At 69.1% G+C, this 461,373-nt stretch carries 396 protein-coding genes, 2 tRNA genes, 10 pseudogenes and 1 riboswitch (2 of these 409 only partly in view); of the genes and pseudogenes, 186 read left to right on the top strand and 222 right to left on the bottom strand.

What is annotated here, in order from left to right; translation table 11 throughout:
- Together MRBLWS13_RS18485 and MRBLWS13_RS18480 are read left to right on the top strand one after the other, a co-directional pair.
- On the top strand, window positions 1-857 hold the 3' portion of the coding sequence (locus MRBLWS13_RS18485) for a DUF2142 domain-containing protein (RefSeq protein ID WP_349426776.1). Its footprint begins 793 nt before the window's first position; the window shows 857 of its 1,650 coding nt (coding positions 794-1,650); its start codon lies off the left edge, out of view; its stop codon occupies window positions 855-857.
- Between the two features lie 11 nt (window positions 858-868).
- Entirely contained in the window at window positions 869-2,263 is a 1,395-nt protein-coding gene (locus tag MRBLWS13_RS18480) for a glycosyltransferase family 4 protein (protein WP_349426775.1), read from the top strand.
- 10 nt (window positions 2,264-2,273) lie between these two features.
- Here MRBLWS13_RS18480 and MRBLWS13_RS18475 read toward each other — a convergent pair whose 3' ends face one another.
- From MRBLWS13_RS18475 to rfbA, 7 genes are all read right to left on the bottom strand, one after another.
- Window positions 2,274-3,035 carry a class I SAM-dependent methyltransferase gene (locus tag MRBLWS13_RS18475; protein WP_349426774.1) on the bottom strand — a complete coding sequence of 254 codons (762 nt, stop codon included), beginning with the start codon at window positions 3,033-3,035 and terminating at the stop codon, window positions 2,274-2,276.
- A 228-nt stretch (window positions 3,036-3,263) separates the two neighbouring features.
- The gene (locus MRBLWS13_RS18470; RefSeq protein ID WP_349426773.1) at window positions 3,264-5,102 is read right to left on the bottom strand and encodes a glycosyltransferase; all 1,839 of its coding nucleotides are present in this window, start codon (window positions 5,100-5,102) and stop codon (window positions 3,264-3,266) included.
- A gap of 7 nt (window positions 5,103-5,109) precedes the next feature.
- Window positions 5,110-6,324 (bottom strand): ABC transporter ATP-binding protein, encoded by a 1,215-nt coding sequence (locus MRBLWS13_RS18465; RefSeq protein ID WP_349426772.1) that lies wholly within the window; start codon window positions 6,322-6,324, stop codon window positions 5,110-5,112.
- 2 nt (window positions 6,325-6,326) lie between these two features.
- Entirely contained in the window at window positions 6,327-7,241 is a 915-nt protein-coding gene (locus tag MRBLWS13_RS18460) for an ABC transporter permease (RefSeq protein WP_349426770.1), read from the bottom strand.
- A 38-nt stretch (window positions 7,242-7,279) separates the two neighbouring features.
- A complete protein-coding gene (locus tag MRBLWS13_RS18455) occupies window positions 7,280-9,220 on the bottom strand; it encodes a rhamnan synthesis F family protein (RefSeq protein ID WP_349426769.1) in 1,941 nt (646 codons plus the stop codon).
- Window positions 9,217-11,163, bottom strand: coding sequence for a rhamnan synthesis F family protein (locus tag MRBLWS13_RS18450; RefSeq protein WP_349426768.1), 1,947 nt, complete (start codon window positions 11,161-11,163; stop codon window positions 9,217-9,219). Before MRBLWS13_RS18450 ends, MRBLWS13_RS18455 begins: the two co-directional genes overlap by 4 nt.
- A 17-nt stretch (window positions 11,164-11,180) precedes the next feature.
- Entirely contained in the window at window positions 11,181-12,053 is an 873-nt protein-coding gene (gene rfbA / locus MRBLWS13_RS18445; protein ID WP_331906460.1) for a glucose-1-phosphate thymidylyltransferase RfbA, read from the bottom strand.
- Window positions 12,054-12,124: 71 nt separating this feature from the next.
- Between rfbA and rfbB the strand changes: the two genes are divergently transcribed.
- Window positions 12,125-13,123, top strand: a complete 999-nt coding sequence (gene rfbB / locus MRBLWS13_RS18440) for a dTDP-glucose 4,6-dehydratase (RefSeq protein ID WP_349426767.1) — start codon at window positions 12,125-12,127, stop codon at window positions 13,121-13,123.
- On the top strand, window positions 13,123-14,532 hold the full coding sequence (locus tag MRBLWS13_RS18435) for a bifunctional dTDP-4-dehydrorhamnose 3,5-epimerase family protein/NAD(P)-dependent oxidoreductase (protein ID WP_349426766.1): 1,410 nt from the start codon (window positions 13,123-13,125) through the stop codon (window positions 14,530-14,532). Before rfbB ends, MRBLWS13_RS18435 begins: the two co-directional genes overlap by 1 nt.
- Before the next feature lie 109 nt (window positions 14,533-14,641).
- Here MRBLWS13_RS18435 and MRBLWS13_RS18430 read toward each other — a convergent pair whose 3' ends face one another.
- The 7 genes from MRBLWS13_RS18430 to MRBLWS13_RS18400 form a co-directional block, all read right to left on the bottom strand.
- Window positions 14,642-16,993 (bottom strand): hypothetical protein, encoded by a 2,352-nt coding sequence (locus MRBLWS13_RS18430; protein WP_349426765.1) that lies wholly within the window; start codon window positions 16,991-16,993, stop codon window positions 14,642-14,644.
- Between the two features lie 261 nt (window positions 16,994-17,254).
- On the bottom strand, window positions 17,255-18,382 hold the full coding sequence (locus MRBLWS13_RS18425) for a glycosyltransferase (RefSeq protein ID WP_349426764.1): 1,128 nt from the start codon (window positions 18,380-18,382) through the stop codon (window positions 17,255-17,257).
- A gap of 3 nt (window positions 18,383-18,385) precedes the next feature.
- Complete coding sequence (locus MRBLWS13_RS18420; RefSeq protein ID WP_349429104.1) at window positions 18,386-19,846, bottom strand: LCP family protein; 1,461 nt, start codon at window positions 19,844-19,846, stop codon at window positions 18,386-18,388.
- Window positions 19,847-19,851: 5 nt separating this feature from the next.
- On the bottom strand, window positions 19,852-20,319 hold the full coding sequence (gene purE, locus MRBLWS13_RS18415; RefSeq protein ID WP_349429103.1) for a 5-(carboxyamino)imidazole ribonucleotide mutase: 468 nt from the start codon (window positions 20,317-20,319) through the stop codon (window positions 19,852-19,854).
- Between the two features lie 216 nt (window positions 20,320-20,535).
- Window positions 20,536-21,678: a 5-(carboxyamino)imidazole ribonucleotide synthase gene (locus MRBLWS13_RS18410; protein ID WP_349426763.1), complete on the bottom strand. Its 1,143-nt coding sequence runs from the start codon at window positions 21,676-21,678 to the stop codon at window positions 20,536-20,538.
- 64 nt (window positions 21,679-21,742) lie between these two features.
- Window positions 21,743-22,327, bottom strand: a complete 585-nt coding sequence (locus MRBLWS13_RS18405; protein WP_349426762.1) for a PH domain-containing protein — start codon at window positions 22,325-22,327, stop codon at window positions 21,743-21,745.
- A 265-nt stretch (window positions 22,328-22,592) separates the two neighbouring features.
- The gene (locus MRBLWS13_RS18400) at window positions 22,593-23,405 is read right to left on the bottom strand and encodes a biotin--[acetyl-CoA-carboxylase] ligase (RefSeq protein WP_349429102.1); all 813 of its coding nucleotides are present in this window, start codon (window positions 23,403-23,405) and stop codon (window positions 22,593-22,595) included.
- Window positions 23,406-23,534: 129 nt separating this feature from the next.
- On the opposite strand from MRBLWS13_RS18400, the gene MRBLWS13_RS18395 reads away from it, so the two are divergent.
- Window positions 23,535-25,133 (top strand): acyl-CoA carboxylase subunit beta, encoded by a 1,599-nt coding sequence (locus MRBLWS13_RS18395; protein WP_308868292.1) that lies wholly within the window; start codon window positions 23,535-23,537, stop codon window positions 25,131-25,133.
- On the top strand, window positions 25,130-25,393 hold the full coding sequence (locus tag MRBLWS13_RS18390; protein ID WP_349426761.1) for an acyl-CoA carboxylase subunit epsilon: 264 nt from the start codon (window positions 25,130-25,132) through the stop codon (window positions 25,391-25,393). Before MRBLWS13_RS18395 ends, MRBLWS13_RS18390 begins: the two co-directional genes overlap by 4 nt.
- A gap of 464 nt (window positions 25,394-25,857) precedes the next feature.
- On the opposite strand, the gene MRBLWS13_RS18385 is transcribed toward MRBLWS13_RS18390, so the two are convergent.
- The 4 genes from MRBLWS13_RS18385 to MRBLWS13_RS18370 are packed head-to-tail and all read right to left on the bottom strand — an operon-like array spanning window position 25,858 to window position 30,256.
- Window positions 25,858-26,955 (bottom strand): hypothetical protein, encoded by a 1,098-nt coding sequence (locus MRBLWS13_RS18385; RefSeq protein ID WP_349426760.1) that lies wholly within the window; start codon window positions 26,953-26,955, stop codon window positions 25,858-25,860.
- Window positions 26,952-28,202 carry an ATP-binding protein gene (locus tag MRBLWS13_RS18380; protein WP_349426759.1) on the bottom strand — a complete coding sequence of 417 codons (1,251 nt, stop codon included), beginning with the start codon at window positions 28,200-28,202 and terminating at the stop codon, window positions 26,952-26,954. Before MRBLWS13_RS18380 ends, MRBLWS13_RS18385 begins: the two co-directional genes overlap by 4 nt.
- Window positions 28,192-28,869 (bottom strand): response regulator transcription factor, encoded by a 678-nt coding sequence (locus tag MRBLWS13_RS18375; protein WP_349426758.1) that lies wholly within the window; start codon window positions 28,867-28,869, stop codon window positions 28,192-28,194. Before MRBLWS13_RS18375 ends, MRBLWS13_RS18380 begins: the two co-directional genes overlap by 11 nt.
- A gap of 22 nt (window positions 28,870-28,891) precedes the next feature.
- On the bottom strand, window positions 28,892-30,256 hold the full coding sequence (locus MRBLWS13_RS18370; protein ID WP_349426757.1) for a TRAM domain-containing protein: 1,365 nt from the start codon (window positions 30,254-30,256) through the stop codon (window positions 28,892-28,894).
- A 138-nt stretch (window positions 30,257-30,394) separates the two neighbouring features.
- Here MRBLWS13_RS18370 and MRBLWS13_RS18365 point away from each other — a divergent pair, with 138 nt between their 5' ends.
- From MRBLWS13_RS18365 to MRBLWS13_RS18355, 3 genes are all read left to right on the top strand, one after another.
- On the top strand, window positions 30,395-31,084 hold the full coding sequence (locus MRBLWS13_RS18365) for a nucleoside triphosphate pyrophosphatase (RefSeq protein ID WP_349429101.1): 690 nt from the start codon (window positions 30,395-30,397) through the stop codon (window positions 31,082-31,084).
- 110 nt (window positions 31,085-31,194) lie between these two features.
- On the top strand, window positions 31,195-32,961 hold the full coding sequence (locus tag MRBLWS13_RS18360; RefSeq protein ID WP_349426756.1) for a biotin carboxylase N-terminal domain-containing protein: 1,767 nt from the start codon (window positions 31,195-31,197) through the stop codon (window positions 32,959-32,961).
- Between the two features lie 472 nt (window positions 32,962-33,433).
- Complete coding sequence (locus MRBLWS13_RS18355) at window positions 33,434-33,733, top strand: hypothetical protein (protein WP_349426754.1); 300 nt, start codon at window positions 33,434-33,436, stop codon at window positions 33,731-33,733.
- Between the two features lie 354 nt (window positions 33,734-34,087).
- On the opposite strand, the gene MRBLWS13_RS18350 is transcribed toward MRBLWS13_RS18355, so the two are convergent.
- Window positions 34,088-35,545, bottom strand: a complete 1,458-nt coding sequence (locus MRBLWS13_RS18350) for an NAD(P)H-quinone dehydrogenase (RefSeq protein WP_349426753.1) — start codon at window positions 35,543-35,545, stop codon at window positions 34,088-34,090.
- A gap of 106 nt (window positions 35,546-35,651) precedes the next feature.
- Here MRBLWS13_RS18350 and MRBLWS13_RS18345 point away from each other — a divergent pair, with 106 nt between their 5' ends.
- Both MRBLWS13_RS18345 and MRBLWS13_RS18340 read left to right on the top strand, forming a co-directional pair.
- Window positions 35,652-36,485 (top strand): purine-nucleoside phosphorylase, encoded by an 834-nt coding sequence (locus tag MRBLWS13_RS18345; RefSeq protein ID WP_308868280.1) that lies wholly within the window; start codon window positions 35,652-35,654, stop codon window positions 36,483-36,485.
- Window positions 36,486-36,571: 86 nt separating this feature from the next.
- Complete coding sequence (locus tag MRBLWS13_RS18340; RefSeq protein WP_349429100.1) at window positions 36,572-38,590, top strand: phospho-sugar mutase; 2,019 nt, start codon at window positions 36,572-36,574, stop codon at window positions 38,588-38,590.
- A 282-nt stretch (window positions 38,591-38,872) separates the two neighbouring features.
- Here the strand turns inward: MRBLWS13_RS18340 and MRBLWS13_RS18335 are convergent, their stop codons facing one another.
- From MRBLWS13_RS18335 to MRBLWS13_RS18315, 5 genes are all read right to left on the bottom strand, one after another.
- Window positions 38,873-39,781, bottom strand: a complete 909-nt coding sequence (locus tag MRBLWS13_RS18335) for an ATP-binding cassette domain-containing protein (RefSeq protein ID WP_349426752.1) — start codon at window positions 39,779-39,781, stop codon at window positions 38,873-38,875.
- Window positions 39,778-40,605, bottom strand: coding sequence for an ABC transporter ATP-binding protein (locus MRBLWS13_RS18330; protein WP_349426751.1), 828 nt, complete (start codon window positions 40,603-40,605; stop codon window positions 39,778-39,780). Before MRBLWS13_RS18330 ends, MRBLWS13_RS18335 begins: the two co-directional genes overlap by 4 nt.
- Window positions 40,602-41,474 carry an ABC transporter permease gene (locus MRBLWS13_RS18325; RefSeq protein WP_349426750.1) on the bottom strand — a complete coding sequence of 291 codons (873 nt, stop codon included), beginning with the start codon at window positions 41,472-41,474 and terminating at the stop codon, window positions 40,602-40,604. The genes MRBLWS13_RS18330 and MRBLWS13_RS18325 overlap by 4 nt, the downstream gene beginning before the upstream one ends.
- Window positions 41,471-42,430 carry an ABC transporter permease gene (locus tag MRBLWS13_RS18320; RefSeq protein ID WP_349426749.1) on the bottom strand — a complete coding sequence of 320 codons (960 nt, stop codon included), beginning with the start codon at window positions 42,428-42,430 and terminating at the stop codon, window positions 41,471-41,473. The genes MRBLWS13_RS18325 and MRBLWS13_RS18320 overlap by 4 nt, the downstream gene beginning before the upstream one ends.
- Window positions 42,431-42,553: 123 nt before the next feature.
- Window positions 42,554-44,101: an ABC transporter substrate-binding protein gene (locus MRBLWS13_RS18315; RefSeq protein ID WP_349426748.1), complete on the bottom strand. Its 1,548-nt coding sequence runs from the start codon at window positions 44,099-44,101 to the stop codon at window positions 42,554-42,556.
- Between the two features lie 185 nt (window positions 44,102-44,286).
- On the opposite strand from MRBLWS13_RS18315, the gene MRBLWS13_RS18310 reads away from it, so the two are divergent.
- Complete coding sequence (locus MRBLWS13_RS18310) at window positions 44,287-44,871, top strand: GNAT family protein (protein WP_349426747.1); 585 nt, start codon at window positions 44,287-44,289, stop codon at window positions 44,869-44,871.
- Window positions 44,872-45,333: 462 nt separating this feature from the next.
- On the top strand, window positions 45,334-46,284 hold the full coding sequence (locus tag MRBLWS13_RS18305; RefSeq protein WP_349426746.1) for a hypothetical protein: 951 nt from the start codon (window positions 45,334-45,336) through the stop codon (window positions 46,282-46,284).
- A 311-nt stretch (window positions 46,285-46,595) separates the two neighbouring features.
- Here the strand turns inward: MRBLWS13_RS18305 and MRBLWS13_RS18300 are convergent, their stop codons facing one another.
- Window positions 46,596-48,536 carry a PRD domain-containing protein gene (locus MRBLWS13_RS18300; protein ID WP_349426745.1) on the bottom strand — a complete coding sequence of 647 codons (1,941 nt, stop codon included), beginning with the start codon at window positions 48,534-48,536 and terminating at the stop codon, window positions 46,596-46,598.
- Window positions 48,537-48,889: 353 nt separating this feature from the next.
- Between MRBLWS13_RS18300 and MRBLWS13_RS18295 the strand changes: the two genes are divergently transcribed.
- The 9 genes from MRBLWS13_RS18295 (at window position 48,890) to MRBLWS13_RS18255 (ending at window position 58,295) form a co-directional block, all read left to right on the top strand.
- Complete coding sequence (locus MRBLWS13_RS18295) at window positions 48,890-49,246, top strand: PTS sugar transporter (RefSeq protein WP_349426744.1); 357 nt, start codon at window positions 48,890-48,892, stop codon at window positions 49,244-49,246.
- An 89-nt stretch (window positions 49,247-49,335) separates the two neighbouring features.
- A complete protein-coding gene (locus MRBLWS13_RS18290) occupies window positions 49,336-49,614 on the top strand; it encodes an HPr family phosphocarrier protein (protein WP_308868269.1) in 279 nt (92 codons plus the stop codon).
- Window position 49,615: 1 nt separating this feature from the next.
- Window positions 49,616-51,307: a phosphoenolpyruvate--protein phosphotransferase gene (gene ptsP / locus MRBLWS13_RS18285; RefSeq protein ID WP_349426743.1), complete on the top strand. Its 1,692-nt coding sequence runs from the start codon at window positions 49,616-49,618 to the stop codon at window positions 51,305-51,307.
- Between the two features lie 43 nt (window positions 51,308-51,350).
- Window positions 51,351-52,907 (top strand): PTS mannitol transporter subunit IICB, encoded by a 1,557-nt coding sequence (locus MRBLWS13_RS18280; RefSeq protein ID WP_349426742.1) that lies wholly within the window; start codon window positions 51,351-51,353, stop codon window positions 52,905-52,907.
- Window positions 52,908-53,071: 164 nt separating this feature from the next.
- A complete protein-coding gene (locus MRBLWS13_RS18275) occupies window positions 53,072-53,509 on the top strand; it encodes a PTS sugar transporter subunit IIA (RefSeq protein WP_349426741.1) in 438 nt (145 codons plus the stop codon).
- On the top strand, window positions 53,509-54,663 hold the full coding sequence (locus MRBLWS13_RS18270; RefSeq protein ID WP_349426740.1) for a mannitol-1-phosphate 5-dehydrogenase: 1,155 nt from the start codon (window positions 53,509-53,511) through the stop codon (window positions 54,661-54,663). Before MRBLWS13_RS18275 ends, MRBLWS13_RS18270 begins: the two co-directional genes overlap by 1 nt.
- A gap of 145 nt (window positions 54,664-54,808) precedes the next feature.
- The gene (locus MRBLWS13_RS18265; RefSeq protein WP_349426739.1) at window positions 54,809-56,239 is read left to right on the top strand and encodes an NAD(P)/FAD-dependent oxidoreductase; all 1,431 of its coding nucleotides are present in this window, start codon (window positions 54,809-54,811) and stop codon (window positions 56,237-56,239) included.
- Window positions 56,236-57,234 carry a bile acid:sodium symporter family protein gene (locus tag MRBLWS13_RS18260; protein ID WP_349426738.1) on the top strand — a complete coding sequence of 333 codons (999 nt, stop codon included), beginning with the start codon at window positions 56,236-56,238 and terminating at the stop codon, window positions 57,232-57,234. The genes MRBLWS13_RS18265 and MRBLWS13_RS18260 overlap by 4 nt, the downstream gene beginning before the upstream one ends.
- Complete coding sequence (locus tag MRBLWS13_RS18255) at window positions 57,231-58,295, top strand: SDR family oxidoreductase (RefSeq protein WP_349426737.1); 1,065 nt, start codon at window positions 57,231-57,233, stop codon at window positions 58,293-58,295. The genes MRBLWS13_RS18260 and MRBLWS13_RS18255 overlap by 4 nt, the downstream gene beginning before the upstream one ends.
- A gap of 232 nt (window positions 58,296-58,527) precedes the next feature.
- On the opposite strand, the gene MRBLWS13_RS18250 is transcribed toward MRBLWS13_RS18255, so the two are convergent.
- The 10 genes from MRBLWS13_RS18250 to MRBLWS13_RS18205 form a co-directional block, all read right to left on the bottom strand.
- Window positions 58,528-59,235: a hypothetical protein gene (locus MRBLWS13_RS18250; protein WP_349426736.1), complete on the bottom strand. Its 708-nt coding sequence runs from the start codon at window positions 59,233-59,235 to the stop codon at window positions 58,528-58,530.
- A 770-nt stretch (window positions 59,236-60,005) separates the two neighbouring features.
- Window positions 60,006-61,121: an adenosine deaminase gene (locus tag MRBLWS13_RS18245; protein WP_349426735.1), complete on the bottom strand. Its 1,116-nt coding sequence runs from the start codon at window positions 61,119-61,121 to the stop codon at window positions 60,006-60,008.
- A 93-nt stretch (window positions 61,122-61,214) separates the two neighbouring features.
- A complete protein-coding gene (locus MRBLWS13_RS18240) occupies window positions 61,215-62,513 on the bottom strand; it encodes a thymidine phosphorylase (RefSeq protein WP_349426734.1) in 1,299 nt (432 codons plus the stop codon).
- Window positions 62,510-62,911, bottom strand: a complete 402-nt coding sequence (locus MRBLWS13_RS18235) for a cytidine deaminase (protein WP_163620590.1) — start codon at window positions 62,909-62,911, stop codon at window positions 62,510-62,512. The genes MRBLWS13_RS18240 and MRBLWS13_RS18235 overlap by 4 nt, the downstream gene beginning before the upstream one ends.
- A 168-nt stretch (window positions 62,912-63,079) precedes the next feature.
- Entirely contained in the window at window positions 63,080-64,366 is a 1,287-nt protein-coding gene (locus MRBLWS13_RS18230) for an ABC transporter permease (protein ID WP_349426733.1), read from the bottom strand.
- Window positions 64,363-65,730, bottom strand: a complete 1,368-nt coding sequence (locus MRBLWS13_RS18225) for an ABC transporter permease (protein WP_349426732.1) — start codon at window positions 65,728-65,730, stop codon at window positions 64,363-64,365. Before MRBLWS13_RS18225 ends, MRBLWS13_RS18230 begins: the two co-directional genes overlap by 4 nt.
- Window positions 65,727-67,244, bottom strand: a complete 1,518-nt coding sequence (locus MRBLWS13_RS18220; protein ID WP_349426731.1) for an ABC transporter ATP-binding protein — start codon at window positions 67,242-67,244, stop codon at window positions 65,727-65,729. Before MRBLWS13_RS18220 ends, MRBLWS13_RS18225 begins: the two co-directional genes overlap by 4 nt.
- A 120-nt stretch (window positions 67,245-67,364) precedes the next feature.
- The gene (locus MRBLWS13_RS18215; protein ID WP_349426730.1) at window positions 67,365-68,510 is read right to left on the bottom strand and encodes a BMP family ABC transporter substrate-binding protein; all 1,146 of its coding nucleotides are present in this window, start codon (window positions 68,508-68,510) and stop codon (window positions 67,365-67,367) included.
- Window positions 68,511-68,728: 218 nt separating this feature from the next.
- Complete coding sequence (locus tag MRBLWS13_RS18210) at window positions 68,729-69,844, bottom strand: mannose-1-phosphate guanylyltransferase (RefSeq protein ID WP_349426729.1); 1,116 nt, start codon at window positions 69,842-69,844, stop codon at window positions 68,729-68,731.
- Between the two features lie 73 nt (window positions 69,845-69,917).
- Complete coding sequence (locus MRBLWS13_RS18205; RefSeq protein WP_349426728.1) at window positions 69,918-71,054, bottom strand: endo-1,4-beta-xylanase; 1,137 nt, start codon at window positions 71,052-71,054, stop codon at window positions 69,918-69,920.
- A gap of 352 nt (window positions 71,055-71,406) precedes the next feature.
- Here MRBLWS13_RS18205 and sdhC point away from each other — a divergent pair, with 352 nt between their 5' ends.
- From sdhC to MRBLWS13_RS18175, 6 genes are all read left to right on the top strand, one after another.
- Window positions 71,407-71,838 carry a succinate dehydrogenase, cytochrome b556 subunit gene (gene sdhC / locus MRBLWS13_RS18200; protein ID WP_349426727.1) on the top strand — a complete coding sequence of 144 codons (432 nt, stop codon included), beginning with the start codon at window positions 71,407-71,409 and terminating at the stop codon, window positions 71,836-71,838.
- Complete coding sequence (locus MRBLWS13_RS18195; protein ID WP_349426726.1) at window positions 71,838-72,287, top strand: succinate dehydrogenase hydrophobic membrane anchor subunit; 450 nt, start codon at window positions 71,838-71,840, stop codon at window positions 72,285-72,287. Before sdhC ends, MRBLWS13_RS18195 begins: the two co-directional genes overlap by 1 nt.
- 43 nt (window positions 72,288-72,330) lie before the next feature.
- Entirely contained in the window at window positions 72,331-74,172 is a 1,842-nt protein-coding gene (gene sdhA / locus MRBLWS13_RS18190; protein WP_349426725.1) for a succinate dehydrogenase flavoprotein subunit, read from the top strand.
- Window positions 74,172-74,972 (top strand): succinate dehydrogenase iron-sulfur subunit, encoded by an 801-nt coding sequence (locus MRBLWS13_RS18185; RefSeq protein WP_349426724.1) that lies wholly within the window; start codon window positions 74,172-74,174, stop codon window positions 74,970-74,972. Before sdhA ends, MRBLWS13_RS18185 begins: the two co-directional genes overlap by 1 nt.
- A gap of 76 nt (window positions 74,973-75,048) precedes the next feature.
- Window positions 75,049-76,317 (top strand): YihY/virulence factor BrkB family protein, encoded by a 1,269-nt coding sequence (locus MRBLWS13_RS18180; RefSeq protein WP_349426723.1) that lies wholly within the window; start codon window positions 75,049-75,051, stop codon window positions 76,315-76,317.
- A gap of 30 nt (window positions 76,318-76,347) precedes the next feature.
- Entirely contained in the window at window positions 76,348-77,214 is an 867-nt protein-coding gene (locus MRBLWS13_RS18175; RefSeq protein WP_349426722.1) for an exodeoxyribonuclease III, read from the top strand.
- A gap of 52 nt (window positions 77,215-77,266) precedes the next feature.
- On the opposite strand, the gene MRBLWS13_RS18170 is transcribed toward MRBLWS13_RS18175, so the two are convergent.
- Window positions 77,267-77,566 (bottom strand): zinc-binding dehydrogenase, encoded by a 300-nt coding sequence (locus MRBLWS13_RS18170; protein WP_349426721.1) that lies wholly within the window; start codon window positions 77,564-77,566, stop codon window positions 77,267-77,269.
- Between MRBLWS13_RS18170 and MRBLWS13_RS18165 the strand changes: the two genes are divergently transcribed.
- Together MRBLWS13_RS18165 and trpS are read left to right on the top strand one after the other, a co-directional pair.
- Window positions 77,552-77,941: a TetR/AcrR family transcriptional regulator C-terminal domain-containing protein gene (locus MRBLWS13_RS18165; protein ID WP_349426720.1), complete on the top strand. Its 390-nt coding sequence runs from the start codon at window positions 77,552-77,554 to the stop codon at window positions 77,939-77,941. The genes MRBLWS13_RS18170 and MRBLWS13_RS18165 overlap by 15 nt on opposite strands.
- A 152-nt stretch (window positions 77,942-78,093) precedes the next feature.
- Window positions 78,094-79,101, top strand: coding sequence for a tryptophan--tRNA ligase (trpS, locus tag MRBLWS13_RS18160; protein WP_349426719.1), 1,008 nt, complete (start codon window positions 78,094-78,096; stop codon window positions 79,099-79,101).
- Between the two features lie 396 nt (window positions 79,102-79,497).
- Here trpS and MRBLWS13_RS18155 read toward each other — a convergent pair whose 3' ends face one another.
- Entirely contained in the window at window positions 79,498-80,343 is an 846-nt protein-coding gene (locus tag MRBLWS13_RS18155; protein ID WP_349426718.1) for a DUF559 domain-containing protein, read from the bottom strand.
- Window positions 80,344-80,665: 322 nt separating this feature from the next.
- On the opposite strand from MRBLWS13_RS18155, the gene MRBLWS13_RS18150 reads away from it, so the two are divergent.
- Complete coding sequence (locus tag MRBLWS13_RS18150; protein WP_349426717.1) at window positions 80,666-81,526, top strand: DNA-formamidopyrimidine glycosylase family protein; 861 nt, start codon at window positions 80,666-80,668, stop codon at window positions 81,524-81,526.
- A gap of 125 nt (window positions 81,527-81,651) precedes the next feature.
- On the opposite strand, the gene glpK is transcribed toward MRBLWS13_RS18150, so the two are convergent.
- Window positions 81,652-83,193, bottom strand: a complete 1,542-nt coding sequence (gene glpK, locus MRBLWS13_RS18145; RefSeq protein WP_349426716.1) for a glycerol kinase GlpK — start codon at window positions 83,191-83,193, stop codon at window positions 81,652-81,654.
- Between the two features lie 64 nt (window positions 83,194-83,257).
- Window positions 83,258-84,985, bottom strand: a complete 1,728-nt coding sequence (locus tag MRBLWS13_RS18140) for a glycerol-3-phosphate dehydrogenase/oxidase (protein ID WP_349429099.1) — start codon at window positions 84,983-84,985, stop codon at window positions 83,258-83,260.
- A gap of 379 nt (window positions 84,986-85,364) precedes the next feature.
- Between MRBLWS13_RS18140 and ribD the strand changes: the two genes are divergently transcribed.
- The 6 genes from ribD to MRBLWS13_RS18110 all read left to right on the top strand — a co-directional run bounded on the left by ribD (window position 85,365) and on the right by MRBLWS13_RS18110 (window position 91,096).
- Window positions 85,365-86,456, top strand: coding sequence for a bifunctional diaminohydroxyphosphoribosylaminopyrimidine deaminase/5-amino-6-(5-phosphoribosylamino)uracil reductase RibD (ribD, locus tag MRBLWS13_RS18135; RefSeq protein WP_349426715.1), 1,092 nt, complete (start codon window positions 85,365-85,367; stop codon window positions 86,454-86,456).
- Complete coding sequence (locus tag MRBLWS13_RS18130; RefSeq protein WP_349426714.1) at window positions 86,456-87,160, top strand: riboflavin synthase; 705 nt, start codon at window positions 86,456-86,458, stop codon at window positions 87,158-87,160. The genes ribD and MRBLWS13_RS18130 overlap by 1 nt, the downstream gene beginning before the upstream one ends.
- Window positions 87,157-88,431: a GTP cyclohydrolase II gene (gene ribA, locus MRBLWS13_RS18125; RefSeq protein ID WP_349426713.1), complete on the top strand. Its 1,275-nt coding sequence runs from the start codon at window positions 87,157-87,159 to the stop codon at window positions 88,429-88,431. Before MRBLWS13_RS18130 ends, ribA begins: the two co-directional genes overlap by 4 nt.
- On the top strand, window positions 88,428-88,904 hold the full coding sequence (gene ribH / locus MRBLWS13_RS18120; RefSeq protein WP_349426712.1) for a 6,7-dimethyl-8-ribityllumazine synthase: 477 nt from the start codon (window positions 88,428-88,430) through the stop codon (window positions 88,902-88,904). The genes ribA and ribH overlap by 4 nt, the downstream gene beginning before the upstream one ends.
- A gap of 124 nt (window positions 88,905-89,028) precedes the next feature.
- On the top strand, window positions 89,029-89,382 hold the full coding sequence (locus MRBLWS13_RS18115) for a Fe-S protein (RefSeq protein WP_349426711.1): 354 nt from the start codon (window positions 89,029-89,031) through the stop codon (window positions 89,380-89,382).
- Window positions 89,383-89,617: 235 nt separating this feature from the next.
- Window positions 89,618-91,096 (top strand): MFS transporter, encoded by a 1,479-nt coding sequence (locus tag MRBLWS13_RS18110; protein ID WP_349426710.1) that lies wholly within the window; start codon window positions 89,618-89,620, stop codon window positions 91,094-91,096.
- Between the two features lie 70 nt (window positions 91,097-91,166).
- Here MRBLWS13_RS18110 and MRBLWS13_RS18105 read toward each other — a convergent pair whose 3' ends face one another.
- The 3 genes from MRBLWS13_RS18105 to MRBLWS13_RS18095 are packed head-to-tail and all read right to left on the bottom strand — an operon-like array spanning window position 91,167 to window position 93,858.
- Entirely contained in the window at window positions 91,167-91,994 is an 828-nt protein-coding gene (locus MRBLWS13_RS18105; RefSeq protein WP_349426709.1) for an ABC transporter permease, read from the bottom strand.
- Window positions 91,991-92,866: an ABC transporter permease gene (locus tag MRBLWS13_RS18100; protein WP_349429098.1), complete on the bottom strand. Its 876-nt coding sequence runs from the start codon at window positions 92,864-92,866 to the stop codon at window positions 91,991-91,993. The genes MRBLWS13_RS18105 and MRBLWS13_RS18100 overlap by 4 nt, the downstream gene beginning before the upstream one ends.
- A 50-nt stretch (window positions 92,867-92,916) precedes the next feature.
- Complete coding sequence (locus tag MRBLWS13_RS18095; RefSeq protein ID WP_349426708.1) at window positions 92,917-93,858, bottom strand: ABC transporter ATP-binding protein; 942 nt, start codon at window positions 93,856-93,858, stop codon at window positions 92,917-92,919.
- Between the two features lie 254 nt (window positions 93,859-94,112).
- Between MRBLWS13_RS18095 and MRBLWS13_RS18090 the strand changes: the two genes are divergently transcribed.
- Entirely contained in the window at window positions 94,113-94,328 is a 216-nt protein-coding gene (locus MRBLWS13_RS18090; RefSeq protein ID WP_349426707.1) for an AsnC family protein, read from the top strand.
- A 26-nt stretch (window positions 94,329-94,354) separates the two neighbouring features.
- On the top strand, window positions 94,355-96,358 hold the full coding sequence (locus MRBLWS13_RS18085; RefSeq protein ID WP_349426706.1) for an ABC transporter ATP-binding protein: 2,004 nt from the start codon (window positions 94,355-94,357) through the stop codon (window positions 96,356-96,358).
- A 144-nt stretch (window positions 96,359-96,502) separates the two neighbouring features.
- Here the strand turns inward: MRBLWS13_RS18085 and MRBLWS13_RS18080 are convergent, their stop codons facing one another.
- The gene (locus MRBLWS13_RS18080; RefSeq protein ID WP_349426704.1) at window positions 96,503-98,401 is read right to left on the bottom strand and encodes a phosphoenolpyruvate carboxykinase (GTP); all 1,899 of its coding nucleotides are present in this window, start codon (window positions 98,399-98,401) and stop codon (window positions 96,503-96,505) included.
- A gap of 140 nt (window positions 98,402-98,541) precedes the next feature.
- Between MRBLWS13_RS18080 and MRBLWS13_RS18075 the strand changes: the two genes are divergently transcribed.
- Window positions 98,542-99,978: a helix-turn-helix domain-containing protein gene (locus MRBLWS13_RS18075; protein WP_349426703.1), complete on the top strand. Its 1,437-nt coding sequence runs from the start codon at window positions 98,542-98,544 to the stop codon at window positions 99,976-99,978.
- A gap of 33 nt (window positions 99,979-100,011) precedes the next feature.
- On the opposite strand, the gene MRBLWS13_RS18070 is transcribed toward MRBLWS13_RS18075, so the two are convergent.
- Window positions 100,012-101,094 carry a winged helix DNA-binding domain-containing protein gene (locus tag MRBLWS13_RS18070; RefSeq protein WP_349426702.1) on the bottom strand — a complete coding sequence of 361 codons (1,083 nt, stop codon included), beginning with the start codon at window positions 101,092-101,094 and terminating at the stop codon, window positions 100,012-100,014.
- A gap of 50 nt (window positions 101,095-101,144) precedes the next feature.
- Window positions 101,145-101,354 carry a helix-turn-helix domain-containing protein gene (locus MRBLWS13_RS18065; RefSeq protein WP_349426701.1) on the bottom strand — a complete coding sequence of 70 codons (210 nt, stop codon included), beginning with the start codon at window positions 101,352-101,354 and terminating at the stop codon, window positions 101,145-101,147.
- An 80-nt stretch (window positions 101,355-101,434) separates the two neighbouring features.
- Between MRBLWS13_RS18065 and MRBLWS13_RS18060 the strand changes: the two are divergent.
- A pseudogene (locus tag MRBLWS13_RS18060) lies at window positions 101,435-101,647 on the top strand (DoxX family protein); the annotation flags it as partial.
- A 154-nt stretch (window positions 101,648-101,801) separates the two neighbouring features.
- On the opposite strand, the gene MRBLWS13_RS18055 reads toward MRBLWS13_RS18060, so the two are convergent.
- From MRBLWS13_RS18055 to MRBLWS13_RS18045, 3 genes are all read right to left on the bottom strand, one after another.
- A complete protein-coding gene (locus tag MRBLWS13_RS18055; protein ID WP_349426700.1) occupies window positions 101,802-102,473 on the bottom strand; it encodes a VOC family protein in 672 nt (223 codons plus the stop codon).
- A gap of 48 nt (window positions 102,474-102,521) precedes the next feature.
- Window positions 102,522-103,991, bottom strand: a complete 1,470-nt coding sequence (locus MRBLWS13_RS18050; protein ID WP_349429097.1) for an NAD-dependent succinate-semialdehyde dehydrogenase — start codon at window positions 103,989-103,991, stop codon at window positions 102,522-102,524.
- Between the two features lie 158 nt (window positions 103,992-104,149).
- Entirely contained in the window at window positions 104,150-106,084 is a 1,935-nt protein-coding gene (locus MRBLWS13_RS18045; protein ID WP_349426699.1) for an FAD-dependent monooxygenase, read from the bottom strand.
- Window positions 106,085-106,246: 162 nt separating this feature from the next.
- Between MRBLWS13_RS18045 and MRBLWS13_RS18040 the strand changes: the two genes are divergently transcribed.
- A complete protein-coding gene (locus MRBLWS13_RS18040) occupies window positions 106,247-106,957 on the top strand; it encodes an IclR family transcriptional regulator (protein WP_349426698.1) in 711 nt (236 codons plus the stop codon).
- Between the two features lie 172 nt (window positions 106,958-107,129).
- Here the strand turns inward: MRBLWS13_RS18040 and MRBLWS13_RS18035 are convergent, their stop codons facing one another.
- Window positions 107,130-107,438: a hypothetical protein gene (locus MRBLWS13_RS18035; protein ID WP_349426697.1), complete on the bottom strand. Its 309-nt coding sequence runs from the start codon at window positions 107,436-107,438 to the stop codon at window positions 107,130-107,132.
- 158 nt (window positions 107,439-107,596) lie between these two features.
- Between MRBLWS13_RS18035 and MRBLWS13_RS18030 the strand changes: the two genes are divergently transcribed.
- Complete coding sequence (locus tag MRBLWS13_RS18030; protein WP_349429096.1) at window positions 107,597-109,249, top strand: thiamine pyrophosphate-binding protein; 1,653 nt, start codon at window positions 107,597-107,599, stop codon at window positions 109,247-109,249.
- 175 nt (window positions 109,250-109,424) lie between these two features.
- Window positions 109,425-109,745, top strand: coding sequence for a hypothetical protein (locus tag MRBLWS13_RS18025; RefSeq protein ID WP_349426696.1), 321 nt, complete (start codon window positions 109,425-109,427; stop codon window positions 109,743-109,745).
- A gap of 91 nt (window positions 109,746-109,836) precedes the next feature.
- Here the strand turns inward: MRBLWS13_RS18025 and MRBLWS13_RS18020 are convergent, their stop codons facing one another.
- The 10 genes from MRBLWS13_RS18020 to MRBLWS13_RS17975 form a co-directional block, all read right to left on the bottom strand.
- Window positions 109,837-110,598: an enoyl-CoA hydratase-related protein gene (locus MRBLWS13_RS18020; RefSeq protein ID WP_349426695.1), complete on the bottom strand. Its 762-nt coding sequence runs from the start codon at window positions 110,596-110,598 to the stop codon at window positions 109,837-109,839.
- Between the two features lie 9 nt (window positions 110,599-110,607).
- A complete protein-coding gene (paaE, locus tag MRBLWS13_RS18015; protein ID WP_349426694.1) occupies window positions 110,608-111,822 on the bottom strand; it encodes a 1,2-phenylacetyl-CoA epoxidase subunit PaaE in 1,215 nt (404 codons plus the stop codon).
- On the bottom strand, window positions 111,822-112,337 hold the full coding sequence (gene paaD, locus MRBLWS13_RS18010; protein ID WP_349429095.1) for a 1,2-phenylacetyl-CoA epoxidase subunit PaaD: 516 nt from the start codon (window positions 112,335-112,337) through the stop codon (window positions 111,822-111,824). The genes paaE and paaD overlap by 1 nt, the downstream gene beginning before the upstream one ends.
- Window positions 112,338-112,465: 128 nt before the next feature.
- On the bottom strand, window positions 112,466-113,248 hold the full coding sequence (gene paaC / locus MRBLWS13_RS18005) for a 1,2-phenylacetyl-CoA epoxidase subunit PaaC (protein WP_349429094.1): 783 nt from the start codon (window positions 113,246-113,248) through the stop codon (window positions 112,466-112,468).
- Window positions 113,249-113,415: 167 nt separating this feature from the next.
- On the bottom strand, window positions 113,416-113,721 hold the full coding sequence (gene paaB / locus MRBLWS13_RS18000; RefSeq protein WP_349426693.1) for a 1,2-phenylacetyl-CoA epoxidase subunit PaaB: 306 nt from the start codon (window positions 113,719-113,721) through the stop codon (window positions 113,416-113,418).
- Entirely contained in the window at window positions 113,718-114,710 is a 993-nt protein-coding gene (gene paaA / locus MRBLWS13_RS17995; RefSeq protein WP_349426692.1) for a 1,2-phenylacetyl-CoA epoxidase subunit PaaA, read from the bottom strand. The genes paaB and paaA overlap by 4 nt, the downstream gene beginning before the upstream one ends.
- 112 nt (window positions 114,711-114,822) lie before the next feature.
- The gene (locus MRBLWS13_RS17990) at window positions 114,823-115,287 is read right to left on the bottom strand and encodes a hotdog fold thioesterase (protein WP_349426691.1); all 465 of its coding nucleotides are present in this window, start codon (window positions 115,285-115,287) and stop codon (window positions 114,823-114,825) included.
- Window positions 115,284-117,440, bottom strand: coding sequence for a phenylacetic acid degradation bifunctional protein PaaZ (paaZ, locus tag MRBLWS13_RS17985; protein WP_349426690.1), 2,157 nt, complete (start codon window positions 117,438-117,440; stop codon window positions 115,284-115,286). The genes MRBLWS13_RS17990 and paaZ overlap by 4 nt, the downstream gene beginning before the upstream one ends.
- On the bottom strand, window positions 117,437-118,294 hold the full coding sequence (locus tag MRBLWS13_RS17980) for a 3-hydroxyacyl-CoA dehydrogenase family protein (protein ID WP_349426689.1): 858 nt from the start codon (window positions 118,292-118,294) through the stop codon (window positions 117,437-117,439). The genes paaZ and MRBLWS13_RS17980 overlap by 4 nt, the downstream gene beginning before the upstream one ends.
- On the bottom strand, window positions 118,291-119,046 hold the full coding sequence (locus MRBLWS13_RS17975) for an enoyl-CoA hydratase/isomerase family protein (RefSeq protein ID WP_349426688.1): 756 nt from the start codon (window positions 119,044-119,046) through the stop codon (window positions 118,291-118,293). The genes MRBLWS13_RS17980 and MRBLWS13_RS17975 overlap by 4 nt, the downstream gene beginning before the upstream one ends.
- 106 nt (window positions 119,047-119,152) lie before the next feature.
- Here MRBLWS13_RS17975 and MRBLWS13_RS17970 point away from each other — a divergent pair, with 106 nt between their 5' ends.
- Complete coding sequence (locus MRBLWS13_RS17970) at window positions 119,153-119,761, top strand: TetR/AcrR family transcriptional regulator (RefSeq protein WP_349426687.1); 609 nt, start codon at window positions 119,153-119,155, stop codon at window positions 119,759-119,761.
- Between the two features lie 88 nt (window positions 119,762-119,849).
- Here the strand turns inward: MRBLWS13_RS17970 and MRBLWS13_RS17965 are convergent, their stop codons facing one another.
- Entirely contained in the window at window positions 119,850-121,232 is a 1,383-nt protein-coding gene (locus tag MRBLWS13_RS17965; RefSeq protein ID WP_349426686.1) for an MFS transporter, read from the bottom strand.
- A gap of 117 nt (window positions 121,233-121,349) precedes the next feature.
- On the opposite strand from MRBLWS13_RS17965, the gene MRBLWS13_RS17960 reads away from it, so the two are divergent.
- From MRBLWS13_RS17960 to MRBLWS13_RS17910, 11 genes are all read left to right on the top strand, one after another.
- Entirely contained in the window at window positions 121,350-123,104 is a 1,755-nt protein-coding gene (locus MRBLWS13_RS17960) for a fumarylacetoacetate hydrolase family protein (RefSeq protein WP_349426685.1), read from the top strand.
- Window positions 123,101-123,790, top strand: coding sequence for a GntR family transcriptional regulator (locus tag MRBLWS13_RS17955; protein ID WP_349426684.1), 690 nt, complete (start codon window positions 123,101-123,103; stop codon window positions 123,788-123,790). The genes MRBLWS13_RS17960 and MRBLWS13_RS17955 overlap by 4 nt, the downstream gene beginning before the upstream one ends.
- A 60-nt stretch (window positions 123,791-123,850) precedes the next feature.
- Window positions 123,851-125,398, top strand: a complete 1,548-nt coding sequence (hpaE, locus tag MRBLWS13_RS17950; protein ID WP_349426683.1) for a 5-carboxymethyl-2-hydroxymuconate semialdehyde dehydrogenase — start codon at window positions 123,851-123,853, stop codon at window positions 125,396-125,398.
- Between the two features lie 44 nt (window positions 125,399-125,442).
- Window positions 125,443-126,609, top strand: a complete 1,167-nt coding sequence (hpaD, locus tag MRBLWS13_RS17945; protein WP_349426682.1) for a 3,4-dihydroxyphenylacetate 2,3-dioxygenase — start codon at window positions 125,443-125,445, stop codon at window positions 126,607-126,609.
- A gap of 128 nt (window positions 126,610-126,737) precedes the next feature.
- Window positions 126,738-127,523, top strand: coding sequence for a fumarylacetoacetate hydrolase family protein (locus tag MRBLWS13_RS17940; protein WP_349426681.1), 786 nt, complete (start codon window positions 126,738-126,740; stop codon window positions 127,521-127,523).
- Window positions 127,508-128,311, top strand: a complete 804-nt coding sequence (locus tag MRBLWS13_RS17935) for an aldolase/citrate lyase family protein (RefSeq protein ID WP_349426680.1) — start codon at window positions 127,508-127,510, stop codon at window positions 128,309-128,311. The genes MRBLWS13_RS17940 and MRBLWS13_RS17935 overlap by 16 nt, the downstream gene beginning before the upstream one ends.
- Before the next feature lie 60 nt (window positions 128,312-128,371).
- Entirely contained in the window at window positions 128,372-128,971 is a 600-nt protein-coding gene (locus tag MRBLWS13_RS17930) for a hypothetical protein (protein WP_349426679.1), read from the top strand.
- Window positions 128,972-129,045: 74 nt separating this feature from the next.
- On the top strand, window positions 129,046-129,426 hold the full coding sequence (locus MRBLWS13_RS17925; RefSeq protein ID WP_349426678.1) for a YciI family protein: 381 nt from the start codon (window positions 129,046-129,048) through the stop codon (window positions 129,424-129,426).
- A gap of 62 nt (window positions 129,427-129,488) precedes the next feature.
- Window positions 129,489-130,556 (top strand): DUF6596 domain-containing protein, encoded by a 1,068-nt coding sequence (locus MRBLWS13_RS17920; protein WP_349426677.1) that lies wholly within the window; start codon window positions 129,489-129,491, stop codon window positions 130,554-130,556.
- A 67-nt stretch (window positions 130,557-130,623) separates the two neighbouring features.
- On the top strand, window positions 130,624-131,103 hold the full coding sequence (locus MRBLWS13_RS17915) for a MarR family transcriptional regulator (RefSeq protein ID WP_349426676.1): 480 nt from the start codon (window positions 130,624-130,626) through the stop codon (window positions 131,101-131,103).
- Window positions 131,100-131,747 (top strand): NAD(P)H-dependent oxidoreductase, encoded by a 648-nt coding sequence (locus MRBLWS13_RS17910; protein ID WP_349426675.1) that lies wholly within the window; start codon window positions 131,100-131,102, stop codon window positions 131,745-131,747. The genes MRBLWS13_RS17915 and MRBLWS13_RS17910 overlap by 4 nt, the downstream gene beginning before the upstream one ends.
- A 90-nt stretch (window positions 131,748-131,837) precedes the next feature.
- On the opposite strand, the gene MRBLWS13_RS17905 is transcribed toward MRBLWS13_RS17910, so the two are convergent.
- Window positions 131,838-132,719 (bottom strand): bifunctional methylenetetrahydrofolate dehydrogenase/methenyltetrahydrofolate cyclohydrolase, encoded by an 882-nt coding sequence (locus tag MRBLWS13_RS17905; RefSeq protein WP_349426674.1) that lies wholly within the window; start codon window positions 132,717-132,719, stop codon window positions 131,838-131,840.
- Entirely contained in the window at window positions 132,716-133,990 is a 1,275-nt protein-coding gene (gene glyA / locus MRBLWS13_RS17900) for a serine hydroxymethyltransferase (RefSeq protein WP_349426672.1), read from the bottom strand. The genes MRBLWS13_RS17905 and glyA overlap by 4 nt, the downstream gene beginning before the upstream one ends.
- 45 nt (window positions 133,991-134,035) lie before the next feature.
- Window positions 134,036-134,120: riboswitch (ZMP/ZTP riboswitch) on the bottom strand.
- 78 nt (window positions 134,121-134,198) lie between these two features.
- Here glyA and MRBLWS13_RS17895 point away from each other — a divergent pair.
- The 5 genes from MRBLWS13_RS17895 (at window position 134,199) to MRBLWS13_RS17875 (ending at window position 141,190) form a co-directional block, all read left to right on the top strand.
- The gene (locus tag MRBLWS13_RS17895; RefSeq protein ID WP_349426671.1) at window positions 134,199-135,812 is read left to right on the top strand and encodes a beta-N-acetylhexosaminidase; all 1,614 of its coding nucleotides are present in this window, start codon (window positions 134,199-134,201) and stop codon (window positions 135,810-135,812) included.
- Between the two features lie 41 nt (window positions 135,813-135,853).
- Window positions 135,854-136,990: an N-acetylglucosamine-6-phosphate deacetylase gene (nagA, locus tag MRBLWS13_RS17890; protein ID WP_349426670.1), complete on the top strand. Its 1,137-nt coding sequence runs from the start codon at window positions 135,854-135,856 to the stop codon at window positions 136,988-136,990.
- A gap of 452 nt (window positions 136,991-137,442) precedes the next feature.
- Window positions 137,443-139,323 (top strand): sigma-70 family RNA polymerase sigma factor, encoded by a 1,881-nt coding sequence (locus MRBLWS13_RS17885; protein WP_349426669.1) that lies wholly within the window; start codon window positions 137,443-137,445, stop codon window positions 139,321-139,323.
- 86 nt (window positions 139,324-139,409) lie between these two features.
- Window positions 139,410-139,802, top strand: a complete 393-nt coding sequence (locus MRBLWS13_RS17880; RefSeq protein WP_308868181.1) for a YrdB family protein — start codon at window positions 139,410-139,412, stop codon at window positions 139,800-139,802.
- Complete coding sequence (locus tag MRBLWS13_RS17875) at window positions 139,799-141,190, top strand: FAD-linked oxidase C-terminal domain-containing protein (RefSeq protein WP_349426668.1); 1,392 nt, start codon at window positions 139,799-139,801, stop codon at window positions 141,188-141,190. The genes MRBLWS13_RS17880 and MRBLWS13_RS17875 overlap by 4 nt, the downstream gene beginning before the upstream one ends.
- A 172-nt stretch (window positions 141,191-141,362) precedes the next feature.
- Here MRBLWS13_RS17875 and MRBLWS13_RS17870 read toward each other — a convergent pair whose 3' ends face one another.
- From MRBLWS13_RS17870 to MRBLWS13_RS17840, 7 genes are all read right to left on the bottom strand, one after another.
- Entirely contained in the window at window positions 141,363-142,115 is a 753-nt protein-coding gene (locus MRBLWS13_RS17870) for a hypothetical protein (RefSeq protein WP_349426667.1), read from the bottom strand.
- A gap of 16 nt (window positions 142,116-142,131) precedes the next feature.
- Window positions 142,132-142,911 carry a glucosamine-6-phosphate deaminase gene (locus MRBLWS13_RS17865; protein WP_349426665.1) on the bottom strand — a complete coding sequence of 260 codons (780 nt, stop codon included), beginning with the start codon at window positions 142,909-142,911 and terminating at the stop codon, window positions 142,132-142,134.
- Window positions 142,904-143,878, bottom strand: coding sequence for an ROK family protein (locus tag MRBLWS13_RS17860; protein ID WP_349426664.1), 975 nt, complete (start codon window positions 143,876-143,878; stop codon window positions 142,904-142,906). Before MRBLWS13_RS17860 ends, MRBLWS13_RS17865 begins: the two co-directional genes overlap by 8 nt.
- 43 nt (window positions 143,879-143,921) lie before the next feature.
- A complete protein-coding gene (locus MRBLWS13_RS17855) occupies window positions 143,922-144,839 on the bottom strand; it encodes a carbohydrate ABC transporter permease (RefSeq protein WP_349426663.1) in 918 nt (305 codons plus the stop codon).
- Window positions 144,839-145,819 carry a sugar ABC transporter permease gene (locus tag MRBLWS13_RS17850; RefSeq protein WP_349426662.1) on the bottom strand — a complete coding sequence of 327 codons (981 nt, stop codon included), beginning with the start codon at window positions 145,817-145,819 and terminating at the stop codon, window positions 144,839-144,841. The genes MRBLWS13_RS17855 and MRBLWS13_RS17850 overlap by 1 nt, the downstream gene beginning before the upstream one ends.
- Before the next feature lie 75 nt (window positions 145,820-145,894).
- The gene (locus tag MRBLWS13_RS17845) at window positions 145,895-147,229 is read right to left on the bottom strand and encodes an extracellular solute-binding protein (protein ID WP_349426661.1); all 1,335 of its coding nucleotides are present in this window, start codon (window positions 147,227-147,229) and stop codon (window positions 145,895-145,897) included.
- Between the two features lie 135 nt (window positions 147,230-147,364).
- Complete coding sequence (locus MRBLWS13_RS17840) at window positions 147,365-148,561, bottom strand: ROK family transcriptional regulator (protein WP_349426660.1); 1,197 nt, start codon at window positions 148,559-148,561, stop codon at window positions 147,365-147,367.
- A gap of 220 nt (window positions 148,562-148,781) precedes the next feature.
- Here MRBLWS13_RS17840 and MRBLWS13_RS17835 point away from each other — a divergent pair, with 220 nt between their 5' ends.
- Complete coding sequence (locus tag MRBLWS13_RS17835; RefSeq protein ID WP_349426659.1) at window positions 148,782-150,797, top strand: L,D-transpeptidase family protein; 2,016 nt, start codon at window positions 148,782-148,784, stop codon at window positions 150,795-150,797.
- Window positions 150,798-150,868: 71 nt separating this feature from the next.
- Here MRBLWS13_RS17835 and MRBLWS13_RS17830 read toward each other — a convergent pair whose 3' ends face one another.
- Window positions 150,869-153,082, bottom strand: a complete 2,214-nt coding sequence (locus MRBLWS13_RS17830; protein WP_349426658.1) for an NADP-dependent isocitrate dehydrogenase — start codon at window positions 153,080-153,082, stop codon at window positions 150,869-150,871.
- A gap of 212 nt (window positions 153,083-153,294) precedes the next feature.
- Here MRBLWS13_RS17830 and MRBLWS13_RS17825 point away from each other — a divergent pair, with 212 nt between their 5' ends.
- From MRBLWS13_RS17825 to MRBLWS13_RS17800, 6 genes and pseudogenes are all read left to right on the top strand, one after another.
- A complete protein-coding gene (locus tag MRBLWS13_RS17825; RefSeq protein ID WP_349426657.1) occupies window positions 153,295-153,747 on the top strand; it encodes a GNAT family N-acetyltransferase in 453 nt (150 codons plus the stop codon).
- Between the two features lie 162 nt (window positions 153,748-153,909).
- Window positions 153,910-154,878 (top strand): acetylxylan esterase, encoded by a 969-nt coding sequence (locus tag MRBLWS13_RS17820; RefSeq protein WP_349426656.1) that lies wholly within the window; start codon window positions 153,910-153,912, stop codon window positions 154,876-154,878.
- Between the two features lie 82 nt (window positions 154,879-154,960).
- Window positions 154,961-155,320: pseudogene (locus tag MRBLWS13_RS17815) on the top strand (ABC transporter permease subunit); the annotation flags it as partial.
- Complete coding sequence (locus MRBLWS13_RS17810) at window positions 155,317-157,821, top strand: glycoside hydrolase family 2 protein (RefSeq protein ID WP_349426655.1); 2,505 nt, start codon at window positions 155,317-155,319, stop codon at window positions 157,819-157,821. The pseudogene MRBLWS13_RS17815 and the gene MRBLWS13_RS17810, both read left to right, overlap by 4 nt.
- 41 nt (window positions 157,822-157,862) lie before the next feature.
- Window positions 157,863-158,801 (top strand): 1,4-beta-xylanase, encoded by a 939-nt coding sequence (locus MRBLWS13_RS17805; protein WP_349429093.1) that lies wholly within the window; start codon window positions 157,863-157,865, stop codon window positions 158,799-158,801.
- Window positions 158,798-159,727, top strand: coding sequence for a BadF/BadG/BcrA/BcrD ATPase family protein (locus MRBLWS13_RS17800; RefSeq protein ID WP_349426654.1), 930 nt, complete (start codon window positions 158,798-158,800; stop codon window positions 159,725-159,727). Before MRBLWS13_RS17805 ends, MRBLWS13_RS17800 begins: the two co-directional genes overlap by 4 nt.
- A gap of 198 nt (window positions 159,728-159,925) precedes the next feature.
- Here the strand turns inward: MRBLWS13_RS17800 and MRBLWS13_RS17795 are convergent, their stop codons facing one another.
- From MRBLWS13_RS17795 to MRBLWS13_RS17700, 20 genes are all read right to left on the bottom strand, one after another.
- Window positions 159,926-161,740, bottom strand: coding sequence for an ABC transporter ATP-binding protein (locus tag MRBLWS13_RS17795; RefSeq protein WP_349426653.1), 1,815 nt, complete (start codon window positions 161,738-161,740; stop codon window positions 159,926-159,928).
- Window positions 161,737-163,575 (bottom strand): ABC transporter ATP-binding protein, encoded by a 1,839-nt coding sequence (locus MRBLWS13_RS17790; protein ID WP_349426652.1) that lies wholly within the window; start codon window positions 163,573-163,575, stop codon window positions 161,737-161,739. The genes MRBLWS13_RS17795 and MRBLWS13_RS17790 overlap by 4 nt, the downstream gene beginning before the upstream one ends.
- 465 nt (window positions 163,576-164,040) lie before the next feature.
- Window positions 164,041-164,553, bottom strand: coding sequence for a methylated-DNA--[protein]-cysteine S-methyltransferase (locus MRBLWS13_RS17785; RefSeq protein ID WP_349426650.1), 513 nt, complete (start codon window positions 164,551-164,553; stop codon window positions 164,041-164,043).
- A complete protein-coding gene (locus MRBLWS13_RS17780) occupies window positions 164,550-166,244 on the bottom strand; it encodes an Ada metal-binding domain-containing protein (protein WP_349426649.1) in 1,695 nt (564 codons plus the stop codon). The genes MRBLWS13_RS17785 and MRBLWS13_RS17780 overlap by 4 nt, the downstream gene beginning before the upstream one ends.
- Window positions 166,245-166,326: 82 nt before the next feature.
- Window positions 166,327-166,995: a hypothetical protein gene (locus MRBLWS13_RS17775; protein WP_349426648.1), complete on the bottom strand. Its 669-nt coding sequence runs from the start codon at window positions 166,993-166,995 to the stop codon at window positions 166,327-166,329.
- A gap of 10 nt (window positions 166,996-167,005) precedes the next feature.
- Window positions 167,006-167,632 (bottom strand): hypothetical protein, encoded by a 627-nt coding sequence (locus tag MRBLWS13_RS17770; RefSeq protein ID WP_349426647.1) that lies wholly within the window; start codon window positions 167,630-167,632, stop codon window positions 167,006-167,008.
- 4 nt (window positions 167,633-167,636) lie between these two features.
- On the bottom strand, window positions 167,637-168,764 hold the full coding sequence (locus MRBLWS13_RS17765; protein WP_349426646.1) for a hypothetical protein: 1,128 nt from the start codon (window positions 168,762-168,764) through the stop codon (window positions 167,637-167,639).
- Entirely contained in the window at window positions 168,761-169,063 is a 303-nt protein-coding gene (locus MRBLWS13_RS17760; RefSeq protein ID WP_347978301.1) for a hypothetical protein, read from the bottom strand. The genes MRBLWS13_RS17765 and MRBLWS13_RS17760 overlap by 4 nt, the downstream gene beginning before the upstream one ends.
- Before the next feature lie 85 nt (window positions 169,064-169,148).
- Window positions 169,149-169,436 (bottom strand): WXG100 family type VII secretion target, encoded by a 288-nt coding sequence (locus MRBLWS13_RS17755; RefSeq protein ID WP_308868145.1) that lies wholly within the window; start codon window positions 169,434-169,436, stop codon window positions 169,149-169,151.
- Window positions 169,437-169,539: 103 nt separating this feature from the next.
- The gene (locus MRBLWS13_RS17750; protein ID WP_349426645.1) at window positions 169,540-170,316 is read right to left on the bottom strand and encodes a hypothetical protein; all 777 of its coding nucleotides are present in this window, start codon (window positions 170,314-170,316) and stop codon (window positions 169,540-169,542) included.
- Entirely contained in the window at window positions 170,313-170,930 is a 618-nt protein-coding gene (locus MRBLWS13_RS17745) for a hypothetical protein (protein ID WP_349426644.1), read from the bottom strand. The genes MRBLWS13_RS17750 and MRBLWS13_RS17745 overlap by 4 nt, the downstream gene beginning before the upstream one ends.
- Window position 170,931: 1 nt before the next feature.
- Window positions 170,932-171,549, bottom strand: coding sequence for a hypothetical protein (locus MRBLWS13_RS17740; RefSeq protein ID WP_349426643.1), 618 nt, complete (start codon window positions 171,547-171,549; stop codon window positions 170,932-170,934).
- Window positions 171,550-171,609: 60 nt separating this feature from the next.
- Window positions 171,610-172,818 (bottom strand): hypothetical protein, encoded by a 1,209-nt coding sequence (locus MRBLWS13_RS17735; protein WP_349426641.1) that lies wholly within the window; start codon window positions 172,816-172,818, stop codon window positions 171,610-171,612.
- Between the two features lie 4 nt (window positions 172,819-172,822).
- Window positions 172,823-173,116 carry a hypothetical protein gene (locus MRBLWS13_RS17730; protein WP_349426640.1) on the bottom strand — a complete coding sequence of 98 codons (294 nt, stop codon included), beginning with the start codon at window positions 173,114-173,116 and terminating at the stop codon, window positions 172,823-172,825.
- 94 nt (window positions 173,117-173,210) lie between these two features.
- Window positions 173,211-173,498 (bottom strand): WXG100 family type VII secretion target, encoded by a 288-nt coding sequence (locus MRBLWS13_RS17725; RefSeq protein WP_308868145.1) that lies wholly within the window; start codon window positions 173,496-173,498, stop codon window positions 173,211-173,213.
- Between the two features lie 109 nt (window positions 173,499-173,607).
- On the bottom strand, window positions 173,608-178,137 hold the full coding sequence (locus MRBLWS13_RS17720) for an FtsK/SpoIIIE domain-containing protein (RefSeq protein ID WP_349426639.1): 4,530 nt from the start codon (window positions 178,135-178,137) through the stop codon (window positions 173,608-173,610).
- A 21-nt stretch (window positions 178,138-178,158) separates the two neighbouring features.
- On the bottom strand, window positions 178,159-179,556 hold the full coding sequence (locus MRBLWS13_RS17715; RefSeq protein WP_349426638.1) for an RDD family protein: 1,398 nt from the start codon (window positions 179,554-179,556) through the stop codon (window positions 178,159-178,161).
- 135 nt (window positions 179,557-179,691) lie between these two features.
- Entirely contained in the window at window positions 179,692-181,296 is a 1,605-nt protein-coding gene (purH, locus tag MRBLWS13_RS17710; RefSeq protein ID WP_349426637.1) for a bifunctional phosphoribosylaminoimidazolecarboxamide formyltransferase/IMP cyclohydrolase, read from the bottom strand.
- A 27-nt stretch (window positions 181,297-181,323) separates the two neighbouring features.
- Entirely contained in the window at window positions 181,324-181,926 is a 603-nt protein-coding gene (purN, locus tag MRBLWS13_RS17705; RefSeq protein WP_349426636.1) for a phosphoribosylglycinamide formyltransferase, read from the bottom strand.
- A 9-nt stretch (window positions 181,927-181,935) separates the two neighbouring features.
- Complete coding sequence (locus tag MRBLWS13_RS17700; protein ID WP_349426635.1) at window positions 181,936-183,246, bottom strand: DUF6350 family protein; 1,311 nt, start codon at window positions 183,244-183,246, stop codon at window positions 181,936-181,938.
- Window positions 183,247-183,371: 125 nt separating this feature from the next.
- On the opposite strand from MRBLWS13_RS17700, the gene MRBLWS13_RS17695 reads away from it, so the two are divergent.
- A complete protein-coding gene (locus MRBLWS13_RS17695) occupies window positions 183,372-184,856 on the top strand; it encodes an NCS2 family permease (RefSeq protein WP_349426634.1) in 1,485 nt (494 codons plus the stop codon).
- A gap of 340 nt (window positions 184,857-185,196) precedes the next feature.
- Here the strand turns inward: MRBLWS13_RS17695 and MRBLWS13_RS17690 are convergent, their stop codons facing one another.
- Together MRBLWS13_RS17690 and MRBLWS13_RS17685 are read right to left on the bottom strand one after the other, a co-directional pair.
- The gene (locus tag MRBLWS13_RS17690) at window positions 185,197-185,940 is read right to left on the bottom strand and encodes an SUMF1/EgtB/PvdO family nonheme iron enzyme (RefSeq protein WP_349426633.1); all 744 of its coding nucleotides are present in this window, start codon (window positions 185,938-185,940) and stop codon (window positions 185,197-185,199) included.
- A complete protein-coding gene (locus MRBLWS13_RS17685) occupies window positions 185,937-186,377 on the bottom strand; it encodes a nitroreductase family deazaflavin-dependent oxidoreductase (RefSeq protein ID WP_349426632.1) in 441 nt (146 codons plus the stop codon). The genes MRBLWS13_RS17690 and MRBLWS13_RS17685 overlap by 4 nt, the downstream gene beginning before the upstream one ends.
- Before the next feature lie 59 nt (window positions 186,378-186,436).
- Here MRBLWS13_RS17685 and MRBLWS13_RS17680 point away from each other — a divergent pair, with 59 nt between their 5' ends.
- Window positions 186,437-186,673 (top strand): tautomerase family protein, encoded by a 237-nt coding sequence (locus MRBLWS13_RS17680; RefSeq protein ID WP_349426631.1) that lies wholly within the window; start codon window positions 186,437-186,439, stop codon window positions 186,671-186,673.
- A 62-nt stretch (window positions 186,674-186,735) separates the two neighbouring features.
- Here the strand turns inward: MRBLWS13_RS17680 and sucD are convergent, their stop codons facing one another.
- The 3 genes from sucD to MRBLWS13_RS17665 form a co-directional block, all read right to left on the bottom strand.
- Window positions 186,736-187,638: a succinate--CoA ligase subunit alpha gene (sucD, locus tag MRBLWS13_RS17675; RefSeq protein ID WP_349426630.1), complete on the bottom strand. Its 903-nt coding sequence runs from the start codon at window positions 187,636-187,638 to the stop codon at window positions 186,736-186,738.
- A gap of 23 nt (window positions 187,639-187,661) precedes the next feature.
- Window positions 187,662-188,825, bottom strand: a complete 1,164-nt coding sequence (gene sucC / locus MRBLWS13_RS17670) for an ADP-forming succinate--CoA ligase subunit beta (protein ID WP_349426628.1) — start codon at window positions 188,823-188,825, stop codon at window positions 187,662-187,664.
- Window positions 188,826-188,996: 171 nt separating this feature from the next.
- Window positions 188,997-190,631: an FAD-dependent oxidoreductase gene (locus MRBLWS13_RS17665; RefSeq protein WP_349426627.1), complete on the bottom strand. Its 1,635-nt coding sequence runs from the start codon at window positions 190,629-190,631 to the stop codon at window positions 188,997-188,999.
- Between the two features lie 77 nt (window positions 190,632-190,708).
- Here MRBLWS13_RS17665 and MRBLWS13_RS17660 point away from each other — a divergent pair, with 77 nt between their 5' ends.
- The 5 genes and pseudogenes from MRBLWS13_RS17660 to MRBLWS13_RS17640 all read left to right on the top strand — a co-directional run bounded on the left by MRBLWS13_RS17660 (window position 190,709) and on the right by MRBLWS13_RS17640 (window position 195,190).
- Complete coding sequence (locus MRBLWS13_RS17660; protein ID WP_349426626.1) at window positions 190,709-191,416, top strand: TetR family transcriptional regulator; 708 nt, start codon at window positions 190,709-190,711, stop codon at window positions 191,414-191,416.
- 63 nt (window positions 191,417-191,479) lie between these two features.
- Complete coding sequence (locus MRBLWS13_RS17655; protein WP_349426624.1) at window positions 191,480-194,200, top strand: cation-translocating P-type ATPase; 2,721 nt, start codon at window positions 191,480-191,482, stop codon at window positions 194,198-194,200.
- Between the two features lie 105 nt (window positions 194,201-194,305).
- Window positions 194,306-194,620, top strand: a pseudogene (locus MRBLWS13_RS17650) (alcohol dehydrogenase); the annotation flags it as partial.
- Window positions 194,617-194,754, top strand: a pseudogene (locus MRBLWS13_RS17645) (SDR family NAD(P)-dependent oxidoreductase); the annotation flags it as partial. The pseudogenes MRBLWS13_RS17650 and MRBLWS13_RS17645, both read left to right, overlap by 4 nt.
- A 37-nt stretch (window positions 194,755-194,791) precedes the next feature.
- Window positions 194,792-195,190 (top strand): MaoC family dehydratase, encoded by a 399-nt coding sequence (locus MRBLWS13_RS17640; RefSeq protein ID WP_349429092.1) that lies wholly within the window; start codon window positions 194,792-194,794, stop codon window positions 195,188-195,190.
- A gap of 25 nt (window positions 195,191-195,215) precedes the next feature.
- On the opposite strand, the gene MRBLWS13_RS17635 is transcribed toward MRBLWS13_RS17640, so the two are convergent.
- From MRBLWS13_RS17635 to MRBLWS13_RS17625, 3 genes are all read right to left on the bottom strand, one after another.
- A complete protein-coding gene (locus MRBLWS13_RS17635; protein ID WP_349426623.1) occupies window positions 195,216-195,836 on the bottom strand; it encodes a VanZ family protein in 621 nt (206 codons plus the stop codon).
- 159 nt (window positions 195,837-195,995) lie between these two features.
- Window positions 195,996-197,036, bottom strand: a complete 1,041-nt coding sequence (locus tag MRBLWS13_RS17630; protein ID WP_349426622.1) for a serine hydrolase domain-containing protein — start codon at window positions 197,034-197,036, stop codon at window positions 195,996-195,998.
- 318 nt (window positions 197,037-197,354) lie between these two features.
- A complete protein-coding gene (locus MRBLWS13_RS17625) occupies window positions 197,355-197,747 on the bottom strand; it encodes an MmcQ/YjbR family DNA-binding protein (RefSeq protein WP_349426621.1) in 393 nt (130 codons plus the stop codon).
- A 127-nt stretch (window positions 197,748-197,874) separates the two neighbouring features.
- Here MRBLWS13_RS17625 and MRBLWS13_RS17620 point away from each other — a divergent pair, with 127 nt between their 5' ends.
- Window positions 197,875-198,084: a hypothetical protein gene (locus MRBLWS13_RS17620; protein ID WP_349426620.1), complete on the top strand. Its 210-nt coding sequence runs from the start codon at window positions 197,875-197,877 to the stop codon at window positions 198,082-198,084.
- A 30-nt stretch (window positions 198,085-198,114) separates the two neighbouring features.
- Here MRBLWS13_RS17620 and MRBLWS13_RS17615 read toward each other — a convergent pair.
- A pseudogene (locus MRBLWS13_RS17615) lies at window positions 198,115-198,591 on the bottom strand (acetyl-CoA C-acyltransferase); the annotation flags it as partial.
- On the opposite strand from MRBLWS13_RS17615, the gene MRBLWS13_RS17610 reads away from it, so the two are divergent.
- Window positions 198,545-199,291: an AMP-binding protein gene (locus MRBLWS13_RS17610; RefSeq protein WP_349426619.1), complete on the top strand. Its 747-nt coding sequence runs from the start codon at window positions 198,545-198,547 to the stop codon at window positions 199,289-199,291. The pseudogene MRBLWS13_RS17615 and the gene MRBLWS13_RS17610 sit on opposite strands and share 47 nt — an antisense overlap.
- A gap of 91 nt (window positions 199,292-199,382) precedes the next feature.
- Here the strand turns inward: MRBLWS13_RS17610 and MRBLWS13_RS17605 are convergent, their stop codons facing one another.
- Together MRBLWS13_RS17605 and MRBLWS13_RS17600 are read right to left on the bottom strand one after the other, a co-directional pair.
- Window positions 199,383-199,973 carry a TetR/AcrR family transcriptional regulator gene (locus tag MRBLWS13_RS17605; RefSeq protein ID WP_349426618.1) on the bottom strand — a complete coding sequence of 197 codons (591 nt, stop codon included), beginning with the start codon at window positions 199,971-199,973 and terminating at the stop codon, window positions 199,383-199,385.
- Between the two features lie 36 nt (window positions 199,974-200,009).
- Window positions 200,010-200,765 carry an SDR family oxidoreductase gene (locus tag MRBLWS13_RS17600; protein ID WP_349426617.1) on the bottom strand — a complete coding sequence of 252 codons (756 nt, stop codon included), beginning with the start codon at window positions 200,763-200,765 and terminating at the stop codon, window positions 200,010-200,012.
- A gap of 203 nt (window positions 200,766-200,968) precedes the next feature.
- Between MRBLWS13_RS17600 and MRBLWS13_RS17595 the strand changes: the two genes are divergently transcribed.
- The 5 genes from MRBLWS13_RS17595 (at window position 200,969) to MRBLWS13_RS17575 (ending at window position 207,906) form a co-directional block, all read left to right on the top strand.
- Entirely contained in the window at window positions 200,969-202,201 is a 1,233-nt protein-coding gene (locus tag MRBLWS13_RS17595; protein WP_349426616.1) for an acyl-CoA dehydrogenase family protein, read from the top strand.
- A gap of 62 nt (window positions 202,202-202,263) precedes the next feature.
- On the top strand, window positions 202,264-203,418 hold the full coding sequence (locus tag MRBLWS13_RS17590) for an AI-2E family transporter (RefSeq protein ID WP_349426615.1): 1,155 nt from the start codon (window positions 202,264-202,266) through the stop codon (window positions 203,416-203,418).
- A gap of 202 nt (window positions 203,419-203,620) precedes the next feature.
- Window positions 203,621-203,809, top strand: coding sequence for a hypothetical protein (locus tag MRBLWS13_RS17585; protein ID WP_349426613.1), 189 nt, complete (start codon window positions 203,621-203,623; stop codon window positions 203,807-203,809).
- A gap of 42 nt (window positions 203,810-203,851) precedes the next feature.
- On the top strand, window positions 203,852-206,779 hold the full coding sequence (locus MRBLWS13_RS17580; RefSeq protein WP_349426612.1) for an AAA family ATPase: 2,928 nt from the start codon (window positions 203,852-203,854) through the stop codon (window positions 206,777-206,779).
- Between the two features lie 80 nt (window positions 206,780-206,859).
- The gene (locus MRBLWS13_RS17575) at window positions 206,860-207,906 is read left to right on the top strand and encodes an ATP-dependent DNA ligase (protein WP_349426611.1); all 1,047 of its coding nucleotides are present in this window, start codon (window positions 206,860-206,862) and stop codon (window positions 207,904-207,906) included.
- Between the two features lie 27 nt (window positions 207,907-207,933).
- Here the strand turns inward: MRBLWS13_RS17575 and MRBLWS13_RS17570 are convergent, their stop codons facing one another.
- The 7 genes from MRBLWS13_RS17570 to MRBLWS13_RS17540 all read right to left on the bottom strand — a co-directional run bounded on the left by MRBLWS13_RS17570 (window position 207,934) and on the right by MRBLWS13_RS17540 (window position 213,213).
- The gene (locus tag MRBLWS13_RS17570; protein ID WP_349426610.1) at window positions 207,934-208,983 is read right to left on the bottom strand and encodes a GNAT family N-acetyltransferase; all 1,050 of its coding nucleotides are present in this window, start codon (window positions 208,981-208,983) and stop codon (window positions 207,934-207,936) included.
- A gap of 19 nt (window positions 208,984-209,002) precedes the next feature.
- On the bottom strand, window positions 209,003-210,043 hold the full coding sequence (gene ligD / locus MRBLWS13_RS17565; protein ID WP_349426609.1) for a non-homologous end-joining DNA ligase: 1,041 nt from the start codon (window positions 210,041-210,043) through the stop codon (window positions 209,003-209,005).
- A 33-nt stretch (window positions 210,044-210,076) separates the two neighbouring features.
- Entirely contained in the window at window positions 210,077-210,688 is a 612-nt protein-coding gene (locus tag MRBLWS13_RS17560) for a dihydrofolate reductase family protein (protein ID WP_349426608.1), read from the bottom strand.
- A gap of 3 nt (window positions 210,689-210,691) precedes the next feature.
- A complete protein-coding gene (locus MRBLWS13_RS17555; protein ID WP_349426607.1) occupies window positions 210,692-211,168 on the bottom strand; it encodes an SRPBCC family protein in 477 nt (158 codons plus the stop codon).
- Window positions 211,165-211,551: a metalloregulator ArsR/SmtB family transcription factor gene (locus tag MRBLWS13_RS17550; RefSeq protein ID WP_349426606.1), complete on the bottom strand. Its 387-nt coding sequence runs from the start codon at window positions 211,549-211,551 to the stop codon at window positions 211,165-211,167. The genes MRBLWS13_RS17555 and MRBLWS13_RS17550 overlap by 4 nt, the downstream gene beginning before the upstream one ends.
- Before the next feature lie 106 nt (window positions 211,552-211,657).
- Window positions 211,658-212,743 carry an SseB family protein gene (locus tag MRBLWS13_RS17545; RefSeq protein WP_349426605.1) on the bottom strand — a complete coding sequence of 362 codons (1,086 nt, stop codon included), beginning with the start codon at window positions 212,741-212,743 and terminating at the stop codon, window positions 211,658-211,660.
- 53 nt (window positions 212,744-212,796) lie between these two features.
- Window positions 212,797-213,213 carry a hypothetical protein gene (locus MRBLWS13_RS17540; protein ID WP_349426604.1) on the bottom strand — a complete coding sequence of 139 codons (417 nt, stop codon included), beginning with the start codon at window positions 213,211-213,213 and terminating at the stop codon, window positions 212,797-212,799.
- Window positions 213,214-213,290: 77 nt separating this feature from the next.
- Between MRBLWS13_RS17540 and MRBLWS13_RS17535 the strand changes: the two genes are divergently transcribed.
- Entirely contained in the window at window positions 213,291-213,911 is a 621-nt protein-coding gene (locus MRBLWS13_RS17535; RefSeq protein WP_349426603.1) for a MerR family transcriptional regulator, read from the top strand.
- A 244-nt stretch (window positions 213,912-214,155) separates the two neighbouring features.
- Here the strand turns inward: MRBLWS13_RS17535 and MRBLWS13_RS17530 are convergent, their stop codons facing one another.
- The 4 genes from MRBLWS13_RS17530 to MRBLWS13_RS17515 all read right to left on the bottom strand — a co-directional run bounded on the left by MRBLWS13_RS17530 (window position 214,156) and on the right by MRBLWS13_RS17515 (window position 219,717).
- Complete coding sequence (locus MRBLWS13_RS17530) at window positions 214,156-216,627, bottom strand: UvrD-helicase domain-containing protein (protein ID WP_349426602.1); 2,472 nt, start codon at window positions 216,625-216,627, stop codon at window positions 214,156-214,158.
- Window positions 216,628-216,710: 83 nt separating this feature from the next.
- Complete coding sequence (locus tag MRBLWS13_RS17525) at window positions 216,711-217,592, bottom strand: CHAD domain-containing protein (RefSeq protein WP_349426601.1); 882 nt, start codon at window positions 217,590-217,592, stop codon at window positions 216,711-216,713.
- 84 nt (window positions 217,593-217,676) lie between these two features.
- Window positions 217,677-218,360 (bottom strand): response regulator transcription factor, encoded by a 684-nt coding sequence (locus MRBLWS13_RS17520; RefSeq protein WP_349426600.1) that lies wholly within the window; start codon window positions 218,358-218,360, stop codon window positions 217,677-217,679.
- Complete coding sequence (locus tag MRBLWS13_RS17515; RefSeq protein WP_349426599.1) at window positions 218,353-219,717, bottom strand: PspC domain-containing protein; 1,365 nt, start codon at window positions 219,715-219,717, stop codon at window positions 218,353-218,355. The genes MRBLWS13_RS17520 and MRBLWS13_RS17515 overlap by 8 nt, the downstream gene beginning before the upstream one ends.
- A gap of 114 nt (window positions 219,718-219,831) precedes the next feature.
- On the opposite strand from MRBLWS13_RS17515, the gene MRBLWS13_RS17510 reads away from it, so the two are divergent.
- Both MRBLWS13_RS17510 and MRBLWS13_RS17505 read left to right on the top strand, forming a co-directional pair.
- Window positions 219,832-221,376 (top strand): PspC domain-containing protein, encoded by a 1,545-nt coding sequence (locus MRBLWS13_RS17510; RefSeq protein ID WP_349426598.1) that lies wholly within the window; start codon window positions 219,832-219,834, stop codon window positions 221,374-221,376.
- 8 nt (window positions 221,377-221,384) lie between these two features.
- A complete protein-coding gene (locus tag MRBLWS13_RS17505; protein WP_349426597.1) occupies window positions 221,385-221,870 on the top strand; it encodes a hypothetical protein in 486 nt (161 codons plus the stop codon).
- A 92-nt stretch (window positions 221,871-221,962) separates the two neighbouring features.
- Here MRBLWS13_RS17505 and MRBLWS13_RS17500 read toward each other — a convergent pair whose 3' ends face one another.
- The 6 genes from MRBLWS13_RS17500 to MRBLWS13_RS17475 all read right to left on the bottom strand — a co-directional run bounded on the left by MRBLWS13_RS17500 (window position 221,963) and on the right by MRBLWS13_RS17475 (window position 228,990).
- Window positions 221,963-222,451 (bottom strand): glutathione peroxidase, encoded by a 489-nt coding sequence (locus tag MRBLWS13_RS17500; RefSeq protein ID WP_349426596.1) that lies wholly within the window; start codon window positions 222,449-222,451, stop codon window positions 221,963-221,965.
- 19 nt (window positions 222,452-222,470) lie between these two features.
- Window positions 222,471-222,932 (bottom strand): MarR family transcriptional regulator, encoded by a 462-nt coding sequence (locus MRBLWS13_RS17495; RefSeq protein WP_349426595.1) that lies wholly within the window; start codon window positions 222,930-222,932, stop codon window positions 222,471-222,473.
- A gap of 162 nt (window positions 222,933-223,094) precedes the next feature.
- The gene (locus MRBLWS13_RS17490) at window positions 223,095-223,613 is read right to left on the bottom strand and encodes a hypothetical protein (protein ID WP_349426594.1); all 519 of its coding nucleotides are present in this window, start codon (window positions 223,611-223,613) and stop codon (window positions 223,095-223,097) included.
- A 91-nt stretch (window positions 223,614-223,704) separates the two neighbouring features.
- Window positions 223,705-226,773: a hypothetical protein gene (locus MRBLWS13_RS17485; RefSeq protein WP_349426593.1), complete on the bottom strand. Its 3,069-nt coding sequence runs from the start codon at window positions 226,771-226,773 to the stop codon at window positions 223,705-223,707.
- A gap of 307 nt (window positions 226,774-227,080) precedes the next feature.
- Window positions 227,081-227,875, bottom strand: a complete 795-nt coding sequence (locus MRBLWS13_RS17480) for an ABC transporter permease (RefSeq protein ID WP_349426592.1) — start codon at window positions 227,873-227,875, stop codon at window positions 227,081-227,083.
- The gene (locus tag MRBLWS13_RS17475; protein WP_349426591.1) at window positions 227,872-228,990 is read right to left on the bottom strand and encodes an ATP-binding cassette domain-containing protein; all 1,119 of its coding nucleotides are present in this window, start codon (window positions 228,988-228,990) and stop codon (window positions 227,872-227,874) included. The genes MRBLWS13_RS17480 and MRBLWS13_RS17475 overlap by 4 nt, the downstream gene beginning before the upstream one ends.
- Before the next feature lie 61 nt (window positions 228,991-229,051).
- Here MRBLWS13_RS17475 and MRBLWS13_RS17470 point away from each other — a divergent pair, with 61 nt between their 5' ends.
- Window positions 229,052-230,074 carry a YafY family protein gene (locus MRBLWS13_RS17470; protein WP_349426590.1) on the top strand — a complete coding sequence of 341 codons (1,023 nt, stop codon included), beginning with the start codon at window positions 229,052-229,054 and terminating at the stop codon, window positions 230,072-230,074.
- A 363-nt stretch (window positions 230,075-230,437) separates the two neighbouring features.
- On the opposite strand, the gene MRBLWS13_RS17465 is transcribed toward MRBLWS13_RS17470, so the two are convergent.
- Both MRBLWS13_RS17465 and MRBLWS13_RS17460 read right to left on the bottom strand, forming a co-directional pair.
- On the bottom strand, window positions 230,438-231,259 hold the full coding sequence (locus MRBLWS13_RS17465) for a DUF222 domain-containing protein (protein WP_349426589.1): 822 nt from the start codon (window positions 231,257-231,259) through the stop codon (window positions 230,438-230,440).
- Window positions 231,243-231,851 (bottom strand): DUF222 domain-containing protein, encoded by a 609-nt coding sequence (locus tag MRBLWS13_RS17460; protein ID WP_349426588.1) that lies wholly within the window; start codon window positions 231,849-231,851, stop codon window positions 231,243-231,245. Before MRBLWS13_RS17460 ends, MRBLWS13_RS17465 begins: the two co-directional genes overlap by 17 nt.
- A 339-nt stretch (window positions 231,852-232,190) precedes the next feature.
- Between MRBLWS13_RS17460 and MRBLWS13_RS17455 the strand changes: the two genes are divergently transcribed.
- Both MRBLWS13_RS17455 and MRBLWS13_RS17450 read left to right on the top strand, forming a co-directional pair.
- Complete coding sequence (locus tag MRBLWS13_RS17455; RefSeq protein ID WP_349426587.1) at window positions 232,191-232,682, top strand: heme-degrading domain-containing protein; 492 nt, start codon at window positions 232,191-232,193, stop codon at window positions 232,680-232,682.
- 123 nt (window positions 232,683-232,805) lie between these two features.
- Window positions 232,806-234,431 (top strand): hypothetical protein, encoded by a 1,626-nt coding sequence (locus MRBLWS13_RS17450; RefSeq protein ID WP_349426586.1) that lies wholly within the window; start codon window positions 232,806-232,808, stop codon window positions 234,429-234,431.
- Between the two features lie 47 nt (window positions 234,432-234,478).
- On the opposite strand, the pseudogene MRBLWS13_RS17445 reads toward MRBLWS13_RS17450, so the two are convergent.
- The 4 genes and pseudogenes from MRBLWS13_RS17445 to MRBLWS13_RS17430 form a co-directional block, all read right to left on the bottom strand.
- A pseudogene (locus MRBLWS13_RS17445) lies at window positions 234,479-234,925 on the bottom strand (aldo/keto reductase); the annotation flags it as partial.
- Between the two features lie 22 nt (window positions 234,926-234,947).
- On the bottom strand, window positions 234,948-235,136 hold the full coding sequence (locus MRBLWS13_RS17440) for a hypothetical protein (RefSeq protein WP_349426585.1): 189 nt from the start codon (window positions 235,134-235,136) through the stop codon (window positions 234,948-234,950).
- Between the two features lie 12 nt (window positions 235,137-235,148).
- Complete coding sequence (locus MRBLWS13_RS17435) at window positions 235,149-235,937, bottom strand: alcohol dehydrogenase catalytic domain-containing protein (protein ID WP_349426584.1); 789 nt, start codon at window positions 235,935-235,937, stop codon at window positions 235,149-235,151.
- A gap of 199 nt (window positions 235,938-236,136) precedes the next feature.
- Window positions 236,137-236,580 carry an EAL domain-containing protein gene (locus tag MRBLWS13_RS17430; RefSeq protein WP_349429091.1) on the bottom strand — a complete coding sequence of 148 codons (444 nt, stop codon included), beginning with the start codon at window positions 236,578-236,580 and terminating at the stop codon, window positions 236,137-236,139.
- A 251-nt stretch (window positions 236,581-236,831) separates the two neighbouring features.
- Between MRBLWS13_RS17430 and MRBLWS13_RS17425 the strand changes: the two genes are divergently transcribed.
- Together MRBLWS13_RS17425 and MRBLWS13_RS17420 are read left to right on the top strand one after the other, a co-directional pair.
- A complete protein-coding gene (locus MRBLWS13_RS17425) occupies window positions 236,832-237,239 on the top strand; it encodes a DUF4383 domain-containing protein (protein WP_349426583.1) in 408 nt (135 codons plus the stop codon).
- Window positions 237,236-237,769, top strand: a complete 534-nt coding sequence (locus MRBLWS13_RS17420) for a hypothetical protein (RefSeq protein ID WP_349426582.1) — start codon at window positions 237,236-237,238, stop codon at window positions 237,767-237,769. The genes MRBLWS13_RS17425 and MRBLWS13_RS17420 overlap by 4 nt, the downstream gene beginning before the upstream one ends.
- On the opposite strand, the gene MRBLWS13_RS17415 is transcribed toward MRBLWS13_RS17420, so the two are convergent.
- The 5 genes from MRBLWS13_RS17415 to MRBLWS13_RS17395 form a co-directional block, all read right to left on the bottom strand.
- Window positions 237,750-238,112 (bottom strand): hypothetical protein, encoded by a 363-nt coding sequence (locus tag MRBLWS13_RS17415; protein WP_349426580.1) that lies wholly within the window; start codon window positions 238,110-238,112, stop codon window positions 237,750-237,752. The genes MRBLWS13_RS17420 and MRBLWS13_RS17415 overlap by 20 nt on opposite strands.
- A 156-nt stretch (window positions 238,113-238,268) precedes the next feature.
- Window positions 238,269-239,045, bottom strand: coding sequence for an anti-sigma factor (locus MRBLWS13_RS17410; protein WP_349426579.1), 777 nt, complete (start codon window positions 239,043-239,045; stop codon window positions 238,269-238,271).
- Window positions 239,032-239,583 (bottom strand): sigma-70 family RNA polymerase sigma factor, encoded by a 552-nt coding sequence (locus MRBLWS13_RS17405; protein WP_349426578.1) that lies wholly within the window; start codon window positions 239,581-239,583, stop codon window positions 239,032-239,034. Before MRBLWS13_RS17405 ends, MRBLWS13_RS17410 begins: the two co-directional genes overlap by 14 nt.
- Window positions 239,584-239,620: 37 nt before the next feature.
- On the bottom strand, window positions 239,621-240,256 hold the full coding sequence (locus MRBLWS13_RS17400) for a class F sortase (RefSeq protein WP_349426577.1): 636 nt from the start codon (window positions 240,254-240,256) through the stop codon (window positions 239,621-239,623).
- Window positions 240,257-240,267: 11 nt separating this feature from the next.
- Entirely contained in the window at window positions 240,268-241,092 is an 825-nt protein-coding gene (locus tag MRBLWS13_RS17395) for a DUF4397 domain-containing protein (RefSeq protein ID WP_349426576.1), read from the bottom strand.
- Between the two features lie 188 nt (window positions 241,093-241,280).
- On the opposite strand from MRBLWS13_RS17395, the gene MRBLWS13_RS17390 reads away from it, so the two are divergent.
- Window positions 241,281-241,356, top strand: a tRNA-Met gene (locus tag MRBLWS13_RS17390).
- Between the two features lie 52 nt (window positions 241,357-241,408).
- Here the strand turns inward: MRBLWS13_RS17390 and MRBLWS13_RS17385 are convergent.
- Window positions 241,409-242,584, bottom strand: coding sequence for a tyrosine-type recombinase/integrase (locus MRBLWS13_RS17385; RefSeq protein ID WP_349426575.1), 1,176 nt, complete (start codon window positions 242,582-242,584; stop codon window positions 241,409-241,411).
- Window positions 242,585-243,006: 422 nt separating this feature from the next.
- On the opposite strand from MRBLWS13_RS17385, the gene MRBLWS13_RS17380 reads away from it, so the two are divergent.
- A complete protein-coding gene (locus tag MRBLWS13_RS17380; protein ID WP_349426574.1) occupies window positions 243,007-243,468 on the top strand; it encodes a hypothetical protein in 462 nt (153 codons plus the stop codon).
- Window positions 243,469-243,705: 237 nt separating this feature from the next.
- Here the strand turns inward: MRBLWS13_RS17380 and MRBLWS13_RS17375 are convergent, their stop codons facing one another.
- Both MRBLWS13_RS17375 and MRBLWS13_RS17370 read right to left on the bottom strand, forming a co-directional pair.
- The gene (locus MRBLWS13_RS17375; protein ID WP_349426573.1) at window positions 243,706-244,395 is read right to left on the bottom strand and encodes an MAE_28990/MAE_18760 family HEPN-like nuclease; all 690 of its coding nucleotides are present in this window, start codon (window positions 244,393-244,395) and stop codon (window positions 243,706-243,708) included.
- The gene (locus MRBLWS13_RS17370; protein ID WP_349426572.1) at window positions 244,385-245,518 is read right to left on the bottom strand and encodes a DUF262 domain-containing protein; all 1,134 of its coding nucleotides are present in this window, start codon (window positions 245,516-245,518) and stop codon (window positions 244,385-244,387) included. The genes MRBLWS13_RS17375 and MRBLWS13_RS17370 overlap by 11 nt, the downstream gene beginning before the upstream one ends.
- Before the next feature lie 968 nt (window positions 245,519-246,486).
- Between MRBLWS13_RS17370 and MRBLWS13_RS17365 the strand changes: the two genes are divergently transcribed.
- From MRBLWS13_RS17365 to MRBLWS13_RS17350, 4 genes are all read left to right on the top strand, one after another.
- Window positions 246,487-247,116 (top strand): hypothetical protein, encoded by a 630-nt coding sequence (locus MRBLWS13_RS17365; protein ID WP_349426571.1) that lies wholly within the window; start codon window positions 246,487-246,489, stop codon window positions 247,114-247,116.
- A 36-nt stretch (window positions 247,117-247,152) separates the two neighbouring features.
- The gene (locus MRBLWS13_RS17360) at window positions 247,153-247,716 is read left to right on the top strand and encodes a hypothetical protein (protein ID WP_349426570.1); all 564 of its coding nucleotides are present in this window, start codon (window positions 247,153-247,155) and stop codon (window positions 247,714-247,716) included.
- On the top strand, window positions 247,706-248,653 hold the full coding sequence (locus MRBLWS13_RS17355) for a hypothetical protein (protein WP_349426569.1): 948 nt from the start codon (window positions 247,706-247,708) through the stop codon (window positions 248,651-248,653). The genes MRBLWS13_RS17360 and MRBLWS13_RS17355 overlap by 11 nt, the downstream gene beginning before the upstream one ends.
- Window positions 248,654-248,719: 66 nt before the next feature.
- Complete coding sequence (locus MRBLWS13_RS17350) at window positions 248,720-248,965, top strand: hypothetical protein (protein WP_349426568.1); 246 nt, start codon at window positions 248,720-248,722, stop codon at window positions 248,963-248,965.
- 124 nt (window positions 248,966-249,089) lie between these two features.
- On the opposite strand, the gene MRBLWS13_RS17345 is transcribed toward MRBLWS13_RS17350, so the two are convergent.
- Window positions 249,090-249,368, bottom strand: coding sequence for a hypothetical protein (locus tag MRBLWS13_RS17345; protein ID WP_349426567.1), 279 nt, complete (start codon window positions 249,366-249,368; stop codon window positions 249,090-249,092).
- On the opposite strand from MRBLWS13_RS17345, the gene MRBLWS13_RS17340 reads away from it, so the two are divergent.
- The 5 genes from MRBLWS13_RS17340 to MRBLWS13_RS17320 all read left to right on the top strand — a co-directional run bounded on the left by MRBLWS13_RS17340 (window position 249,360) and on the right by MRBLWS13_RS17320 (window position 253,134).
- Window positions 249,360-249,701, top strand: a complete 342-nt coding sequence (locus MRBLWS13_RS17340; protein ID WP_349426566.1) for a hypothetical protein — start codon at window positions 249,360-249,362, stop codon at window positions 249,699-249,701. The genes MRBLWS13_RS17345 and MRBLWS13_RS17340 overlap by 9 nt on opposite strands.
- 151 nt (window positions 249,702-249,852) lie before the next feature.
- Window positions 249,853-250,764: a hypothetical protein gene (locus tag MRBLWS13_RS17335; RefSeq protein WP_349426565.1), complete on the top strand. Its 912-nt coding sequence runs from the start codon at window positions 249,853-249,855 to the stop codon at window positions 250,762-250,764.
- Window positions 250,765-250,797: 33 nt separating this feature from the next.
- A complete protein-coding gene (locus tag MRBLWS13_RS17330) occupies window positions 250,798-252,066 on the top strand; it encodes a hypothetical protein (protein ID WP_349426564.1) in 1,269 nt (422 codons plus the stop codon).
- 602 nt (window positions 252,067-252,668) lie between these two features.
- The gene (locus MRBLWS13_RS17325) at window positions 252,669-253,049 is read left to right on the top strand and encodes a helix-turn-helix domain-containing protein (RefSeq protein WP_349426563.1); all 381 of its coding nucleotides are present in this window, start codon (window positions 252,669-252,671) and stop codon (window positions 253,047-253,049) included.
- A 13-nt stretch (window positions 253,050-253,062) separates the two neighbouring features.
- Window positions 253,063-253,134 (top strand) — tRNA-Arg (locus MRBLWS13_RS17320).
- A 47-nt stretch (window positions 253,135-253,181) separates the two neighbouring features.
- Here MRBLWS13_RS17320 and MRBLWS13_RS17315 read toward each other — a convergent pair.
- Window positions 253,182-253,682 (bottom strand): hypothetical protein, encoded by a 501-nt coding sequence (locus MRBLWS13_RS17315; protein WP_349426562.1) that lies wholly within the window; start codon window positions 253,680-253,682, stop codon window positions 253,182-253,184.
- A gap of 49 nt (window positions 253,683-253,731) precedes the next feature.
- A complete protein-coding gene (locus tag MRBLWS13_RS17310; RefSeq protein WP_349426561.1) occupies window positions 253,732-254,055 on the bottom strand; it encodes a helix-turn-helix transcriptional regulator in 324 nt (107 codons plus the stop codon).
- Window positions 254,056-254,444: 389 nt separating this feature from the next.
- Between MRBLWS13_RS17310 and MRBLWS13_RS17305 the strand changes: the two genes are divergently transcribed.
- The 11 genes from MRBLWS13_RS17305 (at window position 254,445) to MRBLWS13_RS17255 (ending at window position 265,138) form a co-directional block, all read left to right on the top strand.
- A complete protein-coding gene (locus MRBLWS13_RS17305; RefSeq protein ID WP_349426560.1) occupies window positions 254,445-255,173 on the top strand; it encodes a hypothetical protein in 729 nt (242 codons plus the stop codon).
- A gap of 13 nt (window positions 255,174-255,186) precedes the next feature.
- On the top strand, window positions 255,187-255,783 hold the full coding sequence (locus tag MRBLWS13_RS17300) for a M23 family metallopeptidase (RefSeq protein ID WP_349426559.1): 597 nt from the start codon (window positions 255,187-255,189) through the stop codon (window positions 255,781-255,783).
- A gap of 21 nt (window positions 255,784-255,804) precedes the next feature.
- Complete coding sequence (locus tag MRBLWS13_RS17295) at window positions 255,805-256,101, top strand: hypothetical protein (protein ID WP_349426558.1); 297 nt, start codon at window positions 255,805-255,807, stop codon at window positions 256,099-256,101.
- Window positions 256,101-257,555, top strand: a complete 1,455-nt coding sequence (locus MRBLWS13_RS17290) for a hypothetical protein (RefSeq protein WP_349426557.1) — start codon at window positions 256,101-256,103, stop codon at window positions 257,553-257,555. Before MRBLWS13_RS17295 ends, MRBLWS13_RS17290 begins: the two co-directional genes overlap by 1 nt.
- Window positions 257,555-259,048: an SCO6880 family protein gene (locus tag MRBLWS13_RS17285; RefSeq protein ID WP_349426556.1), complete on the top strand. Its 1,494-nt coding sequence runs from the start codon at window positions 257,555-257,557 to the stop codon at window positions 259,046-259,048. The genes MRBLWS13_RS17290 and MRBLWS13_RS17285 overlap by 1 nt, the downstream gene beginning before the upstream one ends.
- Before the next feature lie 107 nt (window positions 259,049-259,155).
- A complete protein-coding gene (locus tag MRBLWS13_RS17280) occupies window positions 259,156-260,655 on the top strand; it encodes a hypothetical protein (protein WP_349426555.1) in 1,500 nt (499 codons plus the stop codon).
- Between the two features lie 3 nt (window positions 260,656-260,658).
- Window positions 260,659-261,948 carry an AAA family ATPase gene (locus tag MRBLWS13_RS17275; protein WP_349426554.1) on the top strand — a complete coding sequence of 430 codons (1,290 nt, stop codon included), beginning with the start codon at window positions 260,659-260,661 and terminating at the stop codon, window positions 261,946-261,948.
- Between the two features lie 5 nt (window positions 261,949-261,953).
- Window positions 261,954-263,777: a TraM recognition domain-containing protein gene (locus MRBLWS13_RS17270; protein ID WP_349429090.1), complete on the top strand. Its 1,824-nt coding sequence runs from the start codon at window positions 261,954-261,956 to the stop codon at window positions 263,775-263,777.
- Window positions 263,774-264,172 carry a hypothetical protein gene (locus MRBLWS13_RS17265; RefSeq protein WP_349426553.1) on the top strand — a complete coding sequence of 133 codons (399 nt, stop codon included), beginning with the start codon at window positions 263,774-263,776 and terminating at the stop codon, window positions 264,170-264,172. Before MRBLWS13_RS17270 ends, MRBLWS13_RS17265 begins: the two co-directional genes overlap by 4 nt.
- Window positions 264,169-264,651 (top strand): hypothetical protein, encoded by a 483-nt coding sequence (locus MRBLWS13_RS17260; protein WP_349426552.1) that lies wholly within the window; start codon window positions 264,169-264,171, stop codon window positions 264,649-264,651. The genes MRBLWS13_RS17265 and MRBLWS13_RS17260 overlap by 4 nt, the downstream gene beginning before the upstream one ends.
- Before the next feature lie 34 nt (window positions 264,652-264,685).
- Window positions 264,686-265,138 (top strand): single-stranded DNA-binding protein, encoded by a 453-nt coding sequence (locus tag MRBLWS13_RS17255; RefSeq protein WP_163618037.1) that lies wholly within the window; start codon window positions 264,686-264,688, stop codon window positions 265,136-265,138.
- 184 nt (window positions 265,139-265,322) lie between these two features.
- Here the strand turns inward: MRBLWS13_RS17255 and MRBLWS13_RS17250 are convergent, their stop codons facing one another.
- The 9 genes from MRBLWS13_RS17250 to pglW form a co-directional block, all read right to left on the bottom strand.
- The gene (locus tag MRBLWS13_RS17250) at window positions 265,323-266,423 is read right to left on the bottom strand and encodes a hypothetical protein (RefSeq protein ID WP_349426551.1); all 1,101 of its coding nucleotides are present in this window, start codon (window positions 266,421-266,423) and stop codon (window positions 265,323-265,325) included.
- Between the two features lie 84 nt (window positions 266,424-266,507).
- Complete coding sequence (locus MRBLWS13_RS17245; protein ID WP_349426550.1) at window positions 266,508-267,059, bottom strand: uracil-DNA glycosylase family protein; 552 nt, start codon at window positions 267,057-267,059, stop codon at window positions 266,508-266,510.
- Between the two features lie 61 nt (window positions 267,060-267,120).
- Window positions 267,121-270,027: an AAA family ATPase gene (locus MRBLWS13_RS17240; RefSeq protein WP_349426549.1), complete on the bottom strand. Its 2,907-nt coding sequence runs from the start codon at window positions 270,025-270,027 to the stop codon at window positions 267,121-267,123.
- A gap of 210 nt (window positions 270,028-270,237) precedes the next feature.
- The gene (locus MRBLWS13_RS17235) at window positions 270,238-272,331 is read right to left on the bottom strand and encodes a DEAD/DEAH box helicase (RefSeq protein ID WP_349426548.1); all 2,094 of its coding nucleotides are present in this window, start codon (window positions 272,329-272,331) and stop codon (window positions 270,238-270,240) included.
- The gene (brxD, locus tag MRBLWS13_RS17230) at window positions 272,328-273,605 is read right to left on the bottom strand and encodes a BREX system ATP-binding protein BrxD (RefSeq protein ID WP_349426547.1); all 1,278 of its coding nucleotides are present in this window, start codon (window positions 273,603-273,605) and stop codon (window positions 272,328-272,330) included. Before brxD ends, MRBLWS13_RS17235 begins: the two co-directional genes overlap by 4 nt.
- Window positions 273,602-276,277, bottom strand: a complete 2,676-nt coding sequence (gene pglZ / locus MRBLWS13_RS17225) for a BREX-2 system phosphatase PglZ (RefSeq protein ID WP_349426546.1) — start codon at window positions 276,275-276,277, stop codon at window positions 273,602-273,604. Before pglZ ends, brxD begins: the two co-directional genes overlap by 4 nt.
- A gap of 80 nt (window positions 276,278-276,357) precedes the next feature.
- Window positions 276,358-280,137, bottom strand: a complete 3,780-nt coding sequence (locus tag MRBLWS13_RS17220) for a hypothetical protein (RefSeq protein ID WP_349426545.1) — start codon at window positions 280,135-280,137, stop codon at window positions 276,358-276,360.
- Window positions 280,092-283,637 (bottom strand): BREX-2 system adenine-specific DNA-methyltransferase PglX, encoded by a 3,546-nt coding sequence (pglX, locus tag MRBLWS13_RS17215; RefSeq protein WP_349426544.1) that lies wholly within the window; start codon window positions 283,635-283,637, stop codon window positions 280,092-280,094. Before pglX ends, MRBLWS13_RS17220 begins: the two co-directional genes overlap by 46 nt.
- The gene (gene pglW / locus MRBLWS13_RS17210; RefSeq protein ID WP_349426543.1) at window positions 283,634-287,791 is read right to left on the bottom strand and encodes a BREX system serine/threonine kinase PglW; all 4,158 of its coding nucleotides are present in this window, start codon (window positions 287,789-287,791) and stop codon (window positions 283,634-283,636) included. The genes pglX and pglW overlap by 4 nt, the downstream gene beginning before the upstream one ends.
- A 119-nt stretch (window positions 287,792-287,910) precedes the next feature.
- On the opposite strand from pglW, the gene MRBLWS13_RS17205 reads away from it, so the two are divergent.
- From MRBLWS13_RS17205 to MRBLWS13_RS17195, 3 genes are all read left to right on the top strand, one after another.
- The gene (locus MRBLWS13_RS17205; RefSeq protein ID WP_349426542.1) at window positions 287,911-288,231 is read left to right on the top strand and encodes a hypothetical protein; all 321 of its coding nucleotides are present in this window, start codon (window positions 287,911-287,913) and stop codon (window positions 288,229-288,231) included.
- 473 nt (window positions 288,232-288,704) lie between these two features.
- Complete coding sequence (locus MRBLWS13_RS17200; RefSeq protein WP_349426541.1) at window positions 288,705-289,721, top strand: zeta toxin family protein; 1,017 nt, start codon at window positions 288,705-288,707, stop codon at window positions 289,719-289,721.
- Between the two features lie 8 nt (window positions 289,722-289,729).
- On the top strand, window positions 289,730-290,281 hold the full coding sequence (locus MRBLWS13_RS17195; RefSeq protein WP_349426540.1) for a recombinase family protein: 552 nt from the start codon (window positions 289,730-289,732) through the stop codon (window positions 290,279-290,281).
- Window positions 290,282-290,449: 168 nt separating this feature from the next.
- Here MRBLWS13_RS17195 and MRBLWS13_RS17190 read toward each other — a convergent pair whose 3' ends face one another.
- Genes MRBLWS13_RS17190 through MRBLWS13_RS17170 form a run of 5 tightly spaced genes read right to left on the bottom strand, consistent with a single transcriptional unit; the run spans window position 290,450 to window position 292,592 of the window.
- Window positions 290,450-290,710 (bottom strand): hypothetical protein, encoded by a 261-nt coding sequence (locus MRBLWS13_RS17190; RefSeq protein WP_349426538.1) that lies wholly within the window; start codon window positions 290,708-290,710, stop codon window positions 290,450-290,452.
- A gap of 2 nt (window positions 290,711-290,712) precedes the next feature.
- Window positions 290,713-291,555, bottom strand: a complete 843-nt coding sequence (locus MRBLWS13_RS17185; RefSeq protein ID WP_349426537.1) for a hypothetical protein — start codon at window positions 291,553-291,555, stop codon at window positions 290,713-290,715.
- A gap of 56 nt (window positions 291,556-291,611) precedes the next feature.
- Window positions 291,612-292,061 carry a hypothetical protein gene (locus tag MRBLWS13_RS17180; protein ID WP_349426536.1) on the bottom strand — a complete coding sequence of 150 codons (450 nt, stop codon included), beginning with the start codon at window positions 292,059-292,061 and terminating at the stop codon, window positions 291,612-291,614.
- An 8-nt stretch (window positions 292,062-292,069) separates the two neighbouring features.
- Window positions 292,070-292,327 (bottom strand): glutaredoxin-like protein NrdH, encoded by a 258-nt coding sequence (gene nrdH / locus MRBLWS13_RS17175; protein ID WP_349426535.1) that lies wholly within the window; start codon window positions 292,325-292,327, stop codon window positions 292,070-292,072.
- Between the two features lie 46 nt (window positions 292,328-292,373).
- Complete coding sequence (locus tag MRBLWS13_RS17170) at window positions 292,374-292,592, bottom strand: helix-turn-helix domain-containing protein (RefSeq protein WP_349426534.1); 219 nt, start codon at window positions 292,590-292,592, stop codon at window positions 292,374-292,376.
- 140 nt (window positions 292,593-292,732) lie between these two features.
- Here MRBLWS13_RS17170 and MRBLWS13_RS17165 point away from each other — a divergent pair, with 140 nt between their 5' ends.
- From MRBLWS13_RS17165 to mcrC, 4 genes are all read left to right on the top strand, one after another.
- Window positions 292,733-293,311 carry a hypothetical protein gene (locus tag MRBLWS13_RS17165; protein WP_349426533.1) on the top strand — a complete coding sequence of 193 codons (579 nt, stop codon included), beginning with the start codon at window positions 292,733-292,735 and terminating at the stop codon, window positions 293,309-293,311.
- A 206-nt stretch (window positions 293,312-293,517) separates the two neighbouring features.
- Window positions 293,518-294,921: a PD-(D/E)XK nuclease family protein gene (locus MRBLWS13_RS17160; protein ID WP_349426532.1), complete on the top strand. Its 1,404-nt coding sequence runs from the start codon at window positions 293,518-293,520 to the stop codon at window positions 294,919-294,921.
- Between the two features lie 138 nt (window positions 294,922-295,059).
- Window positions 295,060-297,294, top strand: coding sequence for an AAA family ATPase (locus tag MRBLWS13_RS17155; RefSeq protein ID WP_349426531.1), 2,235 nt, complete (start codon window positions 295,060-295,062; stop codon window positions 297,292-297,294).
- Window positions 297,291-298,349, top strand: coding sequence for a 5-methylcytosine-specific restriction endonuclease system specificity protein McrC (gene mcrC / locus MRBLWS13_RS17150; protein ID WP_349426530.1), 1,059 nt, complete (start codon window positions 297,291-297,293; stop codon window positions 298,347-298,349). The genes MRBLWS13_RS17155 and mcrC overlap by 4 nt, the downstream gene beginning before the upstream one ends.
- Window positions 298,350-298,573: 224 nt before the next feature.
- On the opposite strand, the pseudogene MRBLWS13_RS17145 reads toward mcrC, so the two are convergent.
- The 3 pseudogenes from MRBLWS13_RS17145 to MRBLWS13_RS17135 form a co-directional block, all read right to left on the bottom strand.
- A pseudogene (locus tag MRBLWS13_RS17145) lies at window positions 298,574-298,663 on the bottom strand (hypothetical protein); the annotation flags it as partial.
- Window positions 298,664-298,828: 165 nt separating this feature from the next.
- Window positions 298,829-298,978: pseudogene (locus MRBLWS13_RS17140) on the bottom strand (translation initiation factor IF-2 N-terminal domain-containing protein); the annotation flags it as partial.
- Window positions 298,979-299,176: 198 nt separating this feature from the next.
- Window positions 299,177-299,587 (bottom strand): annotated as a pseudogene (locus tag MRBLWS13_RS17135) (hypothetical protein); the annotation flags it as partial.
- Between the two features lie 139 nt (window positions 299,588-299,726).
- Between MRBLWS13_RS17135 and MRBLWS13_RS17130 the strand changes: the two are divergent.
- The 3 genes from MRBLWS13_RS17130 (at window position 299,727) to MRBLWS13_RS17120 (ending at window position 306,681) form a co-directional block, all read left to right on the top strand.
- Window positions 299,727-303,089 carry a helicase-related protein gene (locus MRBLWS13_RS17130; protein WP_349426529.1) on the top strand — a complete coding sequence of 1,121 codons (3,363 nt, stop codon included), beginning with the start codon at window positions 299,727-299,729 and terminating at the stop codon, window positions 303,087-303,089.
- Complete coding sequence (locus MRBLWS13_RS17125) at window positions 303,086-305,044, top strand: AAA family ATPase (RefSeq protein WP_349426528.1); 1,959 nt, start codon at window positions 303,086-303,088, stop codon at window positions 305,042-305,044. The genes MRBLWS13_RS17130 and MRBLWS13_RS17125 overlap by 4 nt, the downstream gene beginning before the upstream one ends.
- Window positions 305,045-306,393: 1,349 nt before the next feature.
- Window positions 306,394-306,681: a hypothetical protein gene (locus tag MRBLWS13_RS17120; protein ID WP_349426527.1), complete on the top strand. Its 288-nt coding sequence runs from the start codon at window positions 306,394-306,396 to the stop codon at window positions 306,679-306,681.
- Between the two features lie 36 nt (window positions 306,682-306,717).
- Here the strand turns inward: MRBLWS13_RS17120 and MRBLWS13_RS17115 are convergent, their stop codons facing one another.
- The 4 genes from MRBLWS13_RS17115 to MRBLWS13_RS17100 form a co-directional block, all read right to left on the bottom strand.
- Complete coding sequence (locus tag MRBLWS13_RS17115; protein ID WP_349426525.1) at window positions 306,718-306,858, bottom strand: hypothetical protein; 141 nt, start codon at window positions 306,856-306,858, stop codon at window positions 306,718-306,720.
- A gap of 332 nt (window positions 306,859-307,190) precedes the next feature.
- Window positions 307,191-309,020: a glycosyl hydrolase family 28-related protein gene (locus MRBLWS13_RS17110; RefSeq protein ID WP_349426524.1), complete on the bottom strand. Its 1,830-nt coding sequence runs from the start codon at window positions 309,018-309,020 to the stop codon at window positions 307,191-307,193.
- A gap of 24 nt (window positions 309,021-309,044) precedes the next feature.
- Window positions 309,045-310,427, bottom strand: a complete 1,383-nt coding sequence (locus MRBLWS13_RS17105) for a sulfatase (protein ID WP_349426523.1) — start codon at window positions 310,425-310,427, stop codon at window positions 309,045-309,047.
- Window positions 310,424-312,382, bottom strand: coding sequence for a fumarylacetoacetate hydrolase family protein (locus tag MRBLWS13_RS17100; RefSeq protein ID WP_349426522.1), 1,959 nt, complete (start codon window positions 312,380-312,382; stop codon window positions 310,424-310,426). The genes MRBLWS13_RS17105 and MRBLWS13_RS17100 overlap by 4 nt, the downstream gene beginning before the upstream one ends.
- Window positions 312,383-312,428: 46 nt before the next feature.
- Between MRBLWS13_RS17100 and MRBLWS13_RS17095 the strand changes: the two genes are divergently transcribed.
- Genes MRBLWS13_RS17095 through MRBLWS13_RS17050 form a run of 10 tightly spaced genes read left to right on the top strand, consistent with a single transcriptional unit; the run spans window position 312,429 to window position 323,436 of the window.
- Entirely contained in the window at window positions 312,429-313,496 is a 1,068-nt protein-coding gene (locus MRBLWS13_RS17095; protein ID WP_349426521.1) for a LacI family DNA-binding transcriptional regulator, read from the top strand.
- A complete protein-coding gene (locus MRBLWS13_RS17090) occupies window positions 313,493-314,416 on the top strand; it encodes an ABC transporter permease (protein ID WP_349426520.1) in 924 nt (307 codons plus the stop codon). Before MRBLWS13_RS17095 ends, MRBLWS13_RS17090 begins: the two co-directional genes overlap by 4 nt.
- Entirely contained in the window at window positions 314,413-315,285 is an 873-nt protein-coding gene (locus MRBLWS13_RS17085) for an ABC transporter permease (RefSeq protein WP_349426519.1), read from the top strand. Before MRBLWS13_RS17090 ends, MRBLWS13_RS17085 begins: the two co-directional genes overlap by 4 nt.
- A 35-nt stretch (window positions 315,286-315,320) precedes the next feature.
- Window positions 315,321-316,847 carry an ABC transporter substrate-binding protein gene (locus MRBLWS13_RS17080; RefSeq protein WP_349426518.1) on the top strand — a complete coding sequence of 509 codons (1,527 nt, stop codon included), beginning with the start codon at window positions 315,321-315,323 and terminating at the stop codon, window positions 316,845-316,847.
- Between the two features lie 15 nt (window positions 316,848-316,862).
- Window positions 316,863-317,852, top strand: coding sequence for an ABC transporter ATP-binding protein (locus MRBLWS13_RS17075; RefSeq protein ID WP_349426517.1), 990 nt, complete (start codon window positions 316,863-316,865; stop codon window positions 317,850-317,852).
- Window positions 317,849-318,670, top strand: a complete 822-nt coding sequence (locus MRBLWS13_RS17070) for an ATP-binding cassette domain-containing protein (protein ID WP_349426516.1) — start codon at window positions 317,849-317,851, stop codon at window positions 318,668-318,670. The genes MRBLWS13_RS17075 and MRBLWS13_RS17070 overlap by 4 nt, the downstream gene beginning before the upstream one ends.
- A 20-nt stretch (window positions 318,671-318,690) precedes the next feature.
- A complete protein-coding gene (locus MRBLWS13_RS17065) occupies window positions 318,691-320,310 on the top strand; it encodes an FAD-dependent oxidoreductase (RefSeq protein WP_349426515.1) in 1,620 nt (539 codons plus the stop codon).
- Window positions 320,310-321,236: a dihydrodipicolinate synthase family protein gene (locus MRBLWS13_RS17060; RefSeq protein WP_349426514.1), complete on the top strand. Its 927-nt coding sequence runs from the start codon at window positions 320,310-320,312 to the stop codon at window positions 321,234-321,236. Before MRBLWS13_RS17065 ends, MRBLWS13_RS17060 begins: the two co-directional genes overlap by 1 nt.
- Entirely contained in the window at window positions 321,233-322,786 is a 1,554-nt protein-coding gene (locus tag MRBLWS13_RS17055) for an arylsulfatase (RefSeq protein ID WP_349426513.1), read from the top strand. Before MRBLWS13_RS17060 ends, MRBLWS13_RS17055 begins: the two co-directional genes overlap by 4 nt.
- Window positions 322,783-323,436, top strand: a complete 654-nt coding sequence (locus tag MRBLWS13_RS17050; RefSeq protein ID WP_349426512.1) for a prolyl oligopeptidase family serine peptidase — start codon at window positions 322,783-322,785, stop codon at window positions 323,434-323,436. The genes MRBLWS13_RS17055 and MRBLWS13_RS17050 overlap by 4 nt, the downstream gene beginning before the upstream one ends.
- Window positions 323,437-323,488: 52 nt before the next feature.
- On the opposite strand, the gene MRBLWS13_RS17045 is transcribed toward MRBLWS13_RS17050, so the two are convergent.
- The 5 genes from MRBLWS13_RS17045 to MRBLWS13_RS17025 form a co-directional block, all read right to left on the bottom strand.
- On the bottom strand, window positions 323,489-323,803 hold the full coding sequence (locus MRBLWS13_RS17045) for a TraR/DksA C4-type zinc finger protein (protein ID WP_349426511.1): 315 nt from the start codon (window positions 323,801-323,803) through the stop codon (window positions 323,489-323,491).
- 79 nt (window positions 323,804-323,882) lie between these two features.
- On the bottom strand, window positions 323,883-324,047 hold the full coding sequence (locus MRBLWS13_RS17040; RefSeq protein ID WP_349426510.1) for a hypothetical protein: 165 nt from the start codon (window positions 324,045-324,047) through the stop codon (window positions 323,883-323,885).
- A 427-nt stretch (window positions 324,048-324,474) separates the two neighbouring features.
- The gene (locus MRBLWS13_RS17035) at window positions 324,475-325,188 is read right to left on the bottom strand and encodes a head GIN domain-containing protein (RefSeq protein ID WP_349426509.1); all 714 of its coding nucleotides are present in this window, start codon (window positions 325,186-325,188) and stop codon (window positions 324,475-324,477) included.
- A 173-nt stretch (window positions 325,189-325,361) separates the two neighbouring features.
- Entirely contained in the window at window positions 325,362-327,404 is a 2,043-nt protein-coding gene (locus MRBLWS13_RS17030) for a VWA domain-containing protein (RefSeq protein ID WP_349426508.1), read from the bottom strand.
- 343 nt (window positions 327,405-327,747) lie between these two features.
- The gene (locus MRBLWS13_RS17025; RefSeq protein WP_349426507.1) at window positions 327,748-329,139 is read right to left on the bottom strand and encodes an AAA family ATPase; all 1,392 of its coding nucleotides are present in this window, start codon (window positions 329,137-329,139) and stop codon (window positions 327,748-327,750) included.
- Window positions 329,140-329,683: 544 nt separating this feature from the next.
- Between MRBLWS13_RS17025 and MRBLWS13_RS17020 the strand changes: the two genes are divergently transcribed.
- On the top strand, window positions 329,684-330,160 hold the full coding sequence (locus tag MRBLWS13_RS17020) for an SRPBCC family protein (RefSeq protein ID WP_349426506.1): 477 nt from the start codon (window positions 329,684-329,686) through the stop codon (window positions 330,158-330,160).
- Window positions 330,161-330,213: 53 nt separating this feature from the next.
- Here MRBLWS13_RS17020 and MRBLWS13_RS17015 read toward each other — a convergent pair whose 3' ends face one another.
- The 3 genes from MRBLWS13_RS17015 to MRBLWS13_RS17005 form a co-directional block, all read right to left on the bottom strand.
- Entirely contained in the window at window positions 330,214-330,912 is a 699-nt protein-coding gene (locus MRBLWS13_RS17015; RefSeq protein ID WP_349426505.1) for a TrkA family potassium uptake protein, read from the bottom strand.
- Entirely contained in the window at window positions 330,905-332,281 is a 1,377-nt protein-coding gene (locus tag MRBLWS13_RS17010) for a potassium transporter TrkG (RefSeq protein ID WP_349426504.1), read from the bottom strand. Before MRBLWS13_RS17010 ends, MRBLWS13_RS17015 begins: the two co-directional genes overlap by 8 nt.
- A 195-nt stretch (window positions 332,282-332,476) precedes the next feature.
- The gene (locus MRBLWS13_RS17005; RefSeq protein ID WP_349426503.1) at window positions 332,477-333,082 is read right to left on the bottom strand and encodes a GntR family transcriptional regulator; all 606 of its coding nucleotides are present in this window, start codon (window positions 333,080-333,082) and stop codon (window positions 332,477-332,479) included.
- Between the two features lie 229 nt (window positions 333,083-333,311).
- On the opposite strand from MRBLWS13_RS17005, the gene MRBLWS13_RS17000 reads away from it, so the two are divergent.
- Window positions 333,312-334,088 (top strand): alpha/beta hydrolase, encoded by a 777-nt coding sequence (locus tag MRBLWS13_RS17000; protein ID WP_349426502.1) that lies wholly within the window; start codon window positions 333,312-333,314, stop codon window positions 334,086-334,088.
- Between the two features lie 6 nt (window positions 334,089-334,094).
- Here MRBLWS13_RS17000 and MRBLWS13_RS16995 read toward each other — a convergent pair whose 3' ends face one another.
- On the bottom strand, window positions 334,095-334,418 hold the full coding sequence (locus MRBLWS13_RS16995; protein ID WP_349426501.1) for a metalloregulator ArsR/SmtB family transcription factor: 324 nt from the start codon (window positions 334,416-334,418) through the stop codon (window positions 334,095-334,097).
- 16 nt (window positions 334,419-334,434) lie between these two features.
- On the opposite strand from MRBLWS13_RS16995, the gene MRBLWS13_RS16990 reads away from it, so the two are divergent.
- Window positions 334,435-334,899: an SRPBCC domain-containing protein gene (locus tag MRBLWS13_RS16990; RefSeq protein WP_349426500.1), complete on the top strand. Its 465-nt coding sequence runs from the start codon at window positions 334,435-334,437 to the stop codon at window positions 334,897-334,899.
- A 24-nt stretch (window positions 334,900-334,923) separates the two neighbouring features.
- On the opposite strand, the gene MRBLWS13_RS16985 is transcribed toward MRBLWS13_RS16990, so the two are convergent.
- The 3 genes from MRBLWS13_RS16985 to MRBLWS13_RS16975 all read right to left on the bottom strand — a co-directional run bounded on the left by MRBLWS13_RS16985 (window position 334,924) and on the right by MRBLWS13_RS16975 (window position 338,387).
- Entirely contained in the window at window positions 334,924-336,021 is a 1,098-nt protein-coding gene (locus tag MRBLWS13_RS16985; RefSeq protein ID WP_349426499.1) for an ABC transporter permease, read from the bottom strand.
- Window positions 336,018-337,148, bottom strand: coding sequence for an ABC transporter ATP-binding protein (locus MRBLWS13_RS16980; RefSeq protein ID WP_349426498.1), 1,131 nt, complete (start codon window positions 337,146-337,148; stop codon window positions 336,018-336,020). Before MRBLWS13_RS16980 ends, MRBLWS13_RS16985 begins: the two co-directional genes overlap by 4 nt.
- Before the next feature lie 213 nt (window positions 337,149-337,361).
- Window positions 337,362-338,387, bottom strand: coding sequence for a glycerophosphodiester phosphodiesterase family protein (locus MRBLWS13_RS16975; protein ID WP_349426497.1), 1,026 nt, complete (start codon window positions 338,385-338,387; stop codon window positions 337,362-337,364).
- Between the two features lie 277 nt (window positions 338,388-338,664).
- Between MRBLWS13_RS16975 and MRBLWS13_RS16970 the strand changes: the two genes are divergently transcribed.
- Both MRBLWS13_RS16970 and MRBLWS13_RS16965 read left to right on the top strand, forming a co-directional pair.
- Window positions 338,665-339,585, top strand: a complete 921-nt coding sequence (locus MRBLWS13_RS16970) for a Bax inhibitor-1/YccA family protein (protein ID WP_349426496.1) — start codon at window positions 338,665-338,667, stop codon at window positions 339,583-339,585.
- Window positions 339,586-339,812: 227 nt separating this feature from the next.
- On the top strand, window positions 339,813-340,175 hold the full coding sequence (locus tag MRBLWS13_RS16965) for a hypothetical protein (protein ID WP_349426495.1): 363 nt from the start codon (window positions 339,813-339,815) through the stop codon (window positions 340,173-340,175).
- Window positions 340,176-340,308: 133 nt separating this feature from the next.
- Here MRBLWS13_RS16965 and MRBLWS13_RS16960 read toward each other — a convergent pair whose 3' ends face one another.
- Window positions 340,309-343,425, bottom strand: coding sequence for a S8 family serine peptidase (locus MRBLWS13_RS16960; RefSeq protein WP_349426494.1), 3,117 nt, complete (start codon window positions 343,423-343,425; stop codon window positions 340,309-340,311).
- A 261-nt stretch (window positions 343,426-343,686) separates the two neighbouring features.
- Between MRBLWS13_RS16960 and MRBLWS13_RS16955 the strand changes: the two genes are divergently transcribed.
- Entirely contained in the window at window positions 343,687-344,022 is a 336-nt protein-coding gene (locus tag MRBLWS13_RS16955; RefSeq protein ID WP_349426493.1) for a helix-turn-helix transcriptional regulator, read from the top strand.
- A gap of 52 nt (window positions 344,023-344,074) precedes the next feature.
- Complete coding sequence (gene ligD, locus MRBLWS13_RS16950) at window positions 344,075-345,313, top strand: non-homologous end-joining DNA ligase (protein ID WP_349426492.1); 1,239 nt, start codon at window positions 344,075-344,077, stop codon at window positions 345,311-345,313.
- A gap of 228 nt (window positions 345,314-345,541) precedes the next feature.
- Here ligD (MRBLWS13_RS16950) and MRBLWS13_RS16945 read toward each other — a convergent pair whose 3' ends face one another.
- The 11 genes from MRBLWS13_RS16945 to MRBLWS13_RS16895 all read right to left on the bottom strand — a co-directional run bounded on the left by MRBLWS13_RS16945 (window position 345,542) and on the right by MRBLWS13_RS16895 (window position 357,377).
- Window positions 345,542-346,138, bottom strand: coding sequence for an ATP-dependent Clp protease proteolytic subunit (locus MRBLWS13_RS16945; protein ID WP_349426491.1), 597 nt, complete (start codon window positions 346,136-346,138; stop codon window positions 345,542-345,544).
- Complete coding sequence (locus MRBLWS13_RS16940) at window positions 346,135-346,779, bottom strand: ATP-dependent Clp protease proteolytic subunit (protein ID WP_349426490.1); 645 nt, start codon at window positions 346,777-346,779, stop codon at window positions 346,135-346,137. Before MRBLWS13_RS16940 ends, MRBLWS13_RS16945 begins: the two co-directional genes overlap by 4 nt.
- 129 nt (window positions 346,780-346,908) lie before the next feature.
- Entirely contained in the window at window positions 346,909-347,490 is a 582-nt protein-coding gene (locus MRBLWS13_RS16935; protein WP_349426489.1) for a GNAT family N-acetyltransferase, read from the bottom strand.
- Between the two features lie 52 nt (window positions 347,491-347,542).
- Window positions 347,543-348,949 carry a glycosyltransferase gene (locus MRBLWS13_RS16930; RefSeq protein ID WP_349426488.1) on the bottom strand — a complete coding sequence of 469 codons (1,407 nt, stop codon included), beginning with the start codon at window positions 348,947-348,949 and terminating at the stop codon, window positions 347,543-347,545.
- Window positions 348,950-349,046: 97 nt separating this feature from the next.
- Window positions 349,047-350,645, bottom strand: a complete 1,599-nt coding sequence (gene guaA, locus MRBLWS13_RS16925; protein ID WP_349426487.1) for a glutamine-hydrolyzing GMP synthase — start codon at window positions 350,643-350,645, stop codon at window positions 349,047-349,049.
- On the bottom strand, window positions 350,642-351,142 hold the full coding sequence (locus tag MRBLWS13_RS16920) for a DUF3817 domain-containing protein (RefSeq protein WP_349426486.1): 501 nt from the start codon (window positions 351,140-351,142) through the stop codon (window positions 350,642-350,644). The genes guaA and MRBLWS13_RS16920 overlap by 4 nt, the downstream gene beginning before the upstream one ends.
- Before the next feature lie 83 nt (window positions 351,143-351,225).
- Entirely contained in the window at window positions 351,226-352,032 is an 807-nt protein-coding gene (locus MRBLWS13_RS16915) for an SURF1 family cytochrome oxidase biogenesis protein (protein ID WP_349429089.1), read from the bottom strand.
- 197 nt (window positions 352,033-352,229) lie between these two features.
- On the bottom strand, window positions 352,230-353,348 hold the full coding sequence (locus MRBLWS13_RS16910; RefSeq protein WP_331912089.1) for a GuaB3 family IMP dehydrogenase-related protein: 1,119 nt from the start codon (window positions 353,346-353,348) through the stop codon (window positions 352,230-352,232).
- 435 nt (window positions 353,349-353,783) lie between these two features.
- Window positions 353,784-355,472 carry an ATP-binding cassette domain-containing protein gene (locus MRBLWS13_RS16905; protein ID WP_349426485.1) on the bottom strand — a complete coding sequence of 563 codons (1,689 nt, stop codon included), beginning with the start codon at window positions 355,470-355,472 and terminating at the stop codon, window positions 353,784-353,786.
- An 801-nt stretch (window positions 355,473-356,273) separates the two neighbouring features.
- Window positions 356,274-356,558 carry a DUF2277 domain-containing protein gene (locus tag MRBLWS13_RS16900; protein ID WP_349426483.1) on the bottom strand — a complete coding sequence of 95 codons (285 nt, stop codon included), beginning with the start codon at window positions 356,556-356,558 and terminating at the stop codon, window positions 356,274-356,276.
- Between the two features lie 165 nt (window positions 356,559-356,723).
- Window positions 356,724-357,377, bottom strand: a complete 654-nt coding sequence (locus MRBLWS13_RS16895) for a TetR/AcrR family transcriptional regulator (protein WP_349426482.1) — start codon at window positions 357,375-357,377, stop codon at window positions 356,724-356,726.
- 87 nt (window positions 357,378-357,464) lie between these two features.
- Between MRBLWS13_RS16895 and MRBLWS13_RS16890 the strand changes: the two genes are divergently transcribed.
- The gene (locus tag MRBLWS13_RS16890; protein ID WP_349426481.1) at window positions 357,465-358,964 is read left to right on the top strand and encodes an MFS transporter; all 1,500 of its coding nucleotides are present in this window, start codon (window positions 357,465-357,467) and stop codon (window positions 358,962-358,964) included.
- Window positions 358,965-359,093: 129 nt separating this feature from the next.
- Here MRBLWS13_RS16890 and MRBLWS13_RS16885 read toward each other — a convergent pair whose 3' ends face one another.
- Window positions 359,094-359,717, bottom strand: coding sequence for a TMEM175 family protein (locus tag MRBLWS13_RS16885; RefSeq protein WP_349426480.1), 624 nt, complete (start codon window positions 359,715-359,717; stop codon window positions 359,094-359,096).
- Window positions 359,718-359,897: 180 nt separating this feature from the next.
- On the opposite strand from MRBLWS13_RS16885, the gene MRBLWS13_RS16880 reads away from it, so the two are divergent.
- Window positions 359,898-360,992, top strand: coding sequence for an FAD-dependent oxidoreductase (locus tag MRBLWS13_RS16880; RefSeq protein ID WP_349426479.1), 1,095 nt, complete (start codon window positions 359,898-359,900; stop codon window positions 360,990-360,992).
- 40 nt (window positions 360,993-361,032) lie between these two features.
- Here the strand turns inward: MRBLWS13_RS16880 and guaB are convergent, their stop codons facing one another.
- A complete protein-coding gene (guaB, locus tag MRBLWS13_RS16875) occupies window positions 361,033-362,535 on the bottom strand; it encodes an IMP dehydrogenase (protein ID WP_349426478.1) in 1,503 nt (500 codons plus the stop codon).
- A 365-nt stretch (window positions 362,536-362,900) separates the two neighbouring features.
- On the opposite strand from guaB, the gene MRBLWS13_RS16870 reads away from it, so the two are divergent.
- Genes MRBLWS13_RS16870 through MRBLWS13_RS16855 form a run of 4 tightly spaced genes read left to right on the top strand, consistent with a single transcriptional unit; the run spans window position 362,901 to window position 366,870 of the window.
- Window positions 362,901-364,142: a branched-chain amino acid ABC transporter permease gene (locus MRBLWS13_RS16870; protein WP_349429088.1), complete on the top strand. Its 1,242-nt coding sequence runs from the start codon at window positions 362,901-362,903 to the stop codon at window positions 364,140-364,142.
- Between the two features lie 10 nt (window positions 364,143-364,152).
- The gene (locus MRBLWS13_RS16865) at window positions 364,153-365,133 is read left to right on the top strand and encodes a branched-chain amino acid ABC transporter permease (RefSeq protein ID WP_349426477.1); all 981 of its coding nucleotides are present in this window, start codon (window positions 364,153-364,155) and stop codon (window positions 365,131-365,133) included.
- Entirely contained in the window at window positions 365,123-366,133 is a 1,011-nt protein-coding gene (locus MRBLWS13_RS16860) for an ABC transporter ATP-binding protein (RefSeq protein WP_349426476.1), read from the top strand. Before MRBLWS13_RS16865 ends, MRBLWS13_RS16860 begins: the two co-directional genes overlap by 11 nt.
- Window positions 366,130-366,870 (top strand): ABC transporter ATP-binding protein, encoded by a 741-nt coding sequence (locus tag MRBLWS13_RS16855; protein WP_331912077.1) that lies wholly within the window; start codon window positions 366,130-366,132, stop codon window positions 366,868-366,870. The genes MRBLWS13_RS16860 and MRBLWS13_RS16855 overlap by 4 nt, the downstream gene beginning before the upstream one ends.
- Window positions 366,871-367,115: 245 nt before the next feature.
- Here the strand turns inward: MRBLWS13_RS16855 and MRBLWS13_RS16850 are convergent, their stop codons facing one another.
- Window positions 367,116-368,393 (bottom strand): ABC transporter substrate-binding protein, encoded by a 1,278-nt coding sequence (locus MRBLWS13_RS16850; protein ID WP_349426475.1) that lies wholly within the window; start codon window positions 368,391-368,393, stop codon window positions 367,116-367,118.
- 314 nt (window positions 368,394-368,707) lie between these two features.
- On the opposite strand from MRBLWS13_RS16850, the gene MRBLWS13_RS16845 reads away from it, so the two are divergent.
- The 3 genes from MRBLWS13_RS16845 to MRBLWS13_RS16835 all read left to right on the top strand — a co-directional run bounded on the left by MRBLWS13_RS16845 (window position 368,708) and on the right by MRBLWS13_RS16835 (window position 371,662).
- The gene (locus MRBLWS13_RS16845) at window positions 368,708-368,917 is read left to right on the top strand and encodes a heavy-metal-associated domain-containing protein (protein ID WP_349426474.1); all 210 of its coding nucleotides are present in this window, start codon (window positions 368,708-368,710) and stop codon (window positions 368,915-368,917) included.
- Window positions 368,917-371,244, top strand: a complete 2,328-nt coding sequence (locus MRBLWS13_RS16840; protein ID WP_349426473.1) for a heavy metal translocating P-type ATPase — start codon at window positions 368,917-368,919, stop codon at window positions 371,242-371,244. Before MRBLWS13_RS16845 ends, MRBLWS13_RS16840 begins: the two co-directional genes overlap by 1 nt.
- 73 nt (window positions 371,245-371,317) lie before the next feature.
- Window positions 371,318-371,662: a metal-sensitive transcriptional regulator gene (locus tag MRBLWS13_RS16835; protein WP_349426472.1), complete on the top strand. Its 345-nt coding sequence runs from the start codon at window positions 371,318-371,320 to the stop codon at window positions 371,660-371,662.
- A 2-nt stretch (window positions 371,663-371,664) separates the two neighbouring features.
- On the opposite strand, the gene rarD is transcribed toward MRBLWS13_RS16835, so the two are convergent.
- On the bottom strand, window positions 371,665-372,582 hold the full coding sequence (gene rarD / locus MRBLWS13_RS16830) for an EamA family transporter RarD (protein WP_349429087.1): 918 nt from the start codon (window positions 372,580-372,582) through the stop codon (window positions 371,665-371,667).
- 278 nt (window positions 372,583-372,860) lie between these two features.
- On the bottom strand, window positions 372,861-373,157 hold the full coding sequence (groES, locus tag MRBLWS13_RS16825) for a co-chaperone GroES (RefSeq protein WP_308867967.1): 297 nt from the start codon (window positions 373,155-373,157) through the stop codon (window positions 372,861-372,863).
- Between the two features lie 278 nt (window positions 373,158-373,435).
- Between groES and MRBLWS13_RS16820 the strand changes: the two genes are divergently transcribed.
- The 4 genes from MRBLWS13_RS16820 to MRBLWS13_RS16805 all read left to right on the top strand — a co-directional run bounded on the left by MRBLWS13_RS16820 (window position 373,436) and on the right by MRBLWS13_RS16805 (window position 379,567).
- Complete coding sequence (locus MRBLWS13_RS16820; protein WP_349426471.1) at window positions 373,436-375,331, top strand: Hsp70 family protein; 1,896 nt, start codon at window positions 373,436-373,438, stop codon at window positions 375,329-375,331.
- Between the two features lie 24 nt (window positions 375,332-375,355).
- Window positions 375,356-377,905, top strand: a complete 2,550-nt coding sequence (locus MRBLWS13_RS16815; protein WP_349426470.1) for a LuxR C-terminal-related transcriptional regulator — start codon at window positions 375,356-375,358, stop codon at window positions 377,903-377,905.
- Between the two features lie 124 nt (window positions 377,906-378,029).
- Complete coding sequence (locus MRBLWS13_RS16810) at window positions 378,030-378,773, top strand: IniB N-terminal domain-containing protein (RefSeq protein ID WP_349426469.1); 744 nt, start codon at window positions 378,030-378,032, stop codon at window positions 378,771-378,773.
- Window positions 378,774-379,087: 314 nt separating this feature from the next.
- Window positions 379,088-379,567 carry a hypothetical protein gene (locus MRBLWS13_RS16805; RefSeq protein ID WP_349426468.1) on the top strand — a complete coding sequence of 160 codons (480 nt, stop codon included), beginning with the start codon at window positions 379,088-379,090 and terminating at the stop codon, window positions 379,565-379,567.
- Here MRBLWS13_RS16805 and MRBLWS13_RS16800 read toward each other — a convergent pair.
- From MRBLWS13_RS16800 to MRBLWS13_RS16790, 3 genes are all read right to left on the bottom strand, one after another.
- A complete protein-coding gene (locus MRBLWS13_RS16800) occupies window positions 379,463-381,019 on the bottom strand; it encodes a dynamin family protein (protein WP_349426466.1) in 1,557 nt (518 codons plus the stop codon). The two genes, MRBLWS13_RS16805 and MRBLWS13_RS16800, sit on opposite strands and share 105 nt — an antisense overlap.
- Window positions 381,016-382,911, bottom strand: coding sequence for a dynamin family protein (locus MRBLWS13_RS16795; RefSeq protein WP_349426465.1), 1,896 nt, complete (start codon window positions 382,909-382,911; stop codon window positions 381,016-381,018). The genes MRBLWS13_RS16800 and MRBLWS13_RS16795 overlap by 4 nt, the downstream gene beginning before the upstream one ends.
- Before the next feature lie 146 nt (window positions 382,912-383,057).
- Window positions 383,058-384,203: a hypothetical protein gene (locus MRBLWS13_RS16790; RefSeq protein ID WP_349426464.1), complete on the bottom strand. Its 1,146-nt coding sequence runs from the start codon at window positions 384,201-384,203 to the stop codon at window positions 383,058-383,060.
- 163 nt (window positions 384,204-384,366) lie between these two features.
- Between MRBLWS13_RS16790 and MRBLWS13_RS16785 the strand changes: the two genes are divergently transcribed.
- Entirely contained in the window at window positions 384,367-385,554 is a 1,188-nt protein-coding gene (locus tag MRBLWS13_RS16785) for a class I SAM-dependent methyltransferase (protein ID WP_349426463.1), read from the top strand.
- 163 nt (window positions 385,555-385,717) lie between these two features.
- Here MRBLWS13_RS16785 and MRBLWS13_RS16780 read toward each other — a convergent pair whose 3' ends face one another.
- The 9 genes and pseudogenes from MRBLWS13_RS16780 to coaA form a co-directional block, all read right to left on the bottom strand.
- Window positions 385,718-386,431, bottom strand: a complete 714-nt coding sequence (locus MRBLWS13_RS16780) for a hypothetical protein (protein WP_349426462.1) — start codon at window positions 386,429-386,431, stop codon at window positions 385,718-385,720.
- Window positions 386,428-387,495 carry a tRNA (adenosine(37)-N6)-threonylcarbamoyltransferase complex transferase subunit TsaD gene (gene tsaD, locus MRBLWS13_RS16775; RefSeq protein ID WP_349426461.1) on the bottom strand — a complete coding sequence of 356 codons (1,068 nt, stop codon included), beginning with the start codon at window positions 387,493-387,495 and terminating at the stop codon, window positions 386,428-386,430. Before tsaD ends, MRBLWS13_RS16780 begins: the two co-directional genes overlap by 4 nt.
- A complete protein-coding gene (gene rimI / locus MRBLWS13_RS16770) occupies window positions 387,492-388,085 on the bottom strand; it encodes a ribosomal protein S18-alanine N-acetyltransferase (RefSeq protein ID WP_349426460.1) in 594 nt (197 codons plus the stop codon). The genes tsaD and rimI overlap by 4 nt, the downstream gene beginning before the upstream one ends.
- The gene (tsaB, locus tag MRBLWS13_RS16765) at window positions 388,082-388,819 is read right to left on the bottom strand and encodes a tRNA (adenosine(37)-N6)-threonylcarbamoyltransferase complex dimerization subunit type 1 TsaB (protein WP_349426459.1); all 738 of its coding nucleotides are present in this window, start codon (window positions 388,817-388,819) and stop codon (window positions 388,082-388,084) included. Before tsaB ends, rimI begins: the two co-directional genes overlap by 4 nt.
- Window positions 388,816-389,340, bottom strand: a complete 525-nt coding sequence (gene tsaE / locus MRBLWS13_RS16760; protein WP_349426458.1) for a tRNA (adenosine(37)-N6)-threonylcarbamoyltransferase complex ATPase subunit type 1 TsaE — start codon at window positions 389,338-389,340, stop codon at window positions 388,816-388,818. The genes tsaB and tsaE overlap by 4 nt, the downstream gene beginning before the upstream one ends.
- Window positions 389,341-389,461: 121 nt before the next feature.
- Window positions 389,462-390,586: an alanine racemase gene (gene alr, locus MRBLWS13_RS16755; protein ID WP_349426457.1), complete on the bottom strand. Its 1,125-nt coding sequence runs from the start codon at window positions 390,584-390,586 to the stop codon at window positions 389,462-389,464.
- A 125-nt stretch (window positions 390,587-390,711) separates the two neighbouring features.
- Window positions 390,712-391,062: pseudogene (locus tag MRBLWS13_RS16750) on the bottom strand (holo-ACP synthase); the annotation flags it as partial.
- A 329-nt stretch (window positions 391,063-391,391) separates the two neighbouring features.
- The gene (gene glmS, locus MRBLWS13_RS16745) at window positions 391,392-393,242 is read right to left on the bottom strand and encodes a glutamine--fructose-6-phosphate transaminase (isomerizing) (RefSeq protein ID WP_349426456.1); all 1,851 of its coding nucleotides are present in this window, start codon (window positions 393,240-393,242) and stop codon (window positions 391,392-391,394) included.
- 148 nt (window positions 393,243-393,390) lie between these two features.
- Window positions 393,391-394,359, bottom strand: a complete 969-nt coding sequence (gene coaA / locus MRBLWS13_RS16740; RefSeq protein WP_349426455.1) for a type I pantothenate kinase — start codon at window positions 394,357-394,359, stop codon at window positions 393,391-393,393.
- Between the two features lie 41 nt (window positions 394,360-394,400).
- Between coaA and MRBLWS13_RS16735 the strand changes: the two genes are divergently transcribed.
- The gene (locus tag MRBLWS13_RS16735; RefSeq protein WP_349426454.1) at window positions 394,401-395,345 is read left to right on the top strand and encodes a Ppx/GppA phosphatase family protein; all 945 of its coding nucleotides are present in this window, start codon (window positions 394,401-394,403) and stop codon (window positions 395,343-395,345) included.
- A 61-nt stretch (window positions 395,346-395,406) separates the two neighbouring features.
- On the opposite strand, the gene MRBLWS13_RS16730 is transcribed toward MRBLWS13_RS16735, so the two are convergent.
- The 8 genes from MRBLWS13_RS16730 to MRBLWS13_RS16695 all read right to left on the bottom strand — a co-directional run bounded on the left by MRBLWS13_RS16730 (window position 395,407) and on the right by MRBLWS13_RS16695 (window position 404,871).
- On the bottom strand, window positions 395,407-396,168 hold the full coding sequence (locus MRBLWS13_RS16730; RefSeq protein WP_349426452.1) for a hypothetical protein: 762 nt from the start codon (window positions 396,166-396,168) through the stop codon (window positions 395,407-395,409).
- 205 nt (window positions 396,169-396,373) lie between these two features.
- Entirely contained in the window at window positions 396,374-398,404 is a 2,031-nt protein-coding gene (locus MRBLWS13_RS16725; RefSeq protein WP_349426451.1) for a GH32 C-terminal domain-containing protein, read from the bottom strand.
- Between the two features lie 80 nt (window positions 398,405-398,484).
- Window positions 398,485-399,453 (bottom strand): glycosyl hydrolase family 32, encoded by a 969-nt coding sequence (locus tag MRBLWS13_RS16720; RefSeq protein WP_349426450.1) that lies wholly within the window; start codon window positions 399,451-399,453, stop codon window positions 398,485-398,487.
- A 103-nt stretch (window positions 399,454-399,556) separates the two neighbouring features.
- Entirely contained in the window at window positions 399,557-400,501 is a 945-nt protein-coding gene (locus tag MRBLWS13_RS16715) for a carbohydrate kinase (protein ID WP_349426449.1), read from the bottom strand.
- Window positions 400,498-401,451, bottom strand: a complete 954-nt coding sequence (locus tag MRBLWS13_RS16710; RefSeq protein ID WP_349426448.1) for a carbohydrate ABC transporter permease — start codon at window positions 401,449-401,451, stop codon at window positions 400,498-400,500. Before MRBLWS13_RS16710 ends, MRBLWS13_RS16715 begins: the two co-directional genes overlap by 4 nt.
- A gap of 3 nt (window positions 401,452-401,454) precedes the next feature.
- Window positions 401,455-402,396: a sugar ABC transporter permease gene (locus MRBLWS13_RS16705; RefSeq protein ID WP_349426447.1), complete on the bottom strand. Its 942-nt coding sequence runs from the start codon at window positions 402,394-402,396 to the stop codon at window positions 401,455-401,457.
- Between the two features lie 58 nt (window positions 402,397-402,454).
- Window positions 402,455-403,744 (bottom strand): extracellular solute-binding protein, encoded by a 1,290-nt coding sequence (locus MRBLWS13_RS16700; RefSeq protein WP_349426445.1) that lies wholly within the window; start codon window positions 403,742-403,744, stop codon window positions 402,455-402,457.
- A gap of 41 nt (window positions 403,745-403,785) precedes the next feature.
- Complete coding sequence (locus tag MRBLWS13_RS16695) at window positions 403,786-404,871, bottom strand: LacI family DNA-binding transcriptional regulator (protein WP_349426444.1); 1,086 nt, start codon at window positions 404,869-404,871, stop codon at window positions 403,786-403,788.
- Between the two features lie 195 nt (window positions 404,872-405,066).
- Here MRBLWS13_RS16695 and MRBLWS13_RS16690 point away from each other — a divergent pair, with 195 nt between their 5' ends.
- Window positions 405,067-406,683 carry a glycoside hydrolase family 68 protein gene (locus tag MRBLWS13_RS16690; RefSeq protein WP_349426443.1) on the top strand — a complete coding sequence of 539 codons (1,617 nt, stop codon included), beginning with the start codon at window positions 405,067-405,069 and terminating at the stop codon, window positions 406,681-406,683.
- 117 nt (window positions 406,684-406,800) lie between these two features.
- On the top strand, window positions 406,801-408,462 hold the full coding sequence (locus MRBLWS13_RS16685) for a glycoside hydrolase family 32 protein (protein ID WP_349426442.1): 1,662 nt from the start codon (window positions 406,801-406,803) through the stop codon (window positions 408,460-408,462).
- A gap of 72 nt (window positions 408,463-408,534) precedes the next feature.
- On the opposite strand, the gene MRBLWS13_RS16680 is transcribed toward MRBLWS13_RS16685, so the two are convergent.
- The 6 genes from MRBLWS13_RS16680 to rplM form a co-directional block, all read right to left on the bottom strand.
- Window positions 408,535-409,584 carry a LacI family DNA-binding transcriptional regulator gene (locus MRBLWS13_RS16680; protein ID WP_349426441.1) on the bottom strand — a complete coding sequence of 350 codons (1,050 nt, stop codon included), beginning with the start codon at window positions 409,582-409,584 and terminating at the stop codon, window positions 408,535-408,537.
- 125 nt (window positions 409,585-409,709) lie between these two features.
- A complete protein-coding gene (locus tag MRBLWS13_RS16675; RefSeq protein WP_349426440.1) occupies window positions 409,710-410,549 on the bottom strand; it encodes a universal stress protein in 840 nt (279 codons plus the stop codon).
- Window positions 410,550-410,647: 98 nt separating this feature from the next.
- The gene (locus tag MRBLWS13_RS16670; protein ID WP_349426439.1) at window positions 410,648-412,609 is read right to left on the bottom strand and encodes a hypothetical protein; all 1,962 of its coding nucleotides are present in this window, start codon (window positions 412,607-412,609) and stop codon (window positions 410,648-410,650) included.
- A 179-nt stretch (window positions 412,610-412,788) separates the two neighbouring features.
- Entirely contained in the window at window positions 412,789-414,147 is a 1,359-nt protein-coding gene (gene glmM, locus MRBLWS13_RS16665; protein WP_349426438.1) for a phosphoglucosamine mutase, read from the bottom strand.
- Between the two features lie 16 nt (window positions 414,148-414,163).
- Window positions 414,164-414,640: a 30S ribosomal protein S9 gene (rpsI, locus tag MRBLWS13_RS16660; protein ID WP_349426437.1), complete on the bottom strand. Its 477-nt coding sequence runs from the start codon at window positions 414,638-414,640 to the stop codon at window positions 414,164-414,166.
- 25 nt (window positions 414,641-414,665) lie between these two features.
- Window positions 414,666-415,112, bottom strand: coding sequence for a 50S ribosomal protein L13 (gene rplM / locus MRBLWS13_RS16655; protein WP_308867931.1), 447 nt, complete (start codon window positions 415,110-415,112; stop codon window positions 414,666-414,668).
- Between the two features lie 304 nt (window positions 415,113-415,416).
- Here rplM and galU point away from each other — a divergent pair, with 304 nt between their 5' ends.
- Window positions 415,417-416,310: a UTP--glucose-1-phosphate uridylyltransferase GalU gene (galU, locus tag MRBLWS13_RS16650; RefSeq protein ID WP_349426436.1), complete on the top strand. Its 894-nt coding sequence runs from the start codon at window positions 415,417-415,419 to the stop codon at window positions 416,308-416,310.
- 55 nt (window positions 416,311-416,365) lie between these two features.
- Here galU and MRBLWS13_RS16645 read toward each other — a convergent pair whose 3' ends face one another.
- The 4 genes from MRBLWS13_RS16645 to MRBLWS13_RS16630 form a co-directional block, all read right to left on the bottom strand.
- Window positions 416,366-418,264 carry a DUF222 domain-containing protein gene (locus MRBLWS13_RS16645; protein WP_349426435.1) on the bottom strand — a complete coding sequence of 633 codons (1,899 nt, stop codon included), beginning with the start codon at window positions 418,262-418,264 and terminating at the stop codon, window positions 416,366-416,368.
- Between the two features lie 110 nt (window positions 418,265-418,374).
- Window positions 418,375-419,115: a CPBP family intramembrane glutamic endopeptidase gene (locus tag MRBLWS13_RS16640; protein WP_349426434.1), complete on the bottom strand. Its 741-nt coding sequence runs from the start codon at window positions 419,113-419,115 to the stop codon at window positions 418,375-418,377.
- Window positions 419,116-419,185: 70 nt separating this feature from the next.
- Window positions 419,186-419,710, bottom strand: a complete 525-nt coding sequence (locus MRBLWS13_RS16635) for an LPXTG cell wall anchor domain-containing protein (RefSeq protein ID WP_349426433.1) — start codon at window positions 419,708-419,710, stop codon at window positions 419,186-419,188.
- 317 nt (window positions 419,711-420,027) lie between these two features.
- On the bottom strand, window positions 420,028-420,882 hold the full coding sequence (locus MRBLWS13_RS16630) for a type II CAAX endopeptidase family protein (protein WP_349426432.1): 855 nt from the start codon (window positions 420,880-420,882) through the stop codon (window positions 420,028-420,030).
- Between the two features lie 34 nt (window positions 420,883-420,916).
- On the opposite strand from MRBLWS13_RS16630, the gene MRBLWS13_RS16625 reads away from it, so the two are divergent.
- From MRBLWS13_RS16625 to MRBLWS13_RS16535, 19 genes are all read left to right on the top strand, one after another.
- Window positions 420,917-421,507, top strand: coding sequence for a low molecular weight phosphatase family protein (locus MRBLWS13_RS16625; protein WP_349426431.1), 591 nt, complete (start codon window positions 420,917-420,919; stop codon window positions 421,505-421,507).
- Window positions 421,508-421,578: 71 nt separating this feature from the next.
- Complete coding sequence (locus MRBLWS13_RS16620) at window positions 421,579-423,270, top strand: polysaccharide biosynthesis tyrosine autokinase (protein ID WP_349426430.1); 1,692 nt, start codon at window positions 421,579-421,581, stop codon at window positions 423,268-423,270.
- Window positions 423,271-423,282: 12 nt separating this feature from the next.
- The gene (locus MRBLWS13_RS16615; protein WP_349426429.1) at window positions 423,283-424,164 is read left to right on the top strand and encodes a hypothetical protein; all 882 of its coding nucleotides are present in this window, start codon (window positions 423,283-423,285) and stop codon (window positions 424,162-424,164) included.
- Window positions 424,165-424,515: 351 nt separating this feature from the next.
- Window positions 424,516-427,416, top strand: a complete 2,901-nt coding sequence (locus tag MRBLWS13_RS16610) for a VWA domain-containing protein (RefSeq protein WP_349426428.1) — start codon at window positions 424,516-424,518, stop codon at window positions 427,414-427,416.
- Between the two features lie 79 nt (window positions 427,417-427,495).
- On the top strand, window positions 427,496-428,968 hold the full coding sequence (locus MRBLWS13_RS16605; RefSeq protein ID WP_349426427.1) for a SpaH/EbpB family LPXTG-anchored major pilin: 1,473 nt from the start codon (window positions 427,496-427,498) through the stop codon (window positions 428,966-428,968).
- Window positions 428,969-429,066: 98 nt separating this feature from the next.
- The gene (locus MRBLWS13_RS16600) at window positions 429,067-429,981 is read left to right on the top strand and encodes a class C sortase (protein ID WP_349426426.1); all 915 of its coding nucleotides are present in this window, start codon (window positions 429,067-429,069) and stop codon (window positions 429,979-429,981) included.
- 741 nt (window positions 429,982-430,722) lie between these two features.
- Entirely contained in the window at window positions 430,723-432,234 is a 1,512-nt protein-coding gene (locus tag MRBLWS13_RS16595; RefSeq protein WP_349429086.1) for a sugar transferase, read from the top strand.
- Window positions 432,235-432,485: 251 nt separating this feature from the next.
- Window positions 432,486-433,211, top strand: a complete 726-nt coding sequence (locus tag MRBLWS13_RS16590; RefSeq protein ID WP_349426425.1) for a WecB/TagA/CpsF family glycosyltransferase — start codon at window positions 432,486-432,488, stop codon at window positions 433,209-433,211.
- Window positions 433,208-434,116 carry a glycosyltransferase gene (locus MRBLWS13_RS16585; RefSeq protein ID WP_349426423.1) on the top strand — a complete coding sequence of 303 codons (909 nt, stop codon included), beginning with the start codon at window positions 433,208-433,210 and terminating at the stop codon, window positions 434,114-434,116. Before MRBLWS13_RS16590 ends, MRBLWS13_RS16585 begins: the two co-directional genes overlap by 4 nt.
- A 37-nt stretch (window positions 434,117-434,153) precedes the next feature.
- Window positions 434,154-435,488: a flippase gene (locus MRBLWS13_RS16580; RefSeq protein ID WP_349426422.1), complete on the top strand. Its 1,335-nt coding sequence runs from the start codon at window positions 434,154-434,156 to the stop codon at window positions 435,486-435,488.
- Between the two features lie 176 nt (window positions 435,489-435,664).
- Complete coding sequence (locus tag MRBLWS13_RS16575) at window positions 435,665-436,492, top strand: nitroreductase family protein (RefSeq protein ID WP_349426421.1); 828 nt, start codon at window positions 435,665-435,667, stop codon at window positions 436,490-436,492.
- Window positions 436,489-437,628 (top strand): polysaccharide pyruvyl transferase family protein, encoded by a 1,140-nt coding sequence (locus MRBLWS13_RS16570; protein ID WP_349426420.1) that lies wholly within the window; start codon window positions 436,489-436,491, stop codon window positions 437,626-437,628. The genes MRBLWS13_RS16575 and MRBLWS13_RS16570 overlap by 4 nt, the downstream gene beginning before the upstream one ends.
- Before the next feature lie 131 nt (window positions 437,629-437,759).
- On the top strand, window positions 437,760-438,077 hold the full coding sequence (locus MRBLWS13_RS16565) for a DapH/DapD/GlmU-related protein (RefSeq protein ID WP_349426419.1): 318 nt from the start codon (window positions 437,760-437,762) through the stop codon (window positions 438,075-438,077).
- Window positions 438,078-438,079: 2 nt separating this feature from the next.
- Window positions 438,080-438,916: a glycosyltransferase family 2 protein gene (locus MRBLWS13_RS16560; RefSeq protein WP_349426418.1), complete on the top strand. Its 837-nt coding sequence runs from the start codon at window positions 438,080-438,082 to the stop codon at window positions 438,914-438,916.
- Window positions 438,913-440,046 carry a glycosyltransferase gene (locus MRBLWS13_RS16555; RefSeq protein WP_349426417.1) on the top strand — a complete coding sequence of 378 codons (1,134 nt, stop codon included), beginning with the start codon at window positions 438,913-438,915 and terminating at the stop codon, window positions 440,044-440,046. The genes MRBLWS13_RS16560 and MRBLWS13_RS16555 overlap by 4 nt, the downstream gene beginning before the upstream one ends.
- Window positions 440,046-441,317 carry an O-antigen ligase family protein gene (locus tag MRBLWS13_RS16550; RefSeq protein ID WP_349426416.1) on the top strand — a complete coding sequence of 424 codons (1,272 nt, stop codon included), beginning with the start codon at window positions 440,046-440,048 and terminating at the stop codon, window positions 441,315-441,317. Before MRBLWS13_RS16555 ends, MRBLWS13_RS16550 begins: the two co-directional genes overlap by 1 nt.
- Window positions 441,310-442,356 (top strand): GDP-mannose 4,6-dehydratase, encoded by a 1,047-nt coding sequence (gmd, locus tag MRBLWS13_RS16545; protein WP_349426415.1) that lies wholly within the window; start codon window positions 441,310-441,312, stop codon window positions 442,354-442,356. Before MRBLWS13_RS16550 ends, gmd begins: the two co-directional genes overlap by 8 nt.
- Entirely contained in the window at window positions 442,353-443,336 is a 984-nt protein-coding gene (locus MRBLWS13_RS16540; RefSeq protein WP_349426414.1) for a GDP-L-fucose synthase, read from the top strand. Before gmd ends, MRBLWS13_RS16540 begins: the two co-directional genes overlap by 4 nt.
- A 3-nt stretch (window positions 443,337-443,339) precedes the next feature.
- On the top strand, window positions 443,340-443,636 hold the full coding sequence (locus MRBLWS13_RS16535; RefSeq protein WP_349426413.1) for a Dabb family protein: 297 nt from the start codon (window positions 443,340-443,342) through the stop codon (window positions 443,634-443,636).
- Here MRBLWS13_RS16535 and MRBLWS13_RS16530 read toward each other — a convergent pair.
- Window positions 443,617-444,213 (bottom strand): DUF4916 domain-containing protein, encoded by a 597-nt coding sequence (locus tag MRBLWS13_RS16530; RefSeq protein ID WP_349426412.1) that lies wholly within the window; start codon window positions 444,211-444,213, stop codon window positions 443,617-443,619. The two genes, MRBLWS13_RS16535 and MRBLWS13_RS16530, sit on opposite strands and share 20 nt — an antisense overlap.
- A 109-nt stretch (window positions 444,214-444,322) precedes the next feature.
- Between MRBLWS13_RS16530 and MRBLWS13_RS16525 the strand changes: the two genes are divergently transcribed.
- The 5 genes from MRBLWS13_RS16525 to MRBLWS13_RS16505 all read left to right on the top strand — a co-directional run bounded on the left by MRBLWS13_RS16525 (window position 444,323) and on the right by MRBLWS13_RS16505 (window position 449,260).
- Window positions 444,323-444,481, top strand: a complete 159-nt coding sequence (locus MRBLWS13_RS16525) for a hypothetical protein (protein ID WP_349426411.1) — start codon at window positions 444,323-444,325, stop codon at window positions 444,479-444,481.
- Window positions 444,482-444,635: 154 nt separating this feature from the next.
- Complete coding sequence (locus MRBLWS13_RS16520) at window positions 444,636-445,340, top strand: hypothetical protein (protein WP_349426410.1); 705 nt, start codon at window positions 444,636-444,638, stop codon at window positions 445,338-445,340.
- Between the two features lie 22 nt (window positions 445,341-445,362).
- Entirely contained in the window at window positions 445,363-446,412 is a 1,050-nt protein-coding gene (locus MRBLWS13_RS16515) for an acyltransferase (protein ID WP_349426409.1), read from the top strand.
- Complete coding sequence (locus MRBLWS13_RS16510; protein WP_349426408.1) at window positions 446,409-447,689, top strand: hypothetical protein; 1,281 nt, start codon at window positions 446,409-446,411, stop codon at window positions 447,687-447,689. The genes MRBLWS13_RS16515 and MRBLWS13_RS16510 overlap by 4 nt, the downstream gene beginning before the upstream one ends.
- Window positions 447,686-449,260 carry a lipopolysaccharide biosynthesis protein gene (locus MRBLWS13_RS16505; protein ID WP_349426407.1) on the top strand — a complete coding sequence of 525 codons (1,575 nt, stop codon included), beginning with the start codon at window positions 447,686-447,688 and terminating at the stop codon, window positions 449,258-449,260. The genes MRBLWS13_RS16510 and MRBLWS13_RS16505 overlap by 4 nt, the downstream gene beginning before the upstream one ends.
- 301 nt (window positions 449,261-449,561) lie before the next feature.
- On the opposite strand, the gene MRBLWS13_RS16500 is transcribed toward MRBLWS13_RS16505, so the two are convergent.
- The 6 genes from MRBLWS13_RS16500 to MRBLWS13_RS16475 form a co-directional block, all read right to left on the bottom strand.
- The gene (locus MRBLWS13_RS16500) at window positions 449,562-449,867 is read right to left on the bottom strand and encodes a GIY-YIG nuclease family protein (protein ID WP_349426405.1); all 306 of its coding nucleotides are present in this window, start codon (window positions 449,865-449,867) and stop codon (window positions 449,562-449,564) included.
- A 337-nt stretch (window positions 449,868-450,204) separates the two neighbouring features.
- Window positions 450,205-451,899 carry a S8 family serine peptidase gene (locus MRBLWS13_RS16495; RefSeq protein WP_349426404.1) on the bottom strand — a complete coding sequence of 565 codons (1,695 nt, stop codon included), beginning with the start codon at window positions 451,897-451,899 and terminating at the stop codon, window positions 450,205-450,207.
- 43 nt (window positions 451,900-451,942) lie between these two features.
- Window positions 451,943-452,506, bottom strand: coding sequence for an acyltransferase (locus tag MRBLWS13_RS16490; protein WP_349426403.1), 564 nt, complete (start codon window positions 452,504-452,506; stop codon window positions 451,943-451,945).
- Entirely contained in the window at window positions 452,503-453,891 is a 1,389-nt protein-coding gene (locus MRBLWS13_RS16485) for a wax ester/triacylglycerol synthase domain-containing protein (protein WP_349426402.1), read from the bottom strand. Before MRBLWS13_RS16485 ends, MRBLWS13_RS16490 begins: the two co-directional genes overlap by 4 nt.
- Complete coding sequence (locus tag MRBLWS13_RS16480) at window positions 453,891-454,820, bottom strand: glycosyltransferase (protein ID WP_349426401.1); 930 nt, start codon at window positions 454,818-454,820, stop codon at window positions 453,891-453,893. The genes MRBLWS13_RS16485 and MRBLWS13_RS16480 overlap by 1 nt, the downstream gene beginning before the upstream one ends.
- Window positions 454,807-456,030 carry a glycosyltransferase family 4 protein gene (locus MRBLWS13_RS16475; protein ID WP_349426400.1) on the bottom strand — a complete coding sequence of 408 codons (1,224 nt, stop codon included), beginning with the start codon at window positions 456,028-456,030 and terminating at the stop codon, window positions 454,807-454,809. The genes MRBLWS13_RS16480 and MRBLWS13_RS16475 overlap by 14 nt, the downstream gene beginning before the upstream one ends.
- Before the next feature lie 247 nt (window positions 456,031-456,277).
- Here MRBLWS13_RS16475 and MRBLWS13_RS16470 point away from each other — a divergent pair, with 247 nt between their 5' ends.
- The 5 genes in view from MRBLWS13_RS16470 to MRBLWS13_RS16450 are tightly spaced (at most 31 nt apart) and all read left to right on the top strand, a layout consistent with a single transcriptional unit that may run on beyond the window.
- The gene (locus MRBLWS13_RS16470; protein ID WP_349426399.1) at window positions 456,278-457,171 is read left to right on the top strand and encodes a hypothetical protein; all 894 of its coding nucleotides are present in this window, start codon (window positions 456,278-456,280) and stop codon (window positions 457,169-457,171) included.
- A 31-nt stretch (window positions 457,172-457,202) separates the two neighbouring features.
- Window positions 457,203-458,777, top strand: coding sequence for an O-antigen ligase family protein (locus tag MRBLWS13_RS16465; RefSeq protein WP_349426398.1), 1,575 nt, complete (start codon window positions 457,203-457,205; stop codon window positions 458,775-458,777).
- On the top strand, window positions 458,774-459,631 hold the full coding sequence (locus tag MRBLWS13_RS16460) for a glycosyltransferase (RefSeq protein WP_349426397.1): 858 nt from the start codon (window positions 458,774-458,776) through the stop codon (window positions 459,629-459,631). The genes MRBLWS13_RS16465 and MRBLWS13_RS16460 overlap by 4 nt, the downstream gene beginning before the upstream one ends.
- Window positions 459,628-460,491 carry a GDSL-type esterase/lipase family protein gene (locus MRBLWS13_RS16455; protein WP_349426396.1) on the top strand — a complete coding sequence of 288 codons (864 nt, stop codon included), beginning with the start codon at window positions 459,628-459,630 and terminating at the stop codon, window positions 460,489-460,491. Before MRBLWS13_RS16460 ends, MRBLWS13_RS16455 begins: the two co-directional genes overlap by 4 nt.
- Window positions 460,488-461,373: the 5' portion of a glycosyltransferase gene (locus tag MRBLWS13_RS16450; RefSeq protein WP_349426395.1), read on the top strand. Its footprint extends 59 nt past the window's final position; only the first 886 of its 945 coding nucleotides appear in the window; it begins with the start codon at window positions 460,488-460,490; its stop codon lies beyond the right edge, outside the window. The genes MRBLWS13_RS16455 and MRBLWS13_RS16450 overlap by 4 nt, the downstream gene beginning before the upstream one ends.

The following is a 461,373-nucleotide window of genomic DNA, read 5'->3' as shown; positions in this document are numbered from 1 at the left end:
GCGTCGCGTTCTATCTGAGCGCCTGGCAGGGTGCATCGATCGTCGGGGGCCTCGACAGCGAACGCCCGCCGCTCTCGGGGCCACTGCACGTGTCGAACCTTCTGTCGGCACCCAGCCTCTGGATGGGCGCCCTGGGCGGCTGGGGACTCGGCTGGCTCGACACCCCGATGCCCGCAGCAGTTTCCGTCCTGGCCGGTGCCGTCTTCTGGGGCTCCTTCTTCATCGGAGGCGGCCGTGCATCCGTGCGGCGCGGAATCGCCATCGGGCTCGGCGTGGCGGCGATGTGGCTCGTGCCGGTGGTTCTGCTGGCGCAGTCGCGGATGCTGGTGGGCGAGCTCATCCAGCCGCGCTACCTCATGCCGCTGATGATCATCACCATCGGTGTCGCGTCCGCGCGTCTCGATATCGCGCGCGCATGGCGGGGCTTCCGCTCGATAGCAGCCGTTGCGGCGCTGGCCGTCGCGAACATCGTCGCTCTGCACACCAATATCCAGCGCTACACGACGGGCCTCGACCAGTTCAGCGCAGACCCCGGCGCGAACGCCGAGTGGTGGTGGGCATGGGCGCCGAGTCCCGTCGTAGTGTGGCTGGGCGGCGGCCTTGCCTTCGCCGCCGTCCTCACACTCCTGGTGCTGCTGCTCCCCGCCGGCGAAGTGGTCGCCGATCACGAGCAGCGGTCATTCGCGACTGTAGGCGGAGAGCCATCCGAATCGGCATCAGCGCCCGCCGTGGCGGACTCGCGGCCTGACGAGACCGTCGCGAAGTCCCGCGCAGGCGGTGGCGGGAGCGCTCTTGCCGGGCACGAAGACGGGGTCCGCGGCGACCACGTGGTCGCCACCGAAGGCACCACGCAATGATGTCGCCAGCAATGACCGGCCGTACGCGCGTGCTCATCATCACAGGCGACCTGATCGGCGAGCGGATGGCCGGACCGGCGATCCGCGTATGGAACATGGCTGAAGCGCTGTCCGCGGCCTGTGACGTGCGGATCGTCTCGTGGAACCGGATCGAGCGCACCTCAGACCTCTTCGACACCGTTCATGTGCGAGAAGCCGACGACCGGCAGATGCGCGACCATGAGGCGTGGGCCGACGTCATCATCGTCCAGGGCACATCGTTCCGTGTCTTCCCTAGCATCGCCCAGACTCAGAAGATCGTCGTCGCCGACCTCTACGATCCCTTCCAGTTGGAGCAGCTGGAGATGAACAAATACGCTCCCCCTGCGGAGTGGGCGGACGAGGTCACCAAGGCGGTTTCGCTCCTCAACGAGCAGCTGGCCAGGGCGGACTGCTTCTTGTGCGCCTCGGAACCTCAGCGCAACCTCTGGCTCGGCGGCCTGTCGTCGATGGGTCGCCTGAACCCGACGACCTATTCCGACGACCCGACTTTCGAATCCCTGCTGCGGCTCGTTCCCTTCGGGGTGCCCGGCGAACCACCGGTCCAGCGACGACACGGCATCAAGGGAACCGTGCCAGGTATCGCCACCGACGACAAGGTGCTGATCTGGGGCGGCGGGATCTACAACTGGTTCGACCCGGTCACCCTGGTCGAGGCAATGGGACTTCTGGCCGACGAGCACCCCGAGATAAAGCTCTTCTTCCTCAGCGCGCGACACTTCAATCCCGACATACCCGAGATGCAGGCACTCACCGACACGGTCGAATCCGCTGAGCGCCTCGGGCTCCTCGATCGCACCGTGTTCTTCAACGACGCGTGGGTCGATTATGAACGCCGGGCGGACTATCTGCTGGACGCCGACATCGGCGTGAGCACGCACCTCATCCATGCTGAGACGCGCTTTGCTTTCCGCACACGCATCCTTGACTACCTGTGGGCGGAGTTGCCGATCGTCGCGACCGACGGCGACAGCTTCGCCACACTGATCCGGGATCGCGGCATCGGGCGCGTCGTGCCCGCCCAGGACGCGCCCGCCCTGGCAGCAGCGATCGTCGAGATGGTGTGGGACGAGGATGCCCGGCGCGTGGCGGCGGACAACCTCAAGGCCGTCCGCGAGGAGTTCATGTGGTCGCGCGCGCTCGCGCCCCTCGTCGCTTTCTGCACCGACCCCAAGCCCGCCCCCGACCGCGACCTCGTGCTGCGTCGCGTCTCAGCGGTGGGAGGCACGACGTTCGAGAGGATCCTCGCGATGCCGCGGGGACCCCGTCGCGACTTTGCGCTCGTGCGCCATTACTGGAAGCAGGGCGGACCCGCACTGGTACGCAGGAAGATGCTCACCCGGCGCGAGCGCTTGCAGCGCGACTAGTCGTCGCGCTTCAGCCACGCCGTCGACGCAGTCGGCCGAGGCTGCGCAGAGGCGCGGTCAGTCGCCAGCTGGTGCTGTCCTTCAGCGCGTCGATCTGCGACTGCAGCTCGTCTTCGTGCACGGCTCGCAGCCGCACTTCCGCCCAGGCGCGTTCCGCGTCTTCCACGACGCTCTCGAGCCACGCCTGTCGGGCCACAACCTGCCCGAGGCGCTCGGCGTCCGCGCGGACCAGAGCAGCTGTCGCCTCGTCGGCGTCGAACAGTGCCCGCAGCGGCTCGTGCTCCACTTCCCCGACCGCCAACACGCCCAGTCCGTGACCGTGCTCGAAAGCGAAGGAGCGCGTCGGATCGGCGACTTCGTCCCAGAGCCGCCATACCCCGAAGCCGTTCTCGCGTTCGGCGATGTCGTGGAAGAGGATCACTCCACCGTCCCGGACTGCGCTGCGCCACTCGGTGTAGTCGGCGCGAGCATCCTCGTATCCGTGGCGCCCGTCGACGTGCAGAACATCCACCGAGGCATCCTGGAACAGGTGCCGTGATTGCGCGAACCAGCCTGGAATCAGCCTGACGGTGTCGGGGTAATCCCGCTGCGCGACGCCGCTGACGTAGTCGTACACCTCGTGCCCATAGTGGCCGGCGTGATCATCGCCCTCCCAGCTGTCGAGTGCGCTGATCGTGGTGTTCAGGCCGAGCCGTTTCACTGCCTCCGCGAACGCGAAGCAGGAGTAGCCGTAGTGCGTACCGAGCTCCACGATGTCGCGTGGTCGCAGCACGTCTACCAGCCAAGCTGCGAACGGGGCGTGTGTGATCCACGCGGAGTCGGGGTAATGAACCGGAAGCCAATACGACGCTGGGCGGAGCCAGAAAGGCGGAGTCTCGTGATCCAGCTCGGCTCCCTTCATCTCGAGGGACACTTCCATAGGCCGTTGCTCCGTTGCTCGGGTTGCCTGAAGCATAGGCGCCCGTGACGACTGTCGCGAATCGGCGCCGCCGGACTCCGGCTACGGGGTGCGACCCCCGCGACCGTCCACGGGCCCATCGAACAGATCGTGCCACGCCGCGGGCGAGGCGAGTTCGGCAACGGCCGCGCGGTACGTTCGCGCCAAACGCGGCCACCGTACCCATAGACGCGCACGGAGACCGACCGCATCCCACAGCAGACGCGATGCGACGCGACGGTCACGACGGGCGACGAAAGCACCCGTTCCCGTCGCGCTGGCCACGGTGGCGCTGTCGAGGAGACCCAGCACCCACCACTTGCCCTCCGCGCGCGGGAGTGCAGCATCGACCAGCGACACGTTCGCTGCGCGCGACCGCCTGAACTGATGGACGGCCACGCGGAGGAGTCGCCGGACCGCTTCGACACGTCCGGCCGGGGCTGCCGGGACCGGTCCGCCACGTTCAGCCGGAAGCTGGGCTTCGGGCACCACGGACTGTCCCGCGCGAGCCATGAGAACGCGCATGTCAGTCGTGCGCCTTTGGATCGTCCGAGGAAGGTGGGCGGGGCCGTCGAGGACATCTCGCAGCGCCACGCGACGCGCCGCCGCCGAGCCGTACTGCATGCACAGCAGATGGTTCACGTCTTGCGCGAATGACGCAGACAGTACGCCGCCGCCCCTCGCCGAGGCGGAATGCACTAGCGCGACGACGAGGCGGTTGCGCAGCTGGAAATACGCTTGCCAGTCGAGCCCGTCGTCCTTCCCGGTCCATGGCATGTGCCAGAGCGCGGCACCGGGAAGAGTCACGGTCGGCGCGCCGGCCGCCGCAGCCCTCAGCCCGAACTCGGCGTCGTCCCACTTTATGAAGAGCGGCAGCGAAGCTCCGACCCGGCGGACGAGGCCGAGGGGCACCAGGCACATCCACCAGCCGTTGAAGTCGACGTGGTGCAGACGACGCAGCCCCGGTGTGGATTCGATCGTCGCGACGGCGAGATCGACCGGCGCCAGGGCGGGCTCCACGGAGGTCCACCAGAAGCCGCGCCGATCAACACGCTCACCGACGGAATGGAGAACCGTTCGCTCGAGCAGGCTGAGCATGTGGGCACCCACGATGGTCTCGCGCGTCGTGCGAGCGGCGAACGCCAGCATGCGTAGGACAGAGTCCGGCTCGAGCAGCACATCGTCGTCGAGGAGCAATGCGTGGTCAGCCCGCTCTTGGAGCGATTCGACCATTCCACGGCTGAATCCGCCGGAACCGCCGAGGTTACGTTGCTCGATCAGCTTCAATCGTCCCTCGAGCGCCGCCGCGGCCCGGTCGAAACCCGGGACTTCGCGCACAGGACGATCTCCCTGATCCACCACGATGACGCGCACCAGCTGTTCGCGCACCAGGCCGTCAGCGGCGAGGCGCTCGAGGACGCCTACGCAATCGATTCCGCGATTGTGGGTGGTGATGCAGACCGTCGCCGTCGCGGTCTTCGCATCGGGCGCAAGCCACGCACCATCGCGGAACGTGGTGCCTTCACTGCCGGCCTCCACCTCGAGCCAGAACCACGCGCCGTCGCCGATGCGGATGTCCCACGAGAACGCACCGTCCGCGGGAACCGTCGCCAGCACACGCCGCCCGTCTTCCTCGTCAGCCGCGCATACCCTGACGATCGCGGCGCCGTCGAACTCGCCGACGACAGTGATCCGCTCGATGTCGGTATGGGCGTTCCAGTACCCTGCGGGAAACGCGCCGAAGTACGTCGCGAGGGATGCCGTCGCTCCCGGCGCGACGGTGAGGCTGAAGCGGTCCCATGACACCGCGTCCGACTCTGCGCGGACGTAGAGCTCGTGGGCCGCCTCATCGCCTGGTTGCGGGAACAGAAGGCGCTGAACGCTCCGCGAGCCCTGTGGCATCCGGCGGCTACTTCTCGTCGATACGGATCGCCGCCGCAACCGGACCGATCGTCGTCGGAAGGCCTTCGACGGTGAACTCGGCGCCTTGCATGAGCGAGTGAGAGGCGTCGACGCTGATGCCCGAGACGTTGGCGTTGACCACGTACCGACCAGGGCTGAGCTGCGCACCCTCCACCGCGATCTCGACCGACGTCTCGCCGTCGAGCGGCGCCAGGCGCAGCTGCAGGAGATCTGTGTTGGAGGCAAGGGCCATCTGTCCCATGGCGGTGTCGATGCTGAACCCGATCGCCCACTGATCGATGGGCAGATAGGACTTGACACGCACACGCATGGCGAAGGATTCACCGACAGCGAGGGTATCGCAGTCCACCCCGTCGGCTCCGACGATGTCGATGCCCTGGATCGCCATCGCAGTGCTGATCTCATCGGGGCGGGCTTGACCGACGGCGTTGTTCGCCAGCAGTTCGCGGAAGCGCTCGATCGCCGTGACCGGGATGCCGTCGAACACCATCTGGCCGCGATTCATGACGATGACCCGGTCGCAGAGAGCGGCGATCTGGTCCAGAGCGTGGCTGACGATGATGATCGTGCGCCCCTCGGACTGGAACTCGCTGATCTTGTCGAGACACTTGCGCTGGAACTGCTCGTCACCGACGGCGAGGACCTCGTCGACGAGCAGGATGTCGGGGTCGGTGTGGACGGCGATCGCGAACGCAAGTCGCACGTACATGCCCGATGAATAGAACTTGATCTGCGTGTCGATGAATTCGCCGACGCCTGAGAACTCCAAGATGGCATCGAACTGCGCGGCCGTCTCCTCGGAGCTCAACCCGAGCACTGAGGCGTTGAGGAAGACATTCTCTCGGCCTGTGAGGTCAGGGTGGAACCCGGCCCCGAGTTCGAGCAGCGCGGCGATCCGCCCTCGTTGCTCGACACTGCCCGACGTCGGCTGGATGATGCCGCCGATCACCTTGAGCAGCGTGCTCTTGCCGGACCCGTTGTGACCGATCAGACCGATCGTGTTGCCCGCTCGGATATCGAGGCTGACATCGCTGAGAGCCCAGAAGTCCTGCTTGTGCGCGCGGCCGGCTCGGCCCAGCGTGATGATCCGCTCCTTGAGCGAGGAGTCCTTGCGTACGGTGAAACGCTTGGAGACGTTGGAGATGCGAACGACCTCGGGGCGCGCGGCCGATGACGAGGATGTTGCGGGATCGGGGGACATGCTCACAGCTCCTGGGCGAAGTCGCCCTGCAGACGCAGGAAGACGCGGTGGCTGACAAGCAGAAGACCCAGTCCGATGACGAGCGCGATGACCAGGCGGAGAAGCAGGTTGGCCGGCTGCTCCAGATCGTCGCCCGCGACCCAGAAGGCGCGTTGGAATCCCAGCACTGCCAGTGTCAGCGGATTGTTCGTATAGATGTCGAGCAGAATCGGGTTCGTGATGATCGATGCGACCATCTGCCAGGAATAGACGACTGGAGACATCCAGAAGAGGAGCAGCGTCGCCACTTCGACGAGGTACTGAATGTCCCGAAGGTAGACGTTGAACGCCGAGAAGATCAGGGCGAACGCCAGACCATAGACCAGAAGGACGCCGAGCGACGGGAGAGCGTAGAAGAAATCGAGCGTGAACGGAGGCTTGCCCACCAGCAGAGTTGCGAGGAAGAGCACGACCAGCTGTACGCCGAAGTTGAACAACGCGGAGCCGGCGCTTGCGAGCGGGAAGACCTCCCGCGGCATGTAGACCTTCTTGACGAGCCCCGCGTTGGCGATGATGGAACCGGTGCCACCGACGGCGATCTCTTGGAAGAGGCCCATCGCTGTGAGGCCGGCGAAGACATAGACAGCGAAGTCCGGGATGCCCCGCGCGGCGCCCAGGAAATGACCGAGGACGACGTAATAGATCGCCAGCTGTACAAGCGGTCGGGCGAGGGCCCACAAGAATCCGAGGGCGGAGTCCTTATACCGGGCCTTCAGATCACGTCTGACCAGCAGACCCAGCATCTCCCGGTGAGCGAAGATCTCGCGCACCGGGCGGACGAAACCGTCCAGTCCCGAGCCGAGCGCACCGACGCTTCGCATGGGCAGTCCGCCCAGGCGCGTGAAGCGCTCTTCGGCTACAGGGGTGAAATCGGGCATAACTGGTCAATCCTAACGGTGCGCCGGCGGAGCGCTGTTCAGCGGCGAGGCAGGCGCCGCACGACGGCGGAACGGGCGCGACCGATCAGGCTCCGGACGCGCAGGATCCGGTGAGCGGCCGCCACCAGACTCGACTCCGAACCCGGCCGATGCAGCCGAGCGTACATACGCGCGAAATCCGTCAGGGTTCCGTACTCGACCGGCCCGGCAGCCTTCAGCAACTGGATCTGCTCCATCGTGCTGTCTCGCAGCGTGCTCGAGAATTGATCGAGGTTGTAGTCGAGTGCTGCGTAGCTCGAGGCGATGTACGCAGTGTTGGCGACGGTGCGGCTGTGGAAACCGAGCTCCCCGGCCGCATAGACCGGCATCCGCTCCAGCACGTGCGCCAGCCCCCCGTCCTGGTATGCCTCCGCTCCTCCGAACTGGTCGTACGTCCACTCGTGTTCGACGAGGAGGCGCAGAGCGGCGGGGCGAGCGAAGAACATCGACCCGAACGGCGCAAGGGGTGAGACCTCATCGACCGGAACGCGGATGTCGAGTTCACCGGCGAGGGCCTCGAACGCGGGTTTGTTCGCCCACCAGCCGTGGCCGAGGCTCGGATAGCCGAGGTGGATGGTCGGCGGGAACACCAGCCCGAGGCCTTGCTCGCGCTGGAACAGTCCCACGAGGTTCGCGGCGTATCCGGGGCTATTCAGCAGATTGGTGAACTGTTGCCGTTTGAAGTGCGTGCCGACGTTGTGGGCATCCTGCGGTGTCTTCTTGGAGTGCAGTTTCACCACGAGGTCATAGCCGTCGCCCAGTAGCAGGTCGCGGCATCCGATCAGGAAGGCGGACTGATCCCGTCCGTTGTTCGATGCCACGACACGCACCTCGGCGGAACCGCGTGGCGTTCGAGTCGCGATCGTCTCGCGGATCCGTACCGCCCTCCCCTCATCCGGAGTCGTGACGACGAGGTCGTATGAGCCAGGCAAGAAGTCGACGCGGTCGAGAATCTCATCCGTCATCTCGGGGTAGAACACGTGAACGACGACAAGGGTCCGAAGGGGGATGGTCGGATCGTACTCGAGCTCGACGTCGGGCAGCACCTCGAGCATCGCGGCATCGGCGTTGAGAGTGCGCGGCTCGACATTGCGCGCGAGGTCGGAGTAGATCAGCTCGACGGGGTAGCCGAGCTCCCTGACCGCCTCAAGCGTCCAACGACCGATGACCGCAAGGTGGTCGAGGTACGGTGGCCATTGGAAGAAGGGGCGTCGCTTCAGTGTCGGGCACCCTGCGCGGATGAGCTGCTCGGCGTAGAGCACCGCATGGTTCTCAACCTTGTCGGTGAGTGTCGGGAAGGCCACCTCGCCGACGTAACCCAGGTCGGTGAAATGCTCGGTGAAGATGCCTTCGTGCTTGACGACCGCGTCAGCATAGGTGTCCATCTGCGGAAGGTCGCGCCAATACGCGATCCAGTCCTCCGACAGGAACATGTCGCGCCGCACCGCCAGCCAGTACGACTGCAGGTGGTACGGCAGATACCCCGTCTGTGTGAACGGGTTCGGTTCGACGCGTACATGATCGGTCATTCCCCAGAAATGGAGGGGGCTGCGATCCATTCGATCGAACAAGGGTCCGAAGGGGCGCACCGGACCGAACCAGGTGTCGTTCGCCAGGAGGACCTCGTCGTATTCCGCGATGGCATCGCCTGCGGCATCCAGCCCTGCCTTGTATCCCCAGATGTCGTAGCCACGGTTCTCGCGGACGATGATCTCGTCCGCAAGCGGTGCGAGCCGAGATCTCCCGGTCTCGGTCAACGCGCCGTTGACGACGACCATGATCCGCGCGCAGTGCTCACGCAGCCGTGTGAGCGCGTAGGGGATGTACTCCTCCACATCGCCGCGCACGTCGTACACGACGTAGATGAGCAGCCGGCGACCGTCAGGAGGGAACTCGTTCGCGTCCTTGGTCGGAAAGGTGATCAGTTCTGCGGTCTTCATCGCCGACTCTCCGGTGCGCGGCCTCTCATGACCGAGGTGAGGATGCCCACGCCTCGACGCATGTACTTCAGGATGACCACTGTCCGCAGCGCCGCTTCGAACAACGGCATCGTGAGACGCGAGAGCCGACGGTGGTTCACACGGATGTACATGCGTGCGAGCGCGACCGTCCCCATGTGTCCGGCATCCCCGGCACGCTGCATGAGGGCGATCTGCTCGACGGGCCAGCCGCGGGTGGTGGAGAACAGATTGTCGATCTTCGACTCGAGGATCGTATGACTGATGGAGGCGTGCTCCCTCGTGAGCACCGTCCGCGCGTGATAACCCAGTTCTGCTCCCGCATACGCGACAAGTCGTTCCTGCACGCGGGCGAGATCGCGGTACGTCTGACCGGTGCGCTTGCCGTAGTCACGGAACATCCACCGCTTGCCCATCAGCGGAAGCAGCGCTTCCGGCCGGCCGATCCACATCCCGCCGAATGGCGCGAGTGGAGAGACCGCGTCGAACGGGACGGTGATCCCCAGGCTGCGCCCGAGATCCTCTGCCGGCTCACGGAGGCCACCCCACGCGTGCCCCATCATCGAGTAGCCGATGTGCATCATCGGCGGGAACACCACGCCTAGTCCAGGCTCCTTCTGGAACAGCGCGAGCAGATTCGCGACGTAACCCGGGCTGTGCAGGAGATTGTCGTACTGATAGCGGCGGAAGTATCGGCGGACGTTCACCGTCTTGTCGCGAGTGCGACGAGCGTGCACCTTGACGATCAGGTCGAAGTTCCCGCTGAGCAGGACGTCGCGGCATCCGACGAAGAGGTCGCTCATGTCGCGACCACGGTTGGCAGGCGTCACGCGGACGTCGAACGAAGCCAGCTGCGGGTCGTCACGGCGCTCCAGCATGCGCTGGAGCTTCTCTGCCCGCTTTCCGTCGGTGGTCGTGACGTACAGGTGATAGGGGGACGGGATGTAGCCGAGGCGCGAGAAGAGGTCCTGGACCGAATCCAGGTCGCTGACGTGGACGATGGCGGCAATGCGGAACGGTGACGCGCGGTCGTATGCCACATCTGTGTCGGGCAGCACTTCGAGCATTCCGGCGATCGCGTACAGCGCCTTCGGCTGAACCGTCCGCGCGAGGTTCTGCCACACGAGGGCGAGCGGGAAGCCCAGTTCGTCGACGTGCTGCAAGAGCTCACGACCGATGACCGCGAACCGGTCGAGGTAGGGAGGGTACTGCAGGAACACCGTGCGCAAGACGAATGGGCATCCGTCGTCCAGCAGCAGGCTCGGTGTGAAGAGCGCCGGGTTCGTGCTGGGATATTGATCCGCCGGAAACGCGAACGACACGCTCGCGTCGCCCGGCGCGAAGTGACGCAGGAAGGCTGTCTCCTCCGCGGCGCCGGCGCCGCGTCCGCGCCCGTCCCAATAACGTCGCCATGCACCGGAGGCGAAGGCGTCCCGCCGCAGCGCGGTCCAGGCCCAGGGCAGCGACGACGGAGTGACTCCGGCGTCGGGGAATGTCTCGGGGCCACTCCCCGAGTTCTCGACCATCGCCCACACCGTCGTCGCTTCGCCGGCCATCCGTTCGAGCACAGGGCCGAAGTCGGAAACGGGTCCGAACCAGGCGTCTCCAGTGAGAACCACCTCGTCATAGCGTTCGATATCAGCCTCGGCGTCCACCGCGAGCGCGTAGCCGGCCGGGTCGAATCCGCTTGCGGGGACCGAGAAGACGTCGTCGACGAGGCTGCGCAGACGCTCGATCTCGATCTCGGGAGTGCCGGCCGGGACGATCACCACCACGCGTTCGCCATGCGGGCGCAACGCTGCCAGCGCGTGCATCACGAAGTCGTCGATTCGGCGGTCCGTCCGGGACACGGCGTAGACGATGAGTCGGCGATCGTTTGTTGCCGCGTCGGCGTCTTGTCCGGCGCGCACGTCGACGTCGCTCATGAGTCGCCCGGAGCCGCTCAGTTCAGGCCCTGCTGCAGCGCTTTGAGGAGGTAGGCGCCGTACCCGCTCTTCACCAACGGCTCAGCACGCTCGCGAAGGTCTTCGTCGGTCAGGAAGCCCATGCGCCACGCGACCTCTTCCGGGCATCCGATCGAAAGCCCCTGGCGCTTCTCCACCGTGCGGATGAAGTCGGTGGCCTCGCTGAGAGAGTCGAACGTGCCGGTGTCGAGCCACGCCGTCCCCCGCGGAAGGAGTTCGACCTTCAGGTCACCTCGCTCCAGGTAGGCCTTGTTGACATCGGTGATCTCGAGCTCCCCACGCGGCGAAGGGGTCAGATTCTTCGCAATCTCGACGACGTCGTTGTCGTAGAAGTAGAGGCCGGGGACGGCGTAGTTGCTCTTCGGATCGATCGGCTTCTCCTCGAGCGAGACCACGCTCCCAGCGGCGTCGAACTCGACCACTCCATAGGCGGTGGGATCGTCGACCCAGTAGCCGAACACCACGCCGCCCGACAGGTCAGTGTACTGCCGAAGGCGCGTGCCCATTCCCTGCCCGTAGAAGATGTTGTCGCCGAGCACCAGGGCGGCCGAATCGCCCCCGATGTGCTCCTCGCCCAGGATGAACGCCTGCGCGAGCCCGTCGGGTGAGGGCTGCGTCTTGTAGGTGATCGAGACGCCGAAGCGGGCGCCGTCACCGAGCAGCCGCTGGAATTGATCCGAGTCCTGCGGTGTGGTGATGATGAGGATGTCGCGGATGCCCGCCAGGATCAGCGTCGACAGCGGGTAGTAGATCATCGGCTTGTCGTACACGGGCACGAGCTGCTTCGAGATTCCGAGGGTGATCGGGTGCAACCGCGAGCCCGTGCCGCCTGCCAGGATGATGCCACGCATGCCTCTAGTCTCCGGCATGCGCCGAGGAGCACCAAACCTGGGCGCGTGGCGCTGCCCGGTATCCTGGACCGATGCGCAGACTCCTGGTCACTGGCGGTGCCGGTTTCATCGGCTCGAACTTCGTCCACCACGTCCTCGAGCACACCGATGACCACGTCACCGTCCTCGACAAGCTGACGTATGCCGGCAACCTCGCGTCTCTCGACGGACTTCCAGCCGACCGTTTCACGTTCGTCCAGGGCGACATCGCCGACGCGGCGCTCGTCGATGATCTCTTCTCGGGTGTGGACGCCGTGGTGCACTACGCGGCCGAGTCGCACAACGACAATTCACTGCACGAGCCGCGCCCATTCCTCGACACGAACATCATCGGCACCTACACGCTGCTGGAGGCCGCACGCAAGCACGACCGCCGCTTCCACCACATCTCGACAGACGAGGTCTACGGCGACCTGGAACTCGATGACCCGGCGCGCTTCACCGAGCAGACCCCCTACAACCCCTCCTCGCCGTACTCGTCGACCAAGGCCGGCAGTGACCTGCTCGTGCGGGCCTGGGTGCGATCGTTCGGAGTCCGGGCGACGATCTCGAACTGCTCCAACAACTACGGCCCGTACCAGCACGTGGAGAAGTTCATCCCGCGCCAGATCACGAACGTGATCCGCGGCATCCGTCCGAAGCTCTACGGTGCCGGCGAGAACGTCCGCGATTGGATCCACGCCGACGACCATTCGTCCGCAGTGCTGACCATTCTCGAACACGGTCGACTCGGCGAGACATACCTCATCGGTGCGGACGGTGAGAAGAACAACAAGGACGTCGTCGAGCTCATCCTCGAACAGATGGGGCAGCCCAGGGACGCGTACGACCATGTCACCGACCGTGCCGGCCACGACCTCAGGTACGCCATCGACTCGGGCAAGCTGCGGACGGAGCTCGGCTGGCGCCCGGCCTACGGCGATTTCGAGGCGGGGCTCGCAGCGACCATCGCGTGGTACCGCGACAACGAGGACTGGTGGGCGTCGGCGAAAGACGGCGTCGAAGCGTTCTACGCGTCGAAGGGCCAGTGATGACCGAATTCGGTAAGGGCCTCGTGCGCACGGAGACGAACATCCCGGGCCTGGTCGTGTTCGATCTTCCGGTGCACGGGGACTCGCGCGGGTGGTTCAAGGAGAACTGGCAGCGTGAGAAGATGACCGCTCTTGGGCTCCCCGACTTCGGACCGGTGCAGAACAACATCTCTTTCAACGACGCCGCGGGGACCACGCGCGGAATCCATGCAGAACCCTGGGACAAGTGGGTGTCGGTCGCCACAGGCCGCATCTTCGGCGCCTGGGTAGACCTGCGTGAGGGCGCCACCTTCGGGGCTGTCTTCACCGCCGAGCTCGATCCGTCACGAGCGATCTTCGTCCCTCGTGGTGTCGGCAACTCGTACCAGACGCTCGAGGCCGACACAGCGTACACATACCTGGTGAACGACCACTGGTCGCCCGACGCCGAGTACGCCTTCCTCAACCTCGCCGATGAGACGGCCGCGATCGACTGGCCCATCCCCCTGTCGGAGGTCGAGATCTCGGCGAAGGACCGCGCACACCCGCGCCTCGCCGTCGTCACGCCCATCCCGCCGCGGAAGATCCTCGTGGTGGGCGCCGCCGGACAACTCGGACGCGCCCTGCGCGCGGAGTACGCAGGCGCGGATCACGTGGAATACGCGACGCGAGCCGACCTGGATCTCACGGCGCCAGATCTCGAGTCGGCTCGGCGTTGGCGCGACTACGGCGTCATCATCAACGCCGCGGCGTACACGGCGGTCGATGTCGCCGAGACTCCGGCCGGGCGTCGCGACGCGTGGGCGGCCAACGCCACCGCCGTCGGCGCGCTCGCACGGATCGCGGCTGCGAACGGGATCACGCTCGTCCACCTTTCGAGTGACTACGTCTTCGATGGGACGAAGGATGCACCGTACAACGAAGCCGAGCCGGTGGCTCCGCTCGGTGTCTACGGGCAGACCAAGGCCGCCGGTGACGCGGCGGCTGCGACCGCGCCGCGCCATTACATCGTCCGTACGAGCTGGGTGATCGGCGAGGGCAAGAACTTCGTCGGCACGATGGCGTCACTCGCGGAACGGGGTGTCGACCCGAGTGTCGTCGACGATCAACGCGGACGGCTGACGTTCACCTCTGAGATCGCGCGCGGGATCGCGCACCTGATCGACTCGGAAGCAGCTTTCGGCACCTACAACCTCACGGGTGGCGGACAGCCGCTGACGTGGGCTGAGATCGCCAGAGAAGTCTTCACGCTCACCGGGCACGATGCATCGCGGGTGACCGGCGTGAGCACCGATGACTACTTCGCCGCCGCCACGGCGCCGGTCGCCCCGCGCCCACGTAACAGCGTGCTCGACCTCCAGAAGATCCGCGCGACGGGGTTCGAGCCCGCAGACGCACTGGACACGCTGAGACGCGAACTGATCCGCTGACCGCCCGTCTGCCGGGAGGCCGACCGCTGCGCGGGGGCGTCCTGGCAGGCACCCGGCGCCGGATCAGCGAATCCCCCGGGAATCAGGAACCTGCGCCGGCGGATCGAACCTAGGGCACGGTCACGTCGCGACAGCCGAGAGCCGGGTTGGACCCGCCCGCGGTGTCGATGGCGTAGACGCACACCCTGTGGGAGCCGGCGGAAGCCGGGATCGAGGCCACGAATCCATGCGCGCTGCCCGAGGCCGGATACACGCTCGCGACATCGGGACGTGCGAGATTGGCGATGAACTCCCGGCCGACGCCGTCGACATATACGTGGACGGCGACGGGGTTCGTCGTATCGGGATCGATCGCCCATCCTGACGCGGTGAGCGCGCCCGCCGAAGTCGAGACCCATTCGAAGTTGCCGAACGGCGCCTTGTTGACCGCGGGGGTCGGTGCGGTCACCGTAACCGTACGGCAACCCAGCGTCGGATTGGAGCCGCCCGCGTCATCGATCGCGTACACGCACACGTAGTGCGAGCCGGGAGAGGCCGACGTCTGGACGACGAACCCGTGCCGGTCGCCGTATCCGGGATACGCCGCTCCGACATCCGGACGCGACACGTCCGCTGTGTAACCCTTGCCCACCCCGTCCACGTAGACGTGCACCTGGATCGGTCCCGTGACATTCGGGTCGATCGCCCAACCAGCGATCGTCAGGTTCGCCGACGACACACCCACCGACTCGAAGTTGCCGAACGGAGCCTTGTTGACCGCGGGGGTCGGTGCGGCCACCGTCACCGTACGGCAACCCAGCGTCGGATTGGAGCCGCCCGCGTCATCGATCGCGTACACGCACACGTAATGCGAGCCGGGAGAGGCCGACGTCTGGACGACGAACCCGTGCCGGTCGCCGTATCCGGGATACGCCGCTCCGACATCCGGACGCGACACGTCCGCTGTGTAACCCTTGCCCACCCCGTCCACGTAGACGTGCACCTGGATCGGTCCAGTGACATTCGGGTCGATCGCCCAACCAGCGATCGTCAGGTTCCCCGATGACACACCCACCGACTCGAAGTTGCCGAACGGCGCCTTGTTGACCGCAGGGGTCGGCGCAGCCACCGTCACAGTACGACAGCCGATGTCGGTGTTGCCGCCGATGACGGCCGTGTTCACGGCGACCGCACACATCGTCGAGGTGCCGGTCGGCAACGAGACTTGTGCTGAGAACCCGTGGTTGGAGCCGGCGGAAGGATATGAAGCTCCCACGTCGGGTCGGGTGCGATCAGCGGTCACCTCGGTGGTGGAGCCACCGACCGTGAGTCGTACCTTGATTGGCGAAGCGGTATCGGGGTCGATGGCCCAGCCGGAGGCAGTAGCCGTTGTGCCCGACACGGTCAGCGATTCCAGGTAACCGATCGGGGCGCTGCCTCCGTCGATGGGGCCGGTCACGGAGACGGTGCCGCACGACAGCAGCTTATTCGTTCCCGCGCCCGCGTTGATGGCGTAGGCACACACCGTGTGCGTGCCGGCAGCGGGTACCTTGACCCGGACGTTGAAACCATGCTTGGAGCCCACGGCCGGATAGGCGGCCCCTACGTCTGGACGTTCGTCGGCGGCCACGAACGCGGTACCGACCGACCCGACGTAGATGTGCACCTCGATAGGGCTGGTGGTATCGGGGTCCGCGGCCCAACCCGTCACGCGGATGGAGCCGGAGTCGCCCATCATGGACTCGACATTGCCGAACGGATTACCGCCGCCCGTCGTCGAGCCGAACCAGTCCGTGAAGTACTGGAAGAAGTTCCGGTTGCCGTAGCTCGAGCACGCGTCGCCCTCGCCGTAGCCCGCACGCAGCGCTGCGGCGTTGGGCTGATAGGGCGTGTAGTAGTAGAGGTTCGCCGTGGCCTGGTTCTGAATGTAGACGGGGGACGAACCACACGCGGCATCGGGGTTCCAGCGCACGTTCCATGTCTTGCCCGGCGCGTACCACGTGAAGTACTGACTAGTCCCTGGCGGGTTGGCGTACCGCTTCAGCTGCCACGCTGCGCCGTACACCTGGTTGAAGAAGCCGTAGTACCTGGTGTCGCACGCTGCGGTGTCAGGGCAGCCCTGCCCCATCGCGATCGTGTAGCGCCAATCGGACGGCCAAGTGTGCGTGACCAGCCCCTGTTCCTTCTGCAGCATCACGAGGATCGCCTGCGGGTTGATGCCGCATGCCTGCGCAACCTTGTAGATGATCGTCGAGGCGCGCTCACGCATTCCGCCCGGGTAGGCACCGCACATGGCGTCGGCGCTAGTCGCGCGCGACGTGTCGTACCAGTCCTTCAGGCACACATGACCGGATTGACAGCTCGGAACCTTCGACTGGAGGAACTGCTGGATCTGCGCCTCGCCCATCGTCGAACGATCGAAGAACTTCGCATCGCTGATGATGTACCCGGCCTGGAACTGTGAGAGGTCCGCCGTCTTCACAACCCCGCTGGGGACCCCGCCTGCAGCAACCGCGGGCGGACTCTCTATCGCCACCTGACTTGCCGACGCCACCCCCGGCGCAAAGAGCAGGGCCGCGATCAGGCTCAACACCGTCGCGGCGACACCGACTCGGCGTCGCGCAGGCGCGCGACGTTCCCCCCTGTAACCTGCAGCCACGTGAACAGTGTGACGCATGGGACACATGCTAACGCGGCGCCTCGCCGAAGGAATAGCCCGATCTGCGCGGTTATCGAGCCGCCGTCACAGCTCGGCGTGCAGCATCCACACCTTGTCGGCGGCCTCGCGCCACGAGAACGCCCGCCCGCGATCCCCCGCGAGCACACCGAGCCGCTCCGCCGCCGCGGTGGAGCCGAGTCCCGAAGCCAGAGCCGCACCGAGCCCTTCCGAGAGCTCCGCCACACTCGACGAAGGCACCAGCACTCCCCCGTCGAACACGACCTCGTCGTGCACCGTCGACGCCGCCGCTACCACCGGCACGCCGAGCGTCAGGGCGTCGACGACACGCCACGGGAACGCCGCGCGACGCGATGGAGCGACGAAGGCGACGGCCGCGCCGAACACCGCGGCACGATCGATCGCTGACAGCACGCCGCGCACGTGCAGCACGCGTTCCGGGATTCCGGCAGCTGACGCGAGATCGGCCACCGCGGGCTCGTGGCCCTCTTCGACGTCGATCACCACGATGGGGAGGTCGACACCGGATGCCGCGACCGCGGCGAGTCCGGCATCCAGCCCCTCTGAGCCGAGCGGCCCGCCCGCCAAAAGGATGAACCCCTCGGGCAGCCCCAGCTCGCGGCGACGGCCCACTTCATCCACCGGCACCGAGAACGTCAGCGGCGACGCGCCGGCGATGACCCGCACGCGGTCGCCCAGTGGCGCGATCTCGAGCAGCCGCGCCGCCAGCGAGTGAGTCGGCACCACCACAGCGTCGGCGTGCTTGACCGCGCGCTTCAGCATCGCCTTGTGCCAGGCCACGACGGCGCGGGGCAGCTCGGTGGGCGACTCCCAAGGGCGGAGGTCCCACACGGTCACCGCGGTCTGGTCGTGGTCGTGCACCCGATCATGGCGCACGAGCGGCGCGAAGAGCGACGGCGAGTGGATCATGCCCCCGCCGATCCCCGTGCCGACGCCCAGCTGCAGTGCGGCCGCGAGCTCGCGCCGGGGCAGCGCCGTGCGACGCACGCCGACCAGACCCGGCACCGCGTCCAGAGCCCCGTCCGGCCCACCAGCGGGGGCGATCGCCTCGACCTCGCACCCGGAGGGCGCACCGAGCACGAGCGCCCGGGCGAGTTCGCGCGACGCCTCGGCGATCTCGGGCTCGGTGGGTGCGACGAGTTGGTCGAGCACGACACGCAGGGTGGCGACCACGGCTCAGCCCTCGGGCGTCGGGGTCGGCGGGTGGAGCGTCGTCTGCACGAGGTCGGCGATATAGGCGTAGTCCGGGTTGAACTCGTCGATCCCCTCGGCGGGGGTGAGCTCGATCGTCTGCACCGGCTGCTCCTTGGCCTTCAGCGCGAGGTCGACGAGCGTCGGGATGAGCGACTGCGGCAGATCCGTCTGAATGAGGTCCGAGCCCGCGGTGGCGACCTCCTGGAAGCGCGTCAGGACGACCTGCGGTGTGAACTGCGCGAGGATCGCCGCCTGCAGCTCACGCTGACGCTTCATGCGCGAGAAGTCATCGGTCGTGTACCGCGAGCGGGCATACCACTGCGCGGTGTCGCCGTCCATGTGCTGCGCACCGGGCTCGATCCAGCCGATGGCCCAGTCCTCAGCGGGCTCACCCGGATACGACGGCCCGCCGCCCTTCGGAAGGCGCTCGGTGACCGTGATGTCGACCCCGCCGAGCGCATCGACGAGAGAGGCGAACCCGTGCATGTCGACGAAGACGTAGTACGGGATCTCGATGCCGAGGATCCCCTCGGCCGCGTCCTTCGTCGCCTCGATGCCCGGCTCGGAGCCGTTCGCCTCGGCATCCGGGTAGAGCGTTGTGCCGTCCTGGCAGACCTCGACCTCGGTGCGCAGCTGGTTGATGCCGCTCCCCCACCCGCAGGTCGGGTCGGCGTGACCCTCGTGCCCGTTCGGGTAGGTGTCCTGCATGGGACCCTCCGCGAACGGGAAGTGGGGCATGTCGCGCGGGATGCCGGTGATCGTGGTCGCACCGGTGTCGGCGTTGACCGACACGACCGAGATGCTGTCGAACCTCATCGAGTCGCGGCCCTCGCCGCTGTCGGCGCCCAGCAGCAGGATGTTGTAGTAGCCGTCCGACGGCGGGACGGTCGGGCCGCTCGCGCCGAAGATCGTGCTGATGGTGCTGCGCGCGGCGCCGACGGCGGTCGATGCATAGGCGGCGGTGCCGCTGGCGACGACCATGAGTCCGACGGCCACGACGGCGATCGCGAAGCGCGCGCCGCGCCCGGTCTTGACCAGGCGCACGAGCCGCAGCGTGTCGACGGTCAGCACGATCCACAGCACGGCGTAGCCGATCAGCAACCCCTGCGCGATGAGCAGCGGCAGCGGACGAAGCAGCCCGAGCCAGTCGGGCAGCCACGCACTCGTCACGATGCTGAGTCCCGCAGTGGGGGCGAGCAGCGCGAACAGCAGCGCGATCACGAGGAGCACCCACATCACGAGCGTCGCGCCGATTCCGAATCGACCGAGCCTCCGGTTGCCCGCGAGGACCTGCGCGGACCCTGGAATGAGGAAGTTCAGCCCGACCAGCCACCAACCGCGGCGCGTCATGACGGCGCGGGACGAGGCATCCGGGTGGCGCATCGGGCGCTCTTCGACCACGCCCGGTCGGACCGGACGTACCTTGGCGCTCGGTGGGCTCATCACGCTCACAGCGACTCCTTGAGCCGCCGGTTCTTCTGCTCGACCTGCGCTTCGAGATCGCGGGCGTAAGCCTCGACGCGGTCCGCGACGGCATCGTCCGAGGCACCGAGGATCCGGGCTGCGAGGAGTCCCGCGTTCTTCGCGCCGTTGATCGAGACGGTCGCGACGGGGATGCCGGCGGGCATCTGCACGATGCTCAGCAGCGAGTCCATGCCGTCGAGCGTCGCGAGCTGCACCGGCACGCCGATGACCGGGAGCGCGGTGACCGAGGCGAGCATGCCAGGAAGGTGCGCGGCTCCGCCGGCGCCGGCGATGATGACCCGGAGGCCGCGTGCGCGAGCCTCACGCCCGTAGCGGATGAGCTTGTCGACCGTGCGGTGCGCCGAGACGACCTCGACCTCGTGCGGGATGCCGAAGTCCGTGAGCGCCTGCGAGGCGTCGCTCATGACCCGCCAGTCGGAGTCGGAGCCCATGACGACGCCGACGAGCGGCGCCTCGGAGGAATGAAGGGGCGCAGTCACTCGTCAAGGCTAGGGGCGAAGGCTGGAAGATCCCCGCAACGGCGCGGCAGGTCCGGTCGTTGCGCGAGGAACGGGACGAGTGTGCCCGCGCCACGGACCACGTCGGCTCAGCGCGTTTCGTCTGCGTTTCGACTCGCAAGCTCGCTCACGACCGCGTTCCTCGCTCACTCAACGAGCGTCGAGGAAGAAGGATGCCGCGGCTCGCGCCCGGTAGGCCACGTCGTCGAGGTCGTCGCCGACGACGTTGACGTGCCCGACCTTGCGCCCCGGACGCGGTGCCTTGCCGTAGGTGTGGACCTTCGCCTGCGGGTGCTCGTCCATGGCGGCCGCGAAGCGCGCGTCCAGCGGGTCGTCCGCCGGCCCGCCGAGGATGTTGACCATCACGGCCCACCCCGCGACCGGATCGGTGTCGCCGAGCGGAAGGTCGAGCACGGCGCGCAGGTGCTGTTCGAACTGGCTGGTCACCGCACCGTCCTGGCTCCAGTGACCGCTGTTGTGCGGGCGCATGGCCAGCTCGTTCACGAGCAGCCGCTCGTCGGTGGTCTCGAACAGCTCGACCGCCAGCATCCCGGTCACGCCCAGTCCTTCGGCGATGGCGACGCCGATGTCGGTCGCCACCCGCTGCAGTCGCTCGTTCGAGTGCGGGGCCGGTGCGATCACCTCGGCGCATACACCGTCGCGCTGGACCGTCTCGACGACCGGGTACGCCTTCATTGCGCCCGACGGACGACGGGCGACCTGCTGGGCGAGCTCTCGCGTGAAGTCGACGAGCTCCTCGACAAGGAGTGCGCCGCCACGGGCGTCCTCGGCGAGCGTCGCGAACCAGTCCTCGGCCTCGGTGCCCGCCGAGACCACGCGGACGCCCTTGCCGTCGTATCCCCCGCGGGGAGTCTTCACGACCGCGCGCCCGCCGTGGTCGTCGATGAAGGCCTGCAGCTCCTCGGTGTCGGTGACCGCCGCCCAGTCCGGCTGCGGCATCCCGAGCTCCTGAAGGCGCGCCCGCATGACGAGCTTGTCCTGCGCGACCTTGAGCGCATCGGGGCCGGGATGAACGGCGATGCCTTCGCCGACGAGCGCGGCCAGGACGTCCTGCGGCACATGCTCGTGGTCGAAAGTCACGACATCGACATCGCGCGCGAACGCGAGCACGGTGGCGGCGTCGCGGTAGTCGCCGACGGCCGTGGCGGCGAGGGATGCCGACATCCCCTCGTCTTCGGCGAGCACGCGCAGCTCGACTCCGAGTTCGACCGCCGGTGCGATCATCATGCGGGCCAGCTGGCCACCTCCGACGACTCCGACTCGCAGCGCCATGCCACTCCCTCTCGACTCAAGACTCCTTCCATCATCCCGCACACCGGAATGGCGGACGAGCCGGTCAGGACGGCGGCAGGGGCGGCCGAGGCGGAACAGCAGGCGGCGGGCCGGGCGGCAGCGGCTGGGCGTCGCGGTGCGCGAGGATCTGATTCACCTCGACCTGATCGACCAGCGCCTCGTGCACCAGCTCAGCGCTGGGGATGTTGACGAGCCGCAGCGGTTCGTCGACCCCATTGGCGAGGGTGATCGTGCCCGCACCCCACATGCGCTGCAGCAGGCCGCGATGGACCTTCAGCGTGTAGCCACGGACATGTGCCAGCTCCCTGCGCTTCGCCGAGAACACTCCGCGACGCTCCATCACCCGCCGCGTCGTGATCGTGTACACGTGCCCCAGCCACGCGAGGTAGGGCAGGACCACGATCAGGAGCACCACGGCGGCGGCCGCGGCGAGCAGCATCCAGTTCTCGAACGGCGCCGGCAGGTTGCCGTAGAAGTACCCGCAGGCACCGGCGACGGCGATGAGCACGAGGGCCGACCACGTAAGCCGGCGCGCATGGGGGCGGAAGCGCGCGACGAGCAGCTCCGGGGTGGGCGCGCCGGGGGCCGGCGTCAGCGGCCTGCCACCGTAGCTCGTCGGCTGCGTCATGTCCCCATTGTGCGGCGAGCCGCCGACAGTCCGGGGTGAACCCGCCGTTTTACGTCATCCGCGCGCGTTTCGTCTCGCTCGTTCCTCGCTCGCTCAACGACCGGAGCTCGGACGCCTCGGGGCCGGCGTGTGCGCCGGGTGCAGCGTTTCGTCTCGCTCGTACCTCGCTCGCTCAACGACCGGAGCTCGGACGCCTCGGGGCCGGCGTGTGCGCCGGGTGCAGCGTTTCGTCTCGCTCGTACCTCGCTCGCTCAACGACCGGGACTCAGGAGCGGCGACGGGCTCGCACGTGCACGACGTCGCCGGCCGACACGACGCTCTCGTACTCGCCGTCCTGCACGACGACGAGGCGCCCGTCGGGGTCGACGCGCTGGGCCCGGCCCCACAGCGTCTGGCCGTCGGGCAGCGACACCGCGACGTCGCTTCCCAGAGTGCTGCAGAGCGCCTCGACCTCTGCGAGCACGCCCGAGGCGGCGGCATCCCCGCCGGCGGCGGCCAGCGCGGTGAGCTGTTCGTCGAGGGCGGCGACGTAGTCCACCAGCAGGCGATCCTCGTCGCACGTCAGACCCACGACCGCGAACGAGGTCGCGGTGTCGACGGGGAGGTCGGCGCGCGGCATCCGTGTGTTCACGCCCGATCCGACGACGACGACATCGGGGTGGCCGGGCACGACCTCGGCGAGGATGCCGCAGACCTTCCCGCCGTCGATCAGCACGTCGTTCGGCCACTTGAGCGTCGCGGTATGCGCAGAGCCTGCGAGCTGCGCACCGATCGCACGCGTCATCGCGGCGCCTGCCATCAGCGGGATCCAGCCCCTGGCCGCTGCGGGGATCGCCGCGGCATCGATGACGACCGAAACGGCGAGGGCGGATCCGGGCGGCGTGACCCACGTGCGGTCCAGGCGGCCGCGACCCGCGCGCTGGTCTCTTGTCAGCAGCAGCGACAGATGGGGCCATTCGTGCGGGGCGTCGACGACGTGACGCACGACGTCGGCGTTGGTCGAGTCAGTGGTCTCCACGACCTGGACGCGCGGGCTCACGGCGGCCGCAAGCGGGAACCCCTCGGACGAGTACGACATGATGCTCACCGTACGCGCCTCGCCCCGTCGGCGCCGCTCGAGCGGCCACCCGTCCCGCCGGGGTCCCACAGCGGATGCCGCGACCCCTTGTGTGAACCCTCCAACAGATCCCTCGAGCCCGCCGATAGGGTGGAATCCGTGACCGATCAGCCCGACCTCTCGACGACCGCCGGCAAGATCGCCGACCTCCGCGCACGCTTCCAGGAGGCCGTCCTCGATCCCGAGGAGGTCGCGAAGGAGAAGCAGCACGCGAAGGGCAAGGGCACCGCCCGCGAGCGCATCGACATGCTCCTCGACACCGGCAGCTTCGTCGAGCTCGACGAGTACGTGCGCCACCGCACCACGGCGTTCGGCATGGACCGCTCCCGCCCCTACGGCGACTCCGTCGTCAGCGGCGTCGGCACGATCCACGGCCGCACGGTGGCGGTCTACTCGCAGGACTTCTCGACCTTCGGCGGATCGCTCGGCGAGGTCGCCGGCGAGAAGATCATCAAGGTCATGGAGTTCGCCCTCCGCTCCGGCATCCCGATCGTGGGAATCCTGGACTCCGGCGGCGCCCGCATCCAGGAAGGCGTCGTCGCCCTCGGCAAGTACGGCGAGATCTTCCGCCTCAACACCCGAGCATCAGGCGTCATCCCGCAGATCTCGATCATCATGGGCCCGGCTGCCGGTGGTGCCGTGTACTCCCCCGCCCTCACCGACTTCGTCGTCATGGTCGACAAGACCAGCCAGATGTTCGTCACCGGTCCCGACGTGATCAAGACCGTGACCGGCGAGGACGTCGGCATGGAGGAGCTCGGCGGCGCGTACACGCACAACACCCGCTCGGGCGTCGCCCACTACCTCGCCGAGGACGAGGACGACGCGATCGACTACGTCCGCTCGATGCTCGGCTTCCTCCCTGACAACAACATGGCGGAGCTGCCCGTCTACGAGAGCGGTTTCGAATTCGAGACGACGGATGCCGACCGCGCGCTGAACGCGATCATCCCCGACTCGCCGAACCAGCCGTACGACATCCACCAGGTGATCCGCGGGATCGTCGACGCCGAGGACTTCCTCGAGGTGCAGCCGCTGTTCGCACCGAACATCGTCATCGGCTTCGGCCGCATCGAGGGCCGCTCTGTCGGCATCATCGCCAACCAGCCCTCGCAGATGGCGGGCACGCTGAACATCGAGGCCGGCGAGAAGGCGAGCCGCTTCGTGCGCTTCTGCGACGCCTTCTCGATTCCGATCGTCACCCTCGTGGACGTTCCCGGCTACCTGCCGGGCACCGACCAGGAGTGGACCGGCGTCATCCGCCGCGGCGCGAAGCTGCTCTACGCGTACGCCGAGGCGACCGTCCCGCTGGTGACCGTGATCCTTCGCAAGGCCTACGGCGGCGCCTACATCGTCATGGGCTCCAAGCAGCTGGGCGCCGATGTGAACCTGGCGTGGCCGACGGCCGAGATCGCCGTCATGGGCGGCCAGGGCGCCGTGAACATCCTCTACCGCGGCGAGATCAAGCGTGCAGAAGAGGCGGGCGAGGACGTCGCCGCCGTGCGGACACGCCTCGCCAACGAGTACACGTACAACGTCGCCTCACCCTTCCTCGCCGCCGAGCGCGGCGAGCTCGACGGCATCATCGAGCCGGCGCAGACGCGGGTCTCCATCGCGAAGGCCCTACGGGCGCTCCGCGGCAAGCGCGCCAGCCTGCCCCCCAAGAAGCACGGGAACATCCCGCTGTGAGCCTCGCGGACGACCAGGCGGTCCCTGCCGAGGCCGGCGGGGATTCCGCCGCGCCCGACAGCGTCACGATCGACATGCGTCGCGGCACGCCCACGGAGGAGGAGCTCGCAGCGCTCATCGCCGTCGTGAGCGAGGCCTACACCGGCGAGGCGGCAGAGGCCGTCGCCGAGGACCGCGTGCGCCGCACGGGCTGGGAGCTCTCGCAGCGCGCCCTGCGGCAGCCGCTCGACCGCGACCTGGGCTGGGGTCGCTTCGGCTGATCACGCGGCCCTCGTCAGAGGCCTCCAAAGCGCTTGCGCCGGGCTCGTGGGTCTTGTCCCCCGAAATACCTACAGACACAGCCCTTGATACCTGGAGATACTTGATCCGCTGGAACGCTTCTGCGTTCGGTCGGTCCGACCCCGCACTGCGGTATCCCCGGATCTGGCCATGCGGACGGTTTTCGGGTAACCGTCCGCGCAGGCGAGGGGCGGGCGGCTTCGCCGCCCCTCGCCTCCTTCCTCTCCGTTCCCCGCCTGGTTCCTCCCCCTCCTGGCGGGGAGCGAGTACGCCATCCGTGCTCGTGTCCCCGCGCGGCGGCTACTGCGCTGCGCTGCGCTGCGCTGACCGAACGCATCCGACTCGTTCGCATGATGCGACGGCATCCCGACTGGCTCAGCGGTCACCGATCAGCGCCATGCGAGCCCCGAGCCGCGAGCACCATCGGAAGCGCCCGCCAGAGCGGTCAGGCCCGGCCGGGGTGCGGGATCTCGAGCCAGAGGTCGACGGAGTCCTCGTCGCTGGGCCCGGCGACGGACGGCGAGCGTCCCACGACCGTGACCGCCACCCGCTCGTCAGGCGAGGTGCGGATGTAGAGCCGGTCGGATGTGGCAGACCGCAGCGCGTCGGCCAGCTGCGCGCGGATGACGCCCAGCTGCTCGTCGTCGACGTCGTCGAGCCCGCCCTCGTCGAGGACCGTGACGTTCGCGCCACGACGCCGCGCACGTTCGAGCTCGGCGCGCACCTCGTCATCGAGCAGGCGGGGTCCGCGCATCTCATCGCGCAACTTGCCCTCAGCGATCCGCGCCTCCAGACGGTCGGGATCGCTGAGCACCCCGGCGTGAGCGACGGTGCGCGTGAGCACGGGCCCCGCCACTGCGAGCGCCTTCTGCACCTGCACCCGGCGTTCCCGCTGGCGCACGATCTGCGAGGTCTGCCATCCCGTCGCCGCGCGCTGCAGCCGCGTGAGGCGGGACGTGTCGCGGGCGGCCCGGTCCATCGAGAACACCAGCAGCTGCGCGCACGTCACCCAGACGATGGAGCCGACGAGCCCGAGCGCGAGCGCATTCACCGGTCCCATCCAGAGCATCGACGCGACGGTGAGCGCGACGATGCCCGTCCATGCCGTCCATGGGCGACGGCGCACCATGACGATGGTCATGAGCGCGCCGATCCCGCCCAGGTACCAGGTCGCGAACGGTGCCGTGCGCGCGTCGGCCCCCACCGAGACCGAGATCGCGCTCGGCACGATGACCGCACACGCGAGCGCCAGGACCTGCGCGATCGGCGGGAGCCGGACAGGACCGCGGATGCCGTCCACCGCCGTCTTCGCGTCGTCCTCGGCGCGTGAGCCCGTCGCGGGCGACGGGGCAGGAGGCGGCGTGGATCGCGTCGATGCGGGTTCCCAGAAGATGCAGAGCCAGGTGGTCGCGAGATAGAACGCGAGAGTGACCACGACGACGAGGGGCTGCGTGATGGGTCCGGTCCACGAGAGGCCTCGCGCGGCAAGGTACGCCGTGAAGGCGACGGCGAGCACGACCAGGACGTTCTTGACGCTGATCATGCGGCGGACTCCTGCCAGGTGAGCCGCACGACGGTGCCGTGCGGACCGGTCTCGAGATCCGCATGCCCGCCCACGGCGGCGACACGGGCCATGATCGACGCGCGGATGCCCAGCCGGTCGTCCGGGACGGCATCCAGGTCGAAGCCCTCGCCGGCGTCGTGCACCTCGACACGCACGCGCCCGTGGGTCTCCATCACCGCGACGCCGAGGCCGGCGCCACCGGCGTGCTGGAGGGCGTTCGCGACCGCCTGCGTCGCGGCGAGCGCGAGCGCCCGCGCCACGCGCCCCGGAATGAGCGACCCGGCGTCGTCGAACTCGCACTGCACGTCGACGTCGACGCCCAGCTCGGCGGCGGCCGCATCGATCTCGGCGGCGAGGGCCGCGACATCCCACGGCTCGTCGGTGCCCTCGTGCGCATCCTGCTCGGTGTTGGCGAGCCGCGTGAGCGCCTCGCGCGCCATCGACGCCGCGAGCGTGCGCTCGCGCGGCGTGCTCGCCCGCTCCGCGGCGATGAGCGCTGCCAGAACGCTGTCGTGCATGAGGGCTGCGACGGCCACGCGCTCCTGCTCCGCGGCATCCGCCGCCGCAGCCTGCGCGTAGGAGGCGACCGCCCGGGCACGCGTCTCGTCGACGTTGACGGCGATCGAGCGGAACAGCCAGCCCAGTGTGAGGATCACGCCGCCGAGGATGAGGGCGAACGACACGTCCAGTCCGACGGTCATCCAGTAGTCGCTGTCGAAGTCGACCTGCATCATCCGCACCAGCCCGAAGAGGACCGGGGCGAGGATCGTCCAGCCGATCTGCAGCGGGAAGGGGAAGGCCAGCACCGCGGCGAGGGTCGCGAGGTTGACCAAGTACCAGATCCACGGCTCTTCGATGCCCGCAGGCGTCACTCCCGCAGTGGCGATCGGCCAGGCGACCAGCGCGAGCACGTAGACGAGAGCGAAGACACCCGCAGCCACCCGGACGCCGCGCCCGATGACGCACGCGAGGATCATCACCGCGAGAGTGCCGAACACCGAGATCATCAGGGCTTCGTGCCACCCGGGCCGCTCGTCGGTCGAGCCCAGCGCCGCAAGGAACGCCTGGACGCCGAGGATCAGCGATCCGAAGGCGCCGCCGACGAGCGAGATGATCCGCTCCACGCGTGAACGCGTGAACGACCCGACGCCCGCAGTCGCCTGCGGCGAGTGGGGAATCTGACCCCACGCCGTGTCGAGCACGCCGGTCTGCGCGTCAACGGCCACGCGCACTGTCTCCTGGGTCGGCTGATGGCTCGACGAGGATGCCGTCTTCGACGGCGCGGTGCAGCAGGTCGATCTTGGTGGGAGCGGGGCGCCCGACCTCGACGTACTTGACGCGGATGCGCGTGATGTTCTCCTTCGCCGTCGAGTACGCGACCCCGAGGCGGTCGGCGACGACCTTCAGCGGAAGGCCGGCGGCGTAGAGTCGCAGCACGTCGCGTTCCCGGGCCGACAGCTGCGCGTCGGCGAATGCGCGGTCGCCCTCGACGGCGCTGGCCCACTCGACGTTGTTGAGCGGCTCGCCGCGCGCCACCGTGCGCACCGCTGCGATCACGTCGCCGATGGGCGAGGACTTGCTGACGACACCGGCAGCGCCGGCGGCCAGGGCTTCGCGCACCGCTGCCGGGCGGTCGGCGACACTATGGATGATGACACTCGACCCGTCGAGCACCAGGCGCCGCACGTTCTCGGTGACCGTTGTGCCATCGCCGAGCGTCAGATCGAGCACCACGACGTCAGCCGGCGGCTGGCGCGATCGTGCCCGCCACTCCACATATTCGGTCACGGTGCTGCCCGAGAAGGCGACGTTCATCGCCTCCGCACGGACGCAGGCCGCCTCCAGCCCGAGCCGTACCGATTCGTGGTCGTCGATGAAGGCCACGCGCGTCATTCCGCCAGCCTAGCCACGTGCGTCACCCGCGGGTGAGAACCGCCACGGCTTCGACGTGATGCGAGTTCGGGAAAAGATCCAGGGCGTCCACGCTCGCCAGGTCGTAGCCGCCGGCGCGGAAGGTGGCGATGTCGCGGGAGAGCGCCACGGGATCGCAGGCGACGTAGACGACCGTCTTCGGCGAGAGCGCCGTGATGTGCTCGACGACATCGCGTCCTGCTCCCGAGCGCGGCGGGTCGAGGAGGACGACTCCCCGGGACAGGCGCTCTCGTTCGGAGACGGATGCCTCGGCGGCGAGCCGCGCCAGCCAGCGGTCGACCCGGGCAGTCTCGGCCCGGGCGCCGACCCAGTCGACGAGATTCTCGCCCGCGTGCTCGGTGGCGCGCGCGTCGGATTCGACGCTTGTCACGCGCGTCGACGGCCCGCCGAGCGCACCCAGGGTCGCCGCGAACAATCCCACGCCGCCGTAGAGGTCCAGATGCCACGCCTCGGGGTCGACGGCAGGAGCATCTCCGGGGAGGATGCTCACCGCGGCCGACACGGCCGTGGTGAGCGTGTGCGCCGCAAGCCTGTGGACCTGCCAGAAGCCGCCGGCGTCGACGCGGAACTCCCGGCCGCCGACGCGTTCGACCACGACCTCGGGCGCGGGCGTCTTGCCGGAACGCCGCCCGGGTGCGGGGCGGCTACCGCGCCCACGCCGGGTGGCGGCATCCCGATGCGTCTGTGGCCGGGGCAGCACCCGCACGCGACCGTCCGCGGGCTGTACGAGATCGATGCGGCCGGGCTCGCCGCCGCGCAGCTCGAGCGCGGTGCGCTCGACTTCCGCGGTCGCGAGCGGCAGGTCCTCGAGCGGCACCACGCGATGGCTGCGCGCCGCGTACTGCCCGACGTTGCCGTCGTCGTCGACATGCAGGCTCACCCGCGTGCGCCACCCGGTGCCGTCGACGGTCTCGCCGTCGGCGTCCTGGGCGCCGCCCTCGGCGCCGTCCGGCGTCGGCGGAGCAGAGACGGCGCTCATCGTCGCCGTGGGCGCGTCGATGCGGCCGAAGCGCTGAAGGGCGTCGAGCAGGACCTCGAGCTTGAGGCTGCGCTGATGCGCGAGCTCGATATGGCCGAAGTCGGCGCCGCCGGGACGCTGCTCGGGCGGCACGTCGACGTCGGCCTGCCGCCAGACGTGGAGCTGGCGATGCGGCGACGCCTCGAGAACCTCGAGCGTCTCGGCACGCCAGAACGACGACTTGGCCGTGTCGGTGAGGCGCACGCGGACACGCTCCCCCGGAATCGTGTCGGGCACGAACACGACGCGTCCCTCGTGCCGGGCGACGAAGACGCCGCCGTGGGCGACGCCCGTGATGTCGAGGTCGAGGAGGTCGCCGGTTCCGCTCATCCGTCGAGCCTACGCCGCGCCCGTTCGTCCGACGTCGCTCGTGGGGCTCGTGCGTTTCGACTCGCAAGCTCGCTCAACGACCGTGCAGTGATGCTCATCGAGCGATCGACGTTCGCTCCCGCCGCGTACCGTGGGAGCATGCGCGTCTGCCTCGCCTCGACCTCGCCCGCCCGGCTCATGCTGCTGGGACAGTTCGGCATCCGTCCGCTCACGATCGCCCCCGACGTCGACGAGGAGGCTTTGATCGCCGCGGTCGAGGCGGCCGAGCAGCGCGCGCTGGCTCCCGACGAGCACGTGCTCTTACTCGCTCGGCGCAAGGCGGCCGACGTGGCCGCGAGGCTGCGCGACGACATCCCGGGATTCGACGGCATCGTCATCGGCGGCGACTCGATGTTCGAGCTCGACGGCGAGGTGCTCGGCAAGCCGTACACGCCCGAGAGCGCCGCGGCCCGCTGGCGGGCGATGCGCGGGCGCAGCGGCGTGCTGCACTCGGGGCACGCCGTCGTTCGCATCGAGCCGGGCGAGGCGCCGCGCGAGGTGCATGCGACGGCAGCGGCATCCGTCTCCTTCGTGGACGACGTGACGGATGCCGAGATCGACGCGTACGTCGCGAGCGGCGAGCCGCTGCACGTGGCCGGTGCGTTCACCGTCGACAGCCTCGGCGGGGCCTTCATCGAACGCGTCGAGGGCGACCCCTCGACCGTCGTCGGCATGTCGGTATCGACGCTGCGCCGGCTCGTCCGGGAGGTGGGCGTGGAGTGGACCGCGTTGTGGCACACGTCCGATCCGTCGCTCGGTCGGTCCGAGACCGATCCGGTCACGCTGTAGGAGGCACCTCCGACGGGCGACCGGCGTTGTAGTAGGAATCCCACGTTTCTCGTCGGTTCTTGTATGAACCGGTCAAAAGCCCCGGTGGTGCCGTCGGTAGGCTGGCATCCATGCCCCAGATCGCCAAGGTTCTCATTGCCAACCGCGGCGAGATCGCCGTTCGCGTCATCCGCGCCGCCCGCGATGCGGGCAAGGCGTCTGTCGCCGTCTATGCCGACCAGGACCGCGACGCCATGCACGCCCGCCTCGCCGACGAGGCATACGCGCTCGAAGGCTCGACCAGCGCCGAGACGTACCTGTCGATCGACAAGATCCTGTCGGTCGCCCGCCGCTCCGGCGCTGACGCCGTGCACCCCGGGTACGGATTCCTCGCTGAGAACGCCGACTTCGCCCGCGCCGTGATCGGCGCCGGGCTGGTGTGGATCGGCCCGTCACCCGAGGCGATCGAGGCCCTCGGCGACAAGGTGACCGCCCGCGCGGTCGCCGAGAAGGTCGGAGCTCCCCTCGCACCGGGCACCCCCGGCCCCGTCGCAGGCGCCGACGAGGTCGTCGCTTTCGCCGAAGAAGTCGGTCTGCCCATCGCCATCAAGGCGGCGTACGGCGGCGGCGGGCGAGGCCTCAAGGTCGCCCGCACGATCGACGAAGTGCCAGAGATGTTCGAGTCGGCCACGCGCGAGGCGATCACCGCGTTCGGTCGCGGCGAGTGCTTCGTCGAGAAGTACCTCGACAAGCCGCGCCACGTCGAGACGCAGTGCCTCGCGGATGCCGCCGGCAATGTCGTCGTGATCTCGACGCGCGACTGCTCGCTGCAGCGGCGTCACCAGAAGCTCGTCGAGGAGGCGCCCGCGCCGTTCCTCTCGGACGAGCAGAACGCCATCCTCTACGACGCGTCGAAGGCCATCCTCAAGGAGGTCGGCTACGTCGGTGCGGGCACCTGCGAGTTCCTCATCGGCGCCGACGGCACGATCTCCTTCCTCGAGGTCAACACGCGCCTTCAGGTCGAGCACCCCGTGTCGGAGGAGGTCACCGGCATCGACCTCGTGCGCGAGCAGTTCCGCCTCGCCGAGGGCGAGGAGCTCGGCTACGACGACCCGATCGCCGACGGCCACTCGATCGAGTTCCGCATCAACGGCGAAGACCCGGGGCGCGGATTCCTCCCCCAGCCAGGGCCTATCCACGTCTTCAAGACCTTCGGCGGCCCCGGCATCCGTCTGGACTCCGGCGTCACCGCCGGCGACAGCGTGTCGGGAGCCTTCGACTCGCTGCTCGCGAAGATCATCGTCACCGGCCGCGACCGCGCCGAGGCGCTCGAGCGCTCGCGTCGCGCCCTCGACGAGTTCGAGGTGTCCGGGCTTCCCACCGTTCTGCCGTTCCACCGGGCGGTGGTCCGCGACCCCGCGTTCGTCGCGGCAGACGGCCGGTTCGGCGTCTACACGCGCTGGATCGAGACCGAGTTCGTGAACGACATCCCGCCGTGGGACGGCGAGCTCGACGCGCCGGCGCCCGCCGAGGCACGGCACACCGTGGTCGTCGAGGTCGCGGGCAAGCGCCTCGAGGTAAGCTTGCCCGACCGCGTGGTCACCGCACCCGGTGTCGCCGGTCGCCCTGCCGCCGTGCCGCCGTCGCGGCGCTCCCACGCCCCCACCGTGGTGGCGGGCGCATCGGGCGACGCGGTGAAGTCGCCCATGCAGGCGACCATCGTCAAGGTCGCCGTCGAGGAGGGCCAGCAGGTCGTCAAGGGCGACCTGGTCGTTGTGCTCGAGGCGATGAAGATGGAGCAGCCCATCCAGGCGCACAAGGACGGCGTCATCGGTGCGATCAACGCGAACCCCGGCACCACGGTGTCGGCCGGTCACCAGCTGCTGACGATCAGCTGATCCGGCGGATTCGCTCGGCGCCTGCGCGTGCTGCCAGGGTGTGACCCATCCCTTTTCGGCCGATGAACTTCCGGCTCACACACCTCGTGCGAGGCACGTCGCTCCACCTGCCAGGAGTGTGAGCAGCATGTTCAGCGACAGCAGTCACCCACGCCGTGTGAGCAGCGGCACGCCCACGCGCGCCGTGTGAGCCGGAAGTTCATCGGCACGACCCCCACACCCGTGTGAGCAGGAAGTTCATCGGAGCACACACACCGGCCCGCACGCACGCACGCACGCACGCACCGCACCGCACCGCACCGCACCGCACCGCACCGCACGGCAGTGTGAGCCGGAAGTTCATCGCCACGACACCCCACACCGTGTGAGCAGGAAGTTCAGCGAAGCAGACACACCGCACCGGAAGTGTGCGCCGGAAGCTCATCGACCCCACAGAGGGTGTCTGCGGGCGCGGCGGTGGCAGGATGGCCGAATGGATGCCTCGACAGCGGCAGCGCCGGAGGTGTCGGCCCTCGCCATCAACCTCGTGATCCCGCCCGAGCTGCGCTGGCACGACACTCGCCGCGGCGAGGAGTTCGAGCTGCAGACCCTGACCGTGCGGCTGTTGCCCGACGGCAGCCTGGCGGTGAAGGCCTACGGCCGCCCGGTCGCCGGCGGACGCGGGGCATACGTCTCGTTCGCGATGCCCGACCATCCCGAGCTGCGCGCCGTCGTCGACGCCGGCGCGAACCGGGCCGCGGAACTGTGGCGCGCGAACAGCGGACTCGGCTGACGGCGCGATGACGGATGCAGGCTGCCCACGGCATCCGTCAGTCCATCGCGCGTCAATCCACCGGTCGTCGCCCCCCGATCCTCACCCGCGGATGAGTGCGCTGATGCGCTCGCCTTCAACAGGTCAACCGCGCCTCTACAGGAGACCCGGCTCGCACAAGTCCTGTGGAGCCGCGGTTGACCTGTGGAAGGTGCGACGAGGCGACATTTCCGATGATGCCAACCGCGCCGCGAGCCGGGCGGATGCTGTGCCGGGCGGCCACGGACGCGGCGCGCAGCATCGCCGGCGAAGCGGCGATGACGGGTGCCGCCGGCGGGACGGATGCCGCGCGCCCGCGGCATCCGTCAGCCCGGGTTAGCCGCCGTAGACGTTGTGGTCGACGACGTGCATCGCGCGGGCGGCGTCGGTGATACTGCCCGACAGCGACGGGTAGACCGCGAAGACGCGAGAGACCTGGTCGACGGTGAGACGGCGCTCGACCGCGATCGCGATCGGGTAGATGAGCTCCGAGGCGCGGGGGGCGACGATCACGCCGCCGATGACGGTGCCGCTGCCCTCGCGGGCGATGAGCTTGACGAAGCCGTCCTTGACGCCCATCATCTTCGCGCGCGGGTTGGCGGCCAGCGGCAGCTTGTGCACGACGCCGTTGATGTGGCCGTCCTCGATGTCCTTCTCCTGCCAACCGATCGTCGCGATCTCGGGGGCGGTGAAGATGTTGGAGGTGATGCGGCGGCGCTCGAGCGGGATGACGACATCGCCGAGCGCGTGGAAGATCGCGGTGCGGCCCTGCATCGAGGCGACGGACGCAAGCGGCACGAAGGTGGTGCAGTCGCCGGCGGCGTAGATGTTCGGCACCGACGTGCGCGCGACGCGGTTGACCTGGATGTTGCCGGACTCGGTCATCTGGACGCCGGCCTCTTCGAGGCCGATGCCCGTGGTGTTGGGGATCGAGCCGACGGCCATCAGGCAGTGGCTGCCCTCGACGGTGCGGCCGTCCGACAGCGTCACGACGACGCCCTCACCGGTGTTCTCGACCTTCTCGGCCCGCGACTTCGACAGCAGCTTCATGCCGCCGCGCTTGAAGACGCGCTCGAGGACGGCAGCGGCATCCTTGTCCTCCCCCGGGAGCACCTGGTCACGGCTGGAGACCAGCGTCACCTTCGCGCCCAGGTTCATGTACGCGCCGGCGAACTCGGCGCCGGTCACGCCCGATCCGACCACGATGAGGTGCTCGGGCAGCGCGCTCATGTTGTACAGCTGCGTCCACGTGAGGATGCGGTCGCCGTCCGGCTTGGCGCTGGCGAGCTCGCGCGGCGACGAGCCTGTCGAGACGACGAGCGTGTCCGCCTCGATCCGGTCGAAGTCGGTGCCGCCGGGGCCGGTCGACACCACGACGGCATGGTCGCCCTCGAGTCGCCCGTGACCGGAGATGATGCGGACGCCCGCCTCGACCAGCGACGCGCGCATGTCGTCGGACTGCTGCCGGGCGAGCGTGAGCAGGCGCTTGTTCACGGCGCTCAGGTTGATCGCGATCTCGGGCTTGAGGGGCTTGCCGTCCTTGCCCTTCGCGAACAGCTGCACGCCGAGGTCACCGGCTCCGGCGATCGCGACGGCCGCGTCGGCGGTAGCGATGAGCGACTTGGACGGGACGACGTCCGTGATGACGGCCGAGCCGCCGATGCCGGCCCGTTCGACCACCGTCACCTCGGCTCCGAGCTGGGCGGCGGCCAGCGCCGCGTCGTAGCCTCCGGGTCCGCCGCCGAGGATGGCGACGCTCTGGGTGGTCTCGAAGCTGATCGACATGGATTCCATTCTCCCCTGCCGGATGCCGCGGCGACGACACATACGGCGACACTCCCGAAGACCCGGCGCAGCGCACTCGCTGGCCCTTGTGCCCGCCGGTTCCTAAAGTGGTGGCATGTCAGACACCACCGGCAATCCTCTCGACGACCCCACGGCCGACCCTTTCGAGGTCGCCGCCGCCGCCGCGGAGGACATCGCCCGCATCACCCGCGTCGAGCGTCACGACATCGCGTTGACCCTCGGAAGCGGCTGGGGCAAGGCCGCGGAGCTCCTCGGCGAGACGACCGCGACGTTCCCAGCGACACAGGTGACCGGCTTCAGCGCTCCCGCGCTCAGCGGTCACGTCGGGACGCTGCGGAGCATCGTCACACCGAAGGGCCGCCGGGTGCTGGTGATCGGCGCCCGCACCCACTACTACGAGGGCTACGGCGTGCGACGGGTGGTGCACAGTGTGCGCACGGCCGCCGCGGCCGGAGCCCGCACGATGGTGCTCACCAACGGCGCCGGGGGCATCAAGCACACCTGGACGCCGGGTCGGCCGGTGCTCATCAGCGACCACATCAACCTCACCGGCGACTCGCCGCTCGAGGGTGCCACGTTCATCGACCTCACCGACCTCTACTCGCTCCGCCTGCGCGACCTGGCGCGATCGATCGATCCGAGCCTCGACGAAGGCGTGTACTGCCAGTTCCGCGGACCCCAGTACGAGACTCCGGCCGAGGTGCAGATGGCGAAGGCGATCGGCGGGCACATCGTCGGCATGTCGACGGCGCTCGAGGCCATCGCCGCACGCCAGGCCGGCATGGAGATCCTCGGCTTCTCGCTGATCACCAACATGGCCGCCGGCATCCAGAAGACGCCGCTCAGCCATCAGGAGGTGCTCGACGCCGGCCGCGAGGCCGAGCCCGTCATCTCGTCGCTCCTCGCCCGTGTGATCGGCGCGCTGTGAGCGGCGCGGAGGTTCCGGCCGCGAGCCCGGACGTGCAGGAGCCGGCACCCGAGAAGGTTCCGGCGGGGTCGGATGCCGCCACCGGCGTGCTGGAGCGCGCGCACGCGTGGCTCGCGCAGGACCCCGACGGCGAGACGCGCACCGAACTGCGAGCGCTGATCGAGGCCGCGGAGTCCGGCGATCCGGCGGCCGCGGACGAGCTCGTGGACCGCTTCTCGACGCGCCTGGCGTTCGGCACTGCGGGCCTGCGGGGCGCGCTCGGCGCCGGCAGCAACCGCATGAACCGCGTGCTCGTCGCCCAGGCGGCCGCGGGTCTCGCCGCGTATGTGCGCGAGCAGACCGGGCTTGGGCCCTTGGCGTCCGCCGCGACGGACGCCGCCGGCACGGAGGCTGATGCCGACGGCGACGTTGCGGCGCAGGACGCGTCGGTGGACCCGGAGCACGCTGACGCGGCTGTCGCCGAAGGCACAGCGGATGCCGCCGCCGAGCGCGTAGCGGATGCCAGCGCCGAGGGCGCAGCGGATGCCGCCGGGGGCGCTGCGGAGGCACCGGACGCCGCCGCGGAGGTCGAGGCGGGGACCGAGACACCGGATGCCGCCGCCGCAGCGATGCCCGACGCACCGGAGCTCACCGAGCCGCCGTCCACCGATGCGCTCGAGGCGGAGGGGCCGGAGGTTCCCGGCATCCTCGACGAGGCCCCGATCGTGGTGATCGGCTACGACGGTCGTCGCAACTCCGACGTGTTCGCGCGCGACTCCGCCGAGATCTTCGCCGGCGCGGGCCTGCGAGCCATCCTGCTCCCCCGCCTGCTCCCGACCCCCGTGCTCGCGTTCGCGGTGCGGCACTTCGGCGCCGCGGCCGGCGTGATGGTGACCGCGAGCCACAACCCGCCCGACGACAACGGCTACAAGGTGTACCTGGGCGGCGCCGACGACGGCTCGCAGATCGTCTCACCCGCCGACGCCGAGATCGCCGCGCACATCGCACGGGTGGCCGAGGCCGGCGACATCAGCACGCTCCCCCGCTCGCTCGCCTTCGAGGTGGCCGCCGAGAGCGTCGTCGACGACTACATCGCGGCGACCGCCGCCGTCGCCCCGGCGCCGGCCGGAGCGGACGGTCTCACCTGGGTCTACACCGCGATGCACGGCGTCGGTTGGGAGACGCTGTCGCGCATCGTCGAGGCCGCCGGCTACCCGGCGCCGGTGCCGGTGTCGGCGCAGCTCGAGCCCGACGGCGCCTTCCCGACGGTCGCGTTCCCGAACCCCGAGGAACCGGGCGCGATGGATCTCGCCTTCGACGCCGCCCGCGAGACCGGCGCCGAGCTCGTGATCGCCAACGACCCCGACGCCGACCGGCTCGCCGTCGCCCTGCCCGACGACTCCGCCGAAGGCGGCTGGCGACGGCTGACCGGCAACGAGATCGGCCTGCTGCTGGGGTGGCGCGCCGCGCAGCTCGCGACGGCCGACGGCCCGGCCCCCGACGGCGCATCGCTCGCCTGCTCGCTGGTCTCCTCCCCCGGCCTGCAGGCCGTCGCCGAGCACTACGGCCTCGACTTCCACGCCACGCTGACCGGGTTCAAGTGGATCTCCCGCGCCCCCGGCATCGTGTTCGGATTCGAGGAGGCGCTCGGCTATCTCGTGAACCCGGGCACCGTGCGCGATAAGGACGGCATCTCGGCCGCCGTGGCGATGCTCGGCATGGTGACGGAGGCGCGCGGTCGTGGCGCGACGCTCGGCGATCTCCTCGCCGAGTTCGAGGAGCAGTTCGACGCCTTCGCGAGCGACCAGGTGTCGATCCGCGTCGACGACGTGTCGCAGATCTCGAGCATCATGGCGGCGCTGCGGGCGCGGCATCCTGAATCCATCGGGGATGTCGCGGTCGACCGCATCGACGATCTGCAGGACGGGTTCGACGACCTCCCGCCGGGCGACGTCCTGCGGCTCTGGCTGGCGGACGGCTCGCGCGTGATCGTGCGGCCGAGCGGCACCGAGCCCAAGCTCAAGCTCTACCTCGACGTGCGCGGCGAGTCCCGCGACGACGCCGCCGCGCGGGTCGCCGCGCTCGCGGACGGCGCCCGGGCGCTGCTCGTCGAGTACGGCGGCTGACGCGCCGCCTCCGGTCGTTGAGCGAGCGAGACGAAACGCGCCGGACGATCGCAGAGACTTCGCCGCGTTTCGTCTCGGCCGCTGCCGCTCCCTCGCTCAACGACCGCAACCTCGCCGCCCCCGGTCGTTGAGCGAGCGAGGAACGAGCGAGACGAAACGCGCCGGACGATCGCAGAGACTTCGCCGCGTTTCGTCTCGGCCGCTGCCGCCCCCGGTCGTTGAGCGAGCGAGGAACGAGCGAGACGAAACGCGCCGGACGACCGCGAAGACTTCAGCCCCTCGTCAGCGCAGCACGAAGTGGCCGGGCGTGATCTCGGCGAGCGCGGCGCCGTCGGGCTCGAGGCCGACCGGCTCCGGTCGCGTCGAGATGCGCTCCAGACGGCGTCGCGCCTGCACGGGTTCCGTCGACAGCGCGGCGTCGAGGAGATGGCGCGTGTAGGGGTGCTGCGGCGACGCGAACACCTCGGCGGTCGGGCCGAGCTCGACGATGCGGCCGCGGTTCATCACGGCGGTGCGCGTCGCGATCTCTCGCACCACGGAGAGGTCGTGCGAGATGAACAGGTACGTCAGCGCGAGCTCGCGCTGCAGGCGCAGCAGCAGTTCGGTGACCTGCGCCTGGATCGACATGTCGAGCGCCGAGAGCGGCTCGTCGCACACCACGAATCCCGGACGCATGGCGATGGCCCGCGCGATCACGATGCGCTGTCGCTGACCGCCCGAGAACGCGCGCGGACGACGGTGGACGGCGTCGCCGTCGATCCCGACGGCGGCGAGCGCCTCGATCGCCTGCGCGCGCGGATCCGCGTCGGGGGCGAGCACCGTGAGCGGCTCCAAGACGTTCTGAAGCGCCGTGCGGTGCGGGTTCAACGACGAGAACGGATCCTGGAAGATGACCTGCATCGACCGGTGGTAGGGCGCGCGCCGGGCACGGGCGAGCGTCGTGAGCTCGACCCCGTCGTACGTGACGGTGCCGCTGGTCGGCTCGTCCATCTGCAGGATGCAGCGCCCCAGGGTCGACTTGCCGCTCCCCGACTCCCCCACCAGGGCGAGCGTCTCACCGCGGCGGATGGTGAGGTCGACGCCGTCGACGGCGCGCACCGTGCCGGTCGTGCGTCCCCAGGCGTTGCGCAGCGGGAAGGTCTTCACGAGTCCCTCGACCCGGACGAGATCGTCCGTCGGCTGCCCGGTCATGCGTCCCCCTCCCCTGCCGATGGCGCGTCGGGCGCGGCATCCAGCAACTCCCTCGTGTACGGATGCTGCGGCTCGCGGAAGACGCGCTCGACGTCGCCGGACTCTACGATGCGACCGTCCTTCATCACGAGCACCTCGTCGCAGACGGCCGCCACGACGGCGAGATCGTGCGTCACGATGAGCACCGTCAGCGAGCGCTCGGCCTGCAGGGCGCGCAGCAGCGCCAGGATCTGCGCCTGGATCGTGGCGTCGAGCGCCGTCGTCGGCTCGTCGGCGAGCAGCAGCTCCGGCCTCGCGAGGAGGGCCATCGCGATCATCGCGCGCTGGCGCATCCCGCCCGACAGCTCGTGCGGGTACCGCGACAGCACACGGTCGGGCTCGGGGATGCGTACCGCGACGAGCGCTTCGCGTGCGAGCGCCGTCGCCTGCCGCCGCCCGACGCGCTGGAACCGCTGCGCGACCTCGGTGAGGTGCGCGCCGATGCGCACGAGCGGGTTGAACGAGGTCATGGGGTCCTGGAAGACCATCGCCGCCGGCAGCCGCTCCCGCGACATCGCCGCGGTGACCTCGCGGCCGTCGAGGAGAACGTGGCGCCACTCGCGCGTGGCGCCCTCGGGAAGGATGCCCATCAGCGCGCGCAGCAGCATCGTCTTGCCCGACCCGGACTCGCCGACGATGCCGACGACGCGGCCCCGCGGCACCTCGAACGACACGTCGTCGAGCACGCGCACGCGACCGCCGGTGCGGCCGGCGAGGTCGACGTCGAGGCCTTCGACGCTCAGCAGCACGTCACCGCCGGGGGAAGTCGTCGCGGGGACCGTCATGACGCACCCCCTTCACTGACCGACTGCCGCAGCGCATCGCCGAGCACATTGAACGACAGCACCGTGAGCAGGATCAGGATGCCGGGGATCAGCGCCAGGTACGGCGCCGTCTGCAGACTTCCCTGCGCCGACTCGAGGAGGCTTCCCCACGACGCCATCGGCGGCTGGATGCCGAGGCCGAGGAAGCTCAGCGCCGACTCGGTGAGGATCGCGGTCGAGATGCTCGCCGTCGCGGCGACGATGATGGTCGGCGCGGCGTCGGGCACCACGTGCCGCCACATCACGAGCTCGCGCCGCACGCCGATGTAGCGCGCGTAGCGCACGAACGTGCGCTCGCGGAGCGTCAGCGTCTCGGCGCGCACCAGGCGGGCGGTCGCCATCCACGAGAACGCGCCGATCACGAAGATGATGGTCCAGAGCCCCGGCTTGAGGAACACGCTGGCGACGATCACGAGCACCATCCACGGGATCGACGACAGGAAGTCGACGAACCGCATCAGCAGGTCGTCGATCCGGCCGCCGGCGTACCCCGCGACGAGGCCCACGACGACGCCGATCGCGGTGGCCGCGATCATCGCCAGGATGCCGACGGTCAGCGAGATGCGTCCGCCGTAGACGACACGCGAGAAGTAGTCGCGCCCGAGCTCGTCGGTGCCGAACCAGTGCGCGGCGCTCGGCGGCTGCCAGCGGATCGCGAGGTCGGTCGAGGTCGGATCCAGCGGCAGCAGCGGGGCGAGCAGCGACACCGCACCGACGACGACGAGGAACGCGATGGCCAGCAGGGCCGCCACCGAGCGGAACGACCGCGCGCGATGCACGAGGGTGTTCGCATCGATGGCGGCGGCGACGTTGGGAGTGGTGGCGGTCATGAGCCCGCTCCGATCCGGATACGCGGGTCGACGACGACGTAGAGGATGTCGGCGATGAGGTTTCCGACGATGACGAGCACCGCGGACAGCAGCAGCACCGCGAGCACAACCGGGTAGTCGAGGCTTCGCGTCGCCGTGAGGAAGTAGGGGCCGATGCCGGGCCAGCCGAAGATCGACTCGGTCACGATGGCGCCGGTGACGAGGATCGGAAGTGCGAGACCCAGCTGCGTGATGATCGGCAGCATCACGTTGCGGCCGACGTGGCGGGTCAGCACCTGACGGCGCGAGGCGCCGAAGCCGCGCTGCACCAGCACGTAGTCCTGCGAGAGCTGGCTGATGGTCGCGGAGCGCACGTACCGGGCCAACTCGGGGAAGAACGCGACGACGAGCACCAGGAACGGCATCACGAAGTGCATCAGGAAGTCGACCGGATCGCCCTGCTTGCCCACGGAGTGCATGCCGATGATCGGGAACCAGCGCAGCTGGTAGCCGAAGACGTAGATGACCAGGAGCGCGAACCAGAACGACGGCGTCGCGATGCCGATGCCGGCGAGCCCGTCGATCGTCTTGTCGACGATCGTGCCCCGACGCGAGCCGGCGATCAGGCCGAGCACCACGGCGATGACGAGGGCGGCGAGGTAGGCCGGCGCCACCAGCATGATCGTGTTCGGGATGCGGGCGGCGAGCTCTTCGGCGATCGAGTGCCGGCTCACGAGCGAGTACCCCAGGTCGCCTTGCAGCACGTTGACGAGCCAGAGCCCGTACTGCACGACGATCGGCTGGTCGAGGCCGTAGCGGGCGCGCATCGCCGCCTCGGTCTCCTCCGACATCTGCGGCGTGGTGATCGCGTCGACGACGTCGTAGGGCGCCGCGTGCAGCAGCAGGAAGACCACGAATGTCACCAGGAGCAGCATCGGGATGACCTGCAGCAGGCGGCGCAGGATGTAGACCGCCATCGTTCTCCTTTCCCCACGAGGGCGACGGATGCTCGGACTCGGCGCAGCCGGGTCGCCGGGAGCGACCTGCCGAACATGACGACGTCACGGGCACCCGTGGCGGGTGCCCGTGACGTCCGTCGCTCACTGCTCGGTGAGAAGCCCGAAGTTCTCGAAGGTGTAGATCGGGACGAGCTTGGCGTCCTCGACGCCGCCGATCCGCGGGTTCACAGCGAGGATCTTGAGGTTGTCGGCGAGCGGGAACACCACCGCGTCCTCGGCGATCTGCGCCTGCAGATCGGCGTAGATCGACGCACGCGCGTCGGGATCGAGCTCGACGGCGCCCTGGTCGAACAGCGCGTCCGTCGCCGGGTTCGAGTACGAGAAGTAGTTCGCCGAGGCGCCCGTGCGGTAGAGCAGGCTGTACGCGTCGGGGTCCTGGCCCATGATGTAGCCACCGAGGAACGCGTCGTACTGCGAGTCGGCGCCCTTCTGGATCTCCTCGAAGACCGCGGCCGGCTCGATGCCCGCGAGCTCCACGGTGATGCCGGCATCCTGCAGCTGCTGCTGGATCAGCGTCGCCTCGGTCGTCTGCGCGGGATCGGAGTTCGCGTACGCCAGCGTGAGCGTGAGGTCGGACACGCCGGCCTCCTCGAGGAGGGCGGCCGAGGCATCCGCGTCCTGCTGGTACTGCTCGACGTCCTCCGTCGCGTAGGCGTTGCTCGGCGGAAGGATCGTGTAGGCGTTCTCGTAGTAGTCCTCGCTGAGGAACGCGCCGGTGTTGATCTCGTCGCGGTCGAGGGCGAAGAAGATCGCCTGGCGCACCTTCGGGTCGGTCAGCTTCGCGGCGTTGAGACCGAGGTAGGCGACGCGGCCCTCGGCGTACGGGTTCACGTTCAGCGCGGCACCCTCGAGCTCGGCGACCTGGTCGGGGGTCGCGAACGAGGCGTCCACCTCACCGGTCTGCAGCGCCGTCTTGACCGTGTCGGCGTCCGACACGATGCGCAGCGTCACCTCGGGGATCTTCGGCGCCTCGCCGTAGTAGTTCTCGTTCGCCTCGAACGTGAGGTACTGGCCGCGCTCGTACTCGGCGAGCTTGTACGGGCCGGAGCCGACCGCGATCGGGTCGAGCTCCGAGACCGAGAAGTCGGTGACGTCGCCGTACACGTGCTCGGGGATGATGTACGTCTCGGTGGCGATATTGCTGAGCGCCGCCGCGCTGACGCTGGGCAGGTGGAAGACCACGGTGCGCTCGTCGGTGGCCTCGGCGGTGATGGGCTGGTCGCCGATCCACAGCAGGTCGGCGTTGCCGTTCTCGCGGACCGCCTTGTTCGTGTAGGTGAAGACGACGTCGTCGGCCGTGAGCGGCTCGCCGTCGGACCAGGTCAGGCCGTCCTTCAGGGTGACGGTGACCGACAGGCCGTCGTCGGCGGGCTCGATGGACTCGGCCAGCTCGTTGACGACCGTGCCGTCGCCCTCGACGCGCGCGAGCGGCGAGTACACGAGGTTCGTGACCGTCAGGCCCCAGCGGTCGCCGACGTTGATCGGGTTGAGCGATGTCGGGTCGCTCGCGATCGCGTAGGTGAACTGTCCGGTCGCCTCGGCGCTGCTCGTCTCGGGTGTCGCTTCGCCCTGCGCGCAGGCCGCCAGTCCGATGGTCGCCGCCAGTGCCAGTGCGATGGGGGCGATCACTCGCCGTCTCGTCTTTACGAGCTCTTGGGTCTTCATCGTGGTTGGAGTCCTCTTCGCTGTGCATGCGCCCGAATGAACGCACCGTTCGAGCCTAGGTCGGCCCCCGAGCGGGAGGCTCCGATCGGCCGAACAATTGCGAAGTATGTCGACGCGGCGACAAGCACATCGAGCCCTAGGCTCGGAGGATGCTGCTCACCCTGCCCATCGCGCTGGAGAACGCGTACGTGCGCCTCGAACCGCTCGCCCCCGAGCACGAGGCCGACCTCGCCGCGGCCGCGGTCGGCCTGGAGCACACCTGGTACACGTCGGTGCCGCGTCCCGACGGGGTCGCCGCCGACATCGCGCAGCGGCTGGCGTGGCGCGACGAGGGCCACATGAACCCGTGGGCGGTCCGCCGCCTGGACACCGGACGCGTGGTGGGCACGACGACCTTCTGCAACATCGACCAGCCGAATCGCCACGTCGAGATCGGGCACACCTGGCTCGGCCGGGAGGCGCAGCGCACCGCGGTCAACACGGCGTCGAAGCTGCTGCTGCTGGGCCACGCGTTCGAGGCGTGCGACGCGATCGCAGTCGAATTCCGCACGCACTGGCACAACCTGCAGTCCCGCGCCGCGATCGCCCGGCTCGGCGCCCGGCAGGACGGCGTGCTGCGCAACCACCGGCTCGGTCCGGACGGCACGCTCCGCGACACCGTCGTGTTCTCGATCCTCCCCCACGAATGGCCCGCGGTGCGCCTCGGCCTCACCGAGCGCCTCGCCCGCGGCTGACCCGGCCGCTGCGGCGTCTGCTGACCCCGATGCTGCCGCGTCGGTTCGCCGTGGTCCGCGGCATCCGTCGTTCCTCCCCTCCCCGCCCGGACGTTCCGGACGTTCCGGGTTTGGGGCGCACGGCGCGCGCTCCGAACGTTCGCCGTGGTCCGCGGCACCCGTCGTTCATCCCCCTCCCCCCGGACGTTCCGGGTATGGGGCGCACGGCGCACGCCCCGAACGTTCGCCGTGGTCCGCGGCATCGTCGTTCCTCCCCCTCCCCGCCCGGGCGTTCCGGGTTTGGGGCGCACCGCGCACGTTCGGGGCGCACGGCGCACGCCCCGAACGTTCGCCGCGCGCCCCAACTGCCGGATGTGCGGGACGGATGCCGCAGCCCCGGCGCCCTTCCTCCCCAGGCGGGTAGTTGTCCACAGGCCGCCATTCCGGCCCACACTGAGGCTGCGTTCGTCCGAGACTCGCGGTGTGGCTCACCTCGTCCTTCTCCGACGCGACGAACTTCTGGCGACGATGACGGCCCGGCAGCTCGACTCGGCCGTCCGAGCAGGCGAATTCATGCGCCTTCGCCTCGCGATCTACGTCCGCGCTGCGGACTGGAAAGCCGCCAAGCCCGAGATCCGCGTCGTAGCTCGCGCTCGTGCCCTCGCGCTCACCGCCGCGGCGCCGCCGGTTGCGTCGCACGAAACGGCGGCCGCCGCACATGGACTGCCTCTCTATCGGGCAGATCCCCGTCGCGTGCACGTCATCGCACCCGACGCACGACCAGGCGCCGCCGGCGGCGTGATCCGCCACCGCGGTGAACTCACGGACGGTGACGTCGTCGAGATCGACGGATTGACGGTGACCTCGCTCGCACGCACCGTGTCCGATATCGCGCGCACGGCCTCGTTCGAGCAGGCGGTCACTGTGGCTGACGCCGCGCTCCGCCAGCAATTCGTGAGTGGTCCGGGCGAGTACGACTTCGATGGCGCAGAACGATTCCGGCAGGCGTCGCTCGTGATCGCTCAGCGATCGGCCCACGGTCTCACGCGGGCTCGCCGTGTCCTCGACTTCGCCGATGGGCATGCGCAGCTGCCAGGCGAGAGCATCAGCCGGGTCCGGCTCCGCGAGATCGGCTTCCGCGTGATCGAGCTGCAAGTTCCGGTGCCGGGGCGAGGCATCCATCCGTACTTCGTCGATTTCGGTCTGGAGGACGCCCACGCCTTCGGCGAGTTCGACGGGGCGATCAAGTACGTCGACGGGAAGATCCTCGACGGCCGAACGTCGTCACAGGTGTTCGACGAGGAGAAGCAGCGCGAAGACTGGATCCGCGGGACCACGCAGCGCCCGTACGCGCGGTGGGGGTGGCCCCACCTCACGACGGCCGCGGACTTGAGAACGCGGCTCGAGGCTTTCCGCATCCGGCCTCCGCACTGACGCCCTACCCGGGTTTGGGGCGCACCGCGCGCAGTTGGGGCGCACGCCGCACGCCCCGAACGTCCGCCGTGCGCCCCAAACCCGAAGCCCCGACGCCCCTCCGCCGTGCGCCCCAAACCCGAAGGCCGCACCGCGCCGTGCCGTGCCGTCACTCGACACCGGGTCGCCGCATCCGTCCACTGCCGCGTTTGGGGCGCACCGCGCGCAGTTGGGGCGCACGCCGCACGCCCCGAACGTCAGCCGTGCGCCCCAAACCCGAAGCCCCCACCGCCGTGCGCCCCGAACCCGAGAAGAATGCCGGATGCCGCGGGTCAGCCGTCGATGACGGCGACGAGCTCGTCGAGGAAGGCGTTGAAGTCGGTGCCGCGGCGCACGATCCGCTGCACGCTGTCGCGCTCGCTGAACACCTCGACGAACTGCTCGAACACGGTCTGGAACGCCTCGCGATCGGTCTCCGAGAACGCGACGAGCGCGACGACCTGCACCCGCCCGTCGCCCCACGCGATCGAGGGGTCGGCGATCCCGATCGCGATGGCCGTGCGGGATGCCGTCATCTCGAGGGCATGCGGCACCGCCAGGGCGTCGGTGAACGCGGTGGACGAGAGTCGTTCGCGCTCGATCGTGCGCTCGACGTACGCGGCGTCGATCACCCCGCGCTCGAGGAGAAGCGCCCCGAGCGCACGGATCACCCCCTCCTCGCCGGAGGCCGCGGCATCGTCGAGCCCACGCACGAAGGCGGAGGGCTCGAAGTAGCGCTCGAGCTCGGCGCGCAGCCTCGCGAGCCGCCGCGAGCGACGGATGCGGCCTGCCGCGGCCTGGACGCGCTCGACGTCCGCGTCGGTGAGGAACGGCTGGATGCGCACGATCCGCTCCTTGGTCACGGGCGGGTCGATGGTGGTGAGCACGAGGTCGGTGTCGATCGACGCCCAGGCGGGATCGACGCGCGTCTCGACGCCGACGACCTCGATGGCCTGCCCGAGCGAACGATCGACACTGGAGCGCAGCAGCTCGTGCAGGTCGTAGTACCCCGGGCACACGATGGTCGCGGTCAGCAGCTGGTCGGCACGCCGGCTGCGCTCGAGGCGCCCGCCGACGTGCATCGCGATGTAGGCGATCTCGTCGTCGGGCAGCGGAATGCCGAGGCGCTGCTGCAGGCGGCTCGCGATGAACACGGCCACCTCGAAGATCATCGGATACGTCGACTTGAGCGAGCGCGTGAGCGGGTTGCGCGACCACGCCTGCTCCCGCGCGCGGTGCAGCAGGTTCTGGACGTGGAGCGCCAGGCGGACCACGAAGTCGTCGTGGGCGATGTCGACGAGGAACTCGTCGGCGGCGGCGGTCACGACGTCGCGCACCGCGGCCTCCACCTCGGGGTCGAGGGTCGAGGGCGCGGTGGCGGATGCCGTTCCCGCAAGTCCGTCGGGAGCGACGACGCGGGTGAGCACGAGGGTCGCCAAGTGCTGCAGGTCGGCGCTGCCGAGCCGCACGCCGAGATGCCGCTCCGAGAGCTCCTCGATGATGGCCGCCACCTGCGTCTGCGTGGGGCGCTCGCCGGCGTCCGAGCCGATCGCGTCGAGGGGCCGGTTGCGCGCGGTGCGGTCGGCGGCGATCGCGATGTGCATGACGACGTCGGCGATGCCGATCTCGTTGACGAACCACCCGAGCTCGCCCAGGCGCGCCACCAGCTCGGTCTTGAACGGGCCGAAGGCCTCGGCCCCGACCGACCCCTCGCCCAGCGTCCGCCGGAGGGCGGCGAGGTCGAAGGATCCGGCATCCATCTCGTCGTGGGCGAGCTTGCTGAGAAGCCGCCGCTGGGCACCCTCGGTGCCGCGCAGGCGGGCGCGCGACGCCGAACGCTCGAGGGTGAGCTCGGTCCCGCCGAGCAGCCCGCGCACCCGCGCGAGGTCGGCGTCGAGCGTCGCGGGTGAGACGTGCAGCGCGTCGGCGGTCTCGAACACGTCGATGCCGTCGGGGGCGTCGAGGAGTGCCCGGACAACGGTGTGGAGCCGGTCGCGCGGCGTGCCGGCGTCGCCGCCCGCTCGCACGGCGGCAGCGGCCTCGGCCCCTGCCCGATAGCCCTGCGGCCCCGATTCGACCGCCGTGCCCGGCGCCACGCGCGCGTTGGCGGCGGTCACGTAGGAGCGGATGCTGCGCGGAGTCACACCGAGGGCGTCGGCAAGGGCGGATGCCGTGACCCAGTCGCCGTCGCGCAGGAGCAGTCCGAGCACGCGATCTTGCCGGGCCCGGGTCACCTCCCCAGTCAACCACGCGCACGCCGACGCAGGCCCAAGGCGTTTCGTCTCGCTTCGCTCGCTCAACGACCGGAACCGGCGCCGGGAGCCCCAGCCCCAGTCGCTTCGCTCGCTCAACGACCGGAACCTGTCGTTGGGCAAAGCGCACGCGGCGAACCCGCGCACGCCGGACTCATGCCCGAGGCGTTTCGTCTCGCTCGTTCCTCGCTCGCTCAACGACCGGAACCCGTCGTTGGGCAAGGGGAACGCCCCGAACCCGCCGCACGACGCAGCGCGTTTCCGCCCCTGCGGAAGAAGGAGTGGTTGTCCCCTCTCAGCGTTCTCACAAGAATGGCCAGTGAGGAGGCGGGTCGATGAGGATCCTTGTGGTCTGCGGAGCGGGTGCCTCGAGCACCTTCGTCGCTCAGCGCGTGCGTCACGCGGCACATGCCGAGGGGCTCGACTACTCCGCCTTCGCCGGCACCGAGCAGTCCCTGCCCATCGATCTCGATGCCGCGGACGTCGTCCTGGTCGGGCCGCATCTCGCTCACGCGCTGGAGCGCATCGAGCGGGATGCCGCCGCACGGGGCACGACCGTGGTGCTGCTGCCATCCGACATCTTCGGAGATCGCGACGGAACCCGCACCCTCGCGCTGGTCCGCGCCGCGACCGGAAGCCCCGGGGGGCCGCATCCGGCCGCGGAGGCGGGCGCGCACGACGCCCCCGACTGACCGTCCCCGGACCACGAGCTCACGACAGCGCAGTCCTGAACGAGATCCAGCAGAACTCCTGAACCAGATCCAAGAAAAGGGGTCACGACATGCCTCCCATCTCCCGCACCGTCCGGATCGGATCGGCCCACGGGCTGCACGCGCGCCCCGCGAAGCTCTTCGCGCAGGCGGCGAAGGATGCCGGCATCCCGATCACGATCGCGAAGGATGCCGGCGGCCCGGTCAACGCGGCCAGCATCCTGGGCGTCATCGCGCTGGGCGTGGAGCAGGGCGACTACGTGACCCTCACGGCGGACGGCGACAACGCGGACGCCACGCTCGACACCCTCGCCGAGCTGCTCACCACCGACCACGACGCGGAGGCCTGAGATGACCGAGCTGCGTGGTGTCGGAATCGGCCTGGGCGTCGCCCAGGGACCTGTCGCGCGGATGGCGGAGCCTGCACCGGCGCCGTCCGACGCGCCCAGCACGCTGAGCGTCGACGCAGAGAAGGCGCGGGTGACGGATGCCGTGGCCGCCGTCGCCCGTGAGCTCGAAGCCCGCGGGGCGCAGGCGGGCGGCGCCGCGCAGGAGGTGCTCGAGGCGCAGGCGATGATGGCCGAGGACCCGACCCTCGCCGACGAGGTCGGCACCCGGCTGGCCCAGGGCCGCACGGGCGAGTTCGCCGTGTTCGACGCGTTCGCGTCGTTCCGCGACCAGCTCACCGCGCTCGGCGGCTACCTCGGCGAGCGCGCGGCGGACCTCGACGACGTCGCCCAGCGCGTCATCGCGCGGCTGCGCGGCGAGCCGGCTCCCGGCGTGCCCGACCCCGGGCATCCGTTCGTCCTCGTCGCGAAGGATCTCGCGCCGGCCGACACCGCCCTCCTCGACCTGGACAAGGTGCTGGCGCTCGTGACCACCGAGGGCGGCCCCACGTCGCACACGGCGATCCTCGCCCGCGAGAAGTCGATCGTCGCCATCGTCGGCGCGGTCGACGCCAAGAACCTGCGCGACGGCGAGACGGTGATCGTGGATGCCGCCGCCGGCGTCGTCACGACGGCGCCGACGCCCGACGAGCTCGAGCGGGCGGAGCGCCGCGCCGAGGACCGGGCATCCGCGTCGTCCGCGCCGATCACCGACGGCGCCCTCGCCGACGGCACGCCGGTGCCGCTGCTCGCGAACCTCGGCAAGCCCGAAGGCGCGATCGACGCGGTGGCGCTCGGCGCCGAGGGGGTCGGGCTCTTCCGCACGGAGTTCCTCTTCCTGAGCTCGGCGCAGGCACCCACCGTCGAGCAGCAGCGCGAGGCGTACACGAAGCTGCTCTCGGCGTTCCCCGGCAAGAAGGTGGTCGTCCGCGTGCTCGACGCCGGTGCCGACAAGCCGCTGGCGTTCCTCAACGACGCCCACGAGGAGAACCCGGCGCTCGGGCTCCGCGGCATCCGGGCGCTGCGGGCGAGCGAAGACATCCTGCGCGAGCAGCTCACCGCGCTGGCCGAGGCGGATGCCGCCACCGACGCGGACCTCTGGGTGATGGCGCCGATGGTCGCCACCGTCGAGGAGTCGGAGTACTTCACCGACATCGCCCGCGACTACGGCATCAAGACCGCCGGGGTCATGGTCGAGGTGCCCTCCTCCGCGCTGCTGGCCGACCGGATCCTGTCGTACACCGACTTCGCGTCGATCGGCACCAACGACCTCACGCAGTACACGATGGCCGCCGACCGGCTGCTCGGCTCGGTCGCGTCGCTCCAGGACCCGTGGCACCCCGCAGTGTTGCGGCTCATCCGGGAGGTCGGCGACGCCGGCCGGGCGCACGGCAAGCCCGTCGGCATCTGCGGCGAGGCGGCAGCCGATCCGCTCCTGGCCGTGGTGCTCGTCGGCCTCGGCGCCACGAGCCTGTCGATGGCGCCCACGGCGCTCGCCGACGTGCGCGCCACCCTGCTGCAGCACACCGTCGACCAGGCGCGCCACATCGCCGCAGCCGCCCTCGCCGCGTCCGACGCGGGATCCGCTAGGACCGCGGCGCAGCAGGCCGCGGCCGGCAGCGCACGCACAACCGCCCAGACGGCGGCCACCCGATAGGCCGCCCGCAGCTGCGGCACAACCAGAAGAAGGAGACAGCAAAATGACAACGGCGTCTGTGCCCGCATCGGGCACCAGCAAGGCACGGGTCGGAGTCCAGCGCTTCGGCACGTTCCTGTCCGGCATGATCATGCCGAACATCCCGGCTCTGATCGCGTGGGGCATCTTCACGGCGTTCTTCATCGGGGTCGGGTGGACACCCAACGCGGACCTGGCGACCATCGTCCTCCCGTTCATCCACTACCTGCTCCCGCTGCTGATCGCCTACACGGGCGGCAGCATCATCTACGGCATCCGCGGTGGCGTCGTGGCGTCGATCGCGACGATGGGCGCGATCGCCGGCTCCGACCTGCTGATCGCGCAGATCAACGCGGACCTCCCCGCCGACAACCAGCTCGGCCAGGTGCACATGTTCATCGGCGCGATGATCATGGCCCCGATCGCCGCCTACTCGATGAAGTGGCTCGACAGCCTCTGGGAGGGCAAGATCAAGGCGGGCTTCGAGATGCTCGTCAACATGTTCTCGGCCGGCATCTGGGGCTTCGTGATGGCCATCGTCGGGTTCTACCCGATCGCCTGGCTCGTCAACGGCATCATGCAGGTCCTCAGCAACGCCGTGAACTGGCTGGTCGACTACAACCTGCTGCCGCTCACCAGCATCATCATCGAGCCCGCGAAGGTGTTCTTCCTCAACAACGCCATCAACCACGGCGTGCTGACGCCGCTCGGCGTCTCGGAGGCCGCTGACACCGGCTCCTCGATCCTGTTCCTGCTCGAGGCCAACCCCGGCCCCGGTGTCGGGCTGCTGCTCGCGTTCACGTTCTTCGGGCTCGGCGCGGCACGCGCCTCGGCCCCGGGCGCGGCCGTGATCCAGTTCTTCGGCGGCATCCACGAGGTGTACTTCCCGTACGCGCTGATGAAGCCGATCCTGATCCTCGCCCTCATCGGCGGAGGCATGACCGGCGTCACGACGAACATGCTGCTGGGCGGTGCGCTCCGCGCTCCGGCGGCACCGGGCAGCATCATCGCGGTGCTCGCACAGACGGCGCAGGGGGCGTACTTCGCAGTGATCCTGTCCGTCATCCTGTCGGCCGCCGTCACCTTCCTGATCGCCGCACTCATCCTCCGGGCCTCGCGCAAGCGCGACCTCGCGGCGATGGCGGCGACCGACGACGCCTTCGGCGCGGCGATCACGCAGACCGAGGCCGCCAAGGGCAAGTCCTCGGACGCGCTCTCGGGGCTGCGGGGCGGCGCCGCCACCGGAGCCGAGGGCGGCATCGAGCCGGCGACCATGACCGAGCGCGAGATCAAGAGCATCGTGTTCGCGTGCGACGCGGGCATGGGCTCGTCGGCGATGGGCGCGAGCGTGCTGCGCAACAAGATCAAGAAGGCGGGCATCGAGGACGTCACGGTCGTCAACAAGGCGATCGCGAACCTGGATGCCTCGGCCGACCTGGTCATCACGCAGAACCAGCTCACCGACCGGGCGCGGCAGAAGACGCCCACCGCGGTGCACGTGTCGGTGGACAACTTCATGAACTCGCCGCGATACGACGAGGTCGTGGACCTGGTGCGGTCGCAGCACAAGGATGGTGCGTAGCTGAGACCGCGGTGGGGCCGGGCGGGCGCTTCATGCCCCCGGCCCCATCGCCCTCGCTCCGGTCGTGCGCACGCCGCGGCCGGCGGGAACGCCGGGGGCGGCATCCGTCCCCCGGGCAGGACGAGTGACGACGACAGAACGAGACAACGGCGAAAGGCGAAGACATGGCACGCGAGGTTCTGAGCATCGGCCAGGTGCGCATCCACTCGGGGAGCGCGACGCGCGACGAGGCGATGAAGGAGGCCGCCGACATCCTGCAGGCCGCCGGCGCGGTCACCGGCGCGTACTACGACGCCATGCTGCAGCGCGAGCAGACCGTGTCGACCTACATGGGCAACGAGCTGGCGATCCCGCACGGGACGAACGAGACGAAGGGCGAGATCCTCGAGTCCGCGCTGTCGGTCGTCCGCTACGACCGCGGCGTCGACTGGGACGGCAACCCCGTGACGTTCGTGGTCGGCATCGCCGGCAAGGGCGACGAGCACCTCGAGATCCTGTCCCAGATCGCCATCCTCTTCTCCGACGAGGACGACGTCGCCCGCCTCAAGCAGGCGCAGACGCCCGAGGAGCTGTTCGGCCTGGTGTCTGCGTCGGGCGTCTGATGAAGGCCGTCCACTTCGGTGCGGGCAACATCGGCCGCGGCTTCGTCGGGCTGCTCCTGCACGAGGGCGGGTACGAGCTCGTGTTCTCGGATGTCGCCGCACCGCTCGTCGACGCGATCAACCACGCGTCCCGCTACACGGTGCACGAGGTGGGCGACGGCGGCCGCGACACGGTCGTCACCGGCTTCCGGGCGATCAACAGCGCCGAGCATCCGGAGCTCGTCGTGGAGGAGATCGCGGGCGCCAACGTCGTCACGACCGCCGTCGGACCGACGATCCTGAAGTTCGTGGCGCCGCATATCGTCGGTGGGCTCGCCCTCCGCGATCCGTCCAGCCCTCCGCTGCAGATCATGGCGTGCGAGAACGCCATCAACGCCACCGATCTGCTCCGCGACGAGATCAAGGCGCTCGCGGGCGATGCCTGGGACGCACTCGCCTCACGCGCCGTGTTCGCGAACACCGCGGTCGACCGCATCGTGCCCGGCCAGCCCGAGGGCGGCGGCGTGGACGTCACCGTCGAGCCGTTCTTCGAGTGGGCGATCGAGCGGCCGCCGTTCGGCGACGACCCTCCCCGCATCCCCGGCGCCCACTTCGTCGACGACCTCGAGCCGTACATCGAGCGCAAGCTCTTCACGGTCAACACCGGGCACGCCGCGACGGCGTACTTCGGTGCCCAGGCGGGCGTCGAGGGGATCGCGCAGGCTCTCTCCGACCCGGCGCTGGCGGCGCGGGTGGAGGCGGCGCTCGAAGAGACCTCGGCGCTGCTCGAGGCCAAGCACGGACTCGATGCCGAGTCGCTGGCGGCGTACCGTGCCACGATCCTGAGCCGCTTCCGCAACACCGCCCTCCCCGACACGGTGTGGCGCGTGGGCCGCCAGCCGCTGCGCAAGCTGTCGCGGCACGAGCGGTTCGTCGGCCCCGCCGCCGAAGCCGCCGAGCGCGGTCTCGGCGTCGACGCACTGGTCGCCGCGATGGGTGCGGCGCTCGCGTTCGACGACACGGAGGACGCCCAGTCGGTGGACCTGCAGCGGATGCTGCGGGAGCAGGATGCTGCCGGCTTCACGGCATCCGTCACGGGCCTCGAGCCGCAGCATCCACTGTTCCCGAAGGTCGAGGCGGTCGTCGCTGCACGGCAGGCCGAGCTCGCGGGCTGAGCGTGTTCGCAGGTTGAGCCGCACGGTCGGGCTACGCTCATCCGCCGCGCACCGATTTCGGTTAATGCCGCTTCACGCTTAGTGTTCTGTCGGCGGAATCGTCACGCCGGCACGAGGACGTGCGCATCGACGAACGTGAGGATCAATGAGCGACCACCGCTACGCCATCATCGGCGCCGGGCCATCGGGGCTGTCGGCAGCCCGCGCCCTGCAGAAGGCCGGGATCGACTTCGACGGGTTCGAGGCGTCACGCGGCGTCGGCGGCCTCTGGGACATCGAGAACCCGCGCTCGACGATGTACGACTCCGCGCACCTCATCTCGTCGCGGACCACGACGGAGTTCTCCGAGTTCCCCATGCGCACCACGGCGGACTACCCGAGCCACCGTGAGCTGATCACATACTTCCGCGACTTCGCCGACCACTTCGGGCTGACCGAGCACTTCCGCTTCGACACGAGGGTCACGTCGCTCGACCGCACGGAAGACGGCGGCTGGATGCTGCGGGCCACCGGCACCGGCGGTGACGCCGGCGGCACGGGCGAGGCGACGCAGCAGCGCTACGACGGGGTGATCCTCGCGAACGGCACGCTCGCGGAGCCGAACGTCCCGGCGTTCCGCGGCGAGTTCAGCGGCGAGCTCCTGCACACCAGCGCCTACAAGTCCGCGACCCAGCTGACCGGCAAGCGCGTCCTCATCATCGGCGCCGGCAACTCCGGCTGCGACATCGCCGTCGACGCCGTGCATCACGCGGCATCCGTCGACATGAGCGCGCGTCGCGGCTACTACTTCGTGCCACGGTATCTCTTCGGCAAGCCGTCCGACACGCTCAACCAGGGGCGGCCGCTGCCCGCGCGACTGAAGCAGTTCGTCGACACGCGGGTGCTGCGCGCCTTCACCGGCGACCCGGTGCGGTTCGGCTTCCCCAGGCCCGACTACAAGATCTACGAGTCGCACCCGATCGTCAACACGCTCATCCTCAACCACCTCGGCCAGGGCGACCTGCGCATCGTGCCCGACATCGACCGCTTCGACGGCCGCACCGTCCGCTTCCGCGACAGCTCGTCGGGCGAGTACGACACCGTGCTCCTCGCCACCGGCTACAAGCTCGACTACCCATTCGTCGATCGCAGCGCGCTCGCCTGGAGCGGCATGGCACCGCGCCTCTTCCTCAACGCGTTCACCCCGTCGTTCAACGGGCTCTACGTGATGGGCATGATCGAGGCATCCGGAATCGGCTGGCAGGGGCGCTACGAGCAGGCCGAGCTCATCGCGGCCTACCTCGCGGCGCTCGAGCGCCACCCCGACCGCGCCGCGGCCTTCCGCACGAGGGTCATCAGCGAACCCTGGCCGGACCTGACAGGCGGGTACCACTACCTCGGCCTCGAACGCATGTCGTACTACGTCAACAAGGACGCCTACCGCCGCGCCGTCCGCGCTGCCACGCAGGCATTGAGGACGGATGCCGCCACCCGGCCGTCGCGGCGGAGCCGCCTGGTCCGCAAGAGCGTCGGCGTGCAGGGCGCAGGCGTGCAAGGCGGCGGTTCACACGCCGCTGAGAAGAAGGTGACGGCATGAACCCGGACGACGTCCTGCTCAACTTCAATCCCGGGACGCTCGTCATCCTCAACGTGGTGCTCGGGCTCATCATGTTCGGCATCGCGCTGGACACCACCATCGACGACTTCAAGGTCGTCGCCCGCAAGCCCAAGCCCTTCGTCATCGCGATCCTGGCTCAGCTCGTCGTGCTGCCGGCGGTGACCTTCGGGCTCACCCTGATCCTGCCCGTGACACCGTCCATGGCGCTCGGCATGATCCTCGTCGCCTGCTGCCCGCCCGGCAATATCTCGCAGGTGCTCACGCACCGCTCCGGGGGCAACGTCGCGCTGTCGGTGTCGATGACGGCGGTGTCGAACCTCCTCTACATCTTCGTGCTGCCGCTCTCCGTCGCGTTCTGGGGGTCGCTCCACCCCACGGCGCGAGACCTGCTCGTCGCGGTCGAGCTCAACCCGTGGTCGATGCTCGGCGACATCCTGCTCATCATCGGCGTGCCGTTCGCCCTCGGCCTGTTCATCCGCAACCGGTTCCCGGTCTTCGCGGGAAGAGTCCAGCCGTGGGTGAAGTGGTTCTCGCTGATCGCGCTGGTCGGGTTCATCGTTGCCGCGCTCGCGGGCAACTGGGCCTACTTCGTGGCGTTCCTCGGCATCATCGTCCTCGTCGTCACCATCCACGACGCCGTGGCGCTGGGCATCGGCTACACGACCGCCGTCGTCGGCGGCCTCGGCACCCGGGAGCGCAAGGCGATGACGTTCGAGGTCGGCATCCGCAATGCGGGTCTCGGTCTCGGCCTCGTCTTCGCGTTCTTCGGCGGCCTCGGCGGCATGGCCATCGTGGCCGGCTGGTGGGGCATCTGGGACATCATCGCCGGTCTCGCCGTCGCCGGCCTCTGGGCCCGCCACACCAGGCGGCGCACCGGGTCGGCGAAGGGCGACGCCTCGCGCCACGCGGTGCGCAGCGGGAACCCCCGGTCCGGCGCCGCGGAACCCGGCGCCTCGGCGGGAGCACCGGAATGAGCCGCGCCGGGCACACCGGCGCGGCGCGCGCTGCCGCCGCGCTGAGCAGCCTCTCGACGCAGCCGATCACCGTGACCGATCCCGCTGCGCACCGCGTCCGCCACGAGCGCGTGCGGGTGCTGGTCACGGGCGGCGCCGGCTTCCTCGGGTCGCACGTGGCCGCAGCGCTCGTCGCGCACCCGGACGTGGACCTGGTCGTTGCGGGCGACGTGCGGCGGCCCGAGCATCCCATCGAGGGAGTCGTGTACGACGACTGCGACGTGACGCGCGCCGCCGGACTGGTGCCGCTGCTCGAGCGTCACCGCATCGACGTCGTCGTGCACCTCGCCGCGATCGTCCATCCCGGCCGCGACCACGACCTCGAGTACCGCGTCGACGTCGACGGTTCGCGCCACGTGCTCGAGGCCTGTGTCGAGGCCGGTGTGCGGCGCGTCGTGGTGTCGTCGTCAGGAGCCGCGTACGGCTACCACGCCGACAATCCCGAGTGGCTGCGCGAGTCCGACCCCGTGCGCGGCAACGACGAGTTCCCATACTCCAAGCACAAGCGCCTCGTCGAGCAGCTGCTCGCCGGCTACCGCACCGCGCACCCCGAGCTCGAGCAGGTGGTGTTCCGCATCGGCACGATCCTCGGTCCCACGGTGCAGAACCAGATCACCGCGCTCTGGGACGGCCGGGCGCTGCTCAAGGTGCGCGGCTCGGAGTCGCCGTTCGTCTTCGTGTGGGTCGACGACGTCGCCGCCGCGATGGCGCGCGCGGCCACCGACGGACCCCCCGGGGTCTACAACGTCGCCGGCGACGGCCGCGTCACCGTGCCGGAGATCGCGCAGCGCCTGGGCAAGCCGGTCGTGACCGTGCCCGCCGGCGTCCTCGGCTTCGGCCTCCGTGTGGGGCGGATGCTGCGCCTCACCGTCCACGGCCCCGAGCAGGTCGGCTTCCTGCGCCATCGTCCGGTGCTCGCCAACCGCGCCCTCAAGCAGGACTTCGGCTACACGCCCAGCAAGACCTCGGCCGAGGCGTTCGAGGCGTACCTGGCCACGCATCCCGGCGTCGCACGCCGCTGAGCAGCGGATGCCCCGAGCCGAGGCATCCGCCGTTCTCAGCCGCTCGGTCCAGGAATCTCCTGTTTCCGGGACCCAGAACCTGCACAACCCGGACCGCACTCAACTCGGTAGCGCGATTGCACACCCAGCGGTCCAGGAATCTCAGGTTTCCGGGACCCAGAACCTGCACAACCCGGACCGCACTCAACTCGGTCGCGCCTGCGTATCCGGGCCACATCCGATGTCGCGACAGCTAAGGACGCCATCCCGCGCGCGCCAATGCCCGGCGGACGAGGTCGATGGCGACGCTCGGGTCGGGCGTCACGTGGTGATGGAGGATTCTGACCAGCTGCCAATCGAGCTCGGCGATGTCTCGCCACCGGTCGGCATCGCGCGCGAACTGGTAGACATCTTCGGCGTGCTGTCGACCGTCGTACTCGACGGCGACACGGTACGCCGGGTACGCCAGGTCGAGGCGCGCGGCGAGGCCGCCATCGGGCCGGATCAACTCCAGCGCCAACTCCGGCTCAGGCAGTCCCGCATCGGTCAGCTCCAAGCGGAGCTTCGTCTCCCGAGGCGACTCCGAACCCTCGCGTACCCGGTCGAGCAGCGGCTGCAGTCGGGCGCATCGCGCCCTCGACGCCTCCGCGCGCAGCTGATCGATCGTGGCCAGCCGCCGGCGGCGCGCGACGAGGAAGTCGGCTGCAACGATGAGCTCCACATCGCAGAGATGAGCCGATGCCTGCACCCAGGCCCGATCCGGCGCTTCGAGGCGCAGTCCCGCCACCCGCTGCGAGGCGGGCTCTCGCGTCGCCAGCCGGTGCGATACGACGGTCTTCGTACGGGCGGGATTCCGCGGTCTGATCGCGGAGACGTGAATCACCTCGTCCCACGCGTCGGGCGTCGGTGCCCCGTGGAGGATCAGCGCGGTGGAGTGACTGAAGAAGTCGCTCTCGTGCATGCGCGTAGCGAACTGCCTGCAGCGCCTTCGGAAAGCGCGCAACCGAAGCTCGCTCCGCGAGAGCTGCGCCGGAGGGCGCGCGTCGAGTTCGTCGACATGCCGCCACTCGCGGACTCCGTGGAAAGGTCGCTCGAAGAGCGGTCCGTCGAGCGCTCCGCGCCCGACCCCGCGGGCAATGGCGTCGCCGACCCGGAACGGCTCGCTGCCGAACGGGGATTCCCTTGTCGTCACACACCCGAGTCCAGCGCAGCGGCCGCGCGGTCTGGTCCCAGCTGACCTGATCTGTGCGCATCGCCACAGTTCACCTCGCTGTGGAGGAGGCGCTATCCGACGGCGTCGCCGGCGCGCGTGCGCTCGGCGGTCCGGCTCGCACCTGGGTCCGGTCCAGGAATCCCAGGGACCCGGCCTCCGGAACCTGCGAAACCTGGACCGCATACCTCGGCACACCTGCTCGCACCTGGGTCCGGTCCAGGAATCCCAGGCTCCTCGCGCCCAGAACCCGCGGATCCTGGACCGCGCCTGCGCAAGAGACCCGCGAATCCTGGACCGCGCCTGCGCAAGAGACCCGCGGATCCTGGACCGCGCCTGCGCAAGAGACCCGCGGATCCTGGACCGCGCCTGCGCAAGAGACCCGCGGATCCTGGACCGCGCCTGCGCAAGAGACCCGCGGATCCTGGACCGCGCCTGCGCAAGAGACCCGCGGCTGCACGGCGCCGCACGAACGAGCGGATGCCTCGAGCCGAGGCATCCGCTCTCCGATTGCGAAACGACTACGCGTCGAAGCCCTCGGCGATGAGGTCGATGAGCTCCTCGCGCTCCTCCACGGGGAGGAAGGCGCCGGCCGCGGCGTTGAGCTGGAACGCCTCGAGGTCGTCGAGCCCGTACTCGAAGGTCTCGACGAGCAGCGCGAGCTCGCGTGTCAGCGACGTGCGGCTCATGGTGCGGTTGTCGACATTCACGGTCACCGAGAAGCCGAGCTGGTACAGCAGGTCGAAGGGGTGGTCCTCCATCGTCGTGCCCCAGCGCTCGATCGCGCCCGTCTGCAGGTTGGACGACGGCGACAGCTCGAGGGGGATCTCGCGGTCCCGCACCCAGCGGGCGAGGTCGCCGAACTGCACCAGCACCTCTTCGCCGGCGCGGGAGACGACCTCGAGGTCCTCGGCGATGCGCACGCCGTGGCCGAGCCGCAGCGCACGGCCGTCGATGAGCGCCGAGCGGATCGACTCGAGCCCGGCCGCCTCACCGGCGTGGACGGTCGCGGGGAAGAACTCCGACGCGAGGTAGTCGAACGCAGCGCGGTGGTTCGAGGCGGGGAACCCGTCCTCGGGGCCGGCGATGTCGAAGCCGACCGCGCCGCGGTTGCGCCACTCGACGGCAAGGCGAGCGATCTCCAGCGACCGGTCGGTGTGACGCATCGCGGTGATCAGCTGACCGACGCGGATGTCGTTGCCCCGACGTTCAGCGGCATCCTCACCCTCCTCGATGCCCTCCTGGACGGCGGCGACGACCTCGTCCAGCGACAGCCCGCGCGCGAGGTGCTGCTCGGGCGCCCACCGCACCTCGCCGTAGATCACGCCGTCGGCGGCGAGGTCCTCGACGAACTCCCGCGCGACGCGCGTGAGGCCCTCGCGGGTCTGCATCACGGCGGTCGTGAGGTCGAACGTCTTCAGGTACTCCACGAGGGAACCCGAATCGCTCTTCTCGGCGAACCAGTCCGCCAGGTCGTCCGGCTCGGACTCCGGGACATCGAGCCCGATCGCATCGGCCAGCTCGATGATCGTCGCCGGCCGCACGCCGCCGTCGAGGTGATCGTGCAGCGACACCTTGGGCAGGCTCCTGAGCGACAGACCGTCGAGAATGGCGTCGCCGTGCTGGTCGATGGGCATGGATTTCTCCTCGATTGCGATCGCGAGTGGGGGTGGAGGACGGATGCCGCGACCCGGCGCCGCGCCGGATCCCCGGCGCGGGACTGACCCAGCCTAGGCGGTGATGCGTTCCAGGACGAGAGGAGCGGCAGCCGGCGCCTCGGCGCCGATCTGCCACGCGCCGTCGACGGCGTCGAGGGCGCGTTCGAAGCGCGAGTCATCCTCGCCGAGCAGGGTGAACAGCGGCTGGCCGGCAGCCACCTGATCGCCTGGCTTGACATGGAGGTCGATGCCCGCGGCATGCAGCACCGGGTCCTGCGCCCGCGCGCGACCGGCACCGAGGCGCCACGCGGCGATGCCGAACGGCAGTGCCTCCATGCCGGTGACGTATCCGGCCTGGGAGGCCGTGACCGTGTGGGTCTCGTTCGGGGCGGGCAGCGCGGCATCCGGTTCGCCGTCCTGCGCGCTGATCATGGCGCGCCAGGCGTCCATCGCGCGGCCGTTCTGCAGTGCCGCCTCGACGTCCGCGTCCGGTTGTCCCGCGAGCGCGAGCATCTCGCGGGCGAGCGCGACGGTCAGCTCCACGACATCGGCGGGGCCGCCGCCGGCGAGCACCTCGACGGATTCGCGCACCTCGTTCGCGTTGCCGATGGCGAGCCCGAGCGGCGTGTTCATGTCGGTAAGGAGCGCGGTCGTCGCGACGCCCGAGTCGGTGCCGAGCGCCACCATGGTGCGGGCCAGCTCGCGCGCGCGGTCGACGTCGCGCATGAACGCCCCCGAGCCGAACTTCACGTCGAGCACGAGCGCGTCGGTGCCCTCGGCGATCTTCTTCGACATGATGCTCGACGCGATGAGCGGGATCGCCTCGACGGTGCCGGTGACGTCGCGCAGCGCGTACAGCTTCTTGTCGGCGGGCGCGAGCCCGGAGCCGGCGGCGCAGATGACCGCGCCGACGTCGCGCAGCTGCGCGAACATCTCGTCGTTCGACAGCGCCGCGCGCCATCCCGGAATCGACTCGAGCTTGTCGAGCGTGCCGCCGGTGTGACCGAGCCCTCGGCCCGAGAGCTGTGGGACCGCCACGCCGAACGAGGCGACCAGCGGGGCGAGCGGCAGCGTGATCTTGTCGCCGACGCCGCCGGTCGAATGCTTGTCGACGGTGGGCTTGCCGAGTCCCGCGAAGCTCATGCGCTCCCCCGACGCGATCATCGCGTCGGTCATGACGCGGATCTCGTCGCGCGTCATCCCGTTGAGGAGCACCGCCATCGCGAACGCCGCCATCTGCGAGTCGGCGACGTAGCCGCGGGTGTACGCGTCGACCATCCAGCGGAGGGCCGGCTCCGCCACGGCGCCGCCGTCGCGCTTGCCGCGGATGACGTCGACCGCGTCGAACGGTTCGACAGCGTCACCGGTCATCGCGCCGCCTCCTCGAGATCCCGCGGGCCGAACGCGTCGGGCAGCACCTCGTCGATCGTGCGGATGCCCGAGACGGTCTCGAGCAGCATGCCCGGGATGGCGAACTCGTTGAGCAGCTGCCGGCAGCGTCCGCAGGGCATGATCGTGTCGCCGTGGCCGTTCACGCACACGAAGGCCACGAGGCCTCCTCCGCCCGACATCTGCAGCTCGCTGACGAGGCCGCACTCCGCGCACAGCCCCACGCCGTACGACGCATTCTCGACGTTGCAGCCCGTGACGATGCGCCCGTCAGTCACGAGCGCGGCGGCTCCCACCTTGTAGCGGGAGTACGGTGCATACGCGCGCTGCATGGCATCGGTCGCGGCGGCGCGCAGCTCGTCCCAGTCGATATCGGTCACTTCAGGACTCCGTTCACGGTGAGGGAAAGCGTCACAGGGGTCCCCTGCCGTTGCGTCGAGCCCACCGGACCGTCCGTCCGACTGTCCGGGTATCCGGAGGGTCGGCGGCGGCGGGTCCGGATGCCGCGGCTCGGCATCCGTCGCTCGTCACGGTCGCGGCGGGCACGGTCACCCCTTTATGTAGGGCTTGCCCGCGGCGGCGGGGCCGCGGATCTGCCCGGCGAAGCCGGCGACGGCGATGATGGTCACCAAGTACGGCAGCATCAGCATGAACTCGCTGGGAATCGGGGTCCGCAGCACGGTCAGGAGATTCTGCAGGTTCGTCGCGAAGCCGAAGAGCAATGCCGCGAGCGTCGCACGCACGGGGTCCCACCGGCCGAAGATCACGGCGGCCAGAGCGATGAAGCCAAGACCTGCGGTCATCTCCTTGGTGAACTGTCCGACCGACACCAGCGTGAAGTAGGCACCGCCGATCCCGGCGATCGCCCCGGCGAGCGAGACGTTCCAGAAGCGGCTCATGTTCACCTTGATACCTACGGTGTCCGCAGCCTGCGGGTGCTCGCCCACTGCCCGCAGACGCAGACCCCAGCGAGTGCGGTAGAGACCCCACGCGACCACGGCCACGGTGATGTACATGAGGTAGACGATGAACGTCTGGTTGAAGAGCACCGGCCCGATAATGGGGATCTCGCTGAGGACAGGGATCTCCCAGCGCGCGAAGCGCACCGGCCGATTCAGCTCCGCCTCGTTCGGAACGAGCAGCGCACCGTAGAGGAACCCGGTGAGACCCGTGACGAGGACGTTGAGCACGACACCGACGATCACCTGGTCGACGAGGTACTTGATGGAGAACGCCGCCAGGACGAATGCGACCAGGACGCCGCCGATCATCGCTCCGACAAGCCCGACGAAGGGGTTGTGCGTGATGCTCGCCAGCAGCGCGGCACTGAACGCGCCGAAGAGGAACTGCCCCTCGATCGCCACGTTGACGACACCGACGCGCTCGCCGATGACACCTCCGAGCGCACCGAAGATGAGGGGCACCGAGAGCGACAGGGACCCGAACAGCAGTCCGGTGACCGGCACCAGACCGCCTGCCGAGGCCCAGACCAGGAACGCGAAGATGGCGAGGAAGCCGAAAACGATCGGCAGCCAGATCCCGGTCCGGCGGTACGAGACGGCGTCCCAGAACGCCCACAACGTGAGCAGCACCAGCAGCGCGACCACGATCCAGCAGGTCAGCGCGGTCGGAACGCTCACGTTGGGCAGTGCGATCGACGATCCGGGGTCGCCCAGCCGGAACGTCGAGACGCCGTTGCGCGGGACGAACAGGAAGAGCAATGCGAGCAGCACCGTGGCGATCGCGAGGGTCACGGGCAGCTTGAGGTGGCGCACCTTCACCGTGGAGAGCTGGATCGTGCTGTCAGGCACGGGAGCCGAAGCAAGCGCGGTCATGCGGACACCGCCTTCTTCGCAGCCTTGGCTCTCGCCTTCGCGGCCTTCTCTGCGTCGGTCTTCGGCAGGAAGAAGATCGTGCGGACGAGCGGCGGCGCCGCGATGAACAGCACGATCAGCGATTGCACGACGAGCACGATGTCGACGGGGATCCCCTGCGAGGCCTGCATGGTGAACGATCCTGCCTTCAGCGCCCCGAACAGGATGCCAGCGGCGAACACCCCCCACGCCCGGCTGCGGCCGAGCAGCGCGACGGTGATCGCGTCGAAGCCGATGCCGGCATCGATCAGCCCGTCGAACCCGGCGGTGACCGAGCCCTGGATCTGGTTCATGCCGGCGAGGCCCGCGAGGCCGCCGGCGAAGAGCATCGCGTAGATGTACATGCGCTGCACCGAGATTCCGGATGCCCGTGCGGCATGCGGGTTCTCGCCGACCGCGCGCAGGCGGAAGCCGAGGCTCGAGCGCTCGACGAGCCACCACACGAACACGGTGGCCGCGATGACGATGATGAAGCCCCAGTCCAGGAGCGGGAAGCGGGGTCCGAGGAGGTCCGGGAACTGCGCGTTCGCGGGCGTCGCCGCCGAGATCGGCTGGTCGCCCGCGGGGCGCTGCAGGATGCCGGGGGTTCGCACCATCCACGTCACGAGATAGAACGCGACGTAGTTGAGCATGATCGTGAGGATCACCTCATGCGCACCCGTGCGGGCCTTGAGCACACCGACGATGCCACCCCAGATCGCGCCGCCGGCGATGCCCGCGGCGAGCGTCAGCGGGAGCTGGAGGAACATCGGAAGGCCGAGGTTGTACGTCAGCAGCGCCGCCGTCGCGCACGCGATGAGTATCTGGCCGCGGCCGCCGATGTTGAACAGGCCCACGCGGAACGCCAGCGCCACGCCGAGACCGGCGGCGATGAGTGGGGCGGCGAAGCCGAGGGTGTTGGTCAGCGGACGGATCTGCGTCGCGAAGTCGTTGGCGCGGGGGTTGAACACGGCGCCGCGGAACATCGCCTCGTAGCCGCCGTAGACCGCACTCCAGATCGCTGCGAACGTGTCGCCCGGCCGGGCGAAGAAATAGCCGGCGGACTCCTGGACGTCTTCGTCGGTGAGCGCCATCAGGATGCCGCCCACGATCATGGCGACGACGATCGCGAGGACCGTCGTGACCCAGTTGCTGCGCAGCAGGTCCTTGATGAAGACGTTCTGCCGCGGCGGGGGCGGCACCTCGCCATCGACGGCGCCGGGCGCCTCGGTGGTCGGTGCCGGGATGTCGGGCGATCCGGTGAGGGGGCCGGAGACGGGCGGGAGCTGTTCGGGAGGCAGGCCCTTCAGCGGGTCGCCGCTCGCGGCGGGGATCTGACCGCTCACAGGGCCGCCTCCTCTGGCTTCTCGCCGGCCATCATGAGACCGAGAACGTCACGGGGGGTGTCACCGGGCACGATGCCCACGATCGCGCCGCGGTACATCACCGCGATGCGGTCGGCGAGCGCCGCGACCTCGTCGAGCTCGGTCGAGACCACGACGACGGGGATGCCGGCATCCCGCGTCTCGACGATGCGCTTGTGGATGAACTCGATCGAGCCGACGTCGACGCCGCGGGTGGGCTGCGCCGCGACCAGGATCTTGAGATCACGACTCATCTCGCGAGCGATCACGACCTTCTGCTGGTTGCCGCCCGAGAGGGTTCCGGCGGGGACGTCGGCTCCCTGGGTCCGGATGTCGTACTCGGCGATGCGCGCTTTCGCGAAGTCGTCGAGCACTCCGCGGCGGATGGTGCCGCCCGACACGAAGGCCTTGTCGCCCGACCGGTCGAGGATCAGGTTCTCCGCGACGGAGAAGCTGCCGACCAGTCCGTCCTCGGTGCGGTCCTCGGGAACGAAACCGACGCCCTCGTCGAGGATGGCGCGCACGCTCCTGCCCACGAGCTCGACCCCGCTGAGCTCGATCGATCCGCTCACGCGGTCGGCGAGACCCACCATCGCCTCGATCAGCTCGGTCTGTCCGTTGCCCTGGACGCCTGCAACGGCCAGGATCTCCCCCGGGCGCACGTCGAAGCTGATGTCGTCGACGACGACGGTGCCGTCGGCGGTGACGACGCGGAGGTCGCGCACCTCGAGGCCGCCCGCGTCGGAGATCTTGGGCGCGTCCTTGTGCACGGTGAGCTCGACCGCGCGGCCGACCATGAGCGACGCCAGTTCGGCGTTGGACGCCGTCGGCGACGCCTCGCCGACGACCTTGCCCAGCCGGATGACGGTGATGCGGTCGGCGACCGCCCGGACCTCGCGCAGCTTGTGGGTGATGAAGACGATCGAGGTGCCCTCGTCGCGCAGCTGCCGCATGATCGCCATCAGTTCGTCGGTCTCCTGCGGAGTGAGGACCGCTGTGGGCTCGTCGAAGACGAGCACCTTCGCGTCGCGCGAGAGAGCCTTGATGATCTCGACGCGCTGCTGCACGCCCACGGGCAGGTCGCCCACGATCGCGTCGGGATCCACTTCGAACCCGAATCGCTCTGCGACCGCGCGGACGTGCTGACGGGCCTTGCCCAGGTCGAGCGCTCCGAGCGCCTTCGTGTCCTCGTGGCCGAGCATGACGTTCTCGGCGACGGTGAAGACGGGAATGAGCATGAAGTGCTGGTGCACCATCCCGATGCCGGCGTTCATCGCGTCGCCGGGGCCCCGGAAGTGCTGGACGACGTCGTCCAGGAGGATCTCCCCCTCGTCGGCCTGGTAGAGGCCGTAGAGCACGTTCATGAGCGTGGACTTGCCGGCGCCGTTCTCGCCGAGGAGAGCGTGGATCTCACCGGGCTGGACCACGAGATCGATGTGGTCGTTGGCGACGAGGGACCCGAACCGCTTCGTGATCCCACGGAGCTCGAGCTTCATATCTGCACCCTATATATCCAGTCGGCCATGGCGCCATCAGGTGTGCGCGCCGGTGGGCTCGGAAGAACGCGGCCGGGTGGAGTCTCGTCCACCCGGCCGCGTGCTGTGTCTCCTGCTGCCTTACGGCGAGCTGGGCGAGGTCACCTCGAGCTCACCCGAGATGATCTGCTCCTGCAGCGTGGCGAGCTCGTCGGCCAGACCCTCAGGAAGCTGCGACTCGAACGAGCCGAAGCCCGACAGGCCAACGCCCTCGTTCTCGAGCGTGCCGACGTACGGGGTCACGTCGAACTCGCCGGTGGAGGCCTCCAGGGTCGCCTGGTAGACGGCCTCGTCGATGCGCTTCATGATCGACACCAGCACCATGTCGGCGACCGACGGGTCGGCGACCGCGAGGTCGGAGTCGACGCCCAGCATGACCGTGCCCGTGCCACCGTCGGTGATGGCGTCGCGCGCGCTCTGGTAGATCGGGCCACCGACCGGGAGGATCACGTCGACGCCCTGGTCGAGGATGCCCTGCGCGGTCTGCTTGGCGGTGTCGTTGGCGGCGAAGCCACCGGTCATCGAGCCCTGCTGGGCCTCGACGTCCCAGCCGTAGGTCTCGACCGCGGCGCCCTTGTCTTCGTTGTACTTCTCGACGCCGTCGACGAAGCCGTCCATGAAGATCGTGACCGGCGGGATCGGGATGCCGCCGAACGTGCCGACCTTGTTGACGCCGGCGTTCGCGGACCACGCGGCCGCGGCGTAGCCGCCGAGGTACGCGGCCTGGACCGTGTCGAACATGAGCGGCTTGATGTTGGGGGCGTCGGTGGTGCCGTCGCCGATGTCCTTGCCGTCGTCGTCGGTGGCGCCGGTGTTGTCGGCCCAGTCGTCGATGATCGCGTAGCTGACCTCGGGGTTCGCGTTCGCCGAGGCGATCGTGTCGGCGGACAGCTTGAAGCCGACCGACACGATGAACGTGCAGCCCTCGGCGATCAGGTTCTCGAGGTTCGGGGCGTAGTCGTTGGCCGAGCTCGACTCGACCTCGATGGCCTCGACGCCCAGCTCGTCGGCGGCGCGCTCCATGCCCTCGAGCGCGGACTGGTTGAACGACTTGTCGTTGAACCCGCCGTCGTCCGAGACGAGGCAGGGGGTGAAGCCCTCGACGACGTTGCCGGCGTCGCCCGTGGGGTCCGTCTCCTCAGGGGCGGAGCCGCAGCCCGCGAGGGCGATCAGCAGGCCCGCGGCGGCTGTGACGCCGACGAGCTTCTTGGTGCGTGAGATGGTCAACTCAGCCTCCACTACGTTCCCCCGCGTCCTTCACGGGGACTGCACAAAGTTACCCACTGTGACGGCGCGTTTGCGTACTCCAGAGGCCCCTGTTCGCGAAAGGTTACAAAGACGCAATCTGGGGGCGATGAGGAGAGCGGATGCCGCCGCCCCCGCCTGCCGTGCACGCCGGTGTCCGCGCGCATGCCGACGGCTGGTGCGCGCGAATGCGCGGCCGGTCAGAGGACTTCGCCGCGCCCGCTCAGCTTGAGCGCGTCGACGACGCCCTTCACGCGCTGCGCGTGCTCGCTCGTGGTGACCAGGAGCGCGTCCTCCGTGTCGACGACGACGATGTCGCGCACGCCGATCAGGCTGATGACGCGTCGCGTCTGGCTGACCACGATGCCGCTGGCGGCGTCGGACAGGATGCGCGCGTTCTCGCCGAGGATCGCGAGATCGTTCTTGCGGCCGTGCGAGTTGAGCTTGGCGAGGCTCGCGAAGTCTCCGACGTCGTCCCAGTCGAAGTGGCCGGGGATGACGGCGAGGCGACCCTTCGCGGCTGCCGGCTCGGCGACCGTGTAGTCGATCGCGATCTTCTTGAGCGTCGGCCACACCCGGTCGACGACCGGTCCGCGCTCCTCGCGATCGTCCCACGCCTCGGCGAGGTCGATCAGCCCCGCATACAGCTGCGGCTCGTTCTCGGCGATCTCGCCGAGGAGCACGTCGGCGCGCGAGATGAACATGCCCGCATTCCAGAGGTAGTTGCGGTCGGCGAAGTACTCCTTCGCGGTGTCGAGATCGGGTTTCTCCACGAAGCTCTCCACCAGCGCGGCCTCGGGCGCGCCGTCGATCGACAGCGCGTCGCCCTTCTTGATATAGCCGAAACCCACCGACGCCTCGGACGGCTGGATGCCGATGGTGCAGATGTACCCCTCACGCGCGGTGGCCACCGCCTGGTTCACCGCCCACTCGAACAGTTGCGGCACGCGGATGACGTGGTCCGCGGCGAAGGAGCCGATGATGACGTCCGGCTCACGGCGCGAGAGGATCGCGGCGGCGAGGCCGATCGCGGCCGTGGAGTCACGGGGCTCGGATTCCAGAAAGACGTTCTTGTCGGCGATGCCGGGGAGTTCCCGCTCCACAGCCGCGCGGTGCGCGCGCCCGGTGACCACAGCGATGCGGTCGTCGCCGGCGAGGGGTGCCAGGCGGTCCCAGGTGTCGCGGAGCAGTGTCTGTCCGGACCCGGTGAGGTCGTGGAGGAACTTCGGCGCGTCGGCACGCGACAGCGGCCACAGCCGGCTGCCGATGCCGCCTGCGGGAATCACGGCGTAGAAGTCGTCGATGGGTCCTGGCATGCCTCTGAGGCTACCGCCGAACCCGCGCGCGCGAGGGCGGTCGACCTCGCGGCCGGCCGCCGTCGCACCCGATTCAGCCGCGCCGCGGAGAAGTGCCCGGGGTCGCTTGGCGAAGCGACTCGAGCATCGCGTCGAAAGCGGGCTTCGGCGAGTAGTCGTCCTCGAGGATCGTCGCCCAGCCCTCACCAGGGAACACGTCGGGAACCCACGAGTTGGCGTCCGGGAATCCCCACACCGTGAACGACGAGCAGGCGGTCACGTTCAGGCACGCCGTGAGCATGGCGTCGTAGCGCTCGGCCTGCACGGCGACCTGCTCGGGCGTCGGGCCGGTCTCACCCTCCTGCAGCGGGATGCGCACGTCCGCCTCGGTCACCGCCACCTTCAGTCCCAGCGCGGCGAAGCGCTCGAAGTTCGCCTGGATCGAGGTGTCGAAGCCGTAGAGCAGGCTGAGGTGGCCCTGGGCGCCGAAACCGCCGAGCGGCACGCCGTCGGCGAGCATCCGCTGTGCGAGGGCGTAGTACGCGTCGGTCTTCTCGTTGATGCCCTCCGCGTTGTAGTCGTTCAGGAACAGCACAGCCTCGGGGTCGGCTTCGTGCGCCCAGCGGAACGCGTCCTCGAGGAGCGCGATCGGGTCGGCGGTACAGGCCTTGAGGAACGGGTTCGCCTCGGTACGCAGCCGCACCCCGCCGTTGTCCCAGGTGTCCTGGAAGATCTCGTTCACGACATCCCACTCGTAGATCTCGCCCTTGAAGTGGCCCACCACGGTGCGGATGTGGTCCTCGAGCACCGCACGTGCCTGGTCGCACGTCCACGTCTGGCTCGCCGCGGTCACCCACGCCGGGTTCTGGCTGTGCCACAGCAACGTGTGCCCGCGCACCTGCTGGTGGTTGGCCTGGGCGAAGGCGACCAGCGCGTCGGCGGACGTGAAGTCGTATACGTCCGGAGCCGGGTGGACGGCATCCCACTTCATGTCGTTCTCCGGCGTGAGGGACGAGAACTGGGCACTGAGGACCTGCTGGTACTCGGTGGGGGCGCTGCGGTCGTAGTCGACGAGGTCCCGCTGGCCCCAGACGGCGCTGCCGATGGCGAGATCGCGCGGCGCCTGGTTGCGCAGGGTGTCCTTGTCGGCGTGGCTGTACCCGGGCGGCTCGGCATTCGCTGCCGTCGCGCCCAGGAGAGGCAGGACGAGGGCAGCGGCAGCCGTGGCCACCAGAAGTGATCGTACAGATCGGCGCATGGGGAACTCCTGACATCGTTGTCGGTCATACGCATCGCCGGAGCGGCACATATGTTCTTGCGTGCAACAAACGCTAGGCGGCGCTTTGGGGCAGGGCAAAAGGTTTCGGTGCGTTTTCCACGGGACCGTCGACTCGCTCCGAGATCTCTCGACGTCGAGAGAAGTTAGGACCACCTAATCTCCCACTGCGGCGCGACGGGAATAGGATGGTCGCAGCGCCCGCGTGACGCCGACGGCCCGAAGCGCAATGTTGCGGGCCGTCTTCGGGGGCCGTCCTCGCAGTCAGAGGTCAGCCCCACCGTGTTTCGATCCAAGGAGGACGGCCGTGTCTGCACCAGCACGCGTCACACCGTCGGTATCCGAGACCACCTCCCGAGTTCCCCGCGGCACGCTGTATCGCGGGAACGAAGGCATGTGGTCGTGGGTGCTGCACCGCATCACCGGCGTCGCGATCTTCTTCTTCCTGCTCGTCCATGTCCTCGACACGGCCCTCATCCGGGTCTCGCCCGAGGCGTACGACGCGGTCATCGGCACCTACAAGAACTGGGTGATGGCCCTCGGCGAGGTCGCACTCGTCGGCGCCATCGCGTACCACGCCTACAACGGACTGCGCATCATCCTGGTCGACTTCTGGTCGTGGGCCACCCGCCACCAGCGCCAGCTGTGGTGGGGCGTCCTCGGGCTGTGGGTCGTGACGATGCTCGGCTTCACGCCGCGCCATCTCATGCTCGCCTTCGCTCCGGGAGGAGGTCACTGATGACCACGATCGCCGACCCCCGCGCCCCGTACTCCCCGGTCCGGCGCAAAGGCCCCAACCTCGAGAAGTGGGGCTGGATCTACATGCGAGCCTCGGGCGTGCTGCTCGTGGTCCTCATCTTCGGCCACCTGTTCGTCAACCTCATGCTCGGCGAGGGCATCCACGGCATCGACTTCGCCTTCGTCGCGGGCAAGTACGCCTCGCCGTTCTGGCAGTGGTGGGACGTGCTGATGCTGTGGCTCGCGCTCATCCACGGCGCCAACGGCATGCGCACGATCGTGAACGACTACGTGACGCACCCGACGACGCGTCGCGTGCTGGTGTGGGTGCTGTGGCTCGCCGCGGCGTTCCTCATCGTGCTGGGCACGCTGGTCGTGTTCACCTTCGACCCGTGCATCGGCTTCGACTCCGAGACCGCCTCCGACCTCATCATCGGAATCTGCGCATAGCGTTCGGGCGCCCCCCGAGCATCGACCACCGAAAGCATCCAGCGTGAGCACTGAGACCCCTACCGGCACCGAGAGCACTGCAAGCTACGTCAAGGACGGCGTCCACTACCACCAGTTCGACATCGTCATCGTGGGAGCCGGCGGGGCCGGCATGCGCGCGGCCATCGAGGCCGGGCCGGGTGCGAGGACGGCGGTCATCTCGAAGCTGTACCCGACGCGTTCGCACACCGGTGCGGCGCAGGGAGGCATGGCGGCGGCGCTGGCCAATGTCGAAGAGGACTCGTGGGAGTGGCACACCTTCGACACCGTCAAGGGCGGTGACTACCTCGTCGACCAGGATGCGGCCGAGATCCTCGCCAAAGAAGCCATCGACGCGGTCATCGACCTCGAGAACATGGGCCTGCCGTTCAACCGGACGCCCGAGGGCAAGATCGACCAGCGGCGCTTCGGCGGCCACACCGCCGACCACGGCAAGACCCCGGTCCGCCGCGCCTGCTACGCCGCCGACCGCACGGGTCACATGATCCTGCAGACGCTGTTCCAGAACTGCGTGAAGCTCGGCATCAACTTCTTCAACGAGTTCTACGTGCTCGACCTCATCACGGTCGGCGAGGGCACGGACAAGCAGATCGCGGGCGTCGTGGCCTATGAGCTGGCCACCGGCGAGCTGCACGTCTTCCAGTCGAAGGCCGTGATCTTCGCGACCGGCGGCTTCGGCAAGATCTTCAAGACGACCTCGAACGCGCACACCCTCACCGGCGACGGCGTGGGCATCATCTGGCGCAAGGGCCTCCCACTGGAGGACATGGAGTTCTTCCAGTTCCACCCGACCGGCCTCGCCGGGCTCGGCATCCTGCTCACCGAAGGAGCCCGCGGCGAGGGCGCGATCCTGCGCAACGTCTCGGGCGAGCGCTTCATGGAGCGCTACGCGCCCACCATCAAGGACCTCGCGCCGCGCGACATCGTCAGCCGCTGCATGGTGCAGGAGGTCGCCGAAGGCCGGGGCGCCGGTCCTCACCGCGACTACGTGCTGCTGGACTGCACGCATCTCGGCGCCGAGGTGCTCGAGACGAAGCTGCCCGACATCACCGAGTTCGCTCGCACCTACCTCGGCGTCGACCCCGTGGTCGAGCCGGTGCCGGTCATGCCGACCGCGCACTACGCGATGGGAGGCATCCCGACCAACAACGACGCGCAGGTGCTGAGCGACAACACCACCGTCGTGCCGGGCCTGTACGCCGCCGGCGAATGCGCCTGCGTCTCGGTGCACGGCTCGAACCGCCTCGGCACGAACTCGCTGCTCGACATCAACGTGTTCGGCAAGCGCGCCGGCCGCAACGCGGTCGAGTACGTCAAGACCGCCGACTTCGTGCCCCTCCCCGAGGACCCCGCCGCCGAGGTGCGCGGGCTCATCGAGGGCCTGCGTAACAACCAGGGCACCGAACGGATCGCCGCGCTCCGCAAGACGCTGCAGGACGAGATGGACCGCAAGGCCCAGGTCTTCCGCACCGACGAGTCGCTCGGCGAGGTGCTCGAGGTCATCGAAGAGTTGCGCGAGCGCTTCAAGAACGTGCACGTGGATGACAAGGGCAAGCGCTACAACACCGACCTGCTCGAGGCCGTCGAGCTCGGCTTCCTCCTCGACATCGCCGAGGTCGTCGTCGTGACCGCGAAGAACCGCAAGGAGAGCCGCGGCGGCCACATGCGCGACGACTTCCCGAAGCGCGACGACGAGAAGTACATGCAGCACACCATGGCGTACCTGTCGGGCGATGCCGGGTCCTCGCAATCCGAGGACCACATCCGCCTCGACTGGAAACCCGTCGTCTTCACGAAGAACGAAGCGGGCGAGTTGCGCTACCCACCGTTGGAGAGGAAGTACTGATGTCGACCTCGGTCACCGACGTCATCGAGCGCACCGACGCGGATGCCCCTACCCGCGCGGAGGAGACCACGAACGACACCGGCATCCAGTCGTTCCTGGTCACCTTCATCATCCGCCGGTTCAACCCGGAGGTCGACGAAGAGCCGCGCTGGGTCGACTACGACGTCGAGCTGTACTCGACCGACCGTGTGCTGGATGCCCTGCACAAGATCAAGTGGGAGGTCGACGGGTCGCTGACGTTCCGCCGCTCCTGCGCCCACGGCATCTGCGGGTCCGATGCGATGCGCATCAACGGCCGCAACCGGCTCGCGTGCAAGACCCTCATCAAGGACCTCGACATCTCGCAGCCGATCTACGTCGAGGCCATCAAGGGCCTGCCGCTCGAGAAGGACCTCGTCGTCGACATGGAGCCGTTCTTCGCGTCGTACCGCGAGGTGCAGCCGTTCCTCATCGCGAGCTCGAAGCCCGAGCCCGGCAAGGAGCGCATCCAGTCGATCGTCGACCGCGAGGTCTTCGACGACACCACGAAGTGCATCCTCTGCGCCGCGTGCACGTCGTCGTGCCCCGTGTTCTGGACCGACGGCCAGTACTTCGGCCCCGCCGCGATCGTCAACGCGCACCGCTTCATCTTCGACTCGCGCGACGACGCGGGCGACGTGCGCCTCGACATCCTCAACGACAAGGAGGGCGTGTGGCGCTGCCGCACCACCTTCAACTGCACCGAGGCGTGCCCCCGCGGCATCGAGGTGACGAAGGCGATCGCCGAGGTCAAGCAGGCGGTCCTGCGCGGACGCGCGTAGACGCTCTGCCCGATTCGCCGCGCGGATGCCGCGGCGCGGCGGGGTGCAGCATACGGCAGTCGATACTCTGGCTTCCGTGAGCCAACGGGACGACGCGCGCAGACAGGATCGCGCGCGTGCGCAGGAGCACGACGAGGCGCGCGATCAGGCGGATGCCGCGCAACGCGAAGAGGAGTCGCTCAGGGCTCGCTGGGAAGCGACGCAGGAGAACCTGCGCGAGCGGTTCGACCAGCCCCTCAGCAGGGCGACCGCGCTCACGCAGCGCACGATGGCGTGGTTCCCGGTGCGGGTGTGGCGCCACTTCCTCCAGCACAACGGATTCCTGCTCGCGGCGGGCGTCAGCTACCAGGCGCTTTTCGCGACCTTCGCCGCCATCTACGTCGCATTCGCGATCACCGGGCTCTGGCTCGGCGGCAGCGCGGAGGCGGTGTCGGGACTCATCGACCTGATCAACCTGTACATCCCCGGGCTCATAGCCGACGAAGGCGGGCTCTTCACCCCCGATCAGGTGACCGAGATCGCCACGAGCAGCGCCGGTGTCCTCGGCATCACGGGCATCATCGCCCTCGGCACCCTCATCTGGACCGCCATCGGGTTCGTGACCTTCGCCCGTCGCGCCGTGCGCGACATCTTCGGGCTGCCGCCCGACCTCCGCAGCTACATCTATCTCAAGGCGCGCGATCTGGTGGGCGCCGGCATGTTCGCACTCGCCCTGGTCGTCGGTTTCGCCGCCACGTCGATCGGCACCTGGGCACTCAACTGGGCGTTCGGGTTCTTCGGCTGGAGCAACGCGTCCAGCTGGATCGGCGCGACCGCGAGCATCGGCACGATCGTCATCTCCTTCGTGATCTACAGCGCGGCTCTCGGAGGGCTCATCCGCTTCCTCACCGGCACGAAGCTGCCGTGGCGCCGGATCTGGCCCGGGGCGCTCCTCGGCGGCGGAGCGATCACCGTGCTGCAGCTCTTCACGGGCTGGCTGTTCATCTACACACCCACGAACGCCCTGCTGGCGACCTTCGCGATCTTCGTCGGCCTCCTGCTCTGGTTCCGCATCATCGGCATCATCATGCTGGTCGCCGCGGCGTGGATCGCCGTCGCGGCGGAGGACGAGGAGATCCCGCTGCTTCCCCAGACCGAGGCTGAGCGCCTCGCCGCCGAACACGCGGCGCTGCTGGTGGCGGCGCGGGTGCGGCTGCGCACCGCGCAGGAGTCGCGCGACACGGCCCCCTGGTATCGGCGATGGGCGGCCGACCGCGCACTGAAGGACGCAGAGCAGGAGCTGTCCCAGGTCGAGGCGGCCGCCCCGCCCGCTCCGAAGAAGAAGGCCGGCAGCCTGTTCGAGTGAGTGTCGGCGGTGCCGGATAGTCTTGCCGTCGTGTCTCGCCGTGTTCGCATCGCCTCTGTCAACGTCAATGGAATCCGCGCCGCCACACGCAAGGGCATGATCGACTGGCTCGATGCCGCCGACATCGACGTGATGGCGCTGCAAGAGGTGCGGGCGACCGAAGAGGAACTGCGTGCGGCCCTCCCGGGATGGGAGATCGTCAACGACGAGGCACTGTCCAAGGGTCGTGCCGGTGTGGCGGTGGCCAGCCGCGTCCCCTCGATCGAGGTGCGACGGGTTCTCGGCGCGGCCGCCGACGACGCCGCCGAGGTGCTCGACAGCGCGGGCCGCTGGATCGAGGCCGACTTCGACATCGAGGGCGAGCGGCTCATCGTGGTCAGCGCCTACGTGCACACCGGCGAGGCCGAGACCCCGAAGCAGGATGCGAAGTGGGCCTTCCTCGACGCGATGGAGAGGCGGATGCCGCAGTTAAGGACCGCGTCGCCGCTGGCGCTCGTGATGGGCGACCTCAACGTCGGCCACCGCGAGCTCGACATCCGCAACTGGAAGGGCAACGTCAAGAAGGCCGGCTTCCTCCCCCGCGAGCGTGCGTACTTCGACCGCTTCTTCGGTGAGGAGGGCACCGAGGTGACCGGTGCCGACGGCTCTCGGGGCCAGGGACTCGGCTGGGTCGACATCGGTCGCCGCTTCCACGGCGACGTCGACGGCCCGTACACCTGGTGGTCGATGCGCGGGCGCGCGTTCGACAACGACGCCGGCTGGCGGATCGACTACCACCTCGCAACGCCCGAGCTCGGCGACCGGGTGGTCGACTACCGCGTCGTGCGGGCGCCGTCGTGGGACACCCGCTGGAGCGATCACTCCCCCGTCGTCGCCGACTACACCCTCGGACGCTGAACGCTGAGTGGCCCGCGAACTGCACGCAGGGCGACGCGCGGGCCACGGGGCCTCACGAGGGATCCGCCAGAGTGACGATGACACTCCCCCGCTTGCGCCCGCTGTCGACGTAGGCATGCGCCTCGCGGATCCGATCGAGCGGGTACACGCGGTCGATCACCGGACGCACGTCGCCCGCCGCGGCGAGCCGGGCGAACTCCGCAAGGTCGGCGCCCGTCACGGCGGTGCCCTCGACCTCGTCTTCGACGACGTCGCGCGCCGTGCCGCTGCGGCGACGACTCCACCTCCGTCGTCGTGGCGCGAGCACCTGCGTGCGCGCATCCTCGCTGCCCGCGAGGTGCTCCTGGATCATCCGTGGGCGCCGCGCGCACTGGAGTCCCGAGGCACGATGACGCCGGCTTTCGCCGGCTGGGTCGACACGAATGTCGCCGTCATGAGGTCTGGCGGGCTGTCGTGGGATCTGATCCACCACGCGATGCACACGCTCGGCAGCCGCCAGTTCGGCTTCTCACAGGAGCTCATCCTCGACGATCCGCAGGGTACGGACGGCGAGCTCGACCCCACCGCCGCTGCCGAGTTCGGCAGGCTCATGCCGAACGTGCAGGCGATGCTGCAGGACGTCGTCCACGACGACGAGGCCGGAACGCTCGGCTGGTGCGACGACCGCACCGAGTTCGAGTTCGCCCTCGACATCCTCCTCGAAGGGCTCGAACGGCGCGCCGGCTGAACCGGGCGCGAGGCATGGCGCACGGAAGCCCCGCCCGCCCGGGGCTTCCGTGCGAGGCTATCGCGGCGGTCGCTCCCGCGCGGCGGTCGCTCCTGCGCGGCGGTCGCTCCCGCGCGGCGCGCGCCGCGGCATCCGCTTTATAGACTTGCCGGATGAGCAAACCGCGCCTGTACTCCGGCATGCAGCCCTCCGCCGACTCGCTCCAGATCGGCAACTACATCGGGGCCCTCATGCAGTGGCGCGATCTGCAGGAGTCGTACGACGCGTTCTTCTCGGTGGTCGACCTCCACGCCATCACTGTCGCGCAGGACCCGGAGCACCTCCGCGAGAAGACCCGCCGCACCGCCGCGCAGTACATCGCCGCCGGGATCGAGCCGTCGAAGTCGGCGCTGTATGTGCAGTCGCACGTGCCGGCGCACACCGAGCTGGCGTGGATCCTGTCGACGGTCACCGGCTTCGGCGAGGCCGGGCGCATGACGCAGTTCAAGGACAAGTCGCAGCGCTACGGCGCGGAAGTCGCCTCGGTCGGCCTCTTCACGTACCCGGTGCTGATGGCGGCCGACATCCTGCTGTACCAGACCGACATCGTGCCGGTCGGCGACGATCAGAAGCAGCACGTCGAGCTCACCCGTGACCTGGCCGAACGCTTCAACAGCCGCTTCGGCGAGACGTTCACGGTGCCGATGCCGGTCATCCAGCAGGAGACCGCACGCATCTACGACCTGCAGAATCCGACGGCGAAGATGTCGAAGTCGGCGGAGTCGGATGCCGGCGTCCTGTGGATGCTCGACGACCCGGCCGTGTCGGCGAAGAAGATCATGCGCGCCGTCACCGACTCCGAGGGGTCGGTGCGCTACGACCGCGAGGCCAAGCCCGGCGTCTCGAACCTGCTGGTCATCTACGCCGCCCTGACGGGCCGACAGATCCCGGCGATCGAGGACGAGTACGCCGGCCGCGGCTACGGCGACTTCAAGAAGGGTCTGGCCGAGGTCGTGGTGAACGAGTTCGGGCCGGTGCGCCAGCGCGCCCTGGAGCTGCTCGACGATCCCGCCGAGCTCGACCGCGTGCTCGCCGCGAACGCCGCGAAGGCCGAGTCCGTCGCGAACCGCACGCTCGCCGACGTGTACGACAAGGTCGGCCTCCTCCGCCGCACCCGCTGATTCGGCGGACGGATCCCGCCGCCTCCGATTCGGTGGACGGAACCCGCCGCCGCTGCCGCGGCATCCATCCGGCGCTCTGCGTCGCCTCTCCGGCGGGTCGTGGCTCCCTCTTGTGTCGCGGCTGCGGTTGCTCCTCGTCGCCCGTTCCGAACTCAGGAACACCAACCCACTCGGGCGCACGGTGGGGCGGATCTCTGCGGCAGTGCTTGTGCGGCCGCCGAGCCGTTCCTGAGTACGGAACCGATGTTGCCGGACAGCAACGCTCGGCGTAGTTCCGAACTCAGGAACGGCGGAGCAGGTGGGCGGAGAGTCCGCGGAATCACGCTGCGGTCCCGGGCGGCACATCAAGCGATCCTGAATTCGGAACGAGCGGCGGGCCCGACGGGTCGACCGCCTTCAGCGGCGGGAATGTGCGGCAAGGACTCCGCGTACGGCGAGGAACACCGAATCCGGGTCGTACATGATGTTCTCTGCGGCCAGCCGGAGCACGACAAGGCCGTGCTGCGCAAGCTTCAGGTCGCGACGGTAGTCCGTAAGCTGCTGCTCCCAATCGCTGTGATGAGCCTTGCTGTCGCATTCGATGACGAGCCATCCGTCGACCACCATGTCGACGAAGCCCACACCGTCGAACTCGACCTGAGGCTCTGCGGTACTTCCGAGCTTGCGAACCATTAGGCGCACGAGCGTCTCCGGGCCGGATTGCGCACGCCCATCGATCAATCCACGCAGCACGCCGTACCGCGACGGAAGCAGGTCGAAGATGTCGCTGACCTGATCTACGGCCATCAATCCCTTGTTCAGCGCGCTGTCGATGGATGCCACCGCCGCACCAGGCGCCTGGCATCGCGCGGCATGCGCGAGGGCGGCGACGATGCCGACGCACGTCGCCGCCCCAGGCTGCTCCGGCAGGCTTGTCCAGTGCAGACATGTGCCATGCCTGCGCCGGCGGCTCAGTCGCTTCCTTCGATCATGTGGAGACCGCAGGCGGCTCGACTGCGCGGTGAGGTGCACGTGCAGGCTCGAGTTCGCCAATACGAAGACTCCGAGCAACTGCAGAAGCGACACGCAGGTGAGCCGCCCGCCCACTCGCACCGCGCGGACAATGGCATCCGGCGCATCGGGCGCCAGGTAACGGTCACGTCGGGCGCGGATGAGGTCTCCCGCTCTCACCGCAGCGGTGATCCCGCGGCGAGTCATTCCGTCGGCGAACAGGTCCGCACGCGTCCGGTGCATCTCCCACATGACCAGTCACACTGCTGCGTGCGCGCACGGCTTCTCAGCCGTCGGCTCCGGATCCGTGCACAACTCCTTCCCTCCCCGCCGAGGCCCCTGCCTGGGGAGGAAGCAGTCCGTTCCGTACTCAGGATCACGGATGCCGCGGCCGCAGACTGATCGCGGAAATCCGCGGGCGCCGGCGCCCGGCGCCCGGTTCGTTCCTGAGTACGGAACGCGTTGCCGGCAGCTTCGGCGGGGAGGTGCTCGCCCACCAGCCCACACTGCAGACGGCTGGACCGGTGGGTGACGGTGCGGCCCTCGTGTCGCCGCTGCGTGGCAGGATGAGCGCATGCCCGAGATGCCCGAGGTGCAGGGACTCGTCGACTTCCTCCGCGAGCGGCTCACCGGCGTGCGCATCGCACGCGCGACCATCGCCAACATCGCGGCGCTGAAGACGTACGACCCGCCGATCGAGGCGCTGGCGGATGCCGAGATCACCGGCGCCTCGCGCCACGGCAAGTTCGTCGACCTGTCGACGACCGGCCCTCACCTCGTGTTCCATCTGGCCAAGGCGGGATGGCTGCGCTGGTACGACGAGTTGCCGAAGACGGTCATCCGGCCGGGCAAGACGCCGATCGCGCTGCGCGTCGCCCTGTCGGACGGCGCCGGGTTCGACCTCACCGAGGCGGGCACCAAGAAGTCGCTCGCCGTGTACGTCGTGCGCGACCCCGCCGACGTCCCCGGCATCGCACGACTCGGCCCCGACCCGCTCGACCCGGCGTTCACGCGCGACACGCTGGCGGGGCTGCTGGCGGGCCGTCGCACCCAGATCAAGGGCGTGCTGCGCGACCAGGCGACGATCGCCGGGGTGGGCAACGCCTACTCCGACGAGATCCTGCACGCGGCGAAGATGTCGCCCTACGCCCTCGCGACCTCGCTCACCGACGACGAGGTCACCCGGCTCTTCGACGCGATGACCGAGACGCTGACGGATGCCGTCGCCGAGGCATCCGGCAAGCCGCCGGCCGAACTGAAGGACGCCAAACGACGGGGCATGCAGGTGCACGGACGCCGCTGTGAGACGTGCCCGGTGTGCGGCGACGAGGTGCGCAGCGTCTTCTTCGCCGACAACTCCCTCGAGTACTGCCCGACCTGTCAGACCGGCGGCAAGATCCTCGCCGACCGGCGCCTGTCGCGGCTGCTGAAGTAGATCGGAGCGCTCGGGGCGTCTCGTCTCTGCGTTTCGACTCGCAAGCTCGCTCAACGACCGCGTTCCTCGCTCGCTCGACGACCGGTGTCCGCACCGGCGGGACGTTGGCTCACGCTCGAAATGCGTCAGTCGCTCGTCGTGCCCATGAGCAGGCGGGCGTCGTCGTCGACCCAGTCGAGCGACTTCGACACGGCCTTGCGCCACTGGCGGTAGCGCCGCTCGCGCTCGTCCTCCGGCATCCGCGGCTCGAAGCGGACGTCTTCGCGCCAGTGCGTGCGCAGTTCATCCAGCCCGCCCCAGACACCGGTCGCGAGCCCGGCCGCGTAGGCGGCGCCGAGTGCCGTCGTCTCGACGACCTTCGGACGCACGACCGGGATGCCGAGGATGTCGGCCTGGAACTGCATGAGCAGGTCGTCGCGCGTCATGCCGCCGTCCACGCGCAGCTCGTCGAGCGTGCGTCCGGTGTCCTCGACCACGGCCTCGATGACGTCGCGGGTCTGGAAGGCGGTCGACTCGAGCGCGGCGCGGGCGATGTGCGCCTTGTTCACGTAGCGGGTGAGTCCGACGAGCGCACCCCGCGCATCCGGCCGCCAGTAGGGAGCGAACAGCCCGGAGAAAGCGGGCACGAAGTAGGCGCCGCCGTTGTCGTCGACGCTGGCGGCCAGCGTCTCGACGTCCTCCGAGCGGTGGATGATGCCGAGATTGTCGCGCAGCCACTGCACGAGCGAGCCGGTGACCGCGATCGACCCCTCGAGCGCGTACCGTGCCGGCTCGTCGCCGATGCGGTAGCCGACCGTCGTGATGAGGCCGCTGCCTGAGCGCACGATCTCGGTGCCGGTGTTCACGAGGAGGAAGTTGCCGGTGCCGTACGTGTTCTTCGACTCGCCCGCATCGAAGGCTGCCTGCCCGAACGTCGCCGCCTGCTGGTCGCCGAGGATGCCGGCGATCGGGACGCCGTCGAGGACGGACGGCAGCTGCGAGTGCCCGACGACCTCGGACGACGAGCGGATGGCGGGCATCATGGCCCGCGGGATGCGCCAGGCGGCCAGGAGGTCGTCGGACCAGTCGAGAGTGCGCAGGTCCATCAGGAGCGTCCGCGACGCGTTGGTCACATCGGTCACGTGGATGCCGCCCCGCGCGCCGCCGGTGAGGTTCCACACCACCCAGGTGTCGGGAGTGCCGAACAGCAGCTCCCCCGCCTCGGCCGCGGCGCGGGCGCCGGGGACGTGATCCAGGATCCATTCGACCTTCGACGCCGAGAAGTACGTGGCCAGCGGCAGGCCGGTGGTGTCGGCGAACCGGTCGGCGCCGCCGTCGCTGGTCATCTCGTCGATGCGCGGCTGGGTGCGTGTGTCCTGCCAGACGAGCGCGTTGTGGACAGGTCGGCCGGTGCGCTTCTCCCACACGATGGCCGTCTCGCGCTGGTTCGTCACGCCGATGGCGACCACCTCTTCGGCGCTGATCCTGGCGCGCGTCAGGCACGACGCGATCACCCATTCGGCGCTGGTCCAGATCTCCACCGGGTCGTGCTCGACCCATCCCGCGCGGGGGAAGATCTGCTCGTGCTCGCGCTGCGACACGGCAACGACCGTGCCCTCGGGGTCGAACACGATCGCACGCGTCGAAGTCGTGCCCTGATCGATAGACAGCACGTGGTCGGGCAACATCGTCTCCTTCGTCGGTGGGCGGCATCGCCGTCGGTGCCGCGGGCTGCGCCCGGGTGCGGTCAGGCTATCGCGCCGACGCCGGCGCCCACGTGGGATCGGCGGCATGGACGCGCTCGAGCGCGCGTGCGACCTCCACCGCCGAGCGTGCGGTATCCCAGTCGAGCACGGGGGCGACCGCCGCGGCGACCTCCGCCACCGCCTCGTCTGTCGCGGCGCCGATGAAGGCGATGCTGGTGCGCCGCAGCAGCACGTCGTCCAGGTGCGCCACATCCTCTGTCGCGGCGAGGTGCCGCAGCTCCCCCGAGCTGTAGCCGGGCAGGTGCTCCAGTGCGGCGTCCTCGGGATCGGCGGCGATCGCGTCGACCACGGCCTCGGCCACCGTGCCGTAGCGGTCGAGCAGCGTCGCGACGCGCGCGGCCGGCACATCGACGGCGTGCGCGGTGATCCACTGCTGGCGCGCGCGCTCGGTCGTCGGGAAGCCCCGGCCGCCGCCGATCGGCACACCTCGCGTCGACCGACGGCGTGGCATGGCGAGCGCCTCCAGGACGAGGTCGGCGACGTGCTCGGCCGACGCGCGGAAGGTCGTCCATTTGCCGCCGACGAGGCTGAGCACCGTGGTGTCGCCGCCGACGAGCGGCGCCGATTCGACGCGGTAATCGCGCGAGACGAACCCCGGCGAGACTTCGCCATGGCCGGGCAGCGGACGCACGCCCGCGAACCGGTAGACAATCTGCGAGCGCTCCACCGGGATCGAGGGCAGGACCTGGCCGATCAGCTCGACGAAGTAGTCGACCTCGGCCTCGGTGCACACGATCGGCTCGCCCATGTCGTGCTCGAGGTCGGTCGTGCCGACGAGAACCCGGCCCTTGAGCGGATAGATGAGTACGATCCGGCCGTCCTCGTTCTCGAAGAACAGCTCCCTGCCGCCCGTCGCCCCGAGCAGCTGCGGGTGGTCGAGCACGATGTGGGATCCCTTCGTGCCGCCCATGTAGCGGGTCGGATCCCCCAGCGCGAGGTTGGTCTCATCGGTCCAGGGACCGCTCGCGTTCACCACGACGGATGCCGCGAAGGGCGTCTCTGCGCCGGTGGCCGCGTCGCGCAGCACCACCCGGCCCGCGTCGATGCCCGCCGCCGCGGTGTAGTTCGCGGCGCGCGCCCGGTCGCGGCCCGCCGTCCGGCCGTCGCGCAGCACGTCGAGGGCGAGCCTCTCGGGGTCGTGCAGCGAAGCGTCCCAATAGGTCGCCGTGTATCTGACGGCGGGGTTGAGCAGCGGCAGCTGGGCGAGCGACCGTTTGCGTCCGTGGAAGGTGTGACGCGGCACGGTCCCGCCGCCGAACACTCCCCCGCCTCGCGAGAACGAGTCGTAGATCACGAGCCCGATCTTGATGAGCGCCGCGCCGCGCTCGCGCGGCTTGCCCCCGCCGTGCCGCAGGAAGCGCAACGGCGCCGACAGCACGCCCGAGAAGGTGGAGAAGATCGGGATCGTCGTCTGCAGCGGCCGTACGTAGTGCGGGGCGATGCGCATCAGCGCGTTGCGCTCGGTCACCGCCTCGTGAACGAGCCGGAATTCGCCGTTCTCGAGGTAGCGGATGCCGCCGTGGATCATGTGCGACGATGCCGCCGACGCGCCGCTGACGAAATCGTCTCGCTCCACGAGCGCGACGTCGACGCCCTGCATGGCGAGGTCACGGAACGTCGCGAGCCCGTTGATCCCGCCGCCGATGATCAGCACGTCCGCATAAGGCCGCGCCGCCAGTTCCTCGAATGCCCGCATCGATCCCGCCGTGTTCATCGCCTCACCATCCCCCTCCCAGGCTACGTCGGCGCCACGACATCGGGCCGAGCGACGCCCGGTGCGCACGGGGCGCGGGTTCATGCGAAGACATGGAATGAATGGCCGGATGCCGCGTTGACTACACTCGAGAGCATCAACGTGCTCCGGGGTCGGTGAGAATCCGAGCCGGCGGTGACAGTCCGCGAGCCAAGGCTTCAGCATCCGTGACGGATGACGCCGCGGCCGGTCCGGTGGAATTCCGGAACCGACGGTGATGCGACAGGGTTCCTTCGGGAGCGCGGTCGCTAGTCCGGATGGGAGGCAGCACACCAGCGACGCCATGGCGTCGCCGCTTCCCCTGCCCCGGAGCGTCGAGCCGACGAGACGAGGGGGCGGGATGGCGAGCACGGCGGAACACGACGCGATGCGTCGGGCACTGGCGATCGCACAGTGCGGTCCGCGCGGTGTAAACCCGCAGGTGGGCGCTGTGCTGCTCGGCCGCGACGGCTCGATCATCGCCGAAGGCTGGCATCGCGGCGCGGGCACGCCGCACGCCGAGGTCGACGCCCTCTCGAAGCTCGCGCCGGGTGAGGCGCGCGGAGCGACGGCCATCGTCACGCTCGAGCCCTGCAACCACACCGGCCGCACCGGCCCCTGTTCCGAGGCCCTCATCGCGGCGGGCGTGACGCGTGTCGTGTACGCCATCGCAGATCCGGGCGACCACTCCTCTGGTGGGGGCACGCGGCTGCGCGCCGCCGGGGTCGACGTCGAGGCGGGCCTTCTCGCCGATGAGGCGACGACGCTCCTCGAGTCGTGGCTCACGGTCCAGCGCCTTGGCCGTCCGCACGTCACCGTCAAGTGGGCGCAGAGCCTCGACGGCCGCGCGGCGGCATCCGACGGCACCAGCCAGTGGATCACCGGACCGGCGGCGCGCGCCGACGTCCACCGCCGGCGCGCGGAGGCCGACGCGATCGTCGCCGGCACGGGCACCGTGCTGGCCGACGACCCGGCGCTCACCGCGCGAGCCGAGGACGGGACGCTCCTGTCCCACCAGCCGGTTCCCGTCGTCGTCGGCGCGCGACCGGTGCCCGCGGATGCCGCCCTGCGCCGGCATCCCCACCCGTTCCTGCAGTACCCGGGCGATCCAGCGTCGGGAGGCCTCGCCGCAGCGCTCGAGGACCTGCGCACGCGCGGTGTCCAGCGCGTCTTCGTCGAGGGCGGTCCCGCCGTCGCCGCTTCGTTCCTGCGCGAGCGGCTCGCCGACGAGCTGCTCGTGTACGTCGCACCGGTGCTCCTGGGCGGCGACCGCCTAGCGCTGCATGACATCGGCGTCACGACCATCGGCGAGGCGAAGCGCCTGGTCGTGGCATCCGTCACCCCACTCGGCGACGACCTGCTGTACGTCGCCCGCCCCACGCCGCCCGCCGCCGCTGACGCGCTGCGAGCATCCGCGCGCGTGGATCAACCGTCGTCGGAAGGAGACGAGTGATGTTCACCGGAATCGTGGAGGAGATCGGCGAGGTCACCGCCGTGGAGCCCTCGGGCGACGGCGTGCGCTTGACCGTGCGCGGGCCGAAGGCCGTGTCGGATGCCGGGCACGGCGACTCGATCTCGGTCAGCGGAGTCTGCCTGACGGTCGTCGGCCAGGGCGACGGCTGGTTCACCGCCGACGTCATGAAACAGACACTCGACATGTCGACGCTCGACGGCGTCGCTGCCGGCCGAGCCGTGAACCTGGAGCGCGCGACCGCGGCACACGGCCGACTCGGCGGGCACATCGTGCAAGGCCACATCGACGGCACCGGCACGGTGCTGGAGGTGCGCCCCGGCGCCCAGTGGCAGGTGCTGCGCATCTCGGTTCCGGCGGATCTCGCCCCCCTGGTCGTCGACAAGGGCTCGATCGCCGTCGACGGCGTCTCGCTCACCGTCAGCGCCGCGAGCCCCGCTCCCGCGACCGAGGCATGGTTCGAAGTGTCGCTCATCCCCGAGACGCTCGCGGCCACCACCCTGGGTGCCCGCGTGCCGGGCGACCGCGTCAACCTCGAGACCGACATCCTGGCGCGCCACGTGCAGCGACTCCTCTCATTCGCGACTCCGACCGCACCCGCGCTCCGCGAGGCTGCCTTCGCGGCTCCGGCCGCACCCGAACTCCCTGCGGACGCATCCGCACCGACGGAAGGAGGTTCGAAATGAGCCTTTCCACGATCCCCGAGGCCGTCGAGGCGTTGCGCGCCGGCCGGCCGGTCATCGTCGCCGACGATGAGAATCGCGAGAACGAGGGCGACGTCATCCTGTCGGCCCAGCTCGCCACTCCCGAGTGGGTCGCCTGGACGGTCCGCTGGACGAGCGGATTCCTGTGCGCCCCTATGCCCTCGGATTGGGCAGACCGACTCGATCTGCCGCCGATGGTGGAGAACAACCAGGACGCGCGCGGCACCGCCTACACGGTGAGCGTCGACGCCGCCGACCGCATCTCGACCGGCATCAGCGCCGGCGACCGCGCCCACACGCTCAACGTGCTCGCCGACCCCGAGTCGACGCCGACCAGCGTCATCCGGCCCGGCCACATCCTGCCCCTGCGCGCCGTCGACGGCGGCGTGCGCGAGCGCGCCGGTCACACCGAGGCCGCGGTCGAGCTCATGAAGCTCGCTGAGCTCGCACCGGTGGGCGTCATCGGCGAGGTCGTCTCCGACGACGGCAGCATGATGCGGCTGCCGGGGCTCCAGGAGCTGGGCGCTGAGTACGACATCCCAGTCATCACGATCGAGCTCCTCATCGCCTACCTCGACGAGAACGCCCCCTGCGACCCGGCGATCCGGGGCGCCGACAAGCGCCGCGTCAGCCTGCGCGCCGAGGCGAACGTGCCCACCTCGCACGGGGCGTTCCGGTTCCTGGCGTACAAGGACCGCGTCACCGGCACCGACCACATCGCCGTCGTCTCGGGCGAGCTCGGCGATGCGCCGCTCGTGCGTGTGCACTCCGAGTGCCTGACCGGAGAGGCCTTCGGGTCGCTCAAGTGCGAGTGCGGCCCGCAGCTCGAGGCCGCGCTCGACGCCATCGAGCAGGACGGCGGCGTCGTGATCTACATGCGCGGTCACGAGGGCCGCGGCATCGGACTCATCAACAAGCTCCGCGCCTACTCGCTGCAGGAGCGCGGCCTCGACACGGTCGACGCCAACCTGGCGCTCGGCCTGCCCGCCGACGCGCGGGACTACGCGGCCGCCGCCGGCATCCTGTCGGATCTCGGCGTCGCGCGCGTGAGGCTGCTGACCAACAACTCCGACAAGGTGCACCAGCTACGCGAACTGGGTCTCGACATCGTCGAGCAGGTGCCGCTGCTGGTCGGCGTCGGTCCGAACAACCACCAGTACCTGGCGACGAAGCGCGACCGGATGGGTCACCTCATCGCGGAGGCAGACCTCGCCGACGCACTCGCACAGATGCACGAGGGAGCAGAACGATGAGCGGCAAGGGCGCACCCCTGGTCACAGGAGCGGTCGACGGCACGGGAATCGATGTCGTCGTCGTCGCGGGAACGTGGCACGAGACGATCACCGACGGCCTCATCGCCGGCGCCGAACGCGCCGTGACGGCCGCCGGCGCCTCACATCGCATCGTGCGGGTGCCCGGCTCGTTCGAGCTGCCCGTCGTCGCGAAGGCGGCACTGGATGCCGGCGCCGACGCGGTCGTTGCGCTCGGCGTCATCATCCGCGGCGGGACGCCCCACTTCGAGTTCGTCTCGAACGCGGCGACGGACGGGCTCACGCGCGTGGCGCTCGACACGGGCAAGCCGGTCGGGTTTGGCGTGCTGACGCTCGACGACGAGGCGCAGGGCATCGCCCGTGCTGGCCTCGAGGGCTCGGTGGAGGACAAGGGCTTCGAGGCGGCGGATGCGGCGATCCGCACCGCCCTCGCGCTGCGGGAACTCCGGGGCTGACGCGGGTCGGTTGTTGAGCGAGCGAAGCGAGACGAAACGCCTCGGACATTCCGTCTCGCTCGTTCTTCGCTCGCTCACGACCGGGGACCCTGGTGATCGAATAACCTTCAGCTAGACTGATGGCATGGAAATCCTTCGCCACATCGTCGTGCTCATCCACCTCGTCGGCTTCGCCGTGCTGTTCGGCGCCTGGGTGGTGGAGGCGGTGAACGGCAAGCGGCGATTCACCCGGGTCATGGACTGGGGTCTCGCGATCGCTGCGGTGGCCGGTCTGATCCTCGCCGCACCGTGGGGCATCGAGTACGAGCTCAACTACGTCAAGCTCGGCGTCAAGCTCGTGATCCTGCTCGTGATCGGCGCCCTCCTCGGCATCGGCCGCGGCCGCCAGCGCAAGACCGGGTCGCTCCCGCCGGCGATGTTCTGGGCCGTCGGCGTGCTGACGCTCGCCAACGCCGCGATCGCCGTGATCTGGCGCTGACACACGCCCACAGAACGTCGAAAGCGGATGCCGCGGCCCCGGCCGCGGCATCCGCTTTCCGTATCCGGGTCTCGGTGCGCCGCTGCGGGAGTAGGCTGTTTCCTCGTGCCGGGCGACACCGTCCGCGCTCACGGTGATCCAGTGCAGTGCCGCCTGACGCGTCACCCTGCGCCATGCGGACGCCCACCGCCGCATCCCACCAGGATGCCCCGCTCCGCGCATGCCCAGGTGAAAATTGACCTCCCCCACCACCGCCGCGATCCCCGCGGCCCCCGCAAATCCCCGTTCCCGCGTCATCCTCGCCAGCCTCGTCGGCACGACGATCGAGTTCTACGACTTCTACGTCTACGCGACCGCCGCCGTCCTGGTCTTCCCCATCCTCTTCTTCCCGACCGGCAACGACACCACGTCGCTGCTGCTGTCGTTCAGCGTGTTCGGCGCCGCGATGGTGGCCCGCCCGCTCGGCGCGATCGTGTTCGGCCACTTCGGCGACCGCTTCGGCCGCAAGGCCACCCTCGTCGCGTCCCTGCTCACGATGGGCATCGCGACCTTCCTCATCGGGTGCCTGCCGACCTACAACGAGATCGGCGTCTGGGCGGCCGTGCTGCTGCTGGTGCTGCGCCTCGCGCAGGGCTTCGCGCTCGGCGGCGAATGGTCGGGCGCGGCGCTCGTCGCGACCGAGAACGCCCCGAAGGGCAAGCGCGCCTGGTACGGCACATTCCCGCAGCTGGGCGCGCCGCTCGGCTTCATCATCGCCAACTCGGTGTTCCTCGCGATCAACTACCTGCTCCCCCACCCCGACGGCGCCGGGCAGCGATCGGAGGAGTTCCTGGCGTGGGGCTGGCGCGTGCCGTTCCTGTTCTCGGCCGTCATGGTCATCATCGGCCTGTGGGTGCGACTTCGCCTCGTGGAGTCCAAGACCTTCGTCAAGGCGGAGGAGAAGGGCGCGATCCGCAAGTTCCCCCTCGCCACCGTCCTCCGCCATCACTGGTGGCACCTGATCCTCGGCACGTTCATCATGCTGGCGACCTACGTGCTGTTCTACCTGATGACGAACTTCACGCTCTCGTACGGCACGAAGGCTGCCGACCTCGAGACGGCGTCCGCCGCCGCGCAGGCCGCCGCCGAGGCCGCGGGCAACCCATTCGACGCCACCGCCTTCGCCGCGCAGTTCTACCCCGGTCTGGGCTTCGGCTACACCGACTTCGTGGTGATGCAGATCATCGGCGTCGTGTTCTTCGGCATCTTCACGCTGCTGTCGGGCCCGATCGCCGACGCGATCGGGCGTCGACGGCTGCTGCTGTGGGTGACCGGCCTCATCATCGTGTTCGGTCTCACGTTCAACATCTTCCTGCTGCCGCAGGTCGACCCGAAGTTCACCGGCGCGCTGGTGCAGGCGTTCCTCGTCTTCGGCTTCATGCTGATGGGGTCGACCTTCGGACCCATGGGTGCGGTGCTCCCGGAGCTCTTCCCGACGAACGTGCGGTACTCGGGTTCGGCGATCTCGTACAACGTGTCGTCGATCCTCGGCGCCGCGCTCGCGCCGATCGTCGCGGTGTGGCTGTGGGCCTCCGCCGGCGGCAGCCCGGTGCTGGTCGGTCTCTACCTCTCGGCGATGAGTGTGCTGACCTTCATCGCGCTGATCCTGGCGCCCGAGACGAGGGACATCGACTACGACGCCGACCTCGGCGTCGGGGCGACCGGCTCGCTCTGACCTCGGTACCCAAGACGACGGATGCCGCAGCCCACGTGGCTGCGGCATCCGTCGTTCGGGGCTGTGTACCTCAGTCGAGGAAAAGGGCGCGCAGGCGCTTCGTCGTGAACACGAGGCCGATCGCGATCATGACGACGTAATACAGCACGTGCCACCACATCTCGGGCGTGAGGATGCCGGTCGTCAGGCCCCGCACCAGCTCGACGCCGTGCCACAGCGGGAACGCCATGATGATGTGCTGCACCCACTCGGGATAGATGGTGATCGGGTACAGCGTCGCCGAGAAGAGGAACATCGGCAGCAGCACGAAGTTGATCCAGTCCATCTGCTGGAACGTCTTCATGTAGCTCGTGACCGCCATGCCCAGGCTCGCGAAACCGAAGGCGATGAGGAGCACGGCGGGCAGCGCGAGGATGGCGGTCCAGGCCAGGTTCAGCCCGAGGATCTGCATGATGATCATGAAGCCGGTGGCGTAGAGCAGGCCGCGCAGCAGCGCGTAGAGGATCTCTCCCAGCGCGACGTCGAGGGGCCCCAGCGAGGTCGCGAGCATGCCCTCGTAGAGCTTGCCGTAGTTGAGCTTGAAGAACACGTTCCACGTGGAGTCGTAGATCGCGCCGTTCATGGCCGAGACGGCGAGCAGAGCGGGTGCGATGAAGGCCGCGTACGGCACCTCGATGCCGCTGGAGGTCTGCACGTCGCCGATGAGGGCTCCGAGACCGATCCCCATCGAGGCGAGGTAGAACACCGGCTCGAAGAAGCCCGACAGCACGACCGCCCAGCTCGACGAGCGCGCGGCGATGAGACCGCGCTGCACGACGGACTGCGGGTTGCCCGCCCAGAGCGCCCGCACGCCGCCGGCACGGGTGACCACGGTCTCGGTTCCGGTCGCGACGGTCATGCGCCGAGCCTCCTCTGGAAGATGCGGCGACCGATGACGTACCCGCCGATCGACAGCAACAGCAGATACCCGACGTGGATCGCGATCGCGAACGGATCGACCGGCATGCCGTAGGTGGCGATACGGCCGAGCTCGGTCGCGTGCCACAGCGGCGAGACCCAACCGATCCACTGCAGCCACAGCGGCAGGGTGGCCAGCGGGTAGAAGGTGCCCGAGAACAGGAACATCGGCATGAAGATGAAGCGCTGCACGAGCGCGACCTGGCCCTTGTCGTCGGTGATCGACGCGGCGTAGGCCATGTACGGGATGCCGAAGGCGAGGCCCGCGAGCAGTCCGATCGGTATCGTGAGCCAGCCGGTCGCCGGGTCCGGCACGGCCTGGAAGAGCCACAGGAACAGGTAGTACGCGACCACGACGACGATGATGCGCGCGGACGCGCCGGCGACGACGCCGCCGGCGATCTGCCCCGGCGACAGCGCCGAGGCGCTGAAGCCGAAGAAGTAGCGACGCCACTTGAAACCGGCGATCACCGGGTACGAGAACTCCTCGGACGCCACCGAGATCGCCGCGGTCATCAGCAGCGCCGGCGCCACGAACACGAGGTACGACACCTCGACGCCGTTCTGCGAGATGGGCGCGTCGATGAGGGCGGCAAGTCCCACTGCGAGGCCCAGCAGGTACAGGATCGGCTGCCCGAGGGCGCCGACCACGATCGTCCAGCCGTATGCGCGCATCGCGCGCACCATGTGCTCGGTGACGTACCACGTGCCGAATGCGCGGGGCTTGCGTCCCCACTGCATCGCCTCGGCGCGCAGTTCGTCGAGCGAGAGCTGCGTGGACGTGGCGGCCGGCGCGCTGCCGGGCCGCGGCATCCGTGACTCGCCTGGCTCGCCGGCGGGCGGAGCGTCTTCGGGAACGGAGGTCATTCGATCAGCGACCTTCCGGTGAGGCGCAGGAACACGTCCTCGAGGCTGGAGCGCCGCACGAGCGACGTGATCGGCGTCAGCCCACGCTGCGTCACCGTCTCGAGGGCCGCCTCGCCGTCGTGGGCGTAGACCAGGATGCGGTCGGGCAGGACCTCGACGCGTTCGCCGATGCCCGCGAGCTGCGGTGCGACCTGCTCGTTGCGCTCCGAGCCGAAGCGCACCTCGAGCACCTCGCGGCTGGAGTGCTCGCGGATGAGCGAGGCGGGGGTGCCCTCGGCCATGATGCGGCCCTTGTCGACGACGATGAGCCGGTCGCAGAGCTGCTCGGCCTCGTCCATGTAGTGCGTCGTGAGCACCAGCGTCGTGCCGCGCTCCTTCAGCCGGAACAGGCGGTCCCACAGCACGTGGCGCGCCTGCGGGTCGAGGCCCGTCGTCGGCTCGTCGAGCAGGAGGATGCGCGGGTCGTTGATGAGGCCGCGCGCGATCGTGAGGCGGCGCTTCATGCCGCCGGAGAGCTGCTCGACCTTGCTCTTCGCCTTGTCTTCGAGCTGGGCGAACGCCAGCAGCTCGTCGGCCTTCTGGTGGCACACCTTGCCGGGCAGCCCGAAGTAGCGGCCGTAGATGTAGAGGTTCTCGCGCGCGTTGAGCTCACCGTCGAGGTTGTCCTGCTGCGGCACGACTCCCAGGCGCGAGCGGATCTCGGGTCCGTAGCGGTCGGGATCGAGCCCGAGGATCGACAGCTCGCCGCCCGTGCGGGTCGAGACAGCGCCGACCATCTTCATCGTCGTGGACTTGCCGGCGCCGTTGGGGCCGAGCAGGCCGAACGACTCTCCGGGCGCGACCTCGAACGACAGGCCGTCGACGGCGAGGAAGTCGGGCTTGCCTTTGACCTTGTAGGCCTTGACGAGGTTCTCAGCGGTGATCACGGGGGCAGGCACCGCACCACACTAACCCCCCGCTCCGACACCGCACAGCGCGCCTGCTGCTCCCCTCACCGACCCGTTCACTTGCGCTATGCGTACGCGACCCGCCGGGCGCGGCGCACGTCCAGCGCAAGTGAACCGGGATGGTGAGGCCGGGACGGGCGGCGCAGGATGCGTCAACGTGAGTTGACGGCACGAGGCCTGTCAACTACGGTTGACGACGGATGCTGCGGCCCGCAACATCCGTCTGCGAAACGAGAGGCGATGCGATGAGCGGTGACGACCTGCGCACCCTGATCGGCGCATCGGACGCGCGCGAGCCGCTCGCCGAACTGCACCGTCTCGCCGAGGTCCGCCGCGAGCTCGCTCGCGCCGAAGAGGTGCAGGTGCGCAAGGCCCGCAACCTCGGCTTGTCGTGGCAGGCGATCGCGAGCGCCCTGGGCGTGAGCAGACAGGCCGTCCACAAGAAGTACGGTCGAAGGTAAGCCCCCTTCACGAACGAGGTACACCCATGCCCTCCGCCGAACTCGACGAAGCCCTCGCCGCCGCATCCCCCGCGGCGTCCTCCCCGCGCCCTTCGCGCGGACGCGGGCGGCGCGGCAAGAACCAGGAAGGCCCGCGCGCGAGCTTCGGGCAGCTGCTGCCCTACCTCTTCGAGCACAAGCGCACTCTCGCTGTGGTGGTCGTGCTCAGCATCCTGAGCGCGGGCACGTCGCTGGTGCAGCCGCTGCTCGTGGGCGAGGTCATCACCCGGGTGCAGGACAATCTCGACCTCGGCGTTCTGATCTGGGCGCTCGTCGGGTTCGTGCTGCTCTCGTCGCTCATCTCGGGCTGGCAGCACTACTTGCTGCAGCGCACCGGCACTGCCGTCGTGTACTCCAGCCGACGCCGGCTCATCGCCCGCATCCTGCATCTGCCGATCAGCGAGTTCGACGCGCGTCGCACCGGCGACATCGTTTCGCGCGTCGGCAGCGACACGACCCTCCTCTACGCCGCGCTCACCCAGGGCCTCGCCGACTCCATCGGCAACGCACTGCTGTTCGCCGGCGCCCTGATCGCGATGGCGCTCATCGATCCGGTGCTGCTCGGGATCATCGTGCTCGTGATCGGCATCTCGGTGCTCGGAGTCGTGACTCTGAGCGGCCGCATCCGGACCGCGTCCACAGAGCAGCAGGAGAAGGTGGGCGCGCTCGCCTCGGGTGTCGAGCGCGCCGTCGGGTCGATCCGCACGGTGCGCGCGTCGGGTGCGACGGACCGCGAGGTCGAGTCGGTCACCGCGCAGGCGACGGATGCCTACACCGTCGGCGTCCGCATCGCCAAGGTGTCGGCGCTCGTCGTGCCGATCGCCGGCATCGCGCTGCAGGTCTCGCTGCTGGTTGTGATCGGTCTCGGCGGCTTCCGCGTCGCGACCGGTGCGCTGTCGATCGCCAGCCTCGTGACCTTCATCATGTTCCTGTTCATGCTGATCGCGCCTCTCGGCTCGTTCTTCGGCGCGATCACGTCGGTGAGCCAGGCGCTCGGCGCCTTGGGCCGTATCCAGGAGGTGCTGGACCTGCCGACCGAGTCGCAGAGCGACGCCGAGGTCGCTGCCCGGGTGCGCGCGGCCGAGACGCCGTCTGGCTCGCATGCCGCCGTCCAGGCGGCGATCGAGTTCCGCGACGTACGGTTCCGCTACCCCGAGAACGTCGTCGAGGCGCGTCGCAAGGCGGAGTCCGAGGCGCGCGCGGTGCTCGAGAGCGCCCACGTCGACACGTCCACCATCGCGCTCGGCGACGAGTCAGCACCTGCTCAGGCGGAAGGGCGGACGGATGCCGCGGCATCCGCCTCCGCCGATGCCGACGTGCTGCGGGGCGTGTCGTTCTCGGTGCCGCGGGGTGCGCGCGTCGCGCTCGTCGGCCCGTCGGGCGCCGGCAAGAGCACGACCCTCGCGCTCATAGAGCGCTTCTACGACCCGACGGACGGCGCCATCCTGCTGGACGGCACCGACGTGCGGGCTCTCGACCGCGACGCACTGCGCGCACAGCTCGGCTATGTCGAGCAGGACGCCCCGACCCTCGCCGGGACGATCGGCGACAACCTGCGACTGGCGTCGCCCGAAGCGTCGGATGCCGAGTGCGATGCGGTGCTGCGCGCCGTGAATCTCGGCGACGTGCTCGACCGCAACCCGCTCGGCGTCGACGCTCCGGTGGGCGAGTCGGGCGTCATGCTCTCGGGCGGCGAGCGCCAGCGTCTCGCGATCGCGCGGGCGCTGCTGGCCGCTCCCCCGATCCTGCTGTTGGACGAGTCGACCTCGTCGCTCGACGGGCTCAACGAGCAGCGGATGCGCGAGGCGATCGACGCGGTCGCCGCCGGCCGCACGCTCATCGTGATCGCGCATCGCCTCTCGACCGTCGTCGACAGCGACCACATCGTCGTCATGGACCACGGCCAGGTCGTCGGGCAGGGCACGCACTCCGAACTGGTGCGGACGACGCCGCTCTACCGCGAGCTCGCGAAGCACCAGCTGCTGGTCTGAGCGGCCCGCCTCGCGGTCGCCGCAGCCGCTACCCCTGCCGCCCCCCCTCGGCGCCCACATGAACCGGTTCGACGAATGATGCCCCGGCCACCGCACAGGTGAGGCCGGGGCATCCGCTCTTCGTGGAACGGGAGTCCGCCGAGGTCAGGCGCGTTGCAGGCGGTACCGCAGGGCGGCGAGTTCGGCCCAGAGGGGGGCGGGGACGCGTCCCTCGAAGGTGCGGTAGAACTCCTCGGTGAGGTCGGCCTCTTGCAGCCAGAGCTGCGGGTCGACGGCGAACAGCTCGTCGAGGTCGGTCTGGGTCACGTCGGTGCCCCCGAGGTTGAGGTCCTCGGTGTGCGGGAGGCGGCCGATGGGGCTGTCGATCGCGCCGACCTCGCCCTCGATGCGGCGGATGATCCAGTCGATCACGCGCGAGTTGTCGCCGAAGCCGGGCCACAGGAAGCGTCCGTCCGTGCCCTTGCGGAACCAGTTGACCTGGAACACGCGGGGCGCGCGATCGAACCGCAGCTTGTGCCCGACTTTCAGCCAGTGGGCGAAGTAGTCGGCCATGTTGTAGCCGCAGAACGGCAGCATGGCGAACGGGTCGCGGCGCAGTTCGCCGACGGTGCCCTCGGCGGCCGCGGTGCGTTCGGACGAGACGTTCGAGCCCATGAAGACGCCGTGGGTCCAGTCGGTCGCCTCGACGACGAGCGGCACGTTGGTGGCGCGGCGCCCGCCGAAGAGGATGGCGTCGAGCGGCACGCCCTGTGGGGCGTCCCAGTCGTCGGCGATCTGCGGGCACTGCGCGGCGGCGACGGTGAAGCGCGAGTTCGGGTGGGCGGCGGGGCGACCGGATGCCGGTGTCCAGGGGTTGCCCTGCCAGTCGGTGAGCTCTGCCGGCGGCTCGTCGGTCAGGCCTTCCCACCAGACGTCGCCGTCGGGGCGCAGCGCGACGTTCGTGAAGATCGTGTTGCCCCAGAGCGTCTCGACCGCGGTCACGTTGGTCGAGGCGCCGGTGCCCGGCGCGACGCCGAAGAACCCCGCCTCGGGGTTGATCGCCCACAGGCGGCCGTCCTCACCCGGACGCAGCCACGCGATGTCGTCGCCGAGGGTCTCGACGCGCCAGCCGGGGATCGTCGGGCGGAGCATCGCGAGGTTCGTCTTGCCACACGCCGAGGGGAAGGCCGCGGCGAGATGGTAGGCGCGTCCCGCGGGGTCGATCACGCGGATGAGCAGCATGTGCTCGGCGAGCCAGCCCTCGTCGCGGCCGATCACCGAGGCGATGCGCAGGGCGAAGCACTTCTTCGCGAGGATCGCGTTGCCGCCGTAGCCCGACCCGTACGACCAGACCTCGAGGGTGTCGGGGAAATGCACGATGTACTTCTCGTCGTTGCAGGGCCACGCCACGTCGGCCTGGCCCGGCTGCAGCGGCGCGCCGACCGTGTGCACGGTCTTGACCCAGGCGGCGCCGCCGGCGATCTCGCGCAGCACGGCGGTGCCCACGCGCGTCATGATGCCGATCGAGGTGACGGCGTAGGCACTGTCGGTGACCTGCACACCGATGTGCGAGAGCGGCCCGCCGACGGGGCCCATCGAGAACGGCACGACGTACATCGTGCGGCCGACCATCGAACCCTCGAACAGCGGCGTGATCGTCGCGCGGATCTCGTCCGGCGCTACCCAATTGTTCGTCGGGCCGGCATCCTCCTCACGCTCGGACGCGATGAACGTGCGCCCCTCGGTGCGAGCGACATCACTGGGATGCGACCGTGCCAGGTAGGAGCCCGGGCGCCACTCGGGGTTGAGCTTGATGAGCTTGCCCTCGTCGACCATCTCACGCAGCAGCGCGTCGTTCTCCGCCCGCGAACCATCGACCCAGTGCACACGAGCGGGCCGGGTCAGCGCAGCGACCTCATCAACCCACGCGCGCAGTGCGACCATGCCCTCGCCCTGAACGGTCGGCACTTCGCCATACGCCCGCGTGGTGCCGTTCGGTGTGGCAGCGGGACGCGCGGTGGAAGCGGAGCCTTCGGTCCGGGTGAAGATGTCGGCAAGGGCCATGGTGTCGCTCCTCGTTGATTCGACCGTCGGATGGTTCGACGATGCAGCTTCGTGCTCTTCCTCTACTTTCGGCCCTGATGGATGCCTCTTCCCACGAAATCTCGCGTCAAGAGTCGCGATTCTTTCGCTACCATCAAGGAATGCCCCCCACCTCCCTGGAACTGTCGACCCTGGGCCACCGCATCCGCCATCATCGTCTCGCCCACGACTACACCCTGGATGAGCTCGGAGCCCTGGTCGGCGTCGCCGGAAGCCAGCTCAGCCTCATCGAGAACGGCAAGCGCGAGCCGAAGCTCTCGCTGCTCCAGGCGATCGCCACCGCCACCGGCGTCGATGTGGCCGAGCTCCTGTCGACCGAGCCACCGAACCGGCGGGCGGCGCTCGAGATCGAGCTCCAGCGCGCGCAGACCAGTTCGGTCTTCCGCCAGCTGGGCGTGCCGCCGATCAAGGTGTCGAAGGGTATCAGCGACGACACGCTCGAGTCGGTCTTGGGCCTGCACCGCGAGCTACAGCGCCGGGAGCGCGAGGCCATCGCGACTCCCGAGGAGGCGCGTCGCGCCAACACCGAGTTGCGTCTCATGATGCGCGCGCGCGACAACTACCTGCCCGAGATCGAGAAGCTCGCCGAGAAGCAGCTCAAGTCGGCCGGGCACGTCTCGGGTGCGCTCACCCACCGCACCGTCAGCATCATGGCCGAGAAGCTCGGCTTCGAACTCATCTACGTCAACGACCTGCCGCACTCGACCCGCTCGGTGACGGACCTCGAGCACGGCCGCATCTATCTGCCTCCGGCATCCATCCCCGGCGGTCATGGCCTGCGATCGATGGCACTGCAGGCGATGGCGCACCGCCTGCTCGGGCACAAGCGCCCGACCGACTACGCCGACTTCCTGCAGCAGCGACTCGAGATCAACTACTACGCGGCGTGCTGCCTCATGCCCGAGACCGCGTCGGTCGCGTTCCTCCAGCAGGCCAAGAAGGACCGCAACCTCGCAGTCGAGGACTTCCGCGACGCGTTCGGTGTGACCCACGAGGCGGCGGGCATGCGCCTGACCAACCTCGCGACCCACCACCTGGGGATCAAGCTGCACTTCCTCCGAGTCGACGGTTCGGGAGCCATCTCGCGCGTCTACGAGAACGACGACCTGCCCCTGCCGATGGACGTCACCGGCGCTGTCGACGGGCAGATCGCCTGCCGCAGGTTCTCGGCGCGCGCCGCGTTCTCGGAGCAGAACCGGACGACCGAGCACTACCAGTACACCGACACCCCCGCGGGCACCTACTGGTGCTCGACGCAGACCGGCAGCACCTCGGCGGGCGAGTTCTCGATCACCGTCGGAGTGCCCTTCGACGACGCGCGGTGGTTCCGCGGACGCGAGACGCAGAAGCGCGCCACCTCCACCTGCCCCGACGAGTCGTGCTGTCGACGCGTCGCCTCGGACGTCTCGGAGCGCTGGTCGGGTAAAGCATGGCCGAGCGCGCGCGTGCACATGCAGATGTTCTCGCCGCTCCCCCGCGGGGCGTTCCCCGGCGTCGACGACAACGAGGTCTACGACTTCCTCGATCGCCATGCCTGACGAGAGCCCGGCCCCTGAGCCTGTCGAAGGGCGCTAGGCAGTGATGAAGTTGCGGTAGCGGTCGAGCGCGGCCGCGACTTCCTCGTCGGTCGACAGCTCGGCGGTGAACAGCTCGGGGATCGGATCGTCGGCGTGGCGTCCGACGGCGACCGAGTGGGTCCAGACACCCACGATCTGGCCGCGGGCCACGATGATCGGCCGCACGATCCCGTTCATGCTCGGACCGATGGCGGTCAGGAACTCCGGCGCGCACGGGACCGTGCGATCGGCGTACGAGATGTAGTACTCCTCGAACGGCGGGAGCGCGACGACCTGGGGCGCGGTCGGCACGAGCCTGGGTCGCTTGCCCGCGACGATGTACTGCGGCTCGGGTTCGTCGCCCACGACGACCAGGCGATCGGATGCCGCCTCCGCCGCGCTGCGGGCGGTCCCGAGCGGCAGCGACGACCACCAGGCGAAGTCCCGGGCGCCTGCCGGCCCGTGCGAGGCGATGAAGCGGAAGAAGTACTCTGCGAGCGGATCACCCGGCGTCGCCGGCTCGCGCACCCACTCGTCGACGAGCACGAGGTACTGCTCGCGGGTCGGACCGCTCTCGCGTGGCACGACAGGTCCCTGGCACACCACTCCGCGCAGCGACAGCGCGACGAGCAGATGATAGCCGCGCTGCTTGGCGGTCGAGACACCCGCGAGCTCGAGCACCTCGAAGAGCTCCTTGCGCGTCAGGCGGTTGCCGCCGCCGAGGGCGGCGCGCACGGCCGCCTCGGCCTGGTCGAGCTCCGGCCCGTCGATGCCCTCCGCGCGGTGCACGGCCGCCGCCTGCCGACGCTGCCGCTCCCCCGTGATGGACAGCACCCACGCGAGGTCTTCGGCGGGGATGACGTGGATCGTTCCCCGCATGGTCCACGACCGCACGATATCGCCGCCGTCGAACGCCGCATCCACGTCGCGGATCGTGGTCCGGCCGCTCGTGCGGGCCGCCAGCGCCCAGCGCCCGCCCCAGAACTCCTGGCCCTGCGTCGCCAGCATGTGGCGCGCGGTGTCCGCGACGCTCCGCGCGGGAGCGCTCAGACGATGGGACCGGAGCCGTTCGTCGCGCGTGGTCGAGGCTGCGTCCATCCGCCCATCATGGCGCAGGCCGCGGACGTGCGGTGTCCGCGATCGGGTGGTCAGCGCTGATGTGCGTCGTCGTAGGCCGCTCGGGAGTCCTCGATGCTCGACTGGTTCTCGATCGCCCAGTCGGCGAGCGCCCTGGCGTGCTGGATGAGGGTGCCGCCGAGCTCGGTGAGCTCGTACTCGACGCGCGGCGGCACCTCGGCGTGGACGGTGCGGGTGATGAGCCCGTCCCGCTCGAGCTGGTGAAGCGTGAGCGTCAGCATGCGCTGCGAGATGCCCGGGATGTGGCGCTGGAGCTCGGTGAACCGAAGTAACAGACCCCACGATCTCTCCCTGGGTACAAATGACCATCGCCCTCTGGATCCTCAACGGCCTGCTCGCGCTCGCGTTCATCGCGGCCGGTTCGATGAAGATCGCCCGTCCGAAGCCCGCCCTGGTCGCGAGCGGCATGACCTGGGCCGACGACTTCGCCGACCCGACCGTCAAGCTCATCGGCGCCGCCGAACTCATCGGCGGCCTCGGCCTGATCCTCCCGCTGCTCACGGGCATCGCGCCGATCCTCACCCCGATCGCCGCCGCGGCGCTCACCATCGTCATGGTCGGCGCAAATCGTCGTCCACGCCCGTCGCAAGGAGAACGCGACGCCGTCGATCGTCCTCGCCGTGCTCTCGGCAGCCAGTGCAGTGCTGGGCTTCCTCGTCGTGCTCTGATCAGTCGTGGGTGTCGGTCCAGGACGCGATGTCGACGCCGTGGTTGTCGGGCGATGCGAGCGACCACCACGCGGGCGCGTGCGAGTCGTCGACGAGTCTGCCGCCGGCGGCGAGCGCGGCATCCACCCGCGCGCGGGCCTGGTCGGCCGGCACGAAGACGTCGAAGTGCGTCCGGCCCCTCGCCGGAGTGTCGCCGCTGATCGGGTTGAAGGCGAGCTGCGGCCCGCAGCGAAGCGGGTCGACGGCATCCGTGTCTCCGAAGGCCTCGTAGCCCAGCGCGGCGGTGAAGAACGGTCGCACATCGGCCTGGGAGTGCTGGGCGACGTAGATGCCGATCGACTGCGCGAGCGAGGGATCGGGCGTCAGCTGCAGCTCGGCGGCGGCTCGGGAGACGGCAGCGGCGAACTCCACGGCGGCCGCGGGGATCCCCTCCGGGCCGCGGTGAGGGATGCGCACGACGACACCCTCGGGACGCACGTCGACGTCGGGCAGTACCCCGAATCGCTCGGCGGCGGTGATGACCGGGGCGAGGAGCCCCGCCGCGTGGGACAGCGATATCGAGGTGAAGACGGCCTGGGGGCCTCTGCCCGTGACGCGCCAGTCCGAGACCCCCGGCGCTCGGTGGAACTCGGCCGGGGTGATCCAGCCCGATCCGCTCGTCGACTCGCCCATGGGAGCTCCTTCGCTTGTCTGCGCCCAGGGTAGTGGGGGCCGCGGGGGTCAGAACGGGTTCGGTGTGAGGGTGTACTTCGTCTGCAGGTACTCGTGGATGCCCTCGGCGCCGCCCTCGCGGCCCAGGCCCGACATCTTCCAGCCGCCGAACGGCGCGGCGGCGTTGGAGACGACGCCCATGTTCAGGCCCATCATGCCGGTCTCGAGGCGCTCGATCATGCGCTGCCCGCGCGCGAGGCTCTCGGTGAAGACGTACGAGACGAGCCCGTACTCGGTGTCGTTCGCGAGGCGCACGGCGTCGTCCTCGGTGTCGAACGGGATGATGGCGAGCACCGGTCCGAAGATCTCCTCGCGGAGGATGTCGGACCCCGGCTGCACGTCGGTGACGACGGTCGGCTCGTAGAACGTCCCCGGCCCCTCGATCTCGTTGCCGCCGGTGGCGACCTTGGCGCCGCGCGAGACGGCATCCTGCACCAGCTGCGACGCCTTGGCGACCGCACGGTCATCGATCAGCGGGCCGATGGTCACGCCCTCCTCGGTGCCGCGGCCGATCGTGAAGCCGTTCACCCGCTCGGTCACCCGCCGCGCGAACTCGTCGGCGACCGAGCGGTGCACGATGAACCGGTTCGCGGCCGTGCACGCCTGGCCGATGTTGCGGAACTTCGCAAGCATCGCGCCGTCCACCGCCTTGTCGAGATCGGCGTCGTCGAAAACCACGAACGGCGCGTTGCCGCCGAGCTCCATCGACGTGCGCAGCACGCCCTGGGAGGCCTGCTCGAGCAGGCGCTGACCGACCTGAGTCGACCCGGTGAACGAGAGCTTGCGCAGGCGCGGATCGCGGATGATCGGCTCCGACACGGCGCCCGAGGTCGACGTGGTGAACACGTTGACGACACCCCTGGGCAGGCCAGCGTCCTCGAGCAGCTTCGCGAAGAACAGCGTGGTCAGCGGCGTGAGCTCGGCGGGCTTGATCACCACGGTGCAGCCCGCGGCCAGCGCCGGCGCGATTTTGCGGGTCGCCATCGCCAGCGGGAAGTTCCACGGCGTGATCAGGAAGCACGGACCCACCGGATGCTGCGACACGATCATGCGACCGGTGCCCTCGGGGTTCGCGCCATAGCGGCCCTGCACCCGGGCCGTCTCCTCACTGAACCAGCGCAGGAACTCACCGCCATACGCGACCTCGCCGCGCGCCTCCGCCAACGGCTTGCCCATCTCGATCGTCATCAGCAGCGCGAAGTCCTCCTTGCGCTCCTGCAGCAGATCGAACGCGCGACGCAGGATCTCGGCACGCTCGCGCGCCGGCGTCGCCGCCCACCCGGGGAACGCCTCGACGGCCGCATCGAGCGCGGCCTTGCCATCCTCGGGCGACGCGTTGGCGATCTCCTTCACGACCTCGCCGTTGGCGGGGTCGTAGACCTTCAGCGTCTTGTCGCCGGATGCCGCGCGCCACTGCCCGCCGATGAACAGCCCGTCGGGCACGGACGCCAGCAGCTCGGACTCACGGGTTTCGGTGATCGTCGTGGTCACGGGGACTCCCTTGTCGTCTCACGGACGCCGCAGCTCACGGCATCCGTTCTGTCGATGTCTACCGGGCCAATTCTGCCCGCCGCCGCCGAAGCGGCCGATATACGCGATGTACAGCTCTGCGTGTTGTTTCGCCGCCGCGGACGCACTCAACCGGCGGCGGTCGCCGGCTCGTGCTGGGGCAGGAACACCTGGGCGAAGAAGGCGGCGAGCTCGTCGGTCGCCCGGAGCGGGAGCACGGCGGCGAGGTACTGGTCGGGGCGGACCACGACGACGACGCCGTCGCGCGAGAGCCCGCGCTCCTCGAAGATGTCGTCGGTGGTCCAGGCGCTGGGCGCCGCCGCATAGACCTTCTCCCAGTCGATGAGTCCGAGCGGTCCCGTCCGCGGCAGGAACAACTCGGGTACCCGTGAGATGTCGACGTCGTCGAAGCGCTGCTGGTAGACGACCTTCACGTCGAAGACGGCGTCGATGTCGGCGCCCTCCGGCGTGAAGCGGTGCACGGGCGACTGCGGCGACGCCATGAACTCCGCCCAGTCCGAGAGAACGGATGCCTCCCCCGCCGCCGGGGTGTCCGCAAAGGCATACACGCGCCAGCGGCCGTCGGCTCTGGCGTGGTGACCGAGGTGCACGGCGTTGCCGTCGCACACCCGGACGACCTCGACGGACTTGAAGCGCTTGCCCAGCGGGAAGCCCTCGGCGAGCTGCTGGTGCGCGGCATCCGTCACGATCATCGACGGGCCGTACTGCGTCATGAACCCGGAGGGGAACTCGGCGGTGCCGAGGTAGAACGTGGCGAGTTCCTGCGGGTCGGAGATCTCCTCGGGCTTGCGCGCCATGAGCGCCGACCACTCGCGGTCGAAGTCGATGAGCTGCTGCGCGACGGGCTGACGCTCGGCCGAGTACGTCGAGAGCAAGGAAGCAGGACTGAGGCCGGTGAGGACGTGCCCGAGCTTCCAGCCGAGGTTGAAGCCGTCCTGCATCGAGACGTTCATGCCCTGCCCGGCCTTGGCACTGTGCGTGTGGCAGGCGTCGCCGGTGAGGAACACGCGCGGGTCGTGGCCCTGGTCGACGTCGACGTCGTCGAACTTGTCGGTGACGCGGTGGCCGACTTCGTACACGCTGTGCCACGCGACCTGCTTCACGTCGATCGTGTACGGGTGGAGGATCTCGTTGGCGCGCCGGATGATCTCCTCGATCGGGGTGCGGCGGACACGGTGGTCGTCGTCGGCTGCGACCTCGCCGAGATCGATGTACATGCGGCTGAGATAGCCGCCCTCGCGCGGGATGTGGAGGATGTTGCCGGCCTCGGAGTTGATCGCGCACTTGGTGCGCCAATCCGGGAAGTCGGTGTTGACGAGGACGTCCATGACACCCCACGCGTGTGCCGAGAACGCTCCGACGTGCGAGCGTCCGATCGCCTCGCGGACACCGCTGCGGGCGCCGTCGGAGCCGACGACGTACTTTGCGCGGATGACGCGCTCTTCGCCGGCACGCTCCCCCGCCGTGTACCGGAGTCGCACCTCGACGGGGTACTCACCAGCGCCGGCGCTCTCGCCGGCGCCGTCGTGCACGGTGAGGCCGACGAACTCGATGCCGTAGTCGGGGACGATGCGGCCGGGGCCGAGGGCTGCGGCTTCGGCGAAGTAGTCGAGCACGCGCGCCTGGTTCACGATCAGATGCGGGAACTCGCTGATCTTGAAGGCGTAGTCCTCGGTGCGCGCGGTGCGGATGATGTTGCGCGGGTTCTCGGGATCGGGTCCCCAGAAGTTCATGTAGGCGATGTTGTACGCCTCGGCGACGATGCGCTCGGCGAAGCCGAACGCCTGGAACGTCTCGACGCTGCGCGGCTGGATGCCGTCGGCCTGGCCGAGCACCAGGCGTCCCTCGCGGCGCTCGATGATGCGGGTGGTGACGCCGGGGAACTGCGACATCTGGGCGGCCAGCAGCATGCCGGCGGGGCCGGACCCGACGATCAGCACGTCCACCTCGTCGGGCAGTGCGGCGGGGCGATCGACGCCGGTGCCGGCGGCATCCTGCACCCGCGGGTCGGCCGAGACGTAGCCGTGGTGGTGGAACTGCATCGGTGTCCTCCTCGGACGACGGTGTCGAGGGCTTGGGGGCATGGGAGCTTGTATTGAGGATCGCCGTGTTCTATATTCGAACACGGCGTTCTACTATTGAACAGATCGTATATGACCCGCGTCGACGCGGCAAGACCGCCGTGCGACGAGACAGCGAGCCTCGTGTCCCCTGCCACCTCCACCGCTCCCGCCTCGCAGACCCTGAGCCGCGGCATCCGGATCCTCGAAGTGCTCGCCGAGGCGCGCGGGCCGCTGTCGATCGACGAGATCGCCCAGCGGCTCGACGTGCACCGCTCGGTCGCCTACCGGCTGCTGCGCACGCTCGAGGATCACGGGCTGGTCGAGCGGGACCCCGCCGGCCGCGTCGAGCTCGGTGCGCGGATGGCCGCCCTCGCCGCGGGCGTGGCGCACGATCTGCAGGCAGAGGCCCTCCCCGAGCTCACCGCGGTCGCGGGCGACCTGGGCGTGACCTGCTTCCTCGCCGTGCTCGACCACGACGAGTGCGTGACGCTCTCGAGCGTCGAGCCGCGGCACGCCGTGAACCCCGTCGCGCAGCGGCCGGGCACACGGCATCCGATCACGCGCGGCGCGCCGGGCAAGGCGATCCTGTCGCTGCTGCCCGAGCCGTCGTGGCCGGGCGATCTGTCGGCCGCGCTGGCGGCGGAGGTGCGGGATGCCGCCGCCCGCGGCTTCGCGACCAGCCACGACGAGGTCATCCCGAGCCTGCGCGCCGTCGCGGTGCCGCTCGCCGTGCGCGGACGCGGACCGGCGGCGGTCGCCGTCGTGTTCGTGGCCAGCGCGCACAGCGACGACGAGATCGCGGCACGGCTGACGGAGTCGGCGACCGCGATCCGCGACGCGCTCGGCGGCTGATCCCGGGGATGCGGTCCAGGTTTCGCAGGTTCGGGATGCCAGGAACCTGCGTTTCCTGGACGGCAGGGTTCACGAGGCCGCGACACCCCGGATGCGGTCCACGTATCGCAGGTTCGGGATGCCCGGAACCTGCGTTTGTTGGACGGCAGCTTCCTCGAACCCGCCGGTTCGACTACGCCGTCGTGGGGTACTCGGTGACCAGGCGGATGTTGTGCTCGGCGACGCGCTGCGGCACCCCTACGAACGCCTCGGCGCGCCCTTCGGATCCCAGGTACTCCTTCTCGAGGGCGAGGAACGCCTCCGCGTCGCCGGGGGCGCTGACCGCCCACACGAACTCGTTCGTCTCGGGCAGGCCGTAGGCGAACTCGATGGCGAAGCCGGCGGCGAGCCGCACCTTCGGCATCCACTCGTTCCACCAGGCGACGAACGCGTCGTACTCCCCGTCGACGAGCGTGTACCGGCGCAGCTGGATCGTCTTCATGACTCCCATCTTGGCGGAAGACCTATACTCGACAGGTCCGGCGGCATCGTCGCCCGCCGGTGCTCGAAAAATGGGCACGCAGCGCGCACGCGCGAGACACATACGGCCTCATCATCCGTTCCGTCTCGAAAGGCGTCGCCGTGCCCGCCACCCCCGCCATGAGCACCGTCTCGGCCCACGTCGCCCTCACCCTCGCCCGTCACATCGACCACGTCTTCGGCGTCATGGGCAACGGCAACGCCCACTTCCTGGACGCGCTGGAGCGCTCCACCGAGGTGCACTTCACCGCCGTGCGCCACGAGGCGGGCGGCGTCGTGGCCGCCGACGCCTACCACCGCGCCTCGGGCCGGCTCGCGGCGGCGACCGCGACCTACGGCGCCGGATTCACGAACACGCTCACCGCCCTCGCCGAGGCGGTGCAGGCGCATGTTCCGCTCGTGCTCGTCGTCGGCGACGAGCCGACATCGGGTCCGCGCCCGTGGGACGTCGACCAGATCGCCCTCGCGTCGGCCGTCGGCGCGAGGACGTACACCGTCGGGCGAGCAGATGCCGCGGCCACGACGGTCATCGCGATCGAGCACGCGCTCACCTACCGCGTGCCAACGGTGCTCGCGATCCCGTACGACGTGGCGGCGCGCGACGCAGGCCCGATGCCCGAGGCTCATGAGCCTCGCCTGCCCGGGCCGCTGGTGCCGGCCGGACCGTTCGCCGAGGGCGCCGTCGAGCGGATCGTCGAGGCACTGGCATCGGCCGAGCGCCCGTTCCTGCTCGCCGGTCACGGCGCCTGGATATCGGGCGCGGGTGAGGCGCTCGGTGAGGTCGCCGATGCCGTCGGCGCCATCACCGCCTCGACCGCGCTCGGTCGGTCGATCTTCCCCCGCAGCGAGTTCGACCTCGGCGTGACCGGAGGCTTCGGCGCCGAGAGCGCCATGGAGCTGGTCCGCGAGGCCGACGTGGCGGTCGTGTTCGGGGCGTCCCTCAACCAGTTCACGATGCGGTTCGGCGACCTCTTCGCGCCCGGCACGCGTGTGTTCCAGGTGGATGTGGCGCCGGCAGCCACCCACCCCCACGTGGGCGGATATGTGCGCGGGGATGCCGCGACGGTCGCGCGCGCGGTCGCGGACAGACTGCGGGGGCGGAGCACCGGCCCGAGCGGCTGGCGCGAGGCCGTGGACATCATGCCCCTTCGCGCATACGACCCCGGCGAGGGCGTGGCACCCGACGGCCGGCTCGACCCCCGATCGGTCGCGACCCGGATCGGCGAGCTGCTGCCCGATGACCGTGTGGTCGTGTCGGACGGCGGGCACTTCATCGGATGGGCGAACATGTACTGGCCGGTTGCCGCCCCCGACCGGATGATCATGGTCGGGACGGCGTTCCAGTCGATCGGGCTGGGCTGGCCGTCGGTCCCCGGCGCCGTACTCGCGAAGCCGTCGGCCACCGTCGTGCTCACGACCGGAGACGGCGGTGGGCTCATGGCGCTCGCCGACCTCGAGTCCGCGGTGCGGGTCGCGGGCGGGCGCGGACTCGCGGTCGTCTGGAACGACGCCGCATACGGCGCCGAAGTGAACCTCTACGGGCTCAAGGGCCTCGCGCAGGAGCCCATGCTCATCCCCGAGGTCGACTTCGCGGCCCTCGCAGCGGGCGTCGGCGCCGAGGGCGTGGTCGTGCGCGACCTCGACGATCTGGAGCGCCTGGCGACGTGGGTCACCGAGCCCGCGGCATCCCGCCCGTTCCTGGTGCTGGACTGCCGCATCTCGGGCACGGTCGTGGCGCCGTACCAGCGCGAGATCATCCGCGTGAACTCCTGAGCACTGCTCCCGCGGGCGGAGAGCGGATGCCTCCTGCCACCGCTTCGTGCACCGGCCACCGGCCACCGCCGCTCATCGCAGGTCGTAGTCCGGCAGACCGGCGTCCGTGGCGAACGCGTCGGTGATCCACAGCATCATCCGATACATCAGCGCGTTGCGGAACGACCAGTCGCGCATGCGTACGAGCGGGGCTGGAGGCGATGAGCGAGCTGCCGCTCGCGGCGGAGAGCGACTCGACCTGCTGGCGCTCCTGGCCGGCCATGCGCAGTCGATGGTGCGGCAGCAGGCCGAAGGACCCTATCCCGAGCAGAATCTCGCCGCCCAGCTGGGGCCGGTGCTGGCGGCGCGTTTCGCCGACTATCCGCGCTCGTCGGCCGCCTTCGCCGACGCCGCGCGCGACGGCGACCGCGACGCAGCGCTGCATTTCGGCATCGAGCGCCTGCTGGCGGGGGTTGCCGCACTCATCGCCGAGCGGACGGGCTCCGACCTCGCGTGATCCTTCGACCCCGCGGCTCGGGTGCCACAACACGCGGCATCCCACCGAGCGAACCCACACAACGCAACCCCCGAACGCCGGATCGTGAGGGTCACTCACCGCGGAAGTCGGGGCGGCGCTTCTGCTGGAAGGCCTGGAACCCCTCGCGGTAGTCGGCGGTGGTGCGCAGCGCCTCTTGCCCGCGGGCTTCTTCGGAGACGGCATCCCACAGGCGCTCGCCCCGCAGACGCGCGATGAGGCGCTTCGACGTCACGAAGGCGGCGGTGGGGCCGGATGCCGCGACCGACGCCCGCTGCTGCGTGAAGTCGAACACCTCCTCGACCGGCATGGCACGGCTGAAGAGTCCGGCCGCGACCGCCTCGGCGCCGCTCATGAGCTCGCCGGTATAGATCAGGTCGAGCGCGCGATGCGCTCCGAGCCGCTCGTAGAGGAGCGCGTGACCGCCCGAGTCGAGCATCGCGCCGAGGCTCGCGAAGGGCGATCCGATCTTGGCGTCGTCGGCGACATAGACGACGTCGGTCGCGATGGCGAGCCCCAGCCCCACTCCGAGGCATGCGCCGTGCACGGCCGCGAACGTGGGAGCGGGGAACGCCGCGATCCGCCGCATGAGCGTCTCGACGCCCGTGAGGTACTCGGGCACATCGTCGGTCTCGGGGTCGACGCCGGCGATGTCGCGACCCGCACAGAACGCACGCCCCTCGGCACGGAGCACCAGCGCCCGCACGCCGGCGTCTTCGGCCGCGCGGTAGGCGGCATCCATCTCTCCCAGTTCGCGCAGCGACAGGGCGTTGAGCTTCTCGGGCGCATTGAGCACGACCTCGGCCACATCGCCGGCGATGGAAAGCTCGATCAACTCGTCCTCCTAGACGTCGTAGTCGACCACGACGGTGTCGGTCGTGGGATGGGACTGACAGGTGAGCACGTAACCGCGCTCGAGCTCGTCGGGCTCGAGCGCGTAGTTCTCGGTCATGGTCACCGAGCCCTGCAGCAGCCGTGCGCGGCAGGTGCCGCAGACGCCGCCGGCGCACGCGAACGGCACGTCCGGGCGCACGCGCAGCGCCGCGTTGAGGATGGACTCGTGCGCGGCCACCGGGCTGTCGACGGCCTGCGACTGGCCGTCGAGGGTGAACTCGAGGCGACGCACCGGTTCATCCTCGGCGACCACCACCGGCCGGCCGGCCGCGGGCTCGGCCCGCTCCCCCTCGCCGGTCGTGAACAGCTCGTAGCGCACGTGCGCGGGATCGACGCCGATGTCGGCGAGCGTGTCGCGGCAGAGCTGGACGAGCTCGAACGGCCCGCAGAGGAACCACTCGTCGACGGTGTCGGGCAGCACGAGCTCCTCGAGGATGCGCCGCAGGCGCGGCTCGTCGATGCGGCCCGACAGCAGTGGTGCGGTGCGCTGCTCGCGCGACAGCACATGGTGCAGGGCGAGCCGCGTCGGGTAGCGATCCTTGAGGTCCGAGAGCTCGTCCAGGAACATCACGTCGAGGCTCGAGCGGTTCGTATAGACGAGGGTGAACTGCGAGGTGTCGGACCGCGCGAGCACCGTCGCGGCGAGCGCCATCAACGGCGTGATGCCCGACCCTGCCGCGATGCCGGCGACGTGCGCACCGTCGAGGTCGGCGAGCTTAGAGGTGAACGTGCCCTGCGGGCTCATCACGTCGATCTCGTCGCCCGCGTGCAGCTCGGTCTGCGCCCACGTCGAGAAGCGTCCGCCGAGATCGCGCTTGATCGCGACGCTGATCGTGCGCGGACCGTCGCCCCCGCCGGCATCCTCCGCTCGGCACAGCGAGTACGAGCGGCGCAGTTCGTGGCCGTCGAGCATCGTGCGCAGCGCCACGTGCTGTCCCGCCAGGTAGTCGAACTCGCCGCGCGCCTCTTCCGGGATCGCGAACGTCACCTCGACCGAGGCGTCGGTGAGCGGCCTGACGGCGGCCACCCGCAGTGTGTGGAAGCGCGCACGGTGCCGGCCGCCACGCGGTCCGCCCACCGCGGTCGTGAGCAGCGTCTCGGCGATGCGCTGGTTCTCCCCCGCCGAGACCCCGTGGTTCGACCCTGGCGGATGGTCTCGATCCATCAGTGCACCTTGAAGTGGTCGAAGGGCTCGAGGCAGGCGCGGCACTCGTACAGCGCCTTGCACGAGGTGGAGCCGAATCGGGCGATCTCGCGGGTGTCGAGCGAACCGCAGCGGGGGCACCGTACCGACAGCGCCAGGCGGATCGGGCCGGTGGCCCCGGCACGCCCGGTCGGCGGCGCGATGCCGTAGTCGACGAGCTTGCGCTTGCCGGCATCCGTCATCCAGTCCGTCGTCCAGGCGGGTGCGAGCACGAGCCGCACGTCGACGTCGTCGAATCCGGCCGCGGTCAGCGCGAGCACGACGTCCTCGCGGATCGCGTCCATCGCCGGGCATCCCGAGTACGTCGGCGTGATCGTCACCGTGGCGTGTGCGCCGTCGACCACGACGTCACGGAGCACCCCGAGATCCTCGATGGTGAGCACCGGCAGTTCGGGATCGGGAACGGATGCCGCCACCGCCCACGCGCGCGCCCTGAGATCAGCGGCATCCCCGGCTCCCCCTGTCTGAGCCTCCACGCGTACCGTGCGCAGGATCGCCACGGCCGGTGCCGATGCGGACCCGCGGGATTCCGCGGATGTGCGCGCCGCCGAGCCCGCCGATCCTGCAAACGGTACGGGGCGGGCGGGGGAAGCTGCGGAGCCGGTCACCATGTCACCCCCGGATGCTGCCGGGCGAGCACCTGCATCTCGGCAAGGAGGTACCCCAGGGTCGAGAAGTGCGAACCGTGGCGACCGCCCGCCGACGACATCGGTGCGGACGGGAGCTCGAGCTGCGCCTCCGCGAACACCGCGGCGATGACGGCGTCGAACGCCGGCTGCAGGGTCGACGGCCGTACCGCGACGTCCTCGAGCCGGTCGATGAGCGGCTCGTCGCGGAAGAGCTCGCCGACGTACGGCCAGACGTCGCCCACCGCGCGGATCATGCGGCGGCGGGACTCGTCGGTACCGCCGGCCAGGCGCAGCGTCCACTGCACGGCGTGGTCGCGGTGGTATTCGACCTCCTTGACCGCCTTGGCCGCGATCGCGGCGAGCGTCTCGTCGGACGAGTTCTGCAGCGCGGTGTACAGCTCGAAGAGGTAGACGGATGCCGCCAGCTGGCGAGCCATCGTCTGCGCGAAGTCTCCGTTGGGCTGCTGGAACAGCCAGGCGCAGCGGAACTCCGGTTCTTCGCGCCAGTACGCGAGGTCGTCCTCGGTGCGGTCGTCGTAGGCGCCCGCGTAGCGCAGGAACGAGCGCGCGTGTCCGAGCAGGTCGAGCGCGATGTTGGCGATTGCCACGTCCTCTTCGAGTTCGGGGGCTCGTGCGATCCACACGCCGAGCTGCTGCGAGAGGATCAGCGCGTCGTCGCCCAGCCAGAGCGCGTACTCGGCGACGTCAGCCGTGGCGGCGCGGCCCTCACCCCCCGCGAGCTCGGCCGACAGCTCCACGCGCTCGACGGTCACCTCGCCGTGCGCGTCGTCTCGGAGATCGGGTCGCGATGTTTCGTCTGCCTCGTTCCTCGGTCGCGCAACGACCGGCGGTGTTGCGGTCGTCGAGCGAGCCTGCGAGTCGAAACGCGGAGACGAAACTCCCCGGCCGTCGGGATGCACGTGGATCACAGGTGCGGCACCCCCTCGGACGCCGTGTAGTACGTGGCGTGGCGGTAGTTCTTGCCGGCGGGGCTCTCGAAGAACGCGCCCCTGGAGTCGGGGTCGCTCGTCGTGATCGCATCGGCGGGAACCACCCAGATCGACGTGCCCTCGCTCCGGCGCGTGTAGACATCGCGGGCATTGCGGAGCGCGAAGTCGGCGTCGGGTGCGTGCAGCGAGCCCGCGTGCACGTGACTGAGGCCGCGTCCGGCGCGGACGAACACCTCCCACAGGGGCCATGACTCGCGCGGCGAGGCGCCTGACGTCGTCATCGCGCCACCTCGTTCCCGTTCGTTCCTCGCTCGCTCAACGACCGGATGCCGACCTGCTTGCGCGCGTACTCGGCGGCCGCCTCGCGCACCCAGGCGCCGTCCTCGTGCGCGGTGCGGCGGTGCCGGATGCGCTCGACGTTCATCGGCCCGCGGCCGGCGAGCACCTCGTGGAACTCCGTCCAGTCGATCTCGCTCGTGTGCCAGCGGTCCGCCTTCTCGTCCCATCGCAGCTCGGGGTCGGGAAGGGTCACACCGAGCACCTCGGCCTGGGGCACCAGCATCCCGATGAAGCGCTGCCGCAGGTCGTCGTTCGAGAACCGCTTGATCTTCCACGCCATGGACTGCGCCGAGTTGGGCGACTCGTCGTCGGGAGGCCCGAACATCATGAGCGAGGGCCAGTACCAGCGGTCGACGGCATCCTGCGCCATCCGTCGCTGCGCGGGCGTTCCCTGCATGAGCGTCAGCAGGATCTCGAATCCCTGCCGCTGGTGGAACGACTCCTCCTTGCAGATGCGCACCATCGCCCGGCCGTACGGGCCGTACGAGGCACGGCACAGCGGCACCTGATTGCAGATCGCGGCGCCGTCGACGAGCCAGCCGATCGCCCCCATGTCGGCCCAGGTCGGCGTCGGGTAATTGAAGATCGACGAATAGCGCGCGCGGCCCTCGATGAGCTGCTCGGTCATCTCGTCGCGGGTGATGCCGAGGGTCTGCGCGGCGGAGTACAGGTACAGCCCGTGACCGGCTTCGTCCTGCACCTTGGCCATCAGGATCGCCTTGCGCTTGAGGCTCGGCGCACGGGTGATCCAGTTGCCCTCGGGCTGCATGCCGATGATCTCGGAGTGCGCGTGCTGCGAGATCTGCCGGATCAGGGTCTTCCGATACGCGGCCGGCATCCAGTCGCGCGGCTCGATGCGCGAATCCGCCTCGATGATCGCGTCGAAGGCCGCCTGCTCGGCAGCCTCGTCGATCAGCACATCGGTCGTCATCATCGACTCCGTTCCGGTTCGTGAGCCTGTCCTCCGCGGCTCCTGAGCCTGTCGAAGGATTACAGACCGTTCGTTCAGTAAGTCTAACCCAGGACGGATACCGCGGCCACCGTCAGCCGGCGGCGCCGGGGCGGTCGGAGCCCGACGGCCGCGTGGTGAAGGACCGCCCGCGGAATTCGGCCACGACATCCCCGGTCTCGTCGGTCACCGTCACGTCGTACAGCCCGCTGCGGCCGGCGAGCGCGCGGCGGCGCGCGTGGGCGGTCAGCGTCTGCCCGGCGCGCGTCGCCTTGAGGAACGAGATGTCGGCGCCGGCCGCCACCGTGATGTCGGCATCCGCGCCATCTTCACCCGTGGCCACGGCGTTGCACGCCATCGCGAACGCCGTGTCGGCGAGCGCGAACACCATTCCGCCGTGCGTGATCGCGAAGCCGTTCGTCATGTCGTCGCGCACGCGCATCGACACGATGGCTTCGCCCGGCACGTCGCGCTCGACCACCATGCCCAGCGCCGCCGATGCGCGGTCACGCTGCAGCATGCTCCGTTCCCCGGCGAAGTGGTCGGCGGGCTCGCTCACGCTCCGACCTCTGCCGGTACGGGATCTCCGGTTGCCGCGGCCCCCTCCGCGGTCTTGGCGACCAGCGTGAGCACGTCGTAGGTCGCGACGATGTCGTCGCGCTGGTTGAGGATGACGGCGTCCCACCGCACCTCGCCGTAGTCGTCGGTCTCGCGCGGGGTGATCTGCTTCGCGGTCAGCACGACACGGATCTCGTCGTCGGGTGACACCGGCGTCATGAAGCGCAGGTTCTCGAGCCCGTAGTTCGCCAGCACCGGACCGGGATCCGGGTCCACGAAGAGCCCGGCCGCCCACGACACGAGCAGGTAGCCGTGCGCCACGCGACCGGGGAAGAATGGGTTGGCGGCCGCCGCCTCCTCATCCATGTGGGCGTAGAAGCGGTCGCCCGTGAAGTTCGCGAACGTCTCGATGTCGTCGAGGGTGACCGCGCGCGACGGCGACGCGAGCTGGTCGCCGATGACCAGCTCGGCGAGCGACTTGCGGAACGGGTGGCGGTCGGAGCGGGATGCCGCCCCCTGGTGCCAGACGCCGGTGAGCGCCGTCAGCATCGCGGGCGAGCCCTGCACCGCGGTGCGCTGCATGTGGTGCAGCACCGCGCGGATGCCGCCGAGCTCCTCCCCGCCGCCGGCGCGGCCCGGCCCACCGTGGACGAGGTGCGGCACGGGCGCGCCGTGCCCCGTGGAGGTGCGGGCGTCGTCCCGGTCGAGGAACAGCAGTCGCCCGTTGTACGCCGCGGTGCGCGCGAGGAGGGTCGCCGCCACGCCGGGGTCGGACGTCGCGATGCTCGTGACGAGCGATCCGCCGCCGCGACCGACGAGGTCGGCGGCCTCCTCCACTGTCCGGTACGCGAGCACGCTCGCCACCGGGCCGAACGCCTCGACGTCGTGGACCGCGTCGGGCAGGGCGGCCGCCTCACCGTCGAACCCGATCAGGATCGGGCCGACGAACGCGCCGTCCGGGGCAGGCCCTGTGGAGCCGTCCGCGCGCGTGACGTCGGGCGCGTCCGTCGTTCCCAGCACGATCCGCCCGCCGGCGGCCTCGAGCGCGTCGACGGCGCGCAGCACCTCGTCGCGCTGCGCAAGGGAGACGAGCGGTCCCATCGTGACGGACTCCGCGTGGGGATCACCGACGACGACGCGCTCGGCGATCATCTGCCGCAGCGCCTCGACGAGCGGGGCGACCGCGTCGGACGGGACGATGGCGCGGCGGATCGCGGTGCACTTCTGACCGGCCTTCGTCGTCAGCTCGACCAGGAGCTGCGTGACGTACGCGTCGAACTCCGGCGTGCCCGGCACCGCGTCGGGCCCGAGCACCGACGCATTGATCGAGTCGGTCTCGCTCGTGAACCGCAGCCCCGGCGCGGCCTGCGCGCGCAGCCGCTCGGCCGTCGACGCGCTGCCGGTGAAGCCGACGAGGTCGCCCAGCCCGAGATGGTCGAACAGGCCGGGCACCGCGCCGCTCACCAGCTGCAGCGACCCGGCGGGCAGGAGTCCGGTCTCGACGAGGATGCGCACCCACGCCTCGGCGACGTACGCGGTCGGCGACGCGGGCTTCACGATCGTCGGCACGCCGGCGAGGAAGGCCGGGGCGTACTTCTCGAGCGCACCCCACATCGGGAAGTTGAAGGCGTTGATCTGCACGGCGACACCCGGCAGCCGCGTGTAGACGTGGCGGCCGAGGAACGAGCCGTCCTTCGACAGCGACTCGACCGGGCCGTCCAGGTACACCTGCGCGTTGGGCAGCTCACGGCGCCCCTTCGACGAGTACGTGAACAGCACGCCGATGCCGCCGTCGATGTCGTTGAGCGAGTCGCGCACCGTGGCGCCGGCGCGCTTCGACAGCTCGTAGAGCTCCTCCTTGCGCGCGGTCAGAGCGATGCCGAACTGCTTGAGCAGCAGCGCCCGCTGGTGGAACGTCAGCGCGCCGAGGCCCACCTGCCCGACCGTGCGGGCATGGGCGATCGCGCCCGCGAGATCGACGCCCTGCGTGCTCAGATACGTGACGACCTCACCCGTCGACGAATCGAGCACCGGGGTCGCGTCGTCGCCGGTGTCGGGACTCCACCACTCGTCGCGGAGATAGCTGGGAAGGATGCCGGTCGGGGACGGCTCGATGGTGCCCGGCCGCTCGACGGTCCCTGTCTGCTCGATCATCGCTGTTCACTCCATTCGTAGAAGCCGCGGCCGCTCTTGCGGCCGAGATGTCCCTCGGCGACGAGGCGCCGCAGCAGCAGCGGCGGCGCGAACCGCTCCCCCAGCCGTCGGTGCAGCTCTTCGGCGATCCCGAGCCGCACGTCGAGGCCGACGAGGTCGGTCGTGCGCAGCGGCCCTGCCGGATGCCGGTAGCCGAGCTCCATCGCCGCGTCGATGTCGGTGGCCGAGGCGACGCCCTCCTCGAGCATCCGGATGGCCTCCAGGCCGAGCGCGACGCCGAGGCGGCTCGACGCGAAGCCCGGGCTGTCGCGGACGACGATCGGCGTCTTGCCGAGAGCCTCGATCCACGTCCTCGCCTCGTCGACGAGGTCCGGCTCGGTGGCGGCCCCGGTCACGACCTCCACGAGCTGCGACGCGGGCACGGGGTTGAAGAAGTGCAGCCCGAGAAAGCGCTCCGGCCGGGCCAGCACCGACGCGAGGTCGTCGATGGAGATCGACGACGTGTTGCTGGCGAGCGCGGCATCGGGCGAGAGAACGTGCTCCGCGCGCGTGAGGGCCGCGACCTTCACATCGCGCTCCTCCGGCACCGCCTCGACCACCAGCCGGCAGCCGGCGAGAGCTGCGGCATCCGTCGCCGTCCCGATCGCCGAGGCGAGTGCGTCGACGTCACGGTCGGTTGCGCCGCGCTCGACGCTGCGCCGCACCGTGTCGAGCAGGCGAGCGGATGCCGCAGCCGCCGCCTCCACGTCGCGCTCGACCACGATCACCTCGGCGCCCGCGAGCACGAACGCGTGCGCGATGCCGGCGCCCATGCGGCCGCCGCCGATCACGCCGACGCGCTCCGGCACGCTCATCGCTTGCGGCTCTCAAGGAACGCGGCCATGCGCCGCTCCTTCTCGGGGCTCTCGAAGAGCTTCGCCTGCAGTTCGAGCTCGATCTCGGGGTGCGCGGTGCGCGGCGCCCGCAGGGCGGTCTTCGTGTAGCGCGTCGCGAGCGGATCGTTGCGCGCGATGCGGTCGGCGATCGCGTGGGCGGCCGCGAGCAGATCGGCCGGCTCGTACAGCGACGACACGAGTCCCCAGGCGACGGCGGTGCCGGCATCCAGTATCCGTCCGGTCAGCAGCATCTCGGCTGCCCGCGCTTCGCCGACGATCTCGGGCAGGCGCCACGTGGCACCCGCGGCGGCGATGATGCCCAGGCCGGTCTCGGGGTTGCCGATTTGGAGTGCGGGCGTGCCGATGCGGATGTCGGCCGCGTAGGCGAGCTCGGCGCCCCCGCCCAGCGCGTAGCCGTCGATCGCGGCGATCACCGGCATCGGGAGGCTGCGCACCCTTTGGAACGCGCGGGTGTTGATGCCGCGGCGGGCGTCGGCGGCGCGGCGCTCGCGCAGCTGTGCGATGTCGGCTCCCGAGGCGAACACGCCGTCGGAGCCGGTCAGGATCAGGGTGCGGGGTTCGCGCTCCAGCTCGTCGCAGAGCTCGTGCAGCCGGTTGATCATGTCCTGATCGATGGCGTTGCGCACCTCGGGTCGCGTCAGCGTGGCGACGACGCGATCCACGCGGCGCTGGATCTGCAGCGGCCCTGCACTCGACGCTGGCATCGGCATCCTCTCGATCCGCTCCATCGCGGTCGCGACCATAATACTTGACCGATCGTTCAGTAATATCCCTCCGTTGTGCGGATCCTGTGCAGACCGGTGCCAGACTGGGCGCATGTCCGCGACCGCCGAGCCCCTCCCCGCCCGCCGCGGGCGCCCGGGCTACGACCGGGACCAGGTGCTGACGGTCGCCGTGACGCTGTTCAACGAGCAGGGCTACGACGCCACGTCGGTCGCCGACCTCGCCTCGCGGCTCGGCCTCACGAAGTCGGCGCTCTATCACCACTTCGACTCGAAGGAGCAGCTGCTCGCCCTTGCGCTCGACGAGGCCCTCGACGGGCTCGAGGGAGTGCTCGACGCCCCCGATGCCGCCGTCGACGACCCCGCCGAGCGGCTCGGCGCGGTGCTGCGCGGTGCGGTCCGAGTGCTCGTCGACAAGCTGCCCCACGTCACCCTGCTGCTCCGCGTCCGCGGCAACAGCGACGTGGAGCGCGCCGCGCTCGAGCGGCGGCGCGCATTCGACCACCGGGTCACCGCGCTCGTCGTCGAGGCTCAGCGCGCGGGTCAGGTGCGCGCCGACGTGGACGGCGCCGTCGCCACCCGCCTGCTCTTCGGCATGGTGAACTCGATCGTCGAGTGGTACCGCCCCACCGGCCCGGTCGACCGCGACCGCCTCGCGCACGACGTGGTCGCCGTCGCCCTCGACGGCATGCGCACCCGCTGACGCCCGGCCCGAGGCCCAACCGCTCACCTGTCACGAATGGTGGGCGTGGGCCGCACTTCGTGACAGGCGAGCAGTGGGACGGAGAAGGTCAGGCCTTCGCCATGCCGTAGATCGGGCTGACCGACTGCTCCGCCTCGTGGTCGGGGCCGAGCGGGATGCCGGAGCGATCGCGCAGCAGCAGCGTGGCGAGCAGGCCGACGACCGTCATGCCGGCGAGGTACCACGTGACGGACAGCGTCGAGCCGGTCGCCTGCACGAGCGCCGTCGCGATGGTCGGGGCGAACGCGCCGCCCAGGATCGCGCCGATCGCGTACGAGATCGAGACCCCCGAGAAGCGGATGGATGCCGGGAAGAGCTCGGAGTACAGCGCCGCCTGCGGCCCGTACGTGAAGCCGAGGCCGAAAGTGAGGATCGCAAGGCCGAGGAACAGCAGCCAGATGTTCCCCGTGTTCACGAGCGGGAACAGCAGGAAGACGCCGACGAGCTGCAGGATCCAGCCGATGATGTACGTCGTCCGCCGGCCGATGCGGTCCGACACGAACCCGGCGGCCAGCGTCGACAGCAGCCACGTCACCGCGGAGCCGGCGACGGCCCAGAGCACCGGACCCCGCTCGAGCGCGAGCGGACCCTCGGGGTTGGTCGAGTATCCCTGGATGTAGCCGCCCGTCGTCATGTAGCCGACCGCGTTGTTCCCCGCGAACACGAGCGCGGCGATGAACACCAGCAGGGCGTGCTTGCGGAAGAGCGTGACGATCGGCATCCGCGCCTTCTCCTTGCGCTCGGCCAGCTCGGCGAACACGGGGCTCTCTTCGACACGGCGGCGCACGTAGTAGCCGACGAGGATGAGCACGACGCTGAGGAGGAACGGCACGCGCCAGCCCCACACGAGGAACGCGTCGCCCGGGGCGATCATCGCCATGAGCGCCATGACGCCCGAGGCGAGCAGCAGGCCGAGGGGAACGCCGATCTGCGGCGATGCGCCGAAGGCGCCGCGGCGGGTGCGCGGCGCGTGCTCGACGGCCATGAGGACCGCGCCGCCCCACTCGCCGCCGGCCGAGATGCCCTGCAGGATGCGCAGCAGCACCAGGAGGATCGGCGCCCAGATGCCGATGGCCTCGTAGGTGGGCAGCACGCCGATCAGCGCGGTCGCCGCGCCCATCAGGATCAGCGTCCACATCAGCACGACCTTGCGACCGTACTTGTCACCGAAGTGGCCGGCGAGGAAGGCGCCGAGTGGGCGGAACAGGAAGCTCACGCCGACGGTGGCGAAGGCCACGATCGCGCTGTTCGCACCGAGCGGCGCGAAGAACAGCTGACCGAACACCAGGCCGACGGCCGTGGCGTAGATGAAGAAGTCGTACCACTCGACGGTGGTGCCGACGACGGTCGCGAAGACGACCCGGCGGCGGTCGACGGATGCGGCGATGGTTCCGGTGGGGGTGAACCCCGCCTCGGGTTGCGATGTGCTCATGGTGACTCCTGTGTCGGGGGCTGACGTCGTCGTCTCCGGCGGTGTTTCGGGGTTGGTTGCCGGATGCTGCACGATCATATACGATTTCGGATACGACGCAAGAGTGAGGGAGCTCGAATGGACGAGATCACGGATGCCGCCCCGTCGGGTGCGGCGGATCCCCCGGCGGATCCGCGGTTCGCGGCCCTCCCCGCGCGCCCGGGAAAGATCGTCGCCGTCCACCTCAGCTATGCGTCGCGTGCCGACCAGCGCGGGCGCCGGCCGCAGCATCCGTCGTACTTCTTCAAGCCGTCGAGCTCGGTCGCGGCGTCCGGCAGCACCATCGAGCGCCCCGCCGGCACCGAGCTGCTCGCCTTCGAAGGCGAGATCGCGCTCGTGATCGGCGAGGCGGCCCGGCACGTGGCGCTCACCGACGCCTGGTCCCACGTGGCTGGGGTCACCGCCGCCAACGACTTCGGCCTGTACGACCTGCGCGCCAACGACAAGGGCTCCAACGTGCGGTCGAAGGGCGGCGACGGCTACACCCCGATCGGCCCGGCGCTCATCGACGCCCGCCTCGTGCACCCTGACGCGCTCCGCGTGCGCACCTGGCTCAACGGGGACCTCGTCCAGGACGACACGTCCGCGGGCATGTTCTTCCCGCTGGCGCAGCTCGTCGCCGACCTGTCGCAGCACTTCACCCTGGAGCCGGGCGACGTGATCCTCACCGGAACCCCCGCCGGCTCGTCCGTCGCGCAGCCCGGCGACGTCGTCGAAGTGGAGGTCGACGTCCCGGGCGGGTCGTCCTCCGGGCGGCTGGTGACGACGGTCGTCCAGGGCGTCGCAGACTTCGACGCCGACCTCGGCTCGCTCCCTGAGGCCGACGACCTGCAGCGCACCGAGGCGTGGGGCTCGCCGGAAGCCGCCTCCCGGTCGTTGAGCGAGCGAGGAACTCGGTCGTTGAGCGAGCGAGGAACGAGCGAGACGAAACGCGCCGAACCGACGAGCGACGGAGGCGAAGCGCGTTTCGACTCGCAAGCTCGCTCAACGACCGGAGTACGCGCCGAACCGACGAGCGACGGAGGCGAAGCGCGTTTCGACTCGCAAGCTCGCTCAACGACCGGAGTACGCGCCGAGCCGACGAGCGACCGAGCCGAAGCGCGTTTCGACTCGCAAGCTCGTTCAACGACCGCGGGGCTCTCCCCCGAGCTGCGCGCGAAGCTCGAAGCCGTTCCCGTCGCCGGGCTCTCGGCGCAGCTGCGCAAGCGCGGGCTGAACAACGTGCACATCGACGGCGTCCGGCCGCTGCATCCGGCATCCAAGCTGGTCGGCACGGCGCGCACGCTGCGCTTCGTCCCCAACCGCGAGGACCTGTTCGCCACCCACGGCGGCGGCTACAACGCGCAGAAGCGCGTGTTCGACGCCGTCGGCGACGGTGAGGTCGTCGTGATCGAGGCACGCGGCGAGGCCGGGTCGGGCACGCTGGGCGACATCCTGGCGATCCGCGCGCATGCTCGGGGCGCCGCCGGCATCGTCACCGACGGCGGGGTGCGGGATGCCGCAGCCGTCGCGGCAGTCGGCATCCCGGTGTACTCGTCCGGCGTGCACCCCGCTGTCCTCGGGCGCAAGCACGTCCCGTGGGACGCCGACCTGACGATCGCATGCGGCGGCACGACCGTGCAGCCCGGCGACGTCATCGTCGGCGACGCCGACGGGGTCGTCGTGATCCCGCCCGCGATCGTCGAGGAGGTCGTCGACGGGGCGCTCGCCCAGGAGGACGAGGACGCGTGGATCGCCGAGCGCGTCGCGGAGGGGCATCCGGTCGACGGGCTCTTCCCGATGAACGCCGAATGGCGGGCACGGTTCGCGGCCGCGCGGGAGGCTGGACGATGACCCCCGACACGTCCACGACGCTCAGCAAGTCGCAGCTCGCGTACCGCTGGGTGAAGGAGCGGATCGCCAGCCAGGAGTTCACCCCGGGGTACCGGCTGGTGCTCGGGAGCATCGCGGGCGAGCTCGACATGAGCGTCGTGCCGGTGCGCGAGGCCATCCGCCAGCTCGAGGCCGAGGGACTCGTCACGTTCGAGCGCAACGTCGGCGCGCGGGTGTCGATGGTCGACGACTCGCAGTACCGGTTCAGCATGCAGGCGCTGTCGATCCTCGAGGGAGCGGCCACCGCGCTGGCGGCGCGACGACTCACGCCCGACGACATCCGCGCGGCGCGGCGGATCAACGAGCTCATGATCGAGACCCTCGAGCACTTCGACCCGCGGGCGTTCACGGGACTCAACCAGGAGTTCCACGCGGCGCTGTTCACGAAGTGCGCGAACCCGCGGATGCTCGATCTCGTCGACGCCGAGTGGGGCCGGCTGGGCCACCTGCGTGACTCGACCTTCAGCTTCGTGCCGGGCCGCGCCGCCGAGTCGGTACGCGAGCACGAGAACATCCTGCAGCTGATCGAGACCGGCGCCCCCCTCGGCGAGATCGAGAAGGCCGCGCGACGGCATCGCTCGGCGACCCTCGACGCCTACATGATCCACGAGCATCCCGACGAGGCCCTCGGCCTCCCGGCGTTCTGAACCTTCCGGATGCCGGCGCCCCCGGCATCCGGACCACGACCTCCGACGAAGGAGCAAGCAATGACCGACACCACCACGACCCGTCCCGGAAGCGAAGCGCCTGACGCCGCCGCGGCGACGCGGCACGTGCCCGAGGGCCTCCCCACCCGCATCCAGCACTACATCGACGGCGAGTTCGTCGACTCGGCCGACGGCGACACGTTCGACGTGCTCGATCCCGTCACCAACGAGACCTACGTGCAGGCCGCCGCCGGCAAGAAGGCCGACATCGACCGGGCCGTCGCCGCCGCACGGCGCGCCTTCACCGAGGGGCCCTGGCCGCGGATGCTGCCCCGCGAGCGCTCGCGCGTGCTGCACCGCATCGCCGACATCGTCGAGTCCCGCGACGCCCGGCTGGCCGAGCTCGAGTCGTTCGACTCGGGGCTGCCGATCACCCAGGCGCTCGGGCAGGCGCGTCGCGCCGCCGAGAACTTCCGGTTCTTCGCCGACCTGATCGTGGCGCAGGCCGACGACGCCTACAAGGTGCCCGGCCGCCAGATGAATTACGTCAACCGCAAGCCCATCGGCGTCGCCGGCCTCATCACGCCGTGGAACACGCCGTTCATGCTCGAGTCGTGGAAGCTCGGCCCCGCGCTCGCGACGGGCAACACCGTCGTGCTGAAGCCCGCCGAGTTCACGCCGCTGTCGGCCTCGCTGTGGGCGGGCATCTTCGAGGAGGCCGGGCTGCCGCAGGGCGTCTTCAACCTCGTCAACGGCCTCGGCGAAGACGCCGGCGACGCCCTGGTGAAGCATCCCGATGTGCCGCTCATCTCGTTCACCGGCGAGAGCCGCACCGGTCAGCTCATCTTCGGCAACGCCGCACCGTTCCTGAAGGGCCTGTCGATGGAGCTGGGCGGCAAGAGCCCGGCCGTCGTGTTCGCCGACGCCGACCTCGAGGCCGCGATCGACGCGACGATCTTCGGCGTCTTCTCGCTCAACGGCGAGCGCTGCACCGCCGGCTCGCGCATCCTCGTGGAGCGCGCCGTCTACGACGAGTTCGTCGAGCGCTACGCCGCGCAGGCCGAGCGCGTCGTGGTCGGCTACCCGCACGACCCGAAGACCGAGGTCGGGGCGCTCGTGCACCCCGAGCACTACGACAAGGTGATGAGCTACATCGAGATCGGCAAGCGCGAAGCGCGCCTGGTCGCCGGCGGCGGCCGCGCCGACGGGTTCGCCGCGGGCAACTTCGTGCGCCCGACCGTGTTCGCCGACGTCGCGCCCGACGCCCGCATCTTCCAGGAGGAGATCTTCGGCCCGGTCGTCGCGATCACCCCGTTCGACTCCGACGAAGAGGCGCTGGAGCTCGCCAACGGCGTGAAGTACGGCCTCGCAGCGTACGTGTGGACGAACGACCTCAAGCGCGCCCACAACTTCTCGCAGGCCATCGAGGCCGGCATGGTGTGGCTCAACTCGAACAACGTCCGCGACCTCCGCACCCCGTTCGGCGGCGTCAAGGCCTCCGGCCTCGGCCACGAGGGCGGCTACCGCTCGATCGACTTCTACACCGACCAGCAGGCCGTGCACATCACCCTCGGCCCCGCCCACAACCCGACCTTCGGCAAGGCCTGAGCCGAGGCATACGCCCCGACCATCCGCACACGCAAGGACGCGACATGACCCGCCGTGACGACATGACCCTCACCTCCTCGGGCTTCTACGTGAGCCAGGAGGCGCCGATCCACACCGACAACCCGGTACCGACGCCGGAGAGCCCGGCCCCCGACATCCTGCGCTGCGCCTACATGGAGCTCGTCGTGACCGACCTCGCCGCGTCGCGCACGTTCTACGTCGACGTGCTCGGGCTCTACGTCACCGCAGAGGACGACGAGGCGATCTACCTGCGCTCGACCGAGGAGTTCATACATCACAACCTCGTGCTGCGTCGGGGCCCCGTCGCCGCCGCCGCCGCGTTCTCGTACCGGGTGCGCACCCCGGAGGACCTCGACCGGGCGGTCGCGTTCTACCAGGAGCTCGGCTGCCGCGTCGAGCGCCGCCCGGACGGCTTCGTCAAGGGCATCGGCGACTCGGTGCGGGTCACCGACCCGCTCGGATTCCCCTACGAGTTCTTCTTCCAGACCGAGCACGTCGAGCGTCTCTCGTGGCGCTACGACCTGCACACCCCCGGCGAGCTGGTGCGGCTGGACCACTTCAACCAGGTCACCCCCGACGTGCCCCGCGCGGTGAACTTCATGCAGTCGCTGGGCTTCCGCGTCACCGAAGACATCCAGGACGAGGGCGGCACCGTCTACGCCGCCTGGATGCGCCGCAAGCCGACGGTGCACGACACCGCCATGACCGGCGGCGACGGCCCCCGCATGCACCATGTCGCGTTCGCCACCCACGAGAAGCACAACATCCTCGCGATCTGCGACAAGCTCGGCGCGCTCCGCCGCTCGGACGCGATCGAGCGCGGACCCGGCCGCCACGGCGTCTCGAACGCGTTCTACCTCTACCTGCGCGACCCCGACGGCCACCGCGTCGAGATCTACACGCAGGACTACTACACCGGCGACCCCGACAACCCCGTCATCACCTGGGACGTGCACGACAACCAGCGCCGCGACTGGTGGGGCAACCCTGTGGTGCCGTCCTGGTACACCGAGGCCTCGCTCGTGCTCGACCTCGACGGCAACCCGCAGCCCGTCGTCGCCCGCACGGACGAGTCCGAGATGGCCGTCACGATCGGCGCCGACGGGTTCTCGTACACCCGCCCCGACGAGAAGGACGAGGAGCTGCCCAGCTGGAAGCAGGGCGAGTACAAGCTCGGCCACCAGCTCTAGGGCGGACTCGTCGCGTTTCGTCTCGCTCGTTCTTCGCTCGCTCAACGACCGGGTGAAAGGATCCGGTCGTTGAGCGAGCGAAGCGAGACGAAACGCTTTGGACTCACCAGACACGACAGGAGAAACGGATGCTGTCACCCGATGACATCGCGGCGATCGCCGACGAGCTGGCCGAGGCCGACCGCACGCACGGCGTGATCCCACGCATCACGGCGCGGTACCCCGACGCGACCGTCGAGGACTCCTACGCGATCCAAGGGGTCTGGCGCGACGCCAACGTCGCTGCCGGCCGGACGCTCGTGGGGCGCAAGATCGGGCTCACGTCGAAGGCGATGCAGCACGCGACGGGAATCACCGAGCCCGACTACGGCGTCATGTTCGACGACACCGTGTACCGCTCCGGCGCGGAGATCCCGGTCGACGTCTTCTCCAACGTCCGGATCGAGGTCGAGCTCGCATTCGTGCTCAAGACGCCGCTCGAAGGCCCCGACTGCACGCTCGACGACGCACTCGCGGCGATCGACTACGCCGTCCCCGCCCTCGAGGTGCTCAACTCGCACATCGAGCTCGAGGGTCGCACGATCATCGACACGATCGCCGACAACGCGGCCTACGGCGCGATGGTGCTGGGCACCGTGCGCAAGCGCCCCGACGAGATCGACCTGCGCTGGGTCCCCGGCGTCCTGAGCCGCAACGGCGAGATCGAAGAGACCGGCGTCGCCGCGGGTGTGCTGGGCCACCCCGCGACGGGCGTCGCATGGCTGGCCAACAAGTTCCACCAGCACGGCGCGCGCCTGGAGGCCGGCGAGATCATCCTCGCCGGATCGTTCACGCGCCCCATGTGGGTGTCGCGAGGCGATAGCGTGCTGTGCGACTACGGACCGATGGGAGTCATCGAATGCCGCTTCGTCTGACCCCGACCTTCCGCGACGCGCTCGCCGGCGCCGAGCGTCCGCTGGCGGGCATGTGGGTGTGCACCGGATCTCCGCTCGTGGCGGAGATCTGCGCCGGGGCCGGCCTGGACTGGGTGCTCATCGACATGGAGCACTCTCCCAACGGCCTCGAGTCCGTCCTCGCGCAGCTGCAGGCCGTCGCCGCCTATCCGGTGACGCCGGTGGTGCGCGTGCCCATCGGCGACGTCGTGACGATCAAGCAGGTGCTGGATCTCGGAGCTCAGAACCTCCTGGTGCCGATGGTGTCGTCCCGAGCGGATGCCGAGGCCGCCGTGGCGGCCGTGCGCTATCCCCCGCGCGGCACCCGCGGTGTGGGCTCGGCGCTCGCACGCTCGGCGCGATGGAATCGTGTCGACGGGTACCTGCAGGACGCCGACGCCCACGTATCGCTCTTCGTGCAGATCGAGACGACGGCGGGTGTCGAGGCCGCCGCCGAGATCGCCGAGGTCGACGGCGTCGACGGCGTCTTCGTCGGACCCTCCGACCTCGCCGCGTCGATGGGGGTGCTCGGCCAGCAGACACATCCGGATGTCGTCGCCGCCGCCCTGCGCGCATTCGACGCCGTGCGCGCGGCGGGCAAGCCGGTCGGGGTCAACGCGTTCGACCCGGTCGCGGCGGACGCCTACGTCGAGGCGGGAGCGGGGTTCGTGCTCGTCGGCGCCGACGTCGCACTCCTGGCGCGAGGGTCCGAGGCTCTCGCCGCCCGCTTCGTCCCCACCGACGCCGCCGGCGAGCGCACGTCGTACTGACGCGCCGGCAGCGACATCCGCCCGATTCCTCCCGTCGGCGGAACGTGGCACAGTGAACGCATGAAGAAGTGGGTCGTGCGGTTCGCGTCGCTGCTCGTGTTCAACATCCTCGTTCTGCTCGTGGTCGGCTGGCTCACGCCGGCGCGCGTGGGCTGGGCGGCGCTGTGGGCGGGCATCGTCCTGACGGCACTCGTCATCTGGATCAAGCCGCTCGTCGAGAAGTGGTTCCGTTCGATGGCGGCCAAGTCCGCCGGGCAGCGCACGAGGGCCGGCGAGAAGCTGGTCGAGTTCTTCCTGGCCTTCGCGGTCGCCTTCCTCGTGTGGATCGCCACCGTGCTGTTCACCGGCGTCTCGATCGGCGGCGGCATCTTCGGCGCGTTCTGGGGCTGGGTCCTGCCTCCCGTCTTCCTCCTCATCGGCTGGGCGATCTACGGCGCGATAGACGACAAGGTCGAAGGTCACGCGGGGACGCTCTACGACAAGGCGACCGGGACCCAGGCCGCGGGGACGGCTGCCGCGACCTCGGCGCCCGGGGTCCCGAGCCCTCGGGACACTTATCCCGGTGCACCGGCGCCCGCGACCGAAGCGGGTCGTCGCGAGCTGAACGACGGTCTCACCGACGAGCAGCGCCGCATGCTCGACGAGCTCGGAAAAGGCTGATTCGCCCGATCTGTCGATCGGGGACGGCGGAGATCGTCATAGGGGTGTCGCAATCCACCAGAAAGGACGACGCCATGCGGTACGCACTGCTCCTGCACTACCCCGAGATGACACCTGAGGACCTCGGTCCCGAAGCGCTGGCCGAGGGCATGCGCGAGTTCGACGAGTACGCCAAGGCGCTCGACGAGGCCGGCGTGCTGATCTCCGCCGAGGTGCTCCAGCCCTCCGCGGTGACGACGACCGTGACCGCGGCCGACGGCTCGCTCCGTGTGCAGGACGGCCCCTTCGCCGACACGAAGGAGCAGCTCGGGGGCACCTTCGTCATCGACGTCGACGACCTCGACGCTGCGATCGCGTGGGCCGGCCGAGCTCCGTCGACGGGATGGGGAGCGGTCGAGGTGCGGCCGAGCGCGACCCACTTCCACGACGGCGCCTGGACGACCTTCGCGCGCTGATGCCGACGGACCCCGCGCCCCCTCCGCACGGCGGCGGCGCGCTGCACGGAGCACCCGGGAGCGTGAATCCCGATGACGCCGCACGCCAGGACGCCGCCCTCTCGGTCGCCGAGCGCGCTGCGCGGGCGTCGTACGGCCGCATCCTGTCGATCCTCGCCGCCTCCACGAACGACCTGGCTCTCGCCGAGGACGCCCTCGCCGACGCATTCGAGCGCGCACTGCGCACATGGCCGGATGCCGGCATCCCCGCCAATCCCGAAGGGTGGCTGGTCACCGTGGCTCGCAACCGCCTGCGCGACGCTCTGGGCTCCGCGTCGCACCGCCGCGGCGTTCCCCTCGACGAGGGGATCGCCGCAGCGCGTGCCGACGAGCATGCCGTCGACGCGCTCACGGCGCTCGAGCAGAGCGAGGCGATCCCCGACAAGCGACTGGAGCTGCTGTTCGCCTGCGCGCACCCGGCGATCGACCCCGCGGTCCGGACCCCGCTCATGCTGCAGACCGTGCTCGGCTTCGACGCCGCCGCCATCGCCGGCGCGTTCGGGGTCGAGCAGGCGACGATGGCGCAGCGGCTCGTGCGCGCGAAGCGGCGGATCCGCGACGCCGGCATCCCGTTCCGCATTCCGACGCGCACCGACATGCCCGCTCGCCTGCCCGCGGTGCTCGAGGCGATCTACGGCGCCTACGCGATCGGCTGGCTCGATCAGGGCGACGAGCCGCGGGAGTCGCTCGCCGATGAGGCCCGCTGGCTCGCGGTGCTCACGGCGACGCTCCTCGGCGACGAGCCGGAGGCATGGGGACTCGCCGCGCTTCTCACCTACGCGCAGTCCCGGGCGCCAGCACGAGCCGAGGAGCCCTGGCCACCGCTCGACGAGCAGGATCCGACGCTCTGGGACCGCGCGCTTATCGCCGAAGGCGCCGCGCTGCTGCGCCGCGCCTCCGCTCTCGGCCGACCGCTCGGCCGCTTCCAGCTCGAGGCTGCCATCCAGGCCGTGCACTGCGACCGTGCCCGGACCGGCGAGCTCGACATCGAGTCGCTGGTGAAGCTCTACCGGGGCCTCGTCGCCATCGCACCGACCGACGGCGCGCGGGCCGCGCTGGCCGCCGCGGAGGACCGGCTGCGCGCCCGATGATCGTCCCGCAACCGCCCCGCTGAGTAAACCTGTTGACTCACTGCGAGTCAACTGGTTTACTTATTGTGTGTCCGACCGGCTGACCTTCACCCTCCACGAGCTCCTCGCGGAACTCGACGCCTTCGCGGACGCCGCACTGCGGTCCGGCTACGGCGTGACGTTCAACCACTTCCAGTTCCTTGCGGTGCTGTACGACGCCGAGCCCGCCGACATGACGACGCTCGCGCACTGCCTCGGAGTCACCAAGGCCGCGGTCAGCAAGCGCGTCCCCGCCCTCGTCGAGGAGGGGTGGATCACCGCGCAGTCCCCGCCCGGGGCCGGCCGCAGCATCCTGCTCTCCCTCACACCCAAGAGCACCGAGCTGGTGCGTGACGCGGGCGCCGCGCTCGAGCGGGAGTTCGCCGCGATGCTCACCGACCCGGCGCTCGGGGACGACCCGATCGACGCGCCCCGTCTGAACGCGCAGCTCATCGCCCTCACCGCCTTCGTCAAGCAGCAGCCCTCGCCCCGCGGACGCACGGCCATACCAGAGGAGACCCGCGCATGAACGCTCCCCGCATCCTCGTCGTGATCGGCACGCCGCTCGCCGGCAGCCTCAATCACGCGCTCGCCCACTCCTACGCCGACGCGGCGCGCGCCGCCGGCGCCGAGGTGCGCCTCGTCGACCTCGCGCGCGACGCGGTGCCGCGGCATCCGTCGGAGCGCAACGAGATGCGCCTCCCCCGCAGCGATGCCGACGTGCCGCTCGACCCTGAGGTCGCCGCCTACGTCGCCGACGTCGATTGGGCGGATCACCTGGCCTTCTTCTTCCCCCAGTGGTGGGGCTCGTACCCGGCGGCGCTCAAGACCTGGATCGACCGCGTCTTCCTGTCGGGCTTCGCCTACCGCTACCGCGCCACCGGCCGCCTGTGGGACAAGCTGCTCACCGGCCGCACGGCGCGCATCGTGATGACGATGGACTCCCCGAAGATCTGGAACGCCTGGGTCTACCGCAACGCCGCCATCCGGTCGCTGCGCAACGCGACGCTGGAGTTCTGCGGCATCCGCGTCCGCGCCGTCACGCGGCTCGCAGAGGTGCGCCACCGCAGCGACGCCGACCGCGAGCGCTGGGTCGGCGGCATGGCATCCCCCGGGACGACGGATGCCGGATCCGTCGTCGCCCGTACCAGGGACGAGCTCGTCCACGCCTGATCGTCGCAGCACCCACGCGGAAGCGGCGGGCGCCGCGGCACCCGTCTCCGGGATGTCGTGCCACCTGCCGCGTCGACAGGGATGGATGCCTCAGCCTGCGGCGCGCTCCGCGGCCTCGACGACGTTGGTCATGAGCAGGGCGACCGTCATGGGGCCGACGCCGCCGGGGTTGGGCGACAGGTACCCGGCGACCTCGGCGACGTCCGGGTGCACGTCGCCATACACCTTGGACTTGCCGGTCTCGGGGTCTTCCTCGCGCGTGACGCCGACGTCGAGCACGGCGGCGCCGGGCTTGACGTCCTCGGCGCGCACGATGTGCTTGACGCCCGCGGCCGCCACGATCACGTCGGCCTGGCGCAGGTGGCGCGGCAGGTCGGTCGTGCCGGTGTGCGTCAGCGTCACGGTCGCGTTGATCTCGCGGCGGGTGAGCAGCAGGCCGATCGAGCGCCCGATCGTGACCCCGCGGCCCACGACGACCACATCCTTGCCCCTGAGGTCGTAGTCGTTACGCAGCAGCAGCTCGATCACGCCGCGCGGCGTGCACGGCAGCGGCGTGGTGATCGGCCCGTTGACGTTGAGCACCAGCCGGCCCAGGTTGGTCGGATGCAGGCCGTCGGCGTCCTTCGCGGGGTCGATGCGCTCGAGGATCGCGTCGGTGTCGATGTGCTTCGGCAGCGGCAGCTGCACGATGTAGCCGTGGCACTCCGGGTCTGCGTTGAGCTCGTCGATCAGCGCCTCGACGTCGGCCTGCGTGGCGTCGGCCGGCAGCTCGCGCTGGATCGAGTTCATGCCGATGGCCTCGGACTCGCGGTGCTTCATGCCGACGTACAGCTGCGACGCCGGGTCGGCGCCGACGAGCACCGTCGCGATGCCGGGCGTGATGCCATTCGCCTTCAGCGCCGCGACGCGCTCGCGGAGCTCCTTCTTGATCCGGGCCGCCGCGGCGCGCCCGTCGAGCTTCTGCGCGGTCACTGCTCGAGCCCCGGGTAGAGCGGGAAGGCTGCGGTCAGCGCGGCGACCCGCGCCCGCAGCGCCTCGACGTCGGCGTTCGGCAGGAGCGCGAGGGCGATGACATCCGCGACCTCGGTGAACTCCGCATCGCCGAAACCGCGCGTCGCGAGCGCCGGCGTGCCGATGCGCAGGCCCGAGGTGACCATGGGCGGCCGCGGGTCGTTCGGCACCGCGTTGCGGTTGACGGTGATGTGGATCTCGTGGAGCAGGTCTTCGGCCTGCTTGCCGTCGATCTCGGCGTTGCGGAGGTCGACGAGCACGAGGTGCACGTCGGTGCCGCCCGAGCGGACCGCGATGCCGGCATCCTTCACATCCTGCTGCGACAGGCGCTCGGCGATGATGTGTGCGCCGCGCAGGACGCGCTCCTGGCGCTCCTTGAACTCGGGGGTCGCGGCGAGCTTGAACGCGGTCGCCTTGGCGGCGATCACGTGCATGAGCGGGCCGCCCTGCTGACCCGGGAACACCGCGGTGTTGAGCTTCTTGGCGAGGTCGGCGTCGTTCGTGAGGATGAAGCCCGAGCGAGGGCCGCCGATGGTCTTGTGCACGGTCGACGAGACGACGTGGGCGTGCGGCACCGGGCTCGGGTGCAGGCCGGCGGCCACGAGGCCGGCGAAGTGCGCCATGTCGACCCACAGCAGCGCGCCGACCTCGTCGGCGATCGCGCGGAAGGCGGCGAAGTCGAGCCGGCGCGGGTAGGCGGACCAGCCGGCGATGATCACCTTGGGCTGGTGCTCGATCGCAAGGCGACGCACCTCGTCCATGTCGATGGTCGAGGTCTCGGGGTCGACGCCGTAGGCGACGATGTTGTAGAGGCGACCCGAGAAGTTGATCCTCATGCCGTGGGTGAGGTGGCCGCCCTGGTCGAGCGAGAGGCCGAGCAGCGTGTCGCCGGGGCGCGCGATGGCGTGCAGCACGGCAGCGTTGGCCGTGGCGCCGGAGTGCGGCTGGACGTTCGCGAACTCGGCGCCGAACAGCGCCTTCGCACGCTGGATGGCGAGCTCCTCCGCGACGTCGACCTCTTCGCAGCCGCCGTAGTAGCGGCGGCCGGGGTAGCCCTCGGCGTACTTGTTGGTGAGCACCGAACCCTGCGACTGCAGCACCGAGACGGGCACGAAGTTCTCGGAGGCGATCATCTCGAGGTAGCCGCGCTGGCGCTCGAGCTCGCGGTCGAGCACCTGGGCGATCTCGGGATCGACCTCAGAGAGAGGGGCGTTGAAGAACTGATCGGTCATGCGATCTCCTGACGACGGCTTGCTGGATAATCCCCGGGGCGGGGTCACATCGGCCCAGGCGTGCGGTCGAATGCCGTAGTCGGTCGCTCCCCGGTGGTGTCCCACCTCAACGCCAGTCGCGACACCCCGAGCATAACGGACGCCGGGTGACGCCTGCATCGGAGGTTCCGGTAGGCTGAACCGCATCCTTTTTGTTAGGACTCTTTACATGAATCGTCGACGAGGACGGACTGCCGCCGCTGCGGTCCTCGTCGTCGCGCTGCTGGCCGGCTGCGCGCCGGTCGCACAGAATGGAGACACCGTGTCGCTTCCCGCCGTCGTCCCCGCGCCCGCCTCGATCGAGGCGGGGTCCGGTGCGCCGTTCCGGCTGTCGTCCGCCACGACGGTGACCGGAGAGAAGGATGCCGCCGCCGCCCTCGCGGCGGTCGTCCAGGCCCGCGCCGGACTGTCCCTGGCATCCGTCGACGACGGAGCCGCCATCGACCTGCGGATCGACCGCTCGGCGGGCTCGGGCGCCGAGTCGTACCGCATCGCGGTGGACGAGGCATCCGTGGTCGTTACCGGCGCCGACGCGGCCGGTCTGTTCTACGGCGTGCAGACGCTCGGCCAGCTGATCGCCCTCGACGGCGGCGAGTGGACCGTGCCGGCGGTCACGATCGCAGACGCCCCGCGCTTCGCGTACCGCGGCGTCATGCTCGACGTCGCCCGCCACTTCCACCCGGTCGAGACCGTCAAGGGGTACATCGACCGCGCGGCCTCGCTGAAGTTGAACGCGCTGCACCTCCACCTCACCGACGACCAGGGCTGGCGCATCCACCTCGACTCGCGTCCTGAGCTGACCGCGCGCGCCTCGGCCACCGCTGTCGGCGGAGATGCCGGCGGGTTCTACTCGAAGGACGACTACCGCGAGATCGTGGAGTATGCGGCATCCCGGCACATGATCGTGGTGCCAGAGGTCGACATGCCCGGCCACACGCACGCCGTCGGCCTGGCCTACCCGGACCTCGCCGAGGACCCGACGATCAGCGATCACATGCGGGAGATCATCCGGGACTACGGCGGCGAGGAGCCCCACGCCGGCGTGCCGTACGAGGGCATGGCCGTCGGCTTCTCCTCGGTGAAGGTGCATGAGGAGGCGACCTACGACTTCGTCGCCGACGTGTTCGGCGAACTCGCCGCGATGACGCCGGGGCCCTACCTCCACTTCGGAGGCGACGAGTCGCTCTCGACCAGTGACGAGGACTTCGCGGCCTTCGTCACCCGCGCGAGCGCCATCATCGCCGACCTCGGCAAGACACCCGTCGCGTGGCACGAGGCCGGCGCCGCGGCCGACATCGCAGACACCACCCTCGGTCAGTACTGGGGCTACCGCACACCCCAGGAGGGCATGGCCGAGAAGGCACGCGCCTTCGTCGACAACGGCGCGCAGCTGATCCTCTCCCCCGCCGACGCCATCTACCTCGACATGAAGTACCCCACCGGTCCCGAGCTCGGCCTCACGTGGGCGAACGGGCCGACGAGCGTCGAGCGCGCCTACTCGTGGGAGCCGTCGGACGTGATCCCGGGGATCGACGACTCCGGCATCCTCGGCGTCGAGGCGCCGCTGTGGACAGAGACGATCAGCACGGCGGCCGACATCGACACCATGGCATTCCCGCGGGCGGCTGCGGCCGCCGAAGCAGCCTGGTCGCCGAAGACAGGGACGAGCGAGCTGCGCACGTGGGCCTCCTTCCGCGAGCGCGTCGGCGCACTCGGACCGCTGTGGACGAGCATGGGCATCGGCTTCCACCCGTCCGAGGAGATCCCCTGGGCCACCGAATGACCCGTCTCCGCACGAACGCCGCCCACTGACCGGGAGACCGCATGAGCACCCTCGTCCACTCCGTACGCCTGCTGGGCTCCGCCGCTGTCGACAGCGGTCGCGACGACGCGTGGGCGCTGTTCGACGGCGAGCGGGTCGTGGCGGCGGGCGCCGGCGACGAACTCCCCCGTGCCGACGAGACGGTGGACGGCGGGGGCGGATGCCTCGTCCCGGGCTTCGTCGACATCCACGGGCACGGCGGTGGCGGTGCCGGCTTCGACGACGGCCCGGACGCCATCGCCACCGGCCGCGCGATCCACCGTGCACACGGGACGACGCGCGCCGTGCTGTCGCTCATCACCGCCCCGATCGATGAGCTCGCCGCACGCGTGGCCATGGTGGCCGATCTCTGCGACGCCGATCCCACGATCCTCGGCTCGCACCTCGAGGGCCCCTTCCTCGACTCCGGCCACAAGGGCGCGCACACCGAGTCCTTGCTGCGTGCGCCGGACGCGGCATCCGTCGATCGCCTGATCGAAGCGGGCCGCGGCACCATCCGCCAGGTCACGCTGGCCCCCGAACGGCCGGGTGCGTTCGATGCGATCCGGCGCTTCGTCGACGCCGGCGTGGCCGTCGCCGTCGGCCACACCGACGCGGATGCCGCCACGACCCGCCGCGCGTTCGACGCCGGCGCGACGCTGCTGACGCACGCGTTCAACGCGATGCCCGGCATCCACCACCGCGCGCCCGGCCCCGTGGTCGCAGCGCTCCGCGACGACCGCGTCACGCTCGAGGTCATCGCCGACGGCGTCCACGTCGACCTCGAGCTGATCGCGACGCTCTTCACGGTCGCCGGCGACAGGATCGCCCTCATCACCGACGCGATGGCGGCCGCCGGCTCGCAGGACGGCCGGTACGAGCTCGGCGGTCTGGGCGTGCGCGTCACCGACGGCGTGGCGCGGCTGGAACAGGGAGGCGCGATCGCCGGCTCGACCCTCACGCAGGACGCCGCCCTGCGCCACGTCGCGGGTGCGGGCGTCCCCCTCGATGTCGTCGTGCGCGCGCTCGGCGCCCAGCCCGCGCGCGCGATCGGCCGCGACGATCTCGGGACCCTCGACATCGGCGCACTGGCCGACGCCGTGCTGCTCGACGCGGGCCTCGCGGTCCGCCGGGTGTGGGTCGCCGGCAGCGCCGTCTGACACCCGGCGCCTCAGCGGGATCGGCTCAGCGGGCTCGGCTCAGCGGGATGGCTCGGCGGGCTCGGCTCAGCGGGCCCGGAGTGATCGCCGGGCTGTCACCGCCGCACGGGGGTCGTGACGGCCGTGCAGACGAATGCAGGCGGGGCCGAAGGTCCCTCCCCCGAGATACCTTCGAGCCCCGCCATGTCCGCGACTTCGCCGCGGGGGGGCGGCCGCCGTCATGCCCCACACAAGGGCGGCCAACCACTCTGACCAAAGAGACCGCGCGCAGGGCGATCTATTACGTCACTTCCTCAGAATTTTCTCGGACTCGGAAGCCGCGGCGGGCGACGATCATCCGCCACTGGTCAAATCGCGTCACGGCGACGACAATGGAACGAGCCGCGCCGCTGATCGCGACGCGAACCCGGGATGCACGACGTTCGCCGTGCGCCCGCGGGACTGGGGGCCTGATGGATCACGACGAAGTGCGCGAGCACGATCCCGACGTCGTCGCAGACACCGACCTGGTGCTGCAGACGCGCTCGGGCGACACCTCGGCGTTCGCCGAGCTGTGGCGGCGTCACTATCGCGCGGGGGTCACGGTCGCCCGCAACATGACGTCCAGTCTCGATGCCGACGATCTCGTCCAAGAGGCCTACACGCGCATCTACCACTCCATCGTCAACGGCGGCGGGCCCACAGGATCCTTCCGCGCCTACCTCTTCACGAGCATCCGCAACACGGCTGCGGCCTGGGGTCGCGCACGGCGCGAGACGCCGTACGAGGAGCTCGACGGCGTCGAGGCCCCCTCCGGCGGCGAGCACGAGAGCGAGGCCGCGCTCGACCGCAGCCTCACCCACCAGGCGTTCCGGAGTCTGCCCACCCGGTGGCAGGAGGTGCTCTGGTACTCCGAGATCGAGCGGATGAAGCCCGCCGAGATCGCACCGCTCCTCGGAATGAAGGCGACCGCCGTCGCGCAGCTGACGTTCCGCGCCCGCGAAGGGCTCCGCGAGGCGTGGATCCAGGCCCATCTGCGCTCGATCGCCGACGGGTCGGACTGCCAGTGGACCATCGAGCGCCTCGGAGCCTACGCGCGCCACAATGTCGGCCGCCGCGACCACATGAAGGTCGAGCGGCATCTCGCGGGCTGCGTGCGGTGCTCGATCGTCGCCAGCGAGGCCAAGGAGGTCTCGAGCCGGCTGGCGCTGGTGCTGCTCCCCCTCGCCCTCGGCGCGGCCGGCACCACTGGCTACCTCGCGACGATGCAGGGCGGCGGCGCACCGCTGGTCGCACTGGCCGCGATGCCGTCGAGCGTCGTCCAGGGCGGCGTGGCCGCGAGCCCTGTCGGCGTGACCGGCGCGGCCGCAGGATCCACGAGTGCGGCGGCGAGCACCACCGGCGCCGCTGCCGTCAGCACGAGCGCCGGAGCCGCCGGTGCGGCCACCGCCGTCGGAACGACCACCGCCGTGGCGGCGAGCGCTGCCGGCGGATCCGTCGCCGTCGGCATCGGGGCCGCATCCGGGCTCGCTGCGGCGAGCCTCGTCGTCGTCGGCGGTGTCGTGGCGGCAGCCGTCGGGCTTCCTCCGGCAGCTCCCGCCCCCATACCGACGAGCGTGGTCGACTCCACCGTCCTCACCCCCACCGAGGTGACCGAGAACGAAGACGCCGACGCCGAGGGCGTCGAAGACGGCATCCTGCAGCTGCCGGCGCCCGGTCCGGGTCCGTCGGACCTCCCGCTGATCGCGGAGCTCGGAACAGTGGAGGAAGGACAGTCCGGCAACGCGGTCACGCCTCGCAACGGCGGCGCCGCCGGCAGCGGCGACGACGCCGGCACCGGAACGCCCCCGGAAGAGGACAGCGGTGCCGGCAACGGCAACACCGGCAACGGCGGCGCCGAGAACGGCGCCGGCAACGGCGCCGGCAATGGGAACCCGGGCGAGAACGGCACCCCCACGAACGGCACGGGCAGCGGCAACGGCGGCAACACAGGGAACGGCGGAACCACCGGAAACGGCACCCCCCCGAACGGCACCGGCAACGGCAACGGCGGCAACACCGGCACCGGCAACGGCAACGGCGGCAACCCCGGTGAGGGGAACGGCGCGGAGAACGGCAAGCCGAACTCCGCTGGAACGGTGAACGGCTCGGCGCATCCGTACGGCACGGCCGCCGTACTGGACCTCGAGGTCAGGCCCGTTCGCGGTGGCCGTCCGGCGGGTCAGACCCCCGCCGCGCCGAGCGCGTCGGCAGCACTGGCCCACGCGCCGGCTGCCGCTGTGGATTCCGACACGGATGCCGGACCTGCAGCCGCCTCGACGCCCGCGGGCGCTGGGACCTCGGTCGCGCCGTAGCCCCACCGTCTGCACGGCGCGATCCCTGCGTCGCGGGGCAGCGCCCGAGGCGGCTGCGCCCGAGCCTCCGCCGTAGACTGGAGGCCATGTCCGACACGCCGAACGTCACGCCCGCACCGCCCGCCGAACCGGCGCCGGGAACCCGCGCGCCGCTCTCGGCGATCGACCTGGTCGCGTTCGTGTGCGAGATCTTCGCCTTCGGGACGCTCGCACTGTGGGGCTTCACGATGTGGCCGTTCCCGTGGAACATCGTGGCGGGCATCGCGGCGCCTGCCGTCGCGATCCTGCTGTGGGCTCTGTTCGTATCGCCGCGCGCGGTGTTCGCGGTGCACCCGTTCGTGCGCGCGATCGTCGAGCTGCTCGTGTACGCGTCGGCGACGATCGCGTGGTGGTCGATGGGCAACGCCTGGATCGGGCTCGCCTTCGGCGTCGTCGCGGTCACCGCGGGGGTCATCGCCGGTCGCCGGCGTCTGTCGTGAGCCCGGGCGCGGACGCGCTCGCTCTCCTGAGCGCAGAACTCGGAGAACGAGTCGACACCGCGCCGGAGTCGCTCGCCGCCGCGCGCGCCGACAAGTCGGGGCACGCGGCATCCGGTCAGCCCATCGCCGTCGTCCACGCGCGCAGTGTCGAAGACGTCCAGCAGACCCTCCGCATCGCAACCCGCACCGGCACCCCCGTCGTCACGCGCGGCGCCGGCACCGGCCTCGCGGGCGGCGCCAACGCGGGACAGGGTGAGATCGCCCTCTCGGTGCGCGAGATGGACCGCATCCTCGAGGTGCGCCCCGATGATCTGCTCGCCGTCGTCGAGCCCGGCATCCTGAACGCCGACCTCAACGCCGCCCTCGAACCGTTCGGGCTCTGGTGGGCCCCCGATCCCGCGAGCCGCGCGATCTCCACCGTCGGCGGCAACATCGCCACGGGTGCCGGCGGCCTGCTCTGCGCCAAGTACGGCGTGGTGCGCGACGCCGTACTCGGTGTCGACCTCGTGCTCGCCGACGGGCGCCTGCTGCAGCTCGGCCACCGCACCGTCAAGGGCGTGACCGGCCTCGACCTGACCTCGCTCGTCATCGGCTCCGAGGGGACCCTCGGCGTCGTGGTCGGCGCCACGCTCAAGCTCCGTCGCCTCGTGCCCGGCGAGGTCTGCACGATCGCGGCCACCTTCCCCGACGTACGGAGGGCGGCCGAGGCGTCCGCCGCCGTCACCGCATCCGGTGCGCAGCCCGCGATCATGGAGCTGATGGATGCCGCGTCCCTCGCGGCCGTGCACGCGCTCCTCTCGCTCGACCCGCCCACGGCGGGGGCCGCCCAGCTCACGATCCAGACCGACGGGCCCGCTGCGGCAGCGGAGGCCGACGCGATCGCGGCGGTCCTGCGCATCGCCGGCGGCAATGTCGCCCTCTCTCACGACCGTGAAGAGGGCGAGCGGCTGCTCACGATCCGACGGTCGATGCATCCGGCCATGGAGTCGCTCGGCACGGCGCTCATCGAAGACGTCTCGGTGCCCCGCAGCGCCCTCCCCGCCATGTTCGACGAGATCGCGCGCGTCGAGCGCGAGCACGGGATGGTCATCCCGACCGTCGCCCATGCCGGCGACGGCAACCTCCACCCGAACTTCATCTTCGCCGGCGAGCCGGACGAGTCCGGCGTGATCGAGGCGCCCGAGCATGTCTGGGCGGCCGCCGACGACCTCTTCCGCGCCGCGCTGCGCCTCGGAGGCACCCTCACCGGAGAGCACGGGGTCGGTGTGCTGAAGCGCCGTTGGCTCGCCGACGAGCTGGGCGACGATCAGTGGGAGCTGCAGCGGCAGATCGCGCGCGTCTTCGACCCGCAGGGCATCCTCAACCCCGGCAAGGTGTTCGCCGCCTGACCCCCCGCCTGCCCCCCCCCCCCCCCCCCCCCCCCCCCCCCCCCCCCCCCCGCCGGACTCCCCCTGTCGCCAGATCAGGTGATTTCGCGGAGGTAGGAGAATTCGCGCGGAAACGTCCTACCCCGGCGAAATCACCTGATTTCGGCACGGGCACGCGAGCCGGAGGGAACGGTCAGGCGGCGGGAGGGAACACCTGGACGGGGTCGCCGGAGGGTGCCGGGCGACGCTGCGCGAGGACGATGGCGAGGATGCCGAGGGTCACCGGCGCCGCGAACGACGCGAGCTGTCCTAGCCCGAAGAGCAGGATCAGCCCATCGACCTCGGTCCTGCTCTGGTCGATCCCCATCGCGATCGCCAGCACCTGGGCGAGGATCTGCGGCACGACGACGGCTGCGAGCGCCCACGTGGGTGCCCACCGCAACCGTCCGGTCACGACCCCGGCGCGCGCGATCTGCACCACGAGCACGACCGCCGCCGCAACCTTCGCGGTCAGCGAGATGTAGCCCCAGACCTGATAGAACTCCGTCGTGGCCTCATCGAAAGGCATCGCCCACGTCAGCACGCGCTCCGCGAAGGGCCACAGCGCGAGGACGAGCCCCGCCGTCACGCCCAGCGGACGTCGCGCGACGATGCTCCCGCCGCGGCCCACGCCGAACGCGAAGACGAGCACGCTCGTCGAGAACGCGGCGATCGAACCCCAGTAGAGGACGGTGTGGAACGGCAGACTCGCCGCGAATGCGTTCGGCGCCGCGAACGCGGCGACAGCGCTCACGATGAGGAGCACGCCGCCGAACATGAGGGTGCGCGGCAACCCGTCGGCTCGCGCGGGGGGCGCGTCTGCGCGGTATGGGGCGACGTGAGACGCGCCACCGGTGCCTCGTGGAACGGGTGGAGGGGCGGTCACGCCGTCGGCGGCATCCGTCATGCTGTCAGCCTAGGACTCAGATGCCCTGCCAGTCGGGCTTGTTGTCGTAGGCGTAGCGGTAGTAGTCCGCGCGGGTGAGCTGCGCTGCGGCCGCCTCGTCGACGACCACTGTCGCATGCGGATGCAGCTGGATCGCGGAGCCCGGCAGCGACGCCGACAGCGGGCCCTCGACGGCGCCCGCGACCGCCGCCGCCTTGCCCTCGCCGAACGCCAGCAGCACGAGGTGCCGCGCACGGAGGATGGTGCCGAGGCCCTGCGTGATGCAGTGCATGGGCACGTCGTCGACCGACGCGAAGAAGCGCGCGTTGTCACGTCGGGTCTGCTCGGTCAGCGTCTTCACGCGCGTGTGCGAGGCGAACGACGAGCCGGGCTCGTTGAAGCCGATGTGACCGTCGGTGCCGATGCCGAGGATCTGGAGGTCGATGCCGCCCGCCTCGCGGATGGCGGCCTCGTACTCCTCGCCGTGATGCTCGATGCCCTCGGGGGTGCCGTCCGGCGTGCGGATGCGCGACGGGTCGAACCCCAGCGGCTCGACGACCTCGCGCGTGATGACCGAGCGATAGCTCTCGGGGTGCGCCGGGTCGATGCCGACGTACTCGTCGAGCGCGAACCCGCGCACGCGCGACACGTCGACGCCCTCCAGCCGCGTGCGCAGCGCCTCGTAGACGGGCAGTGGCGTCGATCCGGTCGCGAGCCCGAGGACGGTCTCGGGGTTCGCGCGCAGCAGACCGGCGATGTGGTCGGCGACGAGCGCCCCGGCCGCCGCCTTGTCTCGGACGATGACGATCTCAGCCATGAACCAGTGCCTCCTCGGCGTCGTGTGCGGCGTCGCCGTCCGCACCCACCAGAGCCGCGCCGAGCGCTGCGGCCGGAGACCCCGGCGGCAGCAGCTCGACCCGTTCGGTCAGTTGCAGCGAGCGCATGAACGGGGATGCCTCGGCGCTGGCCGACAGCTCGGCTGCGACATCCGTCATCAGTCGATCGCCCAAGGCCGTCACACCCCCTCCGAGCACCACGATATCGACGTCGGCCGTCAGCACCAGTACCCGCACCGCCGCCGCGACGCCGCGGGCCAATCCGGCACGCAGCTGGAGCGCCGACGGATCGCCCTCGTCCGCGGCGTCGAAGACGTCGCGCACCGGCAGGGCCGAGCGCTTCGCCCACCGCTCGGCGATCGCGCCGCCGCCTGCGAAGGCCTCGATGCAGCCGCACTGACCGCACCGGCAGAGCGGGCCGCTCGGGTCCACGGAGATATGGCCGACCTCGCCGGCGGTGCCTCGCGCGCCGCGCCACAGCACGCCGTCCGACACGATGCCCGCGGCGATGCCGGTGCCCAGATTGAGGTAGGCCATCGAACCCGGCGCGGGCGAGGCGTTGCCCGTGTGCAGCGCATGAGCGCCGAGTGCGGCGGCCTTCACATCGTTCTCGACCTGCACCGGCCCGCCCAGTCGCGGGGTGACGCGCCGCAGCTGCGGCGCCACCATGGTCGCGAGGTCGAGCTCGTCGACGCCGAGGTTCACCGCGTGCACCACGCGACCCGTGCCCGGCTCGATCTGCCCCGGGATGCCGACCCCGACCGACCGCACGGCCGAGAGGTCCACACCGGCTTCGGCCCCGAGGGCGCGCACGGCGTCCACGACCGTCTGGGCCACGGCATCCGGCCCCCAGCCGGTGGCCATGCGGATGCGGCCGGCGATCGCTCCTGCGGAGTCGACCGCGACGGCGTCCGTCTTGGTGCCGCCCACGTCCAGCCCGACCTTCATCGGCCGGCCTCCCCACGGAAGGCCGCGTCGTCGTGCGCGCGCATCAGCCCTTGACCGCCCCCGCGACGAGTCCGCTGGTCATGCGGCCCTGGACGATCACGAAGAACACGATCACCGGGATCGCGACGATGGTGGAAGCCGCCATCACCTCGCCCCAGTCGATCGCCCGGCTCGAGCTCTGCTGCACGAAGCCGCGCAGCCACAGCGGCAGTGTCTGGTTCTCGGCGTTCATGATCACGAGGGCGACGGTGAACTCGTTCCAGCACTGCAGGAAGGCGAAGACGCCGGAGGCGACGAGCCCGGGCGCGAGCAGCGGCAGGGTGATGCGCATGAACGCCTGGGTGCGGCTGAGGCCGTCGACCATCGCCGCCTCTTCGAGCTCGGCGGGGACGCCGACCACGAAGCCGCGCAGCATCCACACGGTGAACGGCACGACGGCCGCGATGTACAGCAGGCTGAGGCCGAAGATGTTCGAGAGCAGCCCCAGCTCGCTCATCATCTTGTACTGCGCGATGAACAGGCCCTCGGCCGGCAGCATCTGGATGACGAGGATCGCGAGGATGAACGAGAGACGGCCGCGGAAGCGGAACCGGCTGATCGCCACCGAGGCGAGGAAGGCGAACAGCAGGCAGCAGAACACCGCGATGATCGTGACCGAGAGGCTGATGCCCAGCGCGCTGAAGAACGAGCCGTCGATCACGCCGCGGTAGTTCGCGAACGAGCCGCCGAACGGGACGAAGGTCGGCGTGAAGGACTCCAGCGTCGCCGACGAGAGCATCGACGAGTTGAACATCCAGTAGACCGGGAACACCCAGATCAGCGCGACGAGGATCGCCAGGATGCTCCAGCCCCAGGTCGCGGCGGAACCGCGGCGGCGGCGCTTCGGGGCGGGCGCCGAGGGGCGGTCGGATCCGGACCGGGGCGGCGCCTGCGTAGGCGCGAGTTGTGCGGACGCGGACATCAGACCTGGTCCTCCTTCAAGAGACTGCGGATGTAGAACCAGCTGAGGACGATTGTGAGCGCGAGGACGAAGATCGCCATCGCCGCGCCCTGACCGAAGTTGAGGCCGGCGACGCCCATCTTGTAGATGTACGTGCCCAGCAGGTCGTAGTCGCTCGAGTTCGAGCCGGCGTCCTGCAGCATCGTGATCTGCGTGAAGACGCGCAGATCCCAGATGAGGTTGAGCAGCAGCACGATCATGAGCACCGGGCGGATGATCGGCAGGACGATGTACTGCAGACGCTGCCAGCCGGTCGCGCCGTCGAGCTGGCTGGCCTCGACCATCTCCGTCGACACCTGCGTGAGTCCGGCGTAGGCCGAGAAGGCGACGAAGGGCACCGACATCCACGTCACGATGATCGACGCGACGATGAAAAAGACGAACGGCTCCCCGCCGATCCAGTTGAACTGGTTCATGTCGACGCCCGGAATGAGGTCGAGGAGGTAGTTGACGACGCCGCGACGGCGGTCGAAGAGCCAGATCCACACCGTCATCGCCGCGACGACGGGCATAGCCCAGGCCAGCAGCAGCGCGATCTGCAGGGTGATGCGCACGCCCGACGGGACGCGGGTCATCAGGAGGGCGAGCCCCATGCCGATGGCGACCGTGATCAGCGCCGTGACCAGGCAGAAGATCACCGAGCGCACCGCGACCTCCCAGAAGGTGGGGCTCGTGGCGACCGCGATGTAGTTCTCGAGTCCGACGAAGTCGGGGGCCTTGCCGCCGAGCTGCTGCAGCGCGCCGTACTTCTGGAAGGACGTGATGACCTGCCACACGACGGGGTAGCCCATGCCGAACAGCAGGATCGCGATCGCGGGGACGAGCAGGGCGTAGGGAACGGGTGAGCGGCGTCGGCCGCCGACGGATGCTTCGGTGTCGGCGTCGCGGCCGGCGCCGCGCTTGCCGGACGCTTTCAGTGTGGTGGGGGCAGGAACCGCCATGCCCGCCTCCTTCAGGGTATCGCAGGGGACCGGGGTCGCGGACGCGTGTCCGCGACCCCGGGAGTGGTGCAGGTCTCAGCCGTTGATGATGGCGTCGATCTTCTCGTCGTACTCCGCGGCCAGTTCCGGGATGTCGCCGCCCGCTGCGACCTTGCCGAAGAACTCCTCGAGGATCTTCTGGCCCTCGACCGCCGCCCAGCCGGGCGCGGCCGGGGTGAGCTTCGAGTTCAGCGCCGAGTCGATGAGCGCCGTGGCGAAGATGTCGTCACCCAGCGAGTCGACGAACTTCGTGTTCGCGGGGCCGAGGCCGTTCTCGCCGAGCATCTGCTGGTACTCGTCGGAGAAGATGATGCGCATCAGCTCCTTGGCGCCCGCCTGCTTCTCACTCTTGGCCGAGATGCCGATGTTCGAGCCGCCGGCGAAGACGGGAGCCGCCTCTCCCGCGGTCGTGCCCGGGAGCGGGAAGACGCCGAAGGTGTCGTCGTTCCACTCGCGGACCTCGGACACGGTGCCGTCGTCAGCGGTCTTCTCCTCGACGAAGTCGCCGATCGACCAGTGCGCCCAGCCGGGTGCGATGATCGTGGCGGCCGTCGGCGGGTTGCCGTTCTTGTCGTTGTTGATGTTGACCCACGGCGTGCTGTCATCCTCGGTCGCCGGAGCGTTGGAGGCCTTCGTGAACAGGTCCTGGAACTGCTCGAGGCCGGTGATGGTCTTCTCGTCGCTCAGCGTCGAGACCCAGGTGTCGCCGTCCTTCGTGGCGAGCTCGCCGCCGTTCGCGAAGATCCACGAGACGCCGTTGCGCCAGTCCTCGCCGCCGATGTAGAAGCCCGACTGGTCGGCCGTGCGCAGCGTCTTGATGTCCTCGTTGAACTCTTCGAGGGTCGTGGGCACCTCGAGGCCCGCGGCCTCCCAGATGTCCTTGCGGTACGTGATGTAGCGCGAGCCGAAGTAGTACGGCAGCGCGTACTGCGCGCCGTCGACCGTGCCGACGTCGACGAACGACTGGAGCAGGTCGGACCCGCCGAGGTCGTCGTAGATCTCGCTCAGGTCGCTGAACGCGCCCGAGGTGGTGAACGTCGGCGACCAGGTGTTGCCGATCTCGGTCACGTCGGGGGTGTTCTTCGCGTCGGGCAGCTGGTTGGCCAGCTTGGTCAGCGCGTCGCCCCAGGACTGCTCCTCGATCGTGAGGGTGCCGCCGGTCGCCTCGCTGTACTCGTCCTTCAAGTACTCGCGCAGCTCATCGGGGGTGTCTCCGCCCATGACCCAGAACGTGATGTCCTGGTCCTTGGCGCCGTCGGGGTCGAACCCCGAGGCATCGTCCGATCCACCGGGGGTGGTCCCGCCGGCGCAGCCGGCGAGCACCAGTGCCGAGGCGCCGATGAGCGCCACGGCTCCAAGCGTCTTCTTCATGGTGTCTTCCTTCGTGTGTTCTCTTGGTGTTCGGGTGGGCCGGGTGACCCATCCGGGGGGAACCGGGGCTTCCGGGTGGTGACCCGGAGGGTAGGGCCGGGGCTCCGTGCGGAGCCTCCGGGGGACAGCGCTGTGTCAGGACACCCCGAGTTGTCCTGACAGGACCATGACGGCTGCGCCGCGCAGGACGATGTCCTGGCCTTGCTCCGTCATCCGCACTCGCACGCCTTCGTCCACGGACGGCGCGAGCGTGCGCGCACGGAGGGTCTCGACGGCTTGTTCCGCGAGGGAGCCGCCGAGAAGTTCAGGGGGACCGGAGAGCACGATCTCCGAGACGTCCAGCGCACCGACGACGGGAGCGAGCGCGATGCCCAGCCGCTCCCCCGCGTCGCGCAGGATGCCCTCGTACGCTTCGGGATCGGATGCCGCGCTCAGCCGCGACGTCAGCGAGGGCACAGAGAGCCACGCCTCGAGGCATCCGACCTTGCCGCACGCGCACTGCGGGCCGCCGTCGGTGCCGACCGTGACGTGGCCGATCTCACCCGCGGCGAAGCGGCTGCCACGCATGGGCTGACCGGCCAGCAGCAGCCCCGAGCCGACGCCTCGCCCGACCTTGACCAGCAGCACGTCGTCGGGGGCGCCGCCGAACGTGTACTCGGCGAGTACGGCGGCGTTGGCGTCGTTGGCGACCAGGACAGGAACCCCGAGCGCGCTGCGCAGCGCACCCTCGAGATCGAAGCCGGCCCAGCCGAAGTTCGGCGCCGTGAGGATCACACCCTGGTCGTCGACCACACCGGGCGTCCCGACGCCGATGCCGAGCACGGGCGCGTGCGAGTCGGCGACGAGCGCACGCGCCAGCTCGACGACCGTGGCGACGACGTCCTCGTCGGCGGGGAGCGCGACTTCGCGACGCGCGACGATGCTGCCGTCGAGCGTCAGCACGGCGCCGATGAAGGTGTCGCTGCCGGAGAGGTCGAGCCCGACGATGCGATGCCCGGCGTGATCGAGGTCGACCAGGATCGCGGGCTTCCCCGGACCGGACGCCTCGCGCACGCCCATCTCGGCGACGAAGCCGTCGGCGATGAGCTCGCCGACCAGGTCGGAGATGGTGACGCGGGTGAGGCCCGTCTCTCGGGAGAGGTCGGCCCGGCTCATCGCCCCCTGGTGGAACAGGGTCTGGAGCACGAGCGCGCGGTTGTGGCCGCGGGCGTGCTCGGGGAGTACTTTGGTCCCCTGCCGCAGCGTGCGGCCGGGAACGAAGGCGCGAGCGTTCGCGGTGCTGTGCGGCGCGTCGGCAAGGGAAGGGCCGCGCTGCGCTTCCGTGTTGGGCATGTTTGTTAGTAGACCTTACGAACCCGCTTTGCGCAAGTCCGTGACGTCTATTTGCGTGGATGCTTTACAAAACCGTGACCTACCGGACATGAGCGGCCACCGCAGGCCTGGTCCATTTCCGGCTGTGACCGGCGATTCATCTGTGATGAGGCCGTGACCGTTCGGGGGGTTCGCGTCCCTTACCATAAGGGGAAGCGTTGATCACAGTCGGGGGTGTGGCGTGAGAGATCTGGCGACCCAGCCGCGTGCCGAAGAGGCGTCTGCGGACGACGCCCTCGAGGGCGAGCAGGACGTCGACAGCGAGGCGACGGCAACGGCCGATTCCGCGCCGTCGCCTGCCATGGACGAGAAGGATGCCGTGACTCAGTCGGATGTCGTGACCGAGGACGTTGTCGCGCCCGCAGCCGGGTCCGAGGACCCCGCCGCAGTCGAGGCGGACAGCACCGAGCCGCAGGAGACGGATGCCGTCGCCGAGGCGCAGGAGCTCGAGGCGGCCGCCGAGGCGCAGGAGACGGATGCCGTCGCTGAGGCCGAGGAGACGGGTGCCGCCGCCGAGGCGGAGGATCTCGAGCCCGAGGCCGAGGTTGACGAGCCCGAGCCCGACGACATCGACAGCGACGCCGAAGCCAATGAAGAAGCGGAAGCCGAGCAGCACGCTGCCACCGAGGAGGACGCGGAGCCGGAGCTCGAAGCCGACCTCGCCGCCGAGGACGGGGCAGTCGCCGAAGCCGACTCCGACACCGAAGCCGACTCCGGTGCCGACCTCGCGACCGTCGCAGTGGCGACCGCTGTGCTCGCACCCGCCGGACCCGCGCCCTCCCCCGCCGCGACGCCCACCGAGACCGCAGCCGATGGCTCGGTGTACGCGTGGGCGCCCGCGGAGCCGAAGGCGAAGAAGAAGCACCCCGCCCTCTGGATCAGTGCGGCCGCCGGCGTCGCAGTGGTCGGACTGGTCGTCTCTTCGCTCGTGCTCATCGCACCGGGCACAGCCGTCGCCGGAGTGCCCGTCGGCTGGCTCACCCCGGGCGCCGCCGCCGAAGCCATCGAGCAGCGCCTCGCCGAGACCACGGTCGTACTGACCGGCTCGGGCGAGGACGCCGAGCTCACCGGCGCAGAGCTGGGCGCCACCGTGGACGCGCAGGCCCTTGCGGACGCAGCCTTCGCAGCCCACCCGATGTGGAACCCGACCGCGTGGTTCGCGACGACCGATGCGGAGATCGAGCTCGAGGCCGCGGCCGCGACCGACGCGCTGCGCGATGCGGCCCCGCAGCTGTACACCGACCCGGTCGATGCGACCTTGGCATTCGACCCCGCCACGGCCTCGTACGCCGCCACGCCCGCGGTCGAGGGAGTGGGCATCGATGTCGCGACCATCCAGGCGGCGATCCAGGCGGCGTTCGAAGCCGGGCAGACACGGGTCCAGGTGGACCCCGTGTCCGCCGCCGTTCCGGCCGACATCTCGACGGAGACCGCCGACGCGACCGTGGCCCAGCTGAACGGCATGCTCGACACGGCCGGCTTCTACGTGGGCGACGAGCGCACGGTGCCGATCGACCGTGCGGTCGCGGCATCCTGGCTCTCCATCGCCCCGAAGGGGGACGAGTTCGCCATCACTGCCGACCCCGCGGCCATCCAGCCCGTCGTCGACACGCTCGCGGCCGCGGTGGACCGCGCCCCCGAGAACGCCGTCGTCATCACCGACACCGGCGGCAAGGTGCTCCAGACGATGGCGGCGGGTCAGTCCGGGCGTCAGCTCGGCGACGCTACGGGCGTCGCGGCGGCCTACGCCGGCCAGCTCGGCTCGGGCGACGCGGTCTTCAAGCTCCCCGTCGACGAGGTGCCGGTGAGCACGACCACGCTGGCTCGCAACATCGTCGTCGACCTCAGCGAGCAGCGCACCTACATCTACGAGAACGGGCAGGTGGTCAACAGCTTCCTCGTCTCGTCGGGCACGGCAGCCACCCCGACACACACCGGGAACTTCCGCATCAACTCGCACGTCCGGGTGCAGGACATGGGCGCTCTCTGCTACAACCCGAACGCCGTCAACAGCTACTGCACCGAGGACGTGCCGTGGGTGATGTACTTCAACGGCGACCAGGGCTTCCACGGTACGTACTGGCACAACAACTTCGGCAATCGGATGAGCCACGGCTGCGTGAACCTGTCCCTCGGCATGGCGGAGTTCCTCTACTCGTGGGCGCCGAACGGCACCGAGGTGCGCGTCCAGGCGTGACCGACATCCTGAACACATGAGAAGAGCGGATGCCCCGGGCCGGGGCATCCGCTCTTCTCATGGGCATCCGATCAGAGCGAGTCGATGATCCCATTGAAGGTCTGCGACGGGCGCATCACGCCGGCGACGAGCTCGGCATCGGGACGGTAGTACCCGCCGACGTCGACGGGCGAGCCCTGCACGGCGATCAGCTCGCCGACGATCTGCTCCTCGCCCGCCGCCAGTGCCTCGGCCACGGGGGCGAAGGCCGCCGCGAGCTCGGGGTCGGCCTGCTGCTTCGCCAGCTCCTGCGTCCAGTACAGGGTCAGGTAGAAGTGGCTGCCGCGGTTGTCGATCGTGCCGAGCGCGCGTCCGGGCGACTTGTCGTTCTCGAGGAACGTGCCGGTCGCGGCATCCAGCGTGTCGGCCAGCACCTGCGCCTTGATGTTGCCGGTGAAGTCGGCGAGGTGCTCGAGCGACGCGGCGAGCGCGAAGAACTCTCCGAGCGAGTCCCAGCGGAGGTAGTCCTCCTCCAGGAGCTGCTGCACGTGCTTGGGAGCGGAGCCGCCGGCACCGGTCTCGAAGAGTCCGCCGCCCGCGAGGAGCGGGACGATCGAGAGCATCTTGGCGCTCGTGCCGACCTCGAGGATGGGGAAGAGGTCGGTGAGGTAGTCGCGCAGCACGTTGCCGGTCACCGAGATGGTGTCCTCACCCTTGCGCAGCCGGTCGAGCGAGTACTGCGTGGCGTCGGCCGGCGCGAGGATCTCGATGGTGAGCCCCTCGGTGTCGTGGGCCTGCAGGTACTCCTTCACCTTCGCGATGAGGGCCGCGTCGTGCGAGCGGTTCTCATCCAGCCAGAAGACGGCCGGAGCGCCGGTGGCGCGGGCGCGCGTGACGGCGAGCTTCACCCAGTCGCGGATGGCGATGTCCTTGGTCTGCGTCGCACGCCAGATGTCGCCCGGCTGCACGGAGTGCTCGAGCAGCACGTCGCCCGCCTGGTTGACGACCTGGACGGTGCCGGCGGCCTGCAGCTCGAACGTCTTGTCGTGGCTGCCGTACTCCTCGGCAGCCTGCGCCATGAGGCCGACGTTCGGCACGGTGCCGATCTTGGCGGGGTCGAGCGGGCCGTGCGCGATGACGTCGTCGATCACCGTCTGGTAGACGCTCGCGTAGGAGGAGTCGGGGATGACGGCCAGGGTGTCGCCCTCGCCGCCGTCGGCGCCCCACAGCTTTCCGCCGTTGCGGACGAGCGCCGGCATCGACGCGTCGACGATGACGTCGGACGGCACGTGGAGGTTCGTGATGCCCTTGTCGGAGTTCACGTACGACAGTCGCGGGGAGTCGGTCGCGGCGGCGATCGCGGCGGCGATCTCGTCGCCGCCTTCGATGTCGCCGAGGCCGGCGAGGATCGCGCCGAGTCCGTCGTTGGGCGTGAGGCCGGCCTCGGCGATCTTGTCGCCATAGCGGTCGAAGACGTCGGCGTAGTAGGCCTTCACGACGTGGCCGAAGATGATCGGGTCGCTGACCTTCATCATGGTGGCCTTGAGATGCACCGAGTAGAGCACGTCATCGGCCTTGGCCGTCTCGAGGGTCTCGGCGAGGAACGCGTCGAGCGCCGCCGCCGAGAGGAAGGTGCTGTCGATGATCTCGCCGGGCAGCACCTTGATGCCGGTCTTCAGCGAGGTGACCGTGCCGTCGGCCGCAACGTGCTGGATCGACAGCACGTCGTCGGCCGGGATCACCGTGGTCTTCTCGTTCGACTTGAAGTCGTCGTGGCCGAGCGTGGCGACGCGGGTCTTGGAGCCCTCGGCGAACGGCTTGTTGCGGTGCGGGTGCTTGCGCGCGTAGTTCTTGACCGACAGCGGCGCACGGCGGTCGCTGTTGCCCTCGCGCAGCACGGGGTTGACCGCCGAGCCCTTGATGCGGTCGTACCGCGCGCGGACGTCCTTGTCTTCGAGCGACTGCGCCTCGTCCGGGTAGTCGGGGACGTCATAGCCCTGCGACTGGAGCTCGGCGATCGCCGCCTTGAGCTGGGGGATCGACGCCGAGATGTTCGGCAGCTTGATGATGTTCGCCTCGGGCAGCGTCGCCAGGCCCCCGAGCTCGGCGAGCGCGTCGCCGACCTGCTGCTCGGGCGTCAGGTTCTGCGGGAACGCCGCGAGGATGCGGCCGGCGAGCGAGATGTCACGCGTCTCGACGTCCACCCCCGCCTGGCGGGTGACGGCCTGCACGATCGGCAGGAACGATGCGGTCGCGAGGGCCGGTGCCTCGTCGGTATAGGTGTAGATGATGGTCGAATCGGTCACCAGTCACGTCCTTCTCACGGGTCGGCCATCAGCCTATCGCAAGCACCCGAGATATCTCGACGTCAAGAGATCTCCACCCGCCGTGACACCGAGTTTCCGCGGTTTCGGCCTCACGTCGGAGCCTGGGCGCTCCGCGCCGCCGCGTGTGAACACCGCGTTAATCCGGACCCCTCAGAGTGCCGGATGTCGTCATCCGGGCTAGCCTGGGGCCCATGGGTGATCTGCGACTCGTCGAACTGTCCGCCGCGACCATCGTGGCGGTCAACAATCTGTCGCTGAAGCCCGGCCAGGAGGAATACCTCTCCCCCGTCAGCTACGGCATCGCGGCGACCGTAGTGAACCCGCAGACGGCGTGGCAGCGCGTCGTGCTCGACGGCGAGGAGGTGGTCGCCTTCGTGAGCGCCAACTTCGATCCGGACGATCCGGTGGAGCACTTCCGCTCGGTGCTGTGGCGCATCAACGTGGACGCCGACGACCAGGGCCGCGGCGTCGGTCGCTTCGCCGTGAAGGGCCTCATCGACGAGGCTCGCAACCGCGGCATGGACCACGTCTGCGTCATCTACGAAGCCGGCGAAGGGGGTCCGCAGCAGTTCTTCGAGCGTGTGGGCTTCACACCGGTCGGTGAGACCGAGTACGGTGAGGTCATCGCAGAGATCCGTCTCTGACGTAACAGCCGCCCGAATCCCCCGGAAGACTTTCCCCACACAGCGCCCGCCGGGCGCGCCAGAGACCGGCGGCGGGGCCTCGAATACCCCTCCCCCATCGAGGCCTCGTCGCCCTCTCGAAGATCGTCGAAACGCTTGCGCGCGACGCACTAGGGTGAGTCCGTGCCGAGATTCGATCTGTCCCCCGCCGAGCTCGCGGGCTACGCCCCCGACGTTCGCGAACCCGCCGATTTCGACGACTTCTGGAACGCCACGATCGCAGCGTCGCGACAGTGGGATGCCGCGCCCGAGGTCGCGCTGCTCGACACGCCGTACACGCTGGTCGACATCTTCGACGTGACGTTCCCCGGCTTCGGCGGCGACCCTGTCAAGGCGTGGCTCACGCTCCCGGCAGGCGCCACCGGACCTCTTCCGGCCGTCGTCGAGTACCAGGGCTACGGCGGAGGCCGAGGCCTCCCCGGCGAGCGCCTCGGATGGGCCGCCGCCGGCTACGCTCACCTCTTCATGGACACGCGCGGCCAGGGATCGATGTGGGGCTCGGGTGGCGACACGCTCGATCCGCACGGCACCGGCCCGTCTTCGTCCGGCTTCATGACCCGCGGCATCGAAGACCCCGCGACCTACTATTACCGCCGGGTCTTCACGGACGCCGTGCGCGCGGTGGACGCGGTGCGAACGCTCCCGCAGGTGGACGCCGACCGCGTGGCGGTGTGCGGCGCGAGCCAGGGCGGCGGCATCGCGATCGCGGCCGCCGGCCTCTCCGACGGCCTCGTGGCCGTCATGCCCGACGTGCCGTTCCTCTGCCACTTCGAGCGCGCGGTCGGCCTCACCGGCGACGACCCCTACCAGGAGGTCGTGCGCTACCTGGCCGTGCACCGCGGCGCCGACGAGCGGGTGTTCGAGACCCTGTCGTACTTCGACGGCGTGAACATGGCGAAGCGGGCGGATGCCGCGGCCTTGTACTCGGTCGCCCTCATGGACACGATCTGCCCGCCGTCGACCGTCTACGCCGCGTTCAACCGGCACGAGACCGCCGACAAGCGCATCGAGGTCTACACCCACAACGGCCACGAGGGCGGTCAGGCGTTCCAGTTCCCCAAGCAGGCCGCCTTCCTCTCGACTCTCGCCTGACCGCTCCCCCGCGCCCGCCGGCGGCTCGCCCCGGCGGTTCGGGGGTCACGAAACGTCGCTATCTCGCGCCCGTGCTCACCCTTTTGTGGCACTCCAGTTCATGCAGTCGATCCCGGTCTCCCTCGACGAGGCGGCGATGATCGACGGCGCGAACCGGTGGACGATCTACTGGCGCATCGTGCTGCCCCTGCTGCGACCCGCGATCGCGACGGTCGTCATCATCAAGGGCATCGCGGTGTACAACGAGTTCTACGCACCGTTCCTCTATCTGCCGTCCGAAGGACTGATCTCCACGTCGCTGTTCCGGTTCAAGGGACCGTTCGGCGCCCAGTGGGAGGTCATCTCGGCCGGCACCGTCCTCGTCATCATCCCGACCCTCGTCGCCTTCCTGCTGCTGCAGCGATGGATCTACAAGGGCCTCACCGCAGGAGCCGTCAAGTGACCACCGCCCTCTCGTTCCGTCCCCTCGACTCGGGCTGGACCCTCCGCGCCGCCGCCGGACCGGCGCCGGAAGGATTCGCCGGCACCATCGCCGCCACGGTCCCCGGCTGCGTGCACACCGACCTCCTGGCCGCGGGACTCATCCCCGATCCGTTCCTCGACGACAACGAGTCCGCGCTCGCGTGGATCGGCCTGGTCGACTGGACGTACGCGACCACGTTCACATGGACCGCGGATGCCGCAGACCGCACGGATCTCGTGTTCGAAGGGCTCGACACCGTGACGACCATCCTGCTCAACGGCAGTGAGATCGGGGCGACGGCCAACCAGCACCGCTCCTACCGGTTCGATGTGCGCGGCGCGCTCGTCGATGGCGACAACGACCTCGTCGTGCGCTTCCGCTCGCCCGTCAAGTACGCCAACGAGCAGAGCGCCGCTCTCGGGGTACGGCAGCGCCCGTACCCGCTCCCCTACGACGCCATCCGCAAGTCGGCGTGCAGCTTCGGCTGGGACTGGGGCATCGCGACGTACACCAGCGGCATCGTCAAGCCGGTCGGCCTGGAGTCCTGGTCGCTCGCGCGCCTGGCGCAGACGCGCGTGGTCGCGACGCCGTCGGGCGACGGCGGCACGATCGAGGTCGATGTGGAGATCGAGCGCGCGGCCGAGGCATCCGTCCCCCTCTCTGTGAGCGTCGCCGTGAACGGACCCGGACTAGGCGACGGCTCGCTTCCGGTCACCGTCGTCGAGTTCGAGGGCGATCGTGCGCACGTGCGACTGGACCTGCCGGCCGTCGAGCGCTGGTGGCCCGCGGGCTACGGCGAGCAGCCGCTGTACGTCGTGGACGTCCGGCTGCAGGGCGGCGACGGCCCGGGTCCGCTGGATGCCGTGCACCGCGTCGTCGGCTTCCGCGACGTGCGCTGGGACATGACGCCCGACGAGTCGGGGATGCCGTTCACACTGGTCGTCAACGACCAGCCCGTGTTCGTGAAGGGCGTGAACTGGATCCCCGACGACGCCCTCACGGTGCGGGTCACCCGCGACCGGCTGCGGCGCCGCTTCGAGCAGGCGCTCGACGCCAACCTCAACCTCATCCGCGTGTGGGGCGGCGGACTCTACGAGTCCGACGACTTCTACGAGCTCGCCGACGAGCTGGGACTGCTGGTCTGGCAGGACTTCCTGTTCGCGTGCGCCGCCTACGCCGAGGAGGAGCCGCTGCGCTCCGAGGTCGAGGCGGAGGCGCGCGAGAACATCGTGCGGCTCGGCCACCATGCCTCGCTCGTGCTGCTCACCGGCAACAACGAGAACCTGTGGGGCTACGAGGACTGGGGCTGGAAGCAGCGCCTGGACGGCAAGACCTGGGGCGCCCACTATTACTACGAGCTGTTCCCCGCGCTGGTCGCCGAGCTCGCCGCGCACGTCCCGTACGCGCCCGGAAGCCCGTTCAGCCCCGGCATGGGCTGGGATGGCACGGCGCAGACCGGGCCGCACCCCAACGACGAGCAGCACGGCTCCATGCACCTGTGGGAGCAGTGGAACCGACTCGACTGGACGACGTACCGCGACCACAAGCCCCGGTTCGTCGCCGAGTTCGGCTGGCAGGGCCCCCCGGCGTGGAGCACCCTCGTCCGCTCCATCAGCGACGACCCGCTCACCCCTGAATCGCCCGGCATGATCGTGCATCAGAAGGCGATGGAGGGCAACACCAAGCTCACGAACGGCCTGATCCCCCACTTCCGGATGCCGGAGGCCATGGAGGACTGGCATTGGGCGATGCAGCTCAACCAGGCGCTGGCCGTGCGCACGGCACTCGAGCACTTCCGCTCATGGGCGCCGCACACCCAGGGCGCGATCGTCTGGCAGCTGAACGACTGCTGGCCGGTGACGTCGTGGGCGGCCATCGACGGAGACGAGCGCCCGAAGCCCCTGTACTACGCGCTGAAGAACGCGTTCGCCCCGCGTCTGGCGACCGTGCAGCCGCGTGACGGCGGGCTCGCGGCCGTCCTCGTGAACGACACCGCCGAGGCCTGGGAGGGCGAGCTCCTCGCGCGCCGCGTCGGGTTCACGGGCGACGAGCTCGCCCGGTTCACCACGCCGGTCTCCCTCGCACCGCGCGAGACGGTCACCGTTCCTCTCCCCACCGACATCGTCACGCCCGGCGACGCGGCGAGCGAGCTCGTCGTCGCCGGCGTCGACGACGTGCGCGGCCACTGGTTCTTCGCCGAGCCGCGCGAGTCGGAGCTCGGCGCCGCGCGTGTCGAGCTCCGCACCGAGCCCACCGCGGGCGGCACGCTGGTCTCGCTCACCGCGGGCTCCCTGGTGCGCGACCTCACCCTGCTGGTCGACAAGGTCGACCCGGGCGCGGTCGCCTCCGAGGCACTCGTGACGCTGCTGCCGGGCGAGAGCATGACGCTGCTCGTGCGACACGACGGCAACCCCCTCGCGGCATCCGCGCTCTCCGATCCTCGGGTGCTGCGCACGGCCAACGAGCTGGTCGCGTCGTGACCGCCGAGACCGCCCAGGCGCTCGGTTCGTACGTGGCCGGAATGACCTGGGGCTGGACAGGCGTGCGCGGCACGTGGGCGACGCCCGCGGCATCCCACTCCCTGCGGGCTATGGCCGACCACGGCGTGAACTGGACGGCGATCGCGTACTCGGCCCTGCAGGACACGGCGCAGTCGACCGAGGTGCCCTTCCGTGAGGCGCCGACCGTGACCGACGAGGAGGTCGTCTGGGCCATCCGCGATGCGAAGGCGCTCGGGCTGAAGGTGTGCCTCAAGCCCGTCGTCAACGTCGCCGACGGCACGTGGCGCGCGTACATCGGGTTCTTCGACCAGGATGTGCCCGGAGAGCCGACGTGGGGAGAGTGGTTCGCGTCGTACCGCGAGTTCATCGTGCACGCGGCGCGGATCGCCGAGGCCGAGTGCTGTGAGATGCTTTGCGTCGGCTGCGAGATGGTGCGCGCCGACGCCCGCGAGGCCGAGTGGCGCGCGCTCATCGCCGACGTGAGCGCCGAGTTCTCGGGCATCGTCACCTACAACTGCGACAAGTACCAGGAGGACCGCCTCTCGTGGTGGGACGCGGTCGACGTCGTCACCGCTAGCGGCTACTACCCGATCGACCGATGGGATGCCGAACTCGACCGCATCGAGCGGGCCGTTGCCGAGACGGGCAAGCCGTTCTTCTTCATGGCGGCCGGCTGCCCCTCGCGCGAGGGCTCGCCGGACCGTCCCAACGACTGGTCGCTGCCCGGCGCCCCGTCAGGTGCGGCGCAACTGCGCTACTACGAGGCGATGTTCGCCGCCTGCGACGCGCGCCCGTGGGTGCATGGGTTCATGCTGTGGGATTGGCCGCCCCGGCTCTACGCGGCCGACGAGGCGGCTGCGAACGACGACTACTGCCCGTACGGCGAGCCCGCCGGCGAGTTCCTCCGCGACGCGTACCATCTGCGTGCGGGTGGCACAGGGATGGAGCAGCAGCGATGACCGAGCGCACGGAGACAGGCACGGTACTGGCGATCGACGCCGGGCAGACCGGCATCAAGGTGCGGGTGCGGGAGCACGACCTGCTGTTCCCCGGCATCCGCACGCACGAGCCGCTGCTGCCGCAGCTCGCCGCCGTCGCGCACGCCGCGATCGAGCGCACCGGCACCGAGGTGTCGGTCGTGAGCGCGGGTGTCTCGGGGCTGACGACGAAGGAGGCGGATGCCGCGGCCCTACTCGCCCGCATCGCCGACCCGGCGGTGCACGAGGTGATCCTCGCGCACGACTCGACGACGTCGTTCCTAGGGGCACTCGGCGACACTCGAGGCGCGGTCGTCGCCGCGGGCACGGGCGTGGTCACCCTCGCGGTCGGCGCGGAGCGCGTCGCCCGCGTCGACGGGTGGGGCTACCTCATGGGCGACGCCGGCAGCGGATACTGGATCGGCCGTGAGGCGCTCGACGCCGTGATGCGGGAGTTCGACGGGCGCGGTCCGGCCACGGCGCTCCGCGCTGTGGCCGAGGAGCGGTGGCCCGACCTCACCCAGGCGTACATCCACCTGCAGTCCGACGACGACCGCGTGAGCGTCGTCGCCTCGTTCGCCGCGCACGTCGCGCGGCTGGCCTCCGACGGCGACGCGGTGTCGCAGAACATCACCGTGCGGGCCGGCGGCGAGCTCGCCCACAGCGTCGAGACCGCCCTGCGCCGGGTGCGCTCCGACGACCCCGACGAGCGCTTCGCGGCCTGCGCCATCGGCGGCGTGTTCCGCTCGCCGCAGCTGCACGAGGCCTTCGCCTCGCACATCGCCGCGAGCGAGCTGAACGTCACGCTCGTCGAGCCACGCGGTCACGGGATCGACGGCGCCGCCGCCCTCGCGGGCCTCGCCCCCCAGCATCCACTCGCCCACGCGGTGTCGGTCGCCCGAGCCTGACGTCCGCGCTGACATCCGCGTTCGACAGGTCAACCGGCCTTCCACAGGAGAACCGCGCACCGTCCATCCTGCGGAAGCCCGGTTGCCCTGTTGAGGCGTCGGTTCGCGGGAGTCGGGAGGCGCCCGCACGCGGGAGGAACGGCGGATGCCCCGGCCCTGTGTGGACAGGTGGGCCGGGGCATCCGGGTCTCGCGCGGGTCAGACCAGCGACTCCCTCCACGCACTGTGGAGCTGGGCGAACTTGCCGTCGCCGCCGATCAGCGCATCGGGGGCGTCGTCCTCGATGATGCGGCCGTGCTCCATGACCAGCACGCGGTCCGCTATCGCGACCGTCGACAGACGGTGCGCGATGATGATCGCGGTGCGGTCGGCGAGCAGGGTCTGCAGGGCATCCTGGATCTGCCGCTCGGACGGCATGTCGAGCGACGCCGTCGCCTCATCGAGGATGAGCACCGCCGGGTTCGCGAGGAACGCGCGCGCGAACGAGACCAGCTGACGCTGTCCCGCCGACACGCGGCCGCCGCGCTTGTTCACGTCGGTGTCGTAGCCGTCCGGCAGGGCCTCGATGAAGGCATCCGCCCCCACCGCCTTGGCGGCGGCCTTGATCTCGTCGAGCGTCGCGTCGGGCTTGCCGAGCGCGATGTTGTCGGCGACCGTGCCGCTGAAGAGGTAGGCCTCCTGCGTGACCATGACGATCGCTCGGCGCAGGTCCTTCGGGTGCAGGGACCGCAGGTCGACGTCGTCGAGCGTGACCGCGCCCTTCGTCGGGTCGTAGAACCGCGACACGAGCTTGGCGAGCGTCGATTTGCCCGCGCCCGTCGTGCCGACGAGCGCGATCGTCTGCCCGGCGGGGATGTCGAGCGAGAAGTCCGGCAGGATGGTGCGCCCCGTGCCGTATCCGAACTCCACGTTGCGGAACTCGAGGTGGCCCTTCGCCGTCCAGAGGTCGACCGGGTGCTTCGGGTCGGGAACCGTGGGCTCCTCCTCCAGCACGCCCGACACCTTCTCGAGCGCCGCCGTCGCCGACTGGTACGAGTTCAGGAAGAACGCGACCTCCTGCAGCGGAGAGAAGAAGTTGCGGACGTACAGCACCGCTGACAGCAGGAAGCCGATCTCCATCGCGCCGTCCACGACACGGATGCCGCCCCACGCGATCACGACCGCGAGCGTCACCGACGCCACGGCCATGAGCCCCGGCTCGAACGTGCCGAACAGGCGGATCGAGCGCATGTTCACGTCGCGGTAGTCCATCGCCACGGCGCCGAACTCCTCGTCGTTGCGGTCCTCCTTGCGGAAGGCCTTCACCGCGCGGATGCCGGTCATCGTCTCGACGAACTTGACGATCACCTTGGCGCTGATGACGCGGGACTCCCGGTACACCAGCTGCGAGCGCGAGTAGAACCAGCGCATGAGCAGGTACAGCGGAATGCCCATCACCGTTAGGATCACACCGGACTGCCAGTCCACGATGTACAGCGCAGCCAGCGTGAATGCGCCGTACAGGATGCCGGAGACGAGCTCGTTGAGGCCACCGTCGAGCAGCTCGCGGATGGTGTCGAGGTCGCTCGTCTGACGCGAGATGATGCGGCCCGACGTGTACGACTCGTGGAACTCCAGGCTGAGTCGCTGCGTGTGCAGGAAGATGCGCTTGCGCAGATCGAGCATGATCGCCTGCGTGAGGCGCGCGGCCACCACGACGTACCAGCCGATGAGGGCGGCACCGCCGATCGCCGTCACCAGGTAGACCAGCACGACGAGGATCGTCGGCATCCAGTCCATCCGCTCCACCGCAGCGGGCAGCGCGTTGTTGATGCCGATACCGATGAGCCAGGGGCCCGCGACGCGCAGCGCGGTCGAGATCACCAGCACGACGCCGGCGAGGATCAGCTGCCCGCGCACCGGCGTGATGAGCGAGCCGAGCAGGCGCAGCGAGCGCCTGCGGATCTCCTTGCTCTCGGCGCGCGTGTAGTCGGAGCGGTCTTCGCCGCTGGTTCCGGTCACTGTGGTGCTCACAGGGTCACCTCCCCCATCGGTTCCTGAGCTTGTCGAGCGGCTTGCATGCGTGCTTCCTCGACCTCGAGACTCGAGATCACGTGTCGGTAGTGGCTGCTGGTGCGCAGCAGCTCGGAGTGCGTGCCGACCGCCGTCACGCGGCCGGCCTCGAGCAGCGCCACGCGATCGGCGAGCATGACGGTCGAGGGGCGGTGCGCCACGACGAGCGCGGTCGTCTCGTGCAGGACCTGCCGAAGTGCGTCTTCGACGAGGGCCTCGGTGTCGACGTCGAGCGCCGACAGCGGGTCGTCGAGCACGAGCACAGCCGGCCGGGCGGCGACGGCGCGCGCGAGCGCGAGCCGCTGTCGCTGGCCACCGGAGAGGGACAGCCCCTCTTCGCCGATGATCGTGTCGACGCCGTCGGGCAGCTCATCGACGAATCCCGCCTGGGCGACGTCGAGCGCCTCGCGAAGCACGCGCTCGGCTTCGTCGCTGCCGGGGACGAGGTCCTCGCGGCCGAGCAGCACGTTGTCCCTCACGGTCTGGGAGAAGAGCGTCGCGTCCTCGAACGCCATGCTGATGTGCCGGCGCAGCTCTTTGAGGGTCAGGTCGCGCACGTCCACGCCGTCCAGCGTCACCCGGCCGCCGGTCACGTCGTACAGGCGGGTGGGCAGCGTGGTGAGCGTCGTCTTGCCCGAGCCGGTGAGTCCGACGAGAGCCATGGTCTCGCCCGGGCGGACGGCCAGGTCGATCCCGTCGAGCAGATCGCGCTCGTGGGTCGCCGCATCCTGGTAGCGGAAGTGCGCTCCCTCGAAGACGAGCGCGCCGCGCGGGCGCTCGATCGAGACGGGCTCGACGGGGTCGATGATCGTGTTCTCCTCGTCGAACACCTCGAAGAGGCGGTCGGTCGCGGTGCGCGCGTCCAGCAGGAACGAGAACAGGAAGCCGATCGACTCCATCGGCCAGCGCAGCACCGTGGCCATCGCGAAGAACGCGATGAGCTCGGCGCCCTGCAGCTGACCCATGGCGGTCAGGTAGATGCCCGCACCCAGGCACAGCGCGAAGGCGATGTCGGGGAGCAGCACCAGCCAGAACCAGATCCAGCCGACCGCGCGCGCCTTGCGCAGCTCGGTCTCGCGCAGCGTCTCGGCCTGCCGCGTGAAGCGCTGGAGCGCGTGCTTGCCGCGGCCGAAGGCCTTCAGGACCCGGATGCCGTGAACGCTCTCCTCGACGGAGGTCGCGAGATCGCCGGCCTGGTCCTGGGACTGTCGCGCGAGGGTTCCGTAGGTCTTCTCGAACCGGTACCCGGCGTACCACAGCGGAGCGGACGTGACGAGGAAGATCGTTCCGAGCAGCCAGTGCCAGCGGAACAGCAGCGCCGTGCCGACGGCGATCGTAAGGACGTTCACGACGAGCAGCACGAGCCCGAAGGCGAGCCAGCGGCGCAGCATGCTGATGTCCTGCATCATGCGGCTGAGCAGCTGACCCGACTGCCAGCGGTCGTGGAACGCGACCGGCAGGCGCTGCAGGCGCGAGTAGAAGGTCTGGCGCAGGTCGTACTCGACCAGGGTCGCGGGCGCCAGCACGAACCAGCGGCGCAGCCAGACCATGCCCGCTTCGGCAAGGCCGAGGAGCAGGATGGCTCCGGCCCCCCACCAGATCGCGGTGATGTCGCCCGAGGCGATGGGGCCTTGGACGATCTGCTCGAGCACGAGCGGGATGGCCAGCGCGAGCAGGCTGGCGAAGAGCGCACTGACGGCGCCCATCGTCAGTCGCGGCAGCACGGGTCTGGCGAAGGGGAGAAGGCGCGCGAGCGCGCGTGGCGTAGAGAGTCTCTCAGCGGAAGACGTAGTCATGATCCTTGACGAGTGGTGTGGCGGGGGCGTTTCGATGCCGCGGGAACGGCGGGGACGGCGCACTGCACAGACAGCGTGCGGGGTCGCCGGAGAGGCGTCCTGTACGTCAGAACGCGGGAGCTGGTGATCCTATGCCGCGCGGCGTTGCGAGCGGCGGCGCCGCGGGTGCGGCGGATCGGCGGAGGTCGGCCCGGGGATTATCCCTCGAGGGCGACGCGCGGCGTCCCGGAAGCAGGCAGGAAGACAATCGGCTTCGTGGTGACGACGGCCTGAGACATGGCTTCCTCCTTGTTCGCGGGACATGAGCCGGGTGCCGCCGAAACGACACGCCAGCCCTCCAGCCTATACCTGAGAATTCCCTGGGCGCAACAAGCGCTTTCCGCCTCCCCGGAAGTTCTTCGCGGGTGGCCCCCGTGGACGCCGCACGCCCCGGAGCGTCCTGGGACGATCCGGGGTGCCGGAGGCTTACGCGATCAGCGCGGGCACCGCGGCCTCGCGGTCGAGCAGCCGCCGCTTGACGGGCAGGCCCCAGGCGAACCCGCCGAGGCTTCCGTCGGTGCGCAGCACGCGATGGCAGGGCACGAACAGGGCTGGGGCGTTGCGGGCGCAGATGGATGCCGCGGCGCGCACGGCGCTCGGAGAGCCGAGCTCGGCGGCGAACTCGCTGTAGGTCAGCGGACGACCGGGGGCGATGCGCCGCAGCGCCGCCCAGCCGGCGAGCTGCATCGGGGTGCCGTGCTGCGCGACCTCGACGTCGTCGATCGCGGCGAGGTCGCCCTCGTAGTAGGCCGCCACAGCGGCGGCGGCATCCGTCTCTCCTGTCTCGACGATCGAGGGGCGCACGCGCTCCGACAGCCGGGCCAGGATCGCCGCAGGGTCGGCGGTCCAGCCCGAGGCGAGCACGCGCCCCGCGTCGTCGGCGAGGAGCGTGAAGGCGCCGTCGGGCGTCTCGAGGGTCTGGATGGTCGCGGTGGTCATGACAAGCCTCCGGTGGTCGATGGGGACGGAGTGGATGGGACGGATGCGTCCGCTCGCGCCTCGCGGAGCGGTCGTGCGGCGCGTGCTGTGGCGGGCGCCCTCGGCGGGACCGCGTTCCACAGGTGAGCGGTGAGGTAGCTGCGCCACGGCGCGGTGCGCGCAGCCCAGTCGTCGAGCGCGCGCGGCTCGGCGGGGAGCCCGAGAGCGGCGGCGCCCGCGCGGACGGCGACGTCGCCCGGCAGGAAGACGTCGGGGTCGGCGAGCACCCGCATGCGCACGTAGTCGGCGGTCCACGGGCCGATGCCGGGCATCGCCAGGAGGGCCGCCCGCTGCTCGACCGCGTCGTCGCCCGGGGTGAGGGTGAGCGTGCCGTCGGCGAGGGCGGCGGCCGCTCCGGTGATCGCACGGATGCGGGCGGCGGGCCCGCGCAGCACCTCTCCCCCGCGCTCGGCGATCGCGGACATCGTCGGGAACAGCCGGACAGGGACAGGCGCGTCCGCTGCGCCGACGCCAGCTGGGTCGGCGGCCGCCGCTTCGGGGGCGGCCGCAGGGGTCCCGGAGAGCATGCCCGCGAAGGCGGGCACCTCCTCGCCGAGCGCCGCGGTCAGCGCCGTGAGCGCCGTGCGTGCGGCCACGACCGTGATCTGCTGGCCGACCATGGCCCGGATGAGCATCTCGTGCGGGTCGGCGGCGCCCGGCACGCGGATGCCCGGAAGACCCGCGACCTGCGGAGCGAGCTGCGGATGCTGCGCCAGCGACTCGTCGACGGCGACCGGGTCGGCATCGAGGTCGAACAGACGCCGCGCACGCGTGACGAGGGTCGACAGATCCGCGAGGTTCGTCATCGCCGCGCGCAGGCGGACACGGCCCACGTCGTCCAGGCGGAGCTCGAACCATGACGGCCCGTGGGGAAGACGCAGCGTGCGGGCGAACGTCGAGGCGGTGGCCGCCTCGGCGCCCGGCACCGCGCGGGCGGCCATCCATGCGAAGAGACCCGCGGCATCGAGCGCACCCCGGTGCGGGAGCGCCAGGTCGATCGTGACGCCGGGCGCGCCCTGCGCGGGCGCAGCGGCCTGCCGTTCGCCGGGTCGCGACAGCCGTCGCCGCGCGCGGAGCTCGAGCGGCGGCATCCCGAACACCTCGCGGATGGTGTCGTTGAACTGCCGCACACTCGCGAAGCCCGACGAGAAGGCGACGTCGGCGGCCGGCAGATCGGTGCCCACGAGCAGCATGCGGGCCGTCTGCGCCCGGTGCGCGCGGCTGAGGGCCAGGGGTCCGGCACCGAGCTCGGTCGTGAGGAGCCGCGTCAGGTGCCGCGGGGAGTAGCCGAGCCGCCGCGCGAGCCCGGGAACGCCCTCGCGCTCGACCACGCCGTCGGCGATGAGGCGCATGGCGCGGCCCGCGGTGTCGCCCCGGAGGTTCCACTGCGGTGAGCCCGGTGCCGCTTCAGGAAGGCACCGCTTGCACGCGCGGTAGCCCGCCTCGTGGGCGGCCGCGCTCGTCGGATAGAACGTGACGTTCGACGGCTTGGGGGTGCGGGCGGGGCAGCTCGGCCGGCAGTAGATGCCCGTGGAGCGGACCGCCGTCACGAACTGCCCATCGAAGCGCGCATCGCGCGAGTCGATCGCTCGATAGCGCTCGTCGAATGACATGGCGCCGAGGCGCGCGCCGGGTGTCATGGTGAGGCTCATGCCCCTAGCCTGACACGCTCCCCCGACAGTCGCTCGCGGAAATCGGACATGGCTGTGCGGCCCCTCCGAGGCGGGCGGGAGCTCAGCGCGGGGCGAAGGCGGAGCGGATGCGGTGCCAGAGCGGATCGCCCTCGGCGACCCCGGAGCCGATGCGGAGCACACCGCCCGCCTGGCCGAGCCCGCACGCGAGCGCGATCAGGCCGATCAGGCCCGCGGCGGCCGACAGACCGTTGACGTCACCACCCGCGAGGTCGCGAACCGCGGCCGCGATGCCGAAGATCGCCGTGAGGAACGCCAGCGAGGACGTCAGCAGCCTCACGAGGTTGCGCGGCTCGAGATAGACGGTTCGCGCCTGCACCCACCCGCCGGCGCGGCGCTGATGAGAACCCGCCCGGAACGGTGCGCGCAGCCATGCGGCGGCGCTCGTCGTGAGCGCACGTCCGGTGAGCCACAGCCGCACGAGCCCGAACGCCGCGACGCCGGCGAGGATCGCGGCGACGACCGTCACCACGAGATCCACGAGCGCGGCGGGGCGTCCCAGCTGCAAGATCGCATCCACCATGCCCAGGGCGACGAACACACCGACCGCGGTCACCACGAAGGCGGCGAGGCCGAAGGCCCATCGCGACCACCGCTCGTAGTCGCCGCGGAGCAGCAGCGCGACGCGGTCTGCCTCCGCGACGGTGACGTCATCCGCCGTCGCGCCGCCGATCCACGGGCGCGATTCCGGCCGGATGAAGGTGAAAGCCATGCACGTCAGATTACGCGGTGCGCTGCGCGGAGCCGGAATCGGCAAGCGGCAGCGCCGGCTCGACACCTTCCGGCAGGACCTGCGTCGTCGACAGCACGAAGGCGGTCAGCAGCGCCAGCTCCGCCCGCTGGGACGGGTCCGAGCACATGCCCATCACGAGGACGGTTCCGCCCTCTTCCGGCAGAAGCAGCTCGCCGACGGTCGCCACGTTCGGGATGCCGCCCGTGAGCAGCCGGCCACTGGCGACGGTGCCGACGCGACCGTCCGGCGCGGTGAAGGTCTCGGCGCCCGCCTCCTCGCCGAAGCGCACGAGGGGGAACAGCCGGTGGAAAGGCGTGCTCGGCACGTCGACGCCGGGCGCCGCGCGCACCACGTTGGTGCACAGGAACGACGCGGCGGGTCGCTCGCCCGCGGTGAGCGAGACGCCCGCGAAGTCGAAGTCGGTTCCCGCGAAAGCGGCGACGCCGGCGCGGAAGCCCTCGACGATCGCCGTCCGCGCCTCGTCGGGGAGCCAGCCGTCACCGCTCGCGAGGTACCAAGCCAGCCACTCGTCCGGGGTGCGATCGCCGAACGCCCGGAACTCGATCCAGCCCTGCGGCAGGCGCTGCCAGACGCGGTCACCGGTCGTCGGCGTCATGGGGTCAGAGCTCCTCGTCGGTGCGGGGTCCGTTGCCGCGGATCGTGTTGTCCACGCGCTCCCCCAGGTTCTGCCACGGACCGCTCAGGCTCTCGACGAAGCTCTGGCCGTTGTCGTGCGCGTCCTTGGCCTGCGAGGTCATCCAGTAGGTGTTCGAGACCATGTTCTGCATGTTCACGTTGAGCGCGACAGCGAGCGATCCGGCCGCGGTCCCGCCGCCGGCCAGCGCCGGCGTCATGCGCTGGATCGAGGGGATCAGCACCTGCCCGCCCGGACCGATGAGCGACTTCGCCGCCATGCCGAGGGCGCCGCCCGCGAGCATCCCGAGCGCGCCGACCGCGAAGTCCGTCCAGTCCCCACGCCCGGTGAGCGCCTGAAGTCCGTCGATCGCCACCAGGATACCCGACATGATCAGCGCGACGGCGCCCAGCGCCGGGAAGAAGAGCGACAGGATCGCGATGACCGGAAGGGCCGCCCGGAGGATGTCCTCCAGGATCGGCACCACGTTGTCCATGAGCCAGGCGCCGGTGTCGGCGAGCCACTCCCCGGCGTCGCCGAAGAAGTTCGAGAACGCGTTGCCGGCGTAGTCGTCGAGGATCCCGCCGGCGTCGTTCAGCGAACGCGCGGCCGCAGCGGCCTCGTCGTCGACCTCGGTCTGCAGTGCCCGTGCCGCGGCGCGGATCTCCTCGAGCTCGGCGTCGGCGCTGCCGAGCGCGAGCGCCGCATCCGACACCGCGTCGGGATCGGCGGCGTCGTCGTCCTTGTGCTCCAGTGCGGTGGCATGCGCGTTCTCGCACGAAGCGATCCGGGCGGCGGCGGCATCCGCCTCTTCGGCGAGCACGCGTGCGCGCTGCTGGAAGGAGGTGAGCTGGGTGGTCCAGGTGCGGAGCGCGTTCCGCGAGGTCCGCAGGGCCTCGCCGGTGTCCGACAGCTGCGGCCGGAAGTCCTCGCTCATGGAGGCGCGGAACGCCGTGGCGGAGAGGCCGACCCAGTCGGCGTCGTCGCCGCCGTCGAGCATCGACAGAGCGTCGTCGACGCCGTCGCAGCCCGCCGACAGTGCGTCGAGATAGCCGTCGAGCGTCGCGATGTCGCCGGGTGCGGGGTCGAAGCCGAGCGCGGTGAAATCGGTCACGCCGAGCTTCCTTCCTGTGGCACCATGCTCGCGCCGAGCTCGGAGTCCAGTCCCTGGAACGCCTCGAGGATGCCCTCGAGGCCGGCACCGGCGTCCTCCGCGTAGCGTGCGAGCTTCTTCATGCCCCCGCCCCACGACCCGTGAAGGTCTTCGAGTCGCCGTCGCAGCTCGTCCTGCGGCACCGCCGAACCCGACACGTTCGCAAGCGCGCCGGTGGCGTCTTCCAGCATCGTCCGCATGTTGGCGTACGCATGCCGGCTCGCGCTCATCGCGTCGAAGTCGATCCTCACGTCCGTCATCGCATTCCCTCCGAAACGGCCCGACCGGAGGCCGCTGCGCGCGGCGCTCCGGTCAGGCTCTCGAGCTTTGTGGTGTGAGCGCGGTTCAGCCGCCGGCGAGCTGCTGGTCGAGGTCCTGGATCGCGCGCATCATGCCGAGCAGCGACTCCGACATGTCGTTGATGCCGTCCACCGCACCCTTCAGACCCGTCGTCAGCTCCGTGTAACCCTCACCGAACTTGCCCGAAGCGTGCTGCGTCTTGAAGTCCTCACCCAGCAGCGTGTCCACCTGGCTCTTCAACGAGTCCAACTGGCCCTGGATGTCATCACGAGCCTGCGACAGCGACGACGCCACCTGCTCCATCTCCGCATACGAAGCACCGAAATCGGCCATCGTCAACTCCCTCACTCAGATTCACGACCCACCCCGGGCCGATGACTCCACGGTAACCGGCATGACGCGATCAGCCCATGGGGACCATTCCCCATTCAGAGATTCAGGCCTGATCAGGGCGGTAATAGGCGGAGCCCGCCTCCGGTGCGAGCGTGAGCGCGAGCCACCCCGGTGCCGTCGTACGGGCCTCTGCTCCGACGTCGGCGGTGATCTTGCCGCGTGCGACGAGCAGGTCGATCGCGGCATCCCGCTCGGCCATGATCCCGGTCAGCGTCGACGGCGGGATCTCCTTCATGCTCTGGTCGACATTGTCGTGCGGGTTCTGCGGACCGCCCTTGATGGTCACGCCTCGCACGAGGATCGCCGCGTAGACCACCACGTCGGCCAGGATGACGACGAGCCAGACCCAGGTGCCGTCGCCCAGAAGCTCGCGCCCCGCGGTGATGGCGATGAGCGCCGTGAACAGGCCGGGCACGATGTGCATCAGCGTGGTCGTGCGGATTCCCGACTGCGCGACGGCGCGGGGATGACGGTAGCGCTGGTACTCGCTCCATGCGGTGGCGAGGAACGAGATGAGCGTGAGCACGCCGGCGAAGGCGAGAGGGAAGTCGAACGCGCTTCCGCCGACGACCCAGCGGAGCATGGCCGCCGCCCCGACGAGCGGGGCCACCAGCAGGAACATGTACGCGAGGGACTGCAGGCAGCTTCCTGCACGGACGCCGCGATGCTCCGCGCGCACCGCCTCCTTCGGGGCCAGCACGACGAGGGCGTGCTGCGCGTAGGGCGCCGTGACGAACGAGCGCAGCTCGAGCCGCCACCAGTCCACGGGACCCCACTCGTCGACCTCGTCGACGAGGCTTGTCAGGGTGCGATCGCTCACAGCGGCCAGTCCTCTCCCGCTCGCACCACTGCGGCATCGAGCGCTTCGACGCGCGTGCGGTCGGCCGACGGCAGGAAGCCCTCGAGGACCGACTCGTGCAGGATGCCGCCCGCAGAGTCCTCCACGAACGCCAGGCCGTACGGTGCGACAGGACCGAGCACGGCGCCGAGCGTGGCGTTCTGCCCGACGAAGAGCCAGCGCCGGAATCCGTAGTCGTGATCGTCATGACGCTCGAGCAGCGTCACCGAGATCCCGGCGCCCAGCTGCGCCGACTCCACGACCTCGGTGGTCGGCGGCAGCAGTGCCGAGGCCGACCACAGGAAGGCAGCCTGCTCGGGCTCGGCCAGCGGTTCGGATGCCGCGAACACGGTGAACGGCGCCAGTACGCGACCATCCGCCCCGATCAGGAGCAGGTTCCGGCGGTCGTCGCCGGTCGCGCCGGCGATGTCGTTCAGCGCCGCGGTGATGCGCTCCGCCGTGGCGTCGTCGAATCCCTCGCGTGCGGCGAAGGCGTAGGCGGTCTCCCGTGCCCAGAGCGCGCGCTCGTCGGCGGACCGCTCGACATGAGGAACGGGGAGGCTGCGCTCGGGATCGTGTCGAAGGTTGATCTGCATGTCAGCGCGTGCTCCACGTGAAGGTGGCGACGTGGTGGTCGAAGAGCGCGACCCACGCCAGCAGCACCGGGTCGTCCTCGGCCATGTCGGCCGCATGGGCGACGGTCGCCGTCCATTGCACGGCCTGCGTCCGCCGGGTTCCAGGAATCGGGATGAGGTAGTTGATGAGGAACGAGACCGCTGCGACGCCCTCGAGCGTGACCGGACGACGTTCGGTCCAGCGCACCATGCGATGCCCCTCGCCGATCGCGATGCCGCCCCGGTTGCGGACGGCGTCCTCGACCACGGCGTCCAGCGGGATCTCGGGGGTGGACTTGCGCCGGAGCCCCACGAGACTCGCCTCTCCGAGGGCCCAGGACGGCGCGGTCTCGCCGGCCAGCGCGAACGCGAACGCGTCCTGCGCACGGAGGCTGCGCAAGGCATCCCCCACCTGGACGGCGAGACCCGACGCGAGATCCGGTCGACCGGCCTGCGAAAGACGCGTCCGCGCCGCGCCCAGCAGTTCCCGCTCGGTATCGGCGGTCACGTCGTATGACTGCCAGCCCAGCGGCAGCAGCATCCGATACTGCGGGACGGCAGGGGCCACCGTGCCCCTCAATTCAGCACGCAGGTCACTCACCCGACAAGTCTCCCATCCCCGGGCCCCCGTTCCGCGCCGTGCGATGCCGCACGGTGCATGTCACGAGAACGGGTTCTGGTCAGGGTCGAACGAGCCGGAGAAGGCGCCGCCGCTCGCGTCCTTGATCTGGCCGACGATCTGGAACTGCGCCACCCAGACGGTGCCGACCGTGGCGAGCGCGTCGCGCCCGGTCGAGCCCATGCGTGCCCAGTCGTCGATGTTCTTGCCCGAGAACAGCGCGGCCGAGAAGTCCGCCGCCTTGTCGGCGAAGGTCGTGCCGCGCAAGGCGTTGAGACCCGACGCCCAGTCGTCGAAGGAGGCGGCGTTCATGCCGGTCAGCCGCAGGGCGTCGTCGCCGAACGCCGTCCCCAGCGCGCGCCATCCCGATGCCGAGCCCAGGCCGCGGACCGTGCGGGCGGCGGGGCCGATGAACGGGATGACGCCGAGAACGCCGAAGGCGACATCCCACCAGCTGCCGTCGTCGAAGGCGAGCTTGCGGGTGAGGGCGACAGCGAGGGTCGCGACCGCCACGATGGCCGCGAGGGCCAGGATGATGGGGCCGCCCACCACGATGGCGAGGACGGCGAGGACGATTCCCGCAACCGCCAGGACGTTCGCCAGGAAGTCGAGCGCGCCGCGGAGGTCGTCTTTCCAGTCGTCCTCGATCTTGCCGCTGACGCCCTCGCGGATGTTCTTCGCGGCGGTGTCGAACGCATCGAACCAGCTGTCCCAGGCGGTGTCGTACTCCCCCGCCTTCTCCACCCAGTCCGCGTGCTTGGCGCTGGCGAGGCCGCGCTTCTCGTCGGCGTTCGCCGAGGCGGTGTCGTACGCCGACTGCTCGTCAGCGTCCGCGTCGTCGTCGGGCTCGTTCGGCACCGCACCTTCGGCGGTGTCGGCGGTGCGGCTGAGGGTGTAGTACTCCTCCCACAGATCCAGCAGATCCGAGACGAGCGGGTCGATGACGCCCTTCGACGTCTCGAGCTCCTTGCCGTACGTCAGGATGTGGGGGCCGACGGCGTCGTAGAGCTCGGCGGCCTCCGACAGATCGCTGCTGACCTTGCCGCACAGCTCGCGGAGCTTCTCGATGGACTGCCCCTCCATGTCGGCGCCGTCATCGACGAGCCGCGAGATGAGGTTCCATGCGCTCGACATGTCGCTCGCGAGGTCGACGATCTGCTGACCCCGCGTCTGGACGTCGCCGGCGTCGCCGCGCAGCTTCTCGATCAGGGTGCCTGCCGGCGTGTGCGACGGCATGTAAGGCGTGGTCATTCCGTCATCCGTTCTCTGACTTGCGTGCCGCGTCTTCGTCGAAGTCCTTGAAGGCGGCGATCACGCCGTCGAGGTGCTCGGCGACGCCCTTGCAGTTGTCCATGAGCCGCTTGCGACGGTCGTCCCACCGGCCCTCGAAGTCGTGGGCCGCGTCCTTCAGGTCGTCCTTGTCGTACGGCGTCTCGACAGCGTCCTCGAGATCCCGTCGCCTGCTGCCCGCGCTCTCGAACTCGTCGATGATGTGCTTGAGCTGCGTGCTCAGGTCGCCGAGATCGTCATAGCTGACCTTGACCCCCACCGTCACTCCTCAAATTGTCGTGCGCCGCCGTCACCGTCACCGTCGCCGTGCGGCGGGCAGGCGCGAAGCCCGCCGCACCGGCGATGGAGGTGGTTCAGCCGCCGGCGAGCTGCTGGTCGAGGTCCTGGATCGCGCGCATCATGCCGAGCAGCGACTCCGACATGTCGTTGATGCCGTCCACCGCACCCTTCAGACCCGTCGTCAGCTCCGTGTAACCCTCACCGAACTTGCCCGAAGCGTGCTGCGTCTTGAAGTCCTCACCCAGCAGCGTGTCCACCTGGCTCTTCAACGAGTCCAACTGGCCCTGGATGTCATCACGAGCCTGCGACAGCGACGACGCCACCTGCTCCATCTCCGCATACGAAGCACCGAAATCGGCCATCGTCAACTCCCTCACTCAGATTCACGACCCACCCCGGGCCGATGACTCCAAGCTAGCGAAACCCCGCCTGCGACCACGATGGGGACCATTCCCCATGCCGGTCCCCAGGTCATCGCTGGACCGCGGTCTGCGGCACCTCCAGCGTGGATCCCTCGACGAGCGGCATCTGCACCGTGACGGCGCGCCCCGACTGGACGAAGATGCCGCGGCCCTCCGGGAAGTCGGAGCGCTTGACCTTCGGGAACGGCACCTTGAAGATGGCGTCGCCGTCGAAGGCGTCCGGACGCAGCACGATGCCCTTGCGGCCGCCCTTGAAGTCGCCGATGAGCCCGAACCCGCTGGCGATCTGGCTGACGTCGGCATCGCCGATCAGCAGGTGCTCGCTGCGGTTGACTGCCTGGAACAGCGCCTTGAGCGGGCGCTCGGCCGGCGTGTCGGCGAACTGCGGGACATCCTCGATGACGATCAGGAGTCGCGCCTCGAGCGACTCGTCGCCGACCAGGTCGGCGAGCTCGGTCGCGAGGTCCTTCGCCTCGTCGGGGGTCGTCGCGCTGCGCATCCACGGCGCGAACTCCTTGAGCTGCGAGCGGCGGCCGCCGAAGTGGAACAGCCGCACGCCGGGATCGAAGCGCGTCATCGAGGTGATGAGCGCCTTCATCGCGTTCGTCTTGCCCGACAGCGGCGGTCCCGTCACCACGAAGGTGCCGATGGGATCGAAGTCGCGCGCCGCGAGGGTGTCCTCGGCGACGCCGAGCGCGGGGAAGTCGCCGATGCGATCCGGCATGGCCGTGGACTGCAGCCGTGTGGGCAGCGACCCGATCTCTTCGACCTCGCGCGCGCCCGCGACACGGAGATCCTGCGCCCACTGGGTGAGCAGCTTGGTCTGCTCCGCCACGTTCGGCGTTCCGCCGAGCACCGCGATCTGGGTCTCGAAGCCGTCCACGATGGCCCGTCCGGGCGCCGATCGCTCGTCGAGGACGTCCTTCGGCGCGTTGAGCAGGGCGTACGCGTTCTCGTCCGAGAGTCGCAGGACGACGCGGCGGGACACGTTCGAGCTGATGGCGGTCGGGACCGATCCCGACCGGTCGGCCGTGGCGACGACGTGCACGCCGAGGGGGCGGCCTTCTCCCAGGATGCGCATGAACGCCTGATAGAACGGCATGCGCGCGGTCGTGGACTCCCACTCCGCGCGGAACTGCGGCAGACCGTCCAGGAGCATGATGATGCGCGCCTCGTCGCGACCCGTCAGCTCGCGGTATTCGGCGATGCTCGACGCGTTGGCGGCGCTGAACCGCTTGCCCCGGTCGTCGAGGATGGCTCCCAGTGACCGCATGATGCGCTGCACGCGCTCGGCGTCGTCCCCGGGGATGATCGAGCCGACGTGCGGCAGCACCTCGAGGCTCTTGAGCGCGCCGGCGCCGAAATCTAGCCCGTACACGGCCACGTTCTCCGGGCGGCGGCCCGTCGCCGCTGCGATCGCGACGGTGCGCAGCACCGTCGACTTGCCCGATCCGCTGGTGCCGTACACGAGCAGCGACCCGTCGCGGTCGGGTTCGAAGTACACCGGCTCCTGCAGCTGACGCTCGGGGACGTCGCGCTTGCCGAGCAGGATGAACCCGGCGCGCCCGGCCCGCAGCTGGCGGATGTCGACCGTGGTCTCGAGGTCGTCGAGCCACGGACGGCGCGGCGCGGGGATGCCCGCCACGTCGGCGGCCGCCACGAGCGTCGCCACGAGCCGCTTCTGGTCGTTGGGGCCGGGGTCGACGTCGTGCGAGTCGGACTCGCCCGAGTCGGGGAGCTCCCACCGCTGCACCGAGCCGAACCGCAGCTGGGCGACGGCGACGTCCGCCGCGGGCGCCTGGTCGCTGCTCCATCCGCCGGCGTAGGCGGACTGGAACGACACGAGACGACCGGGCCCCGTCTTGGCGATCCCGCGACCGGGGATGCCGGGATCGAAGCGGGCCGCCACCGGATCGCCGACGACGTCCTTCGAGTCGGACTCGTCGGCCATGCGCAGCGCGACGCGCAGGTTGGTGTTGGCGCGCAGGTTGTCCTTGATCACCCCGGCAGGGCGCTGGGTGGCCATGATCAGGTGGATGCCGAGCGATCGGCCTCGCTGGGCGATGTCGACGACGCCATCGACGAACTCCGGCACCTCCCCCGCGAGCGCGGCGAACTCGTCGATGACGAGCACCAGCGCGGGCGGCGTGTCGGGATCGCGCCGCTTCTCCAGCTCGAGGAGGTCCTTGGCCTTCTTGCGGTTGAACAGGTGCTCGCGGTGGTGCAGCTCGGCGCGCAGGCTCGTCAGCGCGCGGCGGACGAGGTGCGGGCTCAGGTCGGTCACGAGGCCGACGCAGTGCGGCAGATCGACGCAGTCGGCGAATGCCGAGCCGCCCTTGTAGTCGACGAACAGGAACGTGACGCGGTCGGGGCTGTGGGCCGCCGCCATGCCGAGCACCCACGCCTGCAGGAACTCGGACTTGCCGGCTCCGGTGGTGCCGCCCACCAGGGCGTGCGGGCCCTGCGTCCGCAGGTCGAGCGCCATCGCGTCCGTGGCGCCCTGGCCGACGATCGCGCGCAGCGTGCCCGCCTTCTTCAGTCGCGGGAGGACCGCGCCCGAGCGATCCAGGATGGTGTTGTTCTCGCGCCAGCGCTCGATCGCGAAGGAAGGCTCCGAGGCCATCTCCGATCCGACCAGGGAGAGGAACATCACGGAGTTCGGGATGTCGGACGAGTCCTCGATCACCGTGCTGGAGTCCACCACCGGCGCGAGCCGCTTCGCGAGGACCGTCATCAGCTCGTTCGAGACTCCCTCCACCGCCGTCTCGGGATAGTCGACACCGCTGCGGACCGTCCCCGCGCGCGCACGCTCGAGCCCGTTCGTGACGTCGAGGAAGCTTCGGCACACCGCGGGCAGCGCGTCGACCATGGGGGCGACGAACAGTCCGTACACGCCGACGTCGGCGCCGCGCTCGAGCACCTGGGTCAGCCGGGCCCGGTCGACGGGCGCGTCGGCGGTGACGATGACGACGACCGCCGTCTGGCCGGGGAACGTGGCCTCTTCGGCAGCGCGGCGCACATCGGTGCCGTAGCGCATCGGATCCCAGTCGTCGGCGAGGGGCAGTCGTGGCGACGATGCGGCCTTCGACCGCTGCATCACCAGTTCCTCCAGGCCCGACAGCAGCGCCGCGCCGGTCGACGCCGAGTCCGACAGGGGCATGTCGCGGAACGGACTGCGCTCGCTGGAGGTGTGGGGCAGCCACTTCAGCCACTCGAGCTGCGTCGCCCAGCGGGGCTCGGTCAGCGCGATGGCGACCAGCTCGTTGGGAGAGTGCAGGCCGAACAGCTGCACGCACAGGCCGCGCAGCGCATCGGCGGCTTCGCGGTCGCCGCCGGCGACGCCGATCACGCCCACGCTCTGCAGCGACTCCAGCACCGGCACGCCGTCGATGGTGCGGTAGCGGTCTCGCAGCCGGTCGACGCGATCGACGAACTCCTGCAGTGCCTCCGGCGTCTCGGATCGCTTCACCGTCGTGCGCGACGGGGCCTCGGTGATGCCCAGCCGCACCGAGAGGAAGTTCCAGTGCTCTGGACGCCGCGTCCACAGCATCGGGCCGAGCCGCATCGCCTCTTCGAACACCACCGCCACCGGCGGCGCCTCCGCATTGCGGATCTCGCGCTCGCGCGGGCGCTCGCGGTAGAGCGTCTCTTCCAGCTCCTCGAAGGTGCGCTCGAAGATCTCCGTCTCTTTGCGGGCGCGCTGGCCCACCTGAGTGCGCTGGGAGATGAAGTTGCCGAGCAGCATCAGCGGCGACATGATGACGACGAGGAGCGACCGGGGGTTGCCGTTCATCGCGAACAGCGCCATGCCGAGGATGAGCGGTGCGACGAGCATCGGCCACGGGAACAGCCGCGTGACCGGATCCTTCGGCATCCGCGGCTCCGGGAGCTCTTCCCCGATGTAGCGAGGCTCGACGCGCGGGCTGCGGTTGAACAGCAGCGATCCGCCGCGCTCGAGCACCGGGTCCTGCTCGACGGGCGCGAAGTCCTGGACCATGCGGACGACCACGTCGGTGTCGCCGAGCGAGAACCGCTGCCCAGGGATGACGCGGAGGCGCTGGACCAGACCGCCGTCGACCACGATGCCGTTGGCCGAGTTCAGGTCGACGAGCTCGACCGAACCGCCGACCTCGATGCGCGCATGCACCTTGGAGATCAGCGGATCGTCGAGCACGATGTCGTTGCCGGCGGCGCGCCCGATGGTGAAGTGGCCGCGCGGCAGCGGGAACTCGCGTCCGACGAGCGGGCCGCCGACGACCGAGAGGATCGCGGCCGGTGGACCGCCGACCGCCCGCGACGCGACGTAGTCCTCTCCGAGGTTCACGATCGATGCGATGAAGCCCGAGCCGACGGCGGCGTCGCTGATCAGCATGTCGGGCGCGAGCATGGTGAAGGTCGACGAGGTGGGCGGTGCCACCTTGAGTGTCAGCACATCGCGCGGAGAGGCGGACGTCTCGCGAGCCGGGTCGGTGTCGACAATGTGCCTGGCCACGTCCTGCACGGTCGCCGTGGTGTCGGAGGTGACGACGATGTCGATCTGCTGCGCGTCTCGCCGCTGGAGTGTGAGTCTGAGTCTCATGCGTTGTCCTCGGGGTCTGCGTCAGCCGATGCGGATGAGCGCTCGCCGGTCGCCCAGCAGGAGGGTGTCGCCGCTGCGGACCGTGACCCCCTGACCGGGCGGAAGGGAGTGCTCCGCGCCATCGCGGATGAGCGCGCTGCCGTTCGTCGATGCACGGTCGACAGCGATGATGGCGCCGCCCGTGCGCAGCAGCGCGAGATGGGTCTTGGAGATCGACTTCGTCGGATCCTCGATCGGGACGAGGGTGAGCCCGTTGTCGCCCGGCGCGGGCGAGGGATCGCGTCCGATCAGGATGCCGGCACCGGGGAGGGCGATGCGCGCGCCGGTGTCGAACTCCAGCACGACGGCCGGGGACGACGACGCATCTGCCACCGGCGGCGCGGCGACGGCGGGCGTGCCGGGGCGTGCCCGCGCGGCAGGACGCGCGGCAGCGGGCCGCGGCGGTCCGGCGGGCGGCGCCGCGTCCGGCAGCAGCCGCGGCGGTGTCCAGGGGACGCCGGGGCCGGCTGCCGCCGCCCCCGTCGGCGAGGCGACGGCGGGATGGACCGGCTCGCGGGTCGCTGGTGCCGCCGCTCCCGCGGCAGGGGCACCAGGATCCACGGCCGCTGCACTCGGTGCGACGGCCGCGGCATCCGTTCCGCCCGGCGCGGCGCCCGCGGTGTACGCCTCCCCGCGGGGCGCGCCCACGACTCCCCCGCTGCTGCGGGTCACGGGGATGTAGGCGCCGGAGCCAGGGGCCACCGCCGAGGTCGCCAGCGACGGCAGCTCGCTGCGCTCGTCGGCGAGATCCGTCGCCGCCGTCTTGCGGGCGATCCGCATGCGCTTCGCGTCGTAGGGGTTGAGGCCGTTCCGCGCGTCCACGAACCAGGTGGCGCCCGCCATGTCGGCCCATCCGCGCCCTCGACGCTCCGGGTCGAACAGCGGGGAGCAGGCGATCACGAGGACGGGTCCGACGAGGGGGACGAGGAAGCTGGCTCCGAGCACCAGGTACCGCACGACCGCGCCGCGCCAGAATCCGGGCCGCTCCAGCGTGCGCACGTTGACCGAGCGGATGCCGGTCGCGGCCTTGCCCACCGTGGTGCCCTTGCGGCCGTGCAGGACCAGTTGCAGGACGACGAACGCGGTCGTCAAGGCCGATGACGCGGCCGCGCACGCGATCACGAGGCCGAGGTTGCCGGCGTCCGTGAGCGCTGCGGCCGGGTCGGCGGACGCGGCGGCGTTGAGGAGCACCGGAAGCGAGACGAGCAGCAGCGGCAGCTGGAGCACCACGAGGATGCCCAGCTCGATCGATGTCGCCAGCACGCGCCGCCCGAAGGGCGCCATGCGCAGCCCGAGGGACGCGGCGTACTCCGGCCTCGGCCGACCGCGTCCATCGAGGCCCTCGACGGCGTGTGTCGAGTCGTCGATCTCCCAAATCACCGGATCCTCCTGGCGAACGCTCCGCATCGACCCTATCCGGCGGACGCCGCTGCTCCCGCCCGGAGCGGGGACATGGGGAAATGGACCCATACCCACGCGGGCGGCGGCGCCGACCCGCCCCGAGCGACGGTCGTCTCAGTGGAAGAAGTGGCGCTCTCCCGTGAAGAACATGGTGACGTTCGCCGCCTGGGCGGCGGCGATCACCTCGTCGTCGCGCACCGAGCCGCCGGGCTGGATGATCGCCGAGATGCCGGCGTCGAGCAGGATCTGCGGTCCGTCGGCGAACGGGAAGAACGCGTCGGATGCCGCGACCGAGCCCGCGGCGCGGTCGCCGGCGCGCTCGACGGCGAGTCGGCAGGAGTCGACGCGATTGACCTGGCCCATGCCGATGCCCACCGTCGCGGAGCCCTTGGCGAGCACGATCGCGTTCGATTTCACAGCCCGGCAGGCCTTCCACGCGAAGATGAGGTTCGTCATGTCCTCGTCGGCCGGGCGCTCTCCCGACACGAGCTGCCAGTCCTTCGCGACCGACTCGATGTCGTCGGGGAACCGGTCGGCGTCCTGCAGCAGCAGCCCGCCCGAGACGAGGCGCACGTCCATGCGCTCCTGCTGCCAGTCCTGCGGCAGCTGCAGCAGTCGCAGGTTCTTCTTCGCCTTGAAGACCTCGAGCGCCTCGGGCTCGAACGAGGGCGCCACGATGACCTCGGTGAAGATGTCCTTGAGGTTCTCGGCCATCTTGAGCGTCACCGTGCCGTTGGCGGCGATCACGCCGCCGTAGGCCGAGACGGGGTCGCACTCGTGGGCGCGCAGGTGCGCGCTTGCGATCGGGTCGAGTGCGTTGGGCGCCGCGACGGCGATGCCGCAGGGGTTCGCGTGCTTGATGATCGCGACCGCCGGCTTGACCATGTCGAACGCGGCCCGGAGCGCCGCATCCGCGTCGACGTAGTTGTTGTACGACATCTCCTTGCCCTGCAGCTGGGTCGCCTGGGCGATGCCGTGGCCGCCGTTGCGCGTGTAGATCGCCGCGCACTGGTGCGAGTTCTCGCCGTAGCGGAGCGTCGCGAGGCGCTCGGCCTTGATCGTGAGGTGCGCGGGCAGGTCCTCCTCGGTGAGCGTCCCCTCCGAGAACCAGGTGGCGACCGCGCGGTCGTACTCGGCGGTGTGGGCGAACGCGCGGGCGGCGAGCTCTCGACGCTGCGCGAGGCTCGTGCCCCCGGCACGGACCGCCTCGATCACGGCCGGGTATGACGATGGCGAGACGACGATCGCGACGTTGGCGTAGTTCTTCGCCGACGCACGCACCATGGCGGGGCCGCCGATGTCGATCTGCTCGACGACGTCGTCGCCCTGGGCGCCCGAGCGCACGGTCTCGACGAACGGGTAGAGGTTCACCACGACCAGCTCGAACGGCGCGATGTCGAGCTCGTCGAGCTGGCGCTCGTGGTCCTCGAGGCGCAGGTCGGCGAGGAGGCCGGCGTGCACGCTCGGGTGCAGCGTCTTGACGCGGCCGTCGAGCGACTCGGGGAACCCGGTGACGCTCGACACGTCGGTCACGGTGTGACCGGCCTCACGCAGCAGGGTGGCGGAGCCGCCCGTCGAAACGATCTCGACGCCCGCCGCGGCGAGCGCCTCGCCCAGGGCGAGCAGATCGGTCTTGTCGCTCACCGACACGAGCGCCCGGCGGACCGGGACGACGTCGCGGGTGCGATACAGGGCGGGGTCGTGGCTCGGTCCGGCCATGGCGGATCTCCTCGGTGGGGATAGGGGTCAGAGCTGGGCGCTCGCGGACACCGCCGCGAGGTCGAGGTCGCCGGTGGCGACGCGGCGCACCACGTCGATCAGCAGGCGGCGTTCGACGGGCTTGATGCGCTCGTGCAGGGCATGCTCGTCGTCGCCGGGGAGCACGGGAACCCGCTCCTGCGCGAGGATCGGCCCCGAGTCGACCCCGTTGTCGACGATGATCACGCTCGCCCCCGTCTGCGCGACGTCCGCGGCGAGCGCATCGCGCACGCCGTGCGCACCGGGGAACTCCGGCAGGTACGCCGGGTGGGTGTTGATGATGCGTGGCGACCACGCGTCGACGAGATCAGCGGGGAGGAGCCGCATGAGACCGCTCAGTACGACGAGGTCGGGCCGCCAGACAGCGAGCTGGGCACCGAGCTCGGCGCCCCACTCCTGACGGCTGGCGAACTGCGCGAAGGGGACCATGAAGGTCGGGATGCCGTACTCCTCGGCGTGCGCGAACCCTTCGGCTTCGCGATCGGCGCCGACCACGACCACGCGAGCGGGGAACTCGGGCTCGGCCGCCGCGTCGAGCAGAGCGCGCAGGTTCGACCCTGTGCCCGAGATGAGGACGGCGACCGTGAGCACCCGATCAGCTTACTCGGAACCGTTCCTGTCGCCGGGCGGCGTCGACCGGGGCAGGTCGATGGGCTCGGTCGTCGCCTCCGGCGTGGAGACGGCGCCCGACGCGCGGCGGGGCGAGAGGAGCAGGATCGCCGCACCCAGCAGCACCTCGAGCCCGACGGCAAGGGCGACGGGACCGGGTTCGGGGCCGAGCTGCGCGAGCCGTCCGGGTCCGAGCGAACCCGAGGCGACGAAGGCGAGGAGCGCGGCCGCGCCTCCGGCGACGATCGCGATGCCCGCGGTGACCACCAGGCGGGCGCCGATCGGATCCTCGGCCGCGACGGCCACCGGTTCCTCGCCCATGTGGAGGAGCCTCGAGCGGGCGATCCACCCGGCGAGCGCGCCGACCGCGATCGGCAGAAGCGCGAGCAGCAGCAGCCATGACGTGGTGGAATCCGGCACGGCGCCGAGCACGGGCAGTCCCGGGACGACGCCGACCTGCGTGCCCGCAGGAGACACGGCGGTGCCCTCGCCCACCGTGAACCCGGGTCCGGCGACGAAGCTGAGACCCCACACGGCGAGCGTCGGGACGTAGGCGAGCTGCGCGATGGTGAGCACCGCCGCGCCGAGCGCGTCGACGTCGCCGGCCTGGAAGAGCGCCACGATCTGCCCGGCACGTGCGAACAGCGCCACAGCGGCGACCGCGGCGCCCACGCCGATGAGACCCACCACGACCACGGCGGAGCCCCGCGCGACCAGCGCCGGCACGTCGCCCCATCCGTGGGGCAGCTCTTGCGCGCGATCGCGCAGCCGCGCGACCGCGCCGGAACCCGCCTCCGACCACTCGGTGACGATCGCCGCGACGAGCGCAGGGAGCGCGAACACGAGCGTCGGGATGAGGATCGCCTGCCACGTCTCGACCTGCGCGACGTCGTTCGCGCCGGTGAGCGCGGCGCCCGTCGCCAACGCGGCGAACAGGACCGTCGAGGTCAGGACACCGGTGAGCCACGCGTCCGCATGCGAGGCGCGCGCCCCCGAGCGGGCGGCGAAGATCGCCGTGAACGAGGCGAACGCCAGCGGCGCGAGGGACAGGACGAAGGATGCCGCGTCCGTGTCGATGCCCGTGGCCGCCAGGTACTCGGGCGGCAGGGCGATGTGCAGGGGCACGAGGTTGCCGATCTGCCATACCGAGACGGCGGACGGCCACAGCACTCCCCAGTCCGCGCCGCCGCCGAACCCGAAGACCCAGAGGAGGGTGAGCGGAGCGAGGGTCGCGGCAAGGCCGACGGCGACCGCGATGGCGGCGTCGACGGTGGCAAGGAGGGCGACGATGAGGCGATGCATGCGCCATCGACCCTACTTCGAGGGGCGCGGGCGTCCCGGGCGCGTCCGCGCCGTGGTGCGGCATCCGTCCAGCGAATCCTCAGGTTCACGGGCGAACGACTACCCTTTCAGGTCGGAGGTCCACCATGAGTACAGCCCCATCCGCGGCATCGAACACCCCCGCAGCACCCGACGACGTCGAGACTGCCGAGCCGAAGAACGGCTTCGACAGGTTCTTCGAGATCACCCGTCGCGGCTCGACGATCGGCACCGAGGTCCGCGGCGGCGTGGTGACCTTCGTGACGATGGCGTACATCGTCATCCTGAACCCGATCATCCTGTCCAGTGGCACGGATGTCTCGGGCGACACCCTCGGATTCACCCAGGTCGCTGCCACCACCGCCCTCACCGCGGGTGTGATGACCGTGCTGTTCGGCCTGGTGACCCGCCTGCCGTTCGCGTTCGCGGCGGGCCTGGGCATCAACTCGTTCCTCGCCGTGTCGGTCGTGGGGCAGGTCACCTGGCCGGAGGCGATGGGCCTCGTCGTCATCAACGGCCTGATCATCGTGCTGCTGGCCGCCACGGGCCTCAGGCGCATGATCTTCGACGCCGTGCCGATCCAGCTGAAGCTCGCCATCACGGTCGGCATCGGCCTCTTCATCGCGTTCATCGGCTTCGTCGACGCCGGCTTCGTCACCTCGACCGGCGCCTCCTCTCCCCCGGTCGGCCTCGGCGTGAACGGCTCCGTCGCGACCGTCCCGACGCTGATCTTCGTCTTCACCCTGCTGCTCACCGGCATCCTGGTCGCCCGCAAGGTCAAGGGCGGCATCCTCATCGGCCTGGTCACCGGCACCGTGGTCGCGCTGATCGTCGAGGCGATCTGGAACATCGGCCCGAAGTTCGACGGCGACGAGGTCAACCCCGGCGGCTGGGGCCTCTCGGTGCCCGAGCTGCCGTCATCACTCGTGAGCGTGCCCGACCTGTCGCTGGTCGGCCAGGTCTCGTTCGGCTCGTTCGAGCGCATCGGCGTGCTCGCCGCGCTGATGCTCGTCTTCACGCTCGTGTTCACGAACTTCTTCGACGCGATGGGCACCATGACGGGTCTGTCGAAAGAGGCGGGCCTCGCGAACGAGAAGGGCGACTTCCCCCGCATCAAGTCGGCGCTCATCGTCGAGGGCGTCGGCGCGGTCGCGGGTGGATTCACGTCGAGCTCGGCGAACACGGTGTTCATCGAGTCCGGCGCGGGCATCGGCGAAGGCGCCCGCACCGGGTTCGCGAACGTCGTGACGGGCGTCCTGTTCCTCATCGCGATGTTCTTCACGCCGCTTGTCTCGATCGTCCCGACCGAGGTCGCCGCCTCCGCGCTCGTGATCGTCGGCGCGCTGATGATGTCGCAGATCCGCTTCATCGACTTCTCGGACTTCTCGATCCTGCTGCCGGTGTTCCTCGCGATCACCGTGATGCCGCTGACCTACTCGATCGCCAACGGCATCGGCGCGGGCTTCATCGCCTGGGTGGTGGTGCGCTCACTGTCGGGCAAGGCGCGCGAGATCAGCCCGCTGCTGTGGATCGTCGCGGCCGGCTTCGTGCTCTACTTCGCCCGCGGGCCCCTCGAGGCCGCGCTGGGCTGAGTTCCGCGGCTGCACCCGTACGGCACAGGCGGGAGAGGGTGCTCTCGCCGGCCGAGGTGTGTCGAAAAGGCCGATGAACTTCCGGTTCACAGAGCCTCGATGAACTTCCCGTTCACACCCCCGCATCCCCAGCCCACTGAACTTCCAGTTCACACGCCCTCGTCAGGAGCCATTGAACTTCCAGTTCACACGACCTCGTTAGGCGCCATTGAACTTCCAGTTCACACGACCTCGTCAGGAGAAGTGTGAACCGGAAGTTCAATGGGGTTTTTGAGACCATGTGCGCGGGAGACGCCCACAGGCCGACACCGGTGTCGGACACGGCACGGTGCACCCTCGCTCAGCGCAGCGGGGTCCAGCCGGGCGGGAGCGGGCCATCCAAGGCCGCGCGCTCCGCGTCGACGGCCGCCGACCAGCCTTGCGCGGCATCCGTGGCATCGAAGCCCCCACGGGCCACGCGCAGCCCGACGTCGTCGTGATGCGTGCGCGGCGCGCCGCCGCGGCGGGTCGAGGCGCGCACGCTCCACGCGTCGTCGGCGAACCCGCCACCGCGGAACACGCGGTAGTCGGCATACCGGGCGGGATCGAGCAGATCCCAGCACCACTCCCAGACGTTGCCGAGCGTGTCGAACAGGCCGTTGAGATTCGGCAGCTTGCCGCCGACGTTCTGCGGGGCTGTCACGCCGTCGGCGCTCGTCCACGCGATCTCCGCCAGCGGCCCGTACTGCGGGCCGGTGGAACCGGCACGGCACGCGTGCTCCCACTCGGCCTCGGTCGGCAGGCGGAACCCGTCGGCGTCCACATGCCAGGTGACGTCCTCGCCGTCGAACGTGTAGGCCGGGTCCAGCCCTTCCCACTCCGACGCCGCGTTGCAGAACCGGATCGCGCGCAGCCAGCTCACGTCGGTCGCGGGGCGTCGCGGATGCCCGCCCGGCTCGCCCAGCAGCTCGGTGAGCTGCTCCTGCGTGACCGCGTAGACGCCGATCTCGAACGGCTCCAGGTCGACGCTCCAGCGCGCCTTCCGGCGGGCGTCGTGGAGGGTCACCGTGCCGCCCGCGATGCGGGCGAGCTCGATGTCGGTCACCCGTCGTGGGGTTCCAGCACGAAGATCGCGATCTGGCGGTCAGTCTTCGTCTGGTAGTTGTCGTAGTCGGGCCAGACGGCCGTCGCCCGCGCCCACCATTGGGCCCGCTCGTCACCCGACAGCTCGCGCGCCGTGTAGTCGCGGCGGACGTCGCCGTCCTGCAGCTCGACGTGGGGCCGGCGGCGCATGTTCTCGGCCCACCTGGGCTCATCGGGCGCTCCGCCCTTCGACGCGACCACCGCGTAGCGGCCGTCGTGCTCGACGCGCATCAGCGCGGTCTTGCGCAGGGCCCCGCTCTTCGCACCGACCGTGGTCAGCACGATGATGGGCACACCCCGCAACGTGTTCGCCTTCTCGCCGTTCGACGCCTCGTAGGCCTCGGCCTGCTTGCGGGCCCAGTCGGACGTGGACGGCTTGTACTCTCCGGTCAGCGGCATACGCACCAGCGTAAAGCCGTGACGATGAGCCTCGGGTCGTACGGCCCTATCGTCGAGGTATGCCGAACATGGGAGTCGAACTCCTTCCCGGGCGCACCGTCGAGCAGCGCCGCAGCTTCGCCGAACTGGTGACCGACGCCGCTGTCGAGGCGCTCGGCGCCCGCCGGCAGGACGTGCGCATCATGTTCGAAGAGGTCGCCGCCGACTTCGTCGCGAACGGCGGCCTGCTCGCCAGCGAGGACGCCGACCGCGCCGGCCAGGTGTCGCGTTTCGGCGGCGCCTCCGCCGCCGACTGACGGAGACCACGAGAAACGGATGCCGCGACCGAGGTCGCGGCATCCGTTCTGGTGTGCGAAGGTCAGAGACCCTGGATGATCTCGCGCATCAGCGCGGCCGTTTCGGACGGCGTCTTGCCGACCTTGACGCCGGCGGCCTCGAGGGCCTCCTTCTTCGCCTGGGCCGTGCCCGCCGAGCCCGACACGATGGCGCCGGCGTGGCCCATGGTCTTGCCCTCGGGCGCGGTGAAGCCGGCGACGTAGCCGACGACCGGCTTGGTCACGTTGGCCTTGATGAAGTCGGCCGCGCGCTCTTCGGCGTCGCCGCCGATCTCGCCGATCATGACGATCGCCTTGGTCTCGGGGTCAGCCTCGAACGCGGCGAGCGCGTCGATGTGCGTGGTGCCGATGATCGGGTCGCCGCCGATGCCGATGGCCGTCGAGAAGCCGATCTCGCGCAGCTCGTACATCATCTGGTAGGTCAGGGTGCCCGACTTCGACACGAGGCCGATCGGCCCCTTGCCGGTGATATTGGCGGGCGTGATGCCGACCAGCGACTCGCCGGGCGTGATGATGCCGGGGCAGTTCGGGCCGATGATGCGGGTCTTGTCGCCCTTCGACTGCGCGTAGGCCCACGCCTCGGCGGTGTCGCCGACGGGCACACCCTCGGTGATCACGACGAGGAGGGGGATCTCGGCGTCGATGGCCTCGACCATGGCGCTCTTGGTGAAGGCTGGCGGCACGAACGCGATCGAGACGTCGGCGCCGGTGGCGGCGATGGCCTCTTCGACCGAAGCGAACACGGGCAGTTCGACGGGGTTGCCGTCGGCGTCGGTGTGAAGGACCGTGGTGCCGGCCTTGCGGGCGTTCACGCCGCCGACGACCTGGGTGCCGGCCTTGAGCATGAGTGCGGTGTGCTTGGTGCCCTCGCCGCCGGTGATGCCCTGGACGATGACCTTGGAGTCCTTGTCAAGGAAGATCGACATGTTTCTGGTTCCTTATCTCAGTCTCAGGCGTTGGCGAGCTCGGCGGCCTTGTCGGCGCCCTCGTCCATCGTCTCGGCCAGGGTCACGAGCGGGTGGTTCGCGTCGCGCAGGATCGCGCGGCCCTCGTCCACCTTGTTGCCGTCCAGGCGCACGACCAGCGGCTTCGAGGCGCTGGGTCCGAGCTCGGCCAGCGCTCCGACGATGCCCTTGGCGACCGCGTCGCACGCGGTGATGCCGCCGAAGACGTTGACGAACACGCTCTTGACCTGCGGGTCGCCGAGGATAACGTCCAGACCCGCGGCCATGACCTCGGCCGAGGCGCCGCCGCCGATGTCGAGGAAGTTGGCGGGCTTGACGCCGCCGTGGTTCTCACCGGCGTAGGCGACGACGTCGAGCGTCGACATCACGAGGCCCGCGCCGTTGCCGATCACGCCCACCTCGCCGTCGAGCTTGACGTAGTTGAGGTCGTTGGCCTTCGCCTTCGCCTCGAGCGGGTCGGCCGCCGCCTTGTCCTCGAGCAGCGCGTGCCCGGCGTGACGGAAGTCGGCGTTCTCGTCGAGCGAGACCTTGCCGTCGAGGGCGATGACGTCGCCTTCTTCGGTGAGCACGAGCGGGTTGACCTCGACGAGGGTCGCGTCCTCGCCCTTGTAGACCTTGAAGAGCTTGACGAAGACGTCGCTCACCTTGTCGACGAGCTCGGGGGCGAAGCCCGCGGCTTCGGCGATCTCGACCGCCTTCTGCTTGTCGATGCCCTGCAGCGGGTCGACCGCGATGCGCGCGAGCGCCTCGGGACGCTCGACGGCGAGCTCCTCGATCTCCATGCCGCCCTCCACGCTGCAGAGCGACAGGTACGAGCGGTTGGCGCGGTCCAGCAGCACCGAGAAGTAGTACTCCTTGTCGATGCGGGCGCCCTGGGCGACCATCACGCGCTTGACGATGTGGCCCTTTATGTCGAGGCCGAGGATGGACTTCGCCGCCTCGTAGGCCTCATCGGGGGTCTTGGCGACCTTCACGCCGCCTGCCTTGCCGCGCCCGCCGGTCTTGACCTGGGCCTTGACGACGACGACTCCGCCGATCTTCTCGGCCGCGGCCCGCACCTCCTCCGGCGTGTCCGCGACGATGCCGGCGAGCACCGGCACCTCGTACTTCTCGAAAAGGTCACGTGCCTGGTACTCGTACAGATCCACAGTGCATTCCTTCGCAGGTGGCGAATGGGGGTGGGACGACGCGAAAAGCGTCTCGACGTCGAGATATCGACCAGTGCCCCAGCCTACTACCGGTCATCGTCCGGTTCCGACCGGAGCGACGCGCCCTCGGTTCCGCACAGGCTGAGCGAGCGCACGCCGCTCCATCGATACTCAGCGCGCCGACGTCGCCTGATGAGCGGATGCCGTGGGGTCGAGGTCGTCGATCTCCTCGCCGGGCACACGGGGCAGCCGGGTGAGATCGCACAGCGCCGGCCCCTCGATACGCTGCCCGCTCGCCGTGAAGCGCGAAGCGTGCAGCGGGCAGTCCCATGACCGTTCGGCGTCGTTCCAGCGCAGCACCCCGCCCAGGTGCGGGCACACCGCGCTCACGGCGCGCGTCACACCGTCGACGGTCGAGATGCCGACGGGGTGCCCGCCGCGGTTCGCGACCACGCCGTCGCCCTCGCCGGGGCGGCGGACAGGCGCCGGCACCGCTTGCGCTCCCAGCCAGCCGGATGCCGCTTCCCAGCCGACGCGCACGTTCTCGACGCCGCCGCGGGCGAGGTCGGCGGGGACCGTGAAGCGCGTGGCGATCACGTTCATCCAGTCCGGTCGCTCGCGCCGGGGCACCTTGCCGATCTCGGCCACGATGCGCAGCGCCGCGGCAGGGGCGTTGGACAGCCCCCACTTCGCGTAGCCGGTGGCGAACCGCACCCGCCCGAGGCCGCGCGGCATCGCGCCGACGAACGGGATCAGATCGTGCGACTGGTAGTCCTGTGCCGACCACGCCGCCACCGGCTCGGCGCCCGGGAAGTGCTCCTGCGTCCAGGCGATGAGATCGTCACGGCACGTCCGGGGAGACGGCGCACGGCCGACCGGGAATCCGTTGCCGCCGACGATGAGCTGGGCAGCGCCCGCTGGCCCGTCCGCGGGGGTGATGGATCGGATGGACTTGGTCGCGCCGTCGACCGAGAGGTACAGGCCCTCGGGCAGCGGGGCATCCGTGGCGAACGCCACGCAGGTCGAGCGCAGCCCCCGCGTCTTGGCGAAGTACAGCCCACGGTCGATGATCGGCGTCGCGGTGGCGAGCACCACCTGATCAGCGGCCGCGAACCCGGCCGACGTCTCGACACCGGCATGCGGCACGATGTGCGCGTGGGTCACCCGCACGCCGGTGTGGAGCACGCCGCCGGCTTCGAGGTAGGCCCGCGCCATCGCGGCGAGGAGCTGCTGCGGGTCGATGGCGACCTGGCGGTCGAGCGCGACCGCGTCGACGATCGGGAACGGCGACTGCGCGAGCAGATCCGTTTCCACCCGGCGCACCGGCAGCCCGGCCTCCCACGCGGCCTCCAGCTCGGCCGCGACCGTCTCGGCGCCGTCCGGGGTCTGTGCATAGGAGTAGGCCGTGCGCCGGGAGTACGGCACGCCGAGCTCGTCGGCCAGGGAGGTCAGCCACTGCGCGCCGTCGGCATTCGCCTCGACGTATGCCTTCACGAGCCGCGCCGGGTGGTGGCGGCGCAGCGTCGAGAGCACGGAGCCCTGCAGGAGGGACAGCTTGCCGGTGTTGGCGCCGGAGGCGAGCTCGCCGACTTCTCCCGCCTCGATGACGGCGACGTCGCGGCCCTGCCGGGCGAGCATGAGTGCGGTGGCGAGGCCGGTGAGGCCGGCACCGACGACGACGACTTCGCGGTGCCGGCCCGGCTCGAAGGGCGTGCCGGTCACGCGGACCGGGTCGAGCTTCCAGATCGGCGTCATGTTCACAGTGAAGCCGCGCGCCGCGAGATCCTCCACCGGGTTGACAGGCATCGGGAGGAGTGAGAACGCGTACCGCGCGACGGATGCTCCACCTGACGCGGGGGCCTGCGCATTAGGCTCTCCCCGAGATGTCCGACACCGCCGCCGCTTCCGCCGCCCCGAGTTCCGCAGCCGCTCAGGGCGCCTCTCGCGCGGCCGTCGTCGCCGCCGCGCTCGAGCTGTTCGCTGAACAGGGGTTCGACCAGACCTCTGTGGAGCAGATCGCGCAGGCCGCAGGCGTCTCTCGCTCGACGTTCTTCCGGCAGTTCGGCGGCAAGGACGACGTGGTCTTCACCGACCACGAGGTGCTGCTCGATCGCCTCCGCGAGTTCCTGGCGCAGCCGCACCGCGATCCGTGGGCGGCCGTGTGCGAGGCATCCCTCTTCGTCTATGCGCACTTCGCGGCCGACCCCGAGCTCGCCCGACGGCGCTATGCGGTCGTTCGCGGCGTGCCCGCCCTGCGCGACCGCGAGATCGTGACGGTGTTCCGCTACGAGCGGCTGTTCGACGAGTACCTTCGCGCGTCGCTGCCCGGCCTCGATCCGCTCGACGCGGTGGGCTTCTCTGCGCTGGTCACCGCGATCCACAATCACGTGCTGCGGCGTCTCATCCGGGGGCCCAAGAAGGTGCCGGTATCGGTGCTGCGCACCGCTCTGGACGAGGCACGCCGGCGCTTCGGCGTCCTGCCGGACGGCGAGGCGGATCCTGCCGCCGACCAGGTCGTCGTCGCGGTCTTCCCGCGCGCGATGCCGACGGCGGAACTGGTGCGGCGACTGCGCGCACAGCTCGACGACTGACCGCTGCGGCGCGCCGGTCGATTCCGCTGTCGGACGGCGGCGGCACGGCTGTATGTTCAAGCCATGAGCGCCGTGGAGACCACCGCCGGAACGCCTGCCGAGACGGCGTGGTACAGCCAGGACCCAGATGCCGTCGTCGCCGCGTTCCGCAGTGACCGCGACCGCGGGCTGACCGCCGCCGACGCCGCGCAGCGGCTCAAAGAGCACGGCCCCAACTCGATCGCCGCCGAGAAGCCGCCGTCGACGTGGCAGGTCGCCCTGCAGCAGCTCGCGGACCCCATGAACGTCATGCTGGTCGCCGTCGCGATCATCAGCCTGTTCATCAACCAGGTCAGCGTCGGCATCCTCGTCGGGGCGCTCGTGGTGCTGAACATCGTCCTGGGCACCCGGCAGGAGCTCAAGGCGAAGGCATCCGTCGACGCCCTCTCCAAGATGCAGATCCCGCAGGCGAAGGTCATCCGCGACGGCACCCTGCTGCAGGTCGGCGCGACCACCCTCGTGCCGGGCGACATCGTCACGCTCGAGGCGGGCGACCTCGTGCCCGCCGACGCCCGCATCATCCGCTCGGCGACGCTCGAGACGCAGGAGGCCGCGCTCACCGGCGAGAGCGCGCCGATCCCGAAGGATGCCGGAACCCTCGCCGATCCCGACACGGCGCTCGGCGACCGCACCGACATGGTGTTCCAGAACACGCAGGTGACGCGCGGGACGGCCACGGTGGTCATCACGGGCACCGGCATGCAGACGCAGATGGGCCAGATCGCCTCGATGCTGTCGTCGGTCAAGCCGGGGAAGTCGCCGCTGCAGCGCGAGCTCGACTCGCTCACCGGCGTGCTCGGCTGGATCGCATGGGGCGCCGTCGCCATCATCATCATCACGGGCCTGCTGCGCGGACAGGAGATCGCGTCGGTCATCCTGCTGGGCATCTCGATGGCGATCTCGGCGATCCCGACGGGCATGCCGTCGTTCGTCCAGGCGATGCTCTCGTACGGCTCACGGCAGCTCGCCGAGCACCAGGCGGTCGTCAAGAACCTGACGGATGTCGAGACGCTGGGTGCCACCAGCGCCATCAACTCCGACAAGACCGGCACTCTCACCATGAACGAGATGACGGTGGAGACGCTGTACTACCGCGGCGAGTGGTTCACCGTCGCCGGCAGCGGCTACGAGAAGGTCGGCGAGGTGCGCCACACCGCCGGACTGCCGGTGCCGCAGTTCACGCAGCTGGCACTCGGGCTGACGCTCTGCAGCGACGCCACGGTGTCGGACGACGGCGCCGTCATCGGCGACCCGACCGAGGCTGCGCTCGTCGTGCTCGCGGCGAAGCTCGGCGCGGACGCCGAACTGACCCGCAGCACGTTCCCGCGGGTCGCGGAGGTGCCCTTCGACTCGGCGTACAAGTTCATGGGGACCTTCCACCGGATCCCGGTCGATGGCAACGAGCTGCTCGTGGGCTACGTCAAGGGCGGCCCGGACGTCGTGCTGGATCGCTGCAGCTCCGTCGCCACGATGGAGGGTGTCATGCCGATCGCCGATCGCCGCGACGAGATCCTGGAGGCGAACCGCAGGCTGTCGGAGCAGGGCCTGCGCGTGCTCGCCTTCGCGTTCCGCCGCTTCGCCCCCGACGCGCCGGTCGCGGACGACCCGATGGCGGCGATCGCGGATCTGACCTTCGTCGGCCTCGTCGGCATCATCGACCCGCTCCGCACCTCCTCGAAAGAGGCGGTGCGCATCGCGCGCGAAGCGGGCATCGAGGTCCGCATGATCACCGGCGACCACGCCATCACCGCCGCCGCGATCGGCGCCAAGCTCGGCCTCGGCGAGGGATCCGCGAGCGGCGCCGAGATCCAGGCGATGAGCGACGACGAACTGAAGGCGGCGCTTCCGCGCCTGCACATGTTCGGCCGCGTCACCCCCGAGGACAAGCTGCGCCTCGCCCGGCTCATGCAGGAGGACGGTGCCGTCGTCGCGATGACCGGCGACGCGGTGAACGACGCGGCCGCGCTCAAGCAGGCCGACATCGGCGTGGCGATGGGCTCGGGCAGCGACGTCACGAAGCAGGCGGGGAAGATGATCCTCGTCGACGACAACTTCGGCACGCTCGTCACCGCCGTCCGGCTCGGGCGCGGGATCTACGAGAAGATCGTCAGCTACGTCCGCTTCCAGATGTCGCAGCTGTTCTCGCTGGTGCTGCTGTTCCTCGTCGCGAGCATCTTCGGCATCAACGACGGCGTACCGCTCACACCGATCATGGTGCTGTTCCTGAACTTCTTCATCGCCATCTTCCCGGTGGTCGTGATCCTCCTCGACCCGGTGCCCGACGGCATCATGCTGAAGCCGCCGCGCGACCCGAAGAAGACGATCGCCAACCGCGGCGCGGTGACGCTCTGGTTCGTGTACGGCAGCCTCATCTTCCTGACGACGCTCGTCCCCCTGCTGATCTACCCCGACGAGCTCAGCTCGACCGAGCCCAACGTGCCGGTGACGATGGCGTTCGTGGTCTGCGCGCTCGGCTCGATCTTCGGTGGTCTCGTCATGCGTCGCGACCCCGAGTCGGGGCTCTCCGCGCCCATCCTCGCCGCCGTGAAGTGGCTATCGATCCCGCTGGCGCTCACGGTCGTCGCCGTCGAGGTCGGCTTCATGCAGCGCCTCATCGGCACGACGAGCCTCTCGGGCGACGAGTGGCTGACCGCGCTCGGCCTGGCGCTGCTGGTGCCCGTGCTGATCGAGATCGAGAAGTGGATCCGTCGCGCGCGCATCGCGCGTCGCACCGTCGTCGCCTGACTCGAAGGAACCGAACGCGCGCTGCCCGGCCACGGGTGGCGCGCGTTCCTGTCTCCGCGGAGCCTCCTGCGGTAGACCTCCCGATCCCGGTTGTTCCGCCGAGGGGAGACGGCGGTGGCGCTCACGGCGCCGGGCGGCACCACCGTCACGGTGGGGCTCCCCGCACCCGACGCCCGGGCGAGCGTCTCACCGCTCGTGCTCACCGCCGAGGCACGCACGATCGTCGGCAGCTACCTCGGATCCGCGGTGCCCAGCCGCGACATCCCCCGTTACGTCGAGCTGTGGCGCGCGGGACGCCTGCCGCTCGAGCGACTCGTCTCGTCCCGCATCGGCCTCGACGACCTCGACGCCGCCATGGACCGGCTCGCCGCAGGCGGCGAACTGCGCCAGCTCATCACCTTCGAAGGGAACCACGCATGAACAGAACCGCCATCGTCACGGGTGCCGCGCGCGGCATCGGAGCCGCCACCGCCAAGCGCCTCGCCGCCGACGGCAACGCCGTCGCCGTGCTCGACCTCGACGAGGCGCAGTGCGCCGAGACCGTGGGCGCGATCACGGGTCGGCAGCACCGCCGTCGGCGATTGGTTCCTCATCGACCAGCATCGGATTCAGGCGTTCGCCGACGCCACCGAGGACTGGCAGTGGATCCACCTCGACGCCGATCGCGCGGCATCCGGTCCGTTCGGCACCACCATCGCCCACGGCTACCTGACGCTGTCGCTCCTCCCGCGGCTCACCCAGGGACTGCTCGCGGTCGACGGCGCCGCGATGGTGGTCAACTACGGGCTCGACAAGGTGCGCTTCCTGCAGCCCGTGGTCGTCGACTCCCGTGTGCGGGGCGTGACCGAGATCGCCTCGGCCGAGCCGTCGCCGCAGGGCTACCGGGTGGGCCTGCGGACGACGGTCGAGCTGGAGAGCTCCGACCGCCCAGCGCTGGTGGCCGAGACCGTGGCGCTCTTCGTCCCGGAGGCCCGACCGCCCGCGAACTGACGGGATCGGGGTCGACGCCGCGGCGTCAGGGAAACTCGTCGCCGACGGCGCCCCCGTCGATCGCGTGACCCGCTGCGGGGCCGAGGCCCGCGCCCGGCGGCGGGCGGAAGTGGATCGGGGAGGCGATGAAGAGCGCGACCGCGAGCACGGCCAACAGGGTCCCCACGACGCAGACCCGGACGAGGATGCCGCGCGCACGCTCCCGCGACCGGAGCCGGGTGAACGCGACGAGCCCGAACCCGGCGAGGGCGCCGGCGGTGTTGACCAGGACATCGGTGACGTCGGTGCTGCCGATGGCCAGCACGAACTGGGTCGCCTCGAGCGCAAGGCTGACGGTGGCAGCGACGCCCGCGAGGCGGCGCCAGCTCCAGCGCGGCGCGAGAAGTCCGAGAAACAGACCCAAGGGCACGAATAGGAGGAGGTTGACGACGACCTCGGGGGGCCTGCTGGCTCCCTGTTCAGCGGTCGAGACGAACGGGACGAGTTTGATCACACGATCCACGCCGCCGACCCAGGGAAGCTCGAGCTTCCAGAGCACGATCCACACGAGCAGGAGGACGTAGATCGCGAACGCCGCGATCAGGCGGAACGGGGTCGCGTGGGCGGGAGCGGCCTCCCGATCGGGCTGCAGTGCGGTGTTCGTCATGGCGTCCCGGTCTCCGGATCTGATCGGGGCTGGATGCCCGTCGTGCGTCCCTTCTCGACGAGGAGGGTGAATCCAGTGAACGGCACCGGATGTTGCGTCCGCGTATCGTCCAGCGGGTCTCCCTGCGGCCACTCCACGACAGGGTCGCGGGGCTTCCTCCTAGCTTTCGTCCGGGAACTTCCCCCGGACGGTTCCGTCCATGGCATCCGCGAGAGCGTAGATCACCGGCCAGGCGCCCTCAGAGCTGTTCCCGAGCACGGTCACCGTGGTGCGTGTCTCCGGAATGTGCGTGGACCGGAACGATGCGCCGGCGTCATAGCCCTCCAGGATCAGGGACGAATTGCGGCGGCCCAGCCACAACCCCATCCCGTACCGCATGTGCTCGGCCGGCACGTCGAAGCGGGGACGGATCATCTCGGCGAGCGTGTCCGGCGACACGATCCGGCCATCCAGCAATGCGTTCCAGAACCGGTGCAGGTCGTCGGCCGTGAAGCACATCCCGCCGTCGCCGTTGCCCCGCACCGGGAGGTGCAGCAGGTTGGTGCGGTTGCCCTCCTCGTGCAGGTAGCCGAGGGCGGCATCCCCGGGGAGGTCATCGGAGCGGAGGAATGCCGAGCCGGTGAGTCCCGCCCGCTCGCAGACTTCGGTCTGGACCAGTTCATGGAAACCGCGGCCGCTGACGCGCTCGGCGACGAGCGCGAGCACCATGTACCCGCCATTGCAGTACGAGAATCGCTCACCGGGCGGGAACTTCTGCGGGAACCCGTCGAGGGCGGGTAGGAACGCCTCGGTCTCCGCGAGCCCATGCAGCGGCAGGGAGAAGACGTAGTCGTCGATGTCTCCGTCGCCTTCCTCGTCGAGGTAGTCCCCGATACCGGAGGTGTGGGTGAGCAGGTGCTCGATCGTCACCGCGTCGTCGATCAGGGGCAGGTCCTCGCCGAGAATGGGACGCACGAGGTCCTGCAGACCGAGCAGGCCGCCCTCGACGAGGCGCATGATCGCGAGAGCCGTGAAGCCCTTGTTGCCGCTGGCGGCCGAGATGCGTGTGCTCGGCGTATTCGGAACACGGAGGGCGCGGTTCGCGAAGCCCTCGCAGCGCTCGAGCGAGCGCCGGCCACCGACATCGATCGTGAGCACCCCACTGAACGACTCCGCCTCGATCGCGGCATCAAGCGCCTCGGGGGTGATGGGAATGGACATTGTGGGATCTCCAATCGACCGCTGTCACCTGGTGGTCACCGGGTCAGCTGGTGCCATTGTCCTTCTGAGATGCCTTCGATGGTGGGCATCAGCTCGCGCGAGAGCTACCCGATTGGATGCCTCCCATTGCCGCAACCAGCCTCGTCACGGCCAGAGTGTCACCACCGACGCTCACTCGCTGTCAGCATGTGATGGCACGGGTCACCGGCGACTACAGGCGCGGAAACGAACGGTCAGTCAGCCACCGGCCATAGCTCAAGAAGGCGCGATCCCCGATTCCGCGCGCCCGCCAACCGCCGACGCGGCAGCACGGCTGCGCTACGGCGTGGCGGCGGCATCCCATTCACGGCGCAGGTACCGCGGCGCCTGCACGCGCCAAGCCTCGATGACCAGTTCGGCGAGGTGATCGTCATCGACCGCCGCCATGCGGAAGGCCACCTTCGGCTCGCCCCACGGCGTGGTGGCGCCCAGGAACACGTCGGGCGCCATCTCGCGCAGCGCGAGCGCGTCGATCGGGTCGGCGATCTTCACGCCCACCACGAGCTCGGCCGCGATGATCGCACGCACGTCGGGCGGGGTGCTCGGCCACGGGTGGCACTCCCATGCGTAGAGCTTGCCGCGTACGAACCATGCGGCGCCGCCGGTCGTCGCGCGCTCTTCACTGCCGGGGAGTCCGTTCGCGGTGCGGCGCAGATCTTCGAGGGTGGCCACGGACCCCACCCTAGGCAGCGCCTCCGACACGGCGACCCCGCCATCGCGTCAGCGGCACCCTGCGCCTGCGTCACCGATCGCGCATTCCTCTCTATCGGGTGCGGCACCGCGGAACTAGGGTGGTCGCGTGAAGCGCATCTGGCCGTATCTCGTGCCCGGCGTGGTGCTGGCCGCGGTCGGGTTGGTCTGGACCCTGCAAGGCTTCGGTGTGCTGGGCGGGTCCGTGATGAGCGGCTCGGCCTTGTGGGCGACGATCGGCCCCATCGTGCTGGTGGCCGGTCTGGGCCTCATCGGCGTCGCGATCGTCATCGCCCGGCGCCGCCGCAAAGGGAGATGAGCGGCGACGGCGCGGGCACCCGCTCGCGTGTCAGACCCACTCGAGCACCATCGCCATCCCCTGACCACCGCCCACGCACATCGTCTCGAGGCCGTACCTTCGGCCGGTGGCGGCGAAGCCGTTGATGAGGGTGGAGGTGATGCGGGCACCCGTCATGCCGAACGGATACCCCACGGCGATCGCACCGCCGTGCACGTTGAGGCCCTCCGGGTCGACACCGAACTCGCGCGCCGACGGAATCACCTGCGCCGCGAGCGCCTCGTTGATCTCGACGAGATCCGTGTCGTCGATCGAGAGACCCGCGAGCGCCAGGGCGCGCCGCGACGCCTCCACCGGTCCGAGCCCCATCACCTCCGGCGAGAGTCCCGAGACGCCCGTCGACACGATGCGCGCAAGCGGCTCGAGGCTCAGCTCGTCGACCACCCGGTCCGAGACGACGACGACCGCCGCTGCACCGTCGTTGAGCGGGCAACAGTTGCCGGCGGTCACCGTGCCGTCGGGCCGGAAGGAGGTCGCCCGTCGCTCATCCGCCCGCCCTCCGCTGCGCTACGCGGTCTCGGGCGGGGCCGCGCTGCCGGTCGCGGTGCTCGAGGCTTTTCGCGATGCCTTCGGCGCCGACGTCCACGAGGAGTACGGCCTCACCGAGACCGCACCCACCGTGTCGTCGAACCCGCTGCGCGAGCCGATCCGGTCGGGCACCGTCGGCCGCGCCCTCTGGGGCGTGGACGTCGCGATCGCGGACCCCGACGTCGACGAGACCGTCGTGCTGGTCGACGCGCACGACGCCCTCGGCGAGATCGTCGTGCGCGGGCACAACCTGTTCAAGGGTTACCTCGGACTGTTCAAGGGTTACCTCGGACGAGCGGATGCCTCGGCCGCCGCCGTCGTCGACGGCTGGTTCCGCACCGGCGACCTGGGCACCTACACCAACGGAGTGCTCACCATCGTCGACCGCAAGAAGGACATGATCGTGCGGTTGGGGTACAACGTCTACCCGACCGAGGTGGAGGCCGTGCTCGCTCGGCATCCCGGCATCGCCGTCGCTGCCGTGTTCGGCGTCGACGACGACGTCGTGGCGTTCGTGCGCGATCGCATCGCCGCCTACAAGTACCCGCGCATCGTGCACCTCGTGCCGTCGCTGCCGCTGGGCTCGAGCGGGAAGGTGCTCAAGCGCGAGCTCGTCACACAGTTCTCCCCCGTCGTCTGACGTTCCGCCCCTCGCCGGATCCGCGAGACCTCTGCACCCAGGTCGTTGAGCGAGGGAGCGCCAGCGACCGAGACGAGCATCGACGCTCAGGTCAGGTTGCGGCATCCGTTCTCCTCAGACTGGTCAGGAACAGGTCGGTCAGCTGCTCGGCGACGAGGGTCTTGTCTTCGGGGCCCTCGGGCGAGTACCAGTGCGAGAGGTAGTGCACGTCGCTGAAGAAGTGGGCGACGAGCATCGCGAGCGGGATGTCGGTGCGGTACAGGCCCTCGGACTGCCCGCGCGAGATGAGCTCGGTGAACTCGTCGTGATAGGCGCGCCGGCGGCGGGTGACCTCCTGCTGGCGGGGCGCGGACAGCATGTTGAGGCTGCGGAAGAACACCGCCCCCTCCTCCATGGAGTCGATCGAGGTCTCGAGCACGTCGACGCAGACCGCGCGCAGCACGTCGTCGACGGTGCCGCCGCGGGCGATGATCTGATCCAGGTGCGCCTTCTGCAGCGTCAGCAGGCGCTCGTAGATGCCGAAGAGCAGGTCGTCCTTGGACTCGAAGTAATGGTACATCGCGCCCTTGGTGACGCCGGCGGCCTCGACGATCTGCTGCACGCTCGTGTTGGCGTACCCCTGGCGGGCGAACAGCTCGACGGCGGCGCGGGTGACGTCGTCGGCGACGTGAGAATCCTTCATGCCTTCATCCTTCACCCGAACCGGTCGCGCTTCCCGTCACGTGAGGGGACGGATGCCGGCACCGCCGTCGATCGCGACCGTCTGGCCGGTGATCCACGCGGCGTCGTCCGAGAGGAGGAACGCGACCGGGCCGGCGACGTCGGCCGGCTCGCCGAGCCTCGCCAGAGGATAGGCGGCGGCTGCCTCGGCCTCGTGCCCTTCGTACAGGGCCCGGGCGAAGGCCGTCTTGATCACGGCCGGAGCGACGGCGTTCACGCGGATGCCGGGCGCCAGCTCGTACGCGAGCTGCGCGGTGAGGTTGATGAGCGCTGCCTTCGAGATGCCGTAGAACGCGATGCCGGGGCTGGCGCCGAGACCGGCGACCGAGGCGATGTTGACGACGGAGCGGGAGAGCCCTGCGGCGAGAGCGGCGCGCGTCCAGTCGAGGGTGGCGACCACGTTGACCTCGAGGATCTTGCGCGCGGCCTCGGCGTCGATGTCGACGATCGGGCCGTACACCGGGTTGATGCCGGTGTTGTTGACGAGGTGGTCGAGACTTCCGTGGCGCTCCGTGATGTGCGCGAACACGGCGGCGCAATGATCGGCGTCGTCGGCCCGACCGGCGACCGCCGAGGCGGCGTCGCCGAGCTCCGCGATCGCAGCGTCGAGCGCGTCCTGCTTGCGACCCGTGAGTACGACGGCCCCGCCCTCGTCGACGATGCGCCGGGCGATCGCGAAGCCGATGCCGCGGCTGGAGCCTGTCACGAGCGACACCGTGTCCTCGAAGCGACGGGTGTGGTCGATAGGGGTCATGGCGCCTCCTTGCGACATACCGGCTGGTCGGTTTTCTCACGTTAGCAGACGTCTCTGCGTTTCGACTCGCAAGCTCGCTCAACGACCGGCCCCTCGTGGCGACCGAGACGGAACGGGTGACACTGAGTACTATGGTCGGTGGGATTCAGTTCCACCCGAACCGGATGCCTCACCACCCGTCCGCACGCGTCAGGAGCCCGATCGTGACCGACTTCCAGCCCCGCCCCGGTCAGAGCGTCGAAGGCTACGACGTCACCGCCCGCCGCGGCACCGACTACTACGCGGTGTTCGCCGACATCCCCGCCGCCGACCGTGAGGCCTGGGAGCGCGCCGAGGCGTACATCGACGAGGTGGGCACGCGCATGCTCGACGCGTGGAACACCGCCGAGTATCCCCTCGACATCGCTATGCGCGCCGGCGAGCTCGACCTGTTCAATGACGGCATCGTGCACCCGTCGCTCACGCGCCTGTCGCCCCTGGCGGCGGGCCTGGTGAACATGGAGATCTCCCGCGGCGACGGGTCGCTGGGCACCGTGCTCGCCGTCCAGGGCGGCCTCGCCCTGCGCACCCTCGCACTGTTCGGCAGCGACGCGCAGCAGGAGCGCTGGCTGGTGCCCGTCGCCCGCGGCGAGGTCCCGGCATCCTTCGCCCTCACCGAGCCCGACCACGGATCGGACTCGGTGTCGCTCGAGACCGCAGCCCGGCGCGCCGGCGACGACTGGGTGCTCGACGGCGCCAAGAAGTGGATCGGCAACGGCGCCTCCGGCGGCATCACGTTCGTGTGGGCGCGCGTCGACTCCCCCGGCGACGAGTTCCACGGCGCGGTGCGCTGCTTCCTCGTCGAGCAGCAGACGCCGGGCTATGTCGGCACGGTGATCCAGGGCAAGGCGTCGCTGCGCGGCATCCATCAGGCGCACATCGTGCTCGACGGTGTACGCGTGCCGTCCGATGCCGTCCTTCCGGGAACGAAGAGCTTCAAGGATGCCTCGACCGTCCTCTACTCGACGCGGTCGGGTGTCGCGTGGTCGGCGCTCGGTCACGCCACCGCCTGCTACGAGGCCGCGCTCGCCTACTCGCAGCAGCGCATCCAGTTCGGCAAGCCCCTCGCCAAGTTCCAGATGGTGCAGGAGCGCCTCGCGAACATGCTCGAGGAGCTCACGGCGATGCAGCTCTACTGCCGCTGGATGGCCGACATCGAGGAGCGCGGCGAACTGCGTCCTACGCAGGCGTCGCTGGCGAAGTACCACAACACCCGCGCCGCACGACGGATCGCGTCGACGGCGCGCGACATGCTCGGCGGCAACGGCATCCTGCTCGAGAACGGCGTCATGCAGCACATGGCCGACATCGAGGCGATCCACACGTACGAGGGCACCGAGAGCGTGCAGGCATTGCTCATCGGCCGCGACATCACCGGCATGAGCGCGTTCGCCTAGTCGGCGCGCGCCACGCGCGCAACCCGCACGCCCCGGATGCCGGGGACCAATACCCTCGGCTCATGGGACTGTTCCGGAACGACCCGCAGCGCGTCGTCGTCGAGTCGCACGATGTGGAGCCGCGCGCCACCCGTGCACCGTGGAGCCTGTGGGCCGACGGCTTCGGCAAGCTCGGCATCCGCTCGATCCAGATCATCGTCGTCGTCACGGTGGCTGCGGGCATCATCTTCGCGATCCAGCAGCTCACCCTCGTCACGATCCCGCTCGTGATCGCGCTGATCCTCGCGTGCGCATTCAACCCGGTGATGAGCTGGATGCGGCGGCGCGGCATCCCATCGATCCTCGCGACGCTGATCACGCTGCTCGCCATCGTGGTGATCCTTGGCCTCCTGAGCTGGCTCATCGTGTGGGCGGTGCGCGACCAGTGGGACGACCTGTACGCGCAGGCCGAAGACGGCTTCCAGCGTCTGCTCGCCTGGATGCAGACGCTGCCGTTCGACTTCGTGCAGCCTGATCAGCTCGATGAGTGGGTGAGGACGCTCACCGACTTCGTCACGAGCGCGCAGTTCGGCTCCGGCGCGCTCGCCGGTGTCGGGGCGGTCGCGAACTTCGTGACCGGGCTCGTGCTCATGGTGACCATCCTGTTCTTCTTCCTCAAGGACGGTCCGCAGATGTGGGAGTTCATGCTGCGGCCGTTCCGCGGGGCGAACTACCTGCGCGCGCGCCGCATCGGCGACAAGACTACGACGGTGCTGGGCTCGTACGTGCGCGGCACGGCCACCGTCGCCGCCGTCGATGCCATCGGCATCCTGATCGGTCTGCTCATCCTTCAGGTTCCGCTGGCGCTCCCGCTCTCGGTGCTCGTCTTCCTGCTCGCCTTCATCCCGATCGTGGGCGCGACAGTGGCCGGCATCGTGGCCGCGCTCGTCGCACTCGTTGCGAACGGGCCGATCAACGCCCTCCTGGTCGTCGGGGTGGTCGTTCTCGTCAACCAGCTCGAGGGCAACTTCCTGCAGCCCGTGCTCATGGGCCGGTCGATGAAGCTGCACGCGTTCGTCATCCTGGTCGCCCTGACCGTGGGCACGGTCCTCGGCGGCATCGTCGGCGCCGTGCTCGCGGTGCCCATCACCGCCGCGGCCTGGGGCGTCATCCAGGTCTGGGATGGCCCCGACCTCCCCGCACGCTGGGCGCGGCCGAAACGGCCGGTCGCGGGCTGAGGCCCCGCCTGGCGCGGCTGAGGCCTCGTCGGCGGCAACGGTCTCGTGCGCGCCGTCTTAGGCCGCGGGGCCGTCCGTCTAAGGCACCCCAGCGTCAAGACAAGGCGATCGCCCGATGGGGCGGACCCGCCTTAGCGAGGACAGTCGTACCTGTCAGCACAACCGGAACCCTCCGACGTTCCGCCGCAGACAGGAGAGACTCATGAACGACACCACCTTCACCGGCTACATCCTCGACCAGCACCGCGCGGCAGACCTCGTTCGCGAGAACGAGCTGATGGTCGCCCACCGCGAGCAGGGCCGCGCGGTCGAGCGCCCCCACGGGCGCACGCTCGCGGCGTGGTTCCGCACCGCGACCCACCGCGACCCGCGCACCGCGGCCGTCGCGTAGCCGCACCCCCCGCCCACGCATGGGAGGTGCCACCATATGAGCATGCCCGCACTCCACTCGAGCCCGCGCATGGTCGGCCGGCAGACCGAGCTGGCCGCGCTGCTCGAGGCGTTCGACGCGGGCGTCGGCGGCACTCCGCGCACCGTCGTGGTGCGCGGCGAGGCGGGGGTCGGCAAGACGCGGCTGGTCCAGGAGTTCCTCGCCCTCGTCACGGCGGATCCGCTGGGGGCGCGGACGGCACCGGATGAAGCCCCCGTCGTCGCCTTCGGCCAGTGCGTCGACCTCGGGCCGATCGGCGCCCCGTTCGGCCCCATCCGTCGCGTGCTGCGCGACCTGCACGCCGCCGTCGGCACGGACGCCCTGCGCGACGCAGCCGGGTCCGCAGCGGCGATCGCGAGCCTCGCCGCGCTCGTTCCCGGCATCGCCGACGAGCCCGCCGAATCCGACGAGCCCGCGGGCGAGTTCGCCGAGGCGATCGAGGTGCTCCTCGAGCAGCTCTCGCGGCGCCGGCATGTCGTCGTGGTGCTCGAAGACCTGCAATGGGCGGATGCCGCGACCATGGCGCTGCTGAAGACCCTGGCCAGCACGCTCCGCGGCCGGCGCCTCACCATCGTCGCGACGTATCGCTCCGACGACATCGACCGCTTCCACCCGCTGCGCCCGGTGCTCGCCGAGCTCGACCGCACCCGCTCCGTCGTGCGCGTCGAGGTCGCTCCGCTCACGCCGGACGAGGTGGCCGAGCAGGTCGCCCAGCTGGCAGGCGGCCTGGATCCGCGCGTCGTGGAAGCCCTCGCGGAGCGCAGCGGCGGCATCCCGTTCCTCGTCGAAGAGCTGGTCGACCTCGGCGACCGCGCCCTCCCCGACACGCTCCGGGAACTCGTCCTCGCCCGATACGCCCGCCTCGGCGACGACGCGCAGCAGGTGGTGCGCACGATGGCCGCAGGCGGCGTTCACGTCGACGACGACGTGCTCTCGGCGGTGACGGCGCTCGACGAGCGCGCGCTCGATGCCGCAGTGCGCGAGGCGATCGACACCCGCGTCATCACCGCCGACGGCGCCGGCTACGCGTTCCGTCACGCCCTGACGCGCGAGGCGGTCGAGGCCGAGATGCTGCCGAGCGAGCGCGTGCGCGTGCACCGCCGCTACGCCGAGCATCTGAGCGACCATCGCGGTGACTCGCCCGACGACGCGTCCGCCGTCGCCGAGCACTGGCTCGCCGCCCGCGACCTTCCGGCCGCGTTCGACGCGACGGTGGCCGCGCTCCGCCAATCGCGGTCGCGGTTCTCGCCCGCCACATCGGCGAAGCTGACCGAGCGCCTCGCGGAGCTCTGGGGTCAAGTGCCGGATGCCGAGACACGCGCCGGCACGACCCTGCCCGCATTGCACCTCGACGCCGCGCAGGCGTGGCACGACCTCGGCGATTCCGAGCGCTCCCTGCGGTCCGCCAACGAGGGCCTCGCGGTCTGCCCCGACGATCCGCTCATGCGCGCGGCGCTGCTGCGGCAGCGGTACGTCCAGACCTTCAACCTCGAGCACACCGGCCGCCCCGCCGACCTCGACGAGGCCGTCGGGCTGCTGGAGGGCGTCGACGACCGCCGCGCCCGGGTGCTGCTGTCGCGCGTGCTCACCAACATGGCGATCGACGAGCACGGCACGGACGCCGCAGAGCACGCCGCGCGCGCCATCGCCCTCGCGGAGGAGACGGGCGACGATCCCGCCCTGGCGGTCGCGCTGACCGTGGAGGCGTGGCGGCTCGCCGGCGACGAGGACCAGGATTCGGCGGCACTGGCGCCGCTGGAGCGGGCCGTCGCTCTGCGGCTGGACCCGCCGATGCGCGCCTACGTGGGCAGCGCGCTCACCCACATGCTGGTGACAGCCGGGCGCCTCCACGAGGCCGTCGTCGTCGGAACACAGCACTACGAAGAGGTCGTCCGCGCCGGCATCGAGCGGGGCTCGGGAGCGGCGATCGCCCAATCGGTCGCGTTCGCCCTCTTCGCCACCGGAGAACCCGAGACTGCGCTCCATTACGCGCGACGCGCGCGACGGCTGATGAGCCGGGCCGATGCGGCCTCCACGCTGCGCTTGCTCTCCTCTCACCTGGTGTGGGACGACCGCCCGCGCGAACGCGACGACCTGCTCGCGACCGAGCGCGGCCGCATCGAGGAGTCGCAGCGCCTGTCCCCCGACAAGGCGGTCTGGTGGGCGGTCGAGCGGGCAGACGCGGCGCTGACCCTTCACGCCCGGCAGGGGACGGATGCCGCCACGGCCGTGCTGGCCGCCGCCGAGGATCCGGAGGGCAGCCGCAGCACTGTGCGCCGCTATGCCGTGCTGACGGCGGCGCTGCTGACGCACTCCCCCGGCCGCCCAGGCGACCCCGGAGTTCGGGCGCGCATCGAACGAGCCCTCGACGGCTGGCCCGACAACGAGCTCGCGGGGCGCGTGTCGAGATTCGTCCGCGCCGTGCTCGCGGACGGCGACGGCGCCCCGGCCGACGATCGCGTGACGGCGTGGCGCGCCATCGTGGACGAGCTGACCCCCGGCGGCATGCCGACGTGGCACCTGCAGACGGCGCGCTGCCGCCTGGCCTGGGCGTTGATCGACGCCGGTGAGCGCGACGACGCCGCGGACCTGCTGGCCGCGATCACGGCCGAGGCGCCTCCGCTGGGTGTCGCGCGCGCGGCGCGCTGGGCGACCGAGCTCGCGACGCAGGCCCGGCTGATCCCCGGCACGACCGCCGCCGACGCGGGCGAGGGGATCGTCGCGTCCCTCACACCGCGTGAGCTTCAGGTGCTCGAGCTCATCGCCGAGGGCCTCACCAATCCGCAGATCGGCCAGCGGCTGTTCATCAGCCCCAAGACGGCGTCCGTGCACGTCTCCGCGATCCTCGCGAAGATCGGCGCGGCGAACCGCGCCGAGGCCGCCGCCCTGTACGCGGCTTCGGCGTCGACGTCGACCTCCGCTGCCATCTGATCCGGGCAGGCGCCGCGCTGCGGCATCCGTCCTCCCTCGTGCACTGTCGGGTGTCGGCGGACCACGGCAGGATGGTGCGCATGCCGTACGAGATCCCCGCGCCGATGCTCGCGAAGTCCGTGCCCGACGTCCCCGATGCGGCGAAGGTGCCGGGCGGCCTGAGTTACGAGCCCAAGTGGGACGGATTCCGCGCCCTGATCTCATGGGACGGGGAGAACGTCGAGATCGGCTCGCGCGGGGCGAAGCCGCTGACGCGGTACTTCCCCGAGCTCGTCGAGGCGTTCGCCCGGGTTCTTCCCGAGCCGTGTCTGCTGGACGGCGAGATCGTCGTGCCGGTCGACCGCGACGGTCGGCGCCGGCTCGACTGGGAGTCGCTGTCGCAGCGCATCCACCCGGCGGCATCCCGCGTCAACATGCTCGCCGAGCAGACGCCGGCGATGTTCATCGCGTTCGACCTGCTCGCCGTCGGCGACCGCGATCTGCAGAGCGAGCCGTTCGCGACCCGACGCGAGACCCTCGTAGAGTTGCTGCGCGATGTGCCCGATCCGGTCCACATCACACGCACGACCGACGACCCCGACCTCGCGCGGCGCTGGCTCGCCGAGTTCGAGGGGGCAGGGCTCGACGGCGTCGTCGCCAAGCCCCTCGACCAGCCGTACGCACCGGGCAAGCGCACGATGTTCAAGATCAAGCACGCGCGCACGGCCGACGTCGTCGCCCTCGGCTACCGGATCCACAAGTCCGGAGAGGGCGTCGGTTCACTCCTGGTCGGCCTCTACGGCGAAGACGGCACGCTCTATCCCGTCGGCGGCGTCGCCGCCTGGAGCAACGCGCGCCGCCTCGAGCTCATCGACGAACTGGCTCCGCTGGTCGAGCGCGATGCCGACGGCGAGGCACTGCGCGGCGAGGGTGAGAAGTCGCGCTTCCAGGCCGGCCGCGCCGACTCGTCGTTCGTGCGACTGCGCCCCGAGCGCGTGCTCGAAGTGCGCTACGACCAGCTCGAGGGGTGGCGCTTCCGCCACACGGTGCAGTTCGAGCGCTGGCGCCCCGACCGCGACCCTCGCTCCTGCACCTACGAGCAGCTCGAGGTCATCGCCGCCTACGATCTGGCCGACGTCCTGGTCTGAGCCGACGATGGCCCGGAGGACGTCTTGTCAAAGGGTCATGCTCAGGACGATCCGGCGTGAACCGCTTGCGGCGAGGTGGTCTTCGACCCGGTGCATCCCGATCTTCTCGGCCACACGCTCGGAGGCGCGATTGTCCGGGTGGATGATGGCGACGAGTTCCCGCGCGCCGACGTGTTCGCGTGCGAAGTCGCGACACGCCGTCGCCGCCTCGGTCGCGCACCCGGTACGTTGCCAGGTCGCGGTGACGTGGTAACCCACCTCGAGCTTCCTGACTCCGTTGACCTCCTGCCACGTCAGGCCGCAGTCTCCGACGAAGTCGCCCGCATGCGTCTCGATGATCCAGAGCCCGTAGCCGTGTTCGGCATAGTTCCGCTGGTTCCATGCGATCCACGCCGCCGCTTGTTCGCGGGTCTTCGGCGCGGGGTAGAACCGCATGACGTCGGGATCACCCAACAGACCCGACATCGCGTCGAGGTCCGCCGGCGTCATCTGACGGAAGCGGAGTCTCGCCGTAGCTCGGGGAAGCACCTCAGCGACCCGCCCGGTCGGCGGCGGCCCGGTCGGCGGCGCGAACTCCACCACGGGGATGTGGGCGTCGCCGCCCGCCGCGTAGTCCATCGCCCCGTGCAGGTGCTGCCACGCCTCGGGGTGCGCGGCCGCGTACCGGCGCAGCACCGTCTCGGAGTCCGCACGGTCGAGCAGGCGCACCTGCGCCCGTACCCGACGGGCGCGTCCGGTGCTGAGATAGGCGACGCCGTTCGCCCGGAGGTTGCGATACCACTGGGCGTGCTCGCCGAAGCCCGAGGCCACACGGATGGCGTTCCGCTTCCGTTCGACGACCTCCACTACGACGAAGCGCGGCTCGTGCGACACGCGTCCGAGGTGCTCGATCATGACCAGGCGCTCACCCAAGATCCACCCGAGTCCCGCGCGGTACAGCGGGATCGGCATCCGCATCAGCCATCGCGTCTCGAGGAGGCGCGCCGTGACGCGGTCGACCAGACCCGCAGCGCCGGCGGCCCGGCGCCCGCCCGCGCCGGCACGCTGCGGATCCCGCCGGCGAGCAGTGGGAAGCACGCGAGGATCGGTGAGGCCCTCACTCATCCTTCGGCCAGTTCTCGGGGTTGATGCGGCTCGGCTGAACGCGCGGCGGCTCACCCGGCATCTTCGGGAAGTCCGGCGGAAAGGGCAGCTCGCCCAGTCCGTTGTCGAGATCGCGTTGCCACCACTCGAGCAGCGTGTCGATGCGTCCGGGCTTCGCCAGCAGGTCCGCCCACGGGTCGCCGACCTCGGCGAGGCGCTGCGGCACGGTCCGCACCGTGAACGCGGTCGGGTCGACGCCTGCCTCGAGCTCGTCCCACGTGAGCGGCGTCGACACGGTGGCGGCGGGCAGCGCCCGCGGGCTGTAGGCACCCGCCATCGTCCGGTCGCGGTTCGCCTGGTTGAAGTCGATGAAGATACGCTCGCCGCGCTCTTCCTTCCACCAGTTCATCGTCACCCTGTCGGGGAGACGCCGCTCCAGCTCGCGCCCGGCGGCGATGACGGCGTGCCGCACGTCGAGGAACTCCCACTCGGGCTCGATCGGACAGAACACGTGGATGCCGCGGTTGCCGCTCGTCTTGAGGAACGCCGTGAGACCCGCTTCGGCGAGCACGTCGCGCAGTGCGGGTGCGACGGCGGCGGCATTCGCGAAATCCGTGCCCGGCTGCGGATCGAGGTCGATCCGCAGCTCGACGGGGTTGTCGGTGTTCGCCGTCAGCGACGCCCAGGGGTGGAACACGATGGTGTTCATCTGGACGGCCCACACCGCCGCGGCGATCTCGGTGAGGATGATCTGCGGATGCCGGCGCCCGCTGTTGTAGGTGACCGTCTGGGCTTCGACGAAGGCGGGCGCGCCCTTCGGCGGGTTCTTGGAGTAGAACCGCTCGCCGTCGACCCCCTCGGGGAAGCGCTCGAGCGACACCGGCCGGTCGCCGTTCGCTGCGAGGAACGGGCCGCTCACGGCGATCAGGTACTCGGCCAGCTCCTGCTTGGTGATTCCCAGCTCGGGCCAGATCACGCGGCGGGGATTAGAGATCCCCACCTCGCGATCGCCGTCCGGACCGGGCACGGTGAGGGTGATGCGCTCCGACGCCATGGGTCTCACCCTAGGCGTGGGCGGCGACATCCGTCACCCTGCGGCGGGGCTCTTCTCGACGGGGAACACCAGGTGCGTGACGCGCGTGCTCGGGATGATCGTCGTGGGGTCGCCGAGCCGCACGGCGGCCGGGTCGACGTCGGCGAAGTAGCGGTGGCCGCTGCCGAGGACGACGGGCACGAGGTCGACGGCGACCTCGTCGACCAGTCCGGCACCCAGCGCTTGACCGGCGATGGTTCCGGCCGCGAGCGCAACCGTGCGGTCCCCGGCGATCTCCTGCGCCCGGGCGATCGCGGCCTCGATGCCATCGGTCACGAAGTGGGCGTTGCCGGTGTGGGCGTGGGCCCAGTCCGTCGGCGCCGCGTGCGTCAGCACGACGAACGGCACGCCGAGCGGATGCTCCCCCTTCCAGCCGTCGGTGATGTTGAACAGCAGCCGTCCGACGACGAGACAGCCGATCTGACCGACCCACTCACGCCAGTAGTCAGCGCTCGTCGGGGTGAGGTGGAACGCCGAGGGTTCGCTCGCGGTGACGACCTCGACGTCTCCGGCTTCGTACCAGTCGAACAGGCGCCCGGGGTCGTTGTCCTCGTGCGCGACGAAGCCGTCGAGCGACATGGAGGCGGAGCAGACGACCTTTCCCATGGCTCAGCTCTCCCCGGCCAGCAGCTCGTCGAGCTTCTCGTAGCCTTCACGCATGCCGCGCTCCATGCCCTCGGACTGCATGGCCTCGAGCGCCTCGACGCTCGAGAACACGCTGTGGTCGACGATCCGCGAGCGGCCGCCCTCGAGCGCCTCGAAGCGGATGGCGTCGATGCTGACCTCGTCGGGCCAGCCCTCGTACTCGAACGTCTGGATGATCAGCTCGTTCTCGCGGATGGTGTGGAACACCCCGCGGAAGGCGTACTCGCCGTTGCCGTCGCGCTGGACGAAGCGGTAGCCGCCGCCGGTGCGGAAGTCCCAGTGCGAGATCTCGGTGCGCTCCTCGCCCGGCCCGATCCACTGCCGGAACAGCTCCGGATCGGCGTGGGCACGGAACAGGGCCTCGACCGGCGCGTCGAATTCGCGCGTGATGTCGGCGTACGAGGTGCCGGGAACGGCTTCGATGATGAGCGGGTTGCTCATGATTCCTTCTCCTTCTTCGTATCGGTCGTGCGAGGGGTTCGTGAGGGGGGTGACGCGGGGACGGTGCTCGCGGCGGCCAGCACCGCGTCGAGCCGCCGGTAGGCGCGCTCGGCGTCGAGCCGGTAGCGGTCGATCCATGCCGTGAGCTGCTCCAGGGCGGCCGCCTCGAGATGCACCGGGCGGCGCTGCGCATCCCGAGACCTGGTGACGAGGCGCGCGTCTTCGAGCACCTTGATGTGGCGCGAGACGGCCTGCATGGTGATCGGGAACGGCTCGGCCAGCTCGCCCACCGTGGCAGGGCCCCGGCTCAGGCGTGCGATCATCGCCCGGCGCACGGGGTCTCCCAGTGCGACGAACGCCCGATCGAGCTCGTGATCATCCATTGATCAACTCATCCCTTTATCAACGTCTATGTTGAATAGGGTACGCGCGGACGCGCGCATGTCAACCCCTGGATCGCATTAGGGACTGGTCGAAAGCGCCCCGCCGTCAGTCGGTCAGGGCGAGCACCGGGGCGAGGTCATCGCGGGTGAGGCGGATCCACGGACCCGCGGGGTCCACGACGACGCCGGTGATGGCTGCGTCACCGCGCAGCGCCCGCGAGAGTTGGGCGGAGGTGATCGGCGCGGCGTTGTCGCCGCGGCCCATGACGGCGACCTCGAGCGGGTGCGAGTAGACCTCGAGGTACCGCGCGCCGTCGGCGTCGCGGCCCTCGGCGAGGCCCGGCACTCCGCCTTCCGCCGTGCCGACAGCGACCCACAGCGGCACGCGCGTGAGAGCCTCCGCCACCTTGCCGCCGACCTCCGGCGTGCGCTCGGCGGCGAGCAGCGTCTTGACGGTGAGCTGCGGGTCGGCCTGATCGACGGCGCGCTGCAGCAGCTCCTTCGGCAGCACGGCGCGCGACGGCGACGAGGCGGGGTCGATGATGATCCCGTCGTACGAGCTCGCGAAGACGTGCCGCAGCACCGTCAGCACCGGCTGACCCATGGCCGACGTGTCGGTGTCGCCATCGGCCTTGAGGCTCGCCTGCAGCGCGGCGCCGCTCGAGAACACGAGCGCGAAGGTGCGCTCGCCCGAGTTCGCGACCGCGAGCGGCAGTCCCTTGCCCTCGGCGAGAAGCGTGCGCGCGTCTCCCTTGACCCGGAGGAAGACGTGCCCCTGCAGCAGCTGCCGCGCGACATCCAGCAGCGCCTGCGAGGCCGGCGCATCGCCGACGCGTCCGAGAGCGGCGCGCAGCAGGACGTTGTCGCGAAGACCGGGCACGGTCTCGGTCTGCTCCGGCGCGGTCCGCATCCACCCGCGGGTGCCGAGCCGCGGACGCGGGCCGGACGGCATCGGCTGGTCGCTCTCGGCCGGCTCCCGGGGTGCGGCGGGCTGCGGGGCAGCGGGGCTCGCGCCGAGACCGCCGAACGATGAGACCGAGATCGACACGTTCGCCGCGGCATCCGTGTCCGCGTCCGCTGCGGGCGTGCTCACATCGGCGCCGTCGACCGCCGCCGCATCGGCCGGCGACGGCTCGGGCGAGGGCGTCGACTGCTCGGCGGGCTTCTTCGGACGGCGCGAGAACAAGGCCATTGTGCGAGCCTAACCCGCCGCCGCGAGACCGGTGCCCGGTTCCCAGGGCAGGCTCAGCCCAGCGCGGAGACCCCCGCGACGATCACGCCGATGCCGACCGCGAGAAGGGATGCCGCGAGCACGACGACTCCCGCCCACAGGAGTGCGATCGCGCGCCCCGGCCGCTGCGGGTCCTGCCCAAGGACCGACAGGAAGAACCCTCCCGGGATCAGGATCGCGCTGGCCAGCACCCCGACCGACGCCCACTGCCAGGCGAGCGCCGCGCCGGCGGCCGAGGTGAGCAGCAGGCTCACCAGCCCGAGCAGCACGAGCACGCCGGCGTGGGCGTGACCGGCGCGGAAGAACGTCTTCTGCAAACCGTTGAACGGCAGACCGCGTGAGGCGATCCGGAGCAGGAAGGCGCCTCCCGACATGATGCCGATGACGGTGAGGATCGTCGCGCCGGCGACGATCGTGAGGATCGGGTCCATCGTGACCTCCGTTGGATAGTTATGCTCTCCAGTATTGGATAGCTATAGTATCCAGCACAAGACCCAGGAGGGCCGCGATGAAGATCTCGGAGCTGTCGGAACGGAGCGGGGTCCCCGTCGCGACCGTGAAGTTCTACATCCGCGAAGGCATGCTGCCTCGCGGGGAGAGCGTGTCGGCGACGCGCGCCGAGTACGGCGAGGAGCACCTCGCCCGCCTGCGACTCATCGCGGCGCTCGCCGATGTGCGCGGCCTGCCCCTGGTGCGGGTGCGCGAAGTGCTCGACCTGGTCGACTCCCCGCTCGACGACCCGATGGAGACCCTCGGACGCGCGGTCGGCGCGCTCCCGCCCTACGTCGACGGCGGCCGGGACGACTACCCGCGCGCCCGGGAGGCGATCGCGGCCCTCGGTCTCACCTACGACCCGGACTTCACCGCGGTGGCCCAGCTCGACGAGGCGCTGCGCGCGCTGGATGCGGCGGGGCTGGATGCCTCTCCCGCCGTCCTCGGCCGCTACGGCGGCGCGATGCGCCAGGTCGCCGCCGAAGAGGTCGCGCCGCTGGGCGGCATGTCACCCTCACAAGCCGTGACGTATGCCGTGCTGGGGACGGCGATGTACGAGCCGGTCATGCTCGCGCTGCGCCGCCTCGCCCACCACCACCTGCTCGCGGAACGAACCGCGCACGACCCGGTTCGCTGAGCGAGTGAAGCGCGTCGCGACGCGTCGAGCCACCCGTGTGCGCCGGGTGCGCGCGTTTCGTCTCGCTCGTTCCTCGCTCGCTCAACGACCGAGAGAGAAGTACCGGTCGCTGAGCGAGTGAAGCGCGTCGCGACGCGTCGAGCCACCCGTGTGCGCCGGGTGCGCGCGTTTCGTCTCGCTCGTTCCTCGCTCGCTCAACGACCGAGAGAGAAGTACCGGTCGGTGAGCGAGCGAAGCGAGACGGTCAGAGCTTCGAGATCGGTGCGATCTTGATCAGCAGCTTCTTCGGCCCCGCCGAGTCGAAGCGCACATGCGCCACCCGCTTCGCGCCCTCGCCGGTGACGGCATCCACTCGGCCCTCGCCGAAGTCGTCGTGACGGATGCGGTCGCCCGGCGCCAGCTCGAGATCGCCGTTGTCGCGCACCTTGGACGGGATCTTGTTCGCGAAGCGCTCGAGGTTGCCGGTCGGCTCGCGGCGCGCGAGCGGCACGAGGTCGTCGCCGTACCGCTTGCCGGAGCCGGACCCGCCGAAGCCGCCGCGGCGCGCGTTGAGCGCGCGCGACTGCGTGCCGCCGCGGGAGTTGACATCGCCCGGCGACTGACGCCAGTGCAGCAGCTCGAGCGGGATCTCCTGCAGGAAGCGGCTGGGCATCGCGACCGTGACCTCGCCGAACTGCGCGCGGGTCATCGCGAGCGAGAGGTAGAGGCGCTGACGGGCGCGGGTGATGCCGACGTAGAAGAGGCGCCGTTCCTCCTGCGGCCCACCCGGCTCCCCCGCCGAGATGCGGTGCGGGATGAGGTCCTCCTCGACGCCGGTGACGAACACCGCGTCGTACTCGAGGCCCTTGGCGGTGTGCAGGGTCATCAGCGACACCGAGCCCGACGCGTCTTCGAGGTCGTCGGCATCCGACACCAGCGCCACCTCGGTGAGGAAGTCGAGGAGCGTGCCCTCAGGGTTGTTGCGCGCGAACTCGCGCGCCACGGCGACCATCTCGTCGAGGTTCTCGATGCGGGCCTCGTCCTGCGCGTCCTTACTGGCACGCAGCGCGTCGTAGTAGCCGCTCTTGTTCAGGAGCAGCTGCAGACCGTCGGCGACGGCGGTCGGCGGCGCGAGCTCGCCCGACGCGGGCAGCATGATCTCGGTCGCCTCGGCCAGGACCGCGTCGAGGTGCGCGATCGCCGCCTGGATCTTGGGTCCGACCCCGAGCGCGGACGAGTTCGCCAGCGCGTCACGGAACGTGATCTGCTGATCGACGGCATAACGCGAGATGGTCTCGATGGTCACATCGCCGATGCCGCGTCGCGGCCGGTTGATGATGCGGCGCATCGCCATCTCGTCGGCGGGATTCGCGACCGCCACGAGGTACGCGAGCGCGTCCTTGATCTCGGCGCGCTCGTAGAACTTCGTGCCGCCCATGATCTTGTACGGCAGGGCGGAGCGGATGAAGATCTCCTCCAGCGCACGGGACTGCGAGTTCGTGCGGTAGAACACCGCCATCTGCGAGTAATCCACGCCTGCCCGCCGCAGCGCCTCGATCTCGTCGGCGACGAACTGCGCCTCGTCGTGCTGCGAGTAGCCGGTGAAACCGATGATCTTCTCGCCCTCGCCGACGTCGGTCCACAGGCGCTTGTCCTTGCGGTCGAAGTTGTGGCTGATCACCGCGTTCGCGGCCGAGAGGATGTTCTGGGTCGAGCGGTAGTTCTGCTCGAGCAGCACGACCTTGGCGCCCGGGTAGTCCTTCTCGAACTCGCTGATGTTGCGGATGTCGGCGCCGCGGAACGCGTAGATCGACTGGTCGGAGTCGCCGACGACGGTGAGCGACGCGCCGTCCTCGGCGGCCGGCTCGGCCTCGAAGATCATCATCCCGCCGGAGCCGGCGAGCGGTGCGGCATCCGATCCGGGCGGGCGGGTCAGCTCGTGGATCAGCGCGTACTGCGCGTGGTTGGTGTCTTGGTACTCGTCGACGAGCACGTGCCGGAACCGCCGGCGATACACGTCCGCCACCTGCGGGAAGGCGCGGAACAGGAACACCGTCTGCGCGATGAGGTCGTCGAAGTCGAACGCATTCGCCCGCTGCAGCTCGCGCTGGTAGGCCGCGAACAGCTCGACGAAGACCCGCTCGGCAGGATCGCTCATGTTCGCGGTGCGGGCGTAGGACTCGGCATCCGCCAGCTCGTTCTTCAGCTTCGAGATCTTCGACTGCGTGGCCGCGGGAGTGAGCCCGAACGCGTCGGCCTCGTGCTCTTTGACGAGCCGCTTGATCAGCGCACGGGAGTCGCCCGAGTCGTAGATCGTGAAAGACTTCGTGAACCCGAACTGCTCGGCCTCACGGCGCAGGATGCGCACGCATGCCGAGTGGAACGTCGAGATCCACATGCCGCGCGCCGAATCGCCGACCAGGTGCTCGACACGCTCGCGCATCTCGCCGGCGGCCTTGTTCGTGAAGGTGATCGCGAGGATCTGGCTGGGCCACGCCTCGCGGTTGCGCAGCAGCGAGGCGATGCGCCGCGTGAGCACGCTGGTCTTGCCCGAGCCGGCACCGGCCACGATGAGCAGCGCCTGCCCCCGGTAGGTGACGGCTTCGCGCTGCTGCGGGTTGAGTCCGTCGAGCAGGTCTTCATCGGAACGGGCGCCGACGCGCGGCGCAGCGCCTCCGTCGAGAACGATCGGACGAATGGTCCCCGCAACGGGCGCGGTGGGAGTGGCATCGGTCATGTCCCACCAAGTCTAGGTCGCCCGGCCGACACCGGTCGGGCCCACTGCCGACCTCGCGGTCGCGGACGCCGCCGCGTCGTTGCTCACGACAGACGGGATGCCGCGGCCTTCAGCAACCGCATCGCGTGCGGGACCTCGCCCAGGCGTTCCCCCGCCTCGTCCCGGGCCACCTGGGCGATCCTGTCGTACGCGTGCGACAGCTCCCCCGCACGCCCGGCGAGGGCGGCCTCATGATCCACACGCTGCGCGAGCAGCGTGGCGTCCCGGTGCGCGCCGAGCGCATCGTGGATGGTGTCGCCGGCCTCGACGAGTGCGTCCATCTCCTTCGTGAGCACGCCGGGAGCGGCGTCCCTTGCGGATTCCGCCACATACCGCAGGCGTCGCGCGGCCTTGCGAAGGGCGTGGTAGCTCGCATCCGTGCCGTCGAGGCGGGACTTGGCCTTCTCCACACGACGTGCCTGTCTTGCGACCGCCGCAGCGAGCACCTCGGCAGCATCGCGATCGGGGTCGACGGGATTCGCCGCATCGACGAACTCGCGCAGCAGTCGCCGACGTTCCTCGGCGCGCGGTGAGCCTGCCAGCTCCACCAGCCGCTGTTGAGCCACCGAGTACGCCTCCTGCTCGGTGCCGACGAGCCGCCGTTGCACGTCCGGATCGTCGATCCCCGCCCGCTCCAGCATCTCGCCCGCGACTTCGGCGCGCACCTCGATGTCGCGCACGACGCCGAGCTCACGCCCCCACTCCGCGTATGCCACCCGCACGCGCTCGGCAGCGCGGGCGTCGAGCGCGTCGCGGAAGCCTCCGAGCACACTGCGCAGACGCCGTACCCGCACCCGATGCTGATGCACACCGTCGGGCTCGTCGGCGAGCGCGGCCGGCAGGGTCGCCTCGACCTCGTCCGCGGCGCGGCGCACGATCTCGCCGAGCACCTCGCCGAGCGTCGGGCTCCTCCGCGACCTCTGCATGTCCCGAGCCTAGGGATGCCGCACACCTCGCGCGATCCCTTCGTCGACGACGGCCGCGGACGCCCGGAACTCCGCGGCAAGGGCTCAGAGCAGACGTCTCTCCGATGCCCACGCCGTCAGCTCGTACCGCGACGACAGCTGCAGCTTGCGCAGCACCGCCGACACGTGCGATTCGACCGTCTTCATCGAGATGAACAGCTCGGCCGCGACCTCTTTGTAGGCGTACCCGCGGGCTATCAGCCGCATGACCTCCTGCTCGCGCGCCGACAGGCGATCGAGCTCGTCACTGGTCGCGGCGGTCTCGCCGACAGCGGCGCCGAAGGCGTCGAGCACGAAGCCCGCGAGGCGCGGGGAGAAGACCGCGTCACCTTCGGCGATGGCGTGGACGGCGCGGCTGACCTCCGCCCCCGACGACCCCTTCGTGATGTAGCCGCGGGCGCCCGCGCGGATCACCCGCACCACGTCCTCCGCGGCATCCGACACGCTCAGCGCCAGGAAGCGCGTCGTCGGCACCGCCCGGCCGGCCGCACGGATCACGGCTTCGCCGCCCGCCGCGTCTGGTCCGGATGCCGTCGCGCCCTGGCCCGACGGCAGGTGCACGTCCAGCAGCACGACGTCGGGCCGCGTCGCCTCGATCACCGTCACGGCGGATGCGGCATCCCCCGCCTCCCCGACGACCTCGATCGAGCCGTCGAGGTCGGCGCGCAGGCCCGACCGGAAGATGGAATGGTCGTCCACGATCACGACTCGCACCGGCGCCTCAGCCATGTACGCCCTCCGTTCCCGCCGCGCCGCCGCCCGCCGCATAGGCCGGCGGAGCAGTGACGAACCGCAGGTGCACCTCGGTGCCTCCCCCCACCCCGCGGCGCACGGTCGCGGATCCGCCGGCGCGCCGCATCCGGCCGAGGATGGATTGACGGACACCGAGCCGGTCGTCCGGCACGTCGGCCAGGTCGAAACCGGGGCCGCGGTCCCGGACGTACACGTCCACGGCGTTCTCGTTGCCCTCGATGTAGACCGACACGTCGCCACCGGCGTGGCGGGCGGCGTTGAGGATCGCCTCGCGGGATGCCGCCGCGACTTCGCCGCTCGCACGCTCGGCCGGCAGTCCCGCCGAGACGACGTCGATCCGCACGGGATAGTCGAGCTCGAGCGCGGCGGCGTAGTCGCGCAGATCGGTGGCGAGGTCGCTGTCGGCGGGAGCGTCGCCGTCGTAGAGCCACGCGCGCAGTTCGCGCTCCTGCGCGCGGGCGAGGCGGGCGACCTCGCTCGAGGCGCCCGCGCGGTTCTGGATGAGGGCGAGTGTCTGCAGCACCGAGTCGTGCAGGTGAGCGGCCATCTCGGCGCGCTGCTCCTCGCGGATGCGGCGCACCCGCTCGCCTGACAGCTCGCGCCATTTGTCCACGAGCATCGAGGAGTACACGAGCACGATCCCCACGAGGGGCATCAGTGCGTAGACGAAGCCTGCCACGCCGACCTGCTGGAGCGTCGAGAGCTGCGCGAGCAGCAGCACGATCAGCACCACCGTCACCGCGGCGCGGACGACGTTCTCGTGCCGGGGACCGCGTGCCGGGTCGCGCCGATCGACCAGCGTCGCCCAAGAGCCTGCCGCGACTGCCAGCACCGTCGCGACGAAGACGCCGCCGATCCACCCGGGGAACGACGCCTCGACGACGCCGTTCCCGGCGAACACGGCGATGGCCGCGACGGTCGCCAGCGTGGCGACGATGGACGCGGCCGTCAGGATCCACGCAACCGGCGCACGGCGCGTCGGCACCTGGGGGCCGTGGTCGTGGTCCTCGAGCGCGGGATCCCGCGGCGCGGGTGCACCGGGGCGATCCTTCTCCGCAGCACCGCGCGAGCGCGCGTCGGCGCTGCCGCCCGCCCTGGGCACGACGTCGTCCCACGGCATGAAGAGCCACAGCCACGCATAGAGCAGCACGCCGGCGCCCGATACGGGCGCGAGCGCCAGGAAGGCGGTGCGCACCACCCAGACGGGCCAGCCGAGGTGCCGGGCAAGTCCGGCGGAGACGCCCGAGACCACGCAATCCCGGGGACGCCGGAGAGCGGGGCGCTCGAACGCCGCGTGCGCCGCGGGGGCGGCGACAGTCTCGTTCGAGGGCATGCCGCCATCCAATCATCGCCCGCCGCCCCCGACCACACCGGGGCACCAGGGTCAGGGAAGGGTCAGGGGATCACCCCATAGCGGGCACCGTCACGTCGCCGCCAGGGTGGAAGCATGACCGACACCACCTCCGCTCCCCCCGCCGATCCGGGACCACCGCCGACCGCACCTCCCGGCGTGCAGACGGGCTCCGACCGGTTCTTCGCGTGGGTGCGAGGCCTCGGCATCGTGCGCGGAGACGCGTGGCTGGGCGGTGTGTGCGGCGGCCTGGCGGCCCGTCTGCGGATCGACCCCCTCATCGTGCGAGGCATCTTCGTCGTCGTGGCGCTGCTCGGGTTCCCGGCGCTGCTGGTCTATGCGATCGCCTGGGCGCTGCTTCCCGACACGGAGGGCCGCATCCACCTCCGCGAGCTGTTCCACGGCCGCTACGACCCGGCCATGACCGGCATCTTCATCCTCGCCGCCGTCGGCTTCATCCCGGTGGTGCCGTGGCTGCGGAACCTGCTGCTGTGGCCCGTGTGGGCGGCGTTCGGGGGCGGGTATCCCTCATCGATCTGGGACGTCGGAACGCCCCTCGGCGGCTTCGGCGTCATCATCGCGCTGGCCTTCATCGGGCTCGCCACCTACTTCATCGTCCGGTCGGCCCGCACCGACCGCTCCCCGTGGACGGGTGCGCAGACGGCTTCCGCGCAACCCGCCCCGACCGTCGCGTCTAAGTCGGGTGACGACGCGACCTCTCCCCTCGCGGCAGCTGCTGCGGGCGTCCTGGACTCGGCCGGTCGGGCGCCGGCCGAGTCCACGACCGGAGCCACGGACACCGCCGACCCGCAGGTCGCCGATTGGCGCGCCCGGCAGGAGGCGTGGCGCACCGAGCACCACACGTGGCAGCGCAGCCAGCAGGACGCGGCCCGCGCGGCCCGCGAGCAGGCGCGCCGCGAACGCGAGAGCGCGGGAACGGCGTTCGCCCGCGAAGCCGAGGAGCGTCGCCGCATCCGCCAGGCCACGCGACCGCGCACGAGCTTCGCCTTCGTGCTCACCGCCCTCGGGGCCGCGCTCGTCGCCGGCGCCCTCGCCGTCCTCGCCGCCGCCGCCACTCCTTTCGCCGGAGCCATCGGCGTGTTCACCGCGGCCTTGGTCACGGCCCTCGCCATGGTCGTCGCAGGTCTTGTCCGCCGCCGCAGCGGCTTCCTGACCGCCGTGACCATCGTGCTGCTGGTGATCGGCGCGTCGGTGGCGGCGGCATCCGGTCCCGACCGTCTGGCGGTCGGCAGCGTGAATCTCGGCACGGCGAGCTATGACCAGGCGGTGGTCCAGCCGTTCGGCAGCACGACGCTCTCGGTCTCGCCGCTGTCGCGCAGCGCAGACGTCCGCGCCGGCGACGTCGTCGTGACCAAGGGCTACGGGTACACCTACATCGAGGTGTACCCCGGCACGGCGCTCGAGCTCGACGCCACCCTCGGCAACGGCGCGCTGGAGTGCAGCCGCCTGCCGGCAGGCGACGGCGGCGACATCGAGTCCGGCACGGTCGAGCCCGGCCGCGACGGGAGCCTCAGCTGGAGTGTCCGCAGCGAAGATTCCGCCACCGACGCCGTCACGACCCAGCACATCACGCTCGACCAGCGCAGCGGCTCGGTCGAGGTCACCGTCTACGAGAAATGAGCCCCGCCATGAGCACTCCTGAGATTCCGGATGCCGTACCCGGCGCCGACACTTCCGCCCCGGTCGCCGACCTCGTCCCGCCCGCGCCGGAGGCGCCGGCTGCGGCTGCGGCTGCGGCCCCGACCGTGCTCCCGCCGGCGTTCACGGGCAGCAGCCTGCCGCCCGCGTGGGAGCCTGCGACGGCGGCATCCGACCGGCCTGAGGCCGCGGCATCCGTCGTCCTCTCCCGTCCGCGGGTCCGGTGGGCGGGCATCGTGTGGGGCCTCGTCCTCGCCGCGATCGCCGCCGGCGCGGTGTGGTTCCTCACCGACCCCGCCCGTCAGGCCGCTCTCGCGTCGTGGCTGGTGTCACTCAGCCCCGCGACCGCGATCGCCGTCGCCGTACTCGTGCTGGGCGTGTTCGCCCTCATCACGGGTGTCGTGGGCATCGCGCGCCGGGCGCAGCGCGGCATCGAACAGCGGCGTACCGCCGCATCGGCTGCCGGTCTGCTCTGACCCCTTCGACAGGTCAACCGCGCTTCCACAGGAGAATGGATCGGCCCAACCTCCTGTAGAAGGCCGGTTGACCTGTCGGAGCGCCGGGGAGGTTACTCCCCCGGCAGCCAGGCCTCGATCGCGTCGACGACCTCGGGAGCGTCGGGCTTCGTCTGCGGCGCGAACCGCTTCACCTCACCGGACGGGCTGACCAGGAACTTCTCGAAGTTCCACGTGATGCGGCCCTTCTTGCCGTCGACGTCGGGCGTTGCGGTCAGCTCCTGGTAGAGCGGGTGGGCGTTGCGGCCGTTGACCCGCACCTTCTCGGCCATCGGGAAGGTGACTCCCCACGTCGTCGAGCAGTACTCCGCGACCGCCTCTTCGGTCGAGAGCTCCTGCAGGAACTGATTGCTCGGAAAGCCGATCACCGTGAATCCGCGGTCGGCATACTCCTTCTGCAGCGCCTCGAGCTGCTCGTATTGCGGCGACAGTCCGCACCGCGACGCGACGTTCACGACGAGGGCGAGTCGCCCATCGGTGAGCTCGCCGAAGGTGGTGCTCTCACCGTGGATCGTGGTGACGGGGATCTCTTCGAGGGTCATGCGTTTCCTTCCTTGCCGTTCATGAGGCGATGGATGCCGCGCGCGCGTCGTAGCCGCGCATCGAGGTGCGCAGCGACCGCAGCGTGCCGATGACGGATTCGGCCGCTGCGGGCGTGACCTGCATGGCCTCTGCGACGCAGCGCTCGATGTGGCCCAGCTCGCCGCGCACTGCGAGCGCGTGCGCGGTGGCGGTGATCCGCACCGAGCGGCGGTCGGTGGATCGGTGCTCGCGCTGGAGGTGGCCCATGCGCTCGAGCCGGCCGACGAGGCCCGAGACGCTGCTCGCGTCGAGGCAGAGCGCCTCGGCGAGCTCGCCCGGCGACACCTCGTCGCGCTCCCACACGACCGCGAGCACCATGAGCTGCTGGTACGTCAGGCCCCACGGCTCCAGCAGGTCGCGGTAGAGCTGCAGGGTCGCCTGCATCGACGTGTACAGCGCGAAGCACACCGACGATTCGAGCGGGGTGGCGGTCGTCGTCATGGCGAAAGCTTTGCATACAAACTATTGGCATACAAGATATTCGTCTCGACGAGTCGCGCCGCATGCAGGGCCCCGCAGAAACGCGTTCGCGCCGTGCACCCGAAGGCACACGGCGCGAACGCGGTGGATCCGGCGCCGCCGCGGGCGGTCAGCGCCGTGGGATCACTCGGCGACCAGGCTGCTGCAGCCCTCGTCACCCGAGCCGACGCAGAGCACGAGGGTCTCGGCGTCGACGAGCGCCTGGGGCACCTGGAAGCTCCACACGAACGTGTAGGACTTCTCCGGCGTCATCGGCACGTCGACCGAACGCTGCGACACGGCGTCGGCCGAGAAGGACTCGTCCTCGGTCGAGCGCAGGACGGGCGCGACGTCGACGTCCGAGAGACTCTCATCGGTGACCCACTGGGCGACGTTGACGGTCACCCACTGGTTGCCGGCTTCCGGCTCGTCCAGGACGGCGGCAGCGCTCTCGTCGGGAACGATGCTGCTCCACACCTCGAGCTCGTTGCCGTCCGCGCCGACGCGCTCGTTGGCGGCCGCCGGCTCGGTGACCGACGACTCGACGACAGACGACGCGGCCGACGTGGGGGTGGCCTCGGGCTCGGCGGTCGACGCGCAACCGGCGAGGAGCAGGCCGGAAACGGCGGCGATGGACAGGAGTGCTGTGCTTCGTGAGCGCATGACGAATACCTCTTCGAATCGTTTCGGGGGATCCTTCAAAAATACTCCTCCGAAACGGGTGCTCGAGACCGGCCGGCGGCGCACCCCTCCTTCAGGAGGGGGTGGAGAGCGCTCGCCCACGTCGCCAGGGCAGCGCCAGCACGACCCCCACGACGAGCAGCACGGCCGCGAACCCGGCCGCTGCCCAGGGAGCGGCATCCGGGATCTCGAGGTAGGTCGTGATGCCGAGGATCCGCGCGAGGCCCCATGGCAGCAGGCCCATCTCGTCGTTCCACAGCGTGAGAGCCGACTCGAGACCGATCACGCCGACGGCGGCGGACGGCACGAGCAGCCCGGCGCCGACGGCGGCCAGCACGTACCCGGTGGCGCGGCGTGCGCGCACCTGCGCGGCGAGCGCCCACCCGGCGGCGACGAACACCCAGACGAAGAGCGCGAAAGCCACCGTGATGTACACGGTGCGCAGCACCGGGTCGGTCCAGAACGCGAACCAGTAGCCGCCAGGCCCCGTGAACGACAGGGCGAACAGGGCGAGGATGCAGCGCAGCATCACGACGCCGCCGACCGCGGCGATGACCGGCCACGGCGACCGCTGCCAGACGAACAGCCGCACGACGATGGCGAACACCGCCCATGCGCCGATGGTGACCACCAGATGCGTCCACGACAGGAACGACGTCTGCACCGCCCGCGTGGCGACGAGCAGCGCGGCAGGCACGATCAGCAGCAGCCAGCGGTCGAGCTCGAGCATGCCGAGCGTCGACTCCCGCGCCCGCCACGGACGGGTGGAGGCGATCCAGGTCGCGCGGGCGGCGGCGGCACCGGGCCGGGCGACCAGTCGGGTGCGCGCGGCGAGCATACCGATCACGACCCACGCGATCGCGAGCAGCAGCAGGCCGCGTGCGAGCCACGCCATCGTGAGGTCGCGCTCGGCCCGGTCCACGCCCAGTTGCGCCGCCGTGAGGTTGAACGCGGGGTAGTCGAGATCGCCCTCGTAGCGCTCGAGATGCGTGGCGGCGAGCGTCTCGTAGGCGGCGCGATCGGCATCCCACTCGGCGTACGACTCGGGCGAGAGCGTGTCGTGCCACTGACCCTGGTGCAGGATCATCGCCCGGTACGCCTCGAGGAGCCGCAGGGTGTCGAGCTCGTAGTCGACGGTGCCCACGAAGGCGTCGCGCATCTCGGCGGAGTGCCAGGCCGCGGCATCCGTTCCCGTCACGAGATCGCGCATCTTCTCGACGGCGGCGACCGCCTGCGCGCCGTCGGCGATCGCCGCATCGATACCTGCGCTCGAGGCACCGGAAACGGCGTCCGCACCCGACTGCCCGCTGTCGCGCACGATCGCGTAGAGCACGTCCAGCACGGCGGAGTCGCCGGTGAGGATGTCCCACTCGAAGATCCACATCATGGGCGGCGGCTCGAGCCCGATCGCGAACACGCGCTTGTCGGCGAACTGCTGGATGTACATCCCCTGGGCGATGGCGTCGCGCGAGAGGGTCATGGCCTCGGCGATGGCCTGCACGGTCGCGGGATCGTCCGAGAACCACTGCCGCGCCCAGTTGGCGGTCACCTCGGCGACATCGGTCTCGGGGTCCTGCGCGAGGGCGGCGGCCAGCTGCGTGTTCAGTTCGTACAACTGCCAGAAGCCCGATTTGAGGTAGAGCGACATGGGCCCGGCGCGCCAGGGACCGCCGTCCTGCGTCCACACCCAGATGCCCTCGATACGGTCGTTCGCGGCGAGCAGCTGCTGCAGCGCCTCTTGATACTGCGCGCCGAGGTCGTTGGGGAAGGCGCCGAAGTTCTCGAACTCGCGACGGCTCTGGAACTCTACGATGCGCCGCTGATCACCCTGCTCGAGCGTGTGGTTCAGCGGCAGCCAGGTGTAGAAGTCGCCGAGCGTGTACTTCGTCGACACGATGAGCGCGGGCGAGTCGATGCCATCGAGCACGGCCTCGTACGACGCGTCGTTCGTGTGCATGTCGCCGACGGCGCCGACCCCCACGCTCCACGTGCGGAAGATGACTTCGCGATCGGATGCCTCGGCCTGCGCCGTGAAGGTCCCGAGCATCGTCCGCACGGCGTCGACCGTGGTCACTTCGAGCGCGGAGTAGTAGTCCCAGCCGCCGACGTCGTAGACGGGGCCCGCCTCGCCGATGCGGATCAGCATGCCGTCGAGTGCCGGAACGGCCTCGTACAGCTCGTCCAGGCCGGCGGCGTAGACCTCCCAGAACTCGGGGTCCTCGGTGTCGAGCGAGCCGAACCGGTCGATGAGGTAGCGCTCGAGCGGTCCGGTGAGGGCGAGCATGTCGGTGCGCAGGAACACCTTCACGCCGAGCTCGTCGGCGCGCTCCCAGAACGGTGCGAACGCCGCCCGGAGAGCCAGGGCCTTGTCGCGGTGGTCGTCGCCCTCCGCGTAGACGGCGCCGCCCGGCACGTCGTCGAACGTGACGAACTCGACGAATCCGGGGAAGGCGACGGCGTTGATGCCGTTGGCGAGCGAGTGGCGCAGGAAGCCGTCGAAGTCCTCGTACGCCGCGGCGAGCGCCGTCTGGTCGATGTACGGCGACTCGGGCCGCACGACGGCGGCGAACGCCTTCGACGCGTGCGAGTAGTCGTCGCCATTCTCCCACTCGGCCGGGTCGGGGATCACTCCGACGGCTCCGAGGTCGCTCATCCGCAGCGGAAGGCGGGATGCCGGGTGCTCACCCAGCAGGTCGGTGAGCGGCTGCGCGGCGCGCGCCTGGGCGGCCAGGTCGTAGATCGCCCGTGTCGCGCCGGCCTCGGTGGCGGCGCTGATGCGCAGCGCCGCGGCGTCACCGTCCAGCGTGTAGCCGTCGGCCGCGTCGCCGCCATCGGCGCCGAGCATCTCGACGGTGAGGGAGGCCGTGCCGTCACGCTCGGAGGCATCCGCGACGGCGTCCCGCAGCTCGTCGATCGCCACCGCGACGCGCTCGATATCGGGCACGTCGAACGCGGCGAACTCGGGCGGGGCCACGGCATCTGTCGCAGCCGCGACCACCGGCGCTTCGGGCTGCATCTGCGCGGCCGGCTCGGTGCGGATGCCGAGCGCATCGCCGACCACGAACGCGACTCCCCCACCGATCGCGAGGAGCACGATGGCCGTGACGGCAGCGAGGATGCCTCGCCGTCGCGCCGTCGTCATCCTCTGATCCTAGGTGTGCGCTCGCCGCGCCTCTGACCGTCGCCCGAGGACGTTGTACACCTGTTGTGAGCCCCCCACTCGACGACCGCAGGCCTCACCCGGTCGTTGAGCGAGCTTGCCAGTCGAAACGCCCCGGGCCGAGAGCGCACGTCGATCCGAGGCGTTTCGTCTTCGGGCGCCAGAGCGCCCTTCGCTCAACGACCGCAGGCCTCACCCGGTCGTTGAGCGAGCTTGCGAGTCGAAACGCAGTAACGAAACGCCCCGGACCGACAGCACACGTCGATCCGAGGCATCCGTCCCCGCCGCCCTAGCTGCTCTTGCGCATCGCCCGGATGCCGACGGCGAGGCCGACCACCGCCAGCACGACCGCCGCGACCCAGCCCCACAGGACGGTGATGTCGCCGAGGTCGCCGGCGAACAGCGCCCGTTCGGCCTGCACGACCCAGTTGATCGGATTCACGGTGGCGACCGCGCGCATCCACGCGGGGGCGTCGTCGAGCGGCAGCAGCATGCCCGACAGGATCAGCAGCGGGAAGATCAGGGTCTGCTGCACGCCCCAGAACAGCCACTCGCGGTCCTTGGTCTTCAGCGCCAGCGTGTACGACAGCGCCCCGAGTCCGATGCCGAACACCGCGAGCAGGGCGAGGCCGATCACCAGTCCCGGCACGTTGATCGTGAAGCCGAACGGCCATGCGATGAGCACGATGATGAGCGCCTGCACGACGATCGGCGCGACCTCCTTCAGCGCGCGACCGACCAGCAGCGACGAGCGCGCGAGAGGGGCGACCAGGGTGCGCTCATGCGAGCCCGTCATCATCTCGTACTGCAGGTTCGAGCCGGTCGCCCCGGTGCCGAACAGCACGATCATCACGAGCACGCCGGGCACGAACCACTGCAGGGTCTCCCCCACGGGCTGGCCGGACGAGCCGACGAGGAGCGGCGCGAAGAGCCCGAGGAACACGAGCGGCTGCACCAGGCTGAAGATCAGCGTGAACGGGTCACGCACGACGGGCTTCAGTTCGCGCGTGAGCACGTTCCACGTGTCGCGCGCCGGGTTCGCCCGCACCGCGATGTCGGGCCGGGTCTGCGTCTGGGCGGTCATCGGTTCGCTCCTGTCTTCTCGGTCGCCGGTTCGGTGGTTCGGGATGCCGCGTCCGCGGCGTCGGCGCTCTTCTCCGCGGCCGCGGCGTCGTCGGGCTCGCCCTCACCCTCACCCTCGCCTTCGCCCGCCTCCCGCAGCGTGCGGCCGGTGAGCGCGAGGAAGACGTCGTCGAGCGTCGGCGGAACGCCGTTCGCGGTGCGGACCCCGAGACCCGCAGCATCCAGCGCGCGCACCGCCGCGGGCAGCAGCGCATCACCCTCGGGCGCCGTCACGGTCACGAACGTCTGCGCGGCGTCGTCGGAGGCTGCCTCGCCCGCGGTCCGGCGCACCTCGCGGTCGGTCAGTCCCTGCACGACGGTGACGGCGGCTGCGGCATCCGCCGGCGTCGCGAAGCCGAACGTGAGCACGTCGCCCGCCAGCTCGGCCTTGAGCCGCATCGCGGTGTCATCCGCGATCACGCGGCCGCGGTCCATGACCATGACGCGTTCGGCGTAGCGGTCGGCCTCTTCGAGGTAGTGCGTGGTGAGGAAGACCGTCGTGCCGTGCTGTGCGCGCAGATCGATGATGTGCTGCCACAGGTTGGCGCGGCTCTGCGGGTCGAGTCCCGTCGACGGCTCGTCGAGGAACAGGAGCGGCGGCGCGTGCATCAGTCCGAGCGCGATGTCGAGCCGGCGCTTCTGCCCGCCCGACAGCTGCTGCACCGACCGCGTCGCGAAGCCGGCGAGGTCCAGCGACTCGATGAGCTCGTCGGCCCGCGTGCGCGCCGCGGCCTTCGACATGCCGTAGAACGCGCCCTGGCTCAGCAGCTCGTCGCGGGCGCGCTGCGAGAAGCTGCCGCTCGTGAGCTGGCCGACGTACCCGATGCGCGCGCGGACGTCGGCGGGCTGCTTCAGGATGTCGAAGCCGACGACCTTCGCCGTGCCGGCGGTCGGGGGAATGAGGGTCGTGAGCATGCGCAGGCTCGTCGACTTGCCGGCGCCGTTGGGTCCGAGGAACGCGACGAGCTCGCCGCGCGCCACCTCGAACGTGAGGTCGGTGACGGCCTCGACGGTCTTGCCTTTCACAGTGAAGCGCTTGGTGAGCCCCTGCGCGTGGATGATCGATTCGTTCGCCATGACCACAGGCTAGGAACCAATGCGGACAGTTCCGGTCCGCGATGTAGGGCAATCTTGAGCCATGTCCGATACGACGACGCGAGCCCTCTCGCTGCTGAACCTGCTGCAGACGCACCGGCACTGGCCGGGATCAGAGCTGGCGGATCGCCTGGGCGTGACGGAGCGCACCGTGCGGCGCGACGTCGAACGGCTGCGCGACCTCGGCTATCGCATCGAGTCGTCGCCGGGCGCCGCCGGGGGCTACCGCCTCGAAGCCGGCAGCGCGGTGCCGCCGCTGCTGCTCACTGACGAAGAGGCCGTGGCCATGGCGATCGGTCTGCGGGTGGCGGCATCCCAGCGGCTCGTCAGCGGCCCCGAGACGACGATCACCGCCCTCGCGAAGCTCGAGCAGGTGCTGCCCGCTCCCCTGCGCCGCCGGGTTACCGCGCTGGCCGAGGCCGTACAGCCGGCGGGTCTCAATGCCGGCGCGGCGGTCTCGGGCGAGGTGCTCGGCGAGCTCGCCCTCGCCACCCGGGACCATGAGCGCGTGCGCTTCACCTATACGGCGGCATCCGGCGAGGTCACGCACCGTCGCGTCGAGCCGCACGCCCTCGCACCGGCCGACCGGCACTGGTACCTGCTCTGCTGGGACCTCGAGAAGGCGGATTGGCGCACCTTCCGCGTCGACCGGCTGGCCGGCGTCGAGCACACGCGTGTGCTGTTCGAGCCGAAGCCGCTCACGCCCGAGCAGATCGAGGAGTTCATCTTCGTGGCGCGGTCGTGGGTGCGCCAGGCGGTGGAAGCCGACGCGGTGATGCAGCTGCCGTTCGAGGCGATGCGCGACTACTTCGGGCAGTGGGGCCAGGGCGCGACGGCCGAGGATGACGAGCGCACGCGGTGGCCGGTCGGGGGCGGCGACTTCCGCGAGACCATGTACGGGCTCTCGTGGATCCCGGCCGGCGTCGAGTACACGACCGACCTCGCCTCGCCGGCGCGGGATGAGCTGCGTGAGACTCTCGAGCGGATGCTGCGCGCCCTGGACGCGCCGGCACCTCCGGTCCCACCGCAGCGCGTGAAGGAGCGCGAGCGGCAGCTGCCCGCCTGAGTTCGCAGGTCGTTGAGCAAGGGGGCGCGAGCGACCGAGTCGCAACACAGGTGGCGTTGCGCGGAAGTCACGGCGTTTCGTCTTCGGGCGCCAGAGCGCCCTCCGCTCAACGAACGGCGGCGGGTCGACGCCCTCGGTCGTTGAGCAAGGGGCGCCAGCGAGCGACTCTCAACACAGGTGGCGTTGCGCGGAAGTCACGGCGTTTCGTCTTCGGGCGCCAGAGCGCCCTCCGCTCAACGACCGGCGGCGGGCCGACACCCTCGGTCGTTGAGCCCAACACAGCAGGCGACTCGCGCCGCGGCATCCATCCCCGCATCGGAGTCGGCGCGAATGAGGGCAGCGGTCACGAACGGGCCGAACGGTCTACGCGGACCTCGCGCGTCTCAATTCGTTGAGCAGGAGCCGGTTGGGCTCTCGCCATCGTCGTTGCGGGTCGACCCAGCCCGGTGGTCGCACTCGCGGCATGCCGTCGATCATGCGGATCTCCCACCCGCTGGTCTCGATGCCGCGGTGGTGATGCCAGCACAGCAGCACGCCGTTGTCGACCGAGGTCGGCCCGCCCTTCGCCCAGTCGACGACATGATGCACTTCGCACCACGCCGCGGATACGGTGCAGCCCGGGATGACGCAGCCACCGTCGCGGGCTCCGATCGCCTTGCGCTGCCAGTGGTTGAACACGCGGTCTTCGACACGGAGCGCCTTGATCGGGCCGTTCGTCGCAAGAGTCACGCGGTGGATCGTTCGGTGGCAGCCGACGTGCCGGGCGAACGACGCCGGAACCGGCACCGGACCGGCTGCGCTCTCGAGGAACGCGACACCGTTCGGCGTGGCCAGGTCTTCCTCGGTCGTCGTGATGATCAGGGTCGGTGCGGCACCACCCAGCGTGGGAGTCTCGGCCGCTCCGGCTGCTGCAGAGAGGATGGACGCGAACGCATCGTGGCGCTTCTGGTCGATGGTGCGCGGATCCGGCACACAGTCGTCCGGCGCGCCTACAGCCTCAGCATCCACGAACCGCGGCCCACGGTCCTGCACGCGCGGGTTGAGGTGCGCGTCCACGAGCCGGTCGAACTGCGCCGCGACGTCTTCCGTGACGTCGCCGTAGATCCGGCGCAGTCCGCGACGCGACCGTCGGCTGACGCGAATCCCCCGCATCCGCTCCGAATACTCCTCATCGGGGAGCGCCATCCGGGTCGAGGAACAACGCCCACGTGGTCGCCATGACCTTCAATTCGTGGATGCCGCACGCCGGCGCCTCCGCATCGCCCACGGCCGCCCCCACGAGCTCGAACTCGGCAGCCTCGAGCTCGTCGACCGAGCACCGCCCCTGCAGCGGTCGCAGTGCGTCGACGATCGTGGTCAGCGCATCGGCGCTGAGCCGCCCCGCCGCGAGCGCCGCACGCACATGCTCGAGGGGTGCCGGGCGCGTCTGCCCGGTCAGCGTCACCCGGCCGGTGATCGCCTTCGCATCCCGCAGCCGTGCCCGCGCCGTCGAGCTCGAGACCAGCGTCGTCCGCTCCACGAGTTCCTGGGCCGACCAGCACCCGAACTGCGCCGTGATGGCATCGTCTCCGAACTCCGAGTCGGCGCGACGCCCCACCTCGCCGGCGAGCGCGAGGCGCGCAGCATCCGTGATCCGCCCCAGGCGTTCGACGACAGCCAACGCATCGACCAGCTCACGGTGCGACATGACTCGTTGCGCCTCGCCACCGACCGCCGGACCGAGGGTGTCGCCGAGCAGATCGACGACGCCTCTGAGGTCGGCGAGCGGGAAGTTCATATCCCCAATCTGACGAGGGGTTCCGACATCGGAACCACACCAAAATACCCGATCAACGCCATTTCTGTGGAGAACTTCGATTCTGCCGACGAAACCCCCACCTGGGGAGGAATCGCGGCGCGAGCCGCCATGCGCGATCGCCCGAGACCCTCCGCTCGACCACCGCATGCTGGGTGTTCCGTTCGAGCGCTGCACTGTCCTGCGAACGCTGCGTCGCGCGACGCAGCGCGCGCAGGAACCTGCAGCACCCGTCCCTGCACAAGGGCGCGCAGCTCGTCGGATCTGAGCGCGAACGCCGGCCCGCGCCCGTGCCGCGAGTGCTCGCGCTACCTTCGTCCCATGACCGACGACATCGCCGCCCAGCTCGCCCGCGTGGAAGCAGAGGAGGCCGAGGTGGTACTCCCTCGCTTCGATCTGACGGATGCCTGGACCCTCGGTTCGCGCATGCGCGACGCGGCCGCTGCGGCGGGGCTGCCGATCGTGATCGGCATCACGCTCGGCGAGGCGCGGGTGTTCCATACCGCGCTGCCCGGCTCGAGCGCCGACAACGACGGGTGGCTGGAGCGCAAGACGCGTGTCGCCCGACGATACGGCAGGTCGTCGTTCGGCGTCGGTCTGGCTTTCGCGGCCGCGGGCAAGAGCTTCGACACCGATGCGCGCCTCGACACGACCCTGTACGCGGCGCACGGCGGCGTGTTCCCGATCACGATCGAGGGCGTCGGGGTCGTCGGGTCGGTCGGCGTCTCAGGCCTCCCGCAGGCCGACGACCACGCGTTCGTCATCGAGCACCTGCGCGCGTGGCTCGCCGACATCTCGCGTTCCGACTCGTAGCGGCACACCGCGTTCCCACGCGCACCCCTGGTAACCCGTCGGATTGCGCCATATCATTCGCCTATTCGGCGGTATCTGCCCGAGTCGTGGACCGCCGGAACGCGCGGCACGGAGGGGGATGCTGTGACGTCAGCGACTCCCCCGGATATCCGGCTGAACGATCCGTGGACGGCTCTCAACGTCACAACGTATGCCGCGGGCATCGTCTATCTGCTGTTCCTCGCCCCGTGGCCCCGCGTCTTCTGGATCTTCGCCAGCGAGTTCGGCTTGAGCATCGCTGTGACGACGGCCTGGCGTGTCGGCAAGCCGTTCTGGCTCGAAGCGATCATCGTCGTCGCGACGGTCGTGCTGATCGAGGTCCTGCGCGCGCTCTCGCTGCCCGTGCTACGGCGGCCGAGCGTTCTGCAGAGGCTGAGCGGCCGGCCGGCCTTCAGGGACCTCGAGCTCATGCCGCTTTCGCAGTTCAAGTTCCTGTTGCGGTGCATCGGTGGACTGAAGTTCACGTTCGACGCCGAGGGGGAAGCGCTGATGCGCTCCATCGGCACCACCGACGAGATCATGTTCCACGATGCCCTGAAGCGGCAGTATGTCGCCAAGTACGGCGACGAGGGGTGGGCCGGCGCGTGGGAGCAGATTCGCAACGCGTCAGTAGGCGAGACGACATTCGCCACAGCCATGAAGTCCGGACTGGTCGGCATCATCAGCCTCAAGAGGCGCACCCTCAGCGACATGCTGGTGGTGCCGGTGCTGCTGTACTTCTCGTTGTCGTTCCTGCTCCTGTCCGATGCACTCGTCCGCGGCGACCCGTTGATCCTCCTGCAGGCGACACTGGTCGGCGGCTTGATGGTGTCGGGGCTGTCCTTTGCGCAGATGACCGTGATGCTCCGACACGTCACGGTGCTCGACCCTGACGAGCAGTTCATCACACAGAGCGAAGAGCTGTTGATCTCCGATGAGGCCCGCGCACGGATGGACGAGGCGACTGAAGAGATGCGTGGGACGGATGCGTACGCTGCGCTGAAGCGCCACGCGGGAGCGGTCTTCCTACCGACGGTCGAGATACGACCGCTCTACATCTCGAGCGTCCGGACCCTGGTCGTGCAGCTGGTCTTCTTTCTCGCGCTGGGCGGTGCTCTGGTCTGCGTCCCGCTCCTGATCCTGCAGTGGTTGGGTGGTCTCGCGTTCTCGGAATGGCCACCGGAACGCCTCGCCCTGTGGAGCGGCTGGATGCTGCTCGGCACGGCGCTGATTCCCCTCGGAATGTCGCTGGCCGTACTGTTCGGCTTCTGGCTGTTCACCCAGTTCAACAGGTTCCTCGCCCTGGCGATGGCCGCGGTTCTCACTGCCATCGTCCCGTCCGTCCTGGCCTACGCGCTGGGCGTCGAATCAGCGCAGACGGTTGCGATCACCGCGCTGGTAACCGCAGCGGTCGGAAGCGTCCCGATCGCCGTGGCGGAGCTGATCAAGAAGCAGCCGGCCGCGACCGTTCCGTCGCAGCTGGCTTCTCTCCCAGCCGCTGACCCGGCATCCGCAGTCGCTTCCGAGACGGGCACCCGCGAGCGGGAGGAAACGCCTCGACCACTTCGACCACCTCGGTCGCGGAGCGAGGAGCGAGCGAGACGCAACGCCCCAGCTCCCGGGCCGTCGAGCGAGCCAGGAGGGAGCGAGTCGGAACGCTCCGCGCAGACGCCTCCTCCACCCCGGCCCTCGCGCCCACTGCGCCGCCGCCCGCCTTCGACGCAAGCGTGAACAGGCCGATCGCCCGCTTCGACTCCCGGTGACGTGCCGTCGCCGACTCAGTCGTCGAAGATCCCCACCGACTCCGACAGCCGGGTGACCTCGTCCGCGCTGAGCTCGAGGTTCGCCGCCTGAGCCGAGTCGACGATGGATGCCGCGCGCCGCGCACCCGGGATCGGAATGACGTGCGAGTCCAGCGCCAGTTCCCACGCGAGCACCGCCTGCTGCGGGCTGACGCCGTGCGCCTCGCCCACCTCGCGGAACGCCGAGAACCGATCGCCGACCCGTCGCGCTCCCCCACCGGTGCCGCCGAGCGGGCTCCACGGCAGGAACGCGATGCCGTTCTCTCCGCAGAAGCGCAGCTCGCGGATGCTGCCTGGATGCTTCGGCGAGAACTCGTTCTGCACGCTGGCGAGGTTGCCCTCCCCGAGGACGTCCATCGCGATCTGGATCTCTTCGACGCTCGCGTTCGAGATTCCGACACGAAGCAGGGACTGGACAACCCCGTTCTGTGGCCGTAAACCCGGGCTACGGCATCCGTTCGAAGATCTCACGGGCGCGCAGCGAGCGCGTACGCGTGACCGGATGGGTGGCCAGGACCATCTTCCCGAGCGCGTGCAGCTTGGCCAGGTCTTCGAAGGCATCCATGATGTCCTCGATGGGGTACAGACCCGAGACGAGAAGGCGGAACGCTCCTGCGCCGGCGAGGTCCACCACGCGTTGCAGCACCTACGTCGCATGCGAGACGGACTCGGCGTCGTCTCGGAGCAGCCGCAGCTCGACCTCCCGCCGGTCAGCGCTGGAGCGAGAGCGCTCGGGAGCAACCTCGAGGGCTTCCGCGACCTCTCGCCCGTCCTTGCCGTAGTTGTCGATGTACGGGGTGATCGGTCCACCCGCGACCCGCTGGATCCGCTCCGCCATCCCCTCGCCGTATTTCACGGGCGTGATATGCAGCTGCCGCAGTTGATCGAGGTTGCGCTCGCCGCACGTGCCGATCACGCGGGCGCCGCGGTATTTCGCGACCTGCGCCTCGATGCTGCCGACGCCGCCCGCTGCGGCGGAGATGACCACCGTGTCGGAGGCGCCGATCCGAAAGTCGTCGAGGGTCTCCAACGCGGTGGCTCCGGCGAGGAAGAGACCGCCGGCGACCTCCCATTCGATGGCCCGGTGCTTGGCCACGAGCTGGTCGGCCGGCAGGACGATGTGACTCGCGCGGGCGCCGGTCCTGGTGTGCCCGACGACGTTGGCGCCGATCGCCATCGTGGTCACGCCCGGACCGCAGCGGCGGACGATCCCCGCGAAGTCGCTGCCGGATGCCCGCGGCCACGGGTCGTCGTACCAGGTGTCCTCTTCGCCGTTACGCAGGAAGGAGTCCATGTGGTTGATCGCCGTCGAGATCACCTCGACCAGCACCTCGCCCGGTCCGGGAGCGGGCAGCGGGTATCGATGGCGCTGGAGAACGTCGGCGTCGCCGTAAGCGGCGTAACGGTAGGCGAATGCCTCTGTCGGTGCGCGCATGGCGATACCTCCTCCAGTTCCCCTCGAGGCCAGCGCTGGCCTCGAAGATGTATGCCGGTGGAGAAGCGCTCATGGATGCAGCGTCCCGGTCTTAGAGCGAACGAAGCGAGACGAAGCGCCTGAGCCGAGAGCTGCGCCGACCCGCGGCATCCCATCCGATTCCTATTGCTTCACTCGTCGGGCTCGAGCTCGCGACGGTCTACGGGAACACGATCTCCGAATCCGGGTGCCGGATGAGAAAGCCCTGCGCACGATCGCCGCCCAGCTGCACCGCGATGACGAGATGGGTGAGAGTCTCGATCCCTTCGGCGACGACTCGCAGCCCGTGCGCGTGTGCGATCTCGACCCTGTCGCGCAGCACAGCCAATGCGGGACCCGCTGCCGCGCGCACCAGATCCCCCGGAAGCTTCACTTCGGTGAGCGGCACACTCCGAAGTCGGTCCAGCGAGGAAGAGCTCGCGCCATAGCCGGCGAGGGAGATCTCCACTCCGATCTCGCGGAGCATGCGCAGTGGCCGCAGCGCGCGCTCATCGACCGGCTCGAGGTCCCGCGTCAACTCGAGAACGAGCGACCCAGGCGGGAACCCGCGTCGCTCGAACTCGGTGGCGACATGAAGGGCGAAGGATTCGTCCTCGAACTGCAGCGGCGAGACGTTGACGGCGACCGCCCACTCGCGGCCCGCCTCGCGCTACCCGGCGAGCGCGTCGAGGCACTCGTCGAGCATCCTTCGGCCGAGCGCATGGATCACGCCGCTGCGTTCTGCGACACCGATCATCGTCGCGGGATCGATGTCGCCAGCGATCGCCGGGACAGCGGCATCCCATCCGATTTCCCACCCACACCGAAGAACTCTCACAGCCGGCAGGTGGCCGCGCTGAGAAAGAGAGGTCTCTCATGGGATCGTCACCGAACCGCATCGTCGCCACGGTCTTCGGCGCCGTCTACCTCCTCGTCGGCCTTCTCGGCTTCGCCTTCACGGGAGGCGTCAGCTTCATCGCCACCGAGGGCGGACTGCTCCTGGGCATCTTCGAGGTCAACCCGCTGCACAACATCGCGCACCTGCTGATCGGAGCCGCGCTGCTGATCGCCGGAATCGCGGGAGCACGCCCGGCCAAGATCGTGAACATCACGGTGGGCGCTGCGTACCTCCTGCTGGGCGTCGTCGGGTTCTTCCTCGTCGGCACGCAGGCGAACATCCTCGCGCTCAACGCGCCCGACCACTTCCTGCACCTCGGCAGCGCCATCGTGCTGCTGGGCGTCGGGCTGGCGGCCGAGCGGACATCGCGGGTCGAGACGGCGTGACCACGATGGCGGCGGCATCCACGACGGAGCGCGTCAGCCGCGCCCCGTCGTGGGTGCCGGTCGTCGCGTGGGGCCTCGGCCTCGTCGGCATCGCCCTCGGCGCCGCGGGCGTGGTGGGAGTCCAGGCCGACGGGCTGTCGCGAGCTCTCGGCGTGCTCGCCGTGGTCCAGGGCGTCGCGGCCCTGGCATGGGGTGCGGCGAGCCTCGCCCTCGGCCGAACGCCGTTGCCGCGTGCGGCAGCGGCCGGCGCGGCGGCCCCGGTCGCCGTCGCCGTGGCACTCCTCGCCACGGCGCCGGGGCGAGCCGGGGTCCTCGCGATCATGACGGTCATCTTCCTGGGGGTGGCCGTCGCCTGCGGTGTCGTGCGGGGAACGCGGCGTCCGTCGCGGCGGACGAGCCTGTGGACCTTGGGGGCCGCAGCCGCCGTCGTGACGCTCGTCGTGGTGCCCGCACTCGGGGTGTGCCAGGGGGCCGCACTCCTCGACGCCGACGGCACCGTCCTTCCTGTGGTCACACACGAAGGACACTGACGGATGCCGCAGCCGCCGCGCCGGCTGCGGCATCCGTCATCATCGGGTGAGGTTCTGCACCTCTGAGACCGTCGGCCGCTAGGACGCGGGAATGAGGACGCGGTCGATCGTGTGGATCACGCCGTTCGTCGCCGGGATGTTGATCGCCCATGGCACGAGCCGCGGGTCGCTCAACGCCGTAGTCCCACGGGTTACCGTCGGGTGTCCCACCGCCGGATGCGGTGACGGCGACATCCACGATCGTGCCCGCGGGGGCGGCGCCGCCGTATGCCTGGGCGGGCGTGGACGTGAATACGCGAGCCAGCGCGGCGACTGCCGCGACGACCAGGCGAGACTTCTTCATGGTTCCGATCTCCTTCGATGCGAGTCCCGGCACCGTCCGAACGGAGGGTGCCGTAGGGGTATTCGATCGAAGCAGCCGAAACGGATGCAGGGGCGACGACTTCGTTTCAGACGTGACCGCGCCCGGGCACAGAGCGCCGACACAGAGCGCCGCCGGTCAGCTGAAGTCGAGCTGCCCGCGCACGATCGAGTCGCCGGAGTGGGTGGGATCGCCGTCGAGCGGCTCCTGCGAGACGTCGACGAGAATGTAGTCGCGCAGGTCGACGTCAGCGGGGACGACGAAGGTGCCCTTCCTCCCGTCGAGCTCGCCGAGACTCACCAGTGCTGAGGCGTCCTCGGTGATGAGCCAGACCTCCCGGAACCCGTCGCCGTCGTCGGAGTCGTCGAGGCTCACGGTCAGCGTGCGCTCTCCGTCGGAGAGCTCGGTCACCTGCGCCGTACCGGTGGCACCGGGGTGATCGGGGAAGGCGGCGAGCGTCGCCGACGCGATCTCGACCGACTGCGGCGCTCTGACGAGGTTCCATACGCCGACGATCGCCAGGACGGCGGCGATGCTCGCCGCCAGAGTGAGAAGCATCCGTCCGCCTCGTCGCGTGCGGCGCCTCTCCGGCTGCTCGTTCTCGACCGGCACCGGAGCGACCGCGGGAGCGGGCGCGGCCGCAGGAGCGGGAGCGGCGGCGCTAGCCGCGGTGCTCGCGTCGGATGCCGCCGCGGGCTGCGATCTGACCTCATCGAGGATGCGATCCCAGACGCGCTCGGGCGGCGTCTCGAGCTCACCCAGACTCACGGTGGACCGGCCGACTGCCACGGTGTGCTCGAGACCTGCGAGCTCGATGGCGCAGGCGTCGCACGTCGCGAGGTGTTCTTGCTCGGCATCCGTCACCGCTTCTCCGACGGCGACCAGCGCGAAACGCTCGGGGTCAAGGTGCGGCATGGGACACCTCCAATCGGTCACGCAAGCGGGTGAGACTTCGGCGGATGTGACTCTTCACGGTACCCAGCGGCATGTCCAGGCGCGTCGCGATCTGCTGGTGGGTGAGGTCGTCGTAGAACGCGAGTCGCACTACGCGCTGCGCGTCGGGCTCGAGGTGGTCGATCTCGTCGGCGAGCAGCAGCCGGTCTCCGAGGTCGATGTCGGACGAGATCGACTCGTCGGTCACGGCGAACCGCTGCAGCTTCTCCTGCAGCTCGCGCACGCGCCGGCGCGCCTCCAGGGTGTCGGCGATGCGGCGGCGGGTGATCGTGATCAGCCACGTCGACAGCCGACCCTTGGCCGGGTCGTACGACGCCCGCGAGGTCCACGCCGAGACGAACGTCTTCTGGGTCACGTCCTCCGCATCCCCTCTGTCGCCGAGCACCCGCAGCGCGAGGGTGAACACGATCGGCGACCATCGTCGGTAGATCTGCTCGAGGGCGCGCTCGTCACCGGCGGCGAAACGGCCGCACAGCTCGCGCTCTTCCTCGTCGTCCACGATGGTTCCCCTCTGGTCGTCCGGCGCCATCGCCGGCTCACGTGATCGGGGTCGCGATTGCGACCACGTTATCGGCGTACCGCCCGGTGCGGGAGTCGAACTGCCCGCCGCACGTGATCAGCACGAGGGTTCGGCTGCCCGATCGGGCGAACAGCTGGTCGACCGGCAGGTCCGCCTTCGGGTAGTACGTGACGCTCTGCACCTGGTACCTGCGCACATCGCCTGCGGCATCCGCCACCTCCACGATCTCCCCCACGGGGAGGTCCCGCAGCCGGCTGAACGGGCCGATCGGGTACTGCGGCGAGTCGACGTGGGCCGAGATCACGACATTGCCGTCGGATGCCGCCGGGTCGGATCCGAAGCGGTACCACCCGCCGATCGCCGGGTCGGCGGGCAGCTCCATGAAGCCCCCGGCCTCCACGCCGACCGGAACCACCGGTACGTCGACGTCGATGGAGGCGGCGACCACCCTGACCGGCGGCACTGGCAGCCGTGCCGGAGTGGGGGTGGCCGCCGCGATCGGCACCTCGGCGGCGGGCGTCGGGCGTGCCGTCGCCGTCGCCGTCGCAGATGGTGCCGGCGCTGACGGGGCGGCCCCTGGGGGTGAGCCGCACGCCGTCAGCGCAAGGGCGATCGCAAGAGATGCTCCGACTCCTGCGACCGCCCTGCTCATGGCTCGGGACTTCAGCGCTGTGCCCGGCTGCGTACGAGGACGAGAGCGGATGCCGCGACCGCCGCCGCGACGACGAGACCGCCGATCGCCCACATCGACTGCTGGAACATGTCGCGCTGCGCGAGCTGGCCACCTGTCCCCGAGTTCACGCCGTCAGGCGCCGAATGCAGGCCCGTGACGGTCTGCACGGCGAGCGCGAGGTTCTCGTCCTCGAGGCTGCCCCATGCGTAGGCGATGGTGAGCACGCCCTCCTGCACGTCGACGGGCGCCGGTCCGAGCACGGGATCGGTCGTTCCGGCCGCCGCCACGGAGGCCTCGATCGTTCCGGCGGGCAGATTCAGGGATGCCTCATCGGGGTTGGCGAGCCCTTCGATCACGGCCGTTCCGCCCGCGAGCACGTCCACCGCAGGTGCAGCCGCAACGTGCCGAACAGTGAGGCGTCCCTCCCCCGCCGCCGTGGGCGACGTGTCGTTGACGAACGGAGTCACCGTCGGCGAACCGGATTCGTCGAGGTGGGCGACGGCCGTGTAGTTCTTGCCGGACTCGAGCGTGAGCGTCACCGGTCCGAGCACGGGCGAACTGGCATCGGTGGCGTCGGTCGCCGTCAGCGCGACCTCGTAGGCGCCCGCGGGCAGATCCAGCGGCCCAGCCAGGTCACCCGGCTGGAAGTCGTCGAGCGTGAGTGCGCCGTTGACGTAGACGTCGACAGGCGTGTCGGGTATGCCGTGCAGTACCGAGAGCACGGCGTTGCTGTTCGTGGCCGCGTTTGCGGGGATGCCCACGCTGAGTGCGGCGACAATGCCGGCGGCGATTCCCGCGAGAACCTTCTTTCGCACAGTTTTCCTCCTTCTTCGAGCGGCCGGTCGCCGCGTGTTGAAGAGTTGTTCCTGCAGGAGGAGGGTTTCGGATGCAGGTGGCGCGAAGTTTTCTCGCGATGCGGCGTCCGTCGTCACATCTCGTCATCGCCGGAAACGCTCAGAAACCCATAGGCGATCCACGCGCACACCGTCTAGCGTGGGATCATCGCGGCGATCCGGGCGGTCCCGGGCTCCGGTTCATACCCGGCAGCGTTGCGGGTTCGACTCCCGCCGTCGCGTCCACCTTCGAACGGTCGGGATCCCAGTTTTTGCAATGGATCGCGACCCTCCAGCCTTAGGCATCCGAGGCTTGTGGACGCGATTTGGACACAAGCGCGGTCGTGCGGGCCTGGTCGAGGGCGGCCGAGACGGCGTCCACATCGTCGTCAAAGAGGTCGGCGTATACGTCGAGCGTCATCGCTGCCGAGGCGTGTCCGAGCATTCGCTGGACCGCCTTCACGTTCGCGCCAGACGCGATCGCGAGGGATGCCGCGGTGTGTCGCAGGTCGTGCACCGTCATGCGTGGCAGGCCAGCGTCGGAGAGTGCACGCATGAACCACGAGCGTGATGCACCGGACGATCGAGGGCGTTGGATGTGGTCGTCCCCGTCACCGAAGAGGAGGGCGCGCGGTTCCTTGCCGCTGGCGAGTTCACCGAGGGGCTCGGCCAGAAAGCTTGGGAACCCTACTGAACGCAATTCATGCGTCTTCGGAGACCCGACGTGCAGCTCCGACCCGACGCGCACGGCGTTCTCGTTGACCGATAGCCGGCGACGCTCGAGGTCGAGATCGCGGACTCGGAGCGCGGAGAGTTCGCCCCAGCGCAGCCCGGTGTAGCCGGCCACGAAGACGATGGTCGCGTGTTCCGGGCCGGCGGCGCGGGCGAGAGAGTCGACCTCCTCATGGCTCAGGTACACGTGCCGCTTCTTGCCCTTCCGTGGCAGGTCGACACCGCGAGCCGGATTACGCGGGATGCGCCGGTCCTTCACTGCCACGTCGAGCACTGCTGCAAGAACGCCGTAGGCACGAATCACGACGGTTGCGCTCTTCGGTCGGTTGCCCTGTTCGGCCGTCCTGGCGTGATAGCGGCGGACGGTGCGGGCTGTCCCCGCGCTCACTTCAGTGATCCATTTCTGCACGTCGGAGTGCGCGATCGCCCCCAGCTGCACTGAGCCCCACCGAGGCTGCACATAAACGCGCCAGGCATCGTCGAGCAGCTTGTAGCTCGAAGGCTTCAGCTTCATCCGCTTGACGTCGAGCCAGTCGGGCGCGAGCTCGCCGACCGTCACGCGAGAGCTCGCGGGGTCGATGAAGTCCCCCGTCAGCATCTGCGACTCGACCGATATCAGGTAGCGCTCGGCCTCGCGCTTAGTGCGGAACCCGCGCTTCGCCGCCTGCCGGTGATCGGGGCGCCGATAGCGCACGCGGTAGCGACGGCCGGACGCGGTGTCGTAAGGCTCGATGCTTCCCATTCCGCACCTCAGATCAGATCTTCCCCACTACTTGCAGATCCATTCTGTCATTCAACATATCCGTGCGCATGGGGCCGAGCGGCGGACCCTCGCGCCGAATCCTCTGGAATGACATTGACGCGATGCCGAGACGGGGACGATTGCCGCGTTCGATTGACGGGGCGCTGATCGCGCCGATCACCGAGCGGGCTGTACGGGCGACGTCCCGTCCGGGACTAAGGATTGGAACCAGAGCCTGCTACGGGAACGCGTCCCCGCCGAGGCACGCACATGCAAGGACCGGCTTTCGCGCCGACGCCGGGTGATCCTTCGCGAACGGGCGAGTGACCCGCTCGATCGCACGGTCTTCAGGCTCGACCAGCAAACTATTCGTCGACGGTCGTTCGCTGTCATGCGTGGAGCCGACTTGGTATACATGCTCCATGTGGCTTAAGCGCGAGCGCACTGAGGATACGCGGTCTCCGGAGTACCGACGCCTCGCCGAGCTGATCGGACAAGGTCGCTACCTGCCACAGCACCTCCCCGAACTCGATGCGCTCATCGCGCAAGAGTATGGCCCCGCATTCGCACTTCGCGGCGCGCTTCTGATCCAGCGCGGCGAGTCGCAGGCACGGGATCCAGTAACCGTCCGCCTGGCGGCCGGGTACTGGCTGACCGGGGCAGCGGACTACGACGACGGCGCCAGCAAGGTGCTGTATGACGAGTTCGAGTCCGAGAAGATGGGCAAGCTCGTCGACTTCGATCTCGAGTACGTCGTCTCGATGTTCTTACGTTCTGAGGCCTTCACGAAGAATCAGGACCCTGACCCGCGGCGCTTCATGATCGGTGTCGCTGACCATCTGGGCCACACAGACTACGCGGACGAACTCTCTCGCCGTCCATGAGTCGAGCCGACTCGCGCGCAGGCTCGATCACCGACCGGTGATCGCACTCACGAACCGCGAACCTCGACGGGTCACTTCCGCGCACGACCCGCCGAGCGACGGCCGTACGTGCTGCCAGCACGGGGTCTGTCAGGCGGAGCACTTGGCTTGCTCGCTATCAGCGCCCCACGCGACGGTGACCCTTAAAGGGGCTTGCCAGGCTCGCGGCCCCGTTCTTTCGGGGCGGCTGCCCGTTCACTACGGACCGGTGCCGGCGCTCACCTGGGCGCCTAGGTTCGTCGCTTTTCGCTGGAGCCGAGTGGCGAGCGCCAACAGAAACTGCATGTACCGCGTGACGTCGGCGGGGGTGGGCTTACGTTCTGACTTCCCGTGAGCGATGTCGTTGCGGCATAGCACTACGTCACGCAAGCCAAAGTCGATGCTAACGATCCGGACCTCGCCATTGTCGGCAGGAACGTCGAGATCGCCGTCACAAACAAGACCCCTGTTGCCCATGCGCAAGAACAGATCGTTGATGATCTCTGTCTTTGCGCTCGTCACGACCCGCGCGAGAGTCGTCGCTTGAAGCGTCCCCTTCGGAGGCTTTGCGTCGTCGTTCCATAGCTGGGATATGGTCCCCAGCTTCTTCAGCAAGCTGGCACGCTGGGTCTCGTCACGTGAGGTGACGATGGACTCAAGCTGGGGCAATGTGTGTGCCATGCGGAGCCCGACCGGCAGTTGCCCAGAGGTCGCTTGACCGACGCCGACTGTATCCACGAACTCCTCGGCGATTGTCTTCAGAAACGCTTCGAAGTGACTCACTAGGAGGACGACAGCGGCGCGACACAACGCGTTGGTTTCGTCGATCTCACCACCCTCAGCCTCGGTAGCGAGGCGCTGAAGGAGCTTGACTTCTGTTGTGCCGTCCTCGAATGATTCAAGCGCCACTGCGCTGGAGGCCTTCGTCGATGAGGTCTGCTGGTAGTTGCGTCGCGATCCCAAGCTTCTGCAGACGGGAGGCAAAAGCCGTTACGCGGTACAGCACGCGCGACCGGTCTGCAGTAGCTCTTCCGATGGAGATCTGGAAGCTCTCGTCCTTGCTCAGATCCGCGAGTGCGTCTCGGGCTGCGTCCTTCTTCAATTGCAGCTCATGAAGATCACAGAACGTCACTGTGACCATCACTGCATCAAAGAGCGCCTTGTTGACAGGATTCTGCGACCCGGGGGTAGTGAAGGGCCGATCGCCGAAGACATCGCTCACGGTCGTGCAAACAGTCTTGAACTGTTCTTCGTCTTCCGGGGTAAGCGGTGACTTGCGATGCGTTCGCATCTTCTCGTTAAGGAGCTGTCGGAGCGGTGGCTTGTAGGTCGAGATGCCCTCCACGAGAGCGAAGTAGCGGAGCAGCAGCTCCTCGTGCCCCATCCGGCGGTTAGTGAAGCTTCCGAGGAGATCAGTGAAGTACGTCTTCTTGGCCAGGTCCTTGAGCGAGTCATTGAACGGCCCCCGGTACACAGAATTGCGAAGCTCCTGCGCTGTGAGGCTCGCAGCTCCGGTGTTGAGGCGCTCGAATACATCGAACTTGATGTCAGGGTGGCTATCGGCAGTGATGACGATGCAGCGGATCGTCCGTCCCTCGAGCCTTCGTTGATCACGAGGCTCGAGATCGTCGAACTTCATACCGTTGAGTTCTGAGAGTACAGACGCCCCGGTTAGTGCAAACTCGTTGTCGAGGAACTTGCGGATGGTCGTCAGGCGCTGGAGCCCGTCGATGACCTCGTAGACACCGTCGTCATCCTCGGCGAAGTAACAGACGGGAATCGGGACGTTGAGCAGCAACGACTCGATCAGGCGCGATGCCTTACCGCTGTCCCAGACATACTTGCGCTGATACGCGATGTTCAGGCTGATTCGGCCGCCGCGAATATCCTCGCGGATTGACCGCACGCCGAGGTCATACGGCTGGGTGACCAGCTTTCGCTCGCTGGGCTCAATGGCGAGCGGCTCCGACTGTTCAGACTCGCCACTCTCCTCGGCATCGTCAATGAGGATGTCGTCGGGAGTGGTCGCCATGTCGTGGCCTTTCGGTCGGTGCTTCGACCCTAGCGGTGCGTTCGCGAGCTCCACCAACCGCTAGAACGTGAGTGCGTCGTATGGCTCAACGCATAGTAGGACGCGGTCAACGGCCCGTGGTCCGACGCTGCCGCGCGGTCGATCGGTTGCGCGCACTGGGCCGCCAATCGCGAGCTTGTCACCTCGTCCGGGACGCGCATCTCTCGCGCAGTGCTCGTTTGGGGATGGCGGGTTTCAAAGCCGATCAGTTCAGCACGGCCGGAAGTGGTCGCGAGAGGTCACGGGAGTGATCGGCGGTGGGGCGTGATTGGTCGATTCCGGTGGTCACTCGCCGATCCCAAGCGTCGACACCCCGCGCCAGACGATCGAGGGCCATGTATTGGGCACGTTCACGCGGACGAACCCTCGCCGCTGATTCTCGGCGCCGAGCAGGCTCGTCGAACGACTTCCCGATCGCACGAATATATTCCCCGCCAGATCGAGCTTGGACGAAGCGCCGCACGAACGCCCCTATGCCACCCAGCCGTAGCCGAGGTTTCCAGACTCATACAGCCACCGATGTCCGCAGTCGCGGCAACGGAAGTATCGTTCGTCGGCACTGCCCCCGATGGATCCGACCGCTCGGCGCTCCTCGGCTACAAGCGCCGGATGGGGAGCGGTCTCTTTGCTTGCAGTGGTCAGCGCCTGGCAGGCGTCACACATCGGCATGGACGAAGCGTAGCGGCGAAGCGTCAGAACATCACCGCACGCGACGAACGCCTCTCGCGCATTGCCCATAGGGGGATCGGCCAACCGGTTGTAACCGAGGCTGTGTAAGTACCCTGTCAGCCGCACCGTTCCGCGGCACCGATCAACCCGCCAACCACCCCCCGGGTCTTGCTTTTCGACCGATAAGGCGTTCCAGGAGACGCTTTCCGTTACAGCGTGCGCTCCCGGTTTGGCCCGTTTCTGTACTACAGAATGGCTCCATGTCATACGGAGGGCTTCCGTTCCTAGGATTCGTTGCGGCAATCCTCGTCGTTACATTCATCCCCGGTTCCGGGCCGACCGCGGCTGCCTACCTCGTGCGGCGTACCCCTGCAGCGGACGCTCCTGAACCGAACCCGGCGCAGACGGTTGTCGCGGTGGTGGACCCCGGCTGGTGGGACATCCTCACGCTTATCGTCAGCGGGCTCGGTGCTGTCGGCACCATCCTTGTGGCGGTGCTTGCTCTCGTTGAGACGAAGCGAGCCGGGCGGCTGGAGGACGCGGCCCGGACTCGTGGTGAGCGCGCGCGATTCGCCGAGGCGGCGGTGCGTTGGATCAAGAGCGATGTTTCGGATCCCGCCCTCACCCAGATCGCGGCGACCGTGTCCGCCGACGCTGAACGAGTCGCCGAATGGCTGATCCTGCAGACGAAAACGCTGGCCGACATTGTCAAACGAGAGCACGCGAGCATCAAAGACGCTGAGGAACGGGACGGTCAGGAGAGCGCGGCGTTCTTCGCTGAGTTCGAACTGATGAGCCGCGAGCTCGAGCGGCGGGTTTGGCGATGGGTTAGCAGTGGCCTCCTCGATGAGCGTCCGATGAACCTGCCGAAACCGACGATTGCGAGGTGACGCGGGCAGAACAGTCGATCTGCCATACTTTCGCCCATGGTGCCGCCTCTCGACGCCGCGACCGGGCTTCTTCCCCTCGGGCGGCATCACGTCACGCTGGACGCCGTCAGGGCGCGCTACGTTGATGATCCCGAGTTCGCGGCCTCCACGACTCGCCAGGAAATCTGGGACGACTTCGAGGATGCCACGACCGTTTTCCGCAGGATCGTCCCCACTGCCTACGTGTGGATCGCGGGATCGTTCGTAACGAATAAGCTCGACCCCGACGACCTCGACTTGATCTATTGGTGCGAGGATCGGCTCGTTGACGCAGTGTCCCACCCCGGCGACAAACTCACCTTGCAGATGTTTGCGACCAACCGGGTGCGACCCACGACCGGATACCGGCTGGATACGCGCTATGGCCGGTGGCATGTGGACCCAGCCGCCGGTTACGGCTCGACGCCCGAGCACCAGCAGTACGCATACGTCAGGGGATATTGGGATGACTTCTGGCACAGACGCCGCTCCGGCGCAAAGGCCGACCCGCCCGTGCGCGAGGACGCACTGCCTCGCGCGGGATACCTCGAAGTGATGTTGGATGGCGTCAATGTCATTTGATTGGGAGACGTACCGCCGGAGCCTCGACCCCTCAGAAGTGATGTGGGAGGACGCGGGCGACCTCGCACGTCTCAGCATGGGGGCGTTCGCCGCAGAGCAGTCGCCTATGCGGCGTGACATGTCGAGCGGCTTCCTTCGACTCGCTGGTCCAGGCGTGACGGGACACAGCGCACCCGTTGATGAAGTGGCGAAGGTTCTGGGTCAATTCCAGCGCCTCATCCTCGCGTCTGGCCTCTCGCTCACGGGATGGAAAACCCTCCGCGGTCGCGTGCCCGCCGACGTGCTGTCCAAGACGAAGCTGCATCTCGATGGCTCGGCGCTTCCGGGGAGTCTGGTTCTCCAGGTCGTGCCAGCGTCGCTCCCGGGTGATGAGATCATGCCGTCGGGTCAGGGCGAGTTCTTCCGAGAGAACGACAACCAGCTTGTCGATGACGCGATGAACCGATCCATCGACCTCCTCAATATGGGTAAGGCGCTAGAGGCGGACGCCGACTCCACACCCTTCCTTGCTGAGGTGGAAGAAGCGGGACCGCGCGTCGGCGCAGCCATCCGCGATTTCACCGCCGCGCTTGTGGAGGGGGCTTTCGAGACAGAGTTGATGTGGACGCAACCGCGGACTCCCGCGCGTCGCTCCCGCCTCTCGGTGCAGGAACTCGTCCACATTGGCGCGCTCGTCGCATCGCGCGCCCTCGCCCGCGAACCCGTCGTGCTCGTGGGCGTCCTCCGCACGGTCAGCGATATCAGCCCCCTCAAGGTGGAGATTGCGCCAAACGAGGTGGAGTCCGTCAACGCGGAGGCCATCCCCGGCGAGGTGATCGCAACTCTCCGCGTCGGCGTGCGCGTGCGGATCGCGGCCGAGGTCACAGAGGACGTGGCTCCAGGCGGCGATGTGAAGACGCATTACAAAGCCACTCAGATCGACGTTCTCGGCGAGTAAGTCGGCGCGCGCGAGTAGCATCGACCTCCTCGGCGGGCCGGTTCCGAGTCGTGAAGGGACCGAGCGATGCCACGAGGCCAACGTGTCTCAGCCGACCTCGACTCTCGCGCGTATCCGTACCTGGAGCGCGGCGTGAATGCGGTGTTGGAACTCACCTACCTGCGAGCAGGTGCCGACCCGGACTGGGAACGCGTCACCGCCAACGGCGAGGACATCACGGACCAACCCGAACGGTGGACCCGTTACCAGCGAGCGCGTCGCATCGGGTTCGAGGCGCGAGTGGAGCGATACCGCGAGCGGGGCCAGATCTAGCCCGGGTCCACGGCGCTCGGGAGGAAGAACAGCCCGCAGGTCCTGCACTCGAAGCCCCCGGGTGCGTCGCGCAGGACAGTGCCGCACTCGGGGCATCGGGGTTGCGCGAGCATCTCCATGGTGCCTAGCCGAGATTGCTCAGTGCATCGGTTGCCCAGGCTGCGGCGCTCGTGCCGAACCCCCGCCCGGCCCCTGCCGCCACATCCCCGAGAATCCCTTTGAGTGTCGCGACAAGCCGCCGCGGGGGTTCCTTCCCGGTGTCCAGTGCTGCCAGCGCCTCGCGGGCGCAGTCCTCAACGATCTCGCGATCCTCGCCGTCGGGCAGGTGCTCCCGTGCGCCCGCCAACACGAAAGCGAAGGCGTCGCGAAGCTCGAACGGCGCGGCGGTCTGTTCTTGCGTCACGTCGCGGTTGCCCCACGGGCACCGAACAAACTCTGGTGGCAGACCACCGGTGCGTACTATCAGTCGATCGCCATCTGGGGGCGCCTCTCGAACTGGCTCGCGCTCGTGTTCCTCGCCACTCTGATCGGTGCCGCGTTCATCGCGCCCTCGCCGCTGCTCGCGTTGGTCCGCTTCTCGGCCGCGTTGGCATCGATTACCCTCCTGATCGTTCACGAGTCCCTCAAGGCGCGGCTGACAAGGAAGTTGCTCGCGCAGTTCGCGGTCGTCGCGCAGCGCGGCAGGCAGGAGCGCCTCACCCGTGAGTATCAGCGTTATCTGACGGTGCTGGCATGACGCTCGACGAAGCACGCGCCCACCTCGGCGTCACCCCAGCCGCCACGGTGGACGAGATCCGCGACGCGTTCCGCCGACGCGCGCGAGCGCTCCACCCCGATCTACACCTAGCTTCGTCCTGCCCGCCATGAGCGGAGCCTATCGTCCACGGATGGTCGACTCGGCGGGCACGCCCCAAACGGATCGACGGCGCCCGGTCCGCTCACCGCGCCGCGCCCGCAAGGGGATCGCGCCGTCGACACCCGTGCGGCTGCGAGCCAGACGTTGCACAGAGCCCTGCGCGCCGGTTGACGCCGACCACATCCGCATCCATACTCGCACGCGGCTTCGCTGTCCGAGGGAACGGATAGAGTCGCAGGACTGCACCGTCGCATGGCATCTGGGGAGACTACGCATGACCATCACGAGCGCGCCAACTTCGGCGACCGCACCCGCGACCAAGCCCGTCAAGAAGACACCGATCTGGGCGAAGATCCTTCTCGGTGTGGTGATCCTCGCGGTGATCGCGGGATCTGCTCTGGTGAGTTTCAACTTCGGCAAGTTCTTCGGTGCCACGGAGTCACGGGATACTCAGGTGATCCGCTCGATCACCGGCGAAGAGCAAGTGATCCTCGTCACCGCCGGCATGACGGATGTGCAAGAGGAGCGCGAGGACGGGCTGAAGTTCGCGGTCGGGGACTGGAGCCTCTTCACCCTTCCCGGCAGCGAGCGGTCGGTGCTCGTCCGGTACGAATACGACGCGAAGTTCGGCATCGAGGGGAAGGATGTCGAGATCAACCGGACCGGAGACAACTCGTACCTCATCACAATCCCGGAGTTCATCTACTTGGGTTACGCGAACCCCGATCTCAGCGTAGCGAACGAGAAGAACGGTCTCCTGAGCTGGACGACTCCCGAGATCGACACGACAGAGGTTTTCGAAGAACTGCTGTCGGAGCGGGCCGTGGAGCAGCACATCGATGGCTTCCGACTCACGCTCGAGGAGCAGGCCGAGCTGTTCTACTCGAAACTCGTGCACGCCATCGACCCGGCGATATCGGTTGATTTCGCGTTCAGCGACTGACCTAACGACGCACTGGCAGAGAAACGAGAGCGAATGAACGACGAGATCGAACTGATCAGCGACGGCAACGGGCTGGTTGTTATCGGAGAGCCTGCCGCCGTCGAGCTGTTCGTCGCATCTACTGGAGCGCCGTCGCGGGAACTCGACCTGCGGCCGTTGAACGCGTTGGCTGCAAAGAGCGGGTCGGCACTGCAGACCGCGTCAGAGGTGTCGGCGAACGCCGGTCGCTGGATGAAGTTGACCGAAGAATCGGCGCGCGCCGCGCAGAGCGCGAATCTCGTCCAGCGCTCCGGTGGCCAGTTCGTCCAGGCAACGACGCGTGGAACGAACGGACAGTTCGCGAAGAACCTGCAATTCGTAGCCAAGCCGGGCGCGATGCTCACGAACCCCGCGATCCTCGCCGGGGTGGGCGGCATCATGGCCCAATACGCGATGCAGCAGCAAATGGAGGAGATCACCGAATACCTCGCGAAGATCGACGCCAAGGTCGATGACATCCTCCGCGCCCAGAAAGATGCCGTGCTGGCCGACATGATCGGCGTCGAGCTGATGCTCGATGAGGCGATGGTCGTGCGGGCAGAGGTTGGCCGAGTGTCGGAGGTGACGTGGTCGAAGATCCAGGGATCGGCATCCACGATCGCCCGCACACAGGCGTATGCGCTGCGCCAGCTCGATGCGCTCGCCGAGAAGCTGGAAAAAGAAACGAAGATCGCTGACCTCGCCGAGTTGTCGAAGCAGGCGCAGGACACCGTCGTGGAGTGGCTCGCGGTGCTTGCCCGTTGCTTCCAGTTGCAGGATGCAATGGCGGTGTTGGAGATCGACCGCGTGCTCGATGCCTCCCCCAACGAGCTCGACAGCCATCGACTCGCGCTGCACACGGCGCGTCAGCGGCGAACCGACGCAATCTCGAAAGCCACGTCGCAGCTCGTTACCAGGATGGACACAGCTGCAAGTCGCGCGAACACCAAAGTGCTGCTGAACCCGGTATCGTCCAAGGTCGTCGTGAACGCGAGCAACGAGGTCGCGGCTGGAGTCAGGGACCTTCACCTGACGCTCGGCCTCGCAGACGAGCGAGACTTCCTCGAAGCGCGCCGCTGGTCGGCCGCGGCCGCCGACGTGAGGGACGGCGTCGTCGGCGCAGGCAAAGACGGGCTTCAGACCGTGGGACGCTTCGGCAACGACACCCTTGAGAACGCACGGATGTCGACCGGACGCCTCGCGGGTAAGATCGCGAACCGTCTCCAACGCACCGGTGAGTCGAATGTTCCCGAAGTCACCGAGGCCGAGGGCACGGAGCGATGATGTGACGGCGTTGTCCGAGTCGCATCGCGAGGACGACGCGGTCGGTAGTCGGGGATCACCGTCGTCAACGTGATGCAGCCGCAGTGACGAGATGCTCGCCCAGATGGGTACATTCACGCAGGATGCCGCCCATAAATTGATCGAAGGTCACCCAACTCCTGCGCTCGGATCGACGAGGTGTGTGATCCCCATTGCGACAGAAAAGGCGACCGCCCTACTCGAAGCGTGCACGGCGTCTGCGAAGGGCGGCAACTGTCGTAGGCGCTCCGCGGCCAGTGCACCGCCGATCATGAGGCTCTGACGACGCTGGATGCGAAAGCATCGCCGGACATGTAAGGCACGAAGTCGATGCCCGGCGTCCTCACGGCCGCGAGATCGCGACCCAGGTGATCGGCGCCCGCACCCGAGTTCGAGAATTGGGGCTCGCTGCCCGGCCGGCGAGCTCAGATGCCCGTACCTAACCGAATGGCCTGGCATCCATCCGGTCGAGAGAGACGTCAAGGGGGGCCGCGCACTGGCGCATTTGGGGCGTACGATGCTCCCAGGACGGAGCTGCTCGGGCCCTGGGGGCAACCCCGGGGCCTTCGTTCGCAGGAGGGACCATGCGGTTCAAGGTGATGGTGACGAAGGTCGAAGTGGCCGAGTTGTGGGTTCGAGCCGCCGATGAAGAATCCGCAGCGAAGAAGGTCAAGGACGAGTTGACCACCTCGTGGGCATTCGCCGGTAGGTGGGAGACGAAGGCCACCGACGTGCAGGTGGTCGAATTGCAGCCTGAGCCGGGCACCCCGGATCAGCGCCAGCCGTCGGCGTCGGGGCCGATGCTGCTCAAACTGAAGGACGCGGCGAGCGAACTTGGCATCTCCTACGGGACGTTGCACGCACTGATGAAGGATGGGGTCATCGAGCACACACAAGTCGGGTCCGGCAAGTACATCTCGCGGGCGACGCTCACGTCATTCATCGAGGCCAACACTCACAGGTAAGATCAGAACGCTGGCCTCCGTAGCTCAGTGGAAGAGCCACTCCGTCCTAAGGAGAGGGTCGGGGGTTCGAATCCCTCCGGGGGCACCTTTTGATGAGTGACGACATAGGTCTTACCGAGTCGCTACAGACGGTCATGCTGGGCGGAGTTCCGGACCTATCTTTCCGCGCCCGGCCACCGACCGCCTCACGTCGCTCTCCCGACGTACCGCGAAGACCAACGCCCCTCGTCGTCGCTCGACTCCCAGGAGCGCCAAGCGAGCCCGACCGGGTACCGCATCCATCGGCAGCACGTACTCGATCCATGCCAGCGCAACTGCGCGCGGGTTAATCTCGAGGTCGTCTGCATCGAAGTAGACACTCGCGAGATACTCGCGTCGACCGGCTTGCACAGTGGAGCGCTCGGCGAAGGTTGGGACGGCTCGCGGCCGACGTGACAGATTCGTCATCGAGACAGCGGATCGCCACACCTGCTCAATAACGCGGTCCTCCACGACGCAGGCGGGGTGCATCTCCACTCGAACATGATCGATCACGTACACGCGGCGAGCGCGCCGCTTCAAGCACACGGCAACAACCGCAGCAAGGACAAGGCCTGCAACCACCACCCAGGTGCAGATCTCCACCGCGACCACCTCCTCGGGCTAACCCCAGGCATACCCCCGGCCACCGACATTCGACGGCTCAGAACTCTCCGATCGCCATCCCGAGACGAAGGTAGAGGTCGGTGACGGCCTCGTTGTTCACGCTGTATTTGACCCAGACGCCCTTACGGGACTCGCCTGCAACGCTGGGCGGGTCGGCGATCACGAGGCCGGCCGCCTCGAGCTCATTGAGCCGCGGCTGGATTGTCGTCGGCCCCAGATCGAGCGCGTCACAGATCGGCCCGACCGTTACGTCAGGGTTTGAACGCAGATAGCGGAGGATCGCCGCTTTGACGAGATTGCCGAGAAGCGCGATCGGGTCGTGGGCATCTTCAGAGCCCGCTGGTTGCGCGAGACGAGGCATGGGGCAATTCTGGCCCACAGGCCGCAACGAAGTCCAGCAAAGCATCCTATTTAGTTGTTTACTTTCGAGCCACACTCGTATACCGTGTGGCCATGATAATCGGTCGGGTACTTGTTGGACTGCGCATAGCAAATGCGCCGGCGGCGGTGTCCCCCGTTCGACCGACAGACAAGATCCTGATCCGAGGGATAAACTACGCGACCCTGAGGAAAGCATCGGTCGACTCCTCCACAGGCGGCAGCCACAACAGACTTATCCACAACCTTGCATCGATTCCTTTTCCGCGACCGCACCGCGTGTTTAGGATGCGGTCACGGCGACCGTCGCGCGAGCAAAATCGTCAGTGCACGGTGGCCGTCCTGAAGGATCAGGAGGGCTGACCGAGGATGATGAGCGAGAGTTCGGGACGACGCGGTGTCGCGTGGGCGATCATCGGCGGACTCGTCCTTATCGCCGGAATTGTCGCGATCATCGTGAGCGCCATGCTCGCGCAACCGGGGCCCACTCCGACGAGCGAGCCGACGTCCTCGAGCACACCAAGGCCGACAGAGACCGGCGAGCCCGCCGGCACGTTCGTCGATCCGTCGGCCGCCGACCGCGGCTGGACGCCCGAGCCGATCACCACGGATGCCGATACCTACATCGCTGCCGCCGTGGCGGCGGCCTCCACCTTCGACACCACCCTCAGCACCCGCGAGGAGTGGCTCGGCTACCTCGACACCTGGTTCACACCCGACACCCGTTACACATCCGAAGCAGATCAGCTCTCCGCGATGGAGGACTCGCAGGTCGAACTCCGGACAGGCGTCGTGCTGCCACGGGAGGAGTGGGACTCGCTCTCTGGCGAGGATGGCCGCGTCGTGGCGGTGACGACGGGTGACATTGCGTATGTCCCAGTACCGGACGATGCATCGGGAGATATGTCGATCGGCACGTCGGACGTGACGCTGACGTTCACTCGCTCGGACGGCTCCGGCGGCGAAACGTCCTACGACGAGCAGGTGCGCGTGAGCGTGCAGGTGCTCTGCGGCGAAGCATCCGTGCCGACGCCGGATTCAAACCAGCAGGCGGGCGACTGCAAGGTGGTTCGCTACTTCACGGAGCCCTTGGAGCCCTGACGTGGGAGCCCCGGTGATCGCCGCAGCAGCCCTCAACACGAGGACTGGTCGGAAGATCCTGACAGGGACACTCGTCGGCGCTCTGCTCATTGCGGGATTCCTTGTCACCCCGCTCATTGCGGTGCCATTCGCGATCATGGGCGCTGCCGCGAGCACCGAGACGACGACGGAGCCCGCACCCGCGGTCAGCGGCACCTGGGGCTATCCCCTCGCCGGCGGCTACTCCAAGGGGCGTGGTTTCGGTCACAATCCGGTGGCCGGATGCGGCTACTGCTCCGTGAATCACCAGGGCTATGACATGGCCCAGGGATGCGGGGCGACGATCTTCGCGGCCGGCCCAGGGCGCGTCATCACAGCCGGCCCGTATCAGGGCTACGGCAACACCGTCCGGATCGATCACGGCGACGACATTGTCACGCTCTACGGCCACATGCAGTGGGAATCCCTGCGTGTCTCAGCCGGAGACGACATCACCGCGGGCACCCCCATCGGCGCCGAAGGCAACACCGGCAAGTCCTTCGGCTGCCACCTCCATTTCGAAGTCCGCAGATCAGGTAACCCGATACCTCCCGAGCCCTTCATGGCCGCATTCGGCCTGCCACTGAAGTAGTCACCGCGAAGGAGAGCGATCATGAACACCTACACCGCGCCGACGGATGTCGATATCCCCGATATCCAACCGGACTTCTCGGCCCCGTTCTTCCAGGGCTTCCAAGTCATCGCGTCCTACATCCTCGCGGGGGCGATGCTCGTCGTCCTGGTCATGCTGATCATCGCTGGCGCTGCGCTCGCGTTCCGGGGTCTCGCATCCGACCGCGTGCGCACCTGGGCAGGCGAGAACATCCTCTGGATCTTCATCGCCGCCGCAGTGCTGGGCGCCGCATCCGGTCTTTTCGGCTGGTTTGTGAACTTCGACTTCGGATTCTGATGAACCTCGTCCGAGTCCTCCGCCTCGGCTTTGCCGTCGGGATCGCACTCATGCTCGGCTCAGGAACCGCCGCGCACGCGACGGTGACGCATGCCGCAGGCCCGGTGCCGATGGCGGCGGTGCGCGGTGAGCCGTGGTCCGCACCCGCCTACCCCGTCGACTGCCAGAGCGCGGCCGACCAGGTCACCTGCACGCCAACGGATCCGAACAGCGTGACAGCCCAGCAGTGCTTCATCGGCGTCAATATCTCGGGAGAGAAGACCACTGTCTGCACCACCTTCGACGGTCATGTGCAGGCGATTCAAGCTGACGGTGGCCGCGCACTTGAGGTGAAGTACGGCTGCAGCATCGGAGACGCCGTCTGCGTCACTTTCGAGAACGCCGGTCGCGGCATGGCACTCGCCGCGACTGGGATGATGTTCTCCGTCGCCGACAACATGCGCTTTGACACCTCCACGCTGCTGTGGGCCGCCGCGCTCGACCAATGGTCGTTCTGGCAATGGGCGATCCTGATCATCACCTTCGGCGCAATGGTCTGGGCGATCGCCGCCGCAGTCGTCTCCGGCGACCGCCAAGAGCTCGTCGGTGCGCTCGTCCGCTCCTTCATCGCCATCCCCGCCGTGCCGATCACCCTTTGGCTCACCGGTCATCTGCTCAACGCCGTCGATGACATGACCTGGTACATCCTCACCGGCGACGGCCGCGACGCCCTCTACTCCACGCTCCAGTCGGTTATGTGGGCCGGCGGCCAGGCGAACTACTTCTTCGCGTTCCTCATCCACTTCATGCTCATGCTCGGGATGCTGCTCCTCATGCTCGTCTTCGCGTTCCGCAACATCGTGCTCGCAGCGCTGATCATGGTCGGGCCAGTGGCATGGATGCTGTTCCCCGTGCGCGGGATCGGGCCGCAGTGGGTCGTGCGCTACGTGTCGGCTGTCGTGGTGCTGCTTCTCACCGGTCCACTGACGATCGGTTTCATCACACTGATCATCAACGGCCTCGCATCGGTGAAGACCATCTGGAATCCGCAGTCGTGGCCGCTGATCATCGGTCTCGTTCTCGTCGCCTTCGCTCCGTTCGCGCTCTTCGGCCTGTTCAGCTTCGCCGGCGCGGTCGCGGCGGACGGGGCTGGATCGCGCCTCGGCTCCCATGGCGGACGAATGGCCGCGGGCGCAGCTCGCTCCGCCGCCCGGATACCTACCCGCCTCGGCGCACTCCCCTCGGGCATCCGTCCTGCCGGTAGTCGACCGGGCTCAACCACTCCGTCGCCGAAGCCCGCGACAACCCGCTCGACGTCCTCCACTCCGCGCGGCGCGTCGACGCCCGCCCAGACGCGCGCGACGTCAACCACGACAACACAGCGCGCAGCGGAGACCCCGACTCCCCCGGCATCTACGTCACCGCCTCGCTCAGCACAGCCTCCGCAAACCCCCAAGCCTGATCGGAGTTCGTAATGACCAGCACTTCCGAGTACGCGCGTCCCGTACGTCTGCCGCGCCGGTCGCGGCAGGGCGTCGTCATGGGCATGGACCCGTGGCAACTCGCGTTCGTCACGGCGGCCGCTCTCGTCCTGCTCATTTTCGTGAACCGCTTCGGGCCTCCCGGTTTGCTCTACGGAGCACCGATCTACTTGGCGTTCGGAGTCACGGCCCTCACCAGCATCCACGGCGTCTCCACCCCGCGAATGGCGGGGCTGTGGTTCATGAAGCAACTCCGCCATGCGACGGGCGCAACGACGGAGAAGTTCCGACCGGAGCGGCCTCGCATGGCCGGAACCCTCAACCTTCCGGGCACTCGCGCGTCGATTCAACTCTGGGACGTCAACAATGTCGCAGCGACGTACAACCCGCACGATCGTTCGGTGTCGGTGATCGCCGAACTCGAAGTGCAGGGCTTCCTCATGCAAGACCTGCCCGAGCGGTTCGATCTCGCCGAGCAGTTCGACCGGGTGCTGGGGCCCTTCACGCAGCGGCCCGGCGTCAAGCGGGTCACCCTGCAAGAGCGCACCCTGCCGACGACGATCCGCGCGGCCCGCGAGCACTACGAGAAGGTGCAACGACTTCGCAAGCTCAACCCCGAATCCCCCGTCGCCCACAACTACCAAGACGTCATGGATCGCTCCGAGCGTTTCGAGGTGGCGCACCGCAATTACATCGTGCTGACCCTCGATCTGGTCTCGCTCGGTTCCCAGCTGAAGGCGCTCGGCGGGGGCAAGGAAGCGATTGTGACCCTGGCGCAGATCGAGGCTGGCAACCTGGCCGACGCCCTGACGTCGGCCAAGATCACCGTGCGCCGCTGGCTCACGCCGCGCGATGTCGCCGCACTCGGTCGGCTGTCGTTCGACCCCGAGTTCGCACCCACTGTGCAGAACCGGCCGGAGAAGGTCGCAGGGGTCGATCCAGCGGCGATCGGTCCGATGTACCTCGAAGAGCCGAAGGGTCGGAACGGCATCGTGATGACCGACTCCGGGGTGCACACCACGATGTGGATCCACGAGTGGCCGCGATCCGACTCCCCCGTCGGCTTCCTCTCGCCGATAGTGTTCGCACGGCATCCCCACACCGGCGAAGCGATCACGCACATCTTCTCGATCGTGCTCACCCCGGTTCCGGTATCGAAGGCTCTCAAACGCATCCGCGACGAGAAAAAGGTGTGGCGCGGCAACGAATCGCTACGGGCGAAGCGCGGTGCCGACGGGTCGGCGGCGGATGCTGCGGACTGGCGTGCACTCGAACAGCGCGAACAGGAGATCACTCGAGGCCACGGCGAGTTCCAGTACGGCGCCTACCTCACGGTCACCGCACCGGATGAGGAACGCCTTGATCAGGCGATCGCCGGCATGCGTAACGCGCTGTCCCGCGCCGGCATGGAGGCGCAGATCCTTTACTGCCAGCAGGCCGAGGCGCTGATGGTCAACGCTCTTCCGATCGGGATGGGGATGAAGTGATGGTGCGGCACGCGGCATCCTTCACCCCCGCTGAACTCACGAGGCGGGAGCGGCGCGATCTGCAGCGAGAGATCGACCGAGCTCGCCACGATCAGAAGCCGGCACGCATGTCGCGTCGCGACCGCGGCCTGCCTGAGGCTGGTGTCCCAGGTCCGTTCGGTCCGGGTCTCGTCTACGGCGGGTACTGGAACCTCGCGAAGGCGTGGATCCCCGCGCATCAAGCGACCTCGCAGCACATCGCGGGAATCTATCCCTTCGTCGCCGACTCCGGACTCGGCCACCGCGGGCCGATCCTCGGGGTCGATCTGAACGCCGATGCGCTCTGGCATTTCTCGCCGTGGGAGACCTACGTCGACGAGTCCGAGCGCGGCACGTTCTCGACGAACATCCTCGTGCTCGGTGCATACCGGGGCGGGAAGTCCGCGACGGTGAAGACCCTCGTCACCCGGTCCATCGCGTTCGGCCACCAAGTCGTGGTCCCGTCCGACCCGAAGGGCGAGTGGGTGACCGTGGCCGAAGCGATTCCGGGTGGTCGCGTGATCCGACTCGGCGGTGGCACCGGCACACGGCTCAACCCGCTCGACCGCGGGCCGCGCCGAACTGACGCTACGGACGAGCAGCACGAGCAGATGGTCAAGCAGCGCCGCATCAACACGCTCATCTCTCTCATCGAGATGACGTTGGGCTCGCGCCTATCCGCCGTCGAGCATGCCGCGCTCCTCGACGCCCTCGACCGCTGCATCGACCGCACCGCAGATCGCCCAACGCTCCGCGGCGTCTACGAAGAACTCGGCGCGATCGCGAGAGACACGAGCGCCGACTTCCACGCTGCAGACGGCGCGATCCAGCCGCGATTCGTGCTCCGCCGCTTCGTCGAAGGAGATCTTTCCGGCTTGTTCGAGGACGAGTCGACGGTCGAGTTCGACCAGGCGGCTCCGATCGTGGTCACCGACACGTCCGAACTCTTCGCCCGCGGCGACCTCGCGGCGCAGCTTACCCAGGTGTGCTCGACCGCCTGGATCCAGGCCGTCATCTCGGACCGCGCGGCTCAGCGCACCCGCTACGTGGTGCGCGAAGAGGGCTGGCGTGACATGACGTCGCTGTCGTCGCTGCAGATGTTCCAGCAGTGGCTCAAGCTCTCGCGTCACTACGGCATCAGCAACATCGTGATCCTGCACAAGATGGGCGACCTCGACGCGGTGGGCGACGAGGGCTCGCTCGAGCGGTCACTCGCCTACTCGATCGTTGGCGACATCGAGAACAAGTTCATCTTCCGCGTGAACCACCAGGAGCAGGCGGCACTCCGCGCCCGCCTCAATCTGCCGGCGCCGCACGTCGAGATGGCTCGACATCTACGCAAGGGCGAGTTCCTCGCCTACGTCGGCCAGTACGCCTACCTCGTCGACTGCTTCGCCACTTCGACCGAGTGGGAGTACCTGCTCTTCACCACCGACGACGCCGTGACGGCCGCAGACCGCGATGACAGTGACCCCCCTGTCATCGATGCCGCGACGCTCGACGCACTGTGGCCAGACGCACGAGACACCGACACAGGAATAGAGGGCTGGCTCAACGCTGGTCCTCGCGAGAACACCGAGGAGCGGTGAGCCATGAGCACGATCATCAGTCACCCTCGCGCATACGCCGACGTGACCGGACGCCACATCACGTTCGTCACGCACGATGGCTACGGCGACGAGATCCAAGCTGACTCCGACGCCGATGTGCGCCACGCGATCATCCGGCGTGCGACCAGCGAGGCCCGCCGATCGGGTGCGCCGCTCGAACTGATCACCTCGGGCGACCACGGCAAGCACCGACTCCTCGTCGCACCCGACGGGCAGGTGACGCCTCTCGAGCCGCCGACACCGGCATCCAACCTGCCCGACCGACCCACCGGGCGCACCCAGACGGATGGAGAGGAGGTGAGCGAACAGGCTCCGCAGTCAACTGCGACGGAGACCGCCGCCGCACCGGCTGCGGAGCCGCCCGCTCGTCCGTCCTTCCTCAAGCCGCCGACGACCGCACCCACGGCATCGAGGGGTTGGCGCGGCGTCGCGCGACGCATCGGAATCACGGTTCGACCTGCGGCCGCGGATCGTCAGCGCGCCGAGTGGACATCCGTCGTCTCAAGGCAGTGGGCGGGATGCCGCACCATCGCGATCGCCAACGGCAAAGGTGGCGTCGGCAAGACGATGACCACCGCGATGCTATCCGCCGTATACGCCCGCGAGGGCGGCGGCAACGTGCTCGCGTGGGACAACAACGACACCCGCGGCACCCTCGGCTGGCGCACCGAGCAGGGGATGTACGACACCACGCTGCGCGACCTCGTGCCCGAGGCATCCCGTCTGCTGACACTCGGCGCGGGGGTTTCCGACATCACGCGATTTGTGCATCACCAGTCCACAGATCGATACGACGTGCTGCGCTCGAACCCAGAACTTCTCGCCACGGATCAGCGAATCGCGTCGGCCGAGTTCGACCTGCTGATGCAGGTCGCGGCCCGGTTCTACCGTCTTGTCATCTTCGACTCAGGCAATGATGAGTCGGCGGAGCGGTGGCTGCGGATGGTCGACAGCTCTTACCAGTTGGTCATCCCGACGCTCGCAACGCCAGAGTCAGCGGAGTCAGCCGCATTGCTGCTGGACGCGTTGCGCGGACGCGATGAGCGGTCGGGCGTCCTCGCGCAGCGCGCGGTCGTGATCGTCACGCAATCCGAGTCCGCGCCGACCGCGGCTCACCGGATCACGGAGGGGTTCGCCGGTCACGTCCGGGCGGTGCACGTCATCCCATTTGATCCGGCTCTCAAGGCCGGCCCGTTGCGCTTCGACGCCCTTCGCCGACGCACGCGCGATGCGTGGTTGGCCGCCGCGGCCGCGACCGCTGAGGGGTTGTGAGCGCGATGAACCAGGGCATGCTCGGAAAAGCAATCGCGGTCGTGATCGCGGCAGCGGTGGTCCTGTCTGTCGCGTTCGGATTCCTGGCAGAGTCAGTCACGCAACTCGTATGCAGTGCCCGTCCAGCGCCGGAGCACCTCTTCGCGGGACTCGCTCTCGCGATTACAGGTGACCCATCCGCGTACGCGTTGCCAGCCGGATGCGTGATGCCGGTCATGTGGATCCGCACCGCCGACGTCGCGGCCATCGTCGTCGCCGCCGCTCTGGTGGTGTGGGGGCTCGTCGCCCTGCGGCGCTACCGCGAGTCCGACCACGGGTTCCTCGCCGATCTGCGAGCGCGACCCGGATTCGCCACGTCAGCCGAGGTCCGCGACCACCTCTCCGCGAAGGCCGTCCTCCGGCGGGCCAAGCAGCTTCGCCCCGACCTCATCAAGCCGACCCCGACCGACGTCGGATGGCGCGTCGGCAAGTCACGTGGGCAGGACGTCTACGTCTCGATCGAAGACTCCGTCGCACTCGAAGGTCCGCCTCGCTCAGGTAAGGGCTACCGCGTGCTGATCTCTGCCATCGTCGACTGGTCCGGACCGTTGATCACGACCTCGACGACGAACGACAATCTCACGGCCACGATGCGGATGCGGCAGACGCGTGGCGACGTCCACGTCTTCGACCCGCAGAGGCTCTCGGGCGCGCGGCACCCACTTCGTATCTCCCCGATCGCGGGCTGTCAAGATCCGATGGTCGCCATGCAGCGCGGCAACGCGATCATCACTGGCACCGCGCTTGGCGCGTCGAGCACCAATGGCGAGTGGGCACAGGCTGCAGGCGTCGTGCTGGGTCGCCTGCTTCACGCGGCCGCCGTGGGCGGTAAGTCGATCGCTGAACTGTACGACTGGGGAACGAGCCCGGCGCAGACCCGTGACGCGGTCAACATCCTCAGGGCGGACGGCGCCCCGGGCTGGGGCGACAGCCTGGGCGCCACGATCGCCGGCGACGAGAAGCTCGTGTCGTCCATTTGGTTCGGAGTGAGCGGTGCGGTCGCGCCGCTCGCCGTGCCGCAGATTCGTGACGCGCTCTCGCCTCGGCCTGGCGACCTTGAACTAGTACCCGCAGAGTTCCTGGATGCGGCGAACACGCTGTACTTGATCGGCTCGTCGGCGGGTGCATCAGCGATGGGCGGATGGCTCGGCGCGGTGCTCGACGACATCGTCGAGGTTGCCCGCAACCGGGCGCTCGCCTCACCAGGTGCTCGACTTGCCCACCCGCTCGGACTGATCCTCGACGAGATCGCGAACATGTTCCGCTGGGGCAGCCTGCCACGGATCATGGCCGACGGCGGTGGCCGGGGCATCTGCACGTTCATCGTGTTGCAGGCGCTTTCGCAGGCCGAGACGCAATGGTCGCGCGCTGAGGCCGATACGATCTGGGCTGCCGCCACCGCGAAGGTCCTTCTCGGCGGCGCGAGCCACGTCGATCACCTGCGCGACGTCGAGTCTCTCCTGGGCATGCGTGAGACACGACGGGAGCAGCGCTCATGGTCGACGCGGGATGCGGGGTACTCGACCAGCGAGCACCATGAGCGCCGACCGCTGCTGTCGGTCGACGAGATCCGCCGGCTTCCGCCGAGCGCCGGCCTCCTGGCCTATCGCAACCGGCGCAGCGTCCTTCTCGACCTAGCTGGCTGGGACGAGCGCCGCGACGCCAGCGCGATCCAGACCGGCAAGCGCGAGACCGAGCAAGAGCAGCAGACCACGTTCGAGGAGGCTCGTCGCGCGACAATCGCTCCCCCGCCTTTTGCCGAGCGCGCCGAGGCGGTGAGTGAAGAATGACCAACCGACGGAAGCCCCTGCATGCAAAGGCCTACCGGTCGGCGTTCCTCCGATCCCGCGCATGGTTCGCGCGTCGCGACGAGTGGTTCGCGGAGCAGTCGCTGGTGCTGCATCCCCTTGCCTGCGCCGGCTGCGGTCGACCGGCGAGCAAGCGGGAACTCGAATTGCACCACCTCGACTACGCCCGCGTGCACCAGACCGACGACGGCCGCTGGGTCGCACGCGAGCGTCACGCCGACCTCGTGCCGATGCATCCCTACTGCCACGAACTGCTGCACCGACTCATCGATCGCGACGCCGTGCTGTCGCGCCACCGTACCCGTCGCGCAGCATCCGAGATCGCGCTGAAAGCACTCCGCCGCAAACTCCAGGCGCTCAACGGGACTGCGTCATGACCGACTACGACGACCCGCCAGACCTCGATGACCTGATGGCTCAGGAGATGAGTGACTTCCATCCCGACATCCGGTCGGGCTCATCGGAGCCGATCGGCGCTCGCGTCGTCGACTGGCGCACGCTGGCGGATGCGGACGCTCGTGCGGCGTGGGACTCACTCCGCGAGTGGGTGGAGTGGTTCACCGTCCGCTATCAGATCTCGGAATCGATCGTGCCGGTGTGTTGGTACAAGCACGGCAACCTCGTCGAGGAACTCTCGGCGCTGCACATCGCGCACGGCGTCGCGTTCGATTCATCGGATGCCGGATTCGGACCGATCGGGTGGCATGAACGCCTCAGCCTGGCGATCCCACGTCTCAGGAACGCGTACGCCGGTGGATGCTCGCGTGGACACAACCGGTACAAGCCCCGCTCGTGGACGAACACCGTCGACGAGCAGGAATGGAACGCATGGGCCAACCAGGCTCATGCCGAGTGAGGCGCCCAGGCACCTCGGAACGGAAGGAAGAACGATGACCACGAGAATCCCCGTCACCATCGAGGGCAACCTCACCGGTGACCCCGAGCACGGCGCAGGTGAGTCGGGCAACGAGTACGCCCGCTTCACCATCGCGGTCAACGACCGGCGCCTCAACGAGACCACCAACCGGTGGGAAGACGTCGGCACGGTGTTCCACCGCGTCGTCGTTTTCAACCAGCAGTCCCGCAACGTCGCGACGTCGCTCCGCAAGGGCGACAGCGTGATCGTCGCCGGCGACCTCCGATTCGGCACCTACACCGACAAGGAGACCGGCAACACTCGCGAAACTCGCGACATCGTCGCCGACAACATCGGCGCGTCGCTGAAGTTCGCGACCGTCCAGGTCGACCGCGCCCCAAAAGCTAGCGGCCCCGCTGCGGATCGCTCCGCCACGGGGCCAGTAGCCGAACCGGTCTCATCCACCGGCGCCGGGGTTGCTCGCTGACCCATCGCAACAGGAGAGCGGCGTGGGAGTCATCGTACTCCTGCGCCGCTCTGCGCGTGCCGGCGCGACGGTGGCCAGGCATTCCCCCGGATGCTGCGCTTCACCCAACAGGGTGGCCGGTGACTAGCGGGCTCGTCGACCCGGTCCGGTACGTCGGCATCGATCCACCAACTGGGCGTCCGAGCTACAGCCACTTCCGCAACAGATCCGTGGTCATCGCAAGGAGCCGCTTGTCGGACTTGAGGTACGCGTCCATCAAGGCGCGCGGCTCCACCCCGGGACGGTAGAGGTAGCCCTCCATCGAGACGACGGCGACCGTCTCGGCTCCTCTCCGAAGGGCCCAGTAGTGGCTATAGGGCTCCCCATGGATGCCGAGCCCGGGCGTCCCGGCGAGCTCAGAATCGACATCAGCGAATTCGCCGATCAGCCCCGCGCGTGAGAGCCCCCACTCGGAGCTGTCGAGTGATTCACTCCGCACATCCCACGGACGCCGGTCGTTGATAAGCATCGCGAGCGCGGCCGCGAAGAAGCGATAGCCGATCGCCCGTTCGGTCGTTGATGGACTGGATGATGGCGAGCCCCACCCGGCCCTTGCTTCGATGTCTTTGACGATCTCATGTGGGCCGGCGGCCTCGAGAACCGAGATCCAGTTAGCCACGATCTCACTCTGGCCGCCGCGATGGATCTGAATGGTCCCGGCTCGATTCAACATCACACGGGGAGCGACAATGCGCGGGTCTGGAGTGAACTGATCAGGGGTCGCGACGCAGAGCACGTCGTACTGGCCCCCACCGGGATGCATCTCATAGACCATCAACTCGGGATGGCGCCGCACGAGCTCTGATGCGATCCACCAGGATTGGGCGATGGCGAAGCGGCTCGATCCCCAGTTGCCGGGTGCGGGATCTGCGCTCTCGATGGTCAATCCTGTGACGCGAAGCGTGCCGTCCGGCGAAGCGAGGGATGCAGGGCGGGCCATCTGGGCCTCGAACTGGCCACGAACCTCTTCATAGACCGACTCAGCGTCGGGCTCGCCGATGTCGAACAGCGGGGTCTTGGGTTCGTACAGTTGCCAGCTCGGTGAGGTACTCGCTTTGTACCCGATCCAATGCTCCGCCGACTCCATCGGCCGCTCAACAATCGCCTTCCACCCGCGGTCGCGATACTGCTCGTGTTGGTGTGGATAGAACGGAGCCGCCTGCTCGCCATCGATCACCCACACGCCGACCGGCTCGAACGGCATTCCCTTGCCCGTCCTGACACTGTGAATCGCAATTGCCGTCACGGCGGACCCTCGCCTTCAATCAGTACTGTCGCCACGCTATCGGCGCGGAATGCTTCAACTCGCCTGCGGCCATGAACGCGCGCGCTACTCGCCCGACTTCAGATGCGACGAGAGCTCTAACATGACGCGCTCGACGTTCTCGCGCTTATCGAACGGACCCGGCATCCGGAACACTCGTGCTCCCCACGACGTCCGCTTCGACTGCATGCCCGCCACGCCCTCGCTCCCGAGCAGCACCTTCACGGGGTGGCGGAACACGCTGACGATCAGTCCGACGTGGCGGGATCGGAGGTTGTCCGCGAGTTGCGTGCTTCCGTAATGGATTTCGTCAGCACCGACGTCGCCTTCGCCACGACTCGGCCGCTTGACGACGTCGGTGAAGCCGACTCCTGCGGCGAGCGCAGCATCCTCGAAGTTCCGGCCAGCCGGCGCACGGAACAACCCGGCGGCAGCCAGCTTGCGCAACTGACCCTGACCAACCCGGCCCTGGTAGTAGTGGCCCGCCTCGACGCTCGACGGCGCGGGGTTGAGACCCACGATCATTGCGCGGGGCACGTCGGGCCACACATCAGCAAGCGTGAGGACCTCGCGCCCCATCCAGTCCTCGCGAGTCTGAAAGCCAATCAGTTCGGTCATGAGGAATCTCTATCAGGTACTTCGCCCACCGTTCGACCGCCCACGCACCGATCGATCAGCATCAGCGCCCCAGCAACGAACTTGTCCGCGCTTCGGGCGCGGCAATCGGGGCCGCGGCATCGTCGGCTTGGGCCCCAGCAGCCACGCTGCGCTCAGTCTCGAGGTACCGCCGCAGGAGGTCCTCGTGTCGTCGAGCCGCCGACTCGTACCGAGCGCGCAGCGAGCGACGCACCTGGACCAGATCGTCGTCCGACGAGTCACCTCCTGCTCGACCATGAACCCCCGCCTCCTTCGCCGCGACCTGGCTGTCGAGGCTGAGCAGTGTCTGTCGCGTCGTGCGCATCCAATGGTTCAGTTGCCGCGCTTCCTCGCCGACCGCATGCTCGGCTGGACGGGCAGCCCTCCCGAGTTCGCTCCGCGCCGCGCGCACCGAGTCGTCAATGCTGACCTCGGGGATGCCGCGCATCATGCTCTCCGCGATCTGCTCCCTCGCGGCGGTATCCGTTCGCGCAATCGCAATCGCCTCGTTGTGCGCGCGCCCGCGCGTCATGCCGACGTACAGGCCCGAGGCGTCCACGCCCGGGCCGACGATCGACGCATCCGTCGTCTCGCCCTGGATGCCGTGCACGGTCGATGCATATGCGAGATGTATGTGGTCGGCGGCGTACTCGCGGTTAACCACGCGGACGTCAACAGAGTCATTCACGCTCACCAACTCGAGCCCGGCCGACGTGATGCGACGCACAACCCACACCGCGCGGTTCTCCACGCCCGTCGCGCGATCATTGCGCCGGGTCTGCACGACGTCGCCTTCGAGCAGCCGTTGCTCACCCTGTCCAACAGCGATGCGAGCGAGCCCCAGTTCCCCACGCTCAACCCGCCGCTGCTGGATGGCCCCGTTGATCGCGTTCGCCTCTTCGTTGGTGCTCGTCACGAGAGCAACGCGACCGTGACCGGAAGCCCAGCGGAAGTAAGACTCCACCATCACGTCGCACGCTTGAACGTGATCGGACACGCGATGGACCTGGCCCCGATAAGCGAGCTCCGTCACAACGTCGAGCGCAGCTTCTTTGGATGCCGGCTCCCGCATGCGAAGAGTGAGTGCCGCATAGTCCGGATCGACGAAACGGTGTACGGCGGTCAACTCGACGACGGCCGTCGCGCGACGGGTCATCATCGCCATCGCACCCGAGTGTCCGACGGGACGAGCTTGGAGGTGGTCGCCGACCATCGCAATCCCGGCACCGGACTCGGCAGCGACTGTGGCGAGCGCATTGGCCGTGTGAAGGTCGACCATTCCGGCCTCGTCGACCACGATCCGGTCGCCTGCCGCGAACGGATACCGCCGCGGGCCTGAATAGGTGATTCCGGTGACCGGGTCGATCTCGCCAACATTGAGCCGCGTCCAGACCTCGGCGCCGGCCGCGTCGCGTCCCCACCGGAATCCGTGATCGCCGAGAAGCGCGTGCAGGCTCGAGGCCGATGCACCGATCTCCCTTCCGGCGACCGACGCAGCCTTCTTCGTAGGGGCGACCACGATCATCCGGCGCCCGCGGTGCGTGAGCGCCGCTTTCGCCAGGCGCAGCATCGTGGTCTTTCCCGCCCCCGCCGGGCCGGTCACCGACACCAGGCAATCCGTACCCGCGATCGCCGCCACCGCCTCAACCTGGCGTTCCTCGAGCTCGATGCCATCGCTGAGCACCGTGGATGCAGCATCCACAATCTCGTCATCATTGATACGCACGCCAGCGCGGCTCAGCGCATCGAAGCGGGCGGCCAGCTCAACCTTGGCGACAGCCGTGGCCGAAGCCATGTATCCCTTGATGTGCGCGGGGCGTTCTGTCTCACTATCGAGCAGGTCGACCGTCTGCTCGAGCGCGCGATCGATGGCCTCGTCGATAAGCCCCTGCAGATCTCCGCGCGGCGCGACCACCCCGGATGCCGCGACCGCCCGCGTGACACCGGCCCGAATGTCGAACAGGCTGAAACGTCCGCCGCAACTCGCTGCCCGCGCATCTGCCTCGACCACTGCCTGAGCTGCAAGCATTCCGAGGTCCAGTTCGTCGAGAGATCTGGACCTCACGGGGATCTCGTCGCGCTCGCGCGAGATCCTGTCGTCGATTGCGACGAGTTCGTCGGTGATGAGCCGTTCCCATGTCTCTTCATTGATGTCGCCGGGTTTGTTCGGGCGCGCCTTCGCCCATGCCAACCTGTCAATCCGGTGCAGCTCGTCCGGGCTCGGCTCGAGACCCGGATGGTCACTGCGCCAGGCCGCGAGCAACACCGCTCGGTTGGCCTCAATCTGAGTCGACCGCCGCGAGAGCGGACGCACCGCATGTGCGAGTTCAGCGATCTCGCCATCGGCGTTCAGCCCGAGTCCGTGACGCGCGAGGGCGCCGACCCACTGCGGATCCGTCCGCGCCGCGAGTTCCCCCTCGGCGTTGATGACCGTCTGCATCTTCATCGCCACTCGGGAGTCGACGTTCGACCACTTGCCATCCTCGCCAAGCACCTTCACGTTCAGCCACAGGTGCCGGTGGACGTGCGGGTCGAGCGCCCGCGATCTGCGGTGCTGTAGTTCGACGACCTCGATGCGGTGAAGGGATTCCCGGATGCTCCCGCCAGCGCCACGGCGCGCGTTCAGCTCGCTCTGCCAGGTCTTGATGATGCGGTCGCGGAGCCGATCTTGCAGGGCTTCGAACTCATCCGCGAGGTCGGGGTTGATCATCGCCGCGATGCTGTAGGACTTCGGTGCGTTGATCGTCCCGTCGAGGATCAGGTCGGCGTCGGGCGAGGTGAGGTCTCGACCTCGACGCTCATCGGTCGCTGGGTCACGGCCGTCGACCCAGCGGCGAAGCTGCTGTTCGTCGAGGGTGTCCGTGGTGATGACGCCGGCTTCGACTGTGAATCGGCTAACCCCCACGTGACCGGCTTCGCCGTAGATCGTGAGCGCAACGACGCCGGCCACCTCGCGGAGGTGTGAGTCACACGACCCCTGGAACGCGTACGCGAGTGCTTGTCGAACCCCGTGGGATCCGACACCCCTTTTCCAGCGCTCCAGGCCTCCGCGCACGAATCCAGGATAGGAGTGAATTGCTTAACTCGCTAGACGTTCCACAGAAAGTGCCTGCGTGCATCACAGTTCTTGGATTACAGTTCTGGGATCGCCGCATGTTGGCTATGCAGATGCCCATACGCGCGCATCCGTAGCCGCTATCCGTGCTCCTTCGTGGTCGGCAAGTCGCTCGGCGATGGTCGCCACGGCGAGCGCGGGCGGGAGGACCTCAGAGAATTTGAGGCCGGCCAACGCGTTCGGCGACGCTGCGGGAAGGACGGTCGACCAGTCGACGTCCTCGAGCGCGGCGGCGAGCCTGCCTGCCGCTTCATCGCCCCGCAAGCGCACTCTGAAGTTGTCCGGACGCTGTGCGTCGTCGGCGATGCCCGGTAGACCCGCGATGAGGGTGGCATTGGCGCGGCCACCTGCCCATGTCCACCACCAGACGTCGGTGCCGTCGCGGAGCAAGACCAGTCCTCGCGGTGAGACCTCGATGTCGTGGGTCTCGCGAAGTCCGAGCAGCTTCTCGAATGCTCTCTTCGAGACGGTGACGTCGGGGCTTTCCCCGAGAAGCACTTCCCGCTCTGCCCTCGCCAGCGCGAAGGTGAGAGGCGCGGCATCGCCCATCCAGCGCATCTTCGCGTGAGCGTCGGCCGGCTCGACGTAACAGCGTTGGCGTTTCCAGTCGATGTAGGTGACTTCCCACGATCGGGCGGCGAGCACGATGATGCGTGGCCCTTCGACCTTGCGGGTCAGCACGATGGGATCGACCTTGCCGAGTTCCTCCCGGCCCAGGACGACTGTGAATTCCGGGCTCGCCGTGAAGACGGAGACGATGTCCATGAAGTTCCGATGCCCGTACCGGCGCTCGGTTTCCGGCCCGACGAAGAGCATTCCGCCGTCTGATTCGAGGTGGCCAGACTCAACCAGCCAGTCGACGATCTCCTTCGCGCCATCGTCGAACATGGGGAGCCCATGCCACCAGTCACTCCAGACGTTCGCCCCGATGCGATGCTCCTGGAGGCAGAGCGCGATGACCTGTTGAGCCGCGATGTGACGTGGGCTGGGCGGCGCGGATACCGGCTCGACGTATCCACGCGACCAGAGCAGAAGCAAGCCGGCCGCCTGGAGCAGACCGTCATCGGTGGTGGTCAGAAACAGCGCGTTACGAGTCGAACCATGTCGCCGCCCAGTGCGGCCGAGTCGCTGGAGGAAGGACGCGACCGTTCGTGGTGAGTTGATCTGGATGACGCGGTCAAGATCGCCGACGTCAATACCGAGCTCCAGGGTGGACGTCGAGACGATCACGCAATCGCGAGCCTCCGCGAACGCCTGCTCAGCTCGGCGGCGTTCGTCGATCGAGAGCGACGAGTGGGAGACGAACGTGGTGATGTCACGCTCTCGCAGGGAACGAGCAAGCTCCTCGACCTCGCGTCTCGACTCGCAGAAGACCAATCGCTTCTCGCCTAGGTGCAGCATCGAGATGACCTTCGCCGCGTTGGCCAGCGATCCGACGTGGTCGAGTGTCACGTCGCCCGGCGGACGTCCTGCCTGCGCGACCACGTCGGGCGCGATGACCGACGAGGGACGGTCTCCTGCACCCGACCCTTGGAGCCAGCGAAGCAGGTCGTCGGGATTACCGACCGTGGCGGACAATCCGATGCGCTGGATCGGATGGCCGGCCAGCTTCTCCAGCCGCTCAAGCACGGCGAGGAGGTGCCAGCCTCGGTCGTCACCCGCGAACGCGTGGACCTCATCGACGACGATGGCGCGAACGTTGGCGAAGTGCTCCCTGGGGTTGACCTTTGTCGAGACAAGCATCGCTTCGAGCGACTCTGGCGTGGTGAGGAGGACGTCCGGCGGGTTCTTGAGGATCGCTTGCCGCCGTCCCTGTGTGGTGTCGCCGTGCCAGAGCTCGGCTCGTCTACCTAACCACTCCGCGTAGGTCTGGAGTCGGGGTTCAAGATTGTTGAGGAGTGCGCGCAGCGGGCAGACGTAGAGCACAGACAGCCCGCGCCATCCTTCGTTCGCCGCCCGCGTCAGTACCGGGAAGGTTGCGGCTTCCGTTTTCCCGCCGGCCGTCGGCGCGAGAAGGAGGGCGTCCTCACCCCGGAGAACTGGACCAACTGCGGCCTCTTGGAGAGGCCGCAGTCCTGGCCAGCCGAGCGAGTTGACAACGTGGTGCAACATCGCGGGATGAAGGTCGCTGGCACTCACAGCTCGATGTCGTCCACGTTGTTGCTTCCTGCGGCGGCGTTCCGTTCGATGTCGTTGAGTTCACCGGAACTCACCGTGAGCTTGTAGTCGCGTCTCGGGTCGAAGTCCTCGAACTGGTCAACACGGTCGAGCACGTCTCCGACGAGCTTCTTCAGGAACACTCGTGGGGCGACGCCCACCCTGCCGCCAAGAGAGCCGGCAACAGCAGACGCGAGCGTGGCGACGTACTTGTCATCGACGAGTGCGTGGAGACGCTCCGCCGAGTCGCTGCCCCCGGCGTACAGGTCGCGAACGGTGGATCCAACTTCCCGCAACAGGTCAGGGCTGAATCCGGAGAGTCGAAGTTGAACTGCCCGCGGGTTGTCGAACTTGGCGTCGGCGGTGAAGTCAGTGGCGAGCCGTTGGGCGAGCGGCGGAAGGCGCTGCATTCCCTGTGTGCCGTCGAAGAAGGCAGGTGTTCCTGTGATGAGCAGGTACAACCCGGGGAACCGTCCTCCGTCGACCTCGTCGACGAGTTGGCGCAGCGCGTTCAGGGCCTTCTCGCGCACGTCGGTGCGAACGCGCTGGAGCGTTTCGACCTCATCAAGGATGAGCAGGAGACCCGGATGCCCGGAGTCGCGCAGGACGGTCAGCAGGCCCTGAAGAAATCCGAACGCGCCGAAGTGGTCGAGGTCCCCGCGCACGCCGGCCGTTCGTCGGATCGACGCCGCGACGTGTGGTTGTCCACCGAGCCAGGCGACGAGTCCCTCGGCGGTGGCTTCGTCACCGCCGAGCTGTGCGTGCCGATATGCGCGAAGCGCCGCGGCGAATGCTGGGGTCGTGCGCGAGACATCTGCAAGTCGCTTGTCGACCAGCGTGTCAACGGAGTCACCTTCGGACTCAAGGGCGAACAGCCACGCGTCGAGGACCGGACGAAAGGCCGAGGGTGGGAACTCGGCGGTTTCAAGCGACTCACACACACGCCGGTACACGGTCTCCAGCTTGTGCAGCGGAGTCTCCGTTTCGGACACCTGCACTTCGGCAACCGCCATGCCAAGGCGCTTGGCGCGCTCGCCGAGCCAACGGGAGAAGAATGTCTTGCCTGAGCCGTACTCGCCGCGGACGGCCTTGAACACGGCTCCACCGGACCTCACGCTGTCCAGTTCGGCGTCGAGTGCAACCTCGAACTTGCCGAGGCCAACGGCGAGGAGGTCGAGTCCGTTGTGGGGCACCGTGCCTCGTCGGAGCGCGTGGAGCACTTCGCGGCGGCGACGCGCACTGACGACGGCGCTCATGCGCTGACTCCGAACTGTTCCTTCAGGAGGTCGAGGTCGAGCACGACCGTAACGCCGTCAGCGTCGCGGTCAAGAACGGGATACTGCTCGACGTTGAGCAGACGCTGTGCCATCGGCAGAGCGCCGCTCAATCGAACGACCGGCACGCCAAGTGCGATTGCGGCAGTCGCCTGGTCGATACGGTTGCCCGGCGAAGCGATGAGATGGCGAAGGACAGCCGCGATCTGCTCGTCGGAGAGCGTGACGCGCTGGGCGCGCTTGCGCTGCTCTGCGAACGTAGTTGAGGCAATGACCTTGGCCGCAAGGTCATCCTGGCTTGTCTGCTCAATCTCGTCGAAGAGAGTCGGCGCCTGGGTCCTTGGCAGCAGTGTGGGGGGCCTCACAGTAGTCTCGGCGCGCTCGATGACCTCCGCCGCAACGGGCGAGTTCCACCACAGTGGCTGTTGAGGAGGCGCCAAGACCCATCCGGATGGGGGCTCACCGGGAGTGAGGACGTGGAGCGGTACAACGACTTCCGCCGGCGCGGCGCCGCCATGGTAACCAGCCTTGAGTGGTCCGTACCTGAGCAGTTCGTCGACGGCGAGGATGGCGTCGCCATCGTGCATCAGCACTCGGTCGCCGGCGATCCTCACCTCTCCGACCGCAGCCGCCGGTCCACCTTCAGCGGGCCTGGAACGGTTGCTCGAGGTTGGCCCGACCGAGATCGACCGTCCCTCGCGTCGTTCGACAACGTGTCCATGGTCGGAAGTCAGTACGACGGTGCGACCCGCTCGGCGTGCTCGTTCCAGGAGGGGGCGCAGGTGCGAGACAGCGTCCGCAGTCCAGTCAATGCCTGGATCGGAACGATCGAGGGCGTCGTCGATCGTATTCAGCACGCACGCGACGACGCTGATTCCGTCGATGTTGTCGACCGCTGTGCCGACGTCTGGTGAGAGCGCGAAGCCAGCACCCGAGGTTTCCAGGCTGAGCTTGTGGAACAAAGCGCTTGTCAGTCCGTGTGCCCGCATGAACGATGAGAAGCCGCTCCGCTCCGCGTCCTGTTGCCCGGTTACGAGAGCGCCGGAGAGGAGGCTACATCGCGAGACCTCGGTCAGCGACGGGAGAGCGGACACGACAACGCTACGTCGGTTGCGTCCCTTGGGCAGGCACTCAAGCCAGGTGTCGTAGCGTCGCTCGATGTCGTCAATGATCTCGGTCGCCACGGCGGCACTCATCCCGTCCGCGACGATGAGGAGGACCGGAAGGGGTTGCTTGGCAAGGGGTGCGACGACCCTGGCGAGGACCTCTTCGATCGGAAGCACATCCTCGGGCAGGTGCCCATTCGCAACAATCTGAGCGGCGATCCCGGCAGCAAACTCGATGTCATGCTTGCTTCGTCTGAGGCGCGCGGCCGCGATAATGGCTCGCAAGCCTTGCGAGAGTGAGTCCTCGTCCACGCCGCGCCAGGCGTCGGAGTAGGCGCGGTCAACCCAGGCATCGGTGTCGCGATGGCGCAAGAGTGCTTGACCAACGTCTTGAACCGTTCCCGAGTCCGACGCCAGCCAACGGGCGAGTCGGACACCGGCGATTGCCCGCTCGACGCGAAACTCGTCGCGGTGAGCCGCAAGGGCGTGGGCCTGAACTCGGCCCGCGGCCGACTCGATTGACGCGAGCGCTTGCGGATCCGCGAGTGGTGCGTCTGGAGACGAGGCAAGTGCTTTGGCAGCGCTCCTGGCGACTGCGCGACGCAGCGCCTCGCCTAGTGCCGCCAGTCGAGAAGTAAGGCTCGAACGCAGATAGATCGAGGCATCGACCCCGGAGCCGGCGCGCAGTTCATCGACCAAGCCGTCAGCGCGCGCCAGGACGCGTCCGGTTTGCCGAGCGGACGGATCGTCGGACCGGGACAACAGTGTTCGCGTGACCTCCTCAGCTGGAGCCACAAGCGCGGAGAGTTGGTCGGCGGTGATGTTGGACAGGTTCAGCTGCTGCACGCGAAGAAGCACCCACGGCTCAGAACCGGGGTGGCAGGCAAGCACGGCCCGCCCGGCCAAGCCGAGAGGGACGACGTCCTCGACCCGCTCGGATCGAAGTAGGTGCGAAACCAACGGCGCAGCCTTGCCGCATCGAGAGGCGAGCCACTCAATGACCGTGTCGGCGAGCGGCTCACCTGCTACTTGTCGGAGATCCTTCAGAAGTGCTGCACGACCGGAGCCAGCCGCCCACCCCAAGACTTCCTCAGGAGCGACGCTCTCCGACAAGTCGCTGAGTCCGAGTTGACGGTTCGCAACGGCCACACAGACGTGGTCGAGAGTAAGGAAGCCTGCGCGGGCAGGCGGCCAGGGAGCGTCGCCCTTGGCGGCGAGGATGCCAGCAGCGAGGTCGCGCGCCCGGGGGTGGACGACGAGCCGCCGGTCGATGCGAGTTGCGCCGAACTGGTCTCGTACGGCGTCCCACGGGTCAGGATTGCGCAGCACCCCGCCGTAGAAGTGGGAGGTGATGCCGACGCCGAGCTCGTTCTCGTCTCGTTCGGTAAGGATGACGAGCCAGCCCCCGTCGCGCCGCGAGCGCAGCGCCTCCCGTACGGCCAGTGCGGACACGCACGGAGCGACCCGAACCTTGAAGTCGCCGAACTGGAACTCGTCCGGTCCCGGCCACGACGCGGGAGCCCGCAGACCGAGGACTCCGGTCTGCACCGTTCCTCCACGCGACGCCTTGTCCAGCAGCGATCGGACTACCGGAAGGGTTGCCTGGGGACGACTGGAGACAGTAACCGTCACGGTTCGATCCGCCACTCCACAACGACCTTCTGCCCTCCGTGCTCATCAACGAAGGCTTCGATGTCGGCCTGGACCCTCACAATGTCAACTCGTGCGGTAAGCACCCGGCTTCCTGCCGCCTTCGGTTGAGAGGTTGGCTGCGGCGTAGGAGTCGGGTCGGGCGCCGGCGTCGGATCGACTACCGCGGAGAGCCACTTGAAAGCGTCGTCGTCCGCGTTCCTGAGAGCGCCATTGATCTGCTGCACAAGCTCGTCGGCCGCCAGCGCGGCCCGAAGACGGTCGAGCGCGGCTTTTGCTACGGTTCCGCGCGGGCCTGCCTGCTTCTCCGCGGCCAGCAACGGCTTCAGCCGCGCCCAGTTGAAGCCCTGAATCGCCCCGGCGACACCAGTGGCGGTGAGCAGCGAGCGTGCTGCTGCTTCGTCCGTACCTGACAGTTTGGTAGTCGCGAAGGCCTCGATGAATGCGACGTTGTCAGCGCGCGCAAGAACGTCGGCGACAAGACCGGCCACTCCTCTAGCTGTGCTGAGTCGGCCGGTTCCGTTGGGATCTGCGGAGATGCTGAGCTTGCCGTAGGCGTCCTCAACGATCGCCGGAAGTGAACGTGCGGCAGATGCGAGCGGTGCGAGCCGGCTGCGGATCTCCGTGGTCAGCTCAGTGACGGCGGCACCGGTCAGAAACGTCGAACCCGCGACGCCCAGGAGCGTTGCGGCGCGAGCAACTGCGTTCTGCCAGTCGCCCGTGGATGGAAGCGGCTCGGGCCGCAGTTCAATCTCGTCATTGAGCTGCCCGGGCCTTGGTGCAGGAACCAATGGCGAGCCATACCGATACCAGGCTCGCCCCTGCTCGACCGACCAAGCTGCGATCACGAGGTCGGCCACTTCGTTCCGAAGTCCGGACTTCGGGTGGTCATCGCGGATCCATCCACGAAGAGTGCCGACCGTCACCGCGTCCTTGAGGTCGAGTCCAGCCGATCCCATCGCCACCGCGAACTTGTTGCTCCACGGAAATCGAGCGGCTTCGAACAGGTAATGGGTCTCACCCATGTGGCCAACGCCGAGCGGGTTGGCGATGCGCGCGATGGTGTCGCGCTTGCTCGGCTCAACGAACACACGCCCGTCCGGATCCTGGTGCGCTTCCTGCACAACTTCGAGGACACGCTGGAGGTCGGCGAGCTTCACCTCAGTGTCCGTAGGGTCGAACTTGGGGTGACCCGGGAATGACGTAGCAAAAACTTGGTCGACCAAGTCGCGGAAGGCCGATGCAAGGTCATGGCCGACTGGTGCTTGCGGATTGAACTCCGGGTTGAGTGAACGCAGCACCCGATCGTGGCCCTCGTCGAGGTCGAGATTGCCCGGGGTCGGCTTGGCGGCGCCATACGCTTCCTGGATGACTCGGCGAAGACGCTCGCGCAGGGCATCCCGCTGGTTCTCCAGGATGCTGCGAGCCTGCGCTCGGTCTGCGACAGGGAGGTCGTTGGACATGTTCTGCCATCGGTCGCCCGGGCCGCTCAGGAGCCAATCGAGGATCGCGAGGCGACCCAGCTCGTTGCGACGCTCAGCGGAGATGAAGTGCGGCAACCAGACCACCGTATTGGTGACAAGCCCACGCTGACTCAGCTCATCCACGCGGCGGTCGTCGTCACGAACGCTGTGGCCCTGGTCATCGAAGGGGAAGTCGACCACAAACCGCCAGGTGTCTCTGCCAGCCCTGAAAGTCTCCTCAACGAGCCAGGTGGCATCGCGGACGTTGCCGAAGACAATCTCCACCTCCCGGCGTGAACCTCGCCACACGCGGTTCTGACGATTGACGCCGGTGATGTCGTCCTCGACATGGTCGAGCTTGAAGGCCTCCCACACCAGCGACTTGAGGAGCTGGCGGCGCCGCCCCTCGTTGTCCTCACCCTTAGCCTTCTCGACCACGGACTCGTAATCGACCTCAGAGATCTTGAGCCTAATCACCGGATTCAGCGGGTCGCTCGTGATGTGGATCTCGGGGATCTCTGCGCTCCACCGCTTCAACTTGGTGAGAACGAGGGATGCCTCTTGCCCCGCCAGCGGGCTGACGATCGAGCCGTGGTTGAGGGCGGCGAGCCGAGCCGCCGTCAGCTCCTTGAGCGCAGGAACCTCCGGGGCCACTGCGGAGAGTACAAGCGTCTTCACCAGCCGATCATCGGCCCGGAACGGATGCCCAGGGGCCAGCAGTCGAGCCTCGTCGTCAGCGAGCTTGTGTTCGCGCAGCAGCAGGGGTCGAAGCTTGTTGTCGTACAACTCCTTGGCGTTACGGAAGCGACCCTGCATTTCTGCAGTGATGGCCTGGTTGCCCTGGACCACAAGGTCGAACGTGTCACCGACCGGGATCACGTCGGAGACGGTGAGATGGTTCCGCTGGTCGACGAGCAGCTGCTGCATCACTTTCAGGGCAGTGCGATCTCGCTGCATCGCCGACGCGAGCGTACGGAGCGTGGACACCAGCGCCGGGGAGAACGGGTAGGTGCGGCGGAACGCCTGCTGGTCTGCGCCCCGCTGGCCCGCCTCGGTCCCAACGCCGTCGAGCAGGACGTCCCATACGGCTGGCCTGCGATCGATGCGCGAGAAGGCGTCGTCGAGCGTCATCTTCGCGGCTTCGGAGATGGGCTTGAGCAACCGCTTCTCCGCGACGTAGGGCAGGTTGTCATCTCCGAGGACGATCGTGCGGAAGCGTCCCTCCTGGTGGCTGAAAGCGCGGTCGAGCGCCTCCTGCTCGGCGCCGACGCCACCGCCAGATTCGACGAAGTATCGCCGCAAATCAAGCTGCCGGGCGACGAAGGTGACGATCGGAATGGATCGCGTGTGCTGGGCTTCGACGAACTTGGTGATCTTCTGCGCCTCGCGGCCGAAAAACTCGGCGTCGCGCACGCGGAATGCAAGCCACAGGACGAGCTCATCGAGGAACATCACAATGGCGTCGTATCCGAGCAACTTCGCGTGGTCACTGATCGCCGCGAGACCGCTGTCGAGGTCGATGAACTCCGCGCCGGAGGTGAAGGACGTGAAGTACGCCTTCACGAGCGCGGTGGCGAGCGACTGGCGTTCCTTGCTTCCGGGCGTGGCGGTACGGGCCGCGTCATACGAGGCCGAAGTCCAGTTGCTTTCGTTGAGGACATTCCCCCAAACCGATCCCGCGGCGATGCCACCGCCGGCCCTGTTGAGGCCGGCGAGGAAGACGTCGTCTCCCATCTGTGCGCGCAGGTTCTCGGCATCCTTGAGTAGCTGATCGCTCTTGTGCACTGCGGGAAGCGGGGCGTCGGGGTGCAACAGGCTGACCTGCTGAACGTAACCACCGAGAACGCACTGCTCGATGCTCTGGGCGTCGAGGAAGTGAAATGCGAGCCGAAGAATGCTCTTGCCTTGAAGCTGGGGGTCGTGGGACGCAATCGCTGACTGCAACTCCGTCTTCGCACGCGCGGTCGCATTGTTTCCGAGGAGCGCGTAGAGCACCGCCATGAAGTGCGACTTGCCGGAGCCGAAGGACCCGGAGAGGAACGAAGCTCGACTTGCTCCGTCGCCCACGGCAGCGGCGACCAGGTCCAGCGCATCTCCAAATGCCCTAGCGAGATCCGAGGTCACGACATAGTCGTTGATAGTGTCGTCGAGCCGACCTGTGCCCACTCCCTCGGTGAGCTTGAGAACGTAGTCCTCGGTCCCCGCACGCTCGGGGATCGAGATGACGTCCTTCAGCAAGATCTTCCCCGTCATGCCTTTGTCTTCCTGGCTCGCGTCACTGCCGACGGCCTCCACGCGGCAAGCGACTCACGGGTCGCGCCGAGCTTCACCATGTAGTGATCCAACATTCCTGAGAAGAACTCTGCCGGAGAACTACCGCCGTAGAGGGGATCAGGATCGGAGTGCCACTGCTCCACCCAAGGGAGCAGCTCCGAGAGCCCTGCGACCAGTGGTGTCAACCGCTCCTCCGCCCAGCCCTGCTGCTCACCCGACTGGATAAGCGTGGCGAGAGCTAGAGCCTGCTGAGAGTGGTCCCAACCAGCCCAGCCAACGACGGAGGATGAATCTCCCTCGCGGCCTGCATTGGGGTAGGAAATGAAGCGCTCTTTCGGCAGGTCGAACTTTCCTCGGTTCGACCAGTACTCAGATCGCGCGAAGTCTCCGCTCGAAAACTCTGGGGGAACGGGGGTCCCAGGCCGGTCACTGTCTTCCGTGCGGAGGGCCTCGGATTGATTCCTGTCGGCTAGTCGCTGTATGCGCCAGGTCTCCTCCCACGCACTCCGCTTCCTCATGCCCGACTCCCTGTAGCGGTGGGCGGCAAGGTATGGCACCGACTGCGAGGTCAACAGCGCTTCCAAGCTCTTGATCATCGGCGCATCACGCCTTTCCTCCCACAGAGCGAGCACTGCCACAAAGTCGCTGTCTCGGTTGAGCACATCAGCCAGCGCGGCGAGGCTCTTAGGCGTGACTCGAGACTGCTCGTCAAACCAGATCTGTGCTGTCTCAAGTCGATCGAGTAGCCAGTCACGCAGCAGGCGACGACGCATCTCTGGCCAGTCACCACCTGCCCACGGTCGTTTGCACTCTGGTCGCTCCACCAGACCAACGAACGGGTTGCTCTGAATCGCATCCATTCGCCGCTCGACAAGTTCCCGATAAGCCTCAGGCCAGTCCGCCGGACTCGTGGCCGGTGTCACCCGGCCTGCCAGCGAAGGCCACGACGGCGCAGCGACCCCCGCAAGCGCCCCACGGGCAAGCAGGAACTCGAACGCGCGCTGACCAGGCCGGAGTCCGAGCGTGCAATCAGATGGCATCACTAGGGGATCATCAGTCAAGCCGAATGAGTGGTATGCCCACCAGTCGGCCTCCTCCTGGAGGAAGACCAGAGCCTCGCGTAAGCGGTAGAAGGAGTTCTCCGCGGCTTCCAATGCCGCCGCGGTTGGGACTCCACGAATGGCGAGCATCTCGGATATTTGCTCGGCTGCCGCATGCATCTGAGCACCGTAGTTGACGGGGAGCTCCGCAGGTATCGGAATGTCGAGGGTGTTGGTTGACGCGAACTGGTACGTGCGCGCCCACGCTTCGTCTGCCTTTCCACCCTTGGGCTTGCTCTGGTCCTTCATCCAAAAACAGATGAGGGACGAGTTCAATATCGCGAGCAGGCCGTGCAAAGTAGCGCTTGGGACGCCAGACGGAAAACGGAGAACCGGTGCAGTCTGCGGAAAGAGCGTTGCGCCGTCACCTAGATGAAAATGATTGTGACTGGCAATCTCCGCGTAAGCGAGAACCTGATCATCCGCGCGCTCATCTCGCGGCACCTGATGCCACTCCAGCCAGTGCTTTCCCTCCGAGAAGTAGGTTCCTGAGAACGTTGCCCTGTTACCCAAGCTGGTACGGAGCGGCCAATAGAACCGAAGCCATCCAGGGGCATGCTCAGGCGATTCGAACCGTCGCTGATCGTAAGGGAACCAAGAAACCTCGTCGGGCGACGCGACGTAGTCCCTGACTCGATCACCGGGCGCCAGCGGCTCCGAAAAGCTCGCCTCGAGGCGACGGCGCTCGACGATTGCTGGGGGAAGGTTGAATGCGTCGTCAGCGTGACTCATCGCCATGTAGCCGACCCTCACCACGAAGTCGCGCACGCGCTTCGGAGACTTCCTCAACAGCGAAACCAGTTCCAGCGCGCTTCCACCCGCAAGTGACAGCGGAAACTGCCGAAGCAATGAACGGTCAAGCGCGGCTACGGTCACCCAGTCGTCGTCGTAGCTGTCGCTATCAATGTGCGCGAGGGTCCCACTCCAGAGGGGTCCCCGACCGCCGTCAGCAGAAGGTGATTCCCTCAGTCCCTTGCCGAGAACGCACTTCACGGTCGAGAGTGTGGGGGGCCTATTTCGCCCCACGAGCGTGACGGTTGGCGTTCCGTCCATGTTGTGCCCTGCCATCCACACGCCCTCTGTATCGATCACCTCGATCAAGTCCTTCGTCGGTAGGAAGTCGAGAACGAGCTTCTTGCCGAATTTACGCTTCATGAAGGAATTGCTCGTGATCTTCCCGACCCAGCCACCATCATTCGCCAACATGAAGAACCGCTCCATGAACGGAACGGACAACGCATAGATTCCGGAACAGCTCACGTAGCGCCGCCGGTACAAGACGCTCAAAGCCTTGTCTGGTGGCTGAATGTACGGCGGGTTACCCACGACGACGTCGTACTGCCTATTGCGCAGGATCGACCTCAACGTCTCCAGATTTGCCGCTCCGTGAGCGATTCCTGCTGCAGCTTGATCTGCCAGCAGGTCGACTCCCAGATCGAACTCGAGCTGATCTAGTCCATGCAGCAGAGAATCGCCAGCGGCCAGGTGATAGTTGAATGCCGGAGCGTCCTCCAGGTTCCGCACTCTCGCGGCCACGAGCGCCGCGACCGTGAGCCGGAATCGCGCGATCGCCACCGCGAAAGGGTTGATATCGACGCCGTAGACCGAATCAAGTGCCGCCTGGACCCGTTCCCGCTCGTCGAGGCCCGGGGCGTGCTTGTGCCAGCGGTCGAGCAGTCGCTGAAAGCCTCCGAGCAGGAAATGTCCCGACCCGCAGGTGGGGTCGATCATCTTGAAGCCTTCGAGCGGTCGCTCTTTCAGGGCCGGCTCCAGAGCGCGGTCGAGGATGAACTCCTCTACGAAGATCGGCGTCTGGAGAAGTGCATAGCGCTTCTTCGCTTCCTCGGAGATCTCCTGGTAGAGGTCTCCGAGGAAGCGAGTATCGAGGTCAGGATCGGCCAGGTCGCGCACCAGGCTGCCCCTCTCGTCTCGCTCACGCCAGTAGTTGAGGAGTCGAGTCGCGGCGTCACCTGACGGGGTCACGAGCCACATGGGAGAGGCGTCATCAACAAGGCCGGCGGTTGCCGGAAGAGACTTCAGATAATCAACTGGTTGGAGGAGCCACTCGCGGTCGGTGACATCTGCGTTGGTGCGGGCAGTCTCGCGAAGGAACTGCTGCTGCGCATCGATGGCCTCGCGCTGGCGCGGGCCGCTGATCCACACCGGCTTGACCAGCGCGTTGTCTTCACAGAACCGAATGAAGACAGTCGTAAGCACCCATGCGACCGCCGCGAGGGTCACTCGCTCGTCGACCCACACCTCCCATGCCGCAGCGGTCCGCTCGGCGGCAAGCGCAGCGTCGTACTCCGCACGCCAAGCTTCCTGCACTCTTGTGATGGAGGCCACCCGTGCTCGCAGGTCGTCCTCAAGGCGCAGGACCTCGGCGCGCAGCTCGGGGGTCAACGTCTCACGGGCACTCATCGCGCTGCTCCCTCAATTGCATGTGGCTTACCGTCCAGACGGACAAACTGCGACGCATATGTCAGCGGTATCGGAGCACCGTCGAGAAGCGGCCCTCCGCCCCCATCTTCGGGAACGATCAGCCATACGGCCTGCTCTCGGGGGGTGGTGATGTCGGCGAGTCGGCTCAGGCGGGCCATGTAGCCGTAACGCGCCAAGGGCGCAGCCTCGGTGAGCACTACCGGACGGTCCATGCCTGGCGCACCGGCAAGAGCGGTCTCGATCGCGGTGTCGATGTCTGGTATCGCCTGCTCAACGAGAGCCGCTAGCCCGCGGGCATCGATCGACCCGGAGGCCGCGGCATCAGCCGCGAGCACGGCATCCCACGGAACGCCAGCATCATCGGCGCGCGCCCTGAGCGAGTCCAGCAGGACGTCGGTCACGTTCACCTCGATCGCGCCGTAGTTGTCAACGAGGCTGGCGGCGGTTCCTTCGGCGTACTTCGCCTGAACACCGAGCGCGAGAAACGATCGGGCGCTGACGCTCTCGCGCAATTCTCTATGTGTTGGCTGCCTCTGTCCGTCTGCGCGCCGAATTGGAATGGTCGGGTAGGACGTCTGAGTAGCGAAAGTCGTGTCGGAGTGGGCCGACGGAATCGAGTAGCTGTCGCCGTCCCAAGTCAGGCCGGTGCCGGCTTCGGCGAGAACGCGGTCAAGGCCAGGTCGTCCCGGAACGGCGTCGACCCCGGGGAACCGAATCTGCACGAGACGCTTCACGTCGTCGGTGGTGAAGCGTTGAGACGGCATGGTCGAACCGAGCGCCAGTCGCACGGCGTCGACAACAGGCATGCGGGTCGAGTAAAGCTCTCCACTCGCTGACGCGGCCGCGGCGTCCGAGAGTCGCGCTGCGAGTCGGATGAGCCTCGTGTCATCGAGCGCAGGCAAGTCGCTGGTCCAGACCTGGCGAAGAGCGGGAACCGATCGACCGCGCGGCACAACGAACTCGCCAGCCCTCGCAGACTCCTCGACCAGCTGGTTTCCGCGCAACCCGAGCGGTGCAGCAACGTCGCCGACTACGGAGCCGCGTGCGAGGATCAGCCGGTTGTCGTGACGGCGTCGGCGTCGCATGATCGGTGACTCTTCATCAGCGCCCTTCGCCTTGTCGTCCGCCCGGTCCAGCGAGGCACGAACCATGCCTGCGATCAGTCGACGATCGGTTGCGGACGCGCCTCCTGGCGCCAGAGCGGCGACGACAGTATCCGTCCACGCGGCGCCGTCGAAGCCCTCGAGCACACCAAGGACACGATCGAAAATCCCGTCGAGCAGGTATGCCGCACGGGGCACGGCTGCCCACGCGTCGCGCACGTTCGCAAGAGCAGCCGACGCCTGCGGCTGGCCACCGAGACCGAGGGCTGCGGCGATGTCTGTGAGGACAGCGAACGGCTCAACATCTCCTTCAACGCCGAGAATGACGGCGGCGGCATTGCGGCGAGCCTGAGCGCGTGGGCTGCCAGCGGCCTCGACGAGGAACTGAGCTGCCACGTCGGGAGAATGGAATGGATCAGCCTGATTGACGTCCTCGGTTGGCGCGACGGTCGTCGGCAAGTCGTCGACGAACTTCTCGCGCCATTGCTTCGCGCGGCCACGAATCTCGCGCTTGGTCGCGTCCACGATGCCGGTGAACCTGCTGAGGCGGCTCGTGTCCAACGCCGCCAGGTCACCCACGGTCTTGAGTCGGAACGGTTCAAGCGCGCTGAGCGCTCGCGGGGTAAGTCCGGACTGCGGAAGAAGCGTGTCAGGCAGCGCACGCTCGGCGATCTCGTCAGCGTCCTCGGGATTTGTGGCGACCGACGCCGCCAGCGCGCTGCGCCAATCAGCCAGCATGTCACCGGCAGTGCCGTGCCTCTGTTTCGCGTCCTTCGCGAGCGCCTTCTCGAAGAATCTGACAAGCCCGTCGGCAACAGCGGGGTCGAAGTCGCCCGGTTCGATGGTCGCCCGGTCAACGAACTGTGGGGCGGTCTCACCATCTCCATAGACCGGCGCATGGCCAGTCGCCATTTCAAACAAAGTGACGGCTGCGGCATATCGCTCAGCCGCGGAGTCCCAGTGAAGCCGAGTACCCGTTCCGAGGAACGGGTCAAGGTAGGGAGGCGTGCCCGCGCTGATGGTGGCGGCACTCGCCTTGGCGAGCGAGAAATCGAAGAGGACGAGGTGCTTCGCGCGATCGCTCTTCTGTTCACGGATGCCGAGGTTCGACGGCTTGACGTCTCGGTGGTCCACCCCGGCTTCGTCGAGCGACACGAGTGCTTCGAGGAGATCGATGCCCCATCGATCCAACAAGTCGAGCGAGAGACGGCGCCGATCCCGAAGCACGTCGGCGAGCGTCTCGTCGCCTGCCGACTCGAGTAGGAGAGCCTTGCGGTCGCCGACCTGAATTGGGGCCGTTTCGACGATGCGAACGACACGAGGCTGCCTACGGCTGTTGAGAACGGCAAGCACGTCAGCTTCGGCGTCCAGCCGCCGCGCGGCATTGTCATCAACGGCGACCTTGAGGACGCGAGCCTCACCCTCAGCTTCGCGGTCGCGAACCAGCAAGCCAACGGCCGTCGATCCTGACCCTAGCCGCCTAACGAGCTCGAAGCGGCCCCCAATCACAGTGCCCGGTGGTGCGTCGAGCGGATCAATCTCAGTCTCACTCGCGTTCGTGCCGAGGTCGCGCTCTACATCGCTGAGCTTCTCCAAGAAGTCAGGGACATCCCGCAGACGCTCACTGACGACCGGGTTCGTCGCCGCGAGTACGAGACTTCGGAGCGCGGCCGAAACCTGTGGGAGATCCGCAGCGAGGTCCAGTCCATGTTCGCGCTCCAGGCGCTGCTTGAGCTCGATGGCGCTCGTAGCGGGGTCATGGCCGGTCACCAGGAGATATGTCAGGGCGCCAAGCGCAAAGACGTCGAGTCTCGATCTGCTCGCGTCCGGCCGCCACTGCCCTTCCGGAGCGACATAGGCGTCTGCCGTTCGATTGCCCTTCTTTCGGGCATCCAGCAGGCCAAAGATGCGTGTCGCGCCACCGTCGGTTTCGAGCACGCTTTGACCCGCGCCTTCGCCCGCACCGGCGACGCGCCAACCGCCTATCAATGTGCGAGGTTCGCGATCGTGATGGACGAAGACGGCGCCCGGGTTGAGCCCGCGATGGACGACACCATTGCTGTGCGCGTACTGGACTGATTCAGCAAGCTGACGCACGACGCCGACCTGTGCGCGGAGGTCGAGGGCACCGCCGTTGTCAGCCAGCCAAAGATCGAGTCGCTGGTCGCCGGCGTCATACGGGAAGACGAGCCCACTTCCAAGCTCGTCCTCGACAATGTCCTGAGGCGCGAGTATTCCCGGATGGTGGAGTCTGCTCGTCAGCGCGAACTCGCGCTCGGTGAACTTGTGAGAGCTTGCCACCTGAGCGGTGGAAGCGCCCCGCGGAGTAGTGAAGAACCGAATGCGGGCCTGCTTGCGGGTAACCCGGTGCTCAGCGGGCCAGTCTTGCCAGTCAGCCTCCTCGTCGAGTGCTGGGCCGGTGAGTCTCCACGACCCGATCTCGCGCTCACGTCGCAGCGCGAAGCCAACCCGTTCCACCACCCCGAGGAAGGCCGCCTCGTTGACTGGACCGCGTCGGGGTGGTTCGAGCAGGAGGTCAGCAATGCTCGGGAGGTTGCTTTGGTGTTCCCGACCGTCGAGGCCGTAGAGGTCGGTCTTGTCTGCGTCAGACAGGAGGCAGCGGGTATTCGCGGCATGGAGGAAGATGGCCGGCTTCACGAACGGCACCGCGCTCGGGTCGAGGCCAGCGCGGGCCGCGGCTGCCTTGAGCACTCCGGCGAGCTTGCGCGACTTCATCGCCGCTTTCTTCAGCGGCGAGTCTTCCGAGCGCCGGGTCAACTGCCAGCGGTAGGCGCTTCCGCGGATGTCTCCTTGGTAGTGCTTGAGCTCGACCAGGTAGAGGGCACCTTCGCCCAACACGAGGAGGTCCACCTCCGACCAAGTGCCGTTGCTGTCGACAAATTCGAAGTTGCTCCACGCGTGAAACGGTCCACGATCGGGCAGCAACGCTCGGACGTGCTCAAGCCCCGCGCGTTCGTGAGCGTGCTCGGAGTCGGAAACGACGTGCCAGCGCGCGCTGTTGGGTTGCATGACGCGCTGTCACCTCCTGATGCCGACTATGGACACAGCACTCGCACATCCTTTCATGGTGGCACGACAACGGTGTGTAGCATCCGAGACTCCAAGAGCGTCCGGGCCAGAATTGATGCATGAGCGATCTACTGTCGGTTTTCGATGACAATGACCACGGCGCGGAGCCGGCAATCGTGCGTCCGATTCCGATGAATCGTGCGCAGCGATCGGAGATCCGCCAGCTCTTCGCGGGCCTCAACGTGGCCACGGCCGCTCAGCAGTTCGAAGTCACGGCCGAACTCACCGGCGTCCGAATCACTTCGGTTCACGAGCTGGACGCTGCGACTGCTCATCGGCTGATCGGAGCGCTCAAGCGGCGCGCGCAGGCGTCCGGTCGCGTGACCACCGGGAACTCCTGGGACGACCGCGAAGAAGACACCTGGATTGACAGGCTGTGAGCTCATCCGCCCGGGCGTTCTGCGCGGATAGAGAGCGTGCCGCGACACTCCGACCCTCACCGTTCGCTCAACGGCTGCGGGTCTCTGACCTCACCTCGATACCGCGGCGGTTCGAACCGACCACCGCATACTGGGTGAGATCCCCATCGACCCAGGCGTATCGGCGAAACTCCCGACCCACCCTTTTTCGCGACAGGACTACGATTGGCGCAGGAGGCCGGTGTGGGTGCTAGCTCAGCGTGGCGCGCGAACGACGTTGTCGCCTACGAGGTGATGCGCGAGTCGGCTACAACGCTAACCGCGCTCCTGCTTGGATCGTCGAGCAACGACCGTTCGACCTTCGTTGAGGCGGGCGCCGAAGCCACGCAGCTCCGAAGCTCCGTGCTCGGGGTGGCCTCGTACGATCGTGAAGCCGTGTCCACGCTCGCGGACCGAATCCACGGGCGAATTAAGGTACTAACGGAGTCGAAGCCGTGAGCGGGTGGGAGCTGGATGACGACGACCGCGACGAGATCCTGCGGCACGGCATCCTGCCGTTGTACTTCCCCTCCGTCACGCCGTCGGAGGCTTCGCCAAGCCTGATCCTTCTCTCTGGCCAGCCTGGGGCGGGGCGATCTCGCGCGACGAGCAAACTCCTCGCCGAGGAGCGATCCGATGTCGCAGTCGTCAGCAATGACGACATGCGAGCGTTCCACCCCCGATTCACTCAGATCAGCGCAACGTCATCGCCCGAGGCGCGGGAGGGGCTTGCGCGGACAACAGCCGGATGGGTTCGCGACTGCATCCGTTTCGCGCGCGAGAACAAGCGATCGCTGCTCATCGAGGGTGCCTCCCTTGACGCCAAGGTAGCGATCGGAACGGCCGAGCGGTTCGCCGCTGAGGGGTTTCAGACGCGCGTGGTCGTGGTGGCATCCCGTCGCGCTGAGAGCCTGCTCTCGGTCGCTTCGCTCTACCTCCGCGACATACACGCCTCCGCCCCCGCGCGGTTCGTCAGCCGCGATGCCCACGATCGAGCATTCGAGGCGACACGCAGACTCGTCGCGACCGTCGAGGATACGGCATCCGTCGACCGCCTGACGATCCTGAACCGGAACGGTCAGACTGCGTTCGATGCCCGTCGCCCCGATGGCAGTGACGCCTTCCGAGGTGCCGGCGCGGCGCTGGAAGCTGCCCAGTCAGGCCGACTGAGCCGCTTCGACGCCACGCAGTGGTTGAGCGAGCTGCACCACGTCACCGTGTTCGCGGCATCCCGTCGTGATCTGCCCCGCGGCGTGACCGATCTGCTTGTGGATCTGCACGAGGTGGCGCTGCGCGAGGTTATTCCCGACCTGCACGTTCCGAGCGACGGCAAGTTCACGATCGCGATCGAGCAGAAGACGGTGGCGAGCCTCGTCGCGTTGCGTCGTTCGCTCCTGCGGGAGCAGCCAGTGGATCTCGCGGCCCCGGTGGTTGCGCCGGCTGGCCCAGAACGTGAGGGCTTCTCGCGGTGACTCGCGTCGTGGGTTACTCCCGCAAGCTCGCACCGGGACTCGGGACGGCGTCGGACGTGGAGCAATTGATGCTCGCCGGCGCCTCCGCTGTGTTCACCGATGACGACTCCGCCGATGCCGCCAAGCGCGCAGGGCTTCGCGAGTGCCTCGAGTCTCTTCAGACGGGCGACACGCTCATCGTCACGAGCGCGGCGATGCTCGCACCGACAGTCCCACAGTTCATGGGTACCGTCGCGGGGCTGTCGGCGAGAGGCGTTACCTTCCGTTCGTTGTCCGATCCGCTCCTCTCCGCCGGCGGGCAGGCTGATCCGGCCCACGTGATCGCTGCACTCGAATCACTGCGACGTCGACTATCCAGTCTTCAGACGCGGGCGGGGATGGCCTCCGCTGCTGGCGAGGGTCGGCGCCCCGGCCGCCCAACGGTCATGACCCCGGAACGGGTTGCCATGGCCCAGGAGTTGCGGAATCTCGGCCGGCCGGTGACGCATATCGCCCGCGTTCTCGGCGTGAGCGCCAATGCCGTTCAACGCTCGCTTGCCGTGTTTCCCGACAGACCCTGACCACGCCTCGGGTTCTTCCTGGCAGTGGCTCACATCGCGACCGCAGGCGTGCGCAGTGCCGAGCCCGAGGATTACCGGACCGAGCGAAGCGAGGGAGGATATGCCGCAGGGCCGGAACGGAGCACGGCGTAGGTCGCTACGATCGGCCGCCAGAAAGAACTGCCGCCCTCATCCTTCCCCCGAAAGTTCCGCCAGCTTCATTATGAAAGGCCGCCGGTCCACCGTCGGCACGGTGATCAGCATCCGGATCACATTCCGGAACATCTCGAGATCTGGCCGCGGCAGTCGATTCTCGAGCGGTAACGTGCACCACGCGACGTCTTCCTCGACGTCGTAGCCGGGCCCCTGCTCCGGCTTCTCCGGATAGTAGGTGAACGCGCAGATGGCGACGCGGTAGAGCACCTTCTCGGTGTGGCTGCGGTCGATCATCCTCATCGGCTCATTCCCATCGGGTTGTTCGGCTGCAGCATCGGATGCGGCGCAGCAAGGTCGAGGTGGTGCGGATGCCGTGGCTGCTCACGGTGACGCAAGCGTTCGTTCACCTGGCGGGCGATGGCATCCATGCGGGCTTCCTCGATCTCTCGCGGCGTCGGACGCGGCTTCGGTTTGGGGCCGGGCCTCGCGCGGCCCAGTTCCTTCTGAAGTCGCGCCAACTCCTCCTTCTGCTGTGCCAACGCATACTCCGCACGGGCCTTGAGACAATCGCGCTTCCACGCAGCCCACACGTCGGCCGGCGTCTCGATGCTCTTCATGGCGATCTTGAGTTCCTCCTTCGTCCACACCCGTGAGAAGAACTCGTCCGCTGCGGAGCGGTTCTCGAACTGCTCAGCTTTCGTCGCGCGATGGACGCGACGCACCGGCAACCCCGCGTCACGGCGACGCTTCTCGCGATCGCGCCATGCGCGGTGGGCGGCGTTTTGCTTCTCCTTGTTGCGGGCGTAGTACTCGCGGCGGCGCATCCGCTGCTCCTCGGCGTGCTCGGCGTAGAACTCACGCCGACGCTCGCGATGCTTCTCGGGGTCCTCGCGGTACTTCTCGCGGAGTCGCGCATTCACCTCATCCTTGTGCTTGTCACGCCAGCGCCGACTCCGCTCGCGCTTGCCCTGCCGGTACGCCTCAGGATCCTTCTCCCGCTGCTCGGCGCGATACTGCCGCTGGTACTCGAGATATTCCTCACGGTGCTGCGCGTAGTAGTCGCGGGCGTACTGGCGCCGCGCTTCCTTGCGCTGCTTCTCGCGGTCGTGGATTGCCGCTCGTGCGCGGGCGATCTGCACCCGGATGTCTTCGCCCTCGCGCTCGAGCCGCTCGGCTTCGTCGTCGGGCACGGTGTTCACCTCACCATCGACGCGTCGGACCGCGTCGGTGCCCAGATTCCGTCAAGCAACGAGTCGGCGGGTGCGAAGCGATCACGGATGCTGCGCGGCGGCGCCAGCGGAAACCGCCGGTCGGCCTCGACCGCCGACCGCTTGCCGCGCGGGAAGTATTCCTGGAACAGCCGGCATCCCGGATCTACGACGACCCAGTGGCAACGGACACCCCACCACACGGTGAGGTCCAGTTCTGCCTCATCGGCGGAGTCGGCCCAGACTCCGACGACGTGACCGTCGACGAGTTGAGCCGTGTGCCAGTTGCGGTCGCCTGATTCGACTGCGCGGGCGGCGAGGGTGTCATTGATGAGTTCGCGACGGATCCGGCAGTCCTCATCGGTGGCGCGTTCGCCGCGGATCGGAGCCGCCGCGTGAATGCGCTCCCCTGCTTCGGCGAGGCTCTCCCCCACCACTGGCGTACTCAGCCGCCACATCGGACGTTCCCCAGGCGCGAAGCAAGTGCGTCGAGCTTGTCCGGTCGGAATCCGCTCCAGTGGTCCTCGTCGCTGACGACAACGACCGGTGCTTGGGTATACCCGAGATCATCGACGACGTATTCGCGAGCAGCTGGGTTGGTTCGGATGTCGACTTCGATGAATCGAACGCCCTGCTGCGCGAGCAGCCGTTTGGTCATCGTGCACCGCATGCACTCGGGCCCGGTCGTGTAGACGATGATCATCCGCCCCGACGGGTCGGGGTCAGGTCCGTGATCGTGAGACAACCTGCTAACGCGCATGGGGGCCGCCCGCTTGAGCGCCGTCTTCGATCCACGCTTCGACCTCGTCGAGTGCGTACACGACGATGCGGCCGAGCTTGCGGTACGGCGGCCCCTTCTTCTCGTATCGCCACATCGCGAGAGTGTTCTTGGTGACGCCCGGAAGAGCCGCCGCGAGCTCGTCTGGACTCAGGTAGACGTGGCTGAGGCCGGAAGTGTCAGAGTTCATCGCTGTGGTCATAGAACTCGCCTCCTCTTGCGGATTAAATCTGACGTTTGACAGCAGTACACTCCTAATGCGTATCCTTAGTCAAGAGGTTTCTGTAGAACTCCTCCGCAGTAGGACAAGATGAGGGGGTGAAGGTCGACGTGAAGACACCCGATGGCAAGACGATGTCGGCGGATGCTGCGTCACAGTCAGTCGGATCCGCGCTGCGAATTGCGCCAGCCTTTACCGCCACCGCCGTCGACGAGACGACCGGAGTCGAGACCACGATCGAGGCTCACTACAGCGCGACCCGCGGCCGCTACATCATCACGACGATCGTCAACCGCGCGATCGCAGAGGACTTCAACGAGGACCGACTGAAGCACGCCGCGCCGCAGGCGATCCTGCAGGTCGCCATCCCCCACTGCGTCGCACTTCAGCTGGATGAAGATCCTGGCGCGCCCTGGACGACGGTCGCAGACCTCACCACGGCGGAGGGACGCATTATCCCCGCATGGATGGCGCAAGCCGTGGTGAAGCGAGGAATGAAGGACGAGCGGTGGGAGGTCATCGAGATCCTGTACGGCACCGCAGCGCTCGCGGACCTTCCGCCTGTCAAGCTCATCGCACTCGAGCTCGACGTGCCCGAGCGCACCGCCTCGGATTGGGTTCAGAAGGCCAGGGCTGCGGGCTGGCTGGCGGGGATGACGTCGAACGTGGGCCGGCCAGCGAGCGGATGACTGAGTGCCCAGCGTCGAACAATGTGGGCCGCGAAGATCAACGACCCGAGACACATAACGCAGATCGGCTCCGTAGAACTTGATCCAAGTGCGATTGCGGTGCGTCGTTGCTGCGAACTCACCGTCAACCTTGCAGGGCCACAACTGCCGATAGCTTCTTGGTCATGCACCAGCCAGCTCCGATACCCGCTGTCGCCGCTCCAGCGGTGATCTTCGTGATCAACCGCGCGTGGGCGCCGGGCGCAGGTGATCAGGCCACATACGACGCAACGCGCATGTACTGGAAGGTGGGCGCGACTACGCGGGAGCGCGCGGTCTATGCACTCGGCGTCGCGGGCGGGGTCGTGCGCGGCGCGTATCGGATCGAGTCATGGCATTCTGGGGACGCGAAAGGGCGTTGGGGCTTCCACGGCGTTCCAGCGCCGGAGCTGCATGTCGTCGGAACAAGCGTCGAGCGCCTTGCACCACCGCGAGGTGCCGCGAACCCCGTGCGTCTCTATCTGGACGGAATCCCTCCGAGCGAACAGCAGCCGGTCGGGGTCATCGCTCGCGAACTCAATGTCGAGCCGCTCGCACGCATCATGTACGGGCAGCGCGAGTTGTTCCACAGCAACTTCCTCGCGTGGTTCTTCGACGCATTACCGGAGCTCGCTGACGCCGTCTTCCGTGACCTCTCCGTGGACATCGAAGACGACGCGACCCGTCACCGACACGTGGAGCGGGAACGCGAGAACCTCGACCTCGTCCTGCATTGGCCCGACGCTGCACCGCTCGTGATCGAGAACAAAGTGTTCTCGCTTCCCGAAGCCAACCAGCTGCACGAGTACCGTGCCAAAACAGCCCGGTGGAAGGGCGCCGCCTCCCAGCACGTTCTGCTGAGCATGTCCTCGCCCCGTGAACCCATCGACGGTTGGAACTATCTGAGTTATCAGGATCTCGCTGAACGCATTGACGTAGCACTTGGAGACGTCGAGGCCGAGGGCTACGAGATCGAGACCATCCGTCGCTACTCCCGCGTCGTCCGGCTTCTGAGCGCATTGTTGGACACCACCGTTGTCCACTCGCCTAGCGAATCCACGTGGTTGGATAGCGCCGAACTCGCGGAGATCGATTCGTCGCAGACCCGCACAGCGCTCCGAAAGCTCCGTGCTCGCCGGGTTCAAACGGTACTCGCCGCAGAAGGCCCCGGTGTGGGCTGGACGGAAGCAGCCATCAGCCATGGACATCCCCTTGTCGGCTGGAGGCGACACATCAGCGTGGACGGCGTCGAGATTCAGGCAGGGTGGCAGTACCAAGAGGGACAGTTTCGACTGTGCGCAGTCCTCCCCCACCTCTCCGGGCGGTCCGTTGCGGACAGGCAGGCGCGGGAGGCGTTCGCCTCTGAGCATCCTGAGTTGTTCGATCTCACGTCGCTATCGGACATCCTTGCGTCGCCCGACAGCGATGCAAAGCCACGCGGGCACTTCGGCCACTTCGCGCCCGACTTCGTTTACCGCTATGTGAAAGTACCTGACCAGAGCGTTCAGGGTCTGATCGACGCCACCCATGCTGTCAACAGCAGCCTTGAGTCGATCGGCGCCGCCGTGCACGGCCGTCCGATGTCGGGATGAGCGTCAATCGGTGCGGAAGGAGACACGGCGCGGCCATCGCGTCTCCTCGAACCGCGAAACTCGATACGGTCAACTGATACTCGTTCCTCGATCGCGTCCCGTGCGGTGGAACGTAGCGAGAGCGTTGGAGCACCGAGAATGGCGAACACCCTGCCCGATGACGCAGACACGATTGCCATCGCATTGCCGTCCCGCCCCGAAGCGGACATGGCCGTTGCGCGGCAGGTTGCTGAAGTCTTCAACCACATGCTGGGGGACGGTCGGTCGGTCATCGATCCAGCAGTGACCGTCTGGACAGCGGCGGCCGCTGAAGACCTGCGCAGACGGATCGAGGACAATCCGCTGATCGGCCCGGATGCCGGCCAGTGGGACAAGCTCGAGCTTCAGCTCGCGGGTGCTTCGCGCGACGTCGTGCTGATGGCGGCTGAGTTGGTTTTCCTGCGTGAGCAGCCGGTTTCGAACGCCTCACCGGCAACACGCCGACAGCATCTCACTCGGGTCCTGAACTTGGCCGAGCCGGTCCCTGAGATTCCGGAATGGATGAACGACGCGCTGGATCGGCCTTCTGGCGATGCAGGCTTCGCAGGCAATCAGGGTTACAACGGTCGGCTCTGGCTTCACCTGATCTGGGCAGCGACGTTTGTACGTGAATGGCGGGGCTTGTCAGATGAGGAGCGCAGAGGCGCGGTGGGCCACCCGTGGCAGGTCCAGCAAATCATGCTCGACATCGGGGACGGAACCCCCGACATCCGCAATGCAATGCTCTTTCTCGCGTTCCCTGACGTGTTTGAGCCGATCTCGTCGGTGAACATGAAGACGCAGATCCGCACTGGACTTGCCGACCGGATCGGCGGGGCTAGCGGCGTTGACGCTCAGTCCCTGGATCGCGATCTGCTTGCCATCCGGGCGTCACTGGCCGCAGAGATAGCGGAGCCGTTCCACTTCTGGACTCCGAATGTCCGTGCCATGTGGGACACCGTGAAGCCCCCGAAGCCCACCGTTGACGAGCCGCGTCCACGGCACCACTGGCTCTACTCACCGGGGGCGCAAGCCTCAGAGTGGGACTCCTTTCGCGCCGAGGGAATCATGGCGCTCGGCTGGGATGAGGTTGGCGATCTCGCCGGGTATCCGGACCGCGAAGCAATCCGAGTCGATCTGGCAGCAGCATCCGGTTCCACGTCGTCGTTGAAGAATGACGTGCTCTGCCTGTGGCAGTTCCAGAACGAGATCGCGGTAGGCGACGTCGTTTACGCCAAGCGCGGCAGGCGGGAACTCGTCGGTCGAGGGGAGGTGATCTCTGAAGCTAGGTTCGAGCCCGAGCGCGGGCAGTTCCGTCACGTTCGCTCCGTGAACTGGACTCACGTTGGCTCGTGGGTGCATCCCGGTGACGCCGCCGTGAAGACCCTGACCGACATCACGTCTTACCGGGACTACGTCGGGAACCTTGAGGCACTCTTCGCAGGCGAGGAGGACGACGACCACGAAGAAGTCGAACTCGTGACCCCGCCCCCGTCATACAGCCGGGAAGCGTTCCTCGACGAGGTGTATGTCACAGAGGATGCATACGAGCGGCTCCGTGGGCTCCTGCTGCGGAAGAAGAACGTGATCCTCGCCGGTCCGCCGGGAGTGGGGAAGACGTTCGCAGCCCGGCGGCTCGCCTTCTCCATCATGGGCGCGAAGGATCTTCCTCGGGTACAGATGGTGCAGTTCCATCAGAGCTACTCATACGAAGACTTCATGATGGGCTACCGCCCGACCGAGTCTGGCGGGTTCACGCTCGCTGAGGGCCCGTTCTACCGCTTCTGTGAAGAAGCACGGAAGGACGACGTCAATCGTCCGTACTTCTTCATCATCGATGAGATCAACCGGGGGAACATCTCCAAGATCCTCGGGGAACTCCTGATGCTGATCGAGGCAGACAAGCGCGGCCAGGAGTTGCGCCTCCTATATAAGAACGAGAAGTTCTCAGTCCCACCGAACGTCCACATCATCGGGATGATGAACACCGCCGACCGGAGCCTCGCGGTCCTCGACTATGCGCTGCGCAGACGCTTCGGCTTCTTTCATATGGCCCCCGGCTTCGACTCGAACGGGTTTACATCTTGGCAACAGTCGGTGCAGAGCCCTGCGCTCGATGCGCTGATCGGCGTCATCCTCGACCTCAACCGTGCCATCACGGCGGATCCGGCGCTCGGACCGGGCTTTGCTGTCGGACACAGCTATCTGAGCGCACCGCCCGACGATGAGCTGGCCGACGAATGGCTCTACTCCGTCGTGGAGGATGAACTCGTTCCCCTCCTCGACGAGTACTGGTTCGACGAGCCCGACGTGGCCCAGAAGTGGTCAACCAGGTTGCGGGGCGCCATCGCGTGATCGACCGCAGCATCGTCATCCGGAACGTGTACGTCATGCTCGCGTACGCGTTCAGGACCGTGCGCAACGAAGGTGCCGATCGCATCGCGAGCGAGAAGTTCGATCACTTGCACGATCTCCTTGCTGAGATCCTTGCCTTCGGCGTCGGCACACAGGTCAAGCGCGGCCTCCATCGCGACTACCTCGCGGTGAGTGAAGAACTGGCCACTGTACGCGGTCGCATCAACGTTGGACGCACGGCTAGCGCGCGCTCGATCACGCGAGGACGTCTGGTGTGCGAGTTCGACGAGTACGACATCGACACGCCCCACAATCAGGCGCTGAAAGCTGCCATCATCCTTCTCATCCGACACGGCGAGGTGTCCACGCCACGGAAGGACGCACTCCGTCGGGTGCTCCCCTATCTCGATACGGTGACCTCAATCGCGCCGAGGTCGATTAGCTGGGAGTCGCTCACGTACCACCGATCGAACACGTCCTATCGGCTCCTGCTCGGCGTCTGCGAGCTCATCATCCGCGGACTACTCCCCACCGAGTCCGCGGGCGCTGCGCGGCTTGCGAGTTGGCTCCCCGACGAGAGGATGAACGTCCTCTACGAGCGGTTTTTGCGCGAGTACTACGCCTTCCACCATCCCGAACTCTCCCCGGGAGCGCGCGTCATTACGTGGGATCTCGATCAGCCAAGTCTCTTCGGCGGACAGCTACCGGAGATGCGCACCGACGTCACGCTACGCTCCGCGAACCGAACGCTCATCATCGACGCCAAGTACTACGGCCACACTCTCCAACAGGGTCTGAGCGGAAAGGAGACCGTCCACTCTGGCAACCTGTATCAGGTCCTTGCGTATGTCAAGAACGAGGATCGTAAGCGCACCGGCGCGGTGAGCGGCCTCCTGCTCTACGCACAGACCGAGGCAACCGCTCAACCGGACCTGGACGTGATCGTCCAAGGAAACAGAATCGGTGCTCAGACACTTGACCTGAACCAACCTTGGGAATCGATCGCTGCCCGACTCGAGGGCGTGCTCGACTGGCTCGCTCCAGTCGCCGCCTGAGCGTTCAACACAGAGAACCTGAGTCATCAAGGCTCCCAGCTACTCCCTCCTTGCTCCCCGGCCCTCGGACGGGGTGCTCAGTCAGTCGGAGCCGCGCGAGTGCGCCCTCGCCATCCGGTGAACGCACCCGATCCAGACGACGAACGATGCGTCCCTCGCCCTGACGACAACTGAGGCGCACCGAGACCGCGCCAGCCGGACGCAGGTAGTTCTCCCGGGGTAGGTTAGCCGCCGCGGAGCTCGGCCCTGACCTTGACCGCTACGGAGGGATCCAATGCGGAAGAGGGGTTTCGAGCGGGCTCCCCGAGATCTCTGAGCTTTGCAAACACGATGGCGATGTCGACGCCAAGCTCGGCCGCGAGCTCATGCACACGCGGGCGGGGACCAGGACGCGTTGATTCGGCACCCTGCTGCCTCGCGTCGACGCCCGAAAGTGATGGGCTGAGCTCCGCCACAACGCCCATCCTGCTCAGGTGCGCTGCGCCATCAGCCTCAAGGGCGGCCCGCAGCTTTCGTGCGACCGGGGGCTCGAGTGTCGATGAGGGGCTTCTCACGAATTCGCCGAGCTCCTTGAGCTTCGCGAGCGCAACCGACGAATCCACTCCGAACTCTGAGGCAACCTCATGCACCCGAGATTTCGCGGGACGAGTGGGCGGAGAAGCCGCGGCGGGCGTCGGAGCACGCGTTTCGCTGGCTCCGGAGGACGGTGGGACTGGGTCGTGGTGAGCCTCCGTCGCGGTAGAGCCAATCGAGCGGTTAGCCTCGATCGCAGCTCTCAGCTTGCGCGCGACGGGAGGCTGGAGGGTGGACGAAGGACTCTTGACGAACTCACCGAGCTCCTTGAGCTTTGCCAGTGCGACCCGCGAATCGATCCCCAACTCGTCGGCGACCTCGTGTACACGCGGCTTTCGCGGCTTCACGCGACGACTCACAGCTTCGAGCGCGCGCTGTAGCGGTGCCCTTGGCGCCCGCGTCGCCTGCCCAGGTGAGCTCTCTTCGAGGGCAGCACGGAGTTTTCGAGTTACCTCCGGCTGAAGCGGCGAGAACTGGTCGGGCGCGGGCTCGCCGAGGGTGGCTAACTTCTCGAGGACGACCTCGGTAGAGACGCCGAACTCGCTCGCAATTTCGTACACGCGGGGCTTCGGGGGCTTCGGCACCACACCACCGTCCTCGGTCGGCTGATGGATCTTGACTCGACCGTAGTCGACCCATCCTTCGCTGTCGCTAATGCTCCGCATGCCGCTCCCCTGCCCACGGCGCGACAACGGGGTGCGGCCTGTCGGCCGCACCCCGTAGCATTCTGATGATCGTCAGCTCTGGGGGCTGTCCGGTCCCATATGGGCACCCTCCTGCGACTTATCAATGGAGTGAGATGACATGACCTCGTCGAAGCACGACCTGGATCCAGTGGGGCCGACCTTCGGCTATCACCCGGATTCGAACGGGCTGGATCTCCCGCTTGCCCGTGGGCGCTTCGATCGCGCCCTGATCTTGGACACCGCGGTCCGGGGCGTGGCCGACGAGGTCTCCAACTGTCGTGTGCTGTGGAGAGCTGACCCCCCGCTTCCTGAAGGCGTCTACTGGTTCGAGGGTCTTGACGACGGGAACCTTGTGGTTCAGGTCGGAATCGGCAAAGCGCCGGCGGATTCGTCGGTCGTGGAGCTCGCTGACCTAGCCGATGATGACCCCCTGGCGAATGCGTGGGAGTGGGCAGAATCGCTATGGACATCCGCTATCGAGGTGCCGGCGCCGATTTTCGCTGTCAACGAGGCTGCGATAACGCATCCGAGCGGTGCGGACGTCGTGGTGCGCGCCCGGAAGTTCCTGCGCGACAGCTGGTCGTACTCTGTCGTGATCGACGGTCGACCGCAGGACGTCGTTGAGTCTCGACTTCGACCGGTGCCAGCCCACGACGATCCCACGACCTGGGTGCTCGAACCGCCGACCGACGCCGCGAGTTTTGGCGCAACCCTGACCCGAGCGAAGCTTCGCGGTAAGTTCGCGGACACCTTGTTCTCGTTTCGAGCGACCCGCACCACTTTCCGCCCGTACCAGTTCAAGCCGGTACTCAAGCTCCTTCAGACGGGGAAGGCCCGACTTCTCATCGCCGATGAAGTCGGGCTAGGTAAGACGATCGAGGCGGGCTTGATCTGGACCGAACTAGAGGCGCGGACCGAGGCGGACCGAGTCCTCATCGTTTGCCCCTCGAACCTTCTTAGCAAGTGGAAAGAGGAGATGGAGGATCGGTTCGGCTTCGAGCTTGTCGAGCTCGATAACCAGAGTCTCGATCAGTTCCTCAATCGGCACCTCGAGAACCGCCTTCCACCCAGGCTCTCCTACATTTGCAGCATCGAGAGACTTCGACGCTGGAGCGGTCTCGAACAGTTGGAGGATCTCCCGCCGGAGTTCGATCTCGTGATCGTGGACGAAGCGCACTCGATGCGCAACCCAACCACCAAGAACTACTCACTGGGCACAGAGCTCGCCGACTGGGCAGACAACCTGGTCTTCTTGACCGCTACGCCAATCAACCTGGGTGAGGGCGATCTTCTGAGCCTGCTCGAGCTTCTTGCTCCCGAAGATTTCGGCAGCATCTGGGACCTCAACCTTCGGTTGGAACCAAACGCCGTGATAAACACGGCCGCCGCAGACCTTGTGCGCCCGGGTGCGGGAGGACGCGAAGTTCTCAGAACACTGGAGCGACTCGAAAGGAGCACATTCGGTGCGTCGATCATGCGTCGACCAGAGTTCGAGCTGCTCACCGAGTTGCTTTCGAAACCCTCACTCGACGCGTCCGACGTAATCCATGCGAAGAGGTACCTCGCGGACCTGAACACGCTCTCCGCAGTCATCACCCGCACGAAGAAGGTCGAAGTCGACGAACGGAAAGCCAAGCGAACGGAAGACCGCCACGACGTCGAGTGGACCGCCGCAGAGTTCGAGTTCTACGAGCAGTACGTAGAGTGGTGCAAGGCACGTGCACGAGAGATGGACAGCAATCTGTACTTCTCGATGCAGATGCCCCTGCGGCTCGCGAGCGCGTGTCTTCCGATGGCGCGTCAGGCGGTGCTAGACCCCGAACACTTCGGAACTGTCACGGACGAGGATGACGACCACGCGGTCGGCCGCGTCGCGCCGCACGCTGCGCTCGTCGCGGCGGCTCGTCGTCTGGGCGACACGGTCGACACCAAGTTCGATGAGCTGCGGGCGTCGCTGCGCAACCTCAAGCTCCAGAATCGGCGCGCGCTGCTCTTCACGTTCTCCCGCCCCACGCTTGCGTATCTCGAATCGCGGCTCAAGAACGAGTTCCGCATCGGCGTGATGCACGGTGGTGTGAGTCGAGACCAGAGACGAACCATAATGTCCGAGTTCCGAGCTGGTGCATTCGACTTTGTGTTTGCCAACCGTGTCGCGAGCGAGGGTCTCGACTTCGAGTTCTGCTCGGCGGTCATCAACTACGACCTGCCGTGGAACCCGATGGAGATCGAGCAGCGAATCGGCCGCATCGATCGAATTGGTCAGCCCGAAGACACAATGCTCATCGTCAACTTCGTGAATGATCGGACAATCGACGAGCGCATCCTGGCGCGGCTCCTTACACGGATCAAGATCTTCGAGTCATCGATCGGTGCGCTGGAACCCATCATCGCTGCGGCAGCACCTGAGGTCCTGAAAGCCGGCTTCGACTTCACCCTTGACGACGCTCAACGCGCGCAGAAGGTGCACGAGGCCCTCCTCGCGCTCGAAGAGCAGCGTGCTGGCCTCAAGGATGTCGCGGATGCCGCGAGCAGCCTCCTGGTGAGCAACGACGTCGACGTCGCAGGACTCGAAGATGACCTGCTCCGGAGCGGCCGCTATCTTGGCCAGCGCGAGCTTGCCCTGCTTGTCGATCATTGGGCGCGGGTGGATGGTGCACAAGGGATCCGATTCGCCCGGGATGGCTTGACGGTGGAGCTGCGTGGCAACTCGGCGATGGCAGCTCGCGTGGACGAGCTCAACAAGAGGTCTCAACGCACTCGCGCCGAAACGGCTGCGTTCTCTTCACAACTTCGCAACGAGGTGCCGATCCACCTCGTGCTTGATCAAGAGCTCGCACGCAAGACAGGCGGCGTGCTCCTCAACGCCACCAGCCCGCTGGCCATGGCAGCTGCCGAGGTTCCCAGCCACCGGCAGGCCAGATTCGCATCCCTTCGGGTCGAGTCTCCGTCGATAGATTCCGACGCCGTCTTCGTCGTCGTACTCGCGAAGGCGGTCGCCGCCTCCAGAGGCGGTGACGAGATCTGGGGTGCCGCGGTGGGATTGGACGGGCGGCCTGCGAACAACTCTGCCGCGGACGCGGTACTCGCGGCGCTTGCTCAGGGGCAACTGGCCGATCATCCGTTTACTGAGGTCGAACGATTGCCTCACATCGCTCAGCGCGCTTTGGATGAGCTTGCGCTTCGGCACGCCGACGAGCAGGACCGAAGGGACCGCGAGTTTGATGCGTTGTTGGAGGCACGGAGAATCACGCTCACCGACCAGCATCAGCGCCGACTCCTCACCATCGAGAAGCGCATTGAGACGGCCCGCATCAACAAACGTGGCCCCAAGGCAATGAAGCTCTTCGATGGTCAGCGCCGCCGAGCGGAAAGTCGATTCGCGCGCCTTACCAATGAGCTCGCAAACGAGCGCCAGCCCGAGATTCTGCTCGAGCCCCTTGCTGCATGCGTTGTGAAGCTCGTGCCGGAGGGGGCGCGGTGAACGATGAGCTGAAGCTTGCGCTCGAAGATGAACGCGCGGCGCAGCGCCGGTACTCGCAGCGGGTGAGGGATGAAGCACGCGCACCGATCAAATATGAAGGCCCGCAGAACACCCAGTGGACGGGCGATGGTCGTCCAAAGTTCCCGCCCGCACCACTTGGATACCTCTTAGGTCGCGTCGCGCTGACGCATCCAAACGACATGCTCGGTGGAAGGAATGACTTCTACATCGGCGAACGGCATGTCGAGCTCGATGGTGTCGAAGTATTCAGTTGGGCAGCACCCGTCGCATGCACGTTCTATCAGGGCACCGCACATCACGAATGGTGTGATGACGTTGCCGTGATCCGATCCTTCGACCACAAGCCCAATGGTGAGATCAAGACACTCGCAGAAGATGTCATTCGGGATGGCGTACTTGAGGTTCCGTTCGAGAAGCGCGCACTCTCAATCCCGAATCCTGCGCCCGACGCGAGACGTCGCCCGCTGCCGCGGCCACGGCCATCCGCGCCGCCGGCACCTCAAGTAGTGACGCCGCTCGCGGTACCTCCTCAAGGGACTTCCGCACCAGACCTGGAAAGGCGGCCGACTGTATCGACGCCCGCAGCCGAACCGCTGATCCGCGCAGAGGCCGTGCTGCGGTCACGCATGGAAGCTCCGCGCGGCAAGTCCCTACGACCTGTACTTTCCACTCTGCAGCCAGACCAGTACGAACTCGTCTCGTACCCGGCCGATCAGAACCTCATCGTGGAGGGCCCGCCTGGCACCGGGAAGACTATCGTCGCAACGCATCGCGCGGCGTACTTGCTCAACCATGAGGCTGGCGAAAACGCAACCATAGGCGACGTCCTCATCGTCGGACCGACCGTCGGGTACTCGCAGCACGTTCGAGGGGTGATCGGTGACCTCGTCGAGGACAACGATCGCATCCATGTTCTCTCAACGATCGAACTCGCTGTGCTCCTGCTTGGCTCGAAGGTTCCACCGAAGGGGCCAGGTTCGACCACATGGCGAGATTGCGACTGGGAGCTCGGCAGCATGGCTCGTGCCGCGGCCTCGAGGCTACGAGCCAAGAGCAGGCATGGGATCGCCGCCCATGAGGTCTACGACTACCTGCGAGCTAATGGGAAACCCGATTTGCCGCTGACGCACGACAAGGAATGGGCAACCTACCTCGTCGATCTGCCGAACTATCCGCAGGCTTTGCAAGTACGCGCCCACGCCGCGCTGATCAGCCTCATCAAATGGACGATCACGCAGCACAGGTCCCTCTCGAACGTCACGCATGCCATCGTGGATGAAGCGCAAGACATGACCTCGCTCGAGTGGTTCTTGCTCGAGTCGATCAACGCGGGAACGTGGACGATCCTCGGTGATCACAATCAACGCCGATCAGACCACACGTTCGATAACTGGGACAGGGTGCTCGAGATGATCGACGTCTCCTACGACGGCGTTGCGTTCAGACAGCTCGATCGCGGCTACCGCTCAACCCGCCCGATTCTCGAATACGCGAACAAGCTGCTCCCAAGACCAGAACGAAAGATTCGCGCGTTCCAGAAAGTTGGCCCGATCCCCGTCGTGATGCGGACCTCATCTGACGATCTCGGTCTGGCTATCACTAGCCAGTTGGCGCGGCTCTTCGAGGCCTACCCGTCCGGAACCACTGCCGTAATCTCCCCAAATTTCGAGACCATTCGGACGCTCCTTCGTGCCCGGGGTTGGCAAGGGCAGCACGGCAACGTCGAAGTCTGGTCCCTCAATGGCAAGACGGTGCGCGTGTTCGGCCCGAACGCTGCACGCGGGCTCGAGTTCGACGCGGTGGTGGTGGTGGAGCCCACTGATTTCCCGATGAACGTCGGTCGGCAGGGGCCCCTGTACACCTCACTTACACGCGCGAATCGTGAACTCGTCGTCATTCACATCAAGCCGCTCCCCGACGCGTTACGTCGATGAGTAGGCCCGATTTTCGACCCTCGCTTTGGCCGCAACTCGTCCGATCGCGGCGGGACGCGGGACGGTGCCGCCCGGGATTCAACATCCCCGGCGCAACAGGTACCGGACCCGCCGTGGGCTGACTATGTGGGGCATCCACAGCACGAGTCAGCATCGTTGGAGGGCTCCAGCGAGGTGGACCCGAGGTCGCACACATACGCGCGACTGGCTCGACGCGCCTCTCCGCGGGGGCCACGTGGGGGGACCACGTTGCCGACCGAGTGTGGACACCAGGTGGACACAAGCCGCGCAGATCGAGCCCAATTTCCCTGATCGAGACGGAACAACACAGAGCGCGATTGCTGACGAGAGATCATTGATTTTCCGCGGCAAGACGCCCCCAACTCGCGAGATTCCGCGCTTCCCGAGCCACACAGAGATCCGCCCGACCGCAGTTTCGACTCCCGCCGTCGCGTCGATGTATCCTGCGGGTAAATCCCTGGTCGCGGGGCTTTTTTAGCTCCGAGGATGTCAAGAAGAGTACAAGTTTGCCCACTTCTTGCCCAGACTTTCGAGACAGGATGCACGGAGGCAGGATGCACCGGGGTGCCATGCCGGGTGCGTGGTCGTTGCGAGTGTCTAGCCACGACAACCCAACCCGGCGACGTGCGGTCCCAAACTGGACATGGTCAAGTCCCGTGGCGTGGTGTCACTCGTGTTGCTCCATGGTGGGTGATGGTCAAGCGGTGAGGTAGAGCTCGGGGCGGGCGGGTTCGGTGTGTTCGTGGAGGGTGTGGACGAGATTCTCAACGGGGATGGCAACTTCCACGTAGCAACGGTCGGCAGGATGCTCGCCGCGCTCGAGTGCACCGCCACGGTAGGCGCGACGAGCAACGACGGTCAAGAGTTGACTTGTCCCCGCCGACGGCGTCGCGACGGCGTCAAGGTGCTTACGCGCGCTCAGCCACCCCCCAGCCTGGCATCGAACCAGGAAGCGAACGATCGCACATATACCGCTGCTCCTTTGTAGGCGAGGCAGGTGGCTTCGATGGACTCTTGATCTCGTCGCAGGCGACGGGGCGGCAATCAATCGCTGGCGGAGCCGTGGTTCCGTTACACGAACATGTCGATGAGAATGCACGCTCGGTGGACTCCGCCAGCAGTGCGTCCTTTCAGGCAATAATGTCTTGCTCGGTAGAGCGAGTTCCTGCATCACCGAAGCGCCAACTGTGGTCGATCTCATATTGCGGTCTATCACTGAGCCATCCACCAGGCATTCCCGGAACTTCGGTGTCAACCCGACTCAGCGTGCGCAAGTTGGTCAGAACATCAGCACGGAGGAGACCAGTCCGACTGTCTTCTTTTCAGAGTTGACGATCACTGTGCCGGGCGCTGAGGAAAGTGATGAACCCGCGTTCGAATTCTCAAGCAACGTTCGCGTGGAGTTTTCCATCCTCGACGAGCGGGCACTCCTGGTCGCCGACGGCGAGATCGAGGGCGCTTTCGACTTCGTTCGCCGCTTGGTGGATCCGTACCATCGACGCTCCCTGGTCGACGCGATGACCCGGGCGGGGCTCCCGCCGCTCATGCTCCCTTTGCCGGAAGCGGACGGGTGGCAGACACCGCACGAACGACTCGAGTCCAATGCATCCGGCTAGAACCGTCTTTTCGATTCGGTAGATGAGTCCTCGTTTCTAGGCCGGCCTCTCGAATTGTTTGAGCCGAAAGGCGGCCGGCGGCAACGCGTGCGGGGTGCCTGCGGTGTAGCTCTCGGGCTTCAACTTGGCCATCGATTCACCCGAGCCCGCGGTCAGCCGGATGATGAGTTCGCGCACGTACTGATTCGCAAGCAACGCCGCGGTGTGCGCGGAACCTCGTATTCCGTCACCCACAGTGCGTCGCGTAACGCTCAGTGCGACGCGAAGCCGCGAGGCTGCCCCCCACGGGGTGTTCAATGTGGCACGTCACCAAACGAATCCGAGATTTCGAGGAGGGTGTCGACCATTGCACGATCGACCTCGCTGAACGTGGTACCTGGGCTAGTAGCGTCGACCAAACCGTAACCCGGCAGATCGGGTGATAGTCCGACCAGTGTCGCTGGCGCCCCGTAGTGCATGCATCGATTGCGAAGCGGCCGGACCGTCATCAGCCACTGGGCTGGCGACGTCTACACGGGGTTTCCGAGCACCACGCGCAGCCATCTGGTGCCATCCGACACCGCGAGCACGCTCGTGCCGGCGGCATCCGTCACCATCGCCATCGCACCCAGCGCAGGCTGCGGCCTCGGCCCCGCCGCGAACTGGACGCCGTGGGCGAACACGGTGCGCATTCGGTTCTCGGCCGAACCGAGATCACGGGCGTTATCGGCAGTCGGCGCGATGCCCGTGATGTCGACGCGCATCGCGGCGACGCCGTTCTCGTCGTCCGTGGAGCAGAGCAGGTCGACGGCGGTCGATCCGACCTCGTTCACGGGAACGACGCGCATGCCGCCCTTCACGCCCGGCCCCGCGCCCGCGCTCTGGTCCGAGGCGGCGACGAATGCTCCGTACGCGTCTGCCCCGACGTCGTGGACACCGGTCGTGGTGGCGCGGACGACGATCGCTGCGTTGGCGGCTGCCGTCACCTCCTGCTCCATCGCACCGGGACGACGCCGCTCGATGACATTGTCGGCCCCGATCACCTGCGCCCACACCACACCCGCCGTGTTGTCGAAGGTGTTGCCCGTGATCGTGGAGCGGGCGAGGGTCCCGGTCACCCGCACCGGCGGCGCTTCGGTCACGGGGTTCGCTCCGAACAGGTTGCCGAGGAGCGACACATCCGTCGCATCGCCGTTGATGCGGACGGCGCCCCAGCGCTCATCCTGATCCAGGTTCCAGTTGTCGAAGGAGTTCCCTGAGATCGTGATCTCCGCAGCGGCCGCCGCGAAGTACACCGGAGAGCGGGTGACCCAGTTGAAGGTGTTCCCGGTGATCGCGACGTTGCGTGCCTGCACGGCGGTGTCGAACGCGATCGAGTACGGCGGACGCCCGCCACCGGTCGGCTCACCGCCGCCGAGCACGTTCCCGGTGAAGGTGAGGTTCGTTCCCCCCGCAGTGATGTTGATCAGCGCACCGCCCGAGCCGTTCTCGACCACGTTGCCCGTGAAGGTCGAGTTGATGATGCCGCCCTCGAACAGCCGGCGCCCGATGTCGAGCACGTTGTTGGCGATGATCGCGCCGCGGAAGCTCCCCGCGTTCTCCCCCGTCGTCCGGATCGCGGTTCCCATGCTGTGGAAGTGGTTGCCCTCGATCAGCCACTTGCGCATGCCGTACGGCAGCAGGTGCACGCCGGTGCCGGATACGCCGGCTGTCGGCCACGAGATGTCGATGCCGAAGTCGCCGACGGCGACCAGGTTGTTCGTGAACACGAGCCCACGACCCACGTGCCTGAGCGCGAGGTAGAACTCGATGAAGGTGCACTCCGTCACAACGAGATCGACGTCGTCGGTGTTCGCGCCCACTCGGTTGGCATCACGCGCCGACTGCACCGCGACGGTGTTCTTCAGACTGGCCGGCGCCACGAAGCAGAGCCCCCGCAACGCGGCGAGGGGAGCTCGCATCTCGAGGCCCGTCCCGTCGAAGTCGACATCGATGATCGACACCCGCGAGCTCATGGTGCTCGCACCAGCCAGCACGATGCGGTTGAAGTTGTCACCCCCCAGTCCTTCGACGTCGGGCACGACCAGCGTGCGCGTGATGCGGTAGGTCCCCGGAGGGAAGAACACGATCTTGTTCGGACGCGTGAGCTGGGCGTCGATGGCCTGCTGGATGGCGTCCGTGTCATCAGCGACCCCGTCCCCGACCGCGCCGAACTCCTGCGGGGTCGTTCCCATCAGCGCGTCGGCGGTGGCCTCGGCCGCCGCGGCAGGCTGTGAGGGAGACAGCTGTCCGGCCATGGTGGCACCGAGCGCGGCTATGCCTGCCGCACCCATCACGTGCCGTCTACTGAGCGTTGACATTCCTCGTCCTACTCCTTCGGTCGTTCACGCACCTGCGGTGGTCAGGAACTGCACGGCCGCGGCATGGTGCGGGGATCGCGGCCCCTGGGAAAGCAGTGGGTCGTCAACGTCGCGCATCCACCCCAGCATCGCTGCGGCGAGCTCGTCGCGGATCCTCACGTTGCGAGGCGACGCGGCGATGTCGAACTCTTCGCCGGGATCGACCTCGAGGTCGTAGAGCTCGACAAGCCGACTGGTGCGTATGCCGCCCTTCGTCAGGTCACGCACCGAACTGCGCCGCAGCCACGACTGGGTGGCATCCATCGGGTTGGGGGCGTTGTCGAAGTTGACGATGAGCTTGTACCTGTCGGAGCGCACCGAGCGTCGGGGGCTGTAGTAGTCGTGATAGGTCAGCTGCCCGAAGACGTACGGGTGCGCGGTTGCCGCCGACTCGACCACCGGCACGAGACTCGTGCCGTCGGGGTCGTCGTCGGGTCGGAGCCCGAGCAGCTCGAGCGCGGTGGGCCGCACGTCGAGGTGGCTCACGAGTCCACCGACGCGAACGCCGCTCCACGCGTGTCTACCGGGCGCGTGCACGATCAGGGCGACTTCCAGTCCCGGGTCGTAGAGGGTGCACTTCGCACGAGGCAGCGCGAGCCCGTGATCCGTGGTGAAGACGACGATCGTCTCGTCGGCGAGTCCGAGTCTCTCGACAGCGTCCAGCACCCGGCCGACGTGCTCATCCAGGTAGCGCACCGCCCCTTGCAGCTCGGCGATCTCGGCGCGGGCGCCGTCGTCGTCGTGAAGGTAGCCCGGCACCCCGTGGCCACGCGAGGAGTCGGGCTCGATGTAGCCGCCGAGGAATCCCATGACGCCGGGCTCGTCCCGCGGGTCGGGCGCGCGATGGGGCTCGAAGAATCCGACCTGCAGATAAAAGGGCCGGGTATCGTCGGCGTACTGGGAGAGAGCGTCGATCGCACGGTCGCCCACGACGATTCCTGACCGCTCCGAGCGCGAACCTCCCGCGCCGGTCGATTCCACGTGGTCGAATCCCAGGCGTTGCGCCACGGCGTCCTCGTCGAGCACCCGTGACTCGTGCTGCACCCCGATCAGGTGGGTGCGGTATCCCTCGCGGTTCAGCCGTGTCGCGAGGTGCGCCGACGGATCGGCGAGATCCCAGTCGAACGGCGAGTGGGTGAGGCCGAGCACGCCGTTGCGCTGCGGGTAGGTCCCGGTGAACAGGGATGCGCGCGCCGGGCTGCATTGCGGCGAGGTGGCGAATGCGTCGTCGAAGACCGCCGACCGCGCGGCGAGCGCGTCGAGGTTCGGCGTCGACACGGTCTGCACTCCGTACGCGCCGAGGAAGCGGCCCAGGTCATGGCAGTGGAGGATGAGGAGGTTCTGACGGATGCCGCGGCCCGCTGTCATGCGGATGCCTCCCCGTCCGTCGCCCCGCCCGCACTTGCCCGTACGATCTCGGCGCGCACGCGCCCGAGACCCTCGACCTCGCCAGCGACGACGCCTCCGCTCACCGGCAGTCGCAGCGTGGCGGCCGTGCGGCCGAGCAGGATCACGTCGCCGGGGAACAGCGTCGTCACCGCCGAGATCGTGGCGAGCATCTCAGCTGCGCCGTCGAGGTAATCGTCGGTGGAGCCGGAGATGGACTCGTCGCCCGAGTCCAGACGCATGCGACGCCCGCGCCATCTGCCGGATTGCGGCTCGAGCGCACCGATCACATTGAACCCGTCGCCCCACCGGCCGTACACGGCGGGGATGTGCCGTTCGCCGAGCCGGGCGGGTTCGGCAACGGCGTCGCCGAACGACTCGTCGCACAGCGACACGACCGGCGCGAGGCCGGCGATGTACGACTCCGCATCGTCCGGGTCGACGTCCGACGCGAGCCGGCCGATGATCGCCGCGAGCTCGATCGTCACCTCGACGACCGTCGCGCGAGCAGGCAGCACCACGCGCGATCCGTCTGCCCCGAGAGAGCTCGCCGGTCCGGTGAAGAAGCGGGGGACCTGCAGTCGCGGCAGACCTTCGCCCGGCGCGCCGATGTGATTGCCGAAGGCCGTGAACACATGCCGGGCATCGTCGGGATGCCAGGTGGCGGCGTCCGTCGGCGGTTCCTGCGCCGCGCGCCTGATCGCGTAGGACGGATGCCGGTCGAACGGCACGCGCTCACCGACCGGCACCACCTGGACGGGGTTGCGCAGGACGCCCAGCTGCTCGATTTCCGATTCGAGCACGACCTCGCGGCGCTCGACGACCTCACGCGGGATCGCCAGCCCGTCGACGCCCATGGTGCCGAGATGGAGGATGTCGCCGGGATGCAGCGTGGCGAACGAGGAGTACCACTGGATGACCCGTTCGACCCCGAGGATCGTCGCCGAGGTGTGCGCACGGTCGCGCTGGCGCCCGTCCTGCCGCGTGTACACGAGCAGGTCGTACGGATCGCCGACCTCGTCCTTCGTGACGAGAAAGGGCCCCACCGGGCACAGTGTGTCGGCGATCTTCCCGCCCCAGGACGCCGTGGCCTGGAAGAACCAATCACCGTACTCGGCGGGCAGGCTGTAGCCGCGCCCCGCGTTCCCCGGCACTCGGCCGTAGTAGTACGTGCCCGCCACGTCGGTCACATTCGTATAGCCGGCGACATGGCGCATCGCCTCGTTCAGCGGGATCTCCCGCCCTCCCCGGCCGATGATCACCCCGAGCTCGACATTGAACGACATGAGCGGATCGTGATGTCCGTTGCGCATGAGCACGGCGGCTCCCCCGCCCACGACAGTCCCCTGCGGGCGCTGGTGCGCCACGGGGAACAGGTTCAGATGCTCGATGCGCGGATTGGCGCGGGCGAAGGACGGCGAGTTGGTGACGAGCCCGAGGCACAGCCGCGGGCGCGGGATGGGCGCGAGCAGCTCGACGTCGGCGACCGCGTGCGAGATCGTGTCGAGGATCGTGGCATCCGACTGGGAGGCGAACCGCGCCAGGAAGCGCTCCAGCCGGTCGAGCACGGCCATTCCCTCATCGCCGAGCGCGAGGAAATCCGCGAGCGTGCCGGGCCACGTGCCCAGGAAGCTCGGCCGGCTCGCCGCATAGCCGCTCGTCCCGCCTCCGCTCCCGGCGAGCGCCGCCTCGGCAAGGCCGGGTTCGACGATGCGCAGCTCCGCGGTGACGGGGTCCGCCCACACGAATCCCCACTGTTCGGAGTTCTCGTGCAGGAATGTCGCGAGCTTCACTGAGCTCCTTCGCTCGTGGTTGATCACTTCATCGTTTCGTATTAGTGATTGGCAGGGTAACGGCATCCAGAACCGCCTTGCAAGGGGAGATCGCAACCGAATTTTGGCCAGGAATCGACGCTTGACGCCTTCGAAGGGGCTCATATACAGTCGGGAACGCCCATTTCCTAATACGTAACGGAGCGTTCAGTTGGGGACACGACAGGGAAGCCGCCGTCCGACACAGGTCGAGATCGCGCGTCGTGCCGGGGTGTCGCAGGCGACGGTGTCGCTCGTCATCAACGGCCACGGCTCGCAGGTCTCGGCCGATCGCCGCGAGGCCGTGCTGGCCGTCATCGCGGAGCTCGGGTACACCGTGAACACCGCGGCGCGCAGCCTTCGCGGCAAAGGGAACCGCATCCTCGGCCTCTACACGTTCGAGCCGGTGTTCCCGGTGAGCGAGCGGGACTTCTACTTCCCGTTCCTCCAAGGGGTCGAGGCCGAGGCTGCGCTGCTGGGCTACGACATGCTGCTCTTCACGTCGGCCGGCGGATCGACGGAGCGCAGCATCTACGCCGGAGGGTCCAACCGCCTGCTCAAGTCGGACGGATGCGTCCTTCTCGGTCGCCACCTCGCGCGTGACGAGCTCGCGCGGCTCTCACGCGAGGACTTCCCCTACGTCTTCATCGGCCGACGCGAAGTCGAGGGGGTCCGCCTCTCGTACGTCGGTGCCGACTATGCGAACGCCACGAAGACGATGGTGCAGCGGCTCGCCGCGATGGGGCACAGCCGCATCTTGCTGGTGCGCCGCGCGGAGGGGGCGGAGCCCGGCCTCGACCGTGCCGCCGGTCATCGCGCAGGCCTCGAAGCAGCCGGCCTGCACTTCACGCCCGACCTGGTGCACCAGGTCGGAGACGGGTCCGAGATCGATGCCGAACTGCTGCGCTCGTGGACTCATGCCGGCATCACCGCGATCCTCGTAGAGCCGCGCGAGGCCGATGGCATCGGCCGCGCACTCGAGCTCGCCGCAGCGAGCGCCGGCATCCGCATCCCCACCGATCTGTCGGTGGCCTTCCTCGGTGAAGCGCCGGCGTCGACGCCCACGCGGATCTGGACCGGGCTCGCGCTGCCGCGGGCGGAGATGGGGCAGGAAGCCGTCCGGATGCTCATCACCCTCCTCGAGGACCGCGATGCCGGGCCGTTGCAGAAGCTCCTGCCCTGCGAGCCGGTCGACGGGAACTCGATCGCCCTCGCCTCGTCCGTCTCGGTGCACACGTGACCCGATACATGCTCAGGGCCGTGGGAAGCGGACTGTTCATCATCTGGGGCGCCGTCACGCTCGTGTTCATCATCGTCCGTATGGTGCCTGGCGACCAGGCGACGATCCTGCTCGGACCCGATGCGACCACCGAGGAAGTCGAGGCCCTGCGGGAGGAGCTCGGCCTGAACGCGCCGCTGCTGGTGCAGTACGGGCTGTATCTGGTCAATGTGCTGCAGCTCGACTTCGGCGACTCCTATCGCTTCGGCCAGCCTGCACTGGAGCTCGTCATGAGCCGGCTTCCGGCCACCATCGAGCTCACCCTCGCAGCGACCGCCATCGCGCTGTTCGGTCTCGTGCTGGGCGCGCTCGCCGGGTCTCGCCCCGGCTCACTGCGCGACCGGGGGATCTCCGGCCTCGCCCTCACGCTGCAGGCGATGCCGACGTTCTGGGTCGGCATCATGCTCATCCTGCTGTTCTCCCTCGAGCTGCAGGTGCTGCCGAGCTCGGGCACCGGCAGCTGGGCCCACCTCGTACTGCCGGCGGTGACGCTCGCCGCGCCTTTCATCGCGCTGCTCACCCGTATCGCGAGGAGCAGCGTGGTGGAGACGATGTCGGAGGGGTACGTGCAGACCGCTCGCTCCAAGGGGCTCTCCGAGCGTCGCGTGCTCACCGGTCACGTGATGCGCAACTCCTCGATCCCGATCGTCACGATCTTCGGCCTGCAGGTCGGCGCACTGCTCGGCGGTGCCGTCATCGTCGAGAACGTGTTCGCGTGGCCGGGACTGGGCACCCTCCTCGTGTCGGCCGTGTCGAATCGCGACTACGCGATCGTCCAGGCAGGGACTCTGGTCGCCGCGACGATCGTCGTGATCCTCAATCTCACCGTCGACCTGTTCTACGCGCAGCTCGACCCGCGGATCCGGCTGGTGCGCTCATGACCGCCATCTCACTGACCAGCGTCTTCGCGGGCCGCGGACGCCGACTGAGCGCGACCGCCGGCATGATTCCGCTCGCGATCATCGGCATGTACGTCCTCGTGGCCCTCATCGGACCGCTCGTGATCTCGTACGATCCCGTCTTCACCTCGGTCGGCGACCGTCTGCTGCCGCCCGGGTCTGTCGGGGCCGACGGCGCCTTCTACCCGCTCGGCACGGACGGTCTCGGCCGCGACATGGTCGGCCAGCTCGTGTACGGCACCCGCACCTCCCTCATCATCGGCACGTGCGTCGTCGTCATCTCAGGGTTCGTCGGCGTGCTGTTGGGCACCGTCGCCGGATACTTCAGCGGCTGGGTCGACGTCACGGTGTCGCGCCTGATCGACGTGCTGCTCGCGTTTCCCGGCATCCTGCTCGCCATCATCATCACGGGCGTCTTCGAGCGCAGCATGCTCGTCGTGATCATCGCCCTCTCTGTGGCGAACTGGATCGGCTTCGCGAGGCTCTCTCGCGGGCTCGGCCTCTCATTGCGCGAACGCCCCTGGGTCGATGCCGCACGGCTCATCGGAGTGCGCACGCCACTTCTCCTGGGCCGGCACATCGCACCGTTCGTCCTCGGCCCGATCGTCGCGCTCGCCACCACCGAGTTCGCCGGCGCGGTGCTCGCCGAAGCAGGGCTCAGCTTCCTGGGCCTGGGGCTGCCACCCTCCTCGGTGTCCTGGGGGCAGACCATCGCCGAAGGACGTACATACCTCGGCAGCGCCTGGTGGATCTCGACCTTTCCCGGCATCGCCCTGAGCGGACTCGTCATCTGCGCAGGGCTGCTCGGAGACCGGCTCACCGCTCGCTTCACCAGCGGTGATCACAGATGAACCCGACAACGAAGTCACGCAAGGAGAAGAAGAGAATGCACAGCACAAGAACCGCACTCTCCGTGGTGGGCGCGGCGATCGCCGTCCTCGCTCTCGCGGGGTGCACCACCACCACAACCACCGGGTCCCCCGACACATCGGAGGCGCCACTCGCCGAGGAACAGGAGCTCATCGTCGGCGTGCAGTTCCCGATCGAGGGCCTGGACCCGCACGGCGCCCTGTCGCAGGACGGCGGAACCGGCCTCGCGGCAGAGGCGATCTTCAGCAACCTGCTCAAGACGACAGGGGCAGGCGAGTTCGAGGGCGAACTCGCGGAGTCGTGGGAGTCCAACGAGGACGCGAGCGAATGGACGTTCACACTCCGCGACGACATCGTGTTCTCGGACGAGACGCCCGTGACGTCGGAGGACGTCGTGGCATCGTTCGAGCGGCTCCTGGCGCTTGCCGGGCCGCTCGCCGGCAACTTCAAGGACTACACGGTCGCGGCTCCGGATGAGACCACCGTCGTCTTCACTCCCCCGGCCTCGGACGCCGCGCTGCTCGGCAAGCTGGTCAACTTCGTCGTCACCCCCGCCGACGTCGACGAGGCGAGCTTCAGCGAGCCGGTCGGATCCGGAGCCTTCATGGTGGACGAGTTCGTGCCCGGATCGTCGCTCCGGCTCGTACCCAACCCGAACTACTGGGACGGGGTGCCGACCCTCGATTCGCTCGAGATGCGCACGATCCCCGAGCTTGCGGCGCGCATCACAGCGCTGCAGACCGGAGAGATCCAAGCCGCGTGGGGAATGCCAGACGATCAGGTCACCATGCTCCGTGAGGACAGCGGACTCGTCGTCGAGACCATCCCCAGCGCCGCGGTCCTCACGATGTGGATGAACAGCTCGACGCCGGCACTCGCCGACGCCGAGGTGCGCCGGGCCCTGTGGCAGGCGGTCGATTTCGAGACGATCATCGCCAGCCTCTTCCCCGAGACAGGCAGTCTCGCCGACTCGCCGGTGGCACCGAATGTCCTCGGCTACGCGCCGCAGGAGCCAGTTGGGTTCGACCCCGAGGCGGCGAAGGCCGCCCTGGACGAGGCCGGGTTCGACTACTCGACCGTCCTGCGCTTCCAGTACTCGCAGCCGCAGTTCGCCGAAGTCACGAAGGCCGTCGCCTCCGACCTCGCCGAGATCGGGGTGCAGGTCGAAGTGCTCGAGAAGGAGCAGGCGGTGTTCCTCGAGGACCTCCTCGCGCTGAACTGGGACATCAACATCCAGCAGCTCGGCTCGGCGGGCTTCGACGCCGCGACCAACCTCGGACGCCTGTACACCTGCGCCGCCAACCGCATGGGCTACTGCAACCCGGACCTCGACGAGCTCCTGGCCGCCGCAGGATCGACCGGTGATGTGGAGGAGCGCGAAGCGCTCTACGCCGACGCGATCGAGATCATCTGGAACGACGCCGTAGGCATGTACCCGATGTTCGTGGAGACGGCGTACGCGTGGCAGAGCAACGTGCAGGGTTTCGAGCCGGCGCCGGACGGCCGCGTCGACTTCTCCGGCGTCTCGATCGCAGCCGAGTAGGAACGGGGATCGTCGATGACAGATGCACGGAGCACAGAACCGCCGCTGCTGGAGGTCGAGAACCTGACGGTCGACGTCCCCGGAGCGGAAGGTCCCGTGCGCATCATCGACGACGTCTCGTTCTCGATGCAGGCGGGCACCACGACCGGTCTGATCGGGGAGTCCGGGAGCGGCAAGACGATGACGGCCATGGCCGTCCTCGGGCTGCTGCCTCCCGGCTCCACGACCGGCGGCCGCATCCGCTTCCGTGGTCGGGACCTGCTGACCATGAACGAGGACGAACGGCGCAAGGTCCGCGGTCGTGAGATCTCGATGATCTTCCAGGACCCCCTCGCCGCCCTGAATCCGACGCAGCGCATCGGCAAGCAGGTGGGCGAGATCCTGCGTGCGAACGGGTCGAGCCGCACCGAGGCCCAGCGCACCGCGGTCGCGTTGCTCGACCGGGCGGGGATCCCCGATCCCGCCGCTCGCGCGAACGACTACCCCCACCAGTTCTCGGGCGGCATGCGCCAGCGGGCGATGGTCGCGCTCGCACTCGCCGGCACACCGCAGCTGATCCTCGCGGACGAGCCGACGACCGCACTCGACGTCACGGTGCAGGCGCGCATCCTCGACCTGCTGCGCTCGCTGCGGGACAACGAGGGGACTGCGATGCTCCTGGTCAGTCACGATCTGCGCGTCATGGCGCACGTCGCGGACCACCTCGTCGTGATGTATGCCGGCAGGGTGGCCGAGCGTGGCCCGGCGCGCGAGCTCCTGCGGCGGCCGCGGCATCCCTATACCCGCGCCCTCGTGCGCAGCGTTCCCTCTGTCAGCGCGAAGAGCGCGATCGCCGACCCGCTTCCCGGTGCACCCGCCAATCCGCGCGCTCGTCCCACCGGCTGCGCCTTCCACCCCCGATGCCCCATGGCACGCGACATCTGCCGCGACGTGGACCCGACGCTGATCGAAGTCGGTCCCGGCCGCCGCAGCGCGTGTCACTTCGCCGAGGAGGTCCCGGTATGAACGGCGATCTGCTCGAGGTCCGCGACCTCGTCGTCGACTTCAGCCGCAAACGTCGCGAGAAGCCTGGTATGCCGCCTGCTCGCCGGGCGGTCGATGACGTCTCGTTCACCCTCAGCGAGAACGAGACTCTCGCACTGGTCGGCGAGTCCGGTTCGGGAAAGACGACCGTCGCCCGCTGCGTCGTGGGCCTGCAGCGCCCGCAAGAGGGCACGATGACGTTCGGCGGCGCGACGCTCGACGTGGTCTCGCGCCGCCCCGCCGCACTCAAGCGCGAGCTTCAGATGGTGTTCCAAGACCCGCGCTCCTCGTTGAACCCCCGGATGAGCGTGCGCGCGATCATCAACGAGGTGTGGCGCACGAACCGCTCGATCGCACCCGCTCGAGATCGCGAGAAGGCCCTCGCCGCGCTGCTGGACGATGTCGGTCTCGACTCAGGCGTCGCCGACCGCCGGCCCTCCGCGCTGTCGGGCGGACAGTGCCAGCGGGTCAGTATCGCTCGGGCCCTTGCGATGAAGCCGCGCCTGCTCGTGTGCGACGAGGCGGTCTCAGCCCTCGACGTCTCGGTGCAGGCTCAGATCCTGCGTCTGCTGGTGGATCTCAAGCAGGAGCACGGGCTGTCGATGCTGTTCATCTCGCACGACCTCGGCGTCGTGCGGCAGATCGCGGACCGCGTCGTGGTCATGCGCCACGGCGAGCTGGTCGAATCCGGCGACGCCGCGCAGATCTTCGGCGCACCGCAGCACGAGTACACGCGGAACCTCCTGGCCGCCGCGCTGGATCCGTCCGGCGCGGAGGCATCAGCGGATGCCGCGACATGAGCACAATGAAAGGGAGAGCGTTGGCTGAAGTCGGGGTCGAGACGTGCGACGTGATGATCGTCGGAGGAGGGCTCGGAGGGGTGGCGGCGGGCTTGAGCGCCGTGCGCAGCGGGCTTCGTGTGATCATCAGCGAAGAGACCGACTGGGTCGGCGGTCAGCTGACCAGTCAGGGGGTGCCCCCGGACGAGCATCCGTGGATCGAGCGATTCGGGGCTACGCGCACGTACCGCGCCCTGCGTGACAGCATCCGCGAGCACTATCGGCGCTGGTATCCGCTCACGGCCGAGGCGATGGGCGACCCCGAGCTCAATCCCGGCCGCGGGCGGGTCAGCCGGCTCTGTCACGAACCGCGGGTCGCGGCATCCGTCCTCGAGTCCCTGCTCTCGCCCTACCTCACGTCCGGGCGGCTGCGCATCCTGTACAACCACGTCCCGGTGGCCGCCGACACCGACGGAGATGAGGTCACCGCCGTCACCCTGAGCGGTCCCCGCGGCGACGTCACGGTCACGGCGCGGTACTTCCTGGACGCGACCGAACTGGGCGACCTGCTTCCCCTCACGGGCACGGAGTTCGTCACGGGATTCGAGTCGCGTGCAGAGACGGGCGAGCCGAGCGCGTCCGACGAGTCACAGCCCGACAACATGCAGGCGTTCTCGTGGGTGTTCGCGCTCGAGTACCGCGAGGGCGAGGACCATACGATCGAGCGACCCGCCTGCTACGACTACTGGCGCTCGTATCGCCCCGACTACTGGCCGGGTCCACTGCTCGGTCTCACCGCGCCGGACCCGCGCACGCTCGAGCCGCTGGAGCGGCGCTTCGTGCCGCACGAGAAGGCCGCCGAGGTGGTCGCCGATCAGAGCGTCGATCCCGGTGACCGCGAACTGTGGGCCTTCCGCCGCATCGTCTCTCGCGATGTCTTCGAGCCCGGGTTCTGCGACAGCGAGGTGACGATCGTCAACTGGCCGATGATCGACTACCTGGACGGAAGCCTCATCGGGGTGAGCGACGACGAGAAGCAGCGCCACCTCGACGGCAGCCGCGAGCTTGCCAGGAGCATGCTCTATTGGCTGCAGACCGAAGTGCCGCGTCCCGATGGCGGCCGCGGCTGGCCGGGGCTGCGGCTGCGACCTGACGTCATGGGCACGCCGGACGGCTTCGCGAAGGCGCCGTACATCCGGGAGTCCCGCCGGATCCGCGCCGAGTACACGGTCGTCGAGCAGGACCTCTCGTTCGCGGTCCGGGGCGACGCGGGTTCCGTCGACTACGCCGACAGCGTGGGCATCGGCATGTACCGCATCGATCTGCACCCCTCCACCGGGGGCGACAACTACATCGACGTCGCGAGCTGCCCGTTCCAGATCCCTCTCGGAGCGCTCATCCCCCAGCGGGTGACCAACCTGCTTCCCGCCGGCAAGAACATCGGCACGACCCACATCACCAACGGCTGCTTCCGCCTTCACCCGGTGGAGTGGAACGTCGGCGAGGTGGCGGGCCTTCTCGCGGCCCACTGCCTCGAACGCGGCCTCACGCCTTCCGGCGTGCGCAACGACGACGGGGAGCTCGCGGACTTCCAGGCGCGGCTCGTCGCGGCGGGCATCGAGCTCGCGTGGCCCGATCTGCCGGAAGTGCGCCCCTACTGATGAACGGCGTCGAACTGCTCGATGGCCTGGTCGTCCCGCTCGTGACGGGCCTGGACGAGAACGGCATGCCGGATGCCTCGGCCAGCACGCGGCTGCTGGACGCGATGGCCCGCACCGGCGTCACGAAGCTCATGCTGCTCGGGAGCAACGGCGAGGGGCCGCTGCTCGCCACGAGCAGCCTGTCGCCCTACGTCGCCGAGATGGTCGCCGCCTGGCGCGAACGCGTGCCGGCCGGGGTGGTCGTCGTCAATGCGACGGCGCCCGCGACGACGGAGGCGCTGGAGCGCGGCACGATCGCGGTCGATGCGGGGGCGGACGCCGCCGCCCTGTGTCCTCCCTTCTACTTCCGGCATCGGGACGACGAGATCCTCGACCACTACCGTCGGTTCGAGAGGCTCGGCATCCCGGTCATCGTCTACAACCTCCCCCGCTACACGAACGAGATGAGCCCGGCTGTCATCGAGCAACTTCCGGCCCTTGCGCACGTCGTCGGGGTGAAGGACAGCTCCGGCGATCTCGAGACGCTCACGCGGTTCCTGGCCCTCAAGGAGTCGCGTCCCGACTTCGGCGTCAGTCAGGGCGGCGAGACCGCACTCGTGGCGGGACTGCGTCTCGGCGCCGACGGCATCGTGCCCGGCACCGGGAACGTCGCGCCTGCACTGGCGCTCCGGATCGTCGCCGCCCTCCGCACGGGCGACGACGCCGCCGCCGACGAGGCGCAGCGGATCACGACGGCGCTCACCGGGCTGCACGGCATCCGGCCCGGTGTGCCCGCGGTGAAGGCGATCCTCGACCTCCTCGGCCTGCTGCCGCCCCACGTTGCCCCGCCGCTGGCGGCGTGCACGGCATCCGAGAGGAGTGCGCTCGAAGCGTTCATCGCGCCGCACCGCTCGGTTCTCCTCGACGGCGGCGGAACGCCCTCATGACGGCTCCGAACATCGTCGTCATCCTCGCCGACGACCTCGGATTCTCGGATGCCGGGGCGTTCGGTGGCGAGATCGAGACCCCGAACCTGGATCGGCTCGCTGCGACGGGGGTGCGCATGAGCGCGTTCTACGCGACTCCCCGCTGCAGCCCGTCGCGCGCGGCGCTGCTGACGGGCCGCGAGTCCCACTCGGTCGGTATCGGCATCCTCACCACGGACGACCGTCCCCACGGGTACGCGGGATCACTCAGCGTCGACGCGCCGACGATCGCCGAACGGCTGAAGGCTCGGGGATACGCCACAGCCCTGGTCGGGAAGTGGCATCTGTCCTCCGACATCTCGGCGCCGAACGAGACGTGGCCGACCCATCGCGGATTCGACGAGTTCTACGGCATCCTCCCCGGCGCATCCAGCTACTACCGGCCTCGGCTGTACGACGGGGAGCGGAGGCTGGACGAAGAGACGACGGCGGACTACTACCTCACCGACGACCTCTCCCACCGTGCCGCGGATTTCGTCGCGCGATCGGCGCAGCGGGGGACGCCGTTCTTCCTGTACCTCTCTTACACGGCACCGCACTGGCCGCTGCACGCGCCCGAGGCGGATGTCGCGAGGTACCGAGAGCGGTACCGGGGCGGCTGGGATCGGCTGCGAGAAGAGCGGGCGGAGCGGCTTCACGAGCTCGGGATCGCGCCCCTTGCCGAATCCACCTACGATCCGGACGTGCCGCGGTGGACGGATGCTGCGGACCCCGAGTGGGAGAGCGAACGCATGGCCGTCTATGCGGCCCAGGTCGAGATCATGGACCGCGGCATCGGCACCCTGATCGCGGCGCTCGACGCCCATGGCGTGCACGACGACACGCTGATCGTCTTCTGCTCCGACAACGGAGCCTGTGCCGAAGAGCTTCCGTTCTCGGAGCGCCGCATGAACCCCGACATCTGCCCGCCGTTCACGCGCGACGGCGTCGAGGTCATGGTCGGGAACGAGCCGGGCATCCGCCCGGGCCCGGAAGCGGGCTATTCCAGCTACGGACGGCCGTGGGCGCATCTGTCGAACGCTCCGTTCCGGCTCTACAAGCGCTGGGTGCACGAGGGCGGTATCGCGTCCCCGTTCATCGCCCACTGGCCCGGCGGCGGCATCGCCGGCGGCGAGATCGCGCACGCACCCGCGCACATCGTCGACATCGTTCCCAGCATCCTCGATGCCGTCGACGAACCGGGCGACGGCCCCGGGGTGAGTCTCCTCGAGCGGTGGCGGCAGCCCGGGTCCGGGGACGCTCCGGCGGAGCGCACCCTCTGCTGGGAGCACATGGGCAACGCCGCCGCGCGCCGCGGGCGCTTCAAGCTCGTCCGTGAGTCCGGCCGGCCCTGGGAGCTGTACGACCTCGAGGCCGATCGCGGCGAGACGGCCGACGTCGCTGCCGAGCACCCCGACGTCGTCGCCGATCTTGAGGCCGCGTGGCAGCGGTGGGCGGAAGCGAACGGGGTGATCCCCTGGGAGCGCGTGCTCGAGGACTTCCGGCAGCGGGGTCGGGCGGTGCCTCAGTGAGCGGCGCGTCCGTGCACGTCCTCGTGCTCCCAGGCGGCAGTTATGCGACACACGCGGAGCGCTCGTCGGAGCCGATCGTCGATTGGCTGGCGTCGATCGGGCTGTCGGCATCCGTCTTCCGCTACCCGCTGATGACGCGGCATCCGGGTCCTCTGCTCGCGATTCGGGCAGAGATCGGAAGCCGTCGCGCGGCCGGTGTGGACACCGTGGGCTTGATGGGGTTCTCGGCAGGCGGGCACGCGGCGGGACTCGCCGCCTACGCACCGCACGGCGAGCGCGACGAGGTGCCCGACTTCGTGGCGCTCGCGTACCCCGTCGTGTCCATGGAGCTCGGCTCGCACGGTGCATCACGCATCAATCTGCTCGGCGAGGACGCCGACGCCGCGCTGCGGGTAGCGACGTCGCTGGACCGTCTGGTGTCCCCCGACGCGCCGCCTTCGTTCTTCTGGCATACCGTGGGCGACACCGTCGTGCCTGTCGAGCATGCCTACCTGCTCGGCTCGGCACTCGCGCGCTCGGGTGTTCCGCACGAGGCGCACATCTTCGAGCGGGGCAATCATGCGCTCGGACTCGCCCGCGAAGCCGGCCCCGCCTCGGCCTGGACGACCCTGTGCCGATCGTGGCTGCGGTCCTACGGATGGGCGCCGTAGCACCGGCACGTACGGCCCCGCCGGGCAGCACTGACTGGCGACGGGCTTGCGGTTACGCGGCTTCGGCATGGCTCTGACATTCGATGCAGGCGGCCGCGTACGGGAGTACCTCGAGCCGCGCGGACGCGATCTGCCGACCGCACCGGGTGCAGCGGCCGTACGTGCCCTGGGCGATCCGATTCAGCGCCGCGGTGATCTGCTCGATCGCGACCCGGTGGGATGCCGTCGCCTGGCAAGCAGCAGGGTCGACGCTCGGCAGCGCGAATGGTGCGAGTTCCTGGATGAGGGCCAGCCGTTCCTCGAGCTGCCGCTCGAGCTCGCGCTGGACGCCGGCAACAGGAACGGACTCGGTGACTTCGATGGACATTTGTGCTCCTCGGGTAGAAAAAAGCGCCGCATGTGCGACGCGCGGGGTGTCCGGTTCGGACCGATCGAGGTGATCGGTACTACGGGGGCGCGACGCGACGGGTGGGCTGCGGGCGCAGTCCATCCGCGCCGCTCAGCCGGGGCGGCAGCACCTCGTGGCGAGCACCCGCGATATCGACCACGGCCGTCACCACGGAGGCGTCGGCGAGACGCTCCATGCGGTGCGGGCGGGCCATCGTGGTCATGGCCATCACCATAGCCCGGTTCCAGAAAAAGGCAAGTCAGCGGCTTTTTCCCTGGCGCGAGTCGGCGAGTTGGCTTTCCTGAGAAGGCGGCTATGGTCGAGGGTTCACCCGCCAGCCGACCAGGGGAAGCGAGTCGTCATGTCAGGCAGATCACCAAGAGCACGCGGCGCGAAGAAGGTCGCTCAGTCATCACTCAAGGAGAAGCGCGCCGAGAAGCGCGCGAGCGCGGAGTCAAGAGCGTTCATCAAGCCACGCAAAGGCGCGTCCGGTTGACGAACGGCGCGGCAGCCGGACCCTCCCGCCGACGACCTACGCGGAGCCACGCGCCGACATGACCCGGGCGAGGAGCGAATTCATCCCGGCGGCTGCACCGCGGTCGGCTGGTCGAACGGATCGAAGTAGGCGACTCTCTCGGCATCGATGGCATTCAGCGACGCACGACGTCTCCCGAACCCGACACACGCACATCGGTACTCGGATCCCCGGAGTACGAGACCTGACCGCTGCCCGAGAGGTCGACGGAGAGACTGACGGTCGCCGAGACGTCGACTTCGCCCGATCCGGAGAGGGTGACGACGGCATCCTCCGCCTCGAGCTGTTCGGCGTCGACGTGGCCGCTGCCCTCGAGGTCGACTGACAGCTCGGCGGCCGAGCCCACCAGGGCGACGTCTCCCGAGCCCGAGAGACGCACCTCGACGCGATCGGCCTCCAGGCCCGACCAGTCGACGTCACCGGACCCGTCGAGGTCGAGCTGCACGGTGCCGTCCGCCGAGACCGTCGCTTCGACATCGCCTGAGCCGTTCAGCTCCACCAGCTCCAGCCGCGGCACGGTCAGCTCGTACCGCACGTCGCCGAACCCCATCGTGAAGCCGGGTTCGGCGGCCAGCACGAGCGTGTCGCCGTTCACCTCGGACGTGAGACGCTCGATCACCCCCTCCGGCGCGTGCACCGTGAGTGCCGGCTCTCCCTCCGACACGACGAGATCACCTGATGTGTCGAGGATCACGTGCGACACCTCGCCGATGTCCCGCTCCTCGCTGGTCTGTGGCCCGACGGGGATCGTCAGCGAGCACCCCGAGAGCAGGAGCACCGACGCCGTGATCATCACGACGTTCGGCAGCCGGCATCCGATCGAGTTCATCGGTGACTCCTTCCTTCCCACGAGCATGCGCCATTCAAGCCCTCGCCGCGCGGGTGCCACGGACCGAAGGTCCCGTCACCTGGCTGAATCGCTCTGGCCGCGAACGTGCTCAACGTCCCCGACAGCCTCGACAACGAGCGGGTGCGAGCTGGGCGACGAGTGCGCGTCCGGCTCTACCACCACCACGACCGCCCGTGCAGCATGTCACCGAAGTCCTCGGGCGACCCGCGCCCGGTGTGCCGCGAGCCGAGGTAGCTGTCCACGACGGCCCGCCCGAGGTCGTCGAGCTCGGGGGCGACGACCTGCCCACCGGCTCGCCGCGCGAGGGCGTCGATGAATCGGGCGAGACTGGGGTCCTCGCCGAGCCGCAAGAACGTCGTCTGGGCTCCGAGCCGCTGCACGGTGTCGAGCTCGCGCACCGTGACCGCCACCGTGCGGGCATCCGGCGGGTAGGCGAAGTGCACGCGACCATCCGGCCGCAGGTGGGCCGTCGGCTCGCCGTCGGTGACGATGAGCAGCACGGGCTGCGCGGTCGGGTGGCGACGGAAATGCCGCTGGGCCAGCAGCAGCGCGTGCTGCAGATTCGTGCCCTTGTCCCACTCGGCGTCCTTGGCGGTCAGTCGTTCGATGTCGATCACCTCGGCGTGGCGGGCGAACGCGATCAACTGAAGGCTGTCACCGCGGAAGCGCGTCGAGATGAGGTGGTGCAAGGCGAGCGCGGTGCGCTTCATCGGAACCCAGCGGCCGTCCAGCGCCATGGAGAACGACGTGTCGACGAGGAGGGCGACCGCGGCCTGCGTGCGCTGCTCGGTCTCGACGACCTCGACGTCGCGCGTGTCGAGTCGCACGCCAGCCGAGGCGTCGGCGCCTTCGAGCACCGTCCGCAGCACCGCGTTCGACACCGTGCGCGGGATGTCCCACGGCTCGGTGTCACCGAACGCCCACTCCCGCGTCGAACCGGTGCGGTCGCCGGCGGCGCCAGCATGGCGCGTCTCACGGCGGCCGGTGCGACCCGACTGGCGCGTCGCGAAGTCGCGGAGCAGCGCCCGTCCCAGCTGGCGCATCGCCCGCGGGGTCAGCCGCAACTGTCCGTCGGACGCGCGCTGCAGCATCCCGGTGTCCCTCAGCTCCTGCTCGAGCTCGCGCAGGGTGCGGGCGCTGACGGCGGCGTCCTCGCCGATCAGGCGCTCGAGCGCATCGAGGTCGATGTCGTCCATGCGCGCGCCCGGGTATGTCTGGCTGAGCTGGTCGGTCAGCGCGTCGAGATCGGAGAGGTCCTGCATGATGCCGGTCGCCTCACCGAGACCGGTCGGCTGATCACCGGAGAAGGATGCCGAGCCCGTCCAGTCCTCGCCGGGCCGGAGCGAGCGCAGATTGTCGTCGAGGCGCGACAGCGACTGCATGAGGTCGGGCGACCCGAACGCCTGGGCGGCCAGGCCCATGAGCTCGTCCCGCTGCTCCGGGGTCATGGAGTTGAGCATCCGCTGCGCCGCCGCAGAACGCTCGGCGATCGTGTCGAGGAGCTCGTCGAGGTTCTGCGGATTCTCCGGGAACTGATCCCCGTGCCTGCGCAAGAACTCGTCGAAGTCCTCCTGCGTGTCGTCGCCCAGCCGCCGCTTCTCGAGCAGGTCGTTGAGGTCGTTCAGCATGTCGCGGATCGCCTGGCGGTCGGCATCCGTCGCGTTCTCGAGCGCGTTCTTCATGCCGGCGAATCGCTGGTCCAGGATCTCCCGGCCGAGCAGTTCGCGGATGCGGTCGTAGTCCGCACGTGCGCTCGGGCTCTGCCAGTCGTAGTCGGCGAGCTCGTTGACGGCCGCGGCTGTGCTGGGCGGCAGATTCTCGAGGCGCATCTCGGCGAAGGAACGGGTGTCGTCGTCGAGCTGGACGTCGCGCACGAGGTGCTTGCGCTCCTCGAGAACGGCGCGGTCCAGCAGCCTGCGGATCTCTTCGAGCGTGCCGTCGAGCCGGTGCCGCCCCACCAGCTCGGCCCGGCGCTCGCGCACACGCCGAGCCAGGTCGTCGAGCCCCTCCCGGTTGCGGTCTCCGCGCCGCAGGTACTCGCGCATCGCCCGCTCGGCCGAGGTCCCCGCCATCACGTCCTGCCCGATCGCCTCGAGCGCCGACTGCACCTCGACCGGCGGCGCGAGCGGATCGCCGCCGCTGTACCGTCCGTACCGCGCCGTGTGCGCCGGCGTGCGGTGGAAGCTCCGCGGCATTTACGTGCCTCTGCTCGGGCGCGTCGTTGGTACGAGGCGTTTCGTCTCGCTCGTACCTCGCTCGAACCGGCACTTCGCCCCCCGGTCGTTGAGCGGAGGGCGCTCCGGCGCCCGAAGACGAAACGCGTCGGGATTGCCGTCTACGCCAGCTACGAGGCGTTTCGCCTCGCTCGTACCTCGCTCGCTCAACGACCGGTGAGTAAGGAACCGGTACTTCGACCGCCGGTCGTTGAGCGGAGGGCGCTCTAGCGCCCGAAGACGAAACGCGTCGGGATTGCCGTCTACGCCAGCTACGAGGCGTTTCGTCTCGCTCGTACCTCGCTCGCTCAACGACCGGCAGTGCTCATCCATAGACGGTCTCCCCGTCCGCGCTGTCCTTGCCGATGCGCTTCTCGAGGTAGAGCGACTCGAGGAGCAGTTCGAGCGCACCGGCACGCTCCCCCGGCGTCACGGCCTCGAGTCGCTGGGCCACCTGGTCGTACAGGTCGGACTCGCCGAGCACCGGCATCGCCGCGAGGACGTCGGCCGCTGTCACCTGTTCGCCGGTCATGACGGTCGCGCCGTCGTGGAGGGCATCGGCGAGCACGCGGGCGTCGAGCCCGCGGAGGTGCGCCCGGGCGGTCTCGGCGACCGCGGTGCGCAGCAGATGCTCGAGGATCGCGCGCTCCCGCCCCTCCTCCCCCGTCTCGAACTCGATCTTGCCGCCGAGCACATCGACGGCGGTCTCGAGGTCCACCGGGCGGGCGACGGCGACCTCCTCTCGCTGCCGCGTCGCGCGATGCAGGGCCGCCGCAGCGATCGTCTCGGCACCGGCGATCGCGAACCTCGCCGATACCCCGGCGCGCTGGTCGACGGCATCCGACTCCCGCAGGTTGCGGGTGAATCGCGCGAGCACCTCGAGGAGGTGGGCGGGCACCTCGGCGACCAGGTCGGCCTCCTGGCGGATGACGGCGATCTCCTCGTCGATCGTCTGCGGGTAGTGGGTGCGGATCTCGGCGCCGAAGCGGTCCTGCAGCGGCGTGATGATCCGGCCGCGATTCGTGTAGTCCTCGGGATTCGCGGTCGCGACCACGAGCACGTCGAGGTCGAGGCGCAGCACATACCCGCGGATCTGGATGTCGCGTTCCTCCATGACGTTGAGCAGCGACACCTGGATGCGCTCCGCCAGGTCGGGCAGCTCGTTGATCGCGACGATGCCGCCGTTGCTGCGCGGCACGAGCCCGTAGTGGATCGTCTCGGGGTCGCCGAGCGAGCGACCCTCCGCCACCTTGATCGGGTCGACGTCGCCGATGAGGTCGGCCACCGACGTGTCGGGGGTGGCGAGCTTCTCGGCGTACCGCTCGCTGCGGTGGCGCCACGCGACGGGAAGGTCATCACCCCGTTCGCCGGCTCGGCGGACGGATGCCGGCGTGATCGGGTGCAACGGATGCTCACCGAGCTCCGACCCCTCGATGACCGGAGACCACTCGTCGAGCAGCCCCACGAGGCTGCGCAGCAGTCGCGTCTTGCCCTGCCCGCGCTCGCCCAGCAGCACGATGTCGTGGCCGGCCAGGAGGGCGCGCTCGAGCTGCGGGATCACGGTCGTGTCGAAGCCGTGGATGCCGGGCCACGGGTCGCGACCGTTCGCGAGTGCGTCGAGGAGGTTCTCGCGCAGTTCGACCCGCACCGGCCGATAGGTGTGACCCGATGCGCGCAACTGCCCGGCCGTCGCGATTCCGGAAGGCGATGGTGTCATGACGAGAGGGTAGGACTGCCCCGGGGGTGCGAGGGCCGGATCGGCGAAATTCCTCGGCGCCCGATGAGCGTTCTCGGCGACGCGCGTCGGCTCAGGCCCGCGTCGAAGTACCGGTTCCTTACCCCCCGGTCGTTGAGCGAGCGAGGAACGAGCACGACGAAACGCCCCGAACCCGGCGCAGACCGCACTCCGACGCGTTTCGTCTGCGGGCGCCAGAGCGCCCTCCGCTCAACGACCGGTTCCTCGCTCCGGTCGTTGAGCGAGCGAGGAACGAGCACGACGAAACGCGCCGAACCGGCGTCGACCGCACTCCGACGCGTTTCGTCTGCGGGCGCCAGAGCGCCCTCCGCTCAACGACCGGTTCCTCGCTCCGGTCGTTGAGCGAGCGAGGAACGAGCGAGACGAAACGCGCCGAACCGGCGTCGACCGCACTCCGACGCGTTTCGTCTGCGGGCGCCAGAGCGCCCTCCGCTCAACGACCGGGGGGCGCGCCCGTCACACGGTCACCGATACACGGGCGGCCTCCCGGTCGTACCCTGAGCGCATGGGTGTCATCGAGTTCGAGCTGACGCGCACCGTCCCTGCCGGCATCGACGCGGTGTTCGCCCGCCTCGCCGACATCGAGGGCCACAACGAGTGGATGCCTGACAAGGGGAGCATGCTGCGACGCACCACGCAGACCTCGCCCGGCGCCCCGGCCCTCGGCACCACCTATCTCGACGACACGTCGTACGGCCCCACCCCTGGTGAGATCGCGGAGTTCCAGCCGCCGCACACGCTCGTCTACCACTGGTGGGACAAGACGAAGCGGGGCAGCTTCAAGCTGGAGGGCTGGCCGGCGTATCGGCTCGAGGCGACCGACGACGAGACGACGCTCGTGCACCATCACGCGAAGATGCGCACGTACGGCATGTATCGGCTGGCGACCCCCTTCCTTCGGAGGATCGCGATGAAGGAGCGCACCGTCACGCTCGAGGCGCTCGCGGCGTCCTTCGGGCCGGGCGGGCACGCCGTGGGCTGAGGCCGCGGGGCGCGAACCTGCGGTGGCTCTCGCCCGTCAGCGCCCGCTCACGTTCACCGCAGCTGCGCGAAGCCCTCGGCATCCTTCGTCGGGCCCACCACAAGGATGGTGTCGCCGGTCTGCAGCACCGTGGTGTTGTCGGCGTTCGTCCATGACCCGCCTTCATGGTGATACGCGGCGATCGTGACGCCGTACTTCTTGCGCAGTGCCGTATCGCCCAGCGGGATGCCCTGGATCGTCGACGGGACGGGGGATTTGACCAGCGCGTAGCCGGGTGCGACCTCGATGAAATCCAGCGCCGCGCCGCGCACGAGATGGGCGACACGGCGCCCCATGTCCTTCTCGGGGTAGATCACGTGGTGCACGCCGAGCTGTTCGAGGATCAGACCGTGGCGGTCGTCGACCGCCTTGGCCCAGATGACCGGTATCTCCATGCTGCGCAGCACGGAGCACGTGAGGATCGATGCCGAGATGTCCCCGCCGATCGCGACCACGACCCGGTCGAACTCGTCGATGGCCAGCTGCTTGAGCACCTCGTACTTCGTCGAGTCGGCGCGCACGACCTGGGTCAGCTCACCGTTCAACGACTGGACGAGGTCCTCGTCGAGGTCGATGCCGAGCACTTCCGTGCCACCGCTGACGAGCTCCAGAGCGAGAGCGCTGCCGAACCGGCCGAGTCCGATGACGGCGACCGAGTCCGCCTCGGCGATGCGACGGGAGGTGTCCCCGCCGAAGAACGGGAATCTAGCCAATGGCAGGCCTCTCCTTCGGAAGCTCGTACAGGATGCGGCGCTCGCGCAGGGCGATGGCCGAGCCGAGGGTCAGCGGCCCCAGCCGCCCGAGGAACATCAGCATCACGAGAACCAGTTGCGCTGCCGGCGACAGGCTCGCCGTGATGCCGGTCGACAGGCCCACGGTAGCGAACGCCGACACCGTCTCGAACATCGCCCGGTCGAGATTCTCACCCGACAGGAGCATGAGGATGACGGCGCCGACGACGACGGCTGCAACGGCGATCAGCACGACCGTGATCGCCTGACGGTGCACCGCGCGCGAAAGCCGCTTGCCGAAGATGTTTACGGCGCCTTCGCCGCGCAGCTCGGTCATCATGATGAAGAACAGCACCGCGAACGTCGTCACCTTGATCCCGCCGGCGGTTCCGGCAGGTCCGCCTCCGATGAACATGAGCACGTCCATCCCGAGCCAGGTCTCGTCGCGCATCGCACCAATGTCGACCGAGTTGAAGCCCGCGGTGCGGGTCTGAACCGACTGGAAGAAGCCCGCGAGGAGGCGCCCCCAAGGATGCATGGCCCCCAGGGTGTCGGGGTTGTTCCACTCGAGGACGGTGATGTAGACGGTTCCCCCGACGAGCAGCACAACCGTGGCCCAGAGCACCAGCTTGGTGTTCATGGACCAGTGCAGGGGGCGGCGGAACTCCTTGCGCAGCTGCAGGAGGACGGGGAAACCCAGTCCGCCCAGGATGATCGCCGCGCAGATCGGCAGGCAGACCACCGGATCCTGGGCGAATCCGATCAGATTGTCGCTGTACAGCGCGAAGCCGGCGTTATTGAACGCCGAGACGGCGTGGAACAAGCTGTGCCAGGCGGCTTGGCCGACGCCGTACCCGTAGCCGGTGAGGAATCGCACGAAGAGGATGGCGAAGGTGACGGCCTCGATGACGAGGGAGGTCAGCACGATGCCGCGGACCAGCCCTCGCACGTCGTCGAAGCCGACCACCTTCGCCTCGGCGGCGGTGTTGAGCCGGGCCCGCACCGAGAGCTTGCGGGCGAGTACCAGCCCGATCAGCGACGCGAAGATCATGATGCCGAGACCGCCGAGCTGGATCAGGCCCAGGATCACCACCTGGCCGAACGGCGTCCAGAACGTGGGCGTATCCACGACGGTGAGGCCGGTGACGCAGACCGCGCTCGTCGCGGTGAAGAGCGCCTCGACGAATGTCGCCCCGCCGGCTCCCGCCTTCGAGATGGGAAGCATCAGCAGCACCGTTCCCACCGCGACGGCGATCCCGAAGCCGGTGACGACGGCTTGGGCCGGATGCAGCCGCAGCCGCCGGCCGGTTCCCCGGCGCAGCGCGCGCTTCAGATCCACCCGCGTGCTCACTCACGCACCTTAGCGTTCGCGGCGGTCGCGTCGCACGGGGCCTGACGCGCGTTCGTCGCAGTGGGGCTCGCACGATTCGCGCGAGCCGCTGGAGCCGATCGGAACGCGGTGCGCGACATCTCGTCCGACGCAACGCGGCGCACTTACGGAATCAGAAGCGGTGGGCGTGCTCCGCTCGCCGCGCGCGACCGAGACCTACCGCCACCTCGCCGCCGAAGTGATCGCCGGCCGTCCCGTGGAACTGCTCCGACACCGCCCCGCTGTAGACGATGCGCCCCCGTGCGATGACGAGCCGGCGCGCGGGCTGGTCGACGACCACGGACTCCGCATCGTACGCGTCGAGCACCACGAGCTCAACAGGTCGAGGATCTCCTCGTGGAGCGCGGAGTTGGCGGCAGTGATGTCCCGGTCGCCGCCGGCATCCGGTGCTGCCTCCGCTCTCGCCAGTCGCGCGAAGAGCTCGTCCGACGAGGCGCCGGCCGCGCACGCCTGTGCCGCGAGCTTGGCGGCGAGCACCTCGAGGCTCGAGCGCACCACGAACAGCTCCTCGACGTCGTTGAGCGTCATCTCTGTCACCACGGCGCCCCGGCGCGGCAGGGTCTTGATGAATCCCTGGGCCTCCGGCCTCGGCATCGCCTCGCGGATGGGGATGCGGGAGACGTTGAACTCCGCCGCGAGCTCCCGCTCTCGGATGCGCTCGCCCGCGGCGAGCGTGCCCTCGATGATCCGCTCGCGCAGCTCCTCATAGATCTTGACGGACAGCGACCGGTCGGCAAGGCCGAGCGGAACGTCGTTCGCCATGCAGAACACCTTTCGACGGAGTGGGGTGGGACGGTGGAGTGTGCCTAATGTATGCCAGCCCGCGGCCTCGCCCGCGGTGCTCACGGGCGGCCGCGCAGCGCGGCGGGCTCGTGAGCGCGCACCTCGGCGATCGGTGACGGACGCCACCGCTCGCGCGCGGGCGCGCACGATCTGAGGAACGGATGCCGCATGCCTGGCGCATGTCGGCGGCCCGTGGTTTGCTGACGCCATGCGCACCGCGACCTCCGCCGACGGCACCCCCATCGCGTATGAAGCGACCGGCGATGGCCCCACCGTGGTCATCGTCAACGGCGCGATGTCGACGGCCGCCGACGCCGCGGGGCTCGCGCAGGCACTGTCGGATGCCGGCTTCCAGGCGGTCACGTGGGACCGCCGCGCCCGCGGCTCCAGCGGTGACGCACGGCACTCGACGCCCGACCGCGAGGTCGAGGATCTCGCGGCGGTGATCGACGCGGTCGGCGGCGACGCGGCCGTGCTCGGGCACTCGTCCGGCGCGGTGCTGGCGCTGGTCGCGGCATCCCGCGGCGTGCCGGTGCGCGCACTGTTCCTCTCGGAGCCGCCGCTGCGGTTCGGCGTCGACGAGCCGGCCGACGACCTCGCCGACCGCCTGCAGCAGTACGTCGATGAGGGCCGGTTCGACGACGCGATCGTCACCTTCCAGCTCGAAAGCGTCGGGCTCCCGCGCGACATGGTCGAGGGCATCCGCGCGAGCGACCAGTTCGCCTCGCTGCTCCCGCTCGCCCAGTCCACGGTCTACGACACCAACCTCGTCCGCCAAGCGTCCCTCCCCACCGACGAGATGCTCGGCGTCGCGGCGCCGGTGACGGTGCTGCGCGGTGAGCAGACCTTCCCGATCCTGGTCACCGCGGCCGACCGCCTCGCCGACGCCATGGACGGCGCGGAGCTCGTGGTCGTTCCCGAGTCGGTGATGCATCGTCCCGACCCCGCGGCGACGGCCCGCGTGATCCAGGAGCGCCTCGGGTAGACACCGTCAGTCGTTCAGCCGGTCGAGCAGGTCGACGGCGGCGCGCGCGTACTCCCCGATCCAGCGGTCATGGATGCGCTTGATCGGCACCGGCGCCAGGGCCAGGTGACGCTCTCGGCCGATCCTGCGGCCCGTGACGAGCTCGGCCCGCTCGAGCACGCGGAGGTGCTGCAGCACGGTCGTGCGATCGACCTCGGGAAAGCGCGCACAGAGGACCCCCGTCGTGAGCGGCTCGTCCTTCAAGGCATCGAGCATGCGCCGGCGCAGCGGGGCGGCGAGCGCCTTGAACACCAGGTCGTCATCGGACCCCTTGTGCTCGGCATCCGTCATGTTATAAAACTACAACATGTCTGAAGAACTCACCGCCCTCTCGTTCACCGTGTCGGGGCGCGTCTCGCGGCCGGCGGCCGACGTCTACGAGGCCGTCGCCGACCCCGAGCAGCTGTCCCGCTACTTCACCACCGGCGGCGCGCAGGGCCGGCTCGAGCAGGGCGCCGACGTCACCTGGGACTTCGCGGACTTCCCCGGCCGGTTCCCGGTGACCGTCGTAGAGTCCGACCCGCCGCGGAAGCTCGTCATCCGCTGGGAGGCCCGCGCGGGCGTCGAGTCGGAGACCACGACCACGTTCGAGTTCGAGCCGATCGACGACGGCGCACGCACCCTCGTGACCATCACCGAGTCGGCGTGGGAGGCCAGCCCCGACGGCGCGAAGAGCGCGTTCGGCAACTGCGAGGGCTGGACCGGCATGCTCGCGGCGCTGAAGGTATGGGTCGAGCACGGGATCAACCTGCGCGACGGCTTCTACGCCTGACGAGCGCCGGTCTCGCCTCGACCGTCAGGCGATGCGGGTGCCCGACGGCAGGCGCCCGGCCGGGGTGCGGGTGTGCGCCCAGGCCCACCACATCAGTCCGGCCGCGAGCAGCAGCTGCAGCGCCATGCCGACGAACCAGATCGGCGCCGACTGGTCGATGACCTCCTCGGGCGTCGGCCGGTCGTTCTGCAGATCGGGGGCGCAGTCGTCCCAGCGCTGTTCGAGGTCGGGGGGCTGCTGGGCCGCCCGCACGCCGAACTTGATCTGGCCGAAGAGGTCGTTCGGATTGCCGTACGCGTCGAACTGCGTCGGCGTGGCGTCGGCGAGGATCACGAAGGGGTTCGCGGCGAGCAGCCACCACACGCGGTCGAACCGCGGCACCTCGTACGTCGACGTCTGCCACTCACCGCAGCGCACCTCGGCATCCTCGTCGCAGGGATACTCGTCGCTCGACTCCTCCCCCGGCATGCACGGGAACGTGTCGCCGGAGTACTCGCCGTACTCGAACGACCGGTAGCTGCTGGTCGCCTCCGACCGGATCGAGTATCCCACCAGCGCGAACGCGATGAGCGTGCCGATGACGAGCGCCGCGACGACGAGGTAGGTGCTCGCCACCGAGAACAGCGGGCGCGAAAGGATGCCGCTGAGCGCGACTCCGATCGCCGCGATGATGCCCACCTCGAACATGAGCACGAGCAGCGACACCGCGATGGTCGCGGGCTCTCCCCCGCCGGCCAGCGTGGCCACCGCGAGGAACGGGACCGACACCGCCACGAAGGCGAGTCCCGTGATCCACGCCGCGAGGAACTTCCCGATGAGGATCTCGGCCGTCGTCGCCAGGGTGATCTGCACGGGCGCGAGGGTGGCGGCATCCCGGTCGCCGTTGATCGCGTTGCCGCTCAGCGTCGGCGAGACGAGCACCACGAGCAGCAGCGTGATGTAGACGATCGTCGAGTAGATCGCGCCGCCGGGCTGGTACGCGGCACCCCACGCCAGGAACGAGAGCGCCGTGACGATGACCAGGAGCAGCGCGAAGACGCCGAGGAGCACGTACCAGGCCACGCTCCGCGTGCGCTGCGTCAGCTCGAGGCCGACGATGGTGCCGAGCCGCTGACCGTTCACGAGGTCGCCTCGCTCTCGCCCGCGTCGCCGCCGGGTGCTGCCGACGCCGGACGCGGGGGTGCCGGGGGTGCGGATGCCGGAGGTGCGGATGCCGGAGCGGTGGGCGGCGCTGGCGGTGGCGCGGATGCGGGCGGCACCGGCGTCTGCGGCGCGCCCGCCGGAGGCGTCGGCGCGGAAGGCATCGGCGCCTGAGGAGGGCGCCCCTCACCCAGGTCCAGGAAGGTGCGCTCGAGCGCGCCCTGCGCCGCGGCGTACTCGACGACGTCGAGCCCGGCCGAGAGGAGGTCGCGCAGGGCCGCGGCCGCGGCATCCTCCGATTCGAACGACATCACGATGTCGCGGCGGTCGACGCCGAGACTCTCCACGGGAACACGCAGCGCACCCGCCACGTGGTCGAGGCTCTCGGCGGACGGCTCGGCTCCGGCCAGCCGCACGCGCCACGGGCGTGCGCGGCGCGACGCCGCTTCGACGCGCGCCGGATCGACGGTGACTCCCGCCATCAGGAAGACGGCGTCGTCGACGACCTCTTCGAGCTCCGAGAGGATGTGGCTCGATACGAGCACCGTGCGCCCCTCGGCCGCGAACCGCCGCAGCAGCAGCCGCAGCTCGATGCGCGCCTGGGGGTCTAGTCCCGACGCGGGTTCATCGAGCAGCAGCACGCGCGGGTCGTGCACGAGTGCGCGCGCGAGTCCCAGGCGCTGCTTCTGTCCGCGCGAGAGGACGCGGGCCGGGGCGTCCGCGAGGTCGACGAGGCCGACCTCGTGCAGGAGAGCATCGGCGCGGGCGGATGCCGCGGCCGTCGGCATCCCGTACAGCCGCGCCGTCACGGTGAGCGTCTCGCGCGAGGTGAGCGAGTTCCACGCGCCGAGCGCGTCGGGCATCCAGCCGAGCACGGCACGCGCCGCCTGCGGATCGGCGACCGGATCGATGCCGTCGATGCGGATGGAGCCCGTGTCGGGAGCGAGGAGCGACGCGAGCATGAGCAGCAGCGTGGTCTTGCCCGAGCCGTTCGGCCCGACGAGCCCCGTGACCCGACCGGCGTGCGCCCGCAGCGTCACGTTGCGCACGGCCTGCACCTGTCCGAAGGAGCGCTGAACACCGTGGACGACGATGCCGGGGGTGGTCACGCGCTCACTCTATCCACCAGGCGCGCCTCTCTCGTCGTCGCCACGGCGCTCAGGGGTCGCGAGACGCGGCAACGTCGCGACCGAGGCCGCGTGTCGTGATACCCGAAGCAAGGCCTGCGGCGCGGCGCTCAGGCGCTCAGGGGTCGCGACACGGCGCTTCCCCGCCGACGAGCCCACACGTCGTGACACCCGAGCAAGGCTGCGGGGCGGGCGTCAGTCGCGGAAGAACGCGACCCCCAGATCGGGGTGGTCGACGAACACGCCATCGACCCCGCAGTCGCGGATGACGCTCCACTCGGCCTCCCAGTCGCCGAACGCCGACGGACCTCCCCGCGTGCGGAACTGGCCGATCAGGAAGCGGTTCTCGGGTCGGCACGTCCACGTGAAGACGCGCAGGCCGCGGGCGTGGGCGTCGGCCACGACGGGCGACGGCCCGCTGGTGCGCCCGAGCTTGTCGGGGGCGAGGATCATCCGCTTGTCGACGCTGATCCCGTCGACCTTTCCGACGAGGGAGTCGAGCCCCGCGGGCGCGGCGGTCTGCCGGTAGGTCAGCGCCGCCTTGCCGTGCGCGGCGAACTGGTCGAACGGCCGGCCCGAGGCCTCGAGCAGGTAGACGTACGCCGCACGGATGCCTCGTTCCCTCAGCGCGTGCAGCACGGTCGACTCGAAGGCCTCGATGGTGAGGGGCAGCTCGCCGCCGGCCCAGCCGGCCTCGCGCAGCTCGGCGTCGACGAGCGCCGCGATGTCCCACCCGCCTGCGGCGCCGAGGCATGTCGCGAAGTAGGTCGCGTGCTTGATCTCGAGGACGACGCCGATCTCGCGGCCGTATTCCAATGACGCGGCGCGCACGGCGTCCAGCACATCGCGCAGCCGCAGCACCGGCTGCTCGTCGTCGAAGCTCGCGCTCGAGGGCCGCAGCTGCGGGATCCGCTCGCGGCAGCGGAGCGTCGCGAGCTCGTCCCACGTGAAGTCCTCGGTGAACCAGCCGGTGTGCTCGACGCCGTCCACCGTCTTGGTGGTGCGGCGATCCGCGAACTCCGGCCGATCGGCGACGTCCGTCGTGCCCGAGATCTCGTTCTCGTGACGTACGACGAGCACGCCGTCGCGCGAGACCACGACGTCGGGCTCGACCGCGTCGACGCCCATCGCGAACGCGAGGGCGTACGACGACCGGGAGTGCTCGGGGCGATACCCGGGCGCGCCCCGGTGGCCGATGACGAGCGGTCTGCGGCGGGGCACCGTCTCAGCGTAGTGATCGCCGACCCCTTCCCTGCGAGACGGCGACCCGCCACCCCACCCTCGGCGAGACCCCACCGGGTGGACGAGCCCGTGGGGTTCACCCGGGGTCTCGTCCGGCGGCTGGGGTCTCGGCAAACCCCCCTCGGCGGGACCCTCGGCGGGAGCCCCGCTCATAGCCAGCTCACAGCGCGATTCCGTGCCACCTCGCGCCCTGTCGGATAGTGTTGATCAACAGCATCGTGCTGGGATTCCCTTGACATTGGAGTGTGAGAGAGCAGTGGCCCTCAACAACCCCGCGTTCAACAGCCCGGCCTTCCAGGACCCGAAGGCCGTGCAGACCTACCCCGGCGGTTCGCAGGCGGCGAACCTGGGATCACAGACGCAGTTCGCGACGGCGCAGCGCGCAGGAACGGATGCCGCTTCCCAGGCGCACCTCGAGGGCATGTACGCCGCTCCGCCGGCCGGCTCCGTCGAGACGGGCCGCATGACCGTCGAGGACACCGTCTGGAAGACGCTCGGACTGTTCGCCGTCCTCATCGTCGGCGCGGTCGCCGGCTGGATGTGGACCATGGCGGGCGTCACCCCGGCCAACCCGAACCCCTCGATCGCCCCGTGGGCGATCGGCGCCCTCGGCGGCTTCGTCCTCTCGCTCGTCGTCATCTTCACGTCGCGCAAGAAGATCCGCCCCGCGCTGATCTTCGGCTACGCCGCGTTCGAGGGTCTCTTCGTGGGTGGCATCTCTGCCTTCTTCGAGATGATGTTCGAGGGCATCGTGCTCCAGGCGACCCTCGCGACGCTCTCGGTCGTCGGCGTCACGCTCGCCCTCTTCGCCAGCGGCAAGATCCGCGCGTCGAAGCGCGCGACGAAGATCTTCCTCATCGCGATGGTCGGCTACCTCGTGTTCTCGCTCATCAACATCGGACTCATGCTGTTCAACGCACCCATCGCCGGCGGCGCGTTCGGTCTGCTGAGCCAGGAGGGCCCGTTCGGCATCCCGTGGGGTGTCATCATCGGCGTCTTCGTCGTCATCATGGCGGCGTACTCGCTCGTGCTGGACTTCGACAACATCCAGCAGGGCGTGCGCAACGGCGCTCCCCGTCAGTACGGGTGGCTCGGCGGCTTCGGCATCATGGTCACCGTCGTCTGGCTGTACGTCGAGATCCTCCGCATCATCGCGATCGTGCGCAGCAGCAACTGACGCATAACGCTCACGAACGGCCGCCCGCGTTTCCGGGCGGCCGTTCGGCGTTTCTCACGGCATGACCACAGCCGGGAGCCTGCCGTGCATCCCGTCGAGCCGCTATCCGCCTCCGCAGACCGCGCCTAGGCTGAAGCCGACTCGAGGAGTGACATGTCATGGCCCGGCGTTCTGCGGTTCTCGGCATCGCCGTGCTGCTGTGCCTCACCGGCTGCGCAGGAGGACCGATGACCGAGCCCACGCCGACCGAGCCCACGCCCTCCGGGCCCACGCCCTCGGCGCACACCCGTCCGCCCTTCGCGACAACGCCGCGCGGCCCGATCGAGCCCACCGGCGAACCGGCCATCGTCCCGCCCGCCCGCTGGGATGCGATCGTCGCCGATCTCGCCGACCGCGGCGTCTCGGGCACTCCCGAGCTCGTCTCCGCGCATGCGGTCACCTGGAACAACGGCGCCCTCGGATGCCCGTCGCCCGGCGTCTCGTACACGCAGGCCCTGGTCGACGGCATGCGCGTCGTCGTCTCCGTCGACGCCACGACGTACGACTACCGCTTCGGCACCTCGGACACCCCCAGGCTCTGCACGCGGTGACGCTCGGCCGCCTGGCCCTGGGCACTGCGCCGATGGATGCCGCGGCACCGGCCGCGGCATCCGTCCTGTCTGCACGAACGGGGTGGCGCCCCGCCTTTCGACGGGACGCCACCTCTGATCCGTGCGACGCGGGTTACTTGGCCTTGACCAGGAGCGCCTCGTCCTTGCCGGCCGCGTTGTCGGTCGCGACGACCATGACGCCCAGCGGCTTCTGCTCGGCGAAGGCCGCGGCGTTCACGTCGACGGGCACCGGGACGGTGCCGCCGACCGGCACCGGCACGAACTGCCCGTTGGTGAGAGCCGGCGCCCACGGGTTGTAGGTCGCCGTGGCGTCGATGGCGTCCGAGCCGTCGTTGACCGACGAGAAGCTCTGCACGGTGTAGTCGAACGCTCCGGCCGTGATGCCGAGATCGCTCGCGACCACCGGCAGCAGGATGGTGCTGCTGTCGGTCGGCGCAGCGGCCAGGAAGCCTGTGGCGTAGGTCTCCTCGGTCTCGATCTCGTACGCGAACACCTGCGAGATGCCGTTCGCGCTGCCGGCTTCGACCAGCCCGCCGTCGGCCGAGAACACGATCCATTCCGGCTCGCCATCGCGGTTCGTGTCGATGACGACGTCGAACTCGTTCGCCGCCGCGTTCGACCACCGGTTGTGCGTGCTGACCGCGAACACGAGCAGCTGGTCGCCGCCGATGTCGAACGACTGCACGCCGGCGGCGCGGAGGTCGTAGCCGGTGTCGGTGAACGACTTCGGCGCGTCCTTCTTGTCTTCCAGGCCCCACGTGTAGAAGTCGGCGTCGGCAGCCATGGCACCGGCCCGGTTCTTGAGCGAGACCTGCACCTGGCCGTCGACCGGCTCGCCCCTCTTCGTGACCTTGAGGTCACCCGAGGCCGAGACGTCGCTCGTCGCGCGCGGCACGAGCAGGTACGGGACCCGCAGCGTATCCGCCGACGACGAGAACACCACGTCGCCCGAGAACTCGTAGAACGCGAAGCCGCCGGCCGTCGAGCTGCCCGCTGCCGTCGCCGGAGCGGTCAGGGTGACGGTCACCTTGGCAGTGCGACCCGCCGGCACGGTCACCGTGCTGGGGCTGACGCTCACCGTCGCCGCCTCCGACTGCGCGGATGCCTCGACGCCGACGTCGTACGTCACCGCCTCGGTGCCGTAGTTCGTCAGCGTGACCGACTTCTTGTCGCGGAAGTCGCGGGAGCTCTCCACGAAGCCGAAGCTCAGCGCAGCCTCACGCAGGCGCCCGTCCTCCGTCTTGAATGCGTCGCCGGTGGCCGTGACCTGCTGGCCCACCGCCTGGGCGGGATCGACCAGGCCGACGCCGCCGCGGACGAGGTTCTGACCGTCGACCTTCTCGGGGTCCGCCGTCGAGACGAGCACCGAAGCGACCTCGCTGGCCTTCCAGGTCGGGTGCGCCTCCACGGCGAGCGCCGCGACGCCGGCCACGTGCGGAGCCGCCATCGACGTCCCCGAGATCGTCGCGGAACCGCTGCCGGTCCCGACGCCCGTGGACACGATCGAGACGCCCGGAGCCGCGACGTCGACGCCGAGGGCGCTGTCGCCGCTGCGCGGACCGCTCGAGCTGAACGACGCGTACCCGCGGAAGCCGGGGTTGGCGAGGTCTGCAGCGGTCACGGTCGCGGGCTCGCCGTCGACGAGCGTCGGGCCGTCCGACAGCCGGACGCCGAGGAACGGGATGGTCACGACGTACTCCTCGCCCGTGTCGGGGTTGGAGGTGATCTGCCCCTCGAACGGCGGGTAGTCGTCGGTCGAGTTGATCATCACCGCTGCCGCGGCGCCGGCCTGCTGGGCGAAGATCGCCTTGGCCACGCGGGCGCAGACGCCGCGCTCCGAGACCGCGAGCTGGTTGCCGCCCACGGTCACGCCGGCGTGCTGATACGCCTCGACCGAGCAGCCCAGCTCCTCGTTCTCGTCGGCGGTGGCCGGGTCGTCGGTCAGACGGACCACGGTCATGCCCGGCAGGCCGGTCAGGACCGCGCCGTTGGCGTTGATCGCGGGGATCGCGACACCGTCCACGGTGATCTCGGCACCGGGGAAGGACTCCGTGCTGTCGACTGCCGCGACGGAGATGGCACCGTCGCCGTTGCCGGCCAGGTACGGGCTCGGGCCCTCGTTGCCGGCCGACTTCACGACGACCACGCCCGCACCGGTCGCGTTGCTGACGGCGACCTCGTCGGGGTCGTCGCCGCGACCGAACGGTGAGCCGAGCGACATGTTGATGACGTCCATGCCGTTCTCGACCGCCCAGTCGATGGCGGGGACGACCACGTCGGTCGAGCCGCCGCAGCCGAAGACGCGGAGCGCGTAGACGTCTGCCTGCGGCGCGACGCCCGGGCCGATCGTCCACTCGGCCGACGACGTCGAGGCGTCGTAGGGACCGGTGTACGTCTCGCCATCGGCCGTGACACCACTGCCGGCCGCGGTGCCGGCGACGTGGCTGCCGTGGCCGTTGCAGTCGAGGGGGTTGGCGTCGGGCATCGGAACGGGCTGGTAGTCCGGAGATGCGGGGTCAGCGTTGTACGAGTCGCCGACGAAGTCGTAGCCGCCCTTGACGCGCGGTGCGTCCGGGCCGAACTGCGCCGGGTCGGCGGGCTGCGCCTCGGCGGCGTTGGCCGCCGCGTAGGCCTCGGGCGTTCCGACGCCGCCGAAGTTGGCGTGGGTGTAGTCGACGCCGGTGTCGATCACGGCGACCTTGATATTCTCGCCGGTGTAGCCCGTGTCCTGCCATACCTGCGGCACGCCGAGGAAGGGCACCGACACGGCGTTGTCGAGCGTGTAGGTCTTCACGGCGTGCACGGCGACGACGTTGGGCAGGGCTGCCACAGCGTCGACCTGATCGGCGGGAAGGGTCGCCTGGATCCCGTTGTAGGCGGACTGCATCGTCGCCGCGACGTCGCCGTCCTTGCTCTCGATGGATCCGACGACCGCGTCCTGTGCGGACTCGAGCGTGTTCCTGATCGCCTTCCGCTCGGCGGCGGAGAGATCGCTGCCCCTCTTCGCCTGCGCGACGGCGACCGGGTCGCCGGCCATCTCGACGATGACGGTGACGCGCCCGTCTGCGCCCACGCTCATCGGGCGGACGGTCGTTCCGACCGCGCCCTTCGTGTCTGACTTCTCGAATCTCGACGACGGGTCGTCGTCGGGTGTGGCAGCCATCGCTGCGGTGGGGGTGGTGATCGCGAGCGCGAGCGCGCCGACGACCGCCAGAGAGCGTCGGTTCAAGGGGGAGCCTGCTTTCTGCGTGAGTGGGGAATCACGTTACGGCGGCACGCTATGTGCGAATTCTCAAAAGGTCAACAGGAATCTCCCAGGTTGAGCAGACCGCACAGTGACACCCGTCACACGCTCACGAAACAGCGCATCGCGCAGCGCCGCCAGGCCGGCGACGTTGCGAGCCCGCCGGGCCCGTCGATGGCGCTCGCACGTTTCTGCTCTGAGCGGAACACCGTCGAGCATTCGGCGCCCGCGTCCTATCGTGAGCGCATGGCCGAGATCATCCCGCTGCCGACGAAGACGCATCCCTCTCGTGAGCCCGAGCCGCTCTGGCGCGACGCGCTGGGCGACCGCCTTCGGCGGCTCCGACATGAGCGCGGCGAACGCCTCGCCGACACCGCAGAGCGCGCCGGGGTGTCTCCGCAGTATCTCTCCGAGATCGAGCGCGGCCTCAAGGAGCCGTCGAGCGAGATGATCGCGGCTGTCGCCGGCGCCCTCGAGGTGACGCTGATCGAGCTGACGGCCGGTGTCGTCGACGACCTCCGGTCGCGCGCCGCCGAGCGCGCGGTGGTCGGATGCCGCGCCGCCTACGCCCTCGCCGCCTGAGTCGTCCCTCTCGCCCCTGGCCGATGTCCCGGGGCGTCGCTAGCCTGGCCGGGTGACGCCCGCGAAGTCCGAAGCCGAGATCCTCGACATCGAGGGGCACGAGGTGCGCATCTCGAGTCCGGCCAAGATTGTCTTCCCCGCGCAGGGGATCACCAAGCTTGACATCGTCCGGTACTACCTCGCCGTGGCAGACGGTGCGCTCCGCGGAGCGGGCGGCCGGCCGATGGTTCTCAAGCGCTTCCCCAAGGGGATCGACGCCGAGCCGTTCTTCCAGAAGCGCGTCCCCGAGAACCACCCCGGCTTCATCGACACCGCGACCCTCCAGTACGCGCGGGGCACCTCCGCTGAAGAGGCTGTGATCCGGGATGCCGCCGGCCTGGCGTGGGTGATCAACCTCGGGTGCCTCGACCTCAACCCGCACCCCGTCCGTGCCGAGGATCTCGACCACCCCGACGAGCTGCGCATCGACCTCGACCCGATGCCGGGCGTCGACTGGTCGCAGATCGTCGACGTCGCCTTCGTCGCCCGCGAGGTGCTCGACGATGTGGGGCTCATCGGCTGGCCGAAGACGAGCGGATCCCGCGGCATGCACATCCTGGTGCGCATCGCGCCGCAGTGGGACTACAAGCAGGTGCGCACCGCGGCCGAGACGCTCGCACGTGAAGTCGAGAACCGCGTGCCGGGCCTCGCGACCGCACGCTGGTGGAAGGAGGAGCGCGGCGAGAGCGTGTTCGTCGACTTCAACCAGAACGCCAAGGACCGCACGGTGGCGTCCGCCTACTCGATCCGTCCCCTGCCCGACGCGCGGGTGTCGACGCCGCTCGACTGGGACGAGGTGCGCGAGCGCCGCCCCGACGAGTTCACGGTGCTCACCGTGCCGCAGCGATTCGCCGATCTCGACGATCCGCACGCCGGCATCGACGACGCCGTCGGCACCCTCGACGGACTGCTGCGCCTCGCCGACGAGCTCGGTCCTGGCGAGAAGCCCCCGCGCGCCGGTGACGGATCGGGTCGCCGCCAGTCCACGATGCCGCTCATCGAGATCGCCCGCACGAAGGCGAAGTCCGAGTCGATCGCCGCGCTCGACGAGTGGACCGCGCGGTACCCGGCGGTCGCCGCGCAGCTGCATCCCGCCGACGTGCTCATCGACGGGATGCGCGGCTCGAGCTCGCTCTGGTACCGCGTGCGCGTGAACCTGCAGCACGTCCCCGAGGCCGAGCGCCCGCCGCAGGAGGACCTGATCGCCGACTACGACCCGTGGGAGGGCAAGGTCTGGCCGGCCTCCCCGTGACGGCGCCCGGTCGTTGAGCGAGCGAGGAACGAGCGAGACGAAACGCGCGCCCGCCTCCCCCCCGGTCGTTGAGCGAGCGAGGAACGAGCGAGACGAAACGCGCTGGAGGTCCCCGGACGCCGACGCGTTTCGTCTCGCTCCGCTCGCTCAACGACCGGATAAGCGCCGACCCGATCCGCTCGCTCAACGATCGGATCGGAAGGGCCCTGAACTTGCCGAAGGACGCCTTCAGCGACCCGGAACCCGCTCGAGCACCTGGTCGGCGAGACCGTAGGCGACGGCATCGGTCGCCGTGAAGACACGGTCGCGATCCGTGTCGACGCGCAGCTTGGCGGCATCCTGTCCGGTGTGGCGCGCGAGGATCTCCTCGACCTCGCCGCGCACGCGCACGAGCTCGTCGGCCTGAAGGATCAGGTCGGGGATCGCGCCCCTCCCCTGCCCCGCCGGCTGGTGCAGCACGATGCGCGCGTGCGGCAGCACCGAGCGCTTGCCCGCTGCGCCGGCCGCCAGCATGACGGCGCCCACCCCGATGGCCTGCCCGACGACCGTGGTCGCGACATCGGGCCGCACGTGCTGCATCGTGTCGTACACCGCCAGCATCGCGGCGGGGTCACCGCCCTCGCAGTTGATGTAGAGCTGGATGTCGCGCTCGGGGCTGTCGGCGTCGAGGTGCAGCAGCTGTGCGATCAGGGCGTTCGCGACGCCGGCGTCGATGCCGGTGCCGAGGTAGACGACGCGCTCGGTCAGCAGCTGCGAGTAGACGTCCATGATGCGATCGCCGCGCGGATGCTGCGCCACGACGTTCGGGATCGTGTACGAGGTCATGCCGCCACCTCCCTGGCCGCCGTGGCCTCTGCCCCGACGCCGAGACCCGCGGGACGTCGCCGGCGGGGCACGACCTGGGCGAAGTCCTCGACGATCCCGTCGATGAACCCGTAATCCTGCGCCTCGGCGGCCGTGTACCACCGGTCGTGCAGCGAGTCGTCGAAGATCCGCTCGATGCTCTGTCCGGTGTCCTGCGCGATGAGGCCGAGCACGGTGTCGCGCATGTGCCGCAGGTCATCGGCCTGCACCTCGACCTCGACGGCCGACCCGCCGATGCCGGCGGATCCCTGGTGCATGAGGATGCGCGCATGGGGCAGCGCGCGCCGCTTGCCCGGGGCGCCGGCCGACAGCAGGAACTGCCCCGCGCTGCACGCGAGCCCCAGCGCCAGGGTCGCGACGTCGTTCGGGATCAGGTTCATCACGTCGCGTATGGCGAGCATCGAGGGGACCGAGCCGCCCGGTGAATGGATCCAGAGGGCGATATCGGATACCTCGTCCTCGGCCGCGAGCGCGAGCAGCTGCGTCGCGATCAGGGTGCCGTTGTCATCGTCGAGGGGACCGTCGAGCACGAGCACGCGCTGGTGGAACAGCTCGCGACGCGCCTCGGCGCCGAACTGGGGGATCTTGCCTTCGTCTGCCATGACCCCAGCCTGCGCGGCTGCGCGAGTGAGGGCATCCGGTTCCGCTCGCGGCGGCTCTGCCCTCGGCGGATCGCCGCCACCTCGATCCCAGGCGTGGGGCTTCGCACCGCTTCCATCGAGGACGCGGGCTCAGGCGAGCCGATGCATCAGCGTGCGCGCGGAGGGGAGCGCCGCGACCGCCGCGAAGCCGTGCCGGTCGAACATGGCGACGGTGCCGGTGGAGAACCCCGCGGGCAGCTGGCCGCCACGCCTCGAGGTGTCGATGGGGTACGCCTCGAGCGCGGTCGCTCCGCGCTCCACAGCGTGGGCCAGGGCTGCCGCCAGGAGCGCCGCGCCGACTCCCCCGCGGCGTCGCGCGGGCGGCACGAGGATGCAGTAGATCGCCCACACGCCCGGGTCGTCCGCCGCGTACAGGCTGTGAGCGCGTACGAGTCGGCTCGCCAGGACGTGCCGCACGCGCACGCGTGGCTCGACGCCGCACCAGCCGACGGCCGCGTCCCCGTCGAACGCGACCAGACCACGCGGCGGATCGAGGCTGCGCACCTGCTCGTGCAGCAGGTCTCGCCGCGACTGGCGTGTGGTGAGGCGCGCATCCGCATTCTCGAGGATGTGGAACTGGCACTGGCAGTTGCGCGACGACGCATCGGCCTGCATGACGGCGTCGACGGCATCCCATCCCGCCTCCGTCGCAGCGACCACCCGCACACCCATGGAGCGACGGTACCGCCGGCCCCCGACACCGCCGAACGTGTCGGAGCGCGGATCAGCCGGCCGGAGTACGCCGCGAGGGGCGCACCACCGCGGCGCGGAGCGCGCCGGCGAGTGCGGGGCGCACGGCGTCGGGTGTGAAGGCCGCCGCCGCGGCTCGCGCCCGCGACGACAGCTCGGCACGGCGGGCGTCGTCCTGCAGCAGAACGGTGATCGCGTCGGCGAACCCCTCGACGTCGCCGGGTGCGACCAGCAGTCCGGCGTCGCCGACCGCTTCGCGCGGGCCGTACCGCGCATCGAACGACACGACCGGCAGCCCGCGCGCGAGCGCTTCGGCGATCGACAGACCCTGCCCCTCGAACGCGGTCGAGGTGACGAAGAGCGCGGCGCGGTCGAAGATCGCGTCGCGGTCGGCGGTCGCTCCGTGGAGGGTGACGGATGCCCTCAGACCCAAGCCGTCGATGAGCGCCTGCAGTTCGTCCCGCAGCGGGCCCTCGCCGTAGATGTCCAGCCGCGCATCGGGTACGGCGGCGGTGACCAGCGCCCACGCGCGGATCGCGAGGTCGACGCGCTTCTGCGGTGCCAGCCGGTTGAGCATCACGACCCGGCGCGGGTCGCGGGACGCGGCCGCGGGAGGCTCCGCGCCGAGCTCGATCGTGTTCGGGACGACGTGGAAGGTGCCCGGGTCGCCGAAGCGCGCCGCCACCTCGTCGCGCTGCGCGGCGGTCGGCCACAGTACCGCGTCATAGCGGTCGAGCGTCGCGAGCCACCGCTGCCACATGCCGGTCACCGGCGCGTCGGGGTCGTCGTGGGGCGCCGGCAGGTGCGAATTGTGGACGGTGTGCACGAGCCGGACGCGCGGGTCGTCCCACCCGGTCAGCGCCTCGCCGATCTGACGCGACTCGAAGATGACGACGAGCATCCGGTCGGGGTCCCCGGCGGCAGCGCGCCGCTCGTCGGCGATGTGCGTCAGCCACGCGATGTACAGGCTGCGGAACCCGCGCAGCACACGGTCGCCGCCCGGAGCATGCACGATGATCGCGGCATCCGAGAGATGCCATGTCGGGTCGTCCCGGAACACCGGCAGCGAGAGGATGCTCGTGCCGGTGGCGTCGGCCACCTCTCGGTACTCGACGCCCGGCCCGCGAGCGCCCTCTCCGGCCGGCTCCCCCGCCGAGAAGAGCCAGGCGGGATCCGCGGCGACGTCATCGAAGAGGTTCCGAGCCGAGGCTGTGCTGTCGAGCAGTCCTGCGTCGACGAACGCCTGCCGCTGTGCGGCGTGCACATCGGGCGCCGCCCCGTCGACGCTCAGCTGCAGCGGATCCGGGGCGCCGGCGGATGCCAGCAGCCGCAGGCGGGTCGGGACGGCGACGGCGAAGCCGCCGTCCAGCCCCAGCGCGACGCGGCTGCCGACCAGCACGTAGTCGGCATCGGGCAGCGTGTCGTCGGGGGGCGGGGTCACCCGTCCATCCTCCCGCACGTCTCCGAAACGCCGGCGCCCCCACAGCCGGGAGAAAGCAGTGACGCCCCGGACCCGAAGGTCCGAGGCGCCCGCGGGATCACTCCCACTCGATGGTCCCCGGCGGCTTCGAAGTCACGTCGAGGACGACACGGTTGATCTCCCGCACCTCGTTGGTGATGCGGTTCGAGATCTTCGAGAGCACGTCGTAGGGCAGACGCGTCCAGTCCGCGGTCATCGCGTCTTCGGACGACACCGGGCGCAGCACGATCGGGTGGCCGTAGGTGCGGCCGTCACCCTGCACGCCCACCGAGCGGACATCTGCCAGCAGCACGACGGGGCACTGCCAGATCTCGCCGTCGAGGCCGGCCTTGGTCAGCTCTTCGCGGGCGATGGCGTCGGCATCGCGCAGAATCTCGAGACGGTCAGCGGTGACCTCACCCACGATCCGGATGCCGAGGCCGGGGCCCGGAAACGGCTGGCGGGCCACGATCGCCTCGGGCAGGCCGAGCTCGCGGCCGATGGCGCGCACCTCGTCCTTGAACAGGGTGCGCAGCGGTTCGACGAGCTCGAACTGCAGGTCTTCGGGGAGGCCGCCGACGTTGTGGTGCGACTTGATGTTCGCGGTACCGGTGCCGCCGCCCGACTCGACGACGTCGGGGTAGAGCGTGCCCTGCACCAGGAACCGGATCGGCTCGCCGTCGGCCGCGGCCTCGGCGACGAGTTCGCGCTCGGCGGCCTCGAACGAGCGGATGAACTCGCGCCCGATGATCTTTCGTTTCTGCTCGGGGTCGCTGACGCCCTCGAGCGCGTTCAGGAACTGCTCGCGCGCGTCGACCGTGATGAGGCGCACACCCGTCGAGGCGACGTAGTCGTTCTCGACCTGCTCGCGCTCGCCCTTGCGCAGCAGCCCGTGGTCGACGAAGATCGCGGTCAGCTGGTCGCCGACGGCCTCGTGGACGAGCGCGGTCGAGACCGCGGAATCCACGCCGCCCGAGAGGGCCGAGATCACGCGGCCCGAGCCGATCTGCGCGCGGATGCGCTCGACCTGCTCGGCGATGACGTTGCCGCTGTTCCAGTCGGCGGCGAGTCCCGCGGCCTTGTGCAGGAAGTTCTCGATGACGTTCTGCCCGTAGTCGGAGTGCTTCACCTCGGGGTGCCACTGCACGCCGTAGAGCCGGCGCTCGTCGCTGCCGAACGCGGCCACCGGGGTGGCGCTCGTCGAGGCGAGGACGTCGAAGCCCTCCGGCGCCTTGGCGACCTGGTCGCCGTGACTCATCCACACGTTCTGCTCGATCGGCTGGCCACCCAGCAGCACGCCGCCGTCGCCCGTGACCGCGGCATCCGTCGCCCCGTACTCGCGGAGCCCGGTGTGGGCGACCTCGCCGCCGAGCGCCTGCGCCATCACCTGGAATCCGTAGCAGATGCCGAGCGTCGGGAGCCCCAGGTCGAAGACGCCCGTGTCGAGAGCCGGTGCACCCTTTTCGTACACCGACGAGGGACCGCCCGACAGGATGATGCCGACCGGGTTCTTCGCGGCGATGTCGGCCGCGCTCACGGTGTGGGGCACGATCTCGCTGTAGACGCCCGCCTCGCGCACACGACGTGCGATCAACTGCGCATACTGGGCGCCGAAGTCGACGACGAGCACGGGGCGCTGGGAGGTCTCGGTCCCTGCTTCTGAAAGGCTCTGAGTCAACGCTTGTTCTCCGTCGGGATCGCTTGAGTGAGGGACGAGTGCTCGGCGCGCGAGTGCAACTCAGCGGCCTCGCGCTCGGACAGGTAGGTCTTCACGTCGCGCGCGACGCGCGCCTCCATGAAGAAGGACAGCAGCGGCACGATGCCGCCGGCGGCGAGCATTGCCAGGCGCCCGAGGTTCCAGCGCATGAGGCTCCACACGCGGAAGCACGAGATCAGGTAGACGACGTAGAACCAGCCGTGGGCGACGAGGATGCCGAGCGACAGGTTGAACCCGTCGCCCGTCGACTCGAGACCCGAGGCGGTCTCGACGACCGGCGCGAACCACAGGAACCCGCCGGAGCCTCCCAGGAACAGCTCGTAGCCGACCGCGTACTTGGCGATCATCTCGGCCACCAGCAGGAGCAGCATCGTGCCCGTGATGATGGAGCAGACCTGGTAGAACCTCAGGGCTCCGCGGATCGCCGGAAAGGAAGCGAGCTTCGGGGCGCGGGGCATGATGCCAGTCTACCCGCGGGATTTCGCCGCGCCCGTCGAGGCCGGGACCCACCAGGCCGCGCCCGGACCCGGCAGATGCCCTCTCAGGATGCCGAGGGCTCCGGCTCGTCGCCCGGCTCGCGACGGGCGTCCTCGAAGTCCTCGAGCTCCTTCTCCCAGGCATCCTTCGCCAGGCGATACCAGAGGTAGAAAGCGAAACCGGCGAAGACGGCCCACTCGAGCGCGTAGAAGATGTTGAGCCAGTTCACGCTCGACCCGTCCGCCGGTGCCGGGGAGGAGATCGCGGCGAGGCCGGCGACGGCATCCCCGGAGGCAAGGTACGGGCGGTACACGAACAGCCCCGAGACGTCGTGCCATTGTCCCAGGAGGGCGGCCGGCGACATCCGTGTCAGCGTCTGCGGATCGGCGCCGCGCGGCGGCAGCACCGGTCCCTCGTCCGAGATCAGCCGTCCCGTCAGCTCGACGGTGTCGCCCGCCGACGCCTCGGCCTCGAGCTTCTCGATCGCCGCACGAGCGTCGTCCTCGGTGGCGGCCCACCCCAGGGCCACCGCGACGGAGGTGGGGGCGGAAGTCTCGGTGCGGGTCGGGTCGAGGCGCAGCTGACCGGTGACCCAGTAACCCTCGACGCCGTCGTTGAACCGGGACTGCACGATGACGAAGTCCTCGGGCACCCACCTGCCGGCAGTCGCGACCCGCTGACCCACGAGCGGCTCGGGGAGGTACTCGCCCGGCACTGCGACGTCGGCGAGCTCCTGCACCTCTTCGGTCGCGCCGGGCGGCAGCGGGTTCGTCTGCACCGCTCGACCCAGCTGCCACTGCCCGAGCCAGGCGAACACGGCTGCGACGACGAGGCACAGCAGCAGCATCCCGATCCATCGCGGGCGCAGCATCACCTCGCGCAGCGTCGGCGGGAACTCCTCGACCGGATCGTCTGCATCCGGTCGTTGAGCGGAGGGCGCTCCAGCGCCCGCAGACGAAACGCGCCCGTTCGTCGGATGCTCCGGCACGGAGTCGTCGGTGCCACCGAGGCGTTTCGTCTCGCTCGTTCCTCGCTCGCTCAACGACCGGGAGTCGTCGTCGGGGTCACTCATCCCGCGGCGTAGGGCGCGACGACGACCTCGACGCGCTGGAACTCCTTGAGGTCGGAGTATCCGGTCGTGGCCATCGACTTGCGCAGCGCCCCGATGAGGTTCGCGGTGCCGTCCGCGACCGGAGCCGGCCCGTACAGGACCTCCTCGAGGGAGGCGACCTGATCGACCTTCACCCGACGCCCGCGGGGCAGCTTGGCGTGGTGCGCCTCAGGGCCCCAGTGGAAACCCCGGCCCGGCGCATCCGTGGCGCGCGCGAGCGCGACGCCGAGCATGACGGCATCCGCACCCATCGCGATCGCCTTGACGATATCGCCCGACGTGCCCACACCGCCGTCCGCGATGACGTGCACGTAGCGTCCGCCCGACTCGTCGAGGTAGTCACGACGCGCGCCGGCGACATCGGCGACCGCGGTGGCCATGGGGGCGTGCAGACCCAGGGTGGCGCGCGTCGTCGACGCCGCTCCCCCGCCGAAGCCGACCAGCACGCCGGCGGCGCCGGTGCGCATCAGGTGCAGCGCGGCGGTGTAGGTGGACGCCCCGCCGACGATGACGGGCACATCGAGGTCGTAGATGAACTTCTTGAGGTTCAGCGGCTGATCGACGCTCGAGACATGCTCGGCCGACACCGTCGTGCCGCGGATGACGAACAGGTCGACGCCGGCGGCGACGACCGTCTCGTACAGCTCCTGCGTGCGCTGCGGCGTGAGCGCGCCGGCCACGGTCACGCCGGCGGCTCGGATCTCGGCCAGGCGGTCGCGCACGAGCTCGGGCTTGATCGGCTCGGCGTACAGCTCCTGCATGCGGCGGGTCGCGGCGGTCTTGTCGAGCCCGGCGATCTCGGCCAGCAGCGGCTCGGGGTCGTCGTAGCGCGTCCAGAGGCCTTCGAGGTCGAGCACGCCGAGGCCGCCGAGCTGACCCAGCATGATCGCCGTGCGCGGGCTGACGACCGAATCCATGGGTGCGCCCAGCACCGGGATGTCGAAGCTGAATGCGTCGATCGTCCACGTGGTCGAGACGTCCTCGGGGTTGCGCGTGCGCCGCGAGGGCACCACCGCGATGTCGTCGAACGTGTAGGCGCGACGCGCGCGCTTGGCCCGGCCGAGCTCGATGTCCATGCTCACCCGACCAGCCTACCCGGCGGGGTTGTCGCGGCTGGATCCTGCCGGGCGCACGCGGTCTTCCCGGGTTTGGGGCGCACCGCGCGCGTCCGGGGCGCACCGGGTTTCCGGGCGCATCCGGTGCTTCGCGGGTTTGGGGCGCACCGCGTGCGTTTGGGGCGCACGGGATCCCCGGGCGCACCCGGTGCTTCGCGGGTTTGGGGCGCACCGCGTGCGTCCGGGGCGCACGGGATCCCCGGGCGCACCCGGTGCTTCGCGGGTTTGGGGCGCACCGCGTGCGTTTGGGGCGTACGCGGTGCGCCCCAAACGGACGTGATGCGCCCCAAACCCCGACAGGAGGTGAGGACGGGGCGGGGACGGGGCGGGGACGGGGCGGGGACGGGGCGGGGACGGGGCGGGGACGGATGCCGCGGGCCGCGGCATCCGTCAGCCCTAGCGCGCCCGCGCGACGCGGGTCTCGTCCCAGACCGGCTCGCCGGACTCGAACACCCGGCCGTCGGAGCCGAACACCAGGAAGCGGTCGAAGGACTTCGCCAGCCACCGGTCGTGCGTGACGGCGAGCACGGTCCCCTCGAAGCGGGCGAGGGCGTCCTGCAGCGCCTCGGCAGAGACGAGGTCGAGGTTGTCGGTCGGCTCGTCCAGGAGCAGCAGCGTCGCGCCCGACAGCTCGAGCAGCAGGATCTGGAACCGCGCCTGCTGGCCGCCCGACAGGCTGTCGAACGTCTGCTCGGCCTGACCGACGAGGCCGTAGCGGTCGAGCGCGCTGCTCGCCGCCTCGCGCGGAAGCCCCGCTCGTGCGTCCTCGCCGCGGTGCAGGATGTCGAGCAGCGTCCTGCCGTCGAACTCGGGGTGACGGTGGGTCTGCGCGAACCAGCCGGGAACGACGCGCGCGCCGAGGATCGCCCGCCCGGTGTGCGCAACCGGATCCAGCGCCGCACCCGTCGTGGTCAGGTGTCCGAGCCGGCCGTCGGGATCGGTGCCGCCGCGTGCGAGCAGCCGCAGGAAGTGCGACTTGCCCGAGCCGTTCGACCCCAGCACCGCGACCCGGTCGCCGAACCACACCTCGACGTCGAAGGGCCGCATGAGGCCGGTGAGCTCGAGCTGCTCGGCGACGACCGCGCGCCGCCCGGTGCGCGCACCCCGCAGGCGCACATCGAGGTCCTGCTCCCTCGGCCGCTCCTGCGGCGGGCCTGCCTCCTCGAATTTGCGCAGTCGCGTCTGGGCGGCGCGGTAGCGCGACGTGAACGTGTCGTTCGCGGTGGCCTTCACCTTGAGCGTCGCGACGAGCTCCTTGAGCTTGACGTGCTGCTCATCCCAGCGCCGCCGCAGCTCGTCGAGTCGCGCCATGCGGTCGTCGCGAGCACGGTGATACGTGCCGAAGCCGCCGCCGTGCACCCACGCGGTGCTGCCCGCGCCGCCGACCTCGAGCGTCACGATGCGGTCGGCGGCGCGCGCCAGCAGCTCGCGGTCGTGCGAGACCAGCAGGACGGTCTTCTGGGTCTCGCGCAGGCGCTCCTCCAGCCACCGCTTGCCGGGCACGTCGAGGTAGTTGTCGGGCTCGTCCAGCAGCAGCACCTGGTCGGGTCCGCGCAGCAGCGCCTCGAGCGCGAGCCGCTTCTGCTCGCCGCCCGACAGCGTCGTCAGCTCGCGGAACCGGGCACGCGAGAACGGGATGCCGAGTGCCGCCGTCGTGCAGGTGTCCCAGACGGTCTCGTACTCGTAGCCGCCCGCCTCGGCGTAGTCGGCGAGCGCTCCGGCGTACCGCATCTGCGTGTCGAGGTCGTCGCGCTCGATGATGGCCGCCTCCGCGTCCTCCAACTCGCGTGCGGCGCGGCGCACGCGATCGGGTGCGACGGCGATCAGCAGATCGTGGACGGTCTGCCCGGGCCCACCGTGGCCCACGAACTGGTCCATGACGCCGAGGCCGCCGTCGATCTGCACGACGCCGCCGTGCGCCGGGATCTCGTCGCGGATGATCCGCAGCAGGGTGGTCTTGCCGGCCCCGTTCTGCCCGATCAGCGCGGTCGTCGATCCCTCGCCGACGCGGAACGAGACCTCGTCGAGGAGCGGCCGTCCGTCAGGCAGCGCATACGAGACGGCGGCGATGTCGATGTAGCCCACGGTGTTTCCCTGTCTGCTCCGGTGCGGCACTTGCGCTGAGCGAGGGACGAGTCGAAGCGTCCGTCGCCGATCAGGGAGCCGACCAGACTATCTCAACCCGAGCACTCGCGTGGTCGAAGGCGCGTTTCGTCTCGCTCGTCCCTCGCTCGCTCAACGACCGGGTGAAAGCCCCGGACGTCGGGCGAGGGAACGCCGGCGACCGAGACGAAACACCTCGAGCCGACGGACCGCGCGCGGTAAGCGCGTTTCGTCTCGCTCGTCCCTCGCTCGCTCAACGACCGGGCGAAAGCCCCGGACGTCGGGCGAGGGAACGCCGGCGACCGAGACGAAACACCTCGAGCCGACGGACCGCGCGCGGTAAGCGCGTTTCGTCTCGCTCGTCCCTCGCTCGCTCAACGACCGGGTGAAAGCCCCGGACGTCGGGCGAGGGAACGCCGGCGACCGAGACGAAACACCTCGAGCCGACGGACCGCGCGCGGTAAGCGCGTTTCGTCTCGCTCGTCCCTCGCTCGCTCAACGACCGGGTGAAAGCCCCGGACGTCGGGCGAGGGAACGCCGGCGACCGAGACGAAACACCTCGAGCCGACGGACCGCGCGCGGTAAGCGCGTTTCGTCTCGCTCGTCCCTCGCTCGCTCAACGACCGGGTGAAAGCTCCGGACGTCGGGCGAGGGAACGCCGGCGACCGAGACGAAACGCCTCGAGCCGACAGGCCGCGCCGGGTAAGGCGCGTTTCGCCTCGCTCGCTCGACGACCGGGGCTCATGCCGCTCGCTCGTTCCTCGCTCGCTCGACGACCGGGGCTCAGGCGGCCGGCGCGGCGTACCTGCCCGATTTGATCGCCCGCTCGCGCGCCTTCGCCGCCTCGACCTCGCGGTTCTTCGGCGGCGCCGTCGCGACGAGGTCGTCGAGGAGGTGCTGCGTGAGGTGGGCGATCTCGTGGACGGCGCGATCGAACGCCTCCTGGTTCGCCTTCGAGGGCTTCGTGGTGCCCGCGATCTTGCGCACGTACTGGAGGGCGGCCGCGTGCACCTCGTCGGAGCTCGCCGCCGGCTCGAAGTTGTGGAGCGTGTGGATGTTCCGGCACATGCCCCCGACGATACGCCGCGCCTCCGACGGCGGCCAAGGAGCGGCATCCCTCGACGAACCGGCGTCGAGATCGCACAACCTCGCCGAGATCACGCGCCGCGCGCGCGAACGACATGCGCTCTCGACGAGATCGCACGACATCGACGGATGCCGCGACCCGGCGCGCTACCAGCGCTCGTCCCCCCGAGGGAGGACGTCGAGCACGTGCGGCAGCTCGCTCGGGAAGCAGGAGCGGAAGAGCTCGGTGATCTGCGGGTCCGACCCGTAGTCGTCGACGATGCGCAACCCGATCATCGTGCTGATCAGCATGCCCTCGGCCATGAAGGCGCGGGCCTCGTCGGCTTCGAGCCCCATCTCCTCGCGGAAGAACCGCCACACCGCCGCGAACCCGCGGCGCGCGGCGGCGCCGATTACCGGGTTGCTGCCCAGGAGGTAGGCGTGCGCGAGGGTCTGGTGCAGGCCCCGCACCTCGATGAGGTCGACGTAGGCCTGTCCGATGCGCTTGGCGGCGGGGAGGTCGTCGCCCTCGTCGGCGGCGAGCGCGGCGCGGAACGCCGCGAGCAGCCGTGTCAGGGCGTCCTCGATGGTCGCGAGGAACAGGTTCTCCTTGGAGCCGAACAGCCGCACCACGTACGGCTGGCTGACTGCCGCGGCGCGGGCGACCTCGTCGGTCGTCGCGCCCTCGTACCCGCGGGTGCCGAAGACGGCGAGCGCGGCCACCAGGATCTGCCGGCGCCGCTCGTCGGACGACAGGCGCTTGCCGGTCTCGGCCGGCTCGTGGGCGGTGGCGCCGCTGCCGTCCCGCTGCACAGAAGTCATGCTCCGAGGTTATCAGCGAATGACTTGACTTTGTAATCAGTCGATTACTACATTGTGGTAATCATTCGATTACAACCGGAGATCCTCATGACCGACACCTCCCTCGCCCCGCGGACGCGGCGGCGACCGCGCCCGTTCGCGCTCGTGCTGGCCGCGGCATCTCTCCCGATGTTCATGGCCACGCTCGACAACCTCGTCATGACCAACGCTCTGCCCGTCCTGCACAGCGAGATGGGGGCGAGCGTCGAGGAGCTGCAGTGGTTCGTGAACGCGTACACGCTCGCGTTCGCCGGTACGATCCTCATCGCCTCGGCACTCGGCGACCGCTTCGGCCGCCGGACGCTGTTCGCCATCGGCATCGCCGTCTTCGGCGCCGGGTCGGTGCTCGCCGCGCTCAGCACCGACCCCGGGCAGCTCATAGCCGCCCGCGCCGTGCAGGGCCTCGGGGCGGCGGGCGTCATGCCGCTGTCGCTGGCCCTGCTCAGCGGCGCCGTCCCGCCCGCGCGGCGCGCCCTCGCGATCGGCATCTGGGGCGGCGTCTCGGGCCTCGGCGTCGCCGTCGGGCCCCTCGTCGGCGGCGCCATCATGGAGGGCTGGAACTGGCAGGCGATCTTCTGGGTCAACGTGCCCGTCGCCCTCATCGCGATTCCGCTCGCGCTGGTCGTGCTCAACAACGACTTCGGCGCCCGCGCCCGCATCGACGTACCCGGAGCCGTGCTCGCGGCGGCGGGCGTGCTGGCCCTCGTCCATGCGATCGTGCGCGGCAACGACGACGGCTGGGACTCCCCCGGCGTGATCGTCGAGATCGTCGTCGGCGCGCTCCTGATCGCCGCCTTCCTGGGGTGGCAGATGCGGGCGAAGGCCCCGCTCATGCCGCTGCGGCTGTTCCGCGACCGATCGTTCTCGATCACGAACATCGTCGGCTTCGCGTTCAGCTTCGGCACCTTCGGCTCGGTGTTCATCCTCATCCAGTACCTCCAGGTCGTGCAGGGCTCCACCCCGCTCGAGGCCGCGGTGCAGACCACGCCGTGGACGCTCGCGCCGATGGTCGTGGCGCCGATCGCCGGCATCCTGGCCCCCCGCGTGGGCACGCGGCTGCTGCTCGTGCTGGGCCTCGCCCTGCAGGGTGCCGCGCTCACCTGGATCGCGGCGATCATGTCGACCGACCTCGACTACCCGGCGCTCATCGTCCCGTTCGTGATGGCCGGTGTCGGGATGGCGCTCGTGTTCGCCCCGTCCGCCACCGCCCTGCTCGCCACGCTGGGGCTCATCGACCACGCGAAGGCGTCCGGCGTGAACTCCACCGTCCGCGAACTGGGCGTCGCCCTCGGCACCGCCGTGATGACCGCGATCTTCGTGAGCGCCGGCGGCGAGCTCATGCCCGATCTGTACGTCGACGCGGCGCGTCCGGCCGTGTTCACGGGTGCGGCGGTGCTGCTCGCCGCGACGGTCGTGGCGCTGTGGCTCCCGTCGGGCAAGGCAACGGATGCCGCGGCCGCCACCGCGACCGATGCCGCCCCCGCTGGTGCCGAAGCTTTCGCGCCGACGGGTGCCGGCTCCCCAGAGCCCGTGGGCATCGCGCGTTGAACCCGCGCGCCTGTCCACATCGTGTGCTCTCGCCGAAACCACGTGCTCCCCGCGTCGCGGACATGTGCGCTCGGCGAGAGCGCATGACCTCGTCCGCGGCAGCGCGCCCGATCGACGGCGTCCGCCCGCTCAGTCGCCCTTGCCGCGCAGCAGCCGGGTGAACGGCCCGTCGAGCAGGAACAGCAGGAACGCGGCCGACCCGATCCACGGCGACGCGACGACGACCAGCCCGCCGATCACCACTGCGCTGAGCGAGCCGCGACCGTAGGCGGCGGCATCCGCGGCGCTCATGTCGGGCAGCATGACCTCACGATGGCGGACCGCCCACTGCCACTGCACCCAGCTGAAGAGGATCGCAAGGAAGAACGTGACCGGCATCGCGAGGCGACCCGCGTAGTACGCCTCGTACTCGGTCATCAGCCGCGTCGCGAACGGCACGAGCACGATGAACAGCAGGCGCCCGTTGTTGAGCCAGAGCATCACGGAGTCGACCCGCGCGATGTGCTCGAACTGCCGCACATGGACCATCCAGAGCAGGCACAGCAGCGCGAAGCTGATCGCGAAGTTGATGAACAGCTCGTACATGCCGCCCAGGGCGGCCCACATCTGAGTGTCGGAATCGACCTCGCCCAGCGAGTTCGACGTGAGGTCGAGCACCAGGAGCGTCGCCGCGATCGCGAACACGCCGTCGGTGAACGCCTCGAGGCGCGTGGTGCGCTGTGTCGCCGCAGGATGCTGCCGCTGCCTGATCATGGCGCCAGGGTAGCGACACACGGCCACGCCGGTGGGGATGCCGGCCGTCATACTCCGACTCCCTGCTGGTCGTTCACGCGCGCTGCGCGAGGATGGACGACGGATGCCGCAGCCCACGCCTGCGACGGGCTCCGCGTGGGCGCCGTCGGCCGGCGCCCCAGATCCGTGGAGGACCGACCCGTGACCGAGCACGTTCCGCATGTCGTCGTCGGGGCCGGTGCCATGGGACTCGCCACGACCTGGCAGCTCGCCCGGCGCGGCCACCGGGTGCTCACCGTCGAACGGTTCGAGCGCGGCGCATCGCACGGCGCGACACGCAACTTCAACAACGCCTACTCCGCCGCGCACTACCTCGACCTGCTCGCCCTCGCGCGCACCGAGTGGGACGAGCTCTCTCGCACGACCGGTGAGCCGCTGCTGCGGCTGCACGGTCTGCTGACCCACGGCGACGACGCCGTGGTCGCGCAGGTGCGCGAGGCGCTCGTCGCGCGCGGCGAGCGCGCCGAGATCCTCGAGCCGGTCGATGCTGCACGCCGCTGGAGCGGGATGCGGTTCGACGGCGGCGTGCTGTTCACCCCGGATGCAGGCGTGGTGCGGGCCGCGGCGGCCCTGGACGCGCTCGAGCACGGCGCGCGCAGCCACGGTGCCGACATCCGCTACAGCCACCGCGTCGTCGCCCTCGAGGAGCGCGGCGACGGCGTCGCGCTCACGGTCGACGACGGCGACCGCCGCTACGACGTCGTGGCCGAGACGGCGGTGGTCACGTCGGGCGCCTGGACCCCCGGCATCGTGCCCGCGTCGTTCCCGCTCCCCCGGCTGACGGTGACCGAAGAGAGCCCCGCGCATTTCGCCCCGATATCCGCAGACGCCCGCTGGCCCTCGTTCAACCATCTCGTCTCGCGAGGGACCTACCCGGGTCCGACGTACGGGATGCCCACGCCGGGCGAGGGCGTGAAGGTGGGCTTCCATCACGTCGGACCGGTCGTCGACCCCGACCGCCGGACCTTCCGGCCGGTGCCCGCGCTCGCTGCGGCGCTGCACGACTACGTCACCGAGTGGTTCCCCGGACTCGACCCCGATTCGGCCGAGCCGATCAGCTGCACGTACACCTCGACGGATTCCGAGGACTTCGTGCTCGATCGCCGCGGTCGCATCGTCGTCGGCGCGGGCTTCTCGGGTCACGGCTTCAAGTTCACACCGGCGGTCGGCTCGGTGCTCGCCGACCTCGCGACCGACGACGCCGCCCGAGCAGCCGAGGCGTTCCGGATCCGCTGACGCCGGGCCGCGGCATCCGCTCACAGGGCCCGACGGAGGGCTACTTCTTGTAGTTGGGCGCCTCGACGACGATCTGGACGTCGTGCGGGTGCGACTCCTTGAGCCCGGCCGCGGTGATGCGCACGAACTTGCCCTTGGCCTTGAGCTCGTCGATCGTGCGGGCGCCGACGTAGAACATCGACTGGCGCAGGCCGCCGACGAGCTGGTACGCGACGGCCGACACGGGACCGCGGTACGCGACCTGTCCCTCGATGCCCTCGGGGATGAGCTTGTCGTCGCTGGGGACGTCGGCCTGGAAGTAGCGGTCCTTCGAGTAGGACGTCTTCTTGCCGCGCGTCTGGAGCGCGCCGAGCGAGCCCATGCCGCGGTACTGCTTGAACTGCTTGCCGCCTTGGAAGACGATCTCGCCCGGCGACTCGTCGGTGCCGGCGAGGAGCGAGCCGAGCATGACGGTGTCGGCACCGGCGACGAGCGCCTTGGCGATGTCGCCCGAGTACTGCAGGCCGCCGTCGGCGATAACAGGCACACCCGCTTCGCGGGCGGCCAGGTACGCCTCGTAAACGGCCGTCACCTGCGGCACGCCCACGCCGGCGACGACGCGGGTGGTGCAGATCGAGCCCGGCCCGACGCCCACCTTGACGGCGTCGACGCCCGCGTCGATGAGCGCCTGCGCACCCTCGCGGGTCGCGACGTTGCCGCCGATGACGTCGATGTGGTCGAAGCTGGCGTCGGCCTTGAGGCGGCGGACGATGTCGATGACGCCGGCGGACTGGCCGTTGGCGGTGTCGACGACGAGCACGTCGACACCGGCGTCGCGGAGCGCCTCGGCGCGCTGCCAGGCGTCGCCGAAGAAGCCGATCGCCGCGCCGACGCGGAGGCGGCCCTGCTCGTCCTTGGTGGCGAGCGGGTACTTCTCGCTCTTGTCGAAGTCCTTGATCGTGATGAGGCCCGCGAGCGTGCCGTCCTCGTCGATGAGCGGCAGCTTCTCGACCCGGTGCTGGGCGAACAGGGCGATGACCTCACCCGCGCTGATGCCGACGCGGCCGGTGACCAGCCCCTCGGTCGTCATCACGTCGCGCACCTTGGTCGTCTGGCGCTCGAAGCCCGAGACGAAGCGCATGTCGCGGTTGGTCACGATGCCGACGAGGCGGTTGTCGTCGTCGATGACGGGCAGGCCCGAGATGCGGTACTGCGAGCAGAGGGAGTCGACCTCTTCGATCGTCGCGTCGGGAGTGGTTGTGATGGGGTCGGTGATCATCCCGGACTCGCTGCGCTTGACGCGGTCGACCATCGAGGCCTGGTCCTGGATCGAGAGGTTGCGGTGGATGATGCCGAGACCGCCTTCGCGGGCGATGGCGATCGCCATGCGCGACTCGGTCACCGTGTCCATCGCGCTCGAGATGAGCGGCGTCGCGACGGTGATGCGTCGCGTCACGCGGGACGACGTGTCGGCCTCGCTGGGGATCACGTCGGTGTGGCCGGGCAGCAGCAGCACATCGTCGTAGGTCAGTCCGACGAAGCCGAAGGGGTCGTTGTGCTCCATGGGGTCTCCTCGCGCGGCGCGCGCGTGCTCTCGGGGGTGGACGGCGACGGCCGGTGCGCTCGTGACGCTCCGTACTCGATTCTAAGCGTCGGGCGAGGCCGTTTGTTCCCGCAGTAAACGGCACGCGCGAGCGCGCGAGCCGCCGAGCGCCGTCCGGTTGCGATCGGGTCACTTATCCACATCGCACCGTAGGCGAAACAGCGACGACACATTACAGTCGTAGCGTCGTCATCACGGCCGATGCGACCCGAGCTTCGGTGTCCGCGTGGTGCCGAACTGGAGGTTCTGTGGGTCCTACGACTGCTATCCCGAGACGCGTCCGAGCGCGTGTGGCAGCCGCTCTCTTCGCTCTGTTTCTCGTGGCACTGGGACTGTTCGCCACTGCGACACCCGCTCTGGCCGCTGAAGACGATCCCTATCGGATCAGCGGCAACGTACAGCTCGACGGCGAGCCCCTCGAGGGCGTGACGCTCACCGTCGACGGCCCCGGCGGCCTGCAAGAGGTCGAGACCGACGAGAACGGCCAATGGCGGGTGGGCGTCCCCGAGCGGGGCGAGACCTACGTCGTGACGCTCGACGAAGACACCCTCCCCGAGGGCATCGCCGTCGTCGATCCCGAAGACGACACCCCCAACGTCAAAGAGGCCGAGGTGGGGCCGGGCGGGCGCGTGAGCGTCAACTTCTTCATCGGCGAAGGCGAGCGCAACGTCACGAGCTTCTTCGACCAGCTCGTTCAGCGCGTCATCCAGGGCCTCAGCTTCGGCCTGATGCTCGCGCTCGCCGCGATCGGCCTCTCGCTGGTGTTCGGCACCACGGGCATCTCGAACTTCGCACACGGCGAGATGGTGACCTTCGGCGCCATCGCCGCGTTCATGCTCGTCGGGCCCGCGAGCCTCGCGCTGCCGTGGTGGCTCGGCTATCCGGTCGCGGTGGTGCTGAGCGCCCTCTTCGGGCTGTTCCTCGACGTCATCCTCTGGCGGCCGCTGCGCCGGCGCCGGGTCGGCGTCGTGCAGCTGATGATCGTCAGCATCGGCCTCTCGCTCGCGCTGCGCTATACCTTCCAGCTGTTCATCGGCGGTGGCACGCTCCAGCTCCCGGGTTCGTCGGAGTCCAAGATCTCGCTGTTCGGCTCCGTCCAGATGAGCGTCATCGACATGATCTCGCTGGCGATCTCGATCGTGGTCATCGTCGCGTTCGCGCTGTGGCTCACCCGCTCACGGACGGGCAAGGCGACGCGCGCCATCTCGGACAACGCCTCGCTGGCTGCGGCATCCGGCATCGACGTCGACGCCGTCGTGCGCGTCGTGTGGATCGTCGCGGGCGCCCTCGCCGGCCTCGCCGGCATCCTCTACGCCTACTACCGTCCCGGTATCAAGTGGGACATGGGCGCGCAGATCCTGCTGCTCATGTTCGCCGCGGTCGTCCTCGGCGGACTCGGCACCGCTTACGGCGCCCTCGTCGGTGCGCTGATCGTCGGAATCCTGGTGGAGGTGTCGAGCCTGTGGATCCCGGCCGACCTCAAGTACGCCAGCGCTTTGTTCATCCTCATCGTCATCCTGCTCTTCCGACCACAGGGGATCCTGGGCCGACGCGAGCGGATTGGTTAGGGACACACTCATGGACTGGTTGCAGATACTCTCCAACACGCTGTCGTCGATCCTCAGCCCGGCGACGATGGGCTACGCCCTGGCGGCTCTCGGACTCGCGGTGCACTTCGGCTACGCCGGCCTGATCAACATGGGCATCGCGGGCTTCATGGCCATGGGCGCCTACGGCTACGCGATCTCGATCCTGTCGTTCGGCCTCCCCTGGTGGGCGGGCGCCCTGATCGGGCTCGGGGCGGCCGCGATCTTCGCGCTGATCCTCGGCATCCCGACCCTTCGTCTTCGCGGCGACTACCTCGCGATCGTGACGATCGCCGCGGCCGAGGTTCTGCGGCTGCTGTTCCTCACGACCGCGTTCGACGACGTGACCGGCTCGGCAGACGGGCTCAGCGGCTACCACACCAGCTTCCGGGCATCGAACCCCATCCCGCGCGGCGAGTACGGTTTCGGGCCCTGGGTCTACAACGAGACCGGGTGGTGGGTGCGCATCATGGGCATCATCACGATCGGCATCGCGGTGCTCGTCGTGTGGATGCTGATGCGCAGCCCATGGGGGCGCACGCTCAAGGGCATCCGCGAGGACGAGGACGCCGTGCGCTCGCTCGGCAAGAACGTCTTCTCCTACAAGATGCAGGCGCTCGTCCTCGGCGGTGTCCTCGCGGCGGCCGGCGGCATCGTCTACGCACTGCCGTCCGCGGTCAGCCCGGGCGTGTACGTCACGTCGCTGACCTTCTTCGTCTGGACGGCGCTCCTCCTCGGTGGAGCCGCGACCGTGTTCGGTCCGCTGCTGGGCTCGCTGATCTTCTGGGCGCTCCAGACATTCCTCTCGAATGTCCTGCCGGCGATGGCCGAAGCCGGCTGGCTGTTCGGTCTGTCGCAGATCCAGGCGGGCACACTGCGCTTCATCCTCGTCGGCGTCGCGCTCATGCTGCTCGTGATCTTCATGCCTCAGGGACTCCTGGGCAACAAGAAGGAGCTGACCTTTGTCAAGTGAAAGCGCCCCGGTCACCGGCGCCGCGCCGGTCGCCCGGCCGAAGACCACCGGGCTTCACGTCGGCGATGCGGTTCCCGGCGTCCCGAAGGTCGACCCGATCATCATCGCCGACGACGTGCGCCGTTCCTTCGGCGGCGTCAACGCGGTCGACGTCGAGCACCTCGAGATCCCGCGCAACGCGATCACCGCGCTCATCGGGCCCAACGGCGCCGGCAAGACGACGCTGTTCAACCTACTCACCGGTTTCGATCGCCCGGATCATGGCACCTGGACCTTCGACGGAAAGTCGCTGTCGGGCGTACCCGCCTACAAGGTGGCGCGCATGGGTCTGGTCCGGACGTTCCAGCTCACCAAGGCCCTGGGCCTGCTGACGGTGATGGAGAACATGAAGCTCGGCGCGAAGAATCAGCGCGGCGAGAAGTTCTGGGGCAGCCTGATCCCCGCCCTGTGGCGATCGCAGGATGCCGAGTTCGAAGACCGCGCGATGGTGCTGCTCGAGAAGTTCAAGCTCGACGCGAAAGCCGACGACTTCGCCGCCAGCCTGTCGGGCGGCCAGCGCAAGCTGCTCGAGATGGCACGGTCGCTCATGACCGAGCCGACGTTGGTCATGCTCGACGAGCCGATGGCCGGGGTCAACCCGGCACTCACGCAGTCCCTGCTCGACCACATCCTCGACCTCAAGGACCTCGGCATGACGGTCCTGTTCGTCGAGCACGACATGAACATGGTGCGCCACATCGCCGACTGGGTCATCGTCATGGCCGAGGGCAAGATCGTCGCCGAGGGCGACCCCACCACGGTCATGAACAATCCCGCCGTGATCGACGCCTACCTCGGCGCCCACCAGGAGCTCGATCTGGGCGTCGTGACCGGCCGCATCGACATCGTCGAGGCCGATCCGACGACGGATGCCTCGGCATCTGCCGCGGCGGATGCCGCCGCACTCGTCGACGCGGGCGTCGCGGAGGAAGAAGCAGAAGAAGAGGAGGACGGCCGATGACCGCTCCCACCGCGACGGGCACACCCGTCGTCGTCGTCGAAGATGTCCACGCCGGCTACCTGCCCGGGGTGAACATCCTCAACGGCTGCAGCCTCGTCGCCCATGAAGGCGAGCTGATCGGCATCATCGGCCCGAACGGCGCCGGCAAGTCGACTCTGCTGAAGGCGATCTTCGGGCAGGTGAACGTGCGCAGCGGCACGATCACCCTGGAAGGCGACGACATCACCGGCCTGCGCGCCAACAAGCTCGTCGCCCGCGGCGTCGGCTTCATCCCGCAGAACAACAACGTGTTCCCGAGCCTCACCATCGAAGAGAACCTGCAGATGGGGCTCTATCAGCGCCCGAGCGCCTACAAGGAGCGGCTCGAGTTCGTCACGGGGATCTTCTCCGAACTCGGCAAGCGGCTCAAGCAGCGCGCCGGATCGCTCTCGGGCGGCGAGCGCCAGATGGTGGCGATGAGCCGTGCGCTCATGATGGATCCCAAGGTGCTGCTGCTCGATGAGCCGTCGGCGGGCCTCTCCCCCGTCCGGCAGGACGAGGCATTCATCCGCGTGTCCGAGATCAACAAGGCGGGCGTCACCTGCATCATGGTGGAGCAGAACGCGCGGCGCTGCCTGCAGATCTGCGACCGCGGCTACGTGCTCGACCAGGGCCGCGACGCCTACACGGGATCCGGCCGCCAGCTGCTGAACGACCCCAAGGTCACCGAGCTGTACCTGGGCACGCTGGGCACCTAGCGAACACACCCTTCGACGATGGGGACGGATGCCGCGGCATCCGTCCCCATCGCTTTCACCGCGAACCTCATCTGACCTCCGAGACTGCGGGTGTCAACCGCTGTCTCGGCGGTCAGGTGAAGTCTCAGTGACTGCTGTAGGCGGCCTCGAGATGATCGGCGGCCCCGGCGGCGGCCTCGACAGCCGCCCACGACGCGGAACGGCCCCGGGTCCGAGGACCCGGGGCCGTTCGCGTCAGGAGACGATCAGCCTTCGTAGGCCGCGTACGTGTTGTCGTCGCCGAACTGGTAGATGCCGATCGACGCCTCGGTCGGGTCGCCGACCTCGTCGAACGTGATCGGGCCCGAGATGCCGTCGTAGTCGGCCGTGCCGCCACCGACGATGATCGCGGCGCAGTCGGCGTACGTGTCGCACTTCTCGCCGTCGCCCGAGCCGCCCGAGACCTCGATGAGCTTCTCGGCCATCGCGGTTCCGTCGGTCGTGCCCGCGGCGAGCGCTGCCAGCGCGAGCAGGATCGTCGCGTCGTACGACTCGGCTGCGTAGGTGAACTCCGTCAGCGGCTCGTTGCCCTCATCGGTGTTGAAGGTCTGGAGCGCGTCGGTGAAGTCCGTGATCGCGTCGAGCGACAGACCCGGGAACGTGCCCTTGGCTCCCGTCAGCGAACCTGCCGGGAACTGGTCGCCGAAGTTGGCCAGGTTGCCGTCGACGAAGTAGAGGTCCTCGGCGGGGTACTGCCCGAACAGGCTGGGGAGGATCGTCTTGACCTCTTCGAACGTGATCAGGGCGATCGCGTCCGGGTCGGCCGCGAGGACCTCGGAGATCTGCGCGTCGAAGCTCGTGTCACCCGTGTTGTAGGTGGGAGCCGCGACGACCTCGCCGCCGGCGGCCTCGAACGCCTCGGTGACGTACTTGGCCAGGCCCGTGCCGTACGAGTCGTTCAGCACGATCATGCCGAGCGTCTGGTGCCCGTCTTCGGCGATGAGGTTGCCGAGCACCTCGCCCTGGAGGACGTCCGACGGGGCGGTACGGAAGTACAGACCGTTGTCGTCGTAGGTCGTGAACGCGTCGGATGTGTTCGCCGGCGAGAACTGGATGACGCCGGCACCGGTGACCTGGTCGATGAATTGCAGCGACGTGCTCGACGACGCGGCGCCGATGATGGCCGAGACGTCCTCGCCGAGCAGGCGCGGGATCTCGGTCTCGTACGCCTTGTTGTCGGTGTCGCCCGAGTCGCCGAAGACGACGTCGAGGTCGAGCCCGGTGTCGGCGGTCGCGTCGTTGATCTGCGACATGGCGTAGGCCACGCCGGCCTCCTCGGGCGGGCCGAGGAACGCCAGGTTGCCGGTCTGCGGCAGAGCCGTGCCGAGCTTCAGGCTCAGCTCGTCGACGGGCCCCGCACTCTCGGTGGGCTCGTCGCCGCCGTCGCCGCCACCGGCGCAGCCGGCGAGGACGAGGGCGCTGGCGCCGATGAGCGCGATGCCACCGAGGACGGTGGACGTGCGCGAGCGGGTGAAGACGCTCATGTTGCTCCTTGCTGTGTAATGGCAAACGGGAACGGCTCGGGCGCCGACCCAGTGCACTAAACCTAATCGCCGCCGCGCTCCAGCAATGTTGCCTTTCGTTAACGATCTGTAACAGCTTGAAATCCGTGATCGGCGGGCAATTCCACGCCTCCGGCAGACGCCTCGCCTGTGGACGGATCATCGCGGGTCCGCCTCGCGCGGCCCCGCGTCTGCTCGATCCCGCCCGAACCGGGCCCGCATACCCCTTGCCGGTATACACTGGTCATCGCGGTACCCCACAGGGGTATCCCACCCCGACAACACGAGGAGAAGAGATGGCTGAGGCCCAGTACAAGGTGACGGGAATGAGCTGCGGGCACTGCGAGGCGTCCGTGCGCGGCGAGGTGTCCAAGCTCGCGGGCGTCGAAGACGTCCAGGTGAGCGCCGCCTCCGGCACCCTCACGATCGTCGCCTCGACGGAGCTGGCCGACGACGCCGTCATCGCGGCCGTCGACGAGGCCGGCTACAGCGCGGTCCGGGCCTGATGGCCGCGGCCTCGACTCCCGCCCGGGTCGAACTCGAGATCGGCGGGATGACGTGCGCGTCGTGCGCCGCACGGATCGAGAAGCGGCTCAACCGGCTGGACGGGGTCGAGGCGTCCGTCAACTACGCCACCGAGAAGGCGTTCGTGAGCGTACCGGCGGGACTTGACCCGCAGGCGCTCATCGATGAGGTCGTGAAGACCGGGTACACCGCCGCCCTTCCGGCCTCGCCCGCCGCCGAGCCCGCGCCCGACGTGGCCGATCCCGAGCTGACGAGCCTGCGCCAGCGCCTCATCGGGTCGATCGTGCTGTCGGCACCGGTGATCCTGCTCGCGATGATCCCGGCGCTGCAGTTCACCTACTGGCAGTGGGCGTCGCTGGCGCTCGCCGCCCCCGTCGTCGTGTGGGGCGCCTGGCCGTTCCACCGGGCCGCGTGGATCAACCTCCGCCACGGCGCCGCCACGATGGACACGCTCATCTCACTGGGCGTCTCGGCCGCGTTCCTCTGGTCGCTCTACGCCCTGTTCCTCGGCCACGCCGGCATGCCCGGCATGACGCACGCGTTCGAGTGGTCGGTGACCCCGAGCGACGGGGCCGGCGACATCTACCTCGAGGTGGCCGCCGGGGTCACCACGTTCGTGCTCGCCGGCCGGTACTTCGAGCAGCGGTCCAAGCGCCGCGCCGGCGCGGCCCTCCGCGCCCTCCTCGAGATCGGCGCCAAGGACGTGGCGGTGCTGCGGCCGACGGGTGACGAGGTCCGTGTGCCCATCGCCGACCTGCACGTCGGCGACGAGTTCGTCGTGCGGCCGGGCGAGAAGATCGCGACCGACGGCGTCGTGGCCTCGGGCACGTCGGCCGTCGACGCCTCGATGGTGACGGGCGAGTCCGTGCCCGTCGAGGTCGCCCCGGGTGACGCCGTCGTCGGCGCCACGGTCAACGTGGGCGGGCGCCTCGTGGTGCGCGCGACGCGCGTGGGCGACGACACCCAGCTGGCCCAGATGGCGCGCCTCGTCGAGGACGCGCAGTCGGGCAAGGCCCAGGTGCAGCGCCTCGCGGACCGGATCTCGGGCATCTTCGTGCCCATCGTCCTGCTCATCGCGCTGGCGACCCTCGTGGGGTGGCTGCTCACCGGGGCCTCCGCGTCGATGGCGTTCACCGCGGCCGTCGCCGTGTTGATCATCGCCTGCCCGTGCGCCCTGGGCCTCGCCACCCCGACCGCGCTTCTCGTCGGCACCGGCCGCGGCGCGCAGCTCGGCATCCTGATCAAAGGTCCCGAGGTGCTCGAATCGACGCGCACCGTCGACACCGTCGTGCTCGACAAGACGGGCACCGTCACGACCGGCCGCATGACCCTCCTCGACGTCGTGGTCGCGCGCGGTACCGTGACGTCGGATGCCGCAGCCGGCGCCCGTACCGAGCTGCTGCGTCTCGCCGGAGCGCTGGAGCACGCCTCCGAGCACCCCATCGCGCAGGCGATCTCACGCGGCGCCGCCGACGAGACCGGACCGCTCCCCTCGGTCGAGTCGTTCCAGAACGTTCCGGGCAAGGGCGTGTCGGGCGTCGTCGAGGGGCACGCCGTGCTCGTCGGACGCGAGTCGCTGCTGGCGGACTGGGCGCTGGCCCTGCCCGCGGAGCTCGCCGCCGCGAAGGCGTCGGCCGAAGCTCTGGGGCGCACCGCGGTGCTGGCGGCGTGGGACGGCGAGGTTCGAGGCCTCTTCGTGGTCGCCGACCAGGTCAAGTCCACGAGCGCCGAGGCGGTCGCCCAGCTGCGGGCACTCGGGCTCACCCCGGTGCTGCTCACCGGCGACAACGCCGCAGCGGCCCGTGCGATCGCCGACGAGGTCGGAATCGAGCGCGTGATCGCCGAGGTGCTGCCGCACGACAAGGTCGCCGTCATCACCCAGCTGCAGTCCGAGGGGCGCGTCGTCGCCATGGTCGGCGACGGCGTGAACGACGCCGCGGCCCTCGCGCAGGCCGACCTGGGCCTCGCGATGGGAACGGGGACGGATGCCGCGATCGAGGCATCCGACATCACCCTGGTGCGCGGCGACCTGCGCAGCGCGGCCGACGCCATCCGCCTGTCGCGCGCGACGCTCGGCACGATCAAGGTCAACCTGTTCTGGGCCTTCGCCTACAACGTGGCGGCGCTGCCGCTCGCGGCGCTCGGCCTCTTGAACCCCATGATCGCGGGAGCGGCGATGGCATTCTCGAGTGTCTTCGTTGTGGGCAACAGCCTGCGGCTGCGACGGTTCCGCAGCCTCTCCGGCGGCCGATCCGATCCCTCGCGGGCGAAAGCGCCCGCTGCTGCGGAGGCGATCGCCGCCTCCTAGCCGAGCTGCGACCTGCGCGCGACCCCGCCCCGGATACATGATGGACGTTGTTCAGAATGAAGGACTCACAGACATGACGATCGACACGCACGGCGAGACGGCCCTCGACCACGCGGCGTCGCCGGAGGGCGACGCCTCGCACCACGGCTACATCACCGACAAGGACAAGTACCTCAATCGCATGAAGCGCATCGAGGGGCAGGCTCGCGGCATCCACAAGATGGTGGAGGACGAGAAGTACTGCATCGACATCCTGACGCAGATCAGCGCCCTCACCTCCGCACTCGAGGCCGTCGCCGTCGGCCTGCTCGACGACCACCTGCGTCACTGCGTGGTGGATGCGGCACGCCTGGGCGGCGAGGCCGCCGACGCCAAGATCACCGAGGCCACGCAGGCCATCGCCCGCCTCGTGCGCTGACCTCAGACGCCGGCGCGCGACCGCCGGGCGTGCAGCACCGAGTCGACGGTGAGCACCATCAGCGCCACCCACACGAGTGCGAAGCCGATCCAGCGCTCGAGGGGCATCGGCTCGCCGAGCACGAGCCACCCGATCAGGAACTGCAGGATCGGCGCCACGAACTGCAGCAGCCCGATCGTGGTCAGCGACACGCGGCGGGCGCCCGAGGCGAACAGCAGCAGCGGCACGGCGGTGATGACGCCCGTCAGACTCAGCAGCACGGTGTGCTGCCATCCGCTCGACCCCATCGTGAGGCCTGCCGTCGCGCCCACGATCGCCAGCACGACGACCGCGATCGGCGTCAGCCACAGCGTCTCGAGGGTGAGACCGCTCACGGCGTCGACCGAAGGACCCACCTTCTTCTTCGCCAGCCCGTAGACACCGAACGACGCCGCGAGCGTGAGCGCGATCCACGGGAAGTCGCCGTAGCCGATGACGATCACGGCCACCGCCGCAGCGGCGATGCCGATCGCCACCCACTGCGTCGCGCGCAGACGCTCGTGCAGCACCAGTACGGCGAGCAGCACGGTCGCGATCGGATTGATGAAGTAGCCGAGGCTGGTCTCGATGACCTGGTCGCTCAGCGCCCCGTAGATGAAGACCTGCCAGTTGACGTAGATCAGGAGACCCGCGACCACGGTGAGCCCCAGCACCCGCGGCTGCCGGAAGATCGCCGCCAGCCGCGGCCACGTGCGCGTCACCGTGAGCAGCAGCGCACAGAAGACGAGGGACAGCAGGATGCGCCACGCCACGATCTCCCACGGACCCGTCGGCGCCAGCAGCAGGAAGTACAGCGGCAGGAAACCCCACAGCAGATACGCGCTGAACGCGTAGACGCCGCCCAGCGTGCGCTCGCGCGCGTCGGCGGCGGCATCCGCCACCCGACGGCTGCCGGTCGTCACACCGAGGTCGAGCGCCGTCGAGGGGTCGAGCCCGTCCACGGTGCCACGTTCCGACGGGGACGACTGCTCGCGACTCACCGAGTCAGCCTACGCCCGCCCCACGCGGTGCCGGCCCGCTGCGCCGGGCCGCAGCGTCCGTTCCCTGCCGAGCCTGCACGGAATCCTGCCACGCGGCACCGGAATAAATACCCGGGACATGACGAGAGGGCCGGATGCCGAAGCATCCGACCCTCGAGGTCACGCGCAGTGCGCGGAACTCAGCGAACGACGACCGCCAGGACGTCGCGAGCCGACAGGACGAGGAGCTCGTCACCGCCGAACTTCACCTCGGTGCCGCCGTACTTGCTGTAGATCACGCGGTCGCCGACGGCGACGTCGAGCGGGATGCGGTTGCCGTTGTCGTCGATACGACCCGGGCCCACCGCCACGACCTCGCCCTCCTGGGGCTTCTCCTTGGCGGTGTCGGGGATGACCAGACCGCTGGACGTGGTCTGCTCGGCCTCGACCTGCTTGATGACGATGCGGTCCTCGAGCGGCTTGATGGAAACCGACACGGTCTACCTCTTCTTTCTTGAGACTAAGACTCGTTAGCACTCTGACGTTGAGAGTGCTGATGACAGTCTAGGCAACGGTCTGGCACTCATGCAACGTGAGTGCCAATCGTGACGTCATACCGCGCGCGTCGCAGACACCTGGCGGAAACACAACTGTTACATGCTCTTGAGGCTTTGTCGGGCCCCGGCGTATCATCACAGCAGCGGCTCACTCTCTGGGGAGTGAGAACGCTGCGAGTTCGGGGGAGCTCGCACACGATGTGGGGGCATGCTTCAACATGGCTGAGCGGTATTTCCTGGCTGTGGATCTCGGGACCAGCAGGCTGGGGGCAGCGACAGCGCGCGTCGCTTCGGACGGCAGCATCACGGCTGCGGCGTTTCCACTCGGGCGACGTGCGGACAGCGTCGCGACGGTGGTCTTCGTCGCCGAGGATGGTGATCTCCTCTTCGGGGATGCGGCGGAACGGCGCGGCGTCACCGCGCCCGAGCGACTGATCCGCGAGTTCAAGCGCAGCATCGGCGACGACGTGCCGCTGGTCGTGGGCGATCGGTCGATCCCGGCCGAGCAGCTGTACGCGCAGACCGTGGCGGGCGTCATCGACGCGGTGACCGAACGCGAGGGTGGCGCGCCGGCAGGTGTCATCGTCACGCATCCTGCCATGTGGGGTCCGCACCGTGTGGGAACGATCAGCTCGGCGCTCGCCGCGCTCGGCATCCGCGACGTGGAGTTCATCACCGAGCCGGAAGCCGCGGCGCGGCACTACGAGGCGTCGCGCGTGCTCGAGCCCGGAGAGACGCTCGCCGTCTACGACCTGGGCGGCGGCACGTTCGACTGCGTGCTGCTGCGCAAGACCGAGACCTCGTTCGAGCTCGTCGGAGAGCCGATGGGACTCGACAATCTCGGTGGGGCCGACTTCGACGACGCCGTCGTGCGCCACGTGCTGCGCTCCGCGGAGGTCTCCCCCGAGGCGCTGGACGACTCGTCCGCCGACGCGCGGGTCGCGCTGTCGCAGCTTCGTCGCGAATGCGTCGACGCCAAAGAGGCGCTGTCGTTCGACTCCGACGTCGTCATCCCGGTCCTGCTGCAGGCCGGCCGCTCGAGCGTGCGGCTGACGCGCGCCGAGTTCGAGGACATGATCGATCCGTACGTCACACAGACGGTCGACGTGCTCGAGGATGCCCTCGAAGCGGCAGAGGTCGACCCCGAGCAGCTCGAGTCGGTGCTGCTCATCGGCGGATCATCGCGGATCCCGCTGGTCACGCAGCGGATCTCCGAGCATCTGGACCGCCCGACCGCGATCGACGCGGATCCGAAGGCGTCCATCGCGCTCGGCGCGGCGCACACGGCGCTCATCCGCGCGATGGATCGCGAGATCGCCGCTCCGGGCGAACTCGTCGTCTTCGAAGGCGCCTCGGCCGGCGGGCTGGAGCTCCTCGTGCCGGCTGGCGCTGCGCTCGCGGCACCGGTCGCCCCCGTCGCGGCATCGTCGCCTCACGGCGCGCGCCACTACATCGCCATCTCAGCCGCGGCGGCCCTCGTCGCCGCCGCGATCGTCTTCGGCAGCACCATGACGCTCGGCAACGGCAGCGGCACCTTCCTGTCGCTGTCGGGCTGGGAGCAGGTTCCCGCACCCGCCGACCCCGACGCCGAGGCCGAGGCCGCCGCGCAGGTGGAGCCCGCCGGTGACACGAACGCCCCCGAGACGGCGACGGCACCCGAGCCGGACAAGGGGTCGGGCGGCGGCACAGCGAATCCGAAGGCCGGGAAGCCGACCCCCCGGAGCGACGCTCCCGTCTCGAAGGCGGGGCCGAACAAGTCGACCACCACGACTACCACGACGAAGGAAGGCACGTCCACGAAGCCGGCCGCCGGATCGTCGGGCACCACGCCGACGTCGAGCGGCGACGACACGCCGGGGCAGACGACGCAGCCGCAACCCGAACCGACCACCCAGCCGGAGCCCGAGCCGACGACGCAGCCGGAACCGGAACCGGAACCGACCACCCAGCCGGACCCAGCGCCGGAGCCGGAGCCCGAACCCGAGCCGGAGCCCACGACTCCCCCGGCCGACCCCGAGCCGGAGCCCACGACCCCACCGGCCGACCCCGAGCCGGTCCCCGCTGATCTGCAGCCGGCCCCTGAGACCTCACCCGCTCCCGAGATCGTCCCCTGACGCCGGGATCGCCTGGGGAATCTCATGTCAACGCCGACAGCCGTACTGGCTACGTTCTTCGACGCCGCCGACTTCACAGGATCGCGGCACGCGCATCCTCTTATCGACGCTCTCACCACACAGGACACGCCGCCTCGCATGCTCATCTCGGGCAACGCCGGATCGGGCAAGTCGACGATCCTGCGCGGCGCGCAGCGATTCCTCACCCGCAACCGTGTGCCGCTGCACCTGCTCGGGCCCGACACCGACGTGACGGGCGTTCCCGCCGCCAGCGTGCTGCTCGTCGACGATCTGCATCTGCTGCCGCCGGCGCAGATCGAGGGCCTCATCGCGCGGGCCGCGGATCCGGACACCGCGCTCGTCGTGACGAGCAGGCCGTGGCCGAGCTCGCACCAGCTGGCGAGCATCGCACGACACCTGGAGCGCAGCCGCCCGGCGGTCGTCCTCGGACACGTGACGCGCTCGGACGTCCTGGACTACCTCGCGGGAACCGGTCGCGACATCCCGGCGCCGTGCCTGGATCACATTCTCGAGATCACCGGCGGCGTCTCATGGCTCGTGTCGGCGGCACTGTCGGCACACGACGAGAGGGACTGCGCCGACGACATCGACCACTCTGCGCTCGGTCGCGTGCTCGAGCAGAGCGTCGCACACCGCCTCGGGGTGGTCGACACGGACGTGAGACGAGCGGTCGAAGCGGTCAGTGTGGCGGCGGCGGAGGAGAATCCGCTCGACTCCGAGCTGCGGGGCGACTCGGACGGGATCCTCGTCCAGGCATACGCCGACGGCCTGCTTCTGCGCAACGGGCGTCCGGTGCCCGTCGTGCGCGCCGCCGTCCGCGCAACCCTTCCCACCCGCCGGCTCGTCGAACTACTGACGACCCATCCCGGGGGTGTCGACCCGGCAGCCCCGCACGGAACCGACTGGCTGTCGGACGTGTCCGACCCTCGTCTGGCGGCTGCGCTCGTCGAACGCGGGGACCAGTTGATCGACGCGGATCCGGTGCGCGCCGGCAGCTTCTACCGCGCCGCCGCCGAGGCGGGGACCTCGTCGGCCGACCTACATGCGAGGCGGGCGCAGGTGGCCTGGGCGACCGGAGACGTCGACGGCGCCGCGCATCTCATCGATGAGGCCATGGCGTCCGGCGAGCGCGACGCCGCCGTGGACGCCCGGCTCGCCGATGTCGCCGCGGCGACCTGGTCGATGCGTGGGATGCTGCAGACCGGGTGCACCGTCTACGACGTGCTCCCTCCCGCGTCGGCCGAGGCATCCGCTCGCGAGTACATCACCCGGATCGGCGTCGGGGATCCTCGCGCGCAGGATGACGAGAGCAAGACGGCGACGGCCGCGCTCGCGGCGCCCTCGACCCTCACCGTTGCGATGAAGCTCGTCCAGCGAGGTCTGCGTGCATCGATGCGGGCAGACCAGGCGGACACCGCGCTCGCCGACCTCGTTCGCGGATCCCACCTGTACACCGCGTCCCGGTCCTCGGCACCCATGCCGGAGCTTCCCGCCGTGATCGCCGCGGTCGCCGCGATCAGCTCCGGCGACCTCTCGACGGCGCGATCCGTCATCGACGCGGCCATCGAGGGTCACACGGGAACACCATGGATGCTCTCCCGGCTGCTGCTCTGGCGCGCGTGGATCGCACTCGGTCTCGCTCAGGGCGGGAAGGCGCGCGAGGACCTCGATGCCGCCCTCGCCCTCGCACCGACGCCGGTACCGCGGGACGACCTGCTGGCGCACGCCATCCGCGTCGGCCTCGCGCGACGGTACGAGGATGCCGCAGGCCTCGCCGAAGCATGGGAGTCCGGGCGCGACAGCCTGCTGGACGCCGACGTCGACCTCTACACTCTGCTGCCGGTCGCGGAACTCGTGACCGCCGCTGCACGCGTCGGTGACGAGTCGGCGACGCAGCCGCTGTTCGCGCAGGCCTTGCACATCGTGGAGTCGCTGGGTTCGCCGCCGCTCTGGGCCGCGCACCTGCGGTGGGCCGGCATTCAGCGCGGGATCCTGCTGGACCACCCCGACTACCTCGGCCCGCACGCGCACGCGCTCGTCGACGCCGCGCCCGGCAGCCGCGTCGCGGCGACGATGGCCACCGCCGGGCGCCTCTGGACGTCGGTTCTCGCCGGGACGGTGGACGCCGACGCCGTCGAAGCCTCGGCCCAGGGGCTCGGCGCCATCGGGCTGCGGTGGGACGCCGCACGTCTCGCGCGACACGGCGCCAACCGCTCGGACGACCGAAAGGTCTCGGCCCGCCTGCTCGCGTGCGCGCGCGAACTGCACCCGCAGGAGACCCGCGCGACCGATGCGTCGGCGGAGAGCTCCCCGGCATCCCGCGCGAGCGCGGCCGCTGGACTCAGTGAGCGCGAGACGGATGTCGCGCGACTGGTCGTGCAGGGCAAGACGTACGCCGAGATCGGCGAGACGATCTTCATCTCGCCGCGCACGGCCGAGCATCACATCGCGAGCATCCGGCGCCGACTCGGAGCGACGTCGCGCTCGGATCTGATCGCCAAACTGCGTGTCGCGCTGAGCCCGAGCGGCCCTTCCGCGGACGGGGACACCTGATGCCCTCGCCTGCCCGCGCAGATCCCCGTGCCGTCCCCCATCCGCATCGGGGAAACCCCCGATTCACCGAACACACCAACCACCTACTCTCGAGAATGAGCCTCGAAGTGACAGGAGCCGAGACATGACAACACCGCTCGCAACAATCGCCGATGCACTGATCGAGTTCATCCTCAGTCTGCTCAATGACCCCGCGGCAGCCGCGGAGTTCGAGGAGGACCCGCAGGGCACGCTCGCCCGCAATGGGCTCAGTGACGCGTGCGTCGACGACGTCCGGGCCGTCGCGCCGGTCATCGTGGACCGTCCCGACGTGTATCCGAAGCCGGCGGGACCGCCGGCCCCTCCCGGACCTCCGAAGCCGACGACCGTGGAGAAGGAGATCACGAACATCACCCAGTCCTTCTCGATCGACAACCGAGCGACCATCGTCGACCAGTCGGTCAACCAGAACATCTGGGCGGACGGCGACGTCAACCAGATCTTCGACCAGGAGGCTGTGGTCAACAGCGGCGACAACGGCGCCGCCGCCGGCGAGGACGCCACCGTCGACAACTCGAACGACACGACGACCGTCGGCGATGTCAGCATCGGCAACGAGGACACGACGACGAACATCGACGGCTCGTTCAATGACGGTTCGACCAACACCGAGACCGACATCGAGGTCGGCGTCGAAGACTCCGTCAACGACAACTCCACGGATGTGGCGGTCGATGTCGAGGTGGAGGAGTCGTTCAACGACACCACCACGACCGAGACGGCGACCGACGTCGACGTGTCGAACGAGGGCAACTACGAGTCCGACGACGCGACGGCCATCTCCATCGACGAGACTTACATCGAGCCGGAGTCCGAGGAGGACTTCTGAGGCCCGACGTGACCGATACGGAAGACGACGACCGCTCGCGCGCCTTGGCACACCCAAGGCGCGCGAGCGCGCGCCCGAAGCCTCAGCCGCCGAGCTTCGGAGATACGGCGCCGCCGACCGGCACGGCGATCGGTCGCGTGCCGGTGGCGAAGGTGCCTGCCTCCGAGGTGGTGGCCCCCCAGTCGAGCCCCTCACGCGACCGGACTCCGCCACCTCCACCTCCATCGCGAGAGCGGCGTGAAGCGCCGGAGCGTCCGCCGACGGCGAGCCCGAACGTCGCGCCCGTTCTGACGAAGCGTCCGCCGCCGTTCACGGTGCGCCTCAGTCAGCTCCTGTGGGTGCTGAGCCTTCTCGCCGGTGGCGTCGCGGTCGTCTACCTCTTCGTGATCCGCGAAGACCAGGTACCGCTCATCACGGAGGTCGTGAAGGGCGTCGCGGAGGGGCGCAGCGAGGAGACGTACACGGCTGCCGCCGACATCCTCTTCTGGTCCGTCTTCGCCGTGGCAGTCACCCTACTGCTGATCCAGATCGTGCTGCTGGTGTCGTTCTCGAATCGCAAGCCGAATGCCCGGTGGTGGCAGCTCGCGACGGTGGTGGGACAGATCGGGCTCTTTCTGCTGTCGTCCGAATTCTTCGCCACGGGTGAGCACGGCCCGGTTCTTCGCCAGGTGCTCTTCGCACAGTGGTCGCTAGCCCTCCTCGCGCTCCTCTTCAGCTCGTTCCGGGGCGCTCTGCAATGGACCGCCCGCAAGTACGACGTCCGTCGGGCCGGGGGCGGAGAGGGCGACTTCTGACGCCACCTCCTCGAGGCTGCGGATCACTTGACGGGCGACCTCGACCGTCGCCCGTTCCGCGATCGGAGACGCGCTGAGCCTCCGCCAGCGCGCCAGCAGCTCCTCGACCTTGTCGCGCAGCTCTGGCTGCGTCGCCGAATCGGGAAGCCCGAGGCGGGCCGATGCGGACGGGCCCTCACCTCCGATGATCCGCTCCGCCTCGGTGGCGTCGGACCGGCTCAACGGCAGATCGGACGATCGTGCGCGCGCCAGGAGCGACAGCTCGCGCAGCGTGTGCGCGGAGGCGTAGATCCGCTCCACTCCCCCGACGATCGTCTCGGTGCCGGGTCGCGGGCTGTCGCGCAGGAGCGTCTGGAGAGCGTCGAGCACGCCCCTTATTTTGAGCGCCGCCGCTCGCGTACGGAACTGCAGCCGGATGAACTGCTGGAGCTCGTTGAGCCCGCTCTGCTGCACGAGCTGCTCCGACAGCTGTGTGGAGTCGGTGGCGCCGGTGCGGATGAGAGCGCTCGCGAGACGTACGCCGAAGATGCCGAAGCGGCTCAGGAGCTGACGGCGAACCTCCTCGCTCAGCGACGTGGATTCCGCGGGTCGCGCGAACCGATCGGCAGAGACCATGAGCGCCTCTCGTGCCTTGCGCTCGAGGGAGGCCAGCTCCTGGAAAGAGGTGAACTCGTCCTCGCGCATCGTCCGTGCGCTCTCGGCGAGCAGTCCGGCGACCGGGACCACTCCGAGCGACAGCGCCGCAAGCTCGCCGTCCTTCTCGTAGCGCCGTGCGACCTTGCCGGCCGACAGCAGGGAGTCGATGCGGCCGGCGCCGATCTCGTCGGCACGCGACAGCACGGCCACGGCGTTGACCGTCTGTGAAGCTCCTGCGGCGGTGTCGCGGAAAGACTCCAGGAACTTGAGGTCGGACGCGTGCATATGGCGCATGAGGTACACGATCGCGTCGGCCGAAGACGGCTCGGTCTCGGGAACGAGGAAGTCCGTGGAGCGCGCCGAGACGTCCTTCGAGAGCGATGCGATGCCCGGCGTGTCGATGAGGATGAGATTGCGCAGCCCGGTCGACGGCCACCCCACATCGATCCACGCCGTCTCGTCCGGCGAGATGTCTCCGAGCTCGAGGACGAGGCGACCCTCCTCGCGATGGATCGGCATGCGCCGCGGCGGCCCGTCGTGGGGGTGGAGCGTGATGGTGGGCGTCGCCGAGTACCGGTACCACGTGACCACCCGGGTGCACTCGCCGGCGTCGGTCGGCGCGAGCCGCTCGCCCAGCATCGCGTTCAGGAGTGTGGACTTCCCGGCTTTCACCATTCCCGCGATGGCCACGCGCAGCGGCTCCCGGAGCCGCCGATCCAGGTCGGACAGCACGTCCATCGCCGCAGGGTCGTCGATATAGAGCTCCGATGCGGCGCGGATGAGGGCGGCCGTATCGTCTTGGGTGGTGGTCCTCACCGCTTCGCCGCCTCCACGGCCCGCGCCGGGGGCAGTGCGGGGATCTTGGCCCGGAGTGCCTCGAGCTGCTGCACCTGGGCGTTCAGCTCCTTCACCCGCTTCTCGCTCTCTCCGGCATAGGTGCCGGCCGCCTGCTTGGCGGCGAGCATCGCATCGGACAACGAGCGGTGGATCTCGTCGGCCATGCTGCCGAAGTGGTCGCGCGCCGCCCGCTGGACGAGCCGCAGGCGGTCTTTCAGCTGCTTGCCCACCTGGAACTGCACCTCATCGAGGTACTTGCGGACGAGCGACTTCGCCTCGAACCGCCGGCGGGACAACCGCGAGCTCATGTCTTCGCGATAGGCGCGGCGGCCGACGAGGACGCCGGCGAGGAGCGAGAGCGGGTTGATGAGGGTCAGGCCGATGAGGCCGGTCGCGAGGCCCACCATGAGCACGCCGCCATACGAGCCGCGGACGCCGATGAAGATCTTCTCGGCCGCGCCCATCTGACGATGGCCGAGGTCGGACAGACCCTCGACCGGGTCCAGCACGCCTTCGGTGTCGCCCACGTCGATGAGCGGGAGGCCCGCTTCACCTTCGCTGAACAGCTCCGCGACCTCTTCCGACAGCCACCGTGAGCGCTCGTCGGTCCACACGAACGTCTCCGAGACTGCCGCCGACACGCGCTGGTCGAGCCATTCGGTGATCTGGTCCCAGATGGGGCCGGGGTCGCCCTCGTCGATCGCATCCTCGGCCTCACGCTGCACCTTGCGGAGCCGGTCACGGAGGTCGTGCTCCATGTCCGAGATGAGGTCGGCGACGCCGTCGTTCAGGGTGATCTGCCATTTGGACGAGCGACCGCGGAACTCGTCGGCGCGCGCCTTCGCATCTTCGAGCTGCGCGATGAGCCTCGGGGTGTTCTCCGGGTGGAGGATCGCCTCGAGCTCGGAGGTGAGCGACATCTTCAGCTGCTCGACCACCGACACCAGATCATGCACGGCGCTGCGCGCGTGGATGATCTCCGCACGGCCGAGCACCTCCTGCCGGAGGTGCGCCACGAGCGCGGGGAATCCGGACTCGCTGTTGAGCTCGCGGTCCTGCTCCTCGGCGGCGATGAGGCGCAGATCGCTGGAGACCGCGAAGATCGGGACGTCCCCGAGGTCGCCGAGATGCGCGCGATCGATGCGCTCGATGTCGCGCCACTGGGGATACATGTCGGTCTTGGCGAGCACGGCGGCCACGTTCGGCGACACGCGCATGGCGTGCTTGAGGAACTGCACCTCGGGCTCGGTGTACTCCTGCGAGGCATCGGACACCAGCAGGACCGCATGCGCAGATGACAGCGCCGCCAGAGTGGCGAGGGCGTTCGTCGAGTCGAGGCCTCCGACACCGGGCGAGTCCACCAGTCGCAGTCCGCCCTTGAGCAGCTCGCGGGGAAGCACGACCTCGGCGGCGACGACTCTGCGCTCATTGGCGGGATTGCCGCGCTCCGACACGAACTGTGCGATGTCCTCCAGCGCGATCTGCTGACGGACCGGCGCCTCGGACTCATTCGCGGACTGCAGGGTCACCCATGCATCGGGGGTCGCGGCATAGCCGACCGAGGTCGGCACGCTCGTCGCCACGTCATCGTCGACGGGGCACACCGGGGCGTTCACGAGGGCGTTGATGAGCTTGCTCTTGCCCTGCTTGAACTCGCCGACGACGATGACCCGCACGTTGGGGTCCTGCAGTCGTTCGTGGGTGTGCTCCAGACGCCGCGCCAGGTCTGTGCGCCCCGTCGATGAGGCGAGCTGACCGACGTTGTCAACGATCGTGACGAGCGCCTTGCTCGACGAACGCTCCACCGCGGACGGCGCCGCCGGCTCGGCATCCTCCCGGCTCGGCTTCTTGACGGCTACAGCTTCAGACACCTGAGTCCCCCTCGACGCATCTCCCCCGTATCACGCTACGGCATCGGAGCGACCTCGGGGGTTGCGGACCGGGCGGTCGATCCGCATCGTAAATTGGTCTTGCCCGGCCGCCTCTTCAGAGGCGACCGGGCAAGGCTTGAGAGGGATCAGAGATCGATGAGGTCGTCGCCTGCGACGTCCCCACCCGGGCTGAAGAAGTTGCCGCTGTTCTCCCATTCGAAGTCGTTCTCGACCTCGGTGTTGAACTCCTCGTTGAAGGCGTCCTCGATCTCGACCTCGACGTTGGTGTGGTCGGAGTAGTCGTTGAACGAGTCGTCGATCTCGACCTCGAACTCGTTCCACTCGTTGGTCGAGTTGTCCTGGAAGGAGTCGCTGATGTGCGTCTCGATCCAGGTGTTGCCGATCGAGATGTCGCCGACCTCGGTGTTGGTCCACGAGTTGTCGACGTCGGCGTCGTCGCCGGCCGCAGCGCCGTTGTCACCGGAGTTGGCGACGGCCTCCTGGTCGAAGTCCTGCTCGACGTCGCCGTCGACGAAGCCGAAGGACTGGTTGACCGACTGGTCGACGACCTGAGCGCGGTTGTCGAGCTCGAGGCTCAGTGCACCGGCAGCACCAGCCGCCGCGGCAGCAGCGCCGCCACCCAGAACGCCGCCGATGTTGAGGTCGCCGCCGACACCGGTGTTGTACTGGCGCACACCCACGGTGACCGAGTCGTCGTTCAGCGTGGTCTCGTTGAACGAGTCCGTGTAGCTGTTGTAGGCGTCCTCGATGTCGCGGTTGTCGTCCGTCGAGTTGTCCGAGTTGTCGTTGAACGAGTCCTCGATCTCGACGTCGACCTCGAGCTCGTTCTCGACCGAGTTGTCCGAGTTGTCCGACTGGTTGCCCACGCCGACAGCGGCGTTGTTGGTCGAGTTGTCGGAGTTGTCGGAGTTGTCGGTGTTGCCCGAGAAGTTACCGTTGCCGGAGTCGTCGATGTCGGTGGCGTCGCCACCCACGTTGTCGGAGAAGTTGCCGTTGCCGGAGTCCTCGACGTCGACGTCGGTGTTGCCGATCTCGTTGTCGGAAGCGATGTCGTTGCCGACGGCGCTGTCCACGATGTTGTCGTCGTTGCCGACCGCGCTGTTGACGTTGTTGTCCTCGACATCGACGTCCGTGTCGTTGCCGACCACGTTTCCGTCGTTGCCGACAACGTTGTCCTCGACCTCGACGTCGGTGTTCCCGACCTCGTTGTTGGAGAGGACGTCTTCGATGTTCGTCTGAACACCCAGCACGTTGGTGTTGTCGTCAGCCATGATTGATCCTTTTCTCGCTGAGCCAGGGTGGCGGTGTATGAAGAGTCTCTGCCCGGGCGGTCGCCGCCACATCCGGAGGTTCCCCGCACTTCCCCCCTCCGCAGAGGGGGATCCGGTGGGGGTTTCGGGGATGCAGCCCGGGGTACCCCCGTAGGCTCGGCGGGTGGAACTCTCCGAATTCGAGGCGCTCCTGACGCCCGAGGGGCTCCGGCTGCTCGACGCCATGCCGCCGGTCGACTCGTCCGACGATGTCGCGCGGGCGGTGACGCGGCTCCGTCGCGACGGTCACTCCCCCGACCTCGTGTCGGCGGTCGTCGGGCAGGCACGGCTGCGCACGCGCGCACGGCCGAAGTTCGGCGAGCTGGCCGAGCGGATGCTGTTCACGCGCGCAGGGCTCGAGCAGGCCACCCGCCTACCGATCGCGGCCCGCCACGCGGCGCGCTTCCGGGATGCCGGCTTCGCCCATGTCGCCGACCTCGGCTGCGGCATCGGCGGGGACGCGCTCGGTCTCGCCGGCCTCGGCCTGCGCGTCACGGCGGTCGACGCCGACGAGATCACTGCGGGGATCGCCGCCTACAACCTGGCCCCGTTCGGCGCCGACGTCGAGGTGCGCCACGGCACCGCGGAGGAGGCGGATCTCGAGGGCGTCGACGCCGCGTGGCTCGATCCCGCGCGCCGCACCGCCGGTCACGCCGAGACCACACGCACCCGTCCCGAGGACTGGTCGCCGTCGCTCGACTGGGTCTTCGGCCTCGCGCGACGCATGCCCGTCGGCGTCAAGCTCGGGCCCGGCCTCGATCGTGAGGTCATCCCCGACGACGTCGAGGCGCAGTGGGTGAGCGCCGACGGCTCCACCGTCGAGCTCGTGCTGTGGTCGGGCGCGCTCGCGCGCGAGAGGGTGCGGCGAGCGGCGCTCGTCATCCGCAACGACAGGGCGCATGAGCTGACGGCGGAGACGGATGCCGACGACGAGCCCGCTCGCGAGCTCGGCGCCTACCTGCACGAGCCCGACGGCGCGGTCATCCGCGCACGGCTCATCGGCGACGTCGCCCGCAGCCTCGAGGCGGGCATGCTCGACGAGCACATCGCCTACCTCACGTCGGACGCCGCCCTCACCTCGCCCTTCGTGTCGACCTTCCGCGTGCGGGAGGTGCTGCCGGCGGAGGTGAAGGCGCTCAGCAAGGCCCTCCGCGAGCGCGACATCGGGCGCCTGGAGATCAAGAAGCGCGGAGTGGATGTCGATCCCGCGGCGCTGCGCACCCGCCTGAAGCTCCGCGGGTCGGCGTCGGCCACGCTGCTGCTCACGCGGATCGGCAACAAGCGCACCGCGATCCTCGCCGACCGCGTCTGACCGCTGCCTCGGGGATGCCGCGCTCATTCTCCCGATTCCGTTCACTTGCGCTGAATGTACGGCCGAGGCTGTATTTTTCCGTATGTTCAGCGCAAGTGAACTGACGGGGAGGGCCGGCAGGCGGGGGCGCGGCGCGGGAGGCGGGGCGGGAGCGGGGCGGGTGTCAGCCGAAGAAGTTGGCCCGCATCGCGGTGAAGAGCAGCCACCCGGCGCTGTAGAGGATGGACAGCGCGCCCAGGGCGATGGCCCACACCGCCACGGCGCGGTTCTCGAGCGGGCGACGCAGGGCGATGATCGCCGAGACGACGGCGACCAGTCCGATAGGGAATCCCCACCCGACGAACATCGACACCAAGAGGCCGACGACCGCGAACGCGAGCGCCCAGCCCGCGAGGCCGCTGTGGAACGCGGAATCGGTCGCCTGCCACGAGGTGTCGTCCGGCGTGAACTCACCACCCGGCTCGGCGGGAGCCGTCTCGACGGTGACCGCAACCGGCGCGGTCGGCAGGCGCTGGAACCCGCCGCGATGCGCCCCGGGCAGCGGCGAGGCGTCCTGCGCGAGGTCGATGTCGGGCGAGACCGACGTGACCGTCGGCTCGGCCGGGCGCGGCGGCGCAGGGGGCTCCGCCGGCACCGTCGTGTCGGCCGGTCGCGGCGCGGCGGCGTCGGCGGCCGCGCGCGGCGGCGCAGGGGACTCCGCCGGCACCGTCGTGTCGGCCGGTGGCGACGTGGCGGCGGGCGGCGTCGTGGCGGCGTCGGCGGCCGGGGGCACCGGGGTCTCGGCCGACACCTTCGTGTCGGCGGGTGGCGGCTTCGCCCCGGCCGGGGGCTCGCGGGTCGCGTCGTCGCCGGGGACCGGCATCCGTTCGTCCGTCATCGCGACTCCGCGACCTGGATCTCGGTGACGGGCAGCGTCGAGTCGGCGCCGAACTCGAGCGTCGACGGAGCGCGGCCCGACATGATGAGCTCGGAGGTGAGGGCGGCGATCATCGCGCCGTTGTCGGTACACAGCGACAGCGGCGGGATGCGCACGGTGACGCCCTCGGCTGCGGCTCGCTCGAGCGCCACGTCGCGCAGGCGCCGGTTGGCGATGACACCACCGCCGAGCAGCAGGCGCGGCACGCCGTGGTCGCGGCACGCGGCGAGCGCCTTGGTCACGAGCACGTCGACGACGGCCTCGCGGAAGCTCGCCGCGACATCCGCGACCGGAACCTGCTCCCCCGCCGCCTGGCGCAGCTCGACCCAGCGGGCGACCGCCGTCTTCAGCCCTGAGAACGAGAAGTCGTAGCGGTGCGCCGCCATGTCGGACGCGCGGGACAGGCCGCGCGGGAAGGGGACCGCCTTCGGATCGCCGGATGCCGCCGCCCGATCGATCTCGGGGCCCCCGGGGTACGGCAGCCCGAGCAGCCGTGCGACCTTGTCGAACGCCTCCCCGGCAGCGTCGTCCATCGTCTCGCCGAGCAGCTCGACATCGGTGGTGAGGTCGCGCACGAGCAGCAGCGAGGTATGGCCGCCGCTCACCAGCAGCGCGACCGTCGGGTACTCCAGCGGGGGCGCGTCGGTGTCGAGGATGTCGGCCGCGATGTGGCCGACCAGGTGGTTGACGGCATAGAGCGGCTTCTCGAGCGACACGGCGAGCGCCTTGGCCGCGCCGATTCCGACCATGAGGGCTCCCGCGAGACCCGGGCCGCTCGTCACCGCGACGGCGTCGAGATCGGCCAGCGCGACGCCCGACTCGGCGAGCGCCGCCTCGATGGACGGCTGCAGCGCCTCGAGATGCGCGCGAGCGGCGACCTCGGGCACGACCCCGCCGTAGCGGGCGTGCTCGTCCATCGAGCTGGCGATCGTGTTCGACAGCAGCGTGCGGCCGCGGACGATCCCGATGCCGGTCTCGTCGCAGCTCGTCTCGATGCCCAGCACCAGCGGTTCGGCGCGGTTCACGTGCACACCCCTCCGTCCCACGCGGGCGCTGCACCGCCGCTGGGCGCTGAGGCGGCGCCGGACGCGGAGCCGGCACCGGGCGCCGAGCCGGCACCGGGCGCTGAGTCTGCACCGGGCGCTGAGCTTGCCGAAGCGCCGTGCCAGCCCCGCACATCGAGCTTCATCACCACGGCGTCGACGTCGTCGGGCTGGTAGTACCGGGGCTTGCGGCCGATCTCGGCGAAGCCCTCCGAGATGTAGAGCGCCTGCGCGACCGGGTTGTCGGCGCGCACCTCGAGGAAGACATGGGCGACACCGCGGCGCGCGGCCTCGTCGAGCAGCGCCCGCAGCAGCGAACGGCCGCGACCGCGCCCCCGCGACACGTCGGCGATGGCGATGGTCTGGATGTCGGCATCCTTCGCTCCAGCGACCGCCCGCAGTCCCGCGTAGCCGACGAGTCGGCCGGCCTCGTTGTCGACGACGTACCAGCCGTGCGGGGAGGCGAGCTCTTCGCGCATCATCGCCTCCGACCAGGCGTCGGTGGGGAACGATGCGCGTTCGAGAGCCATGATCGCGGCGAGGTCGTCGCCGGTCGCCCTGCGGAGGCTCATGCGTCGTCCCGCTGTGAATGGGACGGCGCCCGGTCGCCTGATCGTTCGGCGGATGCGGCGACGTTGACCCGCTTCGGTGCGTGCGGCAGCGTGACGTCGGGCGCTCGCAGGTACAGCGCGTCGACCGAGCCGATGCTCCGCCCGGCGGCGAGAGAGCGTGCCGCGGCGAGCGCGAGCATCGCGGCGGGGATGCGGTCGGCGTCGCGGCGTTCGGCCGCCGCCTGCGCGAGCGCCGCATCGAGGTCGTCGCGGGGGACGAGCGCCGGCTCGGCCACGCGGATCGGAAGCCCGTCGTCGTCGAGTCCGCGGTAGAGCGTGTACGCGAACTCGCGCCGGCGCGCGTCGGTCACGACCGCGAAGGTATCGTCGTCGGGATTCTCGTAGCCGCCGACCGAACCCCAGTCGGCCGTGAGGGCGCTGTGCAGGAGCAGCTCCAGCGCGACGGCGTCATGGCTCACGACGGGAATGACGGGCACGCCCCGGCCGAGGGCGAACGTCCGTGCCGCCGCGATGCCGACGCGCAGCCCGGTGAACGGTCCCGGTCCCATTCCGGCGGCGACATGCGTGATGTCCGAAGGGCTGACGGATGCCTCGGCCAGCGCCCGCTCCAGCAGGGTGCCGATGACCTCGGCGTGCCCACGCGGATCGAGGCTGGCGGCCTCGGACCGGATGACGCCGTCGGGCTCGACCACCGCCACTGCGGAGCCGAGCGACGTGTCGATGCCGAGGATCACCCTTCCAGGGTAGTCGGCGCGCCGTGGCGCGAGATCTTCACGAGGCGGGGTGCGTCGGCATCGAGCTCTGCCTCGTGGGCGACGCCGTAGCACGCGTCGTCCTGCCCACGCCCGTGCCATTCACGGTCGAGCTCCACCTCCCACCAGTGGTCGCGGATGCCGTCGACGAGACCCCTCCCCCACTCGACGATCACGACGGAACCGTCGAAGTCGATGTCGAGGTCGTCCAGTTCGGCGGCCGAGCCCAGCCGGTAGGCGTCGACGTGTACGAGGGGCGTACCGCCGACGAGCGACGGGTGCGTGCGCGCAAGCACGAACGTCGGGCTCTGGATGGGACCTCGCACGTCCAGTCCCCGGCCGATACCCCGCGTGAGCGTGGTCTTGCCTGCGCCGAGCGGTCCGGTGAGGACCACCATGTCGCCGGGGCGCAGCATCCGTCCCATTTCTTCGCCCAGCGCCTCCATGGCGTCGGGCGAGGTGATCTCACGCGCGCCGACGAGTGCGTCGATCCCCTCGCTCATCCCGCCTCCCCCGTACCGTACTCAGGACCGCTGCTCTGGGCCCGTTGCGCGGACCGCAGAAATACGCGCGCGCCGGGCCGAGGCCGCTGCATCAATCCTGAGAACGGAACAGGCAGCACGCTCATTCCGCGACCTGCCGCCGGGCGACCCGAGGGCCGATGCGCGTGACGATCTCGTAATTGATCGTGCCCGCGGCATCCGCCCATTCCGTCGCGGCTGGTGCCCCCAGGGTGGGATCGCCGAAGAGCACCGCCTCGTCCCCCACGGCAACGGGCGCATCGCCGACGTCGACGACGAACTGATCCATGGCGATCCGGCCGGCGACGGTGAACCTGCGCCCGCCGATCACGACGGGACCCGCCCCCGACGCCTGCCGGGGCACACCGTCGGCGTAGCCGAGCGGTACCAGGGCAAGGGTCGTGTCGCGCTCAGGGCGGTAGTCGTACCCGTACGACACGCCCTTGCCGGCGGGCACGCGGCGCACCGCGGCGACCGCACCGCGCAGGGTCATCGCAGGGCGCAGGCCGAGGTCGGCCGACGTCCGATCGGCGAACGGCGAGAGTCCGTAGATCCCGATGCCGATCCGCACGCACCCGAGGCGCGACTCGGGCAGGTCGATCGCGGCGTGCGTCGCGGCGAGATGCCGCAGCGGCGGCGCGAGTCCGAGCGAGGCCGCGACGCCGATGCCCTCCTCGAACGCGCGCAGGGCCGCGCGGTCGTCCTCCGCCGAAGCGTTCGACAGGTGGCTGAACAGGGCGTAGACGCGCACCCGGCCGATCCGCTCGAGCCGCGCGGCCTCGGCGAACACCACGCGGTAGTCCTCGGGCGCGATGCCGTTGCGCGACAGCCCGGTCTCGAGCTTGAGGTGCACTCCGACAGGACGGTCGGCGGATGCTGCCGCCGCGGCTCTCTGCAGCTGGTCGAGGCTCGAGATGCCGAGCTCGATGCCGCGTGCGGCCGCCTCGGCGAAGTCGGCGCCGGGAGCGTGCAGCCACGCGACGATCGGCGCGTCGATGCCGGCGCGGCGGAGTGCGAGAGCCTCGGTGATGTCGGCGACGCCCAGCCGCGTCGCGCCGCCCGCGAGCGCCGCGAGCGCCGAGCGCACCGCCCCGTGCCCGTAGCCGTCGGCCTTGACGACGGCGATGACCTCCGAGCCGGTGAGCCGGCGCAGGTGCCGCACGTTGTCCTCGATGGCGCCGACGTCGATCGTCGCCTCGCGGAGCGTCCCGGCGGGCAGACGGCTCATGCGGCCCCCTCCGTGGTCGGGGCGGCGCTCGGCGAGCGCCGAGACAGGCGATCCTCGTCGAGACCGGCGACGTCGCCCTCGGTTTGGGCGCGAATCCCCTGATTCGGTGAGGCCGGGGATTCGGGCATCGCCTCGGCGATCACGTACGCCGTCGCGAGGCCGGCATCGTGCGACAGCGAGAGATGCAGAGCGGTGATCCCCCGCGAGGCGACGACGGCGGCCGTCGATCCGCACAGCGAGAAGACCGGGCGACCGGAAGCCTCGGAGGCGACCTCGATCTCGGTCCAGTGCACGCCGTCCGAGCCGCCGAGCGCCTTGATGAGCGCCTCCTTCGCGGCGTACCGCGCGGCGAGCGAGTGCGGCTTGAGCCGGCGTTCCGCGTCGGAGAAGAGCCGTTCGACGAGCCGCGGTGTGCGCTCGATCGTGCGCTCGAAACGCGGGATGTCGACGAGGTCGACGCCGATTCCGACGATCACGTGAGCCTCCTGCCGCGCCGCGCGCGCGGCATCCGACAGACTATCGCGCCGCGCCGGGCGCCCCGCCGCTCCGGGTGCGCTGCCACCCCGGCGCCTCCCTCGCTTGTTCACTTGCGCTGGATGTAAGCGCCACGCCGGATCGGGCGTACGTTCAGCGCAAGTCACCGGGAGACACCGACGGTCGTGCACTGCACCTGAGGCGCCTCGGCCCCGCCGGGGCGCGTCGGCCCACCGGGGGCGCCTCGGCCTCGCCAGGCCCCCGCCCCCGCCGGGGGGCGTCGCGCCCGCCGCGGCCCGCCGGCGGCAGGACCCGAGCGCGCGGATGCCGGCTACTCGACCGTGACCGACTTGGCGAGGTTGCGGGGCTGATCGACGTCGAGTCCCTTGGCCGTGGCGAGGCCCATCGCGAAGATGTGCAGCGGCACGACGGCCAGGAGCGGCTCGAAGAAGGGTCCGGCGAGCGGGATGCGCAGCACTTCGTCGGCCTTGGGCAGCACCGCGGCGTCGCCCTCCTCCGCGATCGCGATGACCCGAGCGCCGCGCGCGCGGATCTCCTCGATGCTTGAGATGACCTTCTTGTGCATCTCGGCCGACTTGCGTGGCGACGGCACGATGACGAACACGGGCTGGCCGGGCTCGATGAGGGCGATGGGTCCGTGCTTGAGCTCGCCGGCGGCGAATCCCTCGGCGTGGATGTACGCGAGCTCCTTGAGCTTGAGCGCGCCTTCGAGTGCGATGGGGTAGCCGACGTGGCGGCCGAGGAACAGCACCGAGCGGGTGTCGGCCATCCAGTGGGCGAACTGCTCGATGCGGGGCTGTTCGCGCTCGAGGATCTGCGTGATCTTGCCCGGGATCGCCTCGAGCTCGCGAACGTGGTCGGCCGCGTCCGCCGGCGCGATCGCGCCGCGGACACGTCCGATGTGCAGCCCCATGAGGTACAGCGCGGTGATCTGCGCGACGAATGCCTTGGTGGAGGCGACGGCGACCTCGGGACCGGCGTGCGTGTAGACGATGGCGTCGGACTCGCGAGGGATGGTGGCGCCCTGCGTGTTGCAGATCGAGAGCGTCTTCGCGCCGCGCTCGCGCGCGTACTTGACCGCCATGAGCGTGTCCATCGTCTCGCCCGACTGGCTGATCGAGACGACGAGGGTGTCCGCTCCGATCACCGGATCGCGGTAGCGGAACTCATGGGCGAGCTCGACGTCGACCGGGATGCGGGTCCACTGCTCGATCGCGTACTTGCCGACCTGGCCGGCGTAGGCGGCCGTGCCGCACGCGATCACGATGATGCGCGAGATGCCGCGGAACAGCTCGTCGAGGCCGTCGAGCTCGGGGATGACGACCTCGCCGTCGCGGATGCGGCCGCGCAGCGTGTTCGCCACGGCATCCGGCTCTTCCGAGACCTCCTTGGCCATGAACGACGACCAGCCGCCCTTCTCGGCGGCAGCAGCATCCCACGTCACCTCGAAGGGCTCGACCTCGACGGCGTTACCCGAGAAGTCGGTGACGGTGACGGCCCCGGGGGTGATCGCGACGATCTGGTCCTGGCCGATCGCGAGGGCGTTGCGCGTGTGCTCGACGAAGGCGGCGACGTCCGAGCCGAGGAAGTTCTCACCGTCACCCAGCCCGATCACGAGGGGCGAGTTGCGGCGTGCACCGACGACGAGGCCCGGCTGCTCCTGGTGCATCGCGAGCAGGGTGAACGCGCCCTCCAGTCGCGAGACGACGGCGCGGAAGGCCTCGACGAGATCGCCCGACCGGTCGTACTCGCGGCCGAGCAGGACGGCGGCGACCTCGGTGTCGGTCTCGCTGCGGAAGGTGAAGCCGTCCGCGAGGAGCTCGTCCTTGAGCTCGGAGAAGTTCTCGATGATGCCGTTGTGGATGACGGCGAGCTTGTCGTCGTCGGCGAGGTGCGGGTGGGCGTTGCCGTCGGTGGGGCCGCCGTGCGTCGCCCAGCGGGTGTGGCCGATGCCGGTGGTGCCGTCGGCGAGCGGGTGCGCGGCGAGGTCGTCGCGGAGCACCTTGAGCTTGCCCGCACGCTTGCGCATGCCGAGGTCGCCGTTCGCGTCGATCACGGCGATGCCCGCCGAGTCGTAGCCGCGGTACTCGAGCCGTGAGAGGCCTGAGATCAGGACGGCCTGGCTCTGCCGCGGGCCCACGTATCCGACGATTCCACACATGCCGACAATGGTAGGCGGGGGTTTTCGCAAGGAGCCCTTACGAATAAGGATGCCGCGGCGGCTGGTAAGTTTCGTCTCGCTCGTCCCTCGCTCGCTCAACCTTGACGCGCATCGCATCAACGCTCCTTCGTCGCATTGATCCGATGCGTCAAAGCTTGCGGAGGAGCACCGTCTCGACGGTGTGGTCGGCGCCCTTCTGCAGTACGAGGTCGGCGCGGTGGCGCGTCGGAAGCACGTTCTCCTGCAGGTTCGGCAGATTGATGGTGTTCCAGTAGCCGAGCGCCCGATCCACGGCCTCCTCATCGGAGAGGTGCGCGAAGACGTTGAAGAACGAGTTCGGGTTGCTGAAGGCGGCGCGGCGCAGGGCGAGGAAGCGGTCGACGTACCACTGGGCGATGTGCCCGGCATCCGCGTCCACGAAGATCGAGAAGTCGAACAGGTCACTCACCGCGACGTCGTTGGGCGTGGGTGGCGGCTGCAGCACATTCAGGCCCTCGACGATGACGATGTCGGGGCGACGCACGGTGACGACGGCGTCGGGGACGATGTCGTATCGCATGTGCGAATAGAAAGGTGCGCGTACCTCGGGGGCGCCGCTCTTCACCTCGGTGAGGAATGACACCAGCGCCCGGCGGTCGTACGACTCGGGGAAGCCCTTGCGGTCCATGAGGCCGCGTCGCTCGAGTTCGGCGTTCGGGTAGAGGAAGCCGTCGGTCGTGACGAGCTCCACGCGGGGCGTGCCGGGCCAGCGGCTCGTGAGCTCGCGCAGCAGACGCGCGATCGTGGACTTGCCGACCGCGACCGAGCCGGCCACCCCGACGATGAACGGCGTCGTGGTGTCGGCCTCGCCGAGGAACGCGGACTCCTCGGCGCCCAGCCGCTTGGTCGATTCGGCATACAGCGACAGCAGCCGCGACAGCGGTACGTACACCTGTGCGACCTCGGCCATGTCGAGGCGGTCGCCGAGGCCGCGGATCTGCACGATCTCGGTCTCGCTCAGCGGCTGCGTCAGACCGGCCGCGAGCCGCGCCCAGTCCGCTCGATCGATCTCGCGATACAGCGAGAGGATGGGGGTGACCGCCCCCAGGTCGTAGGCGGTGGCTTCGTCGGCGGACATCGCGCCCATCGTAACCGCTCTCGACCGCTAGCCTGAGACGCGTGCGCCTCGGAGTCCTCGACATCGGCTCGAACACCGTCCACCTGCTGGTCGCCGATGTCCGCCCCGGCGGCCGGCCGCTCGCGACGACGAGCCAGCGCACGGTGCTGCGCCTCATGCGCTACCTGGCTCCTGACGGCTCGATCACCGACGAGGGCGTCACGGCGCTCGTCGCCGCGGTGAGCGAGGCGCGAAAGGTCGCCGCGGCCGAACGCGTCGACGAGCTGCTCGCGACGGCGACCTCGGCCGTCCGCGAGGCGAAGAACGGCCCCGAGGTCATCGCGCTCATCGAGGAGGCGCTGGGCCAGCCGCTGCAGGTGCTGGGCGGCGAGACCGAGGCGCGGTACACGTTCCTGGCCGTCCGCCGCTGGTTCGGCTGGGCCGCGGGGCAGATCCTCCTCTTCGACATCGGCGGCGGCTCGCTCGAGATCGCCGCGGGGCCGGACGAGCTGCCCGAGGCGGCGGCATCCGTCCCCCTCGGCGCCGGCCGCATGACGATCCAGTTCCTTCCCGACGACCCACCGGGCGAGGCGGCGGTCGAGCAGCTCCGCGCGCACGCGCGGTCGACGCTCGCGCCGGTCGCCGCGTCGTTCGGCAGACTGGCCCGCCCCGATCACGTGGTCGGCTCGTCGAAGGCGATCCGCTCGCTCGCGAAGCTGGTCGGCTACCCCGCTCCCGGCTGGTCGGGGATCGAACGGATGCTGCTCCCCCGCGCAGCGCTCGGCTCGTGGATTCCTCGGCTCGCGCGCATCCCCGGGTCGGCCCGGCAGGAGCTGCCGGGGATCACTCCCGACCGGACGTTCCAGATCGTCGCCGGTGCGGTCGTGCTGCACGAGGCGATGCGCGCCCTCGACGTCGACGAGCTCGAGGTCTCGCCGTGGGCGCTGCGCGAGGGCGTGCTGCTGCGCTACATCGAGTCGCTCAGCTGGAGCGCGCCGTCGGCGTGACGCCGGCCAGTCGCCTGAACCGCCGGCCACGTCCAGTCGGCAGCGGCCGGCCAGCCCGCGATCACGCGTCGACGGCCTCGGTGAACGCCGAGTAGATCCCGGCGACCGCGATGCCGGCGAGATGCCACTCGCGCGCGTCCTCCTCGCCGAGGGCGACGGTGCGCGGAGTTTCGATCATCGCGGGGTTGATGCGGCGGTGGTCGCCCATCCCGTCGATCATCGCGATCACGGCTACGGCGAGATCGTGCTCGGTGAGGCCCGCCCGCATGCGCAGCCCGAATGCGGCATTGAGCCCGCGGTAGACCTCGGCCATGCGATCCAGGTACCGCTCGACGATCTCCGCGATCTGCACGCGGATGCCTTCCCCGCCCGGCACCGCGTCGCCGCTCGAGAGCGCCGCCGAGATCGTGCGGTACACGCTCCAGGCGACGGTGTCCTCCACGGACGCCATGTTGTGCGCGACAGCGACCCGCAGCACCTCGCGTAGCGCGGCCTGCCGCCCCGCCGGGGTGCTCGCAGCATCGGAGCTCTCGGCAAGTGCGCGCTCGATGAGCTGCAGCGTCTCGCCGTCGAAACCGGTGTCGAACCCGGGATCCGCCTCGAACAGAGCCCGGACGAGATCTGCGACGAAGGCGGCGCGGTCGGGCCAGATGCGGAACACCGTGGACCGCGGCACGCCGGCGGCACGGATCAGGTCCTCGAGCTCGATGTTCGCGTAGTCGAGCAGGAGCCCCTCTGCCTTGACCCGCTCGACGGCGGCGTCCAGCATGAGCGCCCGCGTCTCACCCGCGGGTCGGCGTGATCGGGGTCCGGGATCCTGCACCCTTCGATTATCGCTGGCACGCGGCAGGTTGTGGACCCCCGCGACGCGCGACCAGGTCGCGGTGCCGGGTCCCCACAACCCGGCACCGCCCTGGTCCTCCGCGCGACAGCATGGGGCCGTCGACGGATCGCCCGTGCTCGTTCCCCCCAGGGTCGAGCACGTGGCCACTCTAGAGACTCTGAGTCTCATGTCTCAAGTCGGCGTGTCAATCGCTGAGGAGGAACTGATCCACCATCAGGTGTCCCCACTCGCCCGTGGCATCGTCGAGGATCTGGATCTGCGCCGTCCGTCCGGCGAACTCCCTCACGTCCCACTCCACCGGGCGCAGCCGCGCCGAGTCCTCGCCGGTCGCGGTGCGAACGGGCTGACCGTCGACGAGCAGCTGCACCGATGTCGCGGGCTCCACGCCCAGCGGATGATCGCCACCGCCGACCAGGAAGTGGAGGAAGTTCCGGTCGACGGTGAAGGGCGGCGAGGTGATCGCGCCGGTCGCCGGGTCTCCCCCTCCCGCGAAGGTGTCGGCGACGTGCGCCCCGACCTGTCCTACCAGGCTCGAGGCTGAGGGAGCGGCCGCCGCGAAGCTGCCGGCCGCCGTCCACCCCGCTCCCCACGTGGCCCCTTCGATGCCGCCGATGAGCTGCGCCGGCCGCTGTACGACGCTGCCGAACTCCGTGATCGTCAGGTCGTGGAACGTGGCCGGCCCGCCCGCCGAGTAGAGTGCGATGCCGTCGTCGCCCGGGGGCGCGAACACCTGACTCGAGTGCACGTAGCGGCCGTCGTCGACGAAGACCTCGATGGTGGTCCGGTCCACGAGTATCCGCAGGTGCACGCGGCCGTCGTCGTTCGAGAAGGGCGTGCGGCTCTCGGACTTCCAGGTGCCCGCCGGGTAGCCGGTCTGGCCGCGGTTGAGGTACGCGTAGGTCTCCGTCACACCGACGTCGGCGTGCCGGGTCCCGTCGGCGGATCGTCGCAGCTGCAGCCCGATGTTGGATGCGGTCTGCCATGTCACGTCCGCCTCCACCTGGTAGGCGTCCCCCTCGTACGCGAGGGGCAGGAACCCGTCGACGGTGACGTCGCCGAGGTCGGCGCGCGTCGTGGCGATGTTCGCCAGTGCGGCGACCGGCTGGGAGACCAGGCTGAAGGTCGACCCGTAGCGCTTGAGCCGGATCTCGCGCGTGATGGAGTCGGTGCCGTTGAACCCGTCGGATGCCCACGTCGGCGTCGAGTGCGCGTAGTCCCAGTTGTTCATCCAGCCGACGGCGTACCGGCGGTCCAGCGGCGCCGCCGGGTCCTCCCAGGTCACCGCCCCGTACCAGTCGAACCCGTGATCGAGCCATTGCGGAGCTGCCTGGTCGAAGGCGAACGACGTGCCGTCGAACGAGCCCGTCCAGTACGCGAAGGTCGCCGGCTCGTTCGTCGCGTACCCGTTCGCGCTGACGCCGAACACCCACGTGAGGGAACCGTCGTCGGCCCGGATCTGGAAGAGGTCCGGGCATTCGATGGTGCCGATGCCCGGGTTCACGTACTCCCACACCCGCGACCAGGTCTTCAGATCCGGCGAGGTGTAGAAGCTCACGCGATCACGCTCCGCGATCAGCGCCACCCAGCGGCCCCGCTCGGCATCCCAGACGACCTTCGGATCGCGGAAGTCCGCCCGGCCTTCGTTGGGGATGACGGGCGCCTCGCCGGACGGCTGGAAGTTCCGGCCGCCGTCCGTCGAGTACCAGAGGAACTGCGCCTGCGGGCCGGACGCGTTCGCCTGCTGGGCGAGGGTCGGATGATCCATCTGCGTGACGAGCATCACCACCGCGCCCGCGCCGAACCCGGCGGTGTTCGCGTGATCGACGACCGCGGAACCCGACCAGAGGTCGTAGTTGGCATTGGTCTTCTTGGGCGCAGCGACGCCCTGATCGGCGAAGACGACGCCGTCGTAGGAGGTCGCCAGCCGCCACTCCGTGCCGAAGTTCGCCGTCGGATCGGCGTTGTAGTCGCCGTTGTAGAGGTAGTAGTAGTGGAATCTGCCGTCGACGTAGACCGGCCGCTGCGGGTCGTTCTTCCAGTGGTCCGGCACCGTGAAGTGGTACTGCGCGCGGTGCTCGTCATCCGGGTCGGCAGCCCGGGCCGCGTCCGCCTGCGATCCGCCCACCAGTCCGCCTGCCACGCCGATACCGATCACAGCGAGCGCACCGGCGGCCAGCCGCACCCGCCCTCGTCCTGCGTCTGACACCATCGTCATCCCTTCTCCGTGCGGGCGTTGCACCCCGCGACCGCGGGCTGGACCGGCACCCGCCCGCAGGGTGCCGGTCCAGATCGGTGTCAGGCGCTCGCCACTGCCTCGGTGGCGCCTTGCACGAGCCGCCCTCCGCGCCACTCCACGGGCATGGGATCGGTGACGCCCCCGACGAACGCCCCATCCTCGCCGGCGTTCCGGAAGGCGAAGAGGAGCCACTGGCCGTCCGAGCGGCGTCGCAGCAGACGCCCGACGTAGAGCCGCTCGTCCGTCACGGGGTACGCGGCATCCACGTCGAACGGGCCGAGCAGGCTCTTCGCCGGCACCGCCCATGTGCCTCCGCCGGCGTCGCGCCGCGCGTCGGTGGCGTGTTCGGCGAGGCACGAGAAGATCAGCACCGGCTGCCCCTCGACGACCTCGGCCTGCAGCACCTCCAGCTGCCCGAACCCGTGCTCGCTCGGCACGGTCAGCGGCGCGCGCAGCTCCCACGTGCGCAGGTCGGGCGACCAGGCGTGACCCACCACGCCCCGGCCGGCGACGGGCCCCTCGGGCGCGCGAGCGGTGAGCAGCATGTGCCACCCGTCGCCGTCCGGGTCGGCGAACACCCAGGGGTCGCGGAAGGCCTCATCGTGCCAGGCGCCGCTCGCGAGCTTCTCGTACCAGGGCTCGCGTGCTTCGAGCACCGGCCCGTCTGCCTTGGTCCAGCCGAGCAGGTCGGACGACGTGGCGTAGCCGATCCGCTGCACATTCCGGCCGTCGGCGGCGAGCGAGGCACCTGTGTAGAACAGGAACCACGTCCCGTCCGGATGCCGCACCACCGAGCCTGTCCAAGTGGCGAGCTCGTCGAAGGCCGGGGCATCGCCGTGCACGAGCGCGTCGGCGACCTGCGTCCACTCGACGAGGTCGGTCGAGACCGCGTGGCCGATCGCCGCGCGGTGGTGGCGGGCATCCGGATCATGGAGCGCGCGCGAGGCGTAGAGGAAGAACAGGTGATAGCGGTCGCCGTCGTCGGCGAACCAGAAGTCCCATACCCAGGAGCCGGGGAGGTCGAACAATGCAGGAGCCTTTCGAGTCGGGCGCGAGACAGCGCGCCGGGTGAACTGGTCGGCTGAACAGCCGGAAGCGGGAGTCGCCGAGAGGCAGGAGCAACGGTTCGCGTCACGCGATCCGCGCGAGCAGCTCCTCCCGCCGCGGCGGGTCGGCGCCCGGTCGCGACACGGTGATGGCGGCGGCCTCGGCGGAGCGGCCCAGCAGCGCCTCGAGTTCGTCGGGACGGATGCCGCCGCCCGGCGTCCGCAACCCGGGGCCCGCCTCGCGAGCGAGAAGGCCGTCGATGAGGGCGCCCATGAAGGTGTCGCCGGCGCCCACCGTGTCGACGACGTCGGTCGACACGGCGGGAACCACGACCTCGGCGTCCGCCGTCACCGCGACCGCTCCTTCGGCGCCGCGCGTGACCACGACCAGGCCAGGGCCGCGGATCACCCACTCACGCGCCACCGCGATCGCATCCCGACCCGGGTGCAGCCACTGCACGTCCTCGTCGCTGGTCTTCACGACATCGGCGATGCCGATGAGCTCGTCCACGCGGGCGCGGACCGCCTGCGGGTCGCGGACCAGCGATGGGCGGATATTGGGGTCGTACGTGATGATCACGCGGCCGTGCACCGCGCGCACGAGTGCGGCGACCTGGCCGGCGCCGGGCTCGAGGACGGCGCCGACCGAGCCGACGTGCACGAGGTCGGCCGAGCCGAACACGTCCTCTGCGAGTCGTGCGACCTCGCCGCCGAGATCCCACTCCAGATCGAACGTGTACGTCGCGGCCCCGCTCGCGTCCAGCACCGCGGTGGCGGTCGACGTCCGCGGGGCGGCGACGGCGTCGACGGCCACCCCGGACTGCTCGAGCCAGCGCCGCACACCGCGTCCCCGGTCGTCCTCGGCGAGTCGCGTGACGAGGATCGGAGCGCGGCCGAGGCGTCCGAGCGTCAGCGCGACGTTCGCGGGGCTGCCGCCCGGCGCCTCGTCGACCGCCCCGCCGGCGCGGTGCACGATATCGACCAGGGACTCGCCGACCACGACGACGTGCGGCGCGGCATCCGTGCTCATCCCTTCACCCCGCTCGCTGCGATGCTGCTCACGAACGCGCGCTGGAAGATCAGGAACACGATCAGCACCGGCAGCGTGATGAGCGACGTGTACGCCATCACTTCGCCCCACGCGGTGTTCAGCTGGAAGAAGTACTGCATGCCGACCATGACGGGTCGCAGCTCCTCCTTCTGCACCACCATGAGCGGCCACAGGTACTGGTTCCACGCCGGCAGGAAGGTGAGGATCGCGACCGTCGCGAACGCAGGGCCCGACAGCGGCACGAGGATGCGGCGGTAGATGGTGAACCAGCTGGCACCGTCGATCCGCGCCGCCTCGTCGAGCGACTTCGGGATCGTCGAGAAGTACTGCGTGAACAGGAAGATCGAGAACGCGTTCGCGATGAACGGCACGATCTGCACCTCGTAGGTGTTGAGCCAGCCGAAGTCGTACTTGAGCACCCCGCCCTCGATCACGAGCGTCGGCAGCTGCGCCACCCAGTAGACCATCGGCACCGCGATCGTCTCGAACGGCACGATGAGCGTGGCGATCACGACGGCGAGGACGACGATGCGCCCCTTCCACTGCAGTCGCGACAGCGCGAAGCCCGCCATCGAGTTGACGATGAGACCGAGTCCGACGGTGAGGACGGTGACGAACACCGAGTTGAACAGGAACTGCGCGACGGGCACGCGATCGAAGACCCCGAAGTAGTTGTCGAGGCTGATGTCTCCGGTGGGCAGGAACGCGTTCACCGAATCGACGTCCTGCAGGATCTGCGCGTCGGGCTTGAGGCTGGACACGAACATGAACACGAGCGGGAACAGGAACAGCATGCCGAACAACGACATCGCGATGTACACGAGGATCTTTCCGCGCAGCCGATGGGACTTCTCGCTGCGGACGGGGCGCACGGGCGGCGACGGGCGACGCGCGTCACGCGCCGTGGTGAGGGTTCGGGTCTCGGACATGGGTCAGTCCTTCTCTCGCGTCAGCCGGCGCTGGATGAGCGCGATGATCAGCACGGCGACGAAGAAGATGAGCGAGATCGCGGCGGCGTAGCCGATCTCCTGCTGCTCGTAGCCCTTCCGTACGGCGTGGAAGACGATCGTGGAGGTCGAGCCCTGCGGGCCGCCCTGGGTCATCACGTCGACCTGTACGAAGAGGCCGAGGGCTGCGATCGTGATCGTGACGAGCACGAACACCATCGTCGGGCGAAGGCCCGGCCAGGTGACGTTCGTGAACTGGCGCCACGGGCTCGCGCCGTCCATCCTGGCGGCCTCGTAGAGCTCTTCGGGAATCGTCTGCAGACCCGAGAGCCAGATGATCATGTGGAATCCGACGGCCTGCCAGATCGACATGAAGATGATCGCGCCGAGCGCGGTCTGCGGATCATTCAGCCAGTCGGCGCCCGACCAGAGGCCGAAGGTGAGGGCGTCGATCATCGAGTTGATGAGGCCGTCCTGCTGGTACATGAACTTCCAGAGGATCGACACCACGACGATCGAGGTGACGACCGGGATGAAGAAGATCACGCGGAAGGCGGTGACCCCGCGCATGCGCCGGTTGACGAGTACCGCCAGCAGCAGCCCGAGGGCGGCCTGCACGGGCACGACCACCAGCGCGAAGACGGCCGTGTTGCCGACGGACTGGACGAACAGCGGGTCGGCGGTGAACGCGCGGACGAAGTTGTCCATCCCCACGAAGCGCGGGGGGTTGGGCGAGATGAGCCGCGCATTCGTGAACGACAGCGTGAAGGCGAGGACCACGGGGATGATGAGGAACAGGACCAGGAGGATGCCGGCGGGGGCGATCATCCCGAGTCCGGCCCAGGTCTCGCGCCCCTTGATGGAGCGGAAGCGACGGAGTTCGCGCCGAGGTTCTTCGGCGGCGACCGTCGGTGGAGTGACAGTCATGGCAGGTCTCTCTGAGGATGCGCCGGCGGGGGCATGAGGCCCCCGCCGGCGCGGCGGATCACTGGAAGCCGTACCCGTCGTTCGACGCGATGTTCGCGTCGATGTCCGACACGGCGCGATCGAGCGTCTCCTGCACGTCGGCGCCGCTCATGATGTCCTTCGCGGCGGTCTCGAACGTGGCCGAGATCACCGCATAGGCGGGCGTCTCGGGCCGCAGCACCGCGTACTCCTGCGAGAACTCGACGAACGGGCGCAGGGCGCCGTCGTCGCCGAAGTACTCCGACGCCTGCGCGGCCGCCTCGGTGGCGGGGATCACGACCTGCTTGTCGGCGAACTCGGTGATGTACTCGTCCTGGAAGCTGAACTCGAGGTACTGGCGAGCGCCGTCGGCGTCGTTGCACTCCGACGAGATGCCCCACTGCCACGAGCCGCCGCCGATCTTCGGGCCGTTGCCGAGGTCCGGCGGGGGCAGGATGAGCAGGTCGTCACCGACCGCGTCGAGCGCGGCGACGGCGTTCCAGACGCCCGTGTAGCTGAGCGCCACCTCGTCGTCGACGAACTCCTGGTTGCCCACGGTCCCGCTGTTGTCGGCGTAGCCGTCGGCGAAGAGACCGGCGAACCACTCGCCCCACGCGACCGCCTCGGGTCCGTTGAGCGCACCGTCGGCGGTGAGCATGGTCGAGCGGTCGATGAGGTCGCCGCCGAAGCTCTGCAGGAACGGCGAGTACGCGTAGGGCCACCACTCGCCGGTGTCCTCGGCGCCGATGTCGATGGGGGTCTCGTAGCCGGCATCCTTCAGCGTCGCCAGGGCCGCACGGAACTCGTCGGCCGTCCACGGCTCCTCCATCGTCGGGATGCGGATGCCGTTGCCCTCGAGCACCGACTCCCGCGCGAAGATGGCGAGCGCGGCATCCCAGTACCCTGCCGAGTAGATCTCGTCCTCCCACACGCCGACCGCGGTGGGCAGCAGCGAGTCGGTGAGCTCGGTCGGCAGCTCGAGCGGCTGCAGGTACCCGGCCCACGCCCAGTTGGGCATGATCGGCCCGTCGAGGTCGAGAAGGCAGGGAAGATCTCCGGATGCCGCGGCCGCGACGATCGCGTCGTTGTAGGCGCCCTGCGGGAACGACTCGTGGACGACCTCGTACTCGTCCTGCGAGTCGTTGAAGTCGGAGATGATCTGCTCGTAGACCTCGAGCTCGGCGGGGTTACCCGCCGAGTGGGTCCACATCGTCAGCTGTGTGCGGCCGTCCGCGGTCGTGTCGTCTCCTTGACCGGCCTGCCCGCAGCCGGTCAAGGCGATCGCCGTGACCAGCCCCGCGGACACGAGGATCGGGGTCCTTGTGCGCATTGTTGTGGTTTCCTTTTCTTGGTGACTCACGCCCGCGTGGGTCACCGATCGGTGGCCGCCTGTGGCGGCCTCTCGGTGTGTGAAGCCCGTCGCCGGTTCGGTTTGGCGACTTGCGCCGGCGGCGGGCCTACGGAGTCTCGTCGGATGACGGGACACTCCATGAGGTGCGTGGCGTCCTCATCCCCCTCTGCGCGGACGCCGAGCGCGACCTCCATCGCCCAGCGGCCCATGTCGTAATGGGGCAGCGCGATGGTGGTGAGGGGGGGATCCTGTTCCGCGGCGATGAGCTGCTGATCGTCGTAGCCGACGATCGAGAGATCCCGCGGGATGTCGAGGCCGCGGCGGTGCGCGGCGATGTACACGCCGACGGCCATGCGGTCGTTGAAGCAGAAGATCGCGGTGGGGCGCTGCTCCTCGGGGAGCTCGAGCAGTTGTTCGAAGGCGGCGCGCCCGCCGCGGGCGGTCGTCTCGCCGTGAACGTGGAGCGCCGGATCGACGGGGATGCCGTTCTCGGCGAGCACTTCGAGATAGCCCTCGTGGCGCAGGGTGGACGCGATGGGAGTGTCGTCGGTGTCGATGTAGGCGATGCGCCGATGCCCCGCGGCGACCAGTTCGCGCACGGCCGCCGCGCCCCCGGCGCGATCGTCGGGGACGACGGAGCGGAAGCCGCCGTTCTCGGGCCGGCAGTCGAGGAAGACCGCCCCGGCGGGCAGTCCGGCCGGAGCGGGGACCACCTGATGCCACATGCACGCGTAGATGAGCGCGTCGACCTGCTGGGCGGTGAGCGCGCGGATGGCGTCGGCTTCGATCGCACTGTCGCCGCCGGTGTCGATGAGGAAGACGAGGTGGCCGTTCGCTCGCGCGGCGTCTTGCGCCCCGGCGAGCATGTCCCCGGCGAACGGAGTCGTCGCGATCTGGTCGGAGATGAGGCCGACCGTGCGGGTCTGCTGCGTGCGCAGCCCGCGGGCGACCGAGCTCGGCGCGTATCCGATCGCGCGCGCGGCTTCGCGGACGCGAATCCTCGTCTCCTCCGAGATGCGCGACTCCACATCGTTCATGACGAGCGAAACCGTGGTCACCGAGACGCCGGCTGCCGCCGCCACGTCTGAGATCCGGGCCCTCGCCATGTTGTGCACTCCATTGTGATAAATCGATTTATCGAACGGGTCGATTATGAACCGACGAGCGGCGTCGCGTCAAGCGCCATGTCTCTGAAGCCCGTGTCCCCCGAACGGCCGACATGCGCGATCCGCCATCCCGTGTCACTATGAATATGCGATGCAAATCGATTTGCATTGCTCGATCTCGAAGGAGCTCCAGAAATGAACACTCCCCCGAAGCGCGTCAGGCGCATCCTGACCGGCGGCGTCACCGCTGCGGCCGTCGCGGTGTCGGCACTGGTCGGCCTGCCGGCCGCTGCCGCCGTCGGTCCCGTCACCGCAGCAGCGCTGCCCGACCTCCAGAACGGACCCGAACCGACCGTCCACACTCAGGAGGCCTTTGCCCCTGAGGACGACTTCACCGCCAAGTGGACCCGGGCGGACGCGCGGCAGCTCAAGCGCCTGTCCGACCCGACTGCGGGCTCGAAGCAGAACTCGATGCCCGCCGAGCTCACGATGCCCGCGGTTCCGCAGGACTTCCCCGACATGAGCAATGAAGAGGTCTGGGTCTGGGATTCCTGGCCACTGACCGACGAGGACGCCAACCAGTACAGCGTCAACGGCCAGGAGATCATCTTCTCGCTCGTGGCCGACCGCAACCTCGTGTTCGACGAGCGGCACGTGTTCGCGAAGATCGGCTACTTCTATCGCCCGGCCGGCGTCCCCGCCGACGAGCGTCCGGAGAACGGCGGCTGGACGTACGGCGGCCTCGTCTTCGACGAGGGCGTGACCGGCCAGATCTTCCCCGACCAGTCCTACAGCCACCAGACCCAGTGGTCGGGTTCGGCGCGCATCTCGAAGAGCGGCGAGATCAAGCTGTTCTTCACGGATGTCGCGTTCTACCGCAACGGGGACGGCAGCAACCGCAAGCCCTACGACCCGCGCATCGCGCTGAGCGTCGGCAAGGTGCACGCCAACAAGAACGGCGTGAAGCTGACCGGATTCGACGAGGTCACCGACCTGCTGCAGGCCGACGGCACCTACTACCAGACCGGTGCGCAGAACGAGTTCTTCAACTTCCGCGACCCGTTCACGTTCGAGGACCCGGCGCACCCGGGTGAGACCTTCATGGTCTTCGAAGGCAACTCCGCCATGCCCCGCGAGAGCGCGACGTGCAACGAAGAGGACCTCGGCTACCGCGAGGGGGATCCGTTCGCAGAGACTGTCGAGCAGGTGAACGCCTCGGGCGCCACGTATCAGATCGGCAACGTCGGTCTCGCGAAGGCGAAGAACGAGGACCTCACCGAGTGGGAGTTCCTGCCGCCCATCCTGTCGGCGAACTGCGTCACGGATCAGACCGAGCGTCCGCAGATCTACATGAAGGACGGCAGGTACTACCTCTTCACCATCAGCCACCGCGGCACGTTCGCGAACGGCATCGATGGGCCTGAGGGCGTCTACGGCTTCGTCGGCGACGGCATCCGCAGCGACTACCAGCCGATGAACGCCGGCTCGGGACTCGCGCTCGGCAACCCGACGAACCTGAACTTCGCCGGCGGGCAGCCGTTCGCGCCGGACTTCAACCAGCCGATCGGGCACTTCCAGGCGTACTCGCACTACGTCATGCCCGGTGGACTGGTGCAGTCGTTCATCGACACGATCGGCACCGAGGGCGACTTCCGCCGCGGCGGCACTCTCGCACCGACGGTCAAGATCGACATCGACGGCGCCTCGTCGGCGGTCGACTACTCGTACGGGGACGGCGGGCTCGGCGGCTACGCCGACATCCCGGCGAACATCAACATCAACCCCGGCGGCAAAGAGAAGCCGCTGCGCTGACCGTAGCGACAGAGCGACGGATGCCTCGGCACGGCCTCGTGCCGAGGCATCCGTCCCGCTCCGTCTCGCCCCGCTTGCCCGACATTCTCTGCCCGCCCGATCCGGAAGGAACCCGCGATGCACGACGCACACGATGCCCAGACCACGTTCCCCTGGCGGCGCGCCCTGCTCTGGGCGGCGGCGGCCATCGCGGTGGTCGCTCTCGTGCTCGGAACGGCGGTCACCGTGCTGAGGCCGTCGGAAGGCAGCCCCGGGGTTCGGCCCACACCGACGGCACCGTCCGCCGACACGGGCGAGCGGCCGGCGGACTGGTCGCCGCATCGGCCGGGGATCCACATCACGCCCGGCGAGAGCTGGATGAACGATCCGCAGAAGCCGTTCCTGCTCGACGGCGTGTGGCACTACTACTACCTGTACAACGCCGACTACCCCGACGGGAACGGCACGGCGTGGTACCACGCGACCTCGACCGACCTGGTGCACTGGCAGGACGAAGGCGTGGCGATCGAGAAGTACGCCAACGGCCTGGGCGACATCTGGACCGGCACCGCGGTGGTCGACGCGCACGGCACCGCCGGGTTCGGCGCGGGTGCGGTGATCGCCCTCGTCACCCAGCAGGTGGACGGCGTGCAGCGGCAGTCGCTCTTCTTCTCGCGCGACAGCGGCTACAGCTTCGAGTCGTACGACGGCAACCCGGTGATGGACAACCCCGGCGTCGCGGACTGGCGGGACCCGCGCGTGTTCTGGGACGAGGCCGCCGGGCGCTGGGTGATGGCGCTGGCCGAGCACGACCGGATCGGCTTCTACACCTCGCCGAATCTGCGCGAGTGGACCTACGTCTCGGACTTCCCGACCGCCGGGCTCGGCGTGCTCGAGTGCCCCGACCTGTTCCCGATGTCGGTGAACGGGGATCCCGACGACGTGCGCTGGGTGCTCGTGGCCGGTGCCAACGGCGCGGCGGAGGGCATGACCACCGGCACCGCGTACTGGGTCGGTCAGTGGGACGGCGAGCGCTTCACGGCCGACGGAACCGGGCACCAGTGGCTGGACCACGGTCCCGACTACTACGCCGCTGTCACGTGGGACGACCCCCGGCTCGACACCGGCGACCGTCTGGCGTCGAGGTACGGCATCGGCTGGATGAACAACTGGGCCTACGCCGGCAGCCTGCCGGGCGAAGACTGGCACGGCGGCTCGGACTCCCTCATGCGCACGATCTCGCTGCGGGCGAACGGGGCGGGCGCCACGTTGCACTCGACGCCCGCGCCGGAGCTGGACGCGCTGGCCGGAGAACGCGAGGCGCTCGCGGACGCGCAGGTGGACGCCGAGACCGCGGTCGAGGTCGACGTGCCGGCGTCGGGCGCCTATCGGCTGAGGCTCACCGCGTCCGAGGCGGCCGGCGACACCGGCGAACTCCGCGTGAAGGTGCTCACCGGCGACGGCACGTTCGCCACCGTCGGCTACGACTTCGCTGCGGGGGTCGCGTTCGTGACGCGCGACGCGGACGCGGTCGCCGAAGGGATGCCGGAGGCGTACCGCGACGTGCGCACGGCGCGCGTCGCTCCGGTCGACGGACGGGTGGAGCTCGACATCGTCGTGGATGCGGCGTCGGTCGAGGTGTTCGCCGGCGACGGGGACGTCGCGCTGACGATGGCGACCTTCGGGTCGGCGGGCGAGCGCGGACTGCGCATCGAGGGGGCGGATGGTGCGGTGAGCGTCACCGACGCGAGCCTTACTCCCCTGCGCGTCGCGCCCGTCGAGCGGACCGGTCGCCGCTAGGCGCGCTCGTCAGCGGACGGCGGGCGGACCGGTCGCGGCCAGACCGGTCGCGGCTAGCGCGCGGCGCGCTGATCAGCGGACGGCGGGCGCGGCGACGGAGCCGCGCTCGACGAGCCAGCCCCGCAGCTGGTGCACGCCGTCGCCGACGGGCGGAGCGGTGCCGTCTATCCGATCCAGCAGCCGCGTCATCCCCCACCGTCCGATCTCGTCGTGGGGCAGCGCGACCGTCGTGAGCCCGGGGTCCAGGGCATCGGCGACCGGGCGCAGGTCGTCGATGCCGACCACCGACAGGCCTGCCGGCACGGGGATCCCGCGTCGCGCGGCGGCCTGCATCACCCCCATCGCGATCTGGTCGTTGAAGCAGATGATCGCGGTCGGCGGACGGGTCTGGTCGAGCAGGCGTCCGCCCGCCTCACGACCCCCGGCAGCGTTCGAGGCGCAGAAATCGAGTCTGCCCTCGTCGAGGGCGATGCCGGCGTCTCCCAGAGCCGAGCGCACGCCGATCAGGCGTCCGCGCGCAGCCCGCGATTCGTCGGTCGTGCCGACGTAGGCGATCTCGCGGTGGCCCTCCCGGGTGAGCCGCTCGCACGCGAGCGTCGCGATCTGCGCCTCGTCGGGCACGACGGCATCCACCTGCCAGCCGGGCTCCGGCGCCGCATCGACGAGCACCACCGGCACGTCGTCGGGCACCGCGGGACGATCCACGCGCTGGTGGTACATCCGGGCGATGAGCAGGCCGTCGACGCGCTGCGCGAGGAATCGCGAGACGAGATCGCGCTCGGCCTCGGCATCTCCCCCGCTCTCGGCCACCATGAGCAGCACGTCCCGCTCGAGCCCCGCGCGGCGGGCGCCCTCGATGATACGGCCGGCGAACGGCGTCGCGGCGAGGTCGTCGCCGATCAGGCCGACGACCCCGGTGCGGCGCCGGCGCAGGCCGCTCGCCACGCGGTCGGGAACGTAGCCGAGCTCGCGCGCCACCGCGAGGATCCGCTCCCTCGTCTCGGCGTTGACGGCGCGGGCGCCGCTGAGGGCGTGCGAGACCGTCGTCGGTGAGACGCCTGCCGCCGCCGCCACATCGCTGACGCGCGGGCGGCCGCCTCCGGTCGTCGAGCGGTTCCCCATTGCTCCAGGTTAGGCCGAGCGGGGCTCCCGACGAGTGCGCGGCGACGTCGCCCCGCGAGTCCGGTGCAGGAACGCCGTGGAGACGACGCGACGCACCCGCCCGCACGAGTGCGGGGCGCCGAGGTTCAGCGCACGACGGCGGTGACGGTCGCAAGCCGGCTGAGCACGTCCTGACTGACCGAACCGAGCAGGAAGCGTGCCAGCGCGCCGCGGCCGCGCGACCCGACCACCGCGAGCCGTGCCGAGGAGGCGAGCTCGTTGATGATCTGCGCCGGATACCCCCGCTCGACACGATGCTCGATCGCGAGGTCGGGGTACTGCGCGCTGAGCCCGGCGAGCGACAGGCCGAGGGCCTCGGCGGTGAGCTTCTCCATGTTCTCGAGATACTCCGCGGGGTAGACGGCCGCCATGTTGCGCGGCGCCTCGAGCGGGGTCCACACCGCGACGGCGATCAGCGGCTCGCCGAGGCGATCCGCCTCCGCGGCCGCGAACGCGATCGCCTTCTCCGACGCCGGCGAGCCGTCGACGCCCACCACCACTCCGGTGCGCTTCGACACGTCCACGTCGGGCACGACGACGACAGGGCACTGCGCTCCGGCGGCGATCCGCTGCCCGTGCGCGCCGCGGCGTCCCCCGGATCCGTCCTGGTGATCGCTCCCGATCACCAGCAGCGACGCGTGGGCCGAGGCATCCGTCAGCACCGCGACCGGATTGCCGCGATCGACGCGCATGTACACCTTCAGGCCGAGGCGAGGGAGAGCGGATGCCGTGGCCTCGACGCGTTCGCGTGCTGCCGCGACCGCGCGCTCGAGGACCTCGTCCTCGCCGATCGCGCCGACCGCGCCGCCCACGACCTCGATGAGCTTGAGGGGAAGGCGGTGGGCCGACGCGCGCTTTGTCGCCCATTCCACCGCCCGCAGCGCGGCGGGGGCGTCTGTGACTCCGACGACAATAGGTTCGACCACGGTGTCTCCTCTCGGCTGCCCTCAGAGTAGCGGTGACAAGGCGCGCGGCCGGGAGCGCCGCCTGCGCGGTGTCGCGGCGCGCAGTTCTGTGCGCCGCCTCAGCCCTGCCCCGGCCACGGCCCCCAGGGCCAGCCGTTGCCCGGGCCGGAGTCCGGTTCCGGTTCGGGTTCCGGGTCCGGCTGCGGGTCGGGCTCCGGCTGTGGGTCGGGCTCCGGTTGCGGGTCGGGCTGCGGCGAGGGGGCGGAGGGCGTCTGCGGCGCAGAACCCTGGTCCGGCGCGGGCGCCGGAGCCGGTGTCTGGCCTGGGGACTGCTGCGACCGCTGCCGCTGCGCCGCGCGCTGCTGCTCCAGCTCGCGCAGCCGCTGCTGCTCGGCGGCGATCCGCTCCTGCTCGCCGCGCAGCGCCGCAACCGCGCCCGCATACGAGCCCATCGCCGCGAGGGCGTCGGCGTTCTCGCGTGCCGCTGCGGCTGCCGCCGCTGCGCCGAGCACCGCGTCCCGCAGCTCGGTCGCCGGCAGCGGGTTCTCGGCGGCGATCCGATCCGCCGAGGTCGGCAGCGTCGCGCCGAGCGCGAGGAGCGCCGCGTGCAACGCGTCGATCCGGCCCTGCAGCGCCGCGGAGTCCGCGCGGACATCGGATGCCGCGGCGACGAGGTCGGCGCGGAAGTCATCGGCGTCGTCCGTGGCAGCGGTGACGGCCTCGACATCCGTCGTGTCGGCCCCCGTCCGCGCAGTTGTGTCCGGGCCGGCGACAGGCGAGGCGCCGGCATCCGCGTTCAGGTCGTCGAATGCCACCTGTGCTGCCTGCAGCGCCGCGTCGTCGCTGATCCCTCCGAGCTGGGCGAGGACGGGTTCGGTGGCGGCGACGGCCGCGTCGCCGGCAGCGCCGAGCGCGGCGTCCTCGACGAGCGCCGCGTCGAGGTCGGCCTGCGCTGCGACGACGCCCGCCTCGGCCTCGTCGAGCTGAGCGACGGCGGCCGCGAGCCGGTCTCGGGCCATCGCGGATTGCACCGTGACGGTTCCCGCGGTCGCGAGAGCTCCGACGACGATGACGGATGCCGCCACCAGCCCCCAGCGCGCCGCCGCACTCCTTCGCGCGGGGCGTCTGGTGCCCGGCGCGGTCGCGGCCGTGTTCGGTGGTGCCGTGCGCTGCGCCTCGACGACAGGCGCGGCCTCGAGCGGCGCCGCGCGCGGAGGCACGACCTGATCATCGACCGGGGCGGGCGCGGGGCCCCCTGGACCCATCGCGGCGAGCGCGCGCGGACTGTCCCCTGATCCGGGCGCGCTCGCCGCGGGTCCCCCAGTGGCGAGGGAATCGCCGCCGATTTCGGCGGGTACGGCGATGGCCGCGGCGATCCCCGGCGGGGTCGCGGCGACAATGGTGGGTGGAAGTGGCGGAGCCGACTTCGCCGGGCGAGCGATCGGCGTCTCGGGCGCCGCCACGACGGCGGCAGCCGTCGTCGCCGGGCGAGCGATGGGCGTCTCGGACGCCGCCGCGACGGCGGGTGCCGGAGCGGTCACCGGAGCCGGGGTCGCAGCGACAATGGTGGGCGGAAGTGGCGGAGCCGACTTCGCCGGGCGGACTATCTGCGCGTCGGGCGACACCGCGACGGCGGGCACCGAAGCAGGAGCCGGCTTCGCCGGGCCAGCGATGGGCGTCTCGGACGCCGCCGCCGCGACGGCCGCGGCAGGCTTCGCCGGGCGGGCGATCTGCGCGTCAGGCGACACCGCGACGGCCGCAGCCGTAGCCGTAGCCGGGGCCGGGGCCGGAGCCGGAGCCGGCGCTGGAACGGTGACACGGGCTGGCGGGACGGCCATCAGCGCGGCCACGGTCGGCGCGGTCGCCGGCACCGACGCCGCGGCGGCGCCGTGATGCGCCATCACGCGGGCGCTGGCAGCGGCCACGGCGATCGGCTGCTCCCGCTCCCCCACGCGGAGCGGGCCGAACAGTCCGGCGAGCGCCGCTTCGCGCTCGCGTTCCGCCTCGAGGTCGTCGTCGTGCTCGTCGTATGGCCGCGACGGACCGCCGTGCGGTGCGCCGGTCTTCCCCCGAAGTCCCATGCTCAGCTCCGTCCTCATCGCTGAGAGGACGCCAGTGTACGTCCGAGACGGCACGTGCAGCATGGGGGTTTTCCCCTGGTCAGTGGGGTCACCGGATCGGGACGGTCACCCTGTGGGTCGACCGTCCGCCGCCGGCGCCGCGTCTGCGCCGCGCCCGCAACGCGCACCGACGGCGAGAGCTACAGCGCCAGCCGCTCCCGCACGACATCGGCGAGCGCGTCGGCGTGCCGGCGGGCGTCGTCCTCCGACCCCGCCTCGACCATCACGCGCACCATCTCCTCGGTGCCCGAGGGTCGCAGGAGCACGCGTCCGGAGAGGCCGAGCTCGGCCGAGGCACGGGCGACGGCATCCTGAACCACGTCGTCGGAGCCCGCACGCGTACGATCCACACCGCGCACGTTCACGAGCACCTGCGGGTACACGGTCATGATCGAGGCGAGCTCGGCGAGGGTCTTGCCGGTGCGTGCCATCTCGGCGACGAGATGCAGACCGGTGAGCACGCCGTCGCCCGTCGTGGCGTAGTCGCTCATGATGACGTGGCCGGACTGCTCGCCGCCGAGCGAGAAGCCGCCCTCGTTCATGCGCTCGAGCACGTAGCGGTCGCCGACCGCCGTCGTCTCGACGTGGATGCCGTGGGCCGACATCGCACGGTGCAGGCCGAGGTTGCTCATCACGGTGGCGACGAGGGTGTCGTCCTTCAGGCGGCCGCGGTTCTTCATCGACACCGCGAGGATCGCCATGATCTGGTCGCCGTCGACGATCTTGCCGGTCGCATCGACCGCGAGGCAGCGGTCGGCGTCGCCATCGTGCGCGATGCCGACGTCGGCGCCGTGCTCGAGCACCGCCCGCGACAGCACGTCGAGGTGCGTCGAGCCGACGCCGTCATTGATGTTGATGCCGTCGGGGTCGGCGCCGATGACGGTGACGCGGGCGCCGGCATCCTTGAAGGTCTCGGGAGAGACTCCGGATGCCGCACCGTGCGCGCAGTCGAGCACGACGTGCAGGCCGTCCAGGCGGTGGGGCAGCGAGCCGAGCAGGTGCACGACGTACCGGTCTTCGGCGTCGGCGAACCGGCGGATGCGTCCGATGGCGCCGCCGGTGGGCAGCAGCTTGGGCCCGGACATCGCGCTCTCGATGCGCTCCTCGACGACGTCGGGCAGCTTCACGCCACCTCGCGCGAAGATCTTGATGCCGTTGTCGGGAGCGGGGTTGTGGGATGCCGAGACCATGACGCCGAAGTCGGCATCCATGTCGGCGATCAGGAACGCGGCTGCCGGGGTGGGCAGCACGCCGGCGTCGAAGACGTCGACGCCCGACGAGGCGAGACCCGCCTCGACCGCGGCCGAGAGGAACTCGCCCGAGACGCGCGGATCGCGCGCGACGACGGCGCTGAGGCGCTTGCCGGCGGCGCGACGCGCCTCGGCAGTACGGCCCTGGCCCAGGACGACGGCGGTCGCCTGGGCCAGGGACAGTGCGAGATCGGCGGTGAGGGGGCCGTTGGCCAGCCCCCTCACCCCGTCCGTGCCAAAGATCGGCATACGGAGATGAAGCCGATCAGCGCTTCGAGTACTGAGGCGCCTTGCGGGCCTTCTTGAGACCGGCCTTCTTGCGCTCGATGACGCGGGCGTCACGCGAGAGGAAGCCGGCCTTCTTGAGGGTCGGGCGGTTGTTCTCGGTGTCGATCTCGTTGAGCGCACGAGCGATGCCGAGGCGCAGCGCGCCGGCCTGGCCCGAGGGGCCACCGCCCGAGATGCGCACGATGACGTCGTACGCGTCGGTGAGGTTGAGCACCGTGAACGGGTCGGTGATGAGCTGCTGGTGCAGCTTGTTCGGGAAGTAGTCCTCGAACGCACGGCCGTTGACGGTGATGGTGCCCGAGCCGGGGATGACGCGCACGCGGGCGATGGCCTGCTTGCGGCGACCGACGGCCGCACCCGACACCGAGAGCACGGGGCGCTCGGCGGCGACGACGGTCTCGTCGACCTGGGACTCGGTGGAGTAGCTCGTGGGGGTTTCTTCGATGTTCGCCATCAGTGTGTCCTTGTCTCTACGGCGCTTACTGGGCGACCTGGTCGAAAACGTACGCGGTGGGCTTCTGCGCGGCGTGCGGGTGCTCGGCACCGCGGTACACCTTGAGCTTCGACAGCTGGTCGCGGCCGAGCGAGTTCTTCGGGAGCATGCCGCGGACGGCCTTCTCCACGGCGCGGACCGGGTTCTTCTCGAGGAGCTCCGAGTAGGTGACCGACTTCAGGCCGCCCGGGTAGCCCGAGTGACGGTACGCCTTCTTCTGCTCGAGCTTCTGGCCCGTCAGCGCGACCTTCTCGGCGTTGATGATGATGACGAAGTCGCCCTGGTCGACGTGCGGTGCGAACGTCGGCTTGTGCTTGCCACGGAGGAGGGTGGCGGCGTGCGAAGCGAGACGGCCGAGGACGACGTCAGTCGCGTCGATGACCAGCCACTCGCGCTGGATCTCGCCAGCCTTGGGGGTGTAAGTGCGCGTCACAGTAGTGCTGCTTTCTTGATTCGAACGGAGGAGTTCGTGAATCCCACTCCGGGGTGGTTCTGCTCCGGATCGGAGGCGGAACACGCCAGTGGAGGGCTCACGTTCGTGGTGCCGGGTCAGCTGAGCCGCACACCAAAGATCAATAGTACGCGACACGGATGCCTCGGCCAAACCGGCGCAATACCCGCAGACCTCGTCATGTCGGGAGCGCCACGCCGTGCGCCTCACGCGCCGGCTCGTTCACGCGGCATATCGTGCGACATCTGTCACACCTCGTTCACACGACGTCTCTAACCTTCTTCTCATGAATGCACCGTCGATCAAAGCAGTGATCCCCGCCGCAGGCTTGGGCACGCGCTTCCTCCCTGCCACCAAGGCGATGCCGAAGGAGATGCTCCCCGTCGTCGACAAGCCCGCCATTCAGTACGTCGTCGAAGAGGCGGTGGCCGCGGGCATCGACGATGTGCTCGTCATCATCGGACGCAACAAGAACGCGCTCGCCAACCACTTCGACCGCGTGACCGAGCTCGAGGACACGCTTCACCGCAAGGGCGACATGACGAAGCTCGAGCGGGTCATGCATTCCAGTTCGCTCGCGGACGTCCATTTCGTCCGCCAGGGCGACCCGCGCGGTCTCGGTCACGCGGTGCTGCGCGCCCGCAAGCACGTCGGCAACGAGACCTTCGCCGTTCTCCTCGGCGATGACCTCATCGACGCCCGCGACCCGCTGCTCTCCCGCATGATCGAGGTGTCGCAGGGCCAGTCGGCGACGGTCGTCGCGCTCATGGAGGTGGATCCGAGCCAGATCCACCTGTACGGGTGCGCCGACGTCGAGCCCACCGACGAAGCCGACATCGTGAAGATCAAGGCTCTGGTCGAGAAGCCGTCGGCCGACGAGGCACCGAGCAACCTGGCGATCATCGGTCGCTACGTGCTCAAGCCTGAGATCTTCGACGTGCTCGAGCGCACCGATCCCGGCAAGGGTGGCGAGATCCAGCTGACGGATGCCCTCGAGGTGCTCGCCGACGACGAGCAGGTCGCCGGACCGGTGCTCGGTGTCGTGTTCGCAGGTCGCCGCTATGACACCGGCGATCGCCTCGACTACCTGAAGTCGAGCATCCGGCTCGCCCTCGACCGCGAGGACCTCGGCCCCGAACTCGCCCAGTGGATCAAGGAACTCGCACCGCAGCTCGACTGAGCCGGACGCCCTGAGCACGGACGCTGCCGGCTCGGATGCCGACTCGGATGCCGACTCAGGTGCCGGTTCTCAGTCCGCCGCCCCTGGCAGGCCCCACGGGGTGTGACCTTTCGTGGGTCCACGCGCCCGGGCTTCCGGGTCTCGGCGGAAGATCCGGCGGTTGCCGCCACTCGGCGCGGTCGGGTGGTCGGGGTGGATCCCACGCCCAGCTCCACGCCGACTTGGAGACGAGCACGATCGGGCCGCCCTCGCCGGCCGGCGGGCGGAGCACGAATGTCCCCTTCCCGTCTCTGGTGATGCGCCACCCGGTGTTGTGCAGCTTCATATGGTGGAACCTGCAGAGCAGCACGCCCCGATCGACGTTCGTCTCTCCGCCCTCAGCGAAGTGATCGCAATGATGGGCTTCGCAGTACGACGGAGGTCGGTCGCAGCCGGGCCAGACACAGCCGCCGTCGCGGACCGCGAGCGCGACTCGCTGCGCGGCTGAGTACATGCGGGCTTCACGCCCGAGGTCGAACGGGTTGCCTTCGGGATCGACGATGACCTCGATGGCCCCGTTCGCGCACGCGTTGCGGTCGATCACCGAACCCGGCAGCGCGCATCCGCCGTCCACGTCGTGCCCGACCGCGATCAGTCGACCGAAGGCATCGCGGGGTCCGGCGTCCTTGACGACGACCATCCGCACACCCGGCTGCCGGGATCCGAACACACGCTTCGCCTCGGCGAGCGCGCCGGCGCGAGTCATGTCCATCAGCAGGTCATAGGCGAGCTGGTCGTTCGTGCGCGGGTCTTCGATGAGGCTCTCCGCGGCCGCACGCTCTTCGTCGGTCATGAAGCGCGGTCCGCCGCGGCGGGGGCGCAGCCCCGCGGCTAGCACGGACCGCACGAACGCGCCCATCTCATCGTCGAAGGCGATCGTGCCGCGTTCCTGCCCATCCGCGTCGATCCACATCCGGAATCCGCGGTTCTCGAACCGTCGACCGTAACGTTCCTCGGCCCCGACCGGGTCGAGCATGTCCCGCATGGTCCGCGCGCGCTTCGCCAGTTCCTCCACCGGCTGCCCTGACGCCTCCGCCGCGAGCGCTTCCGCCGCCAGCGTCCACGCCTCACGCACCATCGCTTCGCGCGCGGCCTCTTCAGCCGGGTCCACCGGCGGGAACAGCATCGACTCCGCCCCCGGATCCCCGTCGTCTCCGGGCGCATCCGCGCCACCCGCGCCCGCAACACCACCCGGGCCAGACTCGCCCGGCGAATCGTTCGCGCCAGGCACGGCACCGCGCTCAGCGGTCGCCACTCGAGGCTCACCGAGCCCACGCCGGATCGCGTCATGCTGTGCCGTCGTCAGCCGCCCATCGAGCAGTCCCCGCCGCAGCGGCTCATCCCACGGCGCCACCCGCACCGGCGTCTCATCCGGCATGACACCTCCGACCTCGTCGTCCGCAACGGCCCCCGGATGCCCATCGCCCGAGCCGCTGCCGACCCCGTCGGCACCGAACCCCGGAAGCACCGGAACCCCCGAGACGTCGCCGCCCGGCATGACCGCCGGGGGCGCAGCATCCGTCCCCTCCACGAGCGACTTGCCGACGCGCACCTGGCGCACAGCCTCGGCCCTCGTGCCGCCGGTGATCGACTGGATCAGCTTCTCGGGCGTGGAGAACCCCTGCCCCGCGGCGAGTCCACCCTGACCGCGCTCGCGCGAGGACCTCGTGGCCGCGACTCCGGCGAGCACCGCCTGCAACCGGTCGGCGTCGTTCGCGATCGCGCCGACCTCGGCGAGGACCTCGAGCACCGACGAATCGCTCAGCCGCGCCGCGCTCGACGGGAGCGCCTCAGCATCGACATCCAGCTCCGACCATGCCGCGAGCCGGTCGAGCCGGCCCCGCAGATCGGTGAGGATGTTCATATCTGAAGCATCCCACCAACCTCTGACATTCGAATCTCTGTTCGCATCCACGTGACTCGATTCCCCGCCGCTGCGGCACGTCCACGCCCGAACGCTCCCCGCCGACAGCCGCACCTCACGATCCCCCTATATAAGAGGCACGGACGCTGCGCCCCGCCGCCTCACCAGATCAGCAGCGCAGCCCCGACGGCGTTGAAGACGACGTGCGCCGTCAAGGCCCCGGCGAGCCTGCCGGTCAGCAGCGTCAGCACGCCGCACCCCAGCCCCACAGCGACGGTGCCGAGCAGCAGGCCGACGGGGACGAACGGTCCTGCCGCAAGTGCGTGCAGTCCCGCGAACAGCGCCGTCGAGAAGAGCACGGCCACCGGACCGGCGACCCACCGCCCCGCGCCCTCAAGCGCATCACCCAACGAGCGCTGGAGCAATCCGCGGAAGAACAGCTCCTCGATCACGGGAGTGACGAGAACGGCGCCCGCGAGGGTGACGATCATCGCGGCCATCACGCTCGAGTCATTCGGGATCAGCCCGCCCCCGAGGCCACCGGTGGAGGGCGCGACGAGCTCCACGAGCGCTCGCGCGACGAGCCCGACGCCCAGCCCCGCAACGACGTCGATCCATGAGAATCCGCGCAACCCGGTGGCCACCGTGAACCGCTCCTGCGTCACCCGCGCGGCCACGATGACCGCGCCGAGCAGCGGAGCCGACAGCAGCACCAGGTCGACGAACGCGACCAGGATCAGCGGCCAGGCCCAGATCACCGCGTGCACCGACGGGAGCCAGAGGATCACCGCCGCGGCGAGCAGTGCGCCGACGGCCGCCACCGCCAGTGCCACCCATGGATGTCGCCACGCGCGCCGGCGACCCGGCGCATCTACCGACACATCGGCCCCGTCGTTCACCATCGCACCCCTCGTGCTGCGGAAAAAGACGAAGACCCCGGGCCGGAGCCCGGGGTCTTCGTGATGTCGTAGGTCAGCGGTTGGCAGCAGCGCGACGACGGGCGACCGCAGCCGCGACAGCGATGCCGCCGAGGCCGATGGCGCCGACGCCGAGCCAGATGAACGCACCCGGAACCTCGCCACCCGTGGCGGGCAGCTGGGCCGAGCCACCGCCGGCAGCGGCAGTCCCGACGGTGATCGTCTGCGTGGCAACCACGTTGCCCTCGCCGTCCACGGCGGTGACGACGTAGGTGCCGGTCTGGCTGGCCGTGAACTGGACCGAAGCCGAGCCGTCGACGACCTGCTTCTCCACCCCGCCGCTACCTGCGGCGTGGACCAGCGATGCGAGGGTGACGCCCTGGCCGGGGGTGACCGTGATGCGGACGAAGGGGACGTTCAGGTTGTTGAACGTGATGGTGATGGTCTGACCCACAGCCGGCGTGGTGTCGCTCACGACAACTGTCGGGGGGTCAGGCGTGTAGTCGGCGGATGCCGCACCGGCGCCGCCGAGAACCAGCAGGCCGGCGACAGCAATCGCGGCGAAAGTCTTCTTGAACATGGCAGAGATCTCCCGAGTAATTGGCACGTCATCGGCTGGGGGGATTTGTGTCGGGCAAGCGCTCCCCGGTCGCCCGACGTGTCACACGCTATCGCATTCTGAGAGTTCGGCGAGAGGGCCAGGGTTTCCAGAAAGTAACAAATTGTCGCACCTGTCCCCCGAACGGAGGACAAAACACAAACTGCGTGTCCCCCACAAGGGCGACAAGACGATCCGAGATGTCCCAATGTCCCCCTTTCGGGGGACATATTGAAGGCGAGATGCGAAATGTCCCCCATTCGGGGGACAAATTGAGCCCACGCGAAATGCCCAAAGACCTAGGTCATTGCGCCTACGAGCAGGCCCAAACCCACGTACGAGGCGTTGTAGACCGCGTGCACGAGCACGGCTCCCCAGATGCGCCCGGTCAGCAGCACCAGCAGCGCGCATACCATCCCCAGAAGCGAGAGCGACACCACGCCGCTCGCGTCGACGTCGCCCGAGATGCCGTGCACCAGCACGAACAACGCGGTCGAGGCGAGCGCGGCCACGAGCCCGGCGGTGAGCTTGCCGAACGGGCGCCGCAGCACGGTGTAAAGCGCGACGAGCACCACGGCGCGGAAGAAGAACTCCTCGACGAGCGGCGCGACCACGACCGGTGCCACGACGTCGAGAGCGACCGTCGAGAGCGCCCACGAGCCGTCGACCTGCAGCAGGGTCGGGAGCGTCGCCGCGCTGCCATCCAGTCCTTCGATCCATCCCTGGGTGGTGCGCAGGAGCGCACCCAGCACCAGCCCGTAGAGCAGGTCGATGGCTCGCAGCCGCAGCAGGCCGATCGGTCGCGACCGGGTGAACGCCCAGACGATAGGGCCCAGCATCCCGAGCCACATGATGACGGTGGCGGATGCCGCAGCCCACGGCGAATCCCACACCGTGGCGACGAGCGACCCGAGCAGCACGGCGGCGCCGAGCGACACCAGCGCGACGGCCAGCAGCCCCTCGCGCCACCGCAGCACGGTGCGTCCGCCCAGGCGCCAGTCGGTGCGAGCCTCGTGCGATGCGCGACGGGAGCGGCGCGGCGCCGGCCCGTCCACGGGCGCGACGGCGCCGTCCGCGTCGACGATCGCGGCGGCCGGCGGCTGGATCGCCCACACGTCGACCGTGGGCGTGGCGTCGCTAGGCTGGTCAGGCACGCGCCTACGTTACCCGCCCCGTGGAGGCATCCCCTTGTTCGCGATCCTCACGGTCTGCACGGGCAACATCTGCCGTTCGCCGCTCGCCGAGCAGCTGCTGCGCGCACGGCTCGCAGACCTCGCTCCCTACGTCGCGAGCGCCGGCACGCGCGGTCTGCCCGCGGCGCCGATGACGGTCGAGGCGGCGCATATCGCGCGGGCGCTCGGCGTCCCCGACGATGAGACCGACGCCCACCGCTCGCGGTTCCTCACCGAACAGCACCTCGACACGCCCGACCTGATCCTCGCGATGACGCGCGTGCATCGCCGTGCCATCGCCGAGCTGGCGCCGTCTCGCCTGCGTTCGACGTTCACGATCCGTGAGTTCGCTCGACTGGCCGCGGCCGTGCCCGCCGACGAGCTGCGGGCGGCGGCGGATGCCGCCGCCTCACCGTCCGAGAAGCTGCGGGCCGCGGCATCCGTGGTCGCGTCGTACCGCGGTCTCGTGCCGCCACCGGAGGATCCCGACGACGACGATGTGATCGACCCGTACCGGCAGCCGTGGGAGACCTACCTGCTGTCGGCACAGCAGCTCGAGCCCGCCGTCACGGCGGTCGCTGCAACCGTGCGCGCAGCGCTGACGTAACCCGTTCCGGGCCTCGACCTGGCCCTGTGTAAGAATTCACGGAGCACACCGGCACCCCCGCGAGAGGCGACATGGAGCTCACCGACTACATCCGGATCCTCCGCAAGAACTGGGTCATCATCGTCGTGGCGACCCTTGTGGGCATCGGCATCGCCGCAGCCTGGTCGCTCACGCGCACCCCCCAGTACGAGGCGCAGAGCACGGTCTTCGTGTCGACCCAGTCGGGTTCGACGATCCAGGATCTGCAGCAGGGATCGAACTTCACGCAGTCCCGCGTGCAGACCTACACGAACCTCGTCACGACGCCGATCGTGATGAATCCGGTCATCGCCGAGCTCGAGCTCGGCACGACGGCGAACGATCTGGGCGCGCGGGTCGAGGCATCCGCCGCGCTCAACACGACGCTGATCACGATCACCGTGACCGATACGGATCCGGTCCGCGCCGCCGAGACCGCGAACGCGCTCGCGATGTCGCTGACGGCCGTCGTGGAGCAGCTCGAGACACCCAACGGCACCGACACGAGCCCGGTCAGCCTCGAACGGGTGAAGGACGCGCTGCCGCCGCTCGAACCCTCCAGCCCGAACGTGCCGCTGAACCTGGCGCTGGGCGCCCTGGTGGGGCTCGCGCTCGGCATCGGCGTGGCGGTGCTGCGCGCCGTGCTCGACACGCGCATCCGCACGCCGCGCGACGTGGAGCAGGTCAGCGATCGCCCGATCATCGGCGCCATCGCGTTCGACCCGAGGGCGAAGGAGCGGCCGCTCATCGTGCACGCCGATCCGCTCAGCCCCCGGGCCGAGTCGTTCCGGTCGATGCGCACGAACCTGCAATTCCTCGAGAACGAGGGGCGCGCGTCGTTCGTCATCACCTCGAGTGTGCCGAGCGAGGGCAAGTCGACGACCGCCATCAACCTCGCGATCGCGCTCGCCGACGCAGGCAAGCGGGTGGCACTGCTCGACACCGATCTGCGCAAGCCCAAGGTCGCCGAGTACCTCGGCATCGAGGGCGGCGCAGGTCTCACCGACGTGCTCATCGGCCGCGCGCGCCTGAGCGACGTGATGCTCCCGTGGGGCAACCGCAGCCTCTACGTGCTGCCCGCCGGCAAGATCCCGCCGAACCCGAGCGAGCTGCTCGGCTCGAAGAGCATGCGCCAGCTGCTCGAGGCGCTTGAGCGCGACGTCGACATCGTGCTGTGCGACGCCCCTCCCCTGCTCCCCGTGACGGATGCCTCCATCCTGGCGAAGCAGACCAACGGGGCGATTCTCATCGTCTCGGCCGGTCACACCAACCGCCATCAGCTGTCGGGGGCGATCGACGCGCTGCAGACCGCGGGTGCGCACATCGCGGGCATCGCGATGACGATGGTCCCCACGCGCGGACCGGACTCATACGCCTACGGCTATGGCTACGGCTCGTACGGGTACGTCGACGCGGCGCCGGCGAAGAAGACCAAGCGCACCAAGCCCCCGAAGACCGCGAAGTCCGCGAAGTCCGCTCCCGCGGGCTCGCCCGCGGCGACCTTCGCGCCCGCTCAGCCCAGTGCCGCTCAGCCCGCTGCCGCTCCGGCGCGCCAGGCTCCTGCGGCTGCTCGCCCGGCGCCTCAGGCGGCTCCCGCCGTCTCGGCGCCGGTGCGGTCGATGCCGGCGACGCCGCTGGAGGAGTCACGAGCGACTCCGCAGAACGGGGGGCTCACGATCGACGACATCGTGCGGCAGGCGGGCGGCTCGTCGAGCGCCCCGGGCCGCAACGACCCCCTGCCCTGAGCCACCGGCCCCATGCAACGGTTCGGCGCGGCGAGATGGCTCGCGATCACGGGAGTGCTCGCGCTCGTCGTCGTGGTGACGGTGCTCGCGTTGGCCGCGTATCAGCACGCCAATCCTGACGCCGCCCGGAGCGAGGCCCAGCCGGTGCCGACCTTCTCGGTGGGGGTTCGGACCCAGACGCCGACGCCGACGCCCACGGCGAGCGCCGTGGACCTCACACAGGCCCGCATGCTCGCGATCGGCTCCGAGGTCTGGTGGCGCGCGACCGCCGGCTCGTGTGCCGGCCCCGCGCCCGTCGTCGAGCGCTCGTACGACCAGGGCGCGACCTGGACCGACGTGACGCCCGCCTACCTCGGCATCGCACAGGTGCAGACGCTCGAGGCCTTCTCCGCCCGCGACGCCGAGCTGGTCGGCGCCACGGCCGGCTGCGAGCCTCAGGCGCTGCGCACCTACACCCGCGGCGAGTTCTGGGACTCCTACCCCGACGTGCTCGCCGCCTCGCGCTACGTGGACCTGCGCGATGCCGGGTCCGTGCAGCTGCCGTCCGGCCCCGTTCCCGCGCCGTGCCCGGCCGCGTTCGGACTCCACGCGTCCGGCGACGTGGTCGCACTGGTGTGCGATGGGCGGGCGTGGTCATGGTCGGCCGGGCAGTGGGCCGCGCTCGCTCCCGAGCGCGCACTGGCGGTGGCGGTCGACGATTCCGACATCCTGGTCGCGCATCAGGCCGACGACTGCGCCGGCATCGCGATTGCGCGCGTGGCCGCCGACATGTCCGGTGTCGCGTCGGCGGTGGGCTGCGTGGAGGGAACGGATGCCGCGGGCCCCGTCGCGATCGCGGCTCGGGGTGATGGCGTCGTGGCGTGGATCGGTGACGCGCTCGTCGGCATCCCGTGATGTGACCGCCATCAACAGGAGACATATCCCCCGTCCGGCATAGCTTTGGCGGGCTCCCTTGTCCGGTTGCGCACCGGCGTTGCGGGCCGCGGCCGAACCTCAAGATCAGCGCGGTTTCTCCTCAAGTCGCGTAATGGACTTGAACCGTTTCGATCGGCACCCCTAGGTTCAGGAACGTCGCCTTTCGCCGCGACGCCGGGTACCCGAAGTTCACCGGCGGTCTCGCGAAATGCGGCAATTCTGAGGGCAGAGCCCGTGCGCCGTGGGGGCGCGTCGGGTTTGGGGCTGCCTTCTTGAGCGATGCCTCTGGGGGGCACCGATATGAACCACGACGCTTCATCGCGCCGCGAAATGCGCCAGCACGCCCGAAACCGCCGCCGTATGCGGCGCTCGGCCGGTGCGGTCGCCGCCACCGTGCTCTCGGCGGGCCTCGTGCTCGGCGGGCTCGCACCCGCCCTCGCCGTGCCATCGGTGGCGCCGGCGACGTCGGTCGACACGTCCGCCGCGGCACGCGCCGCGCAGGCGATCGCGCCGCTCGCAGCGCCCTCGATCCCGTCCGGCGGCGCCGCCATCACGGTCAACCTGCGCGCCCTCCGCGACGCCGCAGGCGGGCAGACGACGACCTCGGCCACCGCGGGCATCGCACTCGAGCTGCGCAACGAGACCACGGTCGACGGCGGCGCGACCTACGGCAGCACGGTCGTCGCGACCTGCACGACCGACGCCGACGGCGACTGCAGCTTCGTGCTCGCCAATGCGCCCACTTCGAACGGCCCGCGCTACTGGGTGGTGCCGACGGCGACCGCGGGCCCCGACGCCTTCCTCAGCCAGTACCTCGTCACCGGTGACAACACCGACTCGTCGAACAACACCGACCGCTTCGCCGCGACGCCGTACGCGTTCCGCACGCCGGCGATCACCCGGTCGCAGACGCCGTACCAGGTGCCCACCACCGGCACCGGCAACATGCCGAGCAGCTCGCGCGTCGGCAACCCCGGCCTGCCGCTATCGCGCACCGTGTCGACCTCCAACCGGTGGAACCACTACGGCACCGAGATGATCCCCACGATCGACAATCCCCGCTTCACGCCGACGTGCACGCCGGGCCTCAAGGTCGCGCTGATCGTCGACACCTCCACCTCGATGACCTACAACAACAACGAGGGTCTCAACGGCGCGCGCACCGCATCCAAGGCCTTCGCGGCGGCCTTCGCCGGCAAGGGCGTGTCGCTCGGCATCTTCCAGTTCGGCAACAACGCGGCCACCGTCATGAACCCGACCGTGGTGACCAGCGGCAACCTCTCGTCGATCAACTCCACGATCAACGGCATCTCGGTATCGGGCACGCAGTACACCAACTGGGATCGCGGCATCGAGCAGGTCGCCGGCGCCGACTACGACATCGCCGTCATGCTGACCGACGGCAACCCCACCCGCTACCGCAGCGGCTCGGGCAACGGCTCGTGGACCGACCTGCGCGGCATCGAAGAGGCCATCCTGTCGGCCAACCTCGTGAAGGCGCAGGGCACGCAGATGATCACGTTCGGCGTCGGCGACTACCTCAACCCGAGCACGCCCTACAACCTGGCGTCGGTCACGGGACCGGTGCAGTGGACCGCGAACGGCGGCATCCCGATCGGCCAGGCCGACTTCGCGATCCCGACCAGCTGGGATGTCGTCGCGACCCAGCTCGGCAACCTGGCCTCGTCGCTCACCTGCGAGGCGACCGTGCAGGTGCGCAAGCAGGAGCGCGCGGGCAACGGCACGCTGACGGATGCCGCGGGCTGGACGTTCACGCCCGCCAAGACCGGCGCGGGCACGATGACGCCGGCGGGCGCGCAGACGACGGCGACCGGCGGCTACCTCCCGCAGCCGTGGCGCATCGCCTTTACGAGTGCGTCCCAGACCGCGAACGTCTCGATCACCGAGACGGCGAAGCCGGGCTGGTCGGTCGAGAGCGTGACGTGTCTGAAGAACGGCGCCCCGATCTCCGGCATCCCGAACGCCGCCACGTTCTCGCTGACCGGCCTCGCCGTGGGTGACGCCGTGGTCTGCACCGTCGTCAACGGCCAGGCGGCCACGGTGCAGGCGAACAAGACCTGGGTCGTGAAGGACTCGGCGGGCACCACTGTCGGCACGTACTACCAGCGCGGCAACGCGGGCGACCCGGCGGTTCCGGCGGGACTCGCCGCGACGCCGGGCATCGGCCAGACGCCGTCGCCGAAGTGGGGAACCGCGTACAGCGGGTTCTCGATCGGTCAGCAGCTGGCCTTGCGCGAGACCGCCACGATCGACGCCCAGCTGCTGCCGGGCTGCGTGCTGACGTCGCAGCAGCTGACGGCGGGCAACAGCCAGTCGACCGGGCTGCCGTTCGATCTGACGACGGGCGACTACACCGCGACCCTCGTGGGCGGCGCGAACGTCTTCGAGTTCACGAACACCGTCACCTGCACGCAGACGCTCGATCTCGTGAAGGTCGTCGCGGCGCCCGGCACCGCGGCGACGTCGGTGTGGACGCTCGAGGCGAAGGCCCCGTCCGGCGCCCTCACCGGGCCGAAGGGCACCTACAGCGCCTCGACGCCCGTGACCGCCAGCGTCTCGCCCGCCGCCGCCTACACTCTGTCGGAGTCGGGTGGACCCGACACGTACGTCCCGGCATCCACCGGCTGGCAGTGCGTGCTCACCGGCACGACCACGACGGTCGCGGTGACGAACGCCAAGGTCACCGTGCCGCTCGGCCAGAAGGTGACCTGCACCGTCACCAACACGACCGCGAAGCTCACGCTGCTGAAGAAGACCGCGGACGGCTCGGGCCTCGTTCCCGCCGACTTCACGCTGACCGGCACGCCGGCGTCGGGCTTCACGCTCGCCGCACTGCAGACGGCAGGGGCGACCACGGCGAGCGCCGGCAACACGTTCGAGGTGCGCCCCGCGCACACGTACACGCTGGCAGAGACCGACGACTCGGGCACCATCGCCTACCGCAACCTCGGGCTGCAGAAGCTGAAGCCGGGCACCGACCCCGCCGTCGACGCGAACTGGGAGAACGTCGCGTCCACCGAGGTCCAGGTCGCCGCCGGCGAGCAGGCGACCTACCGATTCGTCAACGACAAGGTGCCCGCGGTCGTGCTGCCGCTGACCGGCGGCACCGCGTCGGACGCCTTCCTGCTCCTGGGCGGAGCCATCGTCTCGGCGGTCGTCGCCGTGGCCGCGTGGCGCGCCGCCCGCCGAATGAAGCGAGGAACCGCCTGACCCGATCCGACGAGACCTGACCTTTTCGAATCATCCATCCGAAGCACCATTGACCGACTTTCTGGGGAAGTAGATCAACATGAACACGTCCATTTCGAAGCGGGTGACCGCCGCCATCGGCGCACTCGCACTGGGGATCCTCGGGGCCGTCGCGGTGACGGCTCCCGCGTCGGCGACCACGCCCAACGGCGTCGGTGACATCACCGGCCAGTCCGGCACGCTGACCATCCACAAGTACGAGCGCACGGCTGACAGCCCGCTCGACCCCGGCACCGGCGAGAAGATCCCGGGCTTCACCGGCATCGGGCTCGACGGCGTCGAGTTCACCATTCAGAAGGTGACCACGCCCGCGCTCACCACGACGGCAGGCTGGGATGCCGTCGAGGCGATCGCCGACGCGGCCGACCCGATCGCCGCCGCCACCACGGCGGGTCTCACGACCGTCACCACCGTGACGACCGCGAACGGCGGCGTCGCCACGGCGAACCTGCCGTACGCGCTGTACCTGGTAACCGAGACCAACTCGCCCTCGACGGTGACCGACAAGGCCGCACCGTTCCTCGTGACGATCCCGTTCCCGACCGGCCCCGACGCCGAGAACCCGAACGAGTGGATCTACGACGTCCACGTCTACCCGAAGAACGCCGTCACGGAGCTCGAGAAGACGGTCGTCGCGCCCACCGCCGGTGAGCTCGCCTTCGGCGACCTCGTTCGCTGGCAGATCGTGGCCGGCGTGCCCGTGCTCGCCGACGGCGAGGAGCTCTCGGAGTTCGTCGTGCGCGACCAGGTCGACCCGGCTCAGCTCGCGTTCGTCACCGATGCACAGGCAACCGCCTTCGGCGTCGCCCCGTCCTCAGTCACCGCGACCGACGGCAGCAACGCACCGGTCGCGCTCGTCGCGGGCGACTACTCGATCGCCCCGGTGGGCGCGAACGAACTGGCCGTCACCTTCACCGCATCGGGCCTCACCAAGCTCGCCGGTGCCCAGGGCGGCCAGGTCACGTTCACCGTGCTCACGCAGGTCAAGGCGGTCCCCGCCAATGGCGTGATCGAGAACGACGCGATCAGCGTCGTGAACGACAGCGAGCTGACGGCATCCACCACGACGGCGGTGGGTCAGTTGCGTGTGCTGAAGTACGCCAAAACCGACGCGAACCCCGAGGTTCCGCTCACCGGTGCGAAGTTCAAGCTCTTCCTCGACGAGGCCGGCACCAAGCCGGTGACCGTCGCGGGTGCGAGCGAGTGGACCACCGCCGACGGCGGCCTGCTGAACATCCCGGCACTTCGCCCGGGCACGTACTGGCTGGTCGAGACCGCGGCGCCTGCGGGCTACGTCCTCGACGCCACGGCGCGTCAGGTGCAGGTCGTGGCCGGTCAGGCCACGACGTCGGTGAACTTCGTCAAGGTCGAGAACGAGCAGGTTCCCGCGTGGGAGCTGCCTCTCACCGGTGGTGACGGAGCCCTCTGGTTCGGTGTCGGCGGCGCGGCCCTCGTGGCCATCACCGTCGGTGCGGCGGTGCTCATCAGCCGTCGCGCGAAGGCGAACGCCTGACCGATTCACCGCCGTCGCCCGACGGCGGTGAAACCGGACGGTGGCGGGCCCCCCTCCCCCTTGCGCCCGCCACCGTCCTCCTCACCCGAAAGAACTGCGTGACTCTCACGTTCCAGCAACCGACGCGACCGGAACCGCCACTGCGGGACCGGTCGCGTCGGCGTGCGCGGCGGCGCTTCCCGTGGCCGGCGGCAGCGCTCGCCCTGGGCTTTCTGCTCGGCATCGCCGTGCTGCTCTACCCCTCAACGGCGGCCTGGTTCACGCAGTACCAGCAGTCGCAGCGCATCGACGCCTACTCAGAGACGGTGCGAGATCTCACGGTCGAGTCACGTCACGCCGCGATTCAGGATGCCGTCGCCTACAACGACGCGCTGGTCGACGGCACGTCGGTGGTCGCCGCCGGCGAGAACAAGCCCCTCGCCGCGGCGGGCGCCGAGTCCGGCTACGACCAGCTCCTGCACGCCGACGACACCGGCCTGATGGCCCGCATCAAGATCCCGTCGATCGACGTCGACCTGCCGATCTACCACGGCACCAGCGACGAGACCCTCGCGAAGGGCATCGGCCACCTCGAGGGCACTGCGCTGCCGATCGGCGGCGCGAGCACGCACTCGGTGCTGACCGGTCACCGCGGCCTCGCCGACGCCGAGCTCTTCACCAACCTCGACAAGGTCGCCGTCGGCGACACCTTCACGATCGAGGTCTTCGGCGAGGTGCTGACCTACCAGGTGACCGACACGAAGGTCGTCGAGCCCGAGCAGACCGAGACCCTCTACGCGCAGCGTGGCGCCGACCTCGTCACCCTCGTCACCTGCACTCCCCTCGGCATCAACACCCACCGCATCCTCGTCACCGGCGAGCGCATCCTCCCCACTCCGGTTCGTGACATGGATGCCGCCGGCCAGCGCCCCGACATCCCCGGCTTCCCCTACTGGGCGCTGGGACTGGGCGGCGCCGCCCTGGTCGCTGGCGCCTACGTGGTCTTCTCGTCGCGCCGTCGCCCCGCCCGCTGACCGCCGCCCCCTTCCCCTCCGCCCCTTCCGGTCGTTGAGCGAGCGAGGAACGAGCGAGTCGAAACGCGCCTAACCGTCCAACAACCCTCCCGTTCGTTGAGCGAGCCTGCGAGTCGAAACGCCCCCGCGCCCGTCGCGCCACCCCGCCCGGTCGTTGAGCGAGCTTGCGAGTCGAAACGCGCCGAACCGCCCCCGAGCCGTCGACCACCCCACCCGGTCGTTGAGCGAGCTTGCGAGTCGAAACGCAGACCCGAAACGCCCCAAGCCCGTCGAGCCACCCCACCCGGTCGTTGAGCGAGCTTGCGAGTCGAAACGCAGACCCGAAACGCCCGCAATTCACGTGTGGTCACAATCGCGGGCGCGCAAATATCACACCCCACGAACCAGTGCAAATCGACATACCGACGAGCCGCATAGTAACCACCCACACCCACCGCCACCCTCCCGCCTTGAGCGAATCCTGAGCCTGAGCGCCACGCAGCGAAACATGGACATGGGCAGGATGAGAGCGCTCTAATAATGGAGTTGGCGTTCTCCCCTCCCCCATGGATGCGAATGCCGATTCCAACCATTCGGCCGAAACAAACACCTGATACCCTGCCCGTGGTGGCCGGGTAATCCACCACAAAGCGAGAAGACATTGTGACGTCGAATCCCCACATCGACGCGCCAACGGAGACGCCGCCCTATCCCCAGGCACGGGCAGCCGCGCCTTCGTCGAGCCCCGGCGCCGCCGTTCCCATCATCGCTGAGCGGGCGCCGAGCACTCCCCCGGTCGCTGAGCGAGCGACGGACGAGCGAGACGAAGCGCCCCACCGCACCCCGTGGCGCCGCGACTACGCCGCCCGCCTCTGGTTCAGCGACCTCTTCGTCCTCATCTGGGCGGTGTACGGCACCCAGCTCCTGTGGTTCGGGTGGGGCAACGCCCAGGTCGCGATCCGTGAGGACTCACGCTTCAACGAGTTCTCTTACTGGGCCTTCTCAGCGGTTCTCGTGATCGCCTGGATGTGGGCTCTGTCGCTCATCGACTCTCGCGACCATCGCATCATCGGCGCGGGTCCAACCGAGTACGTACGCGTGGCGCGAGCAAGCTTCACGTTCTTCGGCGCCATCGCGATCCTCGCCTTCCTTTTCCGGGTTGACGTCGCCCGCGGCTATCTCCTGATCACGCTGCCGCTTGGCATTTTCGTGCTCCTACTCGAGCGCTGGCTCTGGCGCCAGTGGCTCATCGCGCAGCGTTTGGTCGGGCAATACTCGGCGAGAGTCCTCCTCGTCGGGTCGGCGGACTCGGTCGCTGCGATCGCACGCGAACTCCACCGCTCGCCTACCGCGGGTTACCGGGTGGTCGGCGCCTGTGTACCCTCCGGCAAGATCGCCGACTCGATTCCCGGCACGTCGGTGCCGGTGATGGGCACCGTAGACAACGTCGAACTGGCCATTGCCGCCACAGGCGCCGACACCGTCGCTGTGACGAGCACGGACGACCTGCCGACGATGAAGGTCAAGCAGATCTCGTGGGCACTCGAGGCAGGGCGCCAGCACCTGGTGCTGGCGCCGAGCATCGCCGACATCGCAGGTCCGCGCATCCACACACGTCCGGTCGCCGGCCTCCCGCTGATCCACGTCGAGACTCCGAAGTTCAGCCGTGGCCAGCGCATCGCGAAGCGCACGATGGATCTTCTGATTTCTGTCGTGGGAGTGGTCCTCATCAGCCCGCTGCTCGCTTTCCTGGCGATCAGCGTCCGCCTGACGTCTGACGGGCCAGTCCTCTTCCGTCAGAAGCGAGTCGGCCTGAAGGGCCGCGAGTTCGAGATGCTCAAGTTCCGCTCGATGGTCGTCAACGCCGAGGAGCTCCTCGCCGATCTCCGCGAGAAGCAAAACTCCGGCAACGAGGTCCTCTTCAAGATGGCCGATGACCCGCGCGTGACGCAGGTCGGCAAGTTCATGCGCAAGTACAGCCTGGATGAACTCCCCCAGTTGTTCAACGTCATCGCAGGCAGCATGTCACTCGTCGGTCCGCGACCTCCGCTTTCCAGCGAAGTCGCGCAGTACGCCGAGCACGTGCACCGCCGATTCCTTATGAAGCCTGGAATCACCGGCGCTTGGCAAGTGGGTGGTCGGTCAGCTTTGTCGTGGGAGGACTCCGTCCGACTGGATCTCGCCTATGTCGAGAACTGGTCGCTGTTGGGCGACATAGTGATCGTCCTGAAGACGGGCAAGGCCGCACTCGTCCCAGGCGAAACGGCTCACTGATGCAAGCAAACGTTAGGCATCAAGCCGACACATATCGTGCCTTGAGCAAGCGGGGATCCAAACCGGCACTCGTCTCGGACACGTCGCCCCCTTCGAGATTCCCGTCGACCGGCGTAAACGCATGTGAGAGCCGCGTGGCGTTCACTCCGGGACTGGACGCACATTCATCGAACCGCTCGAGCCGACCCACGAATTGAGGACCAGCCATCCGCACATTACATGTTGCCGGCGTGCCGTTCGAGTGCACGACCATGACTCACGCCGTAGAACGTCTGCTCGCCTCGGGCCGCGGCGATCGCCCGCCTGAGGAGTTCAGGCTTGCGAACGCGTACTGTGTGGCGCTTGCTAACACGCAAGATTCCTATGGCACGCTCCTGCGAGGCCAAGGCGTGAACTTTCCGGATGGTCAGCCTGTGGCGCTGGTGCTAAAGGCGAGTGCCGGCAGCGCGTCCCCGCAACGAGTACGTGGACCCTCTTTCTTTCAAACAGCCCTCCAACAGAGCGCGACTGACCCGAGCATTCGACACTTCTTTGTAGGCAGCACGGATGCAACTCTCACGAAGCTCATCGACGAGGTCAAGCGTCGGCATCCGAACCTGACAATCGCTGGCTCTTACTCGCCGCCGTTCGCGCCCCTCAGCCCGACCTACATGGAAGATCTACTCGCTCATATTCGCCCGGCGGAACCCAGCATCGTATGGGTGGGCATGGGTACTCCCAAGCAAGACTTCGTCAGTGCTGCGATCGTTGAGCACCTCGGCATATCTTCCGCCGGCGTGGGCGCGGCGTTTGACTTCGTGGCAGGGACAGTACGCGAGGCCCCACTGTGGGTTCAGAGGAGTGGAACGGAGTGGATCTATCGCTTGGTCCAAGAACCTCAGCGCCTCTGGAAGAGATACCTCATCGGCAACGCACAGTTCGTTCACTATGTCGTCAAGCATGCCCTCCTCCCAGAGCGACAGGCTGTCGAAGCGTGAGCCTGAAGCCCAATGACCAGCCGGCTGTCAACAGAGCGTCAGTCAGCTGCGTCATTCCTACACACAATCGACCGACTGAACTTCATCGGGCGCTCGATTCCGCGCTCCTGCAATCCGTTCCGCTGCGAGAGATCGTCGTCGTCGACGATGCGGCTTCGGTTGAGGTGGCGAAGCTCGTCGACTTACAACAAGCCAAGACGCACGTTCGCATCATCCTGATTACTCTGTCTGAGAGCGACAAGCGTGGAGCAAGCCGTTCGAGGAACGCAGGCGTCGAGCACGTCACAGGGGAGTTCGTAGCGTTCCTGGACGATGATGACTATTGGGACCCGGACTTCATCGCGCGAACTCTCCCAGATCCGACGCAGCACGATATCGGCTTCAGCTGGATGGACGTCCGCACTGAAGCGGGCGTAGTACTCTCGGAACGGCGCGGATTTGCACCAACGGTAGCTCAACAGGTTGTCACGCGAAATCCTGGTTTCACAGGAAGCAATTTCATTATCCGACGAGATTGCTTCCACGGTCTCGACGGATTCGACGAGGACCTTCGAGCCTATAACGACATTGATTTTCTTGTCAGGGCAGTATCGCGTGGGCACCGGATCCATGTCGCTGAGGCCGTCCTCGTCCACCAAATGATTGGCGAAGGCGAGCATCTCTCGTCACGCAGCAAGCGGCGAGCGAAGGCCATCCGCGCGTACGCAAGAAAGCATGATTCTCTTCTTAACGGCGCGGACCGGCGCAGACTTCGGCGAGACTACCATCTCTCCCTCCGCGGATCGGACGCGTCGAGAGTCGAACGAGCGATGCATTTTGTGCTGATGTGGATGAATTCGACTCCAGTCGATCTTTCCCGCACATGGAATCAGCGTGCCGCCGGCGCAAAGCGGGCGTACGGATGATCGCCGGCGTCACTCACGGGCGTGAGGATGAGCGACTATGACAAATCTGCCGAAGCCGTCGTCGGTGCGCGGAAATGGCATCTGGGACGCCGCCCAACAAGGCATTAGCACGCTCGCAAACGCGGTCATTTCGTTGTTGGTTGTGACCGCACTGTCGATGGAAGACTACGGGGCCTACTCGTACGCGATCGCGGTGACCGGGATCGCGATGTCGATCATGAACGCCGGATTGGGCGGGTTGGTTGTTCGCTACCTCGTCGAGCACCGCAGCCAGAACCGGGCGCTGGTAACCGCGATGCTGATTTCACGATCAGCGCTGGCGTGTGCTGGCTACGCTTGCGCGGCGCTGCTTGCATTGACTGCGGGCAGCGAGGTTGTTCTCGTGGCGACACTTGTTGCGCTCGTCGCTCTTTTTGGTAAGGCACTTGAGGGTCCCGAAGCATGGTTCCTCTCACAGCTCAGGAGCCGGCGCACAGCAACACTGCGCGTATCAGTGACGCTGGTGGCCTTTTCTGCACGATTGGCCGCGATCATCTTCTTTCCGAGCCTCTTGGTATTCGTGGCGCTGTTTGTGCTCGAAGCCATACTTTCGGGCATAGCTATACTCGTGGCTTATCTGAGGGAGCCGGATTCCCCCGGTCTGTCCCGTCCGGATATACGGACTTCGGTTGAACTGATCCGGGAATCTCTTCCGCTTCTGCTCTCAGGCATCGCTAATCAGGTCACGTTGAAGGCCAATGTCATCATCGTGCAGGCTCTTCTCGGGGCGACCAGTGTCGCAGTATTCTCCGTCGCGGCCCGTATAAGTGAACTCGCGTACTTTCTGCCGGTTGTGTTTATGAATTCGCTCCTGCCGCACTTGATGAGCCTAAGATTTGAGTCTGAGGATCATTCAGCCTACAAAGCGATGATGAAGAAGGCGTACGGTCGCGCGCTCTGGGCAGGTATAGGCGTCGGCCTCGTCGTCGGCGTTGCCAGCGCGTTTGCTATCCCCTGGATATTTGGACCCGAATACGGCGATTCGGTTCCGGTTCTAGCAATATATCTGTGCGCTACGCCGTTCGTCTTTATGGCTGCCGTCTACTCCAAGTGGATTATCGTCGAGAAGGTCCTGTGGGCCTCGCTTGTTAGGCATTGCATTGGCGCGATCGTTAGCATCGGGGCGAGCATTGCTCTCGTTCCAGTCGCCGGGGTTACCGGAGCCGCTGCAGCGACCGTGCTGGCCTATGTTTCAGCATCGTACGTTGCAGCCTTCTTTTCACGCCTGACTCGGGGTCAGGCCATTCTTATGTCGTCCGCTTGGCTTTACCCGTTGACGCTTATTGGCAGGCGGAGAACTGGCGGCATGCAGCACCGAGGAGGACGCAGTTGACTGCAAGAGCTTTGATCCGAACCACCCTCGGCCGCGCGCGTCAAGCATGGCTTCGGCGTCGACAGGTCACGCTCATCTCAAGCGCGATGGTGCGGGAGCATCGGGCGGTCCGAGCGGGGCACGCCGCGTTCTCTAGGGATGACCGCCGACGCTACCTACTACGGCGGAATATCCACATGATTGAGAAGGGTCTCACGATGCGCCCGCGGCGAGAAACATTCGCGGCGGACTACATCACGGAGACGTTGAGTGCGGCAGAGTTCGGTTTGCGCTTCCTTGAGGCCGAAGAAGCGGAATGGGTCATAAGCGTTCTAACAGAGTATTTCGCTGCCACCCGGAACTCCGACTCACCACAGATTCGTGAGGCGCATCGCGTCTTCATTTCTCTGGAAACGGCCGCACCCACTAGTCGTGCACGTGGTCCGCAACCTGCCTCGACCCCCAACCATCCGGGAGATATCGAAGTCCTCAGCCGTATCGCCAACGGCCGCCGGTCGGTGCGCTGGTTTAGCGATGAACCGGTCGACCGGAGGGCAGTCGACCGTGCAGTTGGTATTGCCTTGGAATCGCCCACCGCGTGCAACCGTTCGCCGTACCGCTTTGAAATCTTCGACGAACCTAGCGACGTGCGACGAGTCGCCGACCTCGCTATGGGTACCCGCGGGTACTCGCACCAAATAAAGGGCCTGGTAGTGGTAGTTGGACTCTTGAACGCGTTCTTCGACGAGCGGGATAGGCACCTCATCTACATCGACTCTTCCCTTGCCGCCATGTCGTTCGTCCTAGGCCTGGAGAGCCAGGGCGTTGCGTCTTGCATCATCAACTGGCCCGATATCCCTGAGCGCGAACTGAAAATGCGCAGGCTTCTGCAGCTATCCGCCGCCGAGAAGGTGGTGATGCTGATCGCGTACGGCCATCCCCTGGAAGGGTCATTGGCGCCGTACTCAGGGAAGCAATCGGTGACTGAGGCGCGTCAGTTCCGCAATCTTGAGGGAGCGAAATGAGCAAGAATAGGTTTGTCCTCATCACTGGGGTGGAGTTTACAAATCAGGGCGCGTTCCTAATGATGCGCGCCGCAATGCAGGAAGTCCGAGAGCGGCTTGGAGCGGTTCCTGTACTGGATTATCGTGTCGGGACTGCGGAAGAACGCGAAGCCGTCGGAGCGAGGACATTCGTCCCCGTCCGACTGGAGCGCGTGGCCGGGCTCCCCGGCATTGGGCCCGCGATGAGCACGGCGACGCAGTGGATACACCCGCGCCAACTCACCGCCGTGCTTGATGCATCGGGGTATAGGTACGGGGATGCTTGGACTTCGCTCGATCTCAATTCGTCAGTGCTCCGCTACCGTCGATTTGCGGATCTGAACATCCCCGTCTATGTGCTGCCGCAAGCGCTTGGCCCTTTCGAAGAGACTCGTTCGGTCGCAGTGAGCATCCTTGGCACGTCACGACTGGTGTTCGCGCGGGACCCAGACTCATATAGGGCGATCGTTGATGTCGCACCTGCGTCCGCCCTGGACAGGCTCCGACAGTCGCCGGACTTCACCGGCGGGGTGAAGGGCGCGGAACCGGTTCCTTCTTGGGCGGAGGCTGGGAACGCACCCTTAGTTCCGAACTGGAACATTGCCGAGCGAGCGCAGAGCCTGGCCGCTCGGGATCAGTACATTCAGAATCTCGCTGATCTCGCGGTGGAACTACACCGCCGCGGGTTCGCCCCGTATGGCCTGAGTCACGAAGGCGCTCGCGACACGAGGCTCCTTCATGAAGTCCGCGAACGAGTTGACGAAGTGGATTTTCCCGTAGTGGGCGGCTTCAACGGTCTTGAGCTCAAGTGGATTATCGGGCGATCGGGGATCCTCGTCTCGGGGCGCTACCACGCGTTGGCGAGCGCGCTCTCACAGGATGTCCCCGTCGTCGCACACGGATGGAGCCACAAATATCGCTGGCTTCTCGAGGAGCACGGGTGCGCAAGCACACTTGTCGATCCCTACTCCCCTCGCGGCTCACAGTTTGCGGCACTCGACAGGGCGCTTTCGATGGACCGCGCGACGATCTCGGCTGGCGCCGAGGACTACCGAGAAGCAAACCGGCGGATGTGGGATTCCATCTCCGCCGATCTAGAGATGGTTCAGACAGGATGAATGCTCCGAGGCTCGCTCTTCGAATCAAGCGGTTTGCACTACATTGCAGAAACTCGCCCAACCCGGCGATGAAGATGCTGGGAGTTATCGCGTCGGTTTCGTACCGTTCATTCGCATTGTACGTCCTAGGTATGGACATTCCAACATCTACGCGGATCGACGGCAACCCCATCGTGCATCATCCGGTCGGGCTCGTTATAAGCGACAACGCGCATATCGAGAACAATGTACAGCTACGACAGAACACCACAATTGGGGTACGCCGTTCTGGTGGCCCCGCGCCAAGACTGCGTGAAGGCGCCGATATCGGTGCGAACGTAGTGATCCTCGGCGGGGTTACGGTCGGCGAGCGCGCAACTATTGGTGCGGGAAGCGTGGTGCTCATCGACATTCCCCCAGGAGCGATCGCGGTGGGGAACCCCGCACGTATCGTTCGGAAGGATCAGTAGTCATGCCCGGCCAGGTGACCGTCATCATGCCTGTAGCAGACTCCGGCAAGACCATTGAGGCGGCAGTCAGGACGACTCTGCTCTCGCTTGACCAGGAGGGGGTCGTGCTGGTCTATGACGACGCCAGTTCTGATGACACGGTGGACAGACTCAAGCGCATCATGTCGCGCGATCGCCGCGTGCGCCTCATTCGCGGCCAAACCCGAGTGGGTGTGGCTGTCGCGCTGAATGCGCTCCTATCTGAGACGACGACCGATCTGGTCGCACGAATGGACGGCGACGATCTGGTACTACCGGGGCGTTTCCGCCGGCAAGTGCGTGAACTCACCACCTCCCGGGTCGATGTAACGTTCACCTCCCGTATCAACTTCGGAAGCAACCTGAGAAACTACCGACCGTATCTTCAGCGACGGATATCTCCCGACCAAATGCCGTGGTTGATGCTGAGTTCTAATCCCGTCCCGCACAGTTCGATGCTCGGCAGAACCCGCGTCCTGACGGGCGCAGGCGGGTATCGGCAGTCGGTCGCGGAGGATTACGATCTTTGGCTGCGCCTTCTCTCGTCGGGGCACCGGTTGTCTTCGTCGGCGATCCCTGGAATCGCATACCGTATGCACCCTAATCAGGTCACGCGAAGCGCTGAGTGGCTAGTCAGGTTCGAGAAGGATGAAGTACTCAGGGCAAGCTACAACCAGCTTGCGATCACTCTTGGCTTGGATGGCGACGCATGGGAACTTCGCCGCGCCCACCCCGACGTTGCGACAAACCGCATCAAGGCGGGGCTGAGATCTGGACGCCAGCCCATCGTTCATGATTCCGCCGGAGGCACTGCCCTGTGAGCGCGCCCATCGTTGTGATCGAGCACCTCGACCCGCAAGACCTCGTCCCATCAGGTATCGATACGATCGTCAATGACGTCATTCAGTTCGCTCCTGACCGTGAGGTCTCAGTTGTAGGCATCACAGCCTCAGATATTCCCGTCGGTGTCTGGAGGCGAGTCAGCGTTGGCGACAGGGCAATCCAGTTTCTTCCCGTCGCTCGTTTTGATCGGCGAGCCCGGCGAAAGCTTGTGCCGCATTCGATCCGTTTCATTGCGGGGCTATTCAGCCATCGCGCCGCGATCCGGAGTGCGCTTCTCGGAGCAGAGGTGCACACACACCGCCTCGAAACGGGTCGGGCAGCCTCGTTGTTCGGGTTCGGGGCCCCCGTGCAGTTCATCCACAACGCTGCTGCGAGCTTGACCGGGGACAACTCCGACTCAGTCTGGCGATTTGCCGGCCCCCTCTACCACGCGCTGGAACGGGCAGCGGTCCGGGGCGTGAGGGCTCTGGTCGTATTCAACCGCCGCGAGGCGGAGCGACTGACAGTGCTCGCACCGGGCCGATGCGTCTCTGCCCGCACATGGTACGATCCCGCAGTTTTCCGTCCAATGGGTGCCACTCAATCCATAGAGAAAAGCGGAATCGTGTGGGTCGGGAGGCTGGAAGAACAGAAGAACCCGCTGCTGGCGATTGACGTCGCGGCCGCCCTACGCGATCGTGGCTTCGACGCACATCTCTCGATGATTGGCGATGGCTCCCTTCGCCCGAACGTCGAACGAGCAATTGAGCGACAGGGTTTGTCCGACCGGGTATCTCTCGTCGGGGCCGTAAGCAGGGAGGGAGTGGCCAACGAGCTGCAACAGTCGGCTCTGCTGCTCATGACATCGCACTACGAGGGTTCACCGACAGCTCTTATTGAGGCGCTCGCTTGCGGCACCAAGGTGGTTGCCACAACGGCTAGCGACCAGGATGACCTGTTGACAGACTCGTCGCGCGGCGCGACAGCGCCAGCAGACGTTGATGCGCTCGCATCAGCGGTCACCGAGCACTATCGGACGGAGATTGCCCCCGACCTGGCGATTTCAAGCCGGGCGGCACCATTTGCTGTCCCCCGACTGCTGAACCAAATCGACGCGATTGTCCGCTAATGCCGGCTGAACTACTACTGTTCATCGCTCCTGTTCTCCTTCTCGGCCTGCTCCTCCTGCGGGACCTCCCCATTTTTGGCCTCCTTGCCTGCCTTATCCTGGCGCGTGCCGCGTTTGACGGCCCCTTCAACCTACAGGTCGCGGGAAATCCGTTAAGCGGCGTACTCGGAATCTTGATTCTCGGGCTGGGGATTGCCTCGGGCATCCGTGGATGGCGGGGATTCATCCCGATGCTCGCTCTGGGTGGGGTGCTTTTCGTGTCTAGCCAATCAGCGCTGCTCTTCGACGCCGATGCGATTAGCGAGTACATCCGCCTGATGTCTGTGATCGCTGTCTTCGTGATTGTCGCGAACCTCCGGAATCGTCCAAGCCCGCGCGCGGTCGTAACCGTCATCCAACTGACAGCGCTTATTTCAGCGGTCTTTTCTTTGATTCAGTTCGCGACGGGTGGCGGGTTGGTTGTTGACGGAGTACTCCGAGCCACGGGCACCATGGCGCATCCAAACTCGGCCGCACTGCTTTATTGCATGGCCATCTCCGCGTCGGTGATCGCATACTTCGAGCTGGGACACCGGCGTCTCGACTTGGTAGTCGCAGCCGTGCTGTTTGTCGCGCTATTGAGCACGGGAAGCGTGGGAGGCATCGTAGCCCTTGCCGCGATGCTCTGCGCTTACATCCTGCTGTCTCCCCGCGTTGCGATGAACGTTCGAATCGGGGTGCCAGTTCTGGCAGCGGCTGGCGTCATCGGATTCCTTCTCTCGCCTCTCGGAGCCGAGCGGGTATCCGAGTTCGTGAGTCTCGACTTGTCAGGAGCGTCCGGAGAGCGCAATTCGCTCGAATGGCGGATTGGCCGATGGCAGGATGTACTTACCTACTGGGAGCAGTCCCCAATTGTTGGCGTTGGCTACGGCGCGTCCGCGGGCGGAGCACTGCTGAACGGTTATCCGCCTCATAACGAATATGTGCGCGCGATCGTCGAACTGGGGCTGCTAGGCATTGTGGTGATCGCAATCCTCATTGTCGCGACGCTTCGCGCGCTTCGCCGGGTCGCACGGACGGGGGAGGCGGCGGGCGCCCTCGCGACGCTGGGGATCGCAATGCTTGGCGGCATGCTCGTGAATGCCATCGCGGAGAACACGTTCATGTACTCAGTACCTGGATACTTGCTCGCGCTCACTATTGCCTCTGCTCTGTGGCGCCCGCCGCGTTCAACGTCGGGAGACTCACTTCAATCCATGAAAACCTACGAGAGGAAGTCTCACTTTGCCTAAGCGTGCGCTTATCACCGGAATCACCGGTCAGGACGGCTCTTACCTAGCTGAACTGCTGTTGGCGAAGGGGTACGAGGTGCATGGTCTGATTCGACGTGCATCGACGTTTAACACGCACCGGATTGACCACCTCTACGTAGATCCGCATGACCCGAATGCGAAGCTGTTCCTCCACTACGGGGACCTAAGTGATGGGGCGCGTCTTGTGACGTTGATGGCGGAGATCAATCCCGACGAGGTGTACAACCTGGCGGCGCAGTCGCATGTGCGGGTGTCGTTCGATGAGCCGGAGCACACCGCCGACACGACCGGCACCGGCACGATCCGTCTGCTCGAAGCGGTACGCCTTTCGGGGATCGATACGAAGTTCTATCAGGCGTCGACGTCGGAGTTGTATGGCGCGACGCCGCCGCCGCAGTCGGAGACCACGCCGTTCTACCCGCGGTCGCCGTATGCGGCAGCCAAGCTCTACAGCTATTGGATCACCAAGAACTATCGCGAGGCTTACAACCTGTTCGCGGTCAACGGCATCCTCTTCAATCACGAATCCCCTCGACGTGGTGAGACGTTCGTGACGCGCAAGATCACGCGCGCGGTCGCTCGTATCAAGGCCGGGGTTCAGAAGGACCTCTATCTTGGCAACATCGACTCCATCCGCGACTGGGGCTACGCCGCGGAGTACGTCGAAGGCATGTGGCGGATGCTGCAGGTCGACGAGCCGGAGGACTTCGTGCTCGCCACGGGCGTCGGCTACACGATCCGCGATTTCCTCCACACATCGTTCGGGCACGTCGGCCTGGACTGGCAGGAGTTCGTGAAGTTCGACGAGCGCTACCTGCGCCCGACCGAGGTCGACGCCCTCATCGGCGACCCGTCGAAGGCGGGCGAGAAGCTCGGCTGGACCCCGACGATCGATGGAAAGGAACTCGCGAAGCTGATGGTGGACGCCGACGTGACGGCGTTGGAAGAGGGTCCGGAATGGATCGACACAGTCAACCTCGCTTCCTGGACGACCGAGCCCTCACTGGCGCTGCGGTGAGCACGGCGATCGACGGCGTCCAGTACACCCCGGCCGAGCTGGATCGGGATGCGACGTTCTACGTCGCCGGGCATCGCGGGCTGGTCGGCTCGGCCATCGTGCGCCGGCTCGAGAGCGCCGGGTTCACCAACATCGTCGGCAAGACCTCCGCAGAGCTGGACCTGAAGAACCGCGACGCGGTCTTCGACTACCTACGTGAGATCAAGCCGAAGTATCTGGTGCTGGCGGCGGCGAAGGTCGGTGGGATCCTCGCGAACCGCACCTATCCGGTGGACTTCCTCAGCGACAATCTCCGGATCCAGTCCAACGTCCTGGACGCGGCGGTCGCGAACGAGGTCGAGCGGGTCGCGTTCCTGGGATCGTCGTGCATCTACCCGAAGTTCGCGGAGCAGCCGATCCGGGAGGACGCGCTGCTCACCGGGCATCTGGAGCCGACAAATGACGCGTACGCGATCGCCAAAATCGCCGGCATTCTTAATGTGCAGGCGGTGCGGCGCCAGTTCGGGCTGCCGTGGATCTCGGCGATGCCGACGAACCTGTACGGACCGAACGACAACTTCTCCCCGAACGGCTCGCACGTGCTCCCTGCGCTGATCCGCCGGTATGACGAGGCGGCGAAGTCGAGCGCGGAGTCAGTGACGAACTGGGGCACCGGCACCCCGCGGCGCGAATTCCTCCATTCGGACGACATGGCCGACGCTGTGCTTCACCTCCTCGAGCACTACGACGGACCGGACCAGGTCAACGTCGGCACCGGCACGGACGTCACCATCCGCGAGATCGCCGAGACCATCGCCGGCGTCGTCGGGTTCGAGGGCGAGACGGAGTGGGACACCACCAAGCCCGACGGCACCCCGCAGAAGCTGCTCGACGTCTCCAAGCTCGCCGACGCCGGCTGGACAGCGAAGATCTCGCTCGCAGACGGCCTCGACCGCACCGTCGCTTGGTACCGTGACCATGTCGACACCATCCGCGAGTAACCGATGACGTTCCGGCATATCGTGCTCTTCCGCGTGCACGATGATGTCGACATCGAGCTCCTCGACCGCACGGTCGAGGAGCTCGATCAGTTCGCGCATCACCCGGGCGTGGTGTCGTGGATCATCCGGCGCTCACTCGACGAACGAAAAGGTCGTGTGATCGTCGAAGATGCGACATTCGAGAACCAGCAAGCGTTCGAGAGATTTCGCACCGACCCGGCGCACGTCAGGGCCGGGCGACGAATGGCGCAGGTCTCGGACTGGTGGGTGGGTGACTACCTCACCGAGATCGGCGAGTGAGTTCGCCGATCAGTTCCGCCGACCCTGGCCAGATCCGATCGGGAAGCGCGCCGACCTCGACATAGCGAAAATCGAGAGCCTCGTTGCGTGGGGCTGGCTCACCGTCGATCTCGACAAGGAACGACAGCCCGATCGCGTGCTTGCGGGGGTCGTTGCCGTGGGCGGTGCCGTCGTGGGGAGCCACGGCCGGCGGGAACCACTGATAAACGAAGTCGGGCTGAGGGTCGTGATCGACAATCGCCGGTAGTCCCAGTGTGTCCACCGCATGGCGGTCGATGGCCTGGCGGAGGGTTTCGCCGTGGAGAACGCGACCGCCGAGGTGGCACCACACCTGGCCGAAGGGCGATTCGCGGAGAATCAATCCGACTTCGAGACCGTCATCGCGGCGACGAATCGGGACGAAATCCACACATGCGATCGGGATCGATGCCTCGATCGTCGCGTACAGGTCGGCGGGAAGAAAACTCACCTTCTCATTCTTCCGGGCGGAACGCGGGTCGGCGTCGCGCACCCAGACGACGTGCGACGCCACCGCGAGCGTGGCGCTGACGTGATTGGCGCAGCATCCGTCCTTCACAAACGGCATCCCCTTCGTACCCGCACGGCACCGCGGAACCATCGGCAAGAAGCCTAAGCTTGATGGGCACTCACACCTCGCCCATTCGTCCCGGAGCCTCGCCCCCACCGTGATCCGAGTCATCGTTACCGTCGTCCTCGCGCTCGTCGCGCTCGTTGCCACAGCCGCCGCCACGCTCTATGCGCTCCTCGTCCTCGACTCGCGGAGGTCCGTGCGCCACTACTACGGCGACGGTCCGGCATCCCAAACTCCTGAACACCGGGCTTAACCGAGACGAAACGCGACAGTAACCCCCCACCCGGCGGATCACCGTAGCGTGGCACCTAGATGGGGCACTGCCGCCCGGAGCCGGAAGGGAACGGCCCCGGGCGTTCTCTTTTGGGCTTGGGGAGCACATGTACAGAGGCAGACGAGTCACAATCATGGCGGCCGCGATCACCCTCGGCCTGGGCGGAGGAGCACTCGCCGCCGTCCACGCAGCGTCGGCCGACACCAGCGCGGTCATCGGCGAGGCGAGCGTGGTGCTCGACTTCACGACGCCGGGCGAAGTGGACATCTCGGTGTACACCCGCAACCTGTCGTCCGTCCCCGCGTGGGGCGCCGCAACCGTCAACGGTCCCGACGGCGAGGTGTACACGTGGGGCCCGAGCCGCTACGAACCGGGCGAGGTGCGCACTTACGACGCGACCGTGACCGGCCACACCTGCGACGACCTCCACAATACGTCCGCGGTCGCCTACGGCTACGCCAGCCCTGACGACGCCGAGACGTCGTGGACCACCGGACTCGTCACCTACCCGAGCCCGCTCGTCACCGTCATCGGCTGCGCGGTCACGCCTACGCCTACGCCGACGCCGACCCCGACGGCCACACCGACTCCCACACCCACCCAGACGGCGACACCGACGCCGACCCCGACGGCGACGGCGACTCCCACCCCGACAACGCCTGTGCCGACGGCCTCGGCGACGCCTGTGCCGTCGACAGCCACGACCCCCGCGTCAGCCGCTGCCGACGACGACCTTGCAGCCACCGGCGCCGCCGTCGGGTGGACAGTCGCCGCGACCGTCGCCGCCGTGGCGGCCATCACCGGCGGCATCGTGCTGAGCCGGCGCCGGAGAACCTGAGAACGCCGAAGCTCGGAGACTGATGGCAGCGGTCGAGAAGTCGCGCATCGAATGGATGGACGTCCTGCGAGGGACGTCGATCATCCTCGTGGTGTTCAACCACGCCGTGCTCTTCGCGAGCTCCTCCCCTCTCGGCGCACCCGAAGTGGCATGGGTGCTCAACACCGTCTTCTCCCCCGTGCGCATGCCGCTGATGGTGTTCCTCTCGGGACTGCTCGTCAGCGCCTCACTCGCCCGCGGCCCGCGCGCCTACATCACCGGCAAGGTGCGCCGCGTGCTGTACCCGTACCTCGTGTGGTCAGTCATCGCGCTCGCGCTGCTGTACGGGTTCGGCATCCGTGAAGGGATCATCGGCGGCGTCACCGCGCACGTCGTCACCCCGTGGGATCTGCTGCTGCCGCTGTACGACCCGGTCGAGCACCTGTGGTTCCTGTACGACCTGTTCCTCTTCTATATGATCGCGCTCGTCACACCGCGCGTGCCGCCGCTGTGGATCGCCGCCGGCGCGCTCGTCGCCGCCGCGCTCGTGCCCGACTTCGGCGCCCGGCGCTTCTTCCTGCTGCTGGTGTTCTTCATGATCGGCGTGTGGTTCTCGCAGCACGTCGGCGCCCTCGAGCGCACCCTCGCGCGCCGCTGGGTCATCTGGGGCAGCGCGGCACTCGCCCTCGCCACCGTCGCCGCCGCGGCCGTGGGCGTCGGTCTGCGGTACACCGCCCTGTCGGCGCCGTTCGCCGCCGGCGGCATCGGCATCGCGATCGTGATCGCGCGCCGCATCGGATCGGCACGGATGCTGCGACCGCTGCGCGCCGTCGGACGCGACTCGCTGGTGTACTACATCGTCCACTGGTGGCCGGCGAGCGCCGGCGTCGCCCTCGGCGCCCTCACCGGGAACGCCTGGATCGCCCTCGCCGTGGGCTTCGCGTTCGGACTCGGCGCGGGCGTCGTCATGGTGCGACTGCTGCACGTGCTGCCCGCTCTCGACCTGCTGTTCGCGTGGCCCTCTCGCCGCGTGGGTGCCGCCGCCTCGTCCTCCGGTTCGCTGTCCACCTCCGACGGAAGGTCTCCACGATGAACAACAACCCGCTCAGCCGCCGATCCTTCGTCCGCCTGCTCGCCGTCGCCGCGCCCGCGGCGGCCACCGCGATGTGCGCACCCGCCCAGACCGCGGCGACGCCGTCGGCGACGGCATCCGTCCCCTCCGCCTCTTCGGTTCCGACGGCTGCGCCCGCTGCGATCGTCGGGGCTGCCCGCCCCGCGGTGATCCGCTCGTTCGGTCCCAACGGCACCCACTGGCCCGCCCACACGCCCTGGATCAAAGACACCGTCACGACGACGGTCGAAGTCGCCTGCACGTGGGCGGCCATCCGCACCGCACTGCTGGCGGTCACCGCATCGAAGGCCGCCGCCGGCGTTCACATCAAGGTGCGGCCGGGCACCCTCCCCGGCCTGGGCGCGTCATCGGGATCGAAGGCCGTGCTGCAGGGGCTCGGCAGCGCCCAGTGGAGCAAGAACGTGCTCGTCTCACCGCGCGACGGCTGGGGTTCTGTCATCATCACCGAGCCGGCGCGCCTGCGCGAGGTGTACGGCGTCACCTTCGCCCGCATCAACGGCGTCGACGTGCTGATGACCAACTGCACGCGGAGCGCCTGGGCGCAGTCGACTATGTCGGAAGGCCTCAGCATGGCCTCGTCGTACGGGGCGACCACCCGCGAATGCGGCGCCTACGAGATCGTCATGAGCAACGCGAAGGCTGACATCTCGGACCCGCTCGGTTATGCCGCGGGCGCCGACTGCGTGCTCACCGACAGTGTGTGGGACGGATGCTACTCGGCACCGGTGTTCCGCCCCACCGGCGCCAGCGACCACGTCGACACGATCCAGATGTACGGATCGGGCTGGTACCGCGGACTCACCGTGCGCGACACGACCTTCTTCGGCTCGCTCAACTGCGCCCTCCAGATCGGCGGCATGCGCAGCGACGACCCGAACAAGGGCACGCCGTTCCTGACGCTCGACCACAGCATCATCACGTCGCAGGCCACCGCGATCCGCGCCCGCTACCCCAAGCCCGCCAACGCCGACGCCCCGAAGCTCGCACAGGCCCTCAACGGGATCGGCGAGGACTTCCAGCTCTATGCCAAAGACTCGTACATCTTCGGCTCGATGTACCGCAGCAAGTGGGGCGGCGTCTCGAACACCAAGGTCTCGTACGCTGAGGCGGCCACGCGCAACCCTGTCGCGTCGGGCCGCTGGACCTACGACAGCTCGATGGACTCATGGGGCGCCAGCCAGTTCGACGCGCTGGTGCCCACCCCCACCGACGCGTACCTGAAGTCGATCTGGAAATGACCGACCTGGCTCACCGCGCGTCGCGCGGCATCGTCGTGACCATGGGCGGGATGTGGGGCAAGACCCTCATCCAGATGGCCGCGATCATGCTGCTCGGGCGCCTGCTGAGCCCTGAGGACTTCGGTCTGGTCGCGATGGTCACGGCGATCTCGGGAATCATCGACCTCGTCCGCGACTTCGGCCTCACCGGTGCGATCATCCAGGCGCGCGAGATCTCGGAGCGCGCCTGGCGGAGCCTCTTCTGGCTCGCGCTGAGCCTCGGCGTGGTGCTGGGCGGCATCCTCGCGGCGTGCGCCCCTCTCATCGCGAACCTCTACGACGAGCCCCAGCTCGTGCTCATCACGCTCGTGATCGCGCCGAGCCTCATCGTCAACGGGCTCACCATGCCGCTGCAGGCGCGTGCGACCCGCGAGCTGAAGTTCGCGCTGCTGGCCCGCATCGACGTGGTCTCGATGGTGGGCGGCGTCGCGGCGGCGATCACCGCGGGTCTGTTCGGGTGGGGGTACTGGGCGCTCATCGTCATGGTCGGCACCGGACTCGTCGTGCGGCTCGTGATGCTGTGGCTCGCGATCCGGCCCCAGCCCGGCTGGCCGCGCATCCACCGCGACGTGGTGCCCCTCGTCACGCGCGGCGGGAGCATCTTCGGCGCCGAGTTGCTCAACTACGTCGAGCGCAACGCCGACACCGTGATCATCGGCCAACAGCTCGGCCCCGCCGTGCTCGGCCAGTACTCGCGCGCGTACGCGTTGTTCCTCATGCCGCTGCAGCAGCTGAACGGGCCTATCGGCCGCGTCGCCCTGCCCGTGCTCAGCAAGCTGCAGGACGACGGCGACCGCTACCGCCGCTACATCCGCGGCGCCCTCCTCGTCATCGGCTATCTCACGCTGCCCACCTACGCGATCCTCGCGACTGTGTCGGAGCCGTTGTTCGCCATCCTCCTCGGCCCCGGCTGGGAGCAGGCCGCCGTGCTCTTCAGCATCCTCGCCATCGCAGGCATCGCGCAGGGCATCGGCAAGGTGCGCGGCTGGCTGTTCATCACCATGGGCCGCTCGCACCAGCAGCTTCTCTACGACCTCGTCGCGCGGCCGCTCGTGGTCGTCGGGTTCTTCGTCGGCATCTGGTGGGGCGGCATCTACGGGCTCGCCCTGACCTACGGCATCCTGTCGGCCCTCCTCCTGATCCCCGGCTTCGCTTTCGCGATCCGCGGCACCTTCGTGCGCGGCAGCGACATCTTCTACCCCGTACTGCGCCCGCTGCTGTTCGCGCTGCTCGCCTTCGGCTCGGCGTTCGCCGCGACCCGCGCCGTCGACCTCATCGCAATCCTCGAGATTCTGGTGGGTGGGGTTGCGGGGGCTCTCGTGCTCGGGCCGCTGCTGCTGATCCCCGCCTACCGGCGCGACGTGGCGCAGATCATGGGGTTCGTGAAGCAGATGCGCAAGCCGAAGGACCGCGCCGCCGCGCCGGAGGCTGCGGCCGAGGCGTACGAGGATGTGCTGCTGGAAGACGCCGCCACCCCGGAGGACGTGCTCGACGCCGAGATCGCGAAGAAGCAGCTCGAGCAGAACCGCTGACGACGGGGCGAGGCGCCGTCTCCCCGGTCGTTGAGGGGGCGAGGAATGGGCGAGTGGGGACGCGGCTGACGCTTCCGTACACTCGGCGCGTTTCGACTGCGGGCGCTGGAGCGCCCTCCGCTCAACGACCGGGGGGGGGGGGAGGCCACGGTCGTTGAGCGAGTGAGGAACGAGCGAGTGGGGACGCGGCTGACGCTTCCGAACGCTCGGCGCGTTTCGACTGCGGGCGCCAGAGCGCCCTCCGCTCAACGACCGGTGCGGGGCGGGGCGTTTCGACTGCGGGCGCCAGAGCGCCCTCCGCTCAACGACCGGAAGGCGGCGGGGGCGGAGGGGAGCCGCGCTTGCTCCAGCCGATCACAGCGTCGATGCCTCCGGCCATGAACGCCTCGCGCTTCTCGTGGCTCCACCCTTGAATCCGCTTCTCCCAGGCGAAGGCGTCGGCGATGCGCTCGTACTCCCCCGACCACGCGAGCTCCACCGGCAGCCGCCGTCGCGTGTACGCCGACCCCATGCCGGCGTTGTGCGTCTCGAGGCGCCGGGTGAGGTCGACGGTGCTGCCGACGTAGAACGTGCCGTCGGCGCACCGCAGAATGTAGACGTAAGCCATGAGGTCATCCTGCTTGCGGCGGGTAGGCCATGCGCCGCGGACGGGGTGCTGCGTGGACAGGGCGCCTGCGGGGGTCCTTGTGGAGGAGTCGAGAGGGGCCGACACTCGCGCACACTCGACGCGTTTCGACTGCGGGCGCTGGAGCGCCCTCCGCTCAACGACCGGGGGGAGTGAGGGCCCGGTCGTTGAGCGAGCGAGGAACGAGCGAGTCGAAACGCGCCTCACCCTCCCCGAACACTCGGCGCGTTTCGACTGCGGGCGCTGGAGCGCCCTCCGCTCAACGACCGGGGGGCGGGGCGCGCCGGAGCCCCTCGGCTCAACGACCCGGGGGGCGGGGTCAGTTGAGCAGGGTCAGCGAGATCGTCGGGCTGTACCCGGTGTTGCCGGCGGCATCCACCGCCCTCGCATGCACGGGGTAGGTCGCGTTCGGGTAGCTGCGCGACGACAGGCTGCCGCTCCACGAGCCGTCGGACTGCTTCGCCAGCGTGCCGAGCCTCGTCGCACCCGACCACAGGGTCACCCCGGTGACCGCCACATTGTCGGTGGCGACCACCCGCACCGTGACAGTGCCCGAGACCGTCGAACCTGCCGCGGGCGCGGTGATCGTCGCGTTGGGCGCCTGCGTGTCAGGCGTCGGAGTCGGCGTGGGAGTCGGCGTAGGGGTCGGAGTCGGAGTCGGGGTCGGCGTCGGCGTGGGCGACGGCGTCGGCGTCGGCGTCGAGGTCGGCGTCGGCGTGGGCGTCGGGGTCGGGGTCGGGGTGATGCCCGTGGGCACCGTCGACGCGAGCCAGCCGGAGTACCGCCCCGAGATCGGGCTGAGCGGGTCGCCGGCGAAACGCTTGCCGCGCGTGGTCGCGGCCGCCTGCGCCTGCGCCTCGAGGATCTGGAACACCTCCCGCGGCGTGCGACCCTCGCACGAGCCCTCGGCGAAGCACGCCAGCACGACGCCCGACATCACCGCCGCCGACATGCTCGTGCCCGACGCGATGTAGCCGTACCGGTTGCCCTTCTTCGTCGTGTACGGGCACGTGCCGGGAGCCGCGATCGTGTGCGCACGATCGGCCGCGCTCACCGCCCAGTTGCTCTTCGGGTTGATCGTGTCGTCGACCGGAGCCGACGACTCGGTGCACAGCTTCGCGGCGCGTGAGCCCGGCTTGCCGTCGTAGTCAGCGACGTTCGTGACGGTGATCACCTCGTCGAAGTTGCCCGGCGAGTACTGCGCCAGGTCGCGCGTCGAGTTGCCCGCCGCCGCGACCACGACCACGCCGTCGTCGACGAGCGCGCAGATCGCCTGATGGATGACATCCCCGTTGGTGTAGCCGCAGTTGCCGTCGTCGGCCTGCCCGAACTGCATGCTCATGTTCATCACTGCGATGTCGTAGCGCTCGTGGTTGTCCATCACCCACTCGAGGCCGCACATGAGGGTCGCGAGTGTCCCCTGCATCTTGTTGTCGAGCACGCGCACCGACGTGATGGGCGCCCCCGGCGCGATGCCGACCAGCCCCACGCTGTTGTTGATCGCCGCCGCAGCGCCGGCGACGCCGGTTCCGTGCCCGTTCGCGTCGGTGCCGTCGCCGCTGCCGAAGCAGTTGATCTGCCGTGCGACGTTGAGATCCGAGTGCACGCTCACACCCGAGTCGATGATGGCGAGCCCGGGCCCGTCCCACGCCCCGGCCGATGTGGCGCTCGTCGGCGGCAGATCGGCCTCCACCGTGCCGACCGCCGGCGGCACCGTCTGCGCAGCGCCGGTCACGACCTTGTTGGACGAGATACCCCGCACCGTCGGCGACACCCGCAGCAGCGCGACCTCGTCGGCTGTGAGGTATCCCGTGAAGCCCTTCACGACACTGTCGTAGACCGCGTCGGGTTCTGCCGCGATGCCCGTGAGCGCGGCATCCATCCCGTCCATCGATCTGAAGCTGACGGTGTACACGCCCGCCGCCTCGCCGGCCGCGAACGTTGCCGTCGCCGCGCCGCCGCCGATGAGCGACACCACGACGGCGGTCCCCACCGCCAGCCCTGCGAACCGCATCCCCCGTGTCGAGTGCTTCCTCCCGCGCGCCGAAGACCTGGCGCTACTGCTGAGCTTCCCCACTGCTCATCCCCACTTTCTGGCCGGATGGCCTCTCGCCGATGACGCGCGCCGGAACCCCTCCGACGATCGCGAACGCCGGAACATCCTTCGTCACCACTGCCCCTGCAGCGACGACGGCGCCCTCGCCGATCGTCACGCCCGCCAGCACCACCACATTCGCGCCGAGCCACGCGCCTGCACCGATCACGACATCGCTCTCGATCTTCGGCTGATCCATGATCGGGACCGGGCCGCGCTCGACGCCGTAGTTCGACGCCGTCACCATCACGTGCGGGGCGAACAGGCACTTCTCGCCGATCTCGATGCGTCCGGTCTGGTTGCCCGCCCAGATCAGGCTGAACTCGCCGATGTGCGTGCCGGCGCCGATCGAGATGCGCTCCCCGTTGCGGAACGACACGTTCGGAGCCATCGACACCCCCGGCCCCATCCGGATCAGCGGCACCTGCCGTACGAACGAGTAGCCGTGGAAGTGCGCCAGGCGCAGGCCGTGCACGAGCGTGCGCGGGTCGAACACCGACGCGAGCGCGCTCCGGAGGCGGCTCATCCCGCCACCCCCGCGACGGGATCCACGTGGCCGGACACGCCGCCCGAAGCGCCGCCCGGGGCTTGGGCGGCGACCGGCACCGGCACCGGCGCCAGCAGCTCGCGGTAGACCGCCATCAGCGCGGGCAGGTCGACCGACGAGCGCGCCGTGACGCTGATCACGAGCTCGCGACGGTACGAGCATGCCAGGCACGCCACCTCGTCGCGCGGATCGCCCGCCGGCCAGCCGGTCACCGTCTGAACGGCGGCGGTGCCGAAGAAGCGGTCGTCGCGGCCCCACGTCACGGAGGTGGCATAGCCCACCCAGTCCTCGGCACCCTCGACCACCGAGCCGCCGGAATCCACTGCAGCCTGCACCTGCGCGCGCACGCTAGGCACGATCCGCTCGAGCGGGGCGGATGCCGCCACCGCCACCTTGACGACGCTGATGTCGTTGCGCACCCCGCCGTCGCCCGCTCCGCGCCGCGAGATCGGCACGAGGATCGACAGGGTCTCGGCGTCGGGCCGCTGGCGCGCCATCGCGACCAGGGTCGCCGCCGTCACCAGGTCGTTCACCGTGCCGCCGAGCTTGTACGCGCGCCGGGTGGCCGCCGCGAGATCGACCGCCTCGTACGCCGAGCGGCGCCCCTCCCGCACGTCGTCGAGCAGCCCCGTCCGCGCGATGCGCGCGTTCTTGACCGGGCGCAGCATGCGTCCGCCCCAGCGGCGCAGCCGCATCCGGAACGACTTGCGCCAGTACGCCCGCCACGCCTGCCGCACACCGGGGTGGCGCGAGCGCCACTGCGCGAACGCGAGCGCGAGCACCTCGATACCGTTGCGGGGCGGGATGCCGAGCTCGAGGTACTGCACCTCCCCCGGCTCGGGCGGCTCGGCCATCGCCGCGGTGCCGGCGATCACGTCGCCGATCCGCAGGCCGTACATCGCATCGCCGACCACGTGGTGGTAGCGCATGACGATCGCCACGCGCCCGGAGTCCAGCTCGACGAACTCGAAGTCCCACAGTGGGCGCGACGGATTCATGGTCGGGCTCAGCCTCCCGGTGAACCGCTCCACGCGGGAGGGGTCGTCGGGCTCCACGCCCTCGGCGAACCGCACGTGATAGTCGAGGTCGAGACTCGTCACCGGCACCCACGCCGGCGTCGTGAAGCGCAGCGGGGTCGGCACGAGCCGCTGCCGCATCGCCGGCGCGAACCAGCTCAGCCGCTCGACCCGGCGGCGGATCGCGGCACGGTCGAGCGTGCCGTCGGGCCCCCGCAGCGGCGCACCGTCGACGATCATCGTGCCCGCGGCGTGCATCGCCGCGAACGTGACCGCATTCGACACGTACTTCTCGTCGAGCGAGCTGATGAGCTCGGCCCGGCGTGGGAGATCGGTGTGCGCGCTCATCAGTCGTCGCCCCCTCTGCGTGTCGCGACCCCGAGCGAGATCGGCGCCGGCGGGTCGCCGTCGACGAAGACGCGACCGTCGAGCGCGAAGCGCACGGCGATGAAGAAGCCGCCGAGGAATCCGCGGAACAGTGCGAGGTCGGCATCCCGTCGCCGCGGTTCGCGCCGATTGCGCACCGCGCGTGAGAGCGTGCGCTTGGTCGCCACCGCGAACAGCCGCACGCCGACGAGCGCGCGCAGGCGCACCCACTTCGCCGTGAGCGCCCCGAGCCCCAGCCCGTACCCGTGATGCAGCGCGGTGTAGGCGTCGTCCGCGCGCGTGTGCACGTGGTGCACGACGCACGAGGGGTCGTAGACGATGTGCGCGCCGTCATCGAGGATGCGGCAGAACATGTCGAGGTCTTCCGCGCCGGCGAGCCGGCGCCCCGCGCCGAGCACGGGGTCGAAGCCGCCCAGCGCGACGAGCCGCTCGCGCCGGAACGCCATGATCGCGCCGTGCCCGGCATCGATGCCCTCGATCGTGCGGGTGAAGCGCCGCGGCGGCGGCGACGGCTGGGTGCCGACGAGCGTGTGGTCCAGCATCCGTCCCGTCACCGCTCCGACAACCGGCGCGTCGAAGCCCTCGAGGATCGGCGCCATCCAGCCGTCGACGGCGGCACAGTCGTCGTCGGTGAACACCACGATCGGGCGGTCGCTTGTCTGGAGCGCCAGGTTGCGGGCGATCGACAGACCCTTGATGTCGCTGCGCACGTAGTCGACGCCCGCCGCCTCTGCCACGATCCGGGTCGCCGTCGTCGTCGACGCCGAGTCGACCACAAGGATCTGCACGCCGGGTGGTGTCACCGCCGTGAACGAGGCGAGCGCCGCGGTGAGCATCTCGGGCCGCTCGCGCGTGCAGATCGCGAGGGTCACATCCTCAGGCCGCGGCATGCGACGACCCCCTCACCAGACGCGCCGCCTCGCGATAGGCCGCGAGGGTCGCCTGGATCGCCGCCGCCCAGCTCAGCTCGTCCGCACGCGCCATCGCGGCGCGCGACATCATGGCGAGCGCGTCGGGGCGGGCGATCAAGAGGTCGAGCTGCGCCGTCAGCGTGCCGACGTCGCCCACGTCGTGAGTGAAGCCGGTCACGCCCTCGTCGATCACCGCGCCTGCTGCGGTGGAGACGAGCGGCACGCACCCTGCCACCTGCGCCTCGTAGGTCACGAGGGCGCTGCCCTCCTCCACCGTCGGGAGCAGCAGCACATCCGCCGATGCCAGCACGCGCATCGGCTCCGAGGTGACGCCGCGCACCTCGACGCTCGGGTGAGCGAGCAGCGGTGCCAGGAGCGCCGCGTAGTCCTCGTCGAGGAGTCCGTAGACGAGGAACCGCCCGGTGGCGGCCGCCGTCGACGCCGTCCACGCCTGCAGCGCGGTGTGCAGTCCCTTGCGCGGGGAGCCCCTGCCGAGGAACACCCCGGTGAACGGCCCGCCGCTGTCGCGGGCAGGCGGTGCGGCCACCGTGCAACCGTAGCGGTGGCGCAGCAGCCGGCTGTCGTCGAACCCGCGGTCCAGGAACGAGACGGCGACGGCCTCGCTCGGCACCAGCATCCCGGCCGCGGCAGCGTACTCGCTCTCCTCGGTGGCCAGTCGTCGCGCGTTGACGGTGTGGCTCTCGCCGCGACGCGGCTCGAGACCGAGCGACGCGTACTCGCGCGCCACGACCTCGTACGCGTGCGCCGTGTGGGTGTTGGGAACTTCACGCACACCCGGGATGCCGCGCCGCCGCGCCGCCCGCAGCGTGCGGGCCGACGCGAGCGGCCATGCGTGCACGACATCATCCGCGCCCCCGTCGAGCAGCCGGCCGACGAGACCCGCCGTGACGACGTCGTGGATGCGCATCGCGCGGTCGCGACCGATCGCGCGGTGGGGCACGCGCCGACCGCGCACGGTGAGGGTCGTGCGCACGGATGCCGCACCTTCGATCGGCTTCTCGACCGACCCGGCGACGATGTGGACGTCGACTCCGGCGCGCACCAGTTCGTTCGCCTGGTTCCATGCGGTGAAGCCGATGCCCGGCGAGCCGAGCGCAAACGGGAAGCTGTACAGGACTGCCAGAACGCCACCTCCCCCAGGACGAGGCCCGCCACCAACGGGAGCCATGCCGGCTCTCGCTGACCACTCTGTGGGAGCCGTCAAGACGGACACAACCCGGGCTGGCGAATGTCGCTCAGTCTTTACACCCGTGCAACAAACGCACAGGGCGCCGTTAACAATGCGGGGCGACTATTGCAGTGCAAGTCTTGTCGCGACACCACATCTGGGATCCGGTGCGCGACGTGGACGGCCCGATGGCGTGCTGGGGGTTCGGACGGTCTGCGTCCGAAAGCACACGGAGAGAGGGTGTCTCATGGAGACTCCGAAGTATCTGCAAGTCCTCTGGAACTACAAGTGGGTGCTGGTCTTCGGCGCGCTCGTCGCCGCCGTGGCCGCGTTCTTCGCCGGTTTCGCGATCGTCGAAGGGCAGGTCGTCTCGCGCGCGCAGCAGACGTGGACGGCCGCCACGACCATGCTGCTCACCAGTGAATCCGACCGGCTGTACCAGTCGCAGGTGCCGGGTGTCCCCATCGAGCAGGGGACGTCCGACCCGCAGGTCATCGACATGGCCTCGACCGCGCTCGTGTACGCGTACATCCTGTCGAGCGACATGATCCAGGACACGGTCGAAGCCGAGATCGGTCCGCTCGACGACGACACGGAGTCCATCACGGCGCTCCGACGCACGACGCAGCCCACCGGAGACGAACGCTTCCCCGGTCGCTACAACCTGCCCGTGCTGGAGGCCGTCGGCACCGCCGAGACCGCCCCGCGCGCCGAGGAGATCTCGGCCGCTGCCGCGACCGCCTTCACGGCGTACGTCGTCGCCCAGCAGGACGCACAGGAGATCGCGCCCGAGCTGCGTGTGCTCATCGAGCCGCTCGGCGCGAGCGACGCCGTCGAGGGCGACTCCTCGAACCCGGCCATCCCCGTCGTCGTCACCTTCGTGGGCGTGTTCCTGGCCTTCGTGGTGCTGGTGTTCATCATCGCCGGACTGCGCTCGCGCTCCGCCCGGCGCAAGGCCGCACGCGCGAAGGCGGCCGGCGACGCGGCAGCAGAGCCGGCGGGCGGAACGGATGCCGAGCCAGGCGTCACCGCGGCCGAGCCCACTGGCGTCGCACTCGATGCCGAGGTCGGCGAGCTCGTCGGCGCGGGCCCGCCCTCGCGCCGAGCCGGGCGCGCCGCTCACGAGAACGAGACCGCGTAGGCCGTCGGTCACCCGGGTTCGGAGCCACGACATGTCGTCCGGAAGCGCACCGCCCATCACACCCGCCGACGAGACCGACGCTCTACCTGTCCAGGTCGCGCCCGGCCACGCAGGACGCCCCCACTGGGGCACCGTCGCCGGGATCGCGGTCCTGTTCGCCGCGATCGTGATCGCCGGGGTGATCTTCCTTCCGCCCATCGCGGTGGGGGCAGCCCTCCTCGGCATCGCGCTCATCGTGCTGCTGCGCCGCATCCTGTTCACGTGGCCGGCGCTGCTGTTCCTGCTCGCCGCGACCGTCATGTTCATCCCGGCCCGCCGCTACGCGCTGCCGATCCCCCTGCCGTTCGCGCTCGAGGCGTACCGCCTCATGATCTTCATCGCGATCGCCGCGCTCGGGCTCGCGTTCCTGTTCGACCGGTCACGGCGCTGGCGCCCCGTCGCCTTCGGCTGGCCCATCGGCATCTTCCTCGCGACCCTGCTGGTGTCGTTCATTGCGAACGGCACGCGGCTGGTGAACGAGGGGCTGGCCACGACCGCACTGTCGGGCTTCTTCCAGCTCGGCGTCCTGCTGTCGGTGTTCTTCTCGGTGCGCCAGATGCTGACCAGCGAGCGCATGGTGATGGGCTTCCTCATGGTGCTCACGTGGATGGCCGTGATCGTGGCCTTCCTCGCCGTCTTCGAGCGCGTCGCCCGCACGAACGTCTTCCTGATGCTCGCGAACTTCCTGCCGCTGATCGTGATCCGTGACGACGGCGGCGACGCCATGCGGGCCGGGGTGAATCGCGCGTACGGCTCGGCGCAGCATCCGATCGCCCTCGCGGTCATGCTGTGCATGTTCCTGCCGATCCTCATCTACCTGGCCAAGTACGCCATCTGGCCGCGCAACGTGTGGAACCGGCGCATCGCGTACGGGATCGGCACCGTCCTCGTGTTCGGCGGCATCGTCGCCGCCATCTCGCGCACCGCCGTCGTGGTGATGGGCGTGATGTTCCTGCTCACCCTGCTGCTGCGGCCCAAGGTCGCGCTGCTGCTGGCGGCGTTCGCAGTGCCGGCGCTCCTGCTCGCGATGTTCCTCGTGCCGGCCCAGGTCGAATCCATGCTGCTGTCGTTCCTCGACGTCGACACGCTCATCGCATCGCAGTACTCCTCAGCGGGGATGACGGGAGCCGGGCGTCTCGCCGACCTGGAACCGGCCTTCGTCGAAGTGCGCCAGTACCCCTTCTTCGGGCAGGGGTTCGGCAGTCGCATCGTCGTCGGCGACGACGCGAACTCGTTCATCCTCGACAACCAGGTGCTCAGCATCCTGATGGAAGGCGGCGCACTCGGCGTCATCGGTTACGCGATCTTCATGCTGGTGCCGGTCGTCATGCTGCTCGTCTACGCCCTGCGCTGGGCGGCCGAGCCGCGGCACGCGCTGCTCGCCTTCGCCCTCGCCGTCTCGATCGCCGGCTACAGCGCGGCGCTGTTCTTCTTCGACGCGTTCGGTTTCTTCCAGTCGTTCCTCGTGCACATGATGCTGCTCGCCGTCGCCGCGTGGGTCGTCACCGAGGGATCGCGCACGGCCGCGGCACCGAAGCCGGCGTGGACCCCGGAGGCCGGCCGATGACCGCGCGGCTGAGCATCGTCATCCCCGCGCACGACGAGGGCGCGGTGATCGACCGCGTGCTGGGCGCGCTGTGCGACTCCGGCTGGAGGGACGAGTTCGAGATCATCGTCGCGGCGAACGGCTGCACCGACGACACCGCCGCCCGCGCCCGCGCCTACGACGGCGTCCAGGTCGTCGAGACGCCGCATGCTTCGAAGATCGCGGCATTGCAGGCCGGTGACGACGCGGCATCCGTCTTCCCCCGCGCCTACGTCGACGCCGACGTGCGGATCGACGCCGACGCCCTGCTGGCACTCGCCGACGCCCTCGACGCACCCGGCATCGAGGTCGCATCTCCTCGGCTGCACGTCGACACCTCCGGGGCGTCCTGGCTCGTCCGTCAGCACTACCGGATCTGGGAGCTCAGCGACTACCGCCAGAGCGATCACATCGGCTCGGGGGTCTACGCGCTGACGCGGGCCGGCCGCGCCCGGTTCGACGCCTGGCCAGACGTCATCGCCGACGACCGATTCGTGCAGCAGCTCTTCGCCCCCGCCGAGCGAGCGATGCTGGCGGACCACACGTTCAGCGTGCGCTCGGCGGCCGACATGCGCGCGCACCTGCGCCGCTCGGTGCGCATCGCCCGCGGCAACCGCGAGCTGCCCGACCGGGTGCAGCACCAGGATGCCGCGCGGCCGTCAGCGGCATCCCGCGGCGGGCTCGTGCGACGCGTCGCGGCACGGCCCGGCCTCTGGGTGCCCTTCGCCGTGTACTGCGTCAGCTGGACGCTGCCGAACGTGCTCGCCCGTCGCGACATCGCTCGCGCGCGCACACGGACCTGGAACCGAGACGACACGAGCCGGGTGATGGCATGAGAAGACCAGCCGCGACGACCGCCGCGATCGCACTCCTCCTGGCGGTGCTCACCGCCTGTGCGGGGGCGCCCGCACCGGAGCCGGTCGACCTCGACGAACTCGAGTCGAGTCCCACGCTCTCGCAGGTCGCCACGATCGGCGCACTCGGAGACTCGATGACCCTCGGCGTGAACGCCTGCGCCGAGCCGGGCCGCTGCACCGCCGCGAACTGGGCCACCGGCGACGAGCCCGCCGTCGGCTCGGTCGCGATGCGCATCGGCGCGGCCAACGGCAGCGTTCCCAACACCGTCAACGCCGCGAAGGACGGCGGCACGGTCGCGGATGCCGTCGCGCGCGTCGACGAGGTGATCGCGGCCGGGCCCGAACTCGTGCTGGTGCTGCTGGGCGGCAACGACGTCTGCGCCCCCGACGTCGACGGCATGACGAGCGTCGAGGACTTCCGGGCGTCGTACACAGCACTTCTCTCCGCGCTGAGCGATGGCCTGCCGGATGCCCGCGTGCTCGCGCTGTCGATCCCCGACCTCCACCGGCTGTGGGAGGTCGGCCGCGACGACCAGGGCACTCGGGACGTCTGGGACAGCAGCCCGTCGTGCAGCAACCTGCTCGGCGACGCCGCCGCGACCGACGCGGCCGCGACCGAGCGGCGCGACGCCGTCGCGACGCGCACGGACGAGCTGAACACGGTGATCGCCGAGGTCTGTGCAGCCGACAGCGCCTGCATCTCGGACGGCGGCGCCGTGTTCGCCTACGAGTTCTCGCCCGCCGAGATCTCGGCGATCGACCACTTCCACCCGTCCGTGGCGGGCCAGCAGGTGATCGCCGAGATCGCCTGGGACACCCTCATGGAGGCCGCACCATGACCACGCTCCTCGTCGCGATCTCGGGCGGCCACCTCACTCAGCTGACCATGCTCGCACCCCGCGTCGCCGACGGCGACGACGTCGTCTGGCTCACCGACGACACCGCGCAGAGCCGGTCGCTGCTGGAGGGCCAGACGGTGTACCACGTGCCCACCCGGCCGCCGCGCGACTACGCGGGCGTCATGCGCGACACCGGCATCGCGCTGCAGGCGATGCGGGATCACCGTGTCGACCGTGTCATCAGCACGGGCGCCCAGATCGCGCTGTCGGCGCTCGTGCCCGCGTCGGCGCGGCGCGTGCCGTTCACCTACATCGAGAGCGCGACGCGCGTCACCGGCATCTCGGCGACGGGCAAGGTGATGGAGCGGGTGCCCTGGGTCGACCGCTACGTGCAGTATCCGCACGCGGTGAACGCCCGGTGGCGGTACGCGCTGTCGGTGTTCGACGGCTTCCGCGTCGAACCTGTCGACGACCCCGCGCCGATCCGCCGTGCCGTGGTCACCGTCGGCGGCAACGGCGACTTCGGGTACCGACGGCTCGTGGACGCCGCCCGCGCCGCTCTCGGCGACCTCGACGGCGACGTCGAGACGCTGTGGCAGGTCGGCGCCACGGACGTGTCGGACCTTCCGATCACGGCGGTCTCGTCCCTGCCGTCGAGCGAGCTCGGCGCGGCGCTGCGGCAGGCCGACGTGATCATCGGGCACGCCGGCACCGGCACCGCCCTGGCCGCGCTGTCCGCCGGCAAGGTGCCGGTGCTCGCACCGCGCTCGGTCGAGCACGGCGAGCACGTCGACGCGCACCAGCGGGATCTCGCGCGGTTCCTGGGCGACCGTGGGCTCGCCATCGTGTGCGAGCCCAGCTCGCTGCGCGCGTCCACCCTCG

It is taken from the genome of Microbacterium sp. LWS13-1.2, from assembly GCF_040144835.1.
Lineage (GTDB): Bacteria > Actinomycetota > Actinomycetes > Actinomycetales > Microbacteriaceae > Microbacterium.
The sequence above is the reverse complement of the archived record's forward strand: the minus strand, read 5'-3'. Positions and strand labels throughout refer to the sequence as shown.

Bases quoted from the DNA above. Each gene is read 5' to 3' on its own strand.
- MRBLWS13_RS18480 (WP_349426775.1), top strand. From the start codon at position 869: ATGACCGGCCGTACGCGCGTGCTCATCATCACAGGCGACCTGATCGGC.
- MRBLWS13_RS18470 (WP_349426773.1), bottom strand. From the start codon at position 5,102: ATGCCACAGGGCTCGCGGAGCGTTCAGCGCCTTCTGTTCCCGCAACCA.
- MRBLWS13_RS18465 (WP_349426772.1), bottom strand. From the start codon at position 6,324: ATGTCCCCCGATCCCGCAACATCCTCGTCATCGGCCGCGCGCCCCGAG.
- MRBLWS13_RS18460 (WP_349426770.1), bottom strand. From the start codon at position 7,241: ATGCCCGATTTCACCCCTGTAGCCGAAGAGCGCTTCACGCGCCTGGGC.
- MRBLWS13_RS18455 (WP_349426769.1), bottom strand. From the start codon at position 9,220: ATGAAGACCGCAGAACTGATCACCTTTCCGACCAAGGACGCGAACGAG.
- MRBLWS13_RS18450 (WP_349426768.1), bottom strand. From the start codon at position 11,163: ATGAGCGACGTCGACGTGCGCGCCGGACAAGACGCCGACGCGGCAACA.
- rfbA (WP_331906460.1), bottom strand. From the start codon at position 12,053: ATGCGTGGCATCATCCTGGCAGGCGGCACGGGCTCGCGGTTGCACCCG.
- rfbB (WP_349426767.1), top strand. From the start codon at position 12,125: ATGCGCAGACTCCTGGTCACTGGCGGTGCCGGTTTCATCGGCTCGAAC.
- MRBLWS13_RS18435 (WP_349426766.1), top strand. From the start codon at position 13,123: ATGACCGAATTCGGTAAGGGCCTCGTGCGCACGGAGACGAACATCCCG.
- MRBLWS13_RS18420 (WP_349429104.1), bottom strand. From the start codon at position 19,846: ATGAGCCCACCGAGCGCCAAGGTACGTCCGGTCCGACCGGGCGTGGTC.
- purE (WP_349429103.1), bottom strand. From the start codon at position 20,319: ATGGGCTCCGACTCCGACTGGCGGGTCATGAGCGACGCCTCGCAGGCG.
- MRBLWS13_RS18410 (WP_349426763.1), bottom strand. From the start codon at position 21,678: ATGGCGCTGCGAGTCGGAGTCGTCGGAGGTGGCCAGCTGGCCCGCATG.
- MRBLWS13_RS18405 (WP_349426762.1), bottom strand. From the start codon at position 22,327: ATGACGCAGCCGACGAGCTACGGTGGCAGGCCGCTGACGCCGGCCCCC.
- MRBLWS13_RS18400 (WP_349429102.1), bottom strand. From the start codon at position 23,405: ATGTCGTACTCGTCCGAGGGGTTCCCGCTTGCGGCCGCCGTGAGCCCG.
- MRBLWS13_RS18385 (WP_349426760.1), bottom strand. From the start codon at position 26,955: ATGATCAGCGTCAAGAACGTCCTGGTCGTGCTCGCCGTCGCCTTCACG.
- MRBLWS13_RS18375 (WP_349426758.1), bottom strand. From the start codon at position 28,869: ATGACGCGCGTGGCCTTCATCGACGACCACGAATCGGTACGGCTCGGG.
- MRBLWS13_RS18370 (WP_349426757.1), bottom strand. From the start codon at position 30,256: ATGAGCGGAACCGGCGACCTCCTCGACCTCGACATCACGGGCGTCGCC.
- MRBLWS13_RS18365 (WP_349429101.1), top strand. From the start codon at position 30,395: ATGCGCGTCTGCCTCGCCTCGACCTCGCCCGCCCGGCTCATGCTGCTG.
- MRBLWS13_RS18360 (WP_349426756.1), top strand. From the start codon at position 31,195: ATGCCCCAGATCGCCAAGGTTCTCATTGCCAACCGCGGCGAGATCGCC.
- MRBLWS13_RS18355 (WP_349426754.1), top strand. From the start codon at position 33,434: ATGGATGCCTCGACAGCGGCAGCGCCGGAGGTGTCGGCCCTCGCCATC.
- MRBLWS13_RS18350 (WP_349426753.1), bottom strand. From the start codon at position 35,545: ATGGAATCCATGTCGATCAGCTTCGAGACCACCCAGAGCGTCGCCATC.
- MRBLWS13_RS18345 (WP_308868280.1), top strand. From the start codon at position 35,652: ATGTCAGACACCACCGGCAATCCTCTCGACGACCCCACGGCCGACCCT.
- MRBLWS13_RS18335 (WP_349426752.1), bottom strand. From the start codon at position 39,781: ATGACCGGGCAGCCGACGGACGATCTCGTCCGGGTCGAGGGACTCGTG.
- MRBLWS13_RS18330 (WP_349426751.1), bottom strand. From the start codon at position 40,605: ATGACGGTCCCCGCGACGACTTCCCCCGGCGGTGACGTGCTGCTGAGC.
- MRBLWS13_RS18325 (WP_349426750.1), bottom strand. From the start codon at position 41,474: ATGACCGCCACCACTCCCAACGTCGCCGCCGCCATCGATGCGAACACC.
- MRBLWS13_RS18320 (WP_349426749.1), bottom strand. From the start codon at position 42,430: ATGGCGGTCTACATCCTGCGCCGCCTGCTGCAGGTCATCCCGATGCTG.
- MRBLWS13_RS18310 (WP_349426747.1), top strand. From the start codon at position 44,287: ATGCTGCTCACCCTGCCCATCGCGCTGGAGAACGCGTACGTGCGCCTC.
- MRBLWS13_RS18295 (WP_349426744.1), top strand. From the start codon at position 48,890: ATGAGGATCCTTGTGGTCTGCGGAGCGGGTGCCTCGAGCACCTTCGTC.
- MRBLWS13_RS18290 (WP_308868269.1), top strand. From the start codon at position 49,336: ATGCCTCCCATCTCCCGCACCGTCCGGATCGGATCGGCCCACGGGCTG.
- ptsP (WP_349426743.1), top strand. From the start codon at position 49,616: ATGACCGAGCTGCGTGGTGTCGGAATCGGCCTGGGCGTCGCCCAGGGA.
- MRBLWS13_RS18280 (WP_349426742.1), top strand. From the start codon at position 51,351: ATGACAACGGCGTCTGTGCCCGCATCGGGCACCAGCAAGGCACGGGTC.
- MRBLWS13_RS18275 (WP_349426741.1), top strand. From the start codon at position 53,072: ATGGCACGCGAGGTTCTGAGCATCGGCCAGGTGCGCATCCACTCGGGG.
- MRBLWS13_RS18270 (WP_349426740.1), top strand. From the start codon at position 53,509: ATGAAGGCCGTCCACTTCGGTGCGGGCAACATCGGCCGCGGCTTCGTC.
- MRBLWS13_RS18265 (WP_349426739.1), top strand. From the start codon at position 54,809: ATGAGCGACCACCGCTACGCCATCATCGGCGCCGGGCCATCGGGGCTG.
- MRBLWS13_RS18260 (WP_349426738.1), top strand. From the start codon at position 56,236: ATGAACCCGGACGACGTCCTGCTCAACTTCAATCCCGGGACGCTCGTC.
- MRBLWS13_RS18255 (WP_349426737.1), top strand. From the start codon at position 57,231: ATGAGCCGCGCCGGGCACACCGGCGCGGCGCGCGCTGCCGCCGCGCTG.
- MRBLWS13_RS18250 (WP_349426736.1), bottom strand. From the start codon at position 59,235: ATGCACGAGAGCGACTTCTTCAGTCACTCCACCGCGCTGATCCTCCAC.
- MRBLWS13_RS18245 (WP_349426735.1), bottom strand. From the start codon at position 61,121: ATGCCCATCGACCAGCACGGCGACGCCATTCTCGACGGTCTGTCGCTC.
- MRBLWS13_RS18240 (WP_349426734.1), bottom strand. From the start codon at position 62,513: ATGACCGGTGACGCTGTCGAACCGTTCGACGCGGTCGACGTCATCCGC.
- MRBLWS13_RS18230 (WP_349426733.1), bottom strand. From the start codon at position 64,366: ATGACCGCGCTTGCTTCGGCTCCCGTGCCTGACAGCACGATCCAGCTC.
- MRBLWS13_RS18220 (WP_349426731.1), bottom strand. From the start codon at position 67,244: ATGAAGCTCGAGCTCCGTGGGATCACGAAGCGGTTCGGGTCCCTCGTC.
- MRBLWS13_RS18210 (WP_349426729.1), bottom strand. From the start codon at position 69,844: ATGCCAGGACCCATCGACGACTTCTACGCCGTGATTCCCGCAGGCGGC.
- MRBLWS13_RS18195 (WP_349426726.1), top strand. From the start codon at position 71,838: ATGACCACGATCGCCGACCCCCGCGCCCCGTACTCCCCGGTCCGGCGC.
- MRBLWS13_RS18185 (WP_349426724.1), top strand. From the start codon at position 74,172: ATGTCGACCTCGGTCACCGACGTCATCGAGCGCACCGACGCGGATGCC.
- MRBLWS13_RS18170 (WP_349426721.1), bottom strand. From the start codon at position 77,566: ATGATCCAGGAGCACCTCGCGGGCAGCGAGGATGCGCGCACGCAGGTG.
- trpS (WP_349426719.1), top strand. From the start codon at position 78,094: ATGAGCAAACCGCGCCTGTACTCCGGCATGCAGCCCTCCGCCGACTCG.
- MRBLWS13_RS18155 (WP_349426718.1), bottom strand. From the start codon at position 80,343: ATGTGGGAGATGCACCGGACGCGTGCGGACCTGTTCGCCGACGGAATG.
- MRBLWS13_RS18150 (WP_349426717.1), top strand. From the start codon at position 80,666: ATGCCCGAGATGCCCGAGGTGCAGGGACTCGTCGACTTCCTCCGCGAG.
- glpK (WP_349426716.1), bottom strand. From the start codon at position 83,193: ATGTTGCCCGACCACGTGCTGTCTATCGATCAGGGCACGACTTCGACG.
- MRBLWS13_RS18140 (WP_349429099.1), bottom strand. From the start codon at position 84,985: ATGAACACGGCGGGATCGATGCGGGCATTCGAGGAACTGGCGGCGCGG.
- ribD (WP_349426715.1), top strand. From the start codon at position 85,365: ATGGCGAGCACGGCGGAACACGACGCGATGCGTCGGGCACTGGCGATC.
- MRBLWS13_RS18130 (WP_349426714.1), top strand. From the start codon at position 86,456: ATGTTCACCGGAATCGTGGAGGAGATCGGCGAGGTCACCGCCGTGGAG.
- ribA (WP_349426713.1), top strand. From the start codon at position 87,157: ATGAGCCTTTCCACGATCCCCGAGGCCGTCGAGGCGTTGCGCGCCGGC.
- ribH (WP_349426712.1), top strand. From the start codon at position 88,428: ATGAGCGGCAAGGGCGCACCCCTGGTCACAGGAGCGGTCGACGGCACG.
- MRBLWS13_RS18115 (WP_349426711.1), top strand. From the start codon at position 89,029: ATGGAAATCCTTCGCCACATCGTCGTGCTCATCCACCTCGTCGGCTTC.
- MRBLWS13_RS18105 (WP_349426709.1), bottom strand. From the start codon at position 91,994: ATGACCGTCGCGACCGGAACCGAGACCGTGGTCACCCGTGCCGGCGGC.
- MRBLWS13_RS18100 (WP_349429098.1), bottom strand. From the start codon at position 92,866: ATGCCGCGGCCCGGCAGCGCGCCGGCCGCCACGTCCACGCAGCTCTCG.
- MRBLWS13_RS18090 (WP_349426707.1), top strand. From the start codon at position 94,113: ATGAGCGGTGACGACCTGCGCACCCTGATCGGCGCATCGGACGCGCGC.
- MRBLWS13_RS18085 (WP_349426706.1), top strand. From the start codon at position 94,355: ATGCCCTCCGCCGAACTCGACGAAGCCCTCGCCGCCGCATCCCCCGCG.
- MRBLWS13_RS18080 (WP_349426704.1), bottom strand. From the start codon at position 98,401: ATGGCCCTTGCCGACATCTTCACCCGGACCGAAGGCTCCGCTTCCACC.
- MRBLWS13_RS18075 (WP_349426703.1), top strand. From the start codon at position 98,542: ATGCCCCCCACCTCCCTGGAACTGTCGACCCTGGGCCACCGCATCCGC.
- MRBLWS13_RS18070 (WP_349426702.1), bottom strand. From the start codon at position 101,094: ATGGACGCAGCCTCGACCACGCGCGACGAACGGCTCCGGTCCCATCGT.
- MRBLWS13_RS18065 (WP_349426701.1), bottom strand. From the start codon at position 101,354: ATGCTGACGCTCACGCTTCACCAGCTCGAGCGGGACGGGCTCATCACC.
- MRBLWS13_RS18055 (WP_349426700.1), bottom strand. From the start codon at position 102,473: ATGGGCGAGTCGACGAGCGGATCGGGCTGGATCACCCCGGCCGAGTTC.
- MRBLWS13_RS18045 (WP_349426699.1), bottom strand. From the start codon at position 106,084: ATGCAGTTCCACCACCACGGCTACGTCTCGGCCGACCCGCGGGTGCAG.
- MRBLWS13_RS18035 (WP_349426697.1), bottom strand. From the start codon at position 107,438: ATGAAGACGATCCAGCTGCGCCGGTACACGCTCGTCGACGGGGAGTAC.
- MRBLWS13_RS18030 (WP_349429096.1), top strand. From the start codon at position 107,597: ATGAGCACCGTCTCGGCCCACGTCGCCCTCACCCTCGCCCGTCACATC.
- MRBLWS13_RS18025 (WP_349426696.1), top strand. From the start codon at position 109,425: ATGCGTACGAGCGGGGCTGGAGGCGATGAGCGAGCTGCCGCTCGCGGC.
- paaE (WP_349426694.1), bottom strand. From the start codon at position 111,822: ATGGATCGAGACCATCCGCCAGGGTCGAACCACGGGGTCTCGGCGGGG.
- paaB (WP_349426693.1), bottom strand. From the start codon at position 113,721: ATGACGACGTCAGGCGCCTCGCCGCGCGAGTCATGGCCCCTGTGGGAG.
- paaA (WP_349426692.1), bottom strand. From the start codon at position 114,710: ATGACGACCGATGTGCTGATCGACGAGGCTGCCGAGCAGGCGGCCTTC.
- paaZ (WP_349426690.1), bottom strand. From the start codon at position 117,440: ATGATCGAGCAGACAGGGACCGTCGAGCGGCCGGGCACCATCGAGCCG.
- MRBLWS13_RS17980 (WP_349426689.1), bottom strand. From the start codon at position 118,294: ATGAGCGTGCCGGAGCGCGTCGGCGTGATCGGCGGCGGCCGCATGGGC.
- MRBLWS13_RS17975 (WP_349426688.1), bottom strand. From the start codon at position 119,046: ATGCCGATGCCAGCGTCGAGTGCAGGGCCGCTGCAGATCCAGCGCCGC.
- MRBLWS13_RS17970 (WP_349426687.1), top strand. From the start codon at position 119,153: ATGTCCGCGACCGCCGAGCCCCTCCCCGCCCGCCGCGGGCGCCCGGGC.
- MRBLWS13_RS17965 (WP_349426686.1), bottom strand. From the start codon at position 121,232: ATGAGCACATCGCAACCCGAGGCGGGGTTCACCCCCACCGGAACCATC.
- MRBLWS13_RS17960 (WP_349426685.1), top strand. From the start codon at position 121,350: ATGGACGAGATCACGGATGCCGCCCCGTCGGGTGCGGCGGATCCCCCG.
- MRBLWS13_RS17955 (WP_349426684.1), top strand. From the start codon at position 123,101: ATGACCCCCGACACGTCCACGACGCTCAGCAAGTCGCAGCTCGCGTAC.
- hpaE (WP_349426683.1), top strand. From the start codon at position 123,851: ATGACCGACACCACCACGACCCGTCCCGGAAGCGAAGCGCCTGACGCC.
- hpaD (WP_349426682.1), top strand. From the start codon at position 125,443: ATGACCCGCCGTGACGACATGACCCTCACCTCCTCGGGCTTCTACGTG.
- MRBLWS13_RS17940 (WP_349426681.1), top strand. From the start codon at position 126,738: ATGCTGTCACCCGATGACATCGCGGCGATCGCCGACGAGCTGGCCGAG.
- MRBLWS13_RS17935 (WP_349426680.1), top strand. From the start codon at position 127,508: ATGCCGCTTCGTCTGACCCCGACCTTCCGCGACGCGCTCGCCGGCGCC.
- MRBLWS13_RS17930 (WP_349426679.1), top strand. From the start codon at position 128,372: ATGAAGAAGTGGGTCGTGCGGTTCGCGTCGCTGCTCGTGTTCAACATC.
- MRBLWS13_RS17925 (WP_349426678.1), top strand. From the start codon at position 129,046: ATGCGGTACGCACTGCTCCTGCACTACCCCGAGATGACACCTGAGGAC.
- MRBLWS13_RS17910 (WP_349426675.1), top strand. From the start codon at position 131,100: ATGAACGCTCCCCGCATCCTCGTCGTGATCGGCACGCCGCTCGCCGGC.
- glyA (WP_349426672.1), bottom strand. From the start codon at position 133,990: ATGACCGATCAGTTCTTCAACGCCCCTCTCTCTGAGGTCGATCCCGAG.
- MRBLWS13_RS17895 (WP_349426671.1), top strand. From the start codon at position 134,199: ATGAATCGTCGACGAGGACGGACTGCCGCCGCTGCGGTCCTCGTCGTC.
- nagA (WP_349426670.1), top strand. From the start codon at position 135,854: ATGAGCACCCTCGTCCACTCCGTACGCCTGCTGGGCTCCGCCGCTGTC.
- MRBLWS13_RS17885 (WP_349426669.1), top strand. From the start codon at position 137,443: ATGGATCACGACGAAGTGCGCGAGCACGATCCCGACGTCGTCGCAGAC.
- MRBLWS13_RS17880 (WP_308868181.1), top strand. From the start codon at position 139,410: ATGTCCGACACGCCGAACGTCACGCCCGCACCGCCCGCCGAACCGGCG.
- MRBLWS13_RS17870 (WP_349426667.1), bottom strand. From the start codon at position 142,115: ATGACGGATGCCGCCGACGGCGTGACCGCCCCTCCACCCGTTCCACGA.
- MRBLWS13_RS17865 (WP_349426665.1), bottom strand. From the start codon at position 142,911: ATGGCTGAGATCGTCATCGTCCGAGACAAGGCGGCGGCCGGGGCGCTC.
- MRBLWS13_RS17860 (WP_349426664.1), bottom strand. From the start codon at position 143,878: ATGAAGGTCGGGCTGGACGTGGGCGGCACCAAGACGGACGCCGTCGCG.
- MRBLWS13_RS17855 (WP_349426663.1), bottom strand. From the start codon at position 144,839: ATGTCCGCGTCCGCACAACTCGCGCCTACGCAGGCGCCGCCCCGGTCC.
- MRBLWS13_RS17850 (WP_349426662.1), bottom strand. From the start codon at position 145,819: ATGGCGGTTCCTGCCCCCACCACACTGAAAGCGTCCGGCAAGCGCGGC.
- MRBLWS13_RS17845 (WP_349426661.1), bottom strand. From the start codon at position 147,229: ATGAAGAAGACGCTTGGAGCCGTGGCGCTCATCGGCGCCTCGGCACTG.
- MRBLWS13_RS17840 (WP_349426660.1), bottom strand. From the start codon at position 148,561: ATGCCCAACACGGAAGCGCAGCGCGGCCCTTCCCTTGCCGACGCGCCG.
- MRBLWS13_RS17825 (WP_349426657.1), top strand. From the start codon at position 153,295: ATGGGTGATCTGCGACTCGTCGAACTGTCCGCCGCGACCATCGTGGCG.
- MRBLWS13_RS17805 (WP_349429093.1), top strand. From the start codon at position 157,863: ATGACCTGGGGCTGGACAGGCGTGCGCGGCACGTGGGCGACGCCCGCG.
- MRBLWS13_RS17800 (WP_349426654.1), top strand. From the start codon at position 158,798: ATGACCGAGCGCACGGAGACAGGCACGGTACTGGCGATCGACGCCGGG.
- MRBLWS13_RS17790 (WP_349426652.1), bottom strand. From the start codon at position 163,575: ATGACTACGTCTTCCGCTGAGAGACTCTCTACGCCACGCGCGCTCGCG.
- MRBLWS13_RS17785 (WP_349426650.1), bottom strand. From the start codon at position 164,553: ATGACCACCGCGACCATCCAGACCCTCGAGACGCCCGACGGCGCCTTC.
- MRBLWS13_RS17780 (WP_349426649.1), bottom strand. From the start codon at position 166,244: ATGAGCCTCACCATGACACCCGGCGCGCGCCTCGGCGCCATGTCATTC.
- MRBLWS13_RS17775 (WP_349426648.1), bottom strand. From the start codon at position 166,995: ATGGCTTTCACCTTCATCCGGCCGGAATCGCGCCCGTGGATCGGCGGC.
- MRBLWS13_RS17770 (WP_349426647.1), bottom strand. From the start codon at position 167,632: ATGACGCCGACGACCGGTGACCGCGTCTGGCAGCGCCTGCCGCAGGGC.
- MRBLWS13_RS17760 (WP_347978301.1), bottom strand. From the start codon at position 169,063: ATGACGGACGTGAGGATCGACTTCGACGCGATGAGCGCGAGCCGGCAT.
- MRBLWS13_RS17755 (WP_308868145.1), bottom strand. From the start codon at position 169,436: ATGGCCGATTTCGGTGCTTCGTATGCGGAGATGGAGCAGGTGGCGTCG.
- MRBLWS13_RS17745 (WP_349426644.1), bottom strand. From the start codon at position 170,930: ATGCAGATCAACCTTCGACACGATCCCGAGCGCAGCCTCCCCGTTCCT.
- MRBLWS13_RS17735 (WP_349426641.1), bottom strand. From the start codon at position 172,818: ATGACCACGCCTTACATGCCGTCGCACACGCCGGCAGGCACCCTGATC.
- MRBLWS13_RS17725 (WP_308868145.1), bottom strand. From the start codon at position 173,498: ATGGCCGATTTCGGTGCTTCGTATGCGGAGATGGAGCAGGTGGCGTCG.
- MRBLWS13_RS17720 (WP_349426639.1), bottom strand. From the start codon at position 178,137: ATGAGACTCAGACTCACACTCCAGCGGCGAGACGCGCAGCAGATCGAC.
- purH (WP_349426637.1), bottom strand. From the start codon at position 181,296: ATGGCCGGACCGAGCCACGACCCCGCCCTGTATCGCACCCGCGACGTC.
- MRBLWS13_RS17700 (WP_349426635.1), bottom strand. From the start codon at position 183,246: ATGCATCGCCTCATCGTCGCCCTCCTTGCCACCGTCGACGCCGCCATC.
- MRBLWS13_RS17695 (WP_349426634.1), top strand. From the start codon at position 183,372: ATGAGTACAGCCCCATCCGCGGCATCGAACACCCCCGCAGCACCCGAC.
- MRBLWS13_RS17685 (WP_349426632.1), bottom strand. From the start codon at position 186,377: ATGCCGCTGACCGGAGAGTACAAGCCGTCCACGTCCGACTGGGCCCGC.
- MRBLWS13_RS17680 (WP_349426631.1), top strand. From the start codon at position 186,437: ATGCCGAACATGGGAGTCGAACTCCTTCCCGGGCGCACCGTCGAGCAG.
- sucD (WP_349426630.1), bottom strand. From the start codon at position 187,638: ATGTCGATCTTCCTTGACAAGGACTCCAAGGTCATCGTCCAGGGCATC.
- MRBLWS13_RS17665 (WP_349426627.1), bottom strand. From the start codon at position 190,631: ATGCCTGTCAACCCGGTGGAGGATCTCGCGGCGCGCGGCTTCACTGTG.
- MRBLWS13_RS17660 (WP_349426626.1), top strand. From the start codon at position 190,709: ATGTCCGACACCGCCGCCGCTTCCGCCGCCCCGAGTTCCGCAGCCGCT.
- MRBLWS13_RS17655 (WP_349426624.1), top strand. From the start codon at position 191,480: ATGAGCGCCGTGGAGACCACCGCCGGAACGCCTGCCGAGACGGCGTGG.
- MRBLWS13_RS17635 (WP_349426623.1), bottom strand. From the start codon at position 195,836: ATGACGAACACCGCACTGCAGCCCGATCGGGAGGCCGCTCCCGCCCAC.
- MRBLWS13_RS17630 (WP_349426622.1), bottom strand. From the start codon at position 197,036: ATGTCCATTCCCATCACCCCCGAGGCGCTTGATGCCGCGATCGAGGCG.
- MRBLWS13_RS17605 (WP_349426618.1), bottom strand. From the start codon at position 199,973: ATGAAGGATTCTCACGTCGCCGACGACGTCACCCGCGCCGCCGTCGAG.
- MRBLWS13_RS17600 (WP_349426617.1), bottom strand. From the start codon at position 200,765: ATGACCCCTATCGACCACACCCGTCGCTTCGAGGACACGGTGTCGCTC.
- MRBLWS13_RS17590 (WP_349426615.1), top strand. From the start codon at position 202,264: ATGGGACTGTTCCGGAACGACCCGCAGCGCGTCGTCGTCGAGTCGCAC.
- MRBLWS13_RS17585 (WP_349426613.1), top strand. From the start codon at position 203,621: ATGAACGACACCACCTTCACCGGCTACATCCTCGACCAGCACCGCGCG.
- MRBLWS13_RS17580 (WP_349426612.1), top strand. From the start codon at position 203,852: ATGCCCGCACTCCACTCGAGCCCGCGCATGGTCGGCCGGCAGACCGAG.
- MRBLWS13_RS17575 (WP_349426611.1), top strand. From the start codon at position 206,860: ATGCCGTACGAGATCCCCGCGCCGATGCTCGCGAAGTCCGTGCCCGAC.
- ligD (WP_349426609.1), bottom strand. From the start codon at position 210,043: ATGGCGTCGGAGCGCATCACCCTCACCGTGCCCGGTCCGGACGGCGAT.
- MRBLWS13_RS17560 (WP_349426608.1), bottom strand. From the start codon at position 210,688: ATGGGAAAGGTCGTCTGCTCCGCCTCCATGTCGCTCGACGGCTTCGTC.
- MRBLWS13_RS17555 (WP_349426607.1), bottom strand. From the start codon at position 211,168: ATGAGCAACCCGCTCATCATCGAAGCCGTTCCCGGCACCTCGTACGCC.
- MRBLWS13_RS17550 (WP_349426606.1), bottom strand. From the start codon at position 211,551: ATGGATGATCACGAGCTCGATCGGGCGTTCGTCGCACTGGGAGACCCC.
- MRBLWS13_RS17545 (WP_349426605.1), bottom strand. From the start codon at position 212,743: ATGGCCTTGTTCTCGCGCCGTCCGAAGAAGCCCGCCGAGCAGTCGACG.
- MRBLWS13_RS17540 (WP_349426604.1), bottom strand. From the start codon at position 213,213: ATGGACCCGATCCTCACGATCGTCGCCGGCGCGACGATCCTCACCGTC.
- MRBLWS13_RS17535 (WP_349426603.1), top strand. From the start codon at position 213,291: ATGAAGATCTCGGAGCTGTCGGAACGGAGCGGGGTCCCCGTCGCGACC.
- MRBLWS13_RS17530 (WP_349426602.1), bottom strand. From the start codon at position 216,627: ATGACCGATGCCACTCCCACCGCGCCCGTTGCGGGGACCATTCGTCCG.
- MRBLWS13_RS17525 (WP_349426601.1), bottom strand. From the start codon at position 217,592: ATGCAGAGGTCGCGGAGGAGCCCGACGCTCGGCGAGGTGCTCGGCGAG.
- MRBLWS13_RS17520 (WP_349426600.1), bottom strand. From the start codon at position 218,360: ATGGCTGAGGCGCCGGTGCGAGTCGTGATCGTGGACGACCATTCCATC.
- MRBLWS13_RS17515 (WP_349426599.1), bottom strand. From the start codon at position 219,717: ATGCCCTCGAACGAGACTGTCGCCGCCCCCGCGGCGCACGCGGCGTTC.
- MRBLWS13_RS17510 (WP_349426598.1), top strand. From the start codon at position 219,832: ATGACCGACACCACCTCCGCTCCCCCCGCCGATCCGGGACCACCGCCG.
- MRBLWS13_RS17505 (WP_349426597.1), top strand. From the start codon at position 221,385: ATGAGCACTCCTGAGATTCCGGATGCCGTACCCGGCGCCGACACTTCC.
- MRBLWS13_RS17500 (WP_349426596.1), bottom strand. From the start codon at position 222,451: ATGACCCTCGAAGAGATCCCCGTCACCACGATCCACGGTGAGAGCACC.
- MRBLWS13_RS17495 (WP_349426595.1), bottom strand. From the start codon at position 222,932: ATGACGACGACCGCCACCCCGCTCGAATCGTCGGTGTGCTTCGCGCTG.
- MRBLWS13_RS17490 (WP_349426594.1), bottom strand. From the start codon at position 223,613: ATGCGCTCACGAAGCACAGCACTCCTGTCCATCGCCGCCGTTTCCGGC.
- MRBLWS13_RS17485 (WP_349426593.1), bottom strand. From the start codon at position 226,773: ATGACGACGGCGCGACGGCGAGGCATCCTCGCTGCCGTCACGGCCATC.
- MRBLWS13_RS17480 (WP_349426592.1), bottom strand. From the start codon at position 227,875: ATGACCGCCCAGACGCAGACCCGGCCCGACATCGCGGTGCGGGCGAAC.
- MRBLWS13_RS17475 (WP_349426591.1), bottom strand. From the start codon at position 228,990: ATGGCGAACGAATCGATCATCCACGCGCAGGGGCTCACCAAGCGCTTC.
- MRBLWS13_RS17470 (WP_349426590.1), top strand. From the start codon at position 229,052: ATGTCCGATACGACGACGCGAGCCCTCTCGCTGCTGAACCTGCTGCAG.
- MRBLWS13_RS17465 (WP_349426589.1), bottom strand. From the start codon at position 231,259: ATGGCGCTCCCCGATGAGGAGTATTCGGAGCGGATGCGGGGGATTCGC.
- MRBLWS13_RS17460 (WP_349426588.1), bottom strand. From the start codon at position 231,851: ATGAACTTCCCGCTCGCCGACCTCAGAGGCGTCGTCGATCTGCTCGGC.
- MRBLWS13_RS17455 (WP_349426587.1), top strand. From the start codon at position 232,191: ATGACCGACGACATCGCCGCCCAGCTCGCCCGCGTGGAAGCAGAGGAG.
- MRBLWS13_RS17435 (WP_349426584.1), bottom strand. From the start codon at position 235,937: ATGCGCGCACCGACAGAGGCATTCGCCTACCGTTACGCCGCTTACGGC.
- MRBLWS13_RS17425 (WP_349426583.1), top strand. From the start codon at position 236,832: ATGGGATCGTCACCGAACCGCATCGTCGCCACGGTCTTCGGCGCCGTC.
- MRBLWS13_RS17415 (WP_349426580.1), bottom strand. From the start codon at position 238,112: ATGAAGAAGTCTCGCCTGGTCGTCGCGGCAGTCGCCGCGCTGGCTCGC.
- MRBLWS13_RS17410 (WP_349426579.1), bottom strand. From the start codon at position 239,045: ATGCCGCACCTTGACCCCGAGCGTTTCGCGCTGGTCGCCGTCGGAGAA.
- MRBLWS13_RS17400 (WP_349426577.1), bottom strand. From the start codon at position 240,256: ATGAGCAGGGCGGTCGCAGGAGTCGGAGCATCTCTTGCGATCGCCCTT.
- MRBLWS13_RS17385 (WP_349426575.1), bottom strand. From the start codon at position 242,584: ATGGGAAGCATCGAGCCTTACGACACCGCGTCCGGCCGTCGCTACCGC.
- MRBLWS13_RS17380 (WP_349426574.1), top strand. From the start codon at position 243,007: ATGTGGCTTAAGCGCGAGCGCACTGAGGATACGCGGTCTCCGGAGTAC.
- MRBLWS13_RS17370 (WP_349426572.1), bottom strand. From the start codon at position 245,518: ATGGCGACCACTCCCGACGACATCCTCATTGACGATGCCGAGGAGAGT.
- MRBLWS13_RS17365 (WP_349426571.1), top strand. From the start codon at position 246,487: ATGTCATACGGAGGGCTTCCGTTCCTAGGATTCGTTGCGGCAATCCTC.
- MRBLWS13_RS17360 (WP_349426570.1), top strand. From the start codon at position 247,153: ATGGTGCCGCCTCTCGACGCCGCGACCGGGCTTCTTCCCCTCGGGCGG.
- MRBLWS13_RS17355 (WP_349426569.1), top strand. From the start codon at position 247,706: ATGTCATTTGATTGGGAGACGTACCGCCGGAGCCTCGACCCCTCAGAA.
- MRBLWS13_RS17350 (WP_349426568.1), top strand. From the start codon at position 248,720: ATGCCACGAGGCCAACGTGTCTCAGCCGACCTCGACTCTCGCGCGTAT.
- MRBLWS13_RS17335 (WP_349426565.1), top strand. From the start codon at position 249,853: ATGGTCGACTCGGCGGGCACGCCCCAAACGGATCGACGGCGCCCGGTC.
- MRBLWS13_RS17330 (WP_349426564.1), top strand. From the start codon at position 250,798: ATGAACGACGAGATCGAACTGATCAGCGACGGCAACGGGCTGGTTGTT.
- MRBLWS13_RS17325 (WP_349426563.1), top strand. From the start codon at position 252,669: ATGCGGTTCAAGGTGATGGTGACGAAGGTCGAAGTGGCCGAGTTGTGG.
- MRBLWS13_RS17310 (WP_349426561.1), bottom strand. From the start codon at position 254,055: ATGCCTCGTCTCGCGCAACCAGCGGGCTCTGAAGATGCCCACGACCCG.
- MRBLWS13_RS17305 (WP_349426560.1), top strand. From the start codon at position 254,445: ATGAGCGAGAGTTCGGGACGACGCGGTGTCGCGTGGGCGATCATCGGC.
- MRBLWS13_RS17295 (WP_349426558.1), top strand. From the start codon at position 255,805: ATGAACACCTACACCGCGCCGACGGATGTCGATATCCCCGATATCCAA.
- MRBLWS13_RS17290 (WP_349426557.1), top strand. From the start codon at position 256,101: ATGAACCTCGTCCGAGTCCTCCGCCTCGGCTTTGCCGTCGGGATCGCA.
- MRBLWS13_RS17285 (WP_349426556.1), top strand. From the start codon at position 257,555: ATGACCAGCACTTCCGAGTACGCGCGTCCCGTACGTCTGCCGCGCCGG.
- MRBLWS13_RS17280 (WP_349426555.1), top strand. From the start codon at position 259,156: ATGTCGCGTCGCGACCGCGGCCTGCCTGAGGCTGGTGTCCCAGGTCCG.
- MRBLWS13_RS17275 (WP_349426554.1), top strand. From the start codon at position 260,659: ATGAGCACGATCATCAGTCACCCTCGCGCATACGCCGACGTGACCGGA.
- MRBLWS13_RS17270 (WP_349429090.1), top strand. From the start codon at position 261,954: ATGAACCAGGGCATGCTCGGAAAAGCAATCGCGGTCGTGATCGCGGCA.
- MRBLWS13_RS17265 (WP_349426553.1), top strand. From the start codon at position 263,774: ATGACCAACCGACGGAAGCCCCTGCATGCAAAGGCCTACCGGTCGGCG.
- MRBLWS13_RS17260 (WP_349426552.1), top strand. From the start codon at position 264,169: ATGACCGACTACGACGACCCGCCAGACCTCGATGACCTGATGGCTCAG.
- MRBLWS13_RS17255 (WP_163618037.1), top strand. From the start codon at position 264,686: ATGACCACGAGAATCCCCGTCACCATCGAGGGCAACCTCACCGGTGAC.
- MRBLWS13_RS17245 (WP_349426550.1), bottom strand. From the start codon at position 267,059: ATGACCGAACTGATTGGCTTTCAGACTCGCGAGGACTGGATGGGGCGC.
- brxD (WP_349426547.1), bottom strand. From the start codon at position 273,605: ATGAGCGCCGTCGTCAGTGCGCGTCGCCGCCGCGAAGTGCTCCACGCG.
- pglX (WP_349426544.1), bottom strand. From the start codon at position 283,637: ATGAGTGCCCGTGAGACGTTGACCCCCGAGCTGCGCGCCGAGGTCCTG.
- pglW (WP_349426543.1), bottom strand. From the start codon at position 287,791: ATGCAACCCAACAGCGCGCGCTGGCACGTCGTTTCCGACTCCGAGCAC.
- MRBLWS13_RS17205 (WP_349426542.1), top strand. From the start codon at position 287,911: ATGAGCGATCTACTGTCGGTTTTCGATGACAATGACCACGGCGCGGAG.
- MRBLWS13_RS17190 (WP_349426538.1), bottom strand. From the start codon at position 290,710: ATGATCGACCGCAGCCACACCGAGAAGGTGCTCTACCGCGTCGCCATC.
- nrdH (WP_349426535.1), bottom strand. From the start codon at position 292,327: ATGATCATCGTCTACACGACCGGGCCCGAGTGCATGCGGTGCACGATG.
- MRBLWS13_RS17170 (WP_349426534.1), bottom strand. From the start codon at position 292,592: ATGAACTCTGACACTTCCGGCCTCAGCCACGTCTACCTGAGTCCAGAC.
- MRBLWS13_RS17155 (WP_349426531.1), top strand. From the start codon at position 295,060: ATGGCGAACACCCTGCCCGATGACGCAGACACGATTGCCATCGCATTG.
- MRBLWS13_RS17130 (WP_349426529.1), top strand. From the start codon at position 299,727: ATGACCTCGTCGAAGCACGACCTGGATCCAGTGGGGCCGACCTTCGGC.
- MRBLWS13_RS17110 (WP_349426524.1), bottom strand. From the start codon at position 309,020: ATGTCAACGCTCAGTAGACGGCACGTGATGGGTGCGGCAGGCATAGCC.
- MRBLWS13_RS17105 (WP_349426523.1), bottom strand. From the start codon at position 310,427: ATGACAGCGGGCCGCGGCATCCGTCAGAACCTCCTCATCCTCCACTGC.
- MRBLWS13_RS17100 (WP_349426522.1), bottom strand. From the start codon at position 312,382: ATGAGCCCCTTCGAAGGCGTCAAGCGTCGATTCCTGGCCAAAATTCGG.
- MRBLWS13_RS17085 (WP_349426519.1), top strand. From the start codon at position 314,413: ATGACCGCCATCTCACTGACCAGCGTCTTCGCGGGCCGCGGACGCCGA.
- MRBLWS13_RS17080 (WP_349426518.1), top strand. From the start codon at position 315,321: ATGCACAGCACAAGAACCGCACTCTCCGTGGTGGGCGCGGCGATCGCC.
- MRBLWS13_RS17075 (WP_349426517.1), top strand. From the start codon at position 316,863: ATGACAGATGCACGGAGCACAGAACCGCCGCTGCTGGAGGTCGAGAAC.
- MRBLWS13_RS17070 (WP_349426516.1), top strand. From the start codon at position 317,849: ATGAACGGCGATCTGCTCGAGGTCCGCGACCTCGTCGTCGACTTCAGC.
- MRBLWS13_RS17060 (WP_349426514.1), top strand. From the start codon at position 320,310: ATGAACGGCGTCGAACTGCTCGATGGCCTGGTCGTCCCGCTCGTGACG.
- MRBLWS13_RS17055 (WP_349426513.1), top strand. From the start codon at position 321,233: ATGACGGCTCCGAACATCGTCGTCATCCTCGCCGACGACCTCGGATTC.
- MRBLWS13_RS17045 (WP_349426511.1), bottom strand. From the start codon at position 323,803: ATGTCCATCGAAGTCACCGAGTCCGTTCCTGTTGCCGGCGTCCAGCGC.
- MRBLWS13_RS17040 (WP_349426510.1), bottom strand. From the start codon at position 324,047: ATGACCACGATGGCCCGCCCGCACCGCATGGAGCGTCTCGCCGACGCC.
- MRBLWS13_RS17035 (WP_349426509.1), bottom strand. From the start codon at position 325,188: ATGAACTCGATCGGATGCCGGCTGCCGAACGTCGTGATGATCACGGCG.
- MRBLWS13_RS17030 (WP_349426508.1), bottom strand. From the start codon at position 327,404: ATGCCGCGGAGCTTCCACCGCACGCCGGCGCACACGGCGCGGTACGGA.
- MRBLWS13_RS17025 (WP_349426507.1), bottom strand. From the start codon at position 329,139: ATGACACCATCGCCTTCCGGAATCGCGACGGCCGGGCAGTTGCGCGCA.
- MRBLWS13_RS17020 (WP_349426506.1), top strand. From the start codon at position 329,684: ATGGGTGTCATCGAGTTCGAGCTGACGCGCACCGTCCCTGCCGGCATC.
- MRBLWS13_RS17005 (WP_349426503.1), bottom strand. From the start codon at position 333,082: ATGGCGAACGACGTTCCGCTCGGCCTTGCCGACCGGTCGCTGTCCGTC.
- MRBLWS13_RS17000 (WP_349426502.1), top strand. From the start codon at position 333,312: ATGCGCACCGCGACCTCCGCCGACGGCACCCCCATCGCGTATGAAGCG.
- MRBLWS13_RS16995 (WP_349426501.1), bottom strand. From the start codon at position 334,418: ATGACGGATGCCGAGCACAAGGGGTCCGATGACGACCTGGTGTTCAAG.
- MRBLWS13_RS16990 (WP_349426500.1), top strand. From the start codon at position 334,435: ATGTCTGAAGAACTCACCGCCCTCTCGTTCACCGTGTCGGGGCGCGTC.
- MRBLWS13_RS16965 (WP_349426495.1), top strand. From the start codon at position 339,813: ATGACCGAGCCCACGCCGACCGAGCCCACGCCCTCCGGGCCCACGCCC.
- MRBLWS13_RS16955 (WP_349426493.1), top strand. From the start codon at position 343,687: ATGGCCGAGATCATCCCGCTGCCGACGAAGACGCATCCCTCTCGTGAG.
- MRBLWS13_RS16945 (WP_349426491.1), bottom strand. From the start codon at position 346,138: ATGACCTCGTACACGATCCCGAACGTCGTGGCGCAGCATCCGCGCGGC.
- MRBLWS13_RS16940 (WP_349426490.1), bottom strand. From the start codon at position 346,779: ATGGCAGACGAAGGCAAGATCCCCCAGTTCGGCGCCGAGGCGCGTCGC.
- MRBLWS13_RS16935 (WP_349426489.1), bottom strand. From the start codon at position 347,490: ATGGGTGTGCGGGTGGTCGCTGCGACGGAGGCGGGATGGGATGCCGTC.
- MRBLWS13_RS16920 (WP_349426486.1), bottom strand. From the start codon at position 351,142: ATGCCCCGCGCCCCGAAGCTCGCTTCCTTTCCGGCGATCCGCGGAGCC.
- MRBLWS13_RS16915 (WP_349429089.1), bottom strand. From the start codon at position 352,032: ATGCTGCGCCCGCGATGGATCGGGATGCTGCTGCTGTGCCTCGTCGTC.
- MRBLWS13_RS16910 (WP_331912089.1), bottom strand. From the start codon at position 353,348: ATGGACATCGAGCTCGGCCGGGCCAAGCGCGCGCGTCGCGCCTACACG.
- MRBLWS13_RS16900 (WP_349426483.1), bottom strand. From the start codon at position 356,558: ATGTGCCGGAACATCCACACGCTCCACAACTTCGAGCCGGCGGCGAGC.
- MRBLWS13_RS16895 (WP_349426482.1), bottom strand. From the start codon at position 357,377: ATGACTTCTGTGCAGCGGGACGGCAGCGGCGCCACCGCCCACGAGCCG.
- MRBLWS13_RS16890 (WP_349426481.1), top strand. From the start codon at position 357,465: ATGACCGACACCTCCCTCGCCCCGCGGACGCGGCGGCGACCGCGCCCG.
- MRBLWS13_RS16885 (WP_349426480.1), bottom strand. From the start codon at position 359,717: ATGATCAGGCAGCGGCAGCATCCTGCGGCGACACAGCGCACCACGCGC.
- guaB (WP_349426478.1), bottom strand. From the start codon at position 362,535: ATGGAGCACAACGACCCCTTCGGCTTCGTCGGACTGACCTACGACGAT.
- MRBLWS13_RS16865 (WP_349426477.1), top strand. From the start codon at position 364,153: ATGGACTGGTTGCAGATACTCTCCAACACGCTGTCGTCGATCCTCAGC.
- MRBLWS13_RS16855 (WP_331912077.1), top strand. From the start codon at position 366,130: ATGACCGCTCCCACCGCGACGGGCACACCCGTCGTCGTCGTCGAAGAT.
- MRBLWS13_RS16850 (WP_349426475.1), bottom strand. From the start codon at position 368,393: ATGAGCGTCTTCACCCGCTCGCGCACGTCCACCGTCCTCGGTGGCATC.
- MRBLWS13_RS16845 (WP_349426474.1), top strand. From the start codon at position 368,708: ATGGCTGAGGCCCAGTACAAGGTGACGGGAATGAGCTGCGGGCACTGC.
- MRBLWS13_RS16840 (WP_349426473.1), top strand. From the start codon at position 368,917: ATGGCCGCGGCCTCGACTCCCGCCCGGGTCGAACTCGAGATCGGCGGG.
- MRBLWS13_RS16835 (WP_349426472.1), top strand. From the start codon at position 371,318: ATGACGATCGACACGCACGGCGAGACGGCCCTCGACCACGCGGCGTCG.
- MRBLWS13_RS16820 (WP_349426471.1), top strand. From the start codon at position 373,436: ATGGCTGAGCGGTATTTCCTGGCTGTGGATCTCGGGACCAGCAGGCTG.
- MRBLWS13_RS16815 (WP_349426470.1), top strand. From the start codon at position 375,356: ATGTCAACGCCGACAGCCGTACTGGCTACGTTCTTCGACGCCGCCGAC.
- MRBLWS13_RS16810 (WP_349426469.1), top strand. From the start codon at position 378,030: ATGACAACACCGCTCGCAACAATCGCCGATGCACTGATCGAGTTCATC.
- MRBLWS13_RS16790 (WP_349426464.1), bottom strand. From the start codon at position 384,203: ATGGCTGACGACAACACCAACGTGCTGGGTGTTCAGACGAACATCGAA.
- MRBLWS13_RS16780 (WP_349426462.1), bottom strand. From the start codon at position 386,431: ATGACGGACGAACGGATGCCGGTCCCCGGCGACGACGCGACCCGCGAG.
- rimI (WP_349426460.1), bottom strand. From the start codon at position 388,085: ATGAGCCTCCGCAGGGCGACCGGCGACGACCTCGCCGCGATCATGGCT.
- tsaE (WP_349426458.1), bottom strand. From the start codon at position 389,340: ATGAGCGAGGGGATCGACGCACTCGTCGGCGCGCGTGAGATCACCTCG.
- alr (WP_349426457.1), bottom strand. From the start codon at position 390,586: ATGAGCCGTCTGCCCGCCGGGACGCTCCGCGAGGCGACGATCGACGTC.
- glmS (WP_349426456.1), bottom strand. From the start codon at position 393,242: ATGTGTGGAATCGTCGGATACGTGGGCCCGCGGCAGAGCCAGGCCGTC.
- coaA (WP_349426455.1), bottom strand. From the start codon at position 394,359: ATGTCCGCCGACGAAGCCACCGCCTACGACCTGGGGGCGGTCACCCCC.
- MRBLWS13_RS16725 (WP_349426451.1), bottom strand. From the start codon at position 398,404: ATGACGATGGTGTCAGACGCAGGACGAGGGCGGGTGCGGCTGGCCGCC.
- MRBLWS13_RS16715 (WP_349426449.1), bottom strand. From the start codon at position 400,501: ATGAGCACGGATGCCGCGCCGCACGTCGTCGTGGTCGGCGAGTCCCTG.
- MRBLWS13_RS16710 (WP_349426448.1), bottom strand. From the start codon at position 401,451: ATGTCCGAGACCCGAACCCTCACCACGGCGCGTGACGCGCGTCGCCCG.
- MRBLWS13_RS16705 (WP_349426447.1), bottom strand. From the start codon at position 402,396: ATGACTGTCACTCCACCGACGGTCGCCGCCGAAGAACCTCGGCGCGAA.
- MRBLWS13_RS16700 (WP_349426445.1), bottom strand. From the start codon at position 403,744: ATGCGCACAAGGACCCCGATCCTCGTGTCCGCGGGGCTGGTCACGGCG.
- MRBLWS13_RS16695 (WP_349426444.1), bottom strand. From the start codon at position 404,871: ATGGCGAGGGCCCGGATCTCAGACGTGGCGGCGGCAGCCGGCGTCTCG.
- MRBLWS13_RS16690 (WP_349426443.1), top strand. From the start codon at position 405,067: ATGAACACTCCCCCGAAGCGCGTCAGGCGCATCCTGACCGGCGGCGTC.
- MRBLWS13_RS16685 (WP_349426442.1), top strand. From the start codon at position 406,801: ATGCACGACGCACACGATGCCCAGACCACGTTCCCCTGGCGGCGCGCC.
- MRBLWS13_RS16680 (WP_349426441.1), bottom strand. From the start codon at position 409,584: ATGGGGAACCGCTCGACGACCGGAGGCGGCCGCCCGCGCGTCAGCGAT.
- MRBLWS13_RS16670 (WP_349426439.1), bottom strand. From the start codon at position 412,609: ATGGGACTTCGGGGGAAGACCGGCGCACCGCACGGCGGTCCGTCGCGG.
- glmM (WP_349426438.1), bottom strand. From the start codon at position 414,147: ATGCCGATCTTTGGCACGGACGGGGTGAGGGGGCTGGCCAACGGCCCC.
- rpsI (WP_349426437.1), bottom strand. From the start codon at position 414,640: ATGGCGAACATCGAAGAAACCCCCACGAGCTACTCCACCGAGTCCCAG.
- galU (WP_349426436.1), top strand. From the start codon at position 415,417: ATGAATGCACCGTCGATCAAAGCAGTGATCCCCGCCGCAGGCTTGGGC.
- MRBLWS13_RS16640 (WP_349426434.1), bottom strand. From the start codon at position 419,115: ATGGTGAACGACGGGGCCGATGTGTCGGTAGATGCGCCGGGTCGCCGG.
- MRBLWS13_RS16635 (WP_349426433.1), bottom strand. From the start codon at position 419,710: ATGTTCAAGAAGACTTTCGCCGCGATTGCTGTCGCCGGCCTGCTGGTT.
- MRBLWS13_RS16620 (WP_349426430.1), top strand. From the start codon at position 421,579: ATGGAGCTCACCGACTACATCCGGATCCTCCGCAAGAACTGGGTCATC.
- MRBLWS13_RS16615 (WP_349426429.1), top strand. From the start codon at position 423,283: ATGCAACGGTTCGGCGCGGCGAGATGGCTCGCGATCACGGGAGTGCTC.
- MRBLWS13_RS16610 (WP_349426428.1), top strand. From the start codon at position 424,516: ATGCGCCAGCACGCCCGAAACCGCCGCCGTATGCGGCGCTCGGCCGGT.
- MRBLWS13_RS16605 (WP_349426427.1), top strand. From the start codon at position 427,496: ATGAACACGTCCATTTCGAAGCGGGTGACCGCCGCCATCGGCGCACTC.
- MRBLWS13_RS16590 (WP_349426425.1), top strand. From the start codon at position 432,486: ATGACTCACGCCGTAGAACGTCTGCTCGCCTCGGGCCGCGGCGATCGC.
- MRBLWS13_RS16580 (WP_349426422.1), top strand. From the start codon at position 434,154: ATGACAAATCTGCCGAAGCCGTCGTCGGTGCGCGGAAATGGCATCTGG.
- MRBLWS13_RS16575 (WP_349426421.1), top strand. From the start codon at position 435,665: ATGATTGAGAAGGGTCTCACGATGCGCCCGCGGCGAGAAACATTCGCG.
- MRBLWS13_RS16570 (WP_349426420.1), top strand. From the start codon at position 436,489: ATGAGCAAGAATAGGTTTGTCCTCATCACTGGGGTGGAGTTTACAAAT.
- MRBLWS13_RS16565 (WP_349426419.1), top strand. From the start codon at position 437,760: ATGGACATTCCAACATCTACGCGGATCGACGGCAACCCCATCGTGCAT.
- MRBLWS13_RS16560 (WP_349426418.1), top strand. From the start codon at position 438,080: ATGCCCGGCCAGGTGACCGTCATCATGCCTGTAGCAGACTCCGGCAAG.
- MRBLWS13_RS16550 (WP_349426416.1), top strand. From the start codon at position 440,046: ATGCCGGCTGAACTACTACTGTTCATCGCTCCTGTTCTCCTTCTCGGC.
- MRBLWS13_RS16535 (WP_349426413.1), top strand. From the start codon at position 443,340: ATGACGTTCCGGCATATCGTGCTCTTCCGCGTGCACGATGATGTCGAC.
- MRBLWS13_RS16520 (WP_349426410.1), top strand. From the start codon at position 444,636: ATGGCGGCCGCGATCACCCTCGGCCTGGGCGGAGGAGCACTCGCCGCC.
- MRBLWS13_RS16515 (WP_349426409.1), top strand. From the start codon at position 445,363: ATGGCAGCGGTCGAGAAGTCGCGCATCGAATGGATGGACGTCCTGCGA.
- MRBLWS13_RS16510 (WP_349426408.1), top strand. From the start codon at position 446,409: ATGAACAACAACCCGCTCAGCCGCCGATCCTTCGTCCGCCTGCTCGCC.
- MRBLWS13_RS16505 (WP_349426407.1), top strand. From the start codon at position 447,686: ATGACCGACCTGGCTCACCGCGCGTCGCGCGGCATCGTCGTGACCATG.
- MRBLWS13_RS16500 (WP_349426405.1), bottom strand. From the start codon at position 449,867: ATGGCTTACGTCTACATTCTGCGGTGCGCCGACGGCACGTTCTACGTC.
- MRBLWS13_RS16495 (WP_349426404.1), bottom strand. From the start codon at position 451,899: ATGCGGTTCGCAGGGCTGGCGGTGGGGACCGCCGTCGTGGTGTCGCTC.
- MRBLWS13_RS16490 (WP_349426403.1), bottom strand. From the start codon at position 452,506: ATGAGCCGCCTCCGGAGCGCGCTCGCGTCGGTGTTCGACCCGCGCACG.
- MRBLWS13_RS16485 (WP_349426402.1), bottom strand. From the start codon at position 453,891: ATGAGCGCGCACACCGATCTCCCACGCCGGGCCGAGCTCATCAGCTCG.
- MRBLWS13_RS16480 (WP_349426401.1), bottom strand. From the start codon at position 454,820: ATGCCGCGGCCTGAGGATGTGACCCTCGCGATCTGCACGCGCGAGCGG.
- MRBLWS13_RS16475 (WP_349426400.1), bottom strand. From the start codon at position 456,030: ATGGCTCCCGTTGGTGGCGGGCCTCGTCCTGGGGGAGGTGGCGTTCTG.
- MRBLWS13_RS16470 (WP_349426399.1), top strand. From the start codon at position 456,278: ATGGAGACTCCGAAGTATCTGCAAGTCCTCTGGAACTACAAGTGGGTG.
- MRBLWS13_RS16465 (WP_349426398.1), top strand. From the start codon at position 457,203: ATGTCGTCCGGAAGCGCACCGCCCATCACACCCGCCGACGAGACCGAC.
- MRBLWS13_RS16460 (WP_349426397.1), top strand. From the start codon at position 458,774: ATGACCGCGCGGCTGAGCATCGTCATCCCCGCGCACGACGAGGGCGCG.
- MRBLWS13_RS16455 (WP_349426396.1), top strand. From the start codon at position 459,628: ATGAGAAGACCAGCCGCGACGACCGCCGCGATCGCACTCCTCCTGGCG.